This is a genomic window from Leptospira bouyouniensis, from assembly GCF_004769525.1.
Lineage (GTDB): Bacteria > Spirochaetota > Leptospiria > Leptospirales > Leptospiraceae > Leptospira_A > Leptospira_A bouyouniensis.
In genome coordinates, this window is the sequence record NZ_RQFT01000011.1 from 115,344 (window position 1) to 543,077 (window position 427,734).

Genomic DNA, 427,734 nt, shown 5'->3' on the forward strand with positions numbered 1-427,734 from the left:
TGTCTGAGAAAATGAGAACTCAGATTGCTGGTCTTCGACGTGCAGAACAGAATACTGAAGATGGTATGTCCCTCATTCAAACGGCGGAAGGATATCTTCAAGAAACACACGAAATCGTTCAACGTGTTCGTGTACTCGCGGTGCAAGCTGCGAACGGTATCTACTCGGAAGAAGATAGACAACAGATCCAAGTCGAGGTTTCACAGCTAGTGGACGAGATCGATCGTATTGCTTCTCAAGCAGAATTCAACAAAATGAAACTGCTTACAGGAGCTTTTGCTCGTCTCAACCCAACTGCTAGTATGTGGTTCCATATTGGAGCTAACATGCACCAAAGAGAGCGCGTGTACATTGAAACAATGAACACTGCGGCATTGGGATTAAGAAACCCTACGGTTCTTACTTTTATCTCTCTTTCGACTGCAGGTAAAGCAAACTCCGTGATCGGACTTTGTGATGATGCATTAAGAGTAATCTCTAAACAAAGAGCTGACCTTGGTGCTTATTACAACCGTATGGAGCATGCTGCGAAAGGACTTATGAATGCTTATGAAAACACACAAGCTTCTGAGTCTCGTATCCGTGATACTGACATGGCTGAACAAATGACCAGCTTCACGAGATACCAAATCTTAACTCAGGCTGCTACATCTATGCTTGCGCAAGCGAACATGAAGTCTCAGTCAGTGATGAGATTGCTCCAGTAATAGGATAAGAGAAACCAAAGTTCCGGGCAGGGTGGTTGGGGCCTGGTCTTTGGTTTCTCGATTTTCTTTTTTTGATTTCCTTTTCCCCATTCCGATTTAATACTTTCACCTCTGCAAATCTCCTCTTCGTTTTTTTACTTCCCACATTCCAGTTTCATTCAATTTGTTTATTTGAATCTAAAATGAATCCAAGATAAATGTTTTGAAGGATTTCCTATCTGAGTAAAATATTGGTTATTCGATTCCCTTATGAAATTAGAGATTGATTCCGCTTACGAAATTTTAAAACCCATCATCAATCATACTCCCTTACAATTCCATTCCCGATTATCTGAATTGTATCAGGCAAAAATTTACCTCAAAAGGGAAGATTTACAAGTAGTTCGCTCCTATAAAATTAGAGGAGCTTATTTTATGATCCAAAGTTTATCATTGGAAGAACGAAAGAATGGAATTGTATGTGCAAGTGCTGGGAATCATGCCCAAGGTGTTGCGTATTCTTGTCGATTACTCCAAATACAAGGAGTGATTTATATGCCAGAAGTCACTCCCAAACAAAAAATCAATCAGGTACGCATGTTTGGTGGTGAATATATCGAAATCAAATTGGTTGGTGATACGTTTGATGAATGCCAAAGGGAAGCTGTTGACTTTGCCAATGGAAAGAAGATGCCTTTCATTCCTCCATTTGACCATCCTAAGATTATGGAAGGCCAGGGAACAGTTGGAAAGGAAATTGTATCTGAGCTTACAAATATTGATTATTTGTTTTTACCAATTGGTGGTGGAGGATTATGTGCAGGAGTAGGTTCTTATTTTCAAATTCATTCTCCACTGACAAAAATAATTGGTGCAGAACCAATGGGTGCACCTTCTCTGAAAGAAGCTTTGAAATATGGGAAACCAATCTCATTAGAAAAAATTGATAAATTTATCGATGGAGCTGCAGTTAAAAAAGTAGGGGACCTTACATTTCCTATCTGCCAATCTACCTTAAGTGACTTAGTGTTAGTCCCTGAGGGAAAAGTATGTACTACAATTTTAAATTTATATAATTTAGATGCTATTGTGAGTGAACCTGCTGGAGCATTGAGTATTTCCGCCTTGGATGATTATAAAGATGTCATTCGTGGGAAAACTGTCGTTTGTATCCTGAGTGGTGGAAACAATGATATAGACCGAATGCAAGAAATTAAAGAGAGATCCTTACTTTTTGAAGGTTTGAAACAATATTTTATTGTTCGATTTGCCCAAAAACCTGGTGCACTCAAACAATATGTAAATGATATCTTGGGTCCAAATGATGATATTGTACGATTTGAGTTCATCCAAAAACATAATAAAGAATCTGGGCCAGCTCTCATAGGAATTGAATTAAAGTCTAAAGATGATTTTCAAACATTGCTCAATCGAATGAAAAGTTTTAATTTGAATTTTACTTTAATAAACCAGGATGAAAATTTATTTGAATACCTCATTTAGTATCAAATACTATGTTCTGTTTCTATTTTCTAAGGTAAATTTTAGAGGACTATTCTTCCAAATTTATTGATTTTCCTAAAGGAAATTGAAATTAAATCGATACTTTAAATGATCAAACGATCGTCGTACAGCTGAGAAACCCGGAGTGATTGCCGGGTTTTTTGCTAAAACATGAACTTATCTAATTTAAAAATTTTCAAAAACCAGACTCTGATTTATTTTTTTTGCAAAGCATGGTAGATAGGTCGTATTGGGTGGCGGGTGGATAACCCCACCCAGTTCGATTAGGGCGGGGATAGTTTACCTACCGAGTCCGTCTCTTTCACCCTAATATTCAATTTTATGAATATTGAAGATCACTATAATTCCATCGCCAATCCAACTCTTGAAATACATTGTATTCCCTCCTTAATTTTGGTAATCGATGACGGAAGTTGATGGTTTCCAGTTTTAATAAGTTTTAATAGTAGTTTGTGATTTGTGATAATCCAAATACATTTGAATGATACAAAACCACGGTTCCAGGATGGACGTTTTCGATTAGGCTCGTATGACAAACAACGCGAGAGTCGCAAAAAGGTTTGGAAACAACTTAATTTGTCTTGTACGATTAAAAAATGCTCTATGTAAAACTTTGATTCGCTCAAATTCACAAAAATCTTCAAAATCTTTGCCTGACAAATAATGTAGGTTTGGTGTGTCATACCAATGGAAAGGCATTAAATCTGTAACTGGAGTTTTACCGCTAAGAAGGATCGATGTGCGAATTTGCCAATGTGAAAAATTGGGAAACACGATGATTACTTGTTTCCCAATTCTTAAACACTCTTTGATGATATCACCAGGATTTAAAGTTTGTTGGATTGTTTGGTTTAAGATGACAAAATCAAAACTGTGATCTAAATGATGTTTTAGACCGTCGTCAATATCGCCATGATGCACATATAAACTTTTTTTAACACATTGAATGATACACTTATCGTCTTTTTCGATTCCTTGTACACGAACACCTTTGTTTTTTAAAATTAACATCAGCTCGCCGTAACCACATCCTAAATCTAAAACTCTTTCACCTGGTTTGATTAAGTTGGCTATATAGGAAATATCTGGTCTGTTTTTTAAGTCCATTCCAAGTGCTTCATTTGTGTGGATGTTCAAAAGAAAGCTCCTTCATCTGTCGCACTTAAAAAGTCTCTAAGGATTGAGTCTTGTTCTTCGCTGGGAAGAAGAAAACTATCGTGACCAGCAGGATTATTTAATTCGATGAAACTTACAGGTACTGCATTCACTTCCAAAGATTTGACAATTTCTTCAGATTGGTATGGAGGGTATAACCAATCAGATGTATAAGCAATGACTAAAAAACGACACCTAACTTTAGCGAGTATTTTTGTAAGTTCCTTTCCAGTTCCTAAACTAAAATGATCCAATGCTTTTGTGACGTAAATATAAGAATTGGCATCGAAACGATCGACAAAGGATTCTCCTTGGTAAATGAGGTAACTTCCCACAGCAAAGTCAGTTGATTGGATATTCCCTTTTGGCGGTTTACGTCCAAATTTTTCTCTCATCATCTCGTCACTTAAATATGTGATGTGTCCCATCATTCGGGCGAGTGCCAATCCCTTCGATGGTCGATTTTCTTGGTTATATAAACCTTGGTTCCAATTCGGATCTGAGAGGATTGCTTGTCTTCCAACTTCATTGAATGCGATTTGTTGAGCCGAGTGTTCGGAAGAAGATGCCATGATAATACAATTTTTCAATCGATCAGGATATGCAACTGACCATTGTAAGGCTTGCATTCCACCCATAGAGCCGCCAGCTACAGCAAACAGTTTATGGATTCCAAAATGACGAATTAGTTTTTCTTGTGCATTGACCATATCCCCAATCGAAACAAATGGAAAAGTAGATTGGAAAGGTTTGCCTGTTTTACCATTGGTACTCAATGGTCCACTCGATCCTTTGCAACCTCCAATGACATTAGAAGATATGATAAAGTATCGATTCGTATCGAATGCTTTTCCGGGACCAATATAATAATCCCACCAACCCGGTCTTTTATCTCCTTCATGAAAACCAGCGGCATGTGCATCCCCTGATAAGGCATGACAAACTAAGATAGCATTGTCTTTTTTTTCATTCAGGGTGCCATAGGTTTCAAAAGCAATTTCAAGAGGAGTGATTGTCTCACCCCCCTCAAGCGTAAAAGAGTCAAATGAAATGATTTGAGTATGTACAATACCTACGGATCCGTGAAAAAACTCATTTGATTCGGAGGTAGTCATAGTCTTAATCAGATATTTTTTAATGCCTCTTCTAAGTCTACTAGAATGTCATCTAGGTTTTCCAATCCAACACTGAGTCGAACAAAACCTGGTGTGACTCCAGCTGAAATTTGTTCTTCACCAGTTAATTGTTGGTGAGTTGTCGAAGCAGGGTGAATGGCTAAAGATTTCGCATCACCAATGTTAGCTAATAAACTAAAAAGTTCTAGTCCATCAATAAATTTTTTAGCTTTTTCAACGCCACCTTTGATTTCAAATCCCACAATTGCACCATAGAGACCTCGCTCATGGTATTTTTTAGCAATTGCATGGTTTTTATCCGTGGTGAGACCTGGGTAGTTGACCCATTCCACTTTAGGGTGTTTTTGAAGGAATTCTGCTACTTTCAAGGCATTATGGGAATGTCTTTCCATTCTAAGTGGAAGGGTTTCCACACCTTGCAAAATTTGCCATGCATTAAAAGGAGAAATTGCAGGTCCTAAATCTCTCAAACCTTGCACGCGTGCTTTGAGAATGAAGGCAATGTTCACACCACCAAATGGTTCAAATTTACCAAATACATCCCAAAACTTTAGCCCGTGGTAGGAAGGATCTGGTTCTGTAAAATTTTTAAATTTACCATTCCCCCAATTGAAACTACCACCATCAATGATGATCCCTCCAATAGAAGTTCCGTGACCACCTAAAAATTTAGTTAAGGAATGAACGACAATATCAGCTCCATGTTTGAGAGGATTTACCAAATAAGGAGAGGGCATCGTGTTATCAATTACGAGAGGTACACCAACTTCTTTTGCAACTTTACTAACGGCTGCTATGTCAAGTGTATCTAATTTAGGATTACCCAATGTTTCTGCATAAAATGCACGCGTCTTATCATTGGATGCCTTTTTAAAATTTTCCGGATTGGAAGGATCTACAAAGTGAACTTTGATTCCTAGTTTTGGAAATGTATAATGGAGCAAATTGTAAGTTCCACCGTATAAAGAAGAAGATGCGACAATTTCTTGGCCTGCTTCTACAATATTGAGGAGTGCCAACATTTCGGCACTTTGACCAGATGCTGTTGCAAGAGCAGCAACTCCACCTTCTAAAGCTGCAACACGTTTTTCCAAAACATCTGTCGTTGGATTCATAAGCCTTGTGTAGATATTTCCGAACTCTTGGAGTCCAAACAATCTGGCAGCATGGTCTGTGTCTTTAAACACATAGGAAGTGGTTTGGTAGAGTGGCACGGCCCTTGACGTGGTCGTTGGATCAGGCTCTTGGCCTCCGTGAAGTGCGATGGTTTCTGGTTTGTATTGGCGTGGCATAGATTCCCCCGATGGTTTCGCCTAGTTTCCTCCCGCTTTCTGAATTGTCAATAAAATCTCCAATAAAATAGAAATAATTTCTGTTTTATTGGAATCGGGTTAGCGAGATTATTTCTTATTTTCAGAGGAGAAGATTACGATAATGAACGTATCGTGGGCCTATATTGTCGTAATTTTTATTTTGTACTAATTGTCCTATGTATGGTTTTTTCCCTCGAGGCACAAGTTTGGGTTCCAACGGGTACTGAATCTAGGCGAGCATCAGCATTACAATTTGATGCCGGTGGGTCCAGTTTCCAAAAAGATTATTACGGTTATATCTCTCCAAATTTTACTTATAACCATGGAAGTCAGTTTGGGTATTCATTTTCTCTTCCTATCAATGTACTGGCAGTCGACAAAGAACCAATCCAATTAGATAGTAAAGCGGGAAAAGTCCGAGAAATGGACTATAATAGTCGAAATGACTATGCTCGGGTTTTAAATTATATTTCTTATGGAACATATAACCAACAAGTTCCCGGGAAAGTAACTTATTCAGCATACACGGGTAAGATGGTAGATGGATATATTGGCCATGGAACCATCGTTAACAAATACCAAAGTTCTTCTCGATTTGATTCCTTTAATCCAGGTGTGATGGCGGATTTGAATACTGATTACGGTGGAGTACAATATTTTGCCAATTCAGTCGTTAACTTTGAAGTGAATGCTGCGCGCGTTTATATCAAACCTCTTGCAATTGGAAGGTCACTTTATTCTTTATTTGATAAATCTGGAGACCTCGTATACTTGATGAACCTTCGTGGGAACGTACTGGATGAATCAGGTAGGCTCAGTGTAGAGGAAGAAGCTGGGGCCGAAGAGATTCAAAAGAAAAAAGCAGAAGAGCTTCGTAAAAAAGAGATTCGACCAATTAGTAAAGACTCTCGCATGGAACTCATAGATAACGATCCTTGGTACAATCGATTGACCATTGGATATACACAGGCCTGGGATAGACAGGCACCTGTGCAAATGGCTTACAATACCAATGGTTCTCCTGTCACAGAAAAAAAATTAGACAATCCTAAAACTACAGAAGTAACCCGAGCATCGATTGAAGGGATGGATATCGAATATAGATTATTAAACCTGCCATTTGTGGAATTTACGCCTTATGTTGATTTTAATAAAATCAAAGGTCTAGATGGAGCTCAAGGAGCCCATTATGGAAGTGTTTTTCGTTTGGGAACGAAGGATTTAAACATCATCTTAAAACCTGAGTTCAGACAAATGACTGCAAATTATGCTCCAATGTACTTCGATAGTTTTTATGAAGTGGAACGATTTCAAAAATTTCCTGTGTCCGCTCCGATTCGCCCCAAATACGATTATTTAGAAAACCAATCAAATGCAAAGGTTACAGGTTATTATCATACGATTTATGTTAATTTTTACCATTTAGGATTTGAATTTGCAGTAGAAGATTATGGAGTCAAAGGAAACAAACGTGTGTTTGCTGCCGCATATATTCCCTTGGGTTCATCGTTTCTTATGTCCTTCTATTATACTAAAAAAGGATTCGAATCACAAGGGAAGGCTTTTGAACTTGATAACAACACGCAGGCTGCTGCAGAAATTTCGAAAGCCTTTGGACCAATTGTTTTACGAGTACAGAACTACCGAAAATATTACTTAGATGCAAGTGAAAAGTCTTTCCTTAGTATCGATGAAATTCGATTCCTAGTTTCAGGTGGAATTAGTTTTTAAAAAGTAAATACAACAATGAAGAAAAAGCAAATTCAGTTCGAAGATTGATATTCCCCAATGTTCTGACTAAAAAGTTTTTCTTAGAAAAAAATTCCAAATCACTCGGCTTCCAACCTGATTCGGAACCAAAAACATAAAGTGGTTTACTACCTACTTCATTTTCTTGGATGGAATTTTGGATATCACTCTTTCCCATACGATCAAGGATGATCACTTTACCTGGCCAATGTTCTAGGTGGTGTTTCCAATTTTCTGTTTGGGCCATATTGACTACTGGTTCACGAAAATTTCCAGTTTGGCTCATCCCAGTTTGCATCCATTCTTTCCACTCAGTTTTGTAAATAGGTGAAGTCCAATATTCTTTGTTTTTTGTCTCTGTTGCAAAAAAAAATATACTTTCGATCCCATAAGCACCTGCTAGGTGGAGGATCTTCTTTGTCGTTTGAGGCCTTGGCAAAGAAAAAAAACAATGGACTGATAATGGATTTAAAACATTGGAACGTTTTTCTGCTTCCACAAGAATCGTCTGGGTTTCGCCGATTTCTTGGATTAGAAACGAAAAATTACCAACATTTGGAATTACAACTTGGACAAAATCTCCTGTATTTTTTTTTAAAATGGCTATGATGTGTTGATGGCGTTGATCTCGAATCGATACCATCCTTTCAGAATTTAATTCTTCTTCCGAAATGATAATCCAGTTCAAATTTTAGATCTCAAAACTTGGCTTTTGGAAATTGGGGGGAGATGGATCCGCTTCCGGTGTTTCCATCAATGGACCTTCTAAATCTGGGGAGGGAATTTCCATGGGCGATTGGTCTTCAAGAATAGGTTCCTTTGGTTGCGAAATAGGAAGTGTCTCAGAATTGGTGAGGGACCACTTCCAAACATATAATAATAAAATAGTAAAAAGTAAAATGGGAATCCAAGGGATTTCTTTTTTGGTTTTGTTATGTTTTGATTTTAGATAATCAATAGGTGCATATAGCAAATCCAAGAACAAATCTCTATAATTTTGAAATGAAGGTTTGAATTGGAAAGTGGGGATCTCTTCTTCTGGTGAGATGTTCTTAGCATCTAACTCTAAATCAGGATCAAATGTAAATCTGTGAGAGCATACGGGACATTGAACCAAAATGGTTCCCTGTGTGACAGGGAACCGTAACATCGTGGAACAATTCGGACATTGTTTTACGCGATTCAATTAAGAACCTGTATAGTTCTTAGTATTTTAAAGAACTTTTCAATGCTTCTACGTTTTTCTTATAATGTTTGTTTGAATCACGATCATTATAATCAAAGATTTTTGTGAAAAGTTTATCAAAATAATCTAAGTTTTTGAAATAGAATTGTTTTTTGAAATTGTTTCGAATTGGGTTCGACTTTGTGTTTTCAACATTTGATAAAATGTATTTTCCAACACCTTTTTCTGAAGGAGTTTCAGGAGTTCCCCAAACTGGATAATCATCATGTTGGTAAAACAATTCAATTTTATCGTTGTGAGCTGGATCTCCATTTGGAGCAACATCAGCGATTACGGAAATTACTTTGTCTTCCAATAGAAAATTGTTTTGATAAATATAAGTTCTCACCTTTGTAAGGTTACGTGGTTGTTCTTTTCTTGGATCTGGATCTGCGTTGTTAGATCCTTCAAAAAAGAGTTCCATTTTTTTGAACTTAGCACCTAAATTTTTAGAAGACTTTCCATCTTCACTTCCTACGAAATCAAATACTTCAAGGTGCAAACAAGTGTTATCTTGTGCTTCTTGTTTATCTGCTGCTTCACAACGTTCTCCATCAGCACTTGGTTTGCCTTTGTAAAGAACTGTTTTATGAGGAAGAGTTCTCACTTTCATCTTAAAAAGTACTGTATGCAAACGAAGGCGTTTGTTCACTTCAGAGATATTTTCATCGAGTTCTTTTTCTGTTTCTGCCATCGATTTCCCTGATTGAGAAGGATCGATTCCTGCAGAAGTAGAGCCTGTTTCCGAGCTACCAGTTTGAGCGAAAACCCCAATGCTAAGTAGTAAAATGGGGAGAATTAGTTTTATTTTCATGTCCGAATCTTCCTAAAAGGTTAATTTGAGGATACCAAAGTACGACCCATGGACGTAAACAAATATCCTGTAAAAAGTATCGGTAAAATACTGGGGAAGATTGAAGCCGAATCTCACTCTTTTTAGTGTTTCCATCCAAAATCTGGAAAGGATTCTAAATAAAATGAAAGGTTAGGGGCGCTCAATTCTTCCAATTTTGCCCAATTTTTGGTTATCCAGCGCCTTTCCACATAGTCACAATAGTCTTTTAAATTCCTTCCAGATGCCCCAACGAGTAAGTCAGAGATTTGTTCTCGTTCGTTTTTGTTCAGTTGTTTGGCATATCCCTCGAGAATTTTAGTGCGTTCCTCTCGGTTGGGCAAAGGGAAAAGGATTTTTCGATCAAATCGAGATAGTAAGGCTGAATCTAAGTCTTCTTTTCGGTTGGTCGCTCCAATCGTGATGGTACCTGTTTTTTCAGCAAACCCATCTAATTTCCGCAATAGGACGCTTAATAAGTTCCGAGTGGCTTCAAATAATCCATCTTCTCTGGATGTGGCTAATGAATCGATTTCATCCAAAAACAGCATACATTTGGGAAAGAGGGCGGCGGCGTCAAACACCATGGCAAGGTTTTGGGATGATTCCCCGTAATACTTACTCAAAATGGATTCGATCGGAACATAAACCATTGGAACACCACATAGGTGGGAGACAATTTTTGCCATACTCGTTTTACCCACGCCTGGTTCTCCTTCAAAAAGAACTGCGCGAGGGAGATTACCGGTTGGTTTTTGCCTTGTGAGTTTTGTGATCTCAAGGAATGGTTCTGGTCTTTGTAATGGAAATACTAAACTTTCAAGGATTTGTTCTTTTACCCCATCATAACCAAAAACAGAATCAAATCCGAGTTCAAAACCTTTCGCTTTTTCTAAGATTGGATCGTATACCTCGACACCTAGCGGTTCCAAAAGAGACCTTGGGTCTTTTGTGGTTCCACCTTCTAAGTTTAAGTATTGGAAGAGGTGGATTACAGTTTGGATTTCTTTTGTGGAAAAATCGCCAAGTTTAGAACATTCAACTTTTAGGTCTGACTTAAAAGAAAAACGAATCCGAAACCGATTGGATAAATTCTTTTGGGGTTCAAATAAATTTTCACCTAAAGATTGTAAGCTTAAGTAACCTTCTTCAAAATTATAAATGCGAAAATTTTCGATGTAATTTCTGACAATTCCCAAACAATCGAGTATTTTCTCCTTCCCAACCGCATTCTGGCGGAAACGAAAGACAGTTTCTTCTTTTTCTTGGATGAACTGGTAATTTGCCTGTTTGAGTTCCGTCGCAAACAAGTCTTTGGCCTTAAAAAAATCCAGTTGGTTTGTGGAAGTAGACATAAAGAACAAAATAGGGAAGATTGTCTTTTTTTTCAAGGAAGGATTTTGATTTCCTCCGACGAGTAACCTGTAGAGGTTGTAGGATTATGGGTGAAGGTTCACTATCACAAGAAGACATAGACGCACTACTCGGCGGATTTAGCGGTGGAGGAACACCTGCGGGTGGTGGCTCTGGAGGCGGTGGCGGAGGTATGGATGACCTTGATGCTTTAGTTGGCGGCGGAGGTGGAGATGATAATGGTCCTTCGTTTGCAGATATTGCAGCAGCTCTAGGTCCGAGTGCAACCCCAGCTCCCACTAGGTCCCAATCCAAATCACAATCGAGTTCCGGAAATAATACTGCCAACCTCAATCTCTTACTTGATGTTACCTTACAACTCACGATCGAACTCGGAAGAACCACGATGTTCATCAAGGATGTTTTACAACTCTCAGAAGGAACTGTTGTCGAACTAGACAAAAACATTGGGGAGGAACTCGACATCTTAGCCAACGGCAAACTGGTTGGTCGTGGTAAACTCATTGTCCTAGATGATTATTATGGTGTCCAAATCACTCAAATAGTGGATCCCATGGAGCGATTGGGTGGACCTGCATTTTTGTAACATGATGACATTTGATTTTGAAGTTAGGATATTTTAACATTGGAATCAATTGGTCATGGTTTTACAATCGAACGAATCACGAATCCGCAAGAATCGTTACAAGAAGACCTATGGAATCGGTTACATGATTTTAGCGTATCTAAGTTAGGTGATAAGAATTTAGAATCAAAAGAATTTTTTGCCATCCTCGTGAAAGAAGGGGAGACTCTAATCGCAGCATCCCTTTGTTATTTATTCTTTAAGGGATTGAACTTGCAACTATTGTGGGTAGCCGAAGAAAAACGAGGACAAGATTTGGGAACCAAACTTCTCAAACAAATTGAATTGGAAGCGATAAAATTAGGAGCCACTCTTGTGTTTGGGTATTCTTTTGGATTCCAAGCTCCCAAGTTTTATACAAAACTTGGGTATGAGGAAGTAGGAAAAATTCCAGATTACCCAAAAGGCCAAAATTGTTATTTCCTCTGCAAAAAATTGACAAACAATTCTCCTTGACGGAGTTTTCCCTAGAATTCAGATTGTCAATATGTTAACTCTAGCCATTGTGTAGACCGCCAAAACGGTGAACTTGTTTTGGATACCCCGCCTAAATTCAATTAGGAGGCGGCTATCTTCGCACAGGCGGTCTATTTCCCAATCATCCACTGTTTTGGTGTCTCTTTTTGTTTTGCCGCAAAAAACTGGACATGTCACGTAACAATGAACTAACGAATTTTCAAAAATTCACGAAGAAAAAACGTTTTGAAAATGAAGACGAGGAGATCCATTCCTCTTCGGTCAAAAAAAAATCCCATCGATATCGTTCTGATTCGAATGAGTTCCGATGTGTCGAATGCAAACAGATGGTAAATCCTCCGGGATTTGGAACCGAACAAAGGAACCATTGTCCCAATTGTCTTACAAGCCTTCACTTAGACAATACACCTGGAGACCGTGCCGCAACATGTGGTAGCAAAATGGAAGCGATTTCTATTTGGGTGAGAAAAGGGGAATGGGTGATTTTACATCGATGTAAGGGTTGTGGAGTGATCCATGCGAATCGAATTGGACCAGATGACAATGAAGCTTTGCTTGTATCGCTTGCAGCCCAGGCAATGGCAAAACCAAGTTTTCGATTGTTTTCAGAAAATCCGGTGGGAGATCCACCGGATTAATTTTGCAGGGCGAATGTTTACGTTTTTGGTTTTTTTGCTTCTGTAAGATTTGCTATGAGAGTTGGTAAATTCATCACATCTGCTGGGATGAGAATTTCTGTACTTTCTTTGGCAACATGCAAAAAGTTTTGAATGAACGCCTTCGTGATTTGAAGTTTGATCGCAGAGGCTCCACCTTGGTCAGAGATAGCACCGGCAATGGCTTCAATCCCTTTGGCTGTTGCCACCGCAAGTGCTTCAATCTCAGTTGCTTTTCCTTCGGCAGAGTTGATTCTACGTTGTTTTTCCCCTTCTGATTTGTTAACGGCTTCTTCTTTGAAACCAAGAGAACGGTTGATCCTTGCATCTCTTTCCCCTTCCGACAAAAGGACTTGGGATCGTTTTGCAATTTGTGCTTTTTTTTCTTTTTCCATGGCATCTAACACGGATTTAGGTGGAACGATGTTCAAAATTTCATAACGATTTACTTTGATACCCCAAGGTTCTGAAGCTTGGTCAATGGCAGCAACGATCGTTGAATTGATTAAATCTTTTTCTCCGATGGTTTTGTCAAGTTCCATCGTTCCAATCACCGAACGCATAGTAGTCTGTGCAAGTTGGATTGCTGCAAACTGAAAGTCTTCGATTCCATAAGAAGCTCTAACTGGATCAATGATTTTTAAATAAATGACTCCATCCACTTTTACTTGGACGTTATCATGTGTGATACAAATTTGAGGTTGTACATCAATTGATTGTTCTTTCAAAGTGTGGTAATACGCATCACGATCAATAAAAGGGATGAGGATATGAAATCCAGCTCGGAGGGACCTCGAATATTTACCCAATCGTTCTACAATGAGTACATCTTGTGCGGGGATAATACGGATACAACGAAAGATCTTATAAATTAAATAGATGGCAACAGATGCCCAAAAACCTAAATAAACAAATTCCATGTTATTCTCCTACCTGTGGGATTTTGGTCGTGATTTTGGAAAGACCTTCGAACACTCCACCGATATTGGCTAATGTTTCAGGTACAACGGTTGTCTTAGAAGTTTTTAAGATTTGTCCAAGCGCATCCAAATACTCTTGTGTGATCTGTAAACTCACAGCTTCTTTTCCACCTTTTTTGCTGATGGCCTCGGATATAAGTTGGAGTCCTTTTGCAGTGGCATTGGAAATGAGGGTGATTTCTTGGGCTCGTCCATCTGCTTCGTTTACCAATCGAATTTTTTCCCCTTCGGAGATATTGATTGATTCTTGCCTTTCCCCAACGGAATGATTGACTCGCGATTCTTTTTCCCCTTGGGAAATGGTAATTTCAGCGCGTCGTTCTCGTTCAGATTTCATTTGGTTTTCCATCTCAATCAGAATTTGTTTTGGAGGAGTGATATTACGAATTTCATAACGTGTGACTTTGATCCCCCAAGGGTCAGTCGCACGATCTATATTTGAAACGACTCGACCATTGATTTCATCACGTTCAGAGAGAAGGTTATCAAAAATGAGTTTTCCTATTTCGGATCGGAGAGTGGTTTGTGCCAGCTGAGTGGTCGCTAACATAAAATTATCGATTCCATAGGATGCCTTTTCTCCATCGATGACTTTTAAATATAAAACTCCATCAACTTCAACTGATACGTTGTCTTTTGTGATACAAACCTGTGGGTCAATATCAATGGTTTGTTCCTTTAGATTTTGTCTGTAACGGATTTGATCAACAAAAGGGATCATAAAATAAAACCCCGATTTCAAAACTCCATTCAAAACCCCTAATCTTTCTTTGATATAAACACTTTGTTCCGGTACGATGATGATTGTTTTTTTGATGATATAAACAACTGCCAAAAATACAATTATGACAACTTCGTTCATAGATTCCTCCTCTGTGACGATTGAAAGTACATGGACTTTCAAAAGAGAAAAGGGTTTTTTTATTGGATCTTAAAAAAAATGAATGTTTGGATTTATGAATCTACTTTTTCTACCGTGAAGGTCAAATTTTCTCGGGATAAAATTCGAACGTATTCTCCTTTGGGAATTTTGGAATCTTTAGAAATTGCATCCCACAAAGTTCCTTGGAATTTTATTTTGCCACCGTGGCGTCCAACTAAAACATCAATCTCAACAGGTACGATTTGATTTAAAAAATCTTCTTTGACGAAGGGATCAACACTCGATTCGGATTTAAAAAATTTTTTGACTAAGGATCCTCCAAGAATGATGGAAACAAAACTAGTCACAACCCAAACTACGATTTCTGTATAAAAATCCATAGGCACCAATCTAGTTAAAATCCCAGTGAAAATAGCACCAACTCCTAAAAACATGACAAAGGTTCCAGGCAAAAGGAATTCCGAAAAAAGTAAGATGATTCCTATGATAATCCAAAGGTAGGGAGTGTTAGCCAAAATAAAATCCAATGTATGAACCTCTAAGGAAGTAGACCGTTCTAATGGGATCATGGCAAGAAAAATAATACTTTGATTCAATGGATAGGAAAAAGAACCTGTCTTGTGTGAAACGAATTTTTTATCTTTTATTATCCGTTTTTCTTTTCTTTCAATTATTTCCAGTTTCTCGAGAAAATCCTCCGGTGACTTCAGAAATCGTTACCACACTTGAAATCAAAAACATACTCAAACGAAGTTGTTATGATTGCCATTCGAATGAAACCGTTTGGCCTTTTTATTCTTATGTTTTTCCAGTATCTTATTTGGTTACAAATCATGTCTCGGAAGGTCGTGAAGAACTGAATTTTTCAGAATTCGGTACATTGCCAGAGAGAAAACAAAAGAAAAAAATCTATGAAGTTTGGGAACAAGTTGAGGAAGGTGAAATGCCACCTAAAGACTATCTCCTACTGCATCCGAGTGCGAAACTATCAGACAATGACAAAGAGGTTTTGAAACGATGGGCAAACGAGTTCAGCGAGGATTCTGAATGAAAGAAAAAAAATTATGGGGTGGTCGTTTTGATGCGGCTCCGTCTTCTTTAATGATTCGAATTGGTGAATCCATCAGCTTTGATCAAGAACTTTATCGTCATGACATTGAAGGTTCTATTTCCCATTCTCGGATGTTAAAACGAATTGGGATCCTAACAGAATCGGAACAAAGGAAAATCGAAACGGGACTTGTCCAAATCAAAAAGGAAATTGATTCGGGAAAATTTGAATTTAAAATTGAAAACGAAGACATTCATATGTCGATCGAGTCTCGCCTAACAGAACTTCTCGGAGATTTAGGAAAAAAACTCCATACAGGTCGAAGCCGAAACGACCAGGTATCTCAGGATGTACGTCTTTACATCAAATCTGAAATCCATTCTATCTTGGTTTTGATGATTGATTTATTAAATGTCTGGGTGAAAAAAGCAGAAGCCCATACGAAAACCATCATTCCAGGTTATACACATTTACAAATTGCCCAACCAATAAGAGCCTCACATTATTTTTTATCTCATTTTTGGGCAAATGTTAGAGACTTTGAAGATTTTTTTGCGGCATTTGAAAGGGCCGATGAACTTGTCTTAGGTTCGGGTGCACTCGCGGGTGTGAATTATAAAACGGATCGAGAGTTTTTAAGAAAAGACTTAAACTTAAATCGGATGTCTGAAAATTCGATTGATGCTGTGAGCCAAAGGGATCATATCTTTAAATTTTTATTTGTTTCTTCACAATTTATGGTCCATATCTCAAGATTTTGCGAAGAGATCATCCTTTATACTTCCCAAGAATTTAGTTATTTTAAATTACCAGACCACCTAACTACTGGTTCTTCCATCATGCCTCAGAAAAAAAATCCTGACGTGGCAGAACTCATTCGTGGCAAAGCGGGTCGAGTGATTGGAAACCTCACTCATTTACTTGTGATGTTAAAAGGAACACCTCTCTCCTATAATAGAGATTTCCAAGAGGACAAAATCCCACTTTTTGATACAGTAAAACAGATTAAAATTTGTACAGAAGGGATTCGAGATATGGTGGAGGGGATCCAAATTTATCCTGAAAATGCCACCAGAAGTTTACGGAATGGATTTTCGACCGCCACTGACCTTGCAGATTGGCTTGTGAGTGGAAAAGGAATCCCTTTCCGTTCTGCACATGAAATTGTAGGCGAACTCGTAAAACTTTGTTCGACAAAAGGTTATGATCTATTTACAATCCCAAGCGGAGAAAGAGGGCAAATCCACGCTGTTTTAACCGACCCCGGTTATGAAGCTGCAATTTCACTCGAAACATCTTGTGACAAAAAAGATGTCTTCGGCGGGACTGCGCTTCCTAGACAGAAAGAACAAATCAAACGAGCCAAAACAAAGTTAAACGAATTGACCAAAAAATTAAAAAAAATAGAATCCAAAGGGAATCAATGACTATGAAACAATTCTTTTTACTCCATATCAAAACCCTAGCACTTGCTTTTCTTTTCCTGAGCCAAACCGTATTCTGTAGTGACCAAACGTTTAAAAAAATCACTTACGAACCGGTAACTTATACCCCGGCAAAGGTGAATGTGAAAAGGGTTGACCAAACAACCGTTAAGTTGCCAGAAAAAGCTGCTATTTATGCTGTAATCCAAACCACACAAGGTGACCTTGTCCTCGAATTATATGATGAAGCTGCTCCTAAAACAGTTCAGAATTTTATCGATCTTGCCCAAGGCGAAAAAGAGTTTAGAACTGAGAAAGGGACAGAAAAACGACCTTTTTATGATGGTCTCAAATTCCACCGTGTGATTGAAAATTTTATGGCGCAAGGTGGTTGTCCAAGAGGGGACGGGACAGGAGGACCTGGGTTTCAATTTGAAGATGAAATCAATGGAAAAGCGCTGGGTTTGGACAAATTAAAAATCAAAGATGCCCCTGCCTACCAAGCACAATTACAAAGAGCTGTTTTATCCGAATTCAATATCAAATCCCGGCAAGAATTTGAAGAAAAAAGAACGGAAGTGGAAAAGGCCTACCAAGAGGCAATGGAACTTCCTGTGTTAGAAGTGCTCTACCGGGTGGGATACCGATTTAATGAAGTTGTCCCTAGTAAAAAAGCGACACGTGGTGCGCTTGCAATGGCAAATTCTGGTCCTAATACTAACGGTTCTCAATTTTTCATCAACCAGGTGGATACTCCTCATTTAGATGGAATCCATACAGTGTTTGGTTTTTTGATCACAGGTTATGATGTACTTGACCGAATCATCGAAAAAGGTAACTTACAAACAACGATTCGGAAAGTTCTCATAATCGACAAACGACAATGAACTACTTAGAAGGCATAGAGGTCATACAAAAATATACATCAGGTTCTTCAGTAGAACCTGTGTTAAAATTCATTACGACCGTCCCTCATAACGAGGAAGCCTTTGCCAATGCCTTGGATGAAATTGGTGGAATCAATCGATATCCCGATACCTTCGTAGGTTTACTCAGTTTTATCAGCTTCAATTTGGGCCAAAAAGCCAAGATGAACCAATTGTATGAAACTGCATTGGAAAAATACGAGGCTTTAAACCAAGTCACCTCAAAAAAAAGACCAACAGAAGAAGAAGCCAAAATCAAAAGGACACTCACTGATTTTATCTTAAAGATTGAAAAAGTTTTCGAAATACAAGATTTAACCGATGAAAGTTTGGTGAAAGAGCTGAATCGATTTGTGTCAGAAGCAAACCTTTATGGAATGACAGATAACGAGATCAAAAACCTGAAACTTGCTTCAAAAACAGTGGCCTTGATCGAACCACATTTGGATAAACAACGGGAAAATTATTACCAGTACAAAAAACTTGGATCAGTGATGACCCGCCTGATTCGCATTGCAAATTATATCCTTGATGAAGCAAAATTAGGCTTTGGTGCGTAAAAACCCCACCTAATTTCCTCTAATTTTTCTGTCGAAAATTCGAAGCATTGCCGAAATTGAATAGTGAATGCGCTCTCTCCAAACCTTCATACTTTTGGGAACTTTCCTTTCTTTTTCCCTTTTTGCATTTCCAGACAGAGATGCCCGGGGAGAAAGGATTGATAATTTTGTCGCCTTACAATCAAAGATTAGCCTAAACCTTACCAAAAGAAGTTATGAAGCAGGCGAAAGAATCCCTCTCACATTCACTGTGACCAATACAGGAAAAGAAGTAGTGCGCATTTTCCCGTCATTTGATTTTCGTTATTCGTTTCAAATCATTGTAAAAGATGTGAATGATAGAATTTTGACACCTATCGAAGATCCAGATTTCCCTGATCCAATCCTGAAACGTAGGACGACGATTGTTAATTTAGTGGGAGATGAAAATAAAGAAGTAAGCCTACACCGAAACGAATCGTTCTCCAAAACCATTTATTTGGATGAACACTACCGTTTTTTACCCGACCAAAAATTTTATATCACGGGTTATTTTTATCCCAATTATACAGAAGATAAATCTGCTTTCTTACGTTCACAAAATACGGTTGGTTTCCTTTTCCAAAATTCAAAAGTAGAGCGAAAAGAATCAGCGGGTCGCCAGTTGACCGAAAGTAGTGGCCTTTCCCCTGAAGAGATTATCTTTTTATTCCTCGGTGCAGAGATGAAAAAAAGATGGGAATACCATTTTAAATGGATCGATTTTTCAGAATACATCTTAGCATATGATCGTTATAGTAGCGCTTATGCCGAAGCAAACATTGGAGAACAGGAAACCATCATCGAAGATTTTAAAGAATATTTGACGGAGTCACCGTCTGGTACTTTAAAATACTTTAAAGTGATGAATGTGGACTATCCATCCAAACGAGATGCAAGAGTTCAGGTATATGTAGAAAGAATGATGGGTCGGTTCAAAACAAGGTACGAATATATATACACCTTGCGACAAGAAGAAGGAAGCCGTGTTGGATTTTGGCAAATTAAAAACTTACTCGTAAAGGTAAAAAAATGACGGAAATCCTTTCCCAAGACGAAATTGATGCCCTGTTAAATGCCATCTCTTCTGGAGAAGTTTCGGAGGATGAATACTCGTCCGTTGGGGAACAAAAGAAAGTCAAAATTTACGACTTTAAACGGCCAGATAAATTTTCAAAAGACCAAATTCGTACATTGCAAATGATGCACGAGACCTTCGCTCGTTTGGCAACGACTGGCCTCTCGGCACAGCTGCGAGCCCTTGTCGTGGTGCACGTGGCTTCGGTTGACCAGTTGACCTATGAAGAATTCATCCGATCCATTCCGAATCCCACCACTCTTGCTGTGATCAATATGGACCCACTTCGTGGATCTGCCATTTTGGAAATTGACCCATCGATTTCCTTTACTATCATTGATCGTCTGTTTGGTGGTAAGGGTGAGTCTTCCAAGGTGAACCGGGAACTTTCTGATATCGAGTTGTCGGTTATGGAAGGAATTATAGTTAGGATCCTCGGAAACTTACGAGAGTCCTGGTCAACGGTGATTGACCTTCGACCAAGGCTTGGAAACATCGAAACAAACCCACAGTTTGCGCAGGTCGTTCCCCCAAATGACATGGTGGTATTAATTACCCTTGAAACAAAGGTGGGGGAAGTGGAGGGGATGACAAACCTTTGTATCCCATACATCACCATTGAACCAATCATTAATAAACTTTCAGCACAGTATTGGTATTCCTCGATTCGAAAAGGGGAAGTGGACGAAAACCGTGCTGTCATCCAGGAACGTCTCGACCAAGTGAAAATCCCTCTTATCTCGGAAGTGGGAAGTGTGGACATCTCTTTGAATGATCTTATGAATTTACATGTAGGTGATGTGATCAAATTGGAGAATACACCGATTAAAACGGATCTGATGGTAAAAGTAGGGGATCGTAGCAAGTTTAAAGCGACACCTGGTCGAGTGGGAAATCGTCTTGCTATCCAAATTGGAGATAGCATTGAGGACATTCCAGACGAACTCCTTGGATCGACAAGATCAGAACAAGAATACTAAACTATTTCGCTAAACAGAGTTTATGCGAATAAAAAATTCTTTGATTGTAAAATTGCCCGCTTTTGGAAATTTATTAAATTCCCTAAGGAACGGGCAAATTTCAGTTTTAATGTTTGGATTCTTTGTTTATTTTCTAAGTTTTCATGCATTGGAAACAAAATCGAAAATCCCTCTCAAAAAAAAGTCTCCGAGTAATCAAACCGAGATTCGCCAAACAATCATTTTGTCCATTGATGGTTTCCCTGCTTATTACTGGTCAAATCCTAAATACCATTCCTACTTTCCAAAATTAGCAGCACTCTTTCAGAAGTATGGGGTATCGGAAATTGAAACGGTCAATCCATCGGTGACATACCCAGCACATACGTCTATGGTAACAGGAAAAGAACCTGCTATCCATGGAATCTATAACAATACCTTATCTGATCCTTTTGATAAAAATGATGGGGGTTGGAAGTGGTATGCAGAGGATATTTTGGTTCCTACCCTTTGGGATTTAGCAAAAAAAAATCGTAAAACGACAGCCAATGTGTTTTGGCCGGTGACTGTGGGAGCAGATATCCAATGGAATTTGCCCCAATTTTGGCGAAAAAAAATCCCTGAAGATGACAAACTACTGCGAGTGCTTTCGACAAAAGGATTACACAAAGAGGCAGAAATTGCGGTTGGTGCTCCCCTAAATGATGTCACTAAAGATGAACTGAAATTAAAAACGGCAACTTGGTTATTCCAAACCAAAAAACCAACTCTAATGTTTGTATACACAACTGATTTAGATTCAAATCACCATGCTTATGGTCCAAACTCAGAAAAAGCTCTGACTCGACTTTCGGAATTGGACAATGCCATCTCTCAGTTTTTAACTTCAGTTGGGGCATTTTCGCCCAAAGGCCCAGCCATTCTCATTGTTTCCGATCATGGATTTAGTTCCGCTGAGGAGATTTGTGCTCCAAATGTGGTATTAAAAAACAAAGGGTACATCAGTGATGAAATGGGAACATACCAACTGACGTTTAAAAGTGCAGGGGGAACATCCTTACTTTTAGCTGCTCCCAATGTTACCATTCGCGAAGAAGAAATCCAATCCATTGTTTCAGAAATTGAAACCATTTGCCCAGGCGCAGAGTGGTTTCCTGCAACCAATAACAATTGGATTGGTTCCCAAATCCATCCGAATGCCTTGGGACTTTTTTTGACAAAACAAGCTATGTTTTTTAGTGGAACAAGAAAGGGAGAGGTGTTTTCCAAATCACAAACTAAAATCCATGGTCATGGGTATTGGAATCAAAACTCTGAAATGAAAACCATTGGATTTGTTTATGACCCCACTGGATACAAACACAAATTCCAATCAGTAAAAGATGTATATGACATTGTTAAAACAATGTTAGGTCTGAAAGAGAAAAAAGAAAAAGGGTTCCGTGTCCCACAAAACCCTGATAAAATTTAAAATCAAACGGATTCAGTCGGATGATTGTACCTTAATTTTTTAATAATCTTAGAATCGCTTCACCCACAGCCTTTGCCGATTGTGGGTTTTGCCCAGTCACAAGCCTTTCGTCCACTTCAACGTGTGAGTTCCAAGGAGCAGATTTGGAATACTTTCCACCACTCGCAATTAGTTTGTCCTCCAAAAGAAAGGGAACCACTCCTTCTAATTTCACGATTTCTTCTTCCTCATTGGAAAATCCATTCACTCGTTTTCCGGCAATGAGTTTGGAACCATCGGACAAAGTGACATTGACAAGAGCCGAGGGTCCGTGACAAACAGCGCCCACAATTCCTCCCGACTCATAGATTGTTCGAGTAAGGTCTTGGAGTTCTTGATTGTTTGGAAAATCCCACATGGTTCCATGCCCACCCGCAAAATAGATGGCAGAGTATTCACTTACATTTATTTCTTTTGGAGTTTTGGTATGGATTCGTTTTTCCTTGTACACAGGGTGGTTCCAAAATTCATTATTGGCAATGTCCAACAAATCAAATCCATCCACAGGTGGTTCTCCTCCTTTCGGACTGATCAAATCCATTTCCACACCGGCATCATGTAAGACCTTCCAAGGGTGAGCTACCTCGCCCAAATGGTAACCGGTGGAGCCAGCATTCCCCTTTTCTCCATGGCTTGTTAATACAAATAATACTTTTTTCATAAGATCCTCGTTTTGTTTGATGTTTCAAAATCCTGCGATAGGAAAATTTTTTCGCTACCTGATTTTTTAGACAAGGGAAACTTGTTATTATAATAATGATGGAGTTTATATATAGGTATTAAAAATATTATACCAGAATGAATCCAATCGAATTGTACCAAAGTTTTTATTGCATTTATCGCGAAAGAAATCTCACAAAGGCAGGAAAAATCCTTGGTTTGTCCCAACCTGCACTGAGTTTGCATTTACAATCATTGGAAAGGCATAGAAAAGAAGTTTTATTTCGCCGCACATCTAGAGATTTAATCCCAACTGATGCCGCCAAACGGTTGTATGTTCAAATTGCAGGCCCAATTGAAGAATTGGAAAGAATGGAAGGGCAATTAAAACCACAAGGTACAATCCGCAGGTTAAAGGTTGGTTCTGCCAAAGAGATTTTTTTAGAAACAATTTTGCCAAAACTTTCCAAATCTGGTGAAGGTTTTCACGTCCAGTATGGTCACCCACCGGATCTTTTGGATGCGTTGGAAAAAAAAGAAATCGATTTAATGATAAGTAACCAAAAGTTAAATGTTCCTGGTATTTTATTAGAAGAATTATATAAGGAAAAATTTGTATTTGTAGCCTCGAAGTCCATTAGTTTAGAAGGCGATTTTCCGTTTCGTGGCCAATCAAAACCTAAAATGGAAAAAATCCAAACTTGGATGGAAAATCAACATTGGTTTGTCTACAGTGAAGATTTGGCAATTGTTCGCAGGTTTTGGAAAGTGAACTTTGATTCTCGGCCAAAATTAAAAGAATATTCTGTTTTACCGAACCTTCATGATATCAGAACTGCATTGGAATTTGGCAGAGGTGTTTCTGTATTGCCTACCTATTTACTTGGTAAAAAATCAACTTTATACATGAATGATAGAGAATGCCATGGTTTTGAAAATCAACTATATCTTGTTAGTCGAGAAGAAGATGTTGATTTTTTAGAAGAAAATTTTCAAACTTTTAGCAATTGGATGAATGCCTAATCGTTTGGTTTAGTGTTTTTTCCAATGGATACATTCGCCCGGGCACTCATCCATTTCCTTTTGCACCTTTTTTTCATCTTCGTCGGGGATCATTGCATCATTGATGGATGATCCCGCTAGATGGGTTTGAGACAAATCGTCTTCATCCATCATGAAGTATTTTGGTAAATTATCAGCGCATTGGTTGCAGGAAGTACAATTGTCTTTATCTACATAAGCCTTTCTCATGTTTGTTTTCCTTCTGTGAGTTTATAATATAAGATAATGCTTACAAAAAATAATGTGACGATATTGGCGAGGATGATGGGGAAATCTGATTTTAAAATCCCATATACAAACCACAAAACCACACCAAAAAAAAACATAATGTACATATTCCGACTGATATCCCTTGTTTGTTTTGTCATTACCACACGTAAGACTTGGGGTAAAAAAGAAACAGTGGTTAAAAAAGCAGCCACATACCCGATTACGTTTTCCATTTAGGCTTTGTACTCTCGCTTCACAACGGTTTTCACGCCGCCACGCACATTATAATCACCGATCACTTTTACATACATGGGATCAACCGCTCCGACAAAATCTTCGAGGATTTTATTGACTACGTTTTCGTGGAAAATCCCAACGTTGCGGTAAGCCATCATGTACTCTTTTAGGGACTTCAATTCGACACATTTGTCCCGTGGAATGTATTCAATATAGATCGTGCCAAAGTCTGGGAGACCAGTTTTTGGGCAAACGGCAGTGAATTCAGGGATAGTAAACTCGATATTGTATTCTTTGCCAGCATAGACATTGGCAAACCAATCAATGGGAGGTGTGGACCATGACGGGATATGGTCTTGTTTGTCCTCATAAGAAGATTCTGATTTTTTTTCCGACATTTGTTTACCCCGACATTAACAAAAATATTTTGGAACCATCCCATGAAAAGTGATAAAAAAATCGCAGTCATTGATTTCGGTGGCCAATACGCACACCTCATAGCTTCTCGGATTCGTCGGTTAGGAGCTTACACAGAAATCCTTTCGAACGAAGAACCGTTGTCTCTTTACGAATCTTATGCAGGAATCATCCTTTCTGGTGGGCCCAGTAGTGTGTATGAATCGGGAGCCCCTTTGTTACCCAGTGGTTTTTTTGAAATCTCCGTTCCGATCCTTGGGATTTGTTACGGTCACCAACTCATGATGAAGACACTTGGTGGCGAAGTAGTTTCTGCGAATACAAAAGAATACGGGCCAGCCATCCTTGAAATTCAAAATTCAAACTCTCCGTTATCCAAATCACTTTCTCTCAAAACAAAAGTTTGGATGAGCCATGGTGATGAAGTGGTACGTTTGCCAAATGACTTCCAAGTCGTTGCACAATCGGATCATTGTCGTTATGCGTTCGTATCTCATCCTTCCAAAAAACTCTTCGGTATCCAATTCCATCCAGAAGTGACTCATTCAGATGAAGGAGAAATTTTACTTAGAAACTTTGTCGAGTTATGTGGGGCATCTAGCTCTTGGAGTATCTCTCAATTCCTAGAAGAACAAATCCAAACCTTACAAAAAAAAGTCCCTGAAGGGAAAAATGTATTTTTACTCGTTTCGGGTGGTGTAGATTCCTCAGTTGCTTACCTATTACTGGCGAAAGCTCTCGGTAAAGACCGTGTGAAGGGTTTACTTGTCGATACAGGGTTTATGCGTAAAAATGAAGTAAAAGACCTGATGGATAATTTGCACCATGTGGGATTTGACCTTACCATTTGGGATGAAAGTGAAGTTTTTTACAAACACTTACAAAATGAATTTGAACCAGAGAAAAAAAGAAGAATTGTAGGGGACTTGTTTTTGGAAGCACAGGGGAAAGCTACGACATCTCTTGGACTTGACGCCGAACACTGGTTACTTGGACAAGGGACCATTTACCCAGATACAATTGAGTCAGGTGGAACCAAACATTCACATAAAATCAAAACCCACCACAACCGAGTTCCTCAAATTGAAGCCCTCATCCGAGAAGGTAAAATTGTCGAACCAATCGCTGATTTATACAAGGATGAAGTCCGAGATTTAGGTAGAAAACTCGGACTGCCTGAAAGGTGGATTGAACGCCATCCTTTCCCAGGACCGGGACTTGTTGTACGTATGATCGCAAGTCCGAAAACAAATCCTCCTAAAATTGATTTTAACCTTTGGAAGGAAAAATTACCAAAAGCAGAAATCCAAATTTTACCAATCCTATCTGTGGGTGTGCAAGGAGACCAAAGGAGTTATGCCCATTGTGCCGTTCTCAGTGATTTTACATCTGATTGGAAGGAATTAGATGAATTGTCCGTAGAGATTACGAATACTCGGAAAGAAATCAACCGAGTGGTTCTCGCACCTGGAATTACTCATTTTGAAAAGGAATTCTTCTACACAAAACTCACATTAGACAAAACACATGCAGACATTTTAAGAGAAGCGGATGCGATTGTGAACCAAATCCTTTATGACGAGTCGATCCATAATGAAATTTGGCAAATGCCAGTGGTTCTTGTACCAGTTGGTTTACGAGAGAATTCTTATGGAGTGGTACTTAGGCCCGTGGAATCAACGGAAGCAATGACTGCTAATTTTTACCAAATGGACCGTACAATTTTAGCTAGGATCACAAAAGAACTTTTGGAACTCCCACAAATTTCTCTTGTGATGTATGATCTAACTCACAAACCACCTGGCACCATTGAATGGGAATAGGGGAATGTCATAAGTTTTGATGGATAGGAAACGTGATTGAAATTTCCTACTTCCCATTAAGGGAGTAGGATCCACAAAATTGCCATTCCACCCATTGTGAGTTCAGGAAGGCGTTTTGCAAAAAAACCTTTATTTTCTTCTTCTGCTTTTGGATCTACTTTTTCTGCAGGGGCATTTGTATCAGCAGTGTTTGTCCCTTCCGTTTTTTCTTTGGAAGCAAATAATCCGGAAAAAAAACCTGGTTTCTCTTCTTCTTTCGGAGTTTCCCATTGGATAGGAAGGGATGTAACTTCCACTGCATTTTTCTTAAACGCTTGTTTGGTGCCATCACTCGATTCAACTAAAACATAGTTTGCTGTGGGAGTGGAAGTTTTGACGTTTTCTAATACTTCCTTAGTGGCTTTGACTTTAACAGTATCAGCAAGTAAAGAATGGAGGGAAAATGATAAAATTGTTACAAAAACAAATTTTTGGAGCTTCATATTTGCACTGCACTTTGGAAAAATGAAGCAAGCAATTTCATTTTTGGAAGAATTGTTACAATCCGATGAAAAGTGAATTCAGTTTCCATTTGACACCAAGCCTTCCTATTTTAGCCTATCCAAAGTCACGATTGGCGTCGTGGCCAAGTGGTAAGGCATGGCTCTGCAAAAGCTTGACCGCCGGTTCGAATCCGGCCGACGCCTAGTCTTACAACATACGCCTGGATGGTGGAACTGGTAGACACACAGGACTTAAAATCCTGTGGGAGTAATCCCGTGCGGGTTCGATTCCCGCTCCAGGTATGATTCGAACGATTGCGAGTCAAAAAAACGTAGCGACCCGGCGACGGCTTGGCGGAAGCCTGAGGCGAAGTTGGCCACATAGCCAAGGTGGTTAGACCGTAAAGCCATTTTGCTGAGGACAGGATGTCCGAAGTCGAGAGTAGGACGGGCTTGAGATCGAAAGGCCAGGATGGCAGAAGGTCGAAGCGATTCCCGCAGAAGCCTCTCTAGCAAACCAAACTCAAATCAACATTTCATCTTTTTCTACCCAAATGTAGTTTTCCTCTACGATTCAATCACAGTTGCCTTGCATGTGAATTCTTGGTAAGAGAGGCGCATCACCTTGCCAGCGATACAAAAAACCAAAATCTACAAATTCTGGCAATGTATTCTCGAATTCACGAGGGTCCACTTCGATCCTATGGTCATTCCCTGTGATTGGGATCGTGAACTTCCGAACAACCGATTCTACATGCACACGGTATTCTTTGTCTTGGTCAAAACTTTCACGTTTGCGAATTTCAATTGTAATTGAGTTTGGTAAGTAAGATTGTTTGTCTTTGTCCCAAAGGATTTCTAATCGGATTGGTTTTTGTCTTGGCTTTAGATTCCGCTTAAAGTTCATTTCTTTATCCAAACAACCTGAAAGTTTAAAATACAATTCCTTTGTCGGAAATGGTAGTGGGATAGGTGTTTTGGCATTGATGGACATTTGTGTCAGAGGGCTTGGAAAATTATCCTGAGTTCTTGTTCTATGAAGGCTTAATTCCTTGTTTTCTGTGCGACTCCAAAGGTAGGTAGCCGTGAGACTCAAACTGATCCATAATAGGGCGATCCCAAAGCTAAAGGGAACCATTCGAAACAAAGTGAGCCAAATGCCTTCCTTCATAAAATAACGTTTGAGATTTTGAGATAACAAAAACAAATCCATTTTTTGTGTAGGCATTAAAGCCAAAATACCCATAAAAGGTAGTAAAACTTCATCGTCTAACAGATAACATTGAAAACTACCCGCAATAATGATAACAAATATGCCAATATAAAAAAAGAAATGGCGAGGAACCAATTCCAAACTTCGTGTGATTGACCATAAAAATGCTATTGAAAAACAGAATGCGGTGACTCCACCCAATAGTATTCCATGCAAAAAATCAAAATGCGCATGGGATTTAGGTGTGATCATCAAATCATAATACAATTCAGGGATGGAATCCACAATTGGTATTGCAACATCAATAAAGGAAGTTTCGTAATTTCCTGCACCAATCCCAAGCCCAAAATGTTCTTTTAAGATAGAAAAATTCATTTTATGAATCCATACCCTTTGATTCTCTAACGAACGTTTAGCGAATATATCATCAATTGCCCTTTGGAATAACCAATTGGTATGATAAAAAAGGATCAAAATTGAAAGGATTAAAAAGGTAAGTGCAATGATCCAAGGGAATAATCTTTTGAAGGATGTTCTCCGTTTGTGTATGAGAAGAATCATTCCCAATAAAAAACCGATCCATATGGACCTACTTTGGTTTAAAAATAATAATACCAAACCCAAAGCAGAAAGTATCAAATTTCCAATTAAGAGAATCGAATGTTTTCTGATTACTCTTTTCTTTTGCACCAAACGAAACGTCATTACAAACACGGAAGGCAAGTAAACTGCCAAAAGACCTCCATAAGTGAGGTGGGTACTTTGGAAACCAATTGGTAAGTAAAAAGAAATCCCTTTTAACTCAGTGAGTAGGTGGGGTAGTCTTTTTCCTTCCACATAACGAAACCCATCCATCACAAAGGGAGCCAATCGGTAATGTGTTAATAAGGATACGACCCCAGAAAGGATGAGAAACATACCACCTATGATAACAAAAGACTTCAGTTTCTTTTTCTCTGCATTGTTTAGGTAGTTCTGGTGGAGTAATAATAACCCCATCCATGAATCACCAAACTCTGATTTGATGATGTTTTGCTTCCAATGGAAGGATTCTAAATGAAGGAGGGGGATGAGTAAAAAACTAAAATACAATCCCGCCCAAAAAATGAGAGGCAAAGGTAAACTTGGACATTCTTTTCTTTTTATATGGTCTAGGAACAAAAAGAAGAGGGATAACCCACAGGAGATTTGGCTAAGGCTAATGGAAAAAGGTGATACGACAAAAAAAACAGCCAGAAAAACAAAGGAAAACGTATGAAATGTTTCTTTCCCAATCATATTTGGTTAAAAGAATAGGTTTTAACTCCTATGGATGGCAAGAGAAAAAGAAAATTGTCGGTGGCCATCATCACCTTCAATGAAGAGAAAAATATTGGGGATTGTATCCGTTCGGTAGAATCCATTGCAGATGAAATCATCGTTCTAGACTCTTTGAGTACGGACCGAACGAAGGAAATTGCCACATCCTTTTCCAAGGTCCGTTTTTTCGAAGCTCCATTTCCTGGGCATGTCGAACAAAAAAATAAAGCAATCTCCTTTTGCCAAAATGATTGGATTCTTTCCCTTGATGCTGATGAAAGAGCAAATGATGTTTTACAAAAATCCATCACGACCTTTTTAGAAGCAGAAGAGGTCAGGTGTGATGGATTTAAAATTGCGAGACTCACGTTTCATTTAGGACGTTGGATTCGTTTTAGCGGTTGGTATCCACAACGTCGTTTCCGATTGTTCAAAAAAGAAAATGCAAGTTGGATCGGGGAAAACCCACATGACTTTATCGAACTAAAACCAGGTTCTATTGGGAAAGTGATGAAGGGTGATATTTTGCATTATAGTTTTACTGACTTCAGCCACCAAATCACAACTATTAATCAATTTTCTAGTATTGTTGCATACACTCGTTATGCGAAAGGAGAAAGGTTTTCCCTTTTGAAAACGTTATTCAAACCATTGGGGAAATTTCTGGAAATCTATTTATTTAAATTTGGATTTTTAGATGGAATTCCTGGACTTTGGATTGCCCTTGCTTCCTCATTTTCTACATTCCTCAAATATGCAAAACTCTATGAATTAGATACGTTGAAATTGGAAAGACCTTCCAATATTAGAAAAGACTATGGCAAAAAATAAATCCCAGTCCAAATCTGGCTTCTTAAAAAAACTTTTTTCCTTTTTCTCCAAGGGTCAAAACAAAAAAGAATTGGATCCTTCAAAAAGGAAAAAAGAACCAAAATCCTTTGCCATGGAATGGGCGGCGGCTTCTGAAAGTTGGAAAAAAAAACTCCCCACCAAACAAATCTCATCTGGTGTTGTCATTGAATCAAAAAAGTTTCGTTTGACCAAAACAAATGAAAAACTCTTTCGCATAGAAGGAGAAGATTATTCAATCATCCTCGTCACGGATAACCATTTGTATAAAAATAAAGATGGAAAATGGGCTGGAGTATTGTTTGTGGATGAAGGTTTGTTAAATCAGAATCTTGCAAAAGAAATTCGAAATTTAGATGATTTTTTAGACTTACAAGCCATTCCTAGAGCGGATTTATTTTTAGAATCAGATTCACCAAAAGAAGACTGGAGAATTGTCCTTGGTTGGGAACGATTTTGGCAAGAACAACTAATCTTACAGATCTCACCTAATTCACTGGCTCTTGTGATGCTTGCGATTGGGGAAGAGTGTAAAGAGTTTTTTATCAAAGTCGCAACGGAAAGACAAAAGAGACTTGTTCGTGATGAATTATTTTATTTGAATTTAGGAAATCATAACGATACCAATCCTCATTCCAAATCCAAAAATCTTTTTGGTTTTGGGAATGCCTTAAAAGAATTTGGATATAAGATCAATTTAATCAGAGAAAGAAGAGAAAAGGAATTAGAACATGGAGCATAGCCAATTAATTCAAACCCATATCGAAGAATCCATTCGAGTGAAAGAACAACTTCTTCCAACTCTTCTTCCAAACATTTCACAAGCGGGAAAGATCCTTGTTGAATCACTAAAGGCAGACGGAATTTTATACTTTGCAGGAAATGGAGGATCCAGTTGTGATGCTTCCCATATTGCTGCGGAACTAGTCATTCGTTATAAGTCAGGGAATGAAAGGAAAGCCATTCCTGCCATTGCGCTAAACAGTGATCAGGCGGTGCTCACTGCTTGTTCTAATGATTATGGATATGAGTTTCTATTCCAAAGGCAACTGGAAGCATTTGGTAAGTCAAAAGATGTATTTGTCGGACTTACTACTTCAGGCAATTCTAAAAATATCATACTGGCAGTGGAAGAAGCAAAAAAAAATGGAATGAAAGTGGTTCTACTCCTTGGTGGTGATGGCGGAAAATTAAAGGGGAAAGCCGATGTGGAAATCATTGTCCCATCCCACGTAACCGCAAGGATACAAGAATCCCATATTTTAATTGGACACATTCTTTGTAGTATCATTGAAAAGGAATTGTTTGGGCTTGATTGATTCTCCCATCATCCAAATCCAAAATGCCACACTTAAATCCAAAGAGGGGCACTTCATTTGGAAATCAATCGGACTAAATATCCAAACAGGAACCATTCACGGAATTATCGGTGAATCTGGGTCTGGGAAATCAACTCTTGCTTTGGCATTGTTTTCCATTTTACCAGAAGGATACCAATTGACGTATGATACCTTTTCGGTTTTAGGTGAGTCAGTTTTCTCAGATCATTTTCATGAGAAACCAAATTTATTCCTCGTTCCGCAAAATCCCAATTTAGCATTCCATCCCTATCGTACCATCGAGAGCCAAATCACAGATTTTTTAAAGTTATCGAAATTATCCCACATAACAGTAGAAACAGTTTTAACTTATTTTGATCAACTAGCGATCTCTCGTACACATTGGAAACAATATGCAAAAAATCTTTCAGGAGGGGAAAAACAAAGGATTCTACTGGTTCTTGCTTTCCTGCGTCATCCAAAGATATTAGTCTTGGATGAACCAACAACAGGGCTTGATGCATTTTCCGAAAAAATTGTCTTGGAAACTGTGGAAAAATTAGCAAAATCGGGTATGACAGTTGTTTTTATTACACACGAGCTTCGGATCGTCGCAAGTCTGGCATCCCAAGTTACGATAATGAAAGAAGGGGAAGTTGTCGAATCACTTCCCATTTCAAACCAACAATTGGAGCCAAATTCAGAATATGGAAAACAACTTAAGGAAGCCTCCGTTTTATTTCAGTAATTGGTTTTTCCTTTTTGTTTTTTGTGTTTCTTTTCCTATTTTTTCTCAGTCTCAGATTTCCCTTCGATCCATTGATTTAACTTCCTATCCCAATGTAAAATTACGACTCCATGTTAATGGAGAATTGGATCTAAGCGGTTATACACTCTCGGAACAATTAGGAAATACTGCACGGTTTACCGATGGTTTTCAATTATCTCGTTTTGAAAAAAAGAATCCTTTGTATTTATCCATTTCAATACCAAGTTATACGAATTCAGAAGATAGACGTTGGTTACTCACTCTTGTCAACCAACTAGTGAAGGTATCAGAACAAAGTGGTGGCCAAGCGAAACTTCATATCCAATCGGATGATAAATTTCATGTATTTGAAAGGATTCGATCCCAAGTTTTGGATGTTTCGTTTCCATTTCCTAAGGAAAAAATCCCTCAGTTTCCAATACGCAATTGGGAAAAGTTAGTTGGTTCAATTCCAAAGAACGAAACTAGTGAAGATCATATTCTATTACTTGTTAGTTTTTCGAAAGAATGGCCAGACCGATTTGAAATTCCTGAATTCGCAAAACAAATTCGAGAGAAAGGTCTGAAACTCATTGTCCTTTCTCCCCATTCATTGGAAGCAAATAAACTAGTAAGTTATGCGAAGGGTGATTTTTATCCCATATCAAAACAAGAAAGTTTTGAATCTTTATTTTTGAATTTAAAAGAAACCATGAGTCCAGATTTGGAACTTTCCTATATTTCACCTTGGAAATTATCCTTATGGAAAGAAAATGAAGTGAATGGTTCCCTTACATCGGTTCCCACTGGTATCCAATTTGGATTCCAATATGAAATCACTCCATTCCAAACTCTATATTTAAAAATTTCTGACCCTTTTGTTTTTTTCCCTGTGAGTTTATTTTTAATTTGTTTGTGTATCGCTTCTCTCTATTACTTACGAGGTTTTGAACAAACTAATGCTGATCAGGTGCGCCAACCTTCTTTAACTCCTGTCTCGAATGTTGAAAATCTGGAACGTAGGGATGAGTTAGAAGTATATGACAGGATGTATGGTGAAACATTGGAGAAGGCAGCAAAGGATCGCGAAATTGCCCTTGCAACTAAAGAAAGGACAATTTTACCAGGGACATCCTATACTTATGCTGTCATCCAAGTGAGGGAAGGAAACCAATTGTATGATCCAATTCCACTTCAATGGTCAGAAATGACCATTGGTAACTTTGAGTCCAACCATATTGTACTGCATGACCCAACTGTGTCTGGTCTCCATGCCAAAATAAAAAATCGCAAAGGGAAATATATATTGTTTGATTGTGTTTCAGAGGGGGGTGTATACTTAAACGGTAGAAAATTGTTACGCCCTAAAGTCTTGCACAATTTGGACGAAATCCAATTAGGAAAATCAATTCTTACATTCCGAGGGAGATACTGACATGTTAGAAATGAAGAAACTTCTAAAACGAATCAGTCTCCTCTTTTCCTTTCTGGTGATTTTTTTCAATTCTTATTGTTCAGGTGAAACTTCCAACAATGATGCAGCTACTTCACTTTTCCTAGCAAAAGAAACAGGAGAAAGCGGTTGTACTGTCGCGGGACTTGGTTCTCAACTGAAAGCCGGTTATACGGGTATCACTACCACTTCCCAAGCTGTTTCATTTTTGCTCGCTGGTGATACGTATTACGCGGTGATGCAAATCAAGGGGGCACAAATCGGAACAAGAGTTGTTCTCTCTCGGTTGACAAAAGTTGCCGTGTATACTTCTACCAGTTGTCCCCTTGAATTGAATATTGCACCTCTTGCAAAAGAAGGAACCGAATACACAAAAACGGACGGCACTCAAACCATCATCAATTTTACAAAAGCGGGGAGTTACCTTTTGTATGTGTACCAAAAGGAAAGTGGAACCGCGAATCCTCTCTCTGTTCTCACGGATGGGACTGCAGTCCAAACAGTGTCTGATTCTGACCTTGCCGATTTATTAAACGGTGGTTCTACAAAAACATACAAATTTGCATGTGCCATCGGTGGTGGGGTTTGTCAAAACTACTATGGTTATTTGACAAGTTGCCTTTCGGGGACCAAACAAACCGCCAAGTGCACAGAAACAAGTGTGGTTGGATCCTGTAAGGTAACTCAATCCAGTGTGGGGTATATCATCAGTGTTTATACAGCGCCACTGACAGGTGGAGGTGGGGGAACTGCTGCCACACATTGTTCAGGAATCTCTGGCAGTTATGTCGACGGCTCAACTGTCCAAACACCTTAAGAATCAATCTATTTTTTCAAATTCCCTGGACACAGACCCCCATGTCCGAGTTATGACTGGAAGTGGGGGAGTCTAGTTATGAAAACCATGTTCGAGAAGATTTGGAATGACCATTTGGTGCACGAGGATGATGGGACCTGTCTCATCTACATTGACCGCCACCTCGTCCACGAAGTAACTAGCCCACAAGCCTTCGAAAGTTTGAAACTGACAAATAGAAAAGTCAGACGCCCTGATGCAACCTTTGCGACGATGGATCATAACGTATCCACAAGGACAAGAGATTGGAAATCAGTGGATCCCATTTCTGTTTTGCAAATGCAAACGTTAATGGATAATTGCAAAGAAAACGGAATTACATTATTTGATATCAATCACCCTGACAATGGAATCGTACACGTTGTGGCTCCAGAACTTGGGCTCACTCATCCTGGTATGACGATTGTTTGTGGGGATTCTCATACGGCAACTCATGGTGCTTTTGGTGCTCTTGCTTTTGGAATAGGAACATCTGAAGTAGAACATGTGCTCGCTACCCAAACCCTAGTCCAAAAGAAACCGAAAACATTGGAAATCCGAGTTGATGGAAAACTTTCTCCCTTAGTTTCTGCAAAAGACATCGTCCTTGCTATCATCGGAAAAATTGGAACGGACGGAGCAACAGGTTATGTCATCGAGTTCACGGGCGAAGCAATTCGCTCACTCAGTATGGAAGGTAGGATGACCATTTGTAATATGGCAATCGAAGCTGGTGCAAGAGCGGGTCTTATCTCTCCTGATGAAACAACAATTAACTACATTAAGGGTCGTGATTATGCACCAAAAGGTGAAGCATTTGAATTAGCAGCTGCTAAATGGAAGGCCTATGCCACTGACCCTGGTGCCAAGTTTGATAAAACAGTCACACTCAATGCAAATGAAATTGCGCCAATGGTATCTTGGGGAACTTCTCCAGGACAAGTGATCCCAGTCACTGCAACAGTGCCTAGTCCTAATGATTTTTCAGATCCAGTACAGAAAAAATCAGCTGAATCAGCCCTTGCCTATATGGATTTAAAACCAGGCCAAAAACTTTCGGATGTAAAAGTGAATAAAGTATTCATTGGATCTTGTACCAATTCAAGGATCGAAGACTTACGCGTTGTCGCAGAGACTGTCAAAGGGAAAAAAGTCAGTAAAGATGTCGAAGCAATCATCGTGCCAGGTTCTGGCCGAGTGAAACGCCAAGCAGAAAGTGAAGGCCTTGATCAAATTTTTATCGAAGCTGGCTTCCAGTGGAGGAACCCAGGTTGTTCGATGTGCCTTGCGATGAATGATGACGTATTGTCCCCGGGTGATCGTTGTGCTTCAACCTCCAATAGAAATTTTGAAGGAAGGCAAGGGAAAGGTGGGAGAACCCACTTAGTAGGACCAGCAATGGCTGCCGCTGTAGCGGTAGAAGGTCACTTTGTAGACATTCGGGAGTGGAAATAAGATGAAAGCATTTACAAAATTAAAAGGGATCGCAGCCCTTCTTGACAAAGCCAATGTTGACACAGACCAAATCATCCCAAAGCAGTTCCTTCGTAAAATTGAAAGGTCTGGTTTTGGAAAACATTTGTTCCATGATTGGAGATTTTTAGACGATGCAGGCCAAAAACCAAACCCTGACTTTGTCCTGAATGCACCTAGATACCAAGGCGCCACGATCCTTGTCACTCGTGATAATTTTGGATGTGGTTCATCCCGCGAACATGCACCTTGGGCGTTAGAAGATTATGGGTTTCGAGCGATCCTTTCTCCATCATATGCAGATATTTTTTACAATAACTGTTTCAAAAATGGAATGCTCCCGATTGTTTTACCTGAAGCTCAAATTGAAGAAATTTTCCAAACAATCGACAAAAAACCTGGTGCTAATTTAGAAATCGATTTGGAAAACCAAGTTGTCGTGACAGAAGAAGGAAAAAAATATCCTTTTGAAGTCGATGCTTTTCGCAAACATTGCCTTCTCAATGGTTTGGATGATATTGGACTTACCCTTCAAAAAGCAGATTTTATTCAAAAATTTGAAGAAAAGAACCAAAAAGAAGTTCCCTGGTTGTACAGAAAGAGTGTATAATTAGTCCCATGAAAAAGTTATTCTTAACTCTTAGTTTTTTGATGTTCGTTACCAGTGTTTTTGCAGATGAACTTTTAATCCAAGACACCAAACAAGGATTAGGCAAAGAAGCAATCCGTGGAACAACCGTTGTTGTCCACTATACAGGTAAGTTAACCAATGGTAAAGTTTTTGACTCGTCTGTCGACCGTGGGGAACCATTTAGTTTCCAACTCGGCCAGGGCCAAGTGATCCAAGGATGGGAACGTGGGATTGTGGGAATGAAAGAAGGTGGGAAAAGAAAACTTACCATTCCACCTAAATATGGTTATGGGGAAAGAGCTGTTGGTCCAATTCCTGCAAACTCGACTCTCGTTTTTGACGTAGAATTGATAAAAGTAAAATAAATGATCGATCCAATTTCCAAAGGAATAGACGACTTTGGCAACAGTTTGTTGCAAGCCCTCAATAATGTACAAGGTATCTTTGGAAAGGAACTTTCCGTTGCCAAACCAATTAAAGACAATGTTTTGCAATTGATTGGCAACACACCTCTCATTCGTTTGAATCGAATTGGCTCTGAATATTCAGGATTACAGTTTTATTTAAAAGCTGAATTTTTAAATCCGACAGGTTCTGCCAAAGACCGTACCGCCATTGCAATGGTGTTAGACGCTGAAAAACGTGGAAAACTAAAAAGAGGAATGCCCATCATCCTTTCTGGGGCAGGTTCTTCATCGGTGAGTTTTACCTGGATCGGAAAAGTGAAAGGATACCCTGTGTATTGTTTGGTACCACTAACAACTTCACCAGAACGTGTCCAACTCCTTCGCAGTTATGGTGCAGAAGTCACTGTCACCAATGAATCGGATCCCTTGAAAATAATGGAACTTGCGGAAGCAAAAGCAAAAAAATTGGGAGGTTACATTCCTGATGAGTTGGAAAATCCAGCCAACCCCAATTTCCATTTCAAAACAACAGGGCCTGAAATCTGGCGCGACTTACAGGGGAAAGTGGGAGCTGTGATTTCTGCTCCTGGTTCTGGTGGCGCTATTACTGGGATTGGGCGTTACCTCAAGTCACAAGACAGAAGGGTAAAGGTGATCATAGCCGGGAAACAAAACTCTCCCTTTATGGAATATGGGAAAACTGACAATCCTAAAGAACGTGAAAGGATTCGTTTACCAGCCGTTTATGACCCAAAACTCATCGATCATTATTTTCATGTCACAAAAGATGAAGCGTTGCACTTACAAGCGGATTTGTATGAAAAAGAAGGGATTTTTGCAGGTCTTACAACAGGAACTGTGATCACAGGAGCTTTACGATTTTCTGAAACATTATCAGAATCAGAAAAAAATGATAGGAACCCCTTTAATATTGTTATTTTATCTCCCGATAGAGATTAGTATTTTTCGCTAAACAGCTGTTTGATTTCTTCAATGGAACTTCTTGCAACTGTTTCGCCTAACTCAATGAATTCTTTGCTCCTCCAAAACTCAAACCAATTAGAATTTGGTAGGATTGGATTTAAATACACATCAGCTTCCTGAGCACTGTACTTTCCAATTCGGTATTGCAGTGAATACAAACTGTTCACAATGATATCGAGGACATTCAAATTTAACATTTTATTTGTTTTCATTTCGTCTTTCGAACTGGGCATTGAATTGATGGCGATAATCTTTTGGATTCCTTCTTGGGTGAGGGCCGAAACCGGAAGCGGATTTACAATCCCACCATCGACATAGGTTTTACCATTTTCTTGCGGTTGGGGGACAAAGACCCCTGGGATGGAAATACTTGCCATGACTGCATCCAAAACTTTTCCTTCTGATAAAACGATTTCTTGCCTTGTGGAGATATCGCAGCTGATGAGTCGAAGTTTGATGGGTAGGTCTTCAAAATACAAATCACCAAGATACTTTTCAAGAAGGGTCCGTACATGTTTGCCATGCAATAATCCTTGGCCAGGAAATGATAAGTCCACTAATTTGAACATTTTGAATAGACTATCAATTTCTCCGAGTAAGGGAAGGATCCCTTTATAACCGAGTCCACTTGCCCAAAAAGCGCCGATGATGGCACCAATACTTGTACCAGCGATCATATCAGGAATGATCCCTTCTTCTTCCATAACTTTCATGATCCCCACTTGAGCAAGGCCAAGGGCAGCACCTCCGCCAAGTGCTACACCCATTTCCACTCCTGAAAGTTCTCTCGCTTTTCGGCGTATAAAAATTTCCCATTTTCCGTGGTCTAAAATTTCTTGGATGTTTGTTTCATGGTAGAGGATTTCATTTTCCTTTGCGTCCTTTGTAATGGAATCACAAAGGTTTGATTCTGACTTTGCCGAAACTAAATTTTCAATATGATCAGCTTCCTCAATTAAGAGTTGTTTGAGGTTTTCATCTGTATCAGGGAACACTTCTAAAAAAATAAACGAATGGCTGGCATAGTGTTTGCCTAATGTTTCTTTGATCCGATCGGCATCTTTGAACTTATAGGATTTTGTTTGAGGAGAAGTTGAGTTTCCATTTTGTGCAAAATGAAGGATAACCGATTTTTTTCCCGATTCTCTTTCAATGGTGTTCACAAGTTCATTCGCAAATTGGTTTTTCGTGACCGAATCAGAATGAACAAGGCAAATGACTGAATTACGAAAGTATTCTTTGCCACCAAGTAGTTCACCACGTAAAGACTTTGTGAGCATCTTAGAAAATGTGATGGAAAGATAAGGAATCTTTTGGATGAGTTTTTGGAATTCTGATTGAGATAAAACTAAAAATCGGGATTCGCTGACTGTAACGGCTGTATGGTTGTGTTTTTCCCCTGTTAGGAGGGATTGAATTCCAAAATATTCTCCCTTTTTTAAGTATTGAACTTCTTCCTCACGTTTTCCCTCGCCTTTTTTAGGAAGGAACAATTTGATTCCACCGGACAAAATCAAAAATAAACTTCGGTCACTATCTCCTGCTGTAAAAAGGATTTCATCTCTCTCGCGTTCGACGATATGCACCGACTCGGCCACCCAAGTTTTTTCTTTTTTGGAAAGACTGCGGAAAAGGGGTAAACTCGATACGAGGTGGATTTTGCCTTCAAGATCTTTCATATGTTGCCTTTTCCACCAGGGTTTCAGAAAGGAAAGGAAGAGAAATTGCGATTTTTTAAGTTTTTCAAAAAAATTCATTGACTACTTGTATGTTAAGTAGTAACTGTATGTATAGCAAACAGGAGTCTATATGATTACACATTTGAAAATTAAGGATTTTGCCCTTTTTGAATCTTTGGAACTATCCCTTTCGGATGGTCTCACTGTCTTCACTGGAGAATCTGGTGCTGGAAAATCATTAATTTTCGATGCATTGGCTTCACTTTTTGGTGGTCGTTGTTCCACTGCTAACATCAGGCAAGGGAAAGATCGTTATTCCTTACAAGCAGTGCTTTCTCTTTCGGGTCAAAACTTAGCCAAAGACTATTTGATGGAACAAGGGTTTCGTTATACTGGTGACGAAATCCTCATCACAAAAGAACTGATGAAAGATGGAAAGGCAAGGGTCAAAATTGGCGAGAGCCTTGCTTCCACGACCCATTTAAGGGAACTCGGAAAAACAATGGCCGAGATCCATTGCCAAAACGAACAACTCTTCCTGCTCGAAAAATCCAACCAATTGGAATTTCTCGATCGATTTGGGAATTTAGAGTCTTTGAAGTTCAAATTTAAGTCATCACTGCAACAGTACAGACATTGGAAACAGAAACTATCGGATTTCGAAGAAACAAGGAAAACGATGTTGAAACGAAAAGAAATTTTGGAATACGAAGTGGAAGAAATCGAAGCCATTTCACCTAAGGAAGGTGAAGAAGAAAGTTTGAGTTCGGAGGAGAGTTTACTTGCCAACGGTGAAAAACTTGCGGAAAACTATCGTTTGGTGTTAGAAGAACTTTCTGAAAAGGAAAATTCGATTTTAAAAGTATTCCCAAGTCTCATCCATGCCATCCAAAAAGTAACCATCCTTATCCCTGAAAAGAGAGAAATGTTAGAGGAATGGGAAGATGTTTATGACAGACTCAAATCCTTAAAGTCAGTGATCCGAGAGGAAGAAGAAGAACTTTTTTTTAGCCCAGAGAGACTCGATATGGTGCAAGCAAGGTTGCAAGACCTTAAAAAATTGAAGAAAAAATACAATGTGAGTATAAGCGAAATCAATCAACTTCTCGATGAAAAAAAATCGGAACTGGAACGTTGGAAAGAACAAGCAGGAGATGAAGATTTCCTTAGAATCAAAAAAGACCAATGCCTTTCCGAACTAAAAGAATTAGGTTTCCAACTTTCCAAACTCAGAAGGAATGCCATTTCCCAATTTGAGGAAGAAGTACAACGGGAAATGTTTGATTTGGGACTCGAGGGAGGAAAACTCCAAGTGGTCCTTCGTTGGGAGGAGAATCCAGAAGGGGAAGTGGAAGAAGGCTCAAAGTCCTATTTCCTTTCAGAATCAGGACTCGATCAGATTGAATTCTATTTTAGCGCCAATCCAGGAGAAAAACCAAGGCCATTGCGAAAAGTAGCCTCGGGTGGGGAATTATCTCGTGTGATGCTTGCCCTTCGGAGCGTCCTTGGCAAACAGGCGCCATCCCCTCAGATGTTAGTGCTTGATGAGGTGGATACAGGTCTTGGTGGTGAGGCAGCTGAGGCAATGGCTACCAAGCTTAAAAAATTAGCACGAAATTCTCAAATCCTCCTAATCACCCATACCCAACAAGTCGCGGCTTCAGGGGACCATCAAATTAAGATCGAAAAACGACAAGAAGGTGGTCGCACCGTCTCCGAAGCCTCTATTTTGGACTTTGAAGAGAGAAAAAGAGAGCTAGCTCGAATGATCGGTGGAAAACAAGTCACTTCGGCAGTCCTAAAGGCGGCTACTGATCTCTTGATGAAAAAAGCTGGTTAGTCCTTTAAAAATAGTATTTGGCGAAAAAGGTAAGACTGAAAACTCTATTCGTAATCCTCCAATGGGGTCTCATTCATGTCTTTTCCTTTCGCCAAATCAGATTCAATCATTTCATCGGTTCCACCGCAAACCATACCGATCCTTATCATACTTGTGTCCATCGTTGGTTTTACCATCATTGTGGAACGCCTTGTATACTATTGGAGATTAAAAAGTATCCCTCAAGACCATTTTCGGAGAGTCCGAGAACTTGCCCGTGAAGGGAAGTGGGATGATGCAAGGGATGTGCTAAGTCAAGAGGTTCAATCCCCTGCGGCAGTGCTTCTTCGGATGGCTTTTGATCTCAAACGACGAGGTGTTTCATTTTGGGAAGACGACATACGTCAGGAAGGATTCCGCCAAATTTTTCTCATGGAGCGTTACCTGACGGGTCTTGGTACGATTGCAACGATTGCTCCGTTACTCGGTGTACTTGGAACGGTGATTGGAATTGTACGTTCGTTTGCTGAGGGTGCTGGAACTCAAGGTGCAGAAGTTGGTATTTCCGAAGCGCTCATTACGACAGCGATGGGTCTTGCCATTGCAATCCCCGCTTATATTTTTTATAATATATTCTCTCGAATGAAGGAAGAAAAAATTACGGAAATGGAAAACGTAACGGATCTTGTACTCCCTCATTTGAATAAATAATAATCAAAAAATGAAATTTCGCAAAGCAACAAAGTCATTCAATACCATCGAACTTGCTCCACTGATCGATGTGATTTCCTTTATTGTAATCTATTTTTTGATGAATGCTACATTGGAAAAAAATACAGCATTAAAAGTGGAACTACCTAGATCTTCAAGTGTCGCAAAAGAAAAACAAAAAGATGAATTGGTGATTACTGTCGATAAACAAGGAAAAATTTATTTAGATCAAAATTCGGAACCTGTTGCATTAGAAGGTCTCACCGAAAAAATTAATGGATTTTTGGGTCCTGAAAAGGAAAGAGATCCCAAAAAAAACAAAGTTATCATTCGCGGGGATGGTGGTGCATCTTACCAAGTTGTAGTTAAGGTGATTGATGCAGTGAATGCAGCAGGTGTTAGTCGCTTTAATTTAGCTATGGTAAAAGGCACATCAAAGTAATTTTTGAACGCTCGTAAAAACTTAAAACTCTTCAGCTTATTTTTTCTCTCTTTGCTATTTTTGTTCTCAGCAGAGTGGGTTTCTTTATGGTCAAATCGTTCTGTTTATATCGATAAAGTTATCACAAAGATAGAGTTTAAAGGGAATATAAATACTTCATCGGACGATATCTTGGATTTAATGGATATGCGTCCAGGTGTTCAATTGTCTCAAGGTTTACTCAATGCCGATATGAGGGCACTCTTTGTATCTGGTTTTTTTTATCACATCGACATCCAGGGGGAAGCGGATGGCGATGGTGTAAAAATCTTAGTCATCGTAAAAGAGCGGCCAAGAGTAAAAGATATCGATTTTATAGGTGCTGATGAAGTTTTTCCTTCTGACCTTAGAGATAAAATACCACTAAAAGAAAATGAAGTAATCACACCCAAAAAAGTAACTCTTTCCAAAGAAGTGATTTTGAAAAAATATCGGGATGAAGGATTTTTTCTCGCTTACGTAAGATTTGAAACGGAACCAGTAAACCCAGAAACAAATACGGTTAAGGTGAAGTTTATCATTGATGAAGGAGAAGAGATCCCTGTTAGTAAGATCAATATCTTCGGAAACAATGAAATTGATACTTATGATATCCAAGGTATCATGGATTTGAAAGAAAGTGGTATCATTGAATCGGGAGTTTTTAAGGAATCTGCTTTTGAATCAGACAAACAAAAAATCGCAGCGTATTTGAAATCCCGTGGTTATGTAGATGCTGAGATTAGTAATGAAGGTACTAATTGGGAAATCCGTTGGGAAAATCCTAAGAAAAAAGACAAACGTGTCGTCATTGTAAACTTTAAGATCATTGAAGGGGAACAATATTTCTATAATGGATATACTACCAATCATGATTTGACCATCGCTCCCAATGGGATGCCACAATTTCTAAACAAAGAAAATAATCCAATTGGTACGCCGAAAGAAGAATGGGCTCCGGTTTATCCTGTTAAATTTTTAGAAGACCAATATGAATTTGCACCTGTTGACGTGGGTGAAGTTTTTGATGAGACAAAATTCCAAAAAGATAGGGCCTCGATTAACGAAGCATATTCGGCAAAAGGTTACCTTTTTGCACAGGTAATTCCTCGAAGAAAGGTTGTCGAATTGAGTGATGCATCAATATCCAGATATGAAAATTGTGATAAACGAGGTGGTGCTGATGCAGTTGCTGATTGTAATGAAGAATACAATCGATTGAATATTGCAAGACTTCGGAAAATTTACGAAGAAGAACCGAAGTTACGTGGTAAAAAATTCATTCATGTTGATTTTACCATTCGTGAAAATAACTTAGCTTTCATTGAAAATATTATCATTAAAGGAAATAAAAAAACACAAGACCGAGTTATCCGCCGTGAACTTTTATTCAAACCTGGTGATTTATTCAATTCGTCACTTGTCAATCGTTCCAGAGAAAGGATTTTTAACTTAGGTTATTTCAAAGAAGTTAACTTTAATATGAGACCTGGTTCTGATGAGACAAAAATGAATTTGATCATTGAACTAGTGGAACAGCCAACAGGTACTGTTTCTATGGGTGGTGGTTACGGAACAATTACTGGATTTTCTATCTTTACTCAGTTAGGTGAAAACAATTTAAATGGAACTGGCCAACAGATTACAGGAAGGGTAGAGTTTGGTCCCATCCGAAGATACCTTCAAATTTCTTGGACAGAACCTTGGTTTTTGGACAAACCTTGGTCTTTAACACTATCTGCATTTTATTCTTCTCGAACTTTATTTGTCGGTGCCACTTCGATTACAGAAAATAATAACCAGGGGATCAAGGAAGTAGCTTCCTATGAAAGGTCAGGGGTTGGTGTGAGTGCTGGTATTGGGCATCGATTTCTCATCAACTGGACACATTTTCATCGTTATTCACCTTCGTTTTTTGCATCAACGAGACCTACATCTCTTGTGTCAGACCAGGTACTTGCGGAGGTGGATCGTGGTTGGCAATTTAGGTCTCAGCTAACAAACGGTATTGCCTATGATAGCCGTGATAACATATTTAATTCAACACAAGGTTTTAACTTAATTTTTTCAGTCGATAACGTTGGACAGTTTCTTGGCGGAGAAAGTCATTTTGACCAATTTAGTCCAATCTTAGAATACTACCATACTTGGTTTGATTATACATTCTTTGGATTGATTCGTAAAAACGCACTCCGTAGGTGGAGAGTTGTCCAACAATTTCGAACTTCATCAGTTTTTACCTTTGAGAGAACTCCTAAATATAGAAACCAAGATAAAGAACGAATTCCCTATATCCAAGTACAAGATCGTTTGTTCCTTGGAGGTTATGAATCTCTCCGCGGATGGTTTTTTGATGATAAGTACTATCCAGACGAATGGAAAGATGGAGCTGCAAGTAGGGTTTTATTTACTTCAGAATTACGATTTCCAATCGAACCTTCTTTGTTGTGGTTTGTTATCTTTTTTGATGCAGGGTCAATGTATGAACAAATCAATCGTGCTGTTGGAGAAAGAAAAGAATTCTTCAAAAATTATGATAGTTTAGTGGCTTCGCAAAGGTATTCAGAACCAATCGAAACCTACTTATTCGAAAATTATAATTCATTCGGTAAAAAAATTCCTGATTCTCCTTTGGTTGTCAATGATCCAGGAAACTTAGTTTTATCGAGTAAAAACCTTTCCATGTCAAACTTTCGGTTTTCATGGGGTTTTGGTTTACGGATTCAAATTCCTGTTTTACCACTTCGATTGTACTTTGCCCAAAGGATTCGATATACGGGTGTGGAAGACAGACCTTTTGGTTTATATCCTGATAATAATAGTTTTCAGTTTGTTTTTGGTATTGGGGATATGCGATTCTAAGTGGAGTTAGTTGGTCTAAATTCGGAACAAAAACTAGCTGTTGAATCTGTTGATGGTCCCTTACTAATTTTAGCTGGAGCAGGCTCTGGAAAAACAAGAGTCATTACTTACAGAATTGCCAATCTCATTCTGAATCATAACGTATATCCAAATCAAATTTTAGCCGTCACATTTACAAATAAAGCAGCAGAAGAGATGCGATCCCGTTGTCGCAGCCTTTTGCCATCTGGTTCGTATGAACCCTTTGTTCGTACTTTTCACTCCTTGTGTTTGTATCTTTTACGGCGAGAAGGAAAAGTTTTAGGACTTGGTAGTAATTTCACAGTTTATGATAGTGATATGCAAGAATCACTCATTAAAGAAATTCTTAAGTCAAAGGAAATGGATACAAAAGAGTTTCGACCTTCCAGTCTCGCTAATCAGTTTTCTCAAGCAAAGGATTCATTTTTAACGGCAGAAGAATTTGCCAAAAAAAAAGCCGACGATGCGTATACAAAATCAATCGCGTCTGTCTTTTTAGAATATGAAAAACGAAAAAACCTAAGGAATGCCTTGGACTTTGGAGATTTAATTCTAAAAACTGTTATATTGTTTCGAGATTTTCCAGTCATTTTGGAGAAATACCAAAGGTTATGGAAATACATCATGGTAGATGAATACCAAGATACGAACAAAATCCAATATCATTTAGTACAATCACTTTCGTCTTATCATAAAAATTTATGTGTTGTAGGAGATGATGACCAATCGATTTACTCGTGGCGTGGTGCTGACATATCCAATATTCTTAACTTTAAAAAAGATTACCCCGAGGCGATAGTTGTTAAATTAGAAGAAAACTATCGTTCCACAAAAACTATCATTGATTCGGCAGCGGCTTTAATTTCGCATAACAAAAACCGTACGAGCAAAACCTTGAGAACTGAAAATCCGATGGGTGATAAAATCAAAATGACCTCTTATCAAAATGAAATGGAAGAGGCAGAAGGTATTGTTCAGAAAATACAAGCTGGTGCGAGAAAAGGGCAAAAGTATTCCAATTTCGCAATTTTTTATCGTACGAATTCTCAATCTAGATATTTTGAAGAGGCACTTAGGAAACGAGCAATTCCTTATAAAATATTTGGAGGGTTTCGATTTTTTGATCGAAAAGAGGTTAAGGATTTAATTGCATATTTGTCAGTAGTGGTAAATCCAGTAGATTCCACATCCTTATTACGTATCATCAATTCACCTCCAAGAGGAATTGGTGATACAACAGTTAATCGACTATTGTCTTATTCGGTGAAAGAAGGTGTCTCTTTATTTGAATGTTTAGGAAAACAAATTCCTGAAATTAAAAAAGGTACGATTCAAAAATTATCTTCATTATACCGGATGTTCGAATCAGCGATGGAAGATTTGGGAAAAAAAACTCCTTCAGAGATTGCTTATGATGTATTAGAACATTCTGGTTATCGCGAATTTTTAGAAAACGAAGGGACTGAAGATTCATTTTCTCGGCTTTCAAATTTAAATGAATTTGTGAATGCATTGAAAGAGTTTGAAGAATCCAATCCTGAAGCAAGTTTAGAGGAATATTTAAGTAGTATTTCACTGATTACAAGCGAAGATAATACGAAGGACCTTCCTGATTATGTTATCCTAATGACTGTTCATAACGCAAAAGGACTTGAATTCCATCATGTATTTATGGCAGGAATGGAAGAGGGAACGTTCCCACATTTTTTGTCCATTGATTCTTTTGATGGATTAGAAGAAGAACGTAGATTGGCATATGTTGCCATCACTCGAGCAAGAAAAAATTTAGAAATTAGTTATTCTCGTTTTACTCGTAAATTTGGAGAAGTTGATGCCAGGCTTCCCTCCCAATTTTTAGAAGAGTTACCTAAGGAAAATTTAGAAGGGGAATTTACAGAGAATCGATATGGGGTCCGAAGACCGGATGCCACTCCTCGAGCTGAACGATTTCAAAAATCAGAAGAGAAGTTTGAATCAGTACAAGCAAAGTCAGGAGATGGTGAATTTCAAGTTGGCACAAAAGTTAGACATAAAGTGTATGGAGAAGGCCGCATTCTAAGTATTTCAGGATCTGGTGACAATCGAAAGGTAGAAGTACGTTTTGGTTCTCATTTGGATAAAAAATTCTTATTGGCATATACACCGTTAGAGATAATATCATGAGGAATTAGGGGTAAGGTTATGAGTTCATTTTTTAAGTTCATTTTTTTAATCTGTTGCTGTGTTACTTTTTTATATTCGCAACAAAACTCTGGTTTGGCGGAAGAGTTCTCAAAGCTTGAAGACCATCTGCGGAACCCAAAACTTACTGAAGAACAAAAGAAAAAAAACTTTGAATCAAATATGGTAAGTTCTGTTCGAAGTACTTTGTCGAAACGATTTGCCAATCCAAAGAAGGAATTAAAGGAATTAAAATTCCAAGACCTCCAATCAGAACGACGAGAGGGCACAAATACATTTTACGTTAAATATAAAAATTATTACTTTCAATATCTATTTCCAGTGGATCCAGAAACTTATGTTACTTCACCTTCGGAAGAAATTGTTTTAGAAAAACCAGAAGGATTGGATTTGGGATCTAACGCACATAAAGAAGAAAAAAAGAATTAACAATTCCTATAAAAGGACGGAATGGAAGAACAAGATTTTCATGAAGTATGGCGGTGGGTTCTATCAGTAGGAGATTCCATCTTAAAGATTTATAAATCCGATTTTCAAATCCGTGATAAAGGTGGGAATGATCCAGTCACTGAAGCAGATTTATTTGCTAGTGAATTTTTATTAGATAAAATTTCGAATCGATTTCCCGGACATGGTTTTTTGTCCGAGGAAAAACTCGATTCATCATCAAGATTGGACAAAGAGTGGGTTTGGATTTTGGATCCAATTGATGGCACCCGTGAATTTGTTAAAAAAAATGATCAATTTGCTTTAAGCCTCGGACTTGTTCGGAATGGAGAAGCGATTTGGGGTATAATTTTTAATCCAGCGACGGGTGAATTTTTTTCGAAAGGGAAACATTGTTTTTTCGCAAAACTGCAAACCCCCTTTGCGACGGAGGAAAATTTCAGAACATTAGTCGTTGAAAGTAGTTCCATATTACACCCATTACAAGATGAGATAGAGCTCAAAAAAAAACCAATTCTTCTTGTTTCGTTTTCTGAAATGAAAGAAGGGCTTTTTAATGATCCATTCTGGAACGAGGCTTTTGAAATTCGTTCTATGGGAAGTATTGCCTATAAATTAGGATTACTTTCTGCAGGATTTATTGATTTGATTGTATCGTTAAAACCTAAAAATGAATGGGATATTTGTGGTGGAATCGCATTACTTGATGAAGAAAATTTCACCTATTTTCCATTAAAAGATAAACCTTATTCCTTTAACCAAAAAACAACTTTATCCTTTGGATTAGTCGCAGGTAAAAAAAAGGCAGTGGAGTACCTTGAATCCAAAATTGATTTTCACCAACTTTCATTGAAGGTAAAAGAACGATGGTAAAAACATATAAAATTGGTTTAGATGCAAGGCCACTTTCCACACGTGTATCTGGAGTGGGTCGCCTCATTGCGGAAACATTAAAAGCGTTTCCGAACCAAGATAAATATGAGTTTTTCCTTTTTTCACATTTGCCTATACATCCTGATCATAAGTCTGTTATGGAATTATCAAATGTACATTGGGTTAGAGGTGGGGGTTTTTTAAAATGGAAAGGTGGATTGTATTATAATCTGTACATTCCATTATATTTATTAACACATCGTTTGGATTTGTTTTGGGGATCTCAACAAGTTTTACCACCTTTTTTACCGAGAGAATTAAAAGCAGTACTTACATATTGTGATTTGGTTTTGTATTTATATCCGAATACAATGCGTTGGATTGCAAAAATCCAACAACGATTGTTCCAACGATATTCTGTATGGCGGTCTAGTTTTATACTGTCTATTTCAAAACAAACGAGTGATGATATGTGTAAAAAATTTGGGTATCCAATTCACAAAACCGATGTTGCCTACCCAGGTGTGAATCCAATTGAGATGACAAAACTTTTAGATACTCCCATCACAAACCGTGTCAAGGATTTGGGTACGGGTTACCTATTATCAGTTTCAACAATTGAACCGAGGAAAAATTATCCATTTTTACTGAATGTCTATCGTGAATACAGAAAAATAAATCCACATCACTACAGACCTTGGGTGATTGTTGGAAAAATTGGTTGGGAATCTCCCGAATTTATTGAGGAGCTCATCCAAGAAAGGACACTTTATAAAGACATATTTATTTTAGATTCTGTTTCTGATTCCGAACTGCAACATGTTTACAAACGAGCTGGTCTATTTGTTTTTGCGAGCCAATATGAAGGGTTTGGAATTCCGATGGTAGAAGCTCTATTCCATAAAATTCCCTGTATTGTTTCTGACATTCCTACATTTCATGAAATAGGAAAAGACGGAGTTACCTATTTACCTATCAAAACAAAAGAAGATACAAAACTTTGGGCTGAAAGTATTGATGAATTCTTTCAAAATCCCAAACCAGTGGAAATATCTATCGAGGATTTTCGGTGGGAAAATGCTGCAAAAATCACAGAAGCAGTATTCAAACAAGTATTAGAAGAAGGAGAGTAATCCTTTCTTTTTTGTCACAACTCCAGAAAACAAAATTTTTGTTTTGTCTGACTTGGGAACAACATGTAAATGAAATCGATCTGACGTCATTGCTTGGATTTCACATTCCCAGTCGTGAGAATTTGCGATTAGTTTGATTTTATCACATAGGATGTTTGGATCCACCGACCAATCCAATATATATTTGATTTTTTTTCTATAAAAGACAGATTTGATTTGATTTGGGTGAAACTTCCAAGTAACAGATGTTCCATCTCCAGACTCATAAGGTTCCGAAGTGGAAGGGATCATAGAAATTCCTTGTCCTTTCCAGTTTCCCTTTACGTAATCATTCCATTCGTCTAAATTGGAAAAGTAGTTATAAATTAATGAATCCAAACAGAAATACTTTGTTAATCCGACTGATATCTTCCAGAATTTATCTTCTTGTTTTCCTTTCTCTCTTTTTTTGTAAACCAGAGGTAGGAAAAGATGATTTTTATCAGGATCCTCTTCCAACAATGATGGGGGGTAGAGAGAGTTTAACGGAATGGAAAGGTAAGGTGATCGTTCTCGATTTTTGGGCTACATGGTGTGAGCCCTGTGCGAAAGCAGTTCCTACAATTAACGAATGGAAAAAATCTGTTTCCGAGACTGATTTCGTTTTTCGAGGAATCAACACTGATACTTCAGAACCAATTGAAAAAATCAAAGAAGACATGACTCGGTTGAAAATGAGTTACCCCACCTTACTTGATAAAGACTGGAAAATGACTGATTTTTATCATGTAGAAGGAATCCCTTGTGTCCTTGTTTTTGATCGCCATGGCAAAATTGTATACAGACAGTACGGATTGGAAAAAGAAGACCTAACAGGGCTTTTGATTCGGTCACATGTTTGGGCATCGTCGGAATTGCCATAATTGTGCAATGCGAAACAAGAATTTGGATTTCTATTGATTTCGATGACAAGATTGAAAATGTCTTGACTCATGTTCGTTAAAAAAGTCCCTTAAAGATACCTTTTACCGTTTTCTTTTCAGAAAGGAGTCAGAATCATGCCAGTCAATTTGCCCGAACTGTTCCAGCAGAGTGCTGAAAAATTTGGGAACCGTCCCGCATTCGTTAGCAAAGACGAATCAAAGTCCTATAAACCAGTTACATTCAAAGAAGTGTATGATCTTGGTATAAACTTAGCAGAAGCGCTTATCGATTTAGGTGTGAGTGCGAAAGAAAATGTAGCCTTGCTTGCTGATAACCGATTGGAATGGATTGTTTCCGATTATGGAATCCTTATGGCAGGAGCGGCTGATGTTCCGCGTGGAACAGATATTACAGATTCAGAAATTGTTTATATTCTCAACCATTGTGAAGCGAAAGTTGTTTTCCTAGAGAATGACAAAATGCTCGAAAAATTCCAAAAAAATCGCTCTCAATTGGAATTTGCAAAAACACTGATCGTGATGGATAAAAAATCCACTGCTACTGGTGTTTTGAAACTGTATGACCTGATTGAAAAGGGAAAAGAGCTGAGAGCAAAAGGATCAAAAAAAGCGGAAGAGAGAATGAAAGCCATTCTTCCTGATGATCTTTTTACGATCATTTACACTTCAGGTACGACAGGGATGCCAAAAGGGGTAATGTTAAAACACAGTAACATGATCCACCAAACCACTGCCATTCTTGGGAGTATGATTGATATCAAAGCTGACGAACGTATGTTGTCTATTCTACCTGTTTGGCACGTATTCGAAAGGGTGTTTGAATACCTAGCGATTGCGGCAGGTTGTGCCACGTATTACACCAATGTTCGTGATCTCCGCGATGATATGAAAAAAGCGAAACCAACGTTTATGGCATCAGCGCCTAGACTTTGGGAGAGTATCTATAATGGAATTTATACAAGAATTAATGATCCAAAACAAACGCCTGCTATTCGTAGAGGTCTTTTTAATTTGGCTTATTTTTTCTCAAAACACTTTAATGCTGCTACAAGGTTTTTGAAAGGAAACCAAGTTGATTATGTCGGAAGAAATCCGATTGTGTCTCTTTTTAAAGGGATCTATTATCTTACGGTTGCAATTGTTTTGGCTGTTCCCTATTTCCTTCTCGATTTAGTGGTACTTTCCAAAATTCGTGAAGCCACTGGTGGAGAACTTAAAGCATCGGTTTCTGGTGGTGGTGCTTTACAAAGGCACGTAGATGCATTCTTCAATGACATTGGAATCAATGTCCTCGAAGGGTATGGGATGACAGAAACTTCACCTGTTATTTCTGTTCGCACTTTCAAAAAACTTGTGCAAGGTTCTGTGGGTGTCATCACTCCAGAAACTTCCGTTCAAATTCGGGACGATTTGGGAAAAGTTCTCACACATGTAGATGCAAACCAGAATCTCGTATCAGGAAAATATGGCCAACGGGGTGTCATCCACATCCGTGGTCCACAAGTGATGAAAGGTTATTATAAAAACCCAGAAACAACTGCAAAAGTTCTGAAAGATGGTTGGATGGATACTGGGGATATTGGAATGTTCAATTTCAAAAAGACCCTGACGATTACAGGCCGTGCAAAAGATACAGTTGTTCTCCTCGGCGGAGAAAACGTGGAACCAGTACCGATTGAAGACAAACTCACTGAGTCTCCGTTCATTGCGCAATGTATGGTGATTGGCCAAGACCAAAAGAATTTGGGAGCCATTGTGGTGCCAGATTTTGACCAACTTTCTGCTTGGGCAAAAGAAAATGGAATCAATGAAACGGACAAACAAAAGCTCATCGAAAATCCAAAGGTTCTAGATTTCTACAAAAAGGAAATCAAGGCCTTAAATAATACAAAAACTGGATTCAAATCGTTTGAGCAAGTGACTCCATTCATCCTCATCACAAAATCTTTTGAAGTTGGTGATGAATTGACTAATCTTTTCAAAATGAAACGCCACTTGATCACTGAAAAATACAAAGACAAAATCACAGCCCTCTACGCTGGCGACTAGTCCAAGTTTCAATTTCTAAGATTTCCGCCTCAATCCTTGGGGCGGAAATTACTCTTCTCTTTTACAAAGTCCGTCGATACTTTTTATGTGAATCGTTTAGATGGATCCTTAGTTTCTTCCCATGCGGGTGTATTTTACCCTTACCAACACCAAGATTTTTATGCCATGGATTCCTTGTTTTTATCTCCTTTTAAAGAAGAGGAAGTTTGGGATTTCCAATCCATTTCCAATGTCCAATTGGGATTTCTCGGTTTTTTAACGTTACGAGGTTTTATCAGAGAACATTTGGATTTGCCAAAAATCCAAGTCAGGGGTCTTTCTAAACAGTGGCGGAGTTACTTGGCAAAAGAAAATTTTTTTGGAAAACAAGTCCCTTTTGAAACATTAGATTTCATTCCAAATTTGGTCAGTGAGAACGAAGAACTTCATGTTAGTTTTGGGAAAAAAGGGCATTGGAAAAATGAATTCCACTGGGAGAAAAAAGATGGAGTTTCAACATCTCTTTTTTTTGTCGCGACAAACAAACAAAGTGAAGGTGAAGTTGCGATCAGTGATTTGATGAAAGATTTTTTGTTATACTCCCAAACGAATCATTATCTAGATAGGGCATACATTCGAAAGGAAAACTCTAGTTACCTCTATTTAAATGCAAAAGAAACAAATCCACGTGTATTTTATAGAGAAAATCCTACAGAATTTCCTTCATTTTTATTTTTAGTTGCAGAGTTAAAAAACAAATAGGTCATTCACCAAGATTTAGACCAAGTAACACTTGCTTGAGTAGCTCCGCTTTTGTCTCCAAATGGGTAGTTTCTAATATACTTTGTTTGGTTTTAAAATCGAAATAGATTAAAGAAGCGATAAAATCAACTGGGAAAGGATGAACCAAAATTTGATTCATTTTTAAAATTAGATCTTCTTCTGCTCCCTCAGCAAGTAAGATTCGTTTGGTGAGAATAAGAAGTTCTTCGATTTTTTCTTTCAGTTCCGGTGAGACATTTTTATTTCGTTCATGTTCTCTTTTGGATACTTGGGCAATATAAAAAGGTTCTGTAGAGGTGAGGTTGATTATTTCCGCGGTACCAAGACCTTCTAAGATGATATTCGACCTTCCATCGGGAAACGATTCTTTTTGGATGACATGACCAAACCCAACAACTTCAGGGATGGGTGGTAATCCTCTTCCGATATAACCTTTTGGATAAGGAGCCATTCCCATTTCTCCTCCATTTTCCATACAAAAATCGAGCAACATTCTATACCTAGGTTCAAAAATATGTAAGGGCAAAAACATACCTGGGAATAGAAATACATCAGGTAGAGGAAAGAGTGGTAAGGGGAAGGTTGACACAGAGAAAGGTTTTAGATTCCATGTTTAGTTGTAAACCAATTCAAGGATTCGGCTTTGTTTAAAATCAAAAATTCGTTACTACACCAAACTTTTGCAAAACTTTCTCAAATCAAAGTTCTCGTGGTTGGGGATTTGATTTTGGATGAGTATCTAATTGGATCGGTAGAAAGAATTTCGCCCGAAGCACCAGTTCCTGTCGTTTGGGTTAGGAACGAAAAACAAACTTTAGGTGGATCGGGTAATGTTGTACAAAACCTTTCGTCATTAGGGGTGAAAGGGATTGTATTTGGTCGCATCGGTTATGATAAGGCTGGTGAAAATTTAGAAACCATTTTACTCTCGAATTCAGTGGCAAAACAAGATTTGGTTTTACTCAAGTCTAAAACACTACCAACCATTTTAAAAACAAGAATCATTGCCTCTCATCAACAAGTCTGCCGTGTTGACAGAGAAGAGATCGTTCCTCTCACTAAAGAAGAAGAAGCAGATATTTTATCTCAGTTAAAAGTAAAAATCAAAGAATGTTCAGCGATAATCTTATCAGATTATGATAAAGGTTATTTGACTCCATCCTTAATTCAATCTGTCATCTCTCTCTGTAATGCAGAAAATAAAATTGTGACAGTAGACCCGCAAGTGAGTCATTTTTTCCTATACCAAAATATCCATATTATGACTCCAAATCACCATGAAGCAGGGAAAGCATTGGGGAAAAAACTTGTGAGCGATTCTGAAATTGAATCGGCTTGCCGGGAAATCTCAGAAAAATTAACACCTGATGCTATGATGATCACAAGAGGGGAAAAAGGTATGTCAATTTACGAGCGTAAATCCAATTCATTTTATCATATCCCAACAGTTGCTAAAGAAGTGTTTGATGTGACAGGAGCTGGTGATACGGTCATTACCACCTATACTGCGTTCGTTGCAAGTGGAATGAGCATTAAAGAAGCGGCGTTAGTTTCAAACGTGAGTGCAGGGATTGTTGTAGGAAAATTGGGAGCTGCCACTGTCACACAGACAGAAATTGAAGAAGGGTTACGTTCACTTGGATATCTGGAGGAATGAATTTGATGAGTTTTTTTAAAGACATACAAGATAAAATCATTCCTTTTGACTCCATTGAATCCAAAAGGAAATCGTTAGAAGGGAAAAAAATAGTGTTTACCAATGGTTGTTTTGACATCCTTCATCCAGGCCATGTGAGTTACCTAGCACAAGCCCGTGATTTAGGAGACCTTCTTTGGATTGGTGTTAATTCCGATGAAAGTGTTAGGCGGTTAAAAGGTGAGTCTAGGCCCATCAATTCTTGTGAAGATAGGATGTTGGTTCTTGCAGCCTTGTCATCTGTGAATTTTGTTTCCAATTTTACGGAAGACACTCCACTCGAAATTTTAAAAAAAGTAAAACCTTCTATCCATTCCAAAGGTGGAGATTACCAAGTGGAAACCCTTCCAGAATACCAAATTTTAAAAGAGATGGGAGCGGATATTCAAATTTTGCCTTTCGTTTCGGGAAAATCCACAACCAAGATTTTAGAAAAAGCGAAATCGCCCTCCTAAACGTATTGATTTTGGACCCAAATCCCAACAGTCTGTAAAAAACATTCTTTTTTGAGGTCCAGTTTGTCCAAGACCAGATATATATTCATTACCGGTGGTGTTTCTTCTTCTTTAGGGAAAGGGGTTACTGTTGCCGCTCTCGGTTGTTTACTCGAAGCAAGAGGTTATACCGTCTCTTTACAAAAAATGGATCCTTATATCAACATTGACCCAGGCACAATGAGTCCCTACCAACATGGGGAAGTGTATGTCACGGAAGATGGTGCGGAAACTGATTTGGATTTAGGGTATTATGAAAGGTTTACTAAATCAAAGTTTTCAAGAAAAAATTCCGTATCCACAGGTCAAATTTACCACGCAGTCATTGAACGTGAACGGAAAGGGGATTACTTAGGAAGAACCGTACAAGTAGTCCCCCATATTACAAACGAAATACGAAATCGAATTTATAACCTAACTCGTGATTTAGAAACGGATTTTGTGATTGTGGAAATTGGTGGAACTGTTGGAGACATCGAGTCTATTCCATTTTTGGAAGCAATTAGACAAATGCGTTATGAGCACGGAAGTAATCAAGTTTTGTTTTTACATTTAACGCTTGTTCCAACAATCACTGCTGCAGGGGAAGCAAAAACCAAACCTACTCAACATTCGGTCAAAGAGTTACTCGCACTTGGTATCCAACCAGATGTTTTGATTTGTAGGATTAATAAACCAATGTCAAAAGAGATGAAAAATAAAATTTCTCTATTTTGCAATGTAAAAGAACAGAATGTAATTTCGGCTGTAGACATCACAACATCAATTTATGAAATCCCACTTATGTATAGAGAAGATAAGTTAGATGAAGTGGTTTTGAATGCTTTAGGAATGGATTTACGAAAACTCAATTTTTCCCAATGGGAAAATATGGTCAAAAAAATCAGAAATACAAAGAAGACCGTAAAAATTGCGTTAGTTGGAAAGTATATTTCACTTCAAGATGCTTATCGTTCAGTTTATGAATCTTTAGCGCATGGTGGTATATCAAATGATGTCGAAGTGAATGTTGTTAAAATTAATCCAGAAGACATTGATTCAAAAAATATCAAAGAACATTTAAAAGGTGTACATGGTGTCATAGTTCCTGGTGGGTTTGGAGAACGTGGTATTGAAGGAAAAATTGCTGCCATCCAATATGCACGAACAAAAAATATTCCATTTTTTGGAATTTGTTTAGGGATGCAGTGTGCGGTCATTGAATTTGCAAGGAATGTATTAGGATTTAAAGATGCCAATTCCACTGAATTCAAACCAAATGTACAATACCCTGTGATTTCAATGATCGAGGAACAAAAAGAAATCGAAAGAATGGGTGGAACCATGCGGCTCGGTGCTTATCCTTGTATTATAAAAAAAGGAAGCCTTGCCCATTCTGAATACAAATCTGATCGAATTTCTGAAAGGCATCGTCACCGTTTTGAGTTCACACTTCGTTATAAAGATGATTTTGAGAAAAAAGGAATGAATTTAACTGGATTCTCACCAGACGGAAGTTTGGCGGAAATAGTCGAAATACCAAACCATCCATGGTTTGTTGGTGTTCAATTCCATCCTGAATTTCAATCCAAACCAACAGATCCACATCCACTCTTTGCAGGTTTTATCAAAGCTGCATCGAAATTAGCAAAAAAATCAGAGGATTAATATGTACGATTTGATAGAAGAAAGAGAGTTTTTTGGAAAAAAAATCGGAGGTCGTAATCCTTTTTTTCTCATCTCCGGGCCTTGTGTGATGGAAAACAAAGATCTACTCGACAGAGTTTGTGGTGAAATGAAAAACATCTGCGATGAATTAGGAATCGTATATATCTTTAAATCATCATTCGATAAAGCAAATCGATCCTCGATTAATTCATATCGAGGCCCTGGTTTAGAAGAAGGGAGAAAGTTACTTGATTTTATTAAAAACAAATACAATGTCCCAGTGCTCACAGACATCCATGAAACGATCCAAGTGGATCCATTAAAAGATACTGTTGATATTTTTCAAATCCCTGCCTTCCTAAGCCGCCAAACCGATTTGATTGCAAAAGCTGCAGAAACGGGAAAATGGGTGAATGTCAAAAAAGGCCAATTTATGGCTCCGGATGACACAAGACATATCAAAACAAAAATCCAAGAATCCGGCTCAGAAAAGTATATGGTAACGGAACGTGGTGCAAGTTTCGGTTATGGAAATTTGGTATTTGATTTACGTGGGATACCCATGATGCATAAACACGGGATCCCCATCGTATTTGATGGAACACATTCTGCCCAACTCCCCGGTGCTGCAGGTAACATAACAGGTGGTTTGCGGGAGTTTATCCCACATATGATGCGTGGAGCAGTTTCTGTTGGAGTAGAAGGATTATTTATGGAAGTTCACCCAGATCCAGAAAAAGCATTATCTGATGCAACCACGCAGTTTCCTTTGGCCAAAGCAAAAACATTACTCACTCAACTTTTAGAGTTAGATCGTTTGGTAAAAACGAAATTTTTAGAGGATTAAAAAAAGCGAATATGGATCTGAAGGTTTGGACATTGTGTTTACTTTTGGTTTTTACCGCTTGTAAAGACAAGGAATACCTTCGGATTGAAGTAGAAAAGGAATCGGGATCAATGGTTTCCATGAGAAATTTCAGCAGAGCTTCATACAAAGAATCTGGTGAATTGGAATGGAAATTAAAAGGAACTGAATCCTATATTTTCCCGAAAGAAAACAAAACCATTGTCTACGGATTTGAATTTAACCAATTTGAAAAAGGAAAAATAACCTCCATGATGACGGGAAATCGTGGAGAGATTAATCACCAAACCAAAACGGTGATACTGGATGGGAAAGTTCGATTAAAAACGAATGATGGCAAATTTATAGAATCAGAATCGCTTACCTATAATTTAGATGAAAAAACTCTTTTTTCTGAAGCAGATGTTCTTGTGTATTCGGATGGAACTACCATCCGAGGAAAAGGTTTACGAGCTGACAAAAGTTTAAATAAATTTACAATCATCCAACCAAAGGCCATCACTGTTGGTGGTTCCAACCCATTAAAGGAAAAACAATGAAGGTTTTCTTTTTTGGATTCTTATTTATCCTTTTTTTCGTAAATGTTTTTGCTTCTCCAATTCCAATCTTATATGGTTCTGAGGATTTTTTTAAAAAAGATGATCCATCATTTCCAATAGAAGATAAAAAAGGAAAAAAAGACAAAATCCCAATCATTTGGGGTGGAAGTAGTCTGACACAAGAAGAACGAATCGTGAATGGTTTTCCGATGAAAATTTTCATCTTAGGTGGTGGAGCCTATATTATGCATAAGTCCATCAAACTCAGTGCTAGAGAAATTGAGATCATTGGAGAAGAAGCTCTTCTTGGAAATCTAAAAGGCCAGGTGGTGGTAGAAGATTTTCAGAACGGCGTCACTCTTACTGCAACAAAAGGGATTTATGATAAGATGGCAGGAACAGTAAGTTTAGAAAACAAACCTGTTCTCACACAAAAAAAAGAAGCCAAAATTGTACGCATCAAATGCCAATCTATCGTTCGGAATTTAGAAGAGGCGAAAACAACCTTAGCAGGGAAGGTTGTTGTAACATCTGAAGAATTCCAAGTGTTTGGAGAAGATGCTGTGTTCACTGAAAAAGATGATCGCATTGATTTAAAAGGGGAACCATTTTTATTCTCAGAAAATCGATTTCTCATAGGGCAAACTCTCTCTTATTTTGTAAAGGAAGGCAGTATCCAGTTAGATGGTGATGCAACGATTTACCAAGTGAGTTACGAAAATAAAAAAGACAAAGAAAAGGACACGGTGACTAAAGAACGTGTTTTGACATTATTTTCCGGTAAAACGTTAACTCATTTGAACAAAGGAAAAGAAACTGTCACGTCTATGAATGGTGATGCGTATATGTATCGCAAAAATTCGGAATTTAAGGCAGAACTTTTAGAAAGCCGAAAAGGGAATAAAGAAATTAAAGCTACCGGAAATGTTAGTTATTTGGATAAAGAAAATGGTTACCGAATGGAAGGTGGACTTCTTTTTTATGACAAAGAAAGGGGTTACTCTTATTTAACAGAAAATCCGAAGATTATATTCTTAAACAAAAAAGATCTTACGGAAAGAGGGCAATTAACTTCAGTATTCATTGAAAGGTTTGATGAACGTAATGAAACAGTGGCTCGTGGTGATGTGCAAGTGGAAACACAATCAACAAAAGCAACTGGTGAGTTTGCCACATATTATGAAAAAAAAGACGAACTTGTTTTGGAAGGTAATCCGACTCTTGTACGAAACACAACTAAGGTTTCTGCTGGGAAAATCATATTGTATCCAAAATCGGATAAAGCCTTATTAACAGATGGATTGAAGGTAATCCCGAATGGTGAAAAAAAGTAAACTTCCTGTTAGAAAGAAGGAATTAGATCCGAATGTAAAAACATTTAGGATGGAAAATTTAGTTAAAATCTATAACAAACGTAAGGTTGTAGATGGAGTCAGCTTTTACATCAAAAAGGGTGAAATTGTTGGTTTACTTGGTCCCAATGGGGCAGGAAAAACTACTAGTTTTTATATGAGCGTCGGTTTTGTGACCCCTGATGAAGGTCATGTTTTCATTGATAATGAAGATTTGACAAAAGCTCCCATGCACATTCGAGCTAGGATGGGAGTTGGTTATCTTGCACAAGAAGCAAGTATCTTTCGAAAATTGACAGTTGCAGAAAACTTGGAAGCGATTCTTGAAACGATGAATTTACCTGGTGATGAAATCATTCGTAGGCGAGATGAACTTCTAATGGAATTACAAATTATGCGAGTTGCAAACCAAAAAGGATACACTCTTTCTGGTGGCGAACGAAGACGTTGTGAAATTGCAAGGGCATTGGTTACAAATCCTGATTTTATTTTGTTAGATGAACCATTTGCAGGTGTTGACCCAATCGCTGTAAAGGATATCCAAAATGTGATTCAATCATTAAAAGAAAGAGGGCTCGGAATTCTAATCACAGACCACAATGTTAGGGAAACACTTAAAATTACAGATCGAGCCTATATTATGTATAGTGGAAGGATTTTGATTTCAGGCAGTGCCGATGATTTGATCAATGATCCGGAAACACGACGAATTTATTTAGGTGAGGATTTTAAACTCTAAATGAAACTTGGGGCATCACTTTCACAACGCCAAACACAAAAACTGGTGATGACCCAGGACCTACGTCAGTCTATTGAACTTTTATCATTATCTACTTTAGAACTCTCAGATAAAATCCAAAACGAATTACTTGAAAATCCTCTTTTAGATGAGTTGGGAGTTGATGAAAAAACAAAAATGCCTGAACTCTTTTCTATCGATGAAGTGAAACGATTGGAAAAACTGAATCATGAAAAGAGTACAGATGTAAATTGGCAAGATAGTTATTCATTAGAAGGCCCACGTTCTTATGATTCAGAGGCAAGTGATAGAAACCAAAAATATATTGAGTCATCAACAAGAGGGGAAACATTAGAAGAACACCTTTTAAATCAGCTTCGTCTCATCAAACTTACTAAGTTAGAATTTGAAATTGGTGAAGTATTGATTAGTATGATTGATGAAAAGGGTTTTATCACTGATGATTTGTCCATTGTCTCTAAAGAAATGGGATACCCTGAGTTAAAAGTCCGTAGAGTTTTACAAGTGATCAATGAGCTTGATCCGATTGGGATTGGTGCAAAGGATATGCAAGAGACCCTGCTCATTCAGGGTAAGATTTTATTCCCAGACAATATACTACTCCACCAATTGATTGGTGAATTTTTATCGGATTTAGAAAAAGTAGATTATAAAAAAATCGCAAAAAATTTAAAAATTACAGAAGAAGAGATTTTAAGTTTAGCAAGATTGATCAAAAAATTAGAACCTTATCCAGCTACAACTTACCAAGGTCGTAAAATTGATTATGTAGTTGCTGATGTTGTCGTAAAAGAAGTAGGTAACGAATTTAATATATTTATAAACGATGAATGGTTACCTAAACTTACTATCCAAGAAGAATACAAAGAGCTCCTGAGTCAAAAACTTCCACCAAAAGAAAAGGAATATTTCCAAACTAAATATAGTTCAGCCCAGTGGCTCATTCGGTCTATCCAACAACGTAGACAAACCTTACAAAGAGTTGTCAGTTGTATCATAGACTTTCAAGTCGATTTTTTTCGTGGTGGGATTGGATTTATCAAACCACTCACGTTAAAAGAAGTCGCAGAGAAACTTGGTTTACATGAATCTACAATTTCGCGCATTACAACCAATAAATACATACAAACAACCTGGGGTATTTTTGAGCTAAAATGGTTTTTTTCTTCAGGTGTTAAATCAGCTGAAGGTGGAAAAGAAAGTTCCAAAAAAATTCATGAAATCATTCGGAATCTAGTGAAAGAAGAAGATGAAAACAATCCATTGTCTGACCAAGATATAGTCGAACTGATGGAAAAAAAAGGTATTGAAATTGCACGTAGAACCGTAGCAAAATACCGAAAGGTTTTAAGAATCCTTCCTTCCAACGAAAGAAAACGTATTAGTTCGCTCAAGGGGTAAACAATGCCAGTACCTGGAATCACAGTGGAAACCATTCTCCGCGATCATGACGATTTACAACTTGTTCTAGTGACAGGCGAAGTCGGACTCTCGAATCGAATCAATAGTGCTGAAATCAATCGACCTGGATTGTCACTGACTGGTTTTTTTGATTTTTTTGCGAATGACCGAATTCAGATTTTGGGAAAAGGGGAATGGGCGTATCTCAATTCCTTATCGGAAGAAAAGTTAAGTGAAATTACCGATAAATTTTTTGAATTCCATCTCAATTGTATCATTTATACACATGGGAATGAACCCCAACTTCCATTTGTGGAAAGGGCAAAAGAGAAAGGAATTCCATTATTCAAAACAGAAATTGCAACTCATCGCTTTATCACATTAATCTCTCAAATTTTAGATAGAGCTTTGGCACCAAGGACCATGCGCCACGGTGTTCTCATTGAAGTTTTTGGAATCGGAACCTTACTCACCGGGAGATCTGGAGTAGGGAAAAGTGAAACTGCACTTGAGCTCATCGAACGAGGTCACCGCCTAGTTGCTGATGATATGGTTGAAATACGAAGACTAAGTGAAAGTTATTTGATTGGGTCTTGTTCTGATTTACTTCGCCATCATATGGAAATTCGAGGACTTGGCATACTTAACATCAAAGACTTGTTTGGTGTTGGTTCGGTTAGGGATCACAAACTCATTGAACTCATAATTAATTTAAAAGAATGGGAAGAACAAACTTCGGGTGATTACGAGAGAACCGGAATTGAACAAAGTATGGAAGAAATACTTGGTGTATCAGTTCCTTATATCGAAATTCCTGTCAAACCGGGAAGAAATATTCCTATCATTGTGGAGACCGCTGCGATGAACCAAAGGTTACGTAAGATGGGAAAAAATAGCGCAAAAGAATTTTCAAATAAACTCAATACTTATATTCAGCAGAGCACAATTGAAACAAATCCGATTAAAGATTAGAGAAGATAGCACAGGACTCCATGCAAGACCAGCCTCCTTGTTTGTGAAGGTGGCGGCAAGTTTCCCTTGTGAAATTTTTGTCATCAAAGATGATATAGAAGTGAATGGAAAATCAATCATGGGTCTTATGATGCTTGCACTTGGTCCAGGTTCAGAGTTTTCCGTAAAAGCGGAAGGCAATCGGGAAGAGGAGGCATTGCAAGCGTTGGAATCACTTGTGGTTCAGAATTTTGAAACCAATGCCAAGTAAATTGTTTTCATTTTTCCCTAAACTTTCAGATGAAAATCGATATTACTTAAGAGATATCTTTATATTCTTTTTGACCTTAGCTATTTCCATCGGATTTTCCGAATTGGTTTTTTTTCGCAAAGAAGAAGATATTTCTTTTTATTCAAAACTTGATACTTATGTATTCATCCTAATTCCTTTTTTTATTTTATCGTTAATCTTAAGTTATATATATCGTAACCGCAGGAATCGTGAAACAGGAAAAATTCGAAGTTCGATTCGGTATCGTTTAACACTTGCATTTTTATTTGTTGCACTTGTTCCTTCTTTACCAATTTTTATTTTATCTTCAAATTTGACCGGTCGGTTAATTGAAGGATTTTACCAAGTTGATATTTCGAATGCGTTACGTTCTGCAAATCTTTTTGTACACCAAGTAGAAAAAGAAAACGAAAGTTCCTTTGTTGAGATAATTACAAAATTTCGCTCGTTATTATTTCGAGATAAAACTGATAGTTTTGTTGTTTTCCAACAGGGCATCAAAAATGGTTTTTTTGAAAAAAACGAGTTTTATTTAGGTTTCATTCAAAATGGAAAAGTCCAGTTTGAATCAAAAAATTTATATCACCACATATCTTCCTTAGAATTTGTGGAATCGAATGAAAAAGGTATATTTATTAGTCGGTATTATGATACAAACCGAGCCTATTTGGTTGGAAAGTTTGATTTAAATGCTGATCGAACAGTTTTTATTGCGCAAAGAATTCATCGTGGTTTAGAATCAGATGTATTAAATATTATAAACGCAACTTCCACATATGAAAAAGTGAGTTTATGGAAAGAAAAAATCCCTTTTAGTGTTCGCATTACGATTGCTAGTTTTTCGTTTTCCATGTTTCTGATTGCGATACTTTTTTCTTTTTTATTTGCAAGGCGAATTTCCAAACCTATTATCAATTTGGCAAATGCCACCAAAAAAGTATCTCTAGGTGAATCAGATATTCGTTTAGAAAAAACGGAAGAAGGGGAAATGGGGATTCTGATTGATAGTTTCAATCAAATGGTAAGTGACCTCAAAGCAAAATCAGATGAACTCATGCATACTCAAAGGATTGCTGCTTGGAAAGAAGTGGCACAACGAATGGCACATGAAATTAAAAATCCGCTCACTCCCATTCAATTATCAGCACAGAGAATCCAACGAAAATTCCAAAACCCCAAAAAAGAAAATTTAGAATCAGTAATTTTTGATGCAACGGAAACCATCATTGGGCAGGTTCGGGTCTTAGAACATTTGGTAAAAGAATTTAGCGAGTTTGCTCGGATGCCCGTTCCTGTCCTAATCAACCAACACATAAATCCCATTTTAGAAGAAGCGGTCGCATTATTTAGAGATACGACAGATATTGAGTTTGAACTGAAATTAGCAGAAAATTTACCGGAGGTATTTCTCGACAAACGATTGTTTCTTGGTGTTGTAAACAACCTGATAAAAAATGCTGTAGAGGCAATTCTTTCGTTAGATACTTCTAAAGAAGAAATGGACTTTCTCGGATCCAAAAAGAAAAAAATCCGAGTGATGTCAAAACTACAAAAAAGAGCCCTTCGTAAAAGTATTGTGATTGAAATTGATGATTCTGGTCCTGGACTAAAAGAAGAGTGGCGGGAGAAAATATTTGAACCCTATTTTTCCACTAAAGAAAAACATGGATCAGGAATTGGTCTTGCAATTGTTCAAAAAACGATTATTGACCATCACGGACATATTTCAGTAGAAAACTCCAAGTTAGGTGGCTGTAAATTTCGTATCGAACTTCCGTTGGAACTTTCATAATGCAAAAATTAATTTATATTCTAGATGATGAAAAAGAAATTCGTAAATCGTTACGGGTAATTTTAGAAGATGAAGATTATTCTGTGGAAGATTTTTCGAATGGAAAAACATTATTAAAGGCTTTAGCTAAAGAGAGGCCATCATTAGTATTACTTGATGTTTGGGTTGGTAAAGAAGACGGGCTTTCAATTCTCGCTGAATGCAAAAAACTTTATCCAAGTTTGCCAATTGTGATGATTTCTGGACATGGGACGATTGAACTTGCTGTTAATGCGACGAAAAAAGGTGCTGTTGATTTCTTAGAAAAACCTTTATCGATAGAAAAAGTAATTCAAACAATAGAATCGTCTATTGAAAAAACAAAGGATTCTGATTTTCCAAATTTTAAATTAGAAGTGGATGAAATCCTTGGAGAATCTCCTTCCATTACACGTGTGAAATTTGCGGTATACCAAGCAGCCGAAACCAATGCACGAGTTTTCATTTACGGCGAGAATGGATCGGGAAAAGAACTTACTGCAAGAGCTATCCATCAAAATTCCAAACGGAAGAATGAACCTTATATAGAATTTAATTGTGCCTCCCTTCCAGAAGAAAGTTTGGAACAAGAGTTATTTGGTGTAGAATCTATAAATCATACTGATGTTTCCGAAGTTAAAATTGGGAAATGGGAACTTGCTCATAATGGCACATTGTTTTTAGATGAAGTTTGTGATTTGAGTTTGGCTCTCCAATCTAAAGTTTTAAAAGTCATTCTGGATCAAAAATTAGAACGTGTAAATGGAAAGGAATCCATTCCGGTAGATGTAAGGATCATCGCTGCGACTAATTCCAATGTTGAAGAAGCGATCCGTGAAGGAAAGTTTCGAGAAGATTTATTTTATGCTTTGAATGTCATTCCATTAGAATTACCACCATTACGTGAGAGAAACCAGGACATTCCACTTTTGGCAGAGTTTTATTTGAAAAAATCAATCGCAGAAAATCACCTAAACCACAAAACCATTGACCGGGAAGGAATCGATGCTTTATCATCTCATTTTTGGCCTGGAAATGTGAGAGAACTTGCCAATATCGTGGAACGATTGAGTATCTTAGTTCCTGGCGATACTATCAAAGCAAAAGATGTAAAAGAAGCTTTGCATGGATTTAAAAAAGCAAATGAAATGGTCGCAAGAGGGGATCTAAAACATGCAAAGGAAGAATTTGAAAGACAATACATTATCAAAACCTTACAAATTTGTGAAGGGAATGTGACTCGCACTTCGAAGGCATTAGGAATTGAACGAACTCATTTGTATCGGAAATTAAGGTCACTTAATATATCCGTTGATCAATTAATTGAGGGTTGATATGAACCAAAAAACTATTTTAGAAAAGTTTACTGATATCCTCAAAGAAACAAAATTTTTAATTCAAAATCACTCAGTATCGATTTACCAATTCCAGAATGAAAAGGATCCCAATGATTTTGTTTTCCCATGGAAATCTAAAGTTCCTGAATCAATAAAAATTCAGAAAAAACAACAAAAAGAAAACCAACGTAAAAATAGAGACCTAATCAATTTTTCATGTTCACTTTGCCAAGGGAAACTGAGTGGTGTGAGGCAGTTTTTACACAAAGGAAGAAAACCAATTTTGGTTTTACATTATTCTGGAGCAACAACAGCCAAAGAAAAACCATTTACAAAAACGAGACCCAATCAAATTTTTAAAGATAAATTAACGGAAGTAAGTTGGGACGGAATCATCCAAAAGGTGTTTGGTTTTTCATATGAAGAGTTTTATTATGAAGAATATCCTGCATGTACTTTTTCCCATATAGATTCAAAAGAAACAGATTGGAAACAAAGGTTAGATTCGTGTAAAGTTCATGTCAAAGAAACGGTAGAAGAGTTTGGAATCAAAGCCATTGTCATCCTAGGTTCTTCAGCAAGATTGTTATTTGGACCTGAAAAAGCTAAAGACCAATTAGGAAAAGTAGAGGAATGGGATTTAAATGGAATTAAGATTCCAATGCTGACAACAAGATCACCTGAAGCACTTGTTTTCCTCGGAGAAAAAGCAAAAAAGGCCGATTCGGAAACAAACCTTTTCCAATATGGAAAGGAAAAACAAGACCTAGAAGAAAGTTTTATTTCCCATCTATCGATTTTAAAACCGTATTTATAAGATGATCCAATATGCGGAAGTGGCTCTCAACTTATCTTGGGAGAGTAAAACCTTAACTTATGAAGTGCCAGTTGGCATGAACTCCTTAATACCTGGGATACGAGTCATTGTTCCATTGAATGGAAAAGAATGGGATGGAGTGATCATTGAAATTCACCGGAATGAACCGAGTTATGATACCCAAGCCATACGGAAACAAATTGATTCCGAACCAGTTTTAACAAACGAACAAATGGAACTTGCCCATTGGATGGCAGATCATTACCTTTCTTCTCTTGGTGAAGCATTATTTCTAATGGTACCAAAAGGGAAAAAAAGAAAATCCTTGGAACCAAATATTGTAAGGGTAGAGTCTCATCTATTACATCCGTTAAATGAAGACCAACAAATAGCGTTTGATGAAATCAATGGAAACAAAATTTCGAATACTCATTTGTTATATGGAATTACGGGGAGTGGAAAAACAGAAGTTTACCTCCATCTCATGCGAGATATATTACAATCCCCGAAAGGAAGTGTGATCTTTTTAGTTCCAGAGATTTCACTGACTTACCCGACGATTGCACGTATCGAAGCCATATTTCCAAACCAAGTGGCAGTGTTACATTCGCATTTACGAATTTCTGAAAAGTTTCAAAATTATTTAGATTTAAAAGAAGGTAAAAAAAGAATCTGTATTGGCACAAGGTCTGCGATTTTTGCGCCTTTGTCTGATGTGAAACTCGTTATCATGGATGAAGAACATGATGGCTCTTATAAGGAAAATGGTGCCCCACGCTACCATGCACGTCAAGTGGCCTTACAACGGATTCTAAAAACTAACGGCAAACTTCTGTTAGGTTCGGCAACTCCAAGTATAGAATTGTATTACCTTGCGAAGTCTGGTCAGATTGGTTTTTCCAAACTGGAAAAACGTGCCAATCCAAAAGCTAAATTGCCAACAGTGGATATGTCAGACAAACAAGATGATAAAAATCTGATCTCAGGTGACTTACAATATAAAATTTCAGACCGTCTGAAAAAAAAAGAACAAATTATTTTACTGCTAAACCGTCGAGGATACAACCCCTTTATTTTTTCTCCAAAAACAAAAGAGTTTGTCCATTGCCCAAAATGTACAGCAACTTTATGTTTCCATTCTGACCAAACTGTAAGATGCCATTTATGTGGTTATAAATCTAGTTTTCGCAATCTTAAACAAATCTATGGTGATGAATTAGATCTTTTTGGAGCAGGCACTCAGAAACTTGAAGAGTATTTGTTATCTCACTTTCCCCAAGCAAGGATTGAACGCCTAGACCAAGACAGTTCCAAAAACAAAGATGTCACTAGGTTGGTATTAGAAAAATTAGGGGAAGGGGAACTTGATATCCTCACAGGTACTCAGATGATTGCAAAAGGTCTCGACTATGCCAACGTAACACTAGTTGGAATCCTTAACGCCAATCATGGATTAGGTGTTCCTGATTTTCGCAGTAGTGAACGAACCTATGCTCTTGTCTCGCAAGTAGCAGGTCGTGCAGGACGCGGAGAAAAACCTGGTGAAGTGATCATCCAAACTAACGACCCAGAACATCCAGTTTTAAAAATGGCAAAGGACCAAAACTACCCAGCATTTTTTGAATGGGAATTACAATTTAGAAAGGATCTTTTTTATCCACCCTTCGCAAGACTAGCGAGGCTTGTGTTTCGATCCAAATATGAAGATGTGGCAAATAAACAATCAGTCATTTATGGAGAACTCATCAAAGAACAGAAAGATGATTCCATTGTCATGCTTGGGCCTAGCCAATGTCCTTTTTATAAAATCGATAATAATTATCGGTATCATATTTTGCTCAAAGCCAAATCGATCACAACACTTCGAAATCTATTAATGGAAACAAAACAAAAATTCAAATTGGATTCCAAATGTTATATTGAATATGATTTGGATCCATTGGAACTGGTATAATTGTTTAAGGAAAAAAAATGAAACTTTCAATTGGATACTTTGGATCTCCCGAACACTCAAAGGAATTATTAAAAATGATCCTCGAGGCAGGCATACAAGTGGATTTTGTTGTCACAAATGTTGACAAACCCGTTGGACGTAAACAAATCATCACTCCAACTCCCGTGAAAGTCCTTGCGGAAGAAAAAAAAATCCCAGTGATCCAATCGGTAAAACTTCGAACAGATTTGGATGCACAAAAATCAATTCTATCTTACAAATCACCAGTACATGTAGTGTATGCTTACGGTTCGATTGTCCCAGATAATGTTTTTATGGACCCAAAATGGGGAAGTATCAACCTACATGGGAGTTTACTTCCGAAGTACCGCGGAGCCTCCCCTGTCCAAAGTTTTTTACTCAGTGGGGAAAAAACCACTGGGTTCACCATTCAGTTTCTTGCAAAGGAAGTGGATTCAGGTGATATCATTTCACAAAAATCCTGGGACGTGGCGTTGGATGAAACAACGGGTTCTCTCCTACAAACCATTACAAAAGAAGGAGGAACGGAACTCATCCGTCTTTTAAAAACATTGGAGGAAACGGGGGAAAGTTGGAAATCCTCACCTCAAAATGCGAAAGATGCCACCCATTGCCAAAAGATCACGGCAGGTCATCGGCCCATCAATTGGTCGAAACAAGCGATGGAGATCCACAACCAAATCAGAGCTCTTTACCCCGACCCACTTGCTACGACTGAATTTAGAGGGAAAAAACTGATTTTGATATCCTCATTTTTACCAAATCCAACAGAAGGGATTGTCCCTCCACCATCGGAAACAAAACCGGGTTCCTTTTTTCTTTACCAGAAAAAAAGACTTTTCTGCCTCTGTGGAGACGGAAACCTGCTTGGTATAGATACCCTACAACCCGAAGGGAAAAAACCCATGAAGGGATTTGAATTTTTTAATGGTGCACGGGTTTTGAACGGAGAATCGTTTACGTGAAAGAAAAGTTTCTAAAAATTTTACCTTACAGTGGTTATGTTCTATTTGTTGGACTTGGACTTTTAGTTTTTTTTGTCGCAGCCTTCCTTGTGGTCGTGGTTCGTACCAAAGAAGAGCAGAAGGTTTTAATGCCCTATGTGATTGGAAAAAATTACATCGAAGTGCATAATGAATTACAACGTTTGCAACTCAAAGTCCGATTGGAATCAGAACGAATCCCTGAAAAAACAGATGGGATCATCCTAAGTCAATCGATTGATGCAGGAAAAGAAGTGGAAGCTGGATCCAAACTTTACCTAACCGTCAATATTGGATTTGATCGGGTCACTATCCCTGATGTCAAAGGACAAGATTTAAAACGTGCGAAAGCAATTCTCGAAAAGGTTTTATCGGGTGAAGTATATGTACCATTACAAATTGGTGCCATAACGTATGTGCCTGCAGTGGGTGATGAACCAGCAGATACCATCATCGACCAAATCCCAGCACCTGGTAAAGAAACACATTCGGGAGAAAAAATTTACCTCCTTGTCACCGAGGCTAATACGGATAAAAAATCAAACCAAAGTTTGAAAGAAGACAGTGATGGATCGAAACTGGTTGGAATCCCTGTTCCTTTTGCAGTGGATTATTTACAAAGGAAAAAAATCCCTTATTCGATCAAAGAAGCCGTAAAACCAGAGTTTCGTGATTCGCATGGGCTCGTTTCTTCGTATGAATTAAAACCGACTGGCGCAGAAATTGGAGCATTTTACTTAAAACCATCTAACTCTCTTGTGCAAGATTATGAATTTTTAGAATACGAAATCGATGATAATGATCTCTATTCGGCAACGGTGAGTTATACAAAACCTGGCGACGATACAGAAATTCAAAAAGAAATCCTAACAAACCAATCGTTGAAAGAAGATGAAAAAATTCGACTTGTGGTGCATCGATTCACCAATACCAAAGTTACGTTAGTGGGAAAAGAAACAGGTGTAGCGAAAGTTTGGAAATTAAAGGGAACCTATTAAGATGAAAATATCGGCATCAATCCTTGCGGCAAAACTCACAGGACTTGCGACAGAACTCCCAACGTACCAAAAAGAAAGTATCGATCTCATCCACATCGATGTGATGGATGGAAACTTTGTACCTCAAATTTCGTTCGGTGAAGCATTTACGAAAGAAGTAAAGTCGCACACAAACATCCCTCTCGATGTCCACCTAATGGTAAGTAACCCAGAACTCCATGTTCCGAAATACTTTGATCTAAAACCTTACTGTATCACATTCCATATTGAAACTACGAATTTCTCAGTCCGTCTTGCAGAAGAGATCAAAAAACAAGGGATCAAAGTGGGAGTGTCACTGAACCCACAAACTCCCCCTGAATCCATCTCTCAAATTTTACCTTACCTTGACTTAGTGCTCCTGATGACAGTTGATCCCGGGTTTTATGGCCAGTCCTTTGTGAAGTCGGGATTTGAGAAAATTGCTGCAGTTCGCAAACTCACAAAACCGTACAATATTGAACTCGAAGTTGATGGTGGTGTGAACGAATCCAATATGGAAGAACTCGCAAAACTTGGTGTGGACATCACAGTTGTGGGCTCTGGACTCTATAAAACGGGAGATCCAAACGCTCAGGGCAAAAAATTAAAGGAACTTGCTGCAAGTGGCCGAACTCGCTCTTGACAGAACGTCCCTATTTAAAAAACTCGCTAGAAAAGGGGTATTTTTCCTTGGTTAAATTAAGATTACAAAGAACGGGAACAAAAGCAGACCCGCATTATCGCATTGTGGCGGCAGACATTCGTGCTCCACGAGATGGTAAATTCATCGAAGCGATTGGTCACTTTCACCCAACTGCATCCGCTGTTAAAAAAGCTACTTTCAACGAAGAAAAAACTCTTTCTTGGTTAAAAAAAGGAGCACAACCAACTGATACAGTGCTTGCTCTTTTGAAAAAAGACGACGTTTGGTCAAAATTCAAAGGTTAATCTGTGGATATGGATTCCTTAGTTCGTTATATCGTGACATCTCTCGTTGACCAACCAGACCAGGTAGCTGTCAACCAAGTACCCGGAGAGGAAGAAACTGTGATCGAACTTCGGGTGGCTCCTAAAGACCTCGGTAAGGTGATCGGAAAAAACGGAAGGATTGCGAAGTCACTCCGTACGGTGTTACAAGCCGCGGGAACCAAACAAGGCAAAAACTATACTTTAGAAATTGTCGACTAAACCAAGTTTAGTGAAAGTGGGGGTCTTTGGATCCTCACATGGAATCAAAGGGTTTATCAAAGTTTTCACAGAAGGGGAAACATTGAATTCCTTGAAAGCGCCTACCACCTGCACAGTAAGTGACCTTCTAGGAAAAACATCCACAATCGAGATCGAAGCGATTCGCCCAAGTGGGAATCATTTCCTCGTGAAAATCAAAGGGTTTGATACTCCGGAAACCGTTGTCAAGTATCGTGGATTTTCATTGCTTTGGAAAAAGCAAGACCTTCCGAAACCAAACGATGGCGAAATTTATACAGAAGACCTAATCGGTCTTGTCATCATTTCTAAAGAAACGAAATCATCTCTTGGTTATCAAGTCGCACAAGTGATCGATAACCCAGCACATCCCATTTTAGAATGTAAACCCATCCAAGGCGATGGGGAAACGGTGCTTATTCCCTTTCTAAACCAATTTGTCGGCGACTGGGATTTGGAAAACCAAACCATCGAATGCATTGAATGGGAGCAGTGGTTTGCGCTTTAATTTCATTACCCTTTTCCCCGAAAAAATCACATCTTATTTTGATACCGGAATTCCTGGGAAAGCAGTGAAACAAGGGGTTGTCGAAATCAATCCTATCCACTTACGTGATTTTGCAGATAACAAACACCAAAAGGTAGATGATACCATTTATGGTGGAGGGCCCGGAATGCTTTTACAAGTGGGTCCTATCTACCGCGCTCTCGAATCACTGGGAGAAAAAAAAGGGAAGGTCATTTTACTCAGTCCCTCGGGTGAACTTTTCAACCAAACCTTGGCTCGTGAAATTTTTGAATCTTCAGATACCTTTACTTTGATTTCTGGGTATTACGAAGGTGTCGACCATCGTGTCACGGAGCATTTAATTGACAGGGAAGTGGCCATTGGAAACTATGTTATTTCATCGGGGGATTTAGCCGCTCTCGTTGTCGCAGATTGTTTATCTCGGTTTGTACCGGGGTTTTTGGGGAAGGAAGAAAGCCTTCTGGAAGAATCACACAACGAAACGGAAGAATTAGAATACCCCCAGTATACAAAACCCTATGATTTTATGGGTTGGACGGTTCCAGATGTGCTCCTCGGTGGACATCATGAAGAGATCCGGAAATGGCGGCAAAAAAACCGCAAAACAAGAAATCATTCTTAGAGGAAGCCATGAATCAGATTCTAGAAACAGCACTCGCAGGCGAAGCAAAGAACGAACTTAATTTCGAAATTGGTGATACCGTAAAAGTTCACTACAAAATCGTTGAATCTGGAAAAGAACGTGTTCAGGTTTACGAAGGTGTTGTGATCTCCATTGCGAACAAATCACAAAGCAAAACATTTACTGTACGACGTGTTTCTTACGATATCGGAGTGGAAAGAATTTTCCCACTTCACAGCCCTCGCATTGCAAAGATTGAACTCGTTCGTAAGGGTTCTGTTCGACGTGCGAAACTTTTTTATCTCCGTGATAAAAAAGGAAAAGCTGGTCGTATCAAAGAAAGAAAAGGCGGACAAGCAATTGTTGCCAAAGACAAAAAGAGACAGGACGAAGCTTCTAAGGCCGCAAAAGCAGCGGCAGTTGCAGAAGCACCTAGCGCATAATTTCTTTCGATTTAACGGCCATCAAACGGCCGTTTTTTCCTGAATACCAAATCCCCGATTCAGTTTGTTTCTCTTTTGACGAAGCAGGGCGTGGCACACTTGCCGGTCCCGTTTCCGTTGGATGTGTATCCTTTTCTTGGAAAACACTGAAAAGGATTCAATCTGGCGAAATCTTAAACGGTCTCCGCGACTCCAAAAAAATCCCTGAACCAAAACGACTTACCCTTCGCAAAGAAATTCTAGAATTTGCATCGTATTGGCATGTAAGCTTTGTGAGTGCAAAGTTTATTGACAAATTCAATATCAACCAGGCAATCTTTTATGGAATCAATCGAGCTTTACCAAAGCACCTAACAGACTTTCGTCGTTCAGAAATCCAAAACTTACAGGAACCCAACACCTCCGAGTACAAAAAGAAAGCCAAATCTGAATTCATAGAAACTTCAAATGGAATCCAAAGGGAAGAACCAAACAGAAATTTTCTACCGAGTCAGTCGTTTCTCTTTTTAGATGGGAATTACAAACTGAAAATCCAAACACCCATCGAAGGGTATCTTTCGATTCCCAAAGGGGACGATTTGGTACCATCGATTTCGGCAGCCTCTATCCTTGCTAAAACCTACCGAGACGAATATATGGAGAAGATGGATGAAAAATACCCAGGTTATGGTTTTGCCAAACACAAAGGGTATGGAACGGAGGAGCATCGAGAAGCGCTCCGAAAACTTGGAATTTCTCCCATCCATCGGTTGAGTTTTTGTGATTTTCTCCGAAGGGAAGGGAGTGAACCCACTCTATTTACAAACGACTGATCGAATTTTTCCGAATCTATCTACTCTTCTCAGTTTAGGGAAACGAACGAATTTTGATTCATTTTTGAAGGGATCTGAAAAAGATCCAGAAAATTCCCTTAAAGCCAAACACAATGGGTCCTTTTCAATAGAGAAAACTCCAAAAAACAATTTTCAGATAACAAGGAATTCGGAACAGACAGATCAAAAGTTCCCTTCTAAAACGAAAGACTTGTCGCGGTGGGAGACCTTTGTCAGTCACTCCAAAGAGGACGGGAAGGTTAGTGAAGTTTCATCCTTGAAAACTCTTTGGAGTTATTTAATGGGCCGAACCCAACCAACCGACCTTGTTTCTTACAATTTTAGAGAAAAAAAAGAAAACTTACACATGCTAGTGGATGAGAACCAAGACCAGTTGACCTTATATGTTTTTTGGAAGGCAGAAGGATTTGGTCCGTTTGGGTTATTTTTTAAATACGAACCAGATTTAAAAAACCCAGTGCACATTGGAGTTGTTACCACAGAAATTGGAACCGACAAGGAGCTTGGGAATCAAACGGGATTGGCAAATCAATTTCAGAATTTATTACGGGACTTCCCTCAAATTGGAAGTATCTCTTTTGAAACATGGGACAATTCTCCCTTTAACGGGGATTATAGATGAAACAAAAAATGGTAGCTCTGGCTTATAAACCGAAAGAAGATAATGCTCCAAAAATTGTTGCAAAGGCAGAAGGACTTCTTGCGTCAAACTTGGTGCGGATGGCAAAGGAAGCGGGAGTCCTGATTGTGCAAGATGAGGTGATGGTTAGTACATTAGCACATCTCCCTAATGGGAAAGAAATTCCGCGTGAGTTGTATGAAGTCGTTGCTTCCGTCTTTCGGATCCTTGTTTTAGAGAGAGAAAAGAAAAACAATTGAAGTTTCTACCCTTCTTACTAAGATTTACGCAATTATGCGGAAAATCTCCATACGTGACTTAGAGGCTGGTTCTAAGTTTACCAAGTCTCTTTATTTAGATAAGGATACTGTTTTTGTTGGAGCCGACCAACCCATTACCCAACAAGACTTAGACCGTTTGGTCCAATTTGGAATCGCTTTCATTCTGACGGATGGGGAAAAAGTCACTGCTGATCAAAATGAAAAATCATCCAGCAATAATGGGCCTGGTTATTTTGATACCAATCTTCCTTTTTACCAAGATGATGAGAACTCAACTCGTTATAAATACCTACTTGAAAAAACAAACACATCTAAAGTCGAATTTAACGCAGTATTTAAAGACTGTTTCGATCTAGTACAAAAAACTTATAAATCGGCATCTGAGGGTCGTTATACGGAGATTCGAGAATTCAGAGAAATTGCAGAACGTATCGCTGACCATACAAAAACCAACGCACAAATCCCCATTCTTTTGTTATCTCATTCACATTCAGGTTATTACTTATACACTCATATCTGTTATGCGACATTTTTTTCTGTAATGCTCGGAAACTTTTTAGAATTTTCTAGGCCCAAACTTATTGATTTGGCACTTGCATCTCTTTTTGCTGACATAGGGATGGTGACTGTCCCAGAAGAAGTTTCAGAAAAAAAAGGTAACCTATCTGAACTCGATTTAAAAACGATCAAACGCCACCCGGTGACAGGATACCAAATCCTTACCCAAAAGTTAAAATTAAAAAACTCGTTAGCCATTGTGGCTTTACAACACCATGAAGCAGTAGATGGTTCAGGTTACCCACAACGAATCCTTGCCAATCAAATTGAAGAACTCACAAAAGTATTTATGATCGCAGACCAATTTGCTGCTATGATCCATCCGAGACCTTACCGTTCTGCGATTCTTCCATATGAAGCGATGAAGATCATGATCAGTGAAAACGTGAACCGTTTTGATTTAAAAATGGTGAGGCTCTTTTTAAATAAACTTTCTATGTTTCCTGTGGGGTCCGGTGTGGTCCTTTCTGACCTAAGAATGGGAATGGTGATTGAATCCAATAAAGATAAACCATTAAGACCTGTGATCCGTGTGACAAAGGATGCCGATGGGAAACGTTTGAAACATTTAGAGTTTGTGGACCTTATGAAAGACTTAAATTTATATATCCAACAAGCCATTCCTTTTTCTCAAATTTACTGAGTCATGGGGATCAATTTTCTAAAGGTCGTTTTTCTTTGTTATGTTTTCGTTTGGTTTTAAATGGATTCCTTCTCCAAGGATTGGTCCAAATGAAAAAACTTGCCCTTGGCAAAGCTGGTGAACTCGTTGCGAGTCAATATTTACAAAACCTAGGCCATACAGTTCTATTTTCCAATTACCGGAAAAAATTCGGAGAAATTGACATAATCAGTTTGGAGAACCATATACTACATTGTTCGGAAGTAAAAACTTGGAACGAGGCGAATGGTTTTTTTCCGATGGAATGCCTTCATGCGACAAAACGTGCCAAAATGCGGAAGGTGTATTTGTATTTATTACAAGAAATCCCTGCTTTTTTTCACCTAACACCTAGCTTTAATTTGATCCATATCACCGAAAAAAAGGAAGTGCGTTTTTATTCTTCTATCTTCTAAATACTTCATCAAGGGATTTTTGTACTGAACCGATTGGTTTTGTATCCCATAAGGGAAACGCTCTCAAGGATGAGAGTTTGATTGTTACAAGGAAGTAACCACATGAGTCAATTTAGTGTATTTGGGAATTTAGCAGAAACCGATGAATTTGGACCAGATCCAGTTCTTTTACGAAAAAGGGGAATGGCCTCAACCATCAAAAAAAAATTCGATACTTATAAGAAAAAAATCGATGACCCTGCCTATATGGATTATGCGATCAATAAAATTGCGATGGAAATATCACATTTTATTTCCAAGTAATTTATCCTAGGCTATATATCCATTGGTATCCCAAAGTATAATCCAAAGCCTCTTGAATATGTACTTCCTTGGTTCTAGGGGAGAGGTTCCAATCTGCAATCGTCCTTGCGAGAGAAACAATTTGTTTTTTCTTTCGTAAGGAAAGATGTTTAGTTTCTTTCGACAAATCCAATTGTTGTAAAACCTTTTGAGTTTCATCTTTGGGAAAAATTCTTTCTTTTTTAAAATTAGACCTTTCTTTTAAAATTTTTTTTAGTAATACCTCCTCCAAACGAATGTTACGTTCACTAGTGGAAATGAATAATGTTTGGAAGATGGTAACTCGATCTAAAAATGCTCCACTTATCTTTTGCAGATACAATCTGATTTTTTGTAAGGAACAATGGCAATGGTTTTGACTTTGGTAATTGCCACAAGGGCATGGATTGGAAGACAAAAGAAGAGTGAAATCTGTTTTGATTTTTGTGACTTCATTGAGACGAGTGATTTCTATATAAGAATCTTCCATGGGCATTCGTAAGCTTTCTAAGATTCGATCTTTAAATTCAAGGGCTTCATCAAGGAATAAAACACCTCCTTCTGCCCGGCAAATTTCTCCGGGTTGGTAGGGAAGTCCTCCTCCTATCAGACCGACTTCTGTTGTAGAATGATGCGGGGAACGAAATGGTCTTTTTTGGGTAGGGGGTTCGAACTCACCATTTGCCTTCCAAATCCCAGAAGTGAAAATACCGTTGGAATCTCCTTGGGGGAGGAGTGATTCAAGTAACCGGTGTAACATGGTTTTTCCAACACCAGGGCTTCCGAGTAAAACACTATGATGGTTTCCAAGAATTGCATACAACAATCCTTGAAAGGTTTGCATTTGGTATCTGTCTAAATACACCTCACCCCAAAAAGGTGAGTCTGTATTTTCTTGTCTCTGTTTTCTTTTGTTTGGTGGGCTTTGTTCTATGGTTTCTAATTCTTGTAAGTGGGAGAGAAAATAATACTCACCTTCAGGAAGGGATTCGTTCCTAAGTGATTCTGGTAAGCAGTGGATGGCATCTATTTTACTGCTCTTTTGCCAAAGGTAAGGAAGTAGTTCCTTTCCACCAACAAGGCTTCCATCAAGGCCAAGGTTTCCCAAATACAGGATTTCTTTTTTGGGTTTTGGGACTTGTTCGGTTGCTTGTAAGATTCCGACAGCAATTGCTAAATCGATCGAGATCTTCTTCTTTTGGATATGGCTAGGTTTTACGTTGATGATAATGGTTTCTAATGGAAAATCAAAACGAGAGGCTTCTAAAGCCAACCGGATGCGGTCTCGAGCCTCCTTTGTCTCTTGCGATACGTTACCTAGTATTTGAAAATGGGGAAATCCCCTTCGGATTCCCACTTCCACTCGGATCTCTTTTGCACCATTCCATTCATACATCAAACTTCCAACTTCTGCTCGTTTGGGGCTCACATCTTAAGAAAGGTCCATGACAACGCTTTTGGTCCAAAAAATAAAAAAGACTTTTCATAAATAAGGCATCATGGTGACTTTTCCTGAGAGTTTGCTTTGGTTTGTAGTATCATTCGTGTTATCCCCCTCGTTCTTCTCCTTGTGTTCAGCCAATGTTCACAACGGTTGATCAAAAAAGAAAGATTAAGGGAAATCAATGAATACTATGATGGAAAAACATATGCCTTACGAGAGGAAATCAAATTCTCCCAAACCGAGGTTTGGAAGAAGGGGACTCTCGTTAAGATTTATATCGAATCAACTCCTTCTCTTTTGAAATTAAAGGTGTATCCGATCCAAGACACGCGAGAGTCTTCGGTTGGAAAACTGGCAGATTACATCATCAATGATGATGTGAAAAAGAGAGAATATGATTTGGCTGACGTGGAAGAGTGGGTGAACCAAAAGTTTTCCCTCGTGGAACAGAATGCCAAAAAAACAAAGAAATAAAGGTTTGGGATGTTTTCATTGTCTTATTATTTTTCTTTTCCTGCTTTCTTTCTTTCTTGTTCAAGATTCTTCTGTCTAGATCCCGATAGAGTATCTGTGAAGGCGATTCAATTCATTACAATTCTTTGTTTTGTTTTTTCTGGATCAGGCCTTTTTGCGAATCCATTCGAAAAACTCCACCAAGAAATCAATGAAACGTTACCTTCTGGTGATTCCACCGTATTTCGTATTTTTAGCAACCAATCCCAAGAACAAGAGATCCACAAACTATTTTCCGTTGGTGTGAACCAAACTGGGGAAGAGGAAGAGGTGGAACTTGCTTCCCTTGGTCTCCCCAAATACATTGATGTATCTCCTGTTGTCAGCAATACAGTGGTCCATGAATCGGGGATCATTGTGAAAAAATATACGGTCCAAAAAAAAGATAATTTATCAAAAATTGCACGTTCCTTTTCTATTGATGTTCCCAAACTCAAAAAAGCAAATTCCTTGACCAGTGACCAATTGAAAATTGGCCAAGTACTTGAAGTTCCAGTGCAGGTGAAGAATGCCTCTTCCTCTCGTGTCATTCTCAAAAAAGTGTTTATTTTACCTGTCCCTCAAAGCCGGATCACATCTCGGTTTGGAAGGAGAGTGGATCCATTTAACAAATACAACCGCGTATACCACTCAGGCCTCGACCTAGCCGCAAAAGTAGGAGCTCCGGTGCTTTCTAGTGCCGATGGTGAAGTTGTTTTCACTGGGCGAAACGGTGGTTATGGAAATTCGGTTACCATCCAACACAAAAATGGGTATAAAACAGTTTACGCCCATTGTTCACAGATTTTAGTTGAGGTTGGGGAAACGGTGAAGATGGGTCGTGTGGTTGCCCTTGTCGGAAGGACAGGAACAGCAACCGGGGCACATTTGCATTTCGAGGTAATTCGAAACGGGAAAATTATGAATCCTGAATCGGCTCTCGGCATGACTGAAAAACATGTTACAAAACTTCCCAAATCTGAAGTAGCCGGAATGTAATCGGAGTTTTTCTCCGATTTGTGGGGAGCATGAATTTAATCCTTCAAAGAATCCAATCGAGTCAGTTTTTGACATTGATTCCGGCTGTTTTATTATTTTCTTTTTCACTGGCTTATCTGTTAAAACTAGTCCTCCTCCTTCTTTTTTCGACAGAAACAGGGATGAATGTGGGAAGCCAAGTTCGCCCCAAACAAACAAGACAAGAAGTCATTTTAGCTGTGACAACCTATGAAGATATGGTGACAGGCAATCTCATCCGTGGCCAAGTATTTGATCCCAATGATGCCACCAAACGAGGTGCCGATGGTTCCCCTCTTGACCCAGAAATCGCTCAAGACAATGGGGATGATGACCAAATGCTTGTGACGGGAACATTGTCTGGCCATTGGTCCTTTGCCCGTGTGACAATCCGAGAGAAACAAAATAACGATTCTGAAGAATACGGTGTAGGTGAGATGGTTGGTGGTTATAAAGTCCAGACCATTGAACAACATTATGTAGTTTTGAAAAAAGGAGGACTCAGCCTTCGAGTGAATATTGGTGAGACCCCAGCACAGGCAAAAGAGAGGATTCGTCCAAAAGATGCCACTGCGGTTACCAATTTGGGGCCCTCAAGCCAAACGATTCAGAAAGTACTTTCCAGAGAGGATGTGAATCGCAAACTTAAGGACCCAAACACCATCTACAAAAATGCAAGGTTTGGTCCTCATTTAGTAGACGGAAAGATCGAGGGTTACAAAATCTATCAAGTGGCAAAAGACCATGTCTTTTATTCTCTTGGAGCACGAGGTGGTGATATCATCAAACGTGTGAATGGAATGCCACTCAATGAAACAGAGAAAATGTTGGAAATTTGGGGTTCAATCAAACAAGCTCCGAAAATTACAGTGGATTTAGAAAGACAAGGCAAAATAATCACATATGAATTTATCATTCGGAATTAAAATGAGAAATCGTCTCCCATTCGTTATCCTTTGTATTTGCCTTTATTTAATTGTGACTCCCAATTTTTCGCAAGAGAAAGGGAAACCAAAAGCAAAAACATCCCAAGAACCTGCCAGTTTCACTGCTGATTGGCGGGATACGGAACTAAAAGACTTTCTTATGGGAATGAGTGCCATCATCAAAAAGAATATTTTGATCGATGATGCGGTGAAAGGAAAAAAGATCACCATCATTTCGCAAAAGCGAGTTCGAATCGAAGATGCTTATGGATTTATGAAGTCGGTCCTTGAAACACAAGGGTTTGGACTCATTGAAGAAAATGACCTAATCAAAGTGGTGAAAATCAAAGACGCCCTTGCGAAATCACAAATTGTAAGGATAGGAAAAGATCCAGTTTCTGATTCAGAGGTGGCTTTGAACAAAACCATCACCCAGATTGTTCCATTAGAATTTTCGAATGCAATTGAACTCGAACCAATTCTCAAACGAGTCACATCTCCTGATACAGATATCATCATTCCTAAAAACCAAAACACATTAATTTTCTCTGGTTCAACATCCGATATCAACAAATTACTCAAGTTAGTTGACAATTTGGATGTAAGAGCTGATGGACCGGGTTCCATTTCTTCTGCTGGTGACATTCATATTTACACATTAGAATACAATGAGGCAGAAAAACTTGCGGCCATCCTAGTGAAATTGGATATGCCAGATGCACCCGTTGCACCTGTCCAAGGTCAACCTGGGGAAGCGGGAGCGGATGGGAAACCAGCTCCACCACCACAACAAGTCACTCCACAAGCTCCAAAAGTTCCAGGAAAACAAGATAAAATCAAAGCGGTTGCCCATAAGGAATCCAATTCACTTATTGTCACCGCAACACCACAAGAATGGGAAGAAATTAAGAAAATTATCAAAATACTCGATACACCCAGAAAACAGGTGTTACTCGAAGTATTAATAGTTGAGTTAAGTTCTACTGACTTAAATGACTTTGGTATTGATTGGCGTTATCAAGAACTTGCATACGGACAGTTTAACACAGGTCTTGCGGCACAAGGTGGTGTGATTGACAAAAATGGTCGACCAACAAATGTAAACACTCTCTCTGGTTTTTCACTTGGATTTATCCGTCGCGGTGGTCAACAAATCATTGGTATCTTAAATGCAAATTCCACAAATGAGAATTTTAATGTATTATCAGCTCCACAAATTTTGACCTTGGACAACCAAGAAGCTGAAATCAATGTGGGTCAGGACGTTCCAGTTCGGACCCAAAACCGTAACGCCGGTCTTGGTGGAGATAATGCTGTAACGGTTGCAAACTTTGAATACCGTCCAACTGGGATTAAACTAAAATTCACACCACATATTAATAAAAATAATCGTATCACTCTTGATTTGTACCAAGAAATCAAAAACGTTGCCGGAATTTCTTCGGAAGCGACTGGTGGTAACCCAACCTTTAACAAACGAGATATCAAAACTACGATTGTTGTGGATAATATCCAAACCATTGTGATTGGAGGTTTACTTTCCAATGACAAACAAAAGAAAGTGCAAAAAATCCCAATCTTAGGTGAGATCCCACTCCTTGGAACATTATTTCGAAGGACCACCAATCAAAATCGTAAAACTAATTTGATGGTATTTCTCACACCCCACATCTTAGATGATCGAGAAAAATCGGATCGTATGACCATCCAAAAGAAAAATGAACAAGAAAGGATGGTGGATGAACGAGAAAAGAAACTGAGATGAGAAAAAGTTTAGGTCAGATTCTTTTAGAAGATGGAATCCTTACGATTAAGGATTTAGAAGACATTTCCAAACAACAGGAAAAAACAAATCTTCCCATCACTCATATCATCCAAAAAAAAGGACTCGCATCCGAAACTGATATCTTAAAGGCACTTGCGAAACTCCATAAGATGGAGTTTTACGACAAACTAGAGTTTGTTGCTAATGAAGATATTTTTAATAAAATTCCTTTAAAACTTGTCCAACGTTCCAAAATCGTACCGTTCCTTGTCAAAGGAAAAAAAGTTTTTGTAGCTACATCCGATCCCACTGACCTCCATCCAATGGATGATATGCGTTCCTTCTTAAAAGGTTACGAAATCCAATTCGTTCTCGCAACGGAAAACGAAATCATGCGCATCGTCCATTCTCAGTTTGATAAAACAACTGCAGAAGCAAAAGAAATGATGGATGAGATGGACGGAAGTTTTGGCGATCTTTCCGATGCCTTTGAATCCGATGCACTAGATTTATCTAACGAAGCACCTATCATCAAAATGGTGAACGTGATTTTATCACAAGCTGTTTCGGAACGAGCATCTGACATCCACGTTGAACCGTTTGAAAAGTCAGTAGTGGTTCGATACCGTGTGGATGGTGTTTTACAAAAGGTATTAAGTCCACCTAAGTCATATTTAGCGGGAATCTCTACTCGTATCAAAATCATGTCCAATTTGAACATTGCGGAAAATAGGCTCCCGCAAGATGGTCGGATCAAACTCAGGTTAGCTGGAAAAGATGTGGATGTGCGGGTTTCTATTATCCCATGCCAATTCGGAGAACGGATTGTAATGAGGATTTTAAATAAAACTGACCAAAAGTATTCCATTGAAACAATGGGGTTTAATCCGCAGATTCTTAAGGATTTTAAAGAACTCATCTACAAACCATATGGGATTATTTTGGTAACGGGACCCACAGGTTCTGGTAAATCGACAACATTATACTCGGCACTTTCTGAAATCAATACAGAAGAACGGAATATCATCACATGTGAAGATCCAGTGGAATACCAAATGGAAGGGATTTCACAAATGCAGATGAATGAAAAAATAGGACTCACTTTTGCGGCAGGCCTTCGATCGATTTTACGGCAAGACCCTGATGTGGTGATGGTGGGGGAGATCCGAGATGAAGAAACAGCAAGGATTGCCATCCAAGCCTCACTTACTGGTCACTTAGTATTTTCTACTCTTCATACGAATGATGCCTCTTCAGCTGTGACAAGGCTTGTGGATATGGGTATTGAACCGTATCTCATCACGAGTTCCGTGTTAGGTTTTATGGCGCAAAGACTTGTTCGTGTCATTTGTAAAGATTGTAAAACTTCTTACAAACCAACTGACAAAGACCTAGCGGGACTTGGAATCCAGAGAAAAGAATTAAAAAATGGTGTTTTGTATCGTGGGAAAGGTTGTAGTTCTTGCCTTAATTCTGGTTACAAAGGAAGAACTGGTCTTTACGAACTTCTTATCATGAATGACGAAATCAAACGAGCAATCTTGCAAGGTGCAGATGCAAATCGTATCAAAGAACTTGCAATTAAAAATGGTCTTTCTGTACTCCAAGAATATGGAAAATATAAGGTAATCGAGGGAGTGACTACTCCGGAAGAAGTTCTCAGGGTATCTTAAGTATATGCCACTTTTTACCTACGTAGCTTTCAATAAAAAAGGAAAAGAAGAAAAAAACATAATTGATGCTGTAAATTTACAAGCAGCACGTAACAAACTGAAGGCGAAAGGGCTTTACGTAAGATCTATCCATGAAGATCGAGAGAAAGAAGAACGTGAATTATTTCCTTTTTTATCAAAACTTCTATATCGTATACCTAGAAAGGATGTTGGACTATTTTGTAAACAACTTGGAACTTTGATTGGAGCAGGGATTCCTCTTGATAAATGTTTACTTTCTATCATTGACCAAGTTGAAAATATATATTTCAAAAAGGTATTGATAGAGATGCGGGCCGACATCACAGAAGGATCAAGCCTTTCTGAGTCTATGAAAAAACACAAAACTGTGTTTCCTGACCAATACCCAAGTTTGATATCTGTTGGAGAGTCCACAGGAAATTACGAAAACACCTTACATAGGTTAGCTGAACTAGAGGAGAAATCTTCTGAGTTGAAATCAAAAGTGCAAGTTGCCATGATTTATCCTATGATTATGGGTTTACTTTCTCTAGGTGTGTCGATCTTTTTATTAGTAGTAGTGATTCCACAAATTGAACAATTGTTTGCATCATTTGATGCCAAACTACCCTTACTCACACGTGCTGTAATTTTTTTATCCTATGTGTTAACCAATTACTGGTATTTTATTTTGGCAATCATCGCTGGCAGTTTTTTAGGATTTTTGAAATGGAAAAGTTCAGAGGATGGGAAAAAAGTTTGGGATAAGTTCTTACTTGGACTCCCGATCATCGGAACTTTACTTCGTAAGATTTTAGTTTCTAATTTTGCAAGGAACCTTTCCATTCTACTTTTAAATCGAGTGCCCCTCATTGTTTCTCTCAATATTGTTTCGGACGTGGTAGGCCATACGGTTTTTAAAGAAGAGATAGATGCCGCCATTATCAAAATTAAGGAAGGGGGAAAATTATCGGATTCCTTACAAGGGAGCCAAGTCCTTCCACAAATGGTCCTTGGGATGTTAAGCGCTGGTGAGGCATCCGATAAAGTTCCCGAAATGATGAATAAACTCTCAGAAATCTACGAATCTGAGGTGGATACAGCAATAAAATCTTTGACCCAATCATTGGAACCTATGATGATCATAGTAATGGGTGGAATTATTTTTACCATTATGGCGGCGATTATGACGCCAATGTACAAACTAACTCAAGAAATCCAGGGGATGTAGAGTTTATGAAAATCAAAGGAAAAAACAGAAAGATCCGTGAGGGATTAACGCTAATTGAGATTACAGTGGTAATGCTCATTTTAGGATCTCTTATGGCAATTCTTTACTCAAGTATCGGTAACCGGGGTGAAGGCGAAAAAAAATTAAAACTTAAAAATGACAGTGCCGTTTTAAAAACAGCATTAGAACGTTATTTGGAAGTTTATGATAAATACCCATCCGAAGAACAAGGTTTACAAGCGTTAATTGAAAAGCCAGACGATGACAAAATTGGTGATGATTATGAGCCAATCATTAAGGAAAAGGCAGTCTTAAAAGACCCATGGAAAACTCCATATGTTTTGAAATTTGAAGGAGCTGTCCCTCAAGTTTTAACATTAGGTGAAGACAAAAAAGAAGGTGGAGATGGAAAAAATAAAGATTTTAACATCCTCTCTCCTGATGATTACCCAGCCGCTTTCCGATAAAAAACAATTTCCTCTTAGGAAAAGAAAGTTCCGCGACGGTCTCACACTCATTGAGATCGTCGTTGTGATTTCTATATTAGGACTTCTAATGGTAATCGTTGGTGGTTCTCTTCGGAATCTCATTATTCCTTCAACAGAAGATATCTCTGTCAAATTACAAGAGTCCTTTAAGTTTGGTTACAACAAAGCCCAACTCACAAACCAGGCTGTACTGTTTGTTTATGACTTCGAAAAACGGGAATACCAGTTTTTTTTACTCAAACGGGAAGAAGGTGGTTTAGAAGAAGAACCCATTCTCAAAAAAGTGACCTTACCATTTTACTCTAAGATTACGAGTGTCCGAGACTTAGGTGGAAAACCTAGAAATGAAGGGAAAATCCGTATTGTTTTTACTCCCCAAGGCACAACAACAGATTTATTTTTATATGTGGGTTCCGACACTGAAATCAAACGTACGATCCAGATCTATCGTTATGGTGGAAAAATAAAAATCCATAAAACAGAATATTTTCCTGAACCAGAAGCCAATCCAATTTTAAAAGTGTCGTATGGCCTAGATGAACGAGATGAACAAATTGATCCCAATGCAAAAACTCAACCTCGTTAAATCATTCAAGTCCGCATTCACATTGTTTGAGGTCACGATTGCAATGGCAATGGCTGCGATGGTTATGACATATACATATTCAATGATTGCAGAAGGAATTTCATATCAAAAAAAAGCAGTTTTACTTTCTAATGCTGTTCACTTAGCAAAAATCAAAATGGCACAAGTTGATTCCTCAACCACTATGCAAACTGATACCTCACGTGGTTCTATTGATGCGTTTCCTGGATACACTTTTGAAACAGAGATCAAAGAAGAGGAAATGGATTTGCTCAAACTTGCTGGTGGCCCCAATGCAGAAGAATTACGAAAAAAAGCGCCTAAGGATATGTTAGGTGATAAAGATGTTGGACTCAGTGACCTCATGAAAAAAAGAGGTCAGAAAAAAAGTTTTGAAACTGGTGGTGTTTTAAAAGTATTTAGAGTAAAGGTTTCGATTTTTTACACAGATGGAAATAAAAAAGAATCCTATTCAGTAGAAACATTTCGGAGCACTAAATACTAATGAAAGTTTGGTGTTTATTGTCAAATTCTCGTAAAAAACTAACTTTTCAAACTTTCAAAAGTGGATTTACCTTGGTTGAAATTTCGATTGTTGTCATGATCATGGCAGTTATTTTCACAGGTATCTTTTCTGTTTTTTATACAGCTAATAAAATATCCAAAAAAGGTGCATCGAATAAGGGTGCAAACCGAAAAGATATTTTATATGCAATGGAAAATATCCGCGGGACTTTATCACGAACCTACTTTATCGATAACCAGAAACGGATTTTATTTGTAGGAAAACAAGAAGGTGTGACTGGGTCTAGGAATGACCGGATTGTTTTTGCTACAGCCAACCCAAATTCAGAAGAGGAAGGCCAAGCTTCCGTTCGGGAAGTTTCGTTTTATTTAAGGAAGATGCCAAACCCTAAAATGGATGGACTTTCTTATTTAATTCGAAGGGAAGATGAGATGATTGATACATTTCCTACACAAGGTGGAGTTGAACATGTGTTACTCGAAAATGTGAAAAGTTTTCAAATGAAATTTTCAGAGAGAGGAGATAAATGGGTAGATGATTGGAATTCTAGGACTACAAAAAAAATTCCAAGACTCATTCGGTTTGAAATTATATCACTTGTGGGGAGTGCCTTTGTTAAATATGAATCGCTTGCGCATCCAGTTATTCTCTACAAATAAAAAATCCAAACAAGGATTTATGGTTTATCTTCTAGTGATGGCCATAGGAACTGCATCCTTGTTTACCGCTTCCAAATTTTTTGAGGATGCTGCTACGGAATACCGTGTCGCTAGGGCACAGGCAGACGGATTTCGTGCTCATATGTTAGCAAAAGCTGGGTTTATGGGAGCCGTGGGAGCATTAAAAAAAATTCCAGAAGAAGTATTGTACCAGTCCGGCCTTGCCATGGACCCACCTCCCATTCCCCTCGGTGGAGGTGTGATCTATTACACGATGAGTCCTGAAGATGGAAAAATCAATATCAACTCGTTAGTCAAAATTTACGATGACCAACCGAACCAAAGGACTATCGAAATGGTCACTAGGTTGTTTTACCAATTTGGGCTGAAACGAGATATGATTTTCCCCATTTTGGATTGGATCGATGAGAATCACCAGGAGACGGGAGGTGGTGCAGAACAATATTATTACACGCGACTTACCCCTCCTAGGAAGATCAAAAATGCCCCGTTTTATTCACTCTCTGAGCTATTGAATGTAAAAGGATTTGATCGTTCTGTTGTTTATGAGAGCTTAAAACCCAAAGATTTTGATAAAAATAATTCAAAAGATTTTATGACAGAAGAGGAAAGAGCCCTTCGTTCCGATAAAGATTACGTGCTCTCGAACAATATCACTGCCTATTTGCCAGCTGGGGATTCGTATGATGACCGAATTAATATCAATACAGCTCCCTATTTTGTCCTCATTTCCCTCTCTGATTTTATGACCAAACAAGCAGCGATGAAAATTTTGAAACTCAAGTTGCAGAAAGGAGGCTATATTAAAGAATTGAAAGATCTGGAGACAGAACCTGAGTTCCAAGTAAAAACAACTGGTGATCTCACCTTGTATAAAGAACTCGCAGGGGAAGGAACCGATGTTTCTGGCGGGCGGATCAAAACCAAAGGTGAAGTTTACAAAATTACAGGGGTCGGGATTATTAAGGATAAAGTGGTTCGTAAGGTAACTGGATTATTTGATCTTACCAACAACCAGATGTTATACTATACAGAAGATTAATTATGTTATCATTTGACCAGTACCTTGCAATCGATTATGGCTCAACCTTCTTAAAGGGTGTATTATTTAAAAAAGTATTAGGAAAAGTGGTTATCCTTCGTACTGAAAGTTTGCCCGTCGTGGAGTTAGATGAAACTGAAGGTGATCCATTCGAATACAATATTATCCGTTTCATTCAAAGTTTTTTTCCTGAAGAAAACCGTTTTCTTATCAATTTAGGTATTCATAATTTATTTGTAAGAGATTTAACAGTACCTCTTGTTTCGGAGAAAGCCATCCAAGAAGTTTTACCATTTGAAGTTGAAAATTTAGTTCCTTATCCTATGGAGGAGCTAGAGGTTATCGGTAAAACTTGGAGGACAAGTAAAGAAAATTCAGACGTGATCACTTTCAATGTTCACCACTCTGAATTGTTTCGGGCATTAAAGCCCTTTGCCAAAGGTGATTTGACATTAAGTTGTCTGTCATTAGACTCATTTGTCATCTCTTCCCTTATCACAAAAAACTATCCGCTATTAATTGGTGATAAAACCATATTACAACTAGACTTAGGTGGCCGTTATAGTATTTTAAATGTATTATATGAAGGGAAACTTAGACACACTCGACAAATTTATATTGGTGGAGAAGAAATAACTTCTGAAATTGCCAATATTTTAAAGGTAGATTTAGACGAAGCAAGACTTATCAAAGAGTCGCTACCAATTGGATTTTTGTTTGATACTATTGACAAAGGAGATGAAACAAAATTTCTAAATCAGTTTCATATCAATGGATCACAATTCAAATCAATACGAAAATTCATTTTGGTTAAACTTGATCAAATTATCCATGAAGTTGAAAATAGTATTTTTTCTTTACCAGAACAAGAACGTCCAAGTTTGATCTTACTTTCTGGAGGAGCAAGTCTTTATCCAAGTTTAACTGCTTATCTGGAAGAGAAGTTGGGAATCAAAACTGGTCGTTATGAATTCCTTGGAATTAATGATCCAAGTTTTGTGACTGCTGTGGCAACAGGAGTTCATTTTGAATCTAGGAATAGAGTTAATTTTTTAGAAACTGGATTCGCTAAGAAAATTCATACCAATCGTTTTAAACTTTCTGCATTCAAACCGCATATCATTCTAGTTAGTATTTCATTAATCCTTTTGTTTGGAGTTTTCATCATAGGGATTATTTTAGATAAACGTAAAATTGCTGCAGGCAAACAGATCTTAATTGAAAAATATAAAAATGGGATAGGCGGGGAGTTGGGTGAAGATGAAGACCCAGTTTACGCAGCAAATAATAAGTTAAAAGCAGAACGCAAAAAAACTGAAATTTATCGTTTGTTTTTATCCCAAGAAAGTGTTCTTGATGTTCTAAATGAAGCGACAGAACAATTTCCATCCCCAGAAGTTTTACCGTTTATTTTGGATCAATTTAACTTTGAAGAAAAGGAAATCCAAATTTATGGTAGAGTAAACGAATTTGGTGAAATAGGAACTATTCAGTCCGCACTTGAAAAATCTGAAAAATTTACAAATATCCAAATTCAAAATAAACGACTCATCACTGGTGTGAATAAATTCAAAGTAAGTTTTAAAATCAAGATGGATGTTGTGACTCCAAAGGATGAACCATAATGTTTGATCGATTAAATGATAGAGAACGGATCCTTGTCATTGGGCTTATTGGTTTTGTTTCACTTCTTGGTATTTATACAATTATTACGTTACTTTCTGATCTCAGAAACAATCTTTCAGAAGAGATTTTTGAAACGAGATCACAGGCCGGAGAACTTGATCGAGTGATACGTGAGTATAATTACTTACGAGGATTACAATCTGGTGGAAGTGAAGAAGATGTGAGCGTGATGTATTCAAAGCTCGATCAAATTTTGGTTCGTTATAATTTAAAAGATAAAGTCCAAACAATGAAAGACACAAGTAATGTCATCCAAAAGGACTATAATAAAATTACTATCGATGTGTCATTTAGGTCAGTATTGTTGCAGGATATTATTAAACTTGTGTATGATATCGAAAAGAACAAACAAATCCAGGCGAAAGTAGACTTACTCAGTTTCCGTAAGCCATTTGCTGAAAAAGAGATTTATGATGTAAATTTGAAAGTTTCATCTTATAGTCGTTTGTCGAAGGGAAAATAAATGGCAAAAGAAAACGAATTAGAGGAAGATTTTGACTTAGAAGAAGATATGACCATTCAAGAGTCATTATTGGAAGAAGACAATGAATTGTTTGACGAAGATAATGATGAAGAACATACAAAGGTCAATCGCAAAGAAATTTTCATTTTAGTAACTATTTCCTTTGTTTCATTTTTGATTTTTACCATATTTATTTTTCCTCTAAATGAAATTGTACGTTCTATACTGATTAAAACTGGTAAAGAAACCGGTGTCATTATGGATGCTAAAGAAATCCATTTTCCTATGATTGGACGTAAATCATTTGATAGTTTTGTGGTTAGTTTACCTTCTGGAGCTGCTTTAAAAGCCGAAGAAGTGAGTCTCGGTATTTCCCTTTTGGGGATTTTACAATCCCGATTGGAAGGAGATGTGAACGTTGGCTATTTTAGTTATGAGGGGAGTGATCTTTCGATTGGAATCCAAACGATCGATTTACCAATTCGATTATCTCCCTTAGATGATAAAATTACAAAATGGAATGGAGAAGGTGAGATCACTCTTTCTGGTGGAAAAATCAAAGAGTCCATGGAGATTCCATTTTTAGGTTCGTTAAAGGGAACAGATATTAAAAAAGCAAATCTTCTCTTTAAGGTTCGATCTGGAAAGTTACTCATTGAACGAGGGACTCTCGATTCAAATATAGCGAAATTCCAATTCCAAGGAGTTGTAAGACTTTCCGATACAATTTCTTTTTCTCAATTGGATTTAAAAGTATGTTTCTCTTTTACGGACAAGTTTGCATTGGAAAGGCAAGATTTAGTGGGTATGGTGGCACTTTTGCCCCAAGAAGCTGGTAAAACTTGTATTCCTGTGAGAGGGACGTTATCATCTCCCAAAGTGGATCTACCCAACTTAAATCAATTAGGTGGTGGGATTCCTAAAACCGAAGATGGATCCATTGAACCGGCTCCAACTCCTTAAGCACCCAGATTTTTAAGTGTGAATTGTTTGATACACTCACTAGACTTGCTGTGTAAATTCAATCCATCAATTGATCCCATCATAGTGGATTGAATTCTTTATCATTCATTCCTCACTGATAAACAGGAAAAACTAAACAAACAGAATTCTTTGCTTCTGATCGCAAAAAAAAAAGATCCCAAATCTGGGATCTTTTTTCAAATCCAAACTCTCCTAGTAAAAAAGAGTTTGGAGTTGATTTTACTTTGTTTTTACGAACAACCAGTTGTTGATCCGCAAGAGATACACTTGAGGCAGGCACCATTTCTCACCATCTGGAAAGAACCACATTCAGTACAGGAATCTCCAGTGTAACCTTTGGTCCTTGCTTCAGCGATGATTTTGAGAGTTGCTGCTGCTGTTTGTGCTTGGGTTTGAGTTGGTTGTGCCGTTTGTCCCGCCACAGCTACCACTTCTTGTTTGTCCTCAAGGACTGATTTCATAGAAATCGCATTCACTTGTAGCGGGGTACGAGGACCGCTAGTCTCGGACTTTCCCACAGTTTCTCGTGCTGGTTCTGCTTTTCTTCCAACCTCATCTGTTCTTAAGTCTTCTGGCGATACTTGTGCCAAGTCGTATCGACCAAGATAAGTGATGGCAAGTTCTCTAAAGATATAGTCAATCACAGAAGTAGACATTTTGATATGTGGGTTTCCAGACACCATTCCATTTGGTTCAAATTTGAAGAATGTAAACGCTTCTACAAATTCTTCCAAAGGAACACCATGTTGTAAACCAAGAGAAACTGCGATCGCAAAGGCATTCATTAAAGAGCGGAATGCCGCACCTTCTTTGTGCATATCGATAAAGATTTCGCCTAGTTGGCCATCTTCATATTCTCCTGTTCGGAGATATACTTTGTGACCACCCACCATAGCTTTTTGAGTGTATCCTGCACGTCGATGAGGGAGTTTCCTTCTTTCCGAAATGTATTTATACACTAGTTTTTCTGCAACTTCTGTTACCGTTTTCGGAGTTGAACTTGTGCTTAGTTCTTCTTCCTCGTCTCCTACAGCACTTAACAACTGAAATACGGAGTTAAGTGGTTGTGAAAGTTTTGATCCGTCTCGGTAGAGAGCGTTTGCTTTGATCATCACTTTCCAGGACATGAGGTATGCATTTTTAACATCCTCAATGGTTGCCTCTTCTGGAAGGTTGATCGTTTTGGAAATTGCACCCGATATGAATGGCTGAGCCGCTGCCATGATTCGGATGTGTGATTGATAGGACAAAAAGCGTTTTCCATATTTACCACATTTGTTCGCACAATCAAAAACTGGAAGGTCCTTCTCTTTGATAAAAGGAGCATTTTCGATCGTCATAGTTCCACAAACATAGTCATTTGCTTGTGCAATTTCATCTGCTGTAAATCCCAATGTTTCTAATAAATTGAATCCCATTGAGTTGTAAAGAGAAGGGTCAATACCTAACGTTTTAGCAAGGAAATCTTCACCTAACGTAAATTTGTTAAATGCGAATTGGATATCAAAAACAAATGGAAGTTGTTTTTCCAATTTCTCCAATACATCTTCTGTGAATCCTTTTTCTTTTAAACGTGCTGTGTTGACACCTGGAGCTCCGTTAAAAGTGGCATGTCCTTTACAGTAGTTTACGATGGCATCTTGTTCTGCTTGGCTATACCCAAGTTTTTTCAGAGCTGCAGGAACTGATTGGTTAATGATTTTAAAGTAACCACCACCAGCCAATTTTTTATATTTCACAAGTGCAAAGTCAGGTTCGATCCCTGTTGTATCACAATCCATAACCAAACCAATGGTTCCTGTTGGTGCGATCACTGTCACTTGTGCATTACGATAACCATACTGTTCTCCAAGCTCCAACGCTCGGTCAGAATCTTCTTTTGCAGCTTCAAGTAGATACGAAGGTAAAAAGGATGGGTTGATTCCTACTGGAGTGATGGTTAATCCTTCGTATTCTTCTTTCGGTGCATTATAAGCGGCACGTCTATGGTTACGCATTACACGTAACATATGTTCTTTGTTTTTTTCGTAACCAGCAAACGGTCCTAGTTCTTTTGCCATCTCTGCAGAAGTAGCATAAGCAGTCATATGCATGATGGAAGAAATTGCACCCGTGACAGCCATTGCTTCTTGTGAATCATAAGGGATACCCATAATCATGAGAAGGGATCCAAGGTTTGCATACCCAAGACCTAAAGTCCTAAATTTGTATGATAATTCCGCAATTTCTTTCGAAGGGAACTGTGCCATAAGAACCGAAATTTCTAGAATGATGGTCCAAATTTTGTTGAGGTAACGGTAACCTTCTACATCAAAGGTTCCATCTTCTTTTAAAAATTTGACAAGGTTTGCAGAAGCCAGGTTACATGCTGTGTTGTCTAGGAACATGTATTCAGAACATGGGTTCGATGCATTGATTGCTCCATCTTCTGGACAAGTGTGCCATTCGTTGATTGTGCTGTGGTATTGAGTACCAGGGTCTGCAGAGTTCCAAGCAGCGTTTGCAATCCTTTCCCAAAGATCACGAGCGCGTAAGGTTTTTGCCGCTTTTGGTTCACGACCTTCTTTTCGGGCTTTTTCCTTTTCCGTACGATTGATGAGGTGGAAGGGTAGGTCTTTTTCGACCGCTTCCATAAACTCATTTGTGATACGTACAGAGTTATTTGAATTTTGTCCTGAGACTGTGTTGTAAGCTTCTGATTGCCAATCAGTTGTGAGTTCTTCAAAGAGAAGGTCTTTGTATCCTTGTTTGGATAAGTCGATCACTCGTTTGATATAATTGTCTGGAACAAAGGCTTTCCTTGCTTTTTGGATCGCTTTTTTGAGATCCACGTTTGCAGCTGGATCGTATGCCTTTTCTTCACCAAGTGTTTGTTTGGCGGAAGCACAAGCATTCATAATTTCATTTAATAGTCTGTTATTGAGGATGGATCCTGTCACAAGGGAAGCTACTTTTTTCTCTTCTTGGACTTTCCAATCAATGAACTCTTCGATGTCTGGATGGTCCATATCAAGGCAAACCATCTTTGCGGCACGACGAGTGGTTCCGCCAGACTTAATCGCTCCGGCAGCTCGGTCCCCAATTTTTAAGAAAGACATAAGGCCTGAACTTTTACCACCTCCAGAAAGGGATTCGTTGGCAGCACGAAGGTTGGAAAAATTGGTTCCAGTACCCGAACCATATTTAAAGAGGCGAGCTTCCCTGACCCAAAGGTCCATGATCCCACCTTCATTCACTAAATCATCATCAACTGATTGGATAAAACATGCATGAGGTTGTGGGTGTTCGTAAGAAGAGGCCGATCTCACTAATTTTCCAGATTTTGGATCTACATAATAATGACCTTGTGATTTTCCATCGATCCCATAAGCCCAATGGAGTCCAGTATTGAACCATTGTGGGGAGTTCGGAGCAGACATTTGGCTTGCGAGCATAAAGATGACTTCTTCATAGAAGACTCGAGCACTATCTTCATCAGAAAAATAACCGTATTTAAAACCCCAATAAGTCCAACAACCTGCCAAACGGTGGAATACCTGTTTGGAATCAGATTCTCCGACATATCGATCTTCTGGATTGAGGGCGATGAGTTTTTCATCATCAGGAACCGATCGTTGTAACCATTCTGGGATTCCTTTTTCAGCTACTTTTTTTAAGTATTTGGGAACACCTTTGCGGCGGAAATATTTCTGAGCAAGGATATCGGTTGCAACTTGCGACCAAAAATCAGGAACTTCGACGCCGTTTGCTTCAAACACAACGGATCCATCGGTATTGGTAATCTTTGAGTCCTTACGAACCCATGTTAAATTTGGGTATAAACCCTTGTTCCCTTTGGTAAAATGCCTCTCAATCTTCATGCAAGAACCCCATCTCAAACAACATATAAAATTTCTATTTTTTTCCTCTACCAGGAGCGGAGAGGATTATGTCACAATGAAGGAATCTTAAGTTGGAAACATCCATTTTTTCAGACCAAGCGACGGGATTTTTTAGAAATTTTTCAAATTTTCTCGTAACTAAGACATAATTTTTTCATTGACCTAGCGACCTTCCTCCGTAGTATGGTCACAGATTCGAGATTCCCCTTTAGCTCAGTCGGTAGAGCAAATGACTGTTAATCATTGGGTCGCTGGTTCGAGCCCAGCAGGGGGAGCGGTCTTGTGATTGGCCATTTGGAATCCTCTAAACTCCGAAAATTCTTCTCCTTTTCCCTAAAAATTTCCACCATTTTCCCAACATCCTTCCTTTATTTCTCAAAAAAATCACTCATAGCCTACACAATTTTGTGTTTAATTCCTTTTTTCGCAGTTTCCTTTGCGAATTCTCTCCCAAATTCATCAAAAACTCCGATTTTTTCCCAGTCAGAACAAATCATACTCATTCTCGGAAAACCTGGAAATACCCAAGGCAAACTGTATTTTTTTGCCGCTGATGGAGGAGAATGGAAGGAAATTGTTTCACGGGTTCCTGTTTGGTTTGGAAGGAGCGGGCTTATTTCTGCCGATAAAAAACGAGAAGGGGACGGATTTACTCCCAGTGGTAGTTTTCCCGTAAAACGAGTGTTTGGGTACACTCGTCGGTCAATACGAAATTTAGAATACACTCAAATTCGAAGAAAAGACCATTGGAGTGATGCCTCAAATTCAAAACATTACAATCAATTCATTCGGAATTATGAGAAGGGAGCAACTTCTTTATGGAATTCACCCATTTACCAACTTTTCATTGCTATTGAACATAATACCAATGCAAGTATTCCCGGATATGGAAGTATGATTTTCCTCCATCCTTGGGACGAAACCAAACCAACGTCAGGTTGTGTAGGTTTAAAATTTTCAGATTTGGAAACCATCATTCAAAATTTAAATGGTAACAAAAATCCATTCATTCTCATCGTAGAATCAGAAGAGGAAATCTAACAAAAAAGCCGGTATTCCTTTCGAAAATACCGGCAAAAATGTTGTTTAGGATTTTATAAAAAGTTTAGTTTGAGCTTAGAAGAAAGTCTTTATAATCAGGTGTTTTCATCTCTTTTTCCCATCGACTCCAAGTGTAGGGCCACATCGCTGGATCACCATCTGGATCTAAATACCAACTTTGACATCCCCCAAGCCAAACTGTACCTGCCATACCTTTTTTAAGATAAGCTGCAAATCTTTGTAAGGCTTCCTCTGTAGTTTGGATTGAGTTGAATTTTCGTTTTCGCCAATCTTCAATGATCTTTAACACATATTTGGTTTGAACTTCACTCATAGCAATGACCGAAAAATTTCCGATAGGTGTGTTAGGACCTAACATCAAAACAAAATTCGGAAAATGTGGAATAAAAAGTGATCGATAAGCTTGTACTTTCTTTTTCCAAACGGTATCAATGGAGATTCCATTTTCTCCTGTTAAATTCATTGGACGCATGAAATTAAATGGATGGAAACCAGTTGCAAGAACTAAAACATCTAATTCATGTAAGACTCCATCTTTTGTGACAACACCATTCTCTGTGATTTTTTCAATTCCTTCCGTCACTAAGTCTGCGTTAGGTTTTTGAATGGCATCATAAAATGTTGAATTAACGATGACACGTTTGCAACCAACGCGATAATCTGGAGTTAATTTTTTTCGGAGAACAGGATCTTTTACGGATGTGCGCAGGTTTCGTTTGCATAAATAACTCATTAATAAATGTGGGATTTTTTTCCCAATCACCGCTTTTGAAAAAGTTTGTTCGACGGCGAATGTATACCATTTATGAAATCGTTTTAGAATATTCGGTTCTTTTCTCCACTTTTGTTTGTCTTTTTCAGTATAAGTAGTATCTGGAACTTTGACAATCCACTGTGGTGTCCTTTGGAAAACTGAAACTTTTTTTCCAAGTTTCATCACCTCAGGGATTACTTGAGCAGCTGTTGAACCTGTTCCTATGACTCCAATTCGTTTCCCTTCAAGTGAGACAGAATGGTCCCACTCAGCTGTGTGGAAACAATTTCCTTTGAAACGATCGAGTCCAGGAATGTTCGGTTTGGCTGGATGGTGTAAAATTCCTGTCGCAGAAATGAGAAAGTCGGAAACATACGTTTTTCCCTTGGAAGTTTTGACTGTCCATTTTCCATTTTGGTAGGAACCATCTGTCACCGCTTCATTGAAGTGGATTTTCGGAGTTACTTTGTATTCGTCACTCACACGTTTGAAGTATGCTTGGATCTCGTCTCCATGTGCAAATCGATGGCTCCATTCTGGATTTGGTGCAAAACTATATGTATACATATGAGCAGGGATATCACAGGCCACACCAGGATAAGTGTTCTCTCTCCATGTCCCACCTAAGTCATGTTTCTTTTCTAAAATGGTAATATCGGTGATCCCTGCTTTTTCCAACTCAATCGCCAAAAGAATGCCTGTCATTCCTGCACCGATCACCACAACAGATGGATTTCTCAGAAGTGATGTTGTCATTTGTTCCCTCATTTGTTAAATTCCGATCTCAATATTGTTATGAGAACATGGTTCTGTATTTCACAACTGAGAGAAAATGACATCGGATTATTGAACGTTTGCAATAAAAAAAACATATTTATGATAAAAAACGGAAGATAGAAATAATAATTAGAATCATACTGATTCTAAAATTTTTCCGATGAACAAATGACACAATGGTTCACTTACGATACCTTGCCTCACTGCAAAGGTTACTTACCTTTAAAAAGATAAAGAAATTCAAATTTTACATAAGATACGAAACGAGGTTTGAGTAGAATTAACCTTCCCACAAATATTTTATTTAAGTGTTGACTTAATTAAGTAAATACTTAAATATATACATGATGAATGCTTTTGCAGTTTTAGCAGATGAGACAAGAAGAGATATTATTCGACTTGTTGCCAAAAAAGGGGAGCTTAGCTCAACAGAAATTAGTCAGAACTTTCAAATGACTCCTCCAGCAGTTTCCCAACATTTAAAACTACTTAAGGAAGCAAAAATCCTTCATATGAAAAAAGATGCGCAAAAACGAATTTATAGTTTGAACCATGAAGGAATGAGGGAAATGGAAGATTGGATTTTAGAGATAAAAAATCTTTGGACGAAACGTTTGGATCGGTTAGATCGTTATGTAATGAAATTAAAAAGTGAGAAAACAAATGGGAAACAATAACTTAGAAACAATCATCGAAGATAACAAAGTAAAGTATAAAAAATATTTTGATGTTCCAGTCGATTTACTCTTTGAGGTTTGGTCGAAACCTGAACATTTAATGGAATGGTGGGGACCAGATGGTTTCACATTAACGATTAAAAGTTTAAATTTTTCCAATGGTGGTATTTGGGAATTTGTTATGCACGGACCAGATGGGCATGATTATAATAATAAAATCCAATTTATCGAGATTCAAAAACCAAATTACATTTTATATAAACATATTGGAGATGGTGAAGGTGAAGTAGATGTTGATTTTGAATCTAGGATAATCTTTGAAAAATCTGGTGATGGAACAATTTTTACTATGGAACAAGTTTTTTCCAGCAAACAAGAGTTAGAGAGAGTCAACAAAAAATATGGAGCCATTGAAGGTGGAAAACAACATATTGGAAACCTGGAATACTATTTGGAAAAAATTTTAAAAAACAATCTGGTTTAGGAAAAGATAGGCTTTCCTTTTACTCTGTCACAAAACTGGAAGTTATACCGGCCACAGGAAAATACACTTAGTTTAGTGTATTCGTTTAACCAATGCATTGGCAAACGTATTGATAAAATATACTTCGTTCAGTGATTCTGTGGTTTGTATAATCTTAAGACAAGGATTTTCCCTAAAAATTTTCTATTTCTAACCATTCTAAGCCAGGTTTTTGATCGACTTCAGTCGGTCAAAATTCTATTCTACCAAAAATGCCGAAAACACTAGGGAAAAACCTAGGGGAATGCGGGGATTGTTTCTGGGATTTTCCGAATCCACAATCACAGATTTTGGCACCTTGGGAGAATCATAGATCAAAGTGACTCTGAAATCAAAAAATTATATAATATTCATTGTATTGCCGGTTTTACTCTGTTTCTGTGATTGTTCTTCCGTGGATTTAGGGAATCCTTGCGACCCAGGAAGTAAAACATACTCGGAGCTCTTATTTTTAAAAGAAATTCTACGAGACAATTCGCCGCATTGCGGAGTTGTTTCCACGAAAACTGCTGTTATATTTAGTAATTTTCAAAGTGCTGATATTGTCATTGGCCAGCCCGATTTTGTGACAAAAAACTCAATTTTGTCGGGAGCAAGTTTAAACCAACCGGGACCAGTTACTGTCAGTGGTAATAAACTGTATATATCCGATTCCAGAAATCATCGAATTTTGGGTTATCATCAAATTCCTAGTTTGAATGGTGCCACTGCAGATTTTGTGATTGGCCAAGCGGATTTTGTTTCTACCTATGTTGCTGTTCCTCCAACAGCTACATCTTTTAGATACCTTTGGACCATAACATCTTCCAATGACAAATTTTTTGTCGCAGATACAGTTAACAACCGTCATTTGATATATAACTCATTACCCACCTCAAACGTAGCCGCTGATGTCGTGTTAGGTGTTTCAGGTTTTGCAACGGTCGGCGGTGGAACTTGTTCAAACACGGATTTGTCATCAAGTGAGGGAGTTTCGACAGCCAATGGTAAATTATTTGTCGCTGATGAAGGACATCATCGCGTTTTGATTTGGAATACAATACCGACTTCTAATCATACTCCGGCTGATGTTGTACTCGGCCAAGCTGATTTCACATCATGCAATCCCAACCGAGGAGGACCCACACCAACCGCAAGTTCTCTTTCAACACCAGGAGGGGTATGGTCAGATGGAACCAGATTATTTGTTGCGGATTCATTTAACGGAAGAGTGTTAGTCTGGAATGCGATTCCCACGACTAACGGCCAACCGGCGGATATTGTTCTCGGTCAGTCCAATATGGAGAGTGCGGTCTCCAGCACATCGGGCGGTGGTTTCCAAGTCGGTGGCGTTTATAATGTTTTTTCAAATGGAGTGCAGTTGGTTATCGGTGATGCAAACAACAATCGCGTTTTAATCTGGGATTCAATTCCTTCGGTAAACGGACAGCCTGCAGATAAAGTTTTGGGCCAAAGCAATTTTACGAACAATGCTGCAAATGATGATGGGCAGACTGGAGTTGATGGAGTTAACCCAACAGCAAGAACCCTTTCAAATCCATATGGAGTGTATCTTGTCGGCAAACAATTGTTTGTAAGTGATTTTGGCAATAACCGTATTCTCATATTCAATGGGAAATAGGTGATCGTGAAAAAACATCTATTTCGATGAATTTTGAGAATTAGCAAACAGAAAAGAAATAACAGTCAAATGTATTGTTATTTCTTCCACATTGTTTTTTACCTTATTCCTTAAAATAGGAGCTGATTCATAATTTCTTATGAATCCGGTTGAAACAAAGAATTGATCGATGAACAGACTTTTTTCTTTTTTTGAAATCCAAACGTAATTTTCTTTGAATCTTGAAGTTAACTTAGAACGAAACATCCTCGATTGTTTCATGGAGATCACATCACATCACATCACATCACATTACAGTACAAGATTGAATCGTTTCTTTATCTAAACTTGGAGTAGATTTTAGATGATGCAACGACTAGTGTTTCGAGTAGATTATTACGTGAGATGCAGTGAGGAACTTCCCATAATCAATCTTATGTCGCATTAGAGGTGGACCTTTGTTGTATAGAAAGGCACATCGGTAACACAACACTGCCAATGAATAATCTACTTTTGATTTCCTTTTTGGAACATCACTTGGTTTGTTTCAAAGGTTCCATTTTCTTTCGTTTCCAAAATTTTCTTGAGACCAACTTCAATCGCGGATCGAATGCTATTTTCAATTGTCTCTTCCGATTCACGATCATTTGGGGAGAACGGGATGGTATTAGTTTTCATCAGTTCAGAATGACCTAGTATTCGAAATGATTCCCCAGATTCTTTTACGAGTAAAAATTCAACAATGGAGGCAAACGTTGCATGTTGGAATTTTGTGGTACCCTCTTCAAAAACCATGGATCGATGGACCTGGACTTTTCTGAGAACGATACTTCCGGGTTCAAGTGGGTCGTTTTCATTCCTTGCTTTGTAGGAGCTAACATTGAATACTTGTGAAGCTATTGTATTAAACGAATTGAGTGCGAATTTCCCAATAGAAATTTCTAAATTTGGACCCACTTTGAGAACTTTCGAAGGAAGGTCGATTTCGTATTGAAGAGTGAATGATGTTTTTGTTTGATTTTGATTTGATATTGAAGACGGATTTTTATAGTTTCTTTGGCAAGAAACAAACAAGAACAAGGTGGAAAGTAGAAATAAAACCTGCGTTTTCAAGAAAGTTGCCTATTTATCAATTCCAAACACAGCCAATTATATTGCTCCTCATCTGAAAAAAAATGGTTAAATTGAAAGAAATTTTGAAAATTGTGAGTGGCATTGAGAAGCATTTGGATTGAAATTTGTATTTGATTTAGTTTAAAAATGGAAACATAACTTTAACAAGAGGTCATTTTCATTTTGCATTAATTCAAAGGGAGATATTGATGAAAATTGCTTATATCATTGTTCGTGTGCTACTCGGTGCTTTGTTTCTTTTTTCCTCCATTGCGGTTCTATTTAACTTAGTTCAGGAACCAGAAATGACAGGAAATATTAAAATTTTTAACGATGGACTTAAGGCATCTGGGTATTTGATGACTCTTATCAAAATCACTGAACTTGTTTGTGCCATTGCATTTTTGACCGGTCGTTTTGTTCCTTTAGCATCTGTCATCATTGCCCCGGTGGTCATCAATATCTTTATGGTTCATATTATGATTGCACCAGAGGGAATTCCCGTTGGAATTTTTGTAGTTGTTGCAAATGCATTTTTAGGGTATTACAACCGTTCTGCTTACGTAGCATTATTTGTCCCAGTTCACAAAGTATAAAAAAAAATGAAACGATCGTTATACTTTGATCGTTTCAAAAAACTGAACTTCACCAGACGAAGTATCATAAAATGCCGGAACAATTTTGAATTCTCCGGCATCAACCTGCTCTTTTAAATAACGACTTGAACTTAGAATTTCATCGATTGAATTTAAAACATTTGCTTTCACAACATGATTGAAAATATGTTCATTTCCTTGTTTCGATTTTTCTGAATTCGAATTTGAATCATCAATTGCTTTTTGGATTTTATTTGTGATACTTGCAATGTTCCCATCTTTTAATGCATAGATTGCGCTGGATACAGCACCGCAATTGGAGTGACCGAGTACAACAATTAGTTTGGTACCAATTTTTGCACAAGATAGTTCTAAACTACCTAAAATTTCTTGGTTTACAATGTTTCCTGCGATTCGAATGGAAATGATATCACCAAGTCCCGCATCAAAAATAATTTCTGGGCTTGTACGCGAATCAATACAAGAGAGCACAACGGCGATTGGATTTTGGCCAAAAGCTGTTGCGTTCACTTGGTGTTTAAAGTATTTTTCTGACCATTTACCTTTGACAAATCTTTCATTACCTCGTTTTAAAAATTGAAGGATTTCATCGGGTTTGAGTTTTTGTTGTGCTTCCTTATCAAGGATATTCACAAACTGAACTTGGTCACTCAGTTCATAATGATCTTTTACACCTACTAAATTGAGTTGGATGTTTTTTTCAATCGCCACTACAGATTTAAATTCCTCTAAAACTTCGAGGATATCATGGTCAATGAAGTTGCAGTTAGTTGCATCAACGATTAGCTTTGCATTGTCTGGTAAAGACCATAATGTATCTTTAATTGATGCTTTGTTTAAAAAACTAACTTGATTTGGAAGTTCAATTCGGATGGTTTCACCTATGTTTAGGTTTTCAGTTTCTACGGAAAAAGGATTTTTGTAGTTATTTTTGAGGATAAAAATAAAACTAATGCAAAGACCTATAAGAACGCCTGTTAGTAAGTCTGTAAAAATGATTGCCAATATCGTTGAAATAAAAGGTAAAAATTGATAAAACCCTTTTTTGTAAATAGATAAGTAAACTGAAAATTGAGTCAGCTTAAAACCTGTCACAATTAATATGACCGCCAATGAAGATAGAGGAATTAAATTTAATGAAGAACTGAGGAAAATGACACTCAAGGCAAGTAAAATTCCATGGAATATAGTGGAGAGTTTTGTACTTGCACCTGCGTAAATGTTAACAGAACTTCTGACAATAACGGAAGTTATGGGAAGACCACCAATAAGTCCAGATAAGGAATTTCCCACTCCTTGTGCAAACAGTTCTCGGTTTGGTGAAGCAAGTCGTCTGTGTGGATCAATCCTTTCGACAGCATCCAAATTAAGTAATGTTTCTAAGGTAGCAAAGGCAGCAATGGTAAAGGCAAAATACCATACTTCTTTGTTCGTAATCATTGAAAAATCAGGATACGCAAAAATACTTTCCCAGTTTTTGACTCCAGGGATAGAAACTAAATGTTTTTCCGAGAGATAAAGTTTAGGTAAATAGATTTGAAAGAATTGGTTACAAAATACTCCGAGTAAAATGACAAGGATAGGAGAAGGAACATACTTTAAAATTTTCCATTTCAGTTTATCATAAAAAACCATAAGTGACAGTGAAGAAACTGCAATGATTACGGCTCCCCATGAAAAGTATTTTCGAATATTCAAGAGTTCAGAAAAAGTATTTTCGCCGTCCCTTTGGAAAAAGATAAAGTCTTCTTCTGGATCTATATCAAACCCTACTGCATGTGGAATTTGTTTTAAGATGAGGATGATACCAATCGATGCTAATAATCCTTGGATGACATTCGAAGGAACATAGTTTGCAATAAAACCTGCGCGTAAAAAACCTAAACCAATTTGTATGAATCCTGCAAGAAACACTGCCAGTAAAAATGTTCTGTAATCGCCGAGAGCGGTAGTCGCGGCAAGAACCAATGTTACAAGCCCTGCTGCCGGTCCACTTACACTTGTTTTAGAATGGCTAAGAAACCCAACAACAATCCCTCCAATTACTCCCGAAATAACACCCGATAATAATGGAGCACCACTCGCAAGGGCTACTCCCAAACATAGAGGAAGGGCTACTAAAAATACAACGAGTCCCGCAGGGAGGTCTTGTTTCAGATTTGAAATCATATTGGTCTACGAAACGTATTGTGATTGGCTCGGTGTGTCAACTCGAATGAACTAAAAGTTTGGTTTCTTATAGTGCATTTTGTCCATAAAGATACTAATGTTTGGAATTTGTTACTTTCATAACCATATTACCACATCATCTAGATCATCTTCACTAATCACATGTCGTATTTGGTCTTCTGTGGTGAATGAGATTGATTGGATGTGAATGGCATTCCAAATTTGGGTGTAAACAAAAGGACCAACATGGCATTTATAAATTGAGTTTGGTACGATACTTCTCTGAATAGAACAAATGAGTTCTGGCGTTTTTTGTTCTTCAGGAATGAGAAATTGTTTTTTTTCATCGCTTGCAAAAAACAAAATTTGGAATTTAGAGATATTAATCTTAGTTAGGTTTTCTGTTTTTATAAAAAGTTGAAGTTCTTTTTTCTCTTTGTTATGCCTTGGTTGTATTGATACAAGAATTGGTAATCCAACTTCTTTTAAAAACTCTTTCCGAGTTTCAAAATTGGATTTTTGAATTGAAGTGCCACAAGAAGCCAAACTGGTCACAAACAAAAGATACCTGAAGAGTGTAAAAATTGGTGAACGATAGGTAAGAATGGAACTCTTTTCAATGAATAGCAACAAACTGTGTTAAGTTTCCTTTTTGAGGGAATGGACTCAATTCATTTTCCTCTTAGTTCTGCCCTGCTTTCTCTATTGAGAAACAAACTCAAAATCTCATTTTAGCCCTGCCAAGATTTATGAATTTACGGAAAGTGGAATCTGTCTAATTTTGGACGTAATAGAAAAATTTACACCTACACTCTAACAGGAGCTCTTCAATGACGTTGAGTCTAGACTTCTTTCGATCCTCAATTGGAAAGAAGATCATAATGGCCATTACCGGATTTATCTGGTTTGGATTCGTGATCCTTCATATGGTCGGAAACCTTCAAGTTTTCCAAGGACCAGAAAAATTAAACACCTACGCAAAGTTTCTCAAAGATTTAGGTCCCCTTCTCTGGGTGGCTCGGATTGGACTCATCGTGGCCTTTGTGGGTCATGTTTGTACTGCTATCCTCCTAAAACTAGAAAACAGTTCAGCAAGACCAGTCTCCTACGCTAAAAATTCTACCATCCAAGCATCTGTTGCTTCCCGCACGATGGCATACAGTGGTTTATTACTTTTAACGTTTCTCATTTACCATTTAGCGCATTTCACATTGGGTTATACCAACCCAGACCACTACACACATGAATACATTTTAAAAAATGGAGATGTGGTGCATGATGTGTATGCAATGGTGATTCTTGGATTCCAAGACCCGGTCATTGCCATCTCATATGTAGTGTTTATGGTTTTCCTTGCTCTACATTTTTCCCATGCTTTGGGTTCCATGTTACAAACGTTAGGCATCCTTGCACCAAAACACAATCCCACCATTCAAAAGATTTCCACAGGACTTGGACTCCTCGTTTTTATTGGAAATTGTTCCATGCCACTCTCGATTTTACTCGGGTATGTGCGTTAAGGGGTTTTAGGAGAGAATATGAAATTAGATTCAAAAATACCATCAGGCCCATTGGAACATAAATGGGACAAACACAAACAAGATATCAAATTAGTTAACCCAGCAAACAAACGTAAATACAAAGTCATCATTGTTGGAACGGGACTTGCGGGAGCTTCTGCTGCAGCCACTCTTTCAGAACTTGGTTACCAAGTATCTGTTTTTTGTTTCCAAGACAGTCCAAGACGCGCTCACTCAATTGCTGCCCAAGGTGGTATCAATGCAGCAAAGAACTACCAAAACGATGGTGACTCTGTTTACCGATTGTTTTATGACACAGTAAAAGGTGGGGATTTCCGAGCAAGAGAAGCAAACGTATATCGTCTAGCACAAGTTTCTACCAACATCATTGACCAATGTGTGGCACAAGGAGTTCCTTTCGCTCGTGAGTACGGTGGAACCTTATCCAATCGATCCTTTGGTGGTGCTCAAGTTTCTCGTACGTTTTATGCAAAAGGCCAAACAGGTCAACAATTGCTTCTTGGTGCTTACTCAGCCCTAGAAAAACAAATCTCTCGTGGCGCAGTAAAAATGTACCCAAGAACAGAGATGTTGGAGTTAGTCCTTGTGGATGGCCATGCAAAAGGAATTGTTGTCCGTGACTTAGTAACCGGTGAGATTTCTTCTCATGCAGGTGATGCAGTGATTTTGGCCTCTGGTGGGTACGGAAACGTTTTTTACCTTTCCACAAATGCAAAAGGATCGAATGTTACGGCAACTTACCGTGCTTATAAAAAAGGGGCAGCATTTGCAAACCCATGTTATACGCAAATCCACCCGACATGTATCCCACAATCTGGTGACTACCAATCGAAACTCACCCTGATGTCGGAATCGCTCCGAAATGATGGTCGGGTTTGGGTACCTAAGAAAAAGGATGATCTTCGTGCTCCTCACGAAATTCCAGAAGAAGAAAGAGATTATTACTTAGAAAGAAAATACCCATCTTACGGAAACCTTGCCCCACGTGATATCTCCTCTCGTTCTGCAAAAGAAGCCTGCGACAATGGCCTTGGTGTTGGACCAAAAGTGGGAGACAAACGATTGGGTGTGTATTTGGATTTTTCTGATTCCATCAAACGATTGGGAGAAAAGGTAGTCGCGGACCGTTATGACAACCTCTTCCAAATGTATGAAAGGATCACTGGGGAAAACCCATACAAAGTTCCAATGCGAATTTACCCTGCGGTTCACTACACGATGGGTGGCCTTTGGGTGGATTACAACCTAATGTCCAATATCCCTGGTCTCCACGTCCTTGGGGAAGCAAACTTCTCTGACCATGGTGCGAATCGTTTAGGTGCTTCTGCTCTCATGCAAGGGCTTGCTGATGGTTATTTTGTGATCCCTTATACGATTGGTGATTATTTTGCCAAAGAAGGTGCAAAGAATATTTCTACCGACCGACCTGAGTTCAAAGAAGCAGAAGCCCGTGTTCGTGAAATGACAAACAAACTTCTAAACATCAATGGGAAAAAAACACCAGATGATTTCCACAGGGCACTTGGAAAGATCATGTGGGACCAGTGTGGTATGGCACGTAATGAAAAAGGCCTAAAGGATGCTTTGAAGAAAATCCCTGAACTCCGTGAAGAATTCTGGAAAAATGTAAAAGTAGCAGGCAAAGGGGAAGAACTCAACCAAGAGTTAGAAAAAGCGGGACGTGTTGCCGACTTCTTAGAGTTTGGCGAACTTATGTGCCTTGATGCACTCACTAGGGAAGAATCTTGTGGTGGTCACTTCCGAGAAGAACACCAAACGGAAGATGGTGAAGCAAAACGGAACGATGATAAATTCTGCCACGTATCGGCTTGGGAATACCAAGGAGAAGGAAAAACTCCGGTAGAACACCGAGAAAAACTCGAATACGAAAACATCCACTTAGCCGTAAGGAGCTACAAATAATGGATACAATGAAGTTACACCTTAAAGTTTGGAGACAAAAAGACAAAAACGACAAAGGTCGTATGGTCAGTTACGAAGCAAACAATGTAAATGAACATATGTCCTTTTTGGAAATGCTTGATGTTGTGAACGACGGCCTCATCAAAAAAGGAGAAGACCCAATTGCTTTCGACCATGACTGTCGTGAAGGAATTTGTGGTTCTTGTTCCATGGTGATCAACGGTGTTCCTCATGGTCCAGAAAAAGGAACCACCACTTGCCAGTTGCATATGCGTAAGTTCAAAGACGGTGATACTGTTGTGATCGAACCTTGGAGAGCAAAAGCTTTCCCTGTGACAAAGGATTTGGTCGTAGACCGATCTGCATTTGATCGCATCATCCAAGCGGGTGGTTATATAAACGTAAACACCGGTGGGGCACCAGATGGAAACGCACTTCCGATTCCAAAAGTGGATGCTGACCTGGCTATGGACGCTGCCACTTGCATTGGGTGTGGGGCTTGTGTCGCTGCGTGTAAAAATGCATCTGCCATGTTATTTGTTTCGGCAAAGGTCTCTCACTTGGCTCTTTTACCACAAGGTGTGGTAGAGAAAAAAGAAAGGGTACGCAAAATGGTCAGTGCGATGGACAAAGAAGGATTTGGAAATTGTACTAACCAATACGAATGTGAAGCAGCTTGTCCGAAAGAAATTTCGGTAAACTTCATCACAAGGCTCAATAGAGAATACATTTCTAGCTAAGCTTAGAAATTGAATTTCAAAAGGAAAAGTAAAACCCGGACAATTATGCTCCGGGTTTTTTTGTATTTAGACTTTAAAGAGTTTGTTATTTGTTTTTTGGAAAACTTTCATTGTTTCTAATTCTTTTGAAAATAATTTCATCACATATTCGGCCCGTTCTTTGTCTTCCCCTTTGAGTTGGTTTAATTGAACGTTAGATTTGCTTTTGATTTCTTCTGCCAAAGCCAAATTTTTTTGAATGAGAGCGAGTTGGCCTTTCGTTAAAAAAGCATAAAATTTTTCAAGTGGGTGTTTTGATTCGTCTTTTAAAATTTTATCTAAAAGTGGCTCCACCAAATCATCATTATTTGGATCTTCGTCCATTAAATATAAATTTGCGAGACTTAAAAGTTTACCTTCTTCTTTGTATTCAGTAGCTTTTTTATCAGAATACAAATCTTCAAAATATACAAATCGATTGGATTTAACTTGGCATATCGTAGCTAATTGTTTTTGAAAATCACTCGTATCAATTTTATTTTTTTCTACATTAAAATTAGTGACAACGAGGAAAAGTAAGTCCCCTTCTTTTTCAATATAACGAAATCCAATCACAAGTTCAGAGTCATTTTCGTATCCTGGCAGATAAATTTGATTAGGGTGTTCTTTTGATGCGTGAGTGATCATAAAATCGACAATTGACTCGATTTCACTTGGTGATAAATCTAAACTCAGGTGGCGAAAGATTCTAACTTCTAAAATATGACTTAGATAATATGGATTCGTTTGTGTAGGGTATGGAACATTATTGACAGAAAGTCGAAAACGAATGTCATGCGGAGTGATCTGTTCTGCAAATGTTGGAATGGAAAAACAAAACAATAAAAGAGAGAGAAAATAAACTTCGATACGTTTCATGGAACCTCATTTCGTATCGATTAGAATAATGAATCGTCTAACAAAGTCAACAAATCCTTTTTAGGAATGGATTGATTCGTTAGGAATAAATCCTTAATTTGCTGCAGGAATTGTAAATTTTTTCCACGTTTTTCCCTTCCTTGGACTAGTGTATTTAGGCGAAATTGGATTGATAAAGATAAAAAATTTCTGTCATTGAAGGACGTTAAAGCCAAATTCGCATTGGTTCCTTTTGGGACTCGATCAGTTTCATGCTCCCCAATGATTTCATTCCAAATGCACAGTAAAGAATACAGACGAAACCTTTCAATTCCTTGGAACTGGTTCGATAATTGGTCATGATGCCCCCCGTAGCGAGTGAGTAGGTTTTCTTCGATTAATCCAATTGAAAAACCAGAGAGTAAAATTCGATTCCAAAGATCATAGTCCTCACAAGTTTTCATCTCTTCTCGAAACATTCCAATGGTTGCCAAAGATTCTTTTTTTGCAAAGAAACTGGAACAAGTAACCATACATAAAGCAAGGGATTCTTGCAAAAAATGTCCTGATTTTTTTTTATATTTCCCTTTGGGTTCGAGTAAATTTCCTTTTTTATTCCAAACTTCATTGGTTTGCGAAAAATAAATATTGGTGTGTTTTTGATGGAATTGGATTTGTTTTTTTAGTTTTTCAGGATACCATTCATCGTCTGAATCGATAAAACTTATCCATTCACCTCTTGCGATTTGGATTCCAAAATTCCGTGCCGAACTCACTCCCCTATGTTCTGTTTGGTGGATTTGGATTGTTTTTTCTAACCTTCCAAATGATTGGACCTGTCGTTTCCATTCCAAAATTTTACTGAGTAAATACACCCAAGAACCATCAGTTGATCCGTCATCAATAATAAGCAGTTCCCAATTGGGGTAGGTTTGGTAGATTACTGAAAGGATTGCTCTTTCGACAAGATGACGCCTGTTAAATGTAGGAAGTATGACAGATATAAGTGGATACTCTGTGACAGTCATTTAAAAAAAACCTCAAGAATCATATCCAAATGTTGCACATGGCCTCCTTGGTGAAGGTAAAAGAGTGGCAGGTTTTGATTGAAATTTGGTAAGTTTTCGTTTTTGTTATTTAATTTAGGTTCGGAGGGGAAAGTTCCAGTAATGTTTTGTATCTCAAAGAATTGGAGGAGAGATTTTGCACTGTAAATAGGTTCAAGAATGATATTTGTTGATGTATAAAACTTCTGGATGGATTGTATGTCTTTGCTTCGGGTTTTGGCAAATCGAGTCGTATAATTCGTGAAGGGACTCCGTTGAGAATTTGAGATACCTGAAATAATTTCATTCGGTGAAGTTTTCTCTGTAAAATTTAGAATCATTTCCTGAGAAATCGTTTGGATTTTTAACCCGAGTTTTTTTTGTAACGATTCGATCTTCGGGATCCAAGTGGCTTTTTTTTCGCCGACCATCACACCAAGGACAAAGATGGAAGAATCACGAAAGTAATCATACGCGGATAAAAAACTGGCCCCCGATCCAATTTCTAAAACTAAAGTTGCCATGTTCGCATGATTTTTGTTAGTGTGATAGAATCTTTCATCTCCTTTTGATTCTATTTTGATCCCATTTAAAATCTCATGGATCTCTTTTTCTAATTGTTGCCAGAAAGGACGAAGCCCATTTGATTGCGCTGGGTGGATTCCAAATTCTTGTAAACAGAGTCCTTCGAACGTTTTTGTTCTCTCGGAAAATGATTGTTCTGCTTCTTTTCGATTCGCATAACAATGGATTGTATGAGAATGGAGATTCACCAATCTTTCATTATAGGTTTTTAGTTTCGGGTCTTTGCTATAGGAGATGGTTTCCACCTGAAAACCAAAATAGCGGAGTATGGTGGTAAAACTAGCTAAGTAGTTCCCATGAAGAGCACCCCAAAGGAGTACCTTTTTGATTTGATTCTTTTGTAAGGATTCGACAATGCCAGAAACTTTTCTCCACTTGGTTCCAAATCCAAATGGAAGTAGATCATCTCTGACCATCCAAATATCTGAAAGTTTTGTGATCCGAATGGGTAAATTGGGAAAATTAGGTGATGGAATTGGTTAGTCCCCAGTTTTCAAAATGGAAAGGAAAGCCTCTTGTGGGATCTCCACGTTTCCAATTTGTTTCATCCGTTTTTTCCCTTCTTTTTGTTTCTCGAGGAGTTTTTTCTTACGGGAAATATCTCCCCCATAACACTTTGCCGTTACGTTTTTACGGAGCGCAGAAATACTTTCGCGAGCCACAACTTTGGATCCAATCGCTGCTTGTAATGGGATCATAAACTGGTGGCGTGGGATGAGGTCTTTTAGTTTTTCGATGATGACTCGACCCCTCTCCTCCGCTTTGGACTTGTGTACGATAGAAGATAGGGCATCCACTGGTTCCCCGTTGACTAGGATATCCATTCGCACGAGTTTTGAATCTCTGTACCCTACTTCTTCATAGTCGAGAGACGCATAACCTTTGGTATACGATTTAAGTTTGTCGTAAAATTCAAAAATCAATTCCGCAAGTGGAAGTTCATATGTTAACTGGAGTTTGTCTTTGGATAGGTAAACAGTGTCCATATGGATTCCACGTTTCTCAATCACAAGCGACATTATATTTCCGACATAGGATTCTGGGGCAATGATGGTTGCTTTGACAAAAGGTTCTTCCGATTTTCCAATGAGGATCGGGTCTGGCCACTTACTTGGGTTATCCACTTCAATAAGTTCACCTTTTGATGTGGTAATGCGAAATTTTACGGAAGGTGCCGTTGTAATGAGTGCTAAATTAAATTCGCGTTCCAAACGTTCCTGGACAATTTCCATATGGAGGAGACCAAGGTAACCCACACGAAATCCAAATCCAAGAGCTGCAGAATTTTCTCTTTCAAAGGTAAGAGCCGAATCGTTTAATTTAAGTTTTTCAATGGCATCCACGAGAGCATCAAAGTCTTCCCCATTGATAGGAAAAAGACCAGCAAATACCATTGGTTTTGCATCCTTAAACCCTTTGACATCTTCTGCTGTTTGGCGGTTGGCATGAGTGATAGTATCCCCTGTTTTGGCATCACCCATCTTTTTCATCCCGGCAACTACATACCCAACGTCACCCGCTTGTAATTCTTCGCAAGCCACCATGGAAAGCCGGTTGATCCCTACTTCTGTCACGGTAAACTGGCGGCCAATGTTCATCATATGGATCACTTCTCCTTTGCGAAGTTTTCCATCGTATAATCTAACTTTGGCGACAACACCCATGTAGGTATCAAAAAAAGAATCATAGATAAGGGCTTTGAGTGGTGCTTCTACATCCCCTTTGGGAGGAGGTAATAAATAACAAATGGCTTCGAGTACTTCTTGTACATTGAGACCCGTTTTTGCCGAGATAGGAATGGCTTCTTCTGGATTGAGACCGAGAGATTCCTCAATCATGAGTTTGCATTTATCGATATCGGCTGATGGTAGATCAATTTTATTGATGACGGGGATGATCCGTAAGTCGAGATCCATTGCTAGGTAGAGGTTTGCGAGAGTTTGGGCTTCCACTCCTTGGCTTGCATCGACAATAAGGAGAACCCCTTCACAGGCGGCAAGGGAGCGGGACACTTCGTACGTAAAGTCCACGTGGCCCGGGGTATCAATTAAATTCAGGTGATAAATATTTCCGTCTTTGGCATGGTAATCAAAGGACGCATTGTTTGCTTTGATAGTGATCCCACGTTCCCTTTCAATGTCCATGGAATCGAGGATTTGGTCTTTTTTCGTTCGTTGGTCTGTCACAAGACCAATCTCGAGCAAACGATCCGCCAGAGTGGACTTTCCGTGGTCGACATGGGCAATGATGGAAAAATTGCGGGTGAATTTTTGGCGTTCGTTCACGGTTCCCTCTTCTTTTTAAGTCATTTTCCTGGAACGAGGCTCTTTGTCGAAAAAGTTTATTGTCAGAGGCTTAAATTTCCTAAGACTGGAAGGAAATTATCCCTTAGGAGAAACAATTCCCGATGTCCCAAAAAGATAGCATTCGTTCCGTCAGAGCCCGTGAAATAATGGATTCCAGAGGAAATCCAACCGTTGAAGTGGATGTCACTTTAGAAGACGGTTCTTTTGGTCGTGCGGCGGTTCCCTCTGGGGCATCCACTGGAGAACACGAAGCTGTGGAACTTCGTGACGGTGATAAAAAAAGATACTCCGGAAAAGGGGTACTCAAAGCTGTTGAAAATGTAAATTCTAAAATTTCTAAATCGATCCTTGGTCTTTCAGCAACAAACCAATTACTCATTGATAACACAATGATTTCCCTTGATGGAACAGCCAACAAATCGAAGTTAGGTGCCAATGCACTTCTTGGGGTTTCCATGGCAGTGGCGAAAGCAGCAGCAGCACATACTGGTCTTCCTCTCTACCGTTACATTGGTGGAACCTTTGCCCGCGAACTACCAGTTCCCATGATGAACATCATCAATGGTGGGGCTCACGCAGACAATAACATCGATTTCCAAGAATTTATGATCCTCCCAGTTTCTGCTCCGAATTTCCGTGAAGCCCTTCGAATGGGTGCGGAAGTTTTCCATAGCTTAAAATCAGTATTAAAGGGAAAAGGCCTAAATACTGCTGTAGGAGACGAAGGTGGATTTGCTCCCAACCTAACAAGCAATAGTGAAGCCATCGAAGTGATTCTCACTGCCATTGAAAAAGCTGGTTATAAACCTGACTTAGATATCAAAATTGGTCTCGATTGTGCTGCCTCTGAATTCTATGATGAGAAAAAGAAAAAATATGTTCTCAAAGCAGAGAAAAAACCAGAAAAGACGGCCGAAGAACTGGTAGAATACTACTCAAATTTAGTGTCCAAGTATCCGATCATTACCATGGAAGACGGTCTGGATGAAAACGATTGGACAGGCTGGAAAAAACTTTCCGATAAACTGGGGAAAAAGATCCAACTTGTGGGGGATGATTTGTTCGTAACCAATATCAAAAAACTCGCACAAGGGATTGAAAAAGGGATTGGTAACTCCATCCTCATCAAAGTGAACCAAATTGGAACTCTGACAGAAACTCTCAGTGCCATCGAAATGGCCAAAAAAGCGCAGTACACGGCTGTTGTGTCCCACAGGTCCGGGGAAACGGAAGATGCCACAATTTCCCACATTGCTGTCGCGACAAACTCAGGTCAGATCAAAACAGGTTCTTTAAGTCGAACGGACAGAATTGCAAAATACAACGAGCTCCTTCGCATCGAAGAAGAACTTGGGAAAAATGCAACGTATAGCGGAGTGGGTACGTTTTATAACTTAAGATAATATGACAGCGACTAAAGCCTCCCTCCTCTTAACCTACGTTTGTGCTTGTTTATACCTCGGACTTTTGTCTGAGTCAGGGGTGGCAGAACGTATGCGTTTGGAAAAAGAACTCATCAATCTCAACGCAGAGGTAGAGAGGCTTGTAGTTGAGAATCAGGGACTCGAAGAAAAGGAGAGGCGTCTGAAAAATGATGCCTATGCCTTAGAACAAGAAGCCCGGAAATACTATTTGCTTTCTGAAACCGCCCATGTCCTGAAATTTGAAGAGTTTCCAGAAAGTGCGGCAGCAAAAACGAAAGTTTTACCAACCCCTTTCCGAGCCGCTGGGTTCGGAGGTGAGTGGAAAGAACCCCCTCTTTTTCTATTACGATTCTTTTTTATTTCTTTCAGTGTTTTCCTGATTCTAGGTGTGTACTATAAGCTGAAACGCTTGCCTCATACGTCTAACCAGAAAAGACTGAACTAATATGCCAGAAGAAGAAACACCAGAAAAAGAAATCACCGAAACCATCCAAGATCTCATCAGCGATAAAAATATGGGAAAGAAGTTCCTGGAAAAACGGAAAATCTTTCTCTGGGGACCTGTCACTGATGAATCCTCAAAAGAACTCACTGCCAAGTTGATGTACCTAGAAATGGTAGATCCTGGAAAACCTATTACGTTTTATATCAATAGCCCAGGTGGTGTTGTCACTTCTGGTCTTGTCGTGTATGACACGATGCAAATGATCTCCTCTCCAGTACACACTGTTTGTATGGGAATGGCAGCTTCTATGGGTTCCATTTTACTCATTGGTGGGAAAAAGGGAAATCGTTACATATGGCCAAATGGTCGAGTGATGATCCACCAACCATCAATTGGCGGACAAATCCAAGCTCCTGCAACGGATTTACTCATCCATGCACAGGACATTGTCAAAACAAAAGAAAAACTCAATCAGATGTTAGCAGACGCATGTGGTAAAACCTACGAGCAATTGGTGGAAGACACTGATCGCGATTATTATATGGATGCCGAACAAGCTCTTGCTTATGGCATCGTTGATAAAATCGTAAACACAATTGACGTCGTCTAACAAAGAATTTAAACCAAGAAGATTTTTAGAAGGTCGTCACCTTCAAACTGTCTACAATGTACTTTTTCCTCCAGATAATGCTTTGGAGGATGAGTATTATTCTGAAAGTATCCTCATTCCAACAAACGATGGTTCTGGGGATATCCTTTGGTTGGAACACAATCCTCCCCTTTCTCTAGTGCGAAAGAAAGCATCTCCTTGGAACGGATATTATATCATGCTTGTCCATGGAATGGAAGGGAGTTCTGAATCCCATTATATGGTAAGTGTGGGAAAGGAAGCATTGAATCGTGGTTACGGTGTCATTCGTATGAATTTACGTAATTGTGGTCGAGGGCTTGGACTTGCCAAAAAACCATATAATGCTGGTCAGTCAGAAGACATTGAAATTGTATTAAAGTATATTTATAAACATTTTACGAAATCTATATTTGTTTCAGGTTTTTCATTATCAGCCAATATGGTTTTAAAGTTTTTTGGGGAAAAAAGGGAACATTATGCAAAAGCATTTTCCGCAACCTCTCCTCCTTTGGACCTGAAACGAAGTTGTGATTTTATTGATTCCCGTGCTGGAAATTTTTATCGGGACCATTTTTTGGAAACTATGAAAGAAAAGGTATCCTTAGGTATCTACGCTATTTCTGAAAAAATGAAAGAACAAGTTCTGCGTAGTAAATCTTTTTTCGATTTTGATGATTTTTTTACAGCACCAATTTCTGGTTATGCGAATGTGCTCGAATATTACAATATTTGTTCTAGTGTTAAGTATTTATCAGGGATAAAAATTCCAGGACTCATTGTCCATGCTGATGATGATCCTGTTGTGCCATCCGAAGTTTGGCATGAAATTCGATGGAATTCGTTTCCCTATTTGCAAACGGTTCTCACGGAAAAAGGTGGTCATGTCGGTTTTATCAGTGATCCCTCACCTGAAAACCCTGAAGGAAGATGGTTACCAAAAATCATTCTCGATTTTTTTGATTCAAAAATCAAATCCAAGTAGTATTAAATAATTTAGGAAGGTTTAAGATGCGTGACCTATTAAAAGAATGTTTAGCAGAAGAATCTGGATTTGTAGAGTTACGTTACCATCATAAAGAAAGTCGGTCTTTTTTTGCAGAACGAGGTCGTGTGGAATCCACTGCTCTACGGAAAAGAACAGGTGTAGGTGTTCGAGTTCTTGAATCTGGTACTTGGGGATTTGCATCCACAAGTGAGATTTCAAAGGCTTCCATTCAAAATGCCATCCAAATTGCAAAAAAGGCGGCTAAGTTATCATCGGCACTCCGCAAGGATAAAATTCCAAACCTTCCAAAAGCCAATTTTGCCATTGGGGATTTTATCGGTAAAGGGATCGAAGATTTTCGCAGCCGCTCCGTGGATGAAAAATTGCGAATGGTTCTCGACATACAAAATGAAGCAAGTAAACAATCCACCAAACTTCAATCAGTTGGTTGTGGATATTCTGAAATTTATGAGGAAAAGGCAATTGTCACAACCGATGGTGCTGATAGTTTTTTTAGTTTGGTTCGTCCAGAGTTTCGAGTCTCTGCCGTGGCAAAAGAAGATGGAAAACTAGAGTCAGGTTCTCATTCGATTGGGGTCACTGGTGGTTGGGATTGCCTCTTCCGTTCGCAAACTCCATCCCAAATATCTGAGGAAGCTTGTAAAACTGCTGTGGATTTACTTTCAAGTGAACTACCTGATGGTGGACTTTCTACAGTGATTCTATCCCCTTCTATTGTCGGATTACTCGTCCACGAAGCTATTGGGCATACTGTTGAAGCTGACTTTGTTCTTTCAGGTTCTGTCGCACAAGGGAAAATCGGACACCGTGTCGGTTCCGACTTAGTAACGTTATGCGATTCTGGGTTTTCTGAATATTATGAAGGTGCTGGTGGTACCATTCCTGTTGATGATGAAGGTCTAATTCCAACAAACACTGTGATCATTCAAAATGGAATTCTTACTTCCTATTTACATAATCGAGAGACTGCTGAACGATTTGGAGTGGCTCCAACTGGATCTGCGAGGGCTTGGGAATATGGTGATGTTCCTCTCATTCGGATGCGAAATACCTTTTTACTTCCAGGAAACTCCAGTTTAGAAGAAATGATCGCAAACACGAAAGATGGATACTATTTGGATGGTGCCAAAAATGGCCAAGCGGATGCAACAGGAGAATTTATGTTTGCGGTTCAGAAAGCCTATCGAATCCAAAATGGTAAAATCACAAATCTATTAAAGGGAGTCACGGTTTCTGGACTTGCCTTTGATGTTTTACAAAATGTGGATATGGTTTCTAAAGAATTTAAATGGGATTTGGGATCAGGTCACTGCGGAAAAGGACAACCAGCCAAAGTGGATGCAGGTGGACCATATGTTAGAACAAAAGTATTATTAGGTGGTAAATAAATGGATCGTGGTACGATTGAAAAACGATTAAACGACCAAAAAGATTTACTCTCCAATCTAATCCAAAAGGCAAAAACCAATGGAATTCACCAAGTAGAAATTTATTCGAGTTATGGTTATTCTGAAGATGTAAGTTTAGAGAAAAATGATCTCAATAATTGTACAGCTACGGAAGAAAATATGTTTGGGATCCGAGTGATCCATGAAGGAAACCAAGGGTTTCTCATCTCCAATCATATTCCAAGTTTGTATACATCGATTGAAGAAGCCTTCCAATTGGCAAAAAGCCAATCCACACCCGATCTTGATTTGATCTTACCGGAAGCACGTCCAATTACGAACCAGTTTAACACATATGATCCATCGCTTGATTCTATGGGAATTGAAGACTTGGTCTCTTATGCAAAAGAAGCACTTGGTTGGCGAAATGAGCTTTATGAAAAAGTAAATATTGATTCTGGTGATTTTTCGCTTAGCAAAGGTTATAAGTTGATTATATCATCAAAAGGTGTAATGGCACATGAGCTTGGTGCAGAACTTTCAGCTTCTGTCATGGGAATGGGTGTTGATGGTGACCTTGTGGGTAGTTTTGATTATGATTCTGCAAGTGGATTCAACAAAGAACAGTTCCAAACTCTTTGGAAAAAAGCTTTCCATAATTTTGGAGATAAATGTATGGGAGCATTGTATGCCAAACCAACATCCAGTTTCCAAGGAAAGGTCCTTCTCCCGCCAGAAGCTGTTTTTTCTTTTTTCCTTGGACTTTTTGTTGGTTCTCTGAATGGAACAAGCCTTAGAAAAGGGAAATCAAAGATGGAAGGTAAGTTAGGCGAAAAAGTGGCATCTTCACTCCTCTCGATATATGATGATCCAACAAATATAAGTTTAATGGGTTCAACAGGTTTTGACAGAGAAGGAATGCCGACGAGTTATAAAAACGTCCTAACGGAAGGGGTTTTGGAATCTTATTTTTATAATTCATACGAAGCAAAAAAAGCAGGTCTTTCAATTTCCAATGGATCTGCCACAGGTGGGGCACAAAGTCTCCCAGGTTGTGGTCCAAAACAGCTACAAATTGCACCAGGAACTTCCTCTAAAGATGAATTTTTCAAACAACCAGGGAAAACTTTATTTGTGAATCGTATCTCTGGTACAAAAGATGGGGCGTCAGGTGATTTTTCTGGAGTGGTCAAAGGGGGTTACCTTTTGGAAGGGGGCGAAAAAATCCCTGTGCGCGAAGTACAAATCGTCGGGAATGCATTTGATGCATTGAACCAAATCGAAGCAATTTCCAAAGAAGGTGAACTCTTAGGAGAATCTTCTTTTGTTCCATATATGTTACTCGATGGATTTACGATCACTGGGGTCACAGAAGACTAAGATGCCACAAGAAATTTTAGAAAGGCCAGTTGGTGCCTCTTTTTTTCTCATTGTTTCCTATGAGAACGAAGATACTCTTTTTGAGTTAAAGAATTTAGCCGAAAAGAAGTTTTCTAAAATCCTTTATGAGTCGGTGCTTTTACCAAAATGGGTGGCTGATGAAACCGAAAGGGAATTTGCATATCCTGGTCGTTATACAAAAGTTTTATCCTTCAAACAAAGAATCCATCGGGAAGAAATTGTTGAGAAAAAAAAGGATTGTTTGGAATTCCAAACTCTACTCCAAAAAAAAGATTTAAGTGTGCTTTTGATTCCTGGTTACGTAACTTCGCATAACATTGTTATAACGAAATCTAAAGATGATTTCCATCGAATGTATTTATTTCAAGGTGTTTATGCAGAAACTGTTTACTATTTCTCTAGAGGAATTTTGCAACCACTCCCTTCATCTCAAAGTTATTTTAAAGAAAAAGAAGTGATCTATTTTTTTAATACCTTGAGGGAATCATATGAATTTAATAAATTTAAAAGTTAACGGCTATAAAAAATACCAAATTCGGTTTTTGATAGTTTTATTTTTTATCAATTCCATCTTATTGCTTAGTGATTGTAATGGTTCAGAACGTACACCGTTTCAATTTTGTGATAATTTTAATGATGCCAATGATTGTACGGAACCTAAAACTGAGAATGATATAGTTTATCTAGACCAAACTAAATTCAAAAAGGAAAACCCAAGTTTTGAAGATTTTGGAAATTTCCTTTATTTTACAGCACGTGAAACACCAGGGTTTCGTTTGGTCCTTTTTCGGTCTTGGAATGGGCTTTCTTCGGAAGAGTTTAGAAGTAAGTACAATGCTTACCTGCTCTATGGAAATTCGAAGGAACGAATGGAAGGAAATTCATTCAAACCAAACATAGTTGTGTCTTTTCATTATTTGGGAGCTTTGTTAAAGGAAGAATTTCGTCACTTAGGGATTGATCACAAACCATTCCAGTTAGAGGCATTGGGTCCAATCACACTCACTTATCTCGTGGAAGCTCCCGGGATGGATCCAATTGTAAAAAAAAGAACCATCCAATTAAAATGGAAATGATATGGGAATTGGTTTATCTTTGGATGTATAAGGCATTTGGATCAAAGAAAAAATCCATTGGAGTATAATCTAAATACAAAAGACTTAACACTGATAATGAAATGGCACCGAACACTGGTATAAGTAAGTTGTCATCAATGAGTCCTTTTGCTGTGGTATTCGAGAAAAATTCGGTGGCACAGGAAACAAGAACAGAAACAAACACAATCACAATTGGAGTCCAAGTAAACCCTCTGTGGTCGTATAATGAGATAAAACTTTCGGGATGAGTTTTTGTGATAAGATATAATACAACAACAGAAAACAAAAAGGCTGGGATCAAAAATCCAAATACACCTTCTATCGATTTCCCATTATAAAAACGGTGTTTGCCATATTTGCTTCCAACATAGGCAGCAAATGGATCTCCAATCACAAGGAATAAAATTGCTAATATCGCAACTTCAGCCGGAAAAAAACAAACAACAATTAGGTTTGCAAGAAAATAGGGAACGGTTCCGTTGAATCGTTTTCTTTCAGATTCTTTCATTAGAAATCCGAAATAACGATAAAAAAAAGCTTCAAAACCACTATGAGTCAATCTAACAAATTCTAACAGAATCAAACAAAAAAGAAAAAGTCCAAGGGACGTTACTAGGATGGCACGTGTCGCATAAAAAAGACCAAAAGCACCTTGGAAAGGATCCAAATACAAAGTCACTGGAATGATAAGGCCTAATATATGCCAAATTTTACGAAAGAAATTAAATCCTGAATTCATTTTGATTTACCTACTGGGTCTTGAAGCCATTTTAAATGCAGCTTCTTCATTATTTGCGATCGGAAATAAATTCCGAACTCCTGCCATGAGAAAGGCTTGCCTAACACTTAACGGGAGGTTGATGAGGATGATTTTATGTTTTTGAAGGAATGCTGCTTCGTTTAAGGTTTTGAAAGCAATGATCCCTTGAGTGGTGACCATGTTCAGTTCTTCCAAATCCAAAATGACAGATCCGTGTTTTAAGGAGTTGGTGACTGATTTGATGCATTTTTCTGCCGTGAAGTTGTTTAGATTTCCCTGTAATTTGGTTACGTATACGGTATCAATTTTCTCAGTGGAAACTACTAAATCGTCTAAACTCATAAATTTTTCTAATTTTCTTATTTCATTCTTGCACTCTATTGCAAGTAAATAAAAGTTTTGGAAGGAAGTGCGATTTGAAGGTTACTGTTGCTCATCTTTATAAAAAACTGGAAGAACTCGACCGCGACGTGGTGGAACTTAAAAAACTCACCGATAGGCTCGCTACAGACAGAGAATACTCGCCAATTCTGAAAGAAACTTTTTTATCTGAAATGACGAAATTAGAAGACCAAAAAACAGAGATTTTAGGACTTCGGGTAGAAAAACAAGGTCACACACTCAAATCCGTAAAATCCAATTCTTCTGAACCTCAAGTTTCACGTGAGAACCAAACTCCTAAACAAGAATGGAAGTCCCCTCCTACAACAGAACCAAAAAAACCAGAACGACCAGTTCGCAAATATTAATTTACTTTAGAGACTCTAAAAGACAAGGAACCCCAATGATTCGAAACAAGCAAATGCACCGAGTGGTTTTACTCGGTTTAATTCTCCTTCCTCTGATAAATTGTTCCAAGGATACTGAAATCCTCGCAACATTTGATGGTGGTACGGTGACACGTAGAGAAATGAATTTTGTGATTGAAGCCTCAAAACGAGGAAACACAGAACCTCAGCCAATAAGTGCTGATATCCAAGGTAAAATTTTAGAAAGTATAGCTTTAGAAAAAATTTTACTAAAAGATGCAATTGCATCTAAAAAAGTATCTGATGCTGATGTTTCAAAAATTGAATCATTGGTTAAAGATTTTTTGAAACTCAATGTTTATATGCGTGAGTATGTAAAAAATGGTTTAAAATCAAAACCATTAGAATTTATCAATCTTCAACTAGCGCTTGTTCGTGGAGAAGATGAAAGTGAAAATCTAAAAAAAGCCCAAGACCTCGCAAATCGATTGAATGATATGTCAGACAAAGAGGTTGCAGTAGAGATTGCAAAAGTTACTGACGATATGACAAGAAAACCGATCGGCGGCAAATTAGAACCATTTTGCACCAATTGTGCGGAAACCCCTCTTGAGGACATTTTGAATGAAGTTCGAAATGTAAAAGAAGGAAAATTTATCGCCTACGCAAAACAAGGTGAAGGAAGAATCGTGTATGTCGTTCGTTCACTTGGAACAGAAAAAGTCCATCCAGAAAGACTAAGAAAATACTTTACTTCAATCTTTGATGCTTTCAGAGAAGAAGCAATAGAATATGGAAAAACTCACGAAGATGCTGAAACCAAAGCAAGTATTGCTTATTTCACAGAGGGAGAATCCGCCGACAAAGCAAATCAATTTGCATCTCATACAATGAAAGAGTATGAGCAAGGGTTGTATCAAAAAGAACTCAAAAAAATCACGGAAGAAAGTGGGATTACTGTGGCAAATCTTCCCCGTTTTACTGGACCTTATGATGTAGACCCTAAAATTTTTACTCCTGAATACAGTCTATTCTCGAACAAAGAGGGAAAAAGTTACACTTGGAAAGATTTAACGGCAGATTTTGATGCGATTCCTTCACAGCTCAAACAAGAATACAAAACGGAAAAAGCAAAAACATGGGACATGTTAAATCTATTTCAATCAACGATCTTACAAGGGAAAATTGCTGAAACTTCCAAACGTGTACAGTCGGTTGAGAACGAAATAGGTTATCTGATGCAATTGGATAAAATGAAAGTAAGTTTGGCATTAAAATCACTACAAGACGAAATCAAAGCGATCCCTGTAAACGTAACGGAAGCCCAAATGCGTGATGCTTATGAAGCCGGAAAACTATATGCCTACTCTGACCAAGATCCAAAAAACCCACAAAATCGGATTCCAAAGCCGTATGCTGCGGTTAGAGAAAGGATCAAAACAGAGATGGAAGGAACCCAAAGGAATTCTTTTATTGAACAAAAAGTTTCCGGACTCAAAACAACTTATAATTTAATGATCGCAAATGATCGACTAAAAGAAGTTACACTATAACCCTCCAAGATTTAGAATATGGCAAAATTTTTTTATTGAATTTTGCCATATTTGACATATTTTGACTGTTAGGGGGGATAAATGAACAATCACATTTACATGCTTCGCAAGAAGAGAGGAATCAAACAGTACGATATGGCAAGGGCTTTGGGGGTATCTCCGAGTTATCTTTCCAAAATTGAGACTGGTGCCCAAGATCCGACTGAAAAATTTAAGTCGTCTTGTGCTAAATATCTCAAAACGTCTCTTGATAAACTCTTTAACGATAGCGCTGTGGAAGACATCTACCCTGAGTTTTCCAATGGATTGAAAAACAAACTTTGGGCAGTCCGCCGTGAGTTAGGAATCAAACAATACGATTTCGCCAAGAAATTGAAGGTTTCAACTCCCTTTCTGTCAAAAGTGGAACTTGGACTTTTAGAACCACCAGAGGATTTTAAGAATCTGGTATCAAAAGTTCTCAAAATGGAAAAAAACGAGCTTTTTTTAGGCTAAATTGAAAATCACCCGAGCAAGGCTTTCTTTGAAGCCTTGCTTTTTCTCACATCTAGACAAAAAGATTTTGTCACATAATTCTCACTACATTCAATAGTCCCTGATGAAAGAGAGACAAGCGGAACACCAAGAAGGTTGGGCCAGTCGAGTCGGTTTGATTTTAGCGGTTGCGAGTGGTGCTATTGGACTTGGGAATTTTTTACGTTTTCCAGGCCAAGCTGCCCAAAATGGTGGTGGTGCTTTTATGGTCCCCTACATCATCAGTTTTCTCCTGCTTGGAATCCCAGTTTGTTTGGCCGAATGGACGATGGGAAGAATGGGTGGAAAACATGGTCATAGCACTCCATTTATCTTTCGTGAATACCTAAAAGGATTTCCATTAAAACTATCAGGAACCATCGGTGTGATGATACCTGTCATGATTTATGTATATTACGTTTTTATTGAATCATGGTGTTTAGCTTATGCGTATTATTTTTTAACAAGCCAAATGTCTTTATCTGCGACCACACAAGCAGGTATGACAAATGAAGCGTCTTCTTTTTTTATGAATTTAACAGGCGCATCGGAAAATGGTTCCAGTTTCCATTCTCCAATCATCGTATTTTTTCTGTTATGTGTTTTATTTAATTTTTTACTCGTATACCGTGGATTATCAAAAGGATTAGAGGCGTTTGCAAAAATCGCAATGCCACTTATGGGAATTTGTGCAACCATTATCCTTATTCGTGTGTTGACGATACCAGGGATTGAAAAGGGACTTGCGGTCATGTGGAATCCAGATTGGACCAAATTAACGGAACCAAAAGTTTGGATTAGCGCTGCTGGACAAATTTTCTTTTCTTTATCTACGGGATTTGGAATTGCACTCGTTTTTTCTAGTTTTTTAAAGAAAAAGGATGATGTAGTTTTATCGAGTTTGTCATCTGCTTCACTCAATGAATTCGCAGAAGTAGTGTTTGGTGGAATGATCACAATACCAGTTGCTTTTCTTTTTTTAGGTATGCAAGCTACTTCCTATGGAACTTTTGGAATGGGTTTTATTGCTTTACCTTCCGTATTTGGTATGATGCCGGGTGGAAATTTTTTTGGTGGGCTTTGGTTTTTGGTTCTATTCCTTGCCGCCATTACTTCATCCGTAACTATGTTACAACCAGGTGTTTTGTTTTTAGAGGAAGGTTTTCGGATTGGTAGGAGAAAATCTTCGTTACTTCTTTTTATTTTTACCCTTATGTTATGCTTGCCAATTGTTTACTTTAATAAGGATTTTGCGGCTTTAGATATTGCTGATTTTTATATTGGTACTATAATGATTTATATTTTGGCATCCATTCAAATTTTTATTTTTGTCTTTAAGATCGGAGTTGATAAAGGGGAAAAGGATGCGAATGAAGGAAGTTTGATTCCTTTTCCGAAACTGATTAAGTTTATATTAAAATACATCACTCCTTGGTTTTTGTTATTTATCTTCGTGTCTTTTTGTTATATGAACTTACCTGAATATCTAGATAAGATGAATCCTGAAGTGATGGGCCAACTTGCCGAAAACACAGGGCAAAATGTAGAAGATGCAAGAACAAAAGCCATTGTTGCAAGGTCGGTTGTTTTTGGATTATTACTTATTTATGGATTTATTTACATTTTGGTTTCTAAAGCGTTAGGGCAGAAAAATGATAAGGTTGTAACTTGATGATGGAAACTACGGAACTCAATTGGCAAGGAATACTTATAATGACCGTTTCTTTAGTTTCTGTTATTTCATTAACTGTTGTTTGTGTGATCCTACTCTTTAGAAATAGGCATTAACAATTTGGACGTATTATCAGTTTTTACAAAACAACTCCCAAAACTTTGGAATGACTATGAAGTCAGAAAAGAACAAATGGAGATGTCTCAATCGATAGAATCTGCATTTAATACAGGAAATCATTGGGTCATTGAAGCGGGTACAGGTGTTGGAAAATCATTGGCGTATCTAATTCCCAGTGCTTTGTTTTCCTTAGAAAATGAATGCACTGTAGTTGTATCGACAGAAACCAAATCATTGCAAGATCAACTTTTGTATAAAGACATCCCTCTGGTTTCCGAAGCTCTCGGTGTTCCTATTAATGCAATGGTGGCCCTCGGAGCCAGTAACTATCTATGCAAACGAAAGTACAATCGGGTGATGGAGCGCGGTGATTTTGGACCCGAAATGGAATCCTCAATTCAATACTTTGTCAACTGGGAAAAACAAACGGAAAGTGGAATCCGGGCTGAGTATGATGGGTATTTGTCCAACTCGTTTTGGTCAAATGTTGCGAGAGAGTCTGACAACTGTTTGGGGAGAAATTGTCCCAATTTTAGTTCTTCATATTATTTTTTAGAAAAAGAAAAATGGAAAAAAGCAAATATTTTAATTGTTAACCACCATCTACTGGCAAGCCATTTGGCAGGTGATTTTAAATTATTACCACCTTTTTCGCAACTGGTCATCGATGAAGCCCATGTTTTTCCTGAAATTGTTGGAAAAGCATTTGGTTCTGAAATTCGTTATGAATTTCTACTGAATTTACTTCACTATCTATATTTTCCAGAAAAACGAACCGGTTTGGTTTTAAAAATTAAATCTAACGAGAAAATCATCAAACAAGTGGAAGCAAGCATTAGTTATGCGAATGATTTTTTTCGTATGTTACTTTCTGCTATTCCACTTCAATTTAATCAATTTTCTACTCGTCACACAGACCGTATCAAACTAGATAATGGTGCCTTAGAAGACACTTTGGGTGAACTTTCCTCCACACTGGAAGGAATGTTATCTAAATACAAAAAAGACAGTGATGATATGGAGGAAAAGGAATTAGCACTTGGGCTTGAAATGGTGTCTGGGAATTTAAAAAAAGCTTCCTCCTTTTTGACTGACTTTCGTTTGAAAACCAATCCAAATTTGGTTTTTTGGATTGAACCACCTCCACAATCAGCAAAAGATCCCTTCTATTATTTATTTTCCCAACCGAAAAATACAGATGAAATATTGGCGAATACTCTCTTCCCAAATATGGATTCTGTTGTTTTAACTTCTGCTACGTTATCCCCTTCTGCCGGAAACTTTCAATATTTTTTGAAAGAAGTGGGAACAAGTGATGTCAAAACGAAAACACTCAATTCTCCTTTCCACTACAACACTCATTCTTTATTATATGTGCCTAAACAGATTGCTGATCCAGTGTCTGATCCAAAACGAAACAAAACAGACTTGTCCTATTGGATCACACGTTTATTGAAACTATCTGAAGGAGATGCTTTTGTACTCTTTACTTCGAATAAACTACTCTCTGAATTGTATGAAGAAATTCGAAATTTAGTACCGTATCCTATTTTTGCTCAGACGGAAATGGGACCAATCGCCGCCAAACGTGAGTTTCTTGCGAATGAAAAAAGTGTACTTTTTGGAGTTTCCAGTTTTTGGCAAGGTGTGGATATCAAAGGAGATAAACTAAGAAACGTAATTGTGACAAAACTTCCCTTCCAAGTACCTACAGAACCTGTGCTTCAGGCAAAAATGGAAGACATGGAAAAAAAGGGAAAAAGTCCATTTTGGGAAATGCAAGTTCCCAAAACCTGTTTGTTACTTAGGCAAGGATTTGGTAGGCTCATTCGATCCCAGTCAGATACAGGTATGGTAAGTATCTTGGACCCTAGGATCCATACAAAGTCTTACGGAAAAAACGTCTTGCAAAGTTTACCAAAAGGAGTTCCTCTCATAACGGAATTCAATGAATTGGAAAGAAAATTCCATTTGTTGCCGAAGTGATTTGTATGAAACAAGCCATAACAATTTTAGTTATCACATTATGTTTTGGTGTGACTCTTTTTTCAAAACCAATTGAAGATAAGGATCTTTATGCATCTGTAGTCAATTGGACAGACCAAATTATCGTTTCTCATGTCAAAGAAACCATTCCTAAAATTGTATTTGATGAAGATGATCCTGAGTTTTCTGGAAAAAATACTGCAACAAGCCAAGGAAAAGCCCATTCAATGGCCAGGAAAAAAGCCAAAGAAAAACTAAAAGTAAGGCTTAGCCAAAGGTTAGAGTCAATACTCTTTAACGCTGATTACACGATTTTTGAATATACACAAGTAAACCAACAAGCTCGTCTGCGTCTCAATTCCTATATAGGAGCCGAGAAAGAAGAATATGATTTTCAATTTGTCAAAAATGTTTTGGAAGCAAAAGCAAGTTTACCAATCAAAGGAAAGGATGGGATTTTAGCACATATTCCTATAGAATATGGAACAGAAAGAGTTCCTGAATTTAGCGAAGAGATGATCCCCGTCGAATTTTCAGGCCTCGTTGTAGATGCAAGGCACCTAAACTTAAAACGAGCTTTATTTCCTAAAATCCAAACAGACCGAGGACTTGATGTGTATTCGCCTCTTTATGTAAAAGATGCATATGCCATAGAAACTGGGTACATTGTTTATCGGGACGATCAAAACGGAAAGGCTTACGAAACCAAAGTGGGAAAAAATCCTTACTTTGTTCTCGCTTTATCAACGGCAGGCAAAAATCAAACGGACCTTGTGATCCCAACCGATGAAGCGGCTAAATTCCTTAGCCACCCGGAAACTAGAAAAAATATCACACGTTGCAGAGTTTTGATTTTAGTTTCTCAGTAAGAGATAAAAACATCTTTTCTGCTTTTCCATACTCACCGTTGAATAAATAGGCAAATCCCATATCCTCTAGATCTTTATGATTGAGTGTATTGGATTTTTTTTCTAAGTCAGTGATGTTTTTATAGACTGAATCATACATTTTTCTTTTTTCTTCAAAACTTGGAAGGTTTAACTTATTTGGAATATTTTCAAAGATAAGATTTGCTTCTTTGTGTCTGTCTAAAAAGAGTAAAGCCATTCCCACTAACTTGTGGATATCGGAATCATTTAACAATTTCATATTTTCACGAAATAGTTTGATCACTTCGTCATATCGTTTTAGATAATAATTACAAATTAATTCTTCCTTTGAAAAAGAAAGGTCATTCCATTGTTTTTTGTATCGAATGATGATGTTTTTTGCATCTTCATATGCTTCCGATCGGAAGTAAAATTTAATCGCCATTTGGATGATCGAAAAACAAAGAGGATTGGTTTGTGTTTGGAAGTATAAGTTTAGATTTTTGACAGCTTCGCCATTTTTACCTAATTCAAAATTTTGAATCGCATCAACGAGAGGTGCAAGATTTGAAATCCCTTTTGGTGATACTGTTGCCACTTTTCCAGTGAGTTCGTAGAGAGCTAAAAACCCTAAATGTTGCACATAAAAATTTTCAGGGTTACGTTTTGCGAGAACGATTACATCTTCGTTGGAACCTACCTCATATAAATCCCAAGCTTCTTTTTCGACTGATGTATTTAGAACTTGGGTTGCTTGTTGTGCCATAAGGTACCTCTCTTTCTATAAAAAGATCGGCCTTATGGCATTTTTTCCGTTAAAAAAAATTAAGGTGTCAGACGGTAAATCATACGAGGGAAAGGAATACATTCTCTGATATGAGGCAGTCCACAGACCCAAGCAATCACACGTTCTAACCCCATTCCGAAACCAGCATGTGGGACAGAACCATACTTCCTTAAATCCAGATACCAGGAATAATCTTCTGGAGGAAGGCCTTCTTCTTTGAGGCGTTCGACAATTTTTTCATAGGATTCTTCCCTTTCAGAACCACCAATGATTTCTCCAATGCCGTCTGGAGCAATGAGATCGGCAGAAAGGACTGTCCTTGGATCCTGCGGGTTTTGTTTCATATAAAAGGCTTTGATGGACCGTGGGAAGTTTTGGATGAAAATGGCAGTCCCAAAATGATTTGTCAGGATTTGTTCTCGTTCCGCATTGATGTCTTCTCCCCATTCAATGGTTTCCTTTGCATCCTTTAGGATTTGGATGGCGTCTCCATAATCCACTCTTGGGAATGGAGTGTTTAGTACTTTAAGGAGAGGTTCTGGGTCACGGTCGAGGGTTTTTAACTCTTCTATTGTTCGCTCAATTGTTGTTCGTAATACTGATTTCACAAACCGTTCTTGTAGGTCCAAATTAGCATCCTGGTCAAGAAAGGCAGTTTCTGCTTCTAACATCCAAAATTCTGTAAGGTGGCGTTTGGTTTTACTTTTCTCTGCTCGGAATGTTGGTCCAAAACAATAAACTTTCGAATGAGCAAAGGCAGCCGTTTCCAAGTAAAGTTGACCAGTTTGGGCCAAATATGCTTGCCCTAAATCAAAATACTCTGTGGAAAACAGAGTCCCTGCTGATTCCCCGATGGAGCCTGTGAGGATGGGAGTGTCAATCAATGTGTAACCGTCGTTACGAAAGAATTCTCGGATGGCAAAAGACAGTTCCGAACGAACCCTTTGGATGGCAAGTTGTCGTTTAGAACGTAACCATAAATGCCTGTGGTTGTGTAAAAAATCAGGACCATGTTCTTTGGGTGTGATTGGGTAGTCAGAAGAATTCCCAACGATGGTAAGGGTTGATAAAACAAGTTCTTCTCCTCCAGGTGCTTTCACATTTTCCTGCCAACTGCCAGTGACGGAAATAGATGTTTCTTGGGGTAAAGATTTGATTTGTTTGAACAGTTCCTCACCTAATGTCTCTTTTTCACAGACAACTTGTAAAATGTTTCCATTCGTTCTCAATTGTAAAAATTGGACATGGTTATTGCCTCGAAGGCCTTGCACCCAACCATTGAGAGGTTGGGAACTATTTGTGAGGGATGGACGGGAGAGTTTTGGATCTAAACTTGGAATCATGGATGGTTTTTTCTGTTTGCCAGTTCAATTTTCTCTGAAATTTTGAACTTACAGAATGAAATCTAGCATCCTATTAGACGGTAAAGCGATTTCCGAAAAAATCCGAAATCGAATCCAAGAAACATTAGCAAAAGCGAAAGCCGAAGGTAAGGGAATTCCTACACTTGCTACCATCCTAGTTGGGAATAACCCTGCTTCGGAAACTTATGTAAACATGAAAGTAAAAGCCTGTGAAAAGGTTGGAATGAATTCACGTTACATTCGTTTGAAAGAAGAAACAACAACAGAAGAACTTTTATCTGAGATTCGTAAATTAAACAACGATAGTTCGATCAATGGCATTTTATTACAACACCCAGTCCCCCACCAAATTGACGAACGTAAAGCATTCGACGAAATTGCATTAGAGAAGGATGTTGATGGTGTAACAACTGTTTCCTTCGGAAACTTGTCTATGAACAGCGAAGCATATTTTCCGTGCACTCCGTACGGTATGGTTCTGCTATTGCAGGAATACGGAATCGATGTGACGGGAAAACATGCAGTGGTAGTAGGAAGGTCCCCGATTCTTGGCAAACCAATGGCAATCATGTTAACGAATTTAGATGCCACGGTTACCCTTTGTCATTCAAAGACAAAAGGTTTACCTGAGCTTGTCAAACAAGCAGACATCATTGTTGGTGCTGTAGGAAAACCAGAATTCATTAAAGCAGATTGGATCAAAGAGGGAGCGATCATTTTGGACGCTGGTTATAATGTTGGGAATGTGGGCGACATTGAAGTATCAAAAGCAAAAGATAAAGCTTCCTATTATACTCCAGTGCCTGGTGGTGTTGGTCCCATGACAATTTCAGTTTTACTTCTACAAACAATGTATAGTTTTTTAGGTCAATTTTCACCTAAGTTGGATTCCCATGCCTCAAATCGTTAGTTTTGATGAATGTTTTCAAACGGTTCCTAAACTAGATCCACCAAATGATTTGGATACGTTTTGGAAATCTGGGATTAGTGAGCTTAAAAAAGTTCCCATCAAAGCCACTTATAAAACTGTATTAAAGGGTTCATTTATTTGGGAATCTTTAAACGATGTAAGTTTTCAAAGTATTGACAATCATGTGTTACATGGTAAGTTGGCTATCCCAAGGAAACGTGGAGATCGACCTGTTGTTGTTTATTTCCATGATTATCTAGCGATTCCTGAAGAAATTCAAAAAGGATATTCTGATTTAGGTGTTGCACAATTACACATCACCTTACGTGGCCATGGTGATGAAATGATCCAAATGCCAGTGGATCCTGTTACTGGCAAATCTCCTGTCGGTTGGACTCCGAATTATTTCGCGCATGGACTTGATCAAAAAGAAGAGTTTTATATGCGAAAACTCTATTTGGACGTAATTCGGACGATTGAATTTTTAAGATTATCTGATGGAATTGATGGTGACCAAATCATTCTACATGGAAAGTCGTTAGGTTCTGCATTATCGGTTTTTGGTGCAGCTTATTCTGATCGAATTAAGGGACTGATTCTTGAGACACCTTCTTTTTGTTATATTGACAAAGAACAAATGTCCTTAAAAGGAAATCCTTGGGTAAGAGAACTCACTCCGTTTTTTGAAAAAAGAGCTACGAAGAAAATCGATTATAAAAAAGAATTAGCTTATTTTGATGCAATGAATTTTGCCAAAAAAATTAAAATCCCTGCTCTTTTTTCTTGTGGAATGGAAGACCAAATCTCTCATCCAAAATCAACATTTGCTTTGTTTAACCATATGAATTGTGATAAACGAATGCAAATTTACCCAACAGAAGGAAATGAGGCTGGGAAAGAAAAACAACCGCTAGCAAATTTAGAATTTGTTAAAGAAATTTTTGCATTATGAAACCTATTCCGTTTTTCTTTTTTAATACTAAGACTGGGAAAAAGGAAGCTTTCTTACCGAAAGATTCCAATTCAGTTACCATTTACTCTTGCGGGCCAACGGTTTATAATTTTGCTCATATTGGAAACATACGTTCCTTTTTGTTTGTCGATATTCTACGTCGATCCTTACTACTAGGTGGTTACAAATTAAACCAATCGATGAATATCACTGACATTGATGATAAAATTATCAATGCCTCAATCAAACAAAACATAAGTGTGGAAGAATTTACAAAACCTTGGACGGAAGCTTTTTTTAAAGATTTAGAAACTTTACAAATTCAAAGGTTAGAACACTACCCTAAAGCAACTGAGTCAATCGACGATATGGTATCGCTTGTAGAAATATTGCAGTCCAATGGTCTAGCTTATGAACGTGAAGGAAATGTATATTTTTCAATCCAAAAATTCCAACGTTATGGCGAGTTATCTAAAATAGATGTTTCTGGGATGAAGTCCGGTGTTCGATATGACGCGGATGAATATGAAAAAGATGATGTCAGAGATTTTGTTTTATGGAAAAACCAAAAGACGAAAGAAGAAAAATGTTGGCATACACGAATTGGAATGGGAAGGCCTGGCTGGCATTTAGAATGTTCCGCCATGATTCGAAAAATTTATGGAACTGGAGTCGATATTCATACAGGTGGAATTGATTTACTTTTTCCACATCATGAGAATGAATTTGCTCAATCAGTTGGTGCCTACCCAGAAGAACAATTTGTCGGAACATGGCTTCATTGTGAACATTTGTTAGTTGATGGTGAAAAAATGTCAAAAAGTAAAGGTAATTTTTATACCTTGCGAGACATTTTAGAGAAAGGCTTTGAACCCAAAGTGATTCGGTTTCATCTGATTTCTGCTCATTACAGAAGTAAGCTTAATTTTTCTTTAGCTAAACTTGAAGAATCCAAGGTAGCATTAGATCGAATTCAAAATACAATTTATCGTTTGTTAGAAACGGGTTCCTTATGGAATCAAATTCCAGAAGAATCGTTAATTAAAAATTTTTCATTAAAAGAAATAGAAACTCTCAATTCAGATTTTTTAAATGCGATCGCAGATGATTTAAATATTCCAAAAGCATTAGCAACTTTATTTGAGTTTGTTCGTTTAGTTAATCTGACGTTAGACCAATCAAAAGATGAAATTTCTAATGAGTTCTATGAAGAAAGCCTTGTTTTCTTTTGTAAGTTGAATTCTTTATTTGCTGTGTTTTCATTTGAAAAAACCAAAGAAACATTAGATGGAATTTCTGAAGAATGGATTTTAAAACAAATTTCCAATCGAAAAATAGCAAAACAAAACAAAGATTTTGCGACTGCAGACAATATCCGAAAAGAGTTGGAATTAAAAGGTATCCTTCTCGCTGATACAAAAGAAGGAAATACAACATGGAAAAAAGCCCTGTAGAAATACTCTTCGGGAAACGGAATTTTTTTGAATTTTTAGAATCCTTGGAACAAATGGCTCCAGAACGAGGGCTAAAAACCATTCGAGAGGTCATTGTAAAGGATGGAATAGGAAATGAGGAGAAACAAAGGATCAAATCTTACCTTCCCAATTCCGTAAAGTTTACAACAGTATCTTCAAGGGAACTTGATCGAATTGCCCAAGATAAAAACCACCAAGGTTATGTGATCATACGCACTAAACAAAAATCATATTTGTCTCTGGGTTTTGAACAGTTCAAACAGAACATATCACCGAATGAAGGTCCCATTTTGATTTTAGATCGGATTCAAGATCCAGGTAATTTGGGTAATTTATTAAGGACTGCTGAATGTATGGGAGTGAAACACGTGTTAATGTCGGATAGAGATACTTCCCCCATTACACCGGTAGTAGAAAAAGTCTCAGCTGGAGCTATCCATCACATTCAAATTTATCGTGTCGCTAATTTGAAACATGGTATTGATTTCCTGAAGAAAAATGAATATTGGATCCTTGCAACTGATGAAGAAGGTGACGAAGGCATTTGGGAAACATTACCAGATGTTTCACAAATGGCTGTGATCATGGGCAATGAAGGCGAGGGTGTGAAACGAATTTTGCTTGAAGATGCTGATTATGTGGCTAGAATTCCTTTGTATGGTGCTGTTACTTCCCTAAATGTCGTGGTAGCATGTGGCATTACTTTGGATCGTCTTCATCATGCTTCGGAATAAACGAATCAGATTAGTAATATTTTTAATTTTTACAATCATATTTAGTACGGAAGCATGTATTTATAATTTTTATCGAAAAGAATTTGTTTCTGAAGACAAAAAGAATGAAGAGGCATTATTACTTGCATTTCTTGGACTTCTACCCAATCCAAATCAAAAACTTTTTGGTTTTTTTCCTGCAACTTCAAGAAACCTGTCCAACTCACAATTTTTAAATGCAGAATGGTTTCCAAAGTCTGATAAAAAAAAATTGGTTTTTGTCCATGGTTGGAATCCAGCTGAAAGAGATTCTGATCCAATTACGAGTGATGAAAAAAAAATACAAAATATCAAGAATACTTTTTTAAATGGACTCATTCATTTCCAAGAAGGAAGGAATTCAGCTAGTTCTGAATTTGATTTGTATTTATATACCTATCGTACTTCAAATAGCATACTTGTAAACGGAAGACAATTTTATTCTACCTTAAGGGCAAATTTTTCAGATACTGATTCAGTGTACATCGTTGCTCATTCGATGGGAGGACTTGTGACAAGGGTTACACTTTCAAGAGAATCAGGTGAATTACCTTTTATACGTTTGGTAATTACGTTAGCAACTCCCCATTTCGGCTCACCTTTTGCGTCGAGAGGTTTCTTAGGATCCAATCCATTTGCTAATGAATTAGGTTCCTATTTAGTTGATACACAAGGTGGAAGTGAACTTGCCTATACTAACGCAGGGAATTTACAAACAACTTTAAATGGTGCTAACAATCTTGTGTTAGATGTATTAAATGATTCTTATATTAAATCTGGCCTAAATACAAAGTTCATTAGTTTTGCTGGAATTTTAAGTAATTGTTCCCTTGGCGAAACGTTTTACTACAACACTGGATGTACAATACTCAATAATGCAGGTTTTACTCAGTCTGATGGAATTGTGACTGTAAATAGTGCACAACTTGGAAATATGAGTTTAAAACAGATTAATGTGAGTGATTGCGATCATTCGATGATGGCGTTTCAAACTTCCAATATAGACGATACTAAAAGTTTAAATTTATTCTCGCAAGTGATTAGCGAGATAAGAAACAATCCTTAATTCTTTATCTGAAGATGATTTAATTGTTTTGTAAATTTCGAACTGAATAAAACAATCCAAGAAATCCTAACAAAAAAAATAAAATTCCCCACTCGAGGTTTCCTTCCTTCCATAAAAAACATTGTACAGAATATAATCCTCCGAATACAAAACTTAATCCGGAAATTGTACCTAGAAATGATATAAGGATTCTGTTTGGATAAACTGATAGTTGGTAATTTGGATACTTTTGAAAAAAACCTCTCCAGAAATAATATGGTGGTTTTGTTTTTTCATAGAATGAATATAGAATTTCTTTATTGGTACCTGGCACTACATAAGTGGAAAGAAGAAGTAAAATCGCAGAACTGACAGCGGTATATAAGATTGAATATGGAAATACGATTTTTAGAAAGAAAGAGAATAAAAGATACAAAGAAGGCGAAAGAATTAAAGCTAAGATTTCAGTCCAAGCAGATACTCGCCAAAAATACCATCGAATGATGAGAACAAAGCCAATACCAGATGATGCTTCCAATAAAAACACCCATGCACCTTTGATTGTGTCCATTCCATATACGGCAAGTAAGAAAGAAAAAAATGCTGTAATCAATTGGATTAAATACGAAGATTTTATATAATAGCTATCAATTTTTGAATATTTAGTGAATGGTTTCCAAAGATCATTCACTAAATAAGATGCTCCCCAATTCAAATGCGTTGCAAGTGTCGACAAGTAAGCTGCAAGGAATGCACTGAGCATAAGTCCCATCATACCTCTTGGCATTCCTTCTTGTAATACCATCAAAAAACCTTTGCCACTTTCTACTTCTGATAGAGTTGGATATAACACAAGTGATACGAGTGCTACAAGTATCCATGGCCAAGGTCTGACAAAATAATGAGCGACTACAAACCAGAGACTTCCTTTCAATGCAGCACTTTCATTTTTGGTTGCGAGGATTCTTTGCGCAATATATCCTCCACCGCCAGGTTCAGATCCAGGATACCAGCTAGACCACCAAAGTACTGTTAAAAGAATTAGAAAATGATCCCAAGGTAGAGATCCATTTTCTCCATTTGGAAAAAAAAGAATTTTGTGATTTGGTAATTGTGATTTTAGATTTTCCAATCCGCCGATAGATGGAAGTTGAATTGCAAAATAGGCAAAGAGAATACAACCAATCCAAGCAAGAAAAAATTGGAAAACATCGATATACGAAATCCCACGTAATCCCGCAATGGCAGTATAAAAGACACCAAATACTAACAAAAAAATTAATATAAGAGATGGATTATAAATTGGGAAAAATACAGGAATGATTTTTAACATTGCCAAATTGACCCAACCCAGAATGACCAAATTTAATAAAAAACCAATTACGAATGCTTTAAATCCTCGAAGGAACTCAGCTTCTTTCCCACTATATCGAATTTGAAGTAATTCAAGGTCTGTACTTGCGCCTGAACGTTTCCATAATTTGGAAAAGAAAAAGACGGTAACAAATCCACCAACCGACATGTACCACCATATCCAATTTCCAGAAATCCCTTGCGATCTTATAATTTCTGTTACAGCAAGTGGGGTGTCTGCGGCAAACGTTGTTGCTACCATGGCAGTTCCAGCAACGAACCAACTTAAACTTCCCTCAGCCTGGAAATATTCTTTGGTCGATTTGTTTTTAGATCGGAAGCGAAGAAGGATTAGGAAAATGATGATAAAAGGAAAGAAAAAAAATAAATAATCTAAGATATGAAATGAATTCATAATCTAACTTTGATCCCCATCTCTTTCATCGTTTGTTTCGTTTCTTGGATCGAGAATTCTCCGAAATGAAAAATAGAAGCTGCAAGGACTGCATCCGCCCCCCCTCTTAATATCACTTCAGCCATATGTTCAGGATTTCCTGCTCCACCAGAGGCAATGATTGGGATTGTTAAATTTGAGGTAAATGATTTCATAAGATTGATATCAAATCCATCTTTTGTTCCATCCTTGTCCATCGATGTGAGTAAAATTTCACCTGCACCCATTTGATGTGCTTCTCTACCCCAATCCAAAGCGTCTCTACCAGTTTCTGCCCTGCCACCATTTAAATACACTTCATATCGTTTTCTTTCTGGATGAAACTTAACATCAATTGCACAGACGATGCATTGTGAACCATATATTTCACTTGCATCTTTTAACAATTTTGGATTTTGAAATGCACTTGTGTTAATAGATACTTTGTCAGCTCCTTTGTTTAGGACAGCTTTCACATCATCGATGGTTCGGATTCCTCCACCAACTGTAAATGGAATAAAAAGTTTATTGGCAACTTCTTCCACTAAATGCAAAAGAATATCTCGTTTGTCAGAAGAAGCAGTGATATCTAAAAAACAAAGTTCATCGGCTTTGTTTTCTTCGTATGCAACTGCACAGGATACAGGATCCCCTGCATCGATTAAATTGACAAATTGAACACCCTTTACGACTCTTCCTCCTTTGATGTCCAAACAAGGAATGACTCTTTTGGTAAGTTCATCCATTTTATTTTATCTCTTTTGGTAAGGATACTTTGCAAAGATCTAAATTTGATAAGGATTTTGCAAATCCAAGTAATTTGCTTTCATCAAAATGAGATGTAGTCAATTGAATACCAATCGGCAGACCATTTTGGTCTACACCTGCAGGACAACTAATCGCAGGGACTCCAGCTAAATTAACAGAAGTTGTTAAAATATCCGCCTGGTACATTTGGATTGGATCTTTTGTTTTTTCTCCCACTTTGAATGCAGTGGTTGGTGATGTAGGTTGTAAAATTACATCAACAGATTTGAAAAATTCTGCGTATTGTTTTCTGATTAGCACTCTAGCTTTTTGTGCTTTCCCATAATAAGCATCATAATACCCAGAACTTAGAGAGAAGGTTCCAAGTAAGATCCTTCTTTTTACTTCTTTTCCAAAACCAGCACTTCTTGATTCAGAATATAAATCATCTAATTTGCCAGATGTTTCTTTTCTTAAACCATAACGAATCCCATCAAAACGACTTAGGTTTGATGAACATTCTGCAGTTGCAATGAGATAATAAACAGGAATTGCATACTTCAATAATGAAAAGTCTAAAGGTACAAGTTGGGCCCCTTTTGCTTCCAACGATTTTAAAATTTCTAGATACCTAACATTTACATCAGGCGAAAAATTAAAATCTTCGGTTTTCATGATCCCAATTTTTTTACCTTTCCAATCGATATCAGAGACTGATTTTGATTCGAAATGTTCTACCTTAGCAGTTGTTTGGTCTTTGGAATCAATACCTGATAATATTTCCATCAGATCGATTATGCCTTGCATATCATTTGAGAATGGACCAATTTGGTCTAAACTTGAAGCATATGCAATTAATCCAAAACGTGAAACTCTTCCATAAGTAGGTTTTAAACCCCATATCCCACAGAGAGAAGCTGGTTGGCGAATGGATCCTCCTGTATCGGAACCAAGAGAAACTGGCAACATGGATGCAGCAACTGCCGCCGCCGAACCACCGCTAGATCCACCAGGAATTCGTTCTGAATCAAACGGATTTTTTGATGTTTGGAATGCGCTGTTTTCTGTTGATGATCCCATTGCAAATTCGTCCATATTCAGACGAGGAAAAAGTACAAAACCTTTTTCTTTTAATTTGGTTATGACGGTTGCATCATATGGAGATACAAAGTTTTCTAAAATTTTGGATGAACAAGATGTGATTTCACCTGTGATACAAATATTGTCTTTAATTCCAATCGGAATTCCATCAAACTCCGAAAGAAGTTTTCCACTTTTCCTACGGACATCACTTTCTTTTGCTTGTTTCAAAATTTTTTCTTGGTTTATTTCCAAAAATGCTTTTAGTTTTGAATCTACTGAATTTATCCTTTGTAAGTAAGCAGTTACTAAATCTTCGGAAGATAAAGATCCATCATTCAATTTGTTTTTAATTTCAGAATAAGTTAAATAAATCAATTCTTTCATGTTTCAATTACCTTGGGAACTACCACATAACCATTTTCATATGAAGGTGCAATTTTTGCTAGGTCTTCACGTTTTAAAGAGTTTTCACTTAAATCCTTGCGGAGTTCATAAAAAATTTGTTCGTAAATTTCATCATCGCCTACTTTTGATGTATCTAAGTTTTTAATTTCATCTACATATTGGACAATTCTAGAAAAGTCACTTAACATACCTGATATTTCATTTTCTTCGATGTTCAATTTTGCTAAATTTGCAATGTTTTTTAATTCTTTTTCATCCATATGGTTTCCTCAGTAGGCATTCCTATCAATAATCGCTTTTAGCGGAGTTAATAAAATAATCTTAATATCGAGTAATAATGACCAATTCTCAATGTAGAAAATATCAGCTTCGATTCGTTTTTCAATGGAAGTATCACCTCGAAATCCTTGTACCTGCGCCCACCCAGTGATTCCTGCTTTTGCTGCATGCCTTCTCATATATTGGTGGTGTTCATTTCGAAATTTTTCAACATAGAATGGCCTTTCAGGTCTTGGTCCGACAACAGACATATCTCCTAGTAAAACATTAAAAAACTGAGGAGTTTCATCGAGGGATAATTTCCGTAAGATAGCACCAACAGCAGTAACTCTTGGGTCATCCTTCGTAGTCCACAAGGTATCAGATTTTTCCTTGGCCTGGACTACCATGGAACGAAATTTGATCATCCCAAATACCTTATTATCCAAACCTACTCGTTCTTGTTTATAAAATACAGGGCCATTACTAGTAAATTTAACGAGTAATGCAATGATGATATAAAACGGACTGAAGAGTAAAATGAAAAATAATGAGAAAATTATATCGAAGATTCTTTTTAATACGAGATTGTATCCTAGTCTGAGAGGGATATTCCGAATGGAAATAATTGGAATTCCATCCAATACTTCGACTCTTCCTTTTGCTGTAACAATTTCTTCATAACTTGGAATCACCTTCAAATCAATTCCGTGAAAATCTGCAATATCAATTACTTCCTTGAGTGAATCGCCTTCATCGTGTGACAATGCATAGACGATCAGATCAATATCATTGTTTTCGACGTAATTTTCAAGTTTTGGAGTTGTCGTGACTGTTTGGATCAATTTGGGGGATAAGTTTTTTTTGCCGGAAACAAATCCTTTGACTGTATATCCATAAATGGAATGTTTTTGCAAAGTTTTCGAAAAATTAATAGCAGATTTACCAGTTCCAATGATGAGAACTGATTTTAGATTATAACCTTTGCTCCTAAGGTATTGCATTAATGTTCGTAGTAAAAAATGGGAAAAAGTTGTTAAAATAACAGTGCTGATCGCAAAATATCCGATGACAAGCCTCGAAAAACTTTCGCCTCGAAAGAAAAAGAGTAATGATAATACAACTAATAAATTTAAAACTACACCAGATATAATGGCAAACAGTTCATCGGAAAAAGAGAGCCCTCGTCTTGGATGGTATAAATCAATCGATAAAAAAGAGACAACTTGAGAGAATCCAAGTACAATTCCAAGAATTAAATAATTGAAAGGATCAATGGTTTGGATTTGAAAACTTGAATCAGGTGATAAATAATAACGTACGATATAAGCTGTTAAAAAACTGGCTAAACCAATAAAAAAATCAGTCACAAGGAATAATAATTTGAAGGATTGACTACGTTCTTTTAACATATGTTTCTCTAATTTACTCTGTTAGGTCTGTCGATGTTCCATCTAATGGGCGTTTTCTGAATCGATATAATCTTACTCTCGTTGCTTGCGCCGAAGCGGAATCTCCAAAGCTGAAATTTGTTAAATTCACTGATAAATATACGGATTGGTCATAGAAAGTTAATTGATTATTGAGTGCAAGTCCACCTGGTAATGCACGAAGATTCATACTGTATCCGAGACGATATTCCCAGTTATGAAGGTCCATTTTGAATGTCATCATGAATCGATTTATATTGAAGACTGTTTTTTGTCTTTCCGTTTGACCATTTGCTCCCGTTCCTGACGCTAAGTCTTCCCAAATGGTAGTTTGGTCATAATTTGTCCCTGTTTGAGAAGTATAAAGTTCTGGACTTGTATTCAATGCATAAAATTGACCTTGAGCAAGTGCAGTTAAACGCCAAGGTTCAGTTACTCTTGAATCTAATTCTAGTTCGACGCCAGTATATCTTGTTACTTTTACGTCTGTTTTAAAAAAGAATCGATAACTATCTAAAAAACTATCTTTATAAACGTGATACCAAGTAGAACCTATTTCTAAACTACGAAATGCACGAATGATAGGCCAAGAGAACCCACCCATTTTATAAGATACTGTTAAATTATTGGATAAAGAACGATTCTGAGGTGTATGGTGCACGTAATCATTATTAATGAAAATACCTGAATAAAAATTTCTTTTCCTTTCCAATAAACTTGGTCTTCTAGTTGAAAAACCATCTACGAAATCAAAGAAACCTCCAATGCGTACAACGGTATAATACCAACGTTGCATATTTGTTAGACCTGGATTATATGTCGAAGAAAATTGTCTTAAATCACGAATAGTTCTTACTGAAATATCCCAATCATTTAAAGCATAACTTTCCAATGCAAACTCTGCTTCATGTTGGCGTAAATTTCCAAGAATTGGATCTTTTGCTTCTGCTTTATCTGCATCTAACCTTCTGTATGTGGTAGATAAAAATATTTCGGGTATCCCCATTCTTACGGTATGCGATTGTCTTACATATTGGTAAGACTGTTGTTTGAGTAAAGTTGCATATGCCTTGTTAACATCACGATCTGGTCCATTTAACTCACTTCCTGTTCCTGGAAATTCAACGGTTTGTTTTGTTGCACCCATATAAACTGATGGAGTAAACGACATATAAGTTCCCATAGCAATCGGAGAACGAAGTCCAGTTTCCCCGATCACATTGGTTTGTGATCGTAAAACGTAGTCTTGGTATTGACTTCTTGGATCAACAATTCCTGTGGTTGGGTTTACTTTTTGTTGAGGTGGACCATAAATTCGATTGATATTGGTTTGGAATAACATATCCCAATAGATTGGACTTGTCGTTCCCGGAATGTTACCAACATTACTTGAGTTACGAATTGTGACTGCAGGTAAAGTGTCTTGAGCCGCAAAGTATTGATTTGCTTGAATTTGGTAAATGAGAGTTCGGCTCATAGAAATACCAACACTCAAATCGCCTCGATTTTCAGTATAGTTAAAGTTCCAATTAAGAAGGTTTCTAATCAAACCATATCGAACATCACGAAAAGTATATAAAGACTGTAATGAATTTGATGGTTGGTATCGATTTCCAAATTCATAATCAAACAATCTGTTGCTATAATTTTCATATTGTAATTGGAAATTCCGAGTATAATCTTTTGAAAAATCATTAAATTTAGCATTTAAACGTAAATCCGCTTTCCACCAAGGATCATAGTTAACTCCTGTATTACGATATGGGAGTCCTGAATTAGGAAACAATTCTCCGCGATCTACATTATTGGTAACAGCTACATTTCCAAATCCACCATTTTTGAATCGATCTTCATAAACAGGAGTTACCGCATTGTTTTTATAATTTGCATAACCTAAATTAATATTATAATTTAAAATTGGAGATACTTTCCACATCTCCAATTGAGCAGCTTGTCCCGTTTTTTCATACATATCAAAACGAAACTTATACCCATTTGCTAAAAACAAACTATTGGGATAGGAATCTGACCATTGGTATGAGTTTTGCCAAAACCAACCTTGTGTATTGTTTTTACCAAATTGAGTCGTGACCCCGTTCCCTGACTCTGAGTTATATAGAAAGGGTAACATGAAAAGTGTTGTACCCCCAACTTTATACGACACCCATTGTGCAACAACCGTTCTGTCATCATGAATCACGATACGTTTAGCTTGGAAAGATTCATGAGGTAGTTCTGCATTACAAGCAGTGAAGTAACCCATTTCTAAGAGATAACGTTTCTCATCTAAACGTTTGATCTTTTGGCCAATAAAATGTGAAGGGAACATACTCAATTTAGAATTATAAACAATACCTTGGTTTAATTTAAGATCATAAATCATACGATCTCCAATTACCTTGGCATTTCCATCTTTGTATTCGACTCCACCTTCTGCATAAATTTCTTGCCTGCTTGCATCAATCGAAACGGAATCTGCAATCAATTCCCCAGCTTTGATTTTCACGCGAACCTTCCCTCTTAAAACAAGGACTCCTCCTTTTGTTTTATCAATATTCATTAGCTGGCCTTCTGCTGCGTTTTGAATTTGAATGGGAGGAGCTTTTTTGGGTTGGGAACTGAGTAAAGACTCAGGTGTTAACGGTGGTTCTTCTTCTGGAACAAGTGCTTCACGCAATCGTTCCCGTTTGCTATAGATTGTACCGGAAGGATTTAGACCTAAATTACGAAGGTTGTCTTCGACTTCTCTATCTGTCATTGAATCAACAGACTTACGAACGAGTCCCCGCTGTATTTGTGCTGATGTTTGTTTTCTTTCTTCTTCTTGTTGGTTTTTTGTAGGGATCGATTGGTCTGGGAATAGTAATTTTAAGCCATTGGTATCCTGTGCCAGAATTTCCATTCCGATAAGAAAACCACAAAATAGTATGAGAAAATGAATGGATTTTTGCACAGCGGGCTTTGGAAGTATAGAACGAGAGTTTTACCCCTATCGAAAAAATCAATGGAAAACCAGGTAGAAATTCGAGACGGAATCTCGTAAAATCGCTGAAAAAGAGGTTGCGTAAGGATCCGATGAATGGACATAATCAAATGGCTCGAATCCCTTGAGCATAGGTGAGTTTTGAATGGCGAAAACCTACTCTGGAGAACGAATCCCCGGAACACTTCGGTACACTCTCAAAATCAGAGAGGGGAATGAAGAACATATTGTCCAAGTCCCAGAGCCTTCCATCCAAATCCTGACGGATGGATTTGGTCCAGAAGAAAGTGCGAATCGTTTGGCACTTGCGATCCTCCTTGATTTTTCAAAGAACCCTCAAATTTCATTTGCCCATTACAAAGATTTTAATTTTTTCTTAGCAGGACTTTTATCAGAAGATAATTGGTTATTACATTCGAATCGAATTCATTTGTTTTTTAAACTTTTAGAAAACCCTAGCTTCGAAAAAAAACCAATCTTATCAGGGAATCTTTAATTTCAATTTATACAGGTTTGACAATTGGTAATGTGAACACCCAAGAGGAATTGGTTTCATCACGTAACAAACTACCTTTGTGTTCGGCGATGATACTCCTTGTCACATCCAATGAGTTCATTTGAGAAATACCCATCATCAAATCCTCTCCCCCATTGTCTTGGATTCGGATTTGCACAAATTCATTCCCATCCCTTTCATCCACTGACAGATTAACAGAGATCTTTCTACCAATTGAATCTTCTCTTGTATTGACACGAAGCCTTGCATCTTGGATCAAGTTGAGTAAAACTTGTTTGATTTTTTGCGGTTGGCAATAGACATGAGGAACATCTCCCATTTCCAATTCACATTGGATCCCTTCTTTTAAAAAGTATTGGTGGAGAAAAGAGCGAGTGTCATTTAAGATACTCACTAGATTCGAGTATGTCCACTGAGAACTTGTGGATTGAGAATAAGATACTAAATTTTTAACAATTTTTGCAATTCTTTCTGATTCTTCCGTGATTTTGACTGCTTTTTCTTTGAGGGTTTGATTTGCAGTTTTTTTTGCTTCTAAAGCAATAAGATCAGCGAGGTTAAGAATGGATGTGAGCGGATTATTGATTTCATGTGAGATTCCTGAAGCAACAAGTGCGATGGTTTCCCATTTTTGGTTTTCTGCTAAACGACTTTCCACTACACGGATATGTTTTTGTACTTGTGATTTATAAATTGCCATTTCCACAGAGATATAAAGATCTCTACTATTGAATGGTTTGATGAGGTAACCAAAGGGTTCCGTGGTTTTTGCTCGATTGATCGTGGCTTCATCCGAATAAGCTGTGAGGTAAATGACTGGAATTTCTTTTGTTCGTTTGATTCTACCAGCAATCTCAATTCCATCCATAGGACCATTTAACATGATATCCATAAGCACCAAATCAAAGTGTTCGGACTCTATTTGGTCAATGGCATCATTTGCTTCAGAAACATAAATGGCATTGTATCCATATTGTTTCAATGTAGAACAAATATTAATCGCAATGATCCTCTCGTCTTCTACAACGAGGATTTTTTTTACATCTGTTTCTTTTTCATTTCCCACAATTGATGTCATTGTTTTACACAACCAGTTCTCACTATCAAACAGAATAATTTCCGTTTGTCAACAGAATCCGGACAACAAATCTCTGTATTGTGGAAGAGGAATTGAATGAAGCCCAAAAGCAGGTGGTTTTAGCGCCACGTGGACCTGTTTTAGTGATCGCAGGTGCAGGAACAGGAAAAACGAAAACTTTAGTTCATAAACTTGCCCATTTGGTCAAAAATGGTACTAATCCTGAATCCATTCTTCTCCTGACTTTCACAAGGCGTGCTGCCAAAGAAATGTTAGGAAGGGCTTCTCGAATTTTAGACAATCGAATGATGTCTGTTCGAGGAGGAACGTTTCATTCATTTTGTCATTTGTTCCTGCGAAAATATGCAAATGCGATTCCAATAGATTCAAATTTTACAATATTAGATGAAGAAGATACCATTGGTTTTGTTGGTATGGCAAGAGACCAAGTGGTCACAAATGCCACTAAAGTTAGGTTTCCCAAAAAAGAAACACTTGCAGAGATTTTTTCAACTTGTTTTAACTTACAAGTTTCTCTCGAAAAATACTTACAAAAAGAATACCCAATGTTTCTAGGAATTACTAAAGAAATCCAAGAAATTAAAACAAAATTTACTGATCTCAAATTAAAACACAATTCTTTAGACTTCGATGATTTATTAGATTTTACGAGAAAGTTGTTAATGACTGACGAATCGATTCGAGACCGAATGTCATCAATTTATGAATACATATTGGTTGATGAATACCAAGATACAAATCGTATCCAGGCACATATAGCTTGTTTATTGGCAAGTAAACACCAAAACATACTGGTTGTGGGAGATGATGCACAGTGTATTTATGGGTTTAGGGGGGCAAATGTTCATAATATGTTGGATTTTCCCAAAATTTTTCCCAGTTCTACTTCCATTCAACTAACAGAAAACTATCGGAGTGTGCAACCGATTTTAAACTTTGCAAATGCAGTTCTAGAAAATAGCACTGAAAATTACAAAAAATATCTAATCTCACCTTACAAAAAAAAAGCACAATTACCTTATCTTTTACAAATAGAATCTTTGGAAGAGGAAGCAGATTGGATCAGTAACCAAATATTGGAATTGTATGAAGAAGGGATTGCCTTTTCTGAAATGGCTGTGCTTTTTCGTGCGGGTTATTCATCCCACCTACTCGAAGTACATTTGAATGCTAAGAAAATACCATATAAAAAATATGGAGGGAGGAAGTTTTTTGATTTAGCACATGTAAAAGATATCTTAGCTTATCTCAAAGTGATTGAAAATCATAAAGATATTCTGTCTTGGAATCGAATTTTATTATTAGAAAATCAAATAGGTAAAAAGTATTCACAAGTTTTATATAAAAAATTAGAATCAATTTTTTTCCATTGGAGAGAAGATTCCAATTTCTTTTTAGGATTACCTGAAGCGACAAAAGATTCTTTTACAAAGTTAATGGAATGTTTAGATTCCCTCTCACCAATATCTCAATCGACCAATCAAATATTAGAAAAAGTATTATCACATTATTCCTCCGTTCTGGAATTGAATTATGATGATGCGGACAAAAGAAAACAAGACCTAGAGGCTCTTATCCTATTGTCAAAACAAGAATCAAACTTATCTGATTATTTATCCAATTTGATTTTAAACCCGGTGGATGGAAAGGAATTAGGGAATCATAATGATGAAAACGATGAGTTTATCACTTTGTCAACAATCCATTCGGCAAAGGGATTGGAATGGAGGTATGTGTTTACGATGCAAGTTGTAGAAGGAAACCTACCCCACAGTAGGATTCGTACAACTGAAGAATTAGAAGAAGAAAGGCGATTGTTTTACGTTGCCATTACTCGAGCAAAGGATGTCTTATATTTAACCAATCCATCTTTTAACGACAAAAATAGATTTACTCCTGTTAGTCGGTTTGTTTCCGATTTACCCAAGGATAAAGAATTGTTTCAAATTTTAGAGGCAAAAAAACAGGAAAATTCCAAAGAAAATCTAAATAATAAGGCAAATCCCTCTTCAAACGATCCCTTCCAAAATATTCAAAACTACTTTTTGAATTGATTTTTACCAAATCATCCTAGAAAATTCTAATCATTGGGGGATTTATGAAGAATCACTATTTTACCATTATTTTCAGTTCTTTTTCGTTATTATTATTTGTCACTTGTGCATCCAACGATCCAAAAGATACAGCCGATTCAAAAAACCAAGATCCAAAGTCAAATTCTAGAAGTGCGAATTTAGAAGACCCTGAGAAAAGTGGAAAAAAATTTGGTTGTATTGAAGGAAATTGTGTTAACGGTGTTGGCAAATATGTTTATGAAAATGGCGATATTTACTCAGGATCTTTTAAAAATGATTTAAGAGATGGAACTGGTAGTTTTGTTTACGCAGATGGCGAAAAGTTTAGCGGAACTTATGTGGAAGATAAAAAACAAGGCCCTGGTGAATATAATTTCAAAAACGGGGACAAGTATGTTGGTGAATTTCAAAATGGTCAAATCAACGGAAAAGGAACGTATAGTTTCAAAGATGGCAAATCCGTTTCAGGTGATTTTACCTCCGATGGCCAAGAAGGGATCGGAGTTCTCATTGATGATGGAAAATCAAGAAATTGTAAAATCTCTGGTAGAAAATTATTATGTGAATGAATTCATTCACAAGTTGCAGTTTGGTTTTTTACCTGATTGCATTGCAGTTTCATACAAAGCCATAGCCTTTGGCATGGCTTCATTCAGTTGGCGAATTCTAGTTTCATCTGAAGGGTGAGTAGATAAAAGTTCATTCGGTTTACCACTCCCCAATGCACTCATATTCTTCCAAAGATTGACACTTTCTCTCGGATCAAAACCAGACTTTGCCATAATCTCTAATCCAATCAAATCAGCTTCTGACTCATGTTGTCTTGAAAACGGTAACAAAACACCGAATTTTGCACCCATGCCTAGGGCACCTGCTACAGTTGGTTTTCCTAATGTTTCTAAAATTTTAACGGAACCTGTGGTCAATTGGTTTTGAGAAACTCTTTCATTTCCATGCCTTGCAATTACATGACCTATTTCATGCCCAATTACGGCTGCTAGTTGGTCTTTGTTTTTGGCTACAGAAAACATCCCTGTATACACTCCGATTTTTCCACCAGGTAATGCAAAGGCATTGGGTGTATTGTCTCTAAAAACAACTACTTCCCACTGATCCACTCCTGTTGTATCAGTGGTAACCACAAGCTGATTCTCGACAATACATTTTACATAAGTATTTGTATTGGATCTAGTATCAATGGGTGTTTTGGATTTCATTTCATAAAAAGCCTGAGTACCCATTTCATTCATCTCGGAGTCATCAACTAATGTAATTTGTCTTCTACCTGTTGGAGAAGTATTACATTGGAGAAAGAACAGAATAATGGATAAAAAAGTATAAAATCGTTTCATTGATTTTCCTTATTATAAAATTGATCTAAGAATGGAATGATTTCAGGAAAAGGAATTGGTTTTGATAACCAATACCCTTGGATTTCATCACAATCATATGACTTTAAGAGTTCCAATTGCTCTAACTCTTCGACACCTTCTGCTACGACCGAATAACCCAAGTCATGTGCCATATTAATGATTGATATGAGTAAAAAACTTTCTTTCGAGCCAACATGAACATTGTTTAAAAAAGATTTGTCGATTTTTAAAATTGAAAGTGGAAGTTTTTCTAAATATGATAAAGATGAAAATCCAGTTCCGAAATCGTCTAAAGCGACCTTGACACCGATATCAATCAAATTAGAAAGAATCGGTACCGTTTCGGTTAAGTTTTTCATTGCAAGACTTTCTGTGATTTCAACCTGAAGAGATGTATATGGAATATTTCTTTCTTTGTGTAAGTCAACAATCCAATGGAAAATGTTCTGATCAAAAAACACTTGAGGACTTAAGTTTACAGCGATCGAAATTTGTTTTCCCTTTTTGATTTGCACTTCTTCAATCACATTCGCAGTTTGTTCTAGTACAAACCGTGTGATGGGAACAATAAGACCAGAATCTTCTGCGAGGGGAATGAATTCTGCTGGAGAGACCATTCCCCTTTGTGGGTGCCTCCACCGAACCAGTGCTTCCCAATGGCCTATTCGATTGGTTTTTAAATCCAAAATCGGCTGGTAATAAACAGATATTTCATTATGATTGAGTGCTTTTTTGAGATCGTTTTGGATTTCAAGTTGGAAATGGATTTTTTCCTGCATTGCTTGGTTGAAAACTGATACTGTCCCTACTTTTTGCGATTTTGCATGGAACATCGCAATTTCTGCATTTCGTAACAATACATCCGCTTCTTTCCCACCGAGTCCAAATGCAGAAATTCCACAAGAAGCCGTTAAATAAATTTCGTAACCACCGATGGGAATTGGATCTCCCACATATTCGAGCAGACGATATGCGTAATCAACAGCTTCTTCGATTGAGAGCAAATGATTTAAGAGAATTGAGAAATTATCTGCTCCTAATCTTGTGATGATTGCATCTTTGTCAGAAAATTGTTTTAACCTTTGCGAAAAGATGATGAGGATATTATCACCAGCTTCATTGCCGATGGAGTGATTAATACGTTTGAAATTATCGATATTGATACAAAAAAGAATGGGATACCCATCTTGTTTGATATTGTAGGCAAATATTTTTTGTTCTATTCTTGCTAAGTATAAGGCTCGGTTCGGTAACCCAGTTAAGCTGTCATAAAAAGCATCGTGAGTGAGTTGTTCTTCTGCTAATTTTCGATCGGTGATATCATGGTGGATTGCAATATATTGAAATACGGATCCATCATGCCCAATAAATGGTACGATGGTCGTATCAACCCAAAATACGGTGCCATCTTTTTTAGTATTGAGTATTTCACCCCGCCAAACATTACCTTTATGTATGGTTTCCCAAATTTTAGCCCATTCTTCTTTTGTTTTGTTTTGGCATTTTAAAATTCGATGATTTTGTCCAAGTAATTCCGAAACTTGAAAACCTGTTCCTTTTGCAAAGGCATCATTCACATAGGTGATGATTCCATTTGCATCGGTAATCGAAACAATATTTGCTTGGTCTAAAGCAAACTTTTGCAATTGGATCTCTTTTAACGATTGGTATAAAAATGTTTCTGTGGTGTTTTTTTCCTTTCTGAAAACAAGTTCCCTTCTTTCTCTTTCTAAAACTTCTGCTAGTCTAAGAAGTGTTTTACGGTCGATAATATCATTCACACCCGATTTCATATACTGCAGGTTTTTGTGAAAGTTTTCTTCGTCACTGATTAAGATCACTGGGATATCTAAGTCTTTTTCCTTTAAGAATTTCAAATATAATGAAATTTCTAAATGAAAGGGTTTTCTTGTACTACAAAGGATGGCGTCCCAATCTTCTTCTAAGACTGTCGATTCAAATGAACCAAATGACTCCACTACTTTGTATAAAGGGCTAAGACCATTAGCCTTCATTTCACGAACAATATCAAAAACGCTATTGGAATCGTTTTCTAGAATTAATACACTGATTGGACTGCCCATTTTAAATGCCGAAAGCGGCGGATCTCTCCGATTATCATGGGGAAAAATCTGAAAATCTCAACCTAAAAATGATTCGAATTTTATATGAAATTTCGTCGTATGGAGTGTGCATCCGAAGGTTTTTGAAACAAGTTACATCCGAAAAGAGCATTTAGAACACGAGTTGCGAAGGTTACTCCTGGATATGAGTGATTTGGAGTACAAAAATTTAAATGACTACGACAAAGGTGGGTTTGATGGATTCAACCAAGCGATCACATTAGTTTTGAAAAAATTGCAAAACTAGGGTTTTTTCTAGTAGAATGGATATCCGATTTCAGTCGGGAATCAATTCTACAAAAATTCTTTACAAAAATTGTGTAAAAACAGATAGTATACGTGCCAGTAGGAAGTTCAATGAATTTCACAACAAAACAAGTTAAAAATCATACAGTTGTTACTCTAGAGGGATCCCTCGACATTTATTCTGCACCAGCACTTAAAAAAGAGCTCCATAAAATTATTGATGATGGAGCCGAATCAGTTGCAATTGATATGATCAATATCAAATTATTGGATTCATCTGGGATTGCTTTACTCGCCAATTTACAAAAGAAACTGAAATCGGAAGAAGGTCAGTTTTTCCTTTTGAATGTCAGCCAAGATGTTATGGTCATCTTAAAACTATCCAGTTTGGATAAGTTTTTTACCATTTTAGGTGGAGAAGGAGAACTCCCTTAATTCACTGAAACATTCATTGATTCTTTCAGAGCCGAAAGAATTTCACTTCGGCTCTAGAAATTGGATTTTCTGAATCCTTCGATAAAATCCAATCCCCTCCCTGATTTTGAAACCATTTTGAAGACTCACCAGTCACACCAACGTTAGTCCCGATTTTAACTTTCCCTTTTTTAAGATTTGTGGATTGTACCGATACGATCAGGTCATAAGGTAAATTCAAACCAAAAGTTCCAAGTTTCAAACTCGCAAGATTCCCTTCGATTTGGATTTCATCACAAACAACTTCTCGACCATCTCTTAGTTTTACTTTGAGTTTGATGGGTAGATTAGATTCTTCTTTTTTGGTAATGTTCTGAGTTGGTCCATTTATTTTTTTATCTGTGGCAAGCGGTGTTTCAGCAACAAGTGGGATTTTTTCTTCTGAAACAACGGCAGCTAAATTCTTAGTTTCTACTTTTGAATCCTCTAATGAAACTTTGATTTCTTCTTTGATTTGATTCAGTTCTTTTGTTTCTTCTTGTGATAAATTTGAAGTTGTTTCTGTTTTTAATATTTTTTCAATGATTACTGGTTTTAAAACTAAATTTTTACCTTCTTCAATATTTTCAGCTGCTTTTGCATCACCTAACTTAGTTGCCTCTTCCTTTGAAAACGCAACAAGGGATTTATTTTCTTGGTAAAAATTACCGATCAGTAATAAACGTCGATTCGCTCTAATCGCAACGTCTTTGTTTTCCTTTTGTTTGACTAATTGTATGTATTCTTTCACTGCATTGGAAGTTTTTCCAAGTTCTTCCATTGATCTTGCTTTGATGTAAGATTGGTCGTTTGTAAGAACTGGTAAACTTTCCAATGCTTTTAAAGTTTCTTCATAATCACCACTCTGAAATAGAGAGTAAGCTAGTTCCTCTGGGGATTTCTTTTTAGATTTTAATTCGTTTTTCTTTTTTTGACCATCTTCTATAAAACTAATTAAAAGGGATGCATTCTCGGCATAATGAGATCCGGGAAACAAATCAATTGTTTTGTTTAATTTTACATATGCCTTTTCTCGTTCTCCCATCATCACTAAACAATACCCATGGTGTAACAAAGTAAATGCCATCTCATCCGATAATGTAGCTGTGATTGATTCTTCTAGTTCTTGGTATTTTTTAGAAGCAATCGGATACTTCCTTGTCCTTTCCATATAAAAAGCAAATTGTAAACGTATAATTGTTTTTTGTTGTTCCTCTAGTTCTAGTGGAGACTTTAGATTGAGAAAACGAACTGAATTGATCACAGAAAGACCAAAGCGGTCTTTCCAACTCATTTTTAAATCCAAACCTTCCGTTTCAGAGTTCATAATCCCTGATTCTAAGATATTCACCTTAACTTCAGACATGTAGTCATCTTTTGACAAAAACATTTGTTTTAATCTTTCACGTAAGGTTTGTGAAGAAAGTTCATAATTCATGAGTTGATCTCTTAAGATACCAAATCGTAATTCTTGTAACTTCACACTTACGATGGCCTCAGATGCCATTGCAAAGAATAAAAATAGAATTCCAAATAAGGAGAAAAAGAAAAACTTTTTCATTCTGGTACGTCAAGGACAAGCATTGTGACATCATCCTTATATTCTTCATGTTTTTCATCGAGTAAAGCCATTGCTTTCTCAACGATTTCAGCATTTGTTAAATGGATATTCTCTAATACAATTTCCGTAAAACGTTCTAAACCAAATAAACCACCTTCTTTGATTGGCGTTTCCACAACCCCGTCTGTATATAGGATGATTTTATCTCCTGGTTCAACAGGAAAGGATTCAAGAGAATATTGAATATCATCACCCATTCCTAAAGGTGGACCAGAACTATCGATAAATCGAACTTCTTTCGTTGAGGGTCGTATGATGAAGGGTGCGTTATGGCCCGCATTTACAAATTTAACTACACCTGGTTCATCAAAAACGACGAAAACGCCAGTAGCAAAAAAGGAAGCCTGTAAACGATTGGCAATTACCTCACCTAATGAATTGATCGCATGAATAGGTGCCGGGTTTTCTTTCATAATGGATTGTAAAGACATTGCCATAACAACTGTTACTAGAGCCGCTGAAACTCCATGCCCAGAAGCATCTGCCAAAAAGAATCCATAAAAATTTTGTTCAGGAACTTGAAAGTATTGGTATAAATCGCCAGATACTTCTCGCATTGGACGATATAATTTTCCGATATTAAATTTTTTAAACTTCTTAACTGAAGGTAAAAACAATTCTTGAACTTCTTTTCCAATTTGAAGTTCTTGGTTGATTTCCTGGTTTAAGCGCGTAATCGTTGTTACTTTATTTTGAATCTCTTCTGCCATTTGGTTAAAGGACTTACCTAAACTGTCTAGTTCATCATCACTTTTGAATTTCCAATTGACTCTTGCTTCTAAATTTCCTGTCGCCATGTCTTTTGAAGCAACTTCCAAATCACCCACTCGTTTGAAAATCGCACGATACACAAGGATTGCAAAAATTATATGAAACAATACTCCCCAGATCACAGCATACCCTACTTGGATATAAAGTTGTTTCAAACGATCTTGGATGGAGGAAATATTAAAATGTGTATATAAAAAGACTTCCATTCCATCTGCAAGTTGGATGGGCAAAAGAAAATTCACAGTAAAATCGGATTCATTCAAATCAAGGCTATACCGTGCTTTGAACAAATTCCCTTCTTTATCGGAAGATACTTCTTTCGTTTTTTTGAGTACCGATTCTGGAATGGTTTTGGATTCTGATCCTGAATTTGTTTCGGGTTCAGTATGGATGATATTTCCTTCCGAATCAAAAATAGAAAATTGCAAAATTTCATAGAGTTTTAAAGTTTTTCGAAAAACTTCGAAACTTTCGTCTCTTTGTTTTGTTAGCCCAATCGATTGAATGTCTGTTAGGATCGTATTTGCTAAATTTTCAGATTGGAATTGGAAGTTTTTTAGGAGCAAATCCGACTGATTTTCGAAGATCATCACAGTAAAAAAGATGATATTTAGGAAAGCTAAGAGAGAATAAAAGAGTCCAATCTTAAAGCGTAAGGAATTCGTCGTTTTGATTTTGCTTTTGTTCACGGCAATTACTAGTATTGTCGATAATTAAGTGATAGAAATCTATCACAAAATTGAGAATTTCCATTGGTTTTAAAGTTCCACATAATAAAGATTCGTGAGTTTTGCCTGACTCTACTCCTCCTGGGATGGGTATTACCGGGGTCTATTCTCCAAGCGGACAAAATTCGATTAAAATCGGGGGAAGTACTCAATGGAAAAGTACAGAATGTGACCCCTACACACGTAGAATGGATGGACCAAGGGAAACGATATAAGTTTCCAAACGAAGATGTGATAGGCATTGATGTGGGATATGATGGATTGCCAGCTTGTGCCGATTACAAAACGTTTGGAGTCGAAGATTGCGACCTCATCTTAACTAGGCTTACTAAAACAAATGCTAGTTTTTCGAAAAAAAGCAGTCCATTGGAATTGGAAACAATTCCTATAAAAAAAATAACTACTTTAAAAATAAAAAAAGAATCTGGGTTACCTGTAGATCGTTACATCCAATTTGGGGCCAAAGGAAAGTGGAACTTTGTAGGTAAAGAAATCATTGGAATTTATAAATCGATAGATCGCGGTAAAATGTTAATTGAAACCGATGAAAAAAAATTAGAAACGGCAGACGTTTTGGATTTTGAGTCGTTCGAATACCAAAACAAATCTGTCATTGCCAAAGTGATCAAAGAAGAAACTCCGAAAGTGATTCCAGGATTTGCCTCTGTCTCTGAAAAAAAATATGGAAAAGCTGCTTTATTATTTGGAACAGCACTTGTTTCAGGGATCGGAATGGCATATGAGTACAATATGTCCGTAAAGGCGATCAATCAAGATATCGAATACATCCCAACGGGTGATGGTCGAGTTTTTTTATTTTCTAATACTTTGGGTAATGATCGTTATGATTTCCACAGACAACGATTTACAATATATGCAGCAATTTTTGCAACTGTGCTTACTTATAGTTTTATCGATAGTTTTTATTTAGGACAAAGGGATTCTAATAAAGAAGGATCACAAGCTGTTTATTTAAAACCAATCATTGATTTCAAACCAAATGCAAATTTGTACTATAACATTCCTTCATTTCAGAAACCAAATGAATTTATGTCTTACGGATTCAGTTTTGAATCCAAGTTTTGAAAATATAACTAAACATTTACTTTTCTTAAAAATAGATTTTTTAAATTTTGTTTGAATCTTAAAAAATTCCATTGTAGTAAAAATGAAAAAGGAATTGAGTTAAGTTCACACATCACTCCACAATTCCCTTCTTCATTCTCCCGACTCCATAATATTTTTCCATTCAGTCCAGAAAAACAGTTTAGACCTAACCATAAGTCAAATCTTGCTTCAGTATCTTTTGGATAGTTTTGAGAAGTAGGAAGGTAAAACAAGTTTGCCTTAATATGAAAAATTGCTGAATTTTCTTCTTTTTCCTTGATATGCATATCAACCGAACTAAAGAGAGGGACGGCGAGCATTCGGTCACGAAAAAAATATGGATTCAATATCCCCGCAAAGAAAAACATCAAAGCAAGGACAATTGGATACATCACAAATAATGCAAAATAGTCTTGTATAACAAGGTCAGGAAACTTATGACTAATCCAATCCGGCGCTTCATTTAACAAATAAATCGATAGGACACCTGGAATTAAAAAGAAAGTTGTAAGGATTGTATGGCGCAAATTTGGGTATTGGAACAAACGAATTCCTGAAGTGGAAATATGTTTTTGAACATTTTGAATCCAACCTTCATGCCGATTGTGTCTGCTTAAAATTTCATATTCTTCCATGCTCATATCCATTAATTTTAAGATATGTCCAGGTACAAGGATTCTTGATTTAGCAATGATGATTTCTAAGAAAAAGAATAAAAATAAGATACAAATTGGTAAAATCACAAGTAAGTCAATTTCTTGAAATAGAGAAAGATTGTATAAACCATGAAAGAACACACAAATCATTAAACCGTAAAAAAGTTTTCCCCATTTGAAAAGTGGGTTCTTATGGAAAAGAAACATCATCGTGAAAGCTCCCACCAAACCACCGTTCATCATATGAATGGGGAGTGCTGTGATAGAACGCAAAACTTGGGACCACAAACCAGTGTTGATATAATACAAAATGTTTTCGACTAGGCCAAATCCTCCACCAAGTACTAAACCATAAAAAATTCCATCCGTAACAGTGAATTCATCTTGATTTTTACTAAAGAAAAGATAAATGCCCAGTAGTTTTGCAAATTCTTCTACAAATGAAGAAAGGAAAAACGAATTCCAAATTGGCCCACCATTTGGCACTAGTTGTAATAAGATTGCCTGTAAACCGATCGCAATCCCTGCACTAAATAAAGAAAAGGCAAGAGCCGTGTATTGCAAAAATCCTTCGGTAAATCGGTAAAAATGAAAACGATAAAATGCATAATAAAATGCTAAGGTCGCAAGATTAATGAAAAAAATGACCAGACTTGGGATTGAAATTTGTATGGACATTTACTTTTATTAACGACAGTTTAGTTTCAAAAAATGAATCAAAATAACAATTCCTTCTCAAACCAATTGCTTCACCGCTTTTCGTAGACCCTCGATGGTCAATGGAAACATAGGAACCACATCTTCAATTGCTTCTATTGTCGGTGCACCCCAAAATCGTTTTGGTTCAGGGTTTAGCCATACGGAATCTGGGAAATATCCAACAAGTTCCTTTAAACATTCCAATCCACTTTTAGCTTTTTTTTCTTTCTCTTCTTTCGTATGTGAATGATACGCATAAACGTTGTAAGGTGTTCCCATCAATTCATAAGGAGCCATATAAGCATCTCCTACAAAAATGAGCTTTGTATTTTTCCTATATTTTTCTTCGAAGTGTTTGAGTGAGATTCTAGATTGAAACTCATGGTTTGCATATAAGTATTCATGAAAGATATTGTGGAAAAAATAATTATGAACTTCTTTAAAATGGTATAAACCCCTACTGGCACTAAAAAGTTTACTGACTCGATCAGAGTGTGGTGTCATACTCCCACCAATGTCCATAATGAGAACGAGTCGAAGTGAGTTTTTCCTTTCTCTTTCTTCTACCAATTCAATTTCCCCACCATTTTCGCAGGTTTTATCGATCGTTTTGTCTACATGGAGTTCTCGTTTCCCTTCTTTCTTTAAAAAACGGAGTTCTTTCAGAGCCAACTGGATGGACCTTGTATCAAGGATCTCATCTTCCCTGTAAGCCTTGTATTTCCTTTCGTTCCAAAGGCTAACTCCAGATCGATTCCCTTCCCCTTCCGTATTCCCCCCAATAGAAATACCATTTGGATTAAAACCGGAATTTCCAAAAGGACTGGTCCCTGAAGTTCCGACCCATTTACTCCCTCCATCATGCCTTTCCTTCTGTTCTGCTAGGCGTTTTTTTAATTCCTCAATTACCTCATCCATACTCAAATGGGGAGCATTTTGTTTTTGTTCCTCAGAAAGGTGTTTGGGAATATTTTCCTCCAACCATTCAAAAAGAAGATCGCGGAATTCAATCCGTTGTTCTTTCCAACTGCCAAAAGTTTTTCCAAACGCAATGTCATAAGGATCATAGTGTTTTAAGTCTTTTGCAAAATTGAGCCTTCCCACTCGGTACAACTGATCCAGCGAGATATAACCTTTGGGGTCAGTGAGTTTTCGAATGCTTTCTAAAAATGCGATGAGTTCCCCTGTTGAACAAGGAACTGTTTCCTTTCGCAGATTGTAGAAAAAATCGAGGAACATATTAGTTTAAGTACACTCTGTAATCATCTTCCGATTTGAATAAGGTCCCGGCAAATGGGATTTTATTCGATTCTAATGTTTCCCCAGAAACGAGTAAAACTTGGATCCAATCCAGTAACTCACTGGTAGAAGGTTTTTTGCGTAGGCTTTCTATTTTTCGGATCGAATAAAACATTGCGAGTGCCTTTTCCATAAATTCAGTTTCAATGGAGGGATAATGTGCCTTGATGATCTCCTTCATAGATTCCCTTTTTGGAAATTCAATGTAGTGAAAGATACAACGCCTTAAAAATGCGTCTGGCAATTCTTTTTCATTATTGGAAGTGATGATGACAATAGGACGTTCTTTTGCAACAATATGCTCTTTTGTTTCTGGGATAAAAAATTCCATTTTATCCAATTCAAGGAGTAAATCGTTCGGAAATTCAATGTCGGCTTTGTCAATTTCATCGATGAGGACTACCGATTTGTTCGGTTCGAGGAAGGCTTCACCGAGCGCTCCTAAACGAATGTAATTTTTCACGTTTCTGACTCGGTTCATGGCTTCCTCTTCCGGAAACCGCGAGTCATTCAATCGGGAAACCGCATCATAAAAATACAATCCTTCTTTGGCAAGGCTTGTAGACTTGATGTGCCAACGGTAAAAGGGAAGGTTTTTTGTTTCGGCAAGGAAACTTGCAAGGAGGGTTTTGCCCGTTCCGGGTTCCCCTTTCAAAAGGAGCGGACGTTTTGTGATCTCTGCCACTTGTACTGCTTCTTTTAAGTCTTCGGATAGGATATAATCTGCCATGTTCTTCCCTTTTGGACTCCAATCTTTTTCGAAAAACGGGGGAATCTACTAAAAATTGCTTTTTGAAAGAAACTTCTGTTCCTATATTGAGAAATTGGAACGATAGTAAACATATATGGGTGATTTCGATAATACAAAGCGGGCCATTGGCGTTGGAAAACTGGACGATTCTCAAAGAAAGGATATGTTCAATAAGTTTAAGAGCGCAGGTGGAGAAGTCATCAAAGAGAAAACTCCTCCAAAAGAAGACGATAGCAAAAGAAATCGTCCAGAACCAAAGGTCAGACAAAGCACTGTTTCGCGTGGTGGTGACGAAGGTCGCACTGGTAGTCGAGGTGGCAGTGCTTCCTCTGGAGGAAATCCTTCCAAACAAGATTCAAATTCTTATAAGTCTCAAGCAGATTCAAAAGCCCAATACGAAAAAGAGATCAGTAGTTTCGGTGCACGTTTTTCCATAAAACTCAAATGTTGGTTAGCCAGAGTTACATCATTTGGTTCGAGTGACCTCACACCAAAATTTATGCACGATTTTTCAATTCGTGGTAAACAAGCACTCATTGAATTACAATACAGTGGAAACGAATTACTAGCAAATCAACAATATTCACCTCAGCTAAGTAAGGCGCTTGATCGTATCAACCCATTACTCGTTGAACTTTTAGCGATGGGTCAAAAATTGTATAACGGACCAGAGCTAACTGATATAACAGAACCAATTATGACAGCACCTGAATCACCAGTTGCCATCGAAAGGGTAAAGAATCAATTTTATTCCCTCTTCAAAAGGATGTATATCCTCTACCCTTACCAAGAAACATTAAAAAAATCTTTCTCCCAAGCCTATGACGAATTACAAAAGTTAGAAGGAAAACCTTCTCTCATTTATGCCAATAAAAAACGAAAAGTATTACAAGAAATCGACACTTTGTTTGATGGATTTTTTGATAGATTGTATTTGGTTGTTTTAAGGGCAGAAAACAAAAACATTCCACTTATTTCTCGTTATATGGAAAATCTCTTGGGAATCACTCAGGAAGAAAAACCTGGTCAAAGAAAATCAGGTGAAAATGTTCCAGGTGGAAAACCAGTCGAAACGAAAGAAGAAAGAGATGCGGAAGCATCAGCTAAAGAAGATGAGAAAAAAGAAGAGGAAGAAGTTCCTCTATCGAAAGAACAAGCCTATGGTCTGCGTCTTATGCAGATGTATTCCATTCCCAAATTACGCAAAAAATTTGATCCGAAAAACGAATACTTAAATATTCCAGATTCAGACAAAGCCCTACTTGCTCTTTTTTATTTTTATGAATTTGACGATGAATATTCTTTTGTGATGACCACCAAAAAAATCGATATCAAACCTGGATCGATTAACGGAGTAAAGGTGGATTACCGACAAAAAATGTTAGATATCTATGAAAGCACACGCACGATAATAGATCAATTTCGAATTTACCACGATATTCTACGAGAGTTAGAAAAACATAAAGCCAATCCAGGTGCAAATTATATTGAAGCTTCAAAAAAGTTAACTGGAATAGAACAAAAACGAACTGGTCAATCCCGTACTGTTCGTATGGCAATCAAAGAATTTAGCTTAAAGTCACGTGATTCCTTACTCACTCTTATTAAAGATATGAAGGGTAAAAAAGAAATTGTCGCGAACATGAATGATATTTTGACTTTGGATTCGATGGAGTCGAGAAAAAGGCTCAATAAAAAACCAGTCAAACAGTGCATTATGGAATCTTATTGTTATCTGCTTGCTCTACATGACCGGATCGAAACTGGTGATTTGTTTGGTGGACTTGTGGAACTCACTCCTGAACAAATGAAATCCTCTTTTGGAGTGGATACGGAAACCGCAAAAGAGACAGGATCACCCGATGCGAGTGATTTAGAAAATGAAACCCAAGCAGAAGGGAATCAAACAAACATAGAATCCAAAGATCAGGAAACAAACGCAACGCAAGCAACAGATACGCAAACAAATGACAGTTTCGATGATCTTTCTGATGATGACATATTACCAACAGGAAATCCTTTTTAATGGCAGTCATCAAAATCGCAATCTACCAAAAGAATTTACACAAACGATTCACCCAAGAGGAAATATCAAAAGTCCAACAGAGCAAGGCACAATTTTTATTGTTACCAGAAGGTTTCCCTCACTTTTTTCAAAGTGAATCTCCAAAAGATGGAACAAAACATGAAAAGGAATACCAAGATCATTTGTTAGAGATCTCGGAAAAATTTCCAGGAGTTATCCTTGGTGGTAGCCAATATCGAAATAATGAAAATGGTAATTTAGTTTCTGCACTACCTATTGTACAATCATTAGTTCTTGTTGATTTTTATGAAAAAAAATCTCCTAACCCAATTCGAGAAGAAGCCGTCACAACTGGTGTCACAGAATCAATCTTTATCATGGGAGGCCTTCGCTTCGGATTGTTACTCGGAGAAGATTTATTTAATGAGTCAATTTGGAGTGAATTTCAAAATGAGAAAATAGAGATTATCTTCCATTTGGATACAACAAACCAAAACAAATCTTATGAAGAAGATTTGAATGATTACGAATTACTTGCCAAAGAAAAAAATATCCATATCGTTAGAGTTTGCGGACCCACTGATGGAAAAGCCGCACGCAGTTTATACGCGTCTCCTTCAGGAATCAATTGGAAAGTGGGGAAATTGGAAGAAGACAAAGAAGTTTTTAAAACTTTGTCCGTGAATGTCATGAGAAGTTACTTACTTTAAATTTTTTTGATACTAACTGAAAAGTTTCATTGTGAATGAAACAAGGAAGAATCTTCCTAAGTTTCATTCATTCCCTATGTATGATTCACTTTGGAATGGGTTTTCAAATCCAAAGTGGATATGCTATCAATGATAGATATTTTTTATGTAGGAAAAGCTTTCCGATTATTTTTTATCCAATTCCTTCCAATCCATTGTGAATAGTAAAATCACAATGCCGATGGAAACACATGAATCGGCAACATTGAATGCTGGCCACCTGTCGAAGAGTAAAAAATCGGGCCATTCAAAGTCTAAAAAGTCAACAACGCCAATGTATTCGATCCCAGGTTTGTCAGGTGTGAAGCCAAAACGAAAACCAGTCCCTGGAATTTTGACAAAAAACTTATCAATAAAATTTCCAAAGGCTCCCGCCATTACAAAATTCCATCCCCATACATTTCCCAAGTCAGAATTTTGCCATCTGTAAAAAATTAAAAAAACAATCGCAAAACCAGTCGCAAATAATGACGGTAATGCATTGTCTTGGAAAAGCCCAAACACAAAACCAGTATTAAACGTAAGCGAAAGTCTGAAAAAATCACCTAACACAGGAATACTTTCATGTGCATACATTTTTGTGATAATGATATACTTTGTGAGTAGGTCTAAAAATAGTCCAAAGGCAACAAAGGCCAAGTATCCTGGTTTAAATACAGAGAAAAATGGAGTGTTTGGTAATTTCATATTGATGATTTAGGTTTTATTCCGTTTATTTTTGTTTCCAATAACTTAGACTCGATTTCGCAAGTGACCAAAAACAAAGTCCTGATAGTATATAAAATATTATGCTTGGTTCTTTCCAGAATTTTTCCGCATAATACATTCCAAAAAAGAAAAATAGTGATCCTAGGGTCCCAAAAGTGAAAATTTCTTTGAGTTTCAATTCCTCCGATTTATAATCGTCTTTTTTAGAAAATTCACCCCGATTCCATTTGTACAAGAAGTCATTGAGTTCTTTGGGTAACGAAAACAAACTTGTGATAAATTCTTCTCCTTCATCCTTCCAAAGCCTTTTGAACGAACCACCCTTCAAAACAATCTGCGAAAACGGTTTTTCGGCGTATTCGATCATGGACCTTGTTGGATCCAAAAACGAAAAGTTTCCCAGTAACAAAGCAAGGACACGATGTAAACTTAGAAAATTGGGAGGAAGTTTCAAACTAGAGAGCAACCGTTTGAGGCTCACTTGGATTTCCTTTAAGAATCGAAGGTCATCCCCTGGTCTTAAGGTTTCAAAACTTAAATTCCTAAAATGATCTGTATCGGCAAGGATTCGATTTAGTTTTTCCAACGAGTATTTTACGATTTGGGTTAATTCATCTTTGGATAAAGATTCCGTCACTGCTCCCAACTCATATAAGGATTCAGAAATCAGATGGTAATCCTTTCTCATTGCACCAACCAATATTCGTTCTAAAATTTGGGTTTCTTCTTCTGAAATAGATTGAACAGCTCCAAAGTCGATTAGACACAATTCTCCGGTATCCATAAAAATTAAATTTCCTGGATGTGGGTCTGCATGAAAGAATCGATAATCAAAAATCATTAAAATATATGCTTTGATCAACTTATCCAAATTAGGATTCCGTTTTGTATACAGGGGTTCGGGATCTAATTCATAAATCTTTTTTCCTTCTACAAATTCTGTAACGAGAGTGTGTCGACCGCAAAGTTCTTCGATTGGATTTGGAATATAAAAATCTTTTTCAAGTGCAAACATCTGTTTGAGTATTTTTAAATTTTTTAATTCACTTCGAAGATCCAATTCCTCATTGATCATAGATTGTAATTGGTCGTTCACCTCTTTTGCAGAAACTTTTACCACAAACGAATCAATGAGCCAAATGACTTTCGAAATGGTTTTTAGATCAGATTTCGCTGTATCTTCGATTCCAGGGTAAAGGGTTTTGATTGCCACTTTTTTGTTTTGGTAATACCCAATGTGAACCTGAGCTGTTGAGGCACTTGCATATGCAGTTTTTTCCAATGATTCAAAAATTTCATCCATTGGTTTTTTGAAATCCATCAGCCATCTTTTATCAATATCATGAAATTCTCGCGGAGGGATTTTGTCTTGAAGGTCTTGCAATTCCCATAAAAATTCCTCGGGTAGGATATGGAATAAATTGCTGATAAACTGCCCTATTTTTATATAAACACCACCTAATTGAAAGAAAAGTGTTTTTGTTTCGATTCCTTTTCTTTTAAGAAAATGCGTACGTTTTGTGTTATATTTTTCTTTCGAGAGAATTTTTTTGGAAAATTTTGAAAGGTATAAATATTGAAAGTATGTTTTAAATACAAACGAATAAACAGAGACGGATCGATTTTGATCTGATTTCATTTTTTATTCCTATAAATTGATTCAATACTTTCCAAAATTTGGATATTCTCAGACAAGGTTCCTTCCATAGTCGATTTTTCACCATGGATTACCTCTTTAATTTCTTTGTAGATCCCTAAAAATGCATTGGATGTTTCTGGCTTTGGGAATCCTTTTGGATTGTATAATTCTAAACTTTGAAATCCTTTGTACAATTTTGAAGGAACAGATTGAAAGAATTGGAACCCATCGTTCGAACAGATAATCCGATGGGAATTTGTATGAATATCCAATTCAAATTGAAAATATTCCCTGCCTCCTGAGACATCTAATGTGATTTGTATATTTGAATTGGTAAAAAAATAGGCAGATGCTCTTGTTTCGACAATTCCTTTTTTGGGTCTTTCCATTTTGGCATGTACGAGTTTAGGTTTTCCAACCAACCAATGAATTAAATCGAGTGCATGGGTACCGTCATGAAGTAAGGGACCACCACCAGACTTTGAAAAGGCGATACCAGGATTTTTAGCAGAAGTAAATACAGAAGCACGGATGGATTTGATTTGCCCGAAATTTCCTTTTTTTAATTCATCTCTCACAAAGAGGTAACTTGGGTGGTATCTTCTTTCATGATTGATCCAAATTTTTGTCTGGTTGGATTTTGAAAGTTGTTCTAACGTTTTCGCCCCTTTTGAAGACATTGCAACCGGTTTTTCGATGAGAAGGTGCCGAATTCCCATTTTGATGCATTCTTTGGCAATTCCTTCATGGGTATGACTGGGGGTAGCAATGATGGCAAGGTTTACCGTCGGTAAATTCAATTTTTGAAACAAACCGTTGGGAATGTTGACTGTTGGTTGTTTCCATTGGTTTTGGAATAGTTCACAAGCTTCCGGATTCGAATCAAAGCCAGATACAAATTCAAAATGGGCCTTTCCCCAAGAAGACATGAGTACACCCATATGTGTGCAAGGTTTTTTGCGGTACGGGTCTTTTTCTAGTTTGGAAGCGATTCGTCCAAGGCCAATGAGAATCGTTTTGATTTTAGTTGGTTTCATTTAAGTTTTTCTTTAAAATCTTTCTTTCCTTACGAATCTGGCACAAGAAGCTATGATCGCACCATTTGAATATTCCCTGTCAACTCTTCTTAGTTTGTTTTCTATGAATCCAGACTGGGAGAACCCAAAGAATCTAAAATTTCGTTGGATCTCTACCTCATCTAAGGAAATTAAAAAAGGAACTTTGTTTGTGCCTCTTCGTGGGGAAAGAGACGGGCACCAATTCATTAAAGATGCATTAAATGCGGGTGCTAGTGGTTTTTTATGTGAGAAAAATCACCCAATCATTTCGACATTACCTGAAGAAGACAAAAAGAAAGCAATTTTTGTAAAGGATACTTTGGCTTCACTTGGAGTATTAGCCAATTACCATCGGAATCGGTTCCGTCCTATCATCCTTGCCATCACCGGTTCTTCTGGAAAAACGACTACAAAGGATTTGTTAGGCGGATTATTCTCTTTTTTAGAACCAAAGTCTCTTGTTGTTACTGAAAAAAATTACAATAACGAAATTGGTGTACCATTTACTTTATTTCGCATTACAGAATTTACTCGAGTCGTGATTTGTGAAATGGGGATGAACCACCGCGGAGAAATCCAAAGACTCTCTTTGATTGCAAATCCCACACATTCTCTTATCACGAACATTGGATCTGCACATATTCAAAATTTAAAATCAAGAGAAAACATTGCAGAAGAAAAAATTGATATTATTTCCGGAATGAAACCAGGTGGTGTACTTTTTGTACCCGATGACTTGGATTTTTTAAATCGAGTAAAAATCAGAACAAAAAAATCGAATGTCGGATTAGTGATATGGAACCATTCTCGTAACCCAATACTCAAAATAAAAACAATTCAAAAAAATGGATTTTTAATGGAAATGAAAAGTGAAATCATCCAATGGAAAATCCCTGGATCAAAATTACTCAGTAATGTTAGAGGAATGTTAGCCATTGGTCAATATCTTAAGATCAACGATTTGCAGATTAGAAATGCGATTAAATCTTATAAAAGCCCAAACAAACGGTTGAATATCAAAAAAGGTTTTTTTACTATTATCGATGATTCCTATAATGCAAATCCTGAGTCAATGTTATCGAGTATTGACGCAAGTATTCAATATGCTGGTGACAAAGAAATTGTATGGGTTCTTGGCACGATGAAAGAACTTGGGAAATTTTCAAAATTTTACCATGAACAAATAGGAAAAGAGATTAGAAAAATCGGTAGAGGAACCTTACTTGGATTTGGTGAAGAAACAACACCAATGATAAAACAAGTTCCAAATGCAAAACATTTTAAAGACAAATCAACATTGTGTAATTTTATAAAAAATCAAATCCCAAAGAATGCTGTCATTTTGGTGAAAGGTTCAAGATCGATGAAAATGGAAGAAATAGTTTCAGAACTTATTTCATTTAAAGGTTGAAAGGGAAATAGGTATTTTTAGATTCTACGTATGACAAACCAATTACCAAAAGTTGCTGTGATTATGGGTTCCTATTCAGATTGGGAAACTATGAAAGAATCTTGTGACATTTTAAATGAGTTTGGCATTCCGTATGAAAAGGAAATAGTATCCGCACATCGTTCACCAGAACGAATGTTCGAATTTGCAAAAAATGCACAAAACAATGGATTCGGAGTGATCATTGCAGGTGCAGGTGGAGCTGCACATTTACCTGGTATGACAGCTTCACTTACCACATTACCTGTTTTAGGTGTGCCTATCCTTTCCAAAGCATTGAATGGTATGGATAGTTTGTTATCCATTGTCCAGATGCCAAAGGGAGTTCCCGTTGGAACACTTGCTATTGGAACAAGTGGAGCTGCGAATGCTGCATTACTTGCGGTTCGTATCTTGTCTCTACTGGATGTTAATCTATCCAAAAAATTAGAAGAGTATGCGAATTCCAATCGCATTGCTGCCCTTTCAAAAAATGACCAATTGGTATAGGGATTGAATATGAAAATTGGTGTTTTGGGATCAGGTCAACTTGGCCAAATGATGTGTTTGGAAGCTGTTCCCTTAGGATATTCATTTTATTGTTTATCCCCAGATGCCAATTCACCATCAGAAAAAGTGGGAGCAAAAGCTACAGTTTCATCCTATGATTCACAGTCAGAGCTAGAAAACTTTCTTAATCAAATAGATGTTCTCAGTTTTGAGTTTGAAAATATTCCAAAACCTACACTTGATTTTTTAAAGAACCAAAAATCTGTTACTGTTTTTCCACCACCGCAAGCTCTCATCATTGCCCAAGACAGGTTTTTAGAAAAAACTCATTTTCGAAAGTTAGGATTTCGTACTGCTGAGTTTTTTCATCTAACAAAAGATACATCAAAACTTGATATATCGATTGAATTCCCATGGATCATAAAAACATTACGGTTTGGTTATGATGGGAAAGGTCAGGTCAAAGTAAAAAATAAACTCGAATATGAGTATTTCTTAACGTCTGGATTCCAGAATGAACATTCGGAATATTTAATTGAAGAAGTGATTCCGTTTCAGAAAGAGATCAGCATCATTCTCACACGTTTCCAGAATGGTGATATTGTTTGTTATGGTGCAGTTGAAAATGAACACAAAAATCATATCCTCGACCTTTCCATTTTTCCTGCAAGAATTCCTGTTGGACTCAATTTGGAAGCAATCGAAATGGCATCAAAATTAGCTGAATCTTTTCAATATGTAGGAACTTTAGGTGTAGAATTCTTTATAAAAGACAATCAATTGTATTTAAATGAATTTGCACCAAGACCACATAACACAGGTCATTTTACTCAAGATTGCCAAAGTTTTTCTCAATTTTATCTACATGTCCAAGCAATCACAGGGAATACACCTCCAACTGATGTTCGACCAAAACCGACTCTGATGAAAAATATTTTTGGCAATTCCTATACCGAAAGTTTAAAACTTGCGAACGAATTGTTAAAGGATGATCGATACCGTTTACATTTGTATGCAAAAGAGGAAGCAAAACCTGGAAGGAAAATGGGGCATATGAATTTTAAAGGCACTTTAGAAGAAGTAAATCCCCTATTCCATGAACTATAATGAATTTGAAGAGTTCAATTAAGATACTAGTTTGGATCCCCAATCTCTAACATTCCCAGCACCAAGGCATAAAAGTAAATCACAAGCCTGTAATTGAGGTTTGATTGCCTCTAAATCTTCATCCACATTTCCGGATAACATCGTTGTTTTTTTGGAATCTAAATAAGGCAAAAAACTCATGGATGAAATTCCTTCGATTGGAGTCTCTCCTGCTGAATAAATCGGTAATAAATAAAGAACATCAGCTCCAAGAAGTGAAGTTGCAAGTTCTTCTAAGAGTAAACTTGTCCTGGTATACCGATGGGGTTGGAAAATAACTTGGAGCTTTCCCTCTCCATTGAGTTTGTTTTTTAATGATTGGATGACCATTTTGATTTCGGTTGGGTGATGGCCATAATCATCAATCACAGAAATGTTCTTCCAAACTCCCAAAACCTCTTGCCTTCGTTTGACACCAATATAACGGGAAAGAATTTCTATAGAAGTTTGAGGTTTGATACCTATTTTTAAAGCACATACTAATGCAACCAGACCATTTGTTAAATAATGGACACCAGGAAATGGTAATTGTAAATGATAGATTTGGTTTTCATACTCGAATGAAATCGTATCATTCAAAATCTCATAAACTATGGTTGTAATTTGTTGATCAAACTTTGTTTTGAGGTATAAAAACCAATCGATCTTGGAATGATCTTTGTTAAGAATAAGATTCAAATGAAATTCTTTGTGAAACAAAAGTTCTTTGTGATGATGTTCTAACGCTGACCGAATTCCTTCGTCACCCAAAAATAACACAGTTTCCCCAGGAACACTAAATCCCATATAATCGAGAAATGCCTTTTCCAATTTTTCTCTTGTATGGTAATAATCAAGATGATCATTATCAATATTTGTTAGTAAACGAAAGTTAGCTTTGTGACCCAGGAAAGTTCCATCTGATTCGTCAGATTCGTAAACAGCATACTCCCCCTTACCAATTTTACCACCGCGTTTTTCTAACAAACTTGTATCACCACCAATCATAATGGTTGGGTTGAGTCCTACTTCGGTAAGAATTTGCGATACCATTGTTGTTGTGGATGTCTTTCCATGACTTCCTGCAACAGAAATTGATTTCTGATTGGAAACGAGGAGATGCATAAATTCAGAGCGGTGTTTAAGTGGAATGTTTAGACTTTTTATCCTTTCAAACACTTCCTTGTATTTATCACCCATGGCTGAACTATATACAACCATTTCGATTCCTTCCAAAGGAATGTCTTCAATGGAATGGAATAATGTGACGCCACGTTCTTTTAAATAATCTGTGGTTTCTGAATTTTTTTTATCATATCCGATGACAGGCAGCTTTAAGTCGATTGCCATATGAGCAAGACTTGACATTCCACTTCCACCAATGCCAAGAAATAATATTGGTCCTTTCATCTTGGTGGTTACCTTGGATCTGTAAAAAAATAAGAAATAGTTTGATATGCAGCATTCACATTCGAAAGTGCTAAACTAACGTGGCCCATTTCTCGTAAAACTTCCGAATGATCTTTCCAAGTGAGAAGATATTTAACTAAAGATGTAGGATCATCACTAGTTGAATGGATAGAAACAGCAGCTCCTTCTTTTTCTAAGTAGTTTGCATTCGCCTTCTGATGGTTATCTGCAGCAAAAGGATAAGGTATGAGTATCATTGGAAGTCCAAATACCAAACATTCTGCTATCACACCCGCTCCAGATCTTGCAACCACTAAATTTGCCCATTCATAATTAGGTTTCATATCATTTGCATAAGATATGATTTCGGTTTCATCACTTGCCTTTTTCTTTGTTTCATCATACAGGTTTGTACCCGTTAACAAACGAAACTTATACTTAGAAGATATATCAGAATTTTCCATTGCTTTTAATATCATCTGGTTTAATTGCCTCGCCCCTTGTGAACCACCGAGTACGAGTACATTGATTGTATTTTTTTTACCTTCGTGTAAATTTTCGTTTTGTCTGATATTTAAATGTTCTGGTATAACACGTTTTCGGATAGGATTACCGATGATTTTTCCTGGAATTTTAAACTCTTCTACAATCGGAAAACTGAATGCTATTTTCTTTGCGAACTTCGAGAAAATTCTCGTAATTTTCCCAGGCACACAGTTCTGCTCGCATAAATACAAAGATTTACGAAACAATATTGCATACAGGATTGCTGGTAAACTGGAATAACCACCCATTCCAATTACTGCTTCAATTTTTAACTTCCTAAATTGGATTATTGTTTTGAGAAAAGGAAAAATAAATAAGAATGGATATATTAATGTTTTGAAACCACCTAACTGCGGTATATTGTGCCAAAGAACTTGACAAGGTGGGTTAATAAGGTCTGGATTGTTTTGATTTCGCAGCAACGAGTGGATATAAACAGATTCAAATCCAAAATGTTTTGTTTTTTCACTTAATACTTCAGCTAAGGCAACACCTGGTGAAATATGACCACCAGTTCCACCGGCAGCGATTAATACAGATCCATTCATAAGACCAAATTTTCTCTTTTGGTAATGTTGGCAAGAATTCCGAAAAGAATAAAAATTGTTAAAAGAGAGGAACCTCCATAACTCAAAAATGGAAGGGAAATTCCTGTGACTGGTACAATCCCTGTTACCACAAATAAATTTAAAATCGTTTGAAATCCAAAAAGAATTAGAATACCAGATCCTAAAAAGAAACCTAATTTATCTTTGGTCCTTTCTAATAAAAAAAATATCCGAACCATTAAGAATAATACTATTGAGATAAAAATCAAAAATCCAACAAATCCAAAGTCTTCCACAAAAGAAGAAATTACAAAATCGGTGTGGCTATAGGCAAGATAACGATGCGCATACCCTGTTCCAATTGCTTTTCCGGTTGATCCTCCGTCAAAAAATGCACGAAAACTTGTTACTAACTGGTGGCCTTCATCAAATCTAAATTTATAAGGATCAAGCCAAATCTCAAGTCTCTTTTTACGATAACCTACTTGAGTTACGAGCACAAGTAAAAGAGGAATCATGGACGCTCCCAGAATAAACAGGCGTTTAATGGGAAAACCAGCAAGTAACACAAAGAAAAATAAAACGAGAAGTAATTCGACTGTTGTTCCAAAAGCAGGTTCTATCACAATGAGCAAAAGTGTTAAAAAAATAATGACTAGTGATACGATTTTTTTTTGGTTCCAATTGATTTTTTTAAAATCAAAATTGTAAAAAAAATAAGATGAAAAAAGCAATATACTTATCTTTGAAAACTCAGATGGTTGAATTTGAAATCCTGCTATCTGAATCCATCGATTAAAACTTCGTCCATAACTGGTCCCTACTGATTTACCTAGACCGGGTATGAATACCGCAACAAGTAGTATCAAACTGAAAAGAGACAATACAAAAGACCACTTAACTAAAAATTGATAAGGAATTTGGCAAAAAATCAGAAACAATATTAGTCCCAAAAATCCCCATAACAATTGTTTCTTTAAATAATAATAAGAATCGGAAAATTCTCTCTCCGCAGGAATAACAGATGCACTAAACATCACAATCATTCCTATTCCAAAGAGTAAAAACATAAAAAAAAGCATTGGTCCATCAAAACGGGATGAACCAAAACGAAATAAATTTCGAAGATTACGATAAATTTCCATTATTGGATTTTTAAAGTGGAAAGTGTGATGATGGCAAGGATGATTCCAATGATCCAAAACCTGATTACTACTTTTTCTTCCGACCAACCAGAAAGTTCAAAATGATGGTGAAGAGGTGCCATTTTAAAAATTCGTTTTCCTGTAAGTTTGAAGGACCCAACTTGTAAGATCACACTCACTGCTTCTGCCACAAAAATTCCTCCAAGGATTACAAGAAGGATTTCCTTTTTTAACATGATGGCAACGAGTCCTAATGTAGATCCTAAAAACAAAGAACCAGTATCACCCATAAAAACTTGGGCAGGATGGCAATTGAACCAAAGAAATCCAAGTAATGCACCAGATAATCCTGCGAGGAATACAGAGTATTCGTGAGAACCAGGTAGGTAAGGAATATGTAAATAATTTGCTGCCGAAGGAGTACCTGAAACATAAGCAATCAATGCAAAAGTCGCAGTTGAAATCACAACGGTTCCGGATGCCAATCCATCCAATCCATCCGTTAAGTTTACTGCATGAGAACTACCGATTAACACGATGATTGCGAATGGTACCGCGAGTAATCCTAAGTTCCAAACTGGTCCTTTCACAAAAGGCAAAAACAAATCCGTTATTGAAAAGATAATTCCTTTTTGGGGATTTGTATTGGATTTACCAGTCAAATAAAAATACAAAGTAGTGATCGTTACAGCAAATACAATCGTGACTAAAAATTTGGTTCGGGCTCTCATCCCACCTTTAATTTTTTTCACTGACTTCATATAATCATCAGTAAATCCAAGTCCTGCAAATAGTATCGCAGATACTAATAATAAAATCACATTTAGATTGGTTAAATTTCCCCATAACAAAGTCGAGATGGTAAGTGATAAAATCATAATAAGTCCACCCATTGTTGGCGTACCTGATTTATTTGCATGGGATTGTGGTCCATCGTTACGAACTGACTCACGAAATTTTAATGATAATAAAAATGAAATGAGCGATTTTCCAAAAATAAAAGTAATGAACATGGAAGTAAGGCCTGCCATCATTGCGCGAAGCGTTACATAACTAAAAACCCTTAAAAATCCATAATCATTGCCAAAAGTTTCATAAATCCATTGGAACATATACAATCCTCTATTGACTGGTATCTAATTTTAAAAACGCTTTCTCTATTTCTTCAAAATCGACAAAATTTGTTTTTTCTTTGCCGATGATTTGGTAGGTTTCGTGGCCTTTCCCAGCCACAACAAGGATTCCATCTTTTTCCAAAAGTGAAACAGCTCGCTCGATCGCAATCCGTCTATCAGTGATTTTTTCATAACGTTTGAAACCACGAGAAAACCCTGCTTCAATTTCATCTAAAATCAGTTCCGGATTTTCTGTCCTTGGATTGTCTGAGGTGAGGATTACAAAATCTGCATGTGTTTCTGCAATTTTAGCCATTTGTGGGCGTTTGGTGCGATCCCGATCACCACCACATCCAAATAAACAAATCAGTTGTTTGGGACGAATTTCGACACAACTTTTTAGAATATTTTCCAATGCATCTGGAGTATGGGCATAATCCACAACAGCAATCCGAGAATGATCCGGGTAAGGCACTACATGAAATCGACCTGGAACTGTTGGAATCTCTTCGACGGCAGTAACAACGTCTTGCCATGTAAACCCAAGTTCATAAGCAACCGACATGGCAAAAGCAGTATTAAATACATTAAAATTTCCAAGTAAATTAGTGCTAATGTTCCTCACTTCGATGAAAGGAAGATTTTTTTCTTTTCTATGAAATCGGTATTCACTACCGAGTAACGAAAGTTTGGTATTACTATAATGAAACTCACCTGATTTACCTAAAATATAAATGGGTGATTTGATTTTAGATTCACGTATTTTTTGGATCATTCGGTCACCATAAGAAACATCACCGGCAACAAGTCCAAATTTGTTTTTGACAGATGATTGTTCGAGTAATTGGAAAATTTTAAACTTACTTTCGAAATAATCTTCCATACTTTCATGAAAATCTAAATGGTCTTGTGTTAAATTCGTAAATCCAGCACAGGTGAGCTCGATACCTGAAACTCTACCTAGTTTTAATCCATGACTGCTCATCTCCATAAAAACATATTCAACACCTTCATCCAACATTTCTTTGAGTAAAAGATTGAGTGAGGAAGCGTCTGGAGTTGTGTAATTTGATTCTAAAATCCGGTCCATAATTTGGATTTGCACAGTTCCAATTAGGGCTGCTTTTTTCTTTAATTTCTTGGCAATATGAAATAAGATAAAAGTTAAAGATGTTTTACCATTTGTGCCTGTGATTCCTACAATTTTTAACTTTTTGGAAGGATTACCAAGTAGAAGCGAAGCTAATTTTCCGTGAATATCACCTAACGAATCTTCTGTTTCGATGATGGTATGAAAAGAATCTAGATGTTTTAATTTGAGATGGCGTTTAGAAACTAAGATTGCATTGCATCCTTTTTCTCTAGCCATATTTAAGTAGGATTCGATAATTTCGGAATTACCTTCTGGTACAACGAAGATATCGTTTGGTGAAAGTTTACGACTATCCGCCCAAACATATCCTACTTCAATATTTCCATCACCTTTAATGAGTTTGATTTCTGGAATTTTTTTTATGATTTCATTTAGTTTCATGGTTTTGTTTTAGAAGGAAGTTCTGGAATAGGAGGGAGTTCAATCGTCACTGTACGGTTACCTAAACTAATAGGAAGAAATTGGTAAGTCCTTCGGTACAATGTTTCAATTCGTTCGGCTGATGTATAAGAAACGATTCCAATTTTTAATTCATCGTTTTTTCGTTTTAATTCTTCTTTTGTGGTCGTACGTTCATGGATAAACCTTTGGAGTTTTGCCTTCTCTAATCCTTGCCAAACGTGAAAGAAAAAAAAACCAAGGAATGGGAAGAGAAACACAAGAGACTGGAGTGGTTCTAAAAATTCAAAAACCAAATTTGGAATTGATTTGATTGTATGTGTCACTTTTCCCATCTACTTTCCTTTATCGGTTCGATTTTCATAAGCCCTCTTAATTTTGCTGACCGAGAGGCTCTGTTTTCTTTGATTTCTTTGTCCGATGGGAGAATAGGTTTTTTGGTTAGAATTTCAAAAGGACCATTTGCTTTGAGATCCCTAAAGGTCCACTTCACGATTCGATCCTCTAAAGAATGAAAGGAGATACAGCTGAGAACTCCACCGATCGCCAAAGCATTCGCAAGAGCTCGTATGCCTTTTTCCGCATGGAGTAATTCTTCGTTCACTTCAATACGTAATGCTTGGAAAATCCTCGTGGCGGGATGAGATTCTTTGGGCCAAAATTTCCTTGGAATGGATGCTTCGACCAGTTTCACTAGATCGGTATTGGTTTCGAATTTTTTTTTGTGTCTCGTCTGGATGATGTTATTTGCTATTTTTAGGGCCCATCGTTCTTCACCATATTCCCAAAACACTTTTTTTAAATGTAAGACAGAGCTATAATTCACGACATCCGCAGCTGTTTTTTGGCCCACTTGTGGTTCAAGTCGCATATCCAAAGGTTCTTCGTTTTTAAAGGTAAATCCTCTACCAGAGTGTAAAAAATGGAAAAGGGACACTCCAAGGTCCACAAGAGCACCATCGAGTCCCGTACATCCAACGTTTTTCAGTAAATCTTGGTCCACTTCTGAAAAATTCATTTGGAAATCATACACTCGATCCAAGGTTCCAATCTCTTTTAGAATTTCCTTTTTTGCCCTTTCTAACATCACAGCGTCTCGGTCAATCAGGATGAGTTTGGAATTGGGAAATGTTTTTAAAATGAGTTTGGAATGACCTCCTTCCCCTGCTGTCCCATCCAAAAACCACATCGGATTTGGATTTTGTGACTGTTGTAAAAGGGAAATGACTTCGTTCGGAAGGACGGGTATGTGGGGAGATTCTAACACTGTTACTTTCTTACTGTATACTTGTCAAAATCCTTGCAATCCTTTAATCCTTCTCGGAGATTGAAAGTATCAATGAGTTCCTACGAAGAACATTCCTTACGCAAAAACCTTTTTAGTATCGGCAAACTAGGTTATGCAAAAGGAGACAGACCAAATGTAGAATGTATCCTTTGTGGAGTTCGCGATCGAAATGAAATTGTTCCAAACCTTACGATTGCAGAAACAGAACTTTCGATTGTTTCGATTAATTTATTTCCCTACAACCCAGGCCATATCATCATCTTTCCGAAACGTCATATAATCAATTATTTAGAACTCACAGACGAAGAAGCTTTGGACATCCACAGGTTAACACAAAAAACCATGCGGATTCTCGAAAAACAATGGAAGGTGCAAGGGTTTAATACCGGATACAATCTGGGTAAAAATAGTGGTGGCTCTATCCCCCACATACACGAGCACATTGTGCCAAGGTTTCCAAACGAAGCAGGATTCCTCGATGTTTTATCCAATACAAGAATCGTCATTTACGAGCCCTACCAAATGTGGGAAGATTTAAAGACTCTTTGGGTGAAAGAAGAAACTTAAACTCTTATGTTTTCTTTTGGTAAATGGTATGGCCTAAAAATTTAAACTGGTCAGAGATTCCAAACATCGTTTCCGAATGACCGAGAATCAGATACCCTTTTGGTTTTAAACTCACTTCAAAATTATGGAATAATGTTTTTTGTGTGGGTTTGTCAAAGTATATGACTACATTCCGACAAAAGATCAAATCTAGTTTGTCGGTGATAGGAAATGGGAAATGTAATAAGTTGATTTGGCGAAAATCAACGAGAGCCTTGAGATGAGGTTTTGCTTCATAATAAATATGATCTTTTTCTGTGGTTTGGATGAAGTGTTTTTTCTTGAGTGCTTCTGACACAGGTTCCAATCGATCGTCCCGGTATACTCCCTTTTTTGCTGTCATGAGAACTTGGGTATCAATATCGGATGCATATATCTTACAATTCCAACCTGGTTTGTTTTGGAAATAATCATAGACGGTAATCGCAATTGAATACGGTTCCTCACCAGTGGAAGATGCAGAACACCAAATTCGAAGTGTTTTCGGAGTACCATTTTCTTGGGCTTCCTTTTCTAAATTTGGGAAGTATTCGTTCTTTAAAAATTCAAAGTGATGGTTTTCACGAAAAAAATCAGTTTTATTTGTTGTTATGCGATTAATGAGCTCTTGCATCTCTTGGGTCGCAAAATTTGGATCCAATTTTAATTTGGCAACGTAATCTTCGAAACTAGGTATCCCTAGTGTTCGTAACCTTGCATTGAGCCTGGACTGCACCATGATTTTTTTGTGTGGTGCAAGGAAAATTCCTGCCTGTTTGTACACTAAATTTTTGATGAATTCAAACTCGGCATCACCGATTGTGTTTAAAGATGTTCGAAAGTCCAATTTGCCCTCACGAAGATTCAACAGAGTTTTTTGATTCTGACAAGTTGTTTTTTCTAGCGGAGGTATCTTCTTGAAAATTGGCATCGTAAAACACCTAAATGCCCGTCCTCTGACCCTCTACTTTGAGAGATCTCCAGATTTTACTCCAGTTTACGACAATCCAAGTGTCCTCATCGAATTATTAAAAAAAGGTGAACTTGACTGTGCCCTTGTCTCTTCCATTGAATGTGAAAGAAACAAAGACAAATTCGACTACACCAAAATAGTAGGGGTTTGTGCCAGGGATGTTGTTCGGTCTGTCTTATTTTTTAAAAATGAAAACGATCCAGGAATTCCTGGATCAATTTTCACAGACAAAGGTTCTCGCTCGAGTGTTTGCCTCTTACAATGCCTTTTCCATTTGGAATACGGAAAAAAACTAGAAGTGATCCCAACAGATGCAAAAGAAATTTCGGAAATGATGCAAAAAGGGATCGGATCTCATTTGTTATTTGGCGACCATGCCCTCTTACAAACACCAATCCCTGGTTATCAAGTCATTGACCTAGCCGAATGGTGGAATCGACTGACAGGACTTTATTTTTGTTTTGCGTTTTGGGCTTATCCAAAAGGGAAACAGTGGGACAACCAAATCTTTCTGACAGCTCTCGAATATGGATTAAAAGAATTGAGTTCCATCATCAGTGAAGAAAAACGTCTGCCCATCGCCATTACCGATCGTTATTTAAAACAAGAATTACACTTTATCCCAGAACAAAAAAATTTAGATGGTTTTGCCCTATTTATCAAAACTGCAAAAGAGTTAGATTTGCTGTGACTTAAAAAAATCGGATCTTGTATTCCCAAGTTTTGGCTTCTGGGTTTTCTAAAGTTTCTTGTAATGGAATTTGGTAGACCAAATTTCCAAGACCAATGAATCCTCGGTTCGAACTACATTCCGAATCTTTCGGGAACAAAACTTTGAATTGGATTTTTCCTTCTTTTAGCAAACGCGATGTTTCTGAGATGATTTTTTTTTCACCAGCACTCGAATCAAGGATGGCATTGTCAGTGAGATTCGGAAAGTCCCGTTTGACTGAAAGTGAGCGAGGTTTTTGTTTGATAGAAAATGTTCCAATAAGGACTCCCTCCAGATGAAGAGGGTCTTCGAAATCAAGTTTATAGGAAACCTTACCTTTCCGTTTGAAGTACATATCAGTGGTTTCTGACTTTTCCAGCTCACGGAAAGTAAAATCCCTAACTAACAAATTATTGTTCGATTTCTTTTTAACAGATGTTAGAATTTCTTCTTTGGAAGTGGGTAAAAATTTAATTAATGATTCATTTGAATCTTTTTTAAGAGGAACTGTGTAACTGATCTCAACAGTCCCTGAACTCATTTTACGAAAAAGAATAGTCTCCTCGTATTCAAAACAACCATAACAGAAAACAAATAAGAATAAAAAAATTCGAAACACACCCTAGACTTCCCCATACAGAAAATCTAGGGTCAAGGACTATTTCGAAACAGGATATGCTTCGTTTCCATGCTCCAAGATATCCAAACCTAACAACTCTTCTTCTTCTGAAACTCGAAGTCCGACTGTCTTTTTAATCAGGTAAAACATGAGTAAACTGACTGGGAATGCCCAGAAAAATGCAGTGGCCACTCCGATGGCTTGTGCTGCAAATTGTGCAAAACCTGCCCCGTAAAAGAGTCCCGTGTCCAAACTAAACAAACCGTATGACAAAGTCCCCCAAGCACCACATACCCCATGGACGGAAACGGCACCGACTGGGTCATCGATTTTGCGATTGTCCAAAAAGAGGACTGACACAATGACAAGAATCCCTGCCACAAGACCAATGATGACAGCACTGAGAATACTCACATTATCACAAGGTGCCGTGATGGCGACAAGACCAGCCAGACCACCATTGAGTGTGAGACCAATCTCTGGTTTCTTGAATAAATACCAAGTCAGTGCCATTGCGCCAAGGGCACCCGCACAGGCAGCCATATGGGTTACTACAGCAATCTTTGCAAAACTTCCACCTTCGATGGATGTCGTTGACCCAGGGTTAAATCCAAACCAACCAAACCAAAGGATAAAAACACCAAGGGCTGCCATAGACATATTGTGTCCAAGGATCGGATAGACCCGACCATCTGTTTGGAATTTTCCCATCCTTGGACCCACCACGATTGCACCAGCAAGCCCAGCCCATGCACCAATGCTATGCACAACCGTAGAACCTGCAAAATCATGAAACCCAACACCGTCTCCACCACCTAGGCCAAGTGTTTCAAGAAATCCCGTGGAGATTCCGAGTAAACTCCCCCAAGCAAAGGATCCAAAGACTGGGTAAATAAAAGCAGTGATGATCACCGAAAAAACCAAATAGGCAGAAAACTTAGTCCGTTCCGCCATGGCACCAGAAACGATGGTCGCTGCCGTTGCCGCAAAAACAATTTGGAAGATAAAAAATGTATATTTCGATGGATCCATACTTCCATCTTCTGCATTGATGAGAGCCTCCGCAAAAGAAGGAATACCAACTCCGAATCCATCTAATACTTGTGGACCAAACATGATGGAAAAACCGATGAGCCAATAGGCGATGGCACCCACTGTGAGATCTGAAAAGTTTTTCATGAGGATGTTCACCGCATTTTTAGCCCGAGTGAAACCAGCTTCGACATAGGCGAAACCTGCTTGCATAAAAAATACTAAAAAAGCAGCAATACATGTCCAAACCCAATTTGCTTCCTGTTTCGTTGTTTCTAATGCTAGTTTGGTTTCGGCAAGAGACGATTTAATCTCAGCCATTTCTTTCGCTAGCGATTCTAAACTATCTTTTTCAATGCCACTGATTGTTTCTGCGCTTACACTTCCTATAAATAGAAAGGTCAAAAACGTAAAATAAATTCCAAAATGTTTCATATAACTTTCCTTAATTGACTTTTTGCGTGTGTGTCTCTAATCTCAAAAGTGAAGTTTTTAACTCTAAACTTTGAGGGGTGTTTTTTACGCCTTGTTGTAATACCTTAATCGCTTTTGGTTTCGCATTTTCTTTTAAATAACATTGAGCAAGAAGTATACTTGCCTTCGCAAAACTATGGTCACTCGAAAGGGCCATCTTAAGTGCTCGTTTTGCTTCAGAAATCATCCCGGCTTTATAATAAGCACGACCCATCGTAAAATGAGATGCTGCAGTATTGTCACCAGAGGTTCGAAGGTATTCTTCTAAATACCGAATGGCTTCTTTGTATTTCCCATCTCTGTAATACATTTTTCCGAGAAAAACTAAAATTTCTTTTAAAGAAGAATCTATACTAAATGCCTTGAGGGCTTGAGCATATGCTTCTTCCATTTTCATTTTCGAATTGGATTGTTTCGCCAACTGGATGTAATGCGAAGCTTCTGGAATTGAATCCCCACAGTATAAAAAGAGAAAACTCAAATCATCGCCATTCGGGACGTCCCCTTGGTAAGCGCGGAATCGTTTGATAAAGGAAGCCGATAATTTTTTTAAATCAACCTTCCCTCTACCTTCTATGACAAGTTTTTCTCTTTCATCATGTAACCAAGATTGGATACGTTCTACACCCACTTCATCTTTTAAATGATTTCGTTGTTCACTAAATCCATCAGAGATTAAAAGTAAAAAATCACCTGGCTCTAATTTCCCTTGTTTTTCTTCATAATCAGCTTTCCGAACTGGTAAAATACCAAGTGGTACACCTTTTGTATCATATTGAATGAAAGTATCGTCGGATGCTTTGTAATGTAACATCCTTTGGTGGCCTGCATTCACATACCCAAAGGTATAATCGCTAAAAATACGCACCATAAATGCAGTAAAGTAGGTAGATTCTGGGAGTTGTTCTCTTAATTTTTCTCCAAGCTCCTCCATGATTTCTGTAAGACCAAGCCCTGCCATAACGGATCTTCTGAACTGGTGGTGGATAGCCATCGTGACAAGTGCTGCTGGAATTCCATGACCCGACACATCAATGTTAATCGCTGTTAATGAGTGGCCTTGTCTTACGATGTCTACCAAATCCCCGCTGACTTCTGCCATTGGTTCATAGTGACTTGCAAAATAAATTCCATTCCAAGCACTTAAGTCTTGAGGAAGGATTTGGCTTTGTACATTTCGCCCCATCTTCAAATCCCACTCCAATTGATTGAGAATGGCTGCTTCTCTGGCTCTCGCAGTGACAAGGCCTTCAATCAAACGAACACCGTAAAGGGCAAGCGCTAGCTGTGAAGTTAAAGCTTCAAGAATTTCTAAATCATCAACGATATAAAAATTTTCCCTTTCACTTTCTACGGCTAGAGTTCCTAGTATTTCTTCCTTTTGCATGATGGGAACACACATAACTGATTTGGTTTTTTCTCCCTCATCGAAGTAATGTGCCGACCTGGAAAGATCGTTTACAAGGATTGGTTCTTTTGTTTCGAAAACTGTTCCTGAATAACCTTCCCCACTTGTTAAATTCCTTCGAGGAGGTTCTGTTTCTTTGACAAATTTTACGGGGACTAAAAATTCACCATCCCATAACCGAAGTGTGGTGTTGTCGGATTCGAAAATCTCCTGGCAAATCAGGATGACCTTGGAAAAGAGTTGGTCTTCTCTATCTAAATTGGCAAATTCTTTGGAGATATAAAGGAGGATTGCAATTTTATCTTTATCTGTTAATCCTCCCACAACTTTGTTTTGTCCGCGGAAGTTGACGAGCATTCGTTTGGAAACTTTGAAATCAACCATATTGGATACCTTTCTTTTCTAGATGCAAGTATCGTACCGACGATGCAACTCGCCTAAAGAAGTAAAAATATCCTATATTTCTCTACAAACTGGACGGATTTTGCACAAATCGTAATGCATTTGTTTATGGAAAACAACCAATATGTTTATAATTTAAGCAAATGGTGTTCTTGATTAGAACTGTAATTGCAATTGAAGTGCGAACCTTGTTTCGGCACCATCCCTCTCCCTTACACTGAGACCTGCCCTTTGTACAGAAACCGCATACAAATAACCTTCTCCAAACAAACTTGGAAACAGTGATCCAGCGACTCCCATTGATGCTGTATAAAATCCCCGTAAACTTTTCTCCATCCTAATCTCTCGCCCAACACCTGTTAAGATCTGAAATGTTTCTATTTTCCCAAGGGCCAAACTTAAATTCCCTGAATACATTGTCCTGACAGGATAAGGAATGTACTGGTTCGATTGATTTAAACTTACAGATGTGAATTCATAAAATTTCCTTGATCCTTCTAATTGAATATCGATCCAATCATTCCACTTATAACCGATTCCAACTAATGCTCGTTCAGGTAATTTTTCCTTCAATCGTTCTGAACCTAAATATTCATCATACCGATATGTTCCTGGTGATTCTAAAATTATTCCAAAACGAAAATTATCATATTGGATTGCCATGGATGCAGATACATTCCAGGAGTAAGAACTAAAACCTCCAATCCTACCAGACACTCCAGGGCCTAAGTGGATGGCAAAAGTAATGTAAGGGTTTAGTTTCCAATTCGCAAATGCTTGGAACGTATAATTGGAGAATCGTTCGTCAGTTGGGAAGGAACGTAAATAAACCGGTTTGCCTCGAACACCAAATCCAAATGATTCTGAGAATGAAAAATAACCTGCCCCAGAAAGATAAAAAGGCGAAAAATTTGAATTCGCATAACTTACATTTGTCGAAAGATCCAAAATATGTTTTGTTTGGTTTGTTAAAAAGGCAGTATTTCCATAAATACTAGATAATGAATTTGAACTCACGACACCTTGGGAGGAAAGTCCAAGTGAATAGGCTGAAGGAAATGTTACATCATACCCCGAAATTTGTGCTTGGATTGGAGAGGATGGGAAAATCCATAGACAGGAAAGTGTAACTGCCAAATACCATTTTGATTTGAAAATCATTTACTGCCATTCCTCCATGGATTTACTGGAAAGAAAAGGGATTTCTGATGACAAAACCAATGTACAAACAATTTCGTTCGCCACAAGGTTGGTATTCCTTCCTTTTTCCTGTCACTTGGGAACATATGGTAGTGGAAGAGATCCCGGCATTTTTTCATCCTGATGGTGGAGGCGCCTTACAAGTATATGCCTTTGAATCAAAAGTAGATCATTTCGACATTGACAAAGAACTTGAAAATTATCTTAAAATTCATGAAATCGATTATGACCCAGAAAAAGTTGCAGTCTTCGAGAATAACGAAGGTTCCTCGATTCGCGCTTGTGAATTTTTACAAGAGGATCGTGTTTGGATGGTGTATATGGTTGCAAGTAAAGAAAGGATGATCCTTCTCACTTACAATTCTGATGAAGAAGTGGGAGATGAACTATTCCAACAATTAACCAATATCATTAGTTCTGTTCGAATTTTGAATTAAATTCTTCTTTACAGATCCAAAAATTCAACTTAATCTCGACTCCACCGTTTTAGTTAGAATCAGGAGTCAATATGAAAAAAATAGGTTATGGAATTGGGGCATTTTTTGCGGCAATTCTTCTAATCATAATCATCGCATTTGTTTTAGCAGGGAGTATCGTCACTCCAAGTTTTCTTGTAAAACAAATTGAATCATCCCTCAATGTTCGTGCCCATGTCGAAAAAGTAAATATCAATCTTTTTAATGTTTTATCTGGGATAGAAATTGAAGGTATCATCCTTGCCCCGAGGGATGAAGTCGCAAACAAAGGAACTCCACTAGACGAAAGGAAATCAAAACCAAAAGGCCAGATCCAATTAGGCAAAGTTGACGTTAAAATTTCTTTTCTCGCCCTTTTGACAAAGACGGTTAAGGTCAACAAACTGGTGTTAAAACAACCAGAAATATCTCTCACCATGTATGAAGATGGAGGAAACAATTTAACATCCCTTTTCAAAACTCCTAAAATTGTGGATGGCGAAAAAAATCCTGCTCTCTCTTCGGAAGCCTTAGCCGAAAAAAAAGCAGCCGAGGAAGAAGAAGCAAAAGAAAAAGCGAGTGCTCCCCCTTCGGGTCCTTTTTCCATCAAAGATGTTCCCATTGCCATCAAAATGGGACTTGTTGGCATCCAAGAAGGGAACATACAAGTCAACATGCGTAAAACGGGTCAACAAATCCTAGTCCAAAAATTGGATTTGGAAATTACGGATATAGATATTGATGGCAGTGATCTCGCTTCGCATAACAGTCTTGATGTGAATTTTGATGCTGATGTCACAATCATTGGAAGGAACAAAAAGGAAGCTGCAAAATTTTTACTCGAAACAGGTGGAAAAGTCACACCTTTTGTTGTAAAAACTGGACTTGTGAATCCAAAAGTAATTTATGAAGTCACAATGAAAGAAGACTCGTTTCTTTCTGGATTTGCAGCTTTTGATGCGATCGCTGGAGAATTACCTGCATTGAACCAAGCAGGTCTCAAACTTGACAAACTCAAAGAAAAGGCAGAATTAAAAAAAGATGTCAGTTTTAAAGTCGAGTATAGCAACGGTAAGGTTACCTTCCTTGACGAACCGACATTCCCTACAAAAAATTATGATCTGCAAATCACGAAAGGCTCTTACATCGTAACAACCACCAATTACCATGAAATGAGAATGGGAATGTTATATGATGAAGATGAGTCCAAAAAATCCCTCGCATCAGTGGATGAAAAAATCAAACAAGCCACAAAAGGCCAAGGGGACCCTAAAGCACTCCGCAATAAAATTGTTGGAAATTTAGTAAAAGATGACCGATTGTTCATACCATTTCGCACCTATGGAGATATCCGTAATCCAAATGTAGAGCTGGGAGTGGGCCTTGGCACTCTCACTGATCTCGTCGGTGGAGCCGTAAAAGAAGCGATCAAAGGGAAAGCTGGTGATGCATTGAAAAAAATCCCAGGTGCAGGAGATGCCTTAAAGGGATTAGGATTTTAAAGGTCGAGAGATAAGATCCCTCACATTTTATCTAGAACTAAAAAAAGGGACCGAAGAGTAAGATCTTTGCGGTCCCTTTTTGATTGGATACCAAAACACTGATCCCAAGGGTTTTTCAGGATTTTGGTATTTTATTTCTTAGAGAAACAATCCTTATTTGTTGGATCTTTTTCTCATATTGGAATCTAACACTTTTTTACGGAGTCGCAAGCTTTGTGGAGTGACTTCTAATAATTCATCATCATCCAAAAATTCAATCGATTGTTCCAAGGTGAGTTTCTTTGGTGGCACAAGGCGGATGGCCTCATCAGAACCAGAAGCCCTTACGTTTGTGAGTTTTTTCTCACGCACTGGGTTCACTTCTAAATCAGAATCCCTGCTGTTCATTCCAAGGATCATACCAGGGTAAACGGCAACTTGTGGTTCAATGAAAAGGTCTCCACGTTCCTGTACTTTCCAAAGTGCATACGCTGTTGATTCACCCGAGTCCATAGAGATAAGAGCTCCGTTTTTACGACCAGGAATCTCACCTTTGTATTTATCAAAACGTAGGAAACGGCTAGACATCACCCCTTCTCCTCGAGTTTCCGAAATGAAGTGGCCTCTAAATCCAATGATCCCTCTTGTGGGGATGATGTATTCCACACGTGTGATTCCTGAAGTATGGGCATCCATTCCTGTGAGTTCCCCCTTACGGCGGTTTAACTCTTGGATGACTGCACCTGTGTACTGGTCCGGTAAGTCCATCACGAGTGTTTCATACGGTTCGATTTTTTCACCAGCTTCGTTGTGTTTGATGATCACTTCCGGTCTGGATACTTGGAGTTCGTATCCTTCTCGTCTCATGTTTTCAATAAGAATGGACAAGTGGAGTTCTCCACGTCCTAGAATTTTAAAACGATCTTTGTCTTCTGTTTCTTCTAAACGAAGTGCTACGTTTGTTTCGAGCTCTCGATCCAGACGTTCACGGAGGTTACGAGTTGTGACAAACTTTCCTTCTTTACCAGCAAACGGAGAGTTGTTGACCATAAAGAACATGGAAACTGTCGGCTCTTCTACTTGGATGGCAGGAAGTGGGAGTGGATTTCCTAAATCACAAACGGTATCCCCAATGAATACGTCCGGGATTCCAGCCATTGCTACGATATCTCCCGAACCTGCTTCGTCGATTTCATAACGAGTGAGTCCTTCATATCCATACAATTTTGTAATTTTATAATTTGCAGTGGTTCCGTTGGTTTTTGCAAGGGTAACGTCTGCACCTTTTTTCATGGTTCCTTGGTAAATTTTACCAATGGCGATACGACCTACATATTCATTGTAATCAAGAGCAGTGACTTGGAATTGGAGTGCTTTGTCACTGTCTCGTTTTACGGGAGGAACGTGGGCAAGAACTTTGTCAAGGATCGGTTCTATATTCACACCAGGAACTTCTGAAAGATCATTCACTGCCCAACCTTGTTTTGCCGAAGCATACACAATTGGGAAGTCTAACTGCTCTTCGGTGGCACCTAGGTCACTAAACAAATCAAATACTTTGTCTACTGAATATCCTGGCCTTGCTCCCTCACGGTCCACTTTGTTCACAACAACGATTGGTTTGTGTCCAAGTTGGAGTGATTTACCCAAAACGAAACGAGTTTGAGGCATTGGTCCGTCGAAAGCATCGACAAGAAGTAATGTACAGTCTGTCATGGACAGAACTCGTTCCACTTCTCCTCCGAAGTCAGCGTGGCCTGGAGTGTCTACGATATTAATGCGTGTGCCTTTGTACTTTACCGAAGTGTTCTTGGCAAGGATGGTGATCCCTTTTTCTTGTTCCAATGCATTGGAATCCATGATTCTTTCTCGGTCTTCTTTTGCGGTTACGGCGCCCGTATGGCGAAGGATACAATCTGTAAGTGTCGTCTTACCGTGGTCGACGTGTGCGATGATGGCGATGTTGCGAATTTCCATTGTTTTTACCAGAAATTCCAATCCACTTTGGCTGTAAATGGGGATTTCAGTTTGACAAGAGGTGCCTGTCAGAAATCCTGGTAAGAACTACATTCGAGAAAGAGATTAGGATAGTTATATGTTCGCCATCATTGAACTTGGAGCCAAACAATTTAAAGTGTCTCCTGACCAGGTATTCGTCGCAGAAAAAACAGGAAACACGGTTGGAAGCACAGTAGAAACGAAAGTCCTACTCCTTTCCGATAATAACAAAGTGAACATCGGTTCCCCAGCATTGTCTGGTGCCAAAGTCACTTTAAAAGTATTGGAGGACTGTAAGGGTGAAAAAATCCACGGTTTCAAATACAAAAAAAGAAAGAACTACAAGAAGTCTTGGGGCCACAGACAACAACTCCAAAAACTACAAGTGGTTTCGATCAGCGGTTAATTGATTTATAGTACAATTTTTAAAGAAATAGGAGGGAAAATCGCAGGAATCCAACTGGAAGGACATTCTCCAACGGACTTAGGTTCGAAAGGCGAAAATCTTTTGTGTGCAGGGGTCTCCACTCTCGTTCAGAGTGCTCACTCGTTTTTAGCATCACAAGGCAGTTTGGAATCGGAAACAAAAAGAGACGGTTATTTATCGTTTTTAGTCAAACCGGACAAAAGGGATGGTTTCCAAAACCTACTTTCGATGGTGGAATTCGGACTAAAAAGTTTAGAAAACTCTCATGCATCTGCGATTTCCATCCACGACGAACTAATAAAGGGGTAAACAATGGCTACAAAAAAAGGTGGGGGATCCACAAAGAACGGTCGTGATTCGGTATCGAAAAGACTTGGTGTAAAAGTTTACGGTGGCCAACAAGCAATTGCTGGAAACATCATCGTTCGCCAAAGAGGAACTGAATACAAGCCTGGAAAAAACGTAGGGATTGGTCGTGACCATACTCTGTATGCACTCGTTGACGGGGTTGTGACTTTCGAACATGTAACCAAAGAAAGACAACAAATCTCCGTTTACCCGAAAGCTTAAATCCTCTCCTACAAATGAGAGGACAAAACCCGTTTTAGGACTCCCTTAAACGGGTTTTTTTTTGACCAAAGGACATTATGAGCGGATTTATCGACGAAGTACCCATCCAAATACGAGCCGGACACGGAGGGGCAGGGTCTGTCCATTTTCACAAAGAGAAATTTGTCGAATTTGGAGGACCTGATGGAGGTGATGGAGGCAAAGGTGGAGATGTGATCTTCGTTGCGGAAGGTCGGATGATGACCTTGGAAAATTACCTACCAGATCGAATGTATGCGGCAGAAGATGGTGAACCAGGGCTTGGTCAAAACCGAAATGGAAAAAATGGGGAAGACCTCATCCTAAAAGTTCCCATTGGTACCCAGATCATAGATGCCATCACAATGGAGCTCATCTACGATTTTAATCATGACGGCGAAAGTTTTACAATCGCTACGGGAGGTCGAGGTGGCAAAGGGAATACTTTTTTTAAAACTTCTGTCCAACAAGCACCTCGTTATAGCCAACCTGGAGAAGATGGTGGCGCATTTTCCTTAAGATTAGAATTAAAATTATTAGCCGATATTGGAATTGTAGGTCTTCCTAACGCTGGTAAGTCGACCCTACTTGCCAAAATTACCCATGCACATCCAAAAATTGCTGGTTATGCATTCACTACCCTTTCCCCTAACCTTGGTGTGGTGCATAGACATGAAGACTTGTTTCGTTATACAGTAGCTGATATCCCAGGAATCATCGAAGGAGCATCCAAAGGTGTTGGCCTTGGGATCAGTTTTCTCAAACACATTGAAAGAGTCCAAGGGATCATATTTCTTTTTGATGGTGGGAATTTACAACTGGAAGAAGAATTGGAAATGCTTCGAAGCGAACTAGGAAATTATAATGATTCCCTACTCCAAAAAAAATTCCTTCTTGTGATCAACAAAATGGACATATGGGAAAATGACCCTAGTTTTACCGAAGAAATTCAAAAAAAGTATTCCCATTTAGGGGAAATCATTTGTATTTCAGCGGACAAAGAATTCAATTTAGATTATTTACTCGAAAGGATAGACAAAGTATTTTTTCCCGAAAAAGCAAAGTTAGTTTATGAAAACACGTAAGGATTTTTTAGATTCCATAAGGAAAGCAAAACTCATTGTTGTTAAAATAGGAAGCGCACGTGTATCTGGCGAAGAATCAAAAATTAATGATTTTTTATACGATTTAGTCGGCGACATTCGGTCCCTTCGTGAACAAGGGAAAGAAGTGATTTTAGTTTCTTCTGGTGCAATTGCACAAGGGAAAAAACTATTAGCTGAACAACATGGTCGAGAACCTATTCCAAATGGAAAAACGAGTTTGGCCGAAAAACAGGCGTTTGCTGCCATGGGACAAAACAAACTTCTTAATCTTTACGAAAGTTTTTTTAGTCGTGTGAATATTCCAATTGCCCAGATTCTATTCGGAAGAAAGGATCTAAACGAAGAAAAAAGTTTTACCAACCTAAAACAAACCTTCCGCCAACTTCTCGATTGGGGAATTTTACCCATTGTCAATGAAAACGATTCTGTCTCTACCGAAGAGATTAATTTAGGAGATAACGATATCCTTTCAGCCATTGTCGCATCCATTGTCGGAGCCGACCTACTTCTTATCCTAACAGGCGTTGATGGATTTTTAAAAGGAAATTCAAAAATTGATTTGTTTACTGAAATTACAGAAGATACGGAAAAATTGGCTACGGGTCCTTCTGGCCCTGGAACTGGCGGAATGTTTACAAAAATTAATGCTGCCAAACTTTTATTACCGTATGGAATCAAAACAGGAATTGTAAACGGTGAAAAAAAACATGCTATTTCCCAATTTTTTGATATGGAAACGTTTGGAACATTAGTTGCAGACGAATCATCACTTCATCGTACTCCTAACGCATCCGAAATCCAATCCCATTTCTTTTCTTTCCCTACGGAGTAAATTATGGCAGATGAAAATACTAACTATGCAATCTCTTTAGCAACCAAAGCTAAGTTAGCAAGTCGATCCTTAAAAGCTTTAACCACTTTAGAAAAAAACTCGGTTTTAAAACGAGTCGAAGAACTCATCTTAGCAAATGAATCTGCGATTATCGAAAAAAACCAAATCGATCTAAAAAATGGGAAAGAAAAGAGTTTATCTTCTTCGATGATGGACCGCCTACTCCTTGATTCAAAACGCATTCAATCAATGGCAAAAAGTATCGAAGAAATTCGTAACCTCCCAGATCCAGTGGGCGAAGTTGTGCGTGGTACGATCCTTCCTAATGGACTCGAACTTCTTACAAAACGAGTTCCAATCGGTGTTGTCATGACCATATTTGAATCAAGACCAAATGTGATCATTGATATAGCCTCATTGTCGTTTAAATCTGGCAATGCATGTATTTTACGTGGCGGTAGTGAAGCCTTTCATTCCAATTTAATCCTTTCTACAATTTTCCATCAAGCGATCGAAGAAAAAAAGTTATCAGGCGTTACAAAAGACGTAGTGACCTTTGTAGAAAATACAAATAGAGAAGCCATGATTCCCTTTTTTCAATTGGATGATTTGATTGATGTGATTGTACCTCGGGGTGGTGAAGCTCTCATTCGTTTTGTATCGGAAAATAGTAAAATTCCTGTCATCAAACATGACAAAGGTGTCACAAATCTTTATCTTTCGAAAGAAGCAAATCCAGAAATTGTGCTTCCAATTCTAATCAATTCCAAAGTTCAAAGACCTGGGGTATGTAATGCATTAGAAAATCTCTTCATTCATAAAGACTACCCTAATCTGAAACAATTATTGGTAGAATTGCAAACGGCTGGAATCCAAATTTTAGGAGATTCATCCATTACAAAAATCTTTCCTTCCGCCAAACAAGCAACAGAGGAAGATTTTTTTACAGAATTTTTAGATACTCGACTCAGTGTGAAGCTTGTGGAATCGGTAACAGAAGCCATCGAGAATATTCGAATGTACAGTTCGGGTCATACCGAATGTATTTTGTCTGAAGATGTAACTGAGATCCAAACCTTTCAAAAAGAACTCGATAGTGCAGCAATTTTTGTTAATTGTTCCACTCGTTTTCATGACGGTGGTGAATATGGACTCGGGGCTGAAGTAGGAATTTCGACTGGTAAACTTCATGTACGTGGGCCTATGGGACTTATCCACTTAACTACAACAACAACATATGTCACAGGAAAAGGCCAAGTCAGAGGATAAATTAAATGTCATTTTGTTTGGAGGTAGTTTTAATCCTCCTCACATAGGGCATAGGCATGTGCTTTCAAATATCTTAAAACAATTCCCTACTTCCAAAGTATATATTTGTCCTAATTATGTTTCCCCTTTTAAACTAAATGAAAAAAAATTTTCTAAAGATGAAATATGGTCATTGTGTTTAGCTGAATTTGAATCATTTTTATCAACCAATGTAATCCTTTGGGATGAAGAAATTAAAAAGGATCAAATTAGTTTCACAATTGATACTCTTAAAACATTACAACTCATTGAAAAAAACAATCCAATTTCTTTAGTAATCGGTGAAGACAATTTAAGCCAATTTCACCAATGGAAATCATACCAAAATATATTAGAACTGATTGATAAGTTAATTGTTGTAAGACGTCATACAAATGTTCCAAATTCTATCGAATGTCCTAACTTTATTTCTGCAGATCAAATGATTGTATTAGATAATCCCATCGTCACGATGAGTAGCCAATCAATTCGGAATAAACCGAATGATGAGTTGGAACTAAATTCAATTTTACCAAAGACAAAAGAATTGTTTTTAAAATTTTTAGGACAAAATTTGTCGAATCATTAACACAAGCATGAAAGAAATTAAAAAAACAATCGAGGAATGGATTCTTTTTTTTGAAACTGAAGTCCCAAAGCATGTAACGGAAACCAGGTGGGATCATATCAAACGAGTTGCATTTTATTCTGAAGAACTAGCTCTTATTCATGGATACGAGGAACCAAAAAAAGCATATTTAGCAGGTTTGTGTCACGATATTACCAAACAAAAAAAAATGGACATTCACTATGAGTTGTTTATTGAATTTAAGGTAAACACAGAAGGAATCCCTTCCCAGGCACTGCATGCTTATTCTGCTCCCCTTTTTATAAATAAACATTTTGGTTTTTTTGATCCTGAGTTCCAATCTGCTATCCAAAGCCACACGCTTGGGAACCTGAATCCTAGCTTACTTGATCAAATAGTTTATGCTGCTGATTTTTTGGGATCTGATTACTGCCAAAGATTACAAGAACTCAAAGACTGGACGATCAAAACAAAAGAAAATTTACATTTTGGCATTTTTATGAAAGCGTTCAAAACGATTTCCCTTCTAATGGAAAAAAAGGAAATGATTCACCCGTATACTTTTTTCACTTATAATTTTTCATTACAATCGCTTAAGGAAAACTTTTAAATGTTACGTGAAACTCAAGAAAAACAATCCATTCCTGCAAAAACTCTTCTTATCATTGCAGGATCCTTTTTTCTTTTTGCACTTCTATTCTTACTGCTCAAATCAAAAACAGGATTTTCGTTAGATCAAAAATTTTCTCAAAGTAAACGGATGCCAATTTTATTTTCTGTTTTGGGTGATAAAGATGAATATTTATTCTCTCTATATGCAGAATTTTATCCTAATGAAAGAAAAGCTGCACTCTTTTTTGTAAACCCGAAAACGAGTTTCGATGATGGCGAAAAATCTCTCAAAGAAAAAGGTAGTTCGGCACCTTCCTATGTTGAATCCATATTAGAAGATACTCTTGATTCAAATATTCCATTCAAAATTGTTTGGACAAAAGAACAATTTCAGAATTGGATCAACCTACTTGGAGGATTACAACTTTTTTTTGAGCCTAAATCATTACACATAACTAAAAATTACTTAAGGAACAAAGAATCATATGTGTTAGATGGGGAAGATTGTTTTGATTGGATGAGTTCGGTTTCTGATGAAACAATGTTGTCATATTTTCGACGATTGGAAATCCAAGAAACTGTGTTTTTAACCTTATTGGAAACAATCCATGAAAAACGAGATACAATTGGAAAACAAAAAGTATCATATCTCCATAGCCAGATGACAACAAATTTGTCCTCGAAAGAGTGGGAAACTTTCATTGACTTTCTCAAAAAAGAAAAAATTCAGTTTGGAGTTTCGGAAGTACCTGGGGAACCAGTTTTACGCCCTAAAACCAAAGACCAAATTCTCAAAGCAAACGAAGAAACTGTGAAAGTTGCTTTTTACAAATTTTCCAGTGAACTAAGATCACCTTCATTTGCAGAAGGAGAACGAGCAAGAATCGAAGTCCTAAATGGGACTGCAAAAAATGGACTTGCCAGATATGGAAAAGTGTTACTCAATGATAAGGGTCTGAAAGTTCTCACCGTTGACAATGCTTGGGATTCCAATTTTAAATCCACTGTGATCTTAAATCGTTCAGGTAATACTCATTATACAGATATGATCTCTGATACATTTCAGGGTCGAAAGGTTTATTTTTCCTTACGAAAGGATTTGGGACTTGATGCGACCGTAATTATCGGAGAAGACTTTCAAAATTCCAAGGATTAAGATGCCAAACATTAGTAATGAAACTTTAGAACATCTAAAGAAAATCAAACAAACGTTAATTGAAAAAAAATGTGAAAACATTCAATTTTTAGATTTAAAAGATGTACATTCTTATTTATCTTTATTCGTCATTGCTTCGGTAAAAACAGAAACACAAGGCAGGTCCTGTGCTAAAGATATAGATAAGTATATGAAACCATTAAAATTAGCGGTCAAACGTCAAAATTTCGCAGACCTTCCAAAGGATGCGACAGGTTGGATCCTTCTTGATTACGGTGAAATTTGTGTACACATAATGACGGATGAGATGAGAAACTATTATTCATTAGATCGTCTTTGGGGTGATGCAACACCTATAACGATATAAGTGGGATAACCTCATCCCAGTTATCCTTCGGTAGTTCACAACTTTGGTTTTGACATACATAGTATCGAATTCCACTACCTGCATCTCTTCCTTGTAATAACGTTAAGACATTTTCTAAGGACCTGCCAATTGTTTCTTCGACGACAAGCCAAACAAGAGTTGGGTCATTAATCTTACTTAAATTTCTTCGGATCTCATTTATTTTTTCCTCTGTTTGATTTCGGTATACAACAAGTATTTCTTTGGAAGATGTTTGGAATTTTTGGAACGCGGAAATCATTGAAGGATAACTTAGAGAATTCTGAGTGAGCTCAGGCAAAAAATAAGAGAAAATGGAATTCGCTTTTTTTTCCATTTCTCCATGAGTAAACCCAAGTGAATGTAAAAGGTAAAATACATGACACATTGTTGAGTTTCCAGAAGGTTCTACTCCATCATACCCTTCCAAGGTCCTCACGATCAAATCTTCATTCTTATCACAGGATTCAAAATAAGGTCCCACATCAGAACTAAAATGTGATTCAAGGTATTGAAAGACCTTTAACACATAGTCAAAATAGATTTTATTTCCATCTAACTGAAACAAACGAAGTGATACCCAGATGAATTCTGCATAATCAGGTAAAGTTCCTAAATATTTTGTTTCACCATCTCTAAACCTTCTGAGAATGGAACCATCTTCTTTGACCAAATATTTAAGCAAAAATTCATAAATTTCTTTGGATTGGTTAAGGTAAGTTTTTTCTCCCGTAACTTCGTAACTGGAAAGTAAAGCGCGTATCCATAAACAATTCCAGGAAGTTAAAATTTTGTCATCACGTAACGGACGAACACGCTTTTGCCTTTCTAACAAAAGAATTTCTTTTGCTTTTTGTAATTTTTCTTTAAACCCATCTTTGAACTGAATTCCATCTAAGTAGGGATTTTTTCCTTTAAAGTATACATTTAATATATTTTGGTGATCTTCAAAATTCCCTTCTTCTGTAACATTCCAAAATCCCAAAATTTCTTCATCTGTGATATGAGTTCGAATTTCATCCTCTTTCCAGACATAAAATTTGCCTTCTAATCCTTCCGAATCTGCGTCTTCTGCGCTTGCAATCCCACCAATTCCAAGGCGCATGTCCCTTTGGATGTATTGAATCATTTCTTCTAATACTTGCAAAAAATAAACTTCACCAGTGATTTGAAATAGTTTTGCTAATGTTTCAACATATAATGAATTATCATATAACATCTTTTCAAAATGTGGTACTAACCATTCGTGATCCGTCGCATAACGACAGATGCCACCTCCCACCTGGTCATAAATCCCCCCACAGTTCATTGCATAAGCGGTATTAAATGCCATTTCTAAAGCTCGATTGTCTTTATGAATTAAGTAATAATCCAATAAAAAATTAAGAGCCATACTAGGTGGGAATTTATTGACTGAATTTGTTTTGAAGCCGAAAAATTCTTTATCATAAACTTTCCAGTAACGGTTAAAATTTTCTGTTAGAATTTCTGTTCCAGGAACTTTTCCATGATTTGTTCTTGTTTCGTTATCTTTTAAATAGGTGGTTAAGTCGTTGGCAGCTTGGATGAGTTCCCCTCTTTGGTTTTTCCAAGTTTGTGTTACTAGTTTTAATACTTCTTTAAAACCCCTTTTCCCATAACGGTTTTCTTTTGGAAAGTATGTACCTCCAAGTATGGGTTCCTTTTCTGGTGTTAGGAACATATTCAGAGGCCAACCACCTTGTGTACCCATCGCATGTAATGCATCCATATAAATTTTATCTATGTCTGGACGTTCTTCTCTGTCTAACTTGATGCATACAAAATCCCGGTTTAACACTTCTGCGGTGGAATCATCTTCAAAAGATTCACGTTCCATGACATGGCACCAGTGGCAGGTGGAATAACCGATGGATAAAAAGATGAGTTTGTCCTCATTTTTTGCTTTCTCGAAGGCTTCCGTCCCCCACGGAAACCAATCTACAGGATTGTGTGCATGTTGTAACAAATAAGGACTTTTTTCATGAACCAAACGATTCGGTTTTTTAGACAAATTTGCCACAAAGTTCTCCCAGAAATGAAGTTTTCCAGGCCTAGGTTTTTACATTTTCGGTTGATTGACAACATTGATTTTTTCATCTTGTTCCTGTAAGGGGTTTAAAAAGTTTCCATTGAAAAGACAAAATTTTATCCCCAAACGTAATTTCACATATTCGCAAAAGTTGACCAGCTGGTTAATATCTTTTAGTTTACTCATTTTTCCCATTTTTGCGGAATCCGACTTTGAAGATGATATCAAACGGATGCAACTTGCCCAATGGGAAAACGGTGATGTGGTACCGGAATCGTTACAGGGTTTTGGACCAAAAAAACTGAGACTTTCCATTGCCCAGGCCATAGAACAAGTCATCGAAAACAATACGATCGTCCAAAATGCAAAACTTGAGATTGTCAAAGCTGACAGTCCGGAATGGAAAAATGAGTCCAAATATTCTTGGAAAGCTTTGGCAAGTATTCAGTCAGCAAAACAAATCCTCCCAAATAACAGAAATAATATCTTTGCTGGAACCATTCGGTCTCAAGATAAAATCTCTGCGGGGATAGAAAAACAATTCAAAACCGGAACCTATTTCAAAACAGAAATCAGTTCCATTCGGTTTGATGTAAACGCCTTCGAAAATCCAGACCCAGCCACTGCTGGATTTGCAAGTTTACTTGCAGCTCCTCCGATGTATACTGGTGCCGTATCTGCCACTCTCTCCCAAGAGCTTCTCAAATATGGTTTTGGAAAAAATGAAGAAGAAAAAGAAAAACTTCTAAAAAACCAAACTTTACTCGTACGAGAAAATTATATTAATATCTTAACCCAACTCGTAGTCAAAATCCTCATTGATTATTGGTCCTTAAGTATTGTAGATTCTCGAATTGCGACGTATGAAAAAGTTTCTAAAAACACAGAAGAAATCAGAAGGTTAACACTTCGAAAAACTGGTCTTGGACTTTCCGAAGGTTTTGAAGTAAACCAGTGGAACCAAGCGTATTTAAAAACACAATCATTACTAGAAAAAGCAAAAGTGGATCGAATTGAAGCCGAGAGAAATTTGATCCGAATTTTAAATGTAGATACTTCTTCTTCGATCGAAGGCGTTACAGATTTAAGTGAAACATTACCAACAGGAATCAATTTAAAATCTGACATTGCTTATGCACTGGCACATAGAACAGACTACCTACTTCTCAAAAGAGAAAGAGAAATCGCAAAATTAGCTTTGAGCACAGCCCTAGCTGAAGATGATCCATCCTTACTTGCAACGGTGACCTATAGTTCTATTGGCCAAAATTTTTTATCACCACAAGAAAACTTCATCGCAAGGCAACGAGGTGTTACTTCCTTTATGTTCCCACAAATTGCGGCGGAATTAAAAATGTCATACCCATTATGGGATTTAGGAATCAAAGCAGCGATACGTGATGCCGAAACCAATTTAAAAGTTAACGAACTAAAAATCCAAAATCTTGAACAAGAAATTGAACAAGAAATAACAACTCGTCACGAAGCGTTGGTAGCAAGCCACGAATTATTAAAAGATTTACAAAAAACCAAACGGGAAACTGAGATTTTTTACAATGGTCTGATGGAAAGGTTTAGACAAGGTCGATATACAGCTGTTAACGTTAAAAATGCCCTTGACAGTTTAGCAAATACTGAACTTGCAGTGACCCAAGCCAAAATTAACTTTAATATCAATTTAGTTCGTTACGAGTTGGCAAAAAATTCTTTATTTGAAAAATATGGATTAGATTTATATTCCATTTTGGAAGAAGTCGAAAAACGTGCTAAACTTGAAACCGATAAATTATGAAATCGTTTCCAACACATAGAAAGGATGATTTGGTTCGTTATCGCAGGGCTTTCCATGAAAATCCAGAGCTCAAATACGAAGAAAAAGAAACAGCAAATTTCGCCAAAACACACCTTGAATCACTTGGTTTTAAAGTAGAAGACGGAATCGCAGAAACAGGACTTGTCAGTTTATTTGATTCTGGTATTCCAGGAAAAACAGTTCTCATTCGGGCTGATATGGATGCACTCCCTATCCACGAAGAAAATACTCATACCTATAAAAGCCGAAATGAAGGTAAAATGCATGCCTGCGGTCATGATGGTCATACTAGCATCTTACTTGCTTTATCTTCAGATTTAAAAAAGGATTTTCAAAGTTTTGTACCGAAAGGTAGAGTTTTACTCTGTTTCCAACCAGCTGAAGAAGGTGGATCAGGAGCAGACAGAATGATTGAGTCTGGAATTTTAGAACGTTACAATGTTGACGCAGTATTTGCCTTACATGTTTGGAACCATATCGATTTAGGGAAAGTCGGTGTTGTGAATGGAACCATGATGGCTTCTGTCGATGAATTCAAAATTACAATTCATGGAACATCGGGACATGGTGCTATGCCACAACACACAGTGGATCCAATTGTTGTTGGAAGTCACTTAGTAACCGCCTTACAAACATTAGTTTCTAGAAATGTGGATCCTCTGGAACCTTGTGTAGTCACCGTAGGTTCATTCCATTCAGGAAATGCATTTAATGTAATTCCAGAGACTGCCACTCTCCATGGGACTGTTAGAACGTATTCAAAATCCGTGTATGAAATGATCCCTACACGTATGGAACAGCTCGTGAAACAAGTTGGGGCTGGGTTTGGAGCCGACATTCACCTCGAATATAAAAGAATTGATAAACCAACCATCAATGATCCCGTCATGGCTGATGTCGTACGAAAAGCTGCCAAAACGATTCTAGGAGACAACTGTCTTACAGAAGAAAATACTAGAACCATGGGTGGAGAAGATTTTTCTGCTTTTTTAATGCAAAGACCTGGTTGTTATTTTTTTATTGGGTCTAGAAATGAAGAAAAAGGTTTCATTCACCCTCATCATAGTTCTTTTTTTGATTTTGATGAAGATGCTCTACCGATCGGATTATCTGTGATGAAACAGGTCATCCATACCTATCTCCAAGAATTTTAAATTTTTTTTTCATTGCAGAAAAAGCCGAGCGAAATAATAGTTAGATATCTAACCAATTAGAGGGAAGTATGATTAGTTTCGAACTCAATGAAGGAATCGGATTCATAAAACTTGCAATTAACGACAAGAACAGTTTTTCGAATGAATCTTTTTTGGCCTTAAAAAAAGCAATCCAAGATGCAAAGGAATCCAGTGCAAAAGTAGTTGTTTTGAGAAGTGAATCGAATGGTTCCTTTTCTTTAGGACTCGATCTCACCACTGTCAGTACAATGGATATGTCAAAAGACTTGGCTCCTTTTTTAGAATTGTTTTATCATAACCTTACCGAACTTTACCAATTGCCAATGCCTACGATTGCTGAAGTTTCCGGTCATGCTTTAGGTTATGGAGCCATGTTGGCACTTGTCTGCGATTACCGATTTGCAACTTCAGACATTCGGTTTGGATTACCTGAAGTGAAAATAGGAATCCAAGTCCCTTCCTTTGTGTATGCACTCATGGGTGAAGCAGTCGGGTATGACGTAGCCAAACGGCATGTATTACTCGGTGATGCATTTAAAGCAAAAGAAATGCCTACTCTTTTTGAAGACATTACGGAATCGGATGAAGATTTAAAAAAGAAATCTAAATCCTTACAAACAAAGCTTAAAAAGAATTCTTACTCTGCGATGAAAGATACAAAAAGTGGAATTTTAAGTGTTCATAAACCTCTTCTATCTCTTGTCAAAGATGACGTAACAAACACCATCAAAAGTATCCAATCGGCAGATGCAAAAGAAGGTATATCTGCTTCAGTAGAAGTGAGAAGGCCTGTTTTTACTTCATAAACGATTATTCGATACCTTTTCGATTCCGAATGTGTTTATAAATTTGATCGAGGATAGGATACAAAATATCCTCGTTTTCTTTTGATATCCCCCAAGTTTGTAAAGAAAGAAGTTTTGCTGAAATTGTAACGATTTTTTGCCGAATCTTTTTTCCATCTTTTGATAGTAAAATTGCCCATTCACGACCGTCACTTGGCGAAGGATTTCTGTCGACTAACCCCTCTTTTACGAGTCGATTAACAAGTACTGTACATGTCGGTTTTGTTTTCTCAATTGTTTTTGCAATTTGAGTCATATTGATGGGATTTGAAGTACGGATCAAAAATGTCAAAATTTCAAAATGAGAAGTAGTAAGACCCGGGTATCCTAATTTTTCCATTTCTGTTCTGACGATATCTGCAATCTCGGAACTAATACGATCAAAATACCGAACAGACCGAAAGCGTTTTGGAAGTTCTCTTGCCATGAACTTAAAATTTTAGATTAAGCTTTTAAAGCTTCAATCTCAACAATTTCTTTCGGAATAGATTCAGTCAAATTGATGGGTTCTTTTCCATTTATGAGAATGTCATCCTCAATGCGGATTCCAATCCCTCTGAATTCTTTTGGGATCGATTCATCGTTTGGATCAAAATATAACCCTGGTTCGACGGTAACAACCTGACCATCTTTTAAAGGTCTAGACTTTCCATCTAAAAAATACCTACCTACATCATGTACATCCATACCTAAATAATGGCCTGTTCGATGCATATAAAACTTTTTGAATGATTGTTTTTCTATGATTTCCTCTAAATTTCCCTTTAAAAAACCCATTTCTCGAAGACAATCAGCAAGGAATCTGACTGTTTTATCATGCACATCATTAAATGGAACACCTGCGATGGATTGTCGGATTGCATTTTTTTGAGCATAGAGAACCACCTCATAAATTGTTTTTTGGGCTTCTGAAAATTTTTTTCCAACAGGAAAAACTCGGGTCACATCCGCTGTATAATAATTCCATTCTGCCCCTGAATCAACTAAAACCAGATCTCCTTCTAATAATAAATCATCGTTGTTAACATAATGTAAGATACATGCATTTTGCCCTGAAGCAACAATATGTCCATAACCACCACCTATCGAACCATATTTTAAATATTCTTGTTCGAGTAATGCTTCCAATTCGTATTCATACATTCCTGGTTTACTTTCTCGCATAATACGCATATGCCCAAATTTAGTAATTTCAGATGCATTTTTTAAAATTTGAATTTCTTCTTTTGATTTGGTGAGTCTTTCCTCATGTAAAAAATGAGGATGTTCAATCCGATGTGGACCAAATTTTCCCTCTCTCGCCCTTTCGGAAAGAGTTTTGATTTCTTGTAAGATTTCACGGTCTCTTTCTGGATTTTCGCCAAAAAAATAGTAAAGTGTATGATGATCGATTAAAATAGCTGATTTTTGTTTCTCCCATTCACTCAAATCGTAAGTATAATCTAAGCCTAACATTGATTTGATTTTATCTTTTCCTAATCGTATGCCTGTCCAAATTTCTTTTTCCTTATCCTTTGGTAAACAAAACATACCTGCCGAGTCACTAGTAAGAATGAAAATGGAATCTTCTTCCTTGATTCCAGTGAGGTAATAAAAATCAGAATTTTGTCTAAATTTATACTCAACATCACGATTGCGTATTTTATGACTTGCCGCGAATAAAATCAGGATTTCACCTTTTTTAAGCTTTTTTTGAATTTTGATGATCCGCTTTCGAAAGAGTTCAGAATCAAATTCCTTTGATTTCATTGTCGGTTGTTTCATTGTTTAATCACTTCCTCAAGTGCTTCAAAAATTCGTACGGGGTTTTGGTCCAACATACATCGGAAATGTCCTTCTGGACAAATCCTTCCTCCGTGTATACCGCAAGGTCTACATGAAAGTCCATTCACTTCCAAAATCCTATGTTTGTCTGACAAACTTCCATAACCAAACGCTGGTATTGTGGCACCATATATCATGACTGTCGGAGTATTGAATGCAGAAGCAAAATGAATTGGACTTGAATCATTCGAAATAATTGCAGTTGCATTTTGAATCCAAACCATAAGTTCTTTTAAATTTGTTTGGCCTACAAGTGAAAGTAACCTTTCTCTTTCTTTTAACTCCAAAGGTTCTGTCTTCATCAAACGGAAGATATGATTTTGAATTTCCAGGTCTGCTTTACTTCCGATTAGGATCACAGTTTCGCTGCGTTTTCGTAAAATTTGGGTGATCACACTCACAAATTTTTCTTCTGGCATTCGTTTGGTTTCCCATAGAGAAGATGGAGCTATCAGGATATATCCTGAATCATTTTTTAAAAGTTTTGATTTTTTCAATGTAAAACTATTTTCTTCCACTTCGCTTGGGTATAGGTATGGTCTCCTTTCTCTACCCGTTGGAAAATCATAAGGTTCAAAGAGCAAAGAAAATAATTTTTCAACTTCGTGTGGTCCTTGTTTTGGTCTTTGCACTAATTTGGTATGTAAAAATGAAAAACCAGATTCTTTATAACCGATACGAATAGGTGCTTTTGAAAAATATGATAATAAACTTGAGCGAAAGGAAAAATGAGGGCTATATACTTTATCAAATTTCTCTTTTCTTAATTTTTGGATGAACTTTAGAAAAGCAAATGGATTATTTTTGATCCTTTTTTTGTCAAGGCACCAAACTCTCGTTATATCAGGATTATTTTCTAAAACAGATTCCGTTCCGAGGTTCACTAATACATGGACTTCACTTTCTTTGTGTTCCATTTTTACAGCATGAAAAAAGGAAGTAGAGAGGATTAGATCTCCTAGGAAAGCGGTTTGGATGATGAGTATTTTTTCGGGCATCAGACTCTTTCTAATATCGACACAAAGTTGTTTGTAGCTAGTCCACCTATACTTTGCGCTATTGCCAACTGCTTTTCCGGCCATTCATAAAAGAAGCGACAAAGTTCAACGATTTGAGCAAGGCCAGAAGCACCTACGGGGTGTCCTCGAGACTTAAGCCCTCCGGAAGCGTTGATGGGTAATTTCCCTTTGGGATGGGTAAGACCAGCCTTTACCTGGAAAAGAGCCTCTCCTCGTTTGAAAAATCCAGCATCTTCTGCTCCCACCAGTTCAAAAGGAGTGAAGGCATCGTGTAATTCTGCAAAATGAATGTCACTTGGACCAATCCCTGCTTCTTCGTAGGCTTTGGCAAAAGCAATGCGATTGGCTAAAAAACTTGGTTCGGGGCTTGGTAAAAAGGGTGAGACTCCAGACCCCATCCCTCGCACGACAATCGAACTTGGATCCTTGGATAAAATGAGAGCAGCGGAACCGTCAGAAAGTGGAGAGATGTCATAGAGGCCAAGAGGGCTTGCGATTTTTGGTTGGTTTTGGTATTCTTCCCATGTTAGATTTTTTTTAATATGTGCTTTTGGATTTTTAAGTCCGTTGTCATGGAGTTTTTTGGTGATAGCAAATAAATCTTCCTCTTTGTATCCATAATCATACAGATAACGGTTTGTGATCATGGCTCCACCTTGAGCCATCGACATTCCCAATTTTCTTTGTGGTTTCGATAAAACAGAACCTAACAGTAAATTACTTTCCTCCCGATTCAATTGTGACATGAGTTCAGTTGCAATCACGAGTCCATGATCATACCTTCCACTGAGAATCAAATTCACTCCCAACTGGAAGGCACTGGCACCAGACGAAGAAGCCGTTTCCATGCGAATGGAATAAACATCTTTCAATCCAAGTCTTGCAGCAATTTTTGCAGAGAGATGGTATTCGTTGTTATAAGAATCTGGGGAAAAACTTGCATAAATAATGAATTGAATTTTGTGAGATTGAAACTCATGTACAGATTGTTTTGCGGTCTTATAAGACAAATCAAGTTGAGTTCCCGTATGTTTACCAAATACACTCAATGTCGGATTGTGAATGTAAACTTTCTTCATTAGAATATAGTTTCCGCTTGCCTATTCCATGAAAACCAATTATCTTTCCAATTGAACCGATAAAATGAGGTCACCCATATGAAGGGAAATAAAGAAGTAATCGACATTTTAGCAGAAGTTCTCTCTGCAGAACTCACAGCCATTAACCAATATTTTATTCATGCAAAACTTTGTAAAAATTGGGGGTATTTAGAACTCGCAGACTACCTACGCAAAGAATCCATTGAAGAAATGAAACATGCAGATGAAATCATGGAACGTATTTTGTATTTCGATGGAATCCCTGACTTACAAAAATACATGAAGATCAATGTTGGTCAATCTGTCCCTGAGATGTTCAAACATGACTTACAATTAGAATACAATGCCGTCGAACGATTGAATCGAGGAATTGATATTTGTGTTTCAGCAAAAGACAATGGAACACGTGAACTTTTGGAAAAAATCCTGGTTTCAGAAGAAGAACACATTGATTGGATTGAAACCCAAAACTCTCTCATTGAATCCATTGGTTTACAAAACTACTTGGCACAAAAATTAGGAGATTCGGAATAAAACCTACACATCCTACCTACCATGCGATTTGCGGAGAAGGACTTTCTCCGCTTTTGGAACAAGAGATCCAGTCTTTCCATCTCAAAATTAATAATTCGAACCGAGGTGGTGTCTTCTTTTCTGGAAAAAAAGAAGATGTCATTCAGTTTGCTCTTCATACTAAATTTGCCTCTCGTGTAAATTTACAATTATTACATGAGAACGCTCAAAACTATGATGAATTTTATGCCAAAGCAACAGAATTACCTTGGGAAAAATATATCGGTCCCAATGTAAGTTTTCGAATCGATGCGGAAACCAAAGACAAACTCAAAAACTCAGAATTCACAATGCACCGAACAAAGGATGCAATCCTTGACAGGCTGCGAACTAAAAAAGTAGCACTACCTGAAATCGAAAAACGAATGGCAGATATCACTATTGTTGTGAGGTCACACACTGACAGGTTTAGCATCGAACTTTCGTTATCTGGTGATCCAGTGGGAAGGCGTGGATACCGATTGCATGCTGGTAGTGCTCCTGTTCGTGAACCCATTGCGCAAGCAATGTTAGAAATGTCAGATTGGAAGGAAGGAGAAACACTATTAGATCCAATGTGTGGGTCTGGGACGATTCTCATTGAAGCCGCACTCAGAGAACGACTGTATGGTGAAATCAATCGATTCCTATTTGCCGAGTCTCCAATATTCCAAATTTTATTTCCTACATATGTATTTTCAGAACGAAAAAAAGAAAACCCAACAACACCCCATTTATTTGGTTATGATATTGATCCAGAAGCAATTCGTATCGCCAATGAAAATGCGTATGAAGCGGGCGTGGAAGATTTTATTAAATTCGAAGTTGGTGATTGTTTAGAGCTGAAAAATTCATTTGGACCCAAAGGTCATTTGGTTACAAACCCACCATATGGAGACAGGATCGGAAAACCAATGGAAGACCTGAGAGAGATGTATTTCCAATTCGGACGGGTGTTAAAGAATGAATTTGGCGGTTGGAAATTTACTGTGTTATGTGCAGATTTTGCCCTGCTCGGTAAATTTGGATTGAAAGAAAACAAACACATCACTCTTAAACATGCTAACTTAAAAGCAAAAATCGTTGATTACGAATTAAGAGGGGGGAAATGAAGTCAAAGGACATTTTAAGTCGTGTTTTTGAAATCACAAGAGATCCAAGAGATGGACTTTTATTCCTTAAAGAATTCCAATCTCTTTCTCCTGAATCATTTGCAATTCTTTATGCTGATTCTGAAACAATATTTGAAAGTTCTGAGGCTTTGTTTTCTGATTTAAAACTTCTCTACCAATTGGATCTTTTTCCTTTTGTTGTACTAGAAGAAGATAGTTTCCAATACTTAAAAGTATTTTTCCCTCTGGAACAAATGGCTGTGGGTGGAACGGATGAAAAATCACTTGGTTTTTCTTACGAAATCATCGCACGAGAGAAACCACTCAAAGAATCGGTCAAAAATTCTATCCAAAGAAAAAAAATTCCCATTCTCTTATGGAATGATGATACCGAAAAACTGGAAGCAGTACTTGATCGATGTCGTGCCATTTTACATTCAGCAAAAGTTATCTATGTTTCGATTGATGGACCTTTAAAAGATCCTAATTCAGGAAAAGTAAAGTCCCTTGTACAAATGGAAAATAGTTTTCAATTACCAGGGGATTTTTCGATTACAGAAAGCCAGAAAGAATTTGTTACATTATCGGAAGCATTACTCTCAAAAATTGAAGATCCAAAATTTAGTATTGTGTTGACTTCCCCCTTTACGTTATTAACAGAACTTTTTACAGTGAAAGGAAGTGGAACGCTTGTCAAACGTAAGAACAAAATCCATAAATTCAATTCAAAAGATGGAATTGATATGGACAGACTTTTTTTACTCATTGAGGAATCATTTGGCAAAAAACTAAAACCAAATTTTTTACTCACTCAATTTGATACTTTATTTCTAGAAGAATCCTATAGAGCCTGCGCATGGATGCAAAAAACAGAATATGGATACCTACTTTCCAAATTTGCTGTCAATGGTGTAGCAAGGGGTGCTGGTGTTGGTCGTGATATTTGGGATCAGATCTTAGAAAACTGTAATCCGCTTTTCTGGAGAAGTAAACCAGACAATTCCATTAACAAATGGTATATGTCCATTGCCCAAGGAATCGAAAAAGATAATTCCTGGTATTATTATTGGTTAGGACTTGATCAAACTTTGATTCCAAAAATTATCGATCTTTTAAAATCACAACCTGAAGATTTTGAATCAAAACTTATATGATGAGTAAAAGCCAAACCATTTTAATATATGATGGGCATTGTTCATTTTGTACGAAATTAGCAAATGGTTTGCAAAAAAAATCAATACAACCACTGGAAATCATTTCCTACCATACATTGACAGAAGATAAATTAAAAAATATCAATCACCAACTGACAATAGAAAGATGCAAGGGAGAAATACAAATCATTCAAAATGGGAACCGTTATCCAGGTTTTTTTGGTGTTCGAATTCTACTTTGGAATATTCAATTTTACCGATTTTTTGTTTGGATCCTATACTTGCCGCTTTTTCCTTTTTTAGGAATGTTTGTTTTGTGGTTTTTAAAGAAATTTAGGAACCAACTTTCTTAAGCCTAGATTCATCGAACTTCGATAACCCCAAATAAAAATCTAACCTGGCATCTAAAGCCAAAAGATTTCCTTCAATGACTTGTTTTTTCGATTCATCAGTTATAGCTGTTTCAGCAATCAAATCAAACATTCTTTTGCTATGTCCTTCGTCTGCGTCTAAATTCACCTGGAAAAATTTTCCTTCTGGCAAACCAAGTTTCAATTTTAATTTTTGATAAGCATCAGAAATTTGTGAATATTCTAATTTCAAAAGATATTCATTCGCAGGACCGAGTGCCCCTAGTCCATAAAAAAATCCAAGATCAATAACCGATTTCATTTTCTCAAGGTATGTTTTTGTTTCGGGTAACATTTTGTGAGATAAAAAATCAAAATTCAATTGGTTTAAAAAATCTGTCAGTATTGATACATGGGTTTCTGCAATTTTACCTTCGCCTAACTCTTCCCATATATTTTCAACAAGTACTATCTTTGCTTTTTGGTCTTCTGTTTTCGCGGCGACTAATAAAAACCAATCCACAAATCCTATGGATACAAAGTATTCTTGGCTCAACCAAAGTAGTAAATCTTCGAAACTCATCGATAAATTCCTTTGTTTTAACCAAGTTGATTGTAAAACAGGATGTTTTTCCACGTCATGTTTGATTGTCTCAATAAAATTCATTTGATCTGGTCCTTTCCATATTGGAAACGTTTCTGTATTAAAAATTCTTCAAATCCTAGTTCCAATGATTTTTTGAGAAGTTCCGCATAACTTCTCTCTGATTTTTCCCATAACAACGGCAAGGTGGAATAAATTGCGGAAAATCCTGGGGTTGCATTGACCTCTAAAAAATAGATGGACTGATCTTCTAATTTATAGTCAATCCTGATGTAACCAGAAACTCCGAGTAAGTTAGCAATTTGTAAAGAAATCTCTTGCAATTGATTGGCAATAGATTTTGGAACTTGAAAATCCAAAGATTCCAAGAATTCGGATTTTGATTTGATCCCTTCGTGGTACGTTTCACTTGGGTAATCAACATAAGCAATGGGCAAAACTTCATAAGAACCTTGGTTTCCCATCACAGCCGCTGTTAGTTCCCGTCCTGAGATGTATGGTTCCACAAGTAATGGAGCATACTCATTGAATAAGTTTGGCACCCGTAATTTCCATTCCATCTCAGAGCGGATTATATTTTGATCTGAGATTCCGAGACTTGATCCTTCTCCATTTGGTTTGATAAATATTGGATATGGAATTTTTAATGACTCTGATCCATGTAGGATGAGTTGGGACTTACTTGTTTTGATACCAAACGATTCTAAATATAATTTGGTTTTGTATTTGTCTAATGTCAAAGTTTGGACTGCCGCATGACTTCCTGTATGAGGGATTCCTAGATATTCGCATAACGCTGGTATGTATGCTTCTCGAGAAGGGGATAAATATCCTTCAATCAAATTCCAAACGATCCAATTTTTTCGATTGGATTTTGGGATTCCAGACAATGCAGATGTAATTTCAGTCGCATCATTTAAAACAACAACTTCATATCCCAATGACTCGATTGTACTTTCCATGTGGGAAATGGTATCAAACGATTCCCATTCCTGAGATAATTTTGGATTCGTTTGATCATAGATATCACAAGCAAGTAAAACAGTTTTCATGTCTGTTTCATTCTCTCCCACTCTTCTTCTGAAATGGTAGGATAATAGGATTCTTTATCTGATCCAATGGGTTCAAAGGAGAAATGAATTTTTTTTGTCACTGCAGAACGGAAGGCATGTTGTCTAGTTTTTGGAAAATACCCTAGATACCAATTGGCGCCAATGGTAATTTTTCCGCCTCCACCGGGTAAATCATTCACAAAATGGGGAATCCCCATGCCTCCGATTTTTCCTCGCATATACTCGACAATCTCAATCCCACGTGCAAGTGGTGTTCGAAAACCCCTTGAACCGGGGATGAGTTCTGGGTCATACAAATAATAAGCCCGAACTCGCATCTCAAGTAACTTTTTGTGAAGAGTTAACATAGTTTCTTCATCGTCATTGATTCCTTTCAGTAAAACTGCTTGGTTTCCTACGGAAACCCCTACTTTTAATAAACGCAAAATTGCCTCTTTTGCTTCCTTCGTACACTCTTTTGGGTGATTGAACTGTGTGTTACAAAAGATAGAAAGATTATCATCATTATATTTTTCAATAATGTTACAAATATTCTCTGTTATGCGAAAAGGAAGTGTAACAGGATTTCTTGTACCCAAACGGCAGATTTTCACATGTGGAATTTCATTCAGTTCTTTTAAAATCCACTCAAGCCTATTGTCTGCTAAATTTAATGGATCACCTCCACTCACGACCACATCCTCAATTTGAGGGTGATTTTTGATGTAATCGAAAGCTGATTCCAAATCAGATTTCTCCATTCTTTCATCACTTGAGGAGACCTTCCTGCCTCTCATACAATGGCGGCAATACACACTACAGGAATGATTAGAAAATAATAAAACGCGGTTCGGATACATATGAGTAAGCCCACGAACAGGGCTTAACCTTTCTTCCTCTAATGGGTCAGGACTTTCCTCTAAAGAAAAAACCGCTTCATCGGCAGTAGGTACAATCATCCGCCTGATCGGACAATTCGGATCACTTGGATCAGATAAAGATAAGTAATACGGTGTCGTTGAGACAAGTAAACGAATTGTTTCTTCTATCCCGATTCTCTCTGAATCAGTTAGCAAAAAATAGCGAGAAAGCTCCTTACCTTTGACACGGTTTTGCAACTGCGATGTGGGATCGGTCCATTTTGTCTTGGAAAACAATTCTTCTCTTGCCTGGAGTACTTCTGATAAACTGTTTTGCACGAGCATAAGTTTTTATTCCTTACTTGCCAAGAGACCACCAAATTCTTTTCTGGTGGTAATGCAAGAAAACCGCTTGGGGGAAATCCGCATGGTCGCCTTCGATGTCGACGGGACCTTATTTTCCTCAGAATCCATAATCTTTAAGACGTACGTGCAGGCAATCGAAGAGTTTGCACAAAAGACAGGAAAAATTACGTCTTTACCTACCCATGATCAGATTATGAATGAAATTGGAAAACCTGTTCGGACCATTTTTGCAAACTTGTTACCGTCATTACCGGAATCAGAACGAGATACCATTTCTAGCAGGGTGCTCGATTTACTCTGCGATTCGATCCGCAGTGGTGGTGGAGATTTTTATGCGGGTGTTGGTTCTACTATCCATTACTTAAAAGAAAAAGGATATACGATCACTTGTGCTTCCAATGGCAGAAAACCGTATATCGAAACCGTTTTAGACACTGCTGGTGTTTTACAATACTTCGAGCCAATCGTTGTGATCAACCAAGACACGATCCATACCAAAGGTGAGATTTTAGCGGAGTATGTTCGCAAGTACAATTTAGACCCAAGCGCCATTGCGATGATTGGAGACAGGCATAGTGATTGGGAAGCAGCCAGACAGAATGGTTGCCCTTTTGGATTTTGTACATATGGACACGGCATTCCAGGTGAAATTCCAGACTTTGAATGGAAATTTGAAGATTTAACAACTCTGAAAGAAATTTTTTAAATTCTAAATCCGAACCCTCTCCGACATTGATAGTGTGGCGGTACTTCCCCAAATCCAAGAAGACAAATGGAAATCATTACGCTATTTCCTTGGCGGGATCTTCTTTGTACTCGTCTTAATTGAAAAATCAATGGGGTTTGATCCCAAAACCACTGGAAATTTTTTTCCCAAACAAGGTTTCAAAAACATAGGGAAATTGGGTGAAAAACCAAAATTTGCAGAACCCACTGACCCTTTCCAAAGTGAAAATTTTGAAGATGAACTCAATTGGGAAGAAGAAGTATTCAATCATACTTACCCGACAAGTCCCACAAAAACACAGGCAAAAAAAATCGTAGATGATACGATCCCTGAGATCACACTCCCAGAAGATAGATTTCCGGGGGCAGGCAAAAGGATCAGTGCGGAACCAGGTTACCTTTCCGTTTACTTTTTAAAATTTTATGGAACAGGAAAAAATAGCCAATCGCAACTTGTGAAACTCACAAGGGAATTTCCAGGTGGAGATCCCATCCTTTTCCTTTTCCAAGAACTTACGAAAGGCCCCAATGCAGATGAAAAAACAAAAGGTGTTTTATCTGCATTATCAAAAAAAATTAGGATCGAACCAAACTATCGTTTGGAGAACGGTATTTTACATATTTCAGTCTCTGATGAATTGAACATTGGTGGCAGTATGGAAATCCTAAAAGACCGCTTGGACCAAATTACCTTTACATATGTCGGCAACTTTGGAATCCAAGGAGTTGTACTATACACAAATGGGGAAAGGATTCGAAGTTTAGGGAGTGATGGTTTGTCACTTCCTGACGTTCTCGCCAAATCACAAAGAAAAGTGATCTTGTTTTAAACCACTAAATGGTTTACATAGAAACACCAAATCGTATTCTAAAGACTGGTTTTGACCATGCGTAGGTATACCTTCAAACGATACGAATTTGTATTGCGTAAATTATTTTTACGCCCTTTCCACCCTCGATTCATAGCCACAAATTTGGATGATATTACATCCTCTCTTCAAATATTCAGTGTGATGACGGCTATCACATCAATCATTTCACTTCTTTTTGTTGATTCACTCGTTCGGACAAAAGAAGCCAGTTTCTGGATTGCATTCTTTCGTATTTCCTCACTTGCAATCTGTTTTGCTGTGTATCTCCTTGCCAAAAAAGGGATCATCCGTTACGAAAAATATATCTTACGGATCACAAGTTTTGTATTAATTGGACTTGTCACACTTTATATCCCAATGATGGTGTTTGATAATCCCAATCACGCCTATTATTTATTTGGTTCAGCCATTGTAATTGCTGCGGCTTCCATATTACTTTGGTTAGAACCTATTCGAATTTGTATTTTATCTTTGATATATATCTCAGTATTTATTCCTCTGCATTTGAATTACTCGCGAATCCAAGGATTTGATCGGTATTTCTTTTACCAGGATGTACTCATTGTTTCTTTTTTATTAGCATTTGGAATTGTTGCCAATTTTCTCATCAATTACTGGCGATTTGAAGAGTATCGTGTCAAAGAAAAACTTCACATAACAGTAGGTAAACTCCTTCGAATCAATCAAAAAATTGAAGATCTTTCCCGGGTTGATTCCATGACGGAACTATTCAATCGACGCCATTTATTAGAACAGTTTGATTTGTATAAAAAAAGAGCTCTTCGTGAAGGGTTTGTGATTGGACTCGTGATTTTGGATTTAGATCGGTTAAAAACGATTAACGACCGTTATGGTCACAAACAAGGAGACCTTGCCATCCAAGCCTTTGCTAAAACATTAAAATCGAGGACTAGAATCACAGACATTGCAGCAAGGATCGGCGGTGATGAATTTTGTTTGTTAGCCTCTCCAATTGACAAGGAAGGACTTCATACGCTCACCGAGTCCATCCGTGAAAAAATGGAAGAGTTACAAATCCCAATTTACAATGATCCAAACCAATTCCTAACTTTGACAGTATCAATTGGTGGCACTCTTTTCCACCCCGAAGATGACCCCAGTTTCGATGAACTCTACCATAAAATCGACACAGCACTTTACACTTCCAAAAACGAAGGAAGAAACCGAATCACTCTCCTAGAAATGTAAAAAAAAGATCGACGGATTCTGACTTGGCATTCATACTAGTAAATGAGACTGATTCTCAGTTTATGTCCATTACGGATAAGGTGTAAAACTTACGAGATGGGGAAAACTCCCCCATCTTTTTTTTTACCGTTCACTAAAATAACTTTGGTTGTTTTTCAATGGCTTCATTGAGTGCGGAGTGGGAAACATTCAGAAAGGTTTTTTCAGTTGTTCCGTTCAATCCATAGAAAGGCATGAGTGGTATGGTCAAAATCCCAATCCAGGTACGAAAGTGCACCTGTCGGACCAAAATGGTTTGTGACTTACTCTTTTCATTTGCAAATTGGAACGTAATCGTACTATCTTGCTCCACATCCATGGGAAGTGATGTTAAGGTAAGATACGATATTCCAGTAAGAATCATACCCAAAGTACTCGAATAGAGACTCACTTGGGATTCCAATTGAATATCGAGTTTCAGATCATATTTGCTTTGCGGGTCAGTCACAACAGACAAAACTCTTGGATGGCTTTGTAAGGCTCGAACGAATCGGTCTTCTGATTGTTTTCGATCCGATTCATCTGCCACTTTTCGCTCCCTGTCACCAACTGTCGCAGCTTGGGAATAAGTGAGTAAAATGATCTTTTTTTCCGCATTTGCGTTTTCTGTTAGTTTGGTTTCTGGTAAATTGTACTTGGCAAAACTGATGCAGTGAGAAAGTACAAGAAGCACCGAAAGGTAAACTAGATTCAACTGTTTCATAAGAGCAGATTTTCTTCTAAATTTACTAATTTGTCTATTGAAATCGAAAAATTGAATAAAGAAAAAGTATGATTTAAGCCATTTCGAGATTGGAATCTACTTCTTCGTAATTGAGGTTACGCCTAACAGGACGAAAACCACCTTCCGAAAGAAATTTTCTCGCTTCTTTTTCCGTTTTCAATCCAAACGAACGAAGAACATTTTCCTCGATCACAACAGAGGAAATATCATCGGCTCCAGAATAGAGTGCCAGTTGGCCAACCCCTTTCCCAAGTACCATCACAGATGTTTCAATGTGTTGGATATTATCTAGAAAAATCCGACAGATTCCGAGAACCTTCAAATACTCATGAGTAGGAACAGGCCTTACTTTGAACCGTTTGGTTTGGGGTTGGAATGTCCAAGGGATAAAGGATAAAAATCCACCAGTTCGGTCTTGTAAATCACGCACCACTTGTAAGTGTTCGATCACCTCTTCCTCTGTTTCTTCTGATCCAAATACAATATTTGCAGATCCTTTCAAACCCACTTCATGGCATGTTTCCATAGCACGGACCCATTCTGCTACGGAAGCTTTTTTCGGAGAAATGATTTGGCGCATTCTTTCGGTCAGAATTTCTGCACCAGCTCCAGGGACAGAGTCAAGGCCTGCCTCTTTTAAAATGAGTAAGACCTCACGAAGAGGTTTTCCTGTGATGGTTTCCAAATTGATCACTTCCACAGGAGAAAAGGCTCGGATGTGCATTTTGGGGTATTTAGCTTTTATGGTTTTGATGACATCTAGATAGTAATCAAAGGGAAGTTCTGGATACACACCACCTTGCAAAAACATTTGGTCAGCACCTTCTTCCACCGCGTAGTCCATCTTCTGCAAGATGTCTTCTTTTGAGAGCACATAACCCTTTCCATTCCCTATCTCATCCATAAAGGAACAAAAATTGCATTCTACGTTGCAGTAATTCGTGTAATTCACAACTCGAAACATGGTATAACTTGCCTCGGTATGAGGTCTTACCTTTTCCCGTAAAAACCGGGCAACCATTTGGATTTTGAGAAAATCTCCGTCTTTGTAGAGAATGAGGGCTTCACTAGGAGAGATCCGTTTGCCTTCCACAGCTTTGAGTAGGACGACATCGGCAGGGTCATTTGGGTTCAGGGAAAAGGAGGTTACGTTCATATCTCTACCTACTTGGACAGGAAATCTTCTGACATATCCCTGTAAAAACCGAATTTTCCTGGACATTCATTTTTCTATAGAAATCCTAGGAAATACCAAACACCTTAAGGGCATAAATATAAATGGATATCGGAAGAATTCTCTTTCACCTATTATTCACAGCTTTTTTCGTCGTGGCAAACGTAGTGTTTGTCCGCGCTATCCTTTACAGGCTCGGATTGATCTTCAATGGTCGTCCTGCATTTTTTAATGAAGATGCAAAAAAGAACCTGAACATCGGATTCCGTTTAAAAAGTTTTTTTATAAACGTAATCTTACAAAAGAAAAACTTCCGTGAACCAGTTCGTGGGATCATGCACGCTTTTGTTTTTTATGGATTTATCGTGTATACAATCCATACAACAAGCCAAATGATCGCAGGTGTATTCGGTTATGCGATGGAAGATCCTTACCAATTTGCACTGCCTAATTTTTTATTTGGCGAATCTGCAAACCATCTTTATGAACAAACTGTAAACTATGTTTCCATTTTAGTATTAACTGGTCTCGGTTTTTTTGCTTGGAGACGTTGGATTAAAAAAGCCAAAGGTCTCGATGTTCATTCACCTGCTTCTGCCATTGTTATCAGTATGATTGCCACTCTAATGGTTACCACCTTACTTGGGAATGGTGCTAAGACTGTTGCAGCAACTTACTACACACATGCTGGTTTCATTGATGGTGCCATCGGAAAACTTTGGGAATCTGTTGGAGTGGCAAACTCTTCTGCAGATATCGTATTCCAAATCATGTGGTGGGGCCATATCATCACAGTATTTTCGTTCATGTTGTATGTTCCAACATCAAAACATGCTCACTTAATCTTTGCTCCATTTAACTACTTCCTTGCAACAGATACTCCGAAAGGACAACTCTCCAAACTCAATTTGGATGATGAAAATGCAGTTTGGGGATCTAATCGTGTAGAAGATTTTCCTTGGCCAAATTTACTCGATGGCATGTCATGCATTGAATGTGGACGTTGCCAAGTAGAATGCCCAGCAAACAGAACTGGTAAAGTTTTAAATCCTAAGGCGATCATTGTAGAACTCAAACACCAAATGTTAGAGAAGATGCCAGAAGTGGCAGCGGCTCGTGCTGGCAAAACGCCAGAAGAAGCGGCTGAAGCAGTTGCGGCATTAGATACTGGAGTGATCAATTCTCATGAAGGTCTAAGTGAAGAGGCTCTTTGGGGATGTACGACTTGTTATGCGTGTGTTGAAGCATGTCCTGTTGGAAACAACCAAGTAAACGCCATCATTGAAATGCGCCGTCATTTAGTTCTTGCTGAATCTAAAATGAGCCCAGAACTTCAAAAAGCTTTCACCAATATGGAAAACAATTCGAATCCATGGGGTGTAGGTGCTCACACAAGAGCGGACTGGGCGGAAGGACTCAATGTAAAAGTTCTTTCAGAGGCAGAAGACAAAAACGTAGACGTACTCTATTGGGTAGGTTGCGCAGGCGCTTTTGATGAAAGAAACAAAAAGATCTCACGAGACTTTGTAAAAATCATGCAAAAAGCGGATGTTAACTTTGGAATCCTTGGAACAGAAGAAGGATGCTCTGGAGACTCTGCAAGACGTGGTGGTAATGAATACCTCTACCAAACACTCGCACAAACCAACGTGGATACAATCAATGGTTACGGAATTAAAAAAATCGTAACAGCTTGCCCACACTGTTATAACACCATCAAAAACGAATACCCACAATTTGGTGGTAACTTCGAAGTCATCCACCACTCCGAGTACATCAACCAACTTTCCAAAGAAGGTAAAATTGATGTGAAAGTGGCAGATGACGCAAACACTGGTAAGTATACTTATCATGACTCTTGTTACATCGGTCGATATAACAATAATTACGATAACCCTCGTGATGTTGTGAAAAAAGTATCTGGTGGAAAAATTGAAGAAGCAGTCGACCATCACTCCAAAGGACTTTGTTGTGGTGCCGGCGGTGCGCAGTACTGGATGGAAGAACACGTGGATGAATCCAATCCAGAAAGTATGCGTGTCAATAGCAAACGTACAGGTCAACTCCTTGATACAGGTGCTACAACCATAGCAACTGCTTGTCCTTTCTGTATCACGATGATTACAGATGGTGTCAAAGCGGCGGAAAAAATTGATTCCGTAAAAGTAAAAGACATTGCGGAACTTGTAGCCGAAAACATCGACTAACAAAACTAAGTTTTGAGGAAACTATGAACAATCAAAATCTCCTCAAAACTTGTTCTCGTTTTTTAAAAGAGAGGTGGAAGGATTCTTCCACCTTTCTTGTTTCTAATCGAAAACCAATTTTGAATTATAAAATCTGCTTAGTCCTTTTTTTACACTTCCAACTAACAACAATACTTGCTGAATCCAAAAAAAATATCCAACCTCCTGAAGGTGATGGGATTACGATTATTGTCGAAAAAGGGCAAACTTTAAGTATCATATCCAAAACCTATTTGGATGATCCTAGAAAATGGAAAGAACTTCTCAAATCGAATCAAATTGATAACCCAAATCTTATCATTCCAGGTATGAAATTGTGGATTCCTAAAAGTTTGGGGAAAAAACCACTCGCCGACTTACAACGGTTTACTGGGACTACAGAAGTTTTAAAAATATCCCAAAAACAAAATGATTGGGCAAAAGCGACCAACGGGGAAGGTCTTTATGCTAAAGATGAGGTACGAACGTTAAAAGAATCGGAAGCACAATTCGTATTCCTCTCAGGTTCTCGTTTTGAAATCACAGAAAATAGTCATGTCATCATGGAACGCGGCAAAACAGATACTGAACCTGATGAACTTTTTTTAAGACAAGGACGCATTCGCTCCCTCATTCCCAAAACAAAATCACCAAACCAAAAGATGTTTTTACTCAAAACAGAATCAGCCGAATCAGTTGTCAAAGGTACAGACTTTCTGACAGAAGTGGATGGAAATGGAAATACAACTCTTAGTTGTTACGAAGGCGCTGTTTCTGTCACTGCGGAGAAAGTCACAGTGCAAGTAAACGCAGGTTTTGCTACTTATGTGGAAAAAGGAAAAGCCCCTTTAAAACCCTTCTCTGTCCCAAATCCTCCAATACCTGAAAACAAATGAATGATTGGTGTTATCAATTAAAATATTTTTATCTATTATGCATAGTCATCGGGTTTTCCAACCCGTTGGTTTCCAAACAAATCCAATTTTCACTTGTTCCTGACAGAGACGACATCATCCAATACGAGATTGAACTATGGAAAACTGAAAATCTAGAACAAGAAATTCCGTTTCGCGTTTTGTCAAACCCTGGACCTATCAATTTATTCATTCCTGATGGATATGAATACTTTCGGATACGTGCAGTGGCAAAACGAAAAGTAAGAGGTTATTGGACTGAACTGTATCAAACGGGTCAATTTGGCAAATCAGTTAAAACAAAAGAAAAACCAATCGCAAAAGTGCAAGCCAAAACAGATGTACTTGTTCCCATTCCCACTAGAGAAGGTGCTTCCGAATTTTACTTAACAACAAATAAAATCGCAATTGTCCCAGTCACGATTGGAAAAAATTTTAGAATCAAATTCAGAATCAATGGTGGGCCTTGGCAAAAAGATAGTTCACCACAATTAAACTTTGAGAAGGATGGAAGTTACCGATTAGAATACCAGGTCACTAATGAATTGGGGGTATCTGATGGGATGCAAGTTTGGGAATTTAAAGTTGATACAACCCCACCTGAATCATCCATTCGTTTTTTGAATCCACCTTTTTTCCAAAGGGGAACTTCTTTTATTTCTCCTAAAAATCCCTTACAAGTTTTTGCCACAGATACTGGATCGGGTATCAATACCATACGATATAGAACATCGTGTAAGGGTGCACCATTTACAGAATATTATGTTTGGAATGATTCCTCTTGGGCTGATATCCAAAGTAATTGTTTGGATAACTTTCGTTTGGAAATTAGTGCTGTTGATCGTTTAGGTAATGAAGAAATTCCAAAACAAATTTTATTTCAAAAAATGAAACAGGATTAGTTTGTGAATCGAGTTTTAGATAAACTTCGCAGTGTTTACTCGAATTTTATCTATGTCATTCAAACAAAATCTTTCTATAAACTCTTTTTATCACTCGTATTACTTATCATTATGCCATATTCAATCATTGCGGGAAGGATGATTTACTTTGAATATAATAATGCATTGGACTGGAACCAAAGATTCCAATTGATTCGTATCCAACTGCTAGCGATTGATATCGAAAACCAAATCCAAGATAAACTACAAAATGAATTCTCAAAACCAAAAAATAATCTAGCTACCAAAAAGAATCGAAAAGAGATTAATACATTCTGTGAGTATGTCTCACCTTCTAAAAGTGAAGAAATTGATTTCCAAATGGTTCAATGCCATTTTGAGGAAACTAAACTATCTTACTTCCTAATTTCAGATGGTAATAGTTTCCGTGTATACCCTACAACTTTCCTTGAAGAAGCACTCCTTGATTCACCTTTCAGTGATCCAAATGAAGGATTATTTTTATTGAACGAAACCGGGAATTATGGTATTTCCGGTTTCATTGAAGATGAGTTTTTAGTTTCCGATGAATGGAAAGAAAAAGCCAAACTTTCGCTTCAAACTAATTCAAATGTTCCCACTTTAAAAGAAGTAACAAAGAATGATTTAGATTTTTTCCTTGTTGGTGTACCTTTATACGGACTGCCAATTCACCTTTTTGTAGTGAGTCCAATTAATTTAGTATTACAACCAATCATTTCAACATTAAAAACCAATGTGTTTACTTTGTCTGGGATTCTATTGTTTACATTCTTTTTTTCTATTTTTATTTCATTAAAGGAAATCGAATCAAAACAAAAATTAAAGTTAATTCTAAATGAATTTCCACATGCGGCTGTTTTATTTGACGCAAAAGGAAAAGTTTTATTAGAAAATTCAAATATTGAACCAAAGATTCAAATTAAGGACTTATTTATATACCAAGATTCACTTGTCACATTTTTGCAAAAAGAAGTATTAGAATTTTTAAAAAAAATTAAAGATCAAAAAGATGAAGAACAGCAACTCCGTAAAGAAGTGTTAGAAGTATATAATAAAGATGGAATAAACCTATTAATAGAAATCACTTACCAAATTTGGTATTTAGAACAAAACAATCAATTTGCGAGTGGTGCTTTAATTCTCGTGGAAAATATTACCAGAAAACGATTAGAGTTTGAACGAGAGATGGAATACGCAAGGGATCTTCAAAAAAAATACCTTCCCGCTCGTTTACAAATTTTTCCTAAATTAGACTACGAAATTTTATATAAACCTCTGATCCAAGTCGGTGGAGATTATTATGATTATATCGATTTAGGCAATAATCGATATATATTTGCTATGGGGGATGTGATTGGACATGGTGTAAAAGCGGCAATGATGATGACAGTACTCAAGGTATTATTTCATCAAATTGCTAAAACAGAATCGGATCCAAGATTCATTTTAATAAAAATGAATGAAGGGATCACAACACATTTTCCTGATCCGTATGCATTTGTCCCTTTTTTATTTCTCCTATTTGATATGAACACAAATCAAGTGTATTATGGAAATGCCGGTCATCCAGGTATGGTTCATTACAAAAAAGATGGATCTTGCTGTTATGAGAAAATAAATCCAATGTTTGGATTATTACCTAAAATGAATCCAAAAATATTGGAATTTCCAATTGTAAAAGGCGAACGATTTTATCTTTTTACTGACGGATTAAAAGACGTAGAAAATCGTAAAAAAGAGAAAATATGGGAAAACGAACTTATGTTATTTTTTGATCAAATGTCTAACAATCACATATCATTCGTAAAACAAGAATTAGATTTTAAAATTCGATCTTATGCTGAAGGCAGCGAATTATTAGATGATATCACTTGGATTGGAATCGATGTTATTTAATCATTCTTCCAAAGGAGGATTTTCTAATAACTCAATCCCTTCATTGTTTTTATGAAAATAATTCATGTCCCATTCTGTATCAAATAACAAAGCCATATTGCCAAACAAATCTTCTACTAAGTTTGCGTTAGAAGGTATTTTTGCTCGATCATCTTTTTTTACCCATCGAGATATCCCATAAGGCAAAATATGTATGGTAGTTTCAGCACCATACTCATCTTTTAAACGCCTCTGAAACACTTCAAATTGTAACTTACCCATAGCACCAATAATTGGAACACCACCACCTATTGTACGTGATGTGAACAAATGCAGAATTCCTTCTTCAGCAAGTTGGTCCAATCCTTTTTTAAATGATTTGAGTTGCAGAGTGTCCTTACATGAGATCGTTGCAAATAATTCAGGAGCAAAACTTGGTAACGGTCGTAACGGTGGTGTGTTTCCAGTTGAAAGGACATCTCCGATTTTATAAGTACCAGGATTCACTAAACCAATAATATCACCTGGATATGCTAAATCGACAGTGTTTCTATCCTGACCAAAAAAAGCAAAACTAGAGGATAATTTAACTGGTTTATCCAAACGATTGTGGTTTACATTTAATCCGCGTTCAAAAACGCCAGAACATATTCTTAAAAACGCAATTCGGTCTCTGTGGGCCTTATTCATGTTAGCTTGCACTTTAAAGACGAAGGCACTAAATGGAGCATTAACTGGATCTAAATAGTTTCCATCACGAAGCGGAATGTGGTCTGGTCCTGGCGCCAAATCTAAAAATTTATTTAGAAACAATTCAATTCCAAAATTGTTAACTGCCGAACCAAAATAAACTGGAGTTTCTTTTCCTAACAAAAATGAATTTTTGTCTAACTGTCCAATTCCATTTTCAACCAAGTCGATTTGTTCACGGAATGCAGAAACAATTTCTTCATCAAATTGTTCATCTAAACTTGGATCATTAGGACCTGCCATTCGAAATCCAGCTTTTTGTTTCCCACCTGGAGTACGATCAAAAAGGTAAAGTTGCTCATCTCGTAAATCATACACTCCTTTAAAATCAAAACCTGTTCCGAGTGGCCATACATCAGGCACAGCTTTGATTCCAAGAACTTTTTCGATTTCATCCAAAAGTGCGTATAAATCTTTTGTTGGACGATCCATCTTATTGATAAAAGTGATGATTGGTATCCCTCGATCTCGACAAACTCTGAACAATTTTATTGTTTGTGGTTCAACACCTTTACCAGCATCTAATACCATCACTGCGGTATCAGCTGCCATCAGAGTACGGTAGGTATCTTCGGAAAAATCTTCGTGTCCCGGCGTATCGAGTAAATTGAGGATATGGTTTTTGTATTCAAATTGCAGCGCTGCTGAAGTAATCGAAATCCCCCTTTCTTTTTCCATCGCCATCCAGTCCGAAGTTGCCGATTTCCCTTCTTTTTTCGCTTTAACTGCTCCGGCCAATTGAATGGCACCTCCGTAAAGAAGTAACTTTTCGGTTAAGGTGGTTTTCCCCGCATCTGGGTGGGCAATGATGGCAAAGGTTTTCCTTCGACCGACTTCTTTTTCGATAATTTCAGGCGACATAATGACTATTCCATATTGCCTAAATTGGCGATTCTGTCGAGAATAAAGAAAGTTCTAGGTTTCCTTTCTCCAAGGAAGGGGTTGACTTCAGAATTATGTCCCTTTAAATTGGGGGACAGAGGGAGAGTTTTTTGCGAAAGTTTGCCACCACTATCTTTCTTTTGGTCTGCACCCAAATCTTACCTCTAGACTTTCCCAATTTTTCCCTGGGTGAAGAGAATGCCAAGGAAGAATTCAAACGTGGACTTACCTATAAAAATTTAAGAGAATATTCTGCTGCCAAAGAACGTTTTCAAAAGGCAGTAAATTTAAAGAAAGATTTCCATTTAGCACGTCTCGAACTTGCAAACAACTATTACTTATTAGGTGAATGGGAAGAGGCCTTAGACGAATTAGAAATATTAGCTTCCAAAGCAAAAAATGATCTTCTCATCACAAATAAAATTGAAACTCTCCGTTTAGCAATCGCAGGTGGTGTTACCGAAAAAGATAGGATATATTTTAAAACGATAGATGGAGATGCGATTCGTGGGTTTAGATTTCGAAATCCAGTTGATATTACTTTTGATGAAGATGGGAATTTTTACGTTGCTGGATTTGATACAGCGAATGTCATAAAATTCAATGCAGCGGGTACACCTATTTCCAATTGGAGAGGTGGCATCACTCGTAAACTAGAAAGGCCTGTTTCCCTTGTTTACCATAATCAAAAAATTTACATTGCTGATTTTTCTCGAGACGAAGTATTAGTTTTTGACCTGAATGGAAGTTTTTTATTTTCAATTGGAGGTCCAGGCAAAGGTCCAGGTTTATTTAGAGGGCCCTCTTCTATTTGTTTTGATCCCTCTGGAAATTTGTATGTGGCTGATTCAGGAAATGGTAGAATCCAAAAATTCAATGCAAAGGGACAATTCGTATTAGAAATTTTAGGAATCGGAAACTCGAAATTGATCAATCCATCCGGGATTACAATCGATGCAAACAAACTATATGTTGTAGATAAAGATAAATTACAAGTACTCATTTTTGATGGTGACGGAAATACACTCGAAACCATTTCAAAACCTGAGTGGAAAAAACCTCGAAACATAAAAATTCTAGAAAATCAGATTTTTCTAACGGATGAGTTATCTGGCATTTGGTCGTATTCTTTATTAAATGGTGATTGGAGTTTGCTTCCAAAATTTCGAGATAAAAAAGGTGTTTACCGAGTATTGTTTCGTCCGTTTGCCACCAACATGGATGGAACAGGAAGTTTGTATTTTGTAGATTTTGGTAAACATAGGATTGATATATTTTCTCAAAAAAATAATCTTTTATCAAATTTAGATTTAAAAATTGAATCAATTGATACTTCAGACTTTCCTAATATTCACATTTACACACGTGTAAAAAACAGAGCAGGCAAAGAATTAATCGGCATCGATAGACTCAGTTTTCGAATTTTCGAAAATGATAATATGACGCCATTATTTTCATTAGCAAACAAAAACAAAATCAACCAAAAACTACACATCGCAATGGTGTTTGAAAACAGCGATCAACTCAAAAAAGGGAAATTGAATTTGGAAGATGGACTGTTGCCACTCTTTCGTTCTCTTCATGATAGTGACAATATTTCGCTTTACAGAGCTGGAAAAGATAGCCAGCTAATTTTGCCAGAGACAGTTTCACTTCGTGATATTTTAGCCAAAATCAGGGACAGCCAATCGGAAGAAAAACATAATTTTGGTAAAGCAAGTATTGCTGCACTTAAGAAACTTTCAATGGAAACAGGACCTAAGATATTAGTATATTTAGTCTCAAAAGAATCTAAGGAAGATAGTTTTTACCAATACCAAAAGTCACGTATTGTCTCCTATGCAAAGGCTCATTCCATTCCTATTTATGTATTAACTACGAATCCCAACCCAACTTTCGAAGAATCATGGTCTGATATAACAGGGCCAACCAATGGAAAGTATATTTTTTTAGATGGCGAAGGTGAAGAACGTGATTTATACAAACATTTTAGATCTCATACTGACTATCGTTATATTCTTTCCTATAAAACAGATACAAATCCTGAACTAATTAACCGGTATATCAAAATAGGTATCGGCGTGGATCACAGAGGGGTGAAAGGAAGGGATGAAGGAGGATATTTTGTTCCAGAACCTCGTTAACCGAAAAGTATTATGTTTTTCTTTATTAACTTTGTTTTTTTCAATAAACTTTTTATCCGCAGAATCAACTGCATTGGAAGATATTGCAGAAGCAAAAATATATCTATCAGGAAATAATTGTAGGAAAGCAATCCCACTATTCCAATCTGCATTACAAAAGAATCGAAACTCTATCGATGCAAAGTTAGGTATTGCCGATTGTAGTATCAAATTAGGTTCTTATAAAGAAAGTAAAAAGTTTTATTTGGAAATCCTTCAACGGGAATCTAAATACATTCCAGCCGTTACAGGATTATCCGAAATTTATTTATTGGAAGAAGATTTTAAGGCGATAGGCACTTTAATCCAACCTTTACTTTTAGAATATCCGAACCATACTGGTCTTCGGATTACGGAAGCCAAATCCTTATTAAAACAAGGGAAAGTTGATTCAGCGTTATATAAAATCAAAAATTTATCTGAAAAACTCGATGATCCATCAGATTTATTAAAGATGTTGGCTGAATTGTATTTTTCAAAGAAACAATTTGACCTAGCCTTAGAAACAATCGATTCTTATACCAAAAAAGAACCTAATGACCCTTTTGGATTTTCATTTAAAGCCAAGGTATTATTATATGAAAACTATTTTAATCCAAGTTCATTATTAACTATTTTACCAAATGTTAAAGACTCATTGGAAAATGCTTTAAATTTAGATTCTAAGAATGAAGAAGCACGTTTTTATTATGTATACCATGATCTAATTCTTGCAAATGCAAATAGTGACAAATCTCTAAAGACAAAAGCATTTAAGACAATTTACGAACTTGCACGTGAATATCCTGACAATCAACTGTACCACAGTTTGGAAGCAAACATCGCCTGGGAACTTGGAGAAACAAAATTTGCATCTTACCATTACAGAAGAGCCTTGAGTTTAGATGATTTAGATGAAATACTTAGGTTTGAAGCAGAAGAGTATGTGATCGAATTTGAAAAGGAAGAGTCGAAACTTAGAAGAGAGTTAGGTGAATATAGAAAAGATAGATACTATTCCGAAAAACATTCATTATATCACAAAAGTAGTTTATTTCATTTATTTCGAGCACGCGACCTGAGTTCTCAAACACCAATCATTCGCAAAGAATTATTGGAATTTTATAACCAATCGGGAGATGCAGTCAAATACACCAATTTACTTTTACGACTTAGAGAAGAAGATCCAAATTCTTTTAAATTACAAAACAAATTGGAATTTGTAATTAAAAACTTAAAGGAATCAATTGAATTTAAAGAAGGTTTTTTACAAATCGAACCCAATTCGGTTTTAGAAAAGACGGTTAGATATAGTCCAGAAGTATATGTTTTTGATTTGGAATCTATTTCTCCATTTCCAGATCATTTACAAGCTGGAAGATTATTTGCAGAAGCATTACGATACCAATTGAAACATATGTTATCGGTTCGAGTGGTCGAAGGGAGTGAATTTAAACAGATTCGGAATTTATTAAAAGAATCAAGTTATCACCCCTATTCACAAACGATTCCGTTTACCATTGATAATTTACATCATCTGGATACAAAAAGAAGGAATGCATCGAAAATACGGTATGTGGTACATGGTCGATACCAAATTCAGAATGGTGATATCAAATTGGAAATTTCCATTTATGACAGGAATCAATTAAAAGATATTGTTACTTGGAAAACAAACCAAAGAGGTCGAGATAGTTTACCTACAATCGTTCACAGGATTTCAGAACAGATAAAGAGTAACCTACCTATCGAAGGAAAAATATTAAAAGTAAAAAAGGACGAGGTCATCATCTCTCTTGGAAAAGATGATGGATTAAAATCAAATTCAAAACTACAATTCCAGAGAAGAGGAAAAACATTGTTTGAAGGCGAAATAATCACTTTAGGTAAATCCATTGCTAGCATCAAACCAAAACAACGAGGTTGGGAAAAAGAACTTGCTACAGGTGATGACGTGATTCTTTCAAAGGACTGAGGTAAAGAGAAGAGAAGTACGTTAATAATACATCCGATATGCGGCTCTCTTTTTCTATATCTAGTTCATCTAATTCTAACTGGCAGATATTTTGATCCATAAAAACAGAGATGACACCTTCCTTTACAAAACATTCAGATAGTATGGGCTGGAGTTGATTCAAGTCAGTTTTGTCGAATACCAATTTTGATTTTGAAAATTGGTAATTTGATTGGATTTTATGTATGTTTTTTTTGGGAGTCAGTTTCCACTCAATTTCAACATTGGGATAAAAAAATATGTTACCCGATTCATATTGAAACTCTCCATGAGCGAGAATTTCCTCGTTTTTTTTACCCTCGAAACGGACAAAACCCAGGTCCGATGGGAGTCGATTGGAAAAGCTCACCTGCACTTCGCCAATTCCATTTTTTTGGTATAATAATTGAATCGATAGAACTTGTTCTATCCCCTTTCGATTTGATTCTTCTTTGATTCTATCCAAAACTGTTTGGTTCAACTTAGGTGAAAGTTGTTTCTTTTTTTTAAAAAACAATGTCATAACTCCTTCTGCGGCATTCTAATTTATATGGATCAATTCAAATTCCAGTCTCAATTTCCCATTCGTAAAGAAGAGTTATTTCGATTTCATGAAGAACCAATCGGATTTTCTACTTTAATGGGAGCAAACAAAGGCATTCAGATCATACAAAAACCTAACTCACTCGCTGTGGGTGAAATCGCAATTTTTAAAATTCCGATTTTTCCCTTCATATCAATTCAATGGATCGCAAAACATACAAAATACGAAAAAAATATACTATTCCAAGATAACCAAGAAAAAGGACCATTTATCAAATTTTTACATACTCACCGCTTTTTAGATGTAGAAGGAAATTCTAATGAATCCATATTATCCGATGAGATTGAAGTCAATTTTTACTTTTGGCCGATTTCTAAATTTTTTATTTATCCAATGTTATATTTTATGTTTAAGAAAAGACACCAACTAACTGCAAATTACTTTTCCATAAAACATAAATTAATTTTTAGCGGGTATACGAGATCCATAATCAATTAATTGCCGATTGTATTCTTTTTCCATCAGTGGTGACGAGATTAGAAAATCGGCACTCGATCGATTACAGGCCATTGGAATATTATATAATACAGCAATACGTAACAATGCCTTAACATCTGGGTCATGTGGTTGAGCTGAAAGTGGATCCCAAAAAAATACCATAAAATCGATTGCATCTTCTACAATTTTGGCACCGATTTGTTGGTCCCCACCCAGAGGTCCGGAAATAAATCGAAACACTGGTAATCCAATTTGTTCATGGATCAATTTTCCTGTTGTTCCAGTTGCTGAGAGATGGTGTTTGCTTAAGGTTCCTTTATTATACTTTACCCAATCCAATAAATCTTCTTTTCGGTTGTCGTGTGCGATGAGAACGATCTTTTTTGTCGTTTCCATTTTTCTCTGAATTAATACCATAATTTGATAGTTCTTGCCAATATCTAGGATTCAAGGAAAGTTTCCCTGAAATGGTAAATAGTCACCGATTTTTTTGGATCATGTTGATCCTGTGTTTCCATATCCCCTTACTTGGGATTGAACCAATCAAAACGGGTGAGCCAAGGGTAGAGTCCATTTTACCTTCGAAACCAGAATCGGGCTCACCATGGGGTGATGGTAGCCTTTCTGTTGATACATTACCTGTCCTTGACTTCGTAGACGAAAAGAATTCCCAAAAAAGGTGGCAGGATGCGAGTAAAGAATACTCTCTTGCACTAGAAGGATTTGAATCAGGCAAAAAAGGAATCGATAAACGAAGGGAAGAATTCAAAAAGGAAGTTTTTTACGAAGACCGCTATGAGTGGCAAAAACTGTCTCGTAAGGAAAATAAAGAAAAAGAATTTCAAAAACAAATTCATGATCTGAGGTCTCAAACAACATTACGTCTTGTGAAAGCGATGAACCTTCTGGATAAAATTGAGAATCCAAAGGTGAAAGAAAGTGCGGCCTATCTCGATTTAAAATCTGGAATTTACAGAGAATACATAAAACACCAAGAATCATTTAAAAATTATTTGCAAGTCATTGATTTTACAATGCGTTATATCGAAATATCTTCGAAGAATGAAATGGAAGCCGAGCCACACCGTTTGCTTGCACTTTCCTATGAAAAAATGGAACAAACGGCGCAACGTTCTAAAAACCAAGAACTCTATTACGAATTTAAAGAATTAAAGAAAAAACACTTATTACGATTTGCGGAATTACATTATGGCCGCGAATCAAAAGAATACGCGACCATAGAAGAAAAAGTTGGAAGGGATTTTTAAGTTTATAAAAGTCCGAGTTTCTTTTTTAAAGCCCGATTCTCTTCTACCAGTTCTTTAATTTCCTGCTCTGTATATTCAAATAGTCGATCTTGCGCTCTTAAAATTTTATCTAAGTTCATCTCTTCGATCCTGGAATAGTTTAGAACTTGTTCCGTAGCTTTTTGTAATTCAAGAGCTTGTTTTAATTCTTTTTCTCTCAGTTCGTCAAGTTGTTCGATTGCCTTCACTCTTTCGTGAAGTTCAATGAGTTCTTGGTTTTTCATATCATTTACTTTATCTAATGCGGAATTGATACCAGCTTGAGAACGTTTGACCAGTTCCTCATATTGTAAAATAGAACGTAATGCCTCGTTTTCTTTTTTAGATTCTTCGTATTCTTGGTGTGCTAAGGAAAACACACCTTCAAAAAAACCTACGTTTTCTAAGCAGGAATTTCCTATATCAAGAGCTGCTGCTTTATAAGATTCTGATTGAATGGTTCTGTCCAATATCATTCTAAGTTCCCGTACATGGAGAGGATTCTCCAGTACAAGGTATTTAGGTTGTGTTTGCACCATATCTTGGATTTGATTGGCACCATCTTCGGATGAAATGAGAATTAGTGAAACGAATGGACTCACTTCGAAAGAACTAACAATTTTTGCTTGAATCTCTTTCCATTCTTTGAAGGAAACTTGGAGGAAAAGGATATGGATATCATTTGGTGTGATAGAAATTTGATCCAACTCTGACAATCCAATTTGATTGACTTGGATCTTGATTTTTGAATGTTTCCAAAGCTCCACGGGAAACGGTCGGCCCTGGGAAAGATTCCAAATATACGAAGTTTTCAAACCCGATCTCCTAAATGACAACTACACTCTATGGGACCGTAAACAATGGAATTTTCTAGCAAATTTTGTATTATTTTTTCTTTTGAAAGCGATTTTTTATCAATTCCCATTTCTCTTCCCATTTGTCCCTCATACGGAAATAAAAACCCAATTTTTTGCGAATCGATTCTGGCAATTTTGCATCGGTTCTTGAAATCATGATATAAATGGAAAGAGTAGCGATGACAATATTTGCCGACCAAGGTCCAACCCAATCAGGAACATTTTCTTTATAAGAGATGCCAGAACCAAAAATAAAAAATGTATAGTAAACGAGTAAAAAAATAACGGCAAGTGTAAAACTCATACCTTTCCCAGATCGTTTGACAACAAGACCTAAAGGGAACGACAAAAAGAAAAAGATCTGACAGGATAAGGGAGTCGCAAATCGTTTATGAATTTCAACATTAAATCCAGTTAACGTTTTTTTGGATTCATTTAAGAGTTCGGATAACTGTGTGAAAAGAGCAAACTTTTGAGCCATCTCTTCTTGGTTTCCAGAGTTGGCTCCCATTATAATTTCATATTTAAATTGTTCTACCATTTGTTTGAGTCCACCAACACCTTTGATAGACAAACCATATTCTTTCAAAATCTCAAGACCTGGAATTTTTTCTAAACCTTCAGATTCAATCGCATTTCGAATTTCAATTAACATTGGTAAGGAGAATGTATCTGGTTTAACATTGATACTTAAAGTTTTGGTTTCCTTTTTTGCAGGAGTATTGTAGTCCATTTCTCCATTCATAAAATTTGTAACACCAATCGCATTGGTTTCAGGATCCCATTCGATCACGTACCCTTTTTTTAATCGTACTGATTTTTCGTATTCACCAACAGAATTCTTTTTTTCTACCAGTAAACCCTCTTTTGCATTGATGATTTGTAACATCTTCGAACCACCCATAGGAACTGCTAAATTATTCACCATGATAAAGTCTGATCCGCTAGCAGAAATAGCCCATTCTCGAATTTGTATATTACTTAAATTTCCATCTTCATCCACACCACCCGAGTACATCGTCCGTCCCTTTTCTGAGAAAAAATCTTGAGTTTTGTCTCCTGAAAATTGGCCAGGTTGGATTGCTAATAATGGATTGTATGTTGCAATCCAGTTGTCAAAATCTTTCATCTTACGAGTGTTTTCTGGTCCTAAATAAAAATTTAAGTAACCAACAATCAAAGTCATAAGAAAACCAAATACTAAAAAGTTACTATAGATATAAGGGAACGAAACTCCAGAAGCCCGCATCGCTGTGATTTCTGAATCTCCAGACAAACGACCTGCTGCCATAATTCCAGACATTAAACATGCCATAGGAATTGTCATTGGAAGTGTGTTACCAAAAACATACCCCATATAATCCAAAAGTCGAAAAAAATCGACACCCTTACCAACAAAGAGTCCGATCATTTTCTGAATGGCAACTGCCATATAAATCATGGTAAAAAACGAAAGAGCAACAAGGAACGGACTTAATATCTCTTTTAAAATATATATCCTTAATATAGAAGGTTTGAACCGTTTCCACTTACCTAAACGATCTGTATCCACCATAAAATCTGGCGGTAAATCATCCTTGGAATGGACCCTAACAGTCCTTAGGTCAACTGGTTTAGACAATCAATTTCCCTTTGAGAGTTGCACTTGTCGCCTGTTCAATTTGAACATTTACCGTTTTCCCGATCCAATCCGAAAGGTTTTCTGACATTCCCTCTGGAATCGGAAATACTACCATTCTTCCACAGTGGGATCGACCACATAACTCCTGTTTTGATTTTTTAGAGGTGTTTTCAATGAGTATCGAAAAGACCTTCCCAATTTTTGAAACATTCTTCTCTAAAGATATTTTCGTTTGGAGTTCAACAAGTTCAATAAGTCGTCTACTTTTGACTTCTTCAGGAACATCATCAATAAACTTTCGCTTAGCGATAGTCCCTTCTCTTTCAGAATATTTGAACATATATGACATGTCAAATTTCACTTTTTTCACAACTTCAAGAGTTTCCAAAAATTCTTCCTCAGTTTCGCCAGGGAATCCAACGATTATGTCCGATGTAATTCCGATATCCGGTATTACCGATTGAATTTTCGCAACTAAGTCCAAATATTCTTCCTTAGTATAACTTCGTTTCATATCCATTAATACTTTGGAACTACCTGCTTGTAAGGGCATATGGATTTGTGATGAAAACCTATCTTCCTTCGCCATAAGTGAGATCAGATGATCAGGAAAATCTTTTGGATGCGGACTTGTAAACCTTACTCTTTCAATTGTTGTTTGTTTTAGAATTTCTTCAACCAATGCACAGAAATCATAAGATTCATACGAATAACTATTGACATTTTGACCAAGGAGGGTGACCTGTTTTACACCCATTTCTTGTAATTCTTTGATTTCATGGATAATTGACTTCGGTTCCCTGCTCCTTTCTCTACCTCTCGTATAAGGAACCACACAAAATGTACAGAAGTTATTACATCCTCGCATAATGGTAACGAAAGCTTGTATCCCATTCACTACTTTTGGTTCTAATTCATCATAGGTTTCCGTTCTAGACAACCTTGTCAGTTGGACATCCTTTTCGCCTTTTCTAATATTTTGGATGAGCTCGGGTAAAGTTCGATAATTATCTGGACCAACAATCAAATCTAAAGGTAATTCTTGGTGGAATAAATCTTCTCCCAAATTTTGTGCCATACAACCTAACACACCTATGACTAAATTAGGATTTTTTTTCTTAAGATAACCTAACGATTGCAATCTGCCATAGATTTTCGCATGTGCATTTTCCCGAACGGCACATGTGTTTAAAAAAATAATATCACTTTCTTCCACCACATTCGTAGTTTCATAATTTTCTTTTCGGAAAAGTTCCTTTACAATGCCTGAGTCATACTCGTTCATTTGGCAGCCGTAGGTCTCTACGTAGACCTTTCCCAATTGTATTTGGGGGGTGATTTCTAGGCTTTCAGTCAAGGTAGGGTTCATAATGATATGTTTTCCTACGAAAATTCCTTGTAAAGCAAAGAAGGAGGGTACCAAAAGGGTATATGCCGAGTACAAAACGGGAAACCTATTATGAAATTCTTGGAATTTCCAGAAATTCTTCATTGGATGCCACAACGGATGTGTATTTACGTGAAATCTCATTCTGGGAACGCATCGCAAGTGCCGGGAGCCCAGAAGCTAACGAAAAGATCCTCGAACTTACAAAGGCTTATTTAACTCTATCAGACCCTAAAAAACGTGCTGAGTATGATTCCGAATTGGATTTTGATTTTGTATTACTCGATGGCAAAGCAAAAGACCCTGAGATCGAAGAAGCATACGACTTGTATCGATTGGGTCATAAAAAATCGTATCAAGAAGTTCTAAGTGAATTCACAAAATTTCGGATGGAAATGGGAGATACACTTTGGGTCTTAAAAAAAACAACCGTCTACTTGGTGATTAATTTACTTTTGTATTCCGGGATTGTATTATTCCAATCCCTCTACCAAAACAATGATGAAGTGAATCAAAAAGAAAACGAATTCTATTTCAATTTATTTTCTCTACTGTTTTTAGCTTCAAGTGTGATTGGTTACCTTTTCTTTCGTTTCCAATACCTCCCCAAAGAATTACAAAAAAGAAAAAACAAACGTGATTAACGTATTAGTTTCGGAAAAAGTATCGGTAATAAATTGGGAAAACAAGCACCACTTAAGTGTAAAGAATCTACAAAATCTTTACACTTCCAATTAGGGTCAGTATTTGGATCGATGACATAAAATTTTGAATTTGGTACATTTGAAACAGCTTGTATTTCTTTCCTAATTTCTGAATTGAAATGATCAAGTAATCCATCTGTTTGCATCCTACGACGCAAAGCCTCCGATACAACAGGAAAATAAACAATGACAGGAATTCCCGTTCCTTGCATGAGCTTTAACATTTTTTTAAAGAAATAAACCTGTGTCGGAGCTAACGTAGTACCTCGTAGGTATTGGTTATACATTGCCTCTGCATCTCTCTCTAAAAATAAATCCATATTAGCAAATTTAATTTCGTTTGGCAATGCTCCAAACTTCACTCGATTAACTAATTTGATTTTCTCAATATAAGCACGTTTATGTTCCTTACCAGTCATCCCCGATGTAATTCCTGGTAAAAATCCAATTTCGATTTCTTTATTATTTGCTTTAATCGCAGTTGGATCGAGTGGGTATTTATAAAGCGCGAATAATTTCTTTAAAAAATATACTTCGGCTTCATCGATCGAAAAACCATTCGCATTGGTGGACCATGGATCCTTTGTTTTATTTCGAAAAAAATCAATATGTTCTAACACATATACATTGTCATAAGATCCATTTAATGAATAATCAATTGAGGATTTTGAGAAAAGGAGTGGATCTACTTCGATTAATACATAGCGAATTGGTAACTTCGTTTGTAAAATTCTCTCTAACCAATAGGCTTGGAAACTTGGTGGGCCAAAAGGAGCAGCAAAATTGAAAGAGTTTGTGTTTGGAAAAAACTCTTCCAACATTTCTGAATCAAACTCTCCAGAACGAGAACTTCCTAAAATAAGGCCAATTTGTTTGGATGGATCTTTTTTGGATACATCCAACATTACCTCAAATAGATCTTCTTTTAGCTCATAAAATTTTCGTTCAATTTTCTTCCAACTGTATGTATTCTCTACAATGATTGGCAGAAAAAAAAGTTTATCAAATAAAAATAATGTTAGAACTAATACTAATGGGTATAATACAACTGGAAAATTCTTTTTCATATTAGAATTGGAAGTAGATAAACTCCGTTCCCCCTGGTGCCAAATAACCTAACAGAACTGTAATGACAAACGAAAACAAAAACAAAAAGACCAAACTGAATTTTGTGGACCAATGACTTCTAGGAAAACTTAATTTGGTTTGTAAATAGTTTAAGAGAAATGTTAACAATAACGAATATATGATTTTTTCAATTTGAACGATCCTTTCACCGCTTGCATTCGTAAAAAAACGAAATAACATAGAAAAGGCATTGGTAACAGTTGGTGCATTAAAAAAAGGAATCGTCAACACGAAGAATAAAAATGTATAAACTGTTCCTAAAACTTTTTTCCAAAGAATTACCTTTTGTTCTTTCGGTTTATTGATTAAAATCTCAACTTTCCGTTCCAAACTTAAGACAAATCCATGTAAAAAACCCCAAATGATAAAAGTAAAGTTTGCACCATGCCAAAATCCAGCAAGAGTAAACGTAACCACTAAATTTAAGTATCCACGCCATTCAGAAACTCTAGATCCACCCAAAGGAAAATAAATATAATCTTTAATCCAAGTAGCTAGCGTCATGTGCCAACGAGTCCATAATTCACGAACCGATGCTGATAAGTAAGGTGCATGGAAGTTTTCAGGTAAGTTAATTCCTAATAATTTGCCTAAACCACGCGCGAGGTCTGTGTAACCACTGAAATCACAAAAAACTCGAGCCGCATAACCAAACATCACCAAACCATTGGTTACACCATCATAGAGATTTGGATTTTGGAAAACAGGTTCGATGATAGTAGATAAATTATCAGCAATCACTACTTTCTTAAACAATCCAAGGAATACTAAATAATAACCCTCAAACAATTGTTCTTTCTTTGCATTCCACACTTCCAATTGGTAAAAAAATTCACCATGTCGTACAATCGGACCCGCAACCAATTGAGGGAAAAAGAAAATAAAAAGACCAAATTGTAAGAAATTAGGATTTTCATTCGCATTACCGCGTTTGACATCGATTGTATATGCCACCATTTGGAACGTATAAAAACTGATTGCAAGTGGTAATGTAATCGAGTCAAAACCAAATTGAGAATTTAAAAAACTTTGAACAGTGTCATTCGAAAACCAAATACTTCCCGTCATTTGGAAGAGAACAGACCATAAGAAATAAAAATATTTAAAAAGAAATAAGTTTCCAAAATTGATAAATAAGGAAATCGGATACCAAATACTTGCTTTGTTCTTTAGAATCTGCCGATTCATTACATGGTTCAATAGAACGATCACCAAAAAATGGAATGCAAATGGGATCGACCAAGCGGCGTAAAAAACAAAGGACGCCAAAAAAAGGAAAATTAAACGGTATTTACCTCGGATCATCCAATGTAAAACGTAAACAACAAGAAAGAATAAAAGGAAACTAAGGGATGTAAATTTCATTCTAAGATTTCACCAGTTTTTTCATTTATATTTCTCCATCAACCTGAATCACAAGACCTTTTAGATATTCTCCTTCTGGATGATATACAGAATATCCATGGTCCGGGCTTTGTGTTAAATGATGCAAAATTCGCACCTTTTTTTTAACATCTTTAGCTGCACCGAATATAATTTTTTTAAATAGATCAAAAGAAATGTGTTGGGAACAAGAGAAAGTAAAAACGAGTCCACCATCCTTTACTTTTGAAATAGCTCTCATATTAATCTCTTTATAACCTCTACTTGCTTGCATGACAGTGGAAATATTTTTAGTAAATGCAGGTGGATCCAATATGATTATGTCATAAAAATTGGATTCCATTTGTTTTAAGTAATCAAAACAATCTAAAACTAAAGATTTATGTTTTTGTTCTTCGATACAATTTGATAATCCATTTAAAACTAAATTTCTCTCACATAAATCTAATGCTTGTTTTGAGATATCTAAACTGTGAACGATTTTCGCACCATTTAATATCGCATAAACTGAAAATGCGCCAGAATAAGCAAACGTATTTAAAATTACCTTATCCTTTGAATATTTTCCTAGCAAAGATCGGTTTTCTCTTTGGTCTAGAAAAAATCCAGTTTTTTGTCCTTTGGTACTATCAGCAATAAACTGAATTCCATTTTCTTTGAAAATGGTTTCGGATGCATTACCTTTGTAAAAGATAACCTCTTCTGTTTTTTTAGAATCAGCTTTCTCCCGTTTTTCTAAAATAACTTCGAAACCTATTTCGTCCAAAAATGACACAAGATATTCTTGTAACCGAAGAGCTCCTGCAGTTTTTAATTGTAAAACAGCTGTCCTTTCATAGACATCGACAATGATTCCTGGAACACCATCTCCCTCTGAATGGAACAATCGAAATCCAGTTGTGTCTTTGGGTAATAAATCTTTTTTCTGTTGTAAAATGGATTTCCATTTGGAAAACCAATACTCTTTTTCATTGCCGTCTTGGTTTGGATCAAAAGAGAACAAACGGACCCGGATCTGACTTCCCGAATCAAAATGGCCAAAGGCAAGAAATTTTCCATCAAAACTATGGACAGCAACAGTATCTCCAGATGTAATTCCTTTTCCTACAGATTCTATTGCGCCGGAAAAAATCCAAGGATGAAAATTTAATACAGCTTTTTCTTTATTCTTCTTTAAACGAATGACCATTCTTCATCCAATTGCATTTACGAATTGTTTAGGGTAAAAATTCCCCCACGTAAATATGATTAAAAAGTTACTGATTGTTCTTGTCTTTTCTTTTTCCCGAATCGAATCAAGTCCTTCCATTGATTTTACCATTCAAAACGATCCAAAAACAATCCTTTCCCTGGATACCCAGTCCATTGATCCAAACTCAAAATGGTACATTCTAGAAACAGATTTAGAAGAAGAAGTCATTCAAAATATCAATGAAAACAATTTCCATACTTGGGAATGGAAACGAATCAAAATACCAGGCAACTTGTTCTTCAATAGTGAAAATTATATAAAAACTCGCACTGTAATGTTAGCCAAATGGATCGAATTTAATGAAGACAAAAATCTTCAATATAGTTTTCGATTAGGAATTATAAATGATCGGGATAGAACTTATTTCAATGGTAATTTGATCGGAAAAACTGGGGAATGGGACTCACTTATTCCACAAAACTATGACAAGGTGAGAATCTATCCGATTCCAAATCAATTGATACATTCAAACAAAAAAAATCTTTTGTTAGTAAAAATCCAATTATATTTTAAAAATTCGGGAGGGATTGAACAAGATCAAACATTACTTGGACCAACGAAAGAAATCCAATCACGTTTTTTTAAAGATGAATTTATCAAACTCATCTTTCTTACCATCTATGCAACTGTTGGAGGTTACTTTCTATTTTTATTCATAAGACGTCGCAAAGATAGAGAAAATTTGTTTTTTTCATTATTTTCTTTCGCATTTGTGTTTTATAATTTTTTGCGTAATCAATTGAAATATGAATTGGGATTTCCTTTTTTGGAAATGAAGAAAGTGGAATACTTAATCATTTTACTATTGATACCTTTTATGTATCATTTTCTTCGGACATTATTTAATGAAAGGTATAGTATTTTTGGCAAAATTTTAGATAGTTTTCAACTTTGCATCTTTGTATTCTTTTTCTTTTCATCTAACATTGAAATTTTGAACTTCACATTAGCCAATTTTGTGCAACCTACCTGGATCATTTATGTGATTTTAATTTTTACAATTTTAATCAGAAATTTAAAAAAGAAAGAAAAACGCGCAATTTATATAACCGTTGGAATCACCATCGTATTAATTGCAGCGATCATAGACACAGCAACGAACCGAAATTACTGGGTATTCCCACGTATCATGGGATATGCATTTTTATTCTTTAATATATCTCTTGCGATCATACTCGCAAATTCATTTGTAAAATTAAATGAAGAAGTTGAAGATCTAAATAAAAACTTAGAAAAAAAAGTAGAGGAACGTACAGATGCACTCAATGAATCGTTAAATCAATTACAAATTCTTAAAGAAAGACAAGATGGGGACTACTTTTTAACATCCCTTCTCATCCAACCATTAGCAAGAATTCAAAATCGTATTCCTTCCATTCAATTTGAATCCTACATAAATCAAAAAAAGAAATTCCATTTTAGGGGAAAAAACGGTGAAATAGGTGGAGATATTTGTATCGTAGGTCCTCTCACTTTGGATTCAGGTGAGTATACTGTCTTTGCCAATGCCGATGCAATGGGAAAATCGATCCAAGGTGCAGGTGGTGCACTTGTCCTAGGAGTGGTATTCCAAGCTGTTTTATCACGAGTAAAATCAAATGATACCAAAAAAAGACCTCCAGAACTTTGGCTAAAGGACTTATACATTGAACTTCAATCTGTTTTTGCTAGCTTCGATGGTTCCATGTTATCCAGTGTTGTACTTGGGATGGTAGGAGGAAATGGATTCGTATATTACATAAATGCGGAGCACCCATGGAGCATATTATACCGAGATGGAGTTTCCTCTTTTATCGAAACTGAACTTTCCATGCGTAAATTAGGTTTCCCAAAAAATAATACCCATTTTCAAATCAAAACATTTGCACTTTTAGATGGAGATATTCTCATCATTGGGTCTGACGGACGAGATGATATAGGAATCTACAACGGAACAGAAATTCGAAATATCAACGAAGATGAAACTTTAATCTTAAGATTCGTTGAAAGATCAGAAGGAAATTTATTAAAACTTGTTAAAGAAATTGAAGAGAATGGCGAAATCACCGATGACATTTCTTTTTTGAAGATTACCTACCACTCTACTAACAAAAATATAACTATATCTGAATCAATCCGTACAAAATTTCTAAACATTCAATCAGAAGTAAAAAAAGGAAATGAAAAACAAGCATTATCAGACATTCTATCTCTCATTGAAGAAGCAGCTCACCCAAACTTCCATTCATTAGCAGGAAAAATTTATTTTCAAAATAAAGAATGGGAAAAAGCAATTCTACATTTTAAAAAATCTTTAGAGGGAAATCCTTCTAAAGAAAACTATCTCTATATGATTGCGAAAGCTGAATATCTGCTTGGAAGGTTAACCGAAGCAGTAGTTTGGAGCGAAAGGTTATTTTTAAGAAACAAATTCAATCAGAAAAATACAAAACTCTTTTTTCATTTGTTAGACAGAATGGAACAATATGATAAAAAGAATTTTTATTTAGATTTTCTTAATATTAGTAACGCAGAAAGTAAAGTATAACAAGTAACCCTAAAAAGATTCTGTAAACTCCAAAGGAAATAAAACTTCGCCTTCTGATGAATGCCATAAAAAGTCTTATGATAAAATAACAAATGATAAATGAAACTATACTTCCAAATAGTAAGAGTCCAATTGTTTCAGAATTTAAAATTTGCCTATGTTTATATAATTTATAAATACCAGCTAAAGTTAGTACAGGAATTGCTAGAAAAAAGGAATATTCAGCGCTATCTTTTTTGGAAATTCCCAATGTCCGTGCGGATATAATTGTAGCAGCAGAACGCGATACACCTGGAATGAGTGCAAAACATTGCAATAATCCAACGATGATTGATTCTTTCAGTCCAATTGTCTTACCACTACTCTCATCTAAGTGTCTTTTTTCAACAATCACCATGATGAGCCCTCCAACAAACCAAGACAGACCTAAGATTAGGAGTAAGTCAGATCTCATTTTGATTTGGTTTAGTTGGGATTTAAAAAGAAAACCAAGTATCAAAATTGGTAAAATTCCAATAAATAAATTCAAATAAAATTGAAAACCATTTCGATCTGTTGTTTTCTTGAGTCCAAACTTTATGGCAGTAATCAAATGGTTTGATAATGTTTTAAAATAAAGTACAACGACCGAAAGAATTGCACCTGTTTGAATGAAAATATCAAACAAATCTTCAAAGTCTTCATGTGGAACAGAAAGGTTTTGAAAGGGAAAAAAATAACTAAACAAAAACAAATGGCCAGTTGATGAAACTGGCAAAAATTCCGTGGCAGCTTCAATGATGCCACGTAAAAATGCATTTAAAGTATTATCCATTCAAACTTAGTTATTTGGAGCTGGTGTAGGTGCCGGTTCTTCTACTTTTTTCTTTGGAGCAAGGTATGCATCCAAATCAAATTTTTCGTTTCGTTTGATACTTACTTCTTCCTTGATCCTTTCCACAACTAATGGTAAGTATTCTCTGGTTTGCATTTGTTTTAACTGGGCTTTTGCAAATGTTTTACATTTGTCGATCGTTAGATTAAAATTACGATCTAACTTTCTCATCCTCTCGCATTCTGCTAAAGCTTGTTCTTCAGTTATTTGGATTTTTTTCTCCACTTGTTCTGAAACATACATTTGTGCGATAGTTTGCATTTCAACTTGTTTGATCACTTCCGCTACATCTGGTCTTGAGATAAATCCATTCTTCTCAGCTACGAGGCGTGTCATAATCATCTGGCGATAGGTTTGGTAGAAATTTTTCTTTTGGAGTTGGTAATTGAGATCTTGGAAATTGGGAGGTACTTCATTGATGTCTTTTTCAATGAATTCTAGGAGAGTTTTTTTCTCAATATTTTGTAAACGACTGATTGAATCAAGCGCTGTATCATAAGCAGCTTCGAAATCTTTAACAGTAATTTTATGGTTGTCTAAGGTTTCAATGACCGGTGAGGAGTCAGAACACTGTACTAGGGCAAAAGATGCCAAAAACACAAACAAAGGAAGGATTTTTTTCATATTATTTTAGTGCCAAAATAGATTTGAGATGATGGTTTCTCGAATTCTCTCGATGTCTATCTTTTTTTCCCAACCAGAACTTGATTCCTTAGCTTAAAATTTAAGCTGCCAAAAACTCCAAAATGGCTAGGAGTTTTTTAATTTTTTTAAGGTCATCTTTTTCTAAATTCGTATAACGAAGTACAGACGGCTCTGATGGAGAAATTATGAGACCTTTAAATTGGCTCATAGCTTGGATCACAAGGTTTGGATTCCCTCGGAAGTATGTTCCACATTTAAATAAAATTTCCTCTGGTTTTTCGGTCACAAATTCAAATCCCAAATTGGAAGCTAAGGTCCGTATTTTTTCAAGTTCCACAAAGGTCTTAGCAATTTGCGGAAGTTCTCCAAATCTGTCTTCCATCTCCATTGCGAGTTCCTCAATTTCATCCAAATTTGCGGAACCTTCAAATCGTTTATAAAACTCAATTTTTTGTTTTGTATCAGGTATGTATTCATCTGGTAGATAAAAATTAGTTTTTAAATTCACCGCTGTTCGAACTTCGACCCTAATTTCTTCGCCTTTGATACGAGAAATGGCCTCTTCTAACATTTTCACATAAAGATCAAATCCAACTTCCATAATATCGCCGGACTGTTCTTTCCCAAGTAAATTCCCTGCCCCTCGGATTTCTAAATCACGCATGGCTACTTTGAAACCAGAACCTAACTCCTGATATTCAAAAATCGTGTTCAATCGTTTTTCCGCAAGTTCAGTCATTAGTTTTTTGGAAGGATAAAACATATAAGCAGAGGCTTTTCGATCAGACCTACCGACACGACCTCGAATTTGGTATAACTGTGATAAACCAAACATGTCCGCTCGTTTTACAATAAGCGTATTAACATTTGGCATATCAATCCCTGATTCAATGATTGTCGTTGTAACTAGAATATCGTATTTTCTTTCATAAAAATCTACAAGTGTTTCTTCAATCTCATCCTCTGTCAATTGACCATGAAGGATACCAACGGATACTTCCGGAACTAAGGACCTAACGTAAGATGCTTCTTCTTCAATGGATTCCACTCGGTTGTACAAATAAAAAACTTGGCCACCCCTCTCAATTTCTTTTCGAATCGCTTCTTGGATCAATGTATCATCCTCTTCCAAAACATAGGTTTCTACACTTTGTCTGTTTTTAGGAGCAGTTGAGATAATAGATAATTCCCGAATTCCAGTAAGCGCCATGTGTAAAGTTCTCGGTATAGGTGTTGCTGTTAGAGTCAAAACATCCACGAGGTTTTTAAATTTTTTAATTGATTCTTTATGTGTAACACCAAACTTTTGTTCTTCGTCAATAATCAGTAAACCCAAATTCTTAGGTTTCACCTTAGAAGAAAGAATTGCATGGGTTCCAATTAACATGTCAATTTTACCTTCTGTAAAATTCTTTAAGTCATCTCTAATCTCAGAAGGGGAACGAAATCTAGAAACGAATGCTATTTTGATTGGATAGTTTTCATATCTTTGTTTAAATGTATTAAAATGTTGAAGTGAAAGGATTGTCGTTGGTGTAAGTAACATCACTTGTTTTCCCGCCATGATAACCTTAAAGGCAGCACGGATTGCTACTTCTGTTTTTCCATATCCAACGTCACCACAAACCAAGCGATCCATGGGTCTTGATGATTCTAAGTCTTGTTTGACAGCCTCAATGGCTGAAATTTGGTCAGGAGTTTCTTCAAATTCAAAAGCTGCTTCAAATTCTTCCTGCCAAATTGTATCCGGAGGAAAAGCAAAACCATTTAACTTCATTCGATTCGAATAAAGTAACACTAGTTCTTCAGCAAGTTTATCAACGGATTCTTGGACTCTCTCTTTTGCCTTTTTCCAGGAGTTTTTTCCAAGTGTATCTAATTTTGGTGAATCAGTACCTCCAATATATTTTTGAACCAATGAAATCTGGTCCAAAGGAACAAATAAGCTATCCCCACCAGCATATTCTAATTTAAGAAAATCTCTTTCTTTTCCGTCAGCCTTCGTTCTTTCAATTTTGATAAAGCGACCGACTCCATGATTAACATGGACAATATAATCCCCTTCTTTTAAATCAATAAAAGATTCAATCATTTGAGAGGATTGTTTTTTATAACGAGTTTTTCGTTTGTATTGGCGACCGAATAAATCGTTATCCGTAAAAACAAAAATACCTTTTTCAACTAAATGGAATCCACGTTTCAAATCCGATAAAATCAAATGGATACCGGGTCGAATAGAGGAAAAAGGAAATTGTAAAGGTTCCTCTGAATTTTCACCTAACACATTGACCTCAGTCTCAGAGAACAAACCCTTAAGTCTTAACATTTGAGCTAAAAAGGATGAAGTGATAAAAATCGTATGCCCTGGATTCTCAGATAGTAAATCTAAAAAGTGTTCCTTAGCTTCTCGAATTTTCCCGCGGAAACTTTTTACTTCCGTAATAGGTGTATATGAATAATTATGTTTTGCGTTTGGCAATAATGTAAATTGAATTCCTGGCGTGTCTTCTGAAGTTAATGATTTCCATTCGGGACCAAACGATAATAAATCTTCTGGTGGCAAACACAATGCTTCATCTTTTTTCTTTTCAAAAAGGGTATTATATTCCCTTTCCATTCCATAAGATCTTTCTTTTGTTTCATGAAATTTTGGAAAAATTAGAACTGGCGCTTCTGGAAAAAAACTTAAAAAACCATCCTGTTTTCTGATCAGAGGTAAATGTTCTTCGATAATTTCAATTTCAGAATCTATTGGAAGTCTTTTATTAGAATATTCTTTTATTATATTATGATATGATTCTAATTCTTTTTTTGTTACGATTGTTTCATTTGCAGCTGTGATTATAATTTCATCAATTTTACTAATAGATTTTTGAGTATTAGGATCAAATGTTCGAATTTCATCAACAGTATCTCCGAAAAAATCAATTCTTACGGGGTTTGTTAGGAATGGTGTATAAATGTCTAAGATACCACCTTTCAAACTAAAATGTCCGAATTGTTCACAAACTTCTTCGCGGTGGTAACCAAGCTGGATGAGTTCTGATAATAGTAATTCTAAAGGGAAATCAACACCTAATTTTAATGAAATCGATTTCCCTTTTAAACTTTCTTTTTCTGGCAATTTCCTAAGGAATGCGGCAACAGAAGTAACAACCAAACTTCGATTCCCAGCTAAAATTTGGTTGATTGTAAGAATTCGATCTCGTTTCCATTCTGTTTGCCACTTAGTGTATTCGTATGGAATATTTTCGGGACCTGGGAAAAAATAAATTTCTTCCTTATCTACAAAACTTAATAATTCTCGAGAAAAACTTTCAGCTTCTTGGTTAGTTGGTAGTATGACAACAAATGGTTTTTTGGTAATTTTACTTTCATACAATTCACTCGTCACGAAGGAATGTGCCGCTTCTGGGATCCCACTCAGACTCACGAGAGTTTCTTTTGCCTCAGCAAATACTTGTTTTGGTTGGAATGAGCTAACTTCGATTTCTTTTGACATTATAAAAACTTAAGGAGAGACTAATATTTCATTATCGATCAAACGTACATCACCTACAAATACAGCAGTTGCAAGTAATAGTTCACCAGATAATTGGGAAAGTGGTTGCAAAGTAATTGGATCAACGATTTCTAAATAATCAATTTTTACATTTGAACCCGTTAATAAAAAATCAGTTAGAATTTCTTTCCATATTAAAATGTTCTTTTCACCACCATGTAGTGTTTTTTTAGCTAATTGGAACATCCTAGGGATGAGACTTGCTGTTTCCCTATCTTTTGGTGATAACCTTACATTTCTTGAACTCATAGCAAGTCCATCCGCTTCTCTTTTTGTGGGAACTCCAACGATTTGTATGGGAAAATTGAGTTCTGTCACGAGGGCAGATACCACTCGAAATTGTTGATAATCTTTGAGTCCAAAAAAGGCAATATTTGGATCTGTTAGGTGAAAAAGTTTTGATACAACTTGTAAAACCCCTTCGAAATGACCAGGTCTAGTTCTCCCACAAAGAGTAGATTGTAATGAAGGAATGCTCATTTGGATTGGAGTTGTTGATTTTGGATACATTACTTCAACAGAAGGCAAAAATACAAGGTCTACACCATTTTCTTCGCATAACTTCAAATCAGTTTCCGTATTTTTTGGATAGGCTTCAAAATCTTTTGGATCATTAAATTGGGTTGGATTGATAAAAATCGATACGATTGTTTTGGAAACTTGAGATTTGGAAGTTTTTACCAAATCCATATGACCTGCATGGAGTGTTCCCATAGTAGGACAAAAACCAATGGTTTGATTTGATAATTTCCATTCTAATACAATTTTTTTTAGTTCAATAGGATCTGTTACAACTATCATTCGTGTCCCTTTGTTCGAACTTTGACACTTGTTCCATGTTCTTCATCAAGTCCTTCGAGTTCCGACATGAGTTTTACAAAGGGATACAATGTTTCTAAAGATTCTTTAGTTACTTCTTGAAAAGTTACCCGTTTTAAAAACGTATCAACACCCAAGGATGAATAAATACGACTCCCTCTCGCCGTTGGTAAAATGTGATTGGTACCGGAAATATAATCTCCCATTGCCACTGGGGAATAAGGACCAAGAAAAACACTTCCCGCATGATCTATTTTTGAAAAAATGACTTCGTTGTTTTCTGTTTGTATCTCTAAATGTTCTGGCGCAAGTTCATTGGAAAACCAAATACAATCATCAATGTTTGGGAAAACCAAAACAGCTGAATTTTCATAGATAGCTTTTTGTTTCATCTGTAAACGTTTCGGTCTTTCTACAAATGCAATTTCTAATTCTTCGCTGACACGTTTCGCAAGTGTTAGATCCGTTGTGAGTAAGATTGCAGAAGAATCTTCTCCATGTTCTGCTTGGGATAACATATCACAAGCGATCCATTTTGCATTCGCGCTACCATCAGCAATGATACAAACCTCACTTGGTCCTGCAGGACTATCAATGCCGATCAACCCTTGTCCGCTTAAAAAGGATTTGGCGGCGGCAACATAGGCATTCCCTGGTCCAACAATGAATTCTGATTTTGGTACAGACTCCGTACCATAGGCAGCGGCGGCGATTCCTTGTGCTCCGCCAACCGTAACAATCCGGTCGATCTCAAGGATCTGAGCCAACCAAACTAAAATCTCTGGGAGTCCCTCTTTTTGTGGAGGTGTGATGAGTTGGATCGAAGGAACACCTGCAATCTTTGCGGGGATGATACCCATAAGGACACTTGATGGGTACAAAGCCTTTCCACCTGGAGCATAAACAGCAAGCGAAGGGATTGGAGTGTATTTAACACCCAGACGATTACCATCAATGATCTTTGACCAAGATTCCCTTTTTTGAGCCAAATGGAAATCTTCGATATTGGCTTTGGCACGAAGGAAAGCCTCTTTTATTTTAGGATCAATATTTGTTTTGAATTGTTTAGGATCGATTGTAACTTGTGAGAGTTTGATGCCATCAAATTTCTCAGTATAAGACAAAAGGGCTTCGTCTCCCTTGGTTCGCACTGATTCCAAAATTGGTAAAATACGTGTCGTGGCAGCACTTAAATCTTCCCTTGCCCCCAAAAGAAAACGAGAGTATTGATCTTTAGAATTTCGATCACATTGGAGGATAGGAATTGGCATAATTTCAGCATCAAAGGGAGTGCTTCCCTAAACAAGCTTTTTGTCAAAAACGGGATGAGATTTCGATTTGGTATCGGGACCCTATTTCACTTCCAGCTTTTGTTTGAGAAAATCCTGATTCAGTAAACATAGACGCATACACCCTTTGGTTTTCACTTCCTAACGGGAAACCAGGTTCGTAGGTTGCAACATTTCGTTTGGCTGAAAAGTAGGAATCCACCAAATTATAAACTAGGAAAGCACCAAGGATACCCGCACCCACTTGAATTACACCTAACTCAGTTTTTGCGCGGTTAAAACTCGCTTCTGCATTACTTCGATTGAGTAACCATAATACTTGAGTGTCTGCACGTTCCGCAAGTACAGCACCAAGTAAAACTGCTGATTGGTAATCTGATCTGGCACTGATAAAACGATTATAGGAATTGGCATACACGGCTGCTGCAGAAAGGGCAATCACAGGATATACATACAATTTCCAATTTTTCCCATCTATGTATTTTTGTCCCCAACCAGGCACTATCGTTGATCTCCAAAGTGTTGAAAAATAGGGAGTCTCATAATAGTCTTCAGGAATTTCTTTTCGAATGATTCTTTCCTGGCGTTTAGCAAAATTTGCTGCTTTTTCTTTTGAATCCGATAGTACAACTCTTTGTTTGACTGTTAATGTTTTGTTACGTGGATTCTCTAAAACCAAATCATAAATCCCAGTATCTGTATCGGGATCTACCGCAAAAGTTGCTTTTGCCACACCATCGGATTCAATCACAACTTTTTTAGCAGGGATTCGTTTTCCACCAGTGACCATATAAACTTTCATGGGATGGATAAAATCTTTTCCTTCTAATAAAAAAACTTTTTCCTTTTCTTCCTTGGAAACAGAATACACAGAATCTTTAGAAAGTGTTGGAACTCTTGAGACCACTACTTCAAATTTCACCCATTCCGAATAACTTCCAACTTTACCTAATTTATTGATCACAGCCACTCGATGTTCATACACACCAGAAGTATAATTTACCAAATCGTAGCTTGTTCCTTTCACTTTTTCGGATAAAACTAAGTATCCGCTAGAATTTTTAATCTCAAGTACGTAACCAATGGCACCATCTACTTCCATCCAGCGTAACTGGTGTTGTGTGCCCTCTTCTCCGTCAGGTTCTGCAAAAAGAGAAAACGTAAACAAACCAAAAACAAGAAAGAATATAATTTGTTTATTCCACATAGAGGGTCCCTGGAGTGAGAATCTTCGGTACTTTCAACTCAGGCACTGAGATGAAAAAATCTTGTTTGTTTGATACCGATTCCTTTTCCGATCCATCCGAAACTTTATAGAGGGAGGAAACTTCCCAACGAAACCTACCCACATTTAATTTTTGGATTTCGTTCATTTGGAATTTATTAGTCGATATTCTTTCGTTTAATATGATTTTTTCTTTGATGCCAGAAACATCGATAAGTTTCAATCGGTATGCAGAAACTTTTTCAACAGGTTTCCAACTAAAACTGATATAATTTTTTGTAAATAAGTCAATGGTTTCGTTACGAGTTGGAGATAAAAGATTCGGTGGTTCCACATTTGAAACCATCTGAAAATTCCTTGTGACACTCACATTACTTTCACCTTCTAAAGACTTCACACGCCAGTAAAAACGCCCATATTCTTTTGATTTAAATTCATAATAATTACCCACTACGTTTTCTTTTACAATGGTAGTTGCAAAATCCGATTGTTTGGAAACTTCAATTTCATAGTTTGATTTTCCAGTTAATTTTTTCCATTTCAGGATTACGAGGTTACGATCATCCACTTCCACCTCAGCACCTTGGTTCGGTGAAATGAGTTCCATTTCTTCTTTTGCGATCACAGTGAATTGGTATGGTTTTGAATCAAAACTTTGACCACCATTGGACTTACCTTTGACACGCCAAAAGTAAGTCCCAATCCTTAACCCATTACTAAGTTTGAAAAAATTGTTTTTCAGTTTTTCTGACTGTAGAATCGAATTAAAATTACTGTCACTGCTCAATTCCCATTGATAGGAGTCAAAATCCTTATCATCTTTCCAAGAAAAAAACAATTGAGATTTTGTTAGTTCTTCCGCAATCACCTTTCCTTTGTTTGGTTCTAGTAATTCAGGTGGAGTTGTATTTGTTTTTTTTAGTATCTGGAAAGAAACAACTGATGACGTTTTTTCATCAATTCCTTGTAAACTTGATTTTGCCTTAATTTTTGCAAAGTAAGTGCCTTCTTTTAAATTATCAAACGCAAGTGACTGATTCTGCGTTTGTTTTAAAGTCACAATATCAGTGAATCCATTATCTCTGGCAATTTGAACGGTGTAGGAAGAATACAAATCTAGTAAATTCCAAACAAATCTGATCACAGGAATTTCATGCGAAAATGAAATCACTTCACCATTTCTAGGCGATAAAAGTTTCAAAGATGGATCACTTAAAATTCTGAATTGGTATACTTCAGTCACTGCTTTGGTTTGTGAACTAGGATCCGTATATGAGACACGCCAATAATAAGATCCTACATCCAATTTTTTACTCACAGTCGCAGAACTTAATTTTTCACGAATAAGGGATTTTGAAAAATCTGGAAAAAGGGAGACTTCCAAAATTGGATTAGATCGTTTGGATGTATCGTTATTCCAACCAGCAAGGGAAAAGTTGATCCTCTCTTGTCCTGATTCAGAAAAAACATTCTTTCTGTCTTCCGGGGTTACCAATCGAAACAACTGTTTGCCAACCTTCACTCCCGAGTCAGTAACATTGGCGACTTGGTCTTTTCCGATTTTTTCTTCTTTTCCATTCGAAGTAAGCTTCGCTTCCCCTTGGTCTACCTTTATATTCAATTCTGATTTTGTTTTGTCGAGTTTGATATCTCCACTTGAAACTTCCACCGTTTTGTCACCAGCAGTGATGTTCATTTTCATATCGCCCGAAACGACACCCTCTCTCGCTGCTTCGAATGAACCATAAGCAAAATTGATATTGATATTTTTATCAGAAATATCGAGAAGAATCATAGAATTTTCGGAGATATTAATTTTTGTTCCATCATTGAGTGTCAATATAGCATCAGACAATCCTTCTGTACGAATGGTATCTCTGTTTTTGACTTCGGTTTTGGATTCAATCAAATCCCAAACCACAGCGTCGTTGTATTTCCGAAGAACAGTTTTATTTTTAAATGTGATAACACCGATAGTTGGCTCGGTAGAATCATTGGCTCTGAAATTCAAATTTGAATACAATAAAAATGAAAATAACAGGATAAGAAGGAGAAGTCCTGTTACTACAAATTTTGTATCATTTAACAAACGCATGGCAGTTATTTATGTGTCCTCGTAAAAACACCATCCCAATCATTCCCAGGAGAATTGAGAATATATTCTTCACAACGTTCAATAAGCATCTGACTCGATTTATCTTTTGAACCTTTACTCTTTTCAGATTGTTTAAAAAGTTGAATTGCTTTTGTCCAATTTTGGTTTAAGTATTCAGTAAATCCTTCTTCATAGTATTTGGCTGCTTCTATTAAATTTGAAGGAATGATAGATTTATAACCAATTAATTCATGGATTCGTACAGGTTCATTTTTTCCTTTGACACGGACTAAATCTACGTAACGGGTAACCATTTCTTCTTGGATTTTTTCACGAATTGGATCAGTGATGAGAATGTTTACGCCATAATCTTTTCCTGCTGCTTCAAGCCTTGCTGCAAGGTTTACCGTATCACCCATCATCGTATAAGAAGCGAGGGCGTCAGTTCCCATAAACCCAACTTTTGCAGGACCTGAATTGAGTCCAATCCGAGCATCCATCACTTGCGCTTCTTTAGAATACAAATTATTGGTTGTCCAATATTCTCTCAGTTCTTGTAATTTCATCACCATGTCAACACTGGCTCTGGCAGCTTTTAATTCATGGTCAACCACAGGTACTGGCGCGTTAAAAATACCAACGATGGCATCACCAATGTATTTATCCAATACACCTTCATGTTTTTTTAAAAGCAGAGTCATCGCCGAGAGGTATTCATTCAAGAGTGCAGCAAGGTCCGCACTTTTTAATTGTTCTGAGATTGTTGAAAAACTAGCTACATCCGAAAAAAATGCTGTGATATGAGTTTCTGACCCTCGTTTTAAGGCAGCAAGATCCACCATTGCTTCCTGTACCACCACAGGATCGATCATACTTCCGAGAATATTTTTAACCTTTTCTCGTTCTTCCAATCCTTTGCCCATATCGATGAAGTATTTTGTAAGTAAACCTACTTCATCTTGGGTAGTTGGTTTGATCCCAATTTTAAAATTGCCTTTTGCGATTTCTAGCGTAGCACTTAACAGCTGCAATACTGGTTTTGTAATCGTTTTAGAAAAGAAGAATACAAAGATCAATGCAGAACATAATCCAATTCCTGCGATATAAAGATTTGTTCGTTGGCTTTTATAAACATCACCAAACGCCTTTTCTTCCGATACAATGGTAATTACTCCCGCATCAGCAAAACCAATCTTTTGGAAGGAACCCAAATACGTACCTCCCAGTTCTTCATCCAAATAACTCATTTGCCCCGTGCTCGGTGCACTTGTAAGCATCGCCTTCACAATGGGCATATTGGTTAAATCTGTAGCCGCAAGAACCAAATCTTCTTTTGGATGGGCAAGGACAGTTCCTTGTCCGTTTACCATAAAAGTAGTTTCAATTCCTTTTTTCGAAAATGCCCCGATAATTTTTTCTAATTTTACGATAATAACAAGTGCATTGTCTAATTCTCCATTTTCAGCCGTGGGAATCGCAATGGCAAATGAAGGTTCCACAAATCCAGGACTCGAATTGAGTAATACAGTTTGTCCATTAAATGCTTCCGCAAGTGCATCTCTGTTTCGATTGACGACTGCATGAAAATCATCTTCAGTGACTGCACTTTTTTTAAGTTCTTCTTCATTAAACACCTCTCGTTTCATCACAAGTGTGTTTTCTCTTCGTTCAAAAATTCCTAAATAGATAAACTCTTTATCATTTTTGAAAAAGGTTTTGAGGAGTAATTTGCGATCTTCTTCTGGCAGACCTTGTGTTGTGAGTGTGATGGCAATTTGGCGTCCCTTTTCGACAACTCCTAATACATCTGATTTAACCTTTGAGCCAATAATTTCTGCAATGCGAATGTTATTATCACGTAACTGTAGTTCAATGGATCTTTTAAAATAAAAAGAGGCAAAAATAATAATGGAAGCAACTGACAATACAAAAAGAAGGCTAATGACACCCATCATTTTTAATTGAAGTGAAAATTTTGTATTCACTGACGTCTCCGCCAGGTGATTCGGGACATCGGTTGAATTTTGGTTTGTTATGCTTGTCTCTTCTTTTGAAGAATGTTTCTCTTCCTTTATCTTTGAATTCGTTGAATCATCTTCATTCTTATTTAAATCTGAGTTCCCTTCTTCTGATGTTGCAAAGGAGGATTCGATTAAATCATACGGATGATTGGGATCAAGTTCAACCTCATCAGTTTGAACATTCATGACTTGAGATCCATTTGTATGATTTGATTCTTGTAGTGGATTCGAAAATTTCTTTTCAGTTTCTAATTCAGGAATTCCAACTGTAGTAAGTTGTAAGAGTCGGACTTTTGCTTTGCCAGAAACACCCACAAGTTCAAGTGGAGGGAATGATAAACTTTTGGTTTCAATTTCTTTTGATTTTCCATTTGTCATTTCTGGAATGGAACTAGTTTTACCAGTAAGCCCAAATTTGTGAGTGATCCGATCAGGTGAAATTCGATCATCAAAAAGGTATTCAAGTCTTGCAAAAACTGACCTGACTTCCACTTCTAAAGATTTAGGGAAAATAACAAAAAGATTTTTCCCTTCAGTTGCAGAGGCAAGAGACTTCGCTAAATATTTGTTAGATGAAATATTATGAATGGAAACATAAGGGTATTCAAATCGATCATTTTGAAACGAGATCCCCCAAGGAGGTGGTCCAAATCGAAACTCAAGTTCCATCGTCCTTCGCGTTTGGAAGAAAATTGTGATTCCCTCATCGCCCTTCCATGTTTCTAAACTGTCTGGAGTTTCATCCCAGACAAGAAATGTGAGTTTGGACGTTCGAAGGAACGGAATTTCGGCGGAAATTTCTAACATACTGTTTTTAGTATCGACTTAAATTGGCTTCTAATCGATCTGATTTCTAGATGAAAATCATCACGTTAAATTGCAACGGAATTCGTTCCAGTCTCAGCAAAGGTTTACTCGAATTTATACGTCACGAAAATCCTGACATTATCTGTTTCCAAGAAACGAAAGCTCCAGCGAAAGAAATTGACAGAGAGGAATTTCGAACCCTTGGCTATGACGTTCATTTTTGTTTGGCTGAAAAAGCAGGTTATAGCGGCACTGCAGTTTTTACAAAAATCAAACCGAAAGGAAGTACCATTGGTTTTGGGGATGGGATTTTTACCACAGAAGGCAGGTCTGTTTTACTCGAATTTAATGATTTTTACTTATGGAATTTATACTTTCCTTCGGGAACTAGCGGCGAAGACCGCCAAAAGGTCAAATACCAGTTTTTAGATGAATTTACTAATCTTACCAAACCCTTTTTAAAAAAGAAAAAACCTCTCCTGGTCTGTGGTGATGTCAATATCGCCCATTCCGAAATTGACATCCACAACCCCAAGGGAAATGAAAAGAATTCTGGTTTTTTACCTGAAGAACGTAAATGGTTAACCGAATTTTTAGACCTAGGATTTTTCGATTGTTTTCGCACCCTCCATCCTGATCAGAAAGATGAATATTCTTGGTGGACCTACCGATTCCAAGCGCGAAAAAACAACAAAGGTTGGAGAATCGATTATTTTTTTGTCACAAAATCCAAAACTGTGAATCTCATTTCCGCAAAGATTGCCAAGGAACCGGTTTTATCTGACCATGCTCCCGTTGTCCTTGAGATCCAATTCTCTTGACAGAACCCTTTTTTCACATTCAATTCTTTTCGTATGAAACGTATCCTTTCTGTCCTTTCCATTTTTTTCACTCTCCAGTGTTCGGTACTTGGTGTTTTACAAGACAAAATCCCAACACCAGAATTTTCCTTCGAATCCCTGCATATCAAACAAATCACTTTTACAGATATCACATTAGGGATTGAAACATCTGTTTCCAATCCTTATCCCGTTTCGCTTCCTAGTTCGCTTTTGGATATGGATATCAACATTGAAGGTATGAAGTTATCAAAAGTAAAAACTGATTTGGGTGCAATCGAAGCAAATAAAACAAAATCACTTCCTTTGGAAGTAAAATTAACTTATGCAGACCTTTATCAACTTTACAAAAAATTTCCCACAAAACCAATGTTAGAGGTAAGTGCTAAAGGTAATATGAAAATTCCCATTCCGAAACAATGGCAATTACTCGGAAAGGACTCGATCAATTTTCCTTTTGTCCAAAAGAAAGAAATCCCTGCCGTTTTGCCAGACGTAGAAATTCGTAATTTTAAAATTCTTATGCCAACAGAATCGGAAATCCTCAGCGCATCAAATACGGATGCTCTCGTTGGTACAACAACCAATTTCTTAAAAGGATTACTTGGTGGTTCCAAAACGCCTATCACTTCTGCCGCCAAAGCAGGGTTATCTGGTCTAAATTTGAATCTAAAAACAGAATTTGATTTTGTATTTTCAAACAAAGCTGCATCTACTTTTAATTTAACAGATTTAAAATACAATCTGCAACTAGCTGGAGAAAATTTTCTTACCGGATCTCCAAAGGAAATCATTAACCAAGGGAAAGAATCAACTGTGAAAGTTACAAATCAATTCCCTATCGCCTCCATCGGAACATCTCTTTACAAAACAATCCAATCGAAACAGGCGGTTTATCAGTTAAAGGGAGATTCTGGATTTTTAGTTCCTAATTTACGTGAGAATATTCCCTTTTCTTATGAGAAAAAAGGAAATTTTCAATGGTGAGTTTTTATTCCGATGATTTTGAACAGTACTTAAAACCTAACCATTGAATCAGATAAATCTTATTTCTTTTTCTGTAACATCTGTTTGACTTCGTCTCTTGTTTTTCCTGGATACAAACGGATTTGGTACGTCACAAGAAACTTTGTGATGATTGGACTTCCATCTTTTGAAGAATGTTCATAGTTAAACCTTGAGGCATCATTTTGGATGATTTTAGCAATGTCATTGATTCGGGGTACCCTTCTATCAAAGGCAATGGATTCCAATTTTCCAGTGACAGTGTTTAACCCAATGGAAATGATCCCATCATCTACAAAACTTAAAAGGTCAAACTTTTTCATTTCCTCTTTGGAAAGTTCATCCCCACCTGGGTCGGGTTTCCTGCGTATTTTGTCAGTGTGGCGGATTTGTCTCACCATATACGAATCTGAAGCGATATAAACTCGAAACAACTCTTGGGGGAGATCACTTTTCTTTTGGAAAAAAGGAATTTCACCTGTATGGTTTTGTACCTCTTCCCCTTTTTCATTGAGGATGATTTCCCCTTCACCTCCAGGAGGTGGTAGAAAGTCTTTTGTTGAATTCGTTTCTGTTTTTGTTTCCTCCGTAGGAGTCGGTGTTGAATCTTTCGTAGTTTGGCAAGAAACGAAGGAAAGGAAGAAAACAATTAAGACAGAGTGAAACAAAAATTTCATTTGGTCATCAGTATTTGGTGGTTTCTTCCAGTGGCAAGAAAATTAACGAAAAAAGGAGAATCCCTAAACCAAATATTTAGCAAAGATCGTTGCAAGACCTAAGAAAAAGAAAAACCCACAGACGTCGGTCGTCGCCGTGACAAAAATGGAGGAAGCAATGGCTGGGTCGATTTTCATCCCTTTTAAGATAATGGGGACAAGGGAACCTACAAGAGAGGCTACTATCATATTGACAAACATTGCTGTCCCAACCACAAGTCCTAAGGTCAGGTTACCTTTCACAAGGTAAATCATACTAAAAGTGACTGTTCCAAGCGCAAGGCCATTTAGAACACCGATGGTAAATTCCTTTCGAACTGCATCCCACCAATTGGAAAACGATAAATCCCCTGTGGCTATATTTCGAATAACAACCGTTACAGATTGGGTCCCTGCATTCCCACCTAGACCAGCTACAATTGGCATCAAGGTTGCAAGCACTACGATTTGAGAGATGGTATCTTCAAAAAAAGCAACTACAGTAGAACTCACAAAGGCTGTGAGTAGATTGACATTGAGCCAAATGATCCTTCTTTTCACTGATTGTAAGATCGGGGTGGATAATCTTTCGTCTTCCGAAACCCCTGCCATGAGAAGGATATCTTCAGATGCTTCCTCTTCTACGATTTCTAATACATCATCAACAGTGATACGACCAATGATACGGCCTAAATCATCAGTGACGGCAGCACTGACTAAATCATATTTTTTGAATGTATTGGCGACTTCTTCCTGGTCGACATCGTAGTGAAAGGCAAAAACTGAGAAGTTAGTGATCTTTGCTATCTTGGTATTGATAGGAGTGAGGAATAAATCTTTTAAGGGGATAAATCCTTCTAAAACGCCATCTTCGTTTGTTACATAAATTTGGTAAATGTCTTCAATCTCCTTTGCTTTCTTTCGGACATTGATGATACCCTTTCTCACATTGTCCGTGATGGTCACAGTAGCAAAGTCCTTTGACATTAGCCTACCTGCAGAATACTCTCGGAAACCCAATTGTGAACGAATTTCAAAACTGTCGGTTTTACTTAGATTGGCTAGTACAAGTTCTCGTTTAGCACTAGGTAAGTACGAGAGTAGATACGTTGTTTCATCGGTTTCAATATGATCGAGGGTTTTGGAAATTTCATCCACGGAGAGTTCTTCTAAAAAGGACTCGAGTGTTTCCTCTTCCATTTTGACAAGAGAGTATGCTTGGTCTTCATTTGAGAGAAGTCGAAAGAGATATAATTCCTCTTCGCGCTCTAAGTCTTTGAAAAGTGTGACAACGTCAGCAGGGTGAGCCCCATCGAGCATGGACTTAAGGCTCGACTGGTCTTTGGCTTCGATGGAAGATTTGATTTGATTGACAAAATCATCATAAGAGTCACTTTCTCTGTCGATTTTGATTCGGAATTCTGACTCTTTCTTTCTTTCTTCTTCCATAAATCAGCGGATTTCCTGAATTTTCCAATTGACGGTTATGTCACGTGAACCATAGGCTATATCCTATGTCGGCACGAGTTCCTTTTTTGAAAACGAATCTTTTTCTTATCTTACTTTTTTCACAATGTGTCTTGTTTGAACCTAAAATCAACAAAGTTCCAGATGCCTATGTGCGCGAAGAAGTGATGAATTCAGAGCAAAAAAATGCAACGAAGATCCTCACAGACAAAATCATAAAATTAAATAACGAAGTCACAAACCAAAGAAAGGCAAATGCTCTCACTTCACAAGCGATCAAAATTTCTTCTGCCAAAGTAAACAAACATGCTGCCGAAAGGGATTTAAGACGCACAAAAGAAACATACTTTACATTAAAAGAAGATTCAAACGCATCCAAGCGGTATCTAGAAGAAAGCCAAATGTTTGAATTAGAAAGAGCAAAGGAAGAAACCAGATACAAAACTTGGGTTCAAAAGGAAAAGGAAGACAAAGCCTATTTGGAAATGAAAGAAGCAGCGTTGGGCGAACTAATCGCAGAACTAGAGTTAGTTCGATCTGAAATTGCTGTGAAGTTCCAAGAATCCCAAGGTAAAACTCCTGCAGATCCAGAATATATCAAAAAAGAAATTTATGAAACCCAATATGCCGAAAAAAAATCGGAAGCTCGCAGGCGTTTGTCTGATTGGGAACGTATCAAAACAGAAGCACCTAGTCTGCCAAAAGTCAATTTAGAGGATAGTTTTGATGACTCCAAATAAAAATCACCTCCTCTTCCTGAGTGCCACTTGCCTACTTTTTATAGGTATTGTTTCCCCCTCTCATCTTCAAGCTGATTGGGTATATTTTCCATATGAGTATAACCAAATTTACAAAGAAAAATATGCTTTGGAATTGGAACTTGCAGATATCCGTAAACAACACCAAAACGAACTGAATCGTTTAGAAGATGAAAAAAAAGACCTACAATCCCAAATCCGCAATCTCACCGAAGATTTAGAATTAGAAAAACGAAATCGTGCCAAAGAACAAGATGAATATTCCGACAAACTGAGAGACTACGATATGCGTCTCCGTAGTATCGAGAAAAAAGGCACTGATAAAGAAAGAACCTTAGCAGAAGAAAATAGAAAACGCGAAGAAAAAGACAGAGCCGAAATTGATAGTCTTAAACGAAAATTAGAAGAAAAAGAAAGAGAGTGTTTGCAAAAAGAACAAAAACTCCGCGAAACCTACGAATCCAAAATGGATGAGTTGAAAGAAAGGATTCGCAATTTAGAAGAAGAACTGGCAAGTCTTCGCAAACTCACCAAAGAACAAAAACGAGAACTCGAAAGGTTATCCGAACAAACCAAAGAATTTGAAGAAAAATTAGCAAAAGAAATCACTTCAGGCCAAATCCGTCTGAAGCGTTTTCACAACAAACTCATCATCAATATTGATGATAAAATTTCCTTTGATAGTGGTTCCTCAGAATTAAAACCAGCCATCCTTCCTGCGATCGAAAAAATTCGGGATATTTTGGCATCGTACCCAGAGAACTACATCGTCGTTGAAGGGCACACGGACAACGTTCCCATTAAAACAAAATTTCGAAACAATTGGCATCTCTCAAGCGAACGGGCATTAGCGGTACTTGAATTTATTTTACAAAACAAAAGTTTAAATCCAAAAAACTTTTCAAGTGCGGGTTATGGAGAATACCAACCGATTGTACCCAATAGCACGAAAGAAAACAAAGCGCTGAATCGAAGGGTGGACATTGTTGTGATTCCAAGAGGGGCAAATTCTCTCGGTAATAACAATGACTAATCAACGTCCCAAACGTAAAAAACTGATCTTTTACTTAAGTCTTTCGGGACTACTTTCCATTATGATATTTTTTATCGAATGGGTGGGTTCCAAAGAAAGTGGAAGCCTTGCTTTGTTTGCCGATGCAGGGCATATCTTTGCAGATATTTTTGCACATATCATATCACTTTTTGCCCTTCTCATTGCCTCCAAAAAACCAAATGCAAAATACCCTTTTGGGTTCCATCGATTTGAAGTGATCGCTGCTTTCTTAAACGGACTGCTACTGATTGCCATCTCAATTTTTATATTATATGAAAGTTACATGCGTTATTATGGAAATGTCGATGTAGAAGCGGACACCATGCTTGTGTATTCCCTGATTGGTTTTGGAATCAATTTGATTTCAGCAGGCCTTCTTGTGGGAGTGAGTAAAACAAGCCTCAATTTAAAATCAGCGTATTTGCATGTCCTCAGTGATTTACTAGGAACGATGGCAGTAATTTTTGGAGCTCTTCTCATTCGATTTACAGGTGTCAAACAAGTCGACAGTATCCTCAGTATCTTGCTTGGACTTTTTATCTTAAAAACATCTTACGGAATTGTAAAAGAATCTATCCAAATTCTCATTGAAGCTGATACCAGTGAGTTTGACAAAGAACATTTACTCGCACATATCAAAGTTTTGAATGGAATCCAATCAGTTCCAAAAATTATCGTTCGCAAACTAACATCAGGTGTATTTTCTGTGGAAATCCAAGTGGCAGTTGGCGAAAATGCAAATAGGGACAAAATCACATTCGAAATCCATAAAGTATTAAAAGAAGAATTTGGAGTTCCATTTGTTTCCGTAGAGATCATTTCCAAAGACCTAATTGCAAAATTGGATTCTTTTGCCATCCGTGAATCCGAACGCGAGTTTGGGCACCATGGACATGAACATGGTCATGCCCATGACCACAAAGGAAAACATTCCCACAACCATTCCCATTGAGTTCCCTTGGATGTGGTACTTAATTGAATTGAGAGTGGAAAGATTCGAATCAAAAATACTTCGCCTTTGAAATTTAAGAAAATTTTTAGGATTTGCGATTCAATTCGTTTGGAGTGTTCCGTTTTTTCTTTTGCAGTAAGTATTTAGTCAAATGATCTTCCCAGAGGAATAATTGCCAGTCAGGATCGATTGATTTTAAATCCTCTGGAGATTTCAGTCCGAAGTGATTTGTCACTTCTTGGATGAGCGGTGAAATGGGAAAAGGAACACCTTCGAGTAACAATTCTTTGGTGGGATTACCCTTAAAATTTTCTAAAAACTGTTTTTGCCAATCTACCAATAATTTCCGTTCTAAGTAAATTCCTTCATGCAAAACACTGAGAGATTTTGTTTTACCAATGAGTAAAGAAACAAGGGAACACAACTCTTTTAAACGGAGTTCCATTCCCAATTCTCCATAATTGTGAACCAGGAGATTCTCTGGTGCAACAGGAAATTCATTCAGTTCGATTCGTAAGTGACTCACTTGTGGTGTAAAATCCGTATGAAAGATTTTTTTCTCACGAATGTTTGGGTGATCGAATGCCTTAGGATTGGAAACAAAATATACGGGATAGTTTTCTTCTATTTTTGTGACCCAAAAAATGAAATCTGCTTCCCCTCCATTGGTGATAAAAGATTTAATCCCTGTTAACTTATCATCTTTGACGCTCGATTGGAGTTTTTTTAATTTTCCTTCAAACCCTGGTTCGCTCACACCAGCCGCGAGAATGAGGATAGGGTCTTGTCCAAAAAATGCATTCCATAAAAAATGGGAGCCGGGTTCATGGAACTTTGAAGCTTTCAAAATTCCTCCCGCCACATTCACTTCCACCATACAAGAAAGTGCTAAGGAAACACCGAATTTTTCTTCGGCTAAGGACGATAGTTTTCTTTGAAACTCATAATATGACTCTTTTCCTAAAATAAAATCATAAAAGCCCGTAGAATATAAAAATGGTTTCCAACTGCGATAAAACTTTGTGGGATGAGGGACTTCTGGGTTTCCTAAAAAACCCTTTGGGTAAATCGAATCAGATTCACCCCATTTGGAAAACAAATGATAAGGCGAAGGATCGTTTGTCTCTTTCACAAACCTTATTTTCCCTTTCGTTTGGCCATTTTGGCATCCAACTCGTTTTCCTCTTGGAGGACTTTTTTTAAATATTGTCCTGTAAAAGAGGCTTTCACTGCTGCTACCTCTTCGGGAGTCCCAGTGGCAATAACTTCTCCCCCACCATCTCCTCCTTCCGGCCCTATATCGATAATATAATCTGCAGCTTTGATCACATCTAAATTATGTTCAATGATCACCATTGAATTTCCTTTATCAACTAACACCTGCAAAACGGATAATAATTTTTCAATGTCTTCAAAGTGAAGGCCTGTTGTTGGTTCATCTAAAATATAGAGTGTTTTTCCTGTGGGTCGTTTGGAAAGCTCCGTGGAGAGTTTGATCCTTTGGGCTTCACCACCGGAAAAGGTAGTAGCTGCTTGTCCCAATTTGATATAACCAAGGCCAACATCCATTAAGGTATCCAGTTTCCGTTTGAGGTTTGGGATATTTTCAAAGAACACAACAGCTTCTTCCACTGTCATCCCGAGTACATCGGAGATATTTTTCCCTTTGTATTTTACCTCTAGGGTCTCACGGTTGTATCGTTTGCCTTTACAGACCTCACACTCAACATAGATGTCCGGTAAAAAATGCATTTCGATTTTTAAAATCCCATCACCTTCACATTTTTCACACCTTCCACCAGCCACATTAAAACTAAAACGCCCAGGCCCATACCCACGCACTTTTGCTTCTTCTAATCCACTATAAAGATCACGCACAAAGGTAAATAAACCAGTATAAGTGGCAGGGTTTGAACGAGGGGTCCTTCCGATGGCAGATTGGTCAATATTGATGACCTTATCGATTTGGTCTTTTCCTAGGATTTTTTTGTGTTTGCCGGGAACAAGTTTCATTCCCATCACAGAACTTGCTAGTTCCTTATAAAGGATCTCATTGATTAAGGTTGACTTACCAGAACCAGATACTCCCGTAACTACCGTTAGTGTTCCCAGTGGGATAGAAACATCTACATTCTTAAGGTTGTTATGCGTTGCTCCCGTAATCTTTAAGAACTTACCATTCCCCACTCGCCTTGTTTCCGGTTTTGAAATTCGTTTTTCTCCAGATAAAAACTTACCTGTTACAGAGTGTTTGTTCTTCTTGATTTGTTCGGGAGTTCCAAAAGCAACAATTTCGCCTCCATGGACCCCAGCACCGGGTCCCATGTCAACAATGTAATCTGCTTCTTCCATGGTCTCTTTGTCATGTTCCACAACAAGGACTGTATTTCCTAAATTACGTAAGCCCTTTAAAGTTTGCACGAGCTTCGTATTGTCCCGTTGGTGGAGTCCAATGGATGGTTCATCTAAGATATAAAGCACTCCCATTAGCCTAGATCCAATTTGAGTGGCGAGCCTGATCCGCTGCATCTCTCCACCGGAAAGTGTTCCTGCAGAACGACTTAAATTCAAATACCCAACTCCCACATCATTTAAGAAATGGAGCCTTTGTAGTATCTCCTTTAATATGGGTTTAGAGATTGTATCTTCTGAACCTTTGTATTCTGATTTTTTGGTAAACTCTAACGCCTTCTCGATGGAGAAACCAGTATACGTATCTATCCCAATGCCTTGTACTTTGACTGCCAGTGCTTCCTTTCGCAAACGTTTCCCATGGCATTCATCACAATCATGGTTTGTCATAAAAGATTCAAACCATTGGCGCATCGAATCCGATTTGGTTTCTTTATAACGACGTTTTAGATTGGGGATCACACCTTCGTAATTTTTCGAAAATTCATAATGAGAATTGGCTCCCCTAAAATCATAATCGATATGGATGGAAGCATCACCATGTAAAATCGTATTCCGAATTTTTTCTGGTAAATCCTTCCAAGCTGTATTTAAGTTAAATTTTAATTTTTTCGATAACGCTTGTATGGTGGCCATATACCAATACGAATTGGATTTGGATCCTCCCCATGCTTCAATACAACCTTCCGCAAGAGATGCTTCTCGATCTGTCACAAGAAGCGCCTCATCAAACTCAAGAAGTGCACCAAGTCCATCACATTGGGAACAAGCACCAAATGGGGAGTTAAAGGAAAAAAGTCTAGGTGTGAGTTCAGGGATACTCACATCATCACATTTGGGACAGGATAGTTTTTGGGAAAACAGATGATCTTTTTCCCCATCTTCTACCACAACGATTCCATCCGCTGTTTTTAAAGCTGTTTCCACAGAGTCAGACAATCGAGATTGGATTCCCGGTTTCATCACAATCCTGTCTACAACGATATCGATATCTGCTTTGAAGTTTTTCTTTAAGGGGATTTCGTCTTCTAGAGAGTATACTTCCCCATTCACACGCACTCGGTTGAAACCCTCTTTTTTATATCGTTCGAGGACCTCTCTATGTTCCCCTTTTTTTCCCTGGATAACAGGCGCAAGGATTTGTAACTTGGTTCCTTCAGGAAAAATATTGATCCTGTCTGTGATTTGGTCGACGGATAAACTGGAAATTGCCGTTCCACACTTAGGGCAATGTGGTTTCCCCACTCGAGCATATAACAAACGCAAGTAGTCATAAATTTCTGTTACCGTTCCCACAGTAGAACGAGGGTTACGGTGTGTGGTTTTTTGTTCGATGGAGATTGCGGGGCTTAATCCCTCAATTTGGTCCACCTCGGGTTTTTCCATTTGTCCAAGGAATTGCCTGGCATAACTGGAAAGGGATTCGACATACCGCCTTTGCCCTTCGGCATAAATGGTATCAAAGGCAAGCGAAGACTTTCCAGAACCAGATAGTCCAGTGATGACCACTAGTTTGTCTCTCGGAATGTCAAGGTTTAGGTTTTTTAGGTTATGTTCACGAGCGCCACGAATACGAATAAAGGAATCCACATCGGATAGCTTGTTTTCCTCTTTCATTCTGGAAAGAATTTTAAGGAATGGAGGGAAGAGGACTCACCGTGTTTCGAATTCTTTTTTTCCTTCTTTTCTTGCCATTTCGAGTTTTGTACCTGATTTACCTACGTCTAAGCCTATTTTTCCAACGAGGCAAAGAAGTATACGAATTGGAAATGCCCCCAGTCTTTGAAGATTCTTACAAATCCTTTTTTGTCAAAAAACTCCAAGGCAAAGAAGAAACGATCACTCGTCTTGAACTCCTTGTTTTACTCAAAACCATTGAGAAAAATCCCAAGATCAAAACAGTCGATATCAGTTTACCTCCCTTAGAATGGACGTTATCGGAATTTTATGAGATCAGAAATGAACTAAAAAACATACGAGAAGCAGGGAAAACCATTCGGATGTTTGCCAAAGAAGGGGGACTAGGAAGTTTACTATTACTCACGGCTGCCAGTGAAATTTACCTTGCTCCGGAATCCGAATTTATGATTTTACTCCCTAGCGCCGAACCCATGTTTTTTGGTAAGTTTCTTAAAACATGGGGGATTGAGGTACAAGCCTTTGCCTCTGGCCCATATAAATCCTTTGCCGAAAGTTTCACTCGTGGAGAATTCTCAAAAGAAGCGAGAAAAAATTTAGAAACACTCGTGATTGACCTTCGGACAGTGATCCTTACTGCGCTAACCAATGGAAATCAAAACTTAGAACCACTCTTTTACAGACCAATGTTATCTGCTGAGGAATTACTAACCGAAGGTGTGGTACAAGGCATTAAAACTGAAACCGAATTTTTTTCCTCTGATCGAAAACTCTTTTCACCGTCATACCCAACTCTTTACCAAAAGATCAAAGAATTTTCACTATTTCCCAAACGCAAACAAGAAGTGGTCATCCTTCCCATCGATGGTGGGATTACTGGTGGGGATTACCTGCATAAAAATAGAGAAAACGGGAAAATTGAAGCTTTCTCGCTCATTCCCACCTTAAAGGCATTAGGTGAAGATAAAAAAATTAAAGCTGTCATCTTAGAAATTTCTTCTCCAGGTGGCTCAGCCTTTTATTCCGAACAAATCCACCAAGAAATTTTGGAATTAAAAAAATCAAAATTGGTCACAGCTTATTTTAAAGACACTGTCGCAAGTGGTGGGTATTATATTGCCACTGCGGCTGATTATATCACAGCATCCCCTGTTTGCATCACAGGATCAATTGGTGCCGTTAGCATCCGAGCAAACTTACAAAAACTTTATAAAAAATTCCATTTGAATAAAGAAGCAGTTGGTTTTTATCCCTTTCGGGACATCCATTCCGAGTTCCAGCCCCTCTCCAAACAAAGTGTCAAGTATTTAGAATCCCAAATCAAAAAGATTGAGGCTTTGTTTTATAAACGAGTGTCCGAAGGCCGAAAAATCCCTATATCGGAACTTCCTAAAATTGGAATGGGACGCGTATATTTACCAACAACAGAAAATCAAATTGTTGATTCTCTTGGTGGACTTCTCGATGCCATAAGCTTTGTCAAAGAGAAATTAGGTGGAAAAGCCATTTACTTAACGGAAGAACTCCCATCTTACAATCTCAAAAATAAGATCCCCCTCCTTGGTGGACTTTTATCCGAGTTACAATTATTGGAATCGTTAGGGGAAGTATCCCTTCTCTCCCACACCAAACTTCGGTGGAAAAATAGATAGTGGATTGGAAATGGTAATAGTGAAGGGAGACAATGCGGAGGTTTTTTTGCCTACCTATTCTCAGAGCTTACTTGAGAGTTCTTGGGAGGAAATTTCGTTCATTCCAATTGAGAAGCCTTCTCCAATCGGTTGAGGAGTGCTTCTCTCCCTTCACCTAATGTCGGTTCTTCGCAGTAAATTGTATCGATTCCCTTTAGGTCACAAAACTCAAAAAAAGCATACAAAACAGAACTATACTCCTGATTGGAAAATACTGGTTTGATTCGTTCGAAAGGCTTCAAACCAGGTTCCAATCCATCCTTTCCCATATCCATTCCAGGGAATGAAAATCCAATCCAAGCATAATCTGAATTTTCTTTTTGCTTTTGGAATCGAGACTGAAATTCCGCCGGTTGGCAAAGGATTACGTTTGCCTTCGGAGAATAGTGTTTGTACTTCATCCCGGGACTCTCTGGAATGGCCTCTCCTTTCACCTGAAAGGATTTTGGTACCATTAAATTGGGTAAAAATTGACGTAAATCCTTTGATTCTATGGAACCAGGCCTAAGTAGGACCGGTGGGTTTAGGTGCATTCCCACAACCGTAGATTCAATTCCTAAACTTGGTTCTTCAGCCAGAAATATACCATCCACAACTCCATCAAAATAACGCACAACATCTGTCATGCGAGTAAGTGATGGCCTTCCCGAAAGATTGGCAGATGGGGCAGAAATGGGACTTCCACAAGCTTCAATCCATTTGCGTAAAATAGGGTTTTTAGGAATACGAACTGCCAGTGTGCTGATCTCTTTCGGAAAAATAGTTCCATCTAGTTTGGGAAGGACTAAGGTTAAAGGACCAGGAGAGAACTCCTGTAACAATCGTTTGGCTAAATCATTTACGACACAAACTTTTTCAATGGACTCAATGGAATCAAAATGGGCAATAAGGGGGTTATCACTCGGTCTACCTTTGATTTGGTAAATTCGTTTGCAAGCCTCTTCGTTCGTACTCGAAGCACCAATCCCGTAAACAGTTTCTGTCGGAAACACAACCACCCCTCCTTTTCGGATGAGGTCCGCAAGCAAACGAACATCCGAAGAGATCAGGGTTTTCATTTTAGAACTGTTTGGTTTTTGAATTGGATTTTTGTTTTGATTTCGAATCAGAAACTTTCAGCGTTTCTTTTGACTCTAAATTTTGAATCGTTGTTTCTTCTTTTGGTTCTTCTTCCTCTTTTGCTTTTTCTACGGGAGGAATTTTCCCTTGGACAAGTTTACTGAGGTAAACATTAATCTCAGGGTCATTGTCTGTGACAAGTTGCCAAAAAGAAAAACCACCTAAGTCATATTTACGAAGGAGATTCATTTTCTCTTCAAAAGCACGTCTGTTCATATAAAACGCAACACGGTCACAACCACCACTGGTATACCATAAAGAAGGGTCTTCATAAGCTCTGTTTTTATGGATGTCAGAAAACTTAGATAGGTTTTTCCAACTGGCAACTTTGTTTTCTTCATTTAAGATACGATTGATATCTGTAGGCTGACGATTTTTATGTACGCCTGCTTTGATCCTTTGCGCATCAGAATGGTAAATGGCTTTTGCGGATGCCTTACAATTAAGAGCCCAGTCATAACCATATGTAGGAATTGCCATATAGAGTTTATGTGTAGGAACTCTTTTTTTGGCATAGGTAATGATGTCTTTCAACCAAACATTTGGTGCTTGTGGACCAGGGCCTGGGTTATGGTACTTTCTTGGGTGAAGTTCATACGCCATGATTTTTACACGGTCAGCATGTTTGGCTAGGAATTCATAATCATGAGTCGTTGGCCCTCTCCAATTTTCCCGAAAATCCAATTGGATGGGTTTTGAAAGACCACGGCAATGTAGTTCTTTCCTTTTCGATTTTTCGGCTGGGGTTTTGGGATGGACTGCCACAGAAATCAGTTTTCCCTTTTTATGCACTTCCTTAGCAAGTTGGGCAAAAAATTCTTCAAACTTTTCTTTTTTATCGCAGGACATACCTTCATAATCAATGTCAATTCCATCATATCCATAGGTCAAAATTTCATTCACAATCACTTGGATGTGGTGGTCACGGATATCATTTCGCCCACCCATTCCAATATTTTCTTGGATTTTTTCTTTTGGATTTTCCCAGCGAAAGATCGTAGGGATGATTTTCACTTTTGGATTCAGTGCACGTAGCTCTTGGACTCGTTCCTTTCTGGAAGAAGATGACCAACTGGAAATAAGTTCCCCATTATTCGAAAGACCGCCTTTCATGGTATAGATAAACGGATGGATTTCATTGTACAAATGGACTGTCTTTTTCATCGCTGTCCAATCGGTTGACCAAGCAGAAGATCTGAAACTCACATTCTCATCCGGTAAAAAGTTTGGGGTTTCCATCACTTCTTCTTCGACAGACGTTGTTGGTTTGGATTCCGTTTGGTCCGAAGTCTCCATTTCAGATGGAGTTCCAAGTGATGGTGTAGATGCTTCTACAACACTTGGGTTTGTATTCCCAGTTTTAGGAAGGTCTTTTAACACCAAAGTGGATCCCGAATTTTGCATGAGATTCATTCCCAAATAAAACGAAATGGCGGATAAAAAGAACCAAGAGGTAAATAATAACGAATATTTCGCCACATTCGAAAGAGGGTGTTTTTGGGGATTAGGGGATTGTGATTCAGACATATACGTTTCTTCTAAATTGATTATCGAACTTGTGAGAAAAAAAGAGTAGAGAATAATCAAATCTCACCCTATCTATCTGTTACCCATGATTTTTTAGGAGGGATTCTCTCCTAGTGAAAATTGGAATGGGAGGAAAAGAAATCCATGAATGCTTTAAAACAAAAACCTGTGATCCTTTATACAGTCCTATTAAGTTTTTTCTTAACGTTTTTACTGCTTGCGGAACTCACCGGTAGTAAATTATTTTTTGCCTTCGGGTTTACGATGACCATGGGGGTCATCCCTTTCCCAGTTACCTTTATCATCACTGATTTACTCAATGAATACTTTGGAAGGAAAGTAGTCCGTGCTACAACCTTTCTTGGAATGGTGATGATTGGTTTTGCTTACCTACTCATTGTCATCGACATCCAAATCCCCGCAAGCCCTGATTCTCCCATTGATGACGCCTCCTTTGAAAAGGTCTTTGCCAATTCTGGCCTTGTGATCCTTGGCTCCATCATCGCGTATGTAATTGGGCAGATGATTGACCTACATACCTTCCACTTCCTACGAAAAAAAACAAAGGGAAAACATATCTGGTTACGTGCCACAGGTTCCACTGTCATTTCTCAGCTAATTGATTCCTTCGTCGTGATCTTCATTGCCCTAGGAAAATACCACCCAGTTCCAAAACTTGTCTCCATCGCGAGTACCAATTTTTTATACAAAATGGGAGTTGCGATTCTCATTACCCCACTTCTCTATGCGATCCATATCTACATCGATCGTTACTTAGGTGAAACGTTAAAACAACAGATGTTCAAACAAGCGATGGAAGAAGAAGGATATGAATCCACCATCCAACCAGGGTAAACCCATGTGGAAACCAAGAACCGAAAGGTTACAATCACTTCTCGGAAAACTTCCCGCAAACATAGGGCACCGAGGCGCAAGAGGTCTTGCCCCAGAAAATACGCTTGTGTCGTTTCTTGTGGGATCAGAATCCACCCATTACTTTGAACTTGATACCATGTTATGTGGCTCAGGGGATCTTGTTGTGATCCATGACTTTACAGTTGATAGAACGACCGATGGAAAAGGTAAGGTATCTGAATTCACCTATCGGAAATTAGCCGAACTTGATGCAGGTAGTTTTTTTGGTGAAGCATTTGAAGGGGAACAGATTCCCACTCTATCGCAGGTGGTGCAAACCCTTCCACAAAACACAGTGTTTGACATTGAACTCAAAAGTGAAGGAAAAACGGAAGAGAGGGAATCACTTGCCAAAGCAGTTGTCAAACTCATTCGTAAATACAAAATACAGGACCGAATTTGGGTGAGTAGTTTTGATTGGGACCTTGTGGACCTTGTTCGAAAAGAAGAACCAGAAGTGCTTCGGGGGCTTCTCATCGAAAAAGGAGATACGCTTAACGAAGGTTACATGCAATATGAACCCGATTTGATTTTACCTCACCACTCACTTTGTACAAAAGAGTTTGTAAGGAAGTGCCAGGCGGAGGGACTACTTGTCATTCCATACACTCCCAATACGGAAGAGGAATGGAAGTCATTATTGGAAGTTGGAGTTTTTGGACTCATCACGGACTACCCAGACAGGCTCCTTCATTATTTAGAAAAATAAACCCAAACCCAGTTCCCCCAAGGGTCTTCATAGAGGGAATACGCTTTTGTTGGGTGGGATTGAAGGGTTTTGAACTTTTGCAGTTTGGGGTCGTTTTCCTTTCCTTTTTCCCATTCCAACGTGATGGTACCGGGGCGCACTGGGCATCCCTCCGTTTGTTTTGAAAATACCATCCTTAAGGTTCCAAAGACAAGGAGTTCTGCATGGCCAAAACTTTCTTTCAGAACTTCACCCCCTACAATGGATTGGTAGAAGTGAAGAGGTTCGGAACAATTTTCACCTCCTTCCAAATTGACGGAATAAAAAGAAAGTGATCTTTCCTCATCGGGACTTAGTTTCAACATAGGTTTCATCTCGTTATGTTAGACAGATTTTTCCAATCTATTTTTGTTTCAAAATGGTTTCGTACAGAAAAATACCAACAGTTTCTACTTTTCTCGTTTCTCATCCTAACAAGCATCATCAACTTTTTGTTATGCGAAACGATTTATTTTCAACCCTTACATTCTGCAGACCAACTCTATAGCCCTTTGGTGATTTTAGATGTATTCTCTGGGAAAGGCATCAAACACTGGTACTTTCCACCTTCTCCCTATTTTTTCCCTGACCTTGTACTCATGTCGGTTTTGTATTTTTTGATTCCATTTTTGTATTTACCAACGGTGTATGGAATGGTCCAAATGGGTTTTGTTACACTTGGCATCTATTGGGTGTTAAATGAATTCCTTTCCAAACATCAATCTCTTTTGTTTTTGTTTTATTTCCAAACCTTTATCATCATATTTTCGGTTCTAAGTAGTTTGCTAAATGACAACCCTTTGCCCTTTGTGTATTTTTTTACCAATGCACACCACAGTACTGGATTCTTTTTTAGTTTCTTCCTTGTGAGTGTCCTTGGATTCAATCTTAGAAAACAAAACTGGGGTGTATATGGTAACAAACGAAATCTAATCCTACGGTTGTTTTTCTATTGGATTGGGTTTAGCATACTGTATCTTTCTGACAGGTATTCTTTTTGTATTGGTTTTCTTTGTTTTATGACTGTTTACCACTTTGAAATCCGAAAGAAAAACAGTCGTCGGCTTCCGAAAGTTCTTGGATGGAAACTCAATTTTATCATCCTCATGTTTCTTTTGTTGAATGAACTCACTTTTTACGGAATCAAACATACACTCCAGATCCCCAATAGTTTTGGGATTTTATTGAAGTCACTTTCCGATAAATCTGCGGATCGAATCTTCTTTTTGTCGTATACCTATCTCTTCGATGTATCCAAACACATCTTCTACCAGAATGGATCCTTACTTCTTTTGATTTCGTTTTGTCTTTTCACGGTTTCAAAATTTCCGTTTCGCATTCGGATTTTACTTCTGACTTTGATTCCTGTGCTTCTTTTATTACTCATTGTTGTGGGACGATTCACCTACCTTCACCCTTATCCCATCCGCTACCTGTTCCCCATTTGGTTTCTTTGTTTCCTAGGACTCAGTTGGTTTTTGCAAACTGTTTGCAACCGGTTTCCCATTTCTCTCATCTTTGCCTCTTTTGCCCTTTGGATCCTAGTTCTTTCCTCTTTCCCAAAACCAAGGCAAGCCGTAGCAGAGAGCTTCCTTACAGTAACCAAACAGAAAGTTTCCTATGACTTTGAAAAACCCATTCGGTTTTGGTCAGAAGGGAAAAAAGAACCCTTCCCGATCGACAATCAAGGGAAACCTTACCGCTGGATCACAGGTGCTTTCCATACTCCTTGACAGACTTCGGGGAAACTATGATCTGGAAGGAGATGGAAGATTACGTTCGGATTTTTGATACCACTTTACGAGACGGAGAGCAGTGCCCTGGTGCTGCGATGAGTGAGGATGAGAAGGTAGAAATTGCCGGCCACCTCGCTCGGATGAAAGTTGACATCATTGAAGCAGGGTTCCCTGTATCCTCTCCTGTTCAGTTCAAAGCGGTGGAAAGGATTGCTCGTGAAATCGAAGGCCCCACCATTTGTGGTTTAGCCCGTGCCCTAAGGCCTGATTTAGAGGCAGCAAGAGATGCGCTTAAACCCGCAAAATCCAAACGCATCCATACCTTCATTGCCTCCTCTCCCATTCATATGAAACACAAGTTGGGGAAGTCGCCAAAAGAAGTCCTCGAAATGGCAAGGATTGCAGTTCGGATGGCAAAAGACTTTGTTCCTGATGTTGAGTTTTCACCAGAAGATGCCACTCGTTCTGAATGGGAATTCTTACGAGAGTTAGTTGAAGCAGTCATCGAAGAAGGGGCCACAACGATCAATATCCCAGATACCGTGGGATACACAACGCCACAAGAATACATGGATCTCTTTCGATTTCTAAAAGAAAAAGTAAAAGGTGCAGACAAAGTCATTTTTTCTGCCCATTGCCATAATGACCTTGGACTCGCAGTTGCTAATTCCCTTGCCACAGTACTTGCCGGTGGACGTCAAATTGAATGTACCATCAACGGGATTGGGGAACGCGCAGGGAATACCGCCATGGAAGAAGTGGTGATGGCTCTTAAAACAAGAAAAGATACCTTTGGTGTGGAAACAAAGATTGATTCTACCCTTATCACACGTGGGTCTCATTTGGTAAAAACCATTACGGGAATGGTTGTACAACCTAACAAAGCCATTGTGGGAGCAAATGCCTTCGCTCATGAATCAGGGATCCACCAAGATGGTGTGATTAAAAATCGCCAAACCTATGAAATTATGACCCCAGAATCGGTAGGATTAAAATCAAATCGAATGGTTCTTGGTCGCCACTCAGGAAGAGCCGGATTCAAAGATCGAATCATCCGTATGGGATTTGATCCAAAACCAGAAGAAATTGATAATGCATACAATCGGTTTTTGGAAATTGCAGACAAAAAAAAGGAAGTGTTTGATGAAGACATTGCTGCCCTCTTCCAATCCGAAATTAGCCGTTCCCAAGTGGATGAAACCTACAAACTTTTATCCTTTGAACAAAATACTGGCTCTGACAAAACTCCATTTGCAAAAGTCAACTTACAATGCAAAGGTGAAATAAAAACAGGAGAAGCCAAAGGGGATGGTCCTGTTGATAGTATCTTCAAAGCAATTAGTTCGGTAACTGGTCTTTCTCCCTTATTGTCTCGGCTTGTGATTTCACCAGTCACAGAAGGAACGGATGCAATGGCAGAGGCATCTGTCACTCTAGAAGAAGGGGAAAGGCGAGTTGTGGGAAAAGGTGATTCTACTGATATCATTGAAGCATGTGCCAAAGCATACATCAATGCACTGAACCGGTTGTGATGTATGGAACCAAAAAAAAACAACTTCAATCCTGAGTATTTCATCCGTAAGGAACTTAAGACTTTTTCACCATACACTCCTGGCGAACAACCAGGGCTCACCACATCTACCATCAAATTGAATACGAATGAAAATCCGTATTCCCCTTCCCCAAAAATAGGACAGGCAGTAAAGGAAGTCCTCGAAAAAGGATTACTTCGTAAGTATCCCAATTACCATTCACGTAAATTACAAGAGCTCGTTGCCAAAGATTATGATTTAGACCCAAACCAAATCCTTGTGACCAATGGATCGGACGAAGCCTTACGATTGTTATTCCAAACCTTTGTTGGTCCAGGGGATGTGGTAGTGGCACCTGATCCCACATATTCCTACTATCCGGTCCTTACAGAACAAATGATGGTAGGAGCTAGGTATGAGGCAGTGCCAGTTTTGGAGAATCTGCATTTTGATTTTACAACGTTAAAGAATCGCAAAGGGAAATTACTTTGTTTTGCGCATCCCAATGCGCCAACAGGGATTGAGGAACCAAAAGACGATCTACTAACACTGGTGAGTTCATTCCCTGGCCTTGTGTTATCTGATGAAGCATACATTGATTTTGCAGGGTCAGATGCAAGTTTGATTCCTCAGATCAAAGACCATCCCAATCTTCTGGTTTCCCGAACCTTTTCTAAGTCGTATGCACTCGCCGGACTCCGAGTAGGATACATCATAGGATCTTTTGAAACCATATCTTGGATGCGAAAACTCAAAGATTCATACAATGTTGGAATCCTCGACCAAGTGATTGCAGAAACTTCCTATGCTGATAAGGAATACTTTCAAGAAAAACGAAATTTGGTGGTCCAAGAAAGGTCCCGATTGAAATCCAATTTGGAATCTCTTGGCTTTACGATTCCAAATTCCTCAACGAATTTTTTATTTTGCAAACCGAAACCTGGAGTATCTCCAGAACATTTATACCTATCCTTAAAGGAAAAAAACATACTCATTCGCTATTTTTCTTATGGAATTTGTAAGGAATACATCCGGATTACCATCGGTACAAAAGAGGAAAACGATACACTCTTCCAAACCATCCAAACATTTCTCTAAAATAAAGCCCAAGAAAACGATTGTTCTCTTGGGCCTTTGGATTTAGGTTCATAGTTGTTATTTTATATTTTAAAACATTTTTTTGTTCAATCTTCCTATTCTTTTATTTCCAAGAATTAAGAATTTCGAATCTCGATTTTTGTTTTTTTCGGTTCAATTTTCGGAAGGGTTAGTTCCAGAATTCCATTTTTGATTTTTGCAATGGCATTATCTGAATCTACTGCCTTACCGATTGTAAACCTTCTTAGGTAATTTCCTTCTCTATATTCTGCCAATCGAACCTGTCCTCTTTCCACTGTTGGTATTTGGAACTTTCCTTCGAGAAGCAATTGGTCTTTTTCAATGGTGATGCCGACTGATGTTTCATCAACACCTGGCATTTCCACACGGAAGAGTAACGAGTTTTCCGTTTCGTATACGTCCACATTTGGCGAATATACTTTTACTTGTGGTTTCACTTCCGTTACTTCCCTTTTTCCATCTACTTCTTGTTTGGTTTCTTTTGTTAAAGTATTCATAATGATTCTCCTTATCCTAAACTGATGGAAACTTTTTTCGGTTTGTCTTCTTCTCTTCTTGGTAAGTGAATGTTTAAGACTCCATTCACATACTTTGCTGAAACTTGGTCTTGGTTCACACGGAATGGAAGTTCTAATCTTCTATGGAATTCTCCGTTGAAAATTTCCCTTCTATGCACTTCCGTTCCTTCTGCGAGTTCTTCCATTTTTTTCTTACCATGGATGGATAAGATATGGTCTTTCACGTTGATATCAATTTGGTCAATGTCCACACCTGGCAATAGACAAGTCACAAGAGCTTCATCTTCCTTCGTATACACATTCACAGGAGGAAAATGCGAAGAACTTCCGAATTGGTCATCCAAGATGGATCGAGTCAACTCATCGTTCAAACGATCAAAGTCTCTCCAAAACTGGTTTGCTTTCGTTTGTGGGTCTAAAATTCGAAATAACATGCAAAATCTCCTTTTGGCACTCTTATGTGTAGCCTGCTATTTTCATTAGCACTCTACTTGTTTGACTGCCAATTGTCAATCTAAAATTGGTTTTTTTCCGGATTGAAAAAAAAATTTTGTCTCCAAGGGGTCGAATCCATAGTTTGGATGCCAATGGCCATCACTGAACAATTGAATGCACTCGGGATCCAGATCCCTCCGGTCCCCCAAGCCCTTGCAGCTTATATCCCTTCGAAACGCTCCGGGAACATAATTTTTACCTCAGGGCAATTGCCTCTAGTGGCTGGGAAATTATCCAAAACAGGAAAGGTCGGAAAAAACATCACACTCTCGGAAGCACAAGCGGAAGCAAAACAATGCCTGCTCAATGCTCTTTCCACTGTACTTTTACACATCAATTCACTAGACCAAGTGAAATCAGTTGTGAAACTAGGAGTTTATGTTGCATGTACCGAAAATTTCACCGAACAACATTTAGTTGCCAATGGCGCATCGGAACTTGTGGTTCAAATTTTTGGAGACAAAGGAAAACATGCCCGTTTTGCCATTGGGGTTAGTTCCTTACCACTTGATGCTTGTGTCGAATTGGAAATGACTGTGGAAGTAGAATGACAAATACATTCTTTTCTTTATTAACTGAAATTCTAAACTTTTTGACTGTTTCCATCAAACTTGTTCCAGAACTAATAAAAGTTTGGTGGTTTTTGGGTAAAAAAATTACGTTATCCTTATTTTCATATTGGAAAACGAAACTTTTCTATGATAAAATCTTTTTTATCTTTTTATTTCTACAGTTATTTTTTTCAGTTTTACCTTGGTTCCATTACGAGATAGTTTTTTTCGAAAGTAATGAATCGGTTTCATTAAGCCCCAAACTCAATTCAATATTTATCCTGATCAGTTTGTTAAATTTTTTCTTTTTGGGTTTTTGGAAATCTACTTGGACAAGGTTATGGTTTTTTGCGACAGAAATGATTTGTGTGATCATCGTATTGTGGGGTTATTTAGAACCAAAACGAACTTACTATGATTTTGTTAATCCAAACGAAGTCAGCACACAATTACCTTTTTATCTCTTTCTAATATCTTTGTTTTTTTCTTTTGTATTTGGATATTTGAGCTTCAAAAAAGAAGACGAAGTGTATGTACACTCCCCTTAGTGTTTCACTAAGGGTTTAAGTTTTATAAATATTTTAATGATCTTTGAAATATAGAATTATACTTCGAGAATTTCCAATTTTGTCTTTCCTTCAATAGTAACAGTGTCAACCAAATAGGATTTAACCTTCTCCTTGTGGAAAAGTATCTTTTTAGATAAAGGTTTACCAATTTCTGTACTGATGATCCTTTGGATAGGCCTTGCTCCCATTGCTTTGTCGTAACCATTTTCTGCCAAATACCGTACAGCTTTTTCTGATATTTCCAATTGGATCCCCTTTTCTTTGGCTTTGTTCTGCAAAGTTTTAAACATCCGTTTTACAACCTGTTCCACTATGGAGAGAGAAAGTGGATTAAACTCTATGACAGCTGTTAAACGGTTTCTAAATTCCGGAGTAAAAGTTCTTTCGATTGCTTTGAGAGAACGATCATCATATCGGTCTGTGTCAAAACCAAGCAGTGGTTTCGCACTTTCCTGCGCACCGGTATTTGTCGTTAAAATCAGAATCACATTTCTGAAATCGGCTTTTTTTCCAGTACTATCTGTGAGTGTTGCATGGTCCATCACTTGTAAAAGAATATTATAAATATCTTCATGCGCTTTTTCGATTTCATCAAAGAGTAATACACAATGCGGATTTTTAGCGATTGCATCAGTGAGTTGTCCACCTTGGTCATATCCAACGTAACCTGGAGGGCTTCCAATCAATCGAGATACAGAATGTTTTTCCATATACTCACTCATATCAAAACGAAGGAATTCCACTCCCATCTTTTCAGCCAGAGTTTTTGCCACTTCCGTTTTTCCTACACCAGTTGGACCTACAAATAAAAAACTACCGATCGGTTTTCCTTCATCTCCAAGCCCAGATCGTGAATAATGAATGGCATCTACAATTTGATCAATTGCGTGGTTTTGTCCAAAAACAACTGTTTTGATTTCGGAATCCAAAAACTCTAATTTCTTTTTATCATCAGCCTTTACAGTTTTTTCTGGAATTTTTGCTATCTTTGCGACAAGAGATTCAATTTCGAAAATACCGACTGTTTTTTTGGACTTTTCTTTGTTTTCATCTCTTAATTTGACAAAGGCACCTGATTCATCCATAAGATCAATTGCCTTGTCAGGTAAGAATCTATCGCGAAGGTGGAGTGTTGATAAATCAACGCAAGCTTCAATCGCCTTCGCACTATAGTTTACACCATGGAAAGACTCATACTTGGGTTTTAATCCATACAGAATCTGGATCGCATCTTCTCTCGAAGGTTCGGCCACTTCAATTTTTTGAAATCTCCTTGAGAGGGCATGGTCCTTTTCAAAAATCGATTTGTATTCTTTGTATGTCGTTGTACCAATACATTTGAGTTCTCCATTCGCAAGTGCTGGTTTCATTAAGTTAGAGGCATCAAGGCTTCCACCAGAAACCGCTCCAGCACCCACAATCGTATGGATTTCATCAATAAAAATGATCTTTTCTGGTTTTCCAACTAATTCTTGTAAGATAGCCTTTAATCGTTCTTCAAATTCTCCTCTGAATTTAGTACCTGCCATCACAAGTCCCATATCAAGTGAATAGATTTCTAACCCAAGTAAACTTTTCGGAACCTTTCCATTCACAACTCGTTCCGCAATTCCTTCTACGATGGAAGTTTTCCCAACTCCTGCTTCCCCAACAAAAATTGGATTATTTTTCCTACGCCTTGAAAGGATATGGATCGTTCTTTGGATTTCAATGTCACGACCAATACAAGGATCGAGTTTTCCCATTTTTGCTCTTTCAGTCAGATTCACACAAAATTTCTCCAAAGCGGATTGTTTCGAATTTTGCGAATCATCCTCTTCCAAATCATCCTCGGAGTTTGAAAAATCTGGATCCACTTGGTTTGATTCTTTTTTCACACCATGGGAAATGAATTTGATCACATCGAGTCGTTTAATATCTTGTTTTGCGAGTAAGTAACATGCCTGGCTATCTTCTTCTCGAAACAACGCTACGAGTACATTGTTTCCATCCACTTCCTCTTTACCAGAATTTTGGACATGAAAAGCTGCAAATTGAATGACAAATTGAACACCAACTGTGTATTTTGGTTGGATTTTTAAATTCGGAACTGCAATCGATGATAAATCATCTTCAAAATATTCTAATAATTCTTTTCTTAGTAAATCTAAATCACATCCTACATTGATGAGCACATCCTTTGTTTTTTCATTGAAAGTAAGCCCATATAACAAATGTTCTAAAGTTATAAATTCATGGTGGTATTTGTTAGCTTCTTTTTGAGCCAACTCCAAAGTTTTTTCTAAATCGGATGAAAAATTCATTCCTCTTCCTCCTTTGCCAACTGGCATTGTAAAGGGTGTCCAGCATCATCAGCAAGTTTATGTACTTCCTCTACCTTCGTACGAGCGATATCGAGTGAATACACTCCACAAACTGCCGAACCTTCCGTGTGTGCTTTCCACATAATTTGCCTCGACTCTTCCATAGATCTACGAAAGACCATCGCCAAAACGTACACTACAAATTCTTGAGGTGTGTAATCATCGTTAATTAAAATAACCTTATACCGATCTGGTTTTTTTAATTTTTTCTTTTGTTTCTCTTTTTCTAAAAGTTCAACATTAAAATCAGTATAAGACTTTCGTTTAGTTTCTGACATCAAGTCTCCCTAAGTGATTTGATTGGAGAGTGTGCATTGTATGCCGCAATATTTTCTTTCTCCATTTCAATCTCTTTTTCCAAATAAGCTTCAATAGCACTTCGGCCTTGATCGTTATAGATATGATGGCTACTAAACATGGGAACTGTTTCATAACCTCTGAGGAACTTATGTTCGCCTTGTGCTCCCGCTTCCACTCTTTCCATTTTATGTTCGATTGCAAAATCAATCAACCGGTAATAACAACATTCAAAGTGTAAATTGGGAATATATTCCAATGCTCCCCAATAACGCCCAAACAAAAAACCATCCCGGTATAAATTCCAACTCCCTCCGACAGCATCCCCATTGGGTTTTGAAGTTAGAACAAGTAGGAGTCGATGGCGAAAGGATTCGACCATATGTTGAAAAAATTTGCGATTGAGATAGGGCTGTCCCCATTTTTTACTATGTGTGTCTTTGTAAAATTCATAAAATAGATTTGCATGTTCTTCTGTAATTTGGTCACCAGTAAGAGTTTCTATTTTTAGACCTGTTTCGATAATTTTTTTACGTTCACTTCGAATGGACTTACGCCTTTCTTTTACCAATGTCCCTAAAAATTCATCAAAGTTTGAAAACCCTTTGTTAAACCAATGGTATTGGTGGGACAACCGGGGAGCAAATCCTAACTGTTCACCTAATTTCTGCTCTACTTCCTTACAAAATAAAATATGAACCGAAGATACATTCTCATCGGATCCAAATTGTTTTAAAGTCAGTAACATACGAGAACATAAATTCTCTCGATCGTTCTCAGATAAACTAGGATCAAATAAAATACGGGACCCTGTCACTGGAGTGAATGGGACCGCTACCGTGAGTTTCGGGTAATAAGGAATTCCAGCACGGTGAAAGGCATTGGCCCATTGGAAATCAAAGATGTACTCACCATACGAATCCTTTCTTAAATACGATGGTAACACACCAACAAGAGTACCATTTTGTCTGGCGGAAACAAGAACGGGAAACCAATCTGACTTTGCAATACAACCAGTTTCTTCTAGTCCGTTCAAAAATTCATATTCTTGGAACAAAGAATCAGAAGGGACTAAACGATTCCATTCTTCTTTATTGAACTCATTAAAACTCTGAGAGATTTCAATCTTTACCGTTTCCAACACGTTAAAGATTAGACTCTAAAGGGTTTCTTCTTGTTTCAATTGTTTCTTCCGAATGTGTTCGATGAGCCGAATTAAACTTGGATTTTCTGGATCCAATTCCAAGGCAGACCCTAAAATATTTTCGGCTCGAGCATAATTTTTATCAGCTAAGTATGTTTGCCCTAAATTAATTAAGTTTTTGACATGGTTCGGATCTCTGAGGCGAACTCTTTCCCCAAAATCAATGGCAGTTTTGATGTCGGCGACCTTTCTTGCACAAAAGGCAGTGATGTACATAATCTCTGTGTCCATTGGGCGAAGGAGACTGTAATCTTTTGCCATTTTTTTTGCCTTACCATAATCCTTTAGTTTTAAATACAGTTGGATGAACTTCTTTTTAATTTCTGGAATGTTTTCTTCTAACGAATGTGCTTTTTCCAAATAGGTCACGGCTTCTTGTAAATCAGATGATTCACTGGCTTCTTTTGCTTTTGCAAGTAACGATTGGATTTCCTTTAACTTGTCTTTTTCGATCTTATAACGTTCTTTTTCTTCGATAAAAGATATCCTGAGTAGGGAAAGGTCGTCAGTAAGGGCCCCAAATTTAGCCAATTCATCGTAAATCTGTTCGAGTTCCCCTTTTCCAGCTTCTACCATTTTGAGAAATAACCTTTCGTCTTCATTAATCACTCGTTTCCCTTCAGCGGTATGGGAAATGAGAAGGTCATCTCTTCCATCAGAACCTGCGATCAAAATGTCTCCCGCTTCCAATTGGAATGTTTTAATGTATAAATTACCTTGTACACCTGATGTACCGAGTTTTCGAAACATCAGCTCATTCTCGATAAAACTAGCAATGCCATCTCTATACAAGACAATCCATGGGTGTTCTGCATTGATAAAATATAACAATCCAGTTTCGTTATCCACAACACCTAACACAAGTGAAACAAGCATAGAACCATCGAAACCTTCGAAAATTTTATGTAGTTCTAAAAATGTATTTTTGATCCAACGTTCCGGATATGTATTTCTAGCTTCACTGAGTAGTTGAGTTCTCGTTATAATCGATTCAAATACAGAACCAAGTACGAGTGCTCCGCCAGCTCCTTGCATTGACTTACCCATCGCATCCGCATTTAGAAACACTGTATAAGATCTGTTATTTAAAACAATTTGATTGGCGATATTTAGATCACCACCGATTTCTTTCTCGTATTGTTTGAAGGTAAATTTTTTCTTTTGCTCCAACAAAAAGTCAACTCTAACATTCTCATGCATTGCATGATTGACATTAAATGGTTGCAAAAGCAGTGAGGTGAGAAAATAATCCCCATCCTGTTGGTGTTTTAAAGATTGAACCTCTTTTAATGTATTTTCCAATTCTTTGGTTCTCTCTTGAACTTTCACTTCTAACTGTTCTGCATATTGTTGTAATTTTTTACGAGCTGCTTGGATCGATCGAACCATTCGATTGAAGGAACGGGCCATAAACCCAATATCATCTTCCACATGAACGTTCAAACGATATTCTAAATTGCCGGAGTTCACTTCCGTTAAACCTTCGATGATTTGTTCGATTGGCCGAATGAGTGCAATTAGGAAAAACAGTCTATACCCAAATATAACGAGGATGGCAAGTGAAATAAGACCTATGATCCAAGGCAGAGTAACTTCATGTTGGAACTGGCGGTAATCACTATAAGGGTATCCGACTTCATGAACGATTTCATTTTTTTTATCAACAATCAGATAACTCACATAAAAAGAATAATTTGGTTCTTTTGAATCAAACTTAACTTGGCCGCGGTAATTTCTTTCTCCATGGTTTGGCATTGGGGAAAACATTTGGTCAAGTGTTTTATACTTTTCTTCTTCTGAAAGCGAGGAAGATAAAACATTCCTAGCTTCTGCATAAAAACCTGAGAGTGCGCCCTTTTCTCCTTTTACAAGTCCACTTGCTTTTTCTGTAAAATTCGTTACAGGAATTTCTCTTAATTTATTGCGAGTGTAAAGGATTTTTCGTTTCTCTGATTCAATAGCAGTTATAAGATCTTTTGGATTTTTTATAGATTCTTCGGAAAGTAATCGTAAAATTTCCTTCGCATAACCTCGACTTGTTTCTGGTAAAATTCGTAAGAGTTCTTTTGTTTTTGACTCCCAATTTGATTGGTTTTCATACGAAAGGATCAATTCTAATGCCCAAACATTCCAAAATTCAGCTTCATATTCTTTTGGCATAAATTTGGTTTCTTCCAACCCTTTATGCGTTAAAAACGATTTGTCTTTGATATCATAGGTAAAGTGAAAACTTGGCACTTGGTCTGTTTCAAGACCTGCGATATAATTTTTTGCCCTTGCCGTGTGAACCAAATCATAATTCGACTCTGTTTGTTGGATCACAGAATAGGCAACCAGTTGCAGTACTAACAAAAATGAAGCAAGAGAGATCCCAATGATACGAGAAATAATAGTTGTTTTATCTTTTGTATTGTTGATATACACTACATTAGCAACAAATAGTCCAACAACTAACACAAGATCAGTGATTGTTTGGTAAAGTCCACGTCCAATTGCCCCATCTCTAGACAAAACATTCAAAAATCCAGGAATCATCGTGATGAGAACAAAAGAGATTAAGATACTAATCAGAGTGAATTTAGACTCTTTAGGCATCTTAAATAATTGAATCAAAGCAAGTATTGTGAACGTTAGGAAGAACACGAGAACAATCACTGCATACGCTTTGTAAAACAGTGGTAGTGGAAAATCCCAATAATGACCACTGAAAAAAAACAAACGACCTGCGGTTAAACTGATGTAAACAAAAAAGGAAGTTACGAAGGCGACAACAGCACTAAGAATCCAAAAGATATATTTTTTAAGTCTTGGAAAATAAATTTCAGGATAACTTAAGAAAAATCCAGTGAGGTAAACTGACCCTGCCATGGCACCAATGATCACAAACCATCTCATATAAGCAGATGCCGGACCCATAAAGGAAAAATTGATCAGATAACCAAAATGGAATATACCTAACCAAAGGGTACCCATTCCTAAATTGTAGGTGGCTTCCGATTTTTCTTTAACCGTTAAAAATAATTGTGCATTGTAAAAAGTGAATATAACTCCGACAAGCGAACCAAAAGTATAAAAATCAAAAGAAATATTGCCCCATGAATCCATGGTTGAAAACCCTAACAGAATTTTGAATCATGTCAACTTCGTATTTCTTTTCTTTATCATTTGGTAGAGAAGATAGGAAAAAATCACGAAAAGGATGGCTCCAATCGTACGATTATAATAGGATAGTATAACAATGATTTGGTTCCAATTGGAACCAAGTAAAGAACCACCGAATAAAAGTAATCCACACCACATAGAAATGGCAATCGAATAAAGAACTACAAATTTAATGATGTTCATTTTGGACATTCCAGCAACTATCGAAACAAAAAATCGAATCCCTGCGGAGAAACGAGAGATTAAAACCACTACAATTTCGTATTGTCGAAACCAAACCAAAGTCTTTTGTAAATTTTCCTCATGGTAAAGGGCTGAAAGGAAAGGAATTTTGGTTCGCTTCAAAAACAACAAAAACCTTTCACCAAAATAATACATCGCCAAGGCACCAATTAGGTTCCCAAGGAATGTTGCAAATACCACGGAAAGAAATGAAAGAGGCGAATTGGGAGTGGAAGAAATAAAACCGGAAAAAACCGTGATTGTGTCCCCTGGCCACGGAGGGAAAATATTCTCCAAAAAATTAGAAAAACAGAAAAAAATCCAAAGAACGAATGGCGGTAATTCTAAAATTTCTTTTAATACCGCTTCAAATGGAATCGAATCCAACACAAAGAGAAGGATAAATCTTTCCACGGATAGGCAACAAAGATTTTAAAAAATGAATGGAAGGAATCAATACTAGGACATTTGCTTTCCCTAATGCTTCGATTTTTGATCTTATCTTCTCTTATTCTTTGGCAGTGTAGCCCCAATCGGCAAACGGAAATCTATCGATTTGACCAAATCATCGTGACAAAATTTCCGACAAATCCCCCTCCTGCCTTCCCCCAATCCTTTTTCCCAGAAAAGGCAAATTTTTTGCAATCTAGCGAATTTAAAACAAGCCACATCCATACAAAGGAAGCATTTTTGCATTTGGAAACCACAGAATCTTGGGAAGAGATCCAGAGACGAATTGACCTTCGGGTCAACCAAGGAGATTGGAAACTCATTGAAAAAAATTCCAGTGAGTCTGAAGTATCTTACTTACTTGAAGGATTTATTAAAAAATCATTATCAATTTATTTAACTAAAAATGGCGAAAACAACCAATTACGTTTTTACTTTAAAAAACATTCTACTTACTAAATATGAATTGGATCAAAAATAAAAACGAAACTATCGTCTATATATTGTTAGCAGGTATTTTCCTTGCTACATGTTTTACATTATTTTTTGTATTTAAACCATTTTTATGGGCTAGTTTTTTGGCCTTATTGTTTTATCTCACCACGAGGAAAATACACAAACGGTTGAAAAAAGTTTTAGGAGAAAAGTTTCACGTACTTTCTCCCTATATCATGGTCATTTTGATGTTAGCCTGTGTCTTCATTCCATCGTATCTCATTGTTTCTACTTTAGTTCGTGAATCATTAAATTTGGTCAGTTACGTAAGAAACCAACTTACTGAAGAATCCATAGTGGCACTCCTTCTCAATAGCCCTATGTTAACTGACTTTTTTACTGAAAATGAATTTTTTTGGATCAAACTTCCGATTATGTACCGTGAGTATGTGGGCCAACATATGGATATCCTCAATTTAGATTCCATATATAGTTTGCTAAAAAATTCTTCAGGATTTTTGTTAGGTTCTTTTGAAGTTCCAGGTGCTATTATCTTCAATGGATTTTTTACATTTATCCTTCTTTTTTTCCTCTATAAAGAAGGAAGCAGAATGGAACGTGCATTATTTATGTTATTACCTTTCCCAACTGAAATTGAAGAACGATTGGGTAGAAGAATTGAAGAAGCAATACGTACAGTGATGATGGGAAACATGTTCATCTCTTTTTTACAAGGTGCATTGATATATTTCTTATTACTTTTCACTTCTGTTTCGAACAAGTTTTTGCTGTCGAGTATCGCGACTATTTTTTCATTGATCCCAGTGGTTGGAACTTCAGTGGTTTGGTTTCCGATTGGACTTTACATTGGACTTGTGCAAGAAAACTGGACAGGTAGTATATTGTTTATGATTGCTGGAGGAGCAAGTTACCTGATCCTCGAAAATTTCGTGAAACCAAAAATTTTAGACAAAAAATTAAAAACACACCCTTTCCTTATCTTTTTATCTTTGATTGGCGGGTTACAAGAGTTTGGTGTTGCAGGGATTATCATTGGGCCAATGGCATTAACGCTTGTCATCATTTTATGGGATTTTTGGAAAATATTTAGAGAGACAAGATTTCAAACTACTTAAATGGAAATAGTTGATTCCTCCCTTTCTGTAAGCGAAGTCAATCGTCGGATTAAGGCGAAATTACAAGACTCTCCTGAATTTAAAAACTTTTGGGTGCGTGGAGAAATCTCCAATTATAGCCAAACCAATAGCTCTGGTCATATGTATTTTTCTTTGAAAGATACCTCGAGTGTTATCAAATGTGCATTTTTTTCGTTCCAAGCAAAAAACTATAAAGGCACACCCCTCCGGAATGGAATGGAAATCCTTGTATATGGTTCGGTTTCTGTCTACGAACCAGGTGGTTATTATAGCATCACAGTACAAAAGATCGAAGAAATTGGTGAAGGTGATATCCTCCTTCGCATTGAAAAATTAAAGAAAACATTAGCCGAGAAAGGAATCTTTGATGCCTCTCATAAACGGCCGTTACCAAAATTTCCGAAACGATTGGGAATTGTCACCTCTCCCAAAGGGGCAGCTGTTGAGGATATCATTCGTATTGCCACGGATCTGAATCCATCAATTCAAATTTTAATTTCGCCATGCCTAGTCCAAGGTGACGGTGCCGAAAACTCAATCATTGAAGCGATCAAAGAAATTAATGATCCAAAATGGGAAGTTGATGTGATCATCGCAGGGCGTGGTGGAGGTTCCTTTGAAGACCTCAAGGCGTTTAACCAAGAGTCGGTGGTTATGGCGTATTATCATTCAAAAATCCCTATCATCTCTGCAGTAGGTCATGAAATTGACCGAGTCCTGACAGACTTAGCGGCGGATGCCACAACACCTACACCAACAGCAGCAGCAAAACTTGCCATCCCCAATGTATCGGACACCCTCATTCGATTGGATGAAATGGAGGATCGTTTACGTTCCGCGCTTACTGGAGTCATCCGCATTGGGAAAGAAAAATGGTTAGGTGTTACAAATCGTGTCGTATTACAAAATCCAAAATCATTTTTGGAACCTAGGCAAAATCATTTTGATGAAATCATGACAAAGATTTCCCTACTCGGTAAAAACTATTTGGTCAAAAAGCAAAGCGAATTCCAAAAGTTTGAAATTTTCCATCAAAATTGGAAATCGTATTTGGAAAGAATACAAAACAAATTCAAACTCGCAGAACAACGATTAGAACATTTTTCACCACTTGGAACTTTAAAACGAGGATATTCTGTATTGAGGAATACAAACAAACAGGTGATTTCATCTGTTAGGCAAATTAAAGAAAACGAAACTTTGGAAGTTTTTTTATTTGATGGAAAAATCCAAGTCGAAGTGAAAGAAAAAAATTAGGATCATACAATGGTAGAGAAAAAAACAATCAGTTTTGAAGAAGCAATACGTGAATTAGAAGAGATTGCTGAAAAACTTGAACGAGGAACTTTATCCTTAGAAGACTCAATCAAAGCTTATGAACGAGGAATGGAACTGAAAAAAATCTGTTCCGAAAGATTAGTCGATGCAGAAGCTAAAATTGAATTTTTAACGAAAGCTCCAAGTGGTGAAGTGGTGAAATCCACTGTGAAAAAGAAGAAGGATGAAACTCCATCCAAACAAGCGGAAGAAGATTTATTTTAAAGAATGAATTTCCAAGCGATCTTCATACTTGCCTACTTATCCATCACCATAGGCATAGGGATTTATGCTGCCAAAAAAGTCAAAAATTCCAAAGACTTTATCTTAGCTGGTAGAAGTTTACCTTTACCGATTTCGACGGCTGCCTTATTTGCCACTTGGTTTGGGAGTGAAACCATTTTGGGTTCTTCCGTGGAATTCGCCAAAGGTGGTTTTTTAGCTGTCATCCAAGATCCATTTGGTGGGGCACTATGTTTGTTTTTACTTGGGCTTGTGTTTGCCAAATACCTTTACCGGATGCAAATCCTCACCTTTGGTGATTTTTATAAAAATCGATATGGCAAAAAAATGGAGTTCATCGCGGGGATTTGTCTTATTTTTTCTTACTTTGGCTGGGTGGCGGCACAATTTGTTGCGCTCGGCATTATGGTACAAATTTTATTTGGTATCAACCAATTCACAGCCATTGTGATAGGAGCATGCCTGGTTGTATTTTATACTTATTTAGGTGGGATGTGGTCAGTTTCATTGACTGACTTTTTCCAATCAATTTCGATTGTAATTGGTCTTGTCGTTGTCATCATTGAACTCAATGGAGTGAAACCCATTTGGACATCCTTTGCAGAAAAACCCGATGGTTTTTTTCGATTTTTTCCTGAAGCAAATTACCATGCTTGGACATTGTATTTATCTGCATGGATGGTAGTGGGATTTGGTTCTTTACCCCAACAAGATATTTTCCAAAGAGTGATGTCCGCTAAATCAGAAAAAGTTGCTATTCGTGCCTCTTATCTTTCTTCCGTCTTGTACTTGTTATTTGCATTGATACCACTTTTTCTTGGACTACATGCTAAAAGTTTAATCCCCGATTTTGACCTCAACTCAGAATCAGGCCAACTTTTGATACCAACTATGGTCTCAAAGTTTGTTAGCCCTTGGGTTCAGATATTATTTTTTTCAGCACTGATCTCAGCCATTTTATCAACCGCATCAGGTGCCATTTTGGCTCCTTCCTCCATTTTATCTGAGAATATTCTAAAATATGCATTTAAGAGTATGAATGATAAAAAACTACTTTTGTTATCGAGAGTTTCTGTACTCATTATTGCGGGGATTTCCTTTTTACTCGCAGTAGGGAAACCTTCTATTTACGCACTCGTTGAGGATTCGGGAGGGATCTCCCTTGTTACATTGTTTATCCCAATGGTTTTTGGGCTTATGAGTAAACGTGCCAATGAATCATCGGCTTTGTTTTCCCTTTTTGTAGGAATTGGAACTTGGCTACTACTCGAGATCTATGGTGATGACATGACAAGTCACTTTTACGGAACCATTGCAAGTCTAATTGCCATCCTCATTGGCATGTATTTGTTTCCTAAGCGAGAGAAATCTCAAGTAACCAATTAAATACATCCTTCATATCAATCCCCAATGCTTTCGCTTGTTGAGGAATGAGGCTTGTTCCCGTCATACCTGGTAACGTATTGGTTTCCAAAACATAAGGAATTCCTTCGGAGATAATAAAGTCAGTCCTCGAATACCCTTTGCAGCCAAGAATTTCATGGCATTGTAAAGTATACTCTTGTAATGTTTTGGTGATGGATTCACCCACCGGGGCCGGTGTGATTTCCTCACTGGCTCCCTTGGTGTATTTTGCTTCAAAATCAAAAAATTCAGATTTTGGCCGAATTTCAGTCGGAACTAATGCAAATGGCTTTCTTTTTTTTCCCTCAGGTTTTTCCAAAACACCAATGGACACTTCCGTTCCAGAAATTAATTTTTGCACAAGAACTCGGTCATCGGTCACAAAAATTTTATCCACAAGGGTCATCGCCTCTTCTGCCGTTTTTGCCATACCCGTATTCACGCTAGAACCACCTAATGTTGGTTTAATGAAAACAGGATATGAAAATGAAAGATTTAAAAGTGTTTTCCTTGGGTCGGATTTTCCCTTTTCCAATTCGATAAACGGCGCAACAGGTATTCCTATTGATTGGAATAAAATATTGGCTCTAAATTTATCCATTGCAAGAGCAGATGCAAGTACACCAGAACCAGTGTGAGGGATTCCTATTGTATCTAAAAATCCTTGGATCCTTCCGTCTTCTCCTGCGCCTCCGTGTAATCCAAGAAAGGCGGAAGAAACTCCTAATTTTTTTAATTCGATTGGATCACTCGGTATCATTATTTTGTTTGCTTGTACAAATTCTTCCAAAAATTCTAATTCCGTTTTTCCAGTTGGATCCGGATAAATCGGTTTTTCTACAGTTGGGATCCAAAACTTTCCATTCGAATCGATATAGATGGGGTGAATTTCGTATTTTTCCCGATCAATTGTTGCAAATATAAAGGCAGATGAACGAACAGAAATGATGTGCTCTCCGGAGACACCTCCGAAAAGTAGAGCTATTTTGGTTTTGGACATGAAATCACTTGATTCCTTTTCATGAAAGTGTACGATATTGAAATTACGTGGATTCCCGCTTTAAAATTCAATTCGGAATTGTTTTTTCGCTATTCTTTCTCAGTTCCTCAATCTTTGCCAAAATTCCCAATTCATTCACAGAAGATATAAAATCCGACTACTCACAATTTTGGTTTTTATATGAAAAAGAATCACGAGGAAGGCAAAACTTTTTTGCTATACGTCCTTTTTATATGAGTTTTTCCGACAAAACGTATGCTTTCCAATTTAGAAGTTACCTTTCTCCGATTTATTACAAAGAAGAAACAAACTATTGGTACACATGGTCGTCTCTATTCTTTTTCAGTGGGACAGGATTCAAACATGAAGAGGGAGATGAAGATGAAGACATCCTTCTCACCCCTCTCTTTTTATGGGGCAAGGGAGAATCACAAAGGGAAAATTATTACAGCGTATTTCCTTTGTATGGTAAAATCCGAAACAAACTCTCGTACCAAGAATTAAACTATGTTTTGTTTCCAATTTATTCGGAATGGAAGTATAAAACCTATAAAGCAAAATCCATTGTTTGGCCACTAGTCATGTGGGGTGGCTCTGAAACAAGAGAAGACATCCGAATATTCCCCTTTTATTCCAAGAAAGAACATGAAGGAAAATACAGACGTTTTTCCATCCTTTGGCCTTTTTTTCAATGGGGAGAAGAACGATTGGATAAAAAAGAACCAACATCTTATCATATATTTTTTCCCTTTTACAATCGAAAAGATTCTGCCGATGGGAACATGAGAAGCCGTGCCTTTTTATGGTTTCCAATCATCAATTCTTTGTTTTCCTATGGTTACGATCATAAGACTGGACAAACCAATTATACTGCTCTTTTTATTCTTTTCCAATACACAACTTCTATTAAAAAGGATACAGAAAAACTTGTTTTTTTTCCGTTTTATGGATACTCTTATTTTGCTAATAAAGAAGCGGAATTTATCACACCATTTTACATTCGTTTGTCGCAAAATACTTCTCATCTTAAAGCAACATCTCACTTTTTATTACCTTTTTATTCTCATATGAAAAATGAATATGTCCAAACAGGAAGAGAAGACTATTATTGGAAACTTTGGCCATTATTCCGGTATCATAAAGATGCAGAAGGAAACTTTGGATGGAATACGTTAGCCATCATCCCTGTCAGGTTTGAGGTTATGGAAGATGTATGGGAGCCTATATTCTCCATCATAGAATACAAACGTTCATCGAATGGAGAAAAACGATTGCACCTCATCACAAGACTTTACACACATCGATGGACAGAGAACGAATCTCATATCCACCTTCCAATCCTGATGGAATTTTCAAAATCATCGACTGGATTTCGTTATGAATTTGCCTATGGATTGTTTGGCATTGATACAAGAGAAGAATCTAACAAATACAAATTCTTTTGGTGGGAAATATGATCCGTTTGTATAAGAATACATTAGAACCATTGTTATATGCGATTGGTTATACAGTGTTATTACTCTTTCGTGCAATTGGCCAATCTCACCAATTATATTTCAAACGTCGCGAAATCTTAGAACAAATGTTCATCGCAGGGGTTGGTTCCCTTTTTGTCGTGTCCATCGTTTCCGTGTTTACTGGTATGATCCTTGGTCTTAACACAGGTCTCGGCCTTAGAGATTTTGGAGCAGAAGGCCAAATTGGACTGCTTCTCACAATCACCTTGACAAGGGAGATGTCCCCTTTTATGACTTCACTCATTCTTGCCGCATCTGTTGGTTCTGCAATGGCTGCAGAGATTGGAACGATGAAAGTATCCGAAGAAATTGATGCCTTAGAAGTGATGTCCATAAGTCCTATCCGTTACCTTGTGATGCCGAGAATTGTTGGTTTTTCATTGATGGTTCCCGTACTCTGTGTTTATTCAGCTGCCCTTGGGATTTTAGGTGGGGGGATTGTTGGTCATTTCCAATTGGGAATCGACATCATCAGTTATTTCCAAGATGTGTATTACCGCATATCGTCTGTTCCTGGTTTAAAAGATTTGTATGTAGGACTTTTGAAAGGGTACGTTTTTGGTTTGTCCATTGCAACTATATCGTGTAGTCAAGGTTTACGAACCGAAGGTGGAGCGATTGGTGTTGGCCAAACCACAAGGAAAGCAGTTGTCACATCCTTTCTAATGGTCATTTTTTCTGGTTATGTGCTCACTGCCTTATTCTATAAATAAAGGAATCTATGGAACCATTTGCCATTGAAATGAAAAATGTTCATAAAGCCTTCGGAAAACGTAAGATTTTACGAGGGATGAACTTACAGGTAAAACAAGGGGAAACCATGGTCATCCTTGGACCCTCAGGAACGGGGAAATCGGTGAGTCTCAAACACATCACTGGTTTACTTGATCCTGACGAAGGTGATTGTTTTATTTATGGAGAATCCATCGTACATGCAAACCAAAAGAAAAGGGAAGAACTGAGATCCAAACTCGGAGTTCTTTTCCAATCAGGTGCTCTCATCAATTGGCTCACTGTTTATGAAAATGTCGCCCTTCCTTTACGAGAACATAAAATTGCCGAAGGTGCTGAACTGGACCGCATTGTGATGGAAAAATTACAATGGTTAGACCTTGTCCCTGCCAAAGATACGTTACCGAGTAATATCTCAGGTGGGATGAAAAAACGTGTGGGTCTTGCCCGCGCTCTCACTTCCCGCCCTAAAATTGTCATGTACGATGAACCAACTTCAGGACTTGATCCCGTCATGTCCAATGTCATCAACGACCTTGTCATCCGATTGCAAAAAGAACTCGGTCTAACATCCATTGTGGTCACACATGATATGAATTCAGCCTATCGCATCGCAGACCGAATCAGTTTTTTGTATGAAGGAAAGGTCTTATTTTGTGGGACTTCGGAGGAAATCCAATCATCCAAAGACCCAGTGATCCAGCAGTTCATCCATGGAAATACTGTAGGACCAATGATCCTCGACCACTCTGAGTTAAAAAAAGGAAAATCAAATTGACTTTGTCCACAACCCAAGGAGGATTTTAGGGAATGCCTACCGTAGGTCGCGCTCTCATTGTTGGTCTCTTATTCGTTTTCTCCCTTGTCGCCGTTGGTTATTTTACCATTGTCACAGAAGGTGGTCCTTTCCAAAAGTCAGGGTACCAACTCCCCGTTTATTTTCCAGATGCCGAAGGGATTAAAATTGGGAACAAAGTCACAATCCATGGTGTACCGTTTGGTTATGTATCGAAAATCCGTTTGGTGCAAATTGATGAAATGGGAAACTTATTACCGGAAGGAGAAACTGGGATTGGGACAAAGGTAGAACTGACCTTACTCCTCAAAGGTAAGGTACAACTTTTCTCCAATTATGAAATCACCATCAAAAATGAAAGTTTGCTTTCGGGGCGTGTGGTAGCACTCGACCCAGGTTCGAAATTTCCAGTGGATCCCAAAACCAAGGAATACTTGATGGCAGAGCCTGCCTTAAGTAAAATCGAAATCACTCCAAGGGATGGGAAACTCCTTCCGATCCAAGGAAAAGTCACCCAAGACCCTCTAGTTTCCTTATCCGAACTCATTGCAGAAAACCGATCCGACATCCGAAAAACGGTTCAAAACATTGCAGGGATCACAGGAAAAATCAATGAAGGCCAAGGAACACTTGGAAAACTCATCAATGAAAGTGATGTCCATAAATCTGTGAATACCACCCTTGGGGATGCGCAAGTCGTATTAAAAGAACTCCGTGAAGGTCTTGAAGACACTAGAGAACAAGCCCCTGTGACAAGTTTCATTCGGTCGGCTCTCAGCGCTTTCTAGGGACTAACACGCACAATACGGTCCAATTTGTAGCAAAATATAGGAGAAAATTGGCGATTTTCGCTGCGTCACAATTCCACCACACTGTTGTAAAAAAGAGACATTTTTTTGACTTCGGGTTTCGGTTTTGGAATTGTCCGAGGGTCGATTCTTTCAAATCTGTAAGTAGGAATTGATTATGCAAACAGTGATCCATCGAAAAACGATCCAAAACTCTGTCACTTTGAAGGGAATTGGCGTACATTCAGGGAAAGTGGTGACACTCCGCCTCCACCCAGCTGAGGCAAACACTGGTCTTATCTTTTATCTTTACAAAGGCATCCAAAAAATCCGCATTCCTGTTTCCCTCGACCATGTAGTCGATACAAGCAACGCAACAACCATCGGTGATGGCGGCTCGAACCGAGTCCAAACCATCGAGCACTTACTAGCGGCTGTTCACACCTTAGGGATCACTGATTGTATTTTTGAAATTGATTCAGTAGAAGTTCCGATTATGGATGGTTCTTCCTTACCATTTTGGGAAGGGATTCGTTCTGCGGGGATTCGAATTCTCGACGAAACCATTGAACCAATCACCATCACAAACCCAATTTGGGTAGTCGATGGTGACAAATACCTTGTCATGCTTCCTTCCGATGAGTTGAAAGTCACCTATAGCATTGATTTTAACCACCCGCTCCTTCGCGGCCAGTCTTACACAACCACTCTCGATGAATCCATCCTCGGTACAGACATTTTACCTGCGAGAACCTTTGGATTTTTAAAGGATGTGGAAGCCCTCCAAGCTCGTGGCCTTGCCATGGGAGGATCCCTCGACAATGCGGTTGTTTTGACTGATGACGGTTATTTAAACGACCACCTCCGCTATGACAACGAATGTGTGCGCCATAAGATCCTCGACCTCGTTGGTGACCTTGCTGTGATGGGACGTCCTTTCCGAGGCCATTTGATTGCATCCAAAGCGGGACATGCCTTGGATATCTCTCTTGCCAAATGCATAATGAGCCAGTTTACAGGGAACGAACTTACCCAATATAAGAGCAAACGGATCCCACTTTTCTCCAAAAAAGAAGCCGCAAAGTAAACAAAACCGTTTTTTACTTTCCAAACGAAGCCAAAACAAAAGTATTTTTGGCATAGGTTCGGATGGAAGAAAAAACCACATTTAAGGGCATCTCTGCGTACCCAGGTACAGTTTACGGCAAAGTATTTCGTTGGAAACAATTCAAACGGAAACGGGAAGACCGTACGGACCTAAGCCCTCCCGAAATCAAAGAGGAAGTGGAACTTTTAAAAAAAGGACTACAAAAGACAGAGGATGACCTTGCTGATCTTGTCCAAAAATCCAAACTCAACGCAGAACTCTCTGAAATCTTAGAATCCCAAATTGTTTTCCTGAATGATCCCCTCTTTCGTGCACGAGTTTTTGAACGAATCGCACAAAACAAAGAGTCGGCGGGCCTGGCGCTGGAAACGGCAGTGAGTTCCCTCTATGATGAATTCCAATCGATACCAGATGAATTCTTTCGGGAAAGAGCTGACCACCTACTTGATATTGGCAAACGAATTGAATCCAATTTGTACCCTGAAAAAGGAGCAGAACCAACAAAAATCCCAGATGATGTGATTCTCATCGCCAAAGAAATCACACCTTCGGAAATGATCCAACTTGGAAAATGCAAACTCCGTGGAATCGCCACTGACTTTGGTGGGAAAACAGGTCATACTGCCATTATCGCAAGGAACTATGGTATCCCGACCATCGTTGGTTTAAAAAATATCACCTCACACGTTGAAGATGATGATTATATTTTATTAGATGCCACAAAAGGAATACTCAACCGAACACCAGGCATTGAAGAGATCAAACTTGCAGGGATACGCAGTGAAATTATAAAAACAATCCCTGTGAGAGAGATCAGCGATGGTCCCAGGGAACTCAAAACAAAAGACGGAAAAAAATTCACACTTAGTGCCAATATCGATTCTGAAGAGGAAGTGGATACAGCCTTTTTACAAGGGGCTGACGGGATTGGGCTTGTCCGGACAGAAATATTATTCATCCGTTATGTGGAATTTAAACCTACAGAAGAAGAACAATTTGCCGTCTACAAACGAATCTTATTAAAGATGGTGGGCCGCCCTGTTACCTTCCGGGTTTGGGACATCGGAGCTGACAAAATGGAAAATGGATATGAAGAAGAAAATCCATTCCTGGGAAACAGAGGGATCCGATATCTACTGCGCCACCCCCATATATTCAAAGAACAATTAAGAGCACTCTTACGTGCCAGTGAATATGGAACCATGCGCATCATGTTACCAATGATCACAACTCGATCTGAAATCTTACAAACAAAAGTTTTATTAAATGAATGTTTGGAAGAACTAAAAAATTCAGGTTTAGTCATTACTAAAAAAATTCCGCTCGGTATTATGGTGGAAACCCCGGCTTGCGCTCTCAACTTACCATTTCTTGGCAATCACGTTGATTTTTATAGCATTGGCACAAATGATTTATTACAATACCTACTCGCTGTAGAACGTAACAACCATTTGGTGGGAGATCTTTATAATCCTTGGCAAGTTGTGTTTTTACTACTCTTAAAAAACATTGTGAATGTTGCCAATTCCCAAAAAAAACCGATTAGTATTTGCGGAGAAATTGGAAGTGATCCCATGTTCACTGCGGTCCTTATTGGCCTTGGGATACGTGATCTGAGTTCTGCATTGCCTCTCATGAAAGAGGTAGCAGAAAAAGTATCTGAAATTTCCACCTGGAAAGCCAAGTTACTCGCAGAACAAGTCATCAACTTAGCTGGTGAGGAAAAGTTTGATGAAATCGAAAAACTAGTGTTAGAAACAAAAGGTTAACCAATTCCATCGAAATTTGTTTTAAGTTTCAATCGAAGCTCTAATGGGTGCGTTTGGTTTTACCAAAACGGAATTTCCATCCAACAGTCTCACGATAGAAGATTTTTTCCATAAGTAAATCAAATACAAAACTAAAGCCGCACACCAAGATACAATTACAAACAAGGCATAAAAATTTACCATACTTCCCAATTCCCTTTGGTAACCAGAAAGAATTCCTGCTGCATAATGCCCAAACGCAGTACACAAAAACCAAATTCCCATCAGAAGAGATGCAAACCTAACAGGTGCCATTTGGCTGACAAAAGACAATCCAACTGGAGAAAGACAAAGTTCACTCAGTGTGTTCCAGAAATAAACGGAAACTAAAAAGAAAATGGAAACGACAACCCCAGTTTCTGCTAGTTTTGCTGCAAAAACCATAACCAAAAATCCAAACCCAAGTAAAACCAAACTGATCACAAACTTCATTATGGGATTTGGATTTTTGTTGGTTTTTGCGAGATATGACCAAAGATAAGAAAGGACGGGACCAAATACAAGGATCATTAGAGGATTTAACGACTGTAAGAGGGAAGCCGGAATTTCCCATCCAAAGAGGAACCTATCAGTATTTCGTAAGGCAAATAAATTTAGAGAGCTTCCCATTTGTTCAAATGCCATCCAAAAGAAAATACTAAAAAAGGATAATAGACCTATTAAGAAAATTTTGGAAATGGAATCATTATCCGGTTTTAATTCGTTTTGATTCGAATCCAATGGATTGCCTGAAGTATGGATCGTAGGATTCGAAATAGAACGAGACGGTGATTGCCCTTTTGACCAAATGGAAGGTGGCAATGACCTACTTCCTAAGTAAAAAACAAGGATACCTATTGCCATTCCGACACCAGCAGATAAAAAACCTAAATGCCAATCGACCTTTTCTCCCAAACTTCCAGCTATGATAGGTCCAAAGAGACCACCTAAATTGATCCCCATATAAAATATGGTAAACCCACTATCCCGAAGTTGAGGTTTTTCTAAATATAACCTGCCAAATATAGTAGAGATATTGGGTTTGAAAAAACCATTCCCGAGGGCCAGTAAACACAAACCAGTATAAAAATAGTTCAAATTTGGCAATGCCAGCGACAAGTGACCAAGTAACATAAGCACACTTCCCAAATAAATTGCAAATTTGTAACTTAAGTATCTGTCTGTGATGTATCCCCCGATGACAGGCGTTAGATAAACAAAACTTGTATAATAGGCATAAATTGTCCCTGCATCTTTGTCAGAAAAACCAAGGGATTTCACAAGATACAGGACAAGCAGGGCACGCATCCCATAATAACTCAGTCTTTCCCACATCTCTGTGAAAAATAAACTGCTAATGCCCTTCGGATGATCCCCTAGTTTGATTTGGTTCGGCTTTTCCAAATGGTTTCCTCTTGCCCTAATGAAAAGTTTACATACCTTGCGGCGACAAATAAATAATCCGACAATCGATTGAGATAAATTCTTAAGTCATTATGGATCTCTCCACCTGACTCAATGTATACGAGTAAATCACGTTCTAATCGTCGGCATATAGTTCGGGCCATATGTAAGGCACTTGCCATCTCACTTCCACCTGGTAGTATGAAAAATTTAATTTCAGGGAGTGATGCCATCAATCGGTCAATTTCACTTTCTAATCCGCTGACATCTTCCGTATTCACCACAGTTCCATCTTTTGTATCTTTTGGAACATAACCGGCAAGTTCGGAACCGATTTCAAAAAGAAAACTTTGGATGTTTTGCAAATGTTCTATAAAGGGTTTCGGGATTGTCTCTTTTTTACCAAGCGAAAGGGCAAGTCCAATGGTGCTATTCAATTCATCGCAAGTTCCATACAAGTCCACTCTTCTGTCAGTTTTCGAGACCTTTTTCCCAGAAGCTAAATACGTTTGTCCGCCATCGCCAAATTTGGTGTAGATTTTCAAAATCTTAAGTCCTTACCCTTAAATTTTCTTTACAGACATAAGTTTTTTGGTATAGAATCATCTGGAAAGGAAAAATTCACGGGAGAACCAAGGGCAGGCAACCCCTTCTCTCCACGAAGGAATGGATTTCTGGAAACTGTTTTTTCCCTTTCTCCGCCTGTAGGGAAACAAGCGGGTCATGGACACACAGGAGGGTGTGACAATGATTATCAATCACAACATCAGTGCACTCGTTGCAAAACGAGCACTTACAAACACCAGTCGTGACATGGACAAGTCCATGGAACACCTAGCCACGGGTATGCGAATCAATAGACCAGGGGACGATTCCTTGGGATTCTCAGTATCCGAAAAACTTAGATCCCAAATCCGGGCACTTGGCCAAGCAGAGCGAAATACTCAGGATGGTATGTCGTTTCTGCAAGTGACAGAAGGATCTTTGGACCAAGTAAACTCCATCTTACAGAGGTTACGTGAACTTTCCGTTCAATCAGCAAATGGAATCTATTCGGACGAAGACAGAAAACTCGTCCAATTAGAAGTTTCCCAATTGGTGGAAGAAGTGGAACGAATCGGAACTTCTGCGGAGTTTAACAAAGTCAAACCATTGGATGGACGGTTTTCAAGAGTAAACAAAAATCCAATGACTTTACAAGTGGGAGCCAATGGATCAGAAAAAATTGAAGTCTACATCAACACGATGACAAGTTCTTCATTAAAACTGAAACAAGCTGGATCAAAGTTTACCCTATCCACTCCAAATAAAGCTTCTGACTCACTCCAAGTTTTGGATGATGCCATTTCCAAAGTCAATCGACTCCGGTCGGACTTAGGCGCCTACTATAATCGGTTGGATTTAACCTTAAAATCACTCAGTAACAACTATGTGAACATGGTTTCTTCCGAATCGCAAATAAGAGATGCGGATATGGCAACGGAAATGGTTGAATATTCAAAAAACCAAATCCTTACCAAATCAGGTGTGGCGATGTTAGCCCAAGCAAATCTCAGACCAGAATCAGTAGTAAAACTCCTCACGGATAGATACTAAGGATTTTTGAGAGATGGAAATCCTCCTTGCAAACAAGGAGGATTTCTTTAAACTTTGTCCGAAACCTTCAATTCGAAGGGAAAAGAGGACAACAACTTTGAAACAAATCATCTCAGGAATTTTATCCCTATCATTACTCTCCACGATTTCTTGTGGTCTTTCTGACAATACAAAACGGCTCATTCTCAGTACATCCATTGGATGTGGTGTAGGACTTGCGTTAGGTGCGGTTTATGATGAGACACAAAGAAAAAAGGACACCAAAAACAAAAAAAATGATTTCCAAAGACAAGTGAAAGAATCTTTGACGATGGAAAAAAAGAAACCACAAAACAAAGGTAAGATTATTGGTTTAGGTGCAGGATGTTTAGCGGGATTAGGCACTGGATTTTATCTGAATACCATGTACGATAACATGGCAGAAGAGATGAAAAAACAAGGAATCACTCTTACAAAAAGTGAACGTGGTGGAGAGACTGTTGCACTTACTGCATCGATGGACGGAGGAATTGCCTTCGAAGATGGAAAAGCAGACCTAAAAGGAAAAGGAAAAGAAAACATTGATAAATTAGCGGAAGCACTCGCTGCCTATCCTGAAACGAAAATCAATATCGCAGGTCATGCAAACCGAACTGGTGCAGAAGATTTGAACCTCAGACTTTCACAAGACCGTGCAGTGACAGCTAAAAATGCCATCATTGAAAATGGAATTGAAGGCAAAAGAATTGGAACAGTCCAAGGACTTGGTTCTTCCACTCCATTGAAAAATGTAGATCCAAAAGATGGTTCAAACAGACGCGTGGAAATTGAAATTGTTCCAGCAAGTTAATCAACTTCTGGTTCCATAATTTTTAAGGAATTCACTTCCGAAAAAAAAGCCTACAAAGATTCTTTGTAGGCTTTTTTTATGAGAACCCCTCTTAGGGAAACTTTCTTCTTACATGCCGAGTCCAGGGAAACCACCCATCGCTTGCATTTGTTTTGCAGCCCCTGCTTGTGCATCTTGTAATGCCTTTGTGTAAGCTTCTTGAATTGACTTTTCCAAAAGACCTTTATCTTTTTTTTCCAAAAGTTCATCTTCGATTTGGATCGATTTCATCTGGAATTTGCCATCCAAAGTGATAGAGAGAAGTTTATTCTTCGAAATTCCTACGAAATTTAAGACCGCAAGTTCCTTTTCCATGGTTTTCACTTGCGAACGCATCTTTTTCATTTGTTTGAGCATATCAAACTTGTTTCCACCTGCTCCACCGAACATAATCACCTCTTATTCATTTCAGGATTTTTTTTCTAAGAAAGAACGCAAATATAAAACTTCAACTGTCGATACTAAAGAATATGATCCATCCAAATTCTCCCTACAAACGAATCTGGGATCTATTTGTATTCTTATGTATCACGTACTTTGCGATTGAAGTACCAATTCGCCTTGTATTCCCTCACAAATTGACAGTTGGTGTCACCAATTTCGAAAGGTTTATCCAAATCATATTTGGTATCGATTTGGTATTAAATTTTTTCACCTCAATCTTAAAAGACAGACTACTCATCCAAAACAAAAAAATTGTCGCAAAAACATATTTGAGATCTTGGTTTCTCATCGATTTTTTATCAGCCTTTCCTTTTGATCTATTTGGTGGATTTTTCTTCGAATACTTTGGAGTGACAGATAGTTTAAAAATATTAAGATTATTAAGGTCTGTCAGGGTTTTTGAACTTTTTAAATCTCTTCGTATGCTTGCACTCGGTGCCGATTCCGAAGACCGATTTAAACTCATTGAAGTCATCAACCCGATGACATTTCGATTGATATTCTTTGTGTATTGGACCTCACTCTTTGCTCACTGGGTTGCTTGTGGTTGGATTTATTTGAGTCCTGAATTTTTAACCGACAAAGATATGGTGACTCGTTATATCAGGTCCTTGTATTGGTCTGTCACAACTCTCACAACAATTGGATATGGTGACATCACACCTACGACGAACCCACAAACTATTTATACAATGGGAGTTATGATTCTTGGAGTTGGTATTTATGGGTATGTGATAGGAAATATTTCAACTTTACTTTCTAATTTAGATATCTCACGAGTTACCTTCCAAGAAAAACTAAACACAATCAATTCCTTTATCAAATACAAAAAGTTACCACCACAACTTGCCAATCGAATTCGGTCTTATTATATTAATTTATGGGAAAACAAACACGGAATTGATGAAAAAGAAATCTGGGACCAACTTCCCTCTGGTATCAAAATTGATGTTTCGATGTTCTTACATAACCATCTCATTTCTGTGGTTCCATTTTTTAAACATGCACCAGAAGAATTGAAACGGGAAGTTGTATTAGAATTAAAACCTGCTTATTATATGAAAGGAGATGTGATATTCAGAGAAGGTGACGTGCCACACAATATGTATTTTTTATCCAAAGGGCATGTGGAGGTGATCAAAGAAAAAACAGGGGAACTACTCGCAACTCTCAATTCAGGATCCTTTTTTGGAGAGATGAGTTTGATTGATGATTCTCTTCGCACAGCAACAATTCGAGCAGGTTCCTATTGTGATGTTTATACTTTGAGTAAAGATGCTTTTAATGAAATTCTACGACACCATCCAAGTTTTGCAAAACACATCCAAGTGATTGCGTTGGAAAGAAAACAACACCAATCAAGTTTCAAAACCACAGAAGAACTTTAATGTCAAATTAAAGTAAGGATTATAATCGAATATTAACAATCGAATTTTCTGGATCAATTAATGCAATGGTTTCATCTGCCAAACGATCAAATGCATGCCAAGCATTTGTATCTTTTTTCAGTGGTTCTTGTTTTTCCGTTTTCACTTTGATGGATTCCGATTTTGGAATCTCTCCCAGTGTTGGTATTTCTTCAATCGATTTCAATTTTTCCAATAATTCCCTATGTTTTTTCGACTGACCAAACCAAGAAGGAACAAAAGCAATTTTTTTCTTTTGGCTAAACACAGTTTCTGTTTGTGAAATTTCATCGAGAAGTAGGTTCACTGCTCGGATCGTCCATTTGCTTGGAGTCACAGGAATCAATACCAATTCGGAATTATAAATGGCTGTGGTAAGTTCGTGTTTGGCAGAACCCGGTGTATCAATGATGACAAATTGGTATTCTTTTCGTACTTCTTCTAAAGCTCGTTTGAACTGAAGGCAAAGGCTTGTGGAATCTGGATTATATTTTGTCAGTTTTGCCAAACTAAGGGTGGAGGGTAAGACATCAAAGTGTTTGGTTTTTCGAATGCAGTCAGAAATTTTTTTCATTCCGAGAAGGACACTCATGACATTCGATTCTTCTAACGCCGTTAAATCCAAATCTGGGAGCGAAAAATCAGTTAAGTCACCTTGCATATCCATATCGACAATTAATGTTTTCCCCCGACGTGCCAAAGCGCAGGCCAAATGGGCAGCAGTTGTGGACTTACCACTCCCTCCTTTGATATTGGATACTGAAATCACCTTCATGGGGTAAAGATTCACCAGAATTCTTCCATTGACCACCGATTTTTTTTTGAAATATCCTTGGAAAGGACTTCGACCTACTTAAATTGGTTCCTGTTATGGCATTCACAATTCGATTCCGTGTTTGGGACAAACAAGAGAAGGAATTTACCCAAAAAGGGTTTAGTCTTACTTTAGATGGCAAGTTACTAAAGTTTGGCCAACCGATTTCAAATGAAGACAATTACATAGTCAATTGTTTCACAGGACTTAAAGACAAATACGATAAAGAATTATATGAAGAAGATATCATAGAACATACTGTAGCAAAAGGTGGAAATTTAACCCAACATACAGGTATTATACGGTATAATACAGAACATGGGGCATTTTATTTAGAAAATGGACCACCTCTTTTACAATTGTTTTCGATTCGGAAAGTTGGCAACCCATATGAAAATCCAATTCTTTTTGACTTGTATCTAAAAAGTAAATCTTGATCCTTTTTCGAATTGTATCTCTTTTTATCCTACTTTTCACAATTCCTTTAGAAGCGAGTTCTCTTCTAGAGGATTATTGGGAATCAATCCAAAAAACAAAAGAGAAGTTTGAATTAGATGATTTTAGTCCTAAACGATTTCAATTTGGTTTTTCCAATAACGCACCAACCGTAATCCATAAAGAAGCTTTAAATCATGAAGTTTTTTGGTTTTGCCAGAATTATATCCAAAAATACCATACCAATTTTCCATACCCTAGATTAAAAGAAGACATACGATCTCACCTAACCGATCTTTATGGAGACGTTTCACAAAATTTTCTAAGTGGAAAAACTAGTTTTACCTGTTTTACAGGTTGGAAAAATGGAAGTTCTTTGTTAAAAATTCACTTCTTTTTAAATGAGGATGAATTTTTCCCATTTCGTTATGACCATTACAATCAAAATGGACAACTTTATCTGACAGAAGAAGATGAAACAAAAAACGGTAAAAAGGATAGTTTTACCTATTATAGTTCAAGTGGTTGTCCCAAAGAAATAACAAAAGATAAAAATGATTTTGGTGACATTGATGAATGGTGGTATTTCCAAAACTGTAAATTAATTAGAATAGAATATGATTCCAATGAAAATGGATTTAAAGAAAGGATTTGTTATTATGAAAATAACAAAGAGTCATATTGTGAAGGAGTTGGAGAAAAGGAAGAACGAGAAGCAATCTTATTCGAATCGCAAGAAAAATGGAAAGAGGCATTGAAATCCTATCGAAAATCACTCGTTGAATACAAAAAAGAAGTCCCTAATGGCACACTCCGAACCTGTTCTTTACTTAAAAAAATTGCCAATATTGAATACAATGAAAAAGAATTTACCTCATTTACAAAAACTTTAGATGAATTTTTTTCATACCGCGTTTGTGAATCGGAATCTTTAGATGTATTATTGTACAAATCATATTATTATTTGTATGTTTTGAATGATTATCAATCTGCTAAAGAAAGTTATAAAAAAACTGCTGAGATTTATCGAAAGGTAAACGGGGAAATCAGCCCAGAAATTTCCTTAAATTTGGCTTATGCTTACCTCATGGCTAAAGAACCTAAATCATGTTTGGCGAGTATGGAAAAATTAAATTACCGTAGGCTTATGCCCTACCCTCGTTTTTTTCTATTCTACTATAGAGGATCTTGTGAAATGAGTTTAGGTTTATTTGAAGATGCGTATGTAAATTTAAAACGAGCACAAATATTAGGTGGTGAAAAGGTATTTTTACCAATCGTGTATTACAAATTGGCTCGGGTTTCCTTTGCCACAAAAAGAGACAGTGAAGGAAAACTCTGGACCGAACAAGCCCTCTACTTAGATTTAGATCTCTTCCAGAAAATGGAAACAGATCCCATCTTTGCCAATTTTTTAGATTCACCCAGTGGCAAATCTTATAAAAGAAAATATTACTTGAATAAAGTACAAAAACAATGAGAGTTTATCTCCTACGGAGATAGATTCTATTCATGAAAAATTTTACAACGCTGAATGATGTTTTTTATTATGCGAAAAAAACCTATGGTTCTAAAGAGATGTTCTTTGCGAAGGATTCCTCTAAAAATTTCAAAGGACGTACCTTTTCTGACATCTTTCACGAAGCTGAAAATTTAGCCTTATCCTTGTTACAAATGGGATTACAGCCAGGAGACCGGATCGGGCTTATGGCAGACAACAGAACCGAATGGGCAATCGCTGACATTGCTACCTTGTTAAATGGTGCTGTGAATGTGCCACGTGGATCAGATTCTACTGCCCAAGAAATAGAATACATCTTAAGTCATTCTGAAAGTAAATATTGTTTCGTGGAACACGAAAAACTTTACGATTCCTTAAAACCAATATTGAACAATACAAAAGTGGAAAAGGTGATCATTTTAGATCCATCCTATATCGCAAAAGATTCGTTTGTTATTAATTTATCAACTTTGATCAAAGATGGAGAATCTCTCAGAAAAAACCTCCCATCTTTAGAACTTAGATCCAAACAAGTCAAACCAGATGATTTGTTTACGATCATTTACACATCGGGAACCACAGGCATGCCAAAAGGTGTTATGCTCAGCCATCAAAACATGGTTTATAATGTCGTTAAAGTGCCGCCAAGAGTAGGATTAAAATCAAATGATCGGACTCTATCAATCCTTCCAGTTTGGCATATTTTTGAACGTGCCATCGATTATGCAATCATCGCGGAAGGGGCATCGATTGCATATACGAACATCCGAGATCTAAGAGATGATTTCCAAAAAATCAAACCAACCTTTATGGCTTCTGCACCTAGACTTTGGGAAAATTTATATTTAGGAATCAAACAAAAGTTAGAAAAAGCTCCTGAGAATAAAAAGAAACTTTTTGATTTTGCATATGATATTTGTAAGAAGTTTAAAGATGGTCAAGATTACTTAGCTGGTAACAAATTATTAACAAAAGAAGAATCTCCATTTGAAAGAATGAAAAACACAACCATTTCAATTGGATACGTTTTGAATTTATTTTTACTAGCGAAAGTATTAGACGGACTCGTATTTTCAAAAATTAGAGATGTGTTAGGTGGTCATTTAACAGGAACTATTTCTGGTGGAGGTGCTTTACCTTCTCATGTTGATGAATTTTTTAACGTTATCGGCATTCCTGTGTATGAGGGTTATGGAATGACAGAATGTGCTCCTATTATCTCTGTCCGGTCCGTCGGGCATGTTGTCCAAGGTTCCGTTGGAAAATGGCCAGATGGCACTGCTGTCAGGATCGTCAACGAACAAGGTGAGTCGGTTCCAAGAGGGAAAATGGGTGTCATCCACGCCAAAGGTCCACAAGTCATGAAAGGGTATTACAAAAACGAAGAAGCTACTAAAAAAGCAATTGTTGATGGTTGGATGAATACCGGTGATTTGGGTTTTATTTCCTTTAATGATACCTTGTCAGTGCGAGGTCGTGTCAAAGATACCATTGTCCTTCTCGGTGGCGAAAATGTAGAACCCGTTCCAATCGAAAATCTACTTTTAGAAAATGCTTTGATCAACCAGGTGATTGTCGTGGGACAAGATCAAAAATCATTGACTGCACTGATTTGGCCCGATAAGGAAAGAATGAAAGAAGCAGGTCTACAATGGAAAGAAGGAGAAGATCTCAATCAAAACAAAGATATAAGAGCCTTTTACCAAAATATCGTCAAAAAACAAATCTCTTCTGAAAATGGATTCAAATCATTTGAAAAATTGTCAGACTTTCGATTTTTACCGAAAGCAATGGAAGTTGGTGATGAACTCACCAACCTATTCAAAATGAAACGTAATATCATCCACGACAAATACAAAGATTTGATCAAATCGATGTACAACTAAAGAGAGTTAACGATTTTTTCTGTTACCTCCCTTAAGTCTTTTGAAAGATTGGGGAGGTTTTGTATTTCTTCTAATTCACGTTTGGCGATATTTGGTAAATCTCCTTTTTGTTTGGAAGCTGCCGAAAATAACTTGGCAAGACCTGCAGCCACTTGTGGATTGATTCCATTCAATCGTTTGATCCTTTCTGCTATGATTTGGTATCCGATCCCAGTTTTATCATGAAAGGATAGAGGATTTCTTGCATAACTAAAGTACAATGATCTTACCTTATTGGGATTTTTTAGATTAAATTTAGGATGGAGTTCCAAGGTTTCCAATATTTTAGATTTGTTTTCTCCAAATCCAACTTGTGCAGCAAACCAACTATCTAGAACCAATGCATCGTGTTTCCAATGATCATAAAATAAAGTTACAACATTTTCTTTTGCCTTGGATTCAATTTCAATTAAATATCTTAAAGCTGATATTTCTTCACTCATATGTTTTGCTTCTCTTTGTTGAGCAATCGCAAGCCCTTCAAATTTGGAAGTTGGATCATGTAATAAATAATAAAGGGATGTATTTTTTAACCTACGTTTTCCAATCTCCTCCTTGGTTTGGATGGGAATCGTTTTACGATTTTCTTCATACAAATATTGAAATTCCTTTGAAAACTGAGCCGATATGGTTTTGATTGCATCCTTTCGATAAGTTTCTAATTTTAAATAATCATAACACTGTAACTGTTCACTCATTTGGCTTAATGAAGGGAAACTAAGAAAAAAACTAAAATAAGTTTTGTCCCAGTCTTTCTTAAAACAAGATCGAAGTGTATCGATTATAATTGAGAATCGTTCGGATTTCCCATTTTGGATCAAATCATCCATCCAAGAAAAAATTAAGTTTTGAAAGTTAAAAAACCTAGATACTCCATCTGGTTCATTTTCTGCCAAAATTTGGATTTCCTCAATTGGCATTGTTGATTCGAGTGATACAGGGCTCGATAAACCTCGAAATAAAGAAAGAATTGGTTTTGCATACGAAGGCCCGTACCCACACAACCTTATCTCATCTACTTTCCCTTCTTGGATTCGTTTTCCTTCTGATAGAATTTTGCCATCGGAACCAAAGGCTGCATAAGAATTCACAAAAATAAGAGGAAGTGCATCCGAATCTCGATCAGTAATCGTAAACACCCATTCTTTTGTAGTTTCATCGAAGTGATCTTTGACTTGGATTTTTGGTGTCCCGCTGCGGTGGTACCAATTTCTAAGTAGTGGGATTGGTTTACCGAAGGCTCTTTCCATTGAAGAAATAAATTCTTCGAACGTTACCCCTTGTCCGTCATAACGTGTTAGATAGTCGATTAGTCCTTTTTTGAAATTCTCTCTTCCTAAAATTTCAGATACCAAACGAATCACTTCTGCGCCTTTTTCGTATACAGTGACTGTATAAAAATTATTCATTTCAGTATATGATTTTGGCACAATAGGATGAGACATGGGACCTTGGTCTTCTGGGAATTGGTGTTCTTTTAAAAACAAAATATCTTTGATTCTTTTGACATCGGGATCCGTCATATCTTCTGTAAACCATTGGTCACGAAACACGGTGAGTCCTTCTTTGAGTGTTAAATTGAACCAATTTCGTAATGTTACACGATTGCCAGTCCAATTGTGAAAGTATTCATGACCAATGACTGCCATAATGGATTCAAAAGTTTCGTCTGTGGCAGATTTTTTATCAGCTAATACTAGTTTTGCATTAAATAGATTTAATCCTTTATTTTCCATTGCTCCCATATTAAAATCTTCAACAGCAACGATCATAAACAAATCCAAATCATATTCTAACCCAAACGTATCTTCATCCCATTTCATTGCTTTTTTTAGAGAATCAAAAGCAAAGTTAACTTTATTTTCATTCCCCTTTTCGACAAAAATTTTAAGTGTAACCTTCTTTGCCGATTTGGTAATAAATTCGTCATTTGTTTCGACTAATTCTCCAGCAACTAATGCAAATAAGTAAGTCGGTTTAGGAAAAGGATCTTCCCAATCCACTTCTTTTTTTCCATCGGGAAGGTTTCGTTCTGTGATAAAATTCCCATTTGATAACATAACAGGAAAGAAACTTGGGTCACCAGAAATGGTTACAAAAAAACGCATCATATTATCCGGTCGGTCGATTGAATATACAATCTTACGGAATCCTTCTGGTTCATTTTGAGTGCATAACATAGAACCTGACTTGTACAAACCTTCTAATGATGTATTTTTAGAAGGACAGATTCGGTTTTCAATTGTGAGATGAAAATTTGCACCAGGTGGATGGAAAACAACGAGTCCTAATTCGCTGATTTCATATTCGGATGGATCGGCTATCGTTCCATTCAGTCGCAAAGACAAAAATTCAAGATTTTCGCCATTCAAAAACAAAGGACCTAGGGATTCCCCATTTAATTTTACTTCATAGTCAGCTCTGACAACTGTGAGGTGAGGGTCTAAATCAAAACGTAAATGCACCTTTGGAGTGGACCAAAGGTTTGGGGAATAATCTTCTATTTTATGAACAGGAGAGGAAGAGGATGATGTCATCCTCCTTCTTTATTTGGTAGTCTTAGTAAGAAAAGTGAATTTTAGTTCTGTTTTTCTTTTCTTTTGTCCTCTGCAAATGTAACTTTTAGGTTTCGGCCATCGATTGGTTGGCCATTCATTTGTGCCACAGCTTCTTCCGCTTCACTTGGATCTGCGTAAGTAATGAATGCAAAGCCTCTAAAATTACCTGTTTCTCGGTCATGTATCATTTTCAAATCTTGGATCACTCCATACACTGAAAAAATTTGCCTGATATTCTCTTCCTTTAGGGAAAATTTTAGATTCCCCACATAAATTTTATTTGAAACCATTCCTGTCCTCTTAAAAAGAAATGCATGCCCCAAGATCCTTGGAACGGCTTGATTAGATAGAATTCGGAGAAATTGTCAACTGGAAATAATTCTTGCATAATCTGGAGTTTCAGATTCATTTGAGACGCTTCTTAGGTATCCCATTGAACGAAAAACCCTATATCCTATGCATAGACGATGAATTCTTTATTCTTTGGAACCTCAAGGAACAACTGAAGAAAGTATTCGGTTCAGGGTTTACCATAGAAACAGCAGAAAGTGCTGAAACTGCCAAAGAAATCATCAAAGAAATCGATAGCACAGGTGCTGATCTTTGTGTGGTGATCTGTGACCACGTGATGCCTGGCCAAAAAGGTGATGAGTTTCTCATCGAAATGCAGAGAACCCATCCACGTACCAAAAAAATCATGTTAACTGGGCAAGCTCCTGCCCAAGCCATAGGGAATGCACTTAACCACGGCTGTTTGTATCGGTACTTATCGAAGCCATGGGATGCTCATGACCTGGAGCTCACCATCAAACAGGCAATTGATGCCTATTTCCAAGAAAAATCGTTAGAAGAAAAAAACAAAGAATTAGCAGATTCACTTTATTTCCACCGAGACACAAAATACCCCAATTTTGAATCACTTGCCAAAGAACTTAAAAGCAAAAATTTATCAAATACCAACCAATCGATTTTACTCATCAAAATTGTCACGTTCCCAATCATCATCAAAACATTCGGAATTGAAGTGTACAGAAAAATATTTCGAAAAGTATTACAACTTCTCACAGTACATTTGCAAGCAGAACATAAAGTGTTTCATTTATACTCAGATGAAATTGCGATCTTGTCAAATTTGTCTGAAACTTCACTCGTCGATATCATTCGTAGTTTCCAAATGATGTTAAAGTCTGACGAATTTTACCTAGATGGAGTTGGTTTCCATTTGGACTGTCGCTATGCATCTGCGTCTGGCCAAGAAGATTGTTATTACAAAGCAAAACTTGCCCTCTTCCAAGCGGAAACACAAAACTCGATGGATTTTGTATCTTACACAGAAGATTTGTCTAACGACCACCATTTACAAAACTTCCAACTCAGTCAAAAAATCCATTCCGCCATCATTGAAAAAAAAATTGTGCCGTATTTCCAAGGAATCTTGGACAACAAAACAAAGGAAATCCAAAAGTTTGAATGTTTGGCACGTATTAAAGATAAAGAGACTATTTTAACACCCGATGTTTTCCTAAAACTTGCGAAAGTAACGGGGAGCATTCGTATGATCGGTTTACAAATGATCGATGAATCGATGCAGTATTTTACCAATTATCCATATGATTTTTCAATCAACTTAACGGAAGCAGAGTTGGAATATAAAAGTTTTAGTAAATGGGTGGAATCACGCCTCGCCCAATACAAAATTGATCCTACACGAGTTACTTTTGAAATCTTAGAAGATATCAGTTTTTCGGAACACAAACATAGTTTGTCTACAATCAAAGACTTAAAATCAATTGGATGCCAAATTGCAATCGATGATTTTGGTGTTCAATATTCCAATTTAGCTCGATTGTTAGAATTTAATCCAGATTATCTCAAAATCGATGGTAAATTTATAAAAATCTTACCTGAAAACAAAACTGCTTATTTATTAGTGCAAGGGATCGTGGAACTTGCGCGTGGAATTGGTGCCAAAGTTGTAGCTGAGTTTGTTGACCGTCCCGCCATACAAGACTTAGTGGAATCTTTAGGGATTGAATATTCTCAAGGGTTTTTATTTATGAAACCTTCTGCCTCCATTCCTGAAATATCTGAATTAAAATTATAATGGCGTTACAATCTTCTCTAATACAAAATAAAATTAATTCCTCTGTCTTTACAAAATTCTATTTTTTTCACTCGAATGTTTCTAAATTTTCATTCAAATTGCGAACTCAAGAATCGAATTCAAATTTAGGAAAATCTTTTCCATTTTTTATGGTGTCAGTCTCATATTTCAAAACAGTTTTATAAATCATTTAACAGAAGAAAAAAAAAGAAGGATAGTTCAATGGAGAAACAATTACGTTGGAAGGATCATAAATCAAAGAATCTCCGGCTTGTAAAGTTTATACTCATCGGATCAGAACTGATCACACTTGTTATCCTTGGGTTTATTTATTCTATGACGGAATTCCAAGAAGTGGATTTTATCTCATTTGTCATAGTAGGCATTTTTTTACTTTTTTTCTTTGGACTACCACATGTGATTTTGGCCTTAACGATTAGACCCAAGGAAACAGTTTTTGACTTAGAAACAAAAACCATCCGTTGGTTTGATGGAAAAAAAGAAATCAGATCTATACCGTTTCGAAACATTGAAAACATTTCGTATTCAGATTATTCTTATACAGTGAAAACTAAAAATGGTTCTAGGACAGTGACAGTTTATACTGTTGTTGGAAAAGCGGGAGATGAAAAAATCCAACTCATTGAGGCAACTGATTATTCAAAATTACGATTTGATGGCGAAGTAATTTGCAAACAACTACAAATCCCACTCATCAATACCGATGGTTCTTCCATTCCATTTGCAGATTTAGATTTGCCTATCCACAAACGTAAACTCCCAAATTCTATCATAGAAAAGGATATCGTCTTTTCACCAAATTCAAAATTATCTGAAGTAAAATCGAATGAGGGAATCACACTCAAATCAAATTACAATCCTTACATCATTAAAATTGTGGTTTTTTGTGTTAGTTTCGCTCTTTCACTTATCATCCATTTTGCGATTGGAGATGTTTTTGAACTTTCCGCTACCTATTGGACAAGTTTTCCACCGACAATTTCACAATTGGTTTTTTTAGGAATTGGTTTAGGAATTGGATTTTTTCCATTTATGTATGTATTATACCAAGAAAGTCGTTTAAAAGAAATTACGATCACTAAAACGACAATCGGATGGTATGGCAAAGAATATGTTTTTGAGGATTGGGAAGATTTGATCCAAATGGAAAATCGTTTGTGTTTGGTAAACGATGAGAAACTAATTCCTTTTTCTTTATTTTATTTCTGTGAATTAACGGATGTTAACAACGTAAGGCATTGGATTCTAAAAAACTTATTTGAGATATCAGGTGGGGATCTAAATCTGTCTCGTTTTGAATAAAAGAAAAAATTGATTCCCAAAGGAAAAATTATCCCTTTGGGATGGTTACTTAGGGAGTTGAGATCACTTGCTAGGAAGTGCTGTTGGGTCTTTTTTCTTTTTGTCCTTTGACAACATACCCTTAATTTTTTCTTGGGTTTCCGGGTCTTGGAGTTTTTCCTTTCCCATTTGGATGGCTTTTTGGCCTTCTTCTGAATTTGCTTTTTCGATTAATTTGTCCATAAGGCCTGGCTCATTAGAACCTGCCTCTTTTGATTCTGAACTTGCACAGGAGAGTGCGAATAGTAGTGTGAGTAGAAACAATATACTTTTTTTCATCTGGTTTTACCGTAAGTAAAGAAAGACTCTCAATTCAAACCTTTCGTCAATGGAAAAACAAAATCGTTTGTAGAAAAGAGACCCAATTGTAAAACCAATCCAATTATAACCAAAATAGGATAGGTATTGGAATGAACCAAACTTCCCTAGACCAAGATGCAGAGCAGCTAAAGGCTCTCGGCTTAAAATCAGAATTTGAAAGGAGTATGAGTTTTTGGGAAAATTTTTCCTTAGGATTTACATATCTCTCCCCTGTTGTCGGTGTATATTCCGTATTTGCACTAGCCATCCAAGCAGGTGGTCCACCAATGATTTGGAATTATCTCCTCGTTGGACTTGGACAATTTTTAGTATGTTTGGTTTTTGGTGAAGTAGTCTCACAGTATCCAATTTCCGGTGGAATTTATCCATGGTCTCTCCGTCTTGTGGGAGAACGATTCGCTTGGATGTCAGCATGGGTTTATGCATGGGCACTTTTTACCTCGGTCGCCGCAGTGGCGGTGGGTGGAGCCCCATTTTTAAATAACTTACTTGGAATTGAACTCGGAAACACAGGATTTATTTGGATCGCTATTGGAATGATATTCATTTCCACCTTACTAAACTTAAGTGGAACAAAACTGCTGGCTCAAGTTGCTTTCTTCGGTTTTTTTTGCGAATTGGTTGGTGCAATCCTTGTGGGAGGTTATCTTTTATTTTTTGCAAAAGTGAATTCCATTTCTATCTTATGGAATACATTTTCATTTGGTGATGGGATGAGTTATTTTCCAGCATTTCTTGCTTCTTCTGTTGCGGCGATGTTTTGTTATTATGGATTTGAAGCATGCGGTGATGTTGCTGAAGAAACGCCAAATGCGAGTTCTGCGATTCCGAAATCTATGCGTATGACAATATATATCGGCGGTGGTGCCGCTATTTTTATTTGTTTAGCACTATTATTGTCCTTACCGAATGTAGAAAAGGCGATTTCAGGGGAAGACGCAGACCCAGTTACCACTACTTTAACAACGGCAATGGGTGTGAGCGGTTACCGTATGGTAATAGTTGTTGTGATGATTTCTTTTTTGTCATGTTTACTCAGTTTACAAGCAGCTGCAAGTCGGCTCCTATTCTCTTTTGCGCGAGATGGAATGATATTTGGAAGCCAGTATTTAAACCACCTTTCTAAAAAAGGAAAAGTACCGACAAAAGCTCTCATCGTCACAGGGATCATTCCAATTGTCATTACAAGTATTGGTCACTGGTTACAAGACACTGTCACAACTATCATCAGTTTTGCCTCGTGTGGAATTTATGTAGCCTTCCAAATGGTCGTATTTGGAGCATTATATGCAAGACTTCGTGGTTGGAAACCCAATGGAACTTTCTCATTAGGAAAGTATGGACTAATCATCAATGTTTTAGCTTTCATATATGGCCTTATCGCAGTTTCCAATATGGTGTGGCCTAGATCACCTGAGGAACCTTGGTTTATCAATTATGGAATGATTTTTACTTCTCTGGTTGTCGTCACTACGGGTCTCATTTACCTCATGATTGCAAAACCACATTTGAGAAAAAAATATGCGAAAAACTTAAGTTAAATCTAAATTTGTATGGGAGAACAGTCATTCAAACCCTCTCCCATACCATCCACTCACCAAATTCCAATTCCTTTTTCAATAAAACTTTAAAACCAGGAAGCGTACTTCCACCAAATCCATGATAGGTGATAATCTTTGTTCCAATTTTACAATTTAAAAAATGATTTTTTAATAATTGCAGATTCTGTATGAATAGGATAGCCGATTTATCTTTTGAACCATCGATGGAATGGGATGCTTTCATTGTTTCGTATAAAGGATTAAAGCAGTAATAATGTGAATATCCATATGGAAATTCTTTTAAAAAATTCCCATGTTCAAATTTAACTTTTTTGAAATTCCATTTTTCTCGCAGTGAATCCGCAATTTGGAAAAGTTCTTTACGATCTTCGATTCCAAGAATTGGAAATTGATGTTCTGAAACTCTAGCTAAATTGAGACAAAATTTACCAACACCAGAACCCAAATCAACAACGGAAGATACCTTTTCTTCTCGTAGATATTCCCAAGTAGACAATACCACAGAGATTGGTGTCCACTGGTATGGAGATAAAGTTTGGTATTTAACTGGAAGGAATTTATCCCAAATTTGGTCTGTCATAGGTTCCCCTACACCCAAACTCGTTTTTGCTTTTAAAAATAGGTTTCGCATTTCATGAACTTATGTTATAAATTGCCCCTATGGACCAAAAAATACAGTACTTAAACCAAATGATAGAAATCATCGACACAAAAGTATCGATCTTTAAAAAAAATAAGTCCAAACTCCCCCAAGCTGCTTACCAAGCAGAAAAACAAGTTCTAACACGAACCATTCAAGACACGATCCAATTGGCAGAAGAAATCAAACCAGTTCCTTTTTCACTCATCAATGATTTGAAAACGCTGATCAAACAATTGTAGATGGACCCAATTTCGTCTAAACTGTTGTGAACGAAATCAAAGGAATCATATCATCAACTCCCATCGTAGTCGGTTCTGGGATCACAGGTGCTGCTGTCACCATGATGAAACCTGAAATTCGAATATTTGACAAAGCAAGAAAACCTGGAGGTAGAGTTTCGACAAAAGAGATCTTTGATGGAGAGGTTCGTTTTGATATTGGGGCAACAATGTTTCGTTATAAAATGGACGTACAATGGTCTGGAAAACTATCAAATTACAATTTGTTTGAAATTTGGGAAACAAACGGTGTGAGAATAGATACAAAACCGATTTATGATGAGCACCATCATTATCCAGTTTCAGGAATGGAATCAATCGCCAAATCAATGCTAAAGGATCATCCAGTTCACCAAAGTATGACCTTAAAGTCCATACATGAAACTCAAAACAACATATGGAATTGTGAATTTTATTCCAACCAAGATAAACGTTCGGAATTCATGACATCCGAACAATTGATTTTAACACTTCCCATCCCACAAATATTAGATATATTTTCTAACTCACAGGAAAATCCAAAATTTGAACGATGGAATCAATTTTTAAAGCCTTATAATGATTACCGAAAAACGCTTGTTTGTCTATGTTCTTGGAAAAATTGGACTCCCAATATAAATTCAAATGGATACAAACCAAACGAAAAAATACCTCTTAGTACATTATTAAAAAGGGGAGAAGATTGGGAATATATGAGTTGGGAACATATCAAGTATCCTAATCCTTCCTTAAAAGGTGCAAACCTACTTGTACAATTTTCAGCAATGTTTTCAGAAACTCATTTTGAATATTGGATGGATACTTCTAAAAAACCAACTCCCGAATACAAAGAAATGTTAGTTGATGGATTGTTTGAAATATGGAATTCACCACCTCCTGATGAAATCTGGAATCATCGGTGGAAATATGCACAAGCACAAATGCCACTGCTTGGAAAAGAAGGAGCACTTTTGTTAGATTCTGAAGAATTTCTGGAATGGAAAAATCTCTGTAAAGAGACTGGGATTATGATACTCGGTGATTGGTTATTTGGATCAAAAATTGAGAGAATTATTGGAGGTGTTCACTTTTTAATCCATAATCAAATTTTATGATTCCTCTTTCCCTAATATTTCGCGGAATACATTCACTCGCCTTCTGTTCGCAAAAATATCCCAGAGCCCAAGGATTGACTGGGAACGGACCTGGGCTTCCTTTTTGTCATTTGGGAAAAAAATCTCCACTCGGTCAGGAAACCGAAACACCTTTGTAAAAAATATAATTCGAATATACTCCCCTTCCTTCTCTTCACTTATATAGATATTTTCCGATTGGTGGAAGTAATCTGATATTCTTTTGAAAGCCACTTCTTTGGAAGTTGTATATTCTATCGGATCAACTTTGTGGATAAAATTGTATTTCATACTTTGGCTTGAAACACAGTTAGGTGAGGGAGGGCAACCTCTTAGTTCGCCGTCATCCACACCGGAGAACGGACTTAAAACACTCATACAACAGATAAAAAATACACCGAGAGCTGCTTCCATAGTTCCATAAAAACATACCGACTTTTTTTTACTTGCAGATTTTCTTTTTCTTTGTAATTTCCTTATCTCATGAAACGGATCCTCAAACTCACTTCTTTCATTTTGCTATTTAGTATCATCCTACTCCTTGGTATCGCTTATTATTTCTCAGGACTTGTCTTGTATCCAAAGGTTCGATGTAACCCTGACCACCATGTGTTTTGCCAAGGTCCAAAAGAACTCGGATTGAATTTTGAAGAGGTTACAATCACAACGGAAGACAAATTGAACCTTGTTAGTTACTGGATCCCCGCCAAACAATCGAAAGGTACTATCTTAATGGTACATGGACATGGTGGCCAAAGAAACGAAGGTTTAAGGTTTGCGACTAGTTTAAACAAAGTTGGTTTTAACCTATTACTTTTAAGCCTAAGGAGGAATCATGGAGGCTACGCAACCATGGGAGGATTGGAACAAAAAGATGTAGATGCGGCACTTCAATTCCTAAAAGCAAAAGGTGAAACCAAAATTGGAATCTTTGGCTTTTCGATGGGTTCTGCGACAAGTATCATTGCAATGGCCAATCATCCTGAAATCAAAGCTGGTCTTTTCAGTAGTGGTTATGGAAGCGCAATGGATGTTCTAATCGAGTCGGCAAAACGTGATTTTGGAATTCCTTATTATCCCCTCTTACCAGTTGTAAAATGGGTATTAGACTATCGCAGTGGAATTGATATGGATACGGTTCGGCCTATTGACCACATAACAAACATTCACCCTAGACCCATCGCAATTTTCCATTGTAAGATGGATGACTATGTAAACTACCATCATGCAGAAGATTTGTTTGCTGCGGCAAAAGAACCAAAAAGCCTATGGGCACCTGAATGTAATCGTCATGAGCGAATTTGGAATTTTAACCCGAAGGAAGCAGAAGAAAGATCAGTGAGTTTCTTTATAACATATTTAAAATAAGTGAAAAAATGCTTCTTTTGCGTTTTGTCGGGAGAAGTTTCTGCTCGAAGGGGGACTCGAACCCCCACACCTTGCGGCACTACCACCTCAAAGTAGCGTGTCTACCAATTCCACCATCCGAGCGGGTGTGTATGTAGGACAGGTTAGGAAAAGAGGTTCTTTCGTCAAGGAGATGAATTTTCTCTTGTCACTTGCCATGAGTTTTCAGTAGGTTGTAGGGGCAAGTATGCAAGTCTCTGATTTAACATTTCGTTTCAAATTACTCTTCCTTGGGTTCCTTTCGCCTGTATTCCTTACTTTAGGTCTGTTTTTCTCAAGTCCCTATTGGTTGGGATCAAACGAACCCTACCAAAAATCAGATGTGGCAGTTCTTGAAATTTCAGAAGACCAACCCTCTAAAAAAAATCTAAAAAGCGTTGCTACTCTTTATGCGAAGGCAGATTTCAAAAAACTAATCCTTGTTAGCAGAGAAGACAAATCCCAAAACAAGTTTTTTAGTCCAATGGAAATCGATCAAAAAACAAAAGAAATCCTAATTTCGAATGGAATGCCTAGTTCTCAAATTCAAACGGTTTTTATCAGTGCATCCAAAATGGGTGACACAGACGAGGCATCCAAAAACCTATTAAAAATAGCTGTTTCCGACAACTTAGGTTCCATTTTACTTCTCACACGAGAGTTTGAAAAACGAAGGGTTTTGAATATTTACAAAAAAACCTTAACCAGTTTGCCAGTGAAAGTGACAGCATACGGTTTTCCATCTGAAGTTTCTGCTTCCAATTGGTTTTTATCTGAATCAGGCGTAAAAGAAATTTCCGTTGAATTAGTACGTTATATTTATTCTTATATTAGAGGTATCCTTTAAAATGGATGAAATCAAAGATTCAAACGAACTTATTGAACAACGAATTCAAAAAATTCAAGAATTAAAAACAAAAGGCATTAACCCCTATCCCCTTCGTTTTTTTCCAAATTCTGATTCTAAAACTTTATTATCTAGTTTTGATCCGACCAACACAGAAAAAAAATCTTTCAAATTGGGTGGGAGATTACATGCAAAACGCGTGATGGGAAAAGCAAGTTTTGCCCATTTAAAAGATGCAGAAGGACTCATTCAATTATATGCAACTCGTGATGATTTAGGGGAAGAAAATTATTCTCTATTCAAATCACTTGATCTTGGTGATTGGATTGGAATTGAAGGTTGGTTATTCCAAACACAAAAGGGTGAAACCACTCTCCACTTAACAAACGTTCAACTTCTTGCAAAATGTATCCGACCATTGCCTGTAGTGAAAGAAAAAGACGGTGTCATCTATGATGCTTTTTCTGATGTTGAACAAAGGTATCGAATGCGTTATGTGGATCTTGTTGTCAATGAAAACGTACGCGAAACATTTAAAATGCGTTCAAAAATCATTTCCGAAATTCGAAAGTTTTTAACAAACGAAGGATTTTTAGAGGTGGAAACTCCAATGATGCAACCGATTGCTGGAGGTGCTGCGGCTAGGCCTTTTGTAACCCACCATAACACTCTTGATATGGAACTTTTTCTCCGAATTGCTCCAGAACTTTATTTGAAACGACTCATCGTGGGTGGAATGGACAGGGTATTTGAGCTCAATCGAAATTTCCGAAACGAAGGGATTTCCACAAAACACAACCCTGAGTTTACCATGATGGAAGCTTATATGGCGTTTGGAGATATGGAAACAATGTTATCCTTAACAGAAAGGATGATTGTCTATGTTGCCAATGCCATTGGCAAAGGACTGAAGTTTCCTTATGGAAAAGATCAAATTGACCTCACTCCACCATGGAAACGAATCAAATACATCGACATCATCAAAGAATATTCTGGAATCGATTTTAGCCAAATTACTGATGTCAAAGAAGCAATCGAAAAAGCAAAATCCAAGGGTGTTGACTCATCAGATTCTGTTTCCATTTGGAAAGTGTGCGATGATGTGTTTAGTTCTCTTGTCGAACCACATCTCATCCAACCTATTTTTATCACTGATTTTCCAAAAGAACTCTCTCCACTTGCAAAATCAAGGGAAGACGATCCAAAATATGTAGAACGTTTTGAACCGTATGTGGCTGGACGTGAAATTGGGAACGCCTTTACTGAGTTAAACGATCCGTTTGACCAAAGAGAACGTTTTGAAGAACAAGTGAAACAGAGAGAAGCTGGAGATGACGAAGCCTTTATGATGGATGATGATTACATCCGCGCATTAGAATATGGTCTCCCTCCCACAGGTGGACTTGGAATTGGGATTGATCGTTTGGTGATGTTACTGACAGACTCACATTCCATTCGAGATACAATTCTTTTCCCATTGATGCGACCTGAATAAAATTCAAAACAAAGTTTCAGACTATAAAAAAACCTCTCCTAGTCAAATGATTTCGGAGAGGTTTTTTCATTAGAAAATGAACTCATTTCCTAATCTTTATCATTAAACGAATCACGATTCCGTAGATTCCAATCATGATGATTCTCCACGGTCGTCAGTAGGTTTTATCGTTTGTTAATATTCAGTTTAGGTTCTGATTCAATCACACGGATGAGTTTTGATAAATTCATTTGGAACTTGGCCGTTTGGTCCGAATTCAATTGGTAATTGATCGTTTCCTTTCGATTCGTATAACTAATTGTGATGTTTTGATTTTCCCCAATTTTTGGGACAATTTCTTGTGTGAGTGCTGAAGTCACAATGATCGTATCTGAATAATCAGTATTTGTCTTTTTGAGATTGTACCAAGTTTCCCCTAACTTTAAAGAAACTCCAATTGGAATATCAACATCAAACGTTCCAATTTCGTACAATAGAAAGTAAGTTACAGCTCCAGTTCCATTGTCCCTTTCTGCTTTGAAATACACACAAGGACGTTTTCCAGAGAATACCCAAAGGTATTTTTGCAAACAGATGTCTTTGGAAATCGCCGTTTGTTGTTCTAACGTTGGCTCTGGGGTCACAACAAAAGCCTTGCTCCCTGAACAGGAGAAAAGGACAAGAAAAAAGAGGGAAATGGAGGAAATTCGGGTCAATGAGAAGATTCTTTCCATGATAAGCCCAACCTTTTTCGAGATGCAAGGTTTGGCAAAGGAAAAAATCCTGTTCCTATGGTATCTTATCCCAAAGGAAAAATAAAAGTCCTACTCCTGGAAAACATCCACAAGGATGCTTATGAACTTTTCCACCGAGATGGTTTTGACGTGACTCTTGTCAAAGATGCGATGGAAGAAGCGGAACTCATCGAAAAAATCGCAGATGTTCATGTCCTCGGTATCCGCAGTAAAACGAATGTCTCTAAAAAAGCTTTAGGTAATGCAAAAAAATTAATGACGATTGGTTGTTTTTGTATCGGAACAAACCAGGTGGAATTGGAAGAAGCCGAAAAAAAAGCGGTCCCAGTTTTTAACGCTCCTTACAGTAATACAAGATCCGTCGCAGAACTAGTCATTGCTGAAATTATCATGCTTGCAAGAAAAGCCTCAGACCAATCTAGAGATGTTCACCTCGGCAAATGGAATAAAATAGCAAAAGGTTGTTTTGAAGTCCGTGGAAAAACTCTTGGTATCATTGGGTACGGCCATATTGGAACCCAAGTTTCAGTCCTTGCGGAATCGATGGGAATGCGAGTTGTTTTTTATGATATCATTTCCAAACTTCCACTAGGTAATGCAACAGCGGCTGCAAGTTACGAGGACCTTTTAAAACAATCTGATTTTATCTCTTTCCATGTTCCGGAAACAGATGAAACAAAAAACCTTTTCCGAAAGGAACATCTAAACCTCCTAAAAAATGGTGCATATGTATTGAATTTGTCTCGTGGTAAGGTACTTGAAATTGATGCTCTTGTAGAAGGAATCAAATCAGGTAAAATTGCCGGTGCTGGTGTGGATGTATTTCCTGAAGAACCCAAATCGAATGATGATCCATTTGTAAGTGCGCTACAAGGACTTCCGAATGTGATCCTCACTCCACATATTGGAGGTTCTACAGAAGAAGCTCAAAAAAACATTGGAACCGAAGTTGCTGAAAAATTATTAAAATTTATCAATAACGGTTCAACAACATTTTCTGTGAATTTTCCAAACATTGAACTAGGAAGTTTAAAATCAGGATACCACCGCATTTTGAATATCCACCAAAACCAACCAGGTTTTTTAAGGGATATTAACTCCATTATCTCAGATATGGGTGGGAATATCCTAACACAAAACTTGAGTACGTCAGCAAACATTGGTTATTTGAGTATGGAAATTGATAAAAATTTGGGTGATGAGTTAAAAGATAAAATCAAAGCCCACAAACATTCGATTCGTACTCGAATACTCTACTAACTATATAGGAAGGATTAAATCAATATGATTGAAGTCCTTCCCATTTTCACAAACTCACCTCTTCGTAATTACACCTATCTTATCTATTCTAATAGAACAGGAGAGGTCTATTGTGTTGATCCTTATAATGCTCCACTCATTTTGTCTCAAATTAAAAAACTCGGATTAAAACTAAAAGGGATATTGAATACCCATGAACATGGAGACCATACAGAAGGAAATTTAGAATTAAAAGAAGAAACCAACTGTGTTGTATTTGGTCATACCAATGCAAAGGGTAAAATCCCTGGCCTGGATGAGACTCTAAACGAAGGAGATATTTGTTTTGAAACAGAAGGCGAATCCATTGAAGTTTGGGACACACCTGGGCATACCTTTTCACATTTGAGTTTTGTTCATAAGAATCCAAACACAATCCTTGGAATATTTTCTGGTGACACTTTGTTTAATCTAGGGGTTGGAAATTGTTTTCGAGGAGGAGATGCCCCTACTTTATACCACACAATTGAAACCAAATACAAAACACTTCCAGATTCTTGTCTCCTTTACCCAGGTCATGATTATTGGCAAAACAATTTTGCCTTTTCCCATCACGTAGACCCAAACCACGAGGAAAGGGATAACTTCCAAAAAGAAATTCCCCCACATTTTATTTCAACGATTGGACTCGAAAAAAAATTAAGTCCATTTTTTCGAAGGGATTCAATGTCTATTAGAGACCGTCTAACGGCTTTAGGTGAAGAAGTGACTGATGATCGATCTTTGTTTTTAATTCTACGAAAACTTAGAGACCATTGGTAAATTTTTCATTTTACAATTTCGAATATTATACATACGATTTTATTTATGACAATTCTTATCATTTGCCTTTTGGTTTCCATTAGCCAGATTTATCTAGCAAAAGCCTTTGTTGCCGTCGCAATGGCCCGAGAAGAGAGAGGGTATGATAACCACCACCCAAGATCACAGCAGTCAAATCTTACAGGTTGGGGTGCACGTGCCTACGCTGCCCACCAAAATGGATTTGAAGCATTTTCCATGTTTGGAATTGCAATCCTACTCAATTTACTCTTAGAAGTAGATTTATACTTCGTTGAAATCTTAGCACTAAGTTTTATATCCCTCCGATTTTTGTACATTTATCTTTATATAGCAGATTTTTCCTATGCACGTTCCACGATTTGGGTAATCGCATTTTTATGTAATGTGAGTATGTATATTTTACCGTTAGTTTATTAACATACAGTTTGCGAAATAATTTTTATATAATCCTAATCCTTTTTTCTATATGTCTCGCATATGCTGTACTTTCCGAAAAAAAAGAATCTATAGCAACGGAGAAACACGCCATTACCGATTTTCAAAAAGCCAAACGAGTGTTAAAACGATTTTATGCCAAAATCGGTAAGGACTTCTATTGTGGGTGTAATTTTGAAAAAGATGAAGAAGAGTTAGGTCGATTCAAAATTAACCATGATTCCTGCGGGCTCAAAGCAAGAAAAGATACCAAACGCCAAACATGGATTGAGTGGGAACATATAGTGCCAGCGCATAGTTTTGGAAAAGATAGAGAATGTTGGACAAAAAAAGATTGTGAGCTGAATGGAAAACCTGTTCGCGGACGGAAATGTTGCCAAACCATAGATCCAGAATTCAACAAAATTGAAGCGGATTTACACAATATCTTTCCTGTTCCCGGAGAGATCAATGCCGACCGCGGCATTTTTTCTTTTGGGGAAATTGAAGGCGAAGAAAGAAATTATGGACTTTGTGATTTTGAAGTGAACTTTAAAGAACAAACAGCTGAACCTGAACCAAAGATTCGCGGAGACATTGCTCGTACGTATTTCTATATGGAGTGGAAATATGGAATCGTTATTCCAGAGGGAAGGCGTAAACTCTATGAAACCTGGGACAAACTCGACCCACCCGATACGTTTGAAATTCGTAAAAATGAAATCATAGAAAAAATCCAGTCTATTAAAAATCCTTTTATTGATTGAACCGAAGATTACATTCCAATTCTAGAAAATTGCGGAAAACCATGACTCGGCGCGATGGTGTTCGGTTCATGGGATGTACAAGCCAAACACTTCCAAAATTCTCCAAAGGAAAATCTTTTAGAATGGGAATGAGTCTCCCCGATTGGATATGATCTTCAATGTCCCAAAATGAACGGATGAGAACCCCTTTTCCCTTTAAACCCATTTGTACTAAACTTGCCGCATCATTCGATAAAAAGTTTCGATTCTTGGTAATATCCGATAGGCGAATCTCTGTTCCCGAAAAACGAACCTCTTTATGGAAATCTAAATACAATAGGTTATGATTTTCTAAATCCTTTGGAGAATCTAACTTTAACATGTGGTTAGTCTTACAATAATCGGGACTCACAACAGCTACAATACGATTTTGGAAAAGATAGGTTCCCTCAAGGTTATAGGGAACTTCCATTCCCACACGAATTCCTATATCGATCGATTCTTCCATAAGGTCCAAAAGACTATCAGTGACAATGAGCTGGATTTTGATTTTGGGGTTTTGTTCTTGAAAGCGTTCGATCATATCAGTAACAAAGTTATTAGACATAGAACTCACACAAGTAACGCGAAGTGTTCCCTCTAACACATCTTTGTTGGCGAAGGAATTTTCCAAATCCTTAACACTGTCTAAAACAGACGCCACCTTTTGTAAAATCAACTCCGCATCCCTAGTAGGAACCACCTTTCTCGTATTGCGGTAGAAAAGCTGAGTCTTCCAAATCTTTTCCAGCCCCAAAATCCTTTTGGCAACAGCAGCTTTGGTCACACCCATTTTGGCCGCAGCCAGGGTAAAACTACGTTCTTGTGCAACGAATACAAAGGTTTTTAGGTCCTCTAAATCACGGATCGCCGAAATCATCAAATCCACTGTAAACTATTAGTATCCAATAAGTCAACTCAGTTTCATTATGTATATTTTTTGTTTACAAATCTTGGTATCATTTCAGACCGGCTCCTATGAAAACAATAGAAACCAACGGAATTGCTGTAGCAAGTTTCGTATTAAGAATCGCCTTTGGCACCAACCTACTTGGTCAAGGCATCGTCCGCATGGGCAAACATTATGGGGTCTTTCGAGAATGGATCCAAACTCTTTTTTCTCAGACACCGATCCCAAGCTTTGTCGTAAACACCATAGGTTACCACATTCCACCTTTAGCGTTAGTTTTAGATGTCCTTAATCTTAACGGAAGGAATACTAAGTCTAGTTTGATACCCTATCGATTGATTCCATTTTAAAGTGAGAAAATTATGAAAACCATAGCAGCTATTTTTGATTCCAAACTAAAGAAAACAATCTTACAAACATTAGATGCCGAATCCTTACCACTCGGAGACTATGATGTTCGAGTGAATGTCAAAGCGGTCTCGGTTAATCCAGTCGATTATAAAGTTAAAAAATCCATCCATTCAGAAAACCCAGGTCCAAGAGTTCTAGGATGGGATGCGAGTGGTGTTGTCACAGAGATTGGTAATAAAGTATCTACCCTTAAAATAGGAGAAGAAGTATTCTATGCGGGAGATATCAAACGCCCTGGTAGCAACGCAGAATTCCAAGTAGTAGATGAGTTGATCGTCGGGAAAAAACCAAAAAATCTAAGTTTCAAAGAAGCGGCCTCTCTTCCCTTAACAACGATTACAGCCTATGAAGCCATCTTTGAAAAACTTAAAATAAATCCAAAACAAAAGACAAAGATTCTAATCGTAGCTGGCGCGGGAGGTGTGGGAAGTATTGCCATTCAAATCTTAAAACAAATGACAAATGCCATTGTGTTTGCCACAGCTTCCAGAGAGGAGTCAATCACCTGGGTGAAAAAATTAGGGGTCGACTATGCCATCCATCCCCAAAAAGACTTTTTGGAACAAGTCCAAGATTTGGGATTCGATGGTGTCAATGAAGTTTTACTTTTCAGTGAACCTAAAGAACATTTTGAAAATATTAGTAAAGTCCTTCTACCTTTTGGAAACATTTGTTCCATTGTGGAAACAGACTCCCCACTCAATATGAACTTACTAAAATCGAAAAGTAATGGATATCTTAATGAGTTTATGTTTACAAAGTCAATGTTCCATACGGTAGATCGTATCAAACAAAAACAATTGTTAGAAGAAGTGGGAGGTTTGGTTGCAGAAGGGAAAATTATCCCCACAAATCATATCGATTTAGGAGAAATGACAGAGGAAACTCTAACAAAGGCACACGAACTACTAGAATCAGGAAAAACAATCGGTAAAATTGTACTCGGAGGTTTTACAAAATGAATACAGGTCTTAAAAATAAAAAAGTTTTAGTCACAGGATCTACCAAAGGAATTGGTTTCCAAACTGCACTTAAGTTTGCAGAAGAAGGAGCGGAAGTCGTCATTCATGGCAGAAAGGATGATGCGGTTCATAACGCAATTCAAGAAATCAAATCCAAACTTCCGGAATCAAAGTTAGGTGGTTCCTCAGCTGATCTTGCAACCGAAGAAGGAATCCAAAAACTAATCAAAGAAATTCCTTATGTGGATGTACTTATCAATAACGCCGGGTATTTTGAACCAAAACCTTTTTTTGAAATCACACGAGAGGATTGGAAAAAGATGTACGAAACCAATGTACTCAGTGGTGCTGAACTCACACAACATTATCTCAAGGGAATGTTAGAAAGGGATTCTGGTAGGATTATATTTGTCTCTAGTGAATCTGCTCTGAACATTCCAGCGGAGATGGTGCATTATGGGATGAGTAAAACAGCACAACTTTCAATTTCTCGAGGAAGCGCCGAAATTGCCAAGGGATCACGAGTGACAGTGAATTCCGTCCTTCCCGGTCCCACACTTTCGGAAGGGGTGGAAGAGTTCATCGAAAGTTTGGCGAAGGCCCAAGGAAAATCCAACGAAGAGATGGCAAAAGATTTCATAAGGGAAAACCGCCCGAGTTCACTTGTCCAGAGGTTTGCCAAACCAGAAGAAATCGCCAATGTGATTGTCTTTTTGGCCAGCGAACTGGCCTCGATGATCCATGGTGCGTCGGTTCGTGCCGACGGAGGGGTTTATAAATCCATTTAAAGGTGAGAATGGGGTTCGTAGTTTTTTCTAAATTTGACAAAAGAGATTTTGCTTCATTTACAGAAAACTACGGAATTGGATTCTGGAATTGCTATGAAAGAATATGACATCATTGTCATTGGTGCCGGTGCTGGGACAAAACTCGTCACCCCACCATCGCAAATCGGCAAACGAGTGGCTGTCTTTGAAAAAGAAACTCCTGGTGGGACGTGCCTCAACCGAGGTTGTATCCCTTCAAAAATGGTCATCTATCCATCGGAACTTTTACGTCTGAAACAGGAATCGGAACGCTTTGGAATTCAGTACCCAAACCAACCTAACTTTGATGTAGATGGCATTTTTAAACGTGTGAACCAAACCGTAAAAGCGGACTCAGATTCTATTCCCATCGCCTATGTCAAAAATCCAAATATAAATTATTACCCGAAGAAAGTTTGGTTCAAAGGCCCAAAAATCATCACTGATGGCAACGAAGATTACACCGCCAAACATATATTTATCGTCACAGGAACAAGGCCAAATCTACCTGAGATTCCAGGTTTAAAAGATACTCCTTTTTGGACTTCCAGGGAAGCTTTGTCTCCTGATCGTTTCCCGAAGTCTCTTATTATCATTGGAGCTGGATTTATTTCACTTGAACTTGGTGCCGCCTATCAGGCGTACGGTGCAAAAGTCTCCGGTCTCACACGAGGTGAAGTTTTAAAACATGCTGATGGTGAAATCAAAGAAGAATTAAACAAAAACCTTCCCTTTCCTATCCATACAAATTTTCAATTTTCGAACATCCAGTTTCAAAACGGTATGTTCCAAGTGACAGGCAAAAACAAAGAAGGCAAAAATATTAACTTCGAAGCAGAGAAATTATTAATCGCAACTGGGATCAAACCCAATACTGAAGATTTAAAATTAGAACATACAAATGTCCAATGCAATCGTGATGGATATATCATTGTGGATGAATCTTTACAAACTGGTGAACCTGGAGTTTACGCCTTTGGTGATGTGATCGGAAGGTATTTTTTCCGTCACAGTGCTAATTTTGAAGGTGAATACTTATTTGATAACCTATATAGTGGAAAAGAGAAATCACCCATCAAATACCCTCCAATGCCTGAAGCAATTTTCACTCATCCACAAATTGCAAGTGTTGGAAAAACAGAAGAAGAGTTAATCGAAGACAATATTCCTTATTATAAAGGAGTGAATCCATATCGGTCCAGTGCCACAGGTATGGCTCGTTTATCCGAATCTGGATTTGTAAAAGTATTGGTTTCCAAAAAAACAGAACAGGTGATCGGTGCACATATCATTGGTGAAGAAGCTGCCAATCTTATCCATCAAATCGTTATGGGGATGTATTTAAATGCAAAACTCGACGATTATTTGGGAATGATTTATATTCACCCGGCAATTTCTGAAATCACAAGGAATGCCTTTCGGAAGGTTCGCGAACAAAAACTGAAAGAGAGAAACTAATGAAAAAATTTTTATTCAATCGTTACGATAAAGAAACTTTGAAGAAAAAAGTGTTAGCAGATACGCGAGAACGTAGAGTCATATCATTCTATCGTTATGTAAAAATATCCGATCCAATCGAATTTCGAAATCGATTGTATGATTCATTAGAAGATTTAGGTGTCTTAGGAAGGATCTATTTAGCAAATGAAGGCATCAATTCACAGTTTTCTATACCGATAGAAAATTATGATGCTCTTCGTTCCTTTGTCGATTCACTCCCTGAACTTAAAAATATCTACTTCAATGACGCAGTTGAGGATAAAAAAGAAAGTTTTATCAAACTTGCCATCAAAGTGCGAAAAAAGATTGTCGCTGATGGACTTGATGATTCTAAATTTGATCCTTCAAACGTTGGCACACATTTGTCCCCTCTTGAATTCCACAAAGCATTAGATGAAGAAGGAGTAATCGTCGTTGACTTACGTAATAATTACGAATCGGAAGTTGGACATTTTGAAAATGCAATTTTGCCAGATGTAGGTACGTTCCGAGAAGAACTTCCACTTGTTGAACAAATCCTAGAAAACGACAAAGATAAAAAAATTCTCCTCTATTGTACCGGTGGAATTCGTTGTGAAAAAGCAAGTGCTTACCTAAAATACAAAGGATTTGAAAAAGTCCACCAATTACAAGGTGGGATTATTAATTATGCAAAGGCTGTGACAGACCATGGGCTTACTTCCAAGTTCAAAGGAAAAAACTTTGTATTTGATGACCGTTTGGGAGAAAGAATCACTGATGATATCTTAACTGTTTGTTATACCTGTGGAAGTCCTTCCGATAGACATACCAATTGTGCAAATCTTGGCTGTCATGTACTCATCGTCCAATGTGAGTCATGTTCAAACAAACTTTTGGGATGTTGTTCAGAGGAATGTAAAAAAATTGTTACTCTTCCTGAAGAAGTTCAAAAATCACTTAGACAAGAACAAAGAAAACAACATAAATACCCAACACACCACCTAACAAGGAAACTAGTAGGAAAATAAATGAATCCTTATGCAATCGAACTAGATAGTTTAGAAAAAACATATAAAAATGGAGTCAAAGCACTTCGTTCCATTAATTTGAAAGTGGAATCTGGAGATTTTTTCGCGCTGCTTGGCCCAAACGGAGCTGGTAAATCAACAACGATTGGAATATTGAGTTCTCTTGTGAATAAAACAGGAGGGAAGGTTAAAATTTTTGGAGTGGATATCGATACAAATTTAAATCTCGCAAAAACGTTTCTTGGCATTGTCCCTCAAGAATTCAATTTTGGAATTTTTGAAGCTGTAGAACAAATCTTGATTAACCAAGCTGGGTTTTATGGTATGCCACTAAAAGAGGCGAAAGAAAGGGTAAAATACTATTTAGACAAATTGTCTTTATATGACAAACGAAAGTCCGCAGCAGGAACTCTAAGTGGAGGTATGAAACGTAGACTCATGATAGCAAGAGCACTCATTCATGATCCAAAACTTCTAATTCTAGATGAACCAACTGCTGGAGTAGACATAGAAATTAGAAGATCCATGTGGGATTTTTTAAAGGAACTTAACCAAGCTGGCAAAACAATCATACTCACGACTCATTACTTAGAAGAAGCAGAATCACTTTGTAAAAATATCGCTATCATCGACCAAGGTGAAATCGTAGAAAACACTTCGATGAAAAAACTTTTACAACGTTTGGATAAAGAGACTTTTATTATAGATTTAAAAAAATCATTCAAAACCAAACCAACTTCAAAGAAATTCAATTGGACTTGGTTAGATGACCATAGTTTAGAAGTTCAACTTAGTAAAAATACATCGGTGAATGAACTTTTTTCTGAACTAACAAAGAACAAGTTGGAAGTATTAAGTTTAAGGAATAAATCAAATAGGCTTGAGGAATTGTTTTTATCACTTACAGGGAAACACTAATTATGTGGAAAGAAAACTTAACAGCACTTAAAACAATTGTTCGAAGGGAATGGATTCGTATCATTCGCATTTGGGTACAAACCTTAATCCCACCTGTCATCACAATGGCATTGTATTTCCTTATCTTTGGAGAACTTGTTGGTCGCCAAATTGGTAAAATTGGAGATTTCACCTATATCGAATTTATCGTACCAGGTCTCATTATGATGAGTGTCATCACAAATTCGTATAATAATGTAGTTTCTTCTTTTTTTTCTAGCAAATTTCAAAAAAATATAGAAGAACTTTTAGTTTCACCTACCTCTCCTTATACAATTGTTTTAGGCTATACATTTGGAGGAGTCGTAAGAGGTTTATTTGTTGGAATTCTTGTAACTCTTACTTCTTTATTTTTTACGAACCTGAGATTCCAACATCCCTTTATCATCATCATCACAGTTATATTAACATCGATTCTATTTTCGTTAGGTGGTTTTTTTAATGCATTATTTGCTAAAAAATTTGATGACGTAACAATCATTCCAACTTTTATTCTAACCCCCTTAACTTACCTAGGAGGGGTGTTTTATTCAGTGAAAAATCTACCGGAAGTATGGCAAACCATCTCTTATCTAAATCCAATTCTATACATGGTAAATTTGTTCCGTTATGGATTCATCGGTATCACTGACGTAAATTTAATCTTTTCACTTGGATTCATCCTTGTTCTGTCCATTTTACTTTTTTTACTCAATGTTAGATTAATGAGAGTTGGTTATGGAATCAGAAACTAAACAAAGCCGTAAAAGCAGAATGGAACAAGTTTTGACAGAATCTTTCCAACCGAAAGAATTAGAAGTCCTCGATGTGACATTAGAACACGCTGGCCACCCAGGAATGACAAAAGATTCAAAGGAAACACATTTTCGAATCAAAATGGTTAGCGAGACATTCAAAGGGAAATCAATTGTGGAACAACACCGAGAGGTTTATGGGATCCTTGCCGGGGAATTTAAAAAAGGACTCCATGCATTAGAAATGGATCTTTCCTACCCAAATCAATCGTCTAAATAATATGACAAAACCGACATTAATTAGTTTTAAACTCTGCCCTTATGTACAACGCTCCGTAATCAACCTTTTGGAGAAAAAAGTCGATTACGAAATCAAATATATTGATTTGGCAAACAAACCTGATTGGTTTTTGAAAATTTCTCCATTCGGAAGGGTGCCTGTACTTGTTGTCGGTGAAGAAGTTTTGTTTGAATCGGCTGTCATCAATGAATACCTAGACGAAACAAACCTACCTTCTCTTCATCCAAAAGATCCATTGGCAAAAGCAAAACATAGAGCATGGGCAGAATTTGCCAGTGCTTTGTTAGTTGACCAATACGGTTGGACGATGGCAAAAGAAGAAGTTGATGTAACCAAAAAAAAGCAAGAGATCCTTTCCAAATTCAAAATTCTCGAATCGATTCTCCCTGAACCAAAAAATGATAAGTTGTTTTTTGATGGGAATACGATGCATCTAGTTGATACAGCCTATGCTCCTTTTTTTATGAGAATGGAATTCCTAAAGTCGAAAGGGTCGCAATTTGATTTGGTGAGTGGATTTCCAAAGCTAAAAATCTGGAGCGAAACATTACTTTCTTTACCTTCAGTAAAGAATTCTGTTTTACCAGAAGTGCCTAAAGAATACATTGAATTTATCAAAGCCCACAATTCATGGATGGGAGGAAAATTATAGGATGACCATACCAGAAATCCAAAAAAAAATCGAAGAAGGTTTGCCTGGTTCTAAAGTGGAGATCTTAGATCCTTACCGTGACGGTGTGCACATCAAAGCTGTTGTGACGTATAATGGATTTGTTGGCAAAGGTTTGATCGAACAACACCGAATGGTTTATGCAACTTTAAAAGAAGAATTAAAAGAAGAAATCCATGCATTGGCATTGGAAACTAGGAGTGAATGATCATGGAACAAGAATTAAAAGTCAAAATTGAATCGTTAATCAAATCTGAAAAAGTTTTCCTTTTTATGAAAGGTACACCGGAGATGCCACAATGTGGATTTTCAGCTGGAGTTGTCTCTACTCTCAAACAACAAGGAATCAGTTTTGGTTCTTTCAATGTTCTTTCTGATATGAAGATCCGTGAAGGAATCAAAGAATATACCAACTGGCCAACCATTCCGCAACTTTATATCAATGGAGAATTCGTTGGTGGCCATGACATCACAGTGCAAATGGCTCAATCGGGCGAACTTAAGAAAAAAGTAGGATAAATCATGATTCGTCTCTACCAATATGATTCTTGTCCGTATTGTTACCGAGTTAGGCAATCAATACAGGCGCTTGGCCTCAAAGAAGGTAAGGATTATGAATTGGTAGAGGCAAGGAATGGAACAAAAGGAAGGGAAGAAGTGATCCGACTTGGTGGGATCTCACAAGTCCCTTTCCTTGTCGATGGTGAAATCAAAATGTATGAGTCATTGGATATCATTGATTATATCCAAAACAAATTTTCAAAAACCTAATAAATTCAAAATCGTATCTCCCACTGCCCTTGGTTTGCCTGAATAGGGAAACTCATGAATGTACAAAACTGGATTAAAATTAATTTCGAGAATTGCATAAAACTCGGGATTTGGCGTTTCTGTAATCGCACTTGAGATAATATCTATCCCACAAATCACTGCCCCTGCTGCCTTTGCTGCTTGGATAGCAATAGTTTTAAAATCCGGATGAACCATATCAGTCACATCGATTGAATCACCACCAGTCGAAATATTAGAATTTTTACGAAGAAAAACTTGTTCGCCTTTCTTAGGAATGGAATCAAAATCTAACCCTTGGTCTGATAAAACCATTCTTTCAACTTCCGACATTTGTATTTTTTCAAGTGATGTGATATGGCCTTCACCTCTCCTTGGGTCTTTGTTTTTCTCTAAAACCAACTCTTTTATAGAATGAACACCATTTCCAATTACATTGGCTGGCACTCTGTTACAAACTGCTACTACTTCGTCACCTAATACTAAAAAACGATATTCAGGACCCTCGATAAACTCTTCGATGATGATAGAACTTGAAAATGAAAAAGACTCTTTGACAAAATGGGAAAATTTTTCTAAAGGATCAGATGGATTAGAAATTCCGATTCCAATACCAAAATTGGTTGTAACAGGTTTGATCACTTTTTTTCGATTCTGAAAAAAGGTATAATCGGCAATTGCATCTTCGATTTTTGCGTAATCTCTTCCAACTGGGACTCGTATCCCATGTTCTTTCAAAACGAGTTTTGAGGCAATTTTGTTTTCCATGACAAGGTATGTCATAAGACTATCGAGTCTTGTTTTACTTGCCTCCTTTACAAATTCTGTATGATTCCCCTTTTTTAATCTCAGGAAATTTTCTTTTCGATCGATGACTTCAACTTCAATCCCACGAGAAATCGCATCACGTATGATAATCTGGGTTGAAATTTCTAAATCTTCCCATCCAGGTAACAGAGGTTTGGGTTGCGACATTTCAAACCTCACTACAAAGTTTTAGAGGATTAATTTGAATGGGTTTTTGATTTTTTTTAAGATGGCTTCCTTCCAAAGTTTCCATCTTCTTTTGTTCATAAAAAGATTGTTCGCTCAAATCCTCATAATATTTAATTCGATTTGTAGATAAATTCACTTTCAAAAGTTCTTCCTTATGAGAGCGAGCAAGTGCCAAACCAAATTCTCGAAAACTAGCTTTGTTAATTGTTAAATCTAATTCAGACATTGTTGCACCAAGTAGAGATGGATCATCCCATTTTTCCCATTGGGCTTCTAAAGCACGACTAAACGGTCCGTTAGCATCATTTTCATCCAACAAATCCGCGATTGGCTGTAATTCCACAAATAGTTGATACACCATATCTCGTAGGTAAATTTCCTTCCCAAATAAATAAACCTTTGTATCCGGTTTTCTTCCAAACCAAGTTGTACTTTCTTGGTTTTTCCTCCATTGTTGCATCTCCAGCAAATCAGATTTAGGTGATTCATTCAACATACAATATAAAAGTACCATATGGAGAAAATATAGTCTAGTTTCTTCCACTCCTATTGCCGAAAACGGATCCAAATCAAGAAGTCTGATTTCCAAATATTCTACACCTCGATCCATTAAAGCATCGACTACCCTTTCATCTCCTTTCGGAACTTGTTTTGGTCTTACGAGTGAATAGTATTCATTTTCTAATTGTAAAATATAATCATTCAATTGATTGGTAGGTTTAGTGTTGAATTGTTTATAAGGAGAGTATGTTTTCGAAACCACATGACACATATCAGAAGCGTATTCCTGCAAGGAATTGACTGAAATTGGAAATTTACCTTGCACCTTACTCGTATAACCAACGTTTGATAATCTCAATGTGGTCGAATACGGTGCATTCAAGGTTTTAGAATCTAATTTTTGAAAGTTTTTGTTTTTGAATTTTGTATCAAAAAAAGTAACATCCGTTACGCTAGAAGAGCCAAATAGATACAATAATGTGGGAGATATTCGATAAAAATTACGGATCGTATCAAAATAAATTTGAGATTTAGTTTCTTTGGAAAGTGGTTTTTGAAATCTTTTTTCTGAAACAACCGATAACATACAAGAATCAAATGATATATTGTAATGTACACCGGAGATGGTTTGCATTTTTTTTCCATACCGATGGCCTAAACCATTTCGGTAGATTGTTTTTTTTCTCCCTTCTTTGGATGTGCCATATTGACCTACTTCAATTTTGTTTTCCGAGGGTAAAGCTGGAGGCATACTAAATGGCCACAAAAATTCTTTTTCTAAAATTTTTGCAGTAAAGGCATGAAGCTCTGTCAGTTCCGTCAATGCATCAGGAATCGTTTTATGGATATTTGTTGCGTACTCAATTTGTGCCTCAGCAAAATCAGTTTTGATCAAAGGGTGAGTCAAACTGGACCCTAATGCTTTGGGGTGAGGTTCTTGTGATAAAAAAACTTTTTCACTAATCCGAACACTTTCTCTTTCTAAACCGTGTTTGGCGCTCAGAAGACAGTCCTTATATTCTTTGGCAAATAAAACAACTGTCGAATTTTTTGATTTCGATTTTAACAATTTTCCTTTCATCAATTAAAAACCTAAGGGCACACCTTCCCCTTTCGGGTCGGACACTCCGATGAGTTTCTCTCCTTCCTTTGACACAACAAAAACTTTTGCTCTGTGCCTACTATATTGGACTTGGTAAAATGGTAGATCTGTTTCAGGAAAATATCCTTTTAGTTCCGGATCTAAAAATAATATATCAGGCATGTATTGATGGTGAACCCTTGGGAACGAAACACTTTCATATAAGTTTCGTTTTTGAAATAAATAATGGTACAATGTGTTAAAAATTGTCGTTGGAATTTGGGACCCACCAGGAGCACCAATGACTAATTTAGTTTGTCCGTTATTTTCTAACAAGATGGTGGGACTCATACTCGAAAGAGGTGTTTTTCCGGGTGCAATTTCATTTGCTTTGGAACCCACAAGTCCATACAAATTGGGAATTCCAGGTGCAATCGAAAAATCATCCATTGTATTATTTAAAACAAGCCCTGTCCCTTCCACCATTTGTACAGAACCAAAAATCCCATTGATTGATTGGGTTGATGAAACAGCATTGCCTTCTTTATCCATCACTGAGATATGTGTGGTGTTATAGGAATCTTTTGGCAAGGAAGGTTTTTCTCTCTCTTTCCAATTGCCGGAGACTACTTTTTTTTCTATTTCGTGCATTTCATCTTGGATGTATGTTTGTGAGTTCAATTTGCCAACTGGAACCTCAGTAAACACTGGATCACCTCCAAGTAGAGCTCTATCTCGATAAGCCACTCGCATAGCTTCCGTTATTTGAATGTATTCACCAACCAAACCTTTGGGAAAGGATTTCGATTTACCCATCTCTTCCACCAATTTCATTAGTGTGATCAAATGAACACCAGAACTTGGAGGAGGCATTGTCAATATTTGATACCCCCAAACGGAATTAACAAGTGGCTCCGTTTGTTTTACTTGGTAGGATTTCCAATCATCTTCATTGATAAATCCATCAAAATCATTGTAATATTTGGAAACAAGTTTGGTTGTTTCACCATCAATCCATTCCCTTTCCTCATTCTCTAAAATTCGTTTTAAGGTAAAAAACAAATCATCTTGGACTAGGAGTTCCCCTTCTCGAATTGGCCTGTTGTCTATCCCAAATACCTTTTGCATGGGGGGATTCATATTCGGCCAAACTTTTGTGATCGCACTTGCCAAATCAGCATATACTGCAAAACCATTTTTCGCATAACGCATCGCTGGTGCTATAATATCAGAAAGAGGTAATTTACCATGGTTCTTTTGGATTTTAATCAACCCTTGTACATTCCCAGGTACTCCAACACTATAAGGGCCTTTCACAATTTTTTCGGAATCGGGAGATCCATCTTGTTTTAAATAAAAGAGGGCCGTTCCTTTTTTAGGTGATCGTTCCCTAAAATCATAAGCCCACTTTCCTTTTTTGGGTAGGTAAACAATCGCGAATCCACCTCCAAATAATCCAGTGGATTGAGGCCTTAAGACAGAAATCGCAAAACTTGCGGCAGTAAAAACATCTACTACATTCCCACCTTGTTTCCATACTTCCACACCTGCTTGGGAAGCAAGAGGATGGTCTGTGGCAATCATAAACTCCCGACCTACAAGTTCGTAACGATCCCGTTTTTCCTTTGCACCTTGGATTTGTGGGATGGAAGTGTCACTTAGTTGTGATTCTTTTTTTGTTTCTAAAACGGATTGAATGGTTTCACATGTTCCCACCCATCCAAGGATCAGTAGGTTCAAAATTAAGAAGGTGACCCTTCTTTTCGTAAACCTCAATCGAAAATACCCATTTGCATTTTTGCTTCTTCACTTGCCATCTGCCTTGGTTCCCACTTAGGATTCCACACTACATGCACTATGACTTCTGAAATGCCATCCACACGTAACGCGTGGTTTTCAATGTCTTGTTTCATTTGAGGACCAGCCGGACATGCAAGTGAAGTATAAGTCATTGTGACTTCAGCTTTTTCCCCTTCCACTTTTACATCGTAAATCAAACCAAGTTCGACAAGTGAGATTCCAATTTCTGGATCTTCAACCGAACGGATGCTATGAAATACTTCCCATTCCTTTTCTGTTTCAGGTTCTCGGATCATTTTTTCACCTCGATGATTTTTTGTAAGGTTTGCCAAGGCAAAAGAGCACAACGATGACGACTTGGATGAGCCTTCACTATATTTAAAAAGGATATCTCTTCTAAATTTCCAAACAAGGAAGTTTCACTTCCCTCTAAGAATTTTTTTCGTTCCGATGAATAGGAAGCAAACAAATCGATTACAAATTTAGTTTGATTTTTAAATAAGAATCCAAGCGATGCGGAACAAATAGAACATGATTCACCAGCAACAGAAACAATCTGAATTGTTTTGCCTTCGCCGATTTTGTAGTATAATTTTACTTCATCCCCGCAGAGTGGGTTGAGTCCCACAACTTCAAACACAGGTTCATTTGGTTTTTCCCAATTCGCCAAGGATTTCCATTTTAGAAAATCCTCAAACGATTTATTTTCTAACGACACGACCAAATATAGACTTCACTTTTTCAATCGCTTGGATAAGCACATCTATGTCTTCTTTTGTATTGTAAAAGTAAAAGGATGCACGACAGGTTCCTGGAATTTGAAATTGTTTCATCAAAGGTTGGCAACAGTGATGACCAACACGAATTGATACACCTTCTTCATCTAAGATTGATCCAACATCATGAGGGTGGATACCATCCATGGTAAAAGAAATCACACCACCTCGTTTGTCTAAATTATCGGTGCCGAAAATTCTTAGCCCACCTATCCTTTGAAATCGTTCCAAAGCATATTCTGTTAACATTCTTTCATGTTCTTTGATTTGTTTCATACCTACTTTTTGTAGGTAATCTAAAGCATGTGAGAATCCAATGACACCAGCAATATTGGGAGTTCCGGCTTCCAATTTTGCAGGTAATGCTGCATAGGTTGAACTTTGAAGTTCTACAGACTCAATCATATCTCCACCACCTAACCAAGGTGGCATTGCTTCTAGAATTTCTTCTTTTCCAAATAGAACCCCAACACCAGTTGGGCCAAGCATCTTATGGGCTGAAAAAGCGTAGAAGTCCACATCCATATCCACCAAATGGATAGGCATATGGCAGGCAGCCTGTGCACCGTCAACAAGCACTTTAGCTCCCACTTGCCTTGCTCGGTCAATGATCTTCGAAAGGTCATGTATCGTGCCTGTTACGTTAGACATTTGGCTAATCGCAACAATTTTTGTGCGTTTCGTTATGATTTCGTTTAACTTAGATAAGTCGTAAGTAGTGTCTTCAAGGATTGGAATAAACTTTAAAAATGCTTTTTTTTCCTGAGCCAACATTTGCCATGGGACCAAATTGGAATGGTGTTCCTGAACCGAAAGTACAATCTCATCACCTTCCGATACATTCACCCTACCATAGGTTTGTGCAACTAAATTGATTGCATCCGTTGTTCCACGAGTAAAGATAATTGCTTTTGCACATTGGGCTTGGAAAAAATGAGATGTTTTAATCCGAGTCCGTTCAAACAATTCTGTTGCATGTTGGGAAAGATAATACACACCCCTATGGATATTTGCATTTTCTTTCGCATAATAATCATTTGTTGCCTGAATTACACTTAAAGGTTTTTGTGAGGTAGCTCCATTGTCTAAATAAACAAGTGGTTTCCCATTTGGAAGGGTTTGCGACAGAATGGGAAAATCCAATCTCAGTTGATAGGGATCTAAACTCATACAGACTCCAAATCCACTTCCAAATCTTCACCGTTAACCTTGGTAGGAAAAATCGTCAAAGGTTCGGTCGCTGGAAGAGCGAGAACACTTCCATTTCGAATGTCAAATTTTGCGAAATGACGAGGACACGTGATCACACAACCTTCTAATTTTCCACAGGAAATTTCTTCGCCATCATGGGTACATGAATCTTCGAAAGCATAATAATTGTTTTCCCATTTTGTAACAACAACAGAAAAATGACGTGTTTTAATAACAGAAAGTTTCCCTTCTTCAATTTCATGTACAGATATTAACTTCTTAAATGCCATCATTTCCCTCCCACAAGGATCGTATGGACCTTTGATTCTAACCCAACTTTTATATCCTCTGAAAATCCGATGGAATGAATAGTTTCTCCGTAAAAGGCAGTGACTAGGAGAGATTTTGACTCTTCAGGACTCAATCCCCTAGACAATAAATAAAAGTATTGTTCTTCATCAATATCCCCAACCGTCGCGCCATGTGTGCAAGATACATCTTCCGCAAGGACTTCCAATTTTGGATTCGCTTCTGCTCTTGCTTTTTTGTTGAGTGAAAGATTAAATGATTCTTGGTGTGCAACCACCTTTTTCAAATTAGGTGGTATTATCAAATTCCCAGTGAATATATGATGAGATTTGTCAGTTACAATAGTTTTATAACTAATTTTACTATTGGTATGGTCTGCATGGTGTATCATCTCCATATCCAAATCTTTTAAATTTCTCTTTGAAAGCGCAGAGACTCCATCCACAATCACTTCTGACCCTTTTCCCATTAAATGAGAGTGTAGGAAAAATTTTGAGCGGAATCCGCCAAACGGATAATGATGAAGTTTTAAAGATGCATTTTCTTTTGTAAAAATCAGAACACTTCTAAATTGAATGAGGTCCTCATCTGTATTTTCTTCATCCAAAATTTCAACATGAGAATCCTTTTCAGAAACAAATATATCTAAGATTGTTTGCAAATGAAGGGAATCAGATTCATGTTTTGATTCAGTATTAAGTTTGATTTGTGATGTTTTCCCACTCGGAATATAAAAAATCCGAACTAAAGAACGTACTGCATCTCCCACCAATTTCCGATCCACTTCCGTTAGACCATCTTCACAAATCAAAAACTCGATCTCCTTCGAATTGAGAAGTGAAACATAATTAAAAAAATCTTTTGCTAGGTGGTTTTTTACTAAGGTAAGGATTTCATCTATTTTTTGACTTGGTAAGAGATCTGGACTAGAGTTTTTTTGATTTGAATCCAGAATAGAATTTTTTTGAAATGGATCAAAACCCAATTCTTTCCAATCAATGGAACTAATTGGAAACTTACGGTATGTCTCGTCCTTCTCTGTCGGTAGAGTCATATCATTCCAACTACCAAGAAACGAGGAACAAAATTCTTTTCGTTTCTCTTGGTTTAAAACAAATTGATTTTTGATGAGTAAGGAATTCATTTAACCCCTTCTCTCTCCAAAATCCAGTCGTATCCTACTTCTTCTAATTTCAAAGATAAGTCTTTACCACCTGTCTCTAAGATCCTACCATCAGCAAACACATGTACAAAATCAGGAACAATGTAGTTTAACATACGTTGGTAATGTGTGATGAGTAAAATGGATCTTTCTGGATTTCGATTGGAATTGATCCCTTCTGAAACAATCCGAAGAGCATCGATGTCAAGACCCGAATCCGTTTCATCCAAAATCGACAAAACTGGTTTTAACAAACTCATCTGTAAAATTTCCGCGCGTTTTTTCTCACCACCAGAAAACCCATCATTCACATAACGACCAATAAATGATTGAGGTACCTCTAAAAGGTCCATAGCTGTTTTTAATTCTTGTTTGAATTCTTTTACCGGAATGTCTTTTCCCCGGTGCGCTTTTAAGATGGACTTTAGAAAATTACCAATGGTAACCCCAGGGAGTGCTGTAGGGTATTGGAAGGATAAAAAAATGCCAAGCCTTGCCCTTTCATCAGTCGAGAGTTTTAAAATAGATTCTCCCCGAAAAAGGATGTCTCCCGATGTAATCGTGTATTTGGGATGGCCTAGAATGACATTGGATAAGGTACTTTTTCCAGATCCATTTGGCCCCATGATGGCATGGACTTCCCCAGCTCCGATTGATAAGTTTACCCCTCGGAGGATTTGTTTGTCTCCGACACTGGCATGGAGAGCTTGAATTTCGAGAATTGCGGACAAGGTGGTATCCTGTTTTTTTATTTAGAATGATTCTATAATATAGACGAATCCCTTCTACCAGGAAAATCGACCACTCAAAAAAAACAAGATTCTATTCCGACCAACTCACTTGTGCCACAAGGATCTTACCTGCCATGAGAGAAAAAGTAAAGATCACATATTGGTTTTGATTGTTAATATCATACAGTGGATAGGTCACACCCCATTTTTTGCGAAACCGTTCCGATTCCTCTTTGTGTTTTAAAAAATAAGGTTTCCAAGCGTAGTTATTACCAATTTGCCTCGAACGCTCCAAATAACCACCATTCATCCGATCCAAATCGTAAGTGGGAGTAATTTGGTACCCTTCCGCATCACATACAAATACCTTTAAGATTTCCCTTGGGAGGGAACCGAGGATTTGTCCAAATCGAAAAGGAAAGTCCTCTTCTTTGGAATCCGAAAGTTCATAAAACAAATCTTGCAATTGGTCGATGATCTTTTGTTCCCGGATCCCTTTTTCTCTAAGTTCCCTCGACCTGACACTCGAGAAGTTCTCAAGGACGGACTTCATCTTATCAGAAAATGTATTTCGATTTAAAAAATGTGGGTTCGGAGTCGAAAAATAATACCCTTGGAGAAGATTGGCTCCCATGGAAAGCGCAAGATTCACTTCTTCTTCGTTTTCAATTCCTTCAAACAGAAGTTGGCTCCCAAGTTTTTGGCTCATTTCGGATATGGCACCCAGGACTTGTTTGAAAGAGTTTTTGTTTAAACTCTCACGCATGATTTTGATATCCACTTTCATGATATCTGGATGGAGATAACCAATACGTTCTAAGTTGGAAAAACCAGTCCCTAAATCATCAATGGCAATTTTTAAGCCATAATCACGAAAGATCTGAACGATTTGGATGAGCCGGTCAATGGATCCATCAAATTCATCTTCTGTGATCTCAATCACAACCTGGTTGCGGTCGATCCCGTATTTTTCGATGAGTTGGATGATATGGAAATTTTCAGCAAAAAGATCAGTATTGTGCACACGCGAAAGGAAGTTCGGCATCATATTAAAAAACAATTTGGTCCGAAGGTTACTTTCCTTGAGAGTTTGTACGGCCTTTTCCCGTAAAATCCGATCAATATTATAAACGGGAACTGGGTCGTGTTCGCGATTGTGGAATAAACCACCTAAGGAATGGTAGGTATTCTCCTCAGGATTGAACTGACGTCCCAATACTTCGTAGGCCGAAATAGAGCGATTGATGGCGTTGACGATGGGTTGGAAATGAGGGACAAAATATGTCTCGTTCCAAAACTGGTTTCCTTCCGTTGATTCCGTTGTGAACATGGTTCCCTTTCTTCCAACTTAGAACTTTGTGCCAAACTGGCAAGAAAAATTCCACATTTTTGGAACAAAAAGGACTTATTTTTGACCAATTGAATCCATAATTGTGTCATTTCTGACTCAAATAGTATATCCATCTGGGATGGCAGAGTGTCTTGGTACAACAATGATCCCATCTCGGATGCGGATGTAATCATCTTCGTATTCTTGTAAATTTTGTTCGTTTAACAGCCGAACGTTGGCGCCGATAGCACAATCTTTATCGACAATTGTCCGTCGTATTTCGCAGTTAGGTCCTATGCCGATAGGGATTTTCCCTGACTTCCTATCAAAGTATCCGTAATGGTCGAGTCCCATGATGATGGAATCGTAGATTTTTGTGCCAGAAGCAATGAGTTGCCGTACCCCAATGATGGAACGATGCACCTCACATTGGTTAAGAATTGTCCCTTCTGAAATCAAAGCTTGGTTGACCACCGCCTGATTGATCTTTGACGGTGGGAGTGCCCTCGCCCTTGTATAAATCGGGGTTTTTTCTAAGTATAAATTGAATTTGGGAATGTGGTCGGTTAACATCAAATTGGCTTCGTAGAATGCCTTAATGGTTCCAATGTCTTCCCAATAACCATCGTAAGTATACGCTTTTACCTTCCGTTCTTTTATGGCTTTTGGAAGGATTTCTTTACCAAAGTCAGCCATACCCCTGTCTTCTAAAACTTCGATTAACGTAGAAGTATTAAAAATATAAATCCCCATATTGGCAAGGAATGATCCATTCTCTGTGCGGCAAGATTCCACTTGCGAGAGATCTTGAGGTTTTTCAATGAACTCTTGTATGGTTCCCCCGATCCCTGCTTTGACAATTCCCAATCCATAAATTTGGTCTTCTGGGATTGCATTGGTTGCAACAGAAATTTGGGTTTCAGGATCCATCAAATGGCTTTGCATAAAGTCAGCCAAATCCATGTTATACAATTGGTCACCGGATAGGATGAGGACATATTTTGGTTTTTGTTCTCTAATATAAGGTAAAACTTTTCTAACTGCATCGGCTGTACCTTCAAACCAATTGGCACTGGAAACCGTTTGTTCAGCGGCAATGATTTCCACAAAACTTTTTTGGTGGATGTTATTTGTAGCGTAGGTCCTATTGATGTGACGGTTCAGCGAATATGAGTTAAACTGTGTTAGGATGAAAATTTTTTCGAATCCACTGTTTAAAGAATTGGAGATGGGGATATCAATCAAACGATACTTCCCGCCAAAACTCACGGCGGGTTTGGATCTTTTTTCCGTAAGAGGTAGAAGCCTTGTTCCTTTTCCTCCACCTAAAATGATTGTCAGTACTTCATCTTTTTTTAAGATAAAATCCACACAGTCGATTGAGTCTTCTTGGAATCGCATACTTAATCTTATAAGCAGATTACACGAAAAAGCAAGAAAAGGAAAATGAAGATGTTAATTTTTTAACAGAGCTTCTAAGATTTGTTTGCCGTCCATTTTTCCCGTGTATGGATTCATGGCCCGTTCTGGGTGTGGCATCATTCCAAGGACATTTCCTTTTTCATTACAGATCCCTGCGATGTCATGAAGGGATCCATTTGGGTTTTCCTCATATCGAAACACAATCTGCCCATTTTTTTCTAATCGTTCTAAAGTTGATTCATCAGCAAAATAAGCACCTTCCCCATGTGCAATGGGAATGGATAATTTTCCACTGAAATGATTCGCAAATGCATTCTCTTTGACAGGAACAAGATCCACATCTTTACAAATGTATTTCAAAGTACGATTGTGTAGGAGTGCACCAGGGAGCAGTCCCGATTCCGTTAAGATTTGGAATCCATTGCATACACCCAGTACCTTTCCACCTTTGTTCGCATACTTCACGACTGATTCCATAGACGGACTAAACTTTGCCATCGCTCCGCAACGCAGGTAATCACCAAAAGAAAAACCACCAGGTAAGACCACTAAATCTGGTATGTCATCAAATGATTCTTTGTACCAAGTGTACTGAACATCTGCTTGGAATGAATCCTGTAAAACAGAACCTACATCTTTATCACAATTACTTCCGGGAAAGGTAACCACTCGGACTTTCATTGAGACTCAACCACCAATTTGTAAGTCTCAATCACTTGGTTCACAAGGACGGATTCACAGATTCCTTGGGCTATTTCTTCTGCTTCTTTTAAAGACGAGGCATTGAGTTTGATTTCAATGTATTTACCAACACGTAAGTCTTGGATTTGCCCCTTACCTTGGTCGTGAAGGGTTCGGAGAACAGTTTGTCCTTGGGGGTCAAGGACCGATTCTTTGAGGGTGACGTTTATTTTTGCGACAAACATAAGTTGATTTTATCTTCCAATTCCAAGTATTTTTTACGTAGTTCCTGAATCAAGGATTCGGGCAGTTTCGGTGGTGGTGGATTTTTATCCCAGGAGGTCGATTCTAGCCAATTTCTGAGGATTTGTTTATCAAAACTGGCAGGTGTTTTTCCAAGGGCATAGGTGCTTGCATCCCAATAACGAGATGAATCCGGAGTTAAAATTTCATCGATCAGAATGGGCTCATCCCCTATCAGACCAAATTCAAATTTTGTATCACAAAGTAAGATTCCTTGTTTTGCCATCAAATCATGGGCTTCTTGATAGAGCTTAAGGGAAATTTGTTTTACCTTTTGGAATAAAACCGTTCCTACTTCCTTTTCCATGGTTTCTTCACTTACATTTTCATCATGACCAGAATCATTTTTCCGAGCAGGTGTGAAAATGGGAGAAGGGAATTTGTAAGATTCTTGGATTCCTTTTGGGTAAGCGGTCTCAGCGATTGTCCCGAATTGTGTATATTCTTTCCACGCAGAACCTGTCAAATAACCACGCACGACACATTCAAAATCAATTCGTTTTGCTTTTTTAACAAGAACAGAACGTCCCACCAAACTCTCCTCATTTTTGTAAGGAAGGGGAAATTGATTGGGATCATCCGAAACCAAATGATTGGGAATATTACCAAAATACCGAAACCAGTTTGTCGAGATTCTTGTAAGGATCTTTCCTTTGTCCAAAACGGGTTCAGAGAAGACAACATCAAAGGCAGAAATACGATCGGTTGCGACAAGCAGTAACTCATCCCCTAGGTCGTAAACATCTCTCACCTTTCCCTTGTAATGTGGACTTGGAATCATAATTGGATACACACCATCGCCATATCATCGCTCGGTGTGGAAGTTCCACAAAACTCTAAAATTTTTGTTTGTACAGTTGGCAAAATATCCTCTCCAGAACGAACTGATTCATGAAAGATTTCACGCATTCCATCTTCCGTTATGTATTCCATTTTTGCATTCATTGCTTCGCTTGCCCCATCGGTGTACATAAAAAACTTGGATCCTTTTTTTAAAGAAACCGATTGGACCTCATCATTCGTAATCATATTGATACCCATAATCATGGGACTCATACCTTTCAGTAACTTTGTTTCTCCATCCATAGAAATAATTGGAGCCGGGTGTCCCCCATTGATATACGACAAATTTAAATCTTGGTCAATGATTGCATAACAAAAGGTAATTGCATAATCTTCAGGTAATACAAGTTCCATATTTTTTCTCAAATGAGAAACACGTTCCTTTAAACCCATATTTGCCACTAAATTAAAAAGTTGCATCTTAAACATTGCGCCAATAAGAGCAGCACTTGGACCGTGGCCGGAACAATCAGCAATTACAATGTGGAGTTTCTTTTCTTCTATCCATGTATCTACAAAATCTCCACCAATTTGTAAGTAAGGGTGAAACAAAGTTTGTGCTTTGATACCATTCCATATAAAACTTTTTTCGGGTATGAGTTGGTCTTGAACTCGACGTGCAGTCTGTAACTCCTTCTCATATTTACTTTTTTGTTGGTAAAGTTCGTCTTGTAAATCTTTCAAACGGATCACCGAATGAATCTTGGCAACTAACTCTCGTTTATTAAAAGGTTTATTAATAAAATCATCACCACCATTCTTCATGGCTTCTTGGAAACCAACCTCACGATCTATGGACGTAATGAATAAAATGGGAAGTAATTTAAACTGATCCATTGTTCGAAGTTCCCGACAAAACGAAAACCCGTCTTGATTTGGCATATTCACATCAAGCAAAAGTGTATCAATCGAGGTATTGAGAAGTACGAGCCGAGCTTCTTCGGCTGAATAGGCAGTGTATGTCTTAAAACCTTCTTGTAACAAAAGGTATTTTAAAAGTTCCACATTTTCGGGAACATCATCAACGATAAGGATTGTGTGTTGAGATTCCTTCAGTTCCATAAGAGATTAATTTAACTTTGACCTGAGGATCGATCTCATTTCTTGGATTTTTTCGTTTCGATTGGAAAGTAAAAACAAAAATAAAAATAAAAAGTGATAAGCGATCACACCAAGCCACATGGTCTGTTTCATATCACTATCCATTCCTCCTTTACCAAGAACACTACCAGGATGGTTTCCTGGATTTTCGATCCAACGGATGGCACCCCAAGTTAGAATCGCACTGACTGCACAGAGCAATGAGAGGTAAGCTGATATCGTAGCCTTTTTTTTCCGGGAAGGAACCAAGTAACGAAATATAAAATAACTGAGTAAGGAAATACATAAAATAAAGAAAGATTGTAGCCTAGCATCTGTTTTGTCCCAAGGAACACCCCATGCACTATAAGCCCAAATTGGACCCGAAAACAAAACTCCCAATGCGAAGACAAAAGCAAGTTGGTTTGCCGTAAATGCTAAACGGTCCCAAAGAAGATCTTTTCGAATCAAATACACGAATGAAAATAAAAAAGATAACAAAGGCCCGTATAATGCTACCCAGGCGACTGGAACGTGGAGGTAGAATATTCGATGGCTTAGTCCCTGCTCCAAAATCACATTCGGATAGAGGATGGAAACAAAAACAGCAAACACTAACGACAGGCAGACAACCAAATAGAATAGATAGTCGAAAGCAGGGTGAATCAGTTTGATTTTACGTTCCATTTTTTTCCAGATTTCCAGACTGGAAAAGAAATTCTAGGAGAAAATACAAATCCCCTACTCATTCTTTAAGGTTTCCACCATCACTGAACCTAAGGTTCCATAAAATAAAAGGAAAAACAAAAGTAGTCCAACAGATGGTAAGTAAAATCCGACCTCAGACCAATACCGATTCTCAGCTTCTAATCCAAATAAAAACAATGGGATGGAGAAAGGTAATTGTAAAAGTGGGATGATAATTTCTTTCAAACGGCTTTCGAATGCAATCACGCCAAGGGATACTCCCAAAAAAACCAAACACCCACTCCCCAAATTGGCAAAAAGCCATTCACCAAAATACCGGTCCAAACTCATATTCTGAAAGAAAACGGACAATACCAAAACAAGGAGAGCATTCACAAGGATCGTACAAAACCAAATGGTTAACGACTTACTAAGATATAATAAGGTAGGACTGACATAACTTAAACTTGCTTCCCATCCCATCGATTCCCTTTCTTCCCATAAACTCTGGCTGATAATCACAAAGTTTAAAATGAATATGATGGCCCACTTGAGACCTCGGATACTCCTCGCAGATAACATCTCATTCACTTCGATCGAAGTATAAAAAATAAAAACAACAGAGACACTTAATGTAAATAACGATACGATCCCACCCAGAGAACGACCAATGAGATAAAAATCTTTTTTTAATAATCTAAGAAACAAAAACTTTCCCCTGCTGAATGGAAATCGTTCGAGAACAGTGTAAGTCCTTTGGAAAGGAATGGAGAACAGCAAGTATCAATTTGGATTCTTTTTCATAATTTAGAATGGAACTTAAAATTTGGGAAGATTCAGAATCGAGTCCAGTATATGGTTCATCAAATAAAATGACTTCTGCATTAGAAAGTAAAACTCTCATGATAGCTACCTTTTGTTTCATACCACGAGAAAACAAATGGATGGGATCCCAAATCCGTTTCTCCAATCGGAACAGTTTTAGCAGTTCTTGCCTTCGCTCCAAAGAATGGGTTCCGTCCAAACTAGCAAAATAATTCAGATTTTCCTCTAAACTGAGCGATGAATAAAAACCTAATTCGTGCCCAAGGTAAGTAACTTTCCGTTTCCCATTAGGCCAATGCCAATGAGGAGAGGATAAAGATTCATGATAAATTTTTTTGAGTAATGTAGATTTACCGGCTCCATTTTCACCTAATACGGCTACCAAACCTTTTTCAAAAAAACTAAGATTCACCTCTCTCAAGATGGTTTTTTCGCCGACAGTAATAGTGAGTCCTTTTGTCTCCAAAAGTATTCGGTTCATTCTACACCATGTTCCATTCGCTGTTTACATTCGCACTTCTGTTTTTATTCCCGAGCCTACTCTGGGGACAAAAACTAATTGGGAACAAGGAATACCCAGAGATCCTTTGGGGAAAAGATGAAGAATTCGACACCACCGATTTCCCCAACGGTTCTTTTATTTACCATAAAGATGACTTCATCCTGGCACGAGGAAAGTTGTATACAGGTGAACCACCAAAATCCAATGGAAGTTTTGTCTACGGAACAGAAACCATTACCAATTCAGGCAAATGGAATAATGATACCATTGACATCCTTTTGAATGGAAAAGCAAACGAGCGTGGTGAAGTGATCAAACGTTTGGAAGCGGGGATCCGATTTGACCCGCAATTTTTCCCTTTCCGTTATAATTTAGGAAGATTGTATTCCTTGGAAATGAAATATGAAAAGGCATTGGTAGAATTTGAATATGCGAAAGCAGAAATGCCAGATTACTATAAAACCTACTTGCACATAGGAATCCTTTCCGAAATCACACGGCAAATTTATTATGCGATTTTGAATTATAAACTTGCTGTAGAAAAAAATCCCTATGATACAGAAGCTTTGATCCGCCTAGCAGACCATTATCTTGCCACTGGTTTAAAAAACAGAGCCTTACTTTATTTAAACAAAGCCTTAAAAATTGAAGAAGAGAGTCCAAATGTAAAACTTGGTTTTGCCCGTCTTGAAATGGAAAAAGGGAATTACCATATTGCTTATAAAATATTTAATCGGACTAGCCTTACAACTGCAGAAGGAAAAGTAAAACCTTACGATAAAAAGTTTCATTATTATTTTGCAGAAACTGCATCGAAAGTGACAGACTATGAAACAGCTGAAGAACAATACACGAAGATGTTAAGTTTTGCCAATGATCCTTTTTTTGCAACAGTCTCTTCCAAAGTTATAGCCAGGAGACGTGATATAGCGAAAAAATTTGCAGAGGCAAAACGAACTCAATTGGATGATTCAGAAGAAGAAGTAACCCCGCCGAATGAATGAGCTTTAGATTCTAAAAGCTCTTTTAAAAGTTTTGAACTTGGATGTTTTAAAATTTCTTTTGGACTACCTGATTCAGTAATCAAACCATCTTCTAATACAAAAATTTCATCACACATATAGGATAAAAATCCTAAATCGTGGGAAACAATAAGCATCCCTATTTTTTCTCTTCTATTGAGCGATTTTAATTCTTCTGCAATTTTTTTCTGAACTAAAACATCTAAAGCGGTTACAGGTTCATCCAATAAAAGGTATTCTGGATTGGCTAGAAGTGCCCTAAGAATTGCAAATCGTTGCAACTGACCACCACTTAACTCTTGTTTCGTTTTACTTAAAAGAGAAATTGGCAAATCAAATTGTTCACAATAAAATTGAATTTTTTCGTTTTGTTTGTTGCTCTCTTCTCCAGTGAGAAAAAATTTCTTTTGGATTCGAATTGGTTCGAGTAACAAATCGCCAATGGTTCCGAAGGGAGAAAAACTGCCAAAAGGATCTTGAAAAACTGGCTGCAAACTGGGATAAAAACTACGACCAAGTGACAAACCCATCCATTCGATGGATCCACTCCATCGATAACCATCAGACTTAGAGAGAAGACCAAGTGCCAACCGAAATAAAGTCGATTTTCCTGATCCAGATTTCCCAATGAGACCGGTTATTTGGTTTGGTTTTGCAGCAAACGATACATCTTTTAATAAAATCCGATTTCCTATCGAAACAGAAAGATTTTTGATATTAAACATATCTTCCTTTTGATAAAATCATTGATTTCTCAAATTTCCAAACAACCGTAATGATAAGGGGAAGGAATATTACATTGGAGAAAGTCAAAATCACAGAAGTAGGACCAAGAGACGGATTACAAAATGAAAAAACCATTTTCTCTACTCAGGATAAATTTGAATTCGTTAACCGTCTAGTAGAATCTGGTGCCAAACACATCGAACTCACTTCTTTTGTGAGAAAGGATCGTATTCCACAAATGGCAGATGCAATTGAACTTTCCGCAATGGTATTGCCAAAATATTCAAGTGACGTACAATTTTCTTGCTTAACTCCTAATACAAAAGGTTATGAAGCGGCAAAAATTGCAGGGTTTAAAGAAGTAGCAGTGTTTACCGCAACCTCTGAATCATTTACAAAAAAAAACATCAACATGACTGTGATGGAAAGTTTTTCTTCCTTCCAACCCATATTCGATTTTGCAAAAACAGACGGAATCAAAGTAAGAGGATATATTTCAACCGTTGTTGCCTGTCCTTATGAAGGTAAAATCCAACCAGAAAAAACACTGGAAATCGCTGAACGACTCTTAGATGCAGGGGCTTATGAAATTTCCCTTGGTGAAACCATAGGAGTTGCTGTTCCAGATGAAATAGAATCTCTCCTCGAGGTCCTTTTGAAGAAAATCCCTTCTTCTTATCTCAATTGCCATTTTCATGATACTTACGGAATGGCAATTGCCAATACCAAACAAGCTCTTAGTATGGGAATTCGTAGTTTTGATAGTTCAGCAGGTGGACTTGGCGGTTGTCCGTACGCAAAAGGTGCAGCAGGCAATGTTGCCACAGAAGACTTGGTATATTTTCTAACACGGGAAGGGTATGATACAGGCATTAACCTTGAGGAACTTGTAAAAGTAAGTCAGTTTGTGGAATCAAAACTGGAAAGGAATTTAAATTCAAGAACATATATAGCCAAAAAAAATGTCGGATGATCTTTCTCTTTTAAAGATCAAATTAAACCAATTAATATCCAAATACAAAAACGTATCGTATTTAGAAACTGATCCTATCTGTTTTCCAAAACGGTATAAAAATCCACTCGATATTGAAATTGTTTCAATTATCTCCTGTTTGTTTGCTTACGGGAATGTCAAAAATATCAAAAATTTTTTAGATCCAATATTTAATATGATGGGTGCGTCACCATATGAGTTTCTTTCTCAACAAAGCTCTTCCTTTTCAAAATTTCTACAAAACCTAAAAGGATATCGATTCCAAACAAAAGAAGATGTGGTTGTATTGTTTTTAACCTTACAAAAGATCCTGCGCAAAAAAACCAAACAGTCGCCTATTTTCGAATCCTATTTTCTAAATTCCAAAGAATCATTTGAAAAGAACTCATCCATACAAAACTTCCAAAAAAAAATAGAATCAGAAATTTTGATCACAGCAAACACCAAAGAACTTACTTATGGATTACAATTTTTAATCGGTAAATGGAACTCGAAATCTCCTAAAAAGAGGATTTCCCTTTTTTTACGATGGATGGTGAGAAACGAGTACCCCGATTTTGGTTTGTACAAAAAAATCAAAACCTATCAGATCCCCTATCCCATGGATGTTCATATCCAAAAATTAAGTAAAGTGCTCGGAATTCATAACCAAAAACAAGTCCAGCTAAACGATGCATTTTTACTGACTGAATTTTTTCGAAATATCAATGCCGTTGATCCGTTGTTATACGATTTTTATTTGACTAGAGTTGGAATTATAGATCGATGTAAAGGTCGTTATGAAGAGAAAATTTGTAATGGATGTGAGTTGAAGGAGGTTTGTTTGGTAGTGCCACGGGGAATTGAACCCCGATTGCAAGGATGAAAACCTTGTGTCCTAACCATTAGACGATGGCACCGTATCTAGAACGTTTTAAGAGTTGTAGAACTCTTCTTTTTGAGTCGTCGGGGATTCGAACCCCGGACCCATTCCTTAAAAGGGAATTGCTCTACCAGCTGAGCTAACGACTCGTTCTGTAGCCAAGAATATCGAACCACCTTTCTCGGTCAACAACTACTTAAAAAAAAGATCGTGAACTCCCATTTTTTTTAGTCCATGATTATCGTGTGCTCACGATCAGGTCCAGTGGATACAATTCCAATTTTAGTATGAACTAACTCTTGTAAGGATTTAATATATGACTGGCAAAGTGGAGGAAGTTTGGAAAAGGAATTAATGCCAGAAATATCATCCTTCCATCCTTTATACTCACCAAACAAAGGTTTGACGTCTTCCAATCCTTGCGATGGGAAAAAGTCTAATTTTTTTCCTTTATACTCGTATCCAATCACAACTGGGATCGAATCGTAATGGCTAAGTACATCTATTTTTGTCAAAACTAATGAATTGATTCCATTGACTGTTACTGCATGTTTGATCATTTGAACATCAAACCAACCACAACGCCTTGGCCTTCCCGTTGTCGATCCGTATTCTCCACCTAGCTTACGCAATACATCCCCTGCTTCACCTAAAATTTCAGATGGGAAAGGTCCTTCCCCGACTCTTGTAGCATAAGCCTTCGTAATACCTATGACATCTTTCAGGTAACGAAAACTCACTCCAGATCCCGCAAGTGCACCGCCAGTAGTAGGATTTGAACTTGTCACATATGGATAAGTACCAAAATCAATATCAAGTCCTGTACCTTGTGCACCTTCTAAAAGGACTCTTTTGCCTTTTTCCAATTCAGAATTGAGGTAATACACAGTATTAACGATATTTTTTCCCATTTTATCAGCAAAATCCAATAAGAAGTCATACATTTCTTTTTGGTTCACTGGTTCTAAATCATAGTATTTTACTAACTCTTGGTTTTTGACTTCCAAGATATGGCCTAACTTTCTTTTTAAAATGTCTTTGTCGAGAAGATCGCCAGCACGGACGCCGTTACGAAGCATCTTATCTGCATAACACATTCCAATCCCTTTTTTAGTGGTACCAATTTTACGTTCAGGGGAAGAACCTGCTTCCCTTGCTTCATCAATGAGTCTGTGATAAGGGAGTAAAATATGGCAAGAATCGCTGATGAGAACTTTGTCTTTCACACGAAATCCATGTGCTTCTAAGTCGGCACATTCTTTTAAAAAATACTCTGGGTCGAGAACCACTCCATTTCCGATCACACAAGTAGTATTATCATAAATGATTCCAGAAGGAACGAGGTGAAAAATATACTTTTTTCCACCGACAACTACGGTATGACCTGCGTTTGCACCACCTTGGTAGCGAACGATAATATCCGTATCTTTTGATAAATAATCAATGACTTTTGCTTTTCCTTCATCACCCCATTGGGCACCAACGACTAAATTTGCAGGCATAAATTCCTCATTTTTCCTTATTTAACATAACTTCAATTGAATCCAAGTGCAGTGCGAAACCACATGCTTCTTTTGGAATTCCAGTAAAACTTGCATACAATTCATTATAAACTCCACCAGCAAACACTGGTTCGGGGTCCTGTTCCACATAACCTTGAAACATAAAACCCGTGTAATACGATAAATCCCTAACAAGGGAAGGATCCCAAATACTAGGAATTCCATTCATTTGTTTGTTCCAAACTTCAAAGAATGAAATGATCGATTCTAAATCTGTATTAATCTTCATTAACTCTTCTTTTGATAAAACAACTTCCATTGATTTTTTAAAGTCGTCAATTTCTGTCGTAAGGATTGGTTTCAGTAAGAGTTGGATGATCCGCATATGAGATTCAGAAGTATTCTCCCTTGCGGCAAGAGAAACTAATTCAGGGATATTTTTGGTGTATAAAAATTGTTGGAGTAACTTAGTTTGTTCTTCGTTCCATCCAAGGATTTCTAAAAGTGAACGAAAAAAAGAAGAATGTCCAAATACGATGGTAAATGATTTATTTGGTAACGTTTTGTCCCAAAGTTTTTTTAAAATTTGGATTTGTGACACTAATTGTTTTGTGTCACTTCTACCCAGACTTTCTACTCCCACTTGCAGGACCTCACGGCGAGAAGCGTTCCGTTTTTTATGATCCCTTATTTTTTTGGCAAAGTAATAGACATTTTGGTTTTCTTCCCAATGGGACCTCGCTGCCATCCCTTTCACCACTTGTAAGGTTAAATCCACTCCAGGTGATAATTCATTCCCATCCCAGTCCTTCGTAACGAGTAAACTTTCCACTCCGTCTTGTAATTGGGAGCGAAACGAATTAGAATAATCAAAGCTTGGTAAGGTGATTTCAGAATACCCTTCTCTTTCAAAGAGTTCCGAAAACGATTGTAGTAAATTCCGCCGGTTTTTACTTTCTTCTGGTCCTAAAAAATGAAATCCATCGGGAATCCATTTCTGTTCCGAGGAAATTGGTTTGTTTTTTTGATTCATACCGGGATCTCGATCACCCAAGAAGTCAGATTAGAGAAATCCTGGATTTACGCAATCAATTGTAAAAATCGAATAGACAAATCGAAACTTTTCAGTACGCTGATGTCGGTTTAGAGGCATACATGACAGAAAAAGAAGCCACTTTGGGACGTTGGCACAAAGAATTTTTTGAAAACATTCACTTATTTGTAAAATCCGGTCTTTCGGAATTAGAAGCAAAGTCTATTTTAGAAGAATTTTTAGTTTTATCACAAGCCACACCCAAACCCAAGGTGATGGAAATTTTCCAAGAGCCAGAACGCCTAGAAGAGATCGGAGTGTATACTGACATCCGCCCCGAACCTCGTGACTTTATGTTGAAATTCCTTGATCCCATCATGAAAAAATTCAAGGTCGAAGGAACAGAAAATTTAAAACTCCTTGATGGCATCATTGGCAAATACCCTGTCACTCTCATTTCCAATCACTTAAGCCACTTAGATGCTCCAGCAATTTTTACATTACTTTATAATTCAGGTCCCGAAGGGCGTAAAATTGCAGAGTCGCTCGTATTCATTGCGGGACGCCTTGCCTTTGAACCAGACTTCACTCGCCTCGGTCTATATATGTTTGGGACATTACTCGTTTGTTCCAAAAAAGACATGGCAGACAACCCTTCTCTTTCGGATGTGATGACAAAGATCAATATGCGGGCATTTCGGAATTCCCAAAAATTGCAGTCGGATGGAAAAGTTATTTCGATCTTTCCCGAAGGCACAAGGTCACGTGATGGTAGGCTTATGCCATTTGTGGACACAGTGTACCATTATGTGGCCAATAAAGTAATCTTACCAATTTCTCTAGAAGGTACAGAAAAAATTCTTCCAATCGAGGGCCTGCTCTTCAACCAAGCGGTTGGAAAACTAGTAATCGGCAAACCAGTGTTAGTAGGCGAATTAACCAAAAAGGAAATGGAAAGTTTCCCTTCACATATCGAACAAATATCCTTTCCTGGTACAGGAGACAAAAAACAATTTATCATTGATAACTTAGCACTCCTTGTGGGCAGTAACCTCAACAAACACAAACATGGTACATATCGTAACTTGTATCGTGGAGACGTACGAGAAACAAACCAACTCATATCACTTCCAAAAAAACCAGATGAACATGTAGTGATCATTGGTTCTTCGAATATGTCCGTGGCTTTTGCTTGTATCCTTGCCAATAAAAATGTAAAAGTAACCATTTACCATCCTGATTCAGATATGGTAACCCGAAGTAACGAAGAAAGACGGGACATCATTCACTATCCAATTTATAAACTTCCTCCGAATATTGAGTTTTCGGACAAACCTGAAATTTTGGAATCAGCGACATTATTTGTCCAAGGAACCAATCCTTGGGAATTCGATGCTGTTTATTCCAAAATCAGAACTTACTTACAAAAAAACAAATCCCCAATGGTAAATGTTATCAAAGGATTCACTGGATCCAAAAAAGGACTGATCCTAGAAGACTTAAATGAATTACTTCTTATCGAAAGAGATCGCCTTGCTGTTGTTTCGGGAGCTTGTTACCCAGACCAAATCATGGAACGAAAAATTTCGGGATTCGAAATCTCTGCTTTCGAAGATTCGCTCATTCCGAAATTAAAAGAACTTCTATCCAGTAATTATGTTTTCACAAGACCTGCGATCAACTCAAGAGACACAAAAGGTGTACAACTCGGTGGAGCGCTCAAAACGATTTATGCCCTTGCAATGGGACTCGTAGAAGGATACTTTAAACGAGAGTTAGGTGGAAACGTAGACAATACCCTTTTCCATTTGAGTAACCGATTTTTTAATGAAATGGTTTCCATTGGAGTTTTACTTGGTGGCGATCCGACTACATTTAATGGTTTGTCGGGGATGACAGATTTTATGTTGGCTTGTTTTGGATCTGACACAAGAGATCGAAAGTATGGTTATGACCTTGCCTATGGAACTAGACCAGAAAAAATCACAAATGGTTTTTATGGATTAAAGGTGTTACCAAATCTCATCCAACTTGATGAAAGAAGGCATCCAATCGTTACTTCTGCATACAAAACAGTCATCCAAAACGAAAATTTTGATCTGGTGGCAGAAGAGTTACAAAAACAATTGGCTAGAGTTTAGGAAGGGAAACAGTAAAAACTGTATGGCCAGGTTCAGATACAAACCGAATTTGGCCTTTGTGCCTTTCTTCTACTGATTGTTTTACAATCCCGAGTCCAAGCCCCGTACCTTCTCCCTTTTCTTTCGTCGTGTAGAATGGTTCAAAGATACGCTTTTGCACTGGCATAGGGATTCCTGGTCCGTTGTCACCAATCGACACTTCAACATCAGTTGCTGTTTCTTCTACTTGCACTGTTAACTTCCCTTTAAAGTGCATTGCTTGAAGTGAATTATAAATCAGATTCGTCCAGATTTGAATGAGTTCATCAGGATACCCCATTATCATTGGGTTTGCATTATAAAGTCGTATGCATTCAATACCGGATTTCATTTTGTTCTGGTAGAGAGTGAGAACCGTTTCAATGCTATCGATGATATTTGTTTGGATTTTCGCCAAACCTCGGTCCATCCTTCCGTAGTTTTTTAGACTATAAACTATTTTAGAAGTACGTTCCACTGCCAGTCGTATGGATTCAATACTTCGTAAAGCATTGAGTTCATTCAATATAATGCTTAGTATCGGTGTATTCTTTAGTTTTTCTACAAAATTCGTATTTTCTAATATATAATCAGAAACTCCCAAATCCACAATCCGATCTGCCAAATCATAAGGTGTATCGATATTAGCTGAACTAAACAATGACTCCAAATTTTTTTTAATTTTTCGTGTCTCTGAAAAACTATGTGTTTTAGGTTTTACTTGGAAAAGTTCTGTGATCCAACGAATGATCTCTTCTGCATCCGAATCGGAATACTTTCCCATACAGTTTCGAATTTCCAAAAGCCTTGGCCCAAAATCTCCTAACTTGTTTTGTAACTGTTCACTAAATGCAGAGATTGCTGCGAGTGGATTGTTAATTTCGTGTGCAACACTTGCAACTAGTTGACCGAGAGTAGCCATTTTTTCAGATAGAATCAACTGATCTTGGGTCTTTTGAAGGTCTTCTAAGATCCGATTCAGCTCTTTTGTCCGTTCCTTAACTGCAAACTCCAATGCCTCTTTATTTTGTTTTGATTCCGTGATATCGATAAGAATGGCAAGCAAAGTAGACCTTCCATCATGGTTCAGAATGGTATTACCAGAAACGACATGACGAATTTCACCTGATTTAGTGCGGACACTTGCTTCCATTCCCGTACTCCAACCCTTCTTTTGGACTTCAGCAAGTAAACGTGCCCTATCAACTTTGGTGATCCATATATTTAAATCATGTGAAGTGCGACCTATGATCTCATCTCGGTTAAATCCAATGAGTCGACAATAGGCTTCGTTTACATCATCGTATCTCCCAGTTTCTGCGTTTGATAAACTGACAGCAGCAGGATTTAATCGAAAGACACTTTCGAATAATTCTTTGCTTATTTTTAGCTCTTTTTGAAGTGCGTGCGCAAGTTTTTCCTTTTCTTTAAAAACTGTGATATTTTGTCCAGCACTGAGTAAGTATTTGCCTCCTTCTACAATTTTTCCACTAAACAAAATTGTCACGGTATCCCCTGTTTTTGTCACAAGTGGTACTTCGAAGTTTAATACGAAACCATCGGCTTTTAATTTTTCCAAAATTACATCGCGATAAGAAAGATCAGAATAAATTCCTAAATCAATCGTCGACTTTCCGATCACCTCTTCTCTACTTCTACCTAGCCATCGGCAATACACTTCATTTGCTTCCACATACAATCCAGTTTGAATGTCTGTAATCGCCATGCCGATGGGACTCTCTGCAAAAGTCGTATGCCATATTTGATCTGAAATAGGAAGTTTTGGTTCCATAGTTTTAGGAGGTTAGAATCTAATGGAATTTTTAAAATTGGCAATAAAAAAACCTACTTAAGTTGGACTTAAGTAGGTTTTTCACCACGAAATTCGTGTTAGCGGAGGAAAAATTATTTAGCAGCAGCTACTTTTTCTTTTTTGACCTTTTTAGGTTTTTCTTCTTTTTTAGCTGGTTTTTTCTCTTCCCGTTTCGCTTTTGATTCAGCTTTTAACTCATCTTGAGTTTTGCGATCCACAAGCTCCAGAATCCCCATTGCTGTGTTATCAGAAGGACGGTTTACCAAACGAATGATTCTTGTGTATCCACCCACTCGTTCTGCATATCGGTTCGCAAGGTCTTTCAAAAGTTTTGTAACGATTTCTTGGTCTCCAAGATGACTATAAAGGTATCTTGTATTGTGAAGGATCGCAGCATTTTTCTTTTGTTCATCCAAATTTGCTAAGTTAGCATCTAAATTCTTTTTTGCTCTTGTGATGATTCGCTCTGCATAAGAACGAGCCACTTTTAACTTTGCCACAGAAGATTCAATCCTTTCATGACGAAGTAAAGAGACTACCATATTTTGGATCATAGCTTTTCTATGATCTGCGGACCTATTGAGTTGTTTAACTTTATTACGTTTATTCATCTTAAAAATCTCTCATACCGAACGAAAGTCCCATAGAGGAAAGTTTTGCTTTTAACTCTAACAAACTTTGTTCGCTGAAATGTTTTGATTTAGTCATTTCGTCTTCTGATCTCTTCACGAGTTCACCAATGAAGTCAATTTCCAAACTACGAAGAACGTTTGTAGACCGAACCGATAACTCTAATTCTTCTACATGTTTAGATAATGCTGCTTTTAATTTTTCATCAGCTTCATCCAACTCTTCTTCTTCTTCTTCGATTTCCTCTTCAAAGTTTATGAAAACAGTAAGGTGGTCTTTTAGGATTTTTGCTGCCTGGGCAACTGCATCTTCTGGAGAAACGGAACCATCTGTCCAAACTTCCATAGTCAGTTTTTCATAATCAGAACGTTGTGCAACACGAGTTTCTGATACTTCGAACAATACTTTTTGGATTGGTGAAAATATTGAATCGATAGGAATTGTTCCTAAAACTTCAATATCTTTCTTTTTATCTTCCGCAGGAACGTAACCACGTCCTCTTTGGATTTCCAGATCCATAATCAGATTCGCATCCTCATTTAGAGTCGCAATATGAAGGTCTGGGTTCATGATTTCAATAGAAGAGTCTACTGCCAAATCAGCAGCACGGAAATAACCAGCACCTTTAAGTTCCAAGTGGATTACTTTACTTGCTTCTTTGTCTTCAGGCTCGTATTTGATTCGAACTTGTTTTAAGTTAAGAATGATACGAGTTACGTCCTCAGCTACACCTTCAATGTAAGAGAACTCGTGTGAGACTCCTTCAATCCGAATCGCGGAAATCGCTGCACCTTCAATCGAAGACATAAGCGTACGTCGAAGGGAGTTTCCAATCGTAGTACCAATTCCTCTTTCGAAAGGTTCTGCAACAAACTTACCGTAGTTTGGTGTATTCACATCAGTTGTGAATTCGATTTTTTTGGGTCTTTTAAAACCTTTTAATAAATTCTTTGGAGACAATGTCGTATCCTTCTTCTCTAAATTCTTACTTCGAGTACAACTCTACGATTACCTGTTCTTTCACAGGGATATCAATATGCTCTCTTGTTGGAAGTGATAACACTTCTCCGGAGAACTTGGTATAATCCACACTGACCCAAGAAGCAGTTCGATTGATTGCTTGGGCTAGTTTGATATTTTCTTCGATAAACGCAGATTTTTGGAATTTCTCACGGATTTCGATTTTATCACCAACATTCACACGATAAGAACAAATATCCACTCGGTGACCATTCACAAGGATATGTCTGTGTGCCACAAAGTTACGAGCTTGTCTTCTAGTAACAGCAAAACCCATACGATACAGAACATTATCCAATCTTCTTTCGAGGAATTGGAGTAAGTTCTCACCAGGAATCCCTGGAGTGTGAGATGCTTCTTCAAAGTATCTACGGAATTGTTTTTCTAAAACACCGTAAGCGCGTTTTACTTTTTGTTTTTCACGAAGCTGTGCTCCGTATTCAGTGATCTTTCCTTTTTTCTTTGGAGGAAGACCTGGTGGGTACTTTCTCTTTTCAAGGGAAGATTTTTCTTTATGTAATGTATGACTATTTTTGAGAAAGAGGTTAAGTCCCTCTCTTCTCATCAATTTAACAACTGGACCTCGGTAACGTGCCATATCTAATTCCTACACCCTTCTTCTTTTTCGTGGTCGGCACCCATTGTGCGGGAGCGGAGTTACGTCTTTAATAAGTTTGATTGAGAGACCTTTTGTGGTCAAAGAACGAATGGCAGATTCACGTCCAATTCCAGGACCTGAAACCATCACATCCACTTCTGATAATCCAGCTGCTTCAATTGCTTTGTCAGCTGCATTGGTTGCTGCCACTTGTGCAGCATAAGGAGTGGATTTTTTGGAACCACGGAATCCCATCATTCCAGAAGAAGACCAAGAAAGAACGTTTCCAGCCATATCCGTAATGGATACGATTGTATTGTTAAACGAAGCTTGGATATAAACCTTACCCCGTGGAACGTTTTTCTTTTCTTTTTTCTTAACCTTTTTGGTATCTTTTTTATTTTTTGCGTCTTTTTCAGCCATGGATTAGTCCTCTACTTCGTAGCCTTTTTCTTATTCGCTACGGTTTTCTTGACTCCCTTACGGGTTCTTGCGTTGGTTCTAGTTCTTTGTCCATTGACTGGAAGCCCACGTCTATGACGGAAACCTCTATAACAACCCACATCCATCAATCGTTTGATGTTTAGGTTGACTTCGGAACGAAGATCCCCTTCTACCTGGTATGATTCTTCAATGACTCGTCGGATCGCGGCTTCTTGTTCGTCCGAAAGGTCCTTCACCCTGATAGATTCGTCAATTCCTGCTTTTTTCAGGATATTTTGAGAGGATGTCTTACCAATACCAAATACGTATGTAAGACCGATCACTATTCTTTTGTTTGATGGTAAATCAACACCCGCGATACGTGCCATATCTTCTTATCTTTGCCTTTGTTTGTGTTTTGGGTTCGTGCAAATCACTCGGATTACACCTTTTCTGCGAATGACTTTGCATTCTGGACAGATTTTTTTTACTGATGCTCTAACTTTCATTATAGTTTCCTATTTCTTTCTGTAAGTGATACGGCCCTTGGTTAAGTCATAAGGTGAAAGTTCCACAGTGACTTTGTCTCCAGGTAAAATACGAATGTAATGCATACGCATCTTTCCTGAAATGTGCGCTAAAACTTTGTGACCATTCTCAAGTTCCACACGGAACATTGCATTTGGTAACGGTTCTAAAACGGTTCCGTCAATGGTAATTGCTTCTTCCTTAGCCAGAGTCTATCTCCTACTGGATTGATTTTAAAATAGTGTTAGTGATTTCTTCCATACTTCCCAAACCATTGATTTGCCGAAGGATCCCTGTGCCTTTATAAAAGTCAATCAGGGGCAACGTCTTGGTGTTGTAAGTATGCAGACGGTTTTTGATGGTCTCTTCGTTGTCATCCGAGCGCCCTTCTTTGATCGCTCTACCTAGCAACCGTTTGACGAGTTCTTCGTCAGGAACGTCTAGGTTGACAACGGAGTCGAGCTCCATGCGAAGCTCTTTGAGGATTTCCGAGAGAGCCTTTGCTTGCTCCACCGTCCTTGGAAATCCATCCAATATGAATCCATTTGCACAATCGGATTCGACCAATCGGTCGCGAATTATGCCTATAACGACAGCATCTGGAACAAGGTCTCCCGCGTCCATAAATTTTTTTGCTTCAATCCCCATCGCTGTACCATTTTTCACAGCGGCACGGAGGATATCGCCAGTTGAAATCTGAGGGATTTTGTATTTCTCTTTGATGATGTCAGCTTGTGTTCCCTTACCAGCACCTGGAGGGCCCATAAATATGAGTCTCTTCATTCGTTACACTCTTCCCTTGATTTTAGTCTTTTTCATGAAACCTTCATAGTTTCTCATGAGCAGTTGGGCTTCGATTTGTTTTAATGTTTCGAGTGCCACACCCACCATAATGAGAAGAGAAGTCCCTCCGAATGTATACACTAACGTTCCACCACCGGTGTTTGAACCTAGGTTTAAGAACTTAATGATGAGATAAGGAGCAAGAGCAAGACCTGCAAGGAAAAGAGCACCCGGTAAGGTGATTCGATTCAAAATTTTCTCAATCATTTCTTTTGTTTGGCTCCCTGGACGGACACCTGGGATAAACCCACCATATTTTTTAAGGTTATCAGCTAACTCTTGTGGATTGAACTGAATCGCTGTATAAAAATACGCAAAGAATATAATTAAAGAAGTATAAATCACATAGTAAAATAAAGCATGGTACCATATTTGTGAGAACGGATTAAAATAGTCCATAATCACAGCCCAACCAGCCCATTGTCCGCCCTTGGAGGACAACCACTGAACAATTGTTTGTGGGAATAGAATCAGCGAAGATGCAAAGATAATTGGCATTACGTTTGCACTGTTCACTTTGAAAGGGATGGATTGGCTACGTGCCTGAACCATCTTTCTACCCACCATTTGTTTTCCATAATTCAAAGGAACCCGGCGAACCCCTTGGGTTAAAATCACCGTAAGAGAGATGAGAACAATAAAGATAATGATTAGAATCAGAATACTAAGTGCATCAGAAGTATCAGAAGTAAACATTGCAATGAGTGCTTCTGGCATACGACCAATGATACCAGCAAAAATAATGAGGGAAATTCCGTTCCCAATCCCACGTTCTGTGATTTGTTCCCCGAGCCAAATGAGAAGCACTGTTCCCGTAGTGATGGAAAGCATCGCAATCGGTAAAAAGTAACCTTCTACCGATGGGTTGATCAGGCCTGGGTATTTTGCTTGAGCAGTTCCTGATCCAGTGGACCAAGAATTAGCAAGTTGGATCACAGCAAGCGACTGGATTGCACAAAGGATAAGAGTGCCATACTTCGTATACTGTTGGATTTTTTTTCGGCCTTCTTCCCCTTCTTTTTGCATCTTTTGCAAACTTGGAATGAGAACCATGACAAGTTGCATGATGATTGAAGAGGAGATGTATGGCATGATACCAAGTGCAAAAATAGAGAACTTGAGAAGAGCACCACCAGCAAACAAATCTACCATTCCAAGGAAACCTTCACTTGGATCGGCAGTAATGCCCGTCACAATCAAACTGTTGATTCCAGGAATGGTCACGTGAGTTCCCATTCTGAAAAGTAACAACATACCGATCGTAAATAGGATTTTAGATCTTAATTCCGGGATTCGAAAGATGTTAGCGATGGTTTGAAACATAGTTTATCTAGTTTTTTTTCTCTTCTTTTTTCTTTTCTCTGATAATAACTTTTCCACCAGCTTTTTCGATTTTCTCTTTTGCTGAGGCAGAAAAAGCATCTACCGTAATGGTAATGGCAGAAGTCACTTCTCCCGTACCCAGTAATTTGATTGGACCTACTTCGGACTTAATCAAAGATTTTGCTTTCAGAATCGCTGGAGTTACTTCCCCAGAAAGACCTGCCTTTGTTAAGGAGATCAAATTCACTGGTTGGAACTCAACAGAGAAAATATTAGTAAAACCACGTTTTGGCAAACGTCTGTGGAGTGGGAGCTGTCCCCCTTCGAATCCACGTCTCATCGAAGCTGCACGTGCTCTTTGTCCTTTCGAACCACGAGTGGAAGTTTTTCCCATCCCTGATCCTGGACCTTGGCCCACTCGTTTCGGAGACGTTTTTGCGCCTTCCGGAACAGGAACCAAGTTTTTGTTGCCGAGAGATGTGGATTTTTTCGGACGTTTTGCGCCGAATCCACGACCTTGTTCAATTCTATCTTGTGCCATGCGATTATACCTTTTCCACTTTCAACAAGTAACCTACTTGTCGTAACATCCCTTGCAATTGGGGAGTCATTTTGTGTTTTTTGGATTGACCTTTCTTTTTCAGGCCGAGAGCAATCAGAGTTTTTTTGTGCATTGGAATGATGCCAATAGAACTTCTTTCTTGCGTTACGATCACTTCTTCCATTGTCAGTACCCTTTTATAGATCTTGCCCAAACAAATGTTTGAGACTAACACCACGTCGTTTCACCGCCATTGACGGAGTTTCCAACTGTTGTAAAGCATCCATAGTCGCCTTAACAATGTTCATTGGGTTTGAAGATCCCCATGATTTTGTTAAAACATCTTGGATCCCTGCTCTTTCCAAAACGGAACGAACAGAAGCTCCCGCGATGATCCCAGTTCCTGGAGAAGCTGGTTTCAAAATCACTCGAGCAGACTTAAACTGTCCCACCACATCGTGTGGAACTGTGTGACCGATATAGTGAATGGATTTTAAATTCTTTTTTGCCGATTCAATGGACTTTCGGATGGCATCTGGAACTTCATTTGCTTTTCCAAAACCAATTCCTACTTTCCCTTTAGAGTCACCAACAACAGAAAGTGCGTTAAAGGAGAAACGACGTCCCCCTTTCACAACTTTGGCAACTCGGTCGATTTTTACGACCTTCTCAGTAAATTCTTTTGTTTCTTCTTCTAACATCATTTAGAACTCCAATCCACCTTCGCGTGCAGAATCAGCAAACGCAGCGATCCTACCGTGGTAAACCATTCCAGAACGGTCTAGAACCACTTGCGAAACACCTGCTTTCTTCGCCTTGTCAGCGACTACTTTACCGAGTTCGGTTGCAGCCGATTTACTCTTCTTAGAATTTTCATGTTTCGGAAAATCTTTCTCAAGGGTAGTTGCATATACTAATGTTACACCCTTTGCATCATCTATGATTTGTGCAGTGAGGTAACGGTTTGTTTTGTTAAACACTAACCGAGGTCTTTCCGATGTTTGGCGGATTTTGTATCGAACTCTCTCCGCTCTTCTCAATCTTTTCGTATTTTTAGCTGTCTTGTTGATCATGACGTTCTACTTCTTACCGGTTTTTCCGGCCTTTCTACGGATGTATTCATTCGCGTATTTGATCCCTTTGCCTTTGTAAGGCTCTGGAGGTCTTTTGGAACGAATATCAGCCGCAACTTGTCCAACCAGTTGTCGGTCTATTCCCGATACTTTGATTTTGAGCTGATCTGCGACTTCAATTTTGATGCCATTTGGTTCAGGGAACACCACTTCATGAGAATAACCAAGCGCCATCACTAGATCCTTACCGCGTTTTTGTGCACGGTAACCGACCCCAGTGATTTCTAAGTTTTTTTCCCAACCAGAAGTGACTCCTTTTACGCAGTTCATCGCAAGAGAACGAACAAGACCATGGAGAGCCACAGTCTTTTGGTCTTCACTTTTACGAGTAAAAACCAATTCTCCGTTTTCTACGTTGGCACTTACACCTTCGTAAATAGGAGTTTTTAATTCCCCTAACGGCCCTTTGATGGTAAGGGCTTCTGCATCTGCTTTTACTTCTACCTTTGCAGGCAATTTGATGATACTTTTTCCAACTCGAGACATAGTGTTATCGTTCTCTAGAATACCTTACAGAGAACTTCCCCTCCTACTCTGAGTTTACGAGCACGTTTCCCAGTCATCACACCTTTCGAAGTCGAAAGGATGAGGGTTCCGATGTTATTTCGGAACGGACGGATTTCACCAGATTGGATGTAAACTCGACGACCTGGAGTGGATACTCTTTCGATCATACGAATCACTGGTTTTTTTTCCGTGTCATATTTTAGTTTTACTTGGAAGTCATCAAAACTTCCATTTTTTACAGTTTGAACATCATCTACAAAACCTTCTTCTTTGAGAAGATCTAGGATGGACTTTTTGATTTTGCTACCAGGAATCACACAAAGCTCATGTTTAGCTTGTTGTGCGTTTCTAATTCTTGTTAGCATATCTGCGATTGGATCTGAAAGACTCATATCTTACCTTAACCTAATTACCAGGAGGACTTTTTCACACCGGGGATCTGAGCCTTGCTAGCAAGGTCCCGGAAGCAAAGACGACACATATCAAAGCGGCGCAAATAAGCGCGTGATCGACCACAAAGAGGGCAACGATTGTACTCTCTCACTTTGAATTTTTGCTCTTTGGCGTGGCGTTCCATCATTGATTTTTTCGCCATGAGTAATCTCCTACTTACCAGCCGTTCGGTAAGGCATACCGAAGGCTTGGAATAATTCGAACGCTTCTTTGTCCACTTCCGTGTTCGTTACGAAAGTGATATTGATTCCATAGATCGTGTTGATTTTATCAAATTGGATCTCTGGGAAAATGATCTGTTCTCTGACAGAAAGGTTGTAATTCCCTCTTCCATCAAAACCTTTCGGGTTCACACCACGAAAGTCACGAACCCTTGGAAGGGCTACGTTGATGAAACGATCAAGGAACTCATACATATGATGACCACGAAGAGTCACTTTGCAACCGAGCACCATACCTTCTCTCACTTTGAAACCAGCGATTGATTTCTTAGCGAAAGTTTTCACTGGTCGTTGGCCAGTGATTTGGCCAATTTCCACAAGGCATGCTTCCATTGCTTTTGGGTTGGTATGCGCTTCGCCCATACCTACGTTAATTACGATTTTTTCGAGTTTTGGAACTCGCATCACACTTTGAAAGCCGAGTGACTTTTGGAGTGTTGGACGAATTTCCTTTTCGTATTTTGATTTAAGCCTAGGTACCATATCTATACTTCTTTCCCTTCAGGTCGAGTCACTCGTACGGATTTACCATCCTTCTTGGCAAAGCCCAAGCGTACAGCCTTAATTTTCTTCTTTGGCTTCGCTTTGTTCTCTGCTTTTGCGTCGTGAAACATCACATTGGAAATATGGATTGGGAATTCGATTTCAATCGCACCACCACCAGGGTTTTCCTGAGTTGGGCGAACGAATCTTTTTCTTTTGTTCACACCTTCGATATAAACACGGTCTTTGCGTTTATCAACAGCTAGAACTTTCCCTTTTTTTCCTTTTTCTTTTCCAGAAATCACAAGAACTTCATCGTCCTTTTTGATTTTTGTTTTTTTGAATTTAGTAGGCTCGGAACCTCTATATGCTAATTTAGTCGCCATTTTAGAGAACCTCCGGAGCTAGAGATATAATTTTCATGTATTTTTTATCACGTAGTTCGCGGGCAACAGGTCCGAAGATCCTTGTTCCTTTTGGATTGCCTTTATCATCGATGATGGCAACCGCATTGTCATCAAAACGGATATAGGTTCCGTCTGGACGACGAACTTCTTTTTTCGTTCTTACGACAACGGCTCTTTGAACCGCTTTGTTATGCACTTTTTTCCCTTGCCCGTCACGAAGACCGTATGCAGGTTGTGCTTCTTTCACAGCGACGATGATTTCGTCACCAAGCGTTGCGTAGCGTTTTTTCGAACCGCCAAGCACTTTAACGCACATGACTTTTTTCACACCCGAGTTATCGGCTACTTGTAAAATAGTTTCTTGTTGGATCATACTAATTTAGCCTTCTCAATTACCTTTACAAGTTTATGGTGTTTCTGTTTAGAAAGTGGTCTTGTTTCCACAGCGATGACTCGATCACCAACTTGACACTCGTTCTTCTCATCGTGAATTTTCACGCGAGAAGTTCTGGTCATAATCTTCTTAAACCGTGGGTGTACTTTTCTTGTGATGATTTCGATCACTACAGTTTTATCCATAGCATCGCTCACTACTACACCTTGGATGGTTAAAGACTTTTTAGAGTTTTTATCTTCCATAACCTACTTCTTCTTACCTTTGCTAGTTTTAGCAGCTTTTGGAGCTGAACCAGCCTTTGGTGCGATTTGTTTGAGTTTTCCTTTTGCGCTGAGTTCCTTCTCACGAAGGACAGTGAGTGCTTGGGCAATTCTCTTCTTATGATTGCGGATTACCTTTGGATTCTCAAGAGATCTTGTAACACCAAATTGGAATCTTGCTTTTCTTACTTCTTCGGAAGAGGAAAGAATTTCTTTCTTCAAATCTTCTGGAGAAAGTGATTTGAAATCGTCTTTCATAGAACGTTCCTCTTAACAAATGAAGTTTCTACTGGCAGTTTAAAAGCTGCTAGGTGGAGTGCTTTTCTTGCTGTATCTTCATCGACACCAGCCATTTCAAAAAGAACTCTTCCTGGTCGGATTTCAGCAATCCAGAACTCAGGGTTACCTTTACCTTTACCCATACGAGTTTCAGCAGGTTTTTTAGTGATTGGTAAATGAGGGAAGATCCTGATCCATAATTTCCCACCTCGTTTCACTTGGCGGTTGATAGTGATCCTTGCAGCCTCAATTTGGCGCGCAGTGATACGACCGGAAGAGATGGCTTTTAAACCAAACTCTCCGAACGCAACGTAAGAACCTCTTTCGTCCTTACCTTTTAAGCGCCCTCTTTGGCGTTTTCTAAATTTTACTCGTTTAGGTGCTAACATGATGGTTTCTCTTTAGTACTTCTTAACTCGTTCTACGTTTTACAGCGTATTTATCTTCATCGGACTCTTCTTTTGTTGGGAAGTAGTCACCTGTATAAGTCCATACTTTCACACCAATCTGACCGAAAGTCGTGAGAGCTTCTTTGAATCCAAAATCAATTTTGGCACGAAGTGTATGGAGTGGAACTCGTCCTTCCATATACTTTTCTGTTCTTGCCATATCTGCTCCGTTAAGTCTTCCGGAGATTTGGATTTTCACACCTTCAACTCCACCGCGCATCGCACGACGAAGTTCTGCTTTCATCACTCGACGGAATGGCATCCTTTGTTCGATTTGAAGAGCTACTGTTTCAGCAATCGCTTGTGCGATGATCTCAGGTTTTTTCACTTCGATGATGTTCATTCCAATCGGCTTATCAGCGAACTTTTTAAGTTCTTGTTTTACCGCTTCGATGTTTTGGCCTTTTTGACCAATCACCATACCTGGTTTTGAAGTATGGAGGTTCACGTTGATTTTTTCAGGGAATCTTTCGATTATGATTTTCACAACGGATGCATTTTTGAATTTCTTCAGAAGGAATCTACGGATCTTGATATCTTCGTGAAGATTTTTAATGTAATCTTGTTTGGAAAACCAAACCGAATCCCAGTTCCGTGTGATTCCGATTCGTAGTCCGATTGGATTTACTTTCTGACCCATAAATTAGCTAACCTTCTTTTCGATTTCAGAGACAACAACTGTGATGTGGCTAAGGCGTTTACGGATCCTAGAAGCACGTCCTCGTGCTCTTGGGCGGAAACGTTTCATGATAGGGCCATCATCCACATAGATTTTTTTAACAAAAAGTGAATTTGGATCCAAACTTTCGTTCATCTGAATGGCATTTGCCACTGCGGAATTGAGAAGGTTAATGATCATTGAACTTGCTGCTTTGTTTGTGAAACGCAAGATATCAATTGCTTCTTTGTAATCGTATCCACGAACTTCATCAGCAACCAGGCGAGCTTTTCTGGCAGAAATTCTTAGGTGTTTTCCAACTGCTTTTGCTTCCATCACTCTACCTATTTCTTCGCTACTTTTTTGTCTCCACCATGACCTTTGAAGGTTCTAGTGGGAGCAAATTCACCAAGTTTGTGACCGATCATGTTTTCGTTTACATACACCGGAACAAACGCTTTGCCATTATGAATCATCACAGTGTGACCAATCATGTCTGGATAAATTGTACTTCTTCTGGACCAAGACTTGAAGGGTGTTTTTTTCCCTTCAGAATTTAACTTGGTAATTTTTTTCATGAGGTGGTCGTCGATGAACGGACCTTTTTTTAAGCTTCTAGCCATGAGTATCTAGACCCTACCTATTCCTGTTTTTCTTACGTCTTTGGACAATAAAACGATCAGACGGTCTTGTCTTACGTGTTTTAAATCCTTTCGTAGGTTTACCCCAAGGAGTCACTGGGTGACGTCCACCGGAAGTTCTACCTTCACCACCACCGAGTGGGTGGTCCACAGGGTTCATAACGACCCCTCTTACTTTCGGTCTTTTTCCTAACCAACGGTTACGACCGGCTTTTCCAATGATGACTAAGTTATGGTCTTTATTGGAGAGTTCTCCAACAGTCGCCAAACACTCTTTACGCACCTTTCGGATTTCCGAAGAAGGGAGTTTGAGTGAAACATAGTCTCCGTCTTTAGCGGAGATCACAGCAAAGGATCCTGCTGTTCTTGCGATCTGGCCACCTTTTCCAATATGGAGTTCGATGTTATGAACGTTCGTTCCTGCAGGGATTTTATCTAAAGGAAGTGTATTCCCTAGTTTGATTTCTGCATTTGGACCCGATTCTATTTTATCCCCAACTTTTAAACCGTTTGGAGCTAAAATATATCGGTATTCACCATCCGCATAACAAACTAGTGCTATGAATGCGGAACGGTTTGGATCGTATTCAATCGTTTTGACTGTTGCAGGAATTCCAAACTTGTTACGTTTGAAATCGATGATACGAAACTTTCTTTTGTTACGTCCACCTTTCCGTCTAACAGCAATCCGACCCTTATTGTCACGACCAGCCTTATATGAAATGTTGGCAGTGAGTGGTTTGTAAGGAACCACTTCTGTGATTTCTTTGAAATCTAAAACGGAATAATACCGGCTAGATTGCGTTGTGGGTTTAAGTTTTCTAATTCCCATAATTAAACCTTAGCAAAATCCAAATTTGCTCCGTCAGCGAACGTCACTACGGCTTTTTTGTAGTGAGGTCTTTGTGACGGCATGTTTCTAAAACGTTTCATTTTCCCACGGTAAACTGCGACGTTTACATTTGTTGGAACTACGTTATACATTTGTTTCAGAGCCTGTTTGATCAAAGTTTTGTTCGCATCCGGGTGGACTTTGAACGTATACTTGACAGTTCTTTTTCCCATACGTTCGCCAATTGTTTGAAGGTCTTGCGACTTCTCTGTTACAACTGGTGATAAGATTACATTCTCTAGGTTCACTGTCTTATCCCTTCTTAGAATACTGAGCCTGAAGCTCTTTTAAAGCGCTTTCAGAGATTACTAAATTGTTATTATAGAGGATGTCTCGGCAAACGACTCGTTTGCTGTTCACATATTTGAGGTTCTCTATATTGCGAGTGGATTTTTTGAGGAATTGGTTTTCACCAGCTACCACAAAACCCACGTTACCCTTCTCTGCAATGTCCATATTCTTCAAAATGTTGTAGATGGACTTTGTGGAGTAAGAAGAAGGTTCTACGTCTTCTATGATCGCGATTCTGTTTTCTTCCGCCTTTTTATTCAGGATGGAGAGAACAGCCTTTTTCTTAACGCTGCGTGACAAGTTTGAGGAATAATCTCTTGGTTTTGGTCCATGAATGATACCACCACCAACGAAATGAGGAGCTCTGATGGATCCTTGTCTTGCACGACCAGTTCCTTTTTGAGCCCAAGGTTTGATTCCCCCACCGCGAACTTCGGAACGATCCTTTGTAGAATGTGTCCCTTGTCTGTTGTTCGCATTTTCAGCTTTAACCGCATCATAGATGGCTCCAAGCGAAATGCCGGTAGCAAATAATTCTGCCGGAAGTTCAACTTCGCTTACGAATACGCCTTCTTTATTGTATTTACGCGCTTTCATGTTCTACCTATCTATCCGATTTTTTCTATCGTAACGATACCACGTTCCCTTCCTGGAACTGGACCGGATACAAATACCAAGTTGGCGTCTGCATCAATTTTTACTACCTTCAGGTTTCGAACAGTTGTCTGCTCAGAACCCATTCTTCCGCCCATTTTCAAACCCTTGAACACACGTCCAGGAGTTGTGTTCGATCCAATCGAACCAGGGTGTCTTTGGAAACGAGAACCGTGTCCTGCAGGACCACCAGCAAATCCATGGCGTTTGACAACACCTTGTGTTCCCTTCCCTTTTGAAGTTCCGGTCACTTTTACTGTATCATCTAAAGCAAAAATATCTGCGAGTTTCACTTCTGAACCCACGGCAACACCTTCAAACCCTTTGAACTCAACCAAAGTTTTTTTAGGAGTCGCGATATTCGCTTTTTTGATATGTCCTAACTCGGCCTTTGTTAAGTGTTTCTCTTTGGCATCACCAAAAGCCAATTGAACTGCTTCGTAGCCGTCATTCGCTTCTGTTTTTACCTGGGACACAAAACAAGGACCCACGCGTAAAACGGTTACAGTAACCATCTTACCGTCGTTATTGAATATGTGGGCCATGCCCAATTTTTCGCCGATTAAACCTTTAGCCATGGATCCTATCCTTAGGATTTAATATCTACGGAAACTCCAGCAGGGAGTTGAAGCTTCATCAGGGCCTCTACCGTATCTTCATTCGTATTTAAAATATCGATGAGTCTCTTGTGAGTTCTCATTTCAAATTGTTCTCTAGCTTTTTTATTCACGTGCGGAGAACGTAATACCGTGTAGATTTCTTTTTTCGTTGGGAGTGGGATTGGACCGGAGACAGTAGCTCCGGTCCTCTTCGCAGTCGCAACGATTTCAAAGGTTGATTGGTCAATCAACCGATGATCGAAAGCTTTTAACTTAACGCGAATTCTTTGTCCAGCCATTGCGATTACTCAACGATCTCCGCAACAACACCAGAACCAATCGTTCTTCCACCCTCACGGATCGCGAACTTCAAACCTTGGTCCATGGCAATCGGGTGAATCAGTTCGATTGACATCGTTACGTTATCACCTGGCATAACCATTTCCATTCCACCAGGTAAGTTACAAACACCAGTGATGTCAGTAGTTCTGAAGTAGAATTGTGGACGGTAGTTATTAAAGAATGGAGTGTGACGTCCACCTTCGTCTTTAGTAAGAACGTAAACTTCCGCTTTAAACTTTCTGTGTGGAGTGATCGTACCCGGTTTCGCAAGAACTTGACCTCTTTCGATGTCTTCTTTTTTCGTTCCGCGAAGAAGAGCACCGATATTGTCCCCTGCTTCTGCTTGATCGAGTAGTTTACGGAACATTTCAATACCAGTAACAACTGATTTTGAAGTATCTCGAATACCAACAATCTCGATCTCGTCGTTGATTTTAAGAACACCTTGCTCTACACGACCAGTAGCAACAGTTCCACGACCAGTGATTGAGAACACGTCCTCAACTGGCATTAGGAAAGGTTTGTCAACGATACGAGTAGGGTTTGGAACGTAAGTATCAACTGCTTCCATCAATTTCAAAATGGATTTCATTCCAAGGTCAGAATCTTCACCCTCTAGAGCTTTTAATGCAGAACCAGAGATGAAAGGTGTTTTATCACCTGGAAAGTTGTATTTGTTAAGAAGGTCTTTGATTTCCTCTTTTACCATCTCAACCATATCGTCTCTTTCATCAGCAGCGAGCATGTCAGCTTTGTTAAGATAAACAACGATATAAGGAACACCAACTTGGCGAGCAAGGAGGATGTGTTCTTTTGTTTGTGGCATAGCACCGTCAGTTGCAGATACTACGAGAATCGCAGCGTCCATCTGAGCAGCACCAGTAATCATGTTTTTTACATAGTCAGCGTGACCTGGACAATCTACGTGTGCATAGTGACGGTTAGGAGTTTCATATTCCTGGTGAGACGTTGCAATAGTGATCCCACGAGCCTTTTCTTCTGGCGCGTTATCGATTTGGTCATAAGCAACAGCTTTGTTCTTACCACCAATCGCTTTCGCAAGGGTAGTAGTGATCGCCGCTGTTAGCGTAGTTTTACCGTGGTCAACGTGACCAATAGTTCCGATGTTTAAGTGTGGTTTTGAACGGTCAAATTTTTCTTTAGCCATTGTTAGAATCTACTCCTCAATCGTGGTGCAAGACCCGATATTCGGTTCTTTACTCCTTTAGAACTGCATAAAATTCAGAGGTAAAAGCAGTCCTTTCCCAAGAAATGCCAATCCCTTTGGTCATGTTTCTAAGAGCCCCTGAAAAGCCAAGCAGGTTTTGGGCCGATGCATTGGCTTTTAAGTGACTCTTCCCTGCCACAGCCTCAAAGATGGATATCACCTTTGCGTTCCTGCGACTTAGATCAGAAAGAACTACACCTAAGTGGTCTGTGTCTACCATCACCTCGATTTCAGTGAGGGGACAAACCAAATATGTGTTTGATGGAAAACACTCCTTCACTCCTGCAAGTATCGCTACTTTGAGTAACGTGAGAGTGGTTTGTAGGTCTCCCTTAGGCATCTCATATGAGAGAACTCTAAGTCTGAGGCCACAAACTTCTTCACCATAAAACCCGTGTAAGCAGGCTTCCATGAAAGACGTTTCTATCGAATGTTTTACTTCTTCCGGAAGACTTACCTCGAAGGCAATATGCTTCGAAAAATCGGCAGTATCTTCCAGGACTGCGATGAGCGCGCCGCTTGACTTTTGGTCTTCAAAGGCACGATGCTCTAGGGCAACCTTATGAGACATTTTTTTAAAAAGCTCTAATTTGGCAATGTTTATCGAACTAAAAGAGAGTTTTTTTTCAGTTTTCGCAGAGATCCGGCGGATTCCGATTTCCAAATGTAACTCCCCTCGCCCATATAGGACAATTTGTCCTGTTTCTTCCTTTAACTCATGGCGATACCCTGGGTCTTCCCAGACAAGCTCCTCTAGGCGACATAACCAGAACTCTTTATCCGAAGATTCTTCTGGTTCAATCACAATCGAAAAAGGACTTGGATTCCTATTTGAATTTTCGTTGTGATCTTTTGGTGCCAGATCCCTTCGCAGAGTCACTGGCAAACCTGGTAAAAGGTCCAAGTCATTGTGGGATTTGAGTAAAATGAGTTTTCCTTTCTGTAACGTATGGATACCTGTCTCTCCGGAAGCACCCAAAAACTGAAATCGTTCTTCCGGATCGTTTTCCTCTGTTGTGAATTTTCCCTTCCTCTGACCCATTGTCATATTCTTGAGACTTGTAAGTTCCAAATCTTTTGTTGGGTATACGACCGCATAACGACCAATTTCGGGTGCCATCCGGCGTGAAAGAACAAGGAGCGGAAAAACTTCTGAAGAAAGTTCCCTTGTATCCTTTGGTTCAGTCCAAAGCACCAAATCCAAAAGTTCCCGAACCCCTTCTCCCGTTTTGGCAGATCCTCCATACACCGGATAAAGTTTTCCTGACTTTGAACCAGTGCTTAAACCAATCATTGGAAAATCCGTTTGGCCCGATGGGTCATTCCAGGAGGAAATCATTAAATCATCATTCCATGACAGAAGTTCCTCTTTCACTGCCTTGGGAAAAGACATAGCGTTGCTTAGATAAAATTCTAATTTTCCGGATTTATCTTTTTGGAATAAAGACACAGGTGCTCCTCCCAAAATTTCCTCGAGAGAAACCAACGTATCCAAATAATCATCCCCAAACCGATCGAGTTTGTTGATGAAAAACACCATCGGAACATTTGCCATCCGCAACTCTTCAATGACGAGCCTTGCTTGCGATTGGACAACCGTTCCTGCCTCCAAAACCACAATCGCAGATTCCATTGCGGGCAATAGGTCTGTAACTTGGTTCCTAAAATCGATATGTCCTGGCGTATCAATCAGTTGGATTTCAAAGGAACCAAAAGAAGTTTTCCAAGGAACAACATGAAAACTGGTTCGTATGGAAATCCCTCTTTCGATTTCTTCTTGGAGTTGGTCAGATTCAGTATTACCATCTTCAATGGTGCCCACAGCAGAAATGACACCTGCTTCGAATAAGATTCGTTCGGTGAGGGTAGTTTTCCCAGAATCAATATGAGCAAAAATGCCTATGGTGCGGTAGATCATGGTTTATTGGTACGTCGGAAAATAAAAAAGCCAGGCATAAACCTGGCTTGTTAGTGATTGGAATCGAATAAAAGAGATTACCAGCGGTAGTGAGAGAATGCCTTGTTGGCATCTGCCATCTTTCTGATGTCTTCTTTTTTCTTGATCGCAGAACCTGTGCCTTTTTGAGCTTCCATAAATTCTGCGGCCAATTTGTTCTTCATCGATTTTTCATTTCTACCACGGCTATATTTAATTAGCCATCTGATTCCTAGTGCAAGACGTCTTTCAGGACGAACTTCGATTGGAACTTGGTAAGTCACACCACCCACACGACGTGATTTAACTTCTACTTGTGGTTTTGCATTTTCTAAAGCTTCTTGGAAAACAGCAAAAGGATCTTGTCCTGTTTTTTTCGCAATGACTTCTAAAGCGTCGTAGAACACTGCTTCTGCGACACTTTTTTTACCATCTACCATAAGGCAGTTGATAAACTTGGAAATCACTTTGTCGTTGTATTTTGGATCGCCTTCGATGTGGCGCGGTTCAACTTTTCCTCTTCTTCTAGACATATACCTTTCTCCGATTACGCTTTAGGACGCTTCGCGCCGTATTTAGAACGTCCTTTGCGACGTTTGTCCACACCGAGTGTATCCAGTGTTCCACGAATGATATGATAACGAACCCCTGGTAAATCTTTTACCCTTCCACCACGGATGAGAACAACGTTGTGTTCTTGGAGGTTGTGGCCTTCGCCTGGGATATAAGCTGTGACTTCAATTCCAGTTGTCAAACGTACCCTTGCAACTTTTCGAAGAGCCGAGTTTGGTTTTTTGGGAGTGAAAGTCATCACCCTAGTGCAAACTCCACGTCTTTGTGGGCATGCTTTTAGAGCGGGAGATTTAGTTCTTTTCTTTTGGTCTTCTCTTCCGATACGGATGAGCTGGTTAATTGTAGGCATTCGATTCCTTCTTCTACTTCTCTTTTTAAAAAAATAATGACGTTTTCGTCCAAAATTCCAGACAAGGACATTTTGTAAACGAAAACATGATTTTTGTCCCTAGAAACCATCCTTTTTAGATGATTTCTAGAGTGATCCTTTAATGACTAATCGTCATCGTCCTCATCATCGGAGTCGTCAGATTCTTCTTCCAACTCATCCTCGTCTTCGTCTTCTTCTGCCACAAGTCTTGAAAGTGTGGCTGTCGAAACTGGCGCCGATTCGGAAAGTTCAGAAACTTCTTCTTCCTCTTCTTCAGACTCAAGGTCCCAATCCAAATCCCCAGGGAGTTCTTTGAAAACTTCAATGTCACGGTATTTTTTCATACCAGTTCCCGCAGGGATCATGTGACCAATGATGACGTTTTCTTTAAGGCCCATTAGGTTATCTGTTTTGCCTTTGATGGCCGCATCTGTCAGAACCTTTGTTGTTTCTTGGAACGATGCTGCCGAGAAATAAGACTCAGTGTTAAGAGATGCTTTGGTCAAACCAAGAAGCACTGGAGTTCCTTGTGCAGGAGATCCCCCCTCTTTTTCCACTCTATCGTTTTCTTCATCAAAGAGAAATTTATCCACTTGTTGTTGGTTCACAAAGGATGTGTCCCCACTATCAGTGATGATCACCTTACGAAGCATTTGGCGAACCACAACTTCGATGTGTTTATCGTTGATATGAACCCCTTGCAAACGGTATACTTCTTGCACTTCGGATACTAAGTATTCATGGAGTGCATTTGGTCCCTTAATGGTAAGGATATCATGTGGGTCAAAGTTTCCTTCATCCAACTGGTCACCACGTTTTACGAAGTCACCTTGGCGAACACGGATTTGTTTTCCGATTGGGATCGCCACTTTAACCTTTTCTTGTTCTGGTGAATCAGGGAGGATATAGAGGATTCGTTTTTCTTTTACGATTTCCCCTTTGTCTTCGATTTTACCATCGATTTCAGCAAGTGTGCAGGCATCTTTTGGACGGCGGGCTTCAAAAAGTTCGTCTACCCGTGGAAGACCACCCGTGATATCACGAGTTTTTTCAGCCACAGATGGGATTTTAAAGATCACATCCCCTTCTCTGACTTTGTCTCCATTTTGGAATTGGAGGAGTGCATCCACAGGAACGGAATACCCGTCAGAACCAACAATGACTTTGGGAACGAGACGGTCTTTTTTCTGCTCTACCACTTTGAGGATGATATTCGAAGTTTTAGGATCTACATCACGACGGACGTTTTTACCAATTTCTAAATCTTCCCATTGAATGGTTCCTGCAGTTTCCGAAACAGCCACTTCGTTGTAAGGGTCAAACTCAGCGAGTGCTTTGTTTTCTTCGACAATTTGGCCTTCTTCTGCTTTTAAGATGGTTCCGATTTTCACAGGAATCACAATGTCATCACCGAGAATGCGTAGTGTGGTTCCTACAAGAGAAACAACACCTGCTTGGTCTGAAGTGACACGTTGTTCTGTGGATTCACCCACTTGTGTCGCAAACACTTCTCCCTTTTCCAATCGTTGGCCATCCACAATCCGCACACTGGAAAGAGATTCTGTGTTGAACTCTTGGATGAGTCGGTTCACAATGATGGTTCCTCGACGAGCAAATACCTTTGCGCCATTCGCATTTGTCACCAAACGACCGTTTACTGATTTCACTAAAGAACGGAAAGGAACTTTGTGTTCTTTCTCTTGGATCGTTGCCGATGCCGCACCACCCACGTGGAAAGTTCTCATCGTAAGCTGTGTTCCTGGTTGGCCGATTGACTGAGCCGCAATGGTTCCCACTGCTTCTCCAATCTCTGCCGGAACAAGGCGTGCCATATCCATACCATAACATTTTGTACAAATTCCATGGCGGGAACGGCAAGTCAGAGGTGATCGAACTTTGATTTTATCATAACCTAGGTTTTCAATCTGTTGACCAAGAGCTCTTGTGATAAGAGTATCTTTTGGAAATACCACTTTCTCTGTCACAGGGTCCACTAGATCTTCCGCTGTGTAACGTCCGAACACTCTGTCCGCAAGGGAAACAATGACGTTTTCTCCTTCTTTTACGATACCGAGAGTGATGTTGGCTTTTGTTCCACAATCATCTTCCGAAACGATTACGTCCTGAGAAATATCCACAAGACGACGAGTGAGGTAACCGGCATCGGCCGTTTTTAGCGCTGTATCCGCAAGACCTTTCCTCGCACCATGTGTAGAGATAAAAAATTCTAAGACCCCAAGGCCTTCACGGAAGTTGGAACGAATCGCAAGTTCAATGATTTCCCCAGACGGTTTCGCCATAAGTCCCCGCATCCCTGCAAGCTGGCGGATCTGTTGTTTGGATCCACGTGCACCAGACGCTGCCATGACGTATACCGGGTTAAATCCCGCTTGGTCTTTTTCGAGTTCTTTGAACATCCCTTCTGTAATGCGGTCATTGGTTTTTGTCCAAATCTCGATTACTTTTTTACGACGTTCTTCGTTCGTAATGATCCCTTTACGATACTCCATATCCGCTTTTTCTACTTCTTTGTTGGCATCATTCACAAGTCCCTCTTTTTGAGGAGAAACTCGGATGTCATCAATCGAGATGGTAGGAGCAAATACAGTTGCGTAACGGTATCCAAGTCGTTTGATTTCATCGAGCATCACAACAGTGATCCCAGGTCCAAACTTCTCGTAAACGTCTGCGATGATTTTGTTTGTTTCTTTATCACCGAGAGTTCTGTTGATGTACACATACCCTTTTGGCATCACTTGGTTGAAGATAAGCCTTCCCGGTGTGGTTTCGATGATTTTCCCTTCATGTAAAACAGAGATTTTGGAGCGAATTTCAACCGTTTTTGTTTCGATTGCATACATCACTTCTTCGAGACCAGTGAAAAATTTTCCTTCACCCTTAGCGTCTTTTACTTCTGACGTGAGGTAATAAATTCCAAGAACGATATCTTGTGTTGGTCCACAAATTGGCTGTCCATTTGCTGGGTTTAAGATGTTATGCGGTGATAACATCAGCATCCAAGTTTCGAGCTGTGCTTTTGGAGCGAGCGGAACGTGGATCGCCATTTGGTCCCCGTCAAAGTCAGCGTTAAACGCATGGCATACAAGTGGGTGGAGTTTGATTGCCTTTCCTTCTACAAGGACTGGTAAAAATGCTTGGATTCCAAGTCTGTGAAGAGTCGGAGCACGGTTGAGGAGAACTGGGTGTTCTTTGACGACTGTTTCCAATACATCAAAAACTTCTTTGTCTTCTGCTTCGATTTTTTTCTTCGCAGATTTGATGTTTGGTGCTAGTTCCAAATCCACAAGGCGTTTCATGATGAATGGTTTGAAAAGTTCCAAAGCCATCTTTTTCGGAAGACCCATTTGGTGGTATTTGAGTTCAGGACCCACTACGATCACGGAACGACCCGAGTAATCCACACGTTTTCCAAGTAGGTTTTGGCGGAAACGACCTTGTTTTCCTTTGAGCATGTCAGAAATCGACTTGAGTGGTCTATTTCCTTTTCCTTTCACGGTACGTTTGCGACGGCTGTTATCAAAAAGAGCATCAACTGCTTCTTGTAGCATACGTTTTTCGTTTCGTACGATGATCTCAGGCGCTTTAAGTGCAAGGAGTCGTTTCAAACGGTTGTTACGGTTGATCACACGGCGATATAAATCGTTAAGGTCAGAAGTTGCAAAACGTCCCCCTTCCAATTGCACCATCGGACGAAGTTCTGGTGGGATCACGGGAACGACATCTAGAACCATCCATTCAGGACGGTTTCCCGAATCTCGGAAGGCTTCGAGAACTTCAAGGCGTTTGAAAATACGTTTGTCGGAGATTTTGTTTTTATCTTGGATCTTTTGACGGATCACACGTGCTTCTGCATCCACGTCGATACGTGCGAGCAGTTCTTTGATGGCGTCCCCACCAATCCCTGCGATAAATTTATCACCGTATTCATCTAAATAATTATGGTATTCATCTTCATCGATGAGTTCCCCTCTGTTCCTACCGGAATCAGCTGGGTCAATGATCACATACTTCTCGAAGTAAAGAACACTTTTGAGTTGGTTGATCGTCATATCAAGGAGGAGTCCCATTCGAGATGGAACAGAACGGTAATACCAAATATGCGAAACAGGTGCCGCAAGTTCAATATGACCCATTCTTTCACGACGAACTTTGGAGTGAGTTACCTCAACACCACATTTGTCGCAAACCACTCCCTTATAACGGATGGATTTGAATTTACCGCAGTAACATTCCCAATCCTTTGTGGTTCCGAAGATTTTTTCGCAGAATAGACCATCTCGCTCCGGTTTTAGGGTACGGTAGTTGATCGTTTCCGGTTTTTTCACTTCCCCGAAAGACCACTCTTTGATCCGTTCGGGTGATGCCAAACGGATCGTAATCGATTCAAAACTATTGTAATTTCTCATACTTTTTCCCTTCCCTAAACGTTTTCAATGGTCTCGAATTTGATTTTCTTTTTGTTTTTCGAGAATTCATCTTCGTAATCAGAGATATCCACTTCCAATCCTTCGGAGTCTTTGATGATGATGTCAAGTGCCAGACCTCTAAGTTCCTGAACAAGAACGTTGAATGATTCTGGGATCCCTGGTTTAATTGAGTGGATTCCTTTGACAATCGCTTCGTAAATTCTTGCACGACCAAGCATATCATCCGACTTGATGGTGAGTAACTCTTGTAAGGTGTGTGATGCACCATACGCTTCGAGAGCCCAAACTTCCATCTCACCGAGCCTTTGTCCCCCGAACTGCGCTTTACCACCGAGTGGTTGTTGCGTAACGAGTGAGTAAGGACCAGTGGATCTTGCGTGGATTTTGTCATCCACCAAGTGAGCCAGTTTCAACATGTAAATGTATCCGCAGAATACTTGGTTAATGAATTTTTCTCCCGTTCTTCCATCATATAACTGAAATTTGCTGTTTTCTGGTAATCCTGCTTTTTTGCAGAAATCATGAACGTCACCTTCAGATGCTCCATCAAACACCGGTGTTTCAAAATTGATCCCGAGTTTTTTTGCAGCGAAACCTAGTTGGGTTTCAAAAATCTGACCGAGGTTCATCCTTGAAGGAACACCCAAAGGGTTTAACACGATATCAACTGGAGTTCCATCTTCCATGTATGGCATATCTTCTTGTGCCATGACACGTGCAACGACCCCTTTGTTTCCGTGACGTCCCGCCATTTTATCACCCACGAGGAGTTTACGTTTACGCGCAACATACACTTTCACCATTTCTTCCACGCCAGCAGCGAGTTCATCGCCTGTCTCACGGGAATAACGTTTGATATCGATCACAGTTCCTTCAAAACCGTTTGGCATACGAAGAGAAGAGTCTCTTACTTCTTTTGCCTTTTCTCCAAAAATGGAGTGTAATAATTTATATTCTGGTGTGAGGTCGGTTTCCCCTTTGGGAGTCACCATCCCCACTAGGATGTCACCAGGTTTCACTTCTGCACCGATACGGATCACACCTGACTCATCCAAATCACGGAACGCTTTGTCCGAAAGATTTGGAATGTCGCGAGTGATTTGTTCTTGTCCAAGTTTTGTTTCCCGAGCTTGGATTTCGAATTCTTCAATGTGGATCGAAGAGAAAACATCGTCTTTGATGATCCGTTCAGAAATGAGAATCGCATCCTCAAAGTTGTATCCTTCCCAAGGCATAAATGCCACAAGAACGTTACGTCCTAATGCCAAATAACCAGCGTCAGTGGAAGGTCCGTTTGCGAGGACAGTTCCTTTTTGCAGGATCTGACCAAAGTCACCGTATTTTTCCCCTTTGATGATTTGTCCAGCAACAGGAGCACCAACTCCTAGTTCCTGCCCTTCTTTCACAACGGAATGGAACTGAACTTCATCAGAAAGAAGTAGTTCGTGTGTTTCTTTTTCACCATTCGGAGATGTTACTTCGATCCGTTCTTTAGAAACCTTACTTACCTTTCCACCTGTTGTGGTGTGAAGCATGGATACGTTCGGTTTTTGGTTAAAACATGTACCTTGGTTGGTTTTTTTGAATTTAATGAGTGGGTAGTGGACGATCTCTTTGGATTGGTCTTCTTTGATCCAAACACCAGTAGCATCTACTTTGGAAACTACACCATCTTTTTTAGCAACAATACATACCCCAGCATCATAAGCTGCACGAGCTTCCATACCTGTTCCAACAAACGGCGCTTCTTCTGTGAGAAGTGGCACTGCTTGTCGTTGCATGTTGGAACCCATAAGCGCACGGTTCGCATCATCGTGCTCAAGGAATGGAATGAGGGCTGTTGAGACAGACACTACTTGCAAAGGAGCAAGGTCCATGTACTGGATCTCAGATGGGCTACGGAAAGGGAAGTCCCCTCTATGGCGAGTGGAGATAAGTTTGGATGTGAATTCACCCTTCTCATCCACAGTCGAATTCGACTGCGCCATATAGTGATATTCTTCTTTGTCTGCAGTGAGGTATTCTACTTGTTTTTGGACCTTTCCGTTTTTCACAAGGCGGTATGGAGTTTCAATGAAACCATAATCGTTGACTCGTGCAAAACTAGACATGGAAAGGATGAGACCAATGTTTGGACCTTCCGGTGTTTCAATTGGGCACATACGACCATAGTGAGAATAATGAACGTCACGAACCTCAAAACCGGCTCTATCACGAGAAAGTCCCCCAGGTCCAAGAGCGTTTAACCTACGTTTGTGGGTAAGTTCTGCCAATGGATTGGTTTGGTCCATAAACTGGGAAAGTTGTGAAGATCCAAAAAACTCATTGATCACAGCCGTGATTGGTTTGATCGAAATAAGAAGCTGCGGAGTTTGTTGTTCCGGTTCTTGAACGGTCATTCTTTCTTTGATCACTCGTTCTACGCGAGAAAATCCAAGTTTCAATTGGTTGGCAATAAGCTCACCCACAGAACGGATCCTTCTGTTTCCTAAGTGGTCAATGTCATCTGGGTAATAATTTTCTGCCTCAGACATAAGCATCACTAGATAACGAACGGTTTCAATGATGTCTTGTTTTCTTAAAACACGGTCTTCTGCTTTTGCAAAATCTTTTGGGTTATTGAATTCGAATTTGCTATTGATTTTGTAACGACCAACAATTCCCAAATCAAATGTTTTTGGTGAGAAAAAGAGTCGTTTGAGTTCTGCTTCCGCGTTTTCGATCGTTGAAGGTTCCCCTGGTCTCATAATTGTATGAAACTTTTTGACCGCATCTTCGTAGTCGTTAACACCGTCTTTTTCTAAGCAGTTGATAAGAACTGGGTTGTCCTTTCCTTTCGGAAATTCAATGACATCCACATCTTTTACCTTCATTTCACGAAGGATGGAAATATTGTCTTCATTGATTTTGGAACCAGCATCGAGCATGACCTCACCAGTTTCCATGTTGATGATATCAGCGATGGTTCGGCGGCCAATCAGACGTTTGAGGTCTTTTGGATTGGCACCTGCAATCTTCATCTTGGAAGAACCATAGAAAAGGCGTAATACTTCTTCGTTGGTTCCCATACCCATAGCCTTGACGAGTAGGGTTGCTGGGAATTTTTTCTTACGGTCGATTTTGGCAACAAGGATCCCTTTATTGTCCATTTCAAATTCCAACCAAGAACCTCGGTAAGGAATCACGCGAGCAGAGAAAGTATCTCTCACTTGGTCATAAGAAAAGAAAATACCAGGAGATCTGTGTAACTGGCTTACCACTACTCTTTCTGCACCATTGATGATGAAAGTTCCGTGGTCTGTCATCACTGGCAGGTCACCCATATAAACAACTTGTTCGCGGATTTCCCCGGTGTCCTTGATGATGAGTCGGATGACTGCTTTTAGCGGAACCGCATAAGAGGAATCAGTGTCTTTACACTCTTGAGGGTCACGTTTTGGTTCCCCCAACACGTAATGCCCATATTCCATGACCATATCGTTGTTTGGTGATTCAATTGGGAAGGATTCACGGAATACTGCTTCCAACCCTTGGTTCAGGCGTTTCGTCGGATCTTTCACTTCCGACTGGAGGAACCAATCAAAGGATTTTTTCTGTACGTAGATAAGATTAGGAAGTAAATTGAGGTCGGTAATTTTACCGAAATTTACCCGGTTTCTAATTTGCATTCGGGTATGCATGGAATACTCTCCCTAGAGACGTCAAAATAATAGATGGTATGATAAATGAAAAAATAGAGGTGGGGACGCCTACGGCCTCCCTGCCTCTAAGTTTTTGAAGACTGGGTTTAAAAATTGGCAACCGATTAACCGGCAGCAGCAACTTCTACTTGAGCCCCAACACCTTCGAGTTTTTTCTTAATATCAGCAGCTTCATCTTTAGAAACCCCTTCTTTCACTGATTTTCCACCAGCTTCAACAAGAGTTTTCGCATCTGCTAATCCAAGACCAGTGATTTCGCGAACGAGTTTAATAACGTCGATCTTTTTGTCACCGTGTGCTTTCAAGATAACATTGAAAGTTGCTGGTTCTTCAGCAGCAGCAGCGCCACCACCCGCACCCGCAACAGCCGCTACCGCAACCGGTGCAGCAGCAGAAATCCCGAATTTCTCCTCCATCTTTTTCACTAGGTCAGCAGCCTGAACTAATGTAAGACTTCCAATTTGTTCTAATAGCGCGTCAACAGACATCTATATTCTCCTTATCCTACTAATCACTATGATTACTATTTGCCGTTTTTCTCGGCTACAGCATTGATGGCGCGAGCCAATGATGCCATGATTTGATTGATTCCAGAAGCAATTTGCGTTGCAGGAGCATTGATCCCACGAGCCACTTGCGCAAGAAGTTCTTGTTTGGACGGAAGTCCAGCAATCGCTTCTACTCCAGATTTTCCCAAAACCTCACCGTCCATATAGCCGGTTTTGATTTCGAGTTCCTTCTTATCTTTTGCAAAGTCCTTACAAACTTTTGCTACTGCTGGAAGTGCATCCAGAGAGAAAATCGCTGCAAGTGGTCCTTTGTAAACATCTCCAAAGTCAATGGAGTTGTTTTTATGTTCAGAAGACTCTTTTAATGCACGGAGGAAAAGGTTGTTTTTGATTACCTTCATCTCCGATCCTTCCTTGCGAAGTTTCGCACGAAGGTTGGACATATCTTCAACAGTTAAACCGCTGTAAGATGCTAAAATAAAGTTTGGTCGTTTTTCCAAACGACTCTTTAGTTCAGATACTGCTTCAATTTTAGATGGATTTGCCATGTTTCTTACTCGTTATATGTTCGCGTTTACTAGTTCTTTTACATCGACTTTTACGCCGATTCCCATCGTTGCTGCTACTGAGAAAGACTTAAGGTAATCTCCCTTCGCATCGGAAGGTTTGTCTTTCATAAGGGCTGCAACAACAGCATTGATGTTATCAGAAAGTTTGTCGTCAGAGAAGGAACATTTCCCTACGCCTAAGTGAACCACTCCCCCTTTGTCAGGGCGGTATTCAATTCTACCCGCTTTGAGTTCTTTCACTGCTTTTGATACATCAGTTGTGACTGTACCTGCTTTTGGTTTTGGCATAAGGCCTTTACGACCAAGAACTGGACCAAGTTTACCCACTTCTTTCATCATGTCAGGAGTCGCCACGCAAGCATCAAAATCAGTCCAACCACCGGATACTTTTTCGATTAAGTCCATATCACCAACGAAATCAGCTCCCGCCTCTCTCGCTTCGTTTTGTTTGTCTCCTTTGCAGAAAACCAAAACTTTAATGGTTTTTCCTGTTCCGTGTGGAAGAGAAATTGTCCCTCTTACGTTTTGAAGAGACTTATAATTGATTTTTGTCGAGATCTCTAAAGTTCCGTCGAACTTTGAGTAACTGGTCGCTTTCGCTAAACCGACTGCCTCACCAAGGGTATAAGCCTTTGTGCGATCGACTTTCTCTTTGAGTTGGATGTATTTTTTGCCGCGTTTCATGACTTCGGTTCCCGTTTCTTAATGATTACTCGACGTTAACGCCCATGGATCGGCAAGTTCCAGCAATGATTTTCACTGCTGCATCTAAGTCGTTCGCATTGAGGTCTTCCATCTTCGTTTTTGCAATTTCTTCTAGTTGTGCGCGTTTGATCGTTCCTACTTTCACTGTGTGAGGAGTAGCAGATCCACCTTGGAGTCCAAGAGCCTTCATCACAAGAAGGGCAGCTGGAGGTGATTTAGTGACGAAAGTAAAACTTCTGTCAGAGTAAACAGTGATCACCACTGGGAGTTTGAGTCCCATTTGGTTTTTTGATCTCTCATTGAACTGTTTACAAAATTCCATAATATTGAGTCCGGCCTGACCAAGTGCGGGACCTACCGGAGGAGCTGGGTTTGCTTTCCCCGCTTCTACTTGGAGTTTAATTTGTTTTACTACTTTCTTTGCAGCCATCTCGTTTCAAGTTCCTTACTAAAAGTCAATCTACCAGTTCTATTGTTCCGATTTTACTTGGAGGTAATCCAACTCGACTGGAGTGGATCTTCCAAAAATTTCAACACGGACACGAAGCCTTCCCTTATCAGGGAAAATTTCATCGACAAGTCCTGTGAAATTTGCAAATGGACCATCTATAATTTTTAATGTTTCTCCCACTTTGAAGAGGAAACGTGGTCTTGATACTTCTTCAGATTCCACACTTCCCACATCACTGAAGAGATTTTTAATCTCATCAAGTGAAAGTGGCTCCGGACCTTTTCCCTTTCCGCCTACAAATGTAGACACAGAAGGTAAATTCTGGATTTTAAATCGAAGGTCATCGGTCATGTTCATCTCAACGAGAACGTAACCAGGCATGAGTTTTTTCTTAGTGACCTTCTTTTTGCCGTTTTTCATTTCGGCAACTTCCATTGAAGGAATTTTCACTGCGAAAATTTGGTCTTCCAGCTTTTGTTGTTGGACCATCTTTTCAATGTTTGTCTTCACCTTATTCTCGTGACCGGAATAAGTCTGAAGCACATACCATTTTTTATCTAAAGAATCGCCCACTTCCCTACCTATGTTCCTAATGCCCAGAACCACTTTAACAGTTTCAAGAATACAAAATCCGAAGCTGATAAAAATAGGGAAAAGATAAATACTGTAACTAGGACTACAACGGTAGAACTCACCACTTCTTGGCGCGTAGGCCAATGTACTTTTTCAAGTTCTGCTTTACATTCCTGAATGAAACTCGTAGCTTTCATTGATCCTTGTCCTGTTCTCTAATTCTATATTCCGTAGTTGGCAGGGCTGGAGAGAATCGAACTCCCACCAAGGACTTTGGAGATCCTAGTTCTACCATTAAACTACAGCCCTAAACAAGCCCTCTACCAGGCTTGAACTGGCGACCCCTTCCTTACCATGGAAGTGCTCTACCACTGAGCTAAGAGGGCAAACGTTTCCCACCCAAGCGCGGGTTTCCAAGCGAGGCTAGGTTTTTTACACTATTTTAAATGAGGCTCATTGGTCAATGGAAAATGAGTTTATTTCCTGGAATTGATGAAAAAACAGGAAAAATGGCGAATTTCCCTTGTGATTTTAGTTGTGGATTTCCCGGTTCGATAATAGAACCATGTGGGAAACACCCACCGCATAAGGAATGATTCGTGGCGAAACCATTTGTTGAATTAGAAGCACAAATTCCAGATTTAGTAAAGGCAAAATCGAAAATTGTCGTCCGTTCTTCTCGGATGAATCGCCAACTCGAACAGTACGTGCTTGGGCTCATCACGAACATCCTAAGTGAAGTTGGCCAATCCCAATTTGTGGAGATGTTATACACGATCTCAAAAGAACTTACCATCAATGGAATCAAAGCCAACCAAAAACGAGTTTTCTTTGAAGACGAAGGTCTAGATATCACAGACGAAACCGACTACTTCAAAGGGATCAAAGAGTATTCGAAAAAGTTCTCTGAAAAAATGGCTGATGAATATGGAAAACGATGCCTCGCACGAGGTGTCTATGTTCAAATCAAATTCCATTACTGTTTGGATGGACTACTTGTGGAAGTCACAAACAACACTCCTGTCATCAAAACCGAAGAAGTTCGGATGAGGGAAAAAATGAAGAAGTCCATGGGATATAATGACATTGCCGAATTCTATATGGACAATATGGACAACACGGAAGGTGCGGGACTTGGAATTGCCCTCATCATGATTCTACTTAAAAACGAAGGTGTTGACCCTAACCTATTTCGAATCATCACACATTCTGATCGAACCGTAGCAAGGGTCGAAATTCCGTTTAACGATAATTATGTGTCGTTCAGAAGTGCAGAACTAGCAGAAATATAATTCGTTTTTAACACTTCCTTTCTCAGTTAGATTTGTATCGACCTATGGTCTGCCTTTTTTGAAACTGGTGGACATGGAATTAAAAGGTGCAAACATTCTCGTCACCGGATCTGCCGGTGGACTCGGAAAGGCGATGGCATACCGACTCGGTAAGTCAGGTGCCAATATCATTCTCTCAGACATCCAAAAAGACAAATTGGACGAAACCGTATCCCTCTTCCAAAAAGAAGGAATCAAAACAACGGGGATCGTTGCCAATGTTGCCAAAGAAGAAGATAGCATTCGACTCATTGAAGAAGCGACTGCATTTCAAGGTAGCCTCGACGTGGCAATTCTAAACGCAGGGATTTTACGTGATGGTCTTCTCATTCGCGTAGACAAAGAAACTGGCAAAGTCAAAGGAAAGATGAGCATTGACCAATGGCAATCGGTGATTGATGTCAATTTAACAGGAGTCTTCCTGACTGCCAGAGAAGCTGCTGCAAAAATGGTGGAACAAAAAAAGGGAGTCATCATCCCTATTGCCTCCATTGCAATGCATGGAAATTCAGGACAAACCAATTACAGTGCTGCAAAAGCTGGTGTTGCTGCCATGACTGTAACTTGGTCAAAAGAACTAGCTAAGTTTGGAATTCGAGTGGCAGGGATTGCGCCAGGTTTCATTGGTACCGAAATGGTATTAAAAGATATGAACCCAGAAGCGCTTGAAAAATGGAAATCGATTATCCCAGTTGGAAGGCTTGGTGAACCAGATGAGATAGCGTCCACTGCTGAGTTTATCATTACGAATGATCTCGTTACTGGAGTGGTTTTAGAAATCTCAGGTGGAGTTCGAATCTAACTTCGATTAATCCTTTTTTGCCTTCTTTTATAGCACTGAAGGCAAATAGGATTTTCAAAATATTTTATCATTTTTTTAACAATCTGTAAAAATTTCGTAGGTAAATAATGTAAGGTTTCGTCATAAGGATATAACGGAAATCCTTACTGATGAAAATAAAAACAGAACTTTCGAAACAACAATTGGAACAAGCGATCAAAGGAATACAGGGGATTGCCCACCCAATTCGCTTACTCATCCTTTATACTTTAGCCAAAGAAGAAAAAACCGTAGGCGAACTTGTTGAATTACTTGGAACAAGCCAGTCAGCGGCTTCCCAACACTTAAGCAAGATGAAAAACAATGGTATCTTGGAATCGAGAAAGTCTTCGAACCAAGTGTTCTATCGTTTGAAAGATGCTAAGTTTAAGGATCTTATCCAAACGATTGTAAAAGTGTATAAAAAGTAAGCATTATTTCGCTTCTAACTTTAAGAGGCGAACATATTCTGCAATTGAATCCTGGAGGTTTGTAAAACCGAAGGGATACCCTACTTTTGTTAACTTTTCCATATTGGCGCATGTGTAGTATTGGTATTTGCCTTGGAGTGATTCCGGCATTTCCACATATTCGATGTTTATTGGGGTATTCATGGCTTTAAACAAAGCGGAAGCTAAATCATTCCAAGTTTCCGCCATCCCACGGCCAACATTGTAAAGTCCATACTTTCTCTCACTAAGTAGATAAATACTAATTTTACTTGCATCCTTCACATATAAAAAATCTCGTTTTTGTTCCCCATCTTTGTATTCCGGTTTGTAGGATTTAAAAAGTTTTAATTTTCCAGTATCTCGGATTTGTTCGTAACCTTTTAAAACAAGACTTCTCATTTCAGCCTTATGTGCTTCACCGTAACCAAAGACATTAAAATACTTAAGACCGATGAGTTTGTCTGCAATTTTTGTTTTTTTGGCATACAAATCAAAAAGATGTTTGGAATAACCATACATATTCAAAGGTTTTAGGTTTTCAATGGGAGCTTTGTCATCATAACCAAATTCCCCTTCTCCGTAGGTTGCTGCGCTGGATGCATATAAAAATGGAATATTTTTTTCTACAGCGAATTCAGCGAGTTTTTTCGTATAATGAAAGTTATTCTGAATTAAGTAGGTAGCGTCTTTTTCTGTCGTGGCAGAGCAGGCACCTAAATGATAGATTTCGGAAATCTCGGATAGGATTGAATGTCCCGAGTCCAAAAACGACTCAAACTTATCTTTTTCATAATAATCAGAAAAAAAATTCCTCTGTAAGTTCTTCCATTTTTCTGATGTTCCCAAATGGTCAACAACCAAGATATCAGTGTTTCCATTGTGGTTAAGGTCTTCAATGATTTGCGAGCCAATGAGACCCGCACCGCCAGTGACTAAAGTTAGTTTTTTTCCCATGACTCTGATGATTGTTTTTTCCTAACCGATACGATCTATCAACTTTTCAGATGGAATCAGGAAAAGATTTGGAAAACACTTTCCTTCCAATTCTCTAATCCCTTTCCAATACAAAATAGTTTCGTAAAGAAAAATCCTTACCGAGTAAAAAACCCATGAGTTGTTGGCACCCGATTCGGTTTTCAAATTTGGTTTTCAAAAAAAAATGATTCCTTGGATTATAAGGAATCAATCCATCTCCCAAAACGTTCTTCAACCAATTTTACGGTTTCCGGTAATGGTGTAAGAACATCAGGGATCCAGGGTTTCAATCGACAATCAAAGATGATGGGGACTTGGTAGGAGATATGATTACGAATGGTTTCCGTCCTTGCATACACATCGGAAGCAGGTTCCATACGTGTAAACATTGTCCAAATAAAATCTGAATCAGATTTTACGGAATCTTCCGAATCATCTACTAGAAAAATATATGAAAAGCCACTTAATTCCTCTTGGAGAAGAACTTCCGCCAAACGATCGTTTTGTTGAAAAGCAGAACCTTGGACAACAAGAACCCCTGGTAAAAATACTTTTGGGTTTTGAAATCGTTTATCCTTAAACGTTCCGTTGAATTCTTTTGGAAGGTTTGGAAACAGGACAGGTTTATTTGGATCAGTGATTCCCATCCACAAAAGTTTACTTCCTTTGTTTACGGTGCCACTTGTGTAATCAAGTGTATCTTGGCTGATATTGCTGAAGATAAAAAAATCAGTCCGTGGATCAGACCTTTCGGTGATCACTCGGAACGTTTCCGAAAAGTTTTTTAGATTCACACGTTCGTTTGTCACAAGTAAACACTTCGTGAGTGAAAGTTGCCCTTCTCCTAATATTCGAAGTGCACCCATAAATGCTTCACGGAAATAACGTTCTTTGACAATGGCAGCGGCAAGAGAGTGCACACCTGATTCTTCGTATGCCCAAACACCAAGAACTTGTGGCATTACCAGAGGGAACATCGGAGATAACAAATCCTGTAAAAACTCAGCGATGTAATGGTCTTCTTGTGGTGGCCTTCCGACTACAGTTGCTGCCCATATGGCATCCTTTCTGTGTAAGATATGAGAAAGATCTAAATATGGGTAATCATGTAACAAGGAATAGTATCCATAATGGTCTCCGAAAGGACCTTCTGGACGACGCAACTTAGGAGGGATGGATCCAATCAGTGCAAAATCCGCATCAGCAACGATGGGATAGGGAGAAACAGATTTGTCTTGTTTCATCCGGAGTTTTTCTCCCATGAGAAAGGAAGCAAATACAAGTTCTGGAATTTCTTCGGGAAGAGGTGCAACTGCAGCAATGGTTAAAGCGGGTGGTCCACCAATGTACACATGTGCTGGGAGAGCATTACCTTCCTTTTCAGCCTCATAATAATGAAACCCACCTCCTCTATGGATTTGGATGTGCATCCCAACCGTCTTTTCACCAAACAATTGGACCCTATACATACCCAAATTACCATTGCCTGACTTAGGGTGCTCAGTGTAGACAAGTGGTAAGGTAACAAATGGTCCACCATCTCTTGGCCAAGAAACAAGCTGTGGAAGTTCACCAACACTACCCACGGATCCATGTAGGATTGGAGCTCGTCTCACTTGTTTTAAACCCACCTGAAAAGGTAAGAGACCAAGCGATCGTTCTTTCCAAAGTTTGGAGAACCGAGGAGGAAAAATCTCCTTTGCCAGTTTGGCAAGCCTTGCGATGGATGCTACCGGTTTTGGCCCAAAGGCCAGATGGATTCGTTTTTCGGAGCCATAGAGATTTGTTGCGACGGGAAATTTGGTCCCTTTGACATTTGTGAAAAGAAGAGCCGGGCCTTTTTTGGCGACAACTCTCCTTTGAATTTCTGCTAATTCTAAATTGGGATCAACCAGGTCGGATATAACCTGGAGTTCTCCCTCTTTCTGCAAAAGTTGGACAAAATCATTCGTAGATCGTAGTGATGGCATAAAAAGGAATAGACGGCTCCTCGATTTCTTAGACGCTTAAGGGCATAAATTCTATGTCCCAAGAACCAAATACTTCACAACCGATCATTACCGATATCAAAAGAATTGCCGTCTGCGGCGGATCCCTTGGAAGAGAACGAAGGTCCTATGTACGAGGACAAGTGGTCGATGTTGGGATCACCGATCTGATGAAAGCAGATGGTTTATGGGATTTGGTCACTGGTTTATTCATAGGTGAAGAAACAAAAATCACTCCCTTTCTCGATTTTTCACTCGCACCGGTTCGAAAACCGATTTTGAAACTAGAAGTCTTTGATTCCACTGGGAAACCAATTTATACATCAGGAAAAATCAAAGCGGATGAAGATGGTTTTTTTTCCTGTGAAATCAGGGATAAACTCCCCGTTGGATTTCATGATTTCCAAGTGATCTTGGAAGGTTTGGATAGTTTTAGACAATATTCGAAAGACCTAGCCCATCTCAATGCAACTGAAAATTCGATCCTTGGAAAAACAACAATTGTTGGAAAAGGGAAACTACGAATTTTACCTGAGGATTATAATGGGATTGTTACCACTTCCGATATTGACCAAACTTATTTGGCAACAGACATCCATTCAGGCAAAGGAAAATTCACTGCCTTATTCGAAACACCTAACCAAAAACAAGCGCTTCCAGGTATGCCTGAACTTTATCGTGAGCTTCGTATTGCATTAGAAAACGCACCATTAGCCTTTATCTCGGCAAGTCCACATTTCTTTAGACGAACTATGCTTGCAACGATCGCAAAAGACAATATCCAAATTGAATCCCTTCATCTAAAGTATTTGGAAGGAACTATCAAAGGTGTATTTGATAAGGTCATTGATACCATTTTTAATCCATTAGAATTCTTTCAAAATGGTTTTAAACCAGCCTGGTCACGTACAAAAAAATTCTTAGGAGCTTCTTACCAAAGTTTGTTTGATCAAATGTCTTATAAACTTTCCATCCTGCTCTATGATCGTATTTATTTGCCTAACCAAGCCAAAGAAATATTATTAGGAGATAACACAGAATCAGACTATATGATCTTTACTCTTTACCAACTCATTTGTATGGGAAAACTAAGTGGAGATGATTTAGAAGAATACTTATACAAACTAAATTTTTTAGGTCGCGATGCAATCACTAGGGATGCCGCAAAAAAAATCCGATTGTATTCGGAAGAAATCCTTCGGATCCATGGACCAAAGAATCCAGTAGTTTTAACAATTGTCAATAGAACGAATCACGGTCCAAGTGAATCTGAAATGATTCAAAAAGTAAAGGAAGCATTACCTCCCAATCTATACGAAATGGAGTTCGGTAACAAACAAGCTTTTTACGGAACAGAAGGTGCAATGGGAATGGCAATTCTATTAGCAAAAAATGGCTTTCTTGATACTAATCAAATACTTTCCATCATTGCTGGTATGATAGGAAAGGTTTTAGAAGGAAAACTAATCGACGAAACTTTTTTAATCAAACAATTGGATGACTTAACACTTCCTAAGGATGCAGATGGAATTAGGTATCAATTAAAAGAAAGTCTCCAGACTGCATTTGACACTTAAACTATGAATTAATAAGTTTCGTGTGATTAAATTTTGAAAAATAATTCAAAAAGTAAATTTTCTTATATCTCATCAGTGTATATAAATTTAAAACCAATGGAATAATAAAAAGAATTATCATCACAACTTGATTCACTCCATTTTTATTAAAAAAACCTACACTCATCAACATTTTCAGCATATAAAAAGGCGCAAAAGATAAAATGGTCAAAACAATTGATACAAATATCAACTCACTTCGAGTTGTCTTAGTATAATAAAACTGATTTTTCGAAATATCATATCTAGGTTGAGACCATTCTCTGATTTTTAGAAATGGCTTCTCAATAAAATAATAACTCAACAAAGCAAACAATGTAGATATGATTAAGCTGATTACCGCTGCTTTTAATATAATCAAAATATCATTTTTCTCAGGATGAAAAGGATCATATATTTTTGCGAGCACTATCGTGTTTACGAGCATATGGATTAAATAAATTCCATAGCTTAACTTTCCAATAAAAACTAAAACAGCATTTGAAAGCAAAAAACTGAAACGTTTGAAATAACCAAAGATAGAACCATAAACAATTAAAAATGCATAAAATGCATAAAACGTATTCCGAAATACTATAAAATAAAAACGATTCTCTGCATAGGTTAATTGGATAACCGAATAAAAAACAAAACTACAGATTATAAATATAGAATAAAAAACCAAATCACCGGTTTTATTTCCTACTTTATAACCACCGTCCCTCCATAATTCCATTAATAAGATTCCATAGACAAAAGGTTCAAAATGTAAATGAATAGGATGGAAAGCATAATTTACATAATCGCCAAAACTTGGCAAATCAACATAATAATAAGGATACAATCTTAGTATATTAGGTATAATGATCAAAAAAATTAGAACGATATATTTACTTCTACGAGTTGAAATATAGTTATGATACAAATAATAAAAAATGGGCATCAATAAATAAAACTGCTCTTCCATCGAAAGGGACCAACCTTGAGCCAAAACCCTTTCCTTAGTAAAATTTGAAATATACAATGCATCTGACCACCAGTAACTGATTACATATTTAATATTATCAATTTTGGCTGCAACATCAGCTGGTAATTCCAATCCATTTGTTTTCTGCAACATGATCGACATAAAGTATATTGTCAGAAAAAAAACAAAATAAAATGCAGGGAATATGCGTAATGATCTTTTAAAAACAAAACTTTTCCAGTTCTCAAAATAACTTTGTCTTTTCTCAACTTCTTTGGAAAATGAGGCAGATACTAGAAAAGCACTAATGACAAAAAATAAACTCATTAAAACTTCAGCATTCTCTGCCTTTGACATATAAGCACTATATGATTTTGGAATTAAATGTAATGAAAAAGTATAACAATGAAAGAGTATTACCAAAAAACACCCGATAGCTCTAATCACATAGAGTTCATTTATCTCTTTTGTATTCTTTCGAAAAATCTCTAAAAAATAATCTTTCATAATATCTATTTTATGAATTCAAACAAAAAAATATTTGTCTTTGAATAACACTACTTTACCGTACCTTCTTTCTTTGAACGTTCTTTCCTTTTGCAAATTCAACAATGTATAATGGCCTACCCTTTGTTTCTTCAAATATTCGTGCCACATATTCACCTAAAATACCTATTGAAATCAAGATTGAACCACCAATTAAACATATCAAAGTCACAATCGTTGCCCAACCAGGATTATAAACTATCGGCGTTTGCAAAATGAAATGTTGGAAAGCGCGGAATAACGCATATATACCGACTAAAAATCCTATAAATGCAATAAAAAAACCCAATGCTAAACTAAACCTTAAAGGTATCGGTGAGAATGAAACAGCTGCATTTACAGCCAATGACAGCATTTTTTTTAGAGGATATTTTGTTTCTCCTGCAATTCGAGGATCTCGATTATAAAATACAGGAGTTTGTGGGAAACCAATCCATGCATTCATTCCGCGAAGAAATCTATGATTTTCCCTTAGGCCATTCAAAGCATTTACACACCTTCTCGAAATTAAACGGAAATCACCTGTATCGAGTGGTAAATCTTTATGAACAAGAATCTTCATAATACGATAAAAAATCCAAGCTGTCCATTTCTTAAATAATGTCTCTCCGGTTCTTGTTAATCTTTGGCCATAAACGACGTCATAACCTTCTCTGTACTTTGCTAACATCTCTATTATAATCTCAGGAGGATCTTGTAAATCGGCATCCATGATAACGATTGCATCACCGCTCGCATAATCCATACCTGCAGTCACAGCAATTTGATGGCCGAAATTTCTTGAAAGTGACAAAACTTGAATACTTGGGTCTGAATTTGCCCATTCGACAAGTTGAAAAATAGTATTGTCCCTACTACCATCATTCACAAAAATGATTTCAACTTTTAATCCCAATGTACGTAAGAATTGCATAAGTCTATCTTTGAGGAAAGGAAGCACTTTCTCTTCGTTATAACATGGTATGATTATCGATAATAACTTAGGATTAGATCGCTTTTCTAAATATTTTTCCATTTATTTTCTCTTATGTTCATATAATTTCTTTTTTGTTGGTAAGGTAATACCGTAGCATTGAATACAATCAGATATACCAAAACTCACTAAAATAACTCATAATTTCTTTTTATATTTCTTGATTTCAAATCCAAGCACTTCATCTGACCGGTCAAATTGATAATCATCCTTAACCTTAACATTCAAATTATTTCCACCTAATTTACGCGAGATCAGACAAAACGAAGATTGTGTTACATTCTCTAATTGATGATTCCAATCGACATGAACATTTTTTTCATGATTCCAACTCAAATATAAATTAAAAAACTCTGGGAATGCATCAGAAAACACCGCTGAAGTTTGACAGTTTTTAATAATGACCTGAGTTGCTCCTCGCCAGTCCTCTTTAAACGATATGTAAAAATTTTTCTTGAGATTCAGGAATGAGAAAAATAGACAAATCAGGATTAGTATAATTAAATAATTTGAGTATTTAAATGAACTCAATTCTTTTGATACAAAATAGTAAACCAATGGCAATGTAATAATCCAATTCCTACTTGTCGATATTGGAATAAAATAAGAGAAAATTGATGTTATCAAAAGAATCAAAAAAGAAATTAAAAGATAAAAACCTGCCGAGTCAAACTCAAACCTCAACTTTTTCTGAATGTACATATATATTTTGCGAATACATAAGAAAGTAAATATGACTAAAGGAAAAACCAGAGTCCAAATAATATGCTTCATTGAAACTGAAGAAAATAAATTAAAATAACCAAAATATAAAACATAGTCAGGTGGTGGGATCCAACCTGCTGTTTCAATTTTTCCTGCTTGTTTTAAATGGATCAAAAAAGGAAGATAAAACAAGAGGAGGAGAATTCCAAAAGTTAAAAAGATGAAAGATATCTTACGTGTTGAAATTGAATTTGATATAAACAAAGACAATAGCAAAAACCCAGCCAGAATAAAACCAAACAAATGAACATATGAAATTAAGACAGTAATAATAAAAAAAGATACTAACACTCCTTTTTGTTGAATGATAGGATTTCGAAGTTTTGTTAATAGTAATAACAACATTGTTGAAAAGGTTAATAATAAGGAATATGATCTAACCTCTTGTGCGTAATAAATTGCACCAGGTGACGTTGTAATCAAAAACAAAAATAATAAACGTACTTTTGAATTTAGATGTCCAGACAAGAACCAAACTATAAAAAGATTTATAAGTGAAAAACTTAAGGGAAAAAACTTAGCTAAAAGTTCTTTATTCTCTAATGGAATTTTTAACCAAAATTTAAGCAAAATTTGAAACAATGGAGGGTGAGGATCAGCGGAAATTACGTTGGTAAATTCCGACCAAGAATCAATTGAAGAAGCATATACCGAAAATAATTCGTCACCCCATAAACTCTGACGATCCAATTGATATAATCTAAGAAAAGACCCCAGTCCGAAACATAAAGTCACTATACAGAATAATTTGGCTCTAGATGAAAATTTTGTTAAGTTAAGATCCATCTTACCTCAAATATGGTTGTGGCAGTGGTAGCTTCGTGTAGCAAAAGTAAGTTATTCCTTAACAATTTAAATTCAAATACTTAAAATATATTTATGGATTCAGAAAATTTCTAGACATTTTGCAGATATTTTTGCCACACTAAATATTCAATCCTTTTTTCAAATTAACATTGAAAAAACGACTAATTCCTAATGAAAGTCCTAAATCTCATTTTCATCTTCATTATAGCTTGCATTTTTCCAATCTTTAAATTTTATTCGGAAAACTTTACAACGAATTTAATAGGCGATGGCCTTGATAATCTATTAGTTTTAACCATTTTAGAAAGAAACATCATAAATATTTATAATTTTTTCACTCATTTAAGCATACTAAATATTTATTCCAGTAATGCCTTCTATCCCTATCAGTATACAGCTCTTTTCACAGAACCCATGTATTTTCCTTCCATCATTTATGGAATTGTAAAATACATTACAGGAAACCAAACCACATCTTACAACAGTTTGTTTATAGTTGCTTCCGTTTTCAATTTTTACAGCTTTTTAATTTTATGCAAACAACTTAAGTTCAAAAAAGAAAATAGTATAATTGGTTCCATATTTTATGCAAATGGACATTACTTTGCAATCCAATATGTGCACTTACAAAATCAATTTGCATTTGGATTTCCATTGATCCTAGCATTTGTAATCAATTACAAGCGAACAAAAAAAAAGATAAAATTATTTTACATATTCGTCGTATTACTACTTCAATTTTTTTCCAGTAACTATTATGGATTATTCTTATTTTACTTTTTCATTCTTTCAGTAATCGTAATCTATTTCATTCAACAAAAACAAATTACGTTTCAAACCATTTTAGATTTTATTAAATCTAAGTCTACGCTACGATTAACCATACCGGCATTTTTATTTGTATTTACGATTATTGGTTTGTATTTTTATTTTTTTAAAGAAAATCTAGATTTATATCCTAAAAGAATCATTGAAGAAAATATAGTATATTCAAATTCTATTCTATCATTCATTACTCTTCCGGCAAATATCAGCAATTTTCCATTCCTAAATTTAATTGGAACAACCCATACTAGTTCTCATTTTGGGTATTTTTTCATCATTACATTGATCTTAATATTAACTCAAATGAGTAGCTTAAACAAGTATCAGTTAATTTTCCTAATCTCTGCAATTTTATTCTATTTTTTAAGCCTAGGTCCACTTTTAAAAATATTCAATTTAAACATACCCGGACCCTACTCTATTTTCTATTATCTCATACCTGGGTTTAAAAGTATTAGAGTTCCTTCTCGTATCTTTATTGTAAGTTGGTTCTTTTTTGCCCTTGTATTTGCATCTTCAAAAAATATTCTTTCATTACAACTTAATCGAAGAACAATAACAGTCCTTTATTCATTTATTTTGCTAGAACTTTCATTTTTTACCAAAATATCGGAAACATCCATCCTTCCGAACCAAGCTAACCTTCTCTTGAAATATGCTAATCAACCGAATATGAATGTTTTATTCTTAAACTACAAGGAAGATAAATTAACTTTTGAGACAAGTTCCTTTCCTGAATATTATTTTTTAGGAACACAAGTTCGCACTCCAAATGGTTATAGCGGTATCACTTTTCCATTTCAGTATTATATAATCAATTTACTCATTCATTATCAAACTAATCCAAATTTTTATAATTATCTATACCAATTAGGAATATCTCACATAGGAATCATTGATAAAAACTATGATTCAAACACTGCCAAAAAAAATGAGAATCCAATATATTCTTTTAAAAACTTAAAACCAATTATTAACGACATTCCTAATCACCTAAGTATTTATCAGATAAACCCATCATTTCCTGAAAATGTTAGTCAAGAAGAGAACAAAAACCCAAGTAAAATTGGATTTAAAATTTCTGACTCCTCATTTACCAAGAAAATAGAAAATTTATATGATAATAACAATAAAACATACTGGAAAAGTTTTTCATCAGGTTATCAATCACCTAAGGATTATTTAGTCTTTCTATTAGATAGAGTACCTAAAAAAAATCTATTAATTAGATTACATTCCGGACCGTATGTTGAGAGATTACCATACGGAGTCAATATATCATGTTTAAATAAAAATTTTGACTATGACTTAATCCCAATTGAAATAAAAAACTTCCTTAAAAATCCTGTATATGATAGCTATCAGGACGTTGTGATCCAAAATTGTTCCTCTAATAAAATTGAAATCAGAGTAAAACATAAAACGCCCTATTCAATCTTAATGTTGTCTGAAATTGAACTTTTTGAATTATCTAATTAAAATCGAAATAAAATTATAAATAATATAGTAAACATTCATTGTCTAACTTAGACATTTTAAAGTTTCCTTTTTGCAAATATAAATTTAATTTCTTCACATATGCTTCGTTAATAGTCTTGTCAACTACTTTACCGCTGTCCAAATCTTCTATCGTATATTGATAACACCAGCTAACTACTGAAATTTTTTGTTTATCTAGTGAAACAAATAATTCATTTAAATCCAGTTTAAGGTTATCATAAAATATTTTTTCACTAAAATTATTTGGCTGAACCCATTTTACTGGCGGCAATTGATTGAGTAATATATAAGGTGCATGGGATCCATTAGATACAAAAAAATACTTTTGGTCATTTACATTTGAAATTGCGATTTTTTCTGAAATCGCTTTCGATACTAATTTTCCTTTATCTGAAATTCCATTTAATGTTTTCTCTAAATGTATTCTTGTTTTGATTAGATTATAACCCAGGATACTAAACATAATAAAAAATAAGACTGGCTTTAACTTTACATTTTTAATTTTATCTTCCAATGGTAATATCAAAATACCAATTAACAAAATTGCGGGATATAAAATTGCCAAAAGATAATGCTCATATAAAAAACCAGTCCAAACTGCTCCAATAGCTGCAGTCATTATCCAAACAAATATGATAATGGATGGAAAAGGTTTTGATTTCAACTTAAATGAAAAAATGATCAAAATTAAAATTGTGAGAAAAATATACTTTAACTGAAATAAAAATAAAAGCCTTTCAACGAATTTGGCCTCTTTCGAATGACCTTTTAAAACAAAAAAAATAGCTTCAAAATAATTTCCCAATGCGTTGTTTTGATAATAATAAATACAAGAAATTATGAATGGTAGAGAGAAAAAAAAACCTGTTTGCAAATTTCGAATTATAAACTTTTTTAAGGAAAATTTGTGAAGTAATCGAGAATCTTCTATATACAATACTATATTCCAAGCTGTCAAAAATAGAAAAACATCAAATACAATAATATATTTAATTAAAAACCCTATTCCTAAAACAAAAAAACCTAATTGAGTGAAAATATCTCTTCGATCTTTAGTTTGGAAAATCAGGTAAAAGGCCAAAGCTTCAAATGTCAGAAAATAAATTTCGGTATTCGATGATAAACCAGAATGAAAAATGAGAAAAAGATACAACAATGCCACTGCCAAAAACAATCGCAATGGTAAGGATAGACCTTTAAGAGATAAAAATAAAATGAAAGCCAATGCTGTTGAAAAAATAAGACCACTATATCTTAAAGTTAATATGGAGTATTCAAAGAATACCAATGAAACTGCATGGATTGCATAAATTCCGATTGGTTTTAAATCCCAAAAGTCCTGATACGGCAAATACCCAGAAAGAATTGATTTCCCAAGTATAAAATAAGTTAGTTCATCCCAATCTAAGGTACTAAATTCGAATGTAAAAGATCTTAAATAAAAATTTATTAAAAAAAGAAAAGCAAATGCCAAAATATTTACAAAGATATTTCGAAAATTCATGATAAGAACCTCATTAAAATCAAAATAGAAAGATCGATCGCTAAAATGAAATTAATATGGTAATTTACAATTTTTAGAAACTTGACTCAGCCATTTTCCAGATAAATCTAATTCACTATTTGGATAATTCATTTCACAGAGAATTGGTCGAAAATGATGTTTTTTACATTCTATAAATATCTGATTGAAAGAAACATTTCGATTCGATAAATTACCAGTTTGATTTAAACTATCCATTTGAAATAAAAACATTTCCTGAGAATATCGATACGAAGGAAAATCTTTAAATATTAAATTTTCAGAATTATATTGAAAATCACTATTTTTCACCAAATGATCTGAACCAGGAAACCTAACAAGATTACACTCTTTCTCTTTGTTGAAATTTTGGTTAATAATATTATTGTTAACAAAGTAATCGTGCTTATATATCAATCTGCTATAGAGAAAATATGCATAAAATCCCAATAGGAGTAAAATTAAAAATAAATATCTAGATATAGTTTCTATCGCTTTAGGTTCACTAGATTGAAACTCGCTCTCATTTTTCGTAAAATTTCCATTTAGTTGATAAATAAAAATTACCATAAATCCATAAACATCGATTAACATATCAAAGGAATTATGTATCAAAAAGTATATCAAAGCTAATAACGGGTATATCCACCTTTTTTCTATCAAGATAGATTTTGTAATCTTTTTCAAAAGAATACCTAAAAAGACCAAATAAAATACCAAACCTACAAGCCCAGAATAAAAAAGGATTGTACTTGGTAAGTTATGTGTATGTAAATAAGCTCCATCCGCTTTAGTTGTAAAATCTTCCAATAGTGGACTGACATTGGCTGGCAAATATGCGAGTAAAAAATTATGCTCACCTATACCCAGACCAAAAACTTTTTCTTTAACACTCAATTGAGTAAAAATCTGATAAAATATTCTCCACAATTCCCATCGACCAGAAGAGACTTGATTCAAAAAATCATACTGACTATAAGAACCTGGACCTATCCATACCGAGATTAATGGCATAAAATGTAGTAACATTATAAATAAAAAGATGAAGAATAAGAAACAAAAGAACCATTTTCTAGAAAAAATCTTATACAAAAGATAAGTAAATATAACAATCGCTAACCCAAAAATACTTGCTCGTGAAACTTGATTTAGAAGAATGATTGTTCCAAACAAAACAGTTAAAACCAGACAAGATTTAAAAAATTTCGAAATATTCGATTCAAATAAAAATAAAACAAGTGGAATGTGGATTGCAATATATGCAGACACTCGGTTTGAATTTAAGATACTTGAACCATCTTTGCTTAGCAAAATAAAACTTTCGTTCAAATAATAACTACGTAACACTACCTCTATTCCATTTAAAAATAAAAGGACAATTATAAATTTATAATTGAGATAAGCAGTATGGGAGTATATGCCAAATAAAAGAAAAAATAAAAATAAATAGGTCAAAAAATACTGCGAAGAAAATCCGAAAAGGAGAGAAAACAAAAACAACAAACAAAACGAGAGAAAAACTAACGAAATATTCTTTAGATTATATCCACTTGTTTTGCCCAAATATTCCACGAAAAATGGATAAAAGAATAAAAGAGAAACTTCCGAAATTTCTGAATATAAAAAAGAATATGATATACTAGTTAAAACAATGACCGAATATACATGAAATGAAAAAAAACGATTTTTATTTTGTAAGAATGAAATATAATTAAAATAAAAGTATAATGGTATTAAGGACGGTAAAAATCTAAAAAAATCTAAATCAAAATAATACCGACCAAGCTTATAATAACTCTCTGCTAAAGAATTAATATAGGCAGCCACTATAATCCAATAAATTTGCCAAAAATAAAAGCCAAAATTGAATTTAAATTCTTCACGAAGTTTAAATTTAAATATAAAATAACAAAAAATAGATAATAATATTAAGTTAAAGAATGTTTGGTATAACGTCTTTAAATGCAGGTTCGAAAATGAAATATAAATAAGCGCAATTAAAAATACTAGTGATAAGAAATGATTTATAATTTTTAAAATTTTCATTATAATTCTTGTTCTAACAACAATCCCTTAAAATGAATTAGGCTAACTTCTTTTCTCATCCAAAATCGATTAGTTTGCAGATTAAAATTAATATCAAAAGTACTTTTCCAAATTTTAGATGGAAATTCATCGTTTACTAAATGGTTCCCTTCCCAGTATAGAAACAAAACTCGTTTCAACTTTCTATTGACTAAAGTTTTCTCTACATCATCCCAATCTTTTTGTGAATAAATTACAATTTGGGGAACCTTTAGATATGATACACCCATAAGATAAGTTGTGGATAATCCTCTGTGGATAATTATTTCGGGATTTAATTGAGTTATTCTCTCTGAAAAATCATTTGAAACTTTTGCAGCTCCTGCCCAATGTTTTATTGCCCTGAGATTCGATTTATATCCAAAATAAGAAGAAACCAAAACAAAGAGAATCAAAACTACTAGATATATCTTCGAAATTCTTGAGGTTATATTCAAATCTTTAAATATAATCGCAAGCGAACCAAATGACAATAAGTAAACGCCACTTTCATAATATCTTAAACCCATAATATCAACCCCAGCTCGGTAAGGTGACAAAATTGGTAATAAAAGAAGAAACGTAATGCCTGAAATTAAATAATGATTATACGTTTTTGTTATTCCAGATCTGAAAATACCGAATAAGGCCAAGAAAAATAATATCGGATATGCTTTGATGATCCCAATTTTAAAATCCGAACCCCAAATATCGCTAATCCAATTTTGAATATATTGGTTTAACATCAAAATTTGAGAATCTTGAATTGTATTTAATCCTCTCATACCTAAAGGGTGATGATATATCGTATAATTTAGATAACATGCACCAATTGTAAAAATTAAAAAAAAGAAACCTATAGATACATACATCCTCAAAGATGAAAATTGTTTAAAATTAAAGAGAAATCCAACGAAGAATAAGATAATCACCGAAATTGTGACTTCAGGACGCAACTGAAATGTAACTGCTATGAGAAGTCCGCATAAGAGATTTTGGAATAGATTTATATCAACCTTATTTCTCTTTTGTTTTTCATAATAAAAAAGAGTTAACAATAAAAATGTATTCGTTAATGTAACTTCGGAATAATCAAGTGATGATAAAAATATAGGTGTTAAAAAATGTATATACAAACTTAAGTATATGGATTTTTGAAAATTGAGCCCAAAGAGTTGAAGAATTTTAATAGAAATTATAAAATTTAATAAAAAAAAGAAAATGGGAATATATAAAACAAGATTGAAGCTAAATAATTTACCAATTAATGCATGTAACAAAGGCATCAGTATCGGATACTGAAAAAAACATTCATGATTCGAATTTACAAATGCCCATGGGTATCCGATTGGAATATAATTTAAAGAAAAACCTAATTTTTCAGCGGGAAAATAACATTCTAAATTTCGTTTAGAAATGCCATCTTTATAAAATGAAAAAGATTGATAGTATTTAATTTGTGGATCACTTCCAATTGTTACTTCCTTGTGATTCCATTTAAATTTGTTATAAACTGGTATAAAAAAGAGATATAGTATCAGAATTACAAGAAATGATTGATGTAACTTTTCCAACATTTTAAACTATTCTCTTTTTAGAATATGAGCTGTGAGAGCATTGATCCCAAAGAGAAATATTAATAAACCAATAGTGCTTGTTACAATTAGTTCCCTTTCAAAATTTAAAAACAGGTAATCGTTTTGTTTCCATTTCCAAATTAAATAGAGAAACAGAAATATCATTGTTGAAAATCCAAAAAGCAAAACAAAAAACAATCTATCTTCATTCCAATTCAAAATGATTGCATAGATTCCATACGTTTTTGACTGTCGAGTAGCGATTTGTAATCCAACACTCCATATACTCAATCCGATCAAAGATGCAAATGACAACAAAACTAAAGAGTGAATTCCGTAAATTCTGAATCCATAAACTTCGGAGATTCCACCCGAAAAGAGACCATACAGTAATTGCGAAAATGAAACTAAAAGTATCGTTATTCCAAGTTTTTGGAAAAAATAAGGAGCATAAAAAAGAATTCTCAGCAAATGCCTCATCCCATCTCGCCAAGTTTTTAAATGAGGTATTCTTCCAGGTTTATCAGGATATAACGAAACAGGAACATGTTCCATAATAGAATCATTTTGTAATGCCTTAATCAGCATTTCAGATGCAAATTCCATCCCCTTACTTTTGACATCCCATTCTAAATACTTTTTTTTATTAAAACATCTAAAACCAGAGTTGGAATCTCTAATCTTAAACTTCTTTGCATACAATCTGTTGATAATCCAGTTAATGACAGGTGTTCCTAGGAAACGGTGAAGAAATGGCATCGCACCCTTGTGTATCTCACCATCCAACCTAGAACCAATTACCATATCTGAATTAGTTTCTATTAATTTAGCTATTAACTTCGGTGCTTCCAGGAAATCATAAGTATCATCAGCATCTGCAAATAAAACAATATCGCCTTTTGCTTTCTTTATGCCTGAATCCAGAGCAGCACCGTAACCTCTGATCTCACAAGGTTCTACTCGCACACCCAAGGATTTCGCATATTCCTGCGATCCATCATTGCTTCCGTTGTCCGATACAAGAATCTCAATTTCGTATTTATTCTTGAATTCTTTCTTAACTTTTAAACATTTTTCTAAAACAAAGGGCAAGGTATTACGTTCGTTTAAACATGGAATAACAATTGTAATCTGAGGAATCGTCATATTTTAAACTACTTAAACCTTATATTTTCTTTAATACCAACAACATACTTTGACCAAAAGGTAAAGGTAAATAATCTAACCAAGCTATAAAAGGAATCAGACTGTTCATGATCATTGCATCTTGCTTTTTAATCTGTTTTTGGTGTAAAAATTTCATTTTTATCAACCAACCGATCGCCCCGATTGGATTAAAATAATTTCGTTTTAACCACTTGATCTTATATAATGGTTGAATTGATTGTTCCCAACGTTTTATATCTTGTTTTGAATATCGTCGAACATGACCTATTTTTTTATCAAACATAGAATATAAAATTGGCATTGCTGGAACAATAGCCACGAAGAAACCACCTTTCTTCAATAAAGACAATGAATGATTTAATATTTTGGTATCTTCCTCGATATGTTCCATGACATTAGAAGAGTAAATACAATCATAATAATTCTTTGTTTTAATGGATAAGATATCTTGACCAATGTTTCGGATATTTTTTACACTTTTAAATCTTTGTTTAAGGAAATTATAATTATCTTTTGATAGATCAAAAACATCTATCGGAAAGTTTTCAGAAGTTATCGAAGCAATTGTACCAGTTCCTGCGCCTATCTCTAAATTTTTTTCACCAAGGTAATCCAAAATCTTACTCGCAATCCAGCGATTGTAAATAACTGCTTCCTCAATTGTCTCAAGAGTACCAATGCCTTCTCCTTCAGCAGAATAACTAAGTGAATTTGAAGCAATTGATTCCTCTTTTGGAATGAAAACGAAACGGTCAAAACTAACAAAATTTACTAAAATGACAAATCCTATACTAAAAAAAGATGAAACTAACCATCCGAAGCCTAAAAAGATTAATAACGCAAAAACAAAAATTCTGATTATAATTCCTAAAAATGAATAATAGTGAAATTGAACTAATTTCTTTAGAAAATCTTCAGAACCCTCTAACCAAGTTATATACTTATGTAGTGGATAAGAACAAATTAGAGCTAGTTCTAAAGCAATTAAGTTACCTAGATTTTTTTGAAAAAATCCTTCACTAAAGTAAGGAAATGTAAAGATCCACTTTGCAAACCAAGCATTGATCCAAAAAACAAGGATACCAACAATTAGATACCTGTAATGTCGTCCTTCAAATAGAGAAAATAACCTAGTTAGCATCGAATGTTATAACCAATTACTTGATTTAGGAATGTATGTGGATGGTATATCTTTGCTGAAAAAGTTTTCTTTTTTAGCCATTACATTGTAGTAAAAAATATGCCTAAGCGCAGCTATTCCATCTTTCCATGTAATTTTTTTACCTTCAAGATAATTCCTTGGATAGTAAGAGATTGGAAATTCTTGAACTCTTATTTTTAAACGTGCTAATTTAGCCGTTATTTCTGGCTCAAAACCAAATCGTTTTGATTCTAAATTGATATTCTTTACAATTTCAGCTTTGAAAGCCTTGTAACATGTTTCCATATCAGTGAGGTATAAACCACTTAGGAAATTCGAAAAAATTGTCAGCAAACGATTGATAAGATAATGAAACGTTCGATGCACCTGTCTGCCATCTTTCTTAAAACGTGAACCAAAAACAACATCAGCCTTACCCTTTACGATTGGTTCAATCAAAACGGGAATTTCTTCCATATCATACTCAAAATCCGCATCTTGGACAATGATGATATCACCGGATGCCTCAGAAATCCCTCGATGTAATGCCGCACCTTTACCTTGGTTTTTTCCTTGGATTAGGATTTTATGTTCTGATCGAAATTTATAATTCTGCAAAATGGAGAGCGAATTATCCTTGGATGCATCATCAATAAATACTAACTCTTTATGCGTTGGCAGTTTTAAAGCGTCCACTTTAACTAGAAATTCCTCTAAGTGGGAGGATTCATTGTAGATAGGGATAATAAGGGAAGTTTTGGATAATTTCCCTGAATTTTTAACGCTACGTCTAGCAACCATAATTACCTTCTAAAAACTCAAGTTAGAATGGGAAGTCAAGCGGTAAATAGAAATTAGAAATGTTAGATCAGTTCATTTGATTCTATATTTTCGAATTCCCATGATTCCATGAATTGAGGTCAAAAGGAATGCATATAAAAAGTTAAGTTTTTCCCGATTTTTCAACATTCGAAAATGAGCTAACATCACTTTTTTCTTGTTAGACGTAGCGGCTCCCCTCCTAACTCGATAACGAGCCAATATATCGGAATTAGCATAGGCAACCTTACCTTCCCGAAGTATATCCAACCATAAAGCATAATCATCTCTAAGACTTTTTAAAGAAGGATCAAAATATTTTTTTCCTACACTTGGTACATGATAAATCGCAGTGAGTAAACCTACTCGATTATAAAATAGCAGGTCACGATATGTGTATCCTTTTGTTTTCACAATAAATGGTTCACAAAATTCTGTTCCATTTTCATCAACAATTCTATAAGATGAAAATGAAAACGGAGACTGATTTTGTTGCATAAATGGTATCATCGTTTCTAGAAATTTAGGTTCCCATAAATCATCAGCATCTAAAAAAGCAATATACTCACCCTTAGCCAGTTGGATTCCAGTATTACGTGTATCGGCTGAACCTGAATTTTTTTCTTTTTGAATCACATGAATTCTATTATCCGTTTTTGCAATTTCCTTCGCAAGAGATACCGTCCCATCCTTGGAGCAATCATCAATCAGCAGAAGTTCCCAATCTTGAAAACTTTGGTTCTTCAAAGAATTTACGGACTCTTCAAGATAGGAAACCGCATTATATGCAGGCATAATTACTGAAACTTTAGGCATGATAGGTAATTCCAAATCCAGATTTGTTCGAGTCGAGAAAAAGAAAAGCCTGATTTACTTGTGACTATCTAACTCAAGAAATTTTTCAGCAGAATCCAATGCTTCTTCGATTATGTGATGCATGTCTAAATATCGATATGTAGCAAGTCTTCCCAAAAAAGTTACCTTATTCAAATTTGTAACTTCAGATTCATATAGTTTCAATATGTTCATATCTATTTCTAATCGTTTCGGGTAATAAGGTATATCACTTGATTCCGTTTCCTTACTATATTCCTCAAAGTAAATTGTTTCACTATGGTTTTCCCAAGGTGTAAAATGTTTATGTTCATGTACCCTAGTATAAGGAATTTCTTCATCTGCGAAATTGATAACTGCGTTTCCTTGATAATCACCATCCGCCCTGTATTCTTTGAAATATACAGTCCGGTAACCTAACCGACCATAACGAAACGAAAAATATGCATCAATTGGACCTGTATAAAAAACATGGTGATATTCTCCGACATCTTCCTTTTCTCCCAAAAAACGATACCCTAAACTTATTTTTACATTTGGGTGATCTAACATTTTTTGTATGATCGCAGTATAACCATCTTTTGGAATTCCTTGGTAAGTATCATTGTAATAATTATCATCATAATTAAATCGAACGGGTAATCGTTTCAAAATAGAAGCTGGTAAATTTTGAGGTTCAGTTCCCCATTGTTTCTTAGTGTAACCATAAAAAAAAGCCTTGTATAGTTTTTCTCCAACGAACTTTTTTGCCTGTTCCTCGAAAGTTTTTGGATCGTTGATTGTAGAATCACCTTGCGATTCTATCCATCTTTTTGCTTCTGATGGGCCGAATGATTTTCCATAAAATTGGTTGATTGTATGTAGATTAATCGGCATTGAATAAACCTGACCTTTGTAAATCGATTTAACTCGATTGATAAATGGTTTAAATACTCCGAATAAATTTATATACTTCCAAACTTTTTCATTACTAGTATGAAAAATATGTGGTCCATACTTATGCACCATAACGTTAGTTAAAGGATCACGTTCGGTGTGACAATTCCCACCAATATGATTCCTTTCATCAACTACATCGATTAGATAATTTCCTGTGTTTGCCAGAGTATTTGCTATAACAGCACCAGAAAAACCAGCACCAACTATTAAAACTTTCTTCATAAAACTCGTTTTGGTAATAAACTTACAATCAAGAACACAACTCTTTTTATCAAATTGATGCTAATCGACTTAAAAAAAAGAAATGATTTCAAAAATGGAGAAGCTGATTCAAAACTTACTTTTTTTCCTAAAAAAAGTACAATTTCTTTCCATTGCGAATTCGATAAATTCCTTGAAACTAATGTTTCTAAAAAAATCTCTCTAGGTAATATTCCTTCATGAAAAACTAACCGAGCTTCTCTTGCAAAATGTAAATCTGAATCTAAAAAATGAGCCATGATTGACTCTAATTCAGATACTCCTTTCGAAATATTTTTCGTTGAGAGTCCACCTAAGGAATAATGAACAATTGGATCTGAACTTTTTTTACCTACATAACCTTTTTGAATCACACGAAACATAAAATCTACATCTGCAGAATATTTGTATTGAGTATTAAATCCCTTTAGCTTCGTATATATTTCTTTTTTACATAAGTAGGCTTGGTGATTAGAAGGATTCCCAATAAAAAAATCAAAATCAGTCAAGGTTTTAGGTTTCCATCGTTTTAAACCAAAAAACATTTTGGCTTCACCACATACATAATCTACTTTTGGATCGTTAGTAAATGAAACTAATTTTTCTAATGCATTGGGATGTAAAAAATAATCATCGGCATTTAAAAATAAAATCCACTTTCCATTTGCTAATGGTAAAGCTCGATTCATGGCATCATAAACACCTGAGTCTCTTCCTGAAAAAAATCGAATCTGATTTCCAAACGATTTGATCTTTTCAACTGTTTGATCCGTACTCAGACCATCCCAAACTAATACTTCAAAATTTACATTCTTTTGGCTTAAAGCAGAATTTATTGTGCGAACAATCGTATCTTCCGCATTTCTTACAACTGTGATTATGGTTACTAATGGTTTTTTAATTTGCATTTAATTGAGAAAGTGATTCATAGATCAATATATGTTGATCAGCACATCGATTCCAGGAAAAATTCTTTACACGATCGAAACCTTGCCTTATCAGTTTTTCTTTTAAATGTTTTTCACTCAATATTTCTTTTATTTTATTTTTTAAATCAATTGGATCTTTAGGGTCAAAATAAGAAGCTGCATCACCTGCAACCTCATAAAATACTTCGATATTGCTACACAAAACGGGACAGCCGACCGACATGGATTCAAGTAAAGGAATACCAAACCCTTCATATAGAGATGGATAAATAAATAAACTAGCATTTCTGTAAAAAGAAGCCAATTGGGCATCTGAAATAATCGAATTCCAATAAACAGAATCTCCTAATCCAAGATTCTCAATAGATTTTTGTTCCGATAATGAGAAGCCTCCTCCTCCCACACATAACAAATAGATTTGTTCTTCCTCTCTTAAAATTGAAAAAGCGTTTAGGAGAACAGAAAAATTCTTGTAGTCCGATCGATTTCCTACAAACAATAAATATTCATTGAAAGGTAAATTATTTGAAATCACCATTTCCGAACTTAAATCACCTGCCAAATATATAACCGATACCTTTTCTTTTGATACCGAAGGATACAAACGCAAAAGATCGTTTTTAGTAGTATGAGATATACAGATAATATGATCCGCAATCTCACATAATTTTTGTCTATTCTTTAGAATAAAATTAGAATCACCATAATATTCAGGAAACAATTCATGTACACAATCGTATACGGTAATTATCATTTTCGTTCTGCTATTTTCTAAGGCATCTAAGTAATATGATTGAAAATATGTAGGATGAAAAATTGTAAAATCATTCGACAGCAGTTCATTACAAACAACTCCTTCTATTTTTTTGATCTGCTTTCTTAGACTAAATTTAAAAATACCTCTTTCTCGTTTTATTAAAAATTCAGGAAGTGAAAAACCAAAATATAAATAAATTCTTTCGATTATTTTATAAACCCTATAAAGAGAAATGCAACCTGGTAGATTGATTTGTTCATTTGTAACTCGATCTATCAAAATTCCTCTCGAATATGAATCAACCTTAACGGATGTCTCGACATTGATATTACGTTCTCTTAAACGACGTAAGATCTCTAAGAAAATTTTGGAAATGCCACCAAACCTGTTTTGAAAAAAAATCTGATGATCAATGATTATGTTCATATATACTTAGATATGCTTCTATTGATAACAACTTGGTCTTCTCCCAATTATATAGCTTAGATCTCTCAAAAGCACGAGTTGCCATGATTATCCTTAACTTTCCATTACGCAGATATATTTCCATTTTTCGTGTTATTTCACTTACATCATTTGGATCTGCGTATATTCCTGAATCTCCCACTACTTCTGGCAAAGAGGAAGTATTGGAAACCAAAACTGGAACACCACATTGCATCGCCTCGAGTGGTGGTAAACCAAAACCTTCATAAAATGACATATAAACAAAAAACATTGCACCCGAATAAATTGGTGAAAACAATTCATCTGGTACAAAACCAATAAAAACGATTCGATTTCGTTGCTCTAAAGTAAAATTTCCAAGTAATTTTTCTCTTTCAGTTCCCCAACCTTTCCCACCAATTAATGCCAGTTTTAGCTCAGGATAATCTGTTAAACATTCCATTGCTAGAAAAGCATTGATTGTATTTTTAAGATTTTTCCTAGGTTCTAAAGTACCAACACTAAGTATATACTCACCTTGTATCAACCCGAAGTTTTCCAATACTTTGTTTATTTTTTTATCTGAAATTTCTTTATAAAAAAGATTGGAGGCTGCAAGAGGAGTTACGTAGATTTGTTTCTTTGAAATAGAATTAGTACAAAGAAGTATATCCTTCTTGCTATATTCCGAAATCGTAATCACCGAATCGATTTTATTTAGATCTCGAATGAGTTTCCATACAACTTCGTCTTGGTTACCTTCAAAATATTGTGGATACAATAATGAAATTACATCGTAAATTGTTACAATTTTACCAATATCCGAATTTAAAATATACTTCGTAATCGGTAAAAATGTACTGTGAAATATAAATTCTTTGGTTAATGCAGCGTTAGGGATGGGGCGAAGGTATTCATTTAATCCTAATAAAGAAAGCCAAGGATCTACTAAAGTTGTGAAGATTGACTTTAATAATTCAGAAAAGAAGGGATATTTTTTCCAGTCTAATCGATTTAAAATCCATTGGTAGTATTTAAAGACTAAATCTTTTTTTGATGAATAATTTTTAGGGATAAATAAAAATTGATCATTTAAGCGAATGCCTTGTTTCTCTAAATAAACCCGTAGATCACAAATATTGCCATGTATCGAACTTAGATACAATTCTATAGAAGTATCTTTCAGTAATTGAAAAAGTACATTCTCAATTACGCGAAAGATCCCTGTTTTTGCCTTATTACTTTTTACAGACCAAGCAAGGACCGATATATCATAAATTACTTTCAAATTGTTTAAACTCTTTTTCGGAACTCTGAATATCGGAATTCGACTTTAAGTATGGAAAAGAAGTTAGCTGATCAAATAAAAAATACTTTTGCGTATGTTGATTAAAACATATGGCACGTAAAATTTGGCTTCCACTTAATTCAAAAATCTGAATCAAACTTTGACCGTATGGCAGATGTACTAACTTTTTTATATATTCTTTGTTAATCATATAATTAGCGTGAAAAGTATTTCAAATAAAAAAAATAGAATCTGAAAAGTAAACTTAGTAACAAAGAATGTTTTATATTTGGAAATTGACTTTTTATGAAATAAAAACTATAGTGAAACAACCAATGATCTGACGTTTTACCTACAACTTTCTTCTGCATTTGAACGATCTCACGATGAACATTCAAATTCTGACTTGTTTTTGTATTTTCATGAATTCTTGTACAAGCAAGAATTTCTGGTAAAAAAATAAAAGTAGATTCCTTAGAAATTCTTAACCAGTATTCATAATCCATACAATATCCGAGTGATTCATTTAAAAAACCAATTTTTGAAAGTACTTCTGATTTTAGAAATACTGTTGGCTGGCAAATGATACAGTATTCTATCAACCGCTCCTTCGAAAACGATTCAATAGGATAAAATTCAAGGAACTTATCTTCTTTATCAATATGTAATCCAACTCCATAGAGACCATAATTGCCAGGTTCCTTTAATGCATCAGATGCTTTCTGTATTGCCGAAGGCATATAGATATCATCAGAATTTAACCATGCAATAATGGATCCTTTTGCTAACTTCCAACCCTTATTGATTGCATGAGTTTGGCCATTATCTTTTTCAGAATACCAACGGTAACTTATACCCAAGCATTTTGTAGCATACGAAGTATTACCACTCAGTTTTCGAAAAGATAGATCTAGGTAATTTCCAATGATCTCTGCATTCTCAAACAGATCTGAATAAAACTTAATTCGATTGACTGAATTATCTTTTGATCCTCCATCCATCACGATAAAATCGAGATAAAACGAACCTTCTTGAGAAAGAATCGAATTAAGAGTTCGATCGATAAACTCACCTTGATTATAGGAAGGTGTTACTATGGTAATAATTTGGTTTTCTGAGATTTGGATCATGGAAGGATATTAATCAAACGGATAAAACTGAGGCTTTTTCCAGTCCCAAATTCGCTCAGGAAATATGTTTACATCTCCACCTCTGATATTCCACAATTGTGTTTTTTTAGAAAAAGCAGCCGATATATGAATTGTAATAGATAGCATGGCAAGAAACAAAAAAACCAGAGAAAATAATTGGCTATCTTGGAAATGTTTCCAAACGATAGCTAAAATCAAACCAAAAAAAGGAATGATATCTGTAAAAAATCTGGGTCCAACAGAATGACCACCCCACCAATGTGGAAACATTGAAATAGCAAGTAAATGCATAATCACCACGGTCAGACAGAGTAACAATATTGGTTTGTCAGGTCCCGAAATAAAAATAGTTAAAAAAATAACAAACAAAACAGGTGACCAAATTAAAATACCTCTATTAGGACTCAATAGGTTTCCGAATATTGCAATTCGAAACAGTTCCCAATCAAAGCTTAATCTATTCGAACGATAATATGGATGAATGAAATCATCAAAAAGGAAGAAGTTTAATATAAAGAATAAAACCAACATAATTAAAATAGTAATTATATACATCATTCTATTTGCTCGATAATTACGAATTAAATAATATGAAATGAAAACTAATGGAATTATGTTCGTCGGTCTAACCACATAAGAAAAAACCAAGATAATACCAATTAAATTCAACGAAAATCGGGTCTGCTTTTTCGAATTCAGTATTAACAATACTATTGAAAGTAGTAAAACACTTCCAGGATGTTGCCAAAGTGCCCTGCTTCCGGAAGTCAACAATGGTGTACCAAGTGCTATCACGAATATCAAGAAAGCAGCCCTTTTTTTTAACAAATAAAAAGTAAATAATCTATACAAAAAGAGAAGAGAGATCAGCACTATTATAGTGGCAGATAACTTTTCAAGTTGAGCATTATGATTAAACCAAATTGATTCACTTATAAAAAAATTTAAAAAGAAAATTATAGGCGAAATTAGTATACTTATTCCATATGGAAAAAAATTATAATAATGATTTTCAATAAAAATAGAAGCATATGATTCCCGTAGACCATAACCTATATACTCATCTAAGTCAAAATTTCCTTCATTTATTAAACTTAAACTTGTTGGAATCGCCCAATAGGAATCCAAGGTTACCATAGGTCGAGAAACTAGATAAACAGCAGCAATCAAACTGAAAATGACTAAGAAGTAAGAATGACGATAAAAATTACGAGCCATAAAAAAAGAAAAAGTTGCTAATCAGTTGAGCATATTGGATTATGCAAAATCGTAGATAAGAATATCTGATATTCAAATTTGAAATCCATATTAATAGAAAACGATTGTTATGACAACTTAATTCTTTCTAACATTCGGTCATGATCAGTCAATGTGAGACTATTATACTTCCTGGCGAAAGTGTCGTAAAAAAAATCACTTCGCTGCACGTAAAATCGAATTAATTCTTTGTTAATTTTTTGTTTAGAAAAGATATGAAATGTTTCATCGACTGAGAAATAATGGTAACCATATATAGAGGCAATAACGTTAAAAGTTTCTTGATTATAGAATGTTATATGCTGGCCAGTTTCAAAAGAATAATACCACCAATTTTCATTGGGAACCTCATTTCCATATGATAAAGTCGTTGTTATAAAAAAATTCGGACTAAATTCTTTAAAAATTTTGTCTAACTCAAATTTTGGGTTTTCCAAATGTTCAAGAACTTCAAAACTTAATAATACCTCATAGTAACCGCTATTCTTCTCAAATCCTTTAGCTAACAAATTTTCAGTATATAAATCATTCCAATAGGCATCAAAACCAGCATCTCGAAGCAATCTTACCAACAATCCATAACCGCCTCCAAAATCTAAAATTTTAGATTTGAAAGGCTTAATAGATTTCGCTGCAAAAATCTTTAAGTATTTTTTAAATATCCTATATAAAAAAACTGGAAACAAATTTTTAAGATTAATTACTGAAAGCAAAACCAGGACTCTCTTAGCTAACATTATGTTTCTTTGGACTAAACCAGTATCCGTTATTGAAATACTTTCTGAGTATGCAAAATCTAACCAATTTACAAAGTCCAATTGTAGCATTTTACAATAATTACATTGATACAGATTTGCGTTAAATTTTTTTAAATATAATAAATCCGATTTCACCAAAGTAGCATCACTACCACAGAGCCTACATTTAATTTTTGCAATATTCATATTTTTACCAAATTTTATTATATATAGTCTATATAATCTTTAATTTTTATGAGCTGATTTGATTCCAAATCTAAAAAGTTTAAATCTTTAATTTCTTCCAAACGTTCTAAGCGATTATCCAAAAACGTCAAATCTCCTATAGAATTCCTTGATTCACGCACCCAATTATACGAATATCCCTCTTCGAGAGTTAATACCTGAAAACGTCCTGCAAATTCATTTAGAACAAAAAAAGCATTATTATTGATCTCGTTGCAACCAATAAAAGAATACCCTCGAATTTTTAATAAATCGTAAAAAGCTTTTAATGATGCACCAAAATATAGCCCTGAATAATGTTTATCATGCCGAATAAATTTTGGATCATATGGAACACTTAAACTCTTCTTTATTCCCAATAAGTTATTAAATTCAACAATTACAACAACTGGTCTAACCGATGTTATTTTTTTTAGAATCCAATAATCATTACCATCAATATCAACGCTCAATATACCTATATCTCCAGAAAATTTATTTTTCGCAAAAATTGTTTCAATATTATCAGCATCAATGAATGCATATTCAGCAATTAATTTCGTTTTCCAATACAATTCAGTTTTTTTGATTGAATTTATATACTCTTCACTTCCGTCAATTATTAAGCCTTTCCAATGATCTTTTAAGAGAAGAAAGCGAGTATTCGATTCGGTATAGTTTTCTACTCCAAATTCGATAAATATTCTTGGTATCTCCGGGATCTTATAAATTATAAATTGAATTATTCCATCCTCATCCCATTGAGAAAATACAGAAAATCCATTTTCAGATAAATTCAAAGAACTCTTCTGAATATTTGCTTTTGATTGCAGTTTTCCCAAATCAATATGAATCTTCTCCAACCTTAAATTAATTTTCTTTTGTTCATCAATATAATCTAGAAACAGACGATTTAGTAACCGCTGCAATATTCTAATCAATAACTTTTTCATATAATTTTTTCCATCTTACTTAAAATATAATTCTTAATTCTTTCTAAAAAGGAAATTTTAACGAAAATTCGTCGTGTATAATATTCCAATAATGGATTTGGAATTAAATTCGGCGGATCAATCAAAGGGAAATCTAGCTCATTTGTTTCAATTTGATTCAATTTTGAATTCTCAACTTTGGTGTGAGTCGCATCAAAACCAAAGCCAATATTTTTCACAAGATTCTTACAAGGCATTATGTTAATACGATTTTTCTCCCAGTTGAAAAACCCCCATTGTAAATCCCAGGTATCCAATTTTCCCGAGTTAGCCAACTTAACATTCTCAATCCAAAAACATCTTTCTACTTTATTTGGAAATTTTGAGTTAACAATTTCTTCAATTCGCTCTTCACTTATTCCGCTGCTCTGGTATCCCAACCAAGCCCTTTTCCATGTCCCCCAACCCCATATATGTGTATAAACTGTGCTGTAATATGAGTAGGGCAAATGTACTTTATTATAAAAGAAATTATTACCTGATATAATACCAATATTTTCATTTTTGTTGTATTTTATGAGCATAAGTTCCATGAATCTATAAAAACTTTTATTGGGCAAACAATCATCTTCTAAAATAATACCCATGTCTTCATGTTCAAAAAACCAATCGATTGCTCTCGAAACTGCAAGCCTACATCCTAAATTTTCTTTTCGAAATAGAGTAACTAATTTAAAATTAAAATTTCTTTTGCTCAATATTTCCTTGAATTCATTTATTGCAATATTATCCATTTCATGTCGTGGACCATCTACAGCTATATACAAAACACTAGGTTCATAAGACATGATCGAATCTAACACGACAGATGTTAGATGTGGTCGATTAAAAGCAATTAATAGTACAGGTAATTTCATATTGAATTAATTAGATCTTTATAACATTTCAATGTTTGATCAATTGTACTTAACCAAGTGAATTTTTGACTCCGGGAAAATCCTTTTTTAATTAATTCTTGCCTGAGATTGTAATTTTTATATACTTCTCTAACAGATTCAAAAATTGATTCCGCTTCCATTGGATTAAAATAAAAGGCTGCATCGCCGGCTACTTCGAGAAAGGAAGACGTATTGCTACATACTACTGGACATCCATTCTGCATTGATTCTATGATCGGTATACCAAAGCCTTCATATATAGAAGGAAATACAAAAAGTCTACATGAACGATACAAAGATATTAATTCAGAATCATTATGAAAAGATTTAAAAAATATTTTATCTTCAATTTGACTTTCTTTTAGTAATTTAGTTTCAGAAGATGAAATATTTCCTCCGCCGGCAACTATAATATTAAGGTTTGGAAATTCTTTAAACAACGGTATAATACTTTTAATAAATAACTGGAAATTTTTATAAATTGAACGATTTCCGACAAATAAAATTGAGTCTGAGAAATCTTCTCGTAAAATTTTTTCATTCTTTATTTGATTTAGAGAAGAAGCTAAATGAATCACTTCAATTTTACTCTCTGGTAATTTATAATAATCCACCAGATCTCTTTTGGTATTTTCCGATATTGCTATTACCTTATTTGCAGATTCTATACAGATTTTTTTCCTTTCCAAAAACCTATTCACGTTCGGAAAATAATCACTAAATTTTTCATGAATTAAATCATATACGGTTATAACAATTGGTGTATTTGATTTAATTGCCCACTCTAAATAATAAGGATTATAATATGTTGGATGAAAAATATCTATTTCACCTGAAAGGAGTCTATCCTTAACAAATTTCTCCATTTCCAAACTATGGTCTCGAACCAATTTGAACTTTTTGAACAGGTTGAATAATCGATTTTTTCCAAAAAAATATTTCTCGTTAAGGAAGTTATTTATCGAATAAAACGCTTCAATATTAAATGTCTCGTCATTTCTCAAATATTCGTTATTTGAATATAAAATTGAATGCTCAACATAAAAATTGTTTCTTTGACTAATTTTTGTAATTAACTCATAATAATAGCGAGAAATACCACCATACACCTGCTCTAAAAAAGTTTGATGGTCATATAAAATTTTCAATTTCAAAAAACCTTTGAATTAATTAATTACTTTTAAATTTAAAATAAAAATTCTTCAACCGATTATGCCAATTCCAAAAAACAAAACATTCTAATTGAAAAAACAATAATTCATGAAGTTCTTTAAATAATAAAGGAATCAACATCGCAGAAACAATTTGGGAAACTAAAGTAGCTGCTGCTGCCCCTAAAATGCCATTGGAGGGAATCCAAATAAAATTAAGTATAATATTCATAAATAAACCAACAATACTCTTTAGCAAAACAAAACTTTGTTTGTTTTCAATAATATAGTAGTTTCCTCCAGCAACTCCCAAAAAAACAAATATAGCTGACCAAATATAAATTCGAAAAACATCACCTGCTAAAGAATAATCAACACCATATAAAAATTCAACAATCCAATTCCCAAAGATTTGAACTATAAATGCCATAAATATAGAAATCATAAACAAAACGATGTGAAGATTCTGGAAGGTTTCCTTGTATTTCGCAATTGAAGATTTTTTTAATTCAATAAGTGTTGGATAAAATGAAGCAGAAATTCCTAGCGGTAAAAAATACCAAAATTCGCTTAATTTCACAGCTACACTATAAAATCCAACTGAACTATCTCCCAAGAGCATGCCGATCATCAATTGATCGATTTTCATATAGAGTATGACAGATAATCCAGATATAAAAATTGGAAATGATTCTTTTAATAAAACGAACCACTTAGTAAATTTTGGAAAATATAAAATATTAAATCCCTTTATATTGCAATAATAGATAAAAATCAATAAATAGGAAATAATAG

The 427,734-nt window shown here is 37.4% G+C and carries 415 protein-coding genes, 8 tRNA genes and 1 pseudogene (1 of these 424 cut by a window edge); 216 read left to right on the plus strand and 208 right to left on the minus strand.

Annotated elements, in window-relative coordinates; genetic code table 11:
• Positions 1-707, plus strand: partial view of a flagellin N-terminal helical domain-containing protein gene (locus tag EHQ43_RS12175; RefSeq protein ID WP_002974229.1) — the 3' portion only. It extends 142 nt beyond the left edge of the window; 707 of the gene's 849 nt are visible here — the last part of the coding sequence; the start codon falls outside the window, past its left edge; the stop codon is at positions 705-707.
• A 249-nt stretch (positions 708-956) separates the two neighbouring features.
• Positions 957-2,189 carry a threonine ammonia-lyase gene (gene ilvA, locus EHQ43_RS12180; RefSeq protein ID WP_135771349.1) on the plus strand — a complete coding sequence of 411 codons (1,233 nt, stop codon included), beginning with the start codon at positions 957-959 and terminating at the stop codon, positions 2,187-2,189.
• Between the two features lie 540 nt (positions 2,190-2,729).
• Here ilvA and metW read toward each other — a convergent pair.
• From metW to EHQ43_RS12195, 3 genes are read right to left on the minus strand one after another with little or no spacing between them, the layout of a single operon-like run.
• A complete protein-coding gene (gene metW, locus EHQ43_RS12185; RefSeq protein ID WP_208731055.1) occupies positions 2,730-3,317 on the minus strand; it encodes a methionine biosynthesis protein MetW in 588 nt (195 codons plus the stop codon).
• Between the two features lie 26 nt (positions 3,318-3,343).
• Positions 3,344-4,480: a homoserine O-acetyltransferase MetX gene (gene metX / locus EHQ43_RS12190; protein WP_135771350.1), complete on the minus strand. Its 1,137-nt coding sequence runs from the start codon at positions 4,478-4,480 to the stop codon at positions 3,344-3,346.
• Between the two features lie 8 nt (positions 4,481-4,488).
• The gene (locus EHQ43_RS12195; protein ID WP_135741891.1) at positions 4,489-5,793 is read right to left on the minus strand and encodes an O-acetylhomoserine aminocarboxypropyltransferase/cysteine synthase family protein; all 1,305 of its coding nucleotides are present in this window, start codon (positions 5,791-5,793) and stop codon (positions 4,489-4,491) included.
• A gap of 201 nt (positions 5,794-5,994) precedes the next feature.
• Between EHQ43_RS12195 and EHQ43_RS12200 the strand changes: the two genes are divergently transcribed.
• A complete protein-coding gene (locus EHQ43_RS12200; protein ID WP_135771351.1) occupies positions 5,995-7,545 on the plus strand; it encodes a hypothetical protein in 1,551 nt (516 codons plus the stop codon).
• Here the strand turns inward: EHQ43_RS12200 and EHQ43_RS12205 are convergent.
• The 4 genes from EHQ43_RS12205 to EHQ43_RS12220 all read right to left on the minus strand — a co-directional run bounded on the left by EHQ43_RS12205 (position 7,535) and on the right by EHQ43_RS12220 (position 10,975).
• Positions 7,535-8,251, minus strand: a complete 717-nt coding sequence (locus EHQ43_RS12205) for an RsmE family RNA methyltransferase (protein WP_135754077.1) — start codon at positions 8,249-8,251, stop codon at positions 7,535-7,537. The two genes, EHQ43_RS12200 and EHQ43_RS12205, sit on opposite strands and share 11 nt — an antisense overlap.
• 3 nt (positions 8,252-8,254) lie before the next feature.
• Positions 8,255-8,749 carry a zinc ribbon domain-containing protein gene (locus tag EHQ43_RS12210; RefSeq protein WP_135771352.1) on the minus strand — a complete coding sequence of 165 codons (495 nt, stop codon included), beginning with the start codon at positions 8,747-8,749 and terminating at the stop codon, positions 8,255-8,257.
• 19 nt (positions 8,750-8,768) lie between these two features.
• Positions 8,769-9,602 (minus strand): flagellar-coiling protein FcpB, encoded by an 834-nt coding sequence (gene fcpB / locus EHQ43_RS12215; RefSeq protein WP_135741895.1) that lies wholly within the window; start codon positions 9,600-9,602, stop codon positions 8,769-8,771.
• Positions 9,603-9,724: 122 nt separating this feature from the next.
• The gene (locus EHQ43_RS12220) at positions 9,725-10,975 is read right to left on the minus strand and encodes an AAA family ATPase (RefSeq protein WP_425269640.1); all 1,251 of its coding nucleotides are present in this window, start codon (positions 10,973-10,975) and stop codon (positions 9,725-9,727) included.
• Positions 10,976-11,061: 86 nt separating this feature from the next.
• Between EHQ43_RS12220 and fliN the strand changes: the two genes are divergently transcribed.
• The 3 genes from fliN to EHQ43_RS12235 all read left to right on the plus strand — a co-directional run bounded on the left by fliN (position 11,062) and on the right by EHQ43_RS12235 (position 12,734).
• Positions 11,062-11,580, plus strand: coding sequence for a flagellar motor switch protein FliN (gene fliN, locus EHQ43_RS12225; RefSeq protein ID WP_135771353.1), 519 nt, complete (start codon positions 11,062-11,064; stop codon positions 11,578-11,580).
• A gap of 39 nt (positions 11,581-11,619) precedes the next feature.
• On the plus strand, positions 11,620-12,075 hold the full coding sequence (locus tag EHQ43_RS12230) for a GNAT family N-acetyltransferase (RefSeq protein ID WP_135771354.1): 456 nt from the start codon (positions 11,620-11,622) through the stop codon (positions 12,073-12,075).
• A 191-nt stretch (positions 12,076-12,266) separates the two neighbouring features.
• Positions 12,267-12,734 carry an RNHCP domain-containing protein gene (locus EHQ43_RS12235; protein WP_135771355.1) on the plus strand — a complete coding sequence of 156 codons (468 nt, stop codon included), beginning with the start codon at positions 12,267-12,269 and terminating at the stop codon, positions 12,732-12,734.
• A gap of 17 nt (positions 12,735-12,751) precedes the next feature.
• Here the strand turns inward: EHQ43_RS12235 and EHQ43_RS12240 are convergent, their stop codons facing one another.
• From EHQ43_RS12240 to EHQ43_RS12250, 3 genes are all read right to left on the minus strand, one after another.
• Positions 12,752-13,672, minus strand: coding sequence for an SPFH domain-containing protein (locus tag EHQ43_RS12240; RefSeq protein WP_135741900.1), 921 nt, complete (start codon positions 13,670-13,672; stop codon positions 12,752-12,754).
• A 1-nt stretch (position 13,673) separates the two neighbouring features.
• Entirely contained in the window at positions 13,674-14,594 is a 921-nt protein-coding gene (locus EHQ43_RS12245) for an SPFH domain-containing protein (RefSeq protein WP_135741901.1), read from the minus strand.
• 92 nt (positions 14,595-14,686) lie between these two features.
• Complete coding sequence (locus EHQ43_RS12250; protein ID WP_135742475.1) at positions 14,687-15,142, minus strand: NfeD family protein; 456 nt, start codon at positions 15,140-15,142, stop codon at positions 14,687-14,689.
• Between the two features lie 95 nt (positions 15,143-15,237).
• Between EHQ43_RS12250 and EHQ43_RS12255 the strand changes: the two genes are divergently transcribed.
• From EHQ43_RS12255 to EHQ43_RS12285, 7 genes are all read left to right on the plus strand, one after another.
• Positions 15,238-15,666: a heme-binding domain-containing protein gene (locus EHQ43_RS12255; RefSeq protein ID WP_135741902.1), complete on the plus strand. Its 429-nt coding sequence runs from the start codon at positions 15,238-15,240 to the stop codon at positions 15,664-15,666.
• The gene (argH, locus tag EHQ43_RS12260; protein WP_135771356.1) at positions 15,663-17,093 is read left to right on the plus strand and encodes an argininosuccinate lyase; all 1,431 of its coding nucleotides are present in this window, start codon (positions 15,663-15,665) and stop codon (positions 17,091-17,093) included. The genes EHQ43_RS12255 and argH overlap by 4 nt, the downstream gene beginning before the upstream one ends.
• A 2-nt stretch (positions 17,094-17,095) precedes the next feature.
• Entirely contained in the window at positions 17,096-17,977 is an 882-nt protein-coding gene (locus tag EHQ43_RS12265) for a peptidylprolyl isomerase (RefSeq protein WP_135754082.1), read from the plus strand.
• The gene (locus tag EHQ43_RS12270) at positions 17,974-18,576 is read left to right on the plus strand and encodes a hypothetical protein (RefSeq protein ID WP_135741905.1); all 603 of its coding nucleotides are present in this window, start codon (positions 17,974-17,976) and stop codon (positions 18,574-18,576) included. The genes EHQ43_RS12265 and EHQ43_RS12270 overlap by 4 nt, the downstream gene beginning before the upstream one ends.
• Positions 18,577-18,643: 67 nt before the next feature.
• The gene (locus tag EHQ43_RS12275) at positions 18,644-19,630 is read left to right on the plus strand and encodes a hypothetical protein (RefSeq protein ID WP_135771357.1); all 987 of its coding nucleotides are present in this window, start codon (positions 18,644-18,646) and stop codon (positions 19,628-19,630) included.
• Complete coding sequence (gene fliM, locus EHQ43_RS12280) at positions 19,627-20,652, plus strand: flagellar motor switch protein FliM (RefSeq protein WP_002974265.1); 1,026 nt, start codon at positions 19,627-19,629, stop codon at positions 20,650-20,652. Before EHQ43_RS12275 ends, fliM begins: the two co-directional genes overlap by 4 nt.
• Positions 20,653-20,674: 22 nt before the next feature.
• Entirely contained in the window at positions 20,675-22,102 is a 1,428-nt protein-coding gene (locus EHQ43_RS12285; protein ID WP_135771358.1) for an alkaline phosphatase family protein, read from the plus strand.
• A gap of 31 nt (positions 22,103-22,133) precedes the next feature.
• Here the strand turns inward: EHQ43_RS12285 and EHQ43_RS12290 are convergent, their stop codons facing one another.
• Positions 22,134-22,802, minus strand: a complete 669-nt coding sequence (locus EHQ43_RS12290; RefSeq protein WP_135754085.1) for a type 1 glutamine amidotransferase domain-containing protein — start codon at positions 22,800-22,802, stop codon at positions 22,134-22,136.
• A 137-nt stretch (positions 22,803-22,939) separates the two neighbouring features.
• On the opposite strand from EHQ43_RS12290, the gene EHQ43_RS12295 reads away from it, so the two are divergent.
• A complete protein-coding gene (locus EHQ43_RS12295; protein WP_135771359.1) occupies positions 22,940-23,824 on the plus strand; it encodes a LysR family transcriptional regulator in 885 nt (294 codons plus the stop codon).
• Positions 23,825-23,833: 9 nt separating this feature from the next.
• On the opposite strand, the gene EHQ43_RS12300 is transcribed toward EHQ43_RS12295, so the two are convergent.
• From EHQ43_RS12300 to queF, 3 genes are read right to left on the minus strand one after another with little or no spacing between them, the layout of a single operon-like run.
• Complete coding sequence (locus EHQ43_RS12300; protein ID WP_135741910.1) at positions 23,834-24,052, minus strand: ferredoxin; 219 nt, start codon at positions 24,050-24,052, stop codon at positions 23,834-23,836.
• Positions 24,049-24,306 (minus strand): SemiSWEET transporter, encoded by a 258-nt coding sequence (locus EHQ43_RS12305; RefSeq protein WP_135771360.1) that lies wholly within the window; start codon positions 24,304-24,306, stop codon positions 24,049-24,051. Before EHQ43_RS12305 ends, EHQ43_RS12300 begins: the two co-directional genes overlap by 4 nt.
• Positions 24,307-24,708 (minus strand): preQ(1) synthase, encoded by a 402-nt coding sequence (queF, locus tag EHQ43_RS12310; protein WP_135741912.1) that lies wholly within the window; start codon positions 24,706-24,708, stop codon positions 24,307-24,309.
• A gap of 42 nt (positions 24,709-24,750) precedes the next feature.
• Between queF and guaA the strand changes: the two genes are divergently transcribed.
• Complete coding sequence (gene guaA, locus EHQ43_RS12315) at positions 24,751-26,550, plus strand: glutamine-hydrolyzing GMP synthase (protein WP_135754087.1); 1,800 nt, start codon at positions 24,751-24,753, stop codon at positions 26,548-26,550.
• Between the two features lie 56 nt (positions 26,551-26,606).
• Here the strand turns inward: guaA and EHQ43_RS12320 are convergent, their stop codons facing one another.
• Positions 26,607-27,032: an LIMLP_04285 family protein gene (locus tag EHQ43_RS12320; RefSeq protein ID WP_135741914.1), complete on the minus strand. Its 426-nt coding sequence runs from the start codon at positions 27,030-27,032 to the stop codon at positions 26,607-26,609.
• 133 nt (positions 27,033-27,165) lie between these two features.
• On the opposite strand from EHQ43_RS12320, the gene EHQ43_RS12325 reads away from it, so the two are divergent.
• Positions 27,166-27,236, plus strand: a tRNA-Cys gene (locus EHQ43_RS12325).
• Between the two features lie 15 nt (positions 27,237-27,251).
• Positions 27,252-27,335 (plus strand) — tRNA-Leu (locus EHQ43_RS12330).
• Between the two features lie 271 nt (positions 27,336-27,606).
• Here the strand turns inward: EHQ43_RS12330 and EHQ43_RS12335 are convergent.
• Positions 27,607-29,523 carry an O-antigen ligase family protein gene (locus EHQ43_RS12335; protein WP_135771361.1) on the minus strand — a complete coding sequence of 639 codons (1,917 nt, stop codon included), beginning with the start codon at positions 29,521-29,523 and terminating at the stop codon, positions 27,607-27,609.
• A 30-nt stretch (positions 29,524-29,553) separates the two neighbouring features.
• On the opposite strand from EHQ43_RS12335, the gene EHQ43_RS12340 reads away from it, so the two are divergent.
• The 10 genes from EHQ43_RS12340 to EHQ43_RS12385 all read left to right on the plus strand — a co-directional run bounded on the left by EHQ43_RS12340 (position 29,554) and on the right by EHQ43_RS12385 (position 38,219).
• Entirely contained in the window at positions 29,554-30,375 is an 822-nt protein-coding gene (locus EHQ43_RS12340; RefSeq protein WP_135771362.1) for a glycosyltransferase family 2 protein, read from the plus strand.
• Entirely contained in the window at positions 30,362-31,135 is a 774-nt protein-coding gene (locus tag EHQ43_RS12345) for an LBBP_01157 family protein (protein ID WP_135771363.1), read from the plus strand. The genes EHQ43_RS12340 and EHQ43_RS12345 overlap by 14 nt, the downstream gene beginning before the upstream one ends.
• Complete coding sequence (locus EHQ43_RS12350; RefSeq protein ID WP_135741918.1) at positions 31,125-31,712, plus strand: D-sedoheptulose 7-phosphate isomerase; 588 nt, start codon at positions 31,125-31,127, stop codon at positions 31,710-31,712. The genes EHQ43_RS12345 and EHQ43_RS12350 overlap by 11 nt, the downstream gene beginning before the upstream one ends.
• On the plus strand, positions 31,705-32,460 hold the full coding sequence (locus tag EHQ43_RS12355) for an ATP-binding cassette domain-containing protein (protein ID WP_244242789.1): 756 nt from the start codon (positions 31,705-31,707) through the stop codon (positions 32,458-32,460). Before EHQ43_RS12350 ends, EHQ43_RS12355 begins: the two co-directional genes overlap by 8 nt.
• A complete protein-coding gene (locus EHQ43_RS12360; protein WP_135771364.1) occupies positions 32,420-33,895 on the plus strand; it encodes an FHA domain-containing protein in 1,476 nt (491 codons plus the stop codon). Before EHQ43_RS12355 ends, EHQ43_RS12360 begins: the two co-directional genes overlap by 41 nt.
• 1 nt (position 33,896) lies before the next feature.
• Positions 33,897-34,730: a hypothetical protein gene (locus EHQ43_RS12365; RefSeq protein ID WP_135771365.1), complete on the plus strand. Its 834-nt coding sequence runs from the start codon at positions 33,897-33,899 to the stop codon at positions 34,728-34,730.
• A 78-nt stretch (positions 34,731-34,808) separates the two neighbouring features.
• On the plus strand, positions 34,809-36,203 hold the full coding sequence (gene leuC, locus EHQ43_RS12370) for a 3-isopropylmalate dehydratase large subunit (RefSeq protein ID WP_135741922.1): 1,395 nt from the start codon (positions 34,809-34,811) through the stop codon (positions 36,201-36,203).
• A 1-nt stretch (position 36,204) separates the two neighbouring features.
• Complete coding sequence (gene leuD, locus EHQ43_RS12375) at positions 36,205-36,831, plus strand: 3-isopropylmalate dehydratase small subunit (protein ID WP_135741923.1); 627 nt, start codon at positions 36,205-36,207, stop codon at positions 36,829-36,831.
• 8 nt (positions 36,832-36,839) lie between these two features.
• On the plus strand, positions 36,840-37,217 hold the full coding sequence (locus EHQ43_RS12380) for an FKBP-type peptidyl-prolyl cis-trans isomerase (protein WP_135741924.1): 378 nt from the start codon (positions 36,840-36,842) through the stop codon (positions 37,215-37,217).
• On the plus strand, positions 37,218-38,219 hold the full coding sequence (locus EHQ43_RS12385) for a PLP-dependent cysteine synthase family protein (RefSeq protein ID WP_135771366.1): 1,002 nt from the start codon (positions 37,218-37,220) through the stop codon (positions 38,217-38,219).
• Here the strand turns inward: EHQ43_RS12385 and EHQ43_RS12390 are convergent.
• The gene (locus EHQ43_RS12390; RefSeq protein WP_135741926.1) at positions 38,216-39,922 is read right to left on the minus strand and encodes a patatin-like phospholipase family protein; all 1,707 of its coding nucleotides are present in this window, start codon (positions 39,920-39,922) and stop codon (positions 38,216-38,218) included. The genes EHQ43_RS12385 and EHQ43_RS12390 overlap by 4 nt on opposite strands.
• Positions 39,923-40,052: 130 nt before the next feature.
• On the opposite strand from EHQ43_RS12390, the gene recN reads away from it, so the two are divergent.
• The 8 genes from recN (at position 40,053) to EHQ43_RS12430 (ending at position 50,429) form a co-directional block, all read left to right on the plus strand.
• Positions 40,053-41,762, plus strand: coding sequence for a DNA repair protein RecN (recN, locus tag EHQ43_RS12395; protein ID WP_135741927.1), 1,710 nt, complete (start codon positions 40,053-40,055; stop codon positions 41,760-41,762).
• Positions 41,763-41,837: 75 nt separating this feature from the next.
• Positions 41,838-42,452 (plus strand): MotA/TolQ/ExbB proton channel family protein, encoded by a 615-nt coding sequence (locus EHQ43_RS12400; protein ID WP_135741928.1) that lies wholly within the window; start codon positions 41,838-41,840, stop codon positions 42,450-42,452.
• A gap of 10 nt (positions 42,453-42,462) precedes the next feature.
• Complete coding sequence (locus EHQ43_RS12405) at positions 42,463-42,894, plus strand: ExbD/TolR family protein (protein WP_135741929.1); 432 nt, start codon at positions 42,463-42,465, stop codon at positions 42,892-42,894.
• 3 nt (positions 42,895-42,897) lie between these two features.
• Positions 42,898-45,774, plus strand: coding sequence for a BamA/OMP85 family outer membrane protein (locus EHQ43_RS12410; RefSeq protein WP_135741930.1), 2,877 nt, complete (start codon positions 42,898-42,900; stop codon positions 45,772-45,774).
• Complete coding sequence (locus tag EHQ43_RS12415; protein ID WP_135771367.1) at positions 45,775-47,958, plus strand: ATP-dependent helicase; 2,184 nt, start codon at positions 45,775-45,777, stop codon at positions 47,956-47,958.
• Between the two features lie 18 nt (positions 47,959-47,976).
• Positions 47,977-48,405 (plus strand): LIC11625 family surface-exposed protein, encoded by a 429-nt coding sequence (locus EHQ43_RS12420; protein ID WP_135771368.1) that lies wholly within the window; start codon positions 47,977-47,979, stop codon positions 48,403-48,405.
• Between the two features lie 21 nt (positions 48,406-48,426).
• Positions 48,427-49,296: a 3'(2'),5'-bisphosphate nucleotidase CysQ gene (locus EHQ43_RS12425; protein ID WP_135741933.1), complete on the plus strand. Its 870-nt coding sequence runs from the start codon at positions 48,427-48,429 to the stop codon at positions 49,294-49,296.
• On the plus strand, positions 49,290-50,429 hold the full coding sequence (locus tag EHQ43_RS12430) for a glycosyltransferase family 4 protein (protein ID WP_135754096.1): 1,140 nt from the start codon (positions 49,290-49,292) through the stop codon (positions 50,427-50,429). The genes EHQ43_RS12425 and EHQ43_RS12430 overlap by 7 nt, the downstream gene beginning before the upstream one ends.
• Here the strand turns inward: EHQ43_RS12430 and EHQ43_RS12435 are convergent.
• A complete protein-coding gene (locus EHQ43_RS12435; protein WP_244242790.1) occupies positions 50,412-50,807 on the minus strand; it encodes a hypothetical protein in 396 nt (131 codons plus the stop codon). The two genes, EHQ43_RS12430 and EHQ43_RS12435, sit on opposite strands and share 18 nt — an antisense overlap.
• On the opposite strand from EHQ43_RS12435, the gene EHQ43_RS12440 reads away from it, so the two are divergent.
• The 3 genes from EHQ43_RS12440 to EHQ43_RS12450 all read left to right on the plus strand — a co-directional run bounded on the left by EHQ43_RS12440 (position 50,798) and on the right by EHQ43_RS12450 (position 54,142).
• On the plus strand, positions 50,798-51,331 hold the full coding sequence (locus EHQ43_RS12440) for a TlpA family protein disulfide reductase (protein WP_135754097.1): 534 nt from the start codon (positions 50,798-50,800) through the stop codon (positions 51,329-51,331). The genes EHQ43_RS12435 and EHQ43_RS12440 overlap by 10 nt on opposite strands.
• A 135-nt stretch (positions 51,332-51,466) precedes the next feature.
• A complete protein-coding gene (locus tag EHQ43_RS12445; RefSeq protein WP_135741936.1) occupies positions 51,467-53,401 on the plus strand; it encodes an AMP-dependent synthetase/ligase in 1,935 nt (644 codons plus the stop codon).
• Between the two features lie 87 nt (positions 53,402-53,488).
• Positions 53,489-54,142, plus strand: a complete 654-nt coding sequence (locus EHQ43_RS12450) for an LIC11631 family protein (protein ID WP_135754098.1) — start codon at positions 53,489-53,491, stop codon at positions 54,140-54,142.
• A 1-nt stretch (position 54,143) separates the two neighbouring features.
• On the opposite strand, the gene EHQ43_RS12455 is transcribed toward EHQ43_RS12450, so the two are convergent.
• Complete coding sequence (locus EHQ43_RS12455; RefSeq protein WP_244242823.1) at positions 54,144-54,695, minus strand: LON peptidase substrate-binding domain-containing protein; 552 nt, start codon at positions 54,693-54,695, stop codon at positions 54,144-54,146.
• A gap of 111 nt (positions 54,696-54,806) precedes the next feature.
• Here EHQ43_RS12455 and rfaE1 point away from each other — a divergent pair, with 111 nt between their 5' ends.
• From rfaE1 to EHQ43_RS12595, 28 genes are all read left to right on the plus strand, one after another.
• A complete protein-coding gene (rfaE1, locus tag EHQ43_RS12460; RefSeq protein ID WP_135771370.1) occupies positions 54,807-55,820 on the plus strand; it encodes a D-glycero-beta-D-manno-heptose-7-phosphate kinase in 1,014 nt (337 codons plus the stop codon).
• A 5-nt stretch (positions 55,821-55,825) separates the two neighbouring features.
• Positions 55,826-56,314: a D-glycero-beta-D-manno-heptose 1-phosphate adenylyltransferase gene (gene rfaE2 / locus EHQ43_RS12465; protein WP_135741940.1), complete on the plus strand. Its 489-nt coding sequence runs from the start codon at positions 55,826-55,828 to the stop codon at positions 56,312-56,314.
• A gap of 63 nt (positions 56,315-56,377) precedes the next feature.
• Positions 56,378-58,000, plus strand: coding sequence for a CTP synthase (locus tag EHQ43_RS12470; protein ID WP_135741941.1), 1,623 nt, complete (start codon positions 56,378-56,380; stop codon positions 57,998-58,000).
• 1 nt (position 58,001) lies between these two features.
• Positions 58,002-58,847: a 3-deoxy-8-phosphooctulonate synthase gene (gene kdsA / locus EHQ43_RS12475; RefSeq protein ID WP_135754101.1), complete on the plus strand. Its 846-nt coding sequence runs from the start codon at positions 58,002-58,004 to the stop codon at positions 58,845-58,847.
• Between the two features lie 11 nt (positions 58,848-58,858).
• Complete coding sequence (lptC, locus tag EHQ43_RS12480) at positions 58,859-59,404, plus strand: LPS export ABC transporter periplasmic protein LptC (RefSeq protein ID WP_135754102.1); 546 nt, start codon at positions 58,859-58,861, stop codon at positions 59,402-59,404.
• Positions 59,401-60,738 carry an LptA/OstA family protein gene (locus EHQ43_RS12485; protein WP_135771371.1) on the plus strand — a complete coding sequence of 446 codons (1,338 nt, stop codon included), beginning with the start codon at positions 59,401-59,403 and terminating at the stop codon, positions 60,736-60,738. Before lptC ends, EHQ43_RS12485 begins: the two co-directional genes overlap by 4 nt.
• Before the next feature lie 49 nt (positions 60,739-60,787).
• Positions 60,788-61,495 carry an LPS export ABC transporter ATP-binding protein gene (gene lptB, locus EHQ43_RS12490; RefSeq protein WP_135742477.1) on the plus strand — a complete coding sequence of 236 codons (708 nt, stop codon included), beginning with the start codon at positions 60,788-60,790 and terminating at the stop codon, positions 61,493-61,495.
• A complete protein-coding gene (rpoN, locus tag EHQ43_RS12495) occupies positions 61,496-62,917 on the plus strand; it encodes an RNA polymerase factor sigma-54 (RefSeq protein WP_135741945.1) in 1,422 nt (473 codons plus the stop codon).
• 3 nt (positions 62,918-62,920) lie between these two features.
• Positions 62,921-63,889, plus strand: a complete 969-nt coding sequence (hprK, locus tag EHQ43_RS12500) for an HPr(Ser) kinase/phosphatase (RefSeq protein ID WP_135741946.1) — start codon at positions 62,921-62,923, stop codon at positions 63,887-63,889.
• Complete coding sequence (locus EHQ43_RS12505; RefSeq protein WP_135741947.1) at positions 63,864-64,139, plus strand: HPr family phosphocarrier protein; 276 nt, start codon at positions 63,864-63,866, stop codon at positions 64,137-64,139. Before hprK ends, EHQ43_RS12505 begins: the two co-directional genes overlap by 26 nt.
• Positions 64,129-65,952 (plus strand): LIC_11548 family sensor histidine kinase, encoded by a 1,824-nt coding sequence (locus EHQ43_RS12510; RefSeq protein WP_135771372.1) that lies wholly within the window; start codon positions 64,129-64,131, stop codon positions 65,950-65,952. Before EHQ43_RS12505 ends, EHQ43_RS12510 begins: the two co-directional genes overlap by 11 nt.
• Positions 65,952-67,304 carry a sigma-54-dependent transcriptional regulator gene (locus EHQ43_RS12515; protein WP_135741949.1) on the plus strand — a complete coding sequence of 451 codons (1,353 nt, stop codon included), beginning with the start codon at positions 65,952-65,954 and terminating at the stop codon, positions 67,302-67,304. Before EHQ43_RS12510 ends, EHQ43_RS12515 begins: the two co-directional genes overlap by 1 nt.
• 1 nt (position 67,305) lies before the next feature.
• On the plus strand, positions 67,306-68,124 hold the full coding sequence (locus EHQ43_RS12520; protein WP_135741950.1) for a hypothetical protein: 819 nt from the start codon (positions 67,306-67,308) through the stop codon (positions 68,122-68,124).
• 1 nt (position 68,125) lies between these two features.
• The gene (gene priA, locus EHQ43_RS12525) at positions 68,126-70,078 is read left to right on the plus strand and encodes a replication restart helicase PriA (protein ID WP_135771373.1); all 1,953 of its coding nucleotides are present in this window, start codon (positions 68,126-68,128) and stop codon (positions 70,076-70,078) included.
• Positions 70,079-70,095: 17 nt separating this feature from the next.
• Positions 70,096-71,064, plus strand: coding sequence for a methionyl-tRNA formyltransferase (gene fmt, locus EHQ43_RS12530; protein ID WP_135771374.1), 969 nt, complete (start codon positions 70,096-70,098; stop codon positions 71,062-71,064).
• The gene (locus tag EHQ43_RS12535; protein WP_135771375.1) at positions 71,061-72,080 is read left to right on the plus strand and encodes a PASTA domain-containing protein; all 1,020 of its coding nucleotides are present in this window, start codon (positions 71,061-71,063) and stop codon (positions 72,078-72,080) included. Before fmt ends, EHQ43_RS12535 begins: the two co-directional genes overlap by 4 nt.
• 1 nt (position 72,081) lies before the next feature.
• Entirely contained in the window at positions 72,082-72,744 is a 663-nt protein-coding gene (gene rpe / locus EHQ43_RS12540) for a ribulose-phosphate 3-epimerase (RefSeq protein WP_135741954.1), read from the plus strand.
• A gap of 47 nt (positions 72,745-72,791) precedes the next feature.
• Complete coding sequence (rpsP, locus tag EHQ43_RS12545; RefSeq protein WP_015675939.1) at positions 72,792-73,049, plus strand: 30S ribosomal protein S16; 258 nt, start codon at positions 72,792-72,794, stop codon at positions 73,047-73,049.
• A 9-nt stretch (positions 73,050-73,058) separates the two neighbouring features.
• Positions 73,059-73,289 carry a KH domain-containing protein gene (locus tag EHQ43_RS12550; protein ID WP_012388646.1) on the plus strand — a complete coding sequence of 77 codons (231 nt, stop codon included), beginning with the start codon at positions 73,059-73,061 and terminating at the stop codon, positions 73,287-73,289.
• Positions 73,279-73,815 carry a ribosome maturation factor RimM gene (rimM, locus tag EHQ43_RS12555; protein ID WP_244242791.1) on the plus strand — a complete coding sequence of 179 codons (537 nt, stop codon included), beginning with the start codon at positions 73,279-73,281 and terminating at the stop codon, positions 73,813-73,815. Before EHQ43_RS12550 ends, rimM begins: the two co-directional genes overlap by 11 nt.
• Positions 73,805-74,458 (plus strand): tRNA (guanosine(37)-N1)-methyltransferase TrmD, encoded by a 654-nt coding sequence (gene trmD, locus EHQ43_RS12560; RefSeq protein ID WP_135640885.1) that lies wholly within the window; start codon positions 73,805-73,807, stop codon positions 74,456-74,458. The genes rimM and trmD overlap by 11 nt, the downstream gene beginning before the upstream one ends.
• An 8-nt stretch (positions 74,459-74,466) precedes the next feature.
• Complete coding sequence (gene rplS, locus EHQ43_RS12565) at positions 74,467-74,901, plus strand: 50S ribosomal protein L19 (protein ID WP_167481791.1); 435 nt, start codon at positions 74,467-74,469, stop codon at positions 74,899-74,901.
• A 50-nt stretch (positions 74,902-74,951) separates the two neighbouring features.
• Positions 74,952-75,713 (plus strand): ribonuclease HII, encoded by a 762-nt coding sequence (locus EHQ43_RS12570; RefSeq protein WP_135771376.1) that lies wholly within the window; start codon positions 74,952-74,954, stop codon positions 75,711-75,713.
• Positions 75,685-76,356: a hypothetical protein gene (locus tag EHQ43_RS12575; RefSeq protein ID WP_135771377.1), complete on the plus strand. Its 672-nt coding sequence runs from the start codon at positions 75,685-75,687 to the stop codon at positions 76,354-76,356. Before EHQ43_RS12570 ends, EHQ43_RS12575 begins: the two co-directional genes overlap by 29 nt.
• Positions 76,353-76,613 carry an EscU/YscU/HrcU family type III secretion system export apparatus switch protein gene (locus tag EHQ43_RS12580; protein WP_135741960.1) on the plus strand — a complete coding sequence of 87 codons (261 nt, stop codon included), beginning with the start codon at positions 76,353-76,355 and terminating at the stop codon, positions 76,611-76,613. The genes EHQ43_RS12575 and EHQ43_RS12580 overlap by 4 nt, the downstream gene beginning before the upstream one ends.
• Positions 76,614-76,647: 34 nt before the next feature.
• Positions 76,648-77,835: an HD-GYP domain-containing protein gene (locus tag EHQ43_RS12585; protein ID WP_135754108.1), complete on the plus strand. Its 1,188-nt coding sequence runs from the start codon at positions 76,648-76,650 to the stop codon at positions 77,833-77,835.
• Between the two features lie 89 nt (positions 77,836-77,924).
• A complete protein-coding gene (locus tag EHQ43_RS12590; RefSeq protein ID WP_135741962.1) occupies positions 77,925-78,269 on the plus strand; it encodes a YraN family protein in 345 nt (114 codons plus the stop codon).
• A 102-nt stretch (positions 78,270-78,371) separates the two neighbouring features.
• Complete coding sequence (locus EHQ43_RS12595; protein ID WP_135741963.1) at positions 78,372-78,572, plus strand: hypothetical protein; 201 nt, start codon at positions 78,372-78,374, stop codon at positions 78,570-78,572.
• 1 nt (position 78,573) lies between these two features.
• Here the strand turns inward: EHQ43_RS12595 and EHQ43_RS12600 are convergent, their stop codons facing one another.
• The gene (locus EHQ43_RS12600; protein ID WP_167481792.1) at positions 78,574-80,019 is read right to left on the minus strand and encodes an ATP-binding protein; all 1,446 of its coding nucleotides are present in this window, start codon (positions 80,017-80,019) and stop codon (positions 78,574-78,576) included.
• Between the two features lie 96 nt (positions 80,020-80,115).
• Between EHQ43_RS12600 and EHQ43_RS12605 the strand changes: the two genes are divergently transcribed.
• The 14 genes from EHQ43_RS12605 (at position 80,116) to gspN (ending at position 93,572) form a co-directional block, all read left to right on the plus strand.
• The gene (locus EHQ43_RS12605; RefSeq protein WP_135741964.1) at positions 80,116-80,508 is read left to right on the plus strand and encodes a type II secretion system-associated lipoprotein; all 393 of its coding nucleotides are present in this window, start codon (positions 80,116-80,118) and stop codon (positions 80,506-80,508) included.
• 96 nt (positions 80,509-80,604) lie between these two features.
• On the plus strand, positions 80,605-81,525 hold the full coding sequence (locus tag EHQ43_RS12610; RefSeq protein WP_244242792.1) for a peptidoglycan DD-metalloendopeptidase family protein: 921 nt from the start codon (positions 80,605-80,607) through the stop codon (positions 81,523-81,525).
• Between the two features lie 29 nt (positions 81,526-81,554).
• Positions 81,555-82,469: a general secretion pathway protein GspC gene (locus EHQ43_RS12615; RefSeq protein WP_135771378.1), complete on the plus strand. Its 915-nt coding sequence runs from the start codon at positions 81,555-81,557 to the stop codon at positions 82,467-82,469.
• A 1-nt stretch (position 82,470) separates the two neighbouring features.
• A complete protein-coding gene (gene gspD / locus EHQ43_RS12620) occupies positions 82,471-84,234 on the plus strand; it encodes a type II secretion system secretin GspD (protein WP_135771379.1) in 1,764 nt (587 codons plus the stop codon).
• Positions 84,231-85,907: a type II secretion system ATPase GspE gene (gene gspE / locus EHQ43_RS12625; protein WP_135741968.1), complete on the plus strand. Its 1,677-nt coding sequence runs from the start codon at positions 84,231-84,233 to the stop codon at positions 85,905-85,907. The genes gspD and gspE overlap by 4 nt, the downstream gene beginning before the upstream one ends.
• Positions 85,908-85,911: 4 nt before the next feature.
• Complete coding sequence (locus EHQ43_RS12630; protein ID WP_135741969.1) at positions 85,912-87,138, plus strand: type II secretion system F family protein; 1,227 nt, start codon at positions 85,912-85,914, stop codon at positions 87,136-87,138.
• Positions 87,139-87,143: 5 nt separating this feature from the next.
• Complete coding sequence (locus EHQ43_RS12635) at positions 87,144-87,605, plus strand: type II secretion system protein GspG (RefSeq protein WP_135741970.1); 462 nt, start codon at positions 87,144-87,146, stop codon at positions 87,603-87,605.
• Positions 87,580-88,212 carry a prepilin-type N-terminal cleavage/methylation domain-containing protein gene (locus EHQ43_RS12640; RefSeq protein ID WP_135742480.1) on the plus strand — a complete coding sequence of 211 codons (633 nt, stop codon included), beginning with the start codon at positions 87,580-87,582 and terminating at the stop codon, positions 88,210-88,212. Before EHQ43_RS12635 ends, EHQ43_RS12640 begins: the two co-directional genes overlap by 26 nt.
• Positions 88,190-88,717: a prepilin-type cleavage/methylation domain-containing protein gene (locus tag EHQ43_RS12645; RefSeq protein WP_135771380.1), complete on the plus strand. Its 528-nt coding sequence runs from the start codon at positions 88,190-88,192 to the stop codon at positions 88,715-88,717. The genes EHQ43_RS12640 and EHQ43_RS12645 overlap by 23 nt, the downstream gene beginning before the upstream one ends.
• Positions 88,717-89,397, plus strand: a complete 681-nt coding sequence (locus EHQ43_RS12650; protein ID WP_135771381.1) for a type II secretion system protein GspJ — start codon at positions 88,717-88,719, stop codon at positions 89,395-89,397. Before EHQ43_RS12645 ends, EHQ43_RS12650 begins: the two co-directional genes overlap by 1 nt.
• The gene (locus EHQ43_RS12655; RefSeq protein ID WP_425269641.1) at positions 89,345-90,460 is read left to right on the plus strand and encodes a type II secretion system minor pseudopilin; all 1,116 of its coding nucleotides are present in this window, start codon (positions 89,345-89,347) and stop codon (positions 90,458-90,460) included. Before EHQ43_RS12650 ends, EHQ43_RS12655 begins: the two co-directional genes overlap by 53 nt.
• A 2-nt stretch (positions 90,461-90,462) precedes the next feature.
• Positions 90,463-92,085, plus strand: a complete 1,623-nt coding sequence (locus EHQ43_RS12660; RefSeq protein WP_135771382.1) for a cell division protein FtsA — start codon at positions 90,463-90,465, stop codon at positions 92,083-92,085.
• Positions 92,085-92,609, plus strand: coding sequence for a hypothetical protein (locus tag EHQ43_RS12665; protein ID WP_135741974.1), 525 nt, complete (start codon positions 92,085-92,087; stop codon positions 92,607-92,609). Before EHQ43_RS12660 ends, EHQ43_RS12665 begins: the two co-directional genes overlap by 1 nt.
• Complete coding sequence (gspN, locus tag EHQ43_RS12670) at positions 92,610-93,572, plus strand: type II secretion system protein GspN (protein WP_135741975.1); 963 nt, start codon at positions 92,610-92,612, stop codon at positions 93,570-93,572.
• 251 nt (positions 93,573-93,823) lie between these two features.
• On the opposite strand, the gene EHQ43_RS12675 is transcribed toward gspN, so the two are convergent.
• Positions 93,824-97,453: a vitamin B12-dependent ribonucleotide reductase gene (locus tag EHQ43_RS12675; RefSeq protein ID WP_135771383.1), complete on the minus strand. Its 3,630-nt coding sequence runs from the start codon at positions 97,451-97,453 to the stop codon at positions 93,824-93,826.
• A gap of 223 nt (positions 97,454-97,676) precedes the next feature.
• On the opposite strand from EHQ43_RS12675, the gene EHQ43_RS12680 reads away from it, so the two are divergent.
• Both EHQ43_RS12680 and EHQ43_RS12685 read left to right on the plus strand, forming a co-directional pair.
• A tRNA-Asn gene (locus EHQ43_RS12680) sits at positions 97,677-97,749 on the plus strand.
• 130 nt (positions 97,750-97,879) lie between these two features.
• Entirely contained in the window at positions 97,880-98,515 is a 636-nt protein-coding gene (locus EHQ43_RS12685; protein ID WP_244242795.1) for a L,D-transpeptidase family protein, read from the plus strand.
• A 64-nt stretch (positions 98,516-98,579) separates the two neighbouring features.
• Here the strand turns inward: EHQ43_RS12685 and EHQ43_RS12690 are convergent, their stop codons facing one another.
• Positions 98,580-100,046: a flavin-containing monooxygenase gene (locus tag EHQ43_RS12690; RefSeq protein WP_135741978.1), complete on the minus strand. Its 1,467-nt coding sequence runs from the start codon at positions 100,044-100,046 to the stop codon at positions 98,580-98,582.
• Positions 100,047-100,414: 368 nt separating this feature from the next.
• On the opposite strand from EHQ43_RS12690, the gene EHQ43_RS12695 reads away from it, so the two are divergent.
• The 3 genes from EHQ43_RS12695 to EHQ43_RS12705 all read left to right on the plus strand — a co-directional run bounded on the left by EHQ43_RS12695 (position 100,415) and on the right by EHQ43_RS12705 (position 102,888).
• Entirely contained in the window at positions 100,415-100,744 is a 330-nt protein-coding gene (locus EHQ43_RS12695) for an ArsR/SmtB family transcription factor (RefSeq protein ID WP_135754408.1), read from the plus strand.
• On the plus strand, positions 100,731-101,228 hold the full coding sequence (locus tag EHQ43_RS12700; protein ID WP_135754115.1) for an SRPBCC family protein: 498 nt from the start codon (positions 100,731-100,733) through the stop codon (positions 101,226-101,228). Before EHQ43_RS12695 ends, EHQ43_RS12700 begins: the two co-directional genes overlap by 14 nt.
• A gap of 358 nt (positions 101,229-101,586) precedes the next feature.
• A complete protein-coding gene (locus EHQ43_RS12705; protein ID WP_244242796.1) occupies positions 101,587-102,888 on the plus strand; it encodes an NHL repeat-containing protein in 1,302 nt (433 codons plus the stop codon).
• Between the two features lie 486 nt (positions 102,889-103,374).
• Here the strand turns inward: EHQ43_RS12705 and EHQ43_RS12710 are convergent, their stop codons facing one another.
• Positions 103,375-103,980 carry a hypothetical protein gene (locus EHQ43_RS12710; protein WP_135754116.1) on the minus strand — a complete coding sequence of 202 codons (606 nt, stop codon included), beginning with the start codon at positions 103,978-103,980 and terminating at the stop codon, positions 103,375-103,377.
• 209 nt (positions 103,981-104,189) lie between these two features.
• Between EHQ43_RS12710 and EHQ43_RS12715 the strand changes: the two genes are divergently transcribed.
• Positions 104,190-104,576, plus strand: coding sequence for a DoxX family protein (locus EHQ43_RS12715; protein ID WP_135771385.1), 387 nt, complete (start codon positions 104,190-104,192; stop codon positions 104,574-104,576).
• An 18-nt stretch (positions 104,577-104,594) separates the two neighbouring features.
• On the opposite strand, the gene EHQ43_RS12720 is transcribed toward EHQ43_RS12715, so the two are convergent.
• Together EHQ43_RS12720 and EHQ43_RS12725 are read right to left on the minus strand one after the other, a co-directional pair.
• Positions 104,595-106,766 (minus strand): bifunctional SulP family inorganic anion transporter/carbonic anhydrase, encoded by a 2,172-nt coding sequence (locus EHQ43_RS12720; RefSeq protein ID WP_135771386.1) that lies wholly within the window; start codon positions 106,764-106,766, stop codon positions 104,595-104,597.
• Between the two features lie 117 nt (positions 106,767-106,883).
• Positions 106,884-107,399, minus strand: coding sequence for a hypothetical protein (locus EHQ43_RS12725; RefSeq protein ID WP_244242797.1), 516 nt, complete (start codon positions 107,397-107,399; stop codon positions 106,884-106,886).
• Between the two features lie 197 nt (positions 107,400-107,596).
• Between EHQ43_RS12725 and EHQ43_RS12730 the strand changes: the two genes are divergently transcribed.
• Genes EHQ43_RS12730 through EHQ43_RS12740 form a run of 3 tightly spaced genes read left to right on the plus strand, consistent with a single transcriptional unit; the run spans position 107,597 to position 110,970 of the window.
• Positions 107,597-108,286, plus strand: a complete 690-nt coding sequence (locus EHQ43_RS12730) for a succinate dehydrogenase cytochrome b subunit (RefSeq protein ID WP_135741983.1) — start codon at positions 107,597-107,599, stop codon at positions 108,284-108,286.
• An 18-nt stretch (positions 108,287-108,304) separates the two neighbouring features.
• Positions 108,305-110,230: a fumarate reductase/succinate dehydrogenase flavoprotein subunit gene (locus tag EHQ43_RS12735; RefSeq protein ID WP_135771387.1), complete on the plus strand. Its 1,926-nt coding sequence runs from the start codon at positions 108,305-108,307 to the stop codon at positions 110,228-110,230.
• Positions 110,231-110,238: 8 nt separating this feature from the next.
• Entirely contained in the window at positions 110,239-110,970 is a 732-nt protein-coding gene (locus tag EHQ43_RS12740; protein WP_100717114.1) for a succinate dehydrogenase/fumarate reductase iron-sulfur subunit, read from the plus strand.
• A 66-nt stretch (positions 110,971-111,036) separates the two neighbouring features.
• On the opposite strand, the gene EHQ43_RS12745 is transcribed toward EHQ43_RS12740, so the two are convergent.
• From EHQ43_RS12745 to lepA, 4 genes are all read right to left on the minus strand, one after another.
• Positions 111,037-111,867 carry a hypothetical protein gene (locus EHQ43_RS12745; protein WP_135771388.1) on the minus strand — a complete coding sequence of 277 codons (831 nt, stop codon included), beginning with the start codon at positions 111,865-111,867 and terminating at the stop codon, positions 111,037-111,039.
• Positions 111,868-111,887: 20 nt separating this feature from the next.
• The gene (locus EHQ43_RS12750) at positions 111,888-112,874 is read right to left on the minus strand and encodes a glycosyltransferase family 2 protein (protein WP_135771389.1); all 987 of its coding nucleotides are present in this window, start codon (positions 112,872-112,874) and stop codon (positions 111,888-111,890) included.
• The gene (locus tag EHQ43_RS12755; protein ID WP_244242798.1) at positions 112,871-113,893 is read right to left on the minus strand and encodes a 1-aminocyclopropane-1-carboxylate deaminase; all 1,023 of its coding nucleotides are present in this window, start codon (positions 113,891-113,893) and stop codon (positions 112,871-112,873) included. The genes EHQ43_RS12750 and EHQ43_RS12755 overlap by 4 nt, the downstream gene beginning before the upstream one ends.
• Positions 113,894-113,956: 63 nt before the next feature.
• Positions 113,957-115,762 carry a translation elongation factor 4 gene (gene lepA / locus EHQ43_RS12760; protein ID WP_135741989.1) on the minus strand — a complete coding sequence of 602 codons (1,806 nt, stop codon included), beginning with the start codon at positions 115,760-115,762 and terminating at the stop codon, positions 113,957-113,959.
• A 122-nt stretch (positions 115,763-115,884) separates the two neighbouring features.
• On the opposite strand from lepA, the gene eno reads away from it, so the two are divergent.
• Genes eno through EHQ43_RS12800 form a run of 8 tightly spaced genes read left to right on the plus strand, consistent with a single transcriptional unit; the run spans position 115,885 to position 123,154 of the window.
• The gene (gene eno / locus EHQ43_RS12765) at positions 115,885-117,186 is read left to right on the plus strand and encodes a phosphopyruvate hydratase (protein WP_135741990.1); all 1,302 of its coding nucleotides are present in this window, start codon (positions 115,885-115,887) and stop codon (positions 117,184-117,186) included.
• Position 117,187: 1 nt separating this feature from the next.
• Positions 117,188-117,652 carry an FtsB family cell division protein gene (locus tag EHQ43_RS12770; protein ID WP_135771391.1) on the plus strand — a complete coding sequence of 155 codons (465 nt, stop codon included), beginning with the start codon at positions 117,188-117,190 and terminating at the stop codon, positions 117,650-117,652.
• Between the two features lies 1 nt (position 117,653).
• Positions 117,654-118,262, plus strand: a complete 609-nt coding sequence (locus EHQ43_RS12775) for a ClpP family protease (protein ID WP_135741992.1) — start codon at positions 117,654-117,656, stop codon at positions 118,260-118,262.
• A complete protein-coding gene (locus tag EHQ43_RS12780; protein WP_135741993.1) occupies positions 118,249-119,265 on the plus strand; it encodes a YheT family hydrolase in 1,017 nt (338 codons plus the stop codon). The genes EHQ43_RS12775 and EHQ43_RS12780 overlap by 14 nt, the downstream gene beginning before the upstream one ends.
• A 26-nt stretch (positions 119,266-119,291) precedes the next feature.
• The gene (locus tag EHQ43_RS12785) at positions 119,292-120,677 is read left to right on the plus strand and encodes a TldD/PmbA family protein (protein WP_135771392.1); all 1,386 of its coding nucleotides are present in this window, start codon (positions 119,292-119,294) and stop codon (positions 120,675-120,677) included.
• Positions 120,678-122,057 (plus strand): TldD/PmbA family protein, encoded by a 1,380-nt coding sequence (locus EHQ43_RS12790; RefSeq protein ID WP_135771393.1) that lies wholly within the window; start codon positions 120,678-120,680, stop codon positions 122,055-122,057.
• A 1-nt stretch (position 122,058) separates the two neighbouring features.
• On the plus strand, positions 122,059-122,592 hold the full coding sequence (locus EHQ43_RS12795; protein ID WP_135771394.1) for a DUF4416 family protein: 534 nt from the start codon (positions 122,059-122,061) through the stop codon (positions 122,590-122,592).
• Complete coding sequence (locus tag EHQ43_RS12800; RefSeq protein ID WP_244242800.1) at positions 122,567-123,154, plus strand: hypothetical protein; 588 nt, start codon at positions 122,567-122,569, stop codon at positions 123,152-123,154. The genes EHQ43_RS12795 and EHQ43_RS12800 overlap by 26 nt, the downstream gene beginning before the upstream one ends.
• Before the next feature lie 13 nt (positions 123,155-123,167).
• Here the strand turns inward: EHQ43_RS12800 and EHQ43_RS12805 are convergent, their stop codons facing one another.
• Both EHQ43_RS12805 and EHQ43_RS12810 read right to left on the minus strand, forming a co-directional pair.
• Complete coding sequence (locus EHQ43_RS12805; RefSeq protein WP_135771395.1) at positions 123,168-123,914, minus strand: diacylglycerol/polyprenol kinase family protein; 747 nt, start codon at positions 123,912-123,914, stop codon at positions 123,168-123,170.
• Positions 123,915-123,920: 6 nt separating this feature from the next.
• Positions 123,921-124,277: an STAS domain-containing protein gene (locus EHQ43_RS12810; protein WP_135741998.1), complete on the minus strand. Its 357-nt coding sequence runs from the start codon at positions 124,275-124,277 to the stop codon at positions 123,921-123,923.
• A 74-nt stretch (positions 124,278-124,351) separates the two neighbouring features.
• Between EHQ43_RS12810 and EHQ43_RS12815 the strand changes: the two genes are divergently transcribed.
• The 6 genes from EHQ43_RS12815 (at position 124,352) to EHQ43_RS12840 (ending at position 131,397) form a co-directional block, all read left to right on the plus strand.
• Positions 124,352-124,684 carry a hypothetical protein gene (locus tag EHQ43_RS12815; protein ID WP_135741999.1) on the plus strand — a complete coding sequence of 111 codons (333 nt, stop codon included), beginning with the start codon at positions 124,352-124,354 and terminating at the stop codon, positions 124,682-124,684.
• Between the two features lie 35 nt (positions 124,685-124,719).
• Positions 124,720-126,237, plus strand: a complete 1,518-nt coding sequence (locus EHQ43_RS12820) for an LIC12015 family putative lipoprotein (RefSeq protein WP_135771396.1) — start codon at positions 124,720-124,722, stop codon at positions 126,235-126,237.
• Positions 126,238-126,336: 99 nt separating this feature from the next.
• Positions 126,337-126,732 carry a helix-turn-helix domain-containing protein gene (locus EHQ43_RS12825; RefSeq protein WP_135742486.1) on the plus strand — a complete coding sequence of 132 codons (396 nt, stop codon included), beginning with the start codon at positions 126,337-126,339 and terminating at the stop codon, positions 126,730-126,732.
• 103 nt (positions 126,733-126,835) lie between these two features.
• Positions 126,836-128,422, plus strand: a complete 1,587-nt coding sequence (locus EHQ43_RS12830; RefSeq protein ID WP_135754127.1) for a sodium:neurotransmitter symporter family protein — start codon at positions 126,836-126,838, stop codon at positions 128,420-128,422.
• Positions 128,423-128,542: 120 nt separating this feature from the next.
• Positions 128,543-130,528, plus strand: a complete 1,986-nt coding sequence (locus EHQ43_RS12835; protein ID WP_135771397.1) for an ATP-dependent DNA helicase — start codon at positions 128,543-128,545, stop codon at positions 130,526-130,528.
• A gap of 5 nt (positions 130,529-130,533) precedes the next feature.
• Positions 130,534-131,397, plus strand: coding sequence for a hypothetical protein (locus tag EHQ43_RS12840; RefSeq protein WP_135771398.1), 864 nt, complete (start codon positions 130,534-130,536; stop codon positions 131,395-131,397).
• Here EHQ43_RS12840 and EHQ43_RS12845 read toward each other — a convergent pair.
• Together EHQ43_RS12845 and asnS are read right to left on the minus strand one after the other, a co-directional pair.
• On the minus strand, positions 131,360-132,163 hold the full coding sequence (locus tag EHQ43_RS12845) for a hypothetical protein (RefSeq protein WP_135771399.1): 804 nt from the start codon (positions 132,161-132,163) through the stop codon (positions 131,360-131,362). The two genes, EHQ43_RS12840 and EHQ43_RS12845, sit on opposite strands and share 38 nt — an antisense overlap.
• A gap of 59 nt (positions 132,164-132,222) precedes the next feature.
• Positions 132,223-133,527: an asparagine--tRNA ligase gene (gene asnS / locus EHQ43_RS12850; protein WP_135771400.1), complete on the minus strand. Its 1,305-nt coding sequence runs from the start codon at positions 133,525-133,527 to the stop codon at positions 132,223-132,225.
• Positions 133,528-133,582: 55 nt separating this feature from the next.
• Here asnS and folD point away from each other — a divergent pair, with 55 nt between their 5' ends.
• Genes folD through EHQ43_RS12875 form a run of 5 tightly spaced genes read left to right on the plus strand, consistent with a single transcriptional unit; the run spans position 133,583 to position 138,703 of the window.
• Positions 133,583-134,458, plus strand: coding sequence for a bifunctional methylenetetrahydrofolate dehydrogenase/methenyltetrahydrofolate cyclohydrolase FolD (gene folD / locus EHQ43_RS12855; RefSeq protein WP_135754131.1), 876 nt, complete (start codon positions 133,583-133,585; stop codon positions 134,456-134,458).
• Positions 134,442-135,410: an acetylxylan esterase gene (locus tag EHQ43_RS12860; protein ID WP_135742007.1), complete on the plus strand. Its 969-nt coding sequence runs from the start codon at positions 134,442-134,444 to the stop codon at positions 135,408-135,410. The genes folD and EHQ43_RS12860 overlap by 17 nt, the downstream gene beginning before the upstream one ends.
• The gene (gene cysS / locus EHQ43_RS12865) at positions 135,407-136,864 is read left to right on the plus strand and encodes a cysteine--tRNA ligase (protein WP_135754132.1); all 1,458 of its coding nucleotides are present in this window, start codon (positions 135,407-135,409) and stop codon (positions 136,862-136,864) included. Before EHQ43_RS12860 ends, cysS begins: the two co-directional genes overlap by 4 nt.
• Positions 136,846-137,619 carry a 23S rRNA (guanosine(2251)-2'-O)-methyltransferase RlmB gene (rlmB, locus tag EHQ43_RS12870; RefSeq protein ID WP_135754133.1) on the plus strand — a complete coding sequence of 258 codons (774 nt, stop codon included), beginning with the start codon at positions 136,846-136,848 and terminating at the stop codon, positions 137,617-137,619. The genes cysS and rlmB overlap by 19 nt, the downstream gene beginning before the upstream one ends.
• Positions 137,606-138,703, plus strand: coding sequence for an esterase/lipase family protein (locus EHQ43_RS12875; RefSeq protein ID WP_135771401.1), 1,098 nt, complete (start codon positions 137,606-137,608; stop codon positions 138,701-138,703). The genes rlmB and EHQ43_RS12875 overlap by 14 nt, the downstream gene beginning before the upstream one ends.
• Positions 138,704-138,722: 19 nt before the next feature.
• Here the strand turns inward: EHQ43_RS12875 and EHQ43_RS12880 are convergent, their stop codons facing one another.
• The 6 genes from EHQ43_RS12880 to EHQ43_RS12905 are packed head-to-tail and all read right to left on the minus strand — an operon-like array spanning position 138,723 to position 147,293.
• On the minus strand, positions 138,723-140,450 hold the full coding sequence (locus tag EHQ43_RS12880) for a sodium:solute symporter family protein (RefSeq protein ID WP_135771402.1): 1,728 nt from the start codon (positions 140,448-140,450) through the stop codon (positions 138,723-138,725).
• Positions 140,447-141,214: an imidazole glycerol phosphate synthase subunit HisF gene (hisF, locus tag EHQ43_RS12885; protein WP_135742012.1), complete on the minus strand. Its 768-nt coding sequence runs from the start codon at positions 141,212-141,214 to the stop codon at positions 140,447-140,449. Before hisF ends, EHQ43_RS12880 begins: the two co-directional genes overlap by 4 nt.
• A gap of 1 nt (position 141,215) precedes the next feature.
• A complete protein-coding gene (gene gatA / locus EHQ43_RS12890) occupies positions 141,216-142,682 on the minus strand; it encodes an Asp-tRNA(Asn)/Glu-tRNA(Gln) amidotransferase subunit GatA (RefSeq protein WP_135754135.1) in 1,467 nt (488 codons plus the stop codon).
• Positions 142,679-142,963, minus strand: coding sequence for an Asp-tRNA(Asn)/Glu-tRNA(Gln) amidotransferase subunit GatC (gene gatC / locus EHQ43_RS12895; protein ID WP_135742014.1), 285 nt, complete (start codon positions 142,961-142,963; stop codon positions 142,679-142,681). Before gatC ends, gatA begins: the two co-directional genes overlap by 4 nt.
• Positions 142,964-142,972: 9 nt before the next feature.
• Positions 142,973-144,373 carry an undecaprenyl-phosphate glucose phosphotransferase gene (locus tag EHQ43_RS12900; RefSeq protein WP_135771403.1) on the minus strand — a complete coding sequence of 467 codons (1,401 nt, stop codon included), beginning with the start codon at positions 144,371-144,373 and terminating at the stop codon, positions 142,973-142,975.
• A gap of 13 nt (positions 144,374-144,386) precedes the next feature.
• Positions 144,387-147,293: an LPS-assembly protein LptD gene (locus EHQ43_RS12905; protein WP_135771404.1), complete on the minus strand. Its 2,907-nt coding sequence runs from the start codon at positions 147,291-147,293 to the stop codon at positions 144,387-144,389.
• A 226-nt stretch (positions 147,294-147,519) separates the two neighbouring features.
• On the opposite strand from EHQ43_RS12905, the gene EHQ43_RS12910 reads away from it, so the two are divergent.
• The gene (locus EHQ43_RS12910) at positions 147,520-147,870 is read left to right on the plus strand and encodes a hypothetical protein (protein ID WP_135742017.1); all 351 of its coding nucleotides are present in this window, start codon (positions 147,520-147,522) and stop codon (positions 147,868-147,870) included.
• A 7-nt stretch (positions 147,871-147,877) separates the two neighbouring features.
• Here the strand turns inward: EHQ43_RS12910 and EHQ43_RS12915 are convergent, their stop codons facing one another.
• Positions 147,878-148,969: a response regulator gene (locus EHQ43_RS12915; protein WP_135771405.1), complete on the minus strand. Its 1,092-nt coding sequence runs from the start codon at positions 148,967-148,969 to the stop codon at positions 147,878-147,880.
• A gap of 92 nt (positions 148,970-149,061) precedes the next feature.
• On the opposite strand from EHQ43_RS12915, the gene EHQ43_RS12920 reads away from it, so the two are divergent.
• Both EHQ43_RS12920 and EHQ43_RS12925 read left to right on the plus strand, forming a co-directional pair.
• The gene (locus EHQ43_RS12920; protein ID WP_244242801.1) at positions 149,062-151,044 is read left to right on the plus strand and encodes an ATP-dependent helicase; all 1,983 of its coding nucleotides are present in this window, start codon (positions 149,062-149,064) and stop codon (positions 151,042-151,044) included.
• Between the two features lie 44 nt (positions 151,045-151,088).
• Positions 151,089-151,634, plus strand: coding sequence for an MORN repeat-containing protein (locus EHQ43_RS12925; RefSeq protein WP_135771407.1), 546 nt, complete (start codon positions 151,089-151,091; stop codon positions 151,632-151,634).
• Between the two features lie 6 nt (positions 151,635-151,640).
• On the opposite strand, the gene EHQ43_RS12930 is transcribed toward EHQ43_RS12925, so the two are convergent.
• Complete coding sequence (locus tag EHQ43_RS12930; RefSeq protein ID WP_135771408.1) at positions 151,641-152,417, minus strand: M48 family metallopeptidase; 777 nt, start codon at positions 152,415-152,417, stop codon at positions 151,641-151,643.
• A complete protein-coding gene (locus tag EHQ43_RS12935) occupies positions 152,414-154,522 on the minus strand; it encodes an EAL domain-containing protein (protein WP_135771409.1) in 2,109 nt (702 codons plus the stop codon). The genes EHQ43_RS12930 and EHQ43_RS12935 overlap by 4 nt, the downstream gene beginning before the upstream one ends.
• 106 nt (positions 154,523-154,628) lie before the next feature.
• Here EHQ43_RS12935 and EHQ43_RS12940 point away from each other — a divergent pair, with 106 nt between their 5' ends.
• Complete coding sequence (locus EHQ43_RS12940) at positions 154,629-154,808, plus strand: hypothetical protein (RefSeq protein WP_135742023.1); 180 nt, start codon at positions 154,629-154,631, stop codon at positions 154,806-154,808.
• Positions 154,809-154,918: 110 nt separating this feature from the next.
• Positions 154,919-155,242, plus strand: a complete 324-nt coding sequence (locus EHQ43_RS12945; RefSeq protein ID WP_135742024.1) for an STAS domain-containing protein — start codon at positions 154,919-154,921, stop codon at positions 155,240-155,242.
• 25 nt (positions 155,243-155,267) lie between these two features.
• Here EHQ43_RS12945 and EHQ43_RS12950 read toward each other — a convergent pair whose 3' ends face one another.
• On the minus strand, positions 155,268-156,821 hold the full coding sequence (locus EHQ43_RS12950) for a tetratricopeptide repeat protein (protein WP_135771410.1): 1,554 nt from the start codon (positions 156,819-156,821) through the stop codon (positions 155,268-155,270).
• The gene (locus EHQ43_RS12955; RefSeq protein ID WP_135742026.1) at positions 156,818-158,341 is read right to left on the minus strand and encodes a PP2C family protein-serine/threonine phosphatase; all 1,524 of its coding nucleotides are present in this window, start codon (positions 158,339-158,341) and stop codon (positions 156,818-156,820) included. Before EHQ43_RS12955 ends, EHQ43_RS12950 begins: the two co-directional genes overlap by 4 nt.
• Positions 158,342-158,404: 63 nt before the next feature.
• Between EHQ43_RS12955 and EHQ43_RS12960 the strand changes: the two genes are divergently transcribed.
• Positions 158,405-159,466 carry an LB_137 family protein gene (locus tag EHQ43_RS12960; RefSeq protein ID WP_135771411.1) on the plus strand — a complete coding sequence of 354 codons (1,062 nt, stop codon included), beginning with the start codon at positions 158,405-158,407 and terminating at the stop codon, positions 159,464-159,466.
• Positions 159,467-159,474: 8 nt separating this feature from the next.
• Here the strand turns inward: EHQ43_RS12960 and EHQ43_RS12965 are convergent, their stop codons facing one another.
• The 3 genes from EHQ43_RS12965 to EHQ43_RS12975 are packed head-to-tail and all read right to left on the minus strand — an operon-like array spanning position 159,475 to position 162,871.
• Entirely contained in the window at positions 159,475-160,821 is a 1,347-nt protein-coding gene (locus tag EHQ43_RS12965; RefSeq protein ID WP_135771412.1) for a PrsW family glutamic-type intramembrane protease, read from the minus strand.
• 57 nt (positions 160,822-160,878) lie between these two features.
• Positions 160,879-162,081 (minus strand): vWA domain-containing protein, encoded by a 1,203-nt coding sequence (locus tag EHQ43_RS12970; protein WP_135771413.1) that lies wholly within the window; start codon positions 162,079-162,081, stop codon positions 160,879-160,881.
• A gap of 1 nt (position 162,082) precedes the next feature.
• On the minus strand, positions 162,083-162,871 hold the full coding sequence (locus tag EHQ43_RS12975; protein WP_135771414.1) for an AAA family ATPase: 789 nt from the start codon (positions 162,869-162,871) through the stop codon (positions 162,083-162,085).
• 115 nt (positions 162,872-162,986) lie between these two features.
• Between EHQ43_RS12975 and EHQ43_RS12980 the strand changes: the two genes are divergently transcribed.
• Positions 162,987-164,918, plus strand: a complete 1,932-nt coding sequence (locus tag EHQ43_RS12980; RefSeq protein ID WP_135771415.1) for a hypothetical protein — start codon at positions 162,987-162,989, stop codon at positions 164,916-164,918.
• Positions 164,918-165,628, plus strand: coding sequence for an amidohydrolase (locus EHQ43_RS12985; RefSeq protein ID WP_135771416.1), 711 nt, complete (start codon positions 164,918-164,920; stop codon positions 165,626-165,628). Before EHQ43_RS12980 ends, EHQ43_RS12985 begins: the two co-directional genes overlap by 1 nt.
• A 165-nt stretch (positions 165,629-165,793) precedes the next feature.
• Here the strand turns inward: EHQ43_RS12985 and EHQ43_RS12990 are convergent, their stop codons facing one another.
• From EHQ43_RS12990 to EHQ43_RS13000, 3 genes are read right to left on the minus strand one after another with little or no spacing between them, the layout of a single operon-like run.
• The gene (locus tag EHQ43_RS12990; RefSeq protein WP_135771417.1) at positions 165,794-166,354 is read right to left on the minus strand and encodes a lipoprotein signal peptidase; all 561 of its coding nucleotides are present in this window, start codon (positions 166,352-166,354) and stop codon (positions 165,794-165,796) included.
• 25 nt (positions 166,355-166,379) lie between these two features.
• Positions 166,380-168,014 carry an ABC1 kinase family protein gene (locus EHQ43_RS12995; protein ID WP_135754149.1) on the minus strand — a complete coding sequence of 545 codons (1,635 nt, stop codon included), beginning with the start codon at positions 168,012-168,014 and terminating at the stop codon, positions 166,380-166,382.
• The gene (locus tag EHQ43_RS13000; RefSeq protein WP_135771418.1) at positions 168,011-169,051 is read right to left on the minus strand and encodes a Gfo/Idh/MocA family protein; all 1,041 of its coding nucleotides are present in this window, start codon (positions 169,049-169,051) and stop codon (positions 168,011-168,013) included. The genes EHQ43_RS12995 and EHQ43_RS13000 overlap by 4 nt, the downstream gene beginning before the upstream one ends.
• Positions 169,052-169,103: 52 nt before the next feature.
• Between EHQ43_RS13000 and EHQ43_RS13005 the strand changes: the two genes are divergently transcribed.
• From EHQ43_RS13005 to EHQ43_RS13015, 3 genes are read left to right on the plus strand one after another with little or no spacing between them, the layout of a single operon-like run.
• Positions 169,104-170,483: a UDP-N-acetylmuramoyl-tripeptide--D-alanyl-D-alanine ligase gene (locus EHQ43_RS13005; RefSeq protein WP_135771419.1), complete on the plus strand. Its 1,380-nt coding sequence runs from the start codon at positions 169,104-169,106 to the stop codon at positions 170,481-170,483.
• 30 nt (positions 170,484-170,513) lie between these two features.
• Positions 170,514-171,011, plus strand: a complete 498-nt coding sequence (purE, locus tag EHQ43_RS13010) for a 5-(carboxyamino)imidazole ribonucleotide mutase (RefSeq protein WP_135771420.1) — start codon at positions 170,514-170,516, stop codon at positions 171,009-171,011.
• A 9-nt stretch (positions 171,012-171,020) separates the two neighbouring features.
• Positions 171,021-172,118: a 5-(carboxyamino)imidazole ribonucleotide synthase gene (locus EHQ43_RS13015; RefSeq protein WP_135771421.1), complete on the plus strand. Its 1,098-nt coding sequence runs from the start codon at positions 171,021-171,023 to the stop codon at positions 172,116-172,118.
• Positions 172,119-172,136: 18 nt separating this feature from the next.
• Here the strand turns inward: EHQ43_RS13015 and murC are convergent, their stop codons facing one another.
• The 7 genes from murC to rsmH are packed head-to-tail and all read right to left on the minus strand — an operon-like array spanning position 172,137 to position 179,719.
• Positions 172,137-173,546 carry a UDP-N-acetylmuramate--L-alanine ligase gene (gene murC / locus EHQ43_RS13020; protein WP_135771422.1) on the minus strand — a complete coding sequence of 470 codons (1,410 nt, stop codon included), beginning with the start codon at positions 173,544-173,546 and terminating at the stop codon, positions 172,137-172,139.
• An 8-nt stretch (positions 173,547-173,554) separates the two neighbouring features.
• The gene (locus EHQ43_RS13025; RefSeq protein WP_135742040.1) at positions 173,555-174,640 is read right to left on the minus strand and encodes a UDP-N-acetylglucosamine--N-acetylmuramyl-(pentapeptide) pyrophosphoryl-undecaprenol N-acetylglucosamine transferase; all 1,086 of its coding nucleotides are present in this window, start codon (positions 174,638-174,640) and stop codon (positions 173,555-173,557) included.
• The gene (locus EHQ43_RS13030) at positions 174,637-175,785 is read right to left on the minus strand and encodes an FtsW/RodA/SpoVE family cell cycle protein (protein ID WP_135771423.1); all 1,149 of its coding nucleotides are present in this window, start codon (positions 175,783-175,785) and stop codon (positions 174,637-174,639) included. Before EHQ43_RS13030 ends, EHQ43_RS13025 begins: the two co-directional genes overlap by 4 nt.
• The gene (gene mraY, locus EHQ43_RS13035) at positions 175,785-176,897 is read right to left on the minus strand and encodes a phospho-N-acetylmuramoyl-pentapeptide-transferase (RefSeq protein ID WP_135742042.1); all 1,113 of its coding nucleotides are present in this window, start codon (positions 176,895-176,897) and stop codon (positions 175,785-175,787) included. Before mraY ends, EHQ43_RS13030 begins: the two co-directional genes overlap by 1 nt.
• Before the next feature lie 10 nt (positions 176,898-176,907).
• Positions 176,908-178,434 (minus strand): UDP-N-acetylmuramoyl-L-alanyl-D-glutamate--2,6-diaminopimelate ligase, encoded by a 1,527-nt coding sequence (locus EHQ43_RS13040; protein ID WP_135771424.1) that lies wholly within the window; start codon positions 178,432-178,434, stop codon positions 176,908-176,910.
• Positions 178,431-178,787, minus strand: coding sequence for a hypothetical protein (locus tag EHQ43_RS13045; RefSeq protein WP_135742044.1), 357 nt, complete (start codon positions 178,785-178,787; stop codon positions 178,431-178,433). Before EHQ43_RS13045 ends, EHQ43_RS13040 begins: the two co-directional genes overlap by 4 nt.
• The gene (rsmH, locus tag EHQ43_RS13050) at positions 178,775-179,719 is read right to left on the minus strand and encodes a 16S rRNA (cytosine(1402)-N(4))-methyltransferase RsmH (protein ID WP_135771425.1); all 945 of its coding nucleotides are present in this window, start codon (positions 179,717-179,719) and stop codon (positions 178,775-178,777) included. Before rsmH ends, EHQ43_RS13045 begins: the two co-directional genes overlap by 13 nt.
• Before the next feature lie 72 nt (positions 179,720-179,791).
• On the opposite strand from rsmH, the gene EHQ43_RS13055 reads away from it, so the two are divergent.
• A complete protein-coding gene (locus tag EHQ43_RS13055) occupies positions 179,792-180,307 on the plus strand; it encodes an HIT family protein (protein ID WP_135754158.1) in 516 nt (171 codons plus the stop codon).
• 4 nt (positions 180,308-180,311) lie between these two features.
• Here the strand turns inward: EHQ43_RS13055 and EHQ43_RS13060 are convergent, their stop codons facing one another.
• Positions 180,312-181,172: a CheR family methyltransferase gene (locus EHQ43_RS13060; RefSeq protein WP_135742047.1), complete on the minus strand. Its 861-nt coding sequence runs from the start codon at positions 181,170-181,172 to the stop codon at positions 180,312-180,314.
• 70 nt (positions 181,173-181,242) lie between these two features.
• On the opposite strand from EHQ43_RS13060, the gene EHQ43_RS13065 reads away from it, so the two are divergent.
• On the plus strand, positions 181,243-181,989 hold the full coding sequence (locus EHQ43_RS13065) for a menaquinone biosynthetic enzyme MqnA/MqnD family protein (protein WP_135754159.1): 747 nt from the start codon (positions 181,243-181,245) through the stop codon (positions 181,987-181,989).
• Position 181,990: 1 nt separating this feature from the next.
• On the opposite strand, the gene EHQ43_RS13070 is transcribed toward EHQ43_RS13065, so the two are convergent.
• From EHQ43_RS13070 to EHQ43_RS13085, 4 genes are all read right to left on the minus strand, one after another.
• Entirely contained in the window at positions 181,991-182,629 is a 639-nt protein-coding gene (locus EHQ43_RS13070) for an LIC11874 family lipoprotein (protein ID WP_135742049.1), read from the minus strand.
• A 39-nt stretch (positions 182,630-182,668) separates the two neighbouring features.
• A complete protein-coding gene (locus EHQ43_RS13075; RefSeq protein WP_135742050.1) occupies positions 182,669-184,096 on the minus strand; it encodes an ammonium transporter in 1,428 nt (475 codons plus the stop codon).
• A 10-nt stretch (positions 184,097-184,106) separates the two neighbouring features.
• A complete protein-coding gene (locus EHQ43_RS13080) occupies positions 184,107-185,927 on the minus strand; it encodes a GAF domain-containing SpoIIE family protein phosphatase (RefSeq protein ID WP_135742051.1) in 1,821 nt (606 codons plus the stop codon).
• A gap of 174 nt (positions 185,928-186,101) precedes the next feature.
• The gene (locus EHQ43_RS13085) at positions 186,102-187,106 is read right to left on the minus strand and encodes a hypothetical protein (protein ID WP_135771426.1); all 1,005 of its coding nucleotides are present in this window, start codon (positions 187,104-187,106) and stop codon (positions 186,102-186,104) included.
• A gap of 47 nt (positions 187,107-187,153) precedes the next feature.
• On the opposite strand from EHQ43_RS13085, the gene EHQ43_RS13090 reads away from it, so the two are divergent.
• On the plus strand, positions 187,154-187,582 hold the full coding sequence (locus EHQ43_RS13090; RefSeq protein ID WP_135754162.1) for a hypothetical protein: 429 nt from the start codon (positions 187,154-187,156) through the stop codon (positions 187,580-187,582).
• A gap of 71 nt (positions 187,583-187,653) precedes the next feature.
• Positions 187,654-189,102: an AsmA family protein gene (locus tag EHQ43_RS13095; RefSeq protein WP_135771427.1), complete on the plus strand. Its 1,449-nt coding sequence runs from the start codon at positions 187,654-187,656 to the stop codon at positions 189,100-189,102.
• Positions 189,103-189,255: 153 nt separating this feature from the next.
• Here the strand turns inward: EHQ43_RS13095 and typA are convergent, their stop codons facing one another.
• Positions 189,256-191,058 carry a translational GTPase TypA gene (gene typA, locus EHQ43_RS13100; protein ID WP_039928969.1) on the minus strand — a complete coding sequence of 601 codons (1,803 nt, stop codon included), beginning with the start codon at positions 191,056-191,058 and terminating at the stop codon, positions 189,256-189,258.
• A 118-nt stretch (positions 191,059-191,176) separates the two neighbouring features.
• Here typA and rplU point away from each other — a divergent pair, with 118 nt between their 5' ends.
• The 10 genes from rplU to rsfS all read left to right on the plus strand — a co-directional run bounded on the left by rplU (position 191,177) and on the right by rsfS (position 198,043).
• The gene (rplU, locus tag EHQ43_RS13105; RefSeq protein WP_012388757.1) at positions 191,177-191,485 is read left to right on the plus strand and encodes a 50S ribosomal protein L21; all 309 of its coding nucleotides are present in this window, start codon (positions 191,177-191,179) and stop codon (positions 191,483-191,485) included.
• On the plus strand, positions 191,486-191,815 hold the full coding sequence (locus tag EHQ43_RS13110) for a ribosomal-processing cysteine protease Prp (RefSeq protein WP_135742055.1): 330 nt from the start codon (positions 191,486-191,488) through the stop codon (positions 191,813-191,815).
• A 3-nt stretch (positions 191,816-191,818) separates the two neighbouring features.
• Positions 191,819-192,076: a 50S ribosomal protein L27 gene (gene rpmA, locus EHQ43_RS13115; protein WP_015678054.1), complete on the plus strand. Its 258-nt coding sequence runs from the start codon at positions 191,819-191,821 to the stop codon at positions 192,074-192,076.
• Between the two features lie 77 nt (positions 192,077-192,153).
• Positions 192,154-193,179: a GTPase ObgE gene (gene obgE, locus EHQ43_RS13120; protein ID WP_135771428.1), complete on the plus strand. Its 1,026-nt coding sequence runs from the start codon at positions 192,154-192,156 to the stop codon at positions 193,177-193,179.
• Entirely contained in the window at positions 193,166-194,032 is an 867-nt protein-coding gene (proB, locus tag EHQ43_RS13125; RefSeq protein WP_135754164.1) for a glutamate 5-kinase, read from the plus strand. Before obgE ends, proB begins: the two co-directional genes overlap by 14 nt.
• A gap of 3 nt (positions 194,033-194,035) precedes the next feature.
• The gene (locus EHQ43_RS13130) at positions 194,036-195,301 is read left to right on the plus strand and encodes a glutamate-5-semialdehyde dehydrogenase (protein WP_135771429.1); all 1,266 of its coding nucleotides are present in this window, start codon (positions 194,036-194,038) and stop codon (positions 195,299-195,301) included.
• Positions 195,270-195,908 (plus strand): nicotinate-nicotinamide nucleotide adenylyltransferase, encoded by a 639-nt coding sequence (locus EHQ43_RS13135; protein ID WP_135771430.1) that lies wholly within the window; start codon positions 195,270-195,272, stop codon positions 195,906-195,908. The genes EHQ43_RS13130 and EHQ43_RS13135 overlap by 32 nt, the downstream gene beginning before the upstream one ends.
• 7 nt (positions 195,909-195,915) lie before the next feature.
• On the plus strand, positions 195,916-196,518 hold the full coding sequence (yqeK, locus tag EHQ43_RS13140; protein ID WP_135771431.1) for a bis(5'-nucleosyl)-tetraphosphatase (symmetrical) YqeK: 603 nt from the start codon (positions 195,916-195,918) through the stop codon (positions 196,516-196,518).
• Positions 196,519-197,676, plus strand: a complete 1,158-nt coding sequence (locus EHQ43_RS13145) for a LytR C-terminal domain-containing protein (RefSeq protein ID WP_135771432.1) — start codon at positions 196,519-196,521, stop codon at positions 197,674-197,676.
• A 1-nt stretch (position 197,677) separates the two neighbouring features.
• Positions 197,678-198,043, plus strand: coding sequence for a ribosome silencing factor (gene rsfS, locus EHQ43_RS13150; protein ID WP_135742062.1), 366 nt, complete (start codon positions 197,678-197,680; stop codon positions 198,041-198,043).
• Here rsfS and EHQ43_RS13155 read toward each other — a convergent pair.
• Complete coding sequence (locus EHQ43_RS13155) at positions 198,030-200,102, minus strand: thioredoxin domain-containing protein (RefSeq protein ID WP_135771433.1); 2,073 nt, start codon at positions 200,100-200,102, stop codon at positions 198,030-198,032. The genes rsfS and EHQ43_RS13155 overlap by 14 nt on opposite strands.
• 241 nt (positions 200,103-200,343) lie before the next feature.
• Here EHQ43_RS13155 and EHQ43_RS13160 point away from each other — a divergent pair, with 241 nt between their 5' ends.
• From EHQ43_RS13160 to EHQ43_RS13170, 3 genes are all read left to right on the plus strand, one after another.
• On the plus strand, positions 200,344-201,903 hold the full coding sequence (locus EHQ43_RS13160; protein WP_135771544.1) for a TolC family protein: 1,560 nt from the start codon (positions 200,344-200,346) through the stop codon (positions 201,901-201,903).
• Positions 201,900-203,078 (plus strand): M20 metallopeptidase family protein, encoded by a 1,179-nt coding sequence (locus EHQ43_RS13165; RefSeq protein WP_135771434.1) that lies wholly within the window; start codon positions 201,900-201,902, stop codon positions 203,076-203,078. Before EHQ43_RS13160 ends, EHQ43_RS13165 begins: the two co-directional genes overlap by 4 nt.
• Positions 203,079-203,146: 68 nt before the next feature.
• A complete protein-coding gene (locus EHQ43_RS13170; RefSeq protein WP_135771435.1) occupies positions 203,147-203,905 on the plus strand; it encodes an enoyl-CoA hydratase/isomerase family protein in 759 nt (252 codons plus the stop codon).
• 4 nt (positions 203,906-203,909) lie between these two features.
• Here EHQ43_RS13170 and EHQ43_RS13175 read toward each other — a convergent pair whose 3' ends face one another.
• The 4 genes from EHQ43_RS13175 to EHQ43_RS13190 are packed head-to-tail and all read right to left on the minus strand — an operon-like array spanning position 203,910 to position 207,866.
• Complete coding sequence (locus EHQ43_RS13175) at positions 203,910-204,371, minus strand: MarR family winged helix-turn-helix transcriptional regulator (protein WP_135754172.1); 462 nt, start codon at positions 204,369-204,371, stop codon at positions 203,910-203,912.
• A gap of 17 nt (positions 204,372-204,388) precedes the next feature.
• Positions 204,389-205,708 (minus strand): aminopeptidase P N-terminal domain-containing protein, encoded by a 1,320-nt coding sequence (locus tag EHQ43_RS13180; RefSeq protein ID WP_135771436.1) that lies wholly within the window; start codon positions 205,706-205,708, stop codon positions 204,389-204,391.
• Positions 205,705-206,766 carry a lipopolysaccharide heptosyltransferase II gene (gene waaF, locus EHQ43_RS13185; RefSeq protein WP_135754174.1) on the minus strand — a complete coding sequence of 354 codons (1,062 nt, stop codon included), beginning with the start codon at positions 206,764-206,766 and terminating at the stop codon, positions 205,705-205,707. The genes EHQ43_RS13180 and waaF overlap by 4 nt, the downstream gene beginning before the upstream one ends.
• Entirely contained in the window at positions 206,766-207,866 is a 1,101-nt protein-coding gene (locus tag EHQ43_RS13190; RefSeq protein ID WP_135771437.1) for a thiolase family protein, read from the minus strand. The genes waaF and EHQ43_RS13190 overlap by 1 nt, the downstream gene beginning before the upstream one ends.
• A gap of 78 nt (positions 207,867-207,944) precedes the next feature.
• Between EHQ43_RS13190 and bfr the strand changes: the two genes are divergently transcribed.
• The 4 genes from bfr to EHQ43_RS13210 are packed head-to-tail and all read left to right on the plus strand — an operon-like array spanning position 207,945 to position 211,058.
• On the plus strand, positions 207,945-208,421 hold the full coding sequence (bfr, locus tag EHQ43_RS13195) for a bacterioferritin (protein ID WP_135771438.1): 477 nt from the start codon (positions 207,945-207,947) through the stop codon (positions 208,419-208,421).
• Positions 208,422-208,447: 26 nt separating this feature from the next.
• The gene (locus EHQ43_RS13200; RefSeq protein ID WP_425269642.1) at positions 208,448-209,551 is read left to right on the plus strand and encodes a THUMP domain-containing class I SAM-dependent RNA methyltransferase; all 1,104 of its coding nucleotides are present in this window, start codon (positions 208,448-208,450) and stop codon (positions 209,549-209,551) included.
• A complete protein-coding gene (locus EHQ43_RS13205) occupies positions 209,548-210,705 on the plus strand; it encodes an acetylglutamate kinase (RefSeq protein WP_135771440.1) in 1,158 nt (385 codons plus the stop codon). The genes EHQ43_RS13200 and EHQ43_RS13205 overlap by 4 nt, the downstream gene beginning before the upstream one ends.
• Positions 210,705-211,058, plus strand: coding sequence for a DCC1-like thiol-disulfide oxidoreductase family protein (locus EHQ43_RS13210; RefSeq protein WP_244242824.1), 354 nt, complete (start codon positions 210,705-210,707; stop codon positions 211,056-211,058). The genes EHQ43_RS13205 and EHQ43_RS13210 overlap by 1 nt, the downstream gene beginning before the upstream one ends.
• Here EHQ43_RS13210 and EHQ43_RS13215 read toward each other — a convergent pair.
• Genes EHQ43_RS13215 through EHQ43_RS13225 form a run of 3 tightly spaced genes read right to left on the minus strand, consistent with a single transcriptional unit; the run spans position 211,039 to position 213,916 of the window.
• Positions 211,039-211,722: an iron-containing redox enzyme family protein gene (locus tag EHQ43_RS13215; RefSeq protein ID WP_135754179.1), complete on the minus strand. Its 684-nt coding sequence runs from the start codon at positions 211,720-211,722 to the stop codon at positions 211,039-211,041. The two genes, EHQ43_RS13210 and EHQ43_RS13215, sit on opposite strands and share 20 nt — an antisense overlap.
• The gene (locus EHQ43_RS13220; protein ID WP_135771442.1) at positions 211,719-212,711 is read right to left on the minus strand and encodes a D-alanine--D-alanine ligase family protein; all 993 of its coding nucleotides are present in this window, start codon (positions 212,709-212,711) and stop codon (positions 211,719-211,721) included. Before EHQ43_RS13220 ends, EHQ43_RS13215 begins: the two co-directional genes overlap by 4 nt.
• Positions 212,708-213,916, minus strand: a complete 1,209-nt coding sequence (locus EHQ43_RS13225; RefSeq protein ID WP_135771443.1) for a KamA family radical SAM protein — start codon at positions 213,914-213,916, stop codon at positions 212,708-212,710. The genes EHQ43_RS13220 and EHQ43_RS13225 overlap by 4 nt, the downstream gene beginning before the upstream one ends.
• Before the next feature lie 82 nt (positions 213,917-213,998).
• Here EHQ43_RS13225 and EHQ43_RS13230 point away from each other — a divergent pair, with 82 nt between their 5' ends.
• The 3 genes from EHQ43_RS13230 to EHQ43_RS13240 are packed head-to-tail and all read left to right on the plus strand — an operon-like array spanning position 213,999 to position 216,744.
• Positions 213,999-214,643, plus strand: coding sequence for an HAD family hydrolase (locus tag EHQ43_RS13230; protein ID WP_244242804.1), 645 nt, complete (start codon positions 213,999-214,001; stop codon positions 214,641-214,643).
• A 34-nt stretch (positions 214,644-214,677) separates the two neighbouring features.
• The gene (locus EHQ43_RS13235; RefSeq protein WP_135771444.1) at positions 214,678-215,493 is read left to right on the plus strand and encodes a GerMN domain-containing protein; all 816 of its coding nucleotides are present in this window, start codon (positions 214,678-214,680) and stop codon (positions 215,491-215,493) included.
• A 57-nt stretch (positions 215,494-215,550) separates the two neighbouring features.
• Entirely contained in the window at positions 215,551-216,744 is a 1,194-nt protein-coding gene (locus EHQ43_RS13240; RefSeq protein ID WP_135771445.1) for a GGDEF domain-containing protein, read from the plus strand.
• Between the two features lie 133 nt (positions 216,745-216,877).
• Here the strand turns inward: EHQ43_RS13240 and EHQ43_RS13245 are convergent, their stop codons facing one another.
• Complete coding sequence (locus EHQ43_RS13245) at positions 216,878-217,486, minus strand: hypothetical protein (protein ID WP_135771446.1); 609 nt, start codon at positions 217,484-217,486, stop codon at positions 216,878-216,880.
• A gap of 73 nt (positions 217,487-217,559) precedes the next feature.
• The gene (gene mqnC / locus EHQ43_RS13250) at positions 217,560-218,663 is read right to left on the minus strand and encodes a cyclic dehypoxanthinyl futalosine synthase (RefSeq protein ID WP_135742081.1); all 1,104 of its coding nucleotides are present in this window, start codon (positions 218,661-218,663) and stop codon (positions 217,560-217,562) included.
• Positions 218,664-218,785: 122 nt separating this feature from the next.
• Between mqnC and EHQ43_RS13255 the strand changes: the two genes are divergently transcribed.
• The 4 genes from EHQ43_RS13255 to EHQ43_RS13270 are packed head-to-tail and all read left to right on the plus strand — an operon-like array spanning position 218,786 to position 224,639.
• Positions 218,786-220,888 carry a (Fe-S)-binding protein gene (locus tag EHQ43_RS13255; RefSeq protein WP_135742082.1) on the plus strand — a complete coding sequence of 701 codons (2,103 nt, stop codon included), beginning with the start codon at positions 218,786-218,788 and terminating at the stop codon, positions 220,886-220,888.
• A 23-nt stretch (positions 220,889-220,911) separates the two neighbouring features.
• Positions 220,912-221,802, plus strand: a complete 891-nt coding sequence (locus EHQ43_RS13260) for a FecR family protein (RefSeq protein WP_135771447.1) — start codon at positions 220,912-220,914, stop codon at positions 221,800-221,802.
• Positions 221,799-222,722 carry an LBF_2017 N-terminal domain-containing protein gene (locus tag EHQ43_RS13265; RefSeq protein WP_135771448.1) on the plus strand — a complete coding sequence of 308 codons (924 nt, stop codon included), beginning with the start codon at positions 221,799-221,801 and terminating at the stop codon, positions 222,720-222,722. The genes EHQ43_RS13260 and EHQ43_RS13265 overlap by 4 nt, the downstream gene beginning before the upstream one ends.
• Before the next feature lie 3 nt (positions 222,723-222,725).
• Positions 222,726-224,639, plus strand: coding sequence for a SpoIIE family protein phosphatase (locus EHQ43_RS13270; protein ID WP_135742085.1), 1,914 nt, complete (start codon positions 222,726-222,728; stop codon positions 224,637-224,639).
• On the opposite strand, the gene EHQ43_RS13275 is transcribed toward EHQ43_RS13270, so the two are convergent.
• Positions 224,640-226,229, minus strand: coding sequence for a peptide chain release factor 3 (locus EHQ43_RS13275; RefSeq protein WP_135742086.1), 1,590 nt, complete (start codon positions 226,227-226,229; stop codon positions 224,640-224,642).
• Positions 226,230-226,360: 131 nt separating this feature from the next.
• Here EHQ43_RS13275 and EHQ43_RS13280 point away from each other — a divergent pair, with 131 nt between their 5' ends.
• Positions 226,361-228,394, plus strand: coding sequence for a 6-bladed beta-propeller (locus EHQ43_RS13280; RefSeq protein WP_135771449.1), 2,034 nt, complete (start codon positions 226,361-226,363; stop codon positions 228,392-228,394).
• A complete protein-coding gene (locus tag EHQ43_RS13285; protein ID WP_135771450.1) occupies positions 228,375-230,387 on the plus strand; it encodes a tetratricopeptide repeat protein in 2,013 nt (670 codons plus the stop codon). Before EHQ43_RS13280 ends, EHQ43_RS13285 begins: the two co-directional genes overlap by 20 nt.
• On the opposite strand, the gene EHQ43_RS13290 is transcribed toward EHQ43_RS13285, so the two are convergent.
• Positions 230,353-230,928, minus strand: coding sequence for a hypothetical protein (locus EHQ43_RS13290; protein WP_135742089.1), 576 nt, complete (start codon positions 230,926-230,928; stop codon positions 230,353-230,355). The two genes, EHQ43_RS13285 and EHQ43_RS13290, sit on opposite strands and share 35 nt — an antisense overlap.
• Positions 230,929-230,955: 27 nt before the next feature.
• Between EHQ43_RS13290 and EHQ43_RS13295 the strand changes: the two genes are divergently transcribed.
• On the plus strand, positions 230,956-231,447 hold the full coding sequence (locus tag EHQ43_RS13295; RefSeq protein WP_135754188.1) for an SRPBCC family protein: 492 nt from the start codon (positions 230,956-230,958) through the stop codon (positions 231,445-231,447).
• Here EHQ43_RS13295 and EHQ43_RS13300 read toward each other — a convergent pair.
• Positions 231,409-231,843, minus strand: coding sequence for a methylglyoxal synthase (locus EHQ43_RS13300; protein ID WP_135742091.1), 435 nt, complete (start codon positions 231,841-231,843; stop codon positions 231,409-231,411). The genes EHQ43_RS13295 and EHQ43_RS13300 overlap by 39 nt on opposite strands.
• 71 nt (positions 231,844-231,914) lie before the next feature.
• Here EHQ43_RS13300 and EHQ43_RS13305 point away from each other — a divergent pair, with 71 nt between their 5' ends.
• On the plus strand, positions 231,915-232,715 hold the full coding sequence (locus tag EHQ43_RS13305; protein ID WP_135742092.1) for an FcpA-related putative periplasmic flagellar protein: 801 nt from the start codon (positions 231,915-231,917) through the stop codon (positions 232,713-232,715).
• Positions 232,716-232,717: 2 nt separating this feature from the next.
• Here EHQ43_RS13305 and EHQ43_RS13310 read toward each other — a convergent pair whose 3' ends face one another.
• From EHQ43_RS13310 to miaB, 3 genes are all read right to left on the minus strand, one after another.
• Positions 232,718-233,548, minus strand: coding sequence for a hypothetical protein (locus tag EHQ43_RS13310; protein WP_135742093.1), 831 nt, complete (start codon positions 233,546-233,548; stop codon positions 232,718-232,720).
• 70 nt (positions 233,549-233,618) lie between these two features.
• Positions 233,619-235,211, minus strand: coding sequence for an LptF/LptG family permease (locus EHQ43_RS13315; RefSeq protein ID WP_135771451.1), 1,593 nt, complete (start codon positions 235,209-235,211; stop codon positions 233,619-233,621).
• Positions 235,204-236,580, minus strand: coding sequence for a tRNA (N6-isopentenyl adenosine(37)-C2)-methylthiotransferase MiaB (miaB, locus tag EHQ43_RS13320; RefSeq protein WP_135771452.1), 1,377 nt, complete (start codon positions 236,578-236,580; stop codon positions 235,204-235,206). The genes EHQ43_RS13315 and miaB overlap by 8 nt, the downstream gene beginning before the upstream one ends.
• 62 nt (positions 236,581-236,642) lie before the next feature.
• On the opposite strand from miaB, the gene EHQ43_RS13325 reads away from it, so the two are divergent.
• Positions 236,643-237,242 (plus strand): J domain-containing protein, encoded by a 600-nt coding sequence (locus EHQ43_RS13325; RefSeq protein ID WP_135771453.1) that lies wholly within the window; start codon positions 236,643-236,645, stop codon positions 237,240-237,242.
• Here the strand turns inward: EHQ43_RS13325 and EHQ43_RS13330 are convergent.
• Genes EHQ43_RS13330 through EHQ43_RS13340 form a run of 3 tightly spaced genes read right to left on the minus strand, consistent with a single transcriptional unit; the run spans position 237,239 to position 241,002 of the window.
• The gene (locus EHQ43_RS13330) at positions 237,239-238,369 is read right to left on the minus strand and encodes a DUF1574 domain-containing protein (protein ID WP_135742097.1); all 1,131 of its coding nucleotides are present in this window, start codon (positions 238,367-238,369) and stop codon (positions 237,239-237,241) included. The genes EHQ43_RS13325 and EHQ43_RS13330 overlap by 4 nt on opposite strands.
• A gap of 1 nt (position 238,370) precedes the next feature.
• On the minus strand, positions 238,371-239,795 hold the full coding sequence (locus tag EHQ43_RS13335) for an MBOAT family O-acyltransferase (RefSeq protein WP_135771454.1): 1,425 nt from the start codon (positions 239,793-239,795) through the stop codon (positions 238,371-238,373).
• Between the two features lie 25 nt (positions 239,796-239,820).
• Positions 239,821-241,002 carry a class I SAM-dependent rRNA methyltransferase gene (locus tag EHQ43_RS13340; protein ID WP_135771455.1) on the minus strand — a complete coding sequence of 394 codons (1,182 nt, stop codon included), beginning with the start codon at positions 241,000-241,002 and terminating at the stop codon, positions 239,821-239,823.
• 55 nt (positions 241,003-241,057) lie between these two features.
• On the opposite strand from EHQ43_RS13340, the gene EHQ43_RS13345 reads away from it, so the two are divergent.
• On the plus strand, positions 241,058-243,592 hold the full coding sequence (locus tag EHQ43_RS13345; protein WP_135771456.1) for a 7TM diverse intracellular signaling domain-containing protein: 2,535 nt from the start codon (positions 241,058-241,060) through the stop codon (positions 243,590-243,592).
• Here the strand turns inward: EHQ43_RS13345 and EHQ43_RS13350 are convergent.
• From EHQ43_RS13350 to EHQ43_RS13385, 8 genes and pseudogenes are all read right to left on the minus strand, one after another.
• Positions 243,567-244,406, minus strand: a complete 840-nt coding sequence (locus EHQ43_RS13350; RefSeq protein WP_135771457.1) for an undecaprenyl-diphosphate phosphatase — start codon at positions 244,404-244,406, stop codon at positions 243,567-243,569. The two genes, EHQ43_RS13345 and EHQ43_RS13350, sit on opposite strands and share 26 nt — an antisense overlap.
• 6 nt (positions 244,407-244,412) lie before the next feature.
• The gene (locus EHQ43_RS13355) at positions 244,413-245,090 is read right to left on the minus strand and encodes a lipoprotein LipL31 (RefSeq protein ID WP_135742102.1); all 678 of its coding nucleotides are present in this window, start codon (positions 245,088-245,090) and stop codon (positions 244,413-244,415) included.
• A gap of 100 nt (positions 245,091-245,190) precedes the next feature.
• Positions 245,191-248,553: pseudogene (mfd, locus tag EHQ43_RS13360) on the minus strand (transcription-repair coupling factor); the annotation flags it as partial.
• Between the two features lie 69 nt (positions 248,554-248,622).
• Positions 248,623-249,474, minus strand: a complete 852-nt coding sequence (panC, locus tag EHQ43_RS13365; RefSeq protein ID WP_135771459.1) for a pantoate--beta-alanine ligase — start codon at positions 249,472-249,474, stop codon at positions 248,623-248,625.
• Positions 249,471-250,763, minus strand: a complete 1,293-nt coding sequence (gene hisD / locus EHQ43_RS13370; RefSeq protein WP_135771460.1) for a histidinol dehydrogenase — start codon at positions 250,761-250,763, stop codon at positions 249,471-249,473. Before hisD ends, panC begins: the two co-directional genes overlap by 4 nt.
• Positions 250,764-250,806: 43 nt before the next feature.
• On the minus strand, positions 250,807-251,988 hold the full coding sequence (locus tag EHQ43_RS13375) for an LIC11435 family protein (protein WP_135771461.1): 1,182 nt from the start codon (positions 251,986-251,988) through the stop codon (positions 250,807-250,809).
• Positions 251,978-254,101, minus strand: coding sequence for a FecR domain-containing protein (locus EHQ43_RS13380; RefSeq protein ID WP_135771462.1), 2,124 nt, complete (start codon positions 254,099-254,101; stop codon positions 251,978-251,980). Before EHQ43_RS13380 ends, EHQ43_RS13375 begins: the two co-directional genes overlap by 11 nt.
• A gap of 5 nt (positions 254,102-254,106) precedes the next feature.
• Positions 254,107-256,929: an adenylate/guanylate cyclase domain-containing protein gene (locus EHQ43_RS13385; protein ID WP_135771463.1), complete on the minus strand. Its 2,823-nt coding sequence runs from the start codon at positions 256,927-256,929 to the stop codon at positions 254,107-254,109.
• A 50-nt stretch (positions 256,930-256,979) separates the two neighbouring features.
• Between EHQ43_RS13385 and EHQ43_RS13390 the strand changes: the two genes are divergently transcribed.
• Both EHQ43_RS13390 and EHQ43_RS13395 read left to right on the plus strand, forming a co-directional pair.
• Positions 256,980-257,750, plus strand: a complete 771-nt coding sequence (locus EHQ43_RS13390) for an exodeoxyribonuclease III (RefSeq protein ID WP_135742109.1) — start codon at positions 256,980-256,982, stop codon at positions 257,748-257,750.
• Positions 257,751-257,783: 33 nt separating this feature from the next.
• Positions 257,784-258,755, plus strand: coding sequence for an LEA/WHy family protein (locus EHQ43_RS13395; RefSeq protein WP_135771464.1), 972 nt, complete (start codon positions 257,784-257,786; stop codon positions 258,753-258,755).
• Positions 258,756-258,814: 59 nt separating this feature from the next.
• On the opposite strand, the gene EHQ43_RS13400 is transcribed toward EHQ43_RS13395, so the two are convergent.
• Entirely contained in the window at positions 258,815-259,450 is a 636-nt protein-coding gene (locus tag EHQ43_RS13400) for an LA_2219 family laminin/E-cadherin/plasminogen-binding protein (protein WP_135771465.1), read from the minus strand.
• A 63-nt stretch (positions 259,451-259,513) separates the two neighbouring features.
• Positions 259,514-260,917: a magnesium transporter gene (mgtE, locus tag EHQ43_RS13405; protein ID WP_135742112.1), complete on the minus strand. Its 1,404-nt coding sequence runs from the start codon at positions 260,915-260,917 to the stop codon at positions 259,514-259,516.
• Positions 260,918-261,003: 86 nt separating this feature from the next.
• Here mgtE and EHQ43_RS13410 point away from each other — a divergent pair, with 86 nt between their 5' ends.
• The 3 genes from EHQ43_RS13410 to EHQ43_RS13420 are packed head-to-tail and all read left to right on the plus strand — an operon-like array spanning position 261,004 to position 263,699.
• Positions 261,004-261,675: a hypothetical protein gene (locus tag EHQ43_RS13410; RefSeq protein WP_244242806.1), complete on the plus strand. Its 672-nt coding sequence runs from the start codon at positions 261,004-261,006 to the stop codon at positions 261,673-261,675.
• Positions 261,662-262,726 carry an OmpA family protein gene (locus EHQ43_RS13415; protein ID WP_167481793.1) on the plus strand — a complete coding sequence of 355 codons (1,065 nt, stop codon included), beginning with the start codon at positions 261,662-261,664 and terminating at the stop codon, positions 262,724-262,726. Before EHQ43_RS13410 ends, EHQ43_RS13415 begins: the two co-directional genes overlap by 14 nt.
• Positions 262,719-263,699, plus strand: a complete 981-nt coding sequence (locus tag EHQ43_RS13420; protein ID WP_135754205.1) for a cation diffusion facilitator family transporter — start codon at positions 262,719-262,721, stop codon at positions 263,697-263,699. Before EHQ43_RS13415 ends, EHQ43_RS13420 begins: the two co-directional genes overlap by 8 nt.
• A gap of 85 nt (positions 263,700-263,784) precedes the next feature.
• On the opposite strand, the gene EHQ43_RS13425 is transcribed toward EHQ43_RS13420, so the two are convergent.
• Together EHQ43_RS13425 and uvrA are read right to left on the minus strand one after the other, a co-directional pair.
• On the minus strand, positions 263,785-264,831 hold the full coding sequence (locus tag EHQ43_RS13425; RefSeq protein ID WP_135771466.1) for an acyl-CoA dehydrogenase: 1,047 nt from the start codon (positions 264,829-264,831) through the stop codon (positions 263,785-263,787).
• Between the two features lie 5 nt (positions 264,832-264,836).
• Positions 264,837-267,728 carry an excinuclease ABC subunit UvrA gene (gene uvrA / locus EHQ43_RS13430; protein WP_135771467.1) on the minus strand — a complete coding sequence of 964 codons (2,892 nt, stop codon included), beginning with the start codon at positions 267,726-267,728 and terminating at the stop codon, positions 264,837-264,839.
• A 152-nt stretch (positions 267,729-267,880) separates the two neighbouring features.
• Here uvrA and EHQ43_RS13435 point away from each other — a divergent pair, with 152 nt between their 5' ends.
• Positions 267,881-269,401, plus strand: a complete 1,521-nt coding sequence (locus EHQ43_RS13435) for a S49 family peptidase (RefSeq protein WP_244242807.1) — start codon at positions 267,881-267,883, stop codon at positions 269,399-269,401.
• A 98-nt stretch (positions 269,402-269,499) separates the two neighbouring features.
• On the opposite strand, the gene EHQ43_RS13440 is transcribed toward EHQ43_RS13435, so the two are convergent.
• Together EHQ43_RS13440 and EHQ43_RS13445 are read right to left on the minus strand one after the other, a co-directional pair.
• Positions 269,500-270,498: an L-threonylcarbamoyladenylate synthase gene (locus tag EHQ43_RS13440; RefSeq protein WP_135771468.1), complete on the minus strand. Its 999-nt coding sequence runs from the start codon at positions 270,496-270,498 to the stop codon at positions 269,500-269,502.
• Between the two features lies 1 nt (position 270,499).
• Positions 270,500-272,086, minus strand: a complete 1,587-nt coding sequence (locus EHQ43_RS13445) for a glycosyl hydrolase family 18 protein (protein WP_135771469.1) — start codon at positions 272,084-272,086, stop codon at positions 270,500-270,502.
• A 144-nt stretch (positions 272,087-272,230) separates the two neighbouring features.
• Here EHQ43_RS13445 and EHQ43_RS13450 point away from each other — a divergent pair, with 144 nt between their 5' ends.
• A complete protein-coding gene (locus EHQ43_RS13450; RefSeq protein ID WP_135742120.1) occupies positions 272,231-272,941 on the plus strand; it encodes a queuosine precursor transporter in 711 nt (236 codons plus the stop codon).
• Between the two features lie 4 nt (positions 272,942-272,945).
• Positions 272,946-273,710 carry a glycerophosphodiester phosphodiesterase gene (locus EHQ43_RS13455; protein ID WP_135771545.1) on the plus strand — a complete coding sequence of 255 codons (765 nt, stop codon included), beginning with the start codon at positions 272,946-272,948 and terminating at the stop codon, positions 273,708-273,710.
• On the opposite strand, the gene EHQ43_RS13460 is transcribed toward EHQ43_RS13455, so the two are convergent.
• Positions 273,695-274,054, minus strand: coding sequence for a VOC family protein (locus tag EHQ43_RS13460; protein WP_135771470.1), 360 nt, complete (start codon positions 274,052-274,054; stop codon positions 273,695-273,697). The genes EHQ43_RS13455 and EHQ43_RS13460 overlap by 16 nt on opposite strands.
• A 15-nt stretch (positions 274,055-274,069) precedes the next feature.
• Here EHQ43_RS13460 and EHQ43_RS13465 point away from each other — a divergent pair, with 15 nt between their 5' ends.
• From EHQ43_RS13465 to hisC, 3 genes are read left to right on the plus strand one after another with little or no spacing between them, the layout of a single operon-like run.
• The gene (locus EHQ43_RS13465) at positions 274,070-275,461 is read left to right on the plus strand and encodes a hypothetical protein (RefSeq protein WP_135771471.1); all 1,392 of its coding nucleotides are present in this window, start codon (positions 274,070-274,072) and stop codon (positions 275,459-275,461) included.
• 17 nt (positions 275,462-275,478) lie between these two features.
• On the plus strand, positions 275,479-276,996 hold the full coding sequence (locus tag EHQ43_RS13470; RefSeq protein WP_135771472.1) for a 2-isopropylmalate synthase: 1,518 nt from the start codon (positions 275,479-275,481) through the stop codon (positions 276,994-276,996).
• A gap of 3 nt (positions 276,997-276,999) precedes the next feature.
• Positions 277,000-278,094, plus strand: a complete 1,095-nt coding sequence (gene hisC / locus EHQ43_RS13475) for a histidinol-phosphate transaminase (protein WP_135771473.1) — start codon at positions 277,000-277,002, stop codon at positions 278,092-278,094.
• 116 nt (positions 278,095-278,210) lie between these two features.
• Here the strand turns inward: hisC and EHQ43_RS13480 are convergent, their stop codons facing one another.
• Positions 278,211-278,612 carry an Hsp20/alpha crystallin family protein gene (locus EHQ43_RS13480; RefSeq protein ID WP_135742125.1) on the minus strand — a complete coding sequence of 134 codons (402 nt, stop codon included), beginning with the start codon at positions 278,610-278,612 and terminating at the stop codon, positions 278,211-278,213.
• A gap of 11 nt (positions 278,613-278,623) precedes the next feature.
• Positions 278,624-279,067 carry an Hsp20/alpha crystallin family protein gene (locus EHQ43_RS13485; protein ID WP_135754212.1) on the minus strand — a complete coding sequence of 148 codons (444 nt, stop codon included), beginning with the start codon at positions 279,065-279,067 and terminating at the stop codon, positions 278,624-278,626.
• Between the two features lie 153 nt (positions 279,068-279,220).
• On the opposite strand from EHQ43_RS13485, the gene EHQ43_RS13490 reads away from it, so the two are divergent.
• Entirely contained in the window at positions 279,221-279,679 is a 459-nt protein-coding gene (locus tag EHQ43_RS13490) for a RidA family protein (RefSeq protein ID WP_167481794.1), read from the plus strand.
• Positions 279,676-280,227 carry a hypothetical protein gene (locus EHQ43_RS13495; RefSeq protein ID WP_135771474.1) on the plus strand — a complete coding sequence of 184 codons (552 nt, stop codon included), beginning with the start codon at positions 279,676-279,678 and terminating at the stop codon, positions 280,225-280,227. The genes EHQ43_RS13490 and EHQ43_RS13495 overlap by 4 nt, the downstream gene beginning before the upstream one ends.
• Before the next feature lie 56 nt (positions 280,228-280,283).
• Here the strand turns inward: EHQ43_RS13495 and clpA are convergent, their stop codons facing one another.
• The 5 genes from clpA to EHQ43_RS13520 are packed head-to-tail and all read right to left on the minus strand — an operon-like array spanning position 280,284 to position 287,910.
• Entirely contained in the window at positions 280,284-282,551 is a 2,268-nt protein-coding gene (gene clpA, locus EHQ43_RS13500; RefSeq protein WP_135771475.1) for an ATP-dependent Clp protease ATP-binding subunit ClpA, read from the minus strand.
• Complete coding sequence (gene clpS, locus EHQ43_RS13505) at positions 282,548-282,889, minus strand: ATP-dependent Clp protease adapter ClpS (protein ID WP_135754215.1); 342 nt, start codon at positions 282,887-282,889, stop codon at positions 282,548-282,550. The genes clpA and clpS overlap by 4 nt, the downstream gene beginning before the upstream one ends.
• Entirely contained in the window at positions 282,889-284,052 is a 1,164-nt protein-coding gene (locus EHQ43_RS13510) for a GNAT family N-acetyltransferase (protein WP_135771476.1), read from the minus strand. Before EHQ43_RS13510 ends, clpS begins: the two co-directional genes overlap by 1 nt.
• Before the next feature lie 15 nt (positions 284,053-284,067).
• Positions 284,068-287,217, minus strand: coding sequence for a SpoIIE family protein phosphatase (locus EHQ43_RS13515; RefSeq protein WP_135771477.1), 3,150 nt, complete (start codon positions 287,215-287,217; stop codon positions 284,068-284,070).
• A 27-nt stretch (positions 287,218-287,244) separates the two neighbouring features.
• Positions 287,245-287,910 (minus strand): DedA family protein, encoded by a 666-nt coding sequence (locus EHQ43_RS13520; RefSeq protein ID WP_244242808.1) that lies wholly within the window; start codon positions 287,908-287,910, stop codon positions 287,245-287,247.
• Positions 287,911-287,976: 66 nt separating this feature from the next.
• Between EHQ43_RS13520 and EHQ43_RS13525 the strand changes: the two genes are divergently transcribed.
• Genes EHQ43_RS13525 through EHQ43_RS13545 form a run of 5 tightly spaced genes read left to right on the plus strand, consistent with a single transcriptional unit; the run spans position 287,977 to position 292,484 of the window.
• Positions 287,977-288,405, plus strand: coding sequence for a hypothetical protein (locus EHQ43_RS13525; RefSeq protein WP_167481795.1), 429 nt, complete (start codon positions 287,977-287,979; stop codon positions 288,403-288,405).
• Positions 288,406-288,407: 2 nt separating this feature from the next.
• Positions 288,408-289,517: an AI-2E family transporter gene (locus EHQ43_RS13530; RefSeq protein WP_135771478.1), complete on the plus strand. Its 1,110-nt coding sequence runs from the start codon at positions 288,408-288,410 to the stop codon at positions 289,515-289,517.
• Entirely contained in the window at positions 289,518-290,795 is a 1,278-nt protein-coding gene (gene xseA / locus EHQ43_RS13535) for an exodeoxyribonuclease VII large subunit (protein WP_135771479.1), read from the plus strand.
• 9 nt (positions 290,796-290,804) lie between these two features.
• On the plus strand, positions 290,805-291,080 hold the full coding sequence (locus EHQ43_RS13540) for an exodeoxyribonuclease VII small subunit (protein ID WP_135742135.1): 276 nt from the start codon (positions 290,805-290,807) through the stop codon (positions 291,078-291,080).
• 3 nt (positions 291,081-291,083) lie between these two features.
• Positions 291,084-292,484 carry a high affinity choline transporter 1 gene (locus EHQ43_RS13545; protein ID WP_135771480.1) on the plus strand — a complete coding sequence of 467 codons (1,401 nt, stop codon included), beginning with the start codon at positions 291,084-291,086 and terminating at the stop codon, positions 292,482-292,484.
• Here the strand turns inward: EHQ43_RS13545 and EHQ43_RS13550 are convergent.
• A complete protein-coding gene (locus EHQ43_RS13550) occupies positions 292,453-293,502 on the minus strand; it encodes a D-alanine--D-alanine ligase (protein WP_135771481.1) in 1,050 nt (349 codons plus the stop codon). The genes EHQ43_RS13545 and EHQ43_RS13550 overlap by 32 nt on opposite strands.
• Before the next feature lie 47 nt (positions 293,503-293,549).
• Between EHQ43_RS13550 and EHQ43_RS13555 the strand changes: the two genes are divergently transcribed.
• The 6 genes from EHQ43_RS13555 (at position 293,550) to ptsP (ending at position 300,212) form a co-directional block, all read left to right on the plus strand.
• Positions 293,550-294,959, plus strand: a complete 1,410-nt coding sequence (locus tag EHQ43_RS13555; RefSeq protein WP_135771482.1) for a hypothetical protein — start codon at positions 293,550-293,552, stop codon at positions 294,957-294,959.
• Positions 294,956-295,732, plus strand: coding sequence for an MlaE family ABC transporter permease (locus tag EHQ43_RS13560; protein WP_135742139.1), 777 nt, complete (start codon positions 294,956-294,958; stop codon positions 295,730-295,732). The genes EHQ43_RS13555 and EHQ43_RS13560 overlap by 4 nt, the downstream gene beginning before the upstream one ends.
• An 8-nt stretch (positions 295,733-295,740) precedes the next feature.
• Positions 295,741-296,529, plus strand: coding sequence for an ABC transporter ATP-binding protein (locus EHQ43_RS13565; RefSeq protein WP_135742140.1), 789 nt, complete (start codon positions 295,741-295,743; stop codon positions 296,527-296,529).
• 32 nt (positions 296,530-296,561) lie between these two features.
• A complete protein-coding gene (gene mce, locus EHQ43_RS13570) occupies positions 296,562-297,335 on the plus strand; it encodes a mammalian cell entry protein Mce (protein WP_135742141.1) in 774 nt (257 codons plus the stop codon).
• Positions 297,336-297,513: 178 nt separating this feature from the next.
• On the plus strand, positions 297,514-298,422 hold the full coding sequence (gene lpxC / locus EHQ43_RS13575) for a UDP-3-O-acyl-N-acetylglucosamine deacetylase (protein WP_135742142.1): 909 nt from the start codon (positions 297,514-297,516) through the stop codon (positions 298,420-298,422).
• Positions 298,423-298,484: 62 nt separating this feature from the next.
• A complete protein-coding gene (gene ptsP, locus EHQ43_RS13580; protein WP_135742143.1) occupies positions 298,485-300,212 on the plus strand; it encodes a phosphoenolpyruvate--protein phosphotransferase in 1,728 nt (575 codons plus the stop codon).
• Between the two features lie 21 nt (positions 300,213-300,233).
• Here the strand turns inward: ptsP and EHQ43_RS13585 are convergent, their stop codons facing one another.
• On the minus strand, positions 300,234-301,634 hold the full coding sequence (locus tag EHQ43_RS13585; RefSeq protein ID WP_135771483.1) for a peptide MFS transporter: 1,401 nt from the start codon (positions 301,632-301,634) through the stop codon (positions 300,234-300,236).
• Positions 301,607-302,179, minus strand: a complete 573-nt coding sequence (locus tag EHQ43_RS13590; RefSeq protein ID WP_135742145.1) for a cob(I)yrinic acid a,c-diamide adenosyltransferase — start codon at positions 302,177-302,179, stop codon at positions 301,607-301,609. Before EHQ43_RS13590 ends, EHQ43_RS13585 begins: the two co-directional genes overlap by 28 nt.
• A 202-nt stretch (positions 302,180-302,381) precedes the next feature.
• On the opposite strand from EHQ43_RS13590, the gene EHQ43_RS13595 reads away from it, so the two are divergent.
• Both EHQ43_RS13595 and EHQ43_RS13600 read left to right on the plus strand, forming a co-directional pair.
• Complete coding sequence (locus EHQ43_RS13595; protein WP_135742492.1) at positions 302,382-303,230, plus strand: flagellin N-terminal helical domain-containing protein; 849 nt, start codon at positions 302,382-302,384, stop codon at positions 303,228-303,230.
• 97 nt (positions 303,231-303,327) lie between these two features.
• Positions 303,328-304,059, plus strand: coding sequence for an OmpA family protein (locus tag EHQ43_RS13600; RefSeq protein ID WP_135742146.1), 732 nt, complete (start codon positions 303,328-303,330; stop codon positions 304,057-304,059).
• A gap of 108 nt (positions 304,060-304,167) precedes the next feature.
• Here the strand turns inward: EHQ43_RS13600 and EHQ43_RS13605 are convergent, their stop codons facing one another.
• Complete coding sequence (locus tag EHQ43_RS13605) at positions 304,168-304,488, minus strand: YbaB/EbfC family nucleoid-associated protein (protein ID WP_135754222.1); 321 nt, start codon at positions 304,486-304,488, stop codon at positions 304,168-304,170.
• 80 nt (positions 304,489-304,568) lie between these two features.
• Between EHQ43_RS13605 and EHQ43_RS13610 the strand changes: the two genes are divergently transcribed.
• Positions 304,569-305,930: a cyclic nucleotide-binding domain-containing protein gene (locus tag EHQ43_RS13610; RefSeq protein ID WP_135742148.1), complete on the plus strand. Its 1,362-nt coding sequence runs from the start codon at positions 304,569-304,571 to the stop codon at positions 305,928-305,930.
• Positions 305,931-305,949: 19 nt separating this feature from the next.
• Here the strand turns inward: EHQ43_RS13610 and EHQ43_RS13615 are convergent, their stop codons facing one another.
• On the minus strand, positions 305,950-306,723 hold the full coding sequence (locus tag EHQ43_RS13615) for a ParA family protein (protein ID WP_135754418.1): 774 nt from the start codon (positions 306,721-306,723) through the stop codon (positions 305,950-305,952).
• Between the two features lie 95 nt (positions 306,724-306,818).
• On the opposite strand from EHQ43_RS13615, the gene EHQ43_RS13620 reads away from it, so the two are divergent.
• The 3 genes from EHQ43_RS13620 to EHQ43_RS13630 are packed head-to-tail and all read left to right on the plus strand — an operon-like array spanning position 306,819 to position 310,584.
• Positions 306,819-307,199, plus strand: coding sequence for a YopX family protein (locus tag EHQ43_RS13620; RefSeq protein WP_135742149.1), 381 nt, complete (start codon positions 306,819-306,821; stop codon positions 307,197-307,199).
• A complete protein-coding gene (locus tag EHQ43_RS13625; protein WP_135771484.1) occupies positions 307,196-308,677 on the plus strand; it encodes a tetratricopeptide repeat protein in 1,482 nt (493 codons plus the stop codon). The genes EHQ43_RS13620 and EHQ43_RS13625 overlap by 4 nt, the downstream gene beginning before the upstream one ends.
• A 32-nt stretch (positions 308,678-308,709) precedes the next feature.
• Positions 308,710-310,584, plus strand: coding sequence for an AMP-dependent synthetase/ligase (locus tag EHQ43_RS13630; RefSeq protein ID WP_135742151.1), 1,875 nt, complete (start codon positions 308,710-308,712; stop codon positions 310,582-310,584).
• Here EHQ43_RS13630 and pepN read toward each other — a convergent pair.
• Together pepN and EHQ43_RS13640 are read right to left on the minus strand one after the other, a co-directional pair.
• Entirely contained in the window at positions 310,581-313,160 is a 2,580-nt protein-coding gene (pepN, locus tag EHQ43_RS13635) for an aminopeptidase N (protein ID WP_135771485.1), read from the minus strand. The two genes, EHQ43_RS13630 and pepN, sit on opposite strands and share 4 nt — an antisense overlap.
• Positions 313,161-313,201: 41 nt before the next feature.
• Positions 313,202-313,471, minus strand: a complete 270-nt coding sequence (locus EHQ43_RS13640) for an RNA recognition motif domain-containing protein (RefSeq protein WP_135742153.1) — start codon at positions 313,469-313,471, stop codon at positions 313,202-313,204.
• A 143-nt stretch (positions 313,472-313,614) separates the two neighbouring features.
• Here EHQ43_RS13640 and EHQ43_RS13645 point away from each other — a divergent pair, with 143 nt between their 5' ends.
• Both EHQ43_RS13645 and EHQ43_RS13650 read left to right on the plus strand, forming a co-directional pair.
• Positions 313,615-315,285: an EAL domain-containing response regulator gene (locus EHQ43_RS13645; RefSeq protein WP_135742154.1), complete on the plus strand. Its 1,671-nt coding sequence runs from the start codon at positions 313,615-313,617 to the stop codon at positions 315,283-315,285.
• Between the two features lie 222 nt (positions 315,286-315,507).
• Positions 315,508-316,608, plus strand: a complete 1,101-nt coding sequence (locus EHQ43_RS13650) for a hypothetical protein (RefSeq protein WP_135771486.1) — start codon at positions 315,508-315,510, stop codon at positions 316,606-316,608.
• Positions 316,609-316,671: 63 nt separating this feature from the next.
• On the opposite strand, the gene EHQ43_RS13655 is transcribed toward EHQ43_RS13650, so the two are convergent.
• Positions 316,672-316,926, minus strand: a complete 255-nt coding sequence (locus EHQ43_RS13655) for a hypothetical protein (protein WP_135742156.1) — start codon at positions 316,924-316,926, stop codon at positions 316,672-316,674.
• Between the two features lie 131 nt (positions 316,927-317,057).
• On the opposite strand from EHQ43_RS13655, the gene EHQ43_RS13660 reads away from it, so the two are divergent.
• Positions 317,058-318,509, plus strand: coding sequence for an APC family permease (locus EHQ43_RS13660; RefSeq protein WP_135742157.1), 1,452 nt, complete (start codon positions 317,058-317,060; stop codon positions 318,507-318,509).
• Between the two features lie 28 nt (positions 318,510-318,537).
• On the opposite strand, the gene EHQ43_RS13665 is transcribed toward EHQ43_RS13660, so the two are convergent.
• Positions 318,538-319,110: a methyltransferase domain-containing protein gene (locus tag EHQ43_RS13665; RefSeq protein ID WP_244242810.1), complete on the minus strand. Its 573-nt coding sequence runs from the start codon at positions 319,108-319,110 to the stop codon at positions 318,538-318,540.
• Positions 319,111-319,190: 80 nt separating this feature from the next.
• On the opposite strand from EHQ43_RS13665, the gene EHQ43_RS13670 reads away from it, so the two are divergent.
• A complete protein-coding gene (locus EHQ43_RS13670; protein WP_135742159.1) occupies positions 319,191-319,412 on the plus strand; it encodes a hypothetical protein in 222 nt (73 codons plus the stop codon).
• A gap of 26 nt (positions 319,413-319,438) precedes the next feature.
• Entirely contained in the window at positions 319,439-320,545 is a 1,107-nt protein-coding gene (locus tag EHQ43_RS13675; protein ID WP_244242811.1) for an NAD(P)-binding protein, read from the plus strand.
• Here the strand turns inward: EHQ43_RS13675 and EHQ43_RS13680 are convergent.
• On the minus strand, positions 320,540-320,977 hold the full coding sequence (locus tag EHQ43_RS13680) for a DUF1499 domain-containing protein (protein WP_135771488.1): 438 nt from the start codon (positions 320,975-320,977) through the stop codon (positions 320,540-320,542). The genes EHQ43_RS13675 and EHQ43_RS13680 overlap by 6 nt on opposite strands.
• A gap of 69 nt (positions 320,978-321,046) precedes the next feature.
• Here EHQ43_RS13680 and EHQ43_RS13685 point away from each other — a divergent pair, with 69 nt between their 5' ends.
• The gene (locus EHQ43_RS13685; RefSeq protein WP_135771489.1) at positions 321,047-321,931 is read left to right on the plus strand and encodes an alpha/beta hydrolase; all 885 of its coding nucleotides are present in this window, start codon (positions 321,047-321,049) and stop codon (positions 321,929-321,931) included.
• Positions 321,932-321,972: 41 nt separating this feature from the next.
• Here the strand turns inward: EHQ43_RS13685 and EHQ43_RS13690 are convergent.
• Positions 321,973-322,054: transfer RNA gene (locus EHQ43_RS13690), tRNA-Leu, on the minus strand.
• Positions 322,055-322,157: 103 nt separating this feature from the next.
• Between EHQ43_RS13690 and EHQ43_RS13695 the strand changes: the two genes are divergently transcribed.
• Positions 322,158-322,796 carry a hypothetical protein gene (locus EHQ43_RS13695; protein ID WP_135742162.1) on the plus strand — a complete coding sequence of 213 codons (639 nt, stop codon included), beginning with the start codon at positions 322,158-322,160 and terminating at the stop codon, positions 322,794-322,796.
• Between the two features lie 10 nt (positions 322,797-322,806).
• On the plus strand, positions 322,807-324,291 hold the full coding sequence (lysS, locus tag EHQ43_RS13700) for a lysine--tRNA ligase (RefSeq protein ID WP_208731070.1): 1,485 nt from the start codon (positions 322,807-322,809) through the stop codon (positions 324,289-324,291).
• A 164-nt stretch (positions 324,292-324,455) separates the two neighbouring features.
• Here lysS and EHQ43_RS13705 read toward each other — a convergent pair whose 3' ends face one another.
• Positions 324,456-325,004 (minus strand): hypothetical protein, encoded by a 549-nt coding sequence (locus EHQ43_RS13705; protein ID WP_135742164.1) that lies wholly within the window; start codon positions 325,002-325,004, stop codon positions 324,456-324,458.
• 57 nt (positions 325,005-325,061) lie between these two features.
• On the opposite strand from EHQ43_RS13705, the gene serA reads away from it, so the two are divergent.
• Genes serA through EHQ43_RS13725 form a run of 4 tightly spaced genes read left to right on the plus strand, consistent with a single transcriptional unit; the run spans position 325,062 to position 328,288 of the window.
• Positions 325,062-326,285, plus strand: coding sequence for a phosphoglycerate dehydrogenase (gene serA, locus EHQ43_RS13710; RefSeq protein ID WP_135771490.1), 1,224 nt, complete (start codon positions 325,062-325,064; stop codon positions 326,283-326,285).
• Positions 326,286-326,309: 24 nt separating this feature from the next.
• Positions 326,310-327,086: an MBL fold metallo-hydrolase gene (locus tag EHQ43_RS13715; RefSeq protein ID WP_135771491.1), complete on the plus strand. Its 777-nt coding sequence runs from the start codon at positions 326,310-326,312 to the stop codon at positions 327,084-327,086.
• A gap of 45 nt (positions 327,087-327,131) precedes the next feature.
• Positions 327,132-327,524, plus strand: coding sequence for an MAPEG family protein (locus EHQ43_RS13720; RefSeq protein ID WP_135771492.1), 393 nt, complete (start codon positions 327,132-327,134; stop codon positions 327,522-327,524).
• A gap of 8 nt (positions 327,525-327,532) precedes the next feature.
• Positions 327,533-328,288, plus strand: a complete 756-nt coding sequence (locus EHQ43_RS13725) for an endonuclease (RefSeq protein ID WP_135742168.1) — start codon at positions 327,533-327,535, stop codon at positions 328,286-328,288.
• On the opposite strand, the gene EHQ43_RS13730 is transcribed toward EHQ43_RS13725, so the two are convergent.
• Entirely contained in the window at positions 328,278-329,186 is a 909-nt protein-coding gene (locus tag EHQ43_RS13730) for a LysR family transcriptional regulator (protein ID WP_135771493.1), read from the minus strand. The two genes, EHQ43_RS13725 and EHQ43_RS13730, sit on opposite strands and share 11 nt — an antisense overlap.
• Positions 329,187-329,284: 98 nt before the next feature.
• On the opposite strand from EHQ43_RS13730, the gene EHQ43_RS13735 reads away from it, so the two are divergent.
• The 12 genes from EHQ43_RS13735 (at position 329,285) to EHQ43_RS13790 (ending at position 337,317) form a co-directional block, all read left to right on the plus strand.
• Positions 329,285-329,566, plus strand: a complete 282-nt coding sequence (locus EHQ43_RS13735) for a hypothetical protein (protein WP_208731049.1) — start codon at positions 329,285-329,287, stop codon at positions 329,564-329,566.
• Positions 329,567-329,578: 12 nt separating this feature from the next.
• Positions 329,579-330,589, plus strand: a complete 1,011-nt coding sequence (locus tag EHQ43_RS13740; RefSeq protein WP_135771494.1) for a zinc-binding alcohol dehydrogenase family protein — start codon at positions 329,579-329,581, stop codon at positions 330,587-330,589.
• The gene (locus tag EHQ43_RS13745) at positions 330,586-331,377 is read left to right on the plus strand and encodes an SDR family NAD(P)-dependent oxidoreductase (RefSeq protein WP_135771495.1); all 792 of its coding nucleotides are present in this window, start codon (positions 330,586-330,588) and stop codon (positions 331,375-331,377) included. Before EHQ43_RS13740 ends, EHQ43_RS13745 begins: the two co-directional genes overlap by 4 nt.
• 93 nt (positions 331,378-331,470) lie before the next feature.
• Positions 331,471-332,853, plus strand: coding sequence for a dihydrolipoyl dehydrogenase (locus EHQ43_RS13750; protein WP_135771496.1), 1,383 nt, complete (start codon positions 331,471-331,473; stop codon positions 332,851-332,853).
• Positions 332,853-333,884: an oxygen-dependent tRNA uridine(34) hydroxylase TrhO gene (gene trhO, locus EHQ43_RS13755; RefSeq protein ID WP_135771497.1), complete on the plus strand. Its 1,032-nt coding sequence runs from the start codon at positions 332,853-332,855 to the stop codon at positions 333,882-333,884. The genes EHQ43_RS13750 and trhO overlap by 1 nt, the downstream gene beginning before the upstream one ends.
• Positions 333,885-334,802, plus strand: a complete 918-nt coding sequence (locus EHQ43_RS13760; protein ID WP_135771498.1) for an ABC transporter ATP-binding protein — start codon at positions 333,885-333,887, stop codon at positions 334,800-334,802.
• Between the two features lie 2 nt (positions 334,803-334,804).
• A complete protein-coding gene (locus EHQ43_RS13765) occupies positions 334,805-335,575 on the plus strand; it encodes an ABC transporter permease (RefSeq protein WP_135742176.1) in 771 nt (256 codons plus the stop codon).
• A complete protein-coding gene (locus EHQ43_RS13770; protein WP_244242813.1) occupies positions 335,559-335,855 on the plus strand; it encodes a BolA family protein in 297 nt (98 codons plus the stop codon). The genes EHQ43_RS13765 and EHQ43_RS13770 overlap by 17 nt, the downstream gene beginning before the upstream one ends.
• A gap of 1 nt (position 335,856) precedes the next feature.
• Positions 335,857-336,528, plus strand: coding sequence for a glutathione S-transferase family protein (locus tag EHQ43_RS13775; protein WP_135754236.1), 672 nt, complete (start codon positions 335,857-335,859; stop codon positions 336,526-336,528).
• Between the two features lies 1 nt (position 336,529).
• Positions 336,530-336,754 carry a BolA/IbaG family iron-sulfur metabolism protein gene (locus EHQ43_RS13780; RefSeq protein WP_135754237.1) on the plus strand — a complete coding sequence of 75 codons (225 nt, stop codon included), beginning with the start codon at positions 336,530-336,532 and terminating at the stop codon, positions 336,752-336,754.
• A 2-nt stretch (positions 336,755-336,756) separates the two neighbouring features.
• Positions 336,757-337,065: a Grx4 family monothiol glutaredoxin gene (gene grxD, locus EHQ43_RS13785; protein ID WP_135771499.1), complete on the plus strand. Its 309-nt coding sequence runs from the start codon at positions 336,757-336,759 to the stop codon at positions 337,063-337,065.
• Between the two features lie 3 nt (positions 337,066-337,068).
• Positions 337,069-337,317 (plus strand): glutathione S-transferase N-terminal domain-containing protein, encoded by a 249-nt coding sequence (locus tag EHQ43_RS13790; protein ID WP_135742180.1) that lies wholly within the window; start codon positions 337,069-337,071, stop codon positions 337,315-337,317.
• On the opposite strand, the gene gshAB is transcribed toward EHQ43_RS13790, so the two are convergent.
• The 18 genes from gshAB to EHQ43_RS13880 all read right to left on the minus strand — a co-directional run bounded on the left by gshAB (position 337,306) and on the right by EHQ43_RS13880 (position 353,534).
• A complete protein-coding gene (gene gshAB / locus EHQ43_RS13795) occupies positions 337,306-338,310 on the minus strand; it encodes a bifunctional glutamate--cysteine ligase GshA/glutathione synthetase GshB (protein WP_135771500.1) in 1,005 nt (334 codons plus the stop codon). The two genes, EHQ43_RS13790 and gshAB, sit on opposite strands and share 12 nt — an antisense overlap.
• 1 nt (position 338,311) lies before the next feature.
• Positions 338,312-339,913 carry a glutamate--cysteine ligase gene (gene gshA / locus EHQ43_RS13800; protein WP_135771501.1) on the minus strand — a complete coding sequence of 534 codons (1,602 nt, stop codon included), beginning with the start codon at positions 339,911-339,913 and terminating at the stop codon, positions 338,312-338,314.
• A gap of 3 nt (positions 339,914-339,916) precedes the next feature.
• Positions 339,917-341,656, minus strand: a complete 1,740-nt coding sequence (ggt, locus tag EHQ43_RS13805; protein WP_135742496.1) for a gamma-glutamyltransferase — start codon at positions 341,654-341,656, stop codon at positions 339,917-339,919.
• A gap of 29 nt (positions 341,657-341,685) precedes the next feature.
• Entirely contained in the window at positions 341,686-342,009 is a 324-nt protein-coding gene (locus tag EHQ43_RS13810; protein ID WP_135742183.1) for a metal-sulfur cluster assembly factor, read from the minus strand.
• Entirely contained in the window at positions 342,006-342,383 is a 378-nt protein-coding gene (locus EHQ43_RS13815; protein ID WP_244242816.1) for an iron-sulfur cluster assembly scaffold protein, read from the minus strand. The genes EHQ43_RS13810 and EHQ43_RS13815 overlap by 4 nt, the downstream gene beginning before the upstream one ends.
• Before the next feature lie 31 nt (positions 342,384-342,414).
• Entirely contained in the window at positions 342,415-343,659 is a 1,245-nt protein-coding gene (locus tag EHQ43_RS13820; RefSeq protein WP_135742185.1) for a cysteine desulfurase, read from the minus strand.
• Complete coding sequence (locus EHQ43_RS13825; protein WP_135754422.1) at positions 343,656-343,970, minus strand: Rieske (2Fe-2S) protein; 315 nt, start codon at positions 343,968-343,970, stop codon at positions 343,656-343,658. Before EHQ43_RS13825 ends, EHQ43_RS13820 begins: the two co-directional genes overlap by 4 nt.
• Positions 343,970-345,133 (minus strand): SufD family Fe-S cluster assembly protein, encoded by a 1,164-nt coding sequence (locus EHQ43_RS13830; protein ID WP_135742186.1) that lies wholly within the window; start codon positions 345,131-345,133, stop codon positions 343,970-343,972. The genes EHQ43_RS13825 and EHQ43_RS13830 overlap by 1 nt, the downstream gene beginning before the upstream one ends.
• Complete coding sequence (gene sufC / locus EHQ43_RS13835) at positions 345,130-345,882, minus strand: Fe-S cluster assembly ATPase SufC (RefSeq protein ID WP_135742187.1); 753 nt, start codon at positions 345,880-345,882, stop codon at positions 345,130-345,132. The genes EHQ43_RS13830 and sufC overlap by 4 nt, the downstream gene beginning before the upstream one ends.
• Before the next feature lie 91 nt (positions 345,883-345,973).
• On the minus strand, positions 345,974-347,212 hold the full coding sequence (locus tag EHQ43_RS13840; protein ID WP_135742188.1) for an EAL domain-containing protein: 1,239 nt from the start codon (positions 347,210-347,212) through the stop codon (positions 345,974-345,976).
• A 117-nt stretch (positions 347,213-347,329) separates the two neighbouring features.
• Positions 347,330-348,613, minus strand: coding sequence for a sugar phosphate nucleotidyltransferase (locus tag EHQ43_RS13845; protein WP_135754241.1), 1,284 nt, complete (start codon positions 348,611-348,613; stop codon positions 347,330-347,332).
• Between the two features lie 54 nt (positions 348,614-348,667).
• Positions 348,668-349,315 carry a phosphoribosylformylglycinamidine synthase subunit PurQ gene (gene purQ / locus EHQ43_RS13850; RefSeq protein WP_135742190.1) on the minus strand — a complete coding sequence of 216 codons (648 nt, stop codon included), beginning with the start codon at positions 349,313-349,315 and terminating at the stop codon, positions 348,668-348,670.
• Positions 349,312-349,560 carry a phosphoribosylformylglycinamidine synthase subunit PurS gene (gene purS, locus EHQ43_RS13855; RefSeq protein WP_135771503.1) on the minus strand — a complete coding sequence of 83 codons (249 nt, stop codon included), beginning with the start codon at positions 349,558-349,560 and terminating at the stop codon, positions 349,312-349,314. Before purS ends, purQ begins: the two co-directional genes overlap by 4 nt.
• A complete protein-coding gene (locus EHQ43_RS13860) occupies positions 349,542-350,399 on the minus strand; it encodes a phosphoribosylaminoimidazolesuccinocarboxamide synthase (protein ID WP_135771504.1) in 858 nt (285 codons plus the stop codon). Before EHQ43_RS13860 ends, purS begins: the two co-directional genes overlap by 19 nt.
• Complete coding sequence (locus EHQ43_RS13865) at positions 350,396-351,523, minus strand: PP2C family protein-serine/threonine phosphatase (protein WP_135754243.1); 1,128 nt, start codon at positions 351,521-351,523, stop codon at positions 350,396-350,398. The genes EHQ43_RS13860 and EHQ43_RS13865 overlap by 4 nt, the downstream gene beginning before the upstream one ends.
• A gap of 6 nt (positions 351,524-351,529) precedes the next feature.
• Positions 351,530-352,228 carry a cytochrome c biogenesis protein CcsA gene (gene ccsA / locus EHQ43_RS13870; protein WP_135742194.1) on the minus strand — a complete coding sequence of 233 codons (699 nt, stop codon included), beginning with the start codon at positions 352,226-352,228 and terminating at the stop codon, positions 351,530-351,532.
• A 54-nt stretch (positions 352,229-352,282) separates the two neighbouring features.
• Complete coding sequence (locus EHQ43_RS13875; RefSeq protein ID WP_135771505.1) at positions 352,283-352,936, minus strand: heme exporter protein CcmB; 654 nt, start codon at positions 352,934-352,936, stop codon at positions 352,283-352,285.
• On the minus strand, positions 352,926-353,534 hold the full coding sequence (locus EHQ43_RS13880; protein ID WP_135771506.1) for an ABC transporter ATP-binding protein: 609 nt from the start codon (positions 353,532-353,534) through the stop codon (positions 352,926-352,928). Before EHQ43_RS13880 ends, EHQ43_RS13875 begins: the two co-directional genes overlap by 11 nt.
• Positions 353,535-353,542: 8 nt before the next feature.
• On the opposite strand from EHQ43_RS13880, the gene EHQ43_RS13885 reads away from it, so the two are divergent.
• A complete protein-coding gene (locus EHQ43_RS13885; protein WP_135742197.1) occupies positions 353,543-354,559 on the plus strand; it encodes a tetratricopeptide repeat protein in 1,017 nt (338 codons plus the stop codon).
• Here EHQ43_RS13885 and EHQ43_RS13890 read toward each other — a convergent pair.
• Positions 354,514-355,302, minus strand: coding sequence for an ABC transporter ATP-binding protein (locus EHQ43_RS13890; protein ID WP_135771507.1), 789 nt, complete (start codon positions 355,300-355,302; stop codon positions 354,514-354,516). The genes EHQ43_RS13885 and EHQ43_RS13890 overlap by 46 nt on opposite strands.
• Before the next feature lie 50 nt (positions 355,303-355,352).
• On the opposite strand from EHQ43_RS13890, the gene EHQ43_RS13895 reads away from it, so the two are divergent.
• Together EHQ43_RS13895 and EHQ43_RS13900 are read left to right on the plus strand one after the other, a co-directional pair.
• Positions 355,353-356,276, plus strand: a complete 924-nt coding sequence (locus EHQ43_RS13895) for a hydroxymethylglutaryl-CoA lyase (protein ID WP_208731051.1) — start codon at positions 355,353-355,355, stop codon at positions 356,274-356,276.
• A complete protein-coding gene (locus EHQ43_RS13900) occupies positions 356,266-357,162 on the plus strand; it encodes a TIGR02757 family protein (protein WP_135771547.1) in 897 nt (298 codons plus the stop codon). Before EHQ43_RS13895 ends, EHQ43_RS13900 begins: the two co-directional genes overlap by 11 nt.
• On the opposite strand, the gene EHQ43_RS13905 is transcribed toward EHQ43_RS13900, so the two are convergent.
• From EHQ43_RS13905 to EHQ43_RS13920, 4 genes are all read right to left on the minus strand, one after another.
• Positions 357,122-357,196: transfer RNA gene (locus EHQ43_RS13905), tRNA-Glu, on the minus strand. The two genes, EHQ43_RS13900 and EHQ43_RS13905, sit on opposite strands and share 41 nt — an antisense overlap.
• Positions 357,197-357,235: 39 nt before the next feature.
• Positions 357,236-357,308: transfer RNA gene (locus tag EHQ43_RS13910), tRNA-Lys, on the minus strand.
• 78 nt (positions 357,309-357,386) lie between these two features.
• Entirely contained in the window at positions 357,387-358,661 is a 1,275-nt protein-coding gene (locus tag EHQ43_RS13915; protein WP_135742200.1) for an adenylosuccinate synthase, read from the minus strand.
• Positions 358,662-358,668: 7 nt separating this feature from the next.
• Positions 358,669-359,694, minus strand: coding sequence for an ATP phosphoribosyltransferase regulatory subunit (locus tag EHQ43_RS13920; RefSeq protein WP_135771509.1), 1,026 nt, complete (start codon positions 359,692-359,694; stop codon positions 358,669-358,671).
• Between the two features lie 122 nt (positions 359,695-359,816).
• Between EHQ43_RS13920 and EHQ43_RS13925 the strand changes: the two genes are divergently transcribed.
• Complete coding sequence (locus EHQ43_RS13925; RefSeq protein WP_135742202.1) at positions 359,817-361,835, plus strand: 1-acyl-sn-glycerol-3-phosphate acyltransferase; 2,019 nt, start codon at positions 359,817-359,819, stop codon at positions 361,833-361,835.
• On the opposite strand, the gene EHQ43_RS13930 is transcribed toward EHQ43_RS13925, so the two are convergent.
• The 45 genes from EHQ43_RS13930 to EHQ43_RS14150 all read right to left on the minus strand — a co-directional run bounded on the left by EHQ43_RS13930 (position 361,825) and on the right by EHQ43_RS14150 (position 393,687).
• The gene (locus EHQ43_RS13930; RefSeq protein ID WP_135742203.1) at positions 361,825-363,645 is read right to left on the minus strand and encodes a PAS domain-containing sensor histidine kinase; all 1,821 of its coding nucleotides are present in this window, start codon (positions 363,643-363,645) and stop codon (positions 361,825-361,827) included. The genes EHQ43_RS13925 and EHQ43_RS13930 overlap by 11 nt on opposite strands.
• A 113-nt stretch (positions 363,646-363,758) precedes the next feature.
• Positions 363,759-364,277, minus strand: a complete 519-nt coding sequence (rplQ, locus tag EHQ43_RS13935; protein WP_135771510.1) for a 50S ribosomal protein L17 — start codon at positions 364,275-364,277, stop codon at positions 363,759-363,761.
• Between the two features lies 1 nt (position 364,278).
• A complete protein-coding gene (locus EHQ43_RS13940) occupies positions 364,279-365,256 on the minus strand; it encodes a DNA-directed RNA polymerase subunit alpha (protein WP_012388920.1) in 978 nt (325 codons plus the stop codon).
• A gap of 25 nt (positions 365,257-365,281) precedes the next feature.
• Entirely contained in the window at positions 365,282-365,914 is a 633-nt protein-coding gene (rpsD, locus tag EHQ43_RS13945; protein ID WP_135580130.1) for a 30S ribosomal protein S4, read from the minus strand.
• A gap of 9 nt (positions 365,915-365,923) precedes the next feature.
• Positions 365,924-366,337, minus strand: a complete 414-nt coding sequence (gene rpsK, locus EHQ43_RS13950) for a 30S ribosomal protein S11 (protein WP_012388922.1) — start codon at positions 366,335-366,337, stop codon at positions 365,924-365,926.
• Positions 366,338-366,348: 11 nt separating this feature from the next.
• On the minus strand, positions 366,349-366,726 hold the full coding sequence (gene rpsM, locus EHQ43_RS13955) for a 30S ribosomal protein S13 (RefSeq protein ID WP_035983662.1): 378 nt from the start codon (positions 366,724-366,726) through the stop codon (positions 366,349-366,351).
• Between the two features lie 6 nt (positions 366,727-366,732).
• Positions 366,733-366,846 (minus strand): 50S ribosomal protein L36, encoded by a 114-nt coding sequence (gene rpmJ / locus EHQ43_RS13960; RefSeq protein WP_002974084.1) that lies wholly within the window; start codon positions 366,844-366,846, stop codon positions 366,733-366,735.
• A 9-nt stretch (positions 366,847-366,855) separates the two neighbouring features.
• Entirely contained in the window at positions 366,856-367,074 is a 219-nt protein-coding gene (gene infA, locus EHQ43_RS13965) for a translation initiation factor IF-1 (protein WP_012476295.1), read from the minus strand.
• A 10-nt stretch (positions 367,075-367,084) separates the two neighbouring features.
• Positions 367,085-367,648: an adenylate kinase gene (locus tag EHQ43_RS13970; RefSeq protein WP_135742205.1), complete on the minus strand. Its 564-nt coding sequence runs from the start codon at positions 367,646-367,648 to the stop codon at positions 367,085-367,087.
• A 3-nt stretch (positions 367,649-367,651) separates the two neighbouring features.
• A complete protein-coding gene (gene secY / locus EHQ43_RS13975) occupies positions 367,652-369,031 on the minus strand; it encodes a preprotein translocase subunit SecY (protein WP_015678147.1) in 1,380 nt (459 codons plus the stop codon).
• 7 nt (positions 369,032-369,038) lie between these two features.
• Complete coding sequence (gene rplO / locus EHQ43_RS13980) at positions 369,039-369,572, minus strand: 50S ribosomal protein L15 (RefSeq protein ID WP_135742206.1); 534 nt, start codon at positions 369,570-369,572, stop codon at positions 369,039-369,041.
• 4 nt (positions 369,573-369,576) lie between these two features.
• Positions 369,577-369,756, minus strand: coding sequence for a 50S ribosomal protein L30 (rpmD, locus tag EHQ43_RS13985; protein WP_135742207.1), 180 nt, complete (start codon positions 369,754-369,756; stop codon positions 369,577-369,579).
• Between the two features lie 13 nt (positions 369,757-369,769).
• The gene (gene rpsE, locus EHQ43_RS13990; RefSeq protein WP_002973816.1) at positions 369,770-370,273 is read right to left on the minus strand and encodes a 30S ribosomal protein S5; all 504 of its coding nucleotides are present in this window, start codon (positions 370,271-370,273) and stop codon (positions 369,770-369,772) included.
• A 3-nt stretch (positions 370,274-370,276) separates the two neighbouring features.
• On the minus strand, positions 370,277-370,645 hold the full coding sequence (rplR, locus tag EHQ43_RS13995) for a 50S ribosomal protein L18 (protein ID WP_039928998.1): 369 nt from the start codon (positions 370,643-370,645) through the stop codon (positions 370,277-370,279).
• Between the two features lie 6 nt (positions 370,646-370,651).
• Positions 370,652-371,191: a 50S ribosomal protein L6 gene (rplF, locus tag EHQ43_RS14000; RefSeq protein WP_015677958.1), complete on the minus strand. Its 540-nt coding sequence runs from the start codon at positions 371,189-371,191 to the stop codon at positions 370,652-370,654.
• A 14-nt stretch (positions 371,192-371,205) separates the two neighbouring features.
• Positions 371,206-371,604 carry a 30S ribosomal protein S8 gene (gene rpsH / locus EHQ43_RS14005; RefSeq protein ID WP_002973604.1) on the minus strand — a complete coding sequence of 133 codons (399 nt, stop codon included), beginning with the start codon at positions 371,602-371,604 and terminating at the stop codon, positions 371,206-371,208.
• Between the two features lie 17 nt (positions 371,605-371,621).
• Complete coding sequence (locus EHQ43_RS14010) at positions 371,622-371,807, minus strand: type Z 30S ribosomal protein S14 (protein WP_012476296.1); 186 nt, start codon at positions 371,805-371,807, stop codon at positions 371,622-371,624.
• A 10-nt stretch (positions 371,808-371,817) separates the two neighbouring features.
• Positions 371,818-372,369, minus strand: coding sequence for a 50S ribosomal protein L5 (gene rplE / locus EHQ43_RS14015; protein WP_012388930.1), 552 nt, complete (start codon positions 372,367-372,369; stop codon positions 371,818-371,820).
• Positions 372,370-372,371: 2 nt separating this feature from the next.
• Positions 372,372-372,755, minus strand: a complete 384-nt coding sequence (gene rplX, locus EHQ43_RS14020; protein ID WP_012388931.1) for a 50S ribosomal protein L24 — start codon at positions 372,753-372,755, stop codon at positions 372,372-372,374.
• A gap of 1 nt (position 372,756) precedes the next feature.
• Positions 372,757-373,149 (minus strand): 50S ribosomal protein L14, encoded by a 393-nt coding sequence (gene rplN / locus EHQ43_RS14025; protein WP_002974152.1) that lies wholly within the window; start codon positions 373,147-373,149, stop codon positions 372,757-372,759.
• Entirely contained in the window at positions 373,146-373,415 is a 270-nt protein-coding gene (gene rpsQ, locus EHQ43_RS14030; protein ID WP_012388932.1) for a 30S ribosomal protein S17, read from the minus strand. Before rpsQ ends, rplN begins: the two co-directional genes overlap by 4 nt.
• 3 nt (positions 373,416-373,418) lie before the next feature.
• The gene (gene rpmC, locus EHQ43_RS14035) at positions 373,419-373,691 is read right to left on the minus strand and encodes a 50S ribosomal protein L29 (protein ID WP_015678229.1); all 273 of its coding nucleotides are present in this window, start codon (positions 373,689-373,691) and stop codon (positions 373,419-373,421) included.
• Positions 373,688-374,101, minus strand: coding sequence for a 50S ribosomal protein L16 (rplP, locus tag EHQ43_RS14040; protein WP_015678382.1), 414 nt, complete (start codon positions 374,099-374,101; stop codon positions 373,688-373,690). Before rplP ends, rpmC begins: the two co-directional genes overlap by 4 nt.
• 22 nt (positions 374,102-374,123) lie before the next feature.
• The gene (gene rpsC, locus EHQ43_RS14045; protein ID WP_135637646.1) at positions 374,124-374,801 is read right to left on the minus strand and encodes a 30S ribosomal protein S3; all 678 of its coding nucleotides are present in this window, start codon (positions 374,799-374,801) and stop codon (positions 374,124-374,126) included.
• A gap of 3 nt (positions 374,802-374,804) precedes the next feature.
• Entirely contained in the window at positions 374,805-375,155 is a 351-nt protein-coding gene (rplV, locus tag EHQ43_RS14050) for a 50S ribosomal protein L22 (protein ID WP_012476297.1), read from the minus strand.
• A gap of 8 nt (positions 375,156-375,163) precedes the next feature.
• Entirely contained in the window at positions 375,164-375,442 is a 279-nt protein-coding gene (gene rpsS, locus EHQ43_RS14055; protein WP_002974021.1) for a 30S ribosomal protein S19, read from the minus strand.
• 13 nt (positions 375,443-375,455) lie between these two features.
• Positions 375,456-376,292, minus strand: coding sequence for a 50S ribosomal protein L2 (rplB, locus tag EHQ43_RS14060; RefSeq protein ID WP_135742208.1), 837 nt, complete (start codon positions 376,290-376,292; stop codon positions 375,456-375,458).
• A 2-nt stretch (positions 376,293-376,294) separates the two neighbouring features.
• On the minus strand, positions 376,295-376,600 hold the full coding sequence (locus tag EHQ43_RS14065) for a 50S ribosomal protein L23 (protein WP_012388938.1): 306 nt from the start codon (positions 376,598-376,600) through the stop codon (positions 376,295-376,297).
• Positions 376,601-376,604: 4 nt separating this feature from the next.
• Positions 376,605-377,240, minus strand: coding sequence for a 50S ribosomal protein L4 (rplD, locus tag EHQ43_RS14070; RefSeq protein ID WP_012388939.1), 636 nt, complete (start codon positions 377,238-377,240; stop codon positions 376,605-376,607).
• Between the two features lie 11 nt (positions 377,241-377,251).
• Positions 377,252-377,875 carry a 50S ribosomal protein L3 gene (gene rplC, locus EHQ43_RS14075; protein ID WP_012388940.1) on the minus strand — a complete coding sequence of 208 codons (624 nt, stop codon included), beginning with the start codon at positions 377,873-377,875 and terminating at the stop codon, positions 377,252-377,254.
• A gap of 11 nt (positions 377,876-377,886) precedes the next feature.
• Complete coding sequence (rpsJ, locus tag EHQ43_RS14080; protein ID WP_002974412.1) at positions 377,887-378,195, minus strand: 30S ribosomal protein S10; 309 nt, start codon at positions 378,193-378,195, stop codon at positions 377,887-377,889.
• A 5-nt stretch (positions 378,196-378,200) separates the two neighbouring features.
• Positions 378,201-379,406 (minus strand): elongation factor Tu, encoded by a 1,206-nt coding sequence (gene tuf / locus EHQ43_RS14085; RefSeq protein WP_135655887.1) that lies wholly within the window; start codon positions 379,404-379,406, stop codon positions 378,201-378,203.
• A 49-nt stretch (positions 379,407-379,455) separates the two neighbouring features.
• The gene (locus tag EHQ43_RS14090) at positions 379,456-381,384 is read right to left on the minus strand and encodes an elongation factor G-like protein (RefSeq protein WP_135771511.1); all 1,929 of its coding nucleotides are present in this window, start codon (positions 381,382-381,384) and stop codon (positions 379,456-379,458) included.
• 77 nt (positions 381,385-381,461) lie between these two features.
• Entirely contained in the window at positions 381,462-381,935 is a 474-nt protein-coding gene (gene rpsG, locus EHQ43_RS14095; RefSeq protein ID WP_015678186.1) for a 30S ribosomal protein S7, read from the minus strand.
• 14 nt (positions 381,936-381,949) lie between these two features.
• Complete coding sequence (gene rpsL / locus EHQ43_RS14100; RefSeq protein WP_004783543.1) at positions 381,950-382,324, minus strand: 30S ribosomal protein S12; 375 nt, start codon at positions 382,322-382,324, stop codon at positions 381,950-381,952.
• A gap of 146 nt (positions 382,325-382,470) precedes the next feature.
• A complete protein-coding gene (gene rpoC, locus EHQ43_RS14105) occupies positions 382,471-386,772 on the minus strand; it encodes a DNA-directed RNA polymerase subunit beta' (RefSeq protein WP_135742210.1) in 4,302 nt (1,433 codons plus the stop codon).
• Positions 386,773-386,786: 14 nt separating this feature from the next.
• Positions 386,787-390,473, minus strand: a complete 3,687-nt coding sequence (gene rpoB, locus EHQ43_RS14110; RefSeq protein ID WP_135771512.1) for a DNA-directed RNA polymerase subunit beta — start codon at positions 390,471-390,473, stop codon at positions 386,787-386,789.
• A gap of 125 nt (positions 390,474-390,598) precedes the next feature.
• The gene (gene rplL, locus EHQ43_RS14115; RefSeq protein ID WP_012388946.1) at positions 390,599-390,982 is read right to left on the minus strand and encodes a 50S ribosomal protein L7/L12; all 384 of its coding nucleotides are present in this window, start codon (positions 390,980-390,982) and stop codon (positions 390,599-390,601) included.
• A gap of 35 nt (positions 390,983-391,017) precedes the next feature.
• Positions 391,018-391,551, minus strand: a complete 534-nt coding sequence (gene rplJ, locus EHQ43_RS14120; RefSeq protein WP_015678331.1) for a 50S ribosomal protein L10 — start codon at positions 391,549-391,551, stop codon at positions 391,018-391,020.
• Between the two features lie 12 nt (positions 391,552-391,563).
• A complete protein-coding gene (gene rplA, locus EHQ43_RS14125; protein ID WP_012388948.1) occupies positions 391,564-392,256 on the minus strand; it encodes a 50S ribosomal protein L1 in 693 nt (230 codons plus the stop codon).
• Positions 392,257-392,281: 25 nt separating this feature from the next.
• A complete protein-coding gene (rplK, locus tag EHQ43_RS14130; protein ID WP_135604106.1) occupies positions 392,282-392,707 on the minus strand; it encodes a 50S ribosomal protein L11 in 426 nt (141 codons plus the stop codon).
• 39 nt (positions 392,708-392,746) lie between these two features.
• Positions 392,747-393,301: a transcription termination/antitermination protein NusG gene (nusG, locus tag EHQ43_RS14135; protein WP_002973653.1), complete on the minus strand. Its 555-nt coding sequence runs from the start codon at positions 393,299-393,301 to the stop codon at positions 392,747-392,749.
• 8 nt (positions 393,302-393,309) lie between these two features.
• Entirely contained in the window at positions 393,310-393,498 is a 189-nt protein-coding gene (gene secE, locus EHQ43_RS14140; RefSeq protein WP_002973751.1) for a preprotein translocase subunit SecE, read from the minus strand.
• A gap of 38 nt (positions 393,499-393,536) precedes the next feature.
• Positions 393,537-393,610 (minus strand) — tRNA-Trp (locus EHQ43_RS14145).
• 5 nt (positions 393,611-393,615) lie between these two features.
• A tRNA-Thr gene (locus EHQ43_RS14150) sits at positions 393,616-393,687 on the minus strand.
• A 213-nt stretch (positions 393,688-393,900) separates the two neighbouring features.
• Between EHQ43_RS14150 and EHQ43_RS14155 the strand changes: the two genes are divergently transcribed.
• The 3 genes from EHQ43_RS14155 to EHQ43_RS14165 all read left to right on the plus strand — a co-directional run bounded on the left by EHQ43_RS14155 (position 393,901) and on the right by EHQ43_RS14165 (position 395,883).
• Positions 393,901-394,593, plus strand: coding sequence for a histidine kinase (locus EHQ43_RS14155; RefSeq protein WP_135742212.1), 693 nt, complete (start codon positions 393,901-393,903; stop codon positions 394,591-394,593).
• A 73-nt stretch (positions 394,594-394,666) separates the two neighbouring features.
• Positions 394,667-395,434, plus strand: coding sequence for an SDR family NAD(P)-dependent oxidoreductase (locus tag EHQ43_RS14160; RefSeq protein WP_135754424.1), 768 nt, complete (start codon positions 394,667-394,669; stop codon positions 395,432-395,434).
• Positions 395,435-395,583: 149 nt separating this feature from the next.
• Positions 395,584-395,883, plus strand: a complete 300-nt coding sequence (locus tag EHQ43_RS14165; RefSeq protein ID WP_015677962.1) for an ArsR/SmtB family transcription factor — start codon at positions 395,584-395,586, stop codon at positions 395,881-395,883.
• A gap of 3 nt (positions 395,884-395,886) precedes the next feature.
• Here EHQ43_RS14165 and rfaD read toward each other — a convergent pair whose 3' ends face one another.
• The gene (gene rfaD / locus EHQ43_RS14170) at positions 395,887-396,858 is read right to left on the minus strand and encodes an ADP-glyceromanno-heptose 6-epimerase (protein WP_135771513.1); all 972 of its coding nucleotides are present in this window, start codon (positions 396,856-396,858) and stop codon (positions 395,887-395,889) included.
• A 218-nt stretch (positions 396,859-397,076) separates the two neighbouring features.
• Positions 397,077-398,849 (minus strand): UbiD family decarboxylase, encoded by a 1,773-nt coding sequence (locus tag EHQ43_RS14175; protein WP_135771514.1) that lies wholly within the window; start codon positions 398,847-398,849, stop codon positions 397,077-397,079.
• 53 nt (positions 398,850-398,902) lie between these two features.
• Here EHQ43_RS14175 and EHQ43_RS14180 point away from each other — a divergent pair, with 53 nt between their 5' ends.
• Complete coding sequence (locus EHQ43_RS14180; RefSeq protein ID WP_135771515.1) at positions 398,903-400,444, plus strand: phosphatase domain-containing protein; 1,542 nt, start codon at positions 398,903-398,905, stop codon at positions 400,442-400,444.
• A 1-nt stretch (position 400,445) separates the two neighbouring features.
• Here the strand turns inward: EHQ43_RS14180 and EHQ43_RS14185 are convergent, their stop codons facing one another.
• From EHQ43_RS14185 to EHQ43_RS14195, 3 genes are all read right to left on the minus strand, one after another.
• A complete protein-coding gene (locus EHQ43_RS14185) occupies positions 400,446-401,936 on the minus strand; it encodes an acyltransferase family protein (RefSeq protein WP_135771516.1) in 1,491 nt (496 codons plus the stop codon).
• Positions 401,937-401,991: 55 nt separating this feature from the next.
• Positions 401,992-402,990: a glycosyltransferase family 2 protein gene (locus tag EHQ43_RS14190; protein WP_135771517.1), complete on the minus strand. Its 999-nt coding sequence runs from the start codon at positions 402,988-402,990 to the stop codon at positions 401,992-401,994.
• A 96-nt stretch (positions 402,991-403,086) separates the two neighbouring features.
• Complete coding sequence (locus EHQ43_RS14195) at positions 403,087-404,499, minus strand: dolichyl-phosphate-mannose--protein mannosyltransferase (RefSeq protein WP_135771518.1); 1,413 nt, start codon at positions 404,497-404,499, stop codon at positions 403,087-403,089.
• A 435-nt stretch (positions 404,500-404,934) separates the two neighbouring features.
• On the opposite strand from EHQ43_RS14195, the gene EHQ43_RS14200 reads away from it, so the two are divergent.
• Positions 404,935-406,824 carry a hypothetical protein gene (locus EHQ43_RS14200; RefSeq protein ID WP_135771519.1) on the plus strand — a complete coding sequence of 630 codons (1,890 nt, stop codon included), beginning with the start codon at positions 404,935-404,937 and terminating at the stop codon, positions 406,822-406,824.
• A 13-nt stretch (positions 406,825-406,837) separates the two neighbouring features.
• Here EHQ43_RS14200 and EHQ43_RS14205 read toward each other — a convergent pair whose 3' ends face one another.
• From EHQ43_RS14205 to EHQ43_RS14295, 18 genes are all read right to left on the minus strand, one after another.
• Positions 406,838-408,133 (minus strand): hypothetical protein, encoded by a 1,296-nt coding sequence (locus EHQ43_RS14205; RefSeq protein ID WP_135771520.1) that lies wholly within the window; start codon positions 408,131-408,133, stop codon positions 406,838-406,840.
• A 267-nt stretch (positions 408,134-408,400) separates the two neighbouring features.
• Positions 408,401-409,714, minus strand: a complete 1,314-nt coding sequence (locus tag EHQ43_RS14210) for an O-antigen ligase family protein (protein WP_208731053.1) — start codon at positions 409,712-409,714, stop codon at positions 408,401-408,403.
• Positions 409,715-410,412: 698 nt separating this feature from the next.
• Complete coding sequence (locus tag EHQ43_RS14215) at positions 410,413-412,008, minus strand: LA_3751/LA_3752 family putative glycosyltransferase (protein WP_425269639.1); 1,596 nt, start codon at positions 412,006-412,008, stop codon at positions 410,413-410,415.
• A 6-nt stretch (positions 412,009-412,014) separates the two neighbouring features.
• Positions 412,015-413,154 carry a glycosyltransferase family 2 protein gene (locus EHQ43_RS19595; protein WP_167481796.1) on the minus strand — a complete coding sequence of 380 codons (1,140 nt, stop codon included), beginning with the start codon at positions 413,152-413,154 and terminating at the stop codon, positions 412,015-412,017.
• Between the two features lie 19 nt (positions 413,155-413,173).
• Positions 413,174-414,316, minus strand: a complete 1,143-nt coding sequence (locus EHQ43_RS14225) for a methyltransferase domain-containing protein (RefSeq protein WP_135754263.1) — start codon at positions 414,314-414,316, stop codon at positions 413,174-413,176.
• A gap of 6 nt (positions 414,317-414,322) precedes the next feature.
• Complete coding sequence (locus EHQ43_RS14230) at positions 414,323-415,117, minus strand: glycosyltransferase family 2 protein (RefSeq protein ID WP_135754264.1); 795 nt, start codon at positions 415,115-415,117, stop codon at positions 414,323-414,325.
• Positions 415,118-415,189: 72 nt separating this feature from the next.
• Positions 415,190-415,951, minus strand: a complete 762-nt coding sequence (locus tag EHQ43_RS14235) for a glycosyltransferase family 2 protein (RefSeq protein ID WP_135754265.1) — start codon at positions 415,949-415,951, stop codon at positions 415,190-415,192.
• A 54-nt stretch (positions 415,952-416,005) separates the two neighbouring features.
• Positions 416,006-417,130 carry a UDP-galactopyranose mutase gene (glf, locus tag EHQ43_RS14240; RefSeq protein WP_135754266.1) on the minus strand — a complete coding sequence of 375 codons (1,125 nt, stop codon included), beginning with the start codon at positions 417,128-417,130 and terminating at the stop codon, positions 416,006-416,008.
• Positions 417,127-418,056: a glycosyltransferase family 2 protein gene (locus EHQ43_RS14245; protein ID WP_135771523.1), complete on the minus strand. Its 930-nt coding sequence runs from the start codon at positions 418,054-418,056 to the stop codon at positions 417,127-417,129. The genes glf and EHQ43_RS14245 overlap by 4 nt, the downstream gene beginning before the upstream one ends.
• Positions 418,046-419,260 carry a glycosyltransferase family 4 protein gene (locus EHQ43_RS14250; protein WP_135771524.1) on the minus strand — a complete coding sequence of 405 codons (1,215 nt, stop codon included), beginning with the start codon at positions 419,258-419,260 and terminating at the stop codon, positions 418,046-418,048. Before EHQ43_RS14250 ends, EHQ43_RS14245 begins: the two co-directional genes overlap by 11 nt.
• On the minus strand, positions 419,244-420,548 hold the full coding sequence (locus EHQ43_RS14255) for a glycosyltransferase family 4 protein (protein WP_135771525.1): 1,305 nt from the start codon (positions 420,546-420,548) through the stop codon (positions 419,244-419,246). Before EHQ43_RS14255 ends, EHQ43_RS14250 begins: the two co-directional genes overlap by 17 nt.
• Before the next feature lie 215 nt (positions 420,549-420,763).
• Positions 420,764-421,678 (minus strand): glycosyltransferase family 2 protein, encoded by a 915-nt coding sequence (locus tag EHQ43_RS14265; protein ID WP_135771527.1) that lies wholly within the window; start codon positions 421,676-421,678, stop codon positions 420,764-420,766.
• A 9-nt stretch (positions 421,679-421,687) separates the two neighbouring features.
• Entirely contained in the window at positions 421,688-422,917 is a 1,230-nt protein-coding gene (locus EHQ43_RS14270) for a hypothetical protein (RefSeq protein WP_135771528.1), read from the minus strand.
• A 107-nt stretch (positions 422,918-423,024) separates the two neighbouring features.
• Positions 423,025-423,900, minus strand: coding sequence for a class I SAM-dependent methyltransferase (locus tag EHQ43_RS14275; protein ID WP_244242817.1), 876 nt, complete (start codon positions 423,898-423,900; stop codon positions 423,025-423,027).
• A 17-nt stretch (positions 423,901-423,917) separates the two neighbouring features.
• Entirely contained in the window at positions 423,918-424,871 is a 954-nt protein-coding gene (locus tag EHQ43_RS14280) for an FkbM family methyltransferase (protein WP_135771529.1), read from the minus strand.
• Positions 424,868-425,698: a hypothetical protein gene (locus EHQ43_RS14285; protein WP_135771530.1), complete on the minus strand. Its 831-nt coding sequence runs from the start codon at positions 425,696-425,698 to the stop codon at positions 424,868-424,870. Before EHQ43_RS14285 ends, EHQ43_RS14280 begins: the two co-directional genes overlap by 4 nt.
• A 65-nt stretch (positions 425,699-425,763) precedes the next feature.
• Positions 425,764-426,936 (minus strand): glycosyltransferase family 4 protein, encoded by a 1,173-nt coding sequence (locus EHQ43_RS14290; RefSeq protein ID WP_167481797.1) that lies wholly within the window; start codon positions 426,934-426,936, stop codon positions 425,764-425,766.
• A gap of 22 nt (positions 426,937-426,958) precedes the next feature.
• A partial coding sequence (locus EHQ43_RS14295) for an oligosaccharide flippase family protein (RefSeq protein WP_167481798.1) occupies positions 426,959-427,734 on the minus strand: 776 nt, incomplete at its 5' end.

Coding starts and splice junctions, on each gene's coding strand:
- ilvA (WP_135771349.1), top strand. CDS start 957: ATGAAATTAGAGATTGATTCCGCTTACGAAATTTTAAAACCCATCATC.
- metW (WP_208731055.1), bottom strand. CDS start 3,317: ATGGACTTAAAAAACAGACCAGATATTTCCTATATAGCCAACTTAATC.
- metX (WP_135771350.1), bottom strand. CDS start 4,480: ATGACTACCTCCGAATCAAATGAGTTTTTTCACGGATCCGTAGGTATT.
- EHQ43_RS12195 (WP_135741891.1), bottom strand. CDS start 5,793: ATGCCACGCCAATACAAACCAGAAACCATCGCACTTCACGGAGGCCAA.
- EHQ43_RS12200 (WP_135771351.1), top strand. CDS start 5,995: ATGGTTTTTTCCCTCGAGGCACAAGTTTGGGTTCCAACGGGTACTGAA.
- fcpB (WP_135741895.1), bottom strand. CDS start 9,602: ATGAAAATAAAACTAATTCTCCCCATTTTACTACTTAGCATTGGGGTT.
- EHQ43_RS12220 (WP_425269640.1), bottom strand. CDS start 10,975: ATGTCTACTTCCACAAACCAACTGGATTTTTTTAAGGCCAAAGACTTG.
- fliN (WP_135771353.1), top strand. CDS start 11,062: ATGGGTGAAGGTTCACTATCACAAGAAGACATAGACGCACTACTCGGC.
- EHQ43_RS12235 (WP_135771355.1), top strand. CDS start 12,267: ATGTCACGTAACAATGAACTAACGAATTTTCAAAAATTCACGAAGAAA.
- EHQ43_RS12240 (WP_135741900.1), bottom strand. CDS start 13,672: ATGGAATTTGTTTATTTAGGTTTTTGGGCATCTGTTGCCATCTATTTA.
- EHQ43_RS12245 (WP_135741901.1), bottom strand. CDS start 14,594: ATGAACGAAGTTGTCATAATTGTATTTTTGGCAGTTGTTTATATCATC.
- argH (WP_135771356.1), top strand. CDS start 15,663: ATGAAAGAAAAAAAATTATGGGGTGGTCGTTTTGATGCGGCTCCGTCT.
- EHQ43_RS12265 (WP_135754082.1), top strand. CDS start 17,096: ATGAAACAATTCTTTTTACTCCATATCAAAACCCTAGCACTTGCTTTT.
- EHQ43_RS12270 (WP_135741905.1), top strand. CDS start 17,974: ATGAACTACTTAGAAGGCATAGAGGTCATACAAAAATATACATCAGGT.
- EHQ43_RS12275 (WP_135771357.1), top strand. CDS start 18,644: ATGCGCTCTCTCCAAACCTTCATACTTTTGGGAACTTTCCTTTCTTTT.
- fliM (WP_002974265.1), top strand. CDS start 19,627: ATGACGGAAATCCTTTCCCAAGACGAAATTGATGCCCTGTTAAATGCC.
- EHQ43_RS12285 (WP_135771358.1), top strand. CDS start 20,675: ATGCGAATAAAAAATTCTTTGATTGTAAAATTGCCCGCTTTTGGAAAT.
- EHQ43_RS12290 (WP_135754085.1), bottom strand. CDS start 22,802: ATGAAAAAAGTATTATTTGTATTAACAAGCCATGGAGAAAAGGGGAAT.
- EHQ43_RS12295 (WP_135771359.1), top strand. CDS start 22,940: ATGAATCCAATCGAATTGTACCAAAGTTTTTATTGCATTTATCGCGAA.
- EHQ43_RS12300 (WP_135741910.1), bottom strand. CDS start 24,052: ATGAGAAAGGCTTATGTAGATAAAGACAATTGTACTTCCTGCAACCAA.
- EHQ43_RS12305 (WP_135771360.1), bottom strand. CDS start 24,306: ATGGAAAACGTAATCGGGTATGTGGCTGCTTTTTTAACCACTGTTTCT.
- queF (WP_135741912.1), bottom strand. CDS start 24,708: ATGTCGGAAAAAAAATCAGAATCTTCTTATGAGGACAAACAAGACCAT.
- guaA (WP_135754087.1), top strand. CDS start 24,751: ATGAAAAGTGATAAAAAAATCGCAGTCATTGATTTCGGTGGCCAATAC.
- EHQ43_RS12320 (WP_135741914.1), bottom strand. CDS start 27,032: ATGAAGCTCCAAAAATTTGTTTTTGTAACAATTTTATCATTTTCCCTC.
- EHQ43_RS12335 (WP_135771361.1), bottom strand. CDS start 29,523: ATGATTGGGAAAGAAACATTTCATACGTTTTCCTTTGTTTTTCTGGCT.
- EHQ43_RS12340 (WP_135771362.1), top strand. CDS start 29,554: ATGGATGGCAAGAGAAAAAGAAAATTGTCGGTGGCCATCATCACCTTC.
- EHQ43_RS12345 (WP_135771363.1), top strand. CDS start 30,362: ATGGCAAAAAATAAATCCCAGTCCAAATCTGGCTTCTTAAAAAAACTT.
- EHQ43_RS12350 (WP_135741918.1), top strand. CDS start 31,125: ATGGAGCATAGCCAATTAATTCAAACCCATATCGAAGAATCCATTCGA.
- EHQ43_RS12360 (WP_135771364.1), top strand. CDS start 32,420: ATGGAAAACAACTTAAGGAAGCCTCCGTTTTATTTCAGTAATTGGTTT.
- EHQ43_RS12365 (WP_135771365.1), top strand. CDS start 33,897: ATGTTAGAAATGAAGAAACTTCTAAAACGAATCAGTCTCCTCTTTTCC.
- leuC (WP_135741922.1), top strand. CDS start 34,809: ATGAAAACCATGTTCGAGAAGATTTGGAATGACCATTTGGTGCACGAG.
- leuD (WP_135741923.1), top strand. CDS start 36,205: ATGAAAGCATTTACAAAATTAAAAGGGATCGCAGCCCTTCTTGACAAA.
- EHQ43_RS12380 (WP_135741924.1), top strand. CDS start 36,840: ATGAAAAAGTTATTCTTAACTCTTAGTTTTTTGATGTTCGTTACCAGT.
- EHQ43_RS12385 (WP_135771366.1), top strand. CDS start 37,218: ATGATCGATCCAATTTCCAAAGGAATAGACGACTTTGGCAACAGTTTG.
- EHQ43_RS12390 (WP_135741926.1), bottom strand. CDS start 39,922: ATGAAAGATCTTGAAGGCAAAATCCACCTCGTATCGAGTTTACCCCTT.
- recN (WP_135741927.1), top strand. CDS start 40,053: ATGATTACACATTTGAAAATTAAGGATTTTGCCCTTTTTGAATCTTTG.
- EHQ43_RS12400 (WP_135741928.1), top strand. CDS start 41,838: ATGTCTTTTCCTTTCGCCAAATCAGATTCAATCATTTCATCGGTTCCA.
- EHQ43_RS12405 (WP_135741929.1), top strand. CDS start 42,463: ATGAAATTTCGCAAAGCAACAAAGTCATTCAATACCATCGAACTTGCT.
- EHQ43_RS12420 (WP_135771368.1), top strand. CDS start 47,977: ATGAGTTCATTTTTTAAGTTCATTTTTTTAATCTGTTGCTGTGTTACT.
- EHQ43_RS12425 (WP_135741933.1), top strand. CDS start 48,427: ATGGAAGAACAAGATTTTCATGAAGTATGGCGGTGGGTTCTATCAGTA.
- EHQ43_RS12430 (WP_135754096.1), top strand. CDS start 49,290: ATGGTAAAAACATATAAAATTGGTTTAGATGCAAGGCCACTTTCCACA.
- EHQ43_RS12440 (WP_135754097.1), top strand. CDS start 50,798: ATGAATCCAAACAGAAATACTTTGTTAATCCGACTGATATCTTCCAGA.
- EHQ43_RS12445 (WP_135741936.1), top strand. CDS start 51,467: ATGCCAGTCAATTTGCCCGAACTGTTCCAGCAGAGTGCTGAAAAATTT.
- EHQ43_RS12455 (WP_244242823.1), bottom strand. CDS start 54,695: ATGTTTTTGCCCTTACATATTTTTGAACCTAGGTATAGAATGTTGCTC.
- rfaE2 (WP_135741940.1), top strand. CDS start 55,826: ATGAGTTTTTTTAAAGACATACAAGATAAAATCATTCCTTTTGACTCC.
- kdsA (WP_135754101.1), top strand. CDS start 58,002: ATGTACGATTTGATAGAAGAAAGAGAGTTTTTTGGAAAAAAAATCGGA.
- lptC (WP_135754102.1), top strand. CDS start 58,859: ATGGATCTGAAGGTTTGGACATTGTGTTTACTTTTGGTTTTTACCGCT.
- EHQ43_RS12485 (WP_135771371.1), top strand. CDS start 59,401: ATGAAGGTTTTCTTTTTTGGATTCTTATTTATCCTTTTTTTCGTAAAT.
- lptB (WP_135742477.1), top strand. CDS start 60,788: ATGGAAAATTTAGTTAAAATCTATAACAAACGTAAGGTTGTAGATGGA.
- rpoN (WP_135741945.1), top strand. CDS start 61,496: ATGAAACTTGGGGCATCACTTTCACAACGCCAAACACAAAAACTGGTG.
- hprK (WP_135741946.1), top strand. CDS start 62,921: ATGCCAGTACCTGGAATCACAGTGGAAACCATTCTCCGCGATCATGAC.
- EHQ43_RS12510 (WP_135771372.1), top strand. CDS start 64,129: ATGCCAAGTAAATTGTTTTCATTTTTCCCTAAACTTTCAGATGAAAAT.
- EHQ43_RS12515 (WP_135741949.1), top strand. CDS start 65,952: ATGCAAAAATTAATTTATATTCTAGATGATGAAAAAGAAATTCGTAAA.
- EHQ43_RS12520 (WP_135741950.1), top strand. CDS start 67,306: ATGAACCAAAAAACTATTTTAGAAAAGTTTACTGATATCCTCAAAGAA.
- priA (WP_135771373.1), top strand. CDS start 68,126: ATGATCCAATATGCGGAAGTGGCTCTCAACTTATCTTGGGAGAGTAAA.
- fmt (WP_135771374.1), top strand. CDS start 70,096: ATGAAACTTTCAATTGGATACTTTGGATCTCCCGAACACTCAAAGGAA.
- rpe (WP_135741954.1), top strand. CDS start 72,082: ATGAAAATATCGGCATCAATCCTTGCGGCAAAACTCACAGGACTTGCG.
- EHQ43_RS12550 (WP_012388646.1), top strand. CDS start 73,059: ATGGATTCCTTAGTTCGTTATATCGTGACATCTCTCGTTGACCAACCA.
- rplS (WP_167481791.1), top strand. CDS start 74,467: ATGAATCAGATTCTAGAAACAGCACTCGCAGGCGAAGCAAAGAACGAA.
- EHQ43_RS12580 (WP_135741960.1), top strand. CDS start 76,353: ATGAAACAAAAAATGGTAGCTCTGGCTTATAAACCGAAAGAAGATAAT.
- EHQ43_RS12585 (WP_135754108.1), top strand. CDS start 76,648: ATGCGGAAAATCTCCATACGTGACTTAGAGGCTGGTTCTAAGTTTACC.
- EHQ43_RS12590 (WP_135741962.1), top strand. CDS start 77,925: ATGAAAAAACTTGCCCTTGGCAAAGCTGGTGAACTCGTTGCGAGTCAA.
- EHQ43_RS12595 (WP_135741963.1), top strand. CDS start 78,372: ATGAGTCAATTTAGTGTATTTGGGAATTTAGCAGAAACCGATGAATTT.
- EHQ43_RS12615 (WP_135771378.1), top strand. CDS start 81,555: ATGAATTTAATCCTTCAAAGAATCCAATCGAGTCAGTTTTTGACATTG.
- gspD (WP_135771379.1), top strand. CDS start 82,471: ATGAGAAATCGTCTCCCATTCGTTATCCTTTGTATTTGCCTTTATTTA.
- gspE (WP_135741968.1), top strand. CDS start 84,231: ATGAGAAAAAGTTTAGGTCAGATTCTTTTAGAAGATGGAATCCTTACG.
- EHQ43_RS12630 (WP_135741969.1), top strand. CDS start 85,912: ATGCCACTTTTTACCTACGTAGCTTTCAATAAAAAAGGAAAAGAAGAA.
- EHQ43_RS12635 (WP_135741970.1), top strand. CDS start 87,144: ATGAAAATCAAAGGAAAAAACAGAAAGATCCGTGAGGGATTAACGCTA.
- EHQ43_RS12640 (WP_135742480.1), top strand. CDS start 87,580: ATGATTACCCAGCCGCTTTCCGATAAAAAACAATTTCCTCTTAGGAAA.
- EHQ43_RS12645 (WP_135771380.1), top strand. CDS start 88,190: ATGCAAAAACTCAACCTCGTTAAATCATTCAAGTCCGCATTCACATTG.
- EHQ43_RS12650 (WP_135771381.1), top strand. CDS start 88,717: ATGAAAGTTTGGTGTTTATTGTCAAATTCTCGTAAAAAACTAACTTTT.
- EHQ43_RS12660 (WP_135771382.1), top strand. CDS start 90,463: ATGTTATCATTTGACCAGTACCTTGCAATCGATTATGGCTCAACCTTC.
- EHQ43_RS12665 (WP_135741974.1), top strand. CDS start 92,085: ATGTTTGATCGATTAAATGATAGAGAACGGATCCTTGTCATTGGGCTT.
- gspN (WP_135741975.1), top strand. CDS start 92,610: ATGGCAAAAGAAAACGAATTAGAGGAAGATTTTGACTTAGAAGAAGAT.
- EHQ43_RS12675 (WP_135771383.1), bottom strand. CDS start 97,453: ATGAAGATTGAGAGGCATTTTACCAAAGGGAACAAGGGTTTATACCCA.
- EHQ43_RS12690 (WP_135741978.1), bottom strand. CDS start 100,046: ATGACAACATCACTTCTGAGAAATCCATCTGTTGTGGTGATCGGTGCA.
- EHQ43_RS12695 (WP_135754408.1), top strand. CDS start 100,415: ATGAATGCTTTTGCAGTTTTAGCAGATGAGACAAGAAGAGATATTATT.
- EHQ43_RS12700 (WP_135754115.1), top strand. CDS start 100,731: ATGGGAAACAATAACTTAGAAACAATCATCGAAGATAACAAAGTAAAG.
- EHQ43_RS12715 (WP_135771385.1), top strand. CDS start 104,190: ATGAAAATTGCTTATATCATTGTTCGTGTGCTACTCGGTGCTTTGTTT.
- EHQ43_RS12720 (WP_135771386.1), bottom strand. CDS start 106,766: ATGATTTCAAATCTGAAACAAGACCTCCCTGCGGGACTCGTTGTATTT.
- EHQ43_RS12730 (WP_135741983.1), top strand. CDS start 107,597: ATGACGTTGAGTCTAGACTTCTTTCGATCCTCAATTGGAAAGAAGATC.
- EHQ43_RS12735 (WP_135771387.1), top strand. CDS start 108,305: ATGAAATTAGATTCAAAAATACCATCAGGCCCATTGGAACATAAATGG.
- EHQ43_RS12740 (WP_100717114.1), top strand. CDS start 110,239: ATGAAGTTACACCTTAAAGTTTGGAGACAAAAAGACAAAAACGACAAA.
- EHQ43_RS12745 (WP_135771388.1), bottom strand. CDS start 111,867: ATGAAACGTATCGAAGTTTATTTTCTCTCTCTTTTATTGTTTTGTTTT.
- EHQ43_RS12750 (WP_135771389.1), bottom strand. CDS start 112,874: ATGACTGTCACAGAGTATCCACTTATATCTGTCATACTTCCTACATTT.
- EHQ43_RS12755 (WP_244242798.1), bottom strand. CDS start 113,893: ATGGTCAGAGATGATCTACTTCCATTTGGATTTGGAACCAAGTGGAGA.
- eno (WP_135741990.1), top strand. CDS start 115,885: ATGTCCCAAAAAGATAGCATTCGTTCCGTCAGAGCCCGTGAAATAATG.
- EHQ43_RS12770 (WP_135771391.1), top strand. CDS start 117,188: ATGACAGCGACTAAAGCCTCCCTCCTCTTAACCTACGTTTGTGCTTGT.
- EHQ43_RS12775 (WP_135741992.1), top strand. CDS start 117,654: ATGCCAGAAGAAGAAACACCAGAAAAAGAAATCACCGAAACCATCCAA.
- EHQ43_RS12785 (WP_135771392.1), top strand. CDS start 119,292: ATGCGTGACCTATTAAAAGAATGTTTAGCAGAAGAATCTGGATTTGTA.
- EHQ43_RS12790 (WP_135771393.1), top strand. CDS start 120,678: ATGGATCGTGGTACGATTGAAAAACGATTAAACGACCAAAAAGATTTA.
- EHQ43_RS12795 (WP_135771394.1), top strand. CDS start 122,059: ATGCCACAAGAAATTTTAGAAAGGCCAGTTGGTGCCTCTTTTTTTCTC.
- EHQ43_RS12800 (WP_244242800.1), top strand. CDS start 122,567: ATGAATTTAATAAATTTAAAAGTTAACGGCTATAAAAAATACCAAATT.
- EHQ43_RS12805 (WP_135771395.1), bottom strand. CDS start 123,914: ATGAATTCAGGATTTAATTTCTTTCGTAAAATTTGGCATATATTAGGC.
- EHQ43_RS12810 (WP_135741998.1), bottom strand. CDS start 124,277: ATGAGTTTAGACGATTTAGTAGTTTCCACTGAGAAAATTGATACCGTA.
- EHQ43_RS12820 (WP_135771396.1), top strand. CDS start 124,720: ATGATTCGAAACAAGCAAATGCACCGAGTGGTTTTACTCGGTTTAATT.
- EHQ43_RS12825 (WP_135742486.1), top strand. CDS start 126,337: ATGCTTCGCAAGAAGAGAGGAATCAAACAGTACGATATGGCAAGGGCT.
- EHQ43_RS12830 (WP_135754127.1), top strand. CDS start 126,836: ATGAAAGAGAGACAAGCGGAACACCAAGAAGGTTGGGCCAGTCGAGTC.
- EHQ43_RS12840 (WP_135771398.1), top strand. CDS start 130,534: ATGAAACAAGCCATAACAATTTTAGTTATCACATTATGTTTTGGTGTG.
- EHQ43_RS12845 (WP_135771399.1), bottom strand. CDS start 132,163: ATGGCACAACAAGCAACCCAAGTTCTAAATACATCAGTCGAAAAAGAA.
- asnS (WP_135771400.1), bottom strand. CDS start 133,527: ATGATTCCAAGTTTAGATCCAAAACTCTCCCGTCCATCCCTCACAAAT.
- folD (WP_135754131.1), top strand. CDS start 133,583: ATGAAATCTAGCATCCTATTAGACGGTAAAGCGATTTCCGAAAAAATC.
- EHQ43_RS12860 (WP_135742007.1), top strand. CDS start 134,442: ATGCCTCAAATCGTTAGTTTTGATGAATGTTTTCAAACGGTTCCTAAA.
- cysS (WP_135754132.1), top strand. CDS start 135,407: ATGAAACCTATTCCGTTTTTCTTTTTTAATACTAAGACTGGGAAAAAG.
- rlmB (WP_135754133.1), top strand. CDS start 136,846: ATGGAAAAAAGCCCTGTAGAAATACTCTTCGGGAAACGGAATTTTTTT.
- EHQ43_RS12875 (WP_135771401.1), top strand. CDS start 137,606: ATGCTTCGGAATAAACGAATCAGATTAGTAATATTTTTAATTTTTACA.
- EHQ43_RS12880 (WP_135771402.1), bottom strand. CDS start 140,450: ATGAATTCATTTCATATCTTAGATTATTTATTTTTTTTCTTTCCTTTT.
- hisF (WP_135742012.1), bottom strand. CDS start 141,214: ATGGATGAACTTACCAAAAGAGTCATTCCTTGTTTGGACATCAAAGGA.
- gatA (WP_135754135.1), bottom strand. CDS start 142,682: ATGAAAGAATTGATTTATTTAACTTATTCTGAAATTAAAAACAAATTG.
- gatC (WP_135742014.1), bottom strand. CDS start 142,963: ATGGATGAAAAAGAATTAAAAAACATTGCAAATTTAGCAAAATTGAAC.
- EHQ43_RS12900 (WP_135771403.1), bottom strand. CDS start 144,373: ATGTTAAAAGAACGTAGTCAATCCTTCAAATTATTATTCCTTGTGACT.
- EHQ43_RS12905 (WP_135771404.1), bottom strand. CDS start 147,293: ATGGAAATTCTGGCACAGGATACCAATGGCTTAAAATTACTATTCCCA.
- EHQ43_RS12910 (WP_135742017.1), top strand. CDS start 147,520: ATGGCGAAAACCTACTCTGGAGAACGAATCCCCGGAACACTTCGGTAC.
- EHQ43_RS12915 (WP_135771405.1), bottom strand. CDS start 148,969: ATGACATCAATTGTGGGAAATGAAAAAGAAACAGATGTAAAAAAAATC.
- EHQ43_RS12925 (WP_135771407.1), top strand. CDS start 151,089: ATGAAGAATCACTATTTTACCATTATTTTCAGTTCTTTTTCGTTATTA.
- EHQ43_RS12930 (WP_135771408.1), bottom strand. CDS start 152,417: ATGAAACGATTTTATACTTTTTTATCCATTATTCTGTTCTTTCTCCAA.
- EHQ43_RS12935 (WP_135771409.1), bottom strand. CDS start 154,522: ATGGGCAGTCCAATCAGTGTATTAATTCTAGAAAACGATTCCAATAGC.
- EHQ43_RS12945 (WP_135742024.1), top strand. CDS start 154,919: ATGAATTTCACAACAAAACAAGTTAAAAATCATACAGTTGTTACTCTA.
- EHQ43_RS12950 (WP_135771410.1), bottom strand. CDS start 156,821: ATGAAAAAGTTTTTCTTTTTCTCCTTATTTGGAATTCTATTTTTATTC.
- EHQ43_RS12965 (WP_135771412.1), bottom strand. CDS start 160,821: ATGTCCATACAAATTTCAATCCCAAGTCTGGTCATTTTTTTCATTAAT.
- EHQ43_RS12970 (WP_135771413.1), bottom strand. CDS start 162,081: ATGTTCCTCGATTTTTTCTACAATCTGCGAAAGGAAACAGTTCCTTGT.
- EHQ43_RS12975 (WP_135771414.1), bottom strand. CDS start 162,871: ATGGCAGATTATATCCTATCCGAAGACTTAAAAGAAGCAGTACAAGTG.
- EHQ43_RS12980 (WP_135771415.1), top strand. CDS start 162,987: ATGGGTGATTTCGATAATACAAAGCGGGCCATTGGCGTTGGAAAACTG.
- EHQ43_RS12985 (WP_135771416.1), top strand. CDS start 164,918: ATGGCAGTCATCAAAATCGCAATCTACCAAAAGAATTTACACAAACGA.
- EHQ43_RS12990 (WP_135771417.1), bottom strand. CDS start 166,354: ATGAAATTACCAAACACTCCATTTTTCTCTGTATTTAAACCAGGATAC.
- EHQ43_RS12995 (WP_135754149.1), bottom strand. CDS start 168,014: ATGAAATCAGATCAAAATCGATCCGTCTCTGTTTATTCGTTTGTATTT.
- EHQ43_RS13000 (WP_135771418.1), bottom strand. CDS start 169,051: ATGAAACCAACTAAAATCAAAACGATTCTCATTGGCCTTGGACGAATC.
- EHQ43_RS13005 (WP_135771419.1), top strand. CDS start 169,104: ATGATCGCACCATTTGAATATTCCCTGTCAACTCTTCTTAGTTTGTTT.
- purE (WP_135771420.1), top strand. CDS start 170,514: ATGACAAACCAATTACCAAAAGTTGCTGTGATTATGGGTTCCTATTCA.
- EHQ43_RS13015 (WP_135771421.1), top strand. CDS start 171,021: ATGAAAATTGGTGTTTTGGGATCAGGTCAACTTGGCCAAATGATGTGT.
- murC (WP_135771422.1), bottom strand. CDS start 173,546: ATGAAAGGACCAATATTATTTCTTGGCATTGGTGGAAGTGGAATGTCA.
- EHQ43_RS13025 (WP_135742040.1), bottom strand. CDS start 174,640: ATGAATGGATCTGTATTAATCGCTGCCGGTGGAACTGGTGGTCATATT.
- EHQ43_RS13030 (WP_135771423.1), bottom strand. CDS start 175,785: ATGGAAATTTATCGTAATCTTCGAAATTTATTTCGTTTTGGTTCATCC.
- mraY (WP_135742042.1), bottom strand. CDS start 176,897: ATGTTCCAATGGATTTATGAAACTTTTGGCAATGATTATGGATTTTTA.
- EHQ43_RS13040 (WP_135771424.1), bottom strand. CDS start 178,434: ATGAAACTAAATGAAATCATAAAAAAAATTCCAGAAATCAAACTCATT.
- EHQ43_RS13045 (WP_135742044.1), bottom strand. CDS start 178,787: ATGGGAAAAGTGACACATACAATCAAATCAATTCCAAATTTGGTTTTT.
- EHQ43_RS13055 (WP_135754158.1), top strand. CDS start 179,792: ATGAGTTCCTACGAAGAACATTCCTTACGCAAAAACCTTTTTAGTATC.
- EHQ43_RS13075 (WP_135742050.1), bottom strand. CDS start 184,096: ATGAAACATTTTGGAATTTATTTTACGTTTTTGACCTTTCTATTTATA.
- EHQ43_RS13080 (WP_135742051.1), bottom strand. CDS start 185,927: ATGGTTGATTTCAAAGTTTCCAAACGAATGCTCGTCAACTTCCGCGGA.
- EHQ43_RS13085 (WP_135771426.1), bottom strand. CDS start 187,106: ATGATTTTCAAATCAAAATGGTATTTGGCAGTTACACTTTCCTGTCTA.
- EHQ43_RS13090 (WP_135754162.1), top strand. CDS start 187,154: ATGACAAAACCAATGTACAAACAATTTCGTTCGCCACAAGGTTGGTAT.
- EHQ43_RS13095 (WP_135771427.1), top strand. CDS start 187,654: ATGAAAAAAATAGGTTATGGAATTGGGGCATTTTTTGCGGCAATTCTT.
- typA (WP_039928969.1), bottom strand. CDS start 191,058: ATGGAAATTCGCAACATCGCCATCATCGCACACGTCGACCACGGTAAG.
- rplU (WP_012388757.1), top strand. CDS start 191,177: ATGTTCGCCATCATTGAACTTGGAGCCAAACAATTTAAAGTGTCTCCT.
- rpmA (WP_015678054.1), top strand. CDS start 191,819: ATGGCTACAAAAAAAGGTGGGGGATCCACAAAGAACGGTCGTGATTCG.
- obgE (WP_135771428.1), top strand. CDS start 192,154: ATGAGCGGATTTATCGACGAAGTACCCATCCAAATACGAGCCGGACAC.
- proB (WP_135754164.1), top strand. CDS start 193,166: ATGAAAACACGTAAGGATTTTTTAGATTCCATAAGGAAAGCAAAACTC.
- EHQ43_RS13130 (WP_135771429.1), top strand. CDS start 194,036: ATGGCAGATGAAAATACTAACTATGCAATCTCTTTAGCAACCAAAGCT.
- EHQ43_RS13135 (WP_135771430.1), top strand. CDS start 195,270: ATGTCACAGGAAAAGGCCAAGTCAGAGGATAAATTAAATGTCATTTTG.
- yqeK (WP_135771431.1), top strand. CDS start 195,916: ATGAAAGAAATTAAAAAAACAATCGAGGAATGGATTCTTTTTTTTGAA.
- EHQ43_RS13145 (WP_135771432.1), top strand. CDS start 196,519: ATGTTACGTGAAACTCAAGAAAAACAATCCATTCCTGCAAAAACTCTT.
- rsfS (WP_135742062.1), top strand. CDS start 197,678: ATGCCAAACATTAGTAATGAAACTTTAGAACATCTAAAGAAAATCAAA.
- EHQ43_RS13160 (WP_135771544.1), top strand. CDS start 200,344: ATGCAACTTGCCCAATGGGAAAACGGTGATGTGGTACCGGAATCGTTA.
- EHQ43_RS13165 (WP_135771434.1), top strand. CDS start 201,900: ATGAAATCGTTTCCAACACATAGAAAGGATGATTTGGTTCGTTATCGC.
- EHQ43_RS13170 (WP_135771435.1), top strand. CDS start 203,147: ATGATTAGTTTCGAACTCAATGAAGGAATCGGATTCATAAAACTTGCA.
- EHQ43_RS13175 (WP_135754172.1), bottom strand. CDS start 204,371: ATGGCAAGAGAACTTCCAAAACGCTTTCGGTCTGTTCGGTATTTTGAT.
- EHQ43_RS13180 (WP_135771436.1), bottom strand. CDS start 205,708: ATGAAACAACCGACAATGAAATCAAAGGAATTTGATTCTGAACTCTTT.
- waaF (WP_135754174.1), bottom strand. CDS start 206,766: ATGCCCGAAAAAATACTCATCATCCAAACCGCTTTCCTAGGAGATCTA.
- EHQ43_RS13190 (WP_135771437.1), bottom strand. CDS start 207,866: ATGAAGAAAGTTTACATTCACAATCCGACATTGAGTGTATTTGGTAAA.
- bfr (WP_135771438.1), top strand. CDS start 207,945: ATGAAGGGAAATAAAGAAGTAATCGACATTTTAGCAGAAGTTCTCTCT.
- EHQ43_RS13205 (WP_135771440.1), top strand. CDS start 209,548: ATGAAGTCAAAGGACATTTTAAGTCGTGTTTTTGAAATCACAAGAGAT.
- EHQ43_RS13210 (WP_244242824.1), top strand. CDS start 210,705: ATGAGTAAAAGCCAAACCATTTTAATATATGATGGGCATTGTTCATTT.
- EHQ43_RS13215 (WP_135754179.1), bottom strand. CDS start 211,722: ATGAATTTTATTGAGACAATCAAACATGACGTGGAAAAACATCCTGTT.
- EHQ43_RS13220 (WP_135771442.1), bottom strand. CDS start 212,711: ATGAAAACTGTTTTACTTGCTTGTGATATCTATGATCAAACGAATCCA.
- EHQ43_RS13225 (WP_135771443.1), bottom strand. CDS start 213,916: ATGCTCGTGCAAAACAGTTTATCAGAAGTACTCCAGGCAAGAGAAGAA.
- EHQ43_RS13230 (WP_244242804.1), top strand. CDS start 213,999: ATGGTCGCCTTCGATGTCGACGGGACCTTATTTTCCTCAGAATCCATA.
- EHQ43_RS13240 (WP_135771445.1), top strand. CDS start 215,551: ATGCGTAGGTATACCTTCAAACGATACGAATTTGTATTGCGTAAATTA.
- EHQ43_RS13245 (WP_135771446.1), bottom strand. CDS start 217,486: ATGAAACAGTTGAATCTAGTTTACCTTTCGGTGCTTCTTGTACTTTCT.
- mqnC (WP_135742081.1), bottom strand. CDS start 218,663: ATGAACGTAACCTCCTTTTCCCTGAACCCAAATGACCCTGCCGATGTC.
- EHQ43_RS13255 (WP_135742082.1), top strand. CDS start 218,786: ATGGATATCGGAAGAATTCTCTTTCACCTATTATTCACAGCTTTTTTC.
- EHQ43_RS13260 (WP_135771447.1), top strand. CDS start 220,912: ATGAACAATCAAAATCTCCTCAAAACTTGTTCTCGTTTTTTAAAAGAG.
- EHQ43_RS13265 (WP_135771448.1), top strand. CDS start 221,799: ATGAATGATTGGTGTTATCAATTAAAATATTTTTATCTATTATGCATA.
- EHQ43_RS13275 (WP_135742086.1), bottom strand. CDS start 226,229: ATGTCGCCTGAAATTATCGAAAAAGAAGTCGGTCGAAGGAAAACCTTT.
- EHQ43_RS13290 (WP_135742089.1), bottom strand. CDS start 230,928: ATGACATTGTTTTTTAAAAAAAAGAAACAACTTTCACCTAAGTTGAAC.
- EHQ43_RS13295 (WP_135754188.1), top strand. CDS start 230,956: ATGGATCAATTCAAATTCCAGTCTCAATTTCCCATTCGTAAAGAAGAG.
- EHQ43_RS13300 (WP_135742091.1), bottom strand. CDS start 231,843: ATGGAAACGACAAAAAAGATCGTTCTCATCGCACACGACAACCGAAAA.
- EHQ43_RS13305 (WP_135742092.1), top strand. CDS start 231,915: ATGGTAAATAGTCACCGATTTTTTTGGATCATGTTGATCCTGTGTTTC.
- miaB (WP_135771452.1), bottom strand. CDS start 236,580: ATGAACCCTACCTTGACTGAAAGCCTAGAAATCACCCCCCAAATACAA.
- EHQ43_RS13325 (WP_135771453.1), top strand. CDS start 236,643: ATGCCGAGTACAAAACGGGAAACCTATTATGAAATTCTTGGAATTTCC.
- EHQ43_RS13330 (WP_135742097.1), bottom strand. CDS start 238,369: ATGAAAAAGAATTTTCCAGTTGTATTATACCCATTAGTATTAGTTCTA.
- EHQ43_RS13335 (WP_135771454.1), bottom strand. CDS start 239,795: ATGAAATTTACATCCCTTAGTTTCCTTTTATTCTTTCTTGTTGTTTAC.
- EHQ43_RS13340 (WP_135771455.1), bottom strand. CDS start 241,002: ATGGTCATTCGTTTAAAGAAGAATAAAGAAAAAGCTGTATTAAATTTT.
- EHQ43_RS13345 (WP_135771456.1), top strand. CDS start 241,058: ATGATTAAAAAGTTACTGATTGTTCTTGTCTTTTCTTTTTCCCGAATC.
- EHQ43_RS13350 (WP_135771457.1), bottom strand. CDS start 244,406: ATGGATAATACTTTAAATGCATTTTTACGTGGCATCATTGAAGCTGCC.
- EHQ43_RS13355 (WP_135742102.1), bottom strand. CDS start 245,090: ATGAAAAAAATCCTTCCTTTGTTTGTGTTTTTGGCATCTTTTGCCCTA.
- panC (WP_135771459.1), bottom strand. CDS start 249,474: ATGATAGTTGTAACAGATCCTATTGAACTAAAAAAAATTGTATTAGAA.
- hisD (WP_135771460.1), bottom strand. CDS start 250,763: ATGCCAATTCCTATCCTCCAATGTGATCGAAATTCTAAAGATCAATAC.
- EHQ43_RS13375 (WP_135771461.1), bottom strand. CDS start 251,988: ATGTGGAATAAACAAATTATATTCTTTCTTGTTTTTGGTTTGTTTACG.
- EHQ43_RS13380 (WP_135771462.1), bottom strand. CDS start 254,101: ATGCGTTTGTTAAATGATACAAAATTTGTAGTAACAGGACTTCTCCTT.
- EHQ43_RS13385 (WP_135771463.1), bottom strand. CDS start 256,929: ATGTTAGAAATTTCCGCCGAAATTCCGTTCCTTCGAACGTCCAAACTC.
- EHQ43_RS13390 (WP_135742109.1), top strand. CDS start 256,980: ATGAAAATCATCACGTTAAATTGCAACGGAATTCGTTCCAGTCTCAGC.
- EHQ43_RS13395 (WP_135771464.1), top strand. CDS start 257,784: ATGAAACGTATCCTTTCTGTCCTTTCCATTTTTTTCACTCTCCAGTGT.
- EHQ43_RS13400 (WP_135771465.1), bottom strand. CDS start 259,450: ATGAAATTTTTGTTTCACTCTGTCTTAATTGTTTTCTTCCTTTCCTTC.
- mgtE (WP_135742112.1), bottom strand. CDS start 260,917: ATGGAAGAAGAAAGAAAGAAAGAGTCAGAATTCCGAATCAAAATCGAC.
- EHQ43_RS13415 (WP_167481793.1), top strand. CDS start 261,662: ATGACTCCAAATAAAAATCACCTCCTCTTCCTGAGTGCCACTTGCCTA.
- EHQ43_RS13420 (WP_135754205.1), top strand. CDS start 262,719: ATGACTAATCAACGTCCCAAACGTAAAAAACTGATCTTTTACTTAAGT.
- uvrA (WP_135771467.1), bottom strand. CDS start 267,728: ATGAAAGAGGAAAACAAGCTATCCGATGTGGATTCCTTTATTCGTATT.
- EHQ43_RS13435 (WP_244242807.1), top strand. CDS start 267,881: ATGCCCCCAGTCTTTGAAGATTCTTACAAATCCTTTTTTGTCAAAAAA.
- EHQ43_RS13440 (WP_135771468.1), bottom strand. CDS start 270,498: ATGAAAACCCTGATCTCTTCGGATGTTCGTTTGCTTGCGGACCTCATC.
- EHQ43_RS13445 (WP_135771469.1), bottom strand. CDS start 272,086: ATGTCTGAATCACAATCCCCTAATCCCCAAAAACACCCTCTTTCGAAT.
- EHQ43_RS13450 (WP_135742120.1), top strand. CDS start 272,231: ATGAATGCTTTAAAACAAAAACCTGTGATCCTTTATACAGTCCTATTA.
- EHQ43_RS13455 (WP_135771545.1), top strand. CDS start 272,946: ATGTGGAAACCAAGAACCGAAAGGTTACAATCACTTCTCGGAAAACTT.
- EHQ43_RS13460 (WP_135771470.1), bottom strand. CDS start 274,054: ATGTTGAAACTAAGTCCCGATGAGGAAAGATCACTTTCTTTTTATTCC.
- EHQ43_RS13465 (WP_135771471.1), top strand. CDS start 274,070: ATGTTAGACAGATTTTTCCAATCTATTTTTGTTTCAAAATGGTTTCGT.
- EHQ43_RS13470 (WP_135771472.1), top strand. CDS start 275,479: ATGATCTGGAAGGAGATGGAAGATTACGTTCGGATTTTTGATACCACT.
- hisC (WP_135771473.1), top strand. CDS start 277,000: ATGGAACCAAAAAAAAACAACTTCAATCCTGAGTATTTCATCCGTAAG.
- EHQ43_RS13480 (WP_135742125.1), bottom strand. CDS start 278,612: ATGAATACTTTAACAAAAGAAACCAAACAAGAAGTAGATGGAAAAAGG.
- EHQ43_RS13485 (WP_135754212.1), bottom strand. CDS start 279,067: ATGTTATTTCGAATTTTAGACCCACAAACGAAAGCAAACCAGTTTTGG.
- EHQ43_RS13490 (WP_167481794.1), top strand. CDS start 279,221: ATGGCCATCACTGAACAATTGAATGCACTCGGGATCCAGATCCCTCCG.
- EHQ43_RS13495 (WP_135771474.1), top strand. CDS start 279,676: ATGACAAATACATTCTTTTCTTTATTAACTGAAATTCTAAACTTTTTG.
- clpA (WP_135771475.1), bottom strand. CDS start 282,551: ATGAATTTTTCATCCGATTTAGAAAAAACTTTGGAGTTGGCTCAAAAA.
- clpS (WP_135754215.1), bottom strand. CDS start 282,889: ATGTCAGAAACTAAACGAAAGTCTTATACTGATTTTAATGTTGAACTT.
- EHQ43_RS13515 (WP_135771477.1), bottom strand. CDS start 287,217: ATGGATTCATGGGGCAATATTTCTTTTGATTTTTATACTTTTGGTTCG.
- EHQ43_RS13525 (WP_167481795.1), top strand. CDS start 287,977: ATGCTTCGATTTTTGATCTTATCTTCTCTTATTCTTTGGCAGTGTAGC.
- EHQ43_RS13530 (WP_135771478.1), top strand. CDS start 288,408: ATGAATTGGATCAAAAATAAAAACGAAACTATCGTCTATATATTGTTA.
- xseA (WP_135771479.1), top strand. CDS start 289,518: ATGGAAATAGTTGATTCCTCCCTTTCTGTAAGCGAAGTCAATCGTCGG.
- EHQ43_RS13540 (WP_135742135.1), top strand. CDS start 290,805: ATGGTAGAGAAAAAAACAATCAGTTTTGAAGAAGCAATACGTGAATTA.
- EHQ43_RS13545 (WP_135771480.1), top strand. CDS start 291,084: ATGAATTTCCAAGCGATCTTCATACTTGCCTACTTATCCATCACCATA.
- EHQ43_RS13550 (WP_135771481.1), bottom strand. CDS start 293,502: ATGTCCAAAACCAAAATAGCTCTACTTTTCGGAGGTGTCTCCGGAGAG.
- EHQ43_RS13560 (WP_135742139.1), top strand. CDS start 294,956: ATGATCCGTTTGTATAAGAATACATTAGAACCATTGTTATATGCGATT.
- EHQ43_RS13565 (WP_135742140.1), top strand. CDS start 295,741: ATGGAACCATTTGCCATTGAAATGAAAAATGTTCATAAAGCCTTCGGA.
- mce (WP_135742141.1), top strand. CDS start 296,562: ATGCCTACCGTAGGTCGCGCTCTCATTGTTGGTCTCTTATTCGTTTTC.
- lpxC (WP_135742142.1), top strand. CDS start 297,514: ATGCAAACAGTGATCCATCGAAAAACGATCCAAAACTCTGTCACTTTG.
- ptsP (WP_135742143.1), top strand. CDS start 298,485: ATGGAAGAAAAAACCACATTTAAGGGCATCTCTGCGTACCCAGGTACA.
- EHQ43_RS13595 (WP_135742492.1), top strand. CDS start 302,382: ATGATTATCAATCACAACATCAGTGCACTCGTTGCAAAACGAGCACTT.
- EHQ43_RS13605 (WP_135754222.1), bottom strand. CDS start 304,488: ATGTTCGGTGGAGCAGGTGGAAACAAGTTTGATATGCTCAAACAAATG.
- EHQ43_RS13610 (WP_135742148.1), top strand. CDS start 304,569: ATGATCCATCCAAATTCTCCCTACAAACGAATCTGGGATCTATTTGTA.
- EHQ43_RS13615 (WP_135754418.1), bottom strand. CDS start 306,723: ATGAAGGTGATTTCAGTATCCAATATCAAAGGAGGGAGTGGTAAGTCC.
- EHQ43_RS13620 (WP_135742149.1), top strand. CDS start 306,819: ATGGCATTCACAATTCGATTCCGTGTTTGGGACAAACAAGAGAAGGAA.
- EHQ43_RS13630 (WP_135742151.1), top strand. CDS start 308,710: ATGAAAAATTTTACAACGCTGAATGATGTTTTTTATTATGCGAAAAAA.
- pepN (WP_135771485.1), bottom strand. CDS start 313,160: ATGACATCATCCTCTTCCTCTCCTGTTCATAAAATAGAAGATTATTCC.
- EHQ43_RS13640 (WP_135742153.1), bottom strand. CDS start 313,471: ATGGTTTCAAATAAAATTTATGTGGGGAATCTAAAATTTTCCCTAAAG.
- EHQ43_RS13650 (WP_135771486.1), top strand. CDS start 315,508: ATGGAGAAACAATTACGTTGGAAGGATCATAAATCAAAGAATCTCCGG.
- EHQ43_RS13655 (WP_135742156.1), bottom strand. CDS start 316,926: ATGAAAAAAAGTATATTGTTTCTACTCACACTACTATTCGCACTCTCC.
- EHQ43_RS13660 (WP_135742157.1), top strand. CDS start 317,058: ATGAACCAAACTTCCCTAGACCAAGATGCAGAGCAGCTAAAGGCTCTC.
- EHQ43_RS13665 (WP_244242810.1), bottom strand. CDS start 319,110: ATGACAGACCAAATTTGGGATAAATTCCTTCCAGTTAAATACCAAACT.
- EHQ43_RS13670 (WP_135742159.1), top strand. CDS start 319,191: ATGGACCAAAAAATACAGTACTTAAACCAAATGATAGAAATCATCGAC.
- EHQ43_RS13680 (WP_135771488.1), bottom strand. CDS start 320,977: ATGGAAGCAGCTCTCGGTGTATTTTTTATCTGTTGTATGAGTGTTTTA.
- EHQ43_RS13685 (WP_135771489.1), top strand. CDS start 321,047: ATGAAACGGATCCTCAAACTCACTTCTTTCATTTTGCTATTTAGTATC.
- EHQ43_RS13695 (WP_135742162.1), top strand. CDS start 322,158: ATGCAAGTCTCTGATTTAACATTTCGTTTCAAATTACTCTTCCTTGGG.
- EHQ43_RS13705 (WP_135742164.1), bottom strand. CDS start 325,004: ATGGAAAGAATCTTCTCATTGACCCGAATTTCCTCCATTTCCCTCTTT.
- serA (WP_135771490.1), top strand. CDS start 325,062: ATGGTATCTTATCCCAAAGGAAAAATAAAAGTCCTACTCCTGGAAAAC.
- EHQ43_RS13715 (WP_135771491.1), top strand. CDS start 326,310: ATGATTGAAGTCCTTCCCATTTTCACAAACTCACCTCTTCGTAATTAC.
- EHQ43_RS13720 (WP_135771492.1), top strand. CDS start 327,132: ATGACAATTCTTATCATTTGCCTTTTGGTTTCCATTAGCCAGATTTAT.
- EHQ43_RS13730 (WP_135771493.1), bottom strand. CDS start 329,186: ATGATTTCGGCGATCCGTGATTTAGAGGACCTAAAAACCTTTGTATTC.
- EHQ43_RS13735 (WP_208731049.1), top strand. CDS start 329,285: ATGAAAACAATAGAAACCAACGGAATTGCTGTAGCAAGTTTCGTATTA.
- EHQ43_RS13740 (WP_135771494.1), top strand. CDS start 329,579: ATGAAAACCATAGCAGCTATTTTTGATTCCAAACTAAAGAAAACAATC.
- EHQ43_RS13745 (WP_135771495.1), top strand. CDS start 330,586: ATGAATACAGGTCTTAAAAATAAAAAAGTTTTAGTCACAGGATCTACC.
- EHQ43_RS13750 (WP_135771496.1), top strand. CDS start 331,471: ATGAAAGAATATGACATCATTGTCATTGGTGCCGGTGCTGGGACAAAA.
- trhO (WP_135771497.1), top strand. CDS start 332,853: ATGAAAAAATTTTTATTCAATCGTTACGATAAAGAAACTTTGAAGAAA.
- EHQ43_RS13760 (WP_135771498.1), top strand. CDS start 333,885: ATGAATCCTTATGCAATCGAACTAGATAGTTTAGAAAAAACATATAAA.
- EHQ43_RS13765 (WP_135742176.1), top strand. CDS start 334,805: ATGTGGAAAGAAAACTTAACAGCACTTAAAACAATTGTTCGAAGGGAA.
- EHQ43_RS13770 (WP_244242813.1), top strand. CDS start 335,559: ATGGAATCAGAAACTAAACAAAGCCGTAAAAGCAGAATGGAACAAGTT.
- EHQ43_RS13775 (WP_135754236.1), top strand. CDS start 335,857: ATGACAAAACCGACATTAATTAGTTTTAAACTCTGCCCTTATGTACAA.
- EHQ43_RS13780 (WP_135754237.1), top strand. CDS start 336,530: ATGACCATACCAGAAATCCAAAAAAAAATCGAAGAAGGTTTGCCTGGT.
- grxD (WP_135771499.1), top strand. CDS start 336,757: ATGGAACAAGAATTAAAAGTCAAAATTGAATCGTTAATCAAATCTGAA.
- EHQ43_RS13790 (WP_135742180.1), top strand. CDS start 337,069: ATGATTCGTCTCTACCAATATGATTCTTGTCCGTATTGTTACCGAGTT.
- gshAB (WP_135771500.1), bottom strand. CDS start 338,310: ATGTCGCAACCCAAACCTCTGTTACCTGGATGGGAAGATTTAGAAATT.
- gshA (WP_135771501.1), bottom strand. CDS start 339,913: ATGAAAGGAAAATTGTTAAAATCGAAATCAAAAAATTCGACAGTTGTT.
- EHQ43_RS13810 (WP_135742183.1), bottom strand. CDS start 342,009: ATGATCCGAGAACCTGAAACAGAAAAGGAATGGGAAGTATTTCATAGC.
- EHQ43_RS13820 (WP_135742185.1), bottom strand. CDS start 343,659: ATGAGTTTAGATCCCTATCAACTGAGATTGGATTTTCCCATTCTGTCG.
- EHQ43_RS13825 (WP_135754422.1), bottom strand. CDS start 343,970: ATGGCATTTAAGAAGTTAATATCTGTACATGAAATTGAAGAAGGGAAA.
- EHQ43_RS13830 (WP_135742186.1), bottom strand. CDS start 345,133: ATGAATTCCTTACTCATCAAAAATCAATTTGTTTTAAACCAAGAGAAA.
- EHQ43_RS13840 (WP_135742188.1), bottom strand. CDS start 347,212: ATGTTCACAACGGAATCAACGGAAGGAAACCAGTTTTGGAACGAGACA.
- EHQ43_RS13845 (WP_135754241.1), bottom strand. CDS start 348,613: ATGCGATTCCAAGAAGACTCAATCGACTGTGTGGATTTTATCTTAAAA.
- purQ (WP_135742190.1), bottom strand. CDS start 349,315: ATGAAAGTCCGAGTGGTTACCTTTCCCGGAAGTAATTGTGATAAAGAT.
- purS (WP_135771503.1), bottom strand. CDS start 349,560: ATGTTTGTCGCAAAAATAAACGTCACCCTCAAAGAATCGGTCCTTGAC.
- EHQ43_RS13860 (WP_135771504.1), bottom strand. CDS start 350,399: ATGATTCCAAGTCCACATTACAAGGGAAAGGTGAGAGATGTTTACGAC.
- EHQ43_RS13865 (WP_135754243.1), bottom strand. CDS start 351,523: ATGGAACTGAAGGAATCTCAACACACAATCCTTATCGTTGATGATGTT.
- ccsA (WP_135742194.1), bottom strand. CDS start 352,228: ATGGAACGTAAAATCAAACTGATTCACCCTGCTTTCGACTATCTATTC.
- EHQ43_RS13880 (WP_135771506.1), bottom strand. CDS start 353,534: ATGAACCGAATACTTTTGGAGACAAAAGGACTCACTATTACTGTCGGC.
- EHQ43_RS13885 (WP_135742197.1), top strand. CDS start 353,543: ATGTTCCATTCGCTGTTTACATTCGCACTTCTGTTTTTATTCCCGAGC.
- EHQ43_RS13890 (WP_135771507.1), bottom strand. CDS start 355,302: ATGTTTAATATCAAAAATCTTTCTGTTTCGATAGGAAATCGGATTTTA.
- EHQ43_RS13895 (WP_208731051.1), top strand. CDS start 355,353: ATGATAAGGGGAAGGAATATTACATTGGAGAAAGTCAAAATCACAGAA.
- EHQ43_RS13900 (WP_135771547.1), top strand. CDS start 356,266: ATGTCGGATGATCTTTCTCTTTTAAAGATCAAATTAAACCAATTAATA.
- EHQ43_RS13915 (WP_135742200.1), bottom strand. CDS start 358,661: ATGCCTGCAAATTTAGTCGTTGGTGCCCAATGGGGTGATGAAGGAAAA.
- EHQ43_RS13920 (WP_135771509.1), bottom strand. CDS start 359,694: ATGAATCAAAAAAACAAACCAATTTCCTCGGAACAGAAATGGATTCCC.
- EHQ43_RS13925 (WP_135742202.1), top strand. CDS start 359,817: ATGACAGAAAAAGAAGCCACTTTGGGACGTTGGCACAAAGAATTTTTT.
- EHQ43_RS13930 (WP_135742203.1), bottom strand. CDS start 363,645: ATGGAACCAAAACTTCCTATTTCAGATCAAATATGGCATACGACTTTT.
- rplQ (WP_135771510.1), bottom strand. CDS start 364,277: ATGAATAAACGTAATAAAGTTAAACAACTCAATAGGTCCGCAGATCAT.
- rpsD (WP_135580130.1), bottom strand. CDS start 365,914: ATGGCACGTTACCGAGGTCCAGTTGTTAAATTGATGAGAAGAGAGGGA.
- rpsK (WP_012388922.1), bottom strand. CDS start 366,337: ATGGCTGAAAAAGACGCAAAAAATAAAAAAGATACCAAAAAGGTTAAG.
- rpsM (WP_035983662.1), bottom strand. CDS start 366,726: ATGGCACGTATCGCGGGTGTTGATTTACCATCAAACAAAAGAATAGTG.
- rpmJ (WP_002974084.1), bottom strand. CDS start 366,846: ATGAAAGTTAGAGCATCAGTAAAAAAAATCTGTCCAGAATGCAAAGTC.
- EHQ43_RS13970 (WP_135742205.1), bottom strand. CDS start 367,648: ATGAAGAGACTCATATTTATGGGCCCTCCAGGTGCTGGTAAGGGAACA.
- secY (WP_015678147.1), bottom strand. CDS start 369,031: ATGTTTCAAACCATCGCTAACATCTTTCGAATCCCGGAATTAAGATCT.
- rplO (WP_135742206.1), bottom strand. CDS start 369,572: ATGGCACAAGATAGAATTGAACAAGGTCGTGGATTCGGCGCAAAACGT.
- rpmD (WP_135742207.1), bottom strand. CDS start 369,756: ATGGAAGAAGTGATCGTAACGCAAGAAAGAAGTTCTATTGGCATCATT.
- rpsE (WP_002973816.1), bottom strand. CDS start 370,273: ATGTTAGAAGAAGAAACAAAAGAATTTACTGAGAAGGTCGTAAAAATC.
- rplR (WP_039928998.1), bottom strand. CDS start 370,645: ATGATCAACAAGACAGCTAAAAATACGAAAAGATTGAGAAGAGCGGAG.
- rplF (WP_015677958.1), bottom strand. CDS start 371,191: ATGTCTCGAGTTGGAAAAAGTATCATCAAATTGCCTGCAAAGGTAGAA.
- rpsH (WP_002973604.1), bottom strand. CDS start 371,604: ATGAGTCTTTCAGATCCAATCGCAGATATGCTAACAAGAATTAGAAAC.
- EHQ43_RS14010 (WP_012476296.1), bottom strand. CDS start 371,807: ATGGCGAAAAAATCAATGATGGAACGCCACGCCAAAGAGCAAAAATTC.
- rplE (WP_012388930.1), bottom strand. CDS start 372,369: ATGGTACCTAGGCTTAAATCAAAATACGAAAAGGAAATTCGTCCAACA.
- rplX (WP_012388931.1), bottom strand. CDS start 372,755: ATGGCGACTAAATTAGCATATAGAGGTTCCGAGCCTACTAAATTCAAA.
- rplN (WP_002974152.1), bottom strand. CDS start 373,149: ATGATCCAACAAGAAACTATTTTACAAGTAGCCGATAACTCGGGTGTG.
- rpsQ (WP_012388932.1), bottom strand. CDS start 373,415: ATGGAAGATAAAAACTCTAAAAAGTCTTTAACCATCCAAGGTGTAGTA.
- rpmC (WP_015678229.1), bottom strand. CDS start 373,691: ATGAAAGACGATTTCAAATCACTTTCTCCAGAAGATTTGAAGAAAGAA.
- rplP (WP_015678382.1), bottom strand. CDS start 374,101: ATGTTAGCACCTAAACGAGTAAAATTTAGAAAACGCCAAAGAGGGCGC.
- rpsC (WP_135637646.1), bottom strand. CDS start 374,801: ATGGGTCAGAAAGTAAATCCAATCGGACTACGAATCGGAATCACACGG.
- rplV (WP_012476297.1), bottom strand. CDS start 375,155: ATGGAAGCAAAAGCAGTTGGAAAACACCTAAGAATTTCTGCCAGAAAA.
- rpsS (WP_002974021.1), bottom strand. CDS start 375,442: ATGGCTAGAAGCTTAAAAAAAGGTCCGTTCATCGACGACCACCTCATG.
- rplB (WP_135742208.1), bottom strand. CDS start 376,292: ATGGGAATTAGAAAACTTAAACCCACAACGCAATCTAGCCGGTATTAT.
- rplD (WP_012388939.1), bottom strand. CDS start 377,240: ATGAAAGCGCGTAAATACAATAAAGAAGGCGTATTCGTAAGCGAAGTT.
- rplC (WP_012388940.1), bottom strand. CDS start 377,875: ATGGCTAAAGGTTTAATCGGCGAAAAATTGGGCATGGCCCACATATTC.
- rpsJ (WP_002974412.1), bottom strand. CDS start 378,195: ATGGCTGGACAAAGAATTCGCGTTAAGTTAAAAGCTTTCGATCATCGG.
- tuf (WP_135655887.1), bottom strand. CDS start 379,406: ATGGCTAAAGAAAAATTTGACCGTTCAAAACCACACTTAAACATCGGA.
- EHQ43_RS14090 (WP_135771511.1), bottom strand. CDS start 381,384: ATGATCTACCGCACCATAGGCATTTTTGCTCATATTGATTCTGGGAAA.
- rpsG (WP_015678186.1), bottom strand. CDS start 381,935: ATGTCTAGAAGAAGAGGAAAAGTTGAACCGCGCCACATCGAAGGCGAT.
- rpsL (WP_004783543.1), bottom strand. CDS start 382,324: ATGCCTACAATTAACCAGCTCATCCGTATCGGAAGAGAAGACCAAAAG.
- rpoC (WP_135742210.1), bottom strand. CDS start 386,772: ATGAGAAATTACAATAGTTTTGAATCGATTACGATCCGTTTGGCATCA.
- rpoB (WP_135771512.1), bottom strand. CDS start 390,473: ATGCATACCCGAATGCAAATTAGAAACCGGGTAAATTTCGGTAAAATT.
- rplL (WP_012388946.1), bottom strand. CDS start 390,982: ATGTCTGTTGACGCGCTATTAGAACAAATTGGAAGTCTTACATTAGTT.
- rplJ (WP_015678331.1), bottom strand. CDS start 391,551: ATGGCAAATCCATCTAAAATTGAAGCAGTATCTGAACTAAAGAGTCGT.
- rplA (WP_012388948.1), bottom strand. CDS start 392,256: ATGAAACGCGGCAAAAAATACATCCAACTCAAAGAGAAAGTCGATCGC.
- rplK (WP_135604106.1), bottom strand. CDS start 392,707: ATGGCTGCAAAGAAAGTAGTAAAACAAATTAAACTCCAAGTAGAAGCG.
- secE (WP_002973751.1), bottom strand. CDS start 393,498: ATGAAAGCTACGAGTTTCATTCAGGAATGTAAAGCAGAACTTGAAAAA.
- EHQ43_RS14160 (WP_135754424.1), top strand. CDS start 394,667: ATGGAATTAAAAGGTGCAAACATTCTCGTCACCGGATCTGCCGGTGGA.
- EHQ43_RS14165 (WP_015677962.1), top strand. CDS start 395,584: ATGAAAATAAAAACAGAACTTTCGAAACAACAATTGGAACAAGCGATC.
- rfaD (WP_135771513.1), bottom strand. CDS start 396,858: ATGGGAAAAAAACTAACTTTAGTCACTGGCGGTGCGGGTCTCATTGGC.
- EHQ43_RS14175 (WP_135771514.1), bottom strand. CDS start 398,849: ATGCCATCACTACGATCTACGAATGATTTTGTCCAACTTTTGCAGAAA.
- EHQ43_RS14180 (WP_135771515.1), top strand. CDS start 398,903: ATGTCCCAAGAACCAAATACTTCACAACCGATCATTACCGATATCAAA.
- EHQ43_RS14185 (WP_135771516.1), bottom strand. CDS start 401,936: ATGAAAGATTATTTTTTAGAGATTTTTCGAAAGAATACAAAAGAGATA.
- EHQ43_RS14190 (WP_135771517.1), bottom strand. CDS start 402,990: ATGGAAAAATATTTAGAAAAGCGATCTAATCCTAAGTTATTATCGATA.
- EHQ43_RS14195 (WP_135771518.1), bottom strand. CDS start 404,499: ATGGATCTTAACTTAACAAAATTTTCATCTAGAGCCAAATTATTCTGT.
- EHQ43_RS14200 (WP_135771519.1), top strand. CDS start 404,935: ATGTATTTTCCTTCCATCATTTATGGAATTGTAAAATACATTACAGGA.
- EHQ43_RS14215 (WP_425269639.1), bottom strand. CDS start 412,008: ATGTTGGAAAAGTTACATCAATCATTTCTTGTAATTCTGATACTATAT.
- EHQ43_RS19595 (WP_167481796.1), bottom strand. CDS start 413,154: ATGACGATTCCTCAGATTACAATTGTTATTCCATGTTTAAACGAACGT.
- EHQ43_RS14225 (WP_135754263.1), bottom strand. CDS start 414,316: ATGCTAACTAGGTTATTTTCTCTATTTGAAGGACGACATTACAGGTAT.
- EHQ43_RS14230 (WP_135754264.1), bottom strand. CDS start 415,117: ATGGTTGCTAGACGTAGCGTTAAAAATTCAGGGAAATTATCCAAAACT.
- EHQ43_RS14235 (WP_135754265.1), bottom strand. CDS start 415,951: ATGCCTAAAGTTTCAGTAATTATGCCTGCATATAATGCGGTTTCCTAT.
- glf (WP_135754266.1), bottom strand. CDS start 417,130: ATGAAGAAAGTTTTAATAGTTGGTGCTGGTTTTTCTGGTGCTGTTATA.
- EHQ43_RS14245 (WP_135771523.1), bottom strand. CDS start 418,056: ATGCAAATTAAAAAACCATTAGTAACCATAATCACAGTTGTAAGAAAT.
- EHQ43_RS14250 (WP_135771524.1), bottom strand. CDS start 419,260: ATGAACATAATCATTGATCATCAGATTTTTTTTCAAAACAGGTTTGGT.
- EHQ43_RS14265 (WP_135771527.1), bottom strand. CDS start 421,678: ATGATCCAAATCTCAGAAAACCAAATTATTACCATAGTAACACCTTCC.
- EHQ43_RS14270 (WP_135771528.1), bottom strand. CDS start 422,917: ATGGCTCGTAATTTTTATCGTCATTCTTACTTCTTAGTCATTTTCAGT.
- EHQ43_RS14275 (WP_244242817.1), bottom strand. CDS start 423,900: ATGAATATTGCAAAAATTAAATGTAGGCTCTGTGGTAGTGATGCTACT.
- EHQ43_RS14280 (WP_135771529.1), bottom strand. CDS start 424,871: ATGAAAAAGTTATTGATTAGAATATTGCAGCGGTTACTAAATCGTCTG.
- EHQ43_RS14285 (WP_135771530.1), bottom strand. CDS start 425,698: ATGTCTTATGAACCTAGTGTTTTGTATATAGCTGTAGATGGTCCACGA.